Genomic DNA, 461,373 nt, shown 5'->3' with positions numbered 1-461,373 from the left:
CAGGGGGTGACGACCGGGAAGGCCGGGTCGGGCTGGGTGACGTAGGAGAAGAGACGGGTGAGGAGGCCCGGGTCGCCGTCGACGACGACTCCGTCGAGGCCCTTGCCGGCGAGGACGCCGAGGAGGCGGGGCTTGGTCAGGGTGAGGGTGAGTCCCGGCTCGGTCCTCGGCTGTTCGCCGGCAAAGGCGGAGCGGTGGGTGAGGGCGCCGTTGTGGAGGGTGAGGCGGTGGCGGCGCTGTTCGTCGGTGAGGACGAGGTCGATGGTCAGGTCCTCGTCCCAGGCGCGGGGGCCGTCGACGCGGATGGCGATGGTGTCCAGGAGCATGTCGGTGGTCAAGGCCATCGCCATCTCGGGGTTGGTGGTGTCGATGGCGATGGGGTTGACGCCCTGGCGCAGTTCCCTGGCTGAGGTCAGGTAGAAGTTGCGCCAGGTGCCGTTCTCGGCGCCCTGGCCGAGCTTGTCGTAGACGCCGGCGAGGGTCTGCTTCGCGTCGGTGGTGCCGGGGGCGGCGAAGACGAGGTGGTTGAGGAGGGTGGCGGCGAAGCGCAGGTCGCCGGAGTCGACGTAGGCGCGCGCCTTGGCCAGGGTCTGTTCGGGGCCGCCCATGGAGTCGACGTAGCGCTGGGCGAGCTCGACGGGCGGGTGCTCCCACAGGTGAGCGACGTTGCCGTCGAACCAGCCGAGATAGCGCTGGTAGATCGCCTTGACGTTGTGGGAGAGCGAGCCGTAGTAACCGCGGGCGTGCCAGGACTTCTCCAGGGCGGGCGGGAGCTGGATCTCCTCGGCGATCTCCGGCCCGGTGAGGCCGGAGTTCAGCATGCGCAGGGTCTGGTCGTGCATGTAGGCGTACAGGTCGCGCTGGGCGGTGAGGAAGGCGACGACGTTCTCGCGGCCCCAGGTGGGCCAGTGGTGGGAGGCGAAGGCCACGTCGTAGCGCTCGCCGAAGTACTCGACGGCCTCGTCGAGGTAGCGGGCCCAGATCCTGGAGTCTCGGACGACGGCGCCGCGCAGAGTCAGGATGTTGTGCATGTTGTGCGTGGCGTTCTCGGCCAGGCACAGGGCTCGGTGGTCGGGGAAGAGGAAGTTCATCTCGGCCGGGGCCTCGGTGCCGGGCGTGAGCTGGAAGACGATCCGGACCCCGTCGACGGTCTCCTCCTGGCCGGTCTCCGTGATGTCCACGGTCGGCGGGATGAGGGTGATGGTGCCGTTGGAGGTCGTCATGCCGAGACCGGCGCTGATCTGGCCCTCGGGGGACTTCGGCAGCCGGTCGCCGTACATGAAGATCGCCCGGCGGGTCATGGCGTTGCCGGCGTACACGTTCTCGCTGACCGCGTGCTCCAGGAAGCCGACGGGAGCGAGGATCGGCACGCCCTCCTCGGTGCCTCGGGGCAGGACGCCGCGGGAGCCGCCGAAGTGGTCGCCGTGCGAGTGGGTGTAGATCATGCCGGTGACCGGGCGGTCGCCGCGATGCTCGCGGTACAGGGCGAGGCCGGCGGCGGCGGTCTCCGCGCTCAGCAGCGGGTCGATGACGATCACGCCGCGCCCGCCCTCGACGAGCGTCATGTTCGACAGGTCCAGCCCGCGGATCTGGTAGATGCCCTCGGTCACCTCGTACAGGCCCTGACGAGCGCAGAGCTGGGCCTGGCGCCACAGGCTCGGGTGCGCGGTGTCGGGGCACTCCGCCTCGAGAAACGCGTAGGCGTCGTTGTCGTAGACGACGCGGCCGTCCGCCCCGGTGACGACGGCCGGGGAGAGGGCTGCGAGGAAACCTCGGTCGGCGTTGGCGAAGTCGGTGGTGTCCTCGAAGGGGAGGGCGGTCATCTCTCGCTCCGTTCTACGGGGTTCGGCGCCTGCGGCCAGGACTCCCGGACGCGGGGCATGGCCTCATCTGAACATCACACCCACTCGGGTGCATTCTGGGGCATTTCAGTCATTCCTTCGACGGGGTGGTTCAAGGGGTGGTTCATGGGCGACTGGCCTGGTCGCAGGAGATGCTCACCATCGAACGCCACAGCCCACGGCCCTCTTCGCCCACCGAAATCCCGGTCGACGGACGCCGCCTGCTGCTGCCCCCCAGCTGCTTCGCGGACGGCGTCTCCACCATGCTCAGCTCCCAGGCGCTGCCGCACATCGTCTACGGGGCACGCGGGCTGGCCACCCTCGCCGAACGCCCCGAGCCGTCGGCGCCCCAGGCACTGGAACGACTCCTCGGCTTCCCACGCGGGCGCCTGTTGACCCTCCTGGCCGAACCCGCCTCCACCACCGAGCTCGCCCACCGGCACGGCGTCACCCCCGCCGCCATCAGCCAGCACCTGTCCGTCCTGCGAGCAGCCCACCTTCTCGAGCGGACCCGCCACGGGCGTCATGTCCGCTATCGGCGCAGCGCGCTCGGCGCGGCCCTGTGCACACCCCACTCCGCCGACGCTCCCGAGAGCTGAACGGGACGCCGGCGGGGCGGGATCGGGCGCGCTCCGTACGGCGGTGTCCCGCTTCGGCATCCTTGAAGCGTCCGGCTCTCAAGGCTTGCCCCACGGGGCGGCCACTGCTCCTGCTCCTGCTCCTGCTCCGCCGACTCGGCTGACCACGCCCCAGGTGCCACGGCAGCGAGACGGACCAGCTGCGCCATCGCGGGGAGCCGGCGCCATGCGTGGTGGTGCGCCGGGATGCGAACCGGCGAGAGGGGTGGCCTCGTTGTGCCACTACGCGGGGAGGACGTCGATCGCCTCACATTCGGGATCTCAGCACGTCGACCTCACAGCCCGGCGCGAACGGGTCGAAGCCGTGCTCGATCAGCCAGCGAACTGCCAGAAGGCTGCGCAACGACCACCACGCGTGGATCACGTCGAGGTCGGTGTCGGCGCCATAGCCGGTGAGGACGTCGTCGAGGTGTTTCTCGTGTCCGAGCGTGAAGGTGGCGAGGTCGTACAGGGCATCACCCCGACCCGCCTCGGACCAGTCGATGATGCCCGTGACCTCGTCGCTGTCGAGGAAGACGTGCGCGATCTGCAGGTCGCCGTGCGTGAACGCCGGGGTCCACGGCCGGAGCGCGGCCTCGGCGACCCGGCGGTTGTGGGTGACCAGGTCAGTGGGCAGGAGGCCGTTCGTCACGAGCGACGCGCACTCGTCGTCGAGTTCCGCCGCCAGCGCGACAGCGCTCCGCCCGGCCCGACCGGGCCAGGGCGGCGGCGGCGCGGCGTGCAGCTTCCGGATGGCGGCGCCCGCCGCGGCCCACCCCGCCGCCGACCCGGTCGACGGCCCGCCGAGACGCCCGAGCGTTGCTCCCGGGAGTGCGGCGATCGCGAGCACGGGCGGCTTGCGCCACAGGACCTCCGGGGTTGGAACCGGCGCGAGGGACATCGCCTCGACCTCGACGTCGATGCGCGTCTGATCGGCGTCCACCTTCAGGAAGACGTCGCCGACGCGCAGAGTCGCGCGCTCGGAATGGGCGACGACGACTTCGACCTCATTCATGGCGACCAGTATCCCGGGGGTGATCGCCGATGTCGCCGGGATATGGATTCCCGACGGGCGTGATCAGTCGGCGATGCGACTCGCGGCGGCGGCCGCGGTCATCGGTCATCGGTCATCGGTCATCGGTCATCGGTCATCGGTCATCGGTCATCGGTCATCGGTCATCGGTCATCGGTCATCGGCAGCATGGTCCGCATCGGCCCTGGCTGGCCGGTGAGGGAGAAGCCGCCGGCGGCCGGCTGTTTGACGGCCGCGCCGATGCAGAGGCTGTTGAGCAGGACTACGGAGTTGCGGGCCAGTCCGAGAGAGGGGGGCGTCGGAGATGCCGGCGATCCTCGGCGAGATCAGAGCCGGTCGCCAGTGGGCGGGACTCCCGAGAGAATCCTCGACAGTTGAACACGAGGGCCCATGAGTAGACCGGCGCTTCCTACACTGACGAGGGTGGAGGACTACAGGGCAACCAGGATCGATGCGCGTCCGGCACCCGCCTTGCGACGGTACGTCAGCTCGTACGTCGGTTTCGACCTTCGCGGGTTCCCGGCGGGGGTGCACTGCGGTCCACCGGGCCGCGTGCTCACTGCGGTGATCAGCCTCTCCCACCCTCTGGAGGTGGCGACGGGCGTCGACGACGGGTCACCCGTGACTCGATACGGCAGCGTGGCCGGCGGTCTGATGTGCCGGTCCGTCGCGATCCACCACGACGGACGCCAGCAAGGCGTGCAGGTGGCGCTGACACCTCTCGGGGCTCGGGCCGTCTACGGCATGCCCGCTGCCGCGCTCGCCCACCGGCTGGTTCCCCTCGACGAGCTTCTCGGAGCGCTTGGCGTCGAGCTGGTCGACCGGCTCCGAACGGCGACGACCTGGGCCGCGCGGTTCGCCGCTCTGGACGAATTGCTCCTGCGCGCCGTCGGCCGCAGCGGCGGCGGCGAATGCGTCCCCCGGGTACGCCCTGAGGTGGCCGAGGCCTGGCGCCGCCTCGTCGCCGCGCGGGGCCGTGTCCAGATTGGGGCGGTCGCCGCAGAACTGGGCTGGAGCCGTCGGTATCTCGCCGAGCGGTTTCACAGTGAGGTGGGCCTGTTACCGAAGACCTTCGCCCGTGTTCTGCGCTTCGAGCACGCGCACGAACTGGCAACAGCGCACGATCCGCTCCCGTGGGCCGATGTGGCGGCCCTCTCCGGTTACGCGGACCAGGCCCATCTCGTTCGGGACTGGAGCGAGTTCACGGGCCGATCGCCGACAGCCTGGCGTCGCGGCGAAGTCCTCCTCGGGACCGGGTAGTCGCCGGCCGGCCGACCGTCGCGTCGGCTCCCGTTCCCTTTCCTTCAAGACCACCCGATGGCCGCCCTGTGACGATCCTCGGCATGAGACTCATCAACCACGAACGCAACGCCATCGACCTGCGGACCACCCCCGTGCACCTCGGGCTGGGATCGAGAGCCAAACCCGTCGAGGGCTTCGCCTGGGACCCGGAGGTGCTCCAGGCCTACACCGCCGCGGTCGCGGCGGACGGCGCCGAGGGCCGAATGGTGACGATCTTCGACGGCGACGGCCCCGGCGACCACTGGGAGCGTCACCCCGCCGGCGACGAACTGGTCGTCTGCCTCAGCGGGTCGGTGACGGTCACCCGCGACGTGGGCGGGGTGACCGACCGCGTTACGCTCCGGCCGGGCGAGGCCACCGTCAACCCGGCCGGAGCGTGGCACGCGGTCGACATGGCCGGGTCGGCGTCCATCCTGACCATCACCGCCGGCCTCGGCACCGACCACCGGCCCCGGTCCGACACCCGCCCGACCGAGCACGTCGGCACGCCCGGCCCGCAAGCGCCCTGACGAGAAGGCCGCACTCCTCGAACCCGCCGAGCCGTGCACGGGCTCCGTCGTCGGCGTACGAGGCTGCCCCAAAGCCGGTCCCCGCCCGTCGGCGCAGCCGTTTCCCCCGCGGCAACGTGAACGGCCCGCGCCGCGCGGGGCGGTGGAGCGCGGGCCAGGGGCTTCCTCGGCCACGTGGCGGCCTTGAGCCGATGTCATGGCGGCGCGACCCGGACCGGAGGACTGGGGGGATAGGGCGGTGTCATCGCGAGTTGGCATCATTCCCAGCGGGTGTCCGCTCCCCCACACTCTCCCCGTACCGTCCCGCGCCCCGTCCGTTGAGCGGACAAAATCCAGGGTGCGGCTTCATCGGACAGTAGGAGAGATCCCCCATGAGACACGTCCCGACCGCCGTCGCCTCCGCCTTCGTCGGCCTCGGCTTGGTTGCCGCGCTGGGTTCAGCTCCCGCGGTCTCCGCCGCTCCTGCTCCTGCTCCTGCCACCTCCACCCCCGCCGGCATCGCCGCGTACAACGGGTCGGGTGAGAACGCCGCCGCGAACCGGGCCTTCTTCGACGCGGTCATGAAGTCGGTCGCTGAGAAGCGGGCCGCCAACCCGGGAACCCAGGCCGTCACGGTCACGTACAGCGCGGCCTCAGCGCCGAGCTTCCGCACCCAGATAGCCAACAGCACCCGGATCTGGAACAGCTCGGTCTCCAACGTCCGGCTCCAGGAGGGCTCCAGGGCTGACTTCACGTACCGCGAAGGAAACGATCCGCGCGGATCGTACGCCTCGACCAACGGACACGGCCGTGGCTTCATCTTCCTGGACTACCGGCAGAACCAGCAGTACAACTCGACCCGCGTCACCACGCACGAGACCGGACACGTGCTCGGTCTGCCGGACAACTACTCCGGACCGTGCAGCCAGCTCATGTCCGGCGGCGGCCCCGGCCCGTCCTGCACCAACGCCCAGCCGGACGCCAACGAACGAGCGCGAGTGAACCAGCTCTGGCAGAACGGCTTCGCGGCCGCGCCGGCCCGTGCCGCCTCCTGACCGGGAGCTGATCGCTACACCTGCGTGAGTGGGGGGCCGTTCCGGACGGGGGGACGGGGAGCGGCCCTCCACACCGAGACCTCCGCCGCCAGCGGTCCGGTTCAGAGCTGCGGGCAGGAAGCCGCGGCGGCGCAGCGTCACGGTGGAGCCACCCCCACGTGTGTGAGGTCGGCGGGTAGCGCTGCCCCATGGTGGTTGGCCGTGCGGCGGATCACGCCGACCGAGAGAAGGCACCTGTCTCGGTTGCCCCCGTCGCTGCAGAGCTCCCGCTCCGGAGGCCCGCGGCAGTACGGTCCGTCCGTGAACTGGGGGTACGCGCGGTCGTGGACCGCAACGTTGGGTTGGGGGGACTGGCCCGCCTGGTTGGCCTGCCTGGCCGCTATGGTCGCGCTGGTCATCAGCATCAGGGCGCAGCGGGACGGGTGGTGCATCAGCAGTCGGCGCAGTTGCGCCGCGAGGGCGCCCGCCGCCGCGAAGCCCACCGGGGTGGCGATGATGCTCAGCGCTGCGTACAGTGCCGCGCCGACCCCGCCGGGCACAAACCACGGGGCGGCGGCGCCGACCTGCGGTTCGGGCCGCACGACCGCGTCCAGGATCGGGATGAGCAGAGCAAGCAGCAGACCCTGCAGGACCGCCTGCGCCGCGGTGAGCAGCCACAGGCGGGCCAGCAGCTTCGGATTCGGCCAGAGGCGGTACAGGCGGCGGATCACGCGAGCACTCCTTGTGAGCACGCTGACGCTGGGCTGGTTCACCGCCGAGCACAAGGCCCGGCTCGCGCGCTGCGTGACCGCGGACGTCGGCAGCGCCGCCCATCCGGCCGTGACCATCGGCGGGCCCGTGATCACCTCGACCCTGCTGCCCGCGACGGTCGTCGTCGTGACGCTCCCAGTCGACTGGCGGATGGCGCTGCTGCTGTGCGCGATCGCACTGGCCGCCTACCTGGCCCTGCGGCGGGCCGCGCGCATCGCCGCCTGGCCGCCTACCTGGCCCTGCGGCGGGCCGCGCGCATCGCCGCCTGGCCGCCTACCTGGCCCTGCGGCGGGCCGCGCGCATCGCCGCCTGGCCGCCTACCTGGCCCTGCGGCGGGCCGCGCGCATCGCCGAGATCACCGAGAGCGAGCTGGAGCAGGCGGCGGCCGGGGTGGCCAGCCGGGCGATCGAGCTGGGTCAGGCCCAGCCGGTGCTGCGCGCCGCGGGTCACGCCGAGGGCACGCCCCGGATGCGCGCCGCACTGGAGGACCATCGCGAGACCTACCGCGACGGTATGCGCCGTGCGAGGCAGCCGTTCTTCGTCCACACCGGCGTGATCATGGCCGGGTTCGTCGCGGTGCTCGCCCTGACCGTCGAGCTGATGCTCAGCGGGCGTATCGAGGTCGCCACGGTGATCGTGCTGCTCGTGCTCGCCGCCCGCTTCCTGGAGCCGCTCGGCAATCTCATCGAACTCATCGGCGCGCTGCGGGCGTTGCGGAACCAGATCGGGCGCATCGAGGAGCTGCTGTCCACTCCGGCTCTGCCGGTTCCGGCCGAGCCCGTACGGCTGATCGCCGAGGCCGAGGCCGACGTCGGGCTCAGCGACGTCACCTTCACCTACCCGGACGGCGCCGTCCCCGCTCTGAAGGACGTGTCCCTGCGCTGCCGACCGGGCACCACCACCGCCCTGATCGGGCCGTCGGGGTCCGGGAAGACGACGGCGACCCGGCTCATCGCCCGGTTCTTCGACGTCGACTCGGGCCAGGTGCGGGTCGGTGGCGTCGACGTGCGCGAACTGGACCCGAGTAGCCTGCTCGACGAGATCGCCATCGTCTTCCAGAACGTCTACCTGTTCGACGACACCATCGAGGACAACCTGCGCCTGGCACGCCCGGACGCGACCTGGGCCGAGTTGCGGGAGGCCGCCGCCGCGGCACGGCTCGACGAGGTGATCGAACGGCTTCCCGCCGGCTGGCAGACCCGTGTGGGCGAGGGGGGCGCGCAGTTGTCGGGCGGCGAACCCCAGCGCGTCGCGATCGCCCGGGCGATGCTCAAGCGGGCGCGGATCGTCCTGGTGGACGAGGCCAGCTCCGCCCTCGGCCCGGAGAACGAGGCCGTGGTCACCCGGGCCATCGCCAACCTTGGCGACGACCCCGACCGCACGGTGATCGTGATCGCCCATCGCCCCGCCACCCTGGCCACCGCGGACCATGTGGTCCCGCTCGACGACGGCCGGGTCGTGGAGACCGGCACCCGGTACGAACTGCTGCGCGCCGGTGGGGCGTTCTCACGGCTGAGCTCACAGTACGAGCGGGCCCGTCACTGGCGCATCGCCCCGGTGAGCGGCTGACCGGCGGCACGGGACGGATTGCCCCGGAGACCAACCAACCGGCCACCCGTCGCCCGAACCGCACCGCACCGCACCGCTGCCGGTGATCCCCGCACAGGGGTCGTCGGCAGCGTGTGTCGGTTCTCGGTGCTCGGGCCCGGGAGCCCGGCGCTCAGGCCTCGGCGCGCAGGTAGCGATGGGCGAGGTCGGTGATGTCGGCGATGAGTTTCTCGGCCAGGCGGTCGACGTCCTCGGCCTCGTGGTGAAGCAGCGCGTGGGTCGCGCCGTACCAGGCGCTGTAGATCAAGAGCGCCGCCATGGCGGGGGTCGGGGCGTCCGCCGGCGGGTCGGGGCGCTCAGCGATGAGGTGCCGGAACGCTTCGACGTGCGCGTTCGTGGGACTGACCTCGATCTCCGTCGACGCGTTGATCGGGGTGTGGCCGTACAGCACATCGTGCAGTTCGGCATGGTCCAGGTGGACGCGGACCGCATCACTGAGCCAGGCGTCCACACGTCCGACCCAGTCGTCGGCGGGATTCCACGGAGTCTACGTGTTCGACGGCGGTTACAGGCCGCTAAGGGCTGTCCCGCTGTTGGCGGTAGCCTCCGCAACTCGTTCCGCGGATGGCGTCTGACGCGGCTCCTCGGCAGGATCGTGGGAGAGCACACCGCTTCCAGCCCGACAACTCGCGAGCACCCCATCAATCGACTGACGCGCCGCCAGCAAACGCAGCAGACAGCCAGCATCAACGGACCGCCAGGATCAACTACTCGCCACACCTTCTCCCACCAGAAAAAGCGCAGGTCAACACGGCCTCTGACAGGCCCGCTAGGAGACAGACGTGAAGATGCTCATCAACGTTCCCGAGACCGTGGTCGCCGATGCCCTGCGGGGCATCGCGGCCGCACATCCCGAGCTGACCGTCGACGTGGAGAACCGGGTCGTCATGCGGCGGGACTCGCCCGTGGCGGGAAAGGTGGGCCTCGTCTCCGGGGGCGGTTCGGGACACGAGCCGCTGCACGCCGGATTCGTCGGCCCCGGGATGCTGTCGGCCGCCTGTCCCGGGGAGGTTTTCACCTCCCCCGTGCCCGACCAGATGCTGCGGGCGGCGGCAGCCGTCGACAGCGGAGCGGGGGTGCTGTTCGTCGTCAAGAACTACACCGGTGACGTGCTCAACTTCGAGATGGCCGCCGAGCTCGCCGACGACGAGGGGATCCAGGTCGCCCAGGTCGTGGTGGACGACGACGTGGCCGTGAGCGACAGTACGTTCACGGCCGGTCGGCGCGGTACGGGAGCGACGCTGTTCGTCGAGAAGATCGCCGGAGCCCTGGCGGACGAGGGCGCCCCGCTGGAGCGGGTGGCCGCCGTCGCGCGGCAGGTGAACGGGGCCTCGCGCAGCTTCGGGGTGGCGCTGGGCGCCGTGACCACTCCGGCCAAGGGCAGCCCCACCTTCGATCTGCCCGCCGGAGAGCTGGAATTGGGCATCGGCATCCATGGGGAGCCGGGGCGGGAGCGGCGGCCGATGATGACGTCCGGGGAGATCGCCGACTTCGCCGTGAACGCGGTGCTGGAGGACCTGCGCCCCACCGGCCCGGTGCTGGCGCTGGTGAACGGCATGGGGGCGACTCCGCTGCTGGAGCTGTACGGGTTCACTGCCGAGGTCCACCGGGTCCTGTCCGAGCGGGGTGTCCCGGTGGCTCGTACGCTCGTGGGGAACTACGTGACCTCGCTCGACATGGCAGGCTGTTCGGTGACGCTGTGCCAGGTCGACGAGGAGCTGCTGCGACTGTGGGACGCGCCCGTGCGGACGGCCGCACTCCGCTGGGGCCGCTGAGCGCCGACGGGAATCCCGTGACCGTGGGCGACCCCGGTGCGGGGTTGGCCGTACAGCCCGTGCCACCGCCGGGACGATCCGTTCCGGGTGGGACCGAGGAACAGGAGATCATGTGCTCGACACCGACTTCTTCCGCCGCTGGATGACCGCTGTCGCGGCGTCCGTGGAGCGTGGGGCGGACCATCTGACCGAGCTGGACTCGGCGATCGGGGACGCCGATCACGGCAGCAATCTCCAGCGCGGCTTCGCGGCGGTGACGGCGGTGCTGGAGAAGGATGCCCCCGCCACGCCCGGTGCTGTGCTCACCCTGGCCGGACGACAGCTCATCTCCACCGTCGGCGGGGCGTCCGGACCGCTGTACGGGACGCTGCTGCGCCGTACGGGCAAGGCTCTCGGGGACGACGCCGAGGTGACCCAGGACCAGCTGGCGCAGGCGTTCGCGGCCGGGGTCGCCGCGGTGGGGCAGCTGGGCGGCGCGCAGGCCGGGGACAAGACGATGCTCGACGCGCTGCTGCCCGCGGCGGAGGCCCTGGCCACCTCGTTCGACGGCGCCGCGAACGCGGCTCGCGCGGGCGCCGAGGCGACGGTGCCGTTGCGTGCGCGCAAGGGGCGGGCCAGCTATCTCGGCGAGCGCAGCATCGGGCATCAGGACCCGGGCGCGACCTCGTCGGCGCTGCTGGTCGAGGCCCTGGCGGCGACGGCGGCGGACGGAGCGGGCGCGTGAGCGGCGAACGGCAGGTGGGCATCGTGCTGGTCTCCCACAGCGGTCCGGTCGCCGAGTCGGTCGCCGAGCTGGCCCGGGGCCTCGCCGCCGGAGGGGTGACCGCGCCGGTCGCCCCGGCCGGCGGGCTGCCGGGCGGCGGGCTCGGGACGAGCGCGGAGCTGATCGGCCGGGCCGCCGCCTCGGTGGACCGGGGTGCGGGTATCGCGGTCCTGGTCGACCTGGGAAGCGCGGTCCTCACGGTGAAGGCCATGCTCGCCGAGGGCGACGAGCTGCCCGAGGCCACGCGACTCGTGGACGCGCCATTCGTCGAAGGCGCTGTCGCGGCCGTGGTGACCGCCTCGGCGGGTGGCGACCTCGCGGCGGTGGAGGCCGCGGCCTCGGAGGCGTACGGCTACCGCAAGACGTAGCGCTTTCCTCCGGGTCGTGCCGGGCCCGCGTGGCGCCCCGCACCGTGCCGCAGCAGACTTGACGACATGTCGACAAGAAGGCGCAGTGCGGGGCTTCTTCTCTTCCGGGTCACGGAGGGCGCGGGCGAGCGGGATGTCGAGGTGCTGATCGGGCACATGGGCGGGCCGTTCTGGGCGGGGCGGGAGACGGCCGCCTGGTCGGTGCCGAAGGGCGAGTACGGACCGGAGGAGGACGCGGAGGCCGCCGCCCGCCGGGAGTTCGTGGAGGAACTGGGCGTGCCGGTCCCGCCGGGTGAGTGGATCGCGCTGGGCGAGTCACGGCAGCGCAGCGGCAAGACGGTGACCGCCTGGGCCGTGGAGGCGGAGTTGGACGTGACGTCCGTCGTGCCCGGGACGTTCACGATGGAGTGGCCGCGCGGCTCCGGCGTGCAGCAGGAGTTCCCGGAGATGGACCGGTTCGCCTGGTGCACGCCGGAGCAGGCCGCCGAGCGGCTGATCGTCGGCCAGCGGGTGTTCGTCGACCGGCTGCGCGCTCAGGTGCGCGGGACGGCCGCCTCACCCGACGCGTAGGCCGCCTCCCCCGACGCGTAGGCCGGCTCCGCGCCCGCCGGGCGGCCTGCCCGCAGTTCCAGTACGTCGCCGGTGAAGCGGGCCCGGAAACTGCGGTCGTGCGAGACGACGACGACCGCGCCCCGGTACTGGTCGAGGGCCTCTTCCAGCTCTTCCACCAGGCTCAGCGCGATGTGGTTCGTCGGCTCGTCCAGTACCAGCAGATCGGCCGGCCGGGTCACCAGGCGGGCCAGGGCCAGCCTGCGTTGCTGGCCGACGGAGAGGGACGCGACGGGCACGTCGAGGTCCTCGGGGCGGAACAGGCCGAGGGCCAGGAGTTCGTCGGCGTACTCGTCGGGGAAGCCGGGCCGGCCCGCCGCGAAGGTGGCGAGCAGGGTGCGCCGGGTCGGGCGCGCGGGCAGTTCCTGCGGGAGGTAGCCGATGCGGGCCCGACGGATGACCGTGCCCGCGTCGGGAGTCAGATCACCCGCGAGGACCCGCAGCAGGGTGGTCTTCCCGGCCCCGTTCTCACCGGTCACCAGGAGGCGGGCGCCCGATCCCACGCGCAGGGACGGGAGGCGGAGGCGGTCCCCGACGGAGACGGCGTCCAGCTCCACGAGGGGCCTCGCTCGGTCCGCGGTGCCGGTTCCCTCGCGGTCCGCCGTACCGGTCCCGTCGGCGACGGTCGGGCGGCCGGTGAAGGCGAGCGGGCGGGGCGGGGGCGGCACGGGGGACCTGCGCAGCGCGTCCAGCCGGGTCCGGGCGGCCCTGACCTGGCCGGACAGCTTCGTCTCGTGCGAGCGGCGGTGCTTGCCGAAGCCCTGTTTCGGGTCTCCTCCGCTGGCCGCGAGCCGCGCTCCGGCCGCGGCGACGAGCTCCTCGGTGCGGGCCAGGTCCGTCAGGTACTCCTCGTGTTCCTGGGCCCAGCGGCGGCGGGCGGCGGCCTTGGCGGTGCGGTAGCCGTCCCAGCCGTCCCCGTACCGGGTGACCGTGCGCAGGTCGCGGTCGACCTCCAGGATCACCGAGGTGACACGCTCCAGGAACGCCCGGTCGTGGGTGATCGCCACGACGGTGCCCCGGTGGGCGCGCAGGTGGTCCTCCAGCCAGCCGACGGCGCGGGCGTCGAGGTGGTTGGTCGGCTCGTCGAGCAGCAGCAGTTCGGGGGCGGCTGCCAGGACGCAGGCGAGGGCGAGCCGGGACTGCTCGCCGCCGGAGAGCGTGGCGAGAGCGCGGTCGCGGGTGAGGTGGGCGAGGCCGAGGCCGTGCAGGGCCGCTGCGGTGCGGGCGTCCGCCCGGTAGCCGTCGCGGTCCTCGTAGGCGGTGAGGAGGTCGCCGTACGCGGCCAGCTCCGCGTCGGTGGGCCCCGGGTCGCCGGGCTTCCGCTCCGAGAGGCCGGTCTCCGCCTCGCGGATACGGTGTTCGAGGTCGCGCAGTTCGGCGAGGGCCGCGTCGACGGCGTCCTGCACGGTGCCGGCCGGGTCGAGGTCGAGGGTCTGGGCGAGATAGCCGGTGCCGCCGGGGCAACGGACGGTGATCTCACCGGTGTCGGGTTGTTCCACTCCGGCCAGCAGCCGGAGCAGCGTGGACTTTCCGGAGCCGTTCTCGCCGATGACGGCGGTCTTCTCACCGGGCCGGACGGTGAGGGTCACCTGGTCGAGTACGGAGCGGTCCCCGTACGCCTTGGAGACGTCCTTGATGGCCAGTTGAGCGCGGTCGCGCTGGGGGTGCATGGGTGCCTTTTCCCTGGGTGACGGCCCGCGAGGGCGCGCGCGGAGGCGCGGCGGCGGGGCGTGGATGCCGGACGGCGGAGGGGACGGCGTCGGGCGCGCGGGTCACGTCGACGTCCGGGGCGTCTCAGAGGGACGCGCGGTGCGGCGCGCTGCGGCCGTCCGGGCCGGGAATCAGCGGAAGAAGTAGTAGCTGTACGAACCCATGTCGGCCATTCTAACGGCCGACCGGCCTCCCGGCGCCGGGAATATCCTCGCCTGCCCGGCGGCGGCCGCCGGGCAGGAGCCGAAGGCCGCCGCCGGGGCGGACGGGCGGACGTTCGACGACGAGGGGGGTGGCAGGTTCAGCCGCCGGATGCCGGAGGGCTTCGGGCTTCCGCCGGAATGCCGGAGGGATCAGGCGGCCGCCCGGGGGGCCGGAGTGGCTCGGCCGCCCGGGTGCCCGAGGGCTCAGCCGCCCGGGAGGATGACGGCCCGGCCGTTGATCCTGCCGTCGTGGAGGCGCTCGTAGGCGAGCGGGGCCTCGTCGAGGGAGTACGTCTCCACGTGGACGTCGACCGCTCCGGCGTGGGCCAGGTCGAGGACCTCGGCGAGTTCCTTGCGCGAGCCCCAGTAGGGCGCGCTGACGTTGGTGCCGTACGGAAGCGTGCCGAAGCCGACCGGGAGCGCGCCGCCGCCGATGCCGACGATGGTGACGTCACCGTCGACACGGGCGACGGCTCCCGCGGTCGCCACGGTGGGCGGCGCTCCGACGAAGTCGAGGACCACGTGGGCGCCGAGTCCGCCGGTCAGCTCCATGACCCGGGCGGCCGCCTTCTCGTCGGAGAGGACGGCCTCGTGCGCGCCGACGGTCCTGGCCAGGGCGAGCTTGTCCTCGGTGACGTCGAGGGCGATCACCCGGGCGGCCGTCATGGCGCGCAGCAGCTGGATCGCGACGTGGCCGAGGCCGCCGGTACCGATGACGACGGCGGTGGAGCCGGGCACCAGCTTCGCCCGGGAGCGCACGATCGCGTGGTACGGGGTCAGTCCGGCGTCCGTGAGGGGCACGGTCTTCACCGGGTCGAGGTCACCGATCGGGATCAGGTGGCGGGGGTCGTCGACGATCATGTACTCGGCCATCGCGCCGGGTGCGCCGAGTCCGGGCGGCATGATGCCGAGCTCCTGGGCGCGCAGGCAGTAGTTCTCCCTGCCTTCGGCGCAGTTCACACAGGTGCCGCAGCCCCAGGGGCCGTAGACCGCGACGGAGTCGCCGAGGGCGAAGCCGTCGACGCCGTCACCGAGGGCGGCGACCGTGCCGACGCCCTCGTGCCCCAGAGTCAGGGGCAGCGGGAAGGGGATCTGGTCGGCGGGCCAGCTCATCACGGCGATGTCGGAGTGGCAGACACCGGCGGCGGTGACCTTCAGCAGGACCTGGCCGGGTCCGGGCTCGGGGTCCGGAACGGTGACCACCTCGGGGGCGGCGCCGACGGCTCGGTACTGAACGGCTTTCATGGGGTCTCCTCGCTTCTCTCTTGACTCTCTTTGTCACCCCCGTGTCCCCCGCGCGCCACTCGGGCTCCGTCACGGGGCGGAGTAGCCGCCGTCCACCAGGTGGTAGCTGCCGTGGATGAAGGAGGCCTTGTCGGAGAGGAGGAAGGCGGCGAGTTCGGCGACCTCCTCGGCGGTGCCGAGCCGTCCCGCCGGGTGCAGGGAGATCAGCTGCTCGCGGGCCCCCGGGTCGGTGTTCCGCAGGAGCGGGGTGTCGATGAAGCCGGGGCCGACCGCGTTGATGCGGACGTTCTGTCCGGCGTATTCGAGCGCGGCGGTCTTGGTGAGACCGACGACGCCGTGCTTGGCCGCGACGTAGGCGGGCGACCCCGCGAAGCCGTTGGTGCCGAGGATGGAGGACATGTTGACGATCGCGCCGCCGCCCGCCGCGACGATGGCGGGCAGTTCGTAGCGCATCGAGTGGAAGACGCCGCTGAGGTTGGTGGCGACGACGCGGTTCCAGTCCTCGACCGGGTATGCGCCGGTGGGGCTGCTGGGGCCCGCGATGCCGGCGTTGTTGACGGCCAGGTGGAGGGCGCCGAAGGTGTCCACCGCGAACCGCACGCCCGCTTCGACGGAGGCCGGGTCGGTGACGTCCATCGCGACGGCGGCGGCCCTGGCTCCGGCGCTCTCCAGGTCGGCCGCGGCCTTGCGCGCGCTCTCCTCGTCGTAGTCGGCGACGACGACCGCCGCGCCGCCGGATGCGAGCCGGCGGGCCAGGGCGAGGCCGATACCGGAGGCGCCTCCGGTGATGAGGGCGGTGCGGCCCGCGAACTCGGTCCGGTCTTCGGCCTTCGCCTCGGCTGCGGGGGTGGAGCTGTGCTCGGTGCTCATGGTGTTGCCTCGGTTCCTTCTGCTTCTTCTTCGGTGGTGCTGGTGGTGCCGGCGATGCCGGTAGTGCCGGTAGTGCCGGTAGTGCCGGCACCGCCGGTAGTGCCGTTGGCGCCCCGGTGTGGTTCCGGGCCTCCCGGGTGCTGTTCCGGAGCGGGGCGCGGCTCGCCGAGCAGGTCGGCGGAGAGCGCGTCGAAAGCCTCGGCGACCAAGCCGGGCAGAGCGTCCGGCCGGCCTCCGCGTACCCAGGCGGCCTGCGCGGCGAGCAGCGCGCCCGCTCCTGCGGCGACGGTCACGGCGGGCCGGATGTCCTGCCGGGGATCGACGCCGAGCCGCTCCGCGACGATGGCGACCGAGTCCTCCTGGGCGTCCACCCGAATGTGGTGGAAGACGGCGTAGAGGGTCGGCTCCTCCTCGGCGACGACCAGCAGGTCGAAGATCCGGGGGCGGCGGTGCCAGGGCTCCGACCCGGGATCGGCGAGCCAGTCGAGGACGGCCCGACGGTAGGCCAGGAGCGGGGGTTCAGGGGCCGGGCGGGCTCGCAGGGCCGCGTTGATGCGGTCGCCGTCGCCCCGCAGGGAGTCGAGGGCGGCGGCCTCCTTGCTCGTGAAGTACCTGCTGAACGTACGACGGTCGACGTCCGCGGCTTCCGCGATCTCCTCGACCGTCACGTTCCGCAGCCCCCGGTCGAGCACCAGCTCGAACGCGGCCTGCGCCAGGGTGTCACGGGTGCGGCGCGCCTTGCGGCCGCGCCGATCCGGGATCTTCCGTTCCGGAGTCATACATGCACCGTACACCTGAAAATGTCCCCACGCGACATTTGTCTCATGGGGACATCAAGGATGCCTGCCGCAGGCTCGCGGCGCGCGTTCAGACCGCGGCGGTCCGCCGCTGGTCCCCGCCCGCTTCGGCGGTATCGCCGAGGACCCCGGCACCGGAATCGGCATCGCCGGGAGTGGCGTCGCCGGGGACCGCGGCGCCCGGAACCGCGGGCCGCCGCCCGTCGTCGGCAGAGGTGCGCAGCAGGGCGAGCGCGGCGATGTCGTCGCGCCGGACGCCTCCGGAGAACTCCCCCAGATCGACGTGGAGCGCGTCGAGCAGTTCGCGCGGCCCGTGCCCGGCCCAGGCCCTGATCCGCTCGTCCAGCGGGTAGAAGGCGCCGGCGATGTCGCGGGCCTCGGTCACACCGTCTGTGACGACCAGGAGCGTCGCGCCCGGCGGGAAGTCGAAGGACTCGGTCGTACGGGTCTCCTGGCTGAGTCCGGCGAGGCCGAGAGGGACATACGTCCGGTGGAGCGTGACGGCCGACGACCGGCCGTCGTGCAGCAGGCGCGGCGGCAGGTGCCCGCAGTTCACGGCCTCCGCCCGGCCGCCCTCGTCGACCCCGAGGACGAGCGCGGTCACGAAGCGTTCGGCCTCGCCCGTCTGGGCGGAGAACACGTTGTGCCGGACGACGGCGGCCTCCAGGGCCTCCACCACTCCCGTGAGCGTGGGTTCGCGGATGGCCGCCTCACGGAACGCGGCGATGGCCGCGAATCCGGCGCCGATGGCCGCGAGCCCCTTCCCCTGGACGTCCCCGATGATCACGCGGGTCCCGTAGGACGACTCGACAACCTCGTAGATGTCTCCGCCGACGAAGCGGTCCTCCTCGATCGGCTCGTAGAGCCCGTGCGCGGTGACGTGGTCGGTACCGACCGGCAGCGGCCGCAGGATCTGGCGTTGCAGGGTGACGGCGGCGGACCGCAGCCGCGCCATCTCGGTGGCGTGCCGGATACGCGCCGCGCAGGCGGCGACCCCGAGCGCACAGGCCAGTACGGCGAAACCGATACCGAAGACGAAGTCCCAGAAGGTGCCGTCCGCCCCGACCCGGAACCCGACGACGACGGTGGTGATCCACACCGCGATCCAGATGGTCTGGCGGAGGCTGCAGTAAACGGAGGCCAGTGCGGGGACGACCACGAGCAGCGGCACGACCCGCAGGTCGTTGCCTGTACTGACGTCGAGGAACACGACGAGTACGGTCAGCAGCGCGAGACCGCCGACCAGTGCCCAGTTGCCGATCCGGCTCTGGGACACCGCCCCGGCGCCCGCGTCCGCTCCGGGCGCGGCACCACCCCGGGCCCGTACCCCGCTCCGCTTCTGTGCCATGTCCAGCAACCTCATGGGCACGGCCTGTCCTCCCGTTGATCTCTCGGTGCCGCCCGCAGTCTCGGTCGGTCCCTTCCAGTTGACCGGGTGGCGGGCGCCCGCACAGGAGGGCTTAGGGCCCCGAGCGGCTGCCGAAGGTCCCGCCCGGGACTTCCGGCCCGGGGCCCTGGTCCCGTACCGGGGGTGCCTCAGGTCCCCACCCCGTCGTACGGTGCCGGACCGGTACAGGCACCGGGTGCCTGTACCGGTCAGCGCAGTGAGGGCCTACGGCTCCCGTCGGCCGACGGAAGCGTGGCGGGGACGAGGGCGGAGAGGAATTCCGTACGCCGGCGAAGCCGGAAGCCGAGGGACTCGTAGAGCCGGACGGCCCCGGTGTTGAAGGCGGAGGCATGCAGGAACGGCGTCTCACCGCGCTCCCGGATCCCGTGCGCGACCGCCAGGACCAGACGGCTCGCCAGCCCCTGCCCCCGTACGGACTCGTCCGTGCAGACACCGCTGATCTCCGTGAAGCCGGGCGGGTGCAGCCGCTCCCCCGCCATCGCCACCAGCGCGCCGCCCCGACGGATGCCCAGATATGTGCCCAGCTCGACCGTGCGCGGCAGGAAGGGACCGGGGCGGGTGCGCGCCACCAGGTCCAGCATCTCCGGCACGTCCCGGGGGCCCAGCGGGACCGCCTCCGGATCGGGCGCGGCGTCCACCGACGCGTCGACCAGCTGGACGCCCTCGGCCCGGAAGACGATCTCCCAGTCCCGTGGCGGCGGCTCCTGGAACGCGGCCAGGGTGACGGAGCCGCCCGGCCCGGCGAGCGCCGCGACATCGGCCCAGTCCTCGGCTTCCGGGGCGTCGGGGAGGGCGATCCAGGGAGTGACGTCGGCGGGGTAGCGCAGGACCCGCCCGCGGCTCTCGGCGAAGTGGGCGTGCGGGCCGGTGAGCGAGGACCGGGCGGGGTTGTCCAGCGGGTGGAGCCTGGAAGAATCATCGGTCCGGGGCCGGGGGCTGTTCTGGGTCATGGTCTTCCTCGTTCTCGTTCCGTCCATCGCGCGGTTCCCGGCAGCGGGTGCTCGGGGCCGGGAGCGGCGTACCCGCCAGGCACGAAAAGCCGGTGGGTACGGCAGGTATTCCGTGGGGCGGATCTGTTCACGGCATCGCCCATCATCGGGGCGCGGGGCTGTGCGGCCCCGCGCCGGCCCGCGCCACCGGGGCCGACGGCCCCTGCGACACCTCGATGCCCCGGCGTACGCCCGAACCGACGAGCGGCGAAATCGACTCATCCGTAGGCCAATACGCGCCGGTCCGGTCCCAACGCCCCCCCGGCTGTGGCACTCTGGTGGCGACCGCCCCACCGGGCTCCCCCGTACCGGTGGGGCGGTTGTTTGCGCATTCATTGCTCGCGCCGTCTCCGTGCGCCCTCTACGAGCGCCCACCCGGCTCGCGGTTTTCGCCCCGCGTCTCGCGACCCGTGCCACTCGGCTTGTACCTCTCGGCTTGTCCCTCTCGGGTGACCGCGCCTCAGAGCCGAACTGCACCTGTTTCAAGCCAACTCACTCCCGTTGGCCGGATCAACTTCCTCTTCGAACGTATGAGAGCCGTATGCCTGGGAAGGCGAACAGACCTCAGGGCCTACGAACCAGGGAGCGTGAAGCCGACATGACCGCACAGACCGCGCAGACGGCCGGTACGGAGCAGACGGGCACCACCGAGGAACTTCCGTGGATCGAGGACGCCGGGAAGGTCGCCCCGATGGACGCGCGCCGGCTCTCGCGCCTCTTCTTCGACCGCCTCCAGACGCTGGAGGAGGGCACGCACGAATACCAGTACGCGCGCAACACCCTTATCGAGATGAACCTGTCCCTCGTCCGCTTCGCCGCCAACCGCTTCCGCAACCGGGGCAGCGGCGACATGGAGGACATCATTCAGGTCGGCACCATCGGGCTGATCAAGGCGATCGACCGCTTCGACCTCTCGCGGGAAGTCGAGTTCACCTCGTTCGCGGTGCCGTACATCGTCGGGGAGATCAAGCGGTTCTTCCGTGACACGAGCTGGGCGGTGCACGTGCCGCGGCGCCTCCAGGAACTGCGGGTCGACCTCGCCAAGGCGAAGGAGTCCCTGGCGGGCGACCTCGACCGGGACCCCACCGTGCGGGAGCTGGCAAAGGACCTGGGGATCGAGGAGTCCGAGGTCACGGAGGGGATCGTCGCCTCCAACGGCTACACGGCGGGCTCCCTGGACATGCCGACCGACACCGCGGAGGCCGGCCCCCGTCAGACCTCCGGGCGGACCTTCGCCGACGTACTGGGCGAGCCGGACCCCGCCATGGAGACCGTGGAGAATCTCCACGCCCTCGCGCCCCTGCTGGGCGAACTGGACGAGCGGGAGCGCCGGATCATCGACATGCGCTTCGGCCAGGAGATGACCCAGGCGCAGATCGGCGCGGAGCTCGGAATATCACAGATGCACGTGTCCCGGCTGCTGAGCCGGATGCTGGGCAAGCTGCGGAGCGGGATGCTCGTCCAGGAGTGATCACCGCGAGCCACCCCGTCGGGCGTCGGCCGGGCGGACAGCGGGCGAGCAGGCGTTGCGGTTCTGACTGATGCATCAGTCAGAACCGCAACGCCTTGCTTTCTCAGGGATTACATCCGCTGATGTTGAGGTTTTCTCAACACATGGCTACGGTGGCTGACCATGCAGCAGGACGAGGTGGCCGCACGGGTCCGGCAGGTGATCGACGCGACGGGAGTCAGCGCGCGCGAGTTCGCGCGGCGGATCGTCATCGATCCGTCGAAGTTGTCCCGTTCCCTGAACGGCACACGGCGCTTCACCGCCGCCGAGCTGGCCCGGATCGCGGACATCGGCGGCGTGGACGTCGGCCGGCTGATCGGTACGACGGCCGGGGCCGGCGTTGACGCGGCGGGCGACGCGACGGTCGGTGCGGGCGACGCGACAGCCGGCAGGACGGCCGGCAGCACGCCGTCGACGCCGTCGGCCCCGCGCGCCCCGTCGCCCCCTCGCTCTCCGTCGCCCCCTCGCACGCCGTCGCCCTCGCCGGAGGGCGGCAGGCCCTTGCAGATCGTGCGGGAGACCGTCCGGCTCATCGCCGAGCGCGGATTCCACGCCGTCCGGGTCGCGGACATCGCCGCGGCCTGCCACACCAGCACGGCGGCGATCCATTACCACTTCCCCGGCCGTGACGAACTGCTCGAGGCGGCGGTCCGCTGGTGCATGGACGAGGACACCCGTCGCCGTGCCGACGCCACGGCCGGCACCCGTCACGCCGGGGACGAGCTCCGCCTGCTGATCGAGCTCCAGACGCCCCGCACCGAACAGCAACGGCGGCAGTGGTGCGTCTGGCTCGACCTGTGGGCCGAGGCCGCCCGGTCCACCACGGTCGGACGGCTCCATGTGGAGTACTACCGCCAATGGCGGGGAACGGTCGCCGACGTGATCCGTCGCGGCGTCGGACAGGGCGTGTTCCGTCCGGTCGACGCGGACAGCACGGCCCTCGCCCTCACCGCCCTGATCGACGGACTGGCCTCCCAGGTGCTGGCCACCGAGCCCGGCCTCCCGGGCACCGGCGCACAGACCATGCACGACGCACTCATCGCCCACGTGGACGCCTGCCTGACGGCGCCCGTGGCCGGCTGACGCCCACGCCCACGCCCACCCCGTACCCCCCTGCACCCCACCCAATCCCTGAGCCCGAACTCCCCAGTCCTCAAACTCCCCGAACTCCCCGAACACCCCGAACTCCCCGAGAGGAGACGTTCCCGCATGCCCGTGAACCAGGACGTCATCATCACCTGCGCCCTCACCGGAGCCGGCGACACCGTCGGCCGCAGCCCCCATGTCCCGGTGACGCCCGAGCAGATCGCCGCCTCCGCCGTCGAGGCCGCCGGGGCCGGTGCCGCCATCGTGCACATCCATGTCCGCGAGCCGGAGACCGGCGCGCCCTCCCGCGATCCGCGGCTCTACCGGGAGGTCGTCGAGCGGATCCGGGAGACCGGCACCGATGTGGTCATCAACCTGACCGCCGGTATGGGCGGAGACCTCGTCATCGACCCGGAGGCCCCGCTCCGCCGGCTGCCGGGCACCGATCTGGTCGGCGGTCTCGAACGGCTGCCGCACGTCGAGGATCTGCTGCCGGACATCTGCACCCTGGACTGCGGTTCTCTCAACTTCGGTGACGGCAGCAACCTCTATGTCTCGACCCCCGACATGCTGCGCACCGGCGCGAAGCGCATTCAGGAGCTCGGGGTCCGGCCCGAGCTGGAGATCTTCGACACCGGGCAGCTGTGGTTCGCCAAACAGCTCCTCGCCGAGGGGCTGCTCGACGACCCCACGGTCTTCCAGCTCTGCATGGGCATTCCATGGGGCGCGCCCGCCGACCCGGGCGTCCTCCAGGCGATGGTCAACATGCTTCCGCAGGGCGCCCAGTGGGCGAGCTTCGCGCTCGGCCGGATGCAGATGCCCTGGGCCGCCCAGTCGATCCTGCTCGGCGGACACGTCCGGGTCGGCCTGGAGGACAACCTCTATCTGGGCAAGGGCGTCAAGGCCACCAACGGTCAGTTGGTGGAGCGCGCCGTGCGGATCACCGAATCCCTGGGCTCCCGGGTCGCCACGCCCGACGAGGCACGCGTGAAGCTCGGCCTGCGCCCGCGCGCCTGACCACGCACGCCTCCCTCTTCCCCCGTACGCCCTCCTCCCCCTTTCACTCCCCCCTTTCCCTTTCCCTCTTCCCCTCCCCCACCGTCTTTCTGGAGTGTCGCCCGTGACTGCCACCCCCTCTGCCGCCGCGACCGACGGCCCCGCCGCCCCCTGCGCCCCGGAGGACGTACGCCGTGTCGCGTGCGTCGGGGCCGGGGTGATCGGCGGTGGCTGGGCGGCCCACTTCCTCGCCCGCGGATACGACGTCACCGCCTGGGACCCGGCCCCCGACGCGGCCGTCCGGCTGCGCCGGCTCGTCGCCGCGGCCTGGCCCGCGCTGGAGCAGCTCGGGCTGGCCCCCGGAGCGTCACAGGACCGGCTGACCGTCACCACGACCCTCGAAGAGGCCGTGGCCGACGCCCAGTTCGTCCAGGAGAGCGCCCCCGAGAAGCTGGACCTCAAGCGCGACCTACTGGCCCGGCTGGACGCCGCGGCGCCCGTCGGCACAGTGATCGCCTCGTCGACCTCCGGCTACCCGATGACGGACATGCAGACCGAGGCCGCCGACCCCGGGCGGCTCGTCGTCGGGCACCCCTTCAACCCGCCCTACCTCATTCCCCTGGTCGAGGTCGTCGGCGGTGAACGGACCGCGCCCGCCGCGGTCGACTGGGCCTCGCGCTTCTACGCCGTCGCGGGCAAGTCCGTGATCACCATGGAGCGCGAGGTGCCCGGCTTCATAGCCAACCGGCTCCAGGAGGCCCTCTGGCGCGAGGCCCTGCACATGGTCGCCAACGGCGAGGCCACGGTGGCGGAGATCGACGCGTCGATCACCGAGGGCCCGGGGCTCCGCTGGGCCGTCATGGGACCGATGCTGACCTTCGCGCTCGCGGGCGGCGAGGGCGGTATGGCCCATATGCTCGACCACTTCGGCCCGTCGCTCAAGTCGCCCTGGACCCGGCTCGAAGCACCGGAACTGGACCGGGCGCTGTACGAGGCGGTGGTGGCCGGCTGCGAGGAGGCGGCGGACGGCCGGAGCATCGCCGATCTGGTCGCCGAACGGGACCGGGGCGTCATCGACGTCCTGCGGGCCACGGGCCGACTGCCCCGGTCCGCCGAGGAGGTCGTCCGATGAGCGAGCACGCGACTCCCGAGGACGCGACCGTGACCGACAACGCCACGGAACTCCCCCTGTTCCACCGGACCGTGCGACCCGAGTGGATCGACTACAACGGCCATATGAGCGAGGCGTTCTACGTCCTCGTCTTCGGGTACGCCACCGACGCGATGATGATCGAGACCGGTCTGCACGCCGGGTACCGGGAGAGCACGGGCTGTTCGCTCTACACGGTGGAGTCGCATCTGCGCTATCTCCGCGACGTGGCCGAGGGCGCCCATCTCGCCGTCCGTACCCGTCTGTTGGGCGTGGACGCGAAGAAGGCGCGCTTCAGCCACGAGCTGTACGTGGTCGGCGCGCCGGACGGCGTACCGGAGCCGGAGGCCGCCCCGGTGGCGACGAGCGAGCTGCTGGCCCTCCACGTGGACCAACGGGCGGGCCGCACCGTCCCGTTTCCGGATTCCGTACGGGAGCGGCTGGCCGCGCTCGTCGAGCCGACGCCCGCGTGGGCGGGCCGCTCGATCGCCGAGGTCCCGGCGGCCCTCTGAGCCGCCGCCCTCCGTAGCCGCGCCCGTCGGCGCACGCTGCTGACCGGGCGTTCCCGGTCGGGCGCGGCACCCGTGCGCTAGCTGTTCGACGGGGTGATGCGGCATCCGGTGACCGGCGGACCGAGCCGGCCCGAGCCCGTCACGGTGCTGTGCGGGCCCCCGCCAGTACGGCGGTGTGCACGGCGCGGGCGATCCGCGCGCCCCAGGGGGACCGGGGCCCGGCGAAGGGTTCGCCGCCGTCGGGCCCCGGCTGGGGAGCGGCGACGCACACGGCGTCCGTGGGGGTGCCCGAGCAGTCGAGTCCGGCGTCCAGGAGGGCCTGCACCTTGGCCTCGGTGGCGGTGGCGACGGCGTTGACGAGGGCGGCGTCGGAGAGCGCGACGGGCAGCGTGACGACGATGTTGACCGTGCCCGGCCGGAACGGGGAGACCGGGACCTCCGCGGGCCCCGGCGCGAGCTGGGCCGCCGAGGCCTCCGCCTCCGGCAGACCCGGCGCCCGGGTGGCGGTGTCGGGGGCCGCCGCCCAGCCCCGTACGCCGAGGCCGGCGGTGACGGTCGCGGTGACTCCACCGTCCTGGCCACTCGTGTACGCGGTGACGTCGGCAGCGGTCATCAGCCCCGCGCCCGGCCCCGTGAGCCCCTCCGCGGCGGCGATCTCGGCGAGGTGCCGGTCCGGGTCGAGGCGCGGGTAGCCACCGGGGACCTGGGCGTTGAGGATCCAGGCCCGGGTGCCGATGCCGCCGCCGAGAACCGCGCTGCTGCAGACCCGGACGCCGGGCCCCAGCCGCCAGAGGAGGTGGTGGAGCCGGTGCCCGTCCTCGTGCCGGTCGCGCAGTTCGACGCGTTGCGCGGGCGGCCGGAGGCGTACGGAAGAGATGGCGCACCCCTGGTGGCTCGGCGGGTCGGCGGTGGTCCGTCCTTCGGCCGCCATGGTCCGCCGATCATATGCGGGACCCGGGGTCTCACCCGATTGGCCTAACGGGTTCAGGGGCCGCCCGGCGCCGCCGCACGGGCCCGGGGCCCCGCACCGGGCTTCCGGGAGCCACGATCCGGGCAAGCGGGCGGTTGCAGCGTCCATGCGGGTGAGGCGCGATGGAATCCGGACGCGCCACCTCTGGTGGAGCCACCCACAGGGCGTGCCCGAGAGGAGGAATCGGTTATGGGAGCCGCTGACGGTTTCACGGATTCCGGAGAACTCGACGGTCTGACCGTGTACGACAACGACGGCGAGAAGGTCGGCAGTGTGGGCCGGGTGTACGTCGACGACGACACCGGCAAGCCCGACTGGGTCACGGTCAAGACCGGTCTGTTCGGCATGAAGGAGAGCTTTGTTCCGCTCGCCGGAGCCCGTCGGGTGGGCTCCGACCTGCACGTCGCGCATCCGAAGGACAGCGTCAAGGACGCACCGCGCGTGGACGCCGACGCGCACCTCTCCGTGGCCGAGGAGGAGGAGCTGTACCGGCACTACGGCCTGACCAGGAAGTCCGGCCGGTCGGCGGGCATGGACGCGCCGACCGTGGCCGGGACCGGTGCGATGGGTGCGGCGGGCGCCGCCGGTGCGGCGGGCGCGGGCCGCGGAACCGGAACGGCCCCCGGCGCCAAGGCGACCGGTAAAGCGACCACGGCGGGCACGAGCGCCGGGATGGCCGGCGCGGGAACGACGGGAGCGGGCATGGCAGGAGCAGGCAGCGGTACGGGCAGGCACCGCGACACGGACGCCTCCACCACGGCGCGCCCGCTGGCGGGCGCCGGCGCGGGGACGTCCCGGTCGGCCGACATGAGCGGCCGCGAGGAGATGATCCGCTCCGAGGAGCAGCTGCACGTCGGCAAGGAGGAGTACGAGAGCGGCAGGGCGCGGCTGCACAAGTACGTGGTGACCGAGGAGGTCACCCGGACCGTGCCGGTCTCCCACGAAGAGGTCCGCGTGGTCCGCGAACCGCTGCAGCCCGGTGAGAAGACCACCGGGACCACGGACTTCGGCGAGCAGGACGTCGAGGTGACGCTGCACGCGGAGCGCGCCACCGTGCGCAAGGAGGCCGTGCCGGTGGAGCGGGTCCGGCTGGAGACCAACCGGGTCACCGAGCAGAAGGAGGTCTCCGCCGAGGTCCGCAAGGAGAAGATCGACTACGCGGACGGCACGGAGATGGGCAAGGGCAAGGGCAAGGACGCCGGTGGCGAGTTCGGCCAGGGGCGACGCCGCTGACCGGCACTTCCTCAGGTGGCCACACGGCCGCTCCCACGTCCTCGGCCGCCGGGCGGACTCGTTCCACGGGTCCGCCCGGCGGGCTGTCCGGCGCGGTCCGCGCTCAGCGGCGCGGCGGGAATGTCCAGCCCGGCGACAAGCCGGCACGCGTCTCCGAGCAGGTCGGGGGCGGTGCGGCGGGCGGCTGTGCGCGGGGCCGGTGCGGCGCGGGATCGGCCCGCCGCACCGGCCCGGTGAAGTCCGCCCGGGCTCGGGCTCCGGAGCCCGGGTGCCGACCAGCACCGGGATCGACCAGCCCGGGGATCGATCAGCCCTGGGGTCAGTCAGCCCCGGGGTCAATCAGCCCGGGGGTCAATCAGCCCGGGGATCGACCAGCCCTGGGCTTACGGAGCCCTGGTTGCGGGCCCCGGTCGCGCGGCCTGGGTTACTGAGCCTGGAGGGCGATCACCGCGTTCTGGCCGCCGAAGCCGAAGGAGTGGCTGACGGCCCGCCGTACGGGCACCTCGCGCGGGGCCTTGGTGACGCAGTCGATGTCGAACCCGGGCTCGGGGGCGTCCAGGTTCGCGATCGGAGGGACCACTCCGTGCTGGAGCGTGAGGATCGTCAGGCCCGCTTCGATGGCGCCGGCCGCTCCCATGCAGTGGCCCAGCACACCCTTGGGGGCGGTGACGGGCGGCCGGTGCGGATAGGACCGGCCGATGAGGGCGGCTTCGGTGGCGTCGTTGAGGGGGGTCGACGTCCCGTGCGCGTTGACGTGGTCGACGTCCTCGGCCCGCCAGCCCGCGTCGCGCAGCGCGGCGTCGACCGCCGCCCCCGCGACCTCCCCGGACGGGTGCGGGCTGGTGGGATGATGGGCGTCGGTGGTGGCGCCCGCGCCCGCGATCAGCGCCCGGGGAACGGCTCCTCTCCTCCGGGCGTCCTCCGCCCGCTCCAGGACCATGATGGCCGCGCCCTCGCCCATGACGATGCCGGCCCGGTCCGCCGCGAAGGGCCGGCAGAGGAGGGCGGGGTCGCCGTCCCGCAGCGCTGCCGCGCCGGAGCGGGCGAAGCCGGTCATGGCGACCGGGAACACGATCGACTCGGTGGCCCCGGCGATGGCGATGTCGCACTGGCCCAGCGTCAGCATGTCCCGGGCCACCGACAGCGCGGTCACCCCGGACGAGCAGGCCGTGCACGGGGCCAGGCTGGGGCCGGTGGCCCCCATCCTGATGGCGATCTCGGCCGCGGGCATGTTCGGGATGGTCAGCAGGATGCCCGAGGGCGAGGTGGCCCCGGGGCCCCGCCGCTCCAGGGCGACGGCCTGCTCGGTGAGTCCGGCGGATCCTCCGCTGCTCGTGCCGACGACGACGGCGACCCGGGCGCCGTCCCAGCGCTCCGGGTCGAGCCCGGCGTCGGCGACCGCCTCCCGGGCGGCCAGGAGGGCGAACTTGACGTACCTGCCCATCCGGAACGCGGTCCGGCCGCCGACCGCGTCGTCGAGGTCGATGCCGGTGACCGTACAGGCGAAGTCGACTTCGCAGCCCAGCAGTTCGGGGACGGTGCGGGCGGGCGACGCGCCCGCGCAGACTCCGTCCCAGGTGGTGTCGGTGGTGTGGCCGACCGGGGTGATCATCCCCAGCCCGGTGACGGCGATGGCGGGTCGCTTCATCGGGTGTTGCTCACCGGCACCGTGGCCTCGGCCGCCGCGCTGCCGACGGCCGCGTCGATGTACGCGGAGATGTCGGCCAGCGTGGCGTCCTTGTACAGCTTCTCCGAGTCCGCGTCGACGCCCAGGGTCTCCTTGATGACGACGGCGAACTCGGCGACCGCGAGGGAGTCCATCTCCAGGCTGTCCATCGTGGACTCCGGCAGGATCTCGGCGGCGGGCACCTTGAACGTCGCGGTCAGTACCTCGGTGATCTTGGGGTGGATGGTCTTCATGGTGGTTCCTCTCGTCGGCGTATCAACGGCTTGGTTTCGTTCTGCGCGGCGGGTGCGTGAACGCGAGGGCCCGCCGCCCGATGTAACTGGATGACGATCTTCCGGTTACGCCTTCGGGCGAACCGATTCGTCTACGCTCACCTGCGGCTTCTCGAACCATCGGGAGAGCACGGAGGTGGTTCCCCAGTACGCCAGCAGGACCCCGCGAGTACCGAGCGCCGCCACCTTCTGGCGCAGCGGGCGCCGCCTGCTGCCACAGACGGGCTGCCGGAACTCCGCCGCGCGGCCCCGGATTCCCGCCCTGCGGCCCCGGTGCCAGGGCCCCTCGGGGTCGTCGTACACGTCCGCGTAGCCGGGTCCGGCGATCGGCCAGTCCGACATCAGGCGCTCGGGGAGCGCGAAGGACTCCACCAGGGCGGGTGTGTGTTCGGCCACGACGGCGACGGCTTCCTCCACCGCGTCGGGGAGAAAAGTGACCTGATCGGCGGTCAGCCGTCCGGACGCGAGCAGGGCGCCGCTGTTGCGGGCGATCCAGCGGAGCGCGAAGAGCCTGCGCAGCTCGGACAGCCGTTCGCGCGCCGCACCTTCGGGCAGGGCGGCGACGGCCTCGGCGTACGCTTCGTCCGCCTGCCGGTAGGCGTGCGCCTCGACGCCGCGCAGCGCGGCCGACGAGGCGGCGTTCCAGCGGCCGAGCGGGTCGCCGGGCGGGGCGGCGGCCATCCGCTCGCGGGCCCGGGCGAACCAGAGGTCCTCCACCGCCGCGAACAGCCTGCCGAGAAAGGCGGGGTCGTCCGTGTCGCCGGGGCCGTCCGTATCCCCCGGGCCGTCCGGGGCCGGTTCCGGGGCGGTGGCGCTGAACAGCATCTCGGCGGCGGCCTTGGCGTGCACGGCGAGGTTGTCGCCCTCGGCGGTGATCGCGCCCTCGATGCCGGTGAACAGCTCGGTCATGCCGTTGTTCTCCAGGAGCCCCTGGGCGCCGCACCGTTCGCGGCACTCGACGATGACGGTGCGTGCCTGCCAGGTGATCCACCCCTTGGCGACGGCCACCAGGCGCTCCGCCTCGTCCCGGTCGCTCTCCGGGGCGGACTCCCAGCGGTCCAGGGCCCTGCGGTGGAGCAGGCTCATCGCGTAGACGGTCGCCATCGCTCCGGCCAGCGGCCCGTGATGGGTGCGGTGCGCGTACACCGGGACCGGCCGCGCGGCGCGTGATCCGGAGATCATCCGGTGGCCGGCGTACCGGACGGCGATGGCCAGGGTGACCCGGGCGGAGCCGACCGCGCAGGCGCTCATGGAGAGCTTGCCGGGGGTGACCCGGCCGATGGAGGCGAGGAACCGCCTTCTGCGGTTCGGGACTTCGCTGTGGAAGCGCCCGTCGTCGCCGATCCGTCCCTGCTGTCCGGCGAGCAGCGCGTCGCGCGGCACGAAGTGACGGTCGAAAGAGGTCAGGCAGTGGTCGACCGGGGAACCCATCCGGGCGGGCAGCCGCCGCACCCGGACGCCGGGCAGGGCGCGATGGGCGTCGGTGAGCGGGACGAGGAAGAGGAAGACCCCGTGGTCGGCGCCGTCGACGAGCAGCCGGGCCGCGACCACACCGGACTTGGGGCCTCCGGCGGGGCTGGTGTTCGGCATGAACTTCTGCGCCCCGGCGTGCGGGGTGTGCAGCACGAAGCCGTCGCGTTCCCGGTCGTACGTCGCGGTCGTCTCGATGGCCGCCGCGTCGTTGCCGTGCGCCACCTCCGTACAGAGGAAGGTGCCCACACGCCGCAGGGCGAGGAAGTCCGACAAGTCACGGAGTGTGCCCGCGTCGTGGTCGAGGAGGCTGCCGAGGAAGAGGTTGTAGTGGATGCCCGCCACGGTGGTCAGCGCCGGGTCGACGGGGCCGAGCCACTCGTGCAGGGCGGCCAGCGCCCGGGGGTCGGCGGCCAGTCTCGCGCCGCTGTCGAGCGCGTTGTTGAGGATGCGCAGCCGGTGGTAGGAGAGGGCGAGTCGTTCGTCGGGGGTGCCACCACCGGGACGGCGGAACGGCTCCGTTGTGAGCAGCCGGCGCCAGAACCCGTGCTCCTGAAGGAAGTTCGGTCCGAAAAGCACCGCGGTGAGCAGGTCGTTCGTGGACGGCGGGGCCGCGTCGTTCATGATTACGGTCACAACAAAGTAACGATCAAGGAACGGCGAGGACACCCTCGCCGTCCCGAAATGCCCCTGTGGATCAGGCGCGTTGGAAGGCGAGGGCGACGTTGTGGCCGCCGAAGCCGAAGGAGTGGCTGAGTGCCGTCTCGACCCGTTGCTGACGGGGCTCCTTCGTCACGCAGTCGAGCGGGAAGGCGTCGGGGAACGCGTCCAGGTTGGCGATCGGCGGGATGGCGCAACGTTCCAGCGTCAGGACGGTGGCCACCGCCTCGATCGCGCCCGCCGCGGCCAGGGTGTGCCCGACGACCCCCTTGGGGGCGGTCACCGGCGGCCGGTGCGGGAAGAGCCGGGAGATGAGGGCGGTCTCCATGGCGTCGTTGAGGGGTGTGGAAGTCCCGTGGGCGTTGATGTGGTCGACGTCGGACGGGGCCCAGCCCGCCTGGTCCAGCGCCGCCTGGACCGCCCGCTGGGCGCCGTACCCGTCGGGGGCCGGGGCGGTGGGGTGGTGGGCGTCCGTGCTGGACCCGGCCCCGGTGAGCAGGGCACGCGGACGACGGCCCCGGGCGCGGGCCGCACTCTCGCGCTCCAGGACGAGCATGGCGGCGCCCTCGCCGATGACGAAACCGTCCCGGTCGGCGGCGAACGGGCGGGACGCGCCGGCCGGGTCGCCGGTGCGGGTGGAGAGCGCGCCCATCCGGGCGAAGGCGGTGACCACCAGCGGGGTCAGCACCGACTCCGCACCGCCCGCCACCACCACGTCGCAGCTGCCGCCGAGCAGCAGGTCGCGGGCGACCGCGACGGCGGTGGCCCCGGAGGCGCAGGCGGTGGCGGGGGCGAGGCTGGGGCCACCCGCCTTCAGCGCGATGGCGACCTCGCCCGCCGCCGCGTTCGGGATCATCATCGGGACGAGCAGCGGGGAGACCGCCTCGGGGCCCGAGGCCGCCAGCTTGGCCGCGTTGTCCACCAGGACGGAGACGCCGCCGACGCCGACGCCGAGGACCACCCCGACCCGGCTGCCGTCCCACCGTGCCGGGTCGAGGCCCGCGTCGGCGACGGCCTGCCGGGCGGCCACCAGTGCCAGCTTCACGAACCGGGCCATCCGCCACACCGACCGGCCGCCCACTGCCTCGTCCAGGTCGATGCCGTCCACCGGGCAGGCGAAGTCGACCGGCAGACCGGCCAGTTCCTCGCACCGCCGGGCGGTGGAGTGCCCGGAGCACAGCCTCTCCCAGAAGCTGTGCTCGTCCGCCCCTGCGGGTGTCACCAGGCCGACCCCCGTCACCGCGATGGCGGTGCCGGCTCCGGCCTCGGTGCCCTGATCAGCGGGGAGCGACATGCTGTGTTCCTTCCGTAGAATCCGTGGAAATGGTCCCCGGGGCCCCCGGCCAGCGAAGTGCCGCCGAACCCCAGGTCAGTCCGCCCCCGAAGGCGGTGAGCAGCACCCGGTCGCCGGAGCGGAGGCGACCTCGGCCCGCCTCGTCGGCCAGGGCCAGCGGGATGGAGGCGGCGCCGGTGTTGCCGACCCGCTCCACATGGGTGACGCAGCGCTGCGGGGCGATGCCGACCCGCTCCGCGACGGCGTGCAGGATCCGGGCGTTGGCCTGGTGCGGCACGAACCGGTCGACCTCGGCCGGGTCCCAGCCGACCCGGTCCAGGAGCGTCCGGCAGGAGCCGGTCATCCGCTCGACGGCGTGCTGGTAGACGGTGCCGCCCTGCATGCGGAAGAACCCGTCGTCCGGGGCCGGCGGCTTTCCGCTCGCCCGCGCGCGGGCCCCGCCGCCGGGGACGGTGATCAGGTCGTAGCCCGTGCCGTCGCTGCCCAGGTCGAACGCGAGCAGTTCCCCGGGATCGCCCAGGCGCCCGGCCGCCACCAGGGCGGCGCCCGCCCCGTCGCCGAAGACGACGCCCGCCGAGCGGTCGGCCGGGTCGAGCCAGGTCGAGTAGGCGTCGGCGCCGACCAGCAGGACCCGGTCGTAGAGGCCCGAGGCGACCAGCCCGTGGCAGACGGCGAGTCCGTAGACGAAGCCGCTGCACACGGCGGCGATGTCCAGGGCCGGTACGGTGCCGAGCCCGAGCCGGGCCGCCAGCGCGGGGGCGGTGCCCGGACAGAGGTGGTCGGGGGTGGCGGTGGCGAGGACCACCGCGTCCACCTCCCCCGCCGCCGGGTCGCGGACCAGCAGCCGGGAGGCCGCCTCGTAGGCGAGGTCCCCGGTGGCGACGCCCGGTCCGGCGCGGTGCCGGCTGCCGATGCCGGTGCGGCGGCGGACCCAGGCGTCGTCGACGTCCCAGTCCGCGGGGAGCCGGTCGTTGCCGATCGGCTCCCCCGGCACCCATCCCGCCACGCTCTCCAGCACCGCCGTGCGCGCCCCGGCCCCTAAGACGCCCGCCCGCGTCCCCGGCTCCGTACCGCTGTCGGCCACCCGTCGCCTCGCCACCCGTTGCCCCGATCCCGTTGTCGTACTGCATCCGGTTGACGAACGGCGGAACGTCTCACGAGGATGCGTTCGACTGCGCCGAACGGGTCATGACGTGGCGTCAGGTGTTGTCGAGCGCCTCGCGGAGCTCGTCCGCGCCGGGCGGGTTGGCCCCGGCCCGGGAGACGGTCACGGCGGCGGAGGCGACCGCGTGGCGCAGGACGTCGGTGACGGTGTCCCGGTCCATGGCGTGCAGCCGGTCACGGGCGCCGGGGCCGAGGAGGCCGTGCGCGGCGAGGGCGTGGAGCGTCCCCGACATGAACGCGTCGCCCGCCCCGACGGTGTCGACGACGTCGACCCGCAGCGCTTCGGCGACGGCACGGCCGTCGGCGAACAGGGCGAACGCGCCCGCCCCGCCCCGGGTGACAAGGACGAGCGCGGGGCCGGCCGCGAGCCACCGCTCGGCCACCTGCTCCGCGCGCTCGTCCGGGTACAGCCACGTCAGGTCCTCGTCGCTGGCCTTCACCACGTCGCTCAGCGCGACGCAGCGCTCGACGCGAGCCAGGGCCCGGGCGCGCTCGCCCATCAACTCGGTCCGCACATTGGGGTCGTAGCTGACGGTGGCACCGGCCCGCAGCGACTCCACTGCGGCCAGGACCGTCGCGGCCCCGGGCTCGACGACGGCCGCGATCGAACCCGTGTGGACATGGAGCGGCACCCGGTCGAGGACGACCGGGCCCAGGGTCCAGCCCACCTCGAAGGCGTACGTGGCGTGCCCGTGGTCGTCGAGGGTGACGGCCGCCGACGGGGTGGGGCCGGTGGCGTCGTCGGTGCGGACCTCGACCCCGGCGGCGGTCAGGTGGTCCCGGATGAGCCGCCCGTGGGCGTCCGGTCCCAACTGGGTGAGGAGGGTGGTGTCGTGGCCGAGGCGAGCCAGGCCGTACGCGACGTTCGCGGGGCTGCCGCCCGGGTGGACCCGGTCGGGCTCCTCCGGCAGCCGGACGATGTCGGCGACGCATTCGCCGATGACCAGCGGATCAAAGCGGTCGGGCATGGGGGCGGGTCTCCTGGGTTGCCGTATCGGGGAGTTGTCCGGCGGTGCCGCCGCTCGCGGGGGCGGGCACCGGCGTCGAAGGGGGCGTGTTCTCCGGGGGAGGCTCGTCGTGGCCGAGCCGAGCCGGCCCGAGGAGCGGCTTCGCGGGGGCGGCCCGGCGGAGCCAGAGAAGGGCCCCGGCCAGCACCGCCGTGGCTGCCAGCAGCCAGGGCAGCGGGCCCGGCGGCAGGGTACCGGCGGCCAGTCCCGCGCCGGCGGCGACCAGTTGCAGGGAGAGCGACTGGATGGAGAGGGCGGTGGCGCGACCCGAGGCGTCGACCCGGCGGTGCAGCAGGTCGTTCTCGTTGGGGCCCGCGGCTCCCAGGCCCAGGTACACCAGCCCGTAGCCGGTGACGGCCGCCGCCATGGCGAGGGGGCTCATCGAGTGCGCGGTGAGGCCGAGCAGGGTCAGCCCCAGCGTCACCAGCCCGAGGCTCACGAGCACCGCGCGCTCACTGCTGCCGGCGAACCGGGCGACGAGCGGGGCGAGTTGACTTCCCAGGGCGGAGCAGAGGAACCCGGCGCAGGCGAGCCCCGCGAAGACCAGGGCCCCGGATTCGGCCGTCCCCATGAGGGCGGCGGCCCGGCCGGGGGTGAGCAGTTCGACGGCCGCGAGCGCGGCACCCGCGGCGCTCGCGGTCAGCAGGATGCGCCGGATCAGGGCGTCCCGGGCGCCGAGCCGGAGCCCGGCGGCGATGGCGGCGGGCACCCCGCCCACGACCCCTCGCACACCCGCCCGGGGCCGGGGCGGTTCGGTCAGGGCGCTCAGCACGTAGAGCACGAAGACGACCTCGACCAGCGCGCCGAGCAGGGCGGGCACGGAGAGCAGGATCACGAGCCCGCCGGTCGTGTCGGCCAGCCACTCCCCCAGGCCGGGTGCGAGCCCGAGCAGCCAGGGGAGCCCGCCGCCGAGCAGGGTGCCGAGCGCGAGGGCGGCCGAGGTGGCGGAGCCGCCGCGCGCCAGCCCCGTACGCAGATCGGCGCCGGGTCCCGCGTGGGCGTGGACGGTGTCGACGTACCAGGCCTCTGCGGGACCGCTGGACAGGGCGCGGGCCAGGCCCATCAGCCCCATGCCGAGAGCGATGGCCCAGCCCGCCGCACCGAGGCCGATGAGGGTGAAGGCGGTCAGGTTGAGCAGCCCGGCGATGGCCAGGACGGGGCGCCGTCCGATGACGTCGGAGAGGCCGCCGGTGGGCAGTTCCATCGCGGCGGCCGTGAGGGAGTGCACCGCGTAGAAGCCGGCGATGGCGGCGAGGCCCATGCCCCGTTCGGTGAAGAGGAGGACTCCTGTCGCGATGGACATGCCGATGGGGAGCCAGAAGAGGAAGGAGACCGTGACGAACCGACGGCGCGCGGTCGCCTCGTCGACGCCACTGCCCGGGGCGGGGACGGCGACGACCGGCGCGCCGGTCATGAGGCATCTCCGGCAGCGGGGACGTCCGGGGCTCCGGCGTCCGGGGCATCGGGTCCGGCGGGGGCGTCCGCCTGTTCCTGACCGCCCACCGGCTCCGGGGCCAGCGGCAGCCCGGCGGTGAAGAGGACGACCTGCTCGGCCCGGGGGTTCCCGGCATCACGGGCGGTCAGTTCGTCCGTCTTCGTCTGGATCGCCTCCCACAACTCGGCGAGAGACTCGGGGGTCAGCCGGGGCATCGAGTCGCTGACGCCCGACGGCTCCTGCCACTCCTCACCCAGACGGCCGCTCTCCAGGTCCGCCTCGTGGCGGTCCAGGGACCGCTGGAGGTGCTCGATCTGGCGGCGGTGCAGAACGCTGAGGATCGTGCTGCCGCCGGGGCTGCGGTGCATCGCCTCGTTGCTCCACGAGGTCATGGTGTGCACGGATTTCCAGCGCCGTTCCCGGCTGTCACGGTGTTCGGCCTCGGTGACGAAGGCGTATTTGGCGAGCACCCTCAGGTGGTAGCTGGTGGAGGCCGAGGACTCCCCCGTCCTGGCCGCGAGCTCGCTGGCGGTGGCCGGGCCGTGCTGCCGCAGCAGTCCGAGCAGGGTGAGGCGCAGGGGGTGGGTGAGGGCCTTCAGGGCGGCCCCCTCCTGCGCCGGATCGAGTACGCGACGACCGTCTTCGCTGTCCATGACATCAGCGTAGGACGACAGGAGCACTTTCCCAAAGTATTTTTGCAGAATATTTTTTGGAAACCTGGCCAGGGACCTTGGAAACCTGACGGGGTCCCGGAGCGGCGCCCGTCACGACCCGGCGGCGCCGGCCTCCCGCCGCGCCCGGAGGACCTCCACCACGTCCCGGCACCAGTCACGGTTGGCCCGTTCGAAGTCCCGCCCCCGTCGGCAGGTGAGGTACGGGCCGACCCGTGCGCCGCGGAGCAGGAACTCCGCCTCGCCGCGCTCCCCGCGCATCGTGCGCAGCTGCTCCTCGAACAGCGCGGCCTTGGCCTCGGCGAACGCGTACCGTTCGGTGAGCCGCTCGATCAGCACGTCGGTGTCGAGGTGGTCGGCGGCCTGGACCTGGACCAGCAGATCCTCCCGCAGGAACGAGGGTTTGGCGGCGGCGGACGCGAAGCTCTCCAGCTCGGCCAGCCCCTCGCCGGTGACGCGGAACAGCCGCTTGTTGGGACGCGCCTCCTGGACGACCTCGCGCCCGGCGACCAGACCCTCCTTCTCCAGCCTGGCCAGCTCCGCGTAGACCTGCTGCGGCAGGGCGTGCCAGAAGTTCGCGACGCCCGCCGCGAACGCCTTCGTCACCTGGTAGCCGCTCAGTTCCTCGTCGAGCAGTGCCGCCAGCACCGCGTGGCGCAACGCCATCGGACCGTCTCCCTCTCCACCGCGGCCGGGCACATCCCGCCCACCCCTGTCCGGAACACCGGCCTCCATGATAGTCATGAAACTGACTAGTCACTTTGATGACTATGCAGCGCGCCCCGGTGAGGACGCGCCTCACCAAGGAGGACACACCACATGACCACCACAGTGGAGCGATTCCGCGCCGCCGTCGACCGCCGCGACCTTGGCGCCCTCGATGATCTGTTCACCGAGGACATCCGGCTCTACAGCCCGGTGAAGTTCACCCCGTTCGAGGGCAGGCCGATGGTCCTGGGCCTCTTCGGGGTCCTGCTGCGCACCTTCGAGGACTTCCGCTACGTCGGTGAGTTCGCGGGTGCCTCGCAGACGAGCGCCGACGGGGCCGAGGCCCCGTCGGCGGTCCTGCTCTTCCGGGCGACGGTCGGCGGCCGGGAGATCCACGGCATCGACCTGCTGCACCTGGACGAGGACGGACGCATCAAGGAGTTCACCGTGATGGTCCGCCCGCAGTCCGCCGTCCAGGCGCTGGGCGAGGCCGTGCTCACCGGCCTGGTCGCCGACGGCCTCGTACCCGCCCCGTAACAGCACCCAGCAACAGCGCCCCTGTGACAGCGCCCGGCGACAGCGCTCTCGCTCAGCTCGCCCGCGCCGCCTCCAGGGCGTCCGCGACCAGGCCCAGGAACCGGGCATGGTCGCGGGGCCCGTAGAGGGGCTCGGGGTTCCACGGGACGACGGGCGTCGACACGCCCTCGCTCCCCCGCAGCTCCTCCAGCGGGGCCGCGTGGGCGCGGATGTCCGTCAGGATCACCTCGGGGCGCAGCGCGAAGGTGTCGGAGCGGCCGAGCGTGGACCAGTTGGCCCCCGGGCCCTCGGCCGGCTCCACGACCTGGACGCCCAGTTCGGTCAGCACGCGCAGCTCGGGCCACATCTTGGGGCGCGCGACATGCGCCTGGTCCGGGCCGGCCGGGGAGAGGGCGAGCACCCGGGGCGCTTCGACGGACGTGGCGGCGACCACGGAGCGCAGCCGCTCCCGGGCGGCGTCCAGGTCCCGGTCGGCGCCCGGCCGGGCCGTGGCGCCGAGCGAGCGGGCCAGTTCGGCGAACCGCTCGCCGATCTCACCGAACGTACGGGCCTGGCTGACGTCGAGGACGACCACCGGAACCCTCTCCTCCAAGGGCTTGGCCGTCTCGGGGGTCAGCCCGTAGACATGGCCGCCGCCGTAACTGACGGCCACCACGAGGTCCGGCCCGGTGCTCAGCAGCCGTTCGACGTCCAGGGCCGCTCCCGCACCGGCGTACACCACCTCGCCCAGCGGCAGGGTCCCGGTCTTCGCCGTGTCGGGGTCCGGTCCGTCGTGGCCGGAGCCGAAGATCCCCACCGGCCGGATTCCCAGGTCCCACAGGGTGGCACCGGCCTGGACGTAGGCCAGCACCCGCCCGGGCGGCCTGGGTGCCGTCGACTGCTGACCCCGGTCGTCGGAGAACCGCCATTCGCTCTGCTCCGTCACGTCACACACGCCCCTCTGCCGCCGACTGCCGTTCCATTCGTGCGAGTTCGTACACGTGTACCTGCCCACCTCCCCGCTGCCACACCCCTCCGGCCAGGGAACAAACGGCCGTCAACCGGTTTCGGGCACGGCGGGCAACCCTCGTCACGGAGTGTTAGAAATGAGAGACCCTCAGTCATCGGGCGGCTCTCCCGGCCGGCCCCCTTCCGGACGGAGTCACCTCCCCATGCGCGCGACCCTTTTGAAGGCAGCCCTGGCCCTCGGCGTCGGCGCATCGCTCAGTGCGGCCTCGGCGGACGCCCCGGCCACGGCAGGGGCCGCGACACGTCCGGCGGCGGGAGCGGCGAGGGCGGCGGTGTGTCCCGTGGTCGACGTGCTGGCCGTCTTCACACCCAAGGCGGCGAAACGGGCCGGCGGCGAGCATCGGGTTTCCTCATCGGCCCAGGAGATCGCGACGCGGATGAACCGGTCCCTGGCGGCGGGCGGGCTCTGCGGTGCCGTTCGCGTCATCCACCCGTACACGGCGTCCGGCTACGAGGGCTCGGAGGAATTCCACGCCGCGCACTCCACCCTCAAGGACCACTCGGCGGGGCTCGGACGCCAGGTGCACGAGCAGCGGGCGCGGTACGGCGCCGATCTGGTCACGCTCGTCGTGGACCGGGAGGAGCGGGGAGGCGGCACCGCGGACTACACGCCCGTACTCGACGGCTCCACGGACGAGTACGCCTACGCGGTCGTCGAGGTCGACGGCATCCGCCTGGATTCGGCGAGCCACGAGATCGGCCACAATCTGGGGCTCGCCCACGACCGCACGACCCTGGCGGGCAACACGGACGGTTCGATGAGCGTGAGCCGCAACCGTCCGTACAACACCGGCTGGATCACCGAGGACGGCAATCACTACACGATCATGGCGTACCGCTCGGCGTGCGGGGACCACTGCCGGCGGATCAGCCGGTTCTCCAGCGCGACGGAGACGTGGAAGGGCCATCGGCTGGGTGACGCCGACAACGACGGTGTACGGGTGCTGCGCGAGACGATGCCGATCGTCGCCGGATACCGCGACAAGCGCTGACCCGGCAGCCCTTGGGGGCTTCACGCCACTCCCGGGCAAGGCCGGGTCCGTGACCGCCGCCCAAGGGGCGTCAGCCGTTGGCGGCGCGCCCGTCGCGGGGGCGCGCGCCGTCGAGCGTCAGGTCCACGATCCGGCGCGCGAGCCCCCTGTCCAGCGGCGCCCCGGTGAGCAGGACCCGGGCGAACAACGGTCCCGCCAGGGTCTCCGCCACCAGCCGGGCGTCGGTGTCCGGGGCCAGTTCGCCGCGCTCGACACCGCGCCGCACGATGTCCTCGCCCCGTTCCAGCCGGGCGTCCCAGTACGGCAGGCGTTCCGCCTCGACGGACCCCGCGTCGGGGGAGGCGCCGAGGTGGAGCAGGGCCGCGCCCCGGGGCGAGGCGAGATAGTCCGAGACCGCCGACATCAGCTGGATCAGGTCCTGGCGCACGTCCCCCGTGTCGGGCTCGGGCAGCGCCTCGTCGGCGTACGAGCCGAGGGCGTCCAGCAGCAGGTTCTCGCGGGTCTTCCACCGCCGGTACACGGAGGTCTCGTGCACCGTTTCAAAGCAAGGCGACTTGCGATAGGCCGCCGATCCGAACACCGTAAGGACCCGTCATGGAACGCATGCGCGCCGCGCGTCTGCACCTGCCCAGCCGCACTCTCGCCGTGGAGGAGGTGGACCGGCCCGTGCCCGGTCCCGGCGAAGTGCTGGTGAAAATCGAGGCGGCGGGGGTCTGCCTCTCCGACGTGCACCTCGTCGACGGCACGCTGAGCCCGCTGTACCTGGAGGGGGACACGGTCACCCTGGGCCACGAGGTGGCCGGGACGGTGGCGGAGCCGGGTCCGGACGTCACCGGCTGGTCGCCCGGCACGAGGGTGGTGCTCCAGGCGGGCGAGCAGCGCCGGGGCCGGACGCACACCCGCGGCGTCGACTACGACGGCGGCTGGGCCGAGTACGCCCTCGCCACCGCGTCTACCCTCGTCGCCCTTCCCGACGCCCTCCCCTTCGAGCAGGCCGCGATCATCCCGGACGCGGTCTCGACGCCCTGGGCGGCGGTGACCGCCACCGGCGACGTCCGGGCGGCGGAGGCCGTGGGCGTCTGGGGCGCGGGCGGGCTCGGCGCGCACGCCGTGCAGTTACTGCGGGCGGTGGGCGCGCATCCGGTCGTCGCGGTGGACCCGGCTCCGGCGGCCCGGCGGCGGGCCCTGGAGTTCGGGGCCGACCTGGCGCTGGACCCCGCCGATCCGCTGTTCCGCGAGAAGGTGCTCGGGGCGACGGGCGGCGTGGGCCTGGAGGCGGCGTTCGACTTCGCCGGGGTCCCCGCGGCCCGCGAACAGGCGCTGACGACGCTGGCCCCGAAGGGACGGCTGGTGCTGGTGGGGTTGACCGACCAGCCGCTGACCGTCGCCCGCCCCACCCTGTTCAGCTACCTCCAGCACCGCATCCTGGGCCACTACGGCTCGGAGGGACACCATGTCGAGCAGCTCGTCCGGCTCACCGAGGGCGGCCGGCTGGACTTCTCCCGGTCGATCACCGACGTCCTGCCCCTGGACGACGCGGCGGCGGCCGTGCGGCGGATGGAGACCAAGGAGGGCGACCCGGTCAGGATCGTTCTGCGGCCGTGACGGGCTCCCCGCCGTGGGCGCCGGCCTCCGGCTCGGGCCGCCGCAGCTCCACGTTGAACTGAGCTCCGGCCAGCAGTGAGAGGTTGGCGAACCATACCCAGATGAGGAAGACGACGAGCCCGGCGAGCGACCCGTACAGCCTGCTGTAGCTGCCGACCTGGTTCGCGTAGAGAGCGAACAGCGCCGACGCGGCGAGCCAGCAGAACGCGGCGAGGATCCCGCCGGGCAGACCCCGGCGGACACCGCGCGCGGAGCGGGGACCCGTACTGAAGAGGACCATGATCAGGCAGGCCACGAGGAAGACCAGCAGCGGCCACTTCAGCGCCGCCCACAGGGTCTCCCCCTCGTGCGGCAGGCCGATGAGGCGGCCCAGCCAGCGGGCCACCGGGCCGGTCATGACGATGGCGAAGGCGCTGGTCATCAGCAGGAGGAGCAGGCCGAACGCGGAGACGAGGATGATGTGCGCCTGCCGCAGGGGCGGGCGCGTGTCCCGGACGCCGTGCATGGCGTGCATCGCCCGGCGGAAGACCGCGAGGTAGCTGCACGCGGACCACACGGCGCTCACGGACCCGGTGGCGACGAGCAGCCAGACGGCGGAGCGCTGTTCGGTCGCCGCCTCCAACGGCCTGCGCAGCGCCTCGCCGGACTCGGCCGGGGCGAACGCGGTGATGTCGGCGATCAGGGCGCCGGTCGCGCCGGGGTTGGCCAGCCCGATCACGGAGACGGTGACCAGGAGCGCCGGGAGCAGGGCGAGGATGGCGTAGTACGTCAGGGCGGCGGCCCAGTCGGTGACGTCGTCGTTCCACAGCGAGACCGGTGTGCGGCGCAGGGCGGTGCCCCAGCGGCGGGGCAGGGCGGCGGGGGCGGTGCTTTCCGCGGCGGACGCGGTCTGGGTGGACAAGCTGGTACTCCGGGGACGTGGGCGGGACGCGGTGGGCGGCGTGACCTGTCCGTTTCCGGACGGGGTGACTCCGCTCGATCCTCTCCTGCCACGTCGCGGCCGAAGCACACCCCACCCCGGCCGGACCGCGCCCCCGGACGGATCAGTCGTTGACGGCCGTGAGCAGGACCACCGCGTCCTGGAGCGCCAGCAGCCCGTGCCGTTCCTGCGGGATCGGGTGCAGGATCCCGGACGGCAGCTCGACGTCCCCGGAGGCGGCGGTGAGACGGACGCTGCCGCGCAGCACGAGGAGCGAGGCCGCGGGCGGCGCGTTGTGCTCGTCGAGCGCCGTCCCCTCGGTGAGGGCGATCACCGTCTGCCGCAAGGGGGGCTGCTGGAGCAGGAGGTGGGCGCTGCGGCCGTGCGCGGAGGCGCGGGCGGCGGTCAGGTGTTCCTCGGCGAGTGCGTTGAGGTCGTCCATGTGCCCACTGTGCCGCAGCCGGGACAGCGCCGCGATCCGCGGGATCAGCGGGGCGCCTTCGCGGTGGAGCCCCGTACCACCAGCTCCGGCTCGAACAGCAGCTCGTCCGGGGGGACCGACCCGCCCTGGATACCCGCGCAGAGCAGTTCGACGGCGGCCCGGCCCATGGCCTCGATGGGCTGGCGGATCGTGGTGAGCGGGGGTTCGGTGCAGTTCATGAACGCCGAGTCGTCGTAGCCGACGACCGAGACCTCCGACGGAACCCCGAGGCCGCGCCTGCGGGCCGCCCGCACCGCGCCGAGCGCCAGCGGATCGCTGGCGCAGATGATGCCGGTGACTCCGCGCTCCAGCAGCCGGGAGGCCGCGGCCTGCCCGCCTTCCAGGGAGAACATCGAGCGCTCGACGTACTCCTCGGCCAGCTCCCCGCCGGTGGCCGCCGCGACGGACCGGGCGGCCGCGAGCTTGCGGCGGGAGGGCACATGGTCGGAGGGGCCCATCACCACGCCGATGCGCTCGTGGCCGAGGGAGGCCAGGTGGCGCCAGGCGCGCTCGATCGCGACGGCGTCGTCGCAGGAGACGCAGGGGAAGTCCAGTCCTTCTATGGGGGCGTTGATCAGCACGACGGGGATGCGGCGCTCGGCGAGCCGGTGGTAGTGCTCATGGGCCTCGTCGGCCTGTGCGAACAGACCGCCGGCGAAGACCACCCCGGAGACCTGCTGCTGGAGCAGGAGGTCCACGTAGTCCGCTTCGGAGACTCCGCCCTTGGTCTGGGTGCACAGCACGGGGGTCAGTCCCTGCTGGGCGAGGGCGCCGCCGATCACCTCGGCGAAGGCGGGGAAGATCGGGTTCTGCAGTTCGGGCAGGACGAGGCCGACGAGCCGGGCGCGCTCGCCCCGCAGTTGGGTGGGCCGCTCGTAACCGAGGACGTCCAGGGCGGTCAGCACGGACTGCCGGGTGGTCCGGGACACCCCGGGCTTGCCGTTGAGCACTCGGCTCACCGTGGCCTCGCTGACCCCAACCTTCTTGGCAACCTGAGCAAGTCGTCGCGTCATGCCGCAAGACTAGCGTAAGCAGCGCAAACAATTGACTTATCAATGCAAGGATTGCATGCAAAAGGGACGCTCCCCTGCCATCGGGAAGCGCCCCCTTGCCGGCGATCGGGGCCTCTCCCCCGGGCTACGGGTTGGTGATGATCTTGAAGGTGGAGGTGGTGTTCCTGACGTCCTGGGCGTTGTCGCTGAGCTTCAGGCCGTTGAAGGTGACCTCGCCGACGGCGGGCCCCTGCCCGGCCTCCGGCATCTCGTTGGCCCACAGCCCATACCCGGACTTGGCGTCGAAGGCGTCACCGCTCTTGCGCGCACCCGAGATGGAGACGTCGGTGAGCACGGTGTCCTTGATCGGGAACTGGGGCTGTCCGCCGACGTAGTTCGTCTGGAACATGATCCCGCTGTAGGTGGGATCGACGATGTCCACGTTGGTGATGCGGATGCCCTGGAACACCTTGGACGCCGAGAACAGCCAGATGCCGGGGAAGGTCTGTGATCCCCAGAAATGACCGCCCGCGCGCACGATCGAGACGTTCTCGATCGTCGTGGGTACGGTCCCGAACCCGTTCATCGGGTAGCCGAAGTCGAGTGAGCTGACCGTGATCCCGGAGTACACCAGGGTGTCGGCGATGTGGATGTTGCGGAAGGTGTTGTCGTAACCGCCGTAGACGGCGACGCCCGCCGCGCGCCAGGTGAGGATCGAGGTCAGGTTCTCGTAGACGTTGTTCTTCATGTCCGCTCCCCCGGCGTCGATCGCCGAGAAGAGCGCGAAGCTGTCGTCGCCGGTGGCCCGTGCCTCGTTGTTGGTCACCAGGTTGTCGGTGGACCCGTTGGTCATGTTGACGCCGTCGGCGAACATATTGCGGATCCGGGAGTTCCTGATGGTCACGCTGTCGGTGTTGGCGCCCCAGTAGAGGCACACCATGTGCTCGTTCCAGATGTTGTCGATCACGATGTCCGACACATTGGAGAAGTCGAACACCTTGCCCGGTCCGTCGATCCGGGACGTGTAGTTGCCGAAGTACGCGAAGTTCGCGAACGAGGACCCCTTGGCACTGGCCTCGGCCCGGAAGCCGATATCGGTGTTGTCCTGGGTGGAAGGGGCGTTGAAGCGGGTGTACCAGGGACCCGCGCCGACCACCTTGACGGCCTTGCCGTAGACCTGGAACTTGCTGGCCGTGCTGTACTGCCCCGCCGGGAGGTAGACGCCCACGAGGGTGCCCGTGGTGTCCATGCGGACCTTGTCCAGGGCGTTCTGGACGTCCTGGTGGGTGAATCCGGCCGGCACAGTGTACGCGGCGGGGTTCGGGTTGGCGACCGGGGCGACCTGCTCCAGGTTGATGAAGTCGATCGCGTACGTGGTGGTGTTGGCGCTGTCCTTCTGGAGCCGGATCCTGGACCCCGCCGGGACGGTCTTGCCCAGCATCATGTTCGCCTCGTCGTAGATGTGACGGGGCGCTCCGGAGCCCGGGGAGTTGCCGGGAGCGGCCTCGTTCCCGTACAGCCAGGCGTACGTGGAGGTGAGGTCGATCGCCTTGAGGAAGACGCCGTCCACGTAGACGTTCAGGGTGGAGTCGATGCCGCCGCCGCCCGGGGCGTCGGGGATGGAGAACCTGGTGACCAGGGTGTTGGTGGCAGCCCGGGTGGCGAACTCGACGTAGTCGCCGGTCCGGTCGAGGGTGACGGCCTTGCGTCCCGAGGCCTCGCCCGCGATGTCGCCGACCGTCCGGTTCGGGCCGACGACCTTCGCACCGCCGCCGGCCGTACCGTCCTCCGCCTCGTACATGGCGTACGGCATGTCGGCGCCGCGTCCGACGAAGAGCGCCTGGGTGGCGGTGTTGTTCTCGCGCTTGACCGGGAGTTCGTTGGCGTCGGCCGCGATCACGGTCCGCACGGTGTACGAGCCGTTGGCTGCGGTCCAGGAGCCGAGGGCGACCGGCCCGGTGGTGGCTCCCGGTGCGATGGCCCCGGTGTGGCTGCCGGCGAGCGTCTTCACCGTGGCGCCCTTGCTGTCGACGAGCGTCAGGGTGATGCCGTGGGCGCCGGCGGCCGAGGCCACCGTGCCCTGGTTCTTCAGCGCGACGGAGAAGGTGACCGTCTCGCCTTCGGACGCGGCCGAGGGTGAGGTGGTGACCGCCGAGGCCACCAGATCGGAGCTGGAGACCGGCTTCACGACCAGCGGGGAGGCGCTGGTGTGGCTGTTGTTGGTCTCGTTCTGCTCGATGACCTCGCCTGCCGGATCGGCGACGGCGCTCAGGATGTAACTGCCCGCGCTCCGGGCCCCGATGGAGGCGTCGACCTGGGTGGAGGCGCCCGCCGCCAGTGCGCCGACGGAGGCGGTGGCGACCTTGGTGCCGCCGAGGCGCAGTTCGACCTTGCTCGCCGGGGCGGCGAGCGCGCCGGCATTGCGGACGGTCGCGGTCAGGGTGACCTCGTCCGTCTCGACCGGTACGGCGGGTGCGGCGGTGACGCCGGTGACCTGGAGGTCCGGGTTGGCCGCCGGAGCGCCCAGGACCTGGAACTCCGCGACCTGCCCGGCTCCGGAGCCGCTGTTGGCGGTGAACCTCAGCTGGACGTCCGCGACGCGTGCGGAGACCGGGATGGTCACCGTGTTGCCGGACGACGGACTGAAGGCGTAATCCTTGGCGGCCGAGAGGGAGTTGAAGGACGAGGAACTCTGCTCCCGGCCGAGGACCTCGATGCGCTGGGTGCGCGGCCCCCAGCTGTTGTCGGGGTTGAGCTTGACGACGACGTTCTCGGTGTCGGCGTTGGAGCCGAGCTTCACGGTGAGGGTGTTCGGGTAACTGCCGCCCGCGCCCTCCCAGTAGGTGGAGGTGCTGTTGTCGTTGGCGTTCTCCGCGACGTAGGTGTGGATCACGGAGGAGGCGGTGACCGGCTTGTTCACGGCGAGGTTGGAGGCGGAGCCGCCCTGCCCGTTGCGGGTCACGGTGTTGCTGTCGCCGGAGACGTTGCCCGCCGCGTCCTTGGCCCGTACGACGTAACTGACCGTGGAGGACGCCGGCTGGGTGTCGGTGTACGTCAGCACATCGCCGGCGACGCTGCCGCGCAGCACGTTGTTGGCGTAGACGTCGTAGCCGCTCACGCCCTTGTTGTCGGTGGACGCTCCCCACGTCAGCTTCACCGAGCCGCTGGACGGTTCGGTGTACGCCAGGGCGGTGGGGGCGGTGGGCGCCTGGGTGTCACCGGCGTCGCCGCCGCGGGTCACGGTGCCGCTGTTGGCCGAGACGTTGCCCGCCGCGTCCTTGGCGCGGACGAAGTAGCTGACGTCCTGCCCGGCGGGCCGGGTGTCGGTGTAGGTGGTGACGTCGCCCGCGACGCTGGTCAGCAGGGTGTTGTTCGCGTAGACGTCGTAGCCGGTGACGCCCTTGTCGTCCGTGGAGGCCTTCCACGTCAGCCGGATCTGCCCGGTGGCGGGCTCGGTGAACGCCAGACCGGCCGGTGCGGTCGGGGCCTGTGTGTCGCCGGTGGTGGGACCGTAGATCTCCAGTTCGGCCAACTGGGCTGCCGATGCACCGCTGTTGGCGGTGAACAGGACGCGGACGTACCGGGTGGTCGTGGCGTCGAAGGTGATCGTCGCCGACTGTCCCCCCGCCGCTTCGAAGCGGTATGCCTGGGACGCGGTGAGGTCGGTGAAGTCCGTACCGTTCGCGCTGCCCTGGAGCTTGAGCGTCTGGCTGCGCGCGGCCCAGCCGTCGGGCAGTCGCAGGACCACCCGGTCCACACCGAGCGATCCGCCCAGGTCCGCCTGGATCCACTGCGGGAACTGGTCGTCGCCGCCGGCCCAGTAGCTTTCCCGGTTGCCGTCGTTGGCGTTGGCCGGAGCCCGGGACCCGCTGCCGCTGCTCGCGGTGAGGGTCTTGCCCGCGGCGAGGTCGGCCGACGAGTCACCGGCGCCCCGGACCTCCAGCTCGGAGAGCTGCGCGGCCGGCCAGCCGGTGTTGGCGGTGATGTCGACGCGTACGAAGCGCGTCAGCGTGGCCGGGAACGCGATGGTGACCTCGTTCGCCGCCCCCGGGGCGAAGGTGTACGTCGCGGAGTTCTTCAGCGTGGCGAAGCTGGTGCCGTCCGCGCTGCCCTGGAGGGACAGCGTCTGGGTGCGGGTCTCCCAGCCCGCCGGCAGGGTCAGCTTCACCTCGTCGACGCGGCTGCCCGCGCCCAGGTCCGCCTGGACCCACTGGGGCAGTCCGCCTCCCGCGCTCTCCCAGTACGTGGACCGGTTGCCGTCGGTGATGTGGGACGCGCCGTACTCGGCGTGGGCACTGCTCGCGGCCGCGGCCCGGCCCGCGGCGAGGTTGGGGCCGTCGGCCGCCGCGGCGGCGAGCGACGGTATGCCGATCATCAGAAGACTGGTCGTGACCAAGGCGGATATCGCCCGCCATCTCCAGCGTTGGGCTCTCATAGCTCCCCGATCTTCGGCCTCGGCGCAGAACGCGTCGAGGGCGCGGCTCTGTGACCGCAGCCAGGGAACACGAGTTTCTGCATGCGCTGCGGCCTGTTTTGCGTTGTGTCGTCAGAGAGTTGCAGAGAAATGAGAGACCGTCCACCGTTCCGGCAACGGCGGGGCGGCCGGGCCGGGGAGCGGATCCCGTCGCACGGTCACCGCTCCCCGCCCTGCGGACGAGCCGCCGTTCCGGCTGTCCGACGGATCGTCAGAGGCCGCCGGTGTACAGCAGCAGGTCGGGCGAGCCCTGACCGAGAGCGGAGAGCACGTCCGGGGTGGCCGTGTCCGTCAGCCACCGGGAGACCGCGGCGGGAGAGGCCGAGGGGTTGCCCTCCTTGTAGAGCGCCGCGACGCCCGCGACGTGCGGGCTGGCCATGGAGGTGCCGTTCAGCGAGACGGTGCCGCCGCCGAGGCGGGCGGAGACGATGTCGGCGCCGGGGGCATAGAGCGAGAGGCAGGAGCCCCAGTTGCTGAAGGAGGTCTCCCGGTCCTGCCGGTCGCTCGCCCCGACGGTGAGCACACCGTCCGCGGCGGCCGGGGAGACGTCGCATGCGTCCCGGTTGTCGTTGCCCGCGGCCACGACGGGCAGCACGCCCGCGTCGGCGACCGCCTCGACCGCCGCGTCGACCGCCGTGGAGCGGTCGCCGCCGAGCGAGGCGTTCAGCACGGCGGGGACACCACTGCGCGCGGCGTCCTTGGCGACCCAGTCGAACCCGGCGAGGATGCCGGCCCAGGTGCCCTGGCCCTCACAGTTCAGGACGCGCACGTTGACCAGCGAGGCGTCCTTCGCCACGCCGGACGTCGCGCCGCCGACCGTGCCCGCCACGTGCGTGCCGTGCCCGTTGCAGTCCATGCCGGAGCGGCCGTCCCCGACGGCGTCGTACCCGTTCACCACCCGGCCGCCGAATTCGCTGTGTGCGGCGTCGATCCCGGTGTCGACGACGTACGCCTTCACTCCCTTGCCGGTGGCCGTGGTGGTGAAGGTGTCGTCCAGTGGCAGGGCGCGCTGGTCGATGCGGTCGGTGCCCCAGCCGGCCGCGGGGGCCCGCAGCAGGTTCGCGGCGGTGGGCGCAGGGACGGTCACCTCGGCGTTCTCCTCGACGGCGAGGACGCCGGGAACGGTCCGGACCGCTTGGAGTTCGGTGGCGGTGAGCGTGGCGGCGAAGCCGTGCAGAGCGTTTCCGTAACGGAACAGCGGGTCGAGCCCGAACTCCCGCAGGACGGTGTCCGGCGAGAGTTCGGGCTTCAGGGTGACGATGTACTGCCCGGGTACGGCCCGGGTGGACTGCTCCACCAGAACCCCTTCCGGTCCGCTGTCGGCCGAGGCCGTGGCGGGTGCGCCGATCAGCGGTGCGATCAGCAGCAGGGCGGCCGTGGCCCATCGGGCGGGCAGGCGCATGCGTTCTCCTAGAGGTGGGGATCCGGTCACGGAGCAAGTGCGTCCGCGAAGCGCGAACACCCGTTCCTTCGTCCCCGCCCGTCGGTCGCCTTAGCGGGTTCAGCCGGACAGCGCAACGCCCGCCGTCAGCTCCAGCCCGTCGAGGTCGTGTCCGACCTCCGCCCGGAGGTCGTCCTTCGCCCAACTTCCCACGGCCACTTCGGCGGTGATACCGGGCCCGAAGCCGGCGATGAGCCCCTGCGCGGACTCGGCGGCTCCGCCGTCGTCGAAGAGCCGCGCCAGTGCGTCGAAGACGACGGAGCTGGCGATGTTGCCGCGTTCGGTGAGGGTGGCCCGGCTGTAGCGGAACATCTCGGGCGGCAGGTCCAGGAAGTGGCAGAGGTCGTCCAGGATGCGCGGTCCGCCCGCGTGCACGATGAAGAAGTCCATGTTCGGGACGGACCAGCCGTGCAGGTCGACCAGGTCCAGGAGCACCGGGGCGAGCATCTCCATGGTGCCCGGGACCCGCTTGTCCAGCTGGAAGTGGAACCCGGTGTCGCGGACGGCGTAGGAGATCCAGTCCTCGGTGTCGGGCACCAGGTGGGAGCCGTTGCGCTCCAGGCGCATGCCGGTGCCGCCCTGCCCCCGTACGACGGCTGCGGAGATGGCGTCGCCGAAGAGCCCGTTGGAGAGCAGCGAGCCGACCCCGATGTCGGTGGGCTGGTAGCACAGCGAGCAGAACTCGCAGGAGACGATGAGGACGTTGGAATCGGGGTAGGCCAGGCAGAAGTCGTGCGCGCGGTTGATCGCCGCGCCGCCCGCCGCGCAGCCGAGCTGGGCGATGGGCAGTTGGCGGGTCTCGGGTCTGAAGCCCATGCTGTTGATGATCCACGCGGTCAGCGAGGGCATCATGAAGCCCGTGCAGGAGACGTAGACGATCAGATCGATCTCGGACGGATCGGTCTCGGCGTTGGCGAGCGCCTGCCGGACGACTTCGGGGACCCGGGTCTTGGCCTCGGCCTCGTAGACCTGGTTGCGCGCCTCGAATCCGGGGTGCCGCAGGGTCTTCTCGATGGGCTGCACGAGGTGCCGGGTCTGGACGCCGGTGTTCTTGATGAGCCTCAGGACGAGCTCGCGCTGCGGGTGCCCGGCGTGGGTCTCCCGGGCCAGGTCGAGGGTCTGCTGCATCGTGATGACGTGCTCGGGCACAGCGATGGCCGGTCGGCACAGGGTCGCCATGGGTTCTCCTCGTTCTCTGGAGCGAAGGCTCTCGTCACCATGTGACGGGCAGGGCGAGCGGGTAACGCCAGATGGACGTCGTGTTCCACGAGACGTCCGCGGGCGGCACGTCCAGACGCAGGGCCGGGAAGCGGGTCAGCAGCGTGGAGAAGGCCACTTCCAGTTCCATGGTGGCCAGCGGTGCGCCCAGGCAGTGGTGGGCGCCCCAGCCGAACGTCATGTGGGGGATGGTCGGCCGGTCGGGATCCAGCTCGTCGGGACGGTCGAACTTGGCGGAGTCCCGGTTGGCCGTCAGATAGGACACGTGCACCACGTCGCCGGCCTTGATGAGGACTCCGGAGAGCTCCACGTCCTCCAGCGCGATGCGCGGGATGCCGACGCCCTTGCGGAAGGGGATGTGGCGCAGCAGCTCCTCCAGGGTGCGGGGCAGCCGCTGCGGTTCGGCCCGGAGGGACCGCATGAGGTCCGGGCGGGTGAGCAGGGTGTAGGCGATGTTGCCGAGCTGGTAGGTCGTGGTGTCCTGGCCGGTGATGAGCAGGACCATCGCCATGACGGCCAGCTCGTCGTCGTCCAGCAGTTCGTCGCCGTCCCTGGCGGTGGCCAGGGTGCTGATGAGGTCCTCGCCCGGGGAGCGGCGCCGCTGTGCGGTCAGCTCCTGGAAGTAGCCGCGCAGCTCCGCCTTGGCTCGAACCGCGTCCTCCTTGCCCGCGGCCCCGACGTTCATCATGGTCATGGCGTGGGCCCGGAGCCAGGGACGGTCGGCCTCGGGGATATCGAGTGCCTCGCAGATGGTGATCAGCGGCAGGGGCGCGGAGACCCGGGCGACGAAGTCGGCCGGTGAACCCTCCTCCTCCATCTCGTCCAGCAGCCGGTCCACCACACCCTGGGTCCCGCCGCGCATCTGCTCGACACGACGCGGGGTGAAGCTCTTGGCGACCAGGCCGCGCAGCCGGCTGCTGGCGGGCGGGTCCATGAGGTTGATGGACTCCGCCTGCACGATCGGCTCCGGCGTCATCCGGGGGAAGTCACGGCCGAGGACGGCGCTGCGGCTGAACCGCCGGTCGGTGGTGACCGTCCGGACGTCCTCGTAGCGGGTGACCAGCCAGGCCTCGCCCTCTCCGTACGCCATACGGATGCGGGACACCGGCTCCTCGGTCAGCAATTGCCTGAGCTGGGGGTCGAACTCCAGCTGCTGCGCGTAGTCGAAAGGACAGTTCCGGACGGTTTCCTTGTTCTGCACCGAGTTCTGCACCGAGGTGTTCTCCACCGAGGTTCTCCCAATGACCGCTTCGAGGAAAAGGGCGAGTGCCGGACCGGGACCCGGCACCCGACCTACCCTGTGTGCCCCGTCACTCTCCGAAACATGTCAGTGACACACGGCAGTCAGTCGATCAGGGGGGCGCACGCCCCCGCGCTCACGCGGTCGCCTCCCTGGCGCTCAGTGCCTCGGCCCGGTCCAGGACGTGGTGACGGCCGATCGGGAGCATCAGGGGCCGGCCCGACACGGGGTCCTCGATGATGCGGCTGTCGAGGTCGAACACCACCCGTACGGTCTCCTCCGTCAGCACCTCGGCCGGGGTGCCGGACGCGTGGAGCCCGCCGTCGGCCAGGGCGATCAGGTGGTCCGCGTACCGGGCGGCGAGGTTGAGGTCGTGCAGGACCATCACGATGGTGGTGGAGCGCGAGCGGTTCAGGTCGGTCAGGAGGTCGAGGACCTCGATCTGGTGGCTGGCGTCGAGGAAGGTGGTCGGCTCGTCGAGCAGCAGCAGATCGGTCTGCTGGGCGAGGGCCATCGCGATCCAGACACGCTGGCGCTGGCCGCCGGAGAGTTCGTCCACCGCGCGCTCGGCGAGGGGTTCGGTGTGGGTGGCCTCCAGGGCGGCGGCCACGGCGGCGTCGTCCTTCTCGTTCCAGCGGGAGAAGACGGACTGGTGGGGGTGGCGGCCCCGGCCGACGAGGTCGGAGACGGTGATGCCCTCGGGCGCGACGGGCGACTGCGGCAGCAGGCCGAGGGTGCGGGCCAGCTCCTTGGCGGGCAGCCGGTGCACCTCCTTGCCGTCCAGGACGACACGGCCGGCCCGGGGGGCGAGCAGCCGGGACATGGAACGCAGTAGCGTCGACTTGCCGCAGGCGTTGGCGCCGACGATCACGGTGATCCGGCCGGGCGGTACGGCCAGGTCGAGGGAGTCGACGACGGTGCGGTCGCCGTAGCCGAGGGTGAGTCCTTCGGCGGTCAGTCGGTGGTGCGTGGTCATAGCGAGCCTCCCGCCCGGTTGGTGCGGATGATCAGGTAGACGAGGTAGGGGGCTCCGAGGACGCCGGTGACGACGCCGACCGGGTAGCGCTCGCCGAAGGCGAACTGGCCGGTGAAGTCGGCGACGAGGACGAGCAGCGAGCCGACGAGCCCGGCGGGCACCAGCAGGGAGCCGCCCGCCCCGGTGATCCGGGCCGCGATGGGCCCGGAGAGGAACGCCACGAACGCGATGGGGCCGGCCGCCGCCGTGGCGAAGGCGATCAGCCCGACGGCGGCGACGATCACCGTGATCCGGGTGCGTTCCACCCGTACGCCGAGGGCGGAGGCGGTGTCGTCGCCGAGCTGGAGCGCGGAGAGGTTACGGGCCTGGCCCAGCAGCAGCGGGGTGAGGGCGGCCGCCGCGACGAGCGCGGGGACCACCTGGTCCCAGGTGGCTCCGTTGAGGCTGCCGGTCAGCCAGCGCATCGCCTCCTGAAGGTCCCATTCGGCGGCCCGGGACAGGACGTAGGAGGTGACGCTGTCGAGCATCGCGGAGATCCCGATGCCGATCAGGATGAGCCGGGTGCCGACGACGCCGCCCTTGAACGCCAGGGAGTACACCAGCAGGGCGACCCCCAGGCCGGCGGCGATGGCGAGGACGGAGACCTGGACCTCGCCGAGCGACAGGGTCACGATGGCGATGGCCGCGGCGGCGCTCGCCCCGGAGCTGATGCCGATGATGTCGGGGCTGGCGAGCGGGTTGCGGAGCATGGTCTGGAAGGTGACCCCGGCCAGGCCGAAGCTGAATCCGGCCACCAGAGCGAGGACCGCGCGGGGTAGCCGCAGCCGGCCCACCGTGAACGACGCGCCCGGCACCTGCTCCCCGAGGATCACCCGGAGCACGTCTCCGGGCGGGTAGAAGGTCCGGCCCGCCATGAGCGTCACGGCGAACGCGGCGAGGACGAGGACCAGCAGCGCCAGGACGACCCGGCGGCGGCGCGAGGCGCCGCGCACGCGACGGCGGGTGGCGGCCTCGACGGACGGCCGCCGGGTGAGGACGGGGGCGCTCACAGGGCACGTACCTTCTGTCGGCGGACGATGTAGATGAAGAAGGGGGCCCCGATCAGTGCGGTCACGATGCCGACGTCGATCTCCGAGGGGCGTGCCACGATCCGGCCGACGACGTCGGCGGCGGTGAGCAGGACCGCGCCGAGCACCGTGGAGAGCGGCAGGAGCCAGCGGTGGTCGACGCCGACGAGCAGCCGGCAGGTGTGCGGGACGACGAGGCCGACGAAGCCGATCGGTCCGGCGACGGCGGTGGCCGCTCCGCAGAGCAGTACGGCGCCGAGGGCGGCCACGGCCCGGGCCACGGCGACGCGTTCACCGAGTCCGGCCGCCAACTCGTCGCCCAGCGCCAGCGAGTTGAGCGCGCGGGCCGACAGCAGGCAGACGGCGAAGCCGACCGCGAGGAACGGCATGACCTGGCCGATGCGTTCGAAGGACGCGCCGCCGACGCCGCCGATCTGCCAGAGCTTGAAACTTCCGGCGATGTCGTTGCGCGGCAGGATGACCGCGCTGACGAGCGAGGCGAAGGCCGCGGACGTGGCGGCTCCGGCGAGTGCCAGCTTGAGGGGGGTCGCCCCTCCTCTGCCGAGGGTTCCCACGGTGTAGACGAACAGCGCGGCGAGGGCCGCGCCCAGGACGGCGGTCCAGATGTATCCGGTCGGCGAGGTGAGCCCGAAGAACGCGACCGCTGTGACGACGGCGAGGGAAGCCCCCATGTTGACGCCGAGGATGCCCGGATCGGCCAGCGGGTTACGCGTCACGCCTTGCATCACGCCGCCCGCGAGGCCGAGTGCGGCGCCGATGACGACGGCGAGGACGGTACGGGGGATGCGCTTCGCCGCCGCCGCCCGGCCCAGGGTGTCGTCCGCGCCGCCGAGCGCCGCGACGACGTCGGACCAGGGGACGTCGCGGGAGCCGATGGCGACGGACGCGACCATGACGGCGGCCAGGGCGAGCACGGAGAGGAGGACCCACAGCAGGCGCACGCCCGCCGGACGCCTGGTGACGACGTCCGGCGGGGTACGGGTGTCGGGCTCGGTCACTTGACCTTGTCCGCGGCCTTGGCGAGCGCGGCGGCGTAGTCGTCCAGCACATAGCTGATCGACAGCGGCGTCGGGTTGGCGGCCGTGGCCAGCGGGCTGGTGCCGGGCAGGAGGTAGACGGAGCCTCGCTCGACGGCGGGGATCTTCGAGAGCAGCGGGTCCTTGGTGATCGTCTTCAGCAGCTCGCCGGTGTCGTCGCCGTAGCCGGTGATGATGTCGACGTCGTCGAACGCGTCGATCTGCTCGGCGCTCTTGGTGAGGGCGAACTTCTTCGTGCCCTCGGACGCCTTCGCGATGGACCCGGGGATCTTCATGCCGAGGTCCTGGAAGAACTGTGTGCGGGTGTCGTGGGCGGTGTAGAAGCCCACCTGGCTGACGTCGTTGGGGTCGACGTGCGTCATGAACATCGCCGACACGCCCTTGAGCTGCGGGTACTTCGCGGCGGTCTTCGCTATGTCTCCGTCGAGCTTCTTGATCAGCTTCTCGCCCGCCTCGGCCAGCCCGATCGCCGTGCTGTTCGTCCGGATGATCTCGCGCCAGGGCGTCGCCCAGGCGGCGTCCGGGTAGGCGACGACGGGGGCGATCTCGCTGAGGGTCTCGTAGTCCTTCTTGGTCAGACCCGAGTACGCGGCCAGGATGACGTCCGGCTTCGTGTCCGCCACGGCCTCGAAGTCGATGCCGTCGGTCTCGTCGAAGAGCACCGGCGTCCTGGCCTTCAGCTCGTCGAGCTTCTCCTCGACCCAGGGCAGCACGCCGTCGTCGTTGTCGTCGCCGAAATTGGCCGCGGCCATGCCGACGGGCACGACGCCGAGCGCGAGCGGCACTTCGTGGTTGGCCCAGTTGACGGTCGCGACGCGCTTCGGCTTCGCCGGGATGGTCGTCTTGCCCAGGGCGTGCTCGACGGTCAGGGGAAACCCGCCGGAACGGCTTTCGTCGTTCTCGTTCCCGGCGTCGGTGGTCCCGCCGCAGGCGGAGACGGAGACGAGGGCGGCCGCCACGACGAGCAGGCGGAGGCGGTGTGAAGACATGGGTGTGTACCCGGCTTTCCGGATGTCGGGGTGCCGCTTCTCGCACGTCCGGGCGTGCGCAGCCGTCATGGATCGGTGCGCGGTGCGTGCGTCGTCGGCTTAGGTAAGGCTTGCCTTCGAACCCTATGAGAATCGACCCGACTGTCGCAATCAACCGTTTAGGACATGCCCTGTAGCGATACGGACAGGGGGCCCGGCGGTCATTCCGGCCGGAAGGCTCCCGGGGTGAGGCCGGTCGTCCGCCGGAAGGCGGCGCCGAACGCGCTCGCCGAGCGGTAGCCGACCTGTTCGGCCACCGCCTCCACGTCCCATCCCCGGGCCAGCAGGCCGATGGCGTGCTGGGCGCGGACCGCTGCCACCCAGCGCACGAAGCTCGTGCCCGTCTCGCTGGTGAACGCCCGGGTGACCGTGCGGGCGCTGACGCCGAGGGCGGACGCCCAGTCCGCCAGCGTCCGCCGGTCGGCCGGGTCCTCGCGCACCGCGTCGGCGATCGGGCGAAGCAGCTCGGAGGCCGGGATCCGCACGAGCAGCTCGCGGGGCGACGGTACGAGGACGTCGAGCACCAGCGCCTCGGTCGCGGCGCGCGAGGCAGCCGGGAGTCCGGGTTCGCCGAGCCGTTCCAGCAGCAGGCGCAACAGCGGGGTGATCTCGACGGCGACCGGAGTGGCGGAGATCGACGCGGTGGTGCGGAAGCCGAAGAAGCTCGCCCGGAACCAGGTTCCGGCGGTCGCCGATCCCCCGTGCAGGGTCCCCGCGGGCATCCACAGGCCCAAGGCCGGGGTGATCGTCCAGATCCGGCTCCCGACCACCGCGGTGGAGGCGCCGCGCTCGTTCCAGAGCAGTTCATGGAAGGCGTGGGAGTGCGCGTCCCAGAGCGTGTCGTGGGTGACGACCTCGTCGTAGCCGGCGATGACGAAGGGGGTGTCCACCGAACCGGGAGCGAACGCGGGCAGCGTCCGGGTCTCCCTGGTCATCGAAGGTGGACCTCTCTCGTACGGGGGCCGCTCGCGGCGGACGGGACGCGCATCGGCTCAGCCTAAGGGCTGCTCCCCTCTTCCCGGCGGGACAGCCCTTGGAGGCCGGGGGCGCTCGGATCCAGCGAGCCCCTCCTTCTGCCTCAACTCGACGTTTACGCAGGTCCTTTACGTCCTTCAGGTGAAAGAACCACGGCTTTCGCCGTGGACGCCGCTCCTCGGCGGACAGTGGGTGGGCCGACCGGGCACCGGGCCGCGGTCGGAGGGAACGTGACATGCGGAGAAAGGTGACGGATTCATGGGCATTGAGGCCACCAGGCGGGTCACGCTCGTTTTCTCCCTGTTCGACGCCAACGCCAACGGCGTCCTGGAGGCGGACGACTTCGACCTCATGGCCGACCGCGTCGTCCGGGAGGCGCACGCGTCGGACCGGGCGGCGCAGGACGCGATGCGCGCGGCGTTCCGGCGGTACTGGACGACGCTGCGCACCGAGCTCGACGCCGATGGCGACGGCGAGGTCAGCTTCGAGGAGTTCACCGCCTGCGTGCTGTCGCCGGAGCGGTTCGACGCGACCGTCGGGGCGTTCGCCGAGGCACTGGCCGCGCTCGGCGACCCGGACGGCGACGGTCTGATCGAGCGCCCGCTGTTCATGGCGCTGATGACGGCCATCGGGTTCGAGCCCGCGAACATCGACGCTCTCTTCGACGCCTTCGAGCCGAACGACGGGGACCGGATCCGGGTGGAGACGTGGGTCGCCGGGATCAAGGACTACTACGCGCCGGGCAAGGCCGGCATCCCCGGCGACCACCTGGTCGTCGGCACCGCCGTCTGACCGTCCCCGACGTGGGCGCCAGGACTTCCCGGCACGAGGGAGCGGGGCACGGCCGGGGCCGTGCCCCGGTCGAGCCGGGCGTCCATGTCCGTGACCAGCAGAGCGGTGCGGGAGGTCAGGCTGCGGCATCCCCGCGATCCACCCGCACCTGCCGCAGCTCTTCGAAGACCTGGTCGACCAGCGGGCGGCGCGTTCTCACCGCGACGCGTCCATCCACGCCTCGACCCCGTCCGCGTCGCGTGGCAGGCCCGACGAGAGACACAGCGCGCCGTCGGCGGTGATGACGAAGTCGTCCTCGATCCGCACACCGATGCCACGCAGTTCCTCGGGGATCGTCAGGTCGTCGGGCTGGAAGTACAGCCCGGGCTCGACGGTGAGCACGTGCCCTTCCTCCAGCACACCGCCCAGGTAGGTCTCGCTGCGGGCGGCAGCGCAGTCGTGGCAGTCGAGGCCGAGCATGTGACCAGTACCGCATACGGTGTACCGGCGGTAGAGCTCCGACTCGTGCGGGACCGCCGCGCCACCGGGCCGCAGGCCCCAGGCGTCGAGCCCCTCGGCGATGACGCGCGTCGCGGCGTCGTGGAAGGCGCCGTACGGGGCACCGGGCCGCAGGGCGGCGATGCCCGCCGACTGGGCGGCGAACACCAGGTCGTAGACGCGGCGCTGCACGTCCGTGAAGCGCCCGCCGACCGGCAACGTCCGGGTGACGTCCCCGGTGTAGAACGAATCGGCCTCGACGCCCGCGTCCAGCAGGAGCAGCTCCCCCTCCCGTACCGGGCCGTCGTTGTGCATCCAGTGCAGCACGCACGCGTGCGCGCCGGCCGCCGCGATGGTCTCGAACCCCAGGCCGTAACCCTCCAGCCGGGCGCGCCGGTTGAAGGTGCCCTCCACCCACCGCTCCCCGCGTGCGAGGCGGGTGGCGTGGGGCAGTTCACCGACGACGTCGTGGAAGCCGGCGACCGTGTGCCCCACGGCGGCGCGCAGCTGCTCGATCTCCCACGCGTCCTTGACCAGCCGCGACTCCGACAGGAAGGCGAGCAGCTCGGCGTCGGCCGGCGCGGACGGCGGGACAGTCGCGTCGACGACCGCGTCCTCGCCGCGCACCACCCGGGTCGGGACGCCACCGCCGAGTGCCCGCTCCAGCCCCTCCCGGGCGACCGCCTCGACGCCGAGGGCTTCGGCGGTCTCCCGGAGCGTCCGGCGCCGGCCGACCCAGAACTCGCCGTGCTGCCGGTCGCTGTAGAACTCCGCACCGGACGGACCGGCATCGCGCGGTGACCGGGGCCGGGTGAACAGGGTCACCTCGTGTCCGCTGCCGGTGGGCTCGAAGACGAGCACACTGTCCGGCACCGCCCCCGTCCCCTGCTCGGCCGTGAGGTGGATGTAGGCGGAATGCGGCCGGAAGGCGTAGTCGAAGTCGTTGCTGCGGGCCTTGAGCCCGCCCGACGGGACGACGATCCGCTCTCCGGGGAACCGCTCGGACACCGCCGCACGCCGCTTGGCCGCGTATGCGGCTCCGGAGACGGGCCGAAGCCTCCTGTCCGTGTCCGCCCACCCCTGCCGAAAGACCTCCGCCACCGCCGCCGGTGCTCGACGATCGTGACTCCGTGCCCCGCGCGGGCCGTCCTGCCGTTCCATCGCACGCCTCCCCGTCATACCGTTCCGTGGTGCCGCGTCCTCACTCCACCGGGAGAACGCGCCTGTTCGAGCCGCGCCCCCGAGGGGCCGCGGCGGCCGATGTCAGCCGCGAAGCCGGGCCATCCACGCCTCCACTTCGTCGGCCGCCCGGGGAAGGCCGGCCGAGAGGTTCTCGTTGCCCTCGTCGGTGACCAGGAAATCGTCCTCGATCCGCACGCCGATGCCGCGGAGCTCCTCGGGCACCGTCAGGTCGTCCGACTGGAAGTACAGGCCGGGCTCGACGGTGAGCACCATGCCCGCCTCCAGCGTCCCGTCCACGTACAGCTCGGTACGGGCCTTCGCGCAGTCGTGGACGTCCAGGCCGATCATGTGGCCCGTGCCGGCCAGCGTCCAGCGGCGGTGGAGCCCGAGTTCGTACGCCTCGTCCACCGACCGCTCACCGAACAGGCCCCAGGAGGCGAGGTGCTCGGTCAGCACCCGCTGAGCGGCGTGGTGGAAGTCGCGGTACTTCGCACCGGGCCTGACCGCGGCGATGCCGGCCGACTGCGCCTCGTACACCGCGTCGTACACCTTGCGCTGGACCGGCGTGAAACGGCCGTCGACCGGCAGGGTGCGGGTGACATCGGCGGTGTAGAGATGACGGCTCTCCACTCCGGCGTCGATCAGCAGCAGTTCGCCCGGCCGGGTCTCGCCGTCGTTGCGGACCCAGTGCAGCGTCGTGGCGTGCGGCCCCGCGGCGCAGACCGACGCGTAACCCACGTCGTTGCCCTCGGTCCGCGCACGCATCCAGAACGTGCCCTCGATGACCCGCTCCGCGGTCGGCGTGTCCGTGCCGAGAACGCGCACCACGTCCTCGAAGCCACGCGCCGTCGCCTGACAGGCGTGACGCAGGTCCGCGATCTCGAACTCGTCCTTGCGCAGGCGCATCTCGGACAGGGCGGCACGGAACTCGGTGTCGCGCTCGGCGGTCACCTTGTCGTCCAGGGCGGCGTCGACGCCGGCATCGTAGTTGCGCAGCAGACGGACCGGGCCGGTGGCCGCGGCGAGCCGCTCGGTCAGCGTGCGGACATCACGGCAGGGCAGGCCCAGGAGCCGCTCGTTCTCGGTGAGACTGTTGCGACGGCCGTCCCAGAGCTCACCGTGGTAGTCGAGCCAGAACTCCCCGGTCTCGCGGTCCGAACGGGGAAGCAGATAGGCGATCGCCCGGTGCTCACCGTCCGCACCGGGCTCCAGGACCAGTACGGAGTCCTGGGATTGATCACCCGTCAGGTAGACGTAGTCGGAGGACGGCCGGAACGGATAGTCCGTGTCGTTGGCACGCACCTTCGGGTTGCCGGCCGGTACCACCAGCAGTTCACCGGGAAACAGCGCGGAGAGTGCCGCCCGACGCCTCGCGGTGTGCGCCGCCTGGGCGATGGGCTCGACGTCGCGGCGCTCGGTGTCGGCCCAGCCCTGCCTCATGTTCTCGGCGAGCTCGGAACTCACGTCCGCGTAAAGGCCGTTCTTCCGTGTTCTGTTCTCATCCGTCTCACCGGCCACGACGTCCTCCTGATGCGAATCCGTCACGCTGTTCCTTTCCATCGCAGAGGTCCATGCCCTTCGGGGAACCAACCGGACGACCTCCAGGAGCGCGCCCGTCGCGGCAACGGCGTCGCCGGCCGCACGCCTCGGGTCGGGGCGAGCGCGGGGGCGTGCGGTGAGCCCGATCGTCCACGCCGCTTCGGCACAGGCCCCCACGGCCCGGGCAGCGCCGACTTGGGCAAGCTCAACTCCCTGGGCAGTACGGCTGCTTACCGTGGACCGCACTCTTGCAGCCCGCCCACATCCCCACTTCATACACATGTATGGAATCGCGCGGGCACTCTTGCGTCATTTGTCGCTGGGCGGACCCGGCACTCGTGGCGGTTTCTTCCGGGACAGCCCCGCCCGGGCTGTCACCGCCCCCGTCGCTCGCGCTCGCCATCTGAGCTGATTCCACAGTCACTTGATCTGTTGCGGGTGGCCGGAGACCCGTATGCTACGCGCATAGATTTTGGTGCGGACATGCCATTTCAACGTTGTCCTTCTTCTCCTGTGGTGTGGCCGCGCGCGTTCCACCCCGCTCTCACCCCTGTCGACCTGTCAGGCCCCTCTCGTCCAGAAGGGACACACCTCCCGTGCTCTCCAAGCTGTCCGTGAGAACCACCGTCGCCACCCTCGCCGCCATCGGCCTGCTCGCCACCGCGCCCTCGGCGACGGCGGCCTTCCGCGACTCGGCCGCAACACCTGCCGGGGCTCCGGCAACCGCCGCCCAGTCGTCTTCCTCCGATGTCACCGTGAAGATGCCGTCCGCGGTGGCCAACCGCCTCGGCACCGGCCGGCAGGCGCTGATAGACGCCGTCTCCACGGACGTCCTCTCCCGGTCCCACGAAGCCAAGGGCCTCACCCCGGAAGCCGCCGTCACCAAACTCGCCGACGAGAGCCGCAAGGTGGTCGTCGACGTCCGCACCGTCTCGGCCGGCTGGGCTCGTGGCGTCGCGTACGTCGAAGCGCCCCGCACCCACCACGGCGAGCCGGAGGGCTGGCTCTACATCGCTCACCGCAAGGACGGGCAATGGGTCTCGGGCCTTGAGGGCGACCGCGAGTTCGCCGATCACGTGGCCAAGTCTCCGCTGGTCGGCAAGGCGGAGCGGCGGACCATGACGGCGTACGCTCAGCGCAAGGCGGCTCCGCAGCAGGAGACGCCGTCGGTGGGGACCACGGCCGCCAACACCAACGGATTGCTGCTTCCCTGGATGCCCGACCACTACATGACTCTCACCGGCGGGGCACACTCCCACACCGGCTCGACGGGCTACTGGAGCAGCCTCGACTTCGCGGGAGGCAACGCCAGCGGGCGGGTCCGCTCGTCCCGGGAGGGGACAGCGACCTCGATGTGCGGTGCCGGAGGCGGCTGGACCAGAGTGATCCACCCCGGCGGCTTCTCGACGGACTACTACCACATGTGGAACACCACCTACTACAACGGAACATCGATCGCCCGCAGCGCCCTGCTCGGCACCATCGGCACCGACACCTGTGCCGGCGGAGCCGCGACCGGAGCCCACGTCCACTGGAGCCTGCGCACGTACGACGCCAACTACAACGGCCAGTACACCTGGCTCAACGGCCGCACCATCGGCGGCTGGGCCTGGTGGAACGGCTCAAGCCAGTACACCGGCTGCGCAACCCGCTCGGGCGTCACCGCCTGCCCCGGTACGGCGATCTACAACCGCACCGGCTGACCAGTTCGTGAAACGGACCCGCAGCACCCGAGCGCACGCCCAGGCCGGTCACGGGCTGCCGGGCACCAGTCCGACCCGGTAGGCGAGGACGACGGCCTGGACACGGTCGCGCAGGCCGAGTTTGGCCAGGATGCGCGACACGTAGGTCTTGACGGTCTCAGGCGTGATGTACATCGACACGGCGATTTCCGCGTTCGACAGCCCCTCCGCGATCAGTTGGAGTACTTCCAGCTCGCGGGGGGCCAGCGCACGCACGACGTCCTGTCTGGCCGGCCGGGAGGCCTCGGCCGGCCGCAGATGCTGGGCGAAGTGGCCGATGAGCCGGCGGGTGACGGCGGGCGCCAGCAGGGCCTCGCCCCGGGCGACGGTCCGGATACCGTTGACCAGCTCCGCCGGAGGCGCGTCCTTGAGGAGGAACCCGCTCGCTCCGGCACGCAACGCGTCGTAGACGTAGGCATCGACGTTGAACGTGGTGACGACCAGTACCTTGGGTGCGTCTTCGCCACCGGGACCGGCCAGTTGTCGCGTCGCCTCGATGCCGTCGAGCAGGGGCATCCGGATGTCCATCACGACCACGTCGGGACGCAGCAGCCGCGCGGCCCGGACCGCTTCGTGGCCGTTCTCGGCCTCCCCGACGACCTGCATGTCGGGCTGCGCGGAGAAGATGGTGACGTAGCCGGTCCGCACGAGCGCCTGGTCGTCGCAGACGAGCACACGGGTCGGTGGCGGCGTATCGCTCACGAGGTCACTCCTGAAGGGGCTTGGACGGAATCGTTGCACGGACCTCGAACCCGCCTCCGGGCCGGGGACCGGCCTCCAGTTCACCATCGAGCATCCGCACCCGAGCACCCAGCCCGGCCAGCCCTCGTCCGCCCTTGGGGCCAGGCTTCCACGCGCCCGGTGCGGTGGCGGGTCCGTCTGTGGTCACCACGATCTCGAGGTGCTCGTCGCCGTGCCGGAGCAGGACCCGTGTCGGCTTCCCGGCCGCGTGCTTCAAGGCGTTGGTGAGCGCCTCCTGCACCACCCGGTAAGCGGCCAGCTCCACGTCCACGCCCTGCGGCCGCCGCTCACCCTGCTCGCGGAACTCGACCGGCTGACCCGACCTGCGGGTCTCCTCGACCAGGTCCCCCACCCGCCCCAGGGCGGGTGCCCGGCCCACACCCGCCGGGTCCGCCGATGCCGCCTCGCCGGTCGCCTCCAGAACACCGAGCAGGTACCGCAGTTCCGTCAGCGCCCGGCGGCCGGTGCCGCTCACGGCCGTCAGCCCCTCGCCGACGCGTTCCGGCGCAGACATGAGCAGGAACTGCGCCGCGTCGGCTTGGACCACCATGGCCGTGACGTGGTGGGTGACCACGTCGTGCAGCTCGCGGGCGATCCGCGCCCGCTCGGCGGCCGTGGCCACCACGACGGCCAGCCGCCGCCGCTTCGCCTCTTCCGTCCGCCGCATGCGCACCGTGCTCCCCACCAGCCAGGCCGTGGCCAGAGCCAGGGAGAACGCGAGGTAGTCCGGTAGCGCGCTCGGTGAGCCGAGACGGTTCAGGACGACGGCCAGCACGGCGTAACCCGCACTCGCCACGACGACCAGGCCGCGCCGGAAGCGGACCTGGTGGGCCCCGGCGGAGTACAGGGCCAGATACAGACCCATGCTCGCGAACGTTGTCGCGAAGCCCAGCGCCTGGTGCACGGCGAACGCGCCCGCGATGACGGCCAGACAGGCAGCGGGCCACCTGCGGCGGACCGCCAGCGGCACGGTCTGGGCCAGGACCAGCCCGAGGCTCAGTACGTCCGTCGGCCTCTGGGGCAGATCGCCGATCTGCGCACCGATCGGAGACAGGGGCGGCACGAAGGCCAGCAGGGTGAGCGCCAGGGCGAGGACGCCGTCCTTGACGAGAGCATCCCGCCCCCGCCACCGGTCGAGCGGCACCCGGAGCAGCGGCGGACTCCAGATCGCCTGACGGGACATCACTTCAGTTTCCTCCAGCCGGCCCGACTCAACGGGGCGCGCTTCGACGGGGCTTGATGCCACCGCTCCGGTGGGCGCGGACGAGCATCGGAACGGCGATGGCCACGCCCGTGAGGACGGGCATGATCGACGCCTCCAGACCGAAGCTGCCACCGGTCAGAAGGGCGGAGCCGTGGACGTCCACGGTGAACAGGCCCTCGGGGGGGTGTCCGGAGACCGGGATGCCGAGCAGCTGCTGCGTGGTGTTCCAGGCGAAGTGCAGCCCCACGACGAACCAGATGTTACGCCGCCACAAGAACGCGGCTCCGAGGAGGACGCCCGCCTCCAGGGCGATCGCCAGTCCGCTCCACGCGTTCGCGCCCGGGGCGCCCAGGTGGGCGACACCGAAGAACAGCGAGGTGATCACGATGGCGGCCCGGCTGCCCCACAGCTGTTCAAGGGCCTGCAGGGCAAGACCGCGGAACACCAGCTCCTCGGTGACCGCGGCGCCGATCTGCACCACGACCGCGGTCCAAACGACCGACATGAGTCCGTCGCCGGCCCAGGTGAACGAGTAGCCCCCGAACGCCGTGATCAGGAGGGCGGAGACAAGGATGAAGCCCAGGCCGATCCCGCCGCCCAGCAGCACCTCCCGGGCGGCTCCGGACCGGGCGATCTCCGGTGTGGAGCGTCGTGCCATACGGCGCATGACGTAGTAATACACGGCCACCGCGGCAACCGCGCCCAGCACCGGCACGGGGCCGGGGCCGGTCGCCGTCAGCCCCGACACCAGGCCGACGCCGACCACTCCCGCCAGCATCCAGCCGAGCGGAGACCGCATGATCCGGCCGAACCGGCCGCCGCCCCTTCCACGGTCCTTGCCCGGGCCGGAGCCCGCGCTGTGCCGTACGGCGGATGTCGCTTCCATGGTGGCCTCCCCGATAATCGGGTCGCCCCCTCGGCGACCTGACGACCACACTAGGAATCCGCGGACGTCCGCGGATCACCCGTGCGAGGACGGCTCCTGTAGCTCTCACGGGGGAGGCGCCAGCAGTCGCGCGATGTCGCCGTTCCGTTCTCCGTGGCCTCCGCTTCCGGCTGGAAGAACAAGCTCAGCGCTTGTCGAAGGGCAGGCGCTTCGCTCTGGGCGGACGCGGGCCGCGGCTCCCCGAGGGGTCGACGGGCTTGTTGTGGCCGGCGAGAAGAACGGCCAGGCCCGCGAGTCCCATCAGCACGGACAGGGCGGTGAAGCCGGTGGAGAACGTGGCCACGTGCGCTGCCACGCCCAGCATGAGTGATCCGAGGCCGGTGCCCGCGTCGTAGCCGATGTTCCACGCGACCGAGGCGGCGTGCCGGTTCTCCGCGCCCGCGTAGTCGAACGCCTGGACAAGGGTGAGGCTCTGGAGCCCCCCGTACGCCGCCCCCAGGAGAAGCAGGCCGGCCAGCAGGGCGGGGGCGCGGTCCGTTCCGATGGCGGACGCGATCAGCGCCAGGCCCGCGCACGCGGTGAGGGCGAGGGTTCCGGTGATGGGCGGCAGGGCGATCCGGTCGGCGAGCGCTCCGCACCCCCAACGGGCCAGTGCTGCGGTGGCGGTGAGGGCGAGCAGCCCCGTGGCGGCGAGCGCGGGAGTGGCGGTGAACTGCGGGGCGAAGGTGAGCACGGCTCCCCCCGCCGCCGTGACCAGGAGCAGCACGGCGAGAGGCCACCGGATGCGTCGGAGCACCGCACCGGCGGATGCGGGGTTCCGGGCGGGGCCGCCCGGCGACGCCGGACCGTCGGCGCGGGCCTCGACGGCGTGGCCGAGGGAGCGCGCCCAGGGCAGCGCGAGGACGGGGAGCACGCCGCAGGCGATGACCGCCGGGAGGGCGAACGTGTCGGTCAGCCAGGGGGCCGCCGGGGTCAGGACGACCTGGGGCAGGGCGACGGCAAGACCGTAGAGGCCGATGACCGCCCCTTGGCGTCCAGCCGGGGCCAGTACGGCCGCGGCGGTGGCGCCGCAGACGGTGACGATGCCGAAGCCCGCTCCCCGCAGGGCGGTCGTCAGCAGGACGGGCAGCAGATGGTCGCTGAGGGCTTGCAGGAGGGAGGGCAGGCCGAGCAGCAGTGCGCCGAGGACGAGGGTGCGGGTCCAACCGAGCCTGCGCAGCGTGGTTCTGACGAACAGCTGGGTCAGGACCGTGGCGGCCATCAGGACGGCGGTGACGAGTCCGGCACCCAACTCGTCGGCCCCTCCCTCGACGGCCCACGCCGGTGAGACCGGGAGCAGGAGGGCGAATCCGGAGAAGCAGAACAGCACCGTCACCAACAGGGGCGGGATGCCCGGGGCCCGGACGACCGATTCCTTCGCGAGTACGGACATGAGCGTCGATGGATCCTTTTCACGTGCGGGGACGGGGTACGGAAACGGGGCGGTGGCGGGCAGGTCGGACCCGTCTTCACCGTCTGGTTCGCGCGCCACCTGCCCGCCCTGCCGAGCGAACACGCTCCGCCTCCGCCCGCGGTGCGGGAAGCGCTCGCATCGGTCCCGGCCGGCCGTACGGGCGCCCGCACGGCCTGAACGAACGCCCGCCCTCCCACGGGAGGCCCGCTCCGGAGCGGTCCGCTCCCCCGCCGGTCAGCCGGTCAGCAGATCGGGGTGGCCGGCCAGGGCGGCGAGACGGCCCTGCGGGTCCGGGACGAGCCGGCGTTCGATCAGGTCGAGGACGCCGGCCACTCCGGTGATCTCCGCGGCCACCGTCCCGTCCTCCTTGAGGATCTGCTGCTCCATCGTGAACGTCTTGCCCGTGCCGTAGTCGAACCGGCAGGTGACGCGCACCCGCTCGCCGCCGCGCAGCTCCCGGCGGTACTTGACCGTCACTTCCAGCTGCACCGGGCCGATCCCGTCGGCCAGCAGCTTCTCCTGGGGCAGCCCGGCGGCCCGCAGCAGCTCCCAGCGCGCGTGCTCCGCGTACTGGAGGTAGACGGCCTGATTCAGGTGGCCCTGGGTGTCGAGCTCGTAGCCGCGCACGGTCACATCAACGGAGAAGGTCATGACCGTGCGAACGCCCGCACCAGCCCTTCCATTCCGGTGAGACGGTGCTGCCGTATCCCTTTACGCACCTGTCATGCACCGGTAACTTCCACCCCGCAAGGAATTGCAGCAAGATTCCGGCGGGACTTGCCGTCGGGTCGTGTTCACCCGCCGAACCCCGAGGCGCGTCAGGGTTCTCCCCCTCCCCTGGAGACACGCATGAGACGCACCCCTCACCGGCTGCTGCGACGCCCGCTCGCGGCGGCCGTGGCAGCGGCCGGGCTGCTGGGACTCCTCACCGCCGCACCGCAAGCCGTTCCCGACCCGGCCACCGCACCCGCCGGGGCCTCGGCCGCCGCCGGGACCACGGCGACCGTCTTCTACTCCACGAAGACCCGGAACTGGTCGGCGTACTACCTGCATTACTCCCCCGACGGCGGTCCCTGGACCACCGCGCCCGGCACCCGGATGGAGGCCGCCTGCACCGACTGGGTCAAGCTGACGGTCCCCCTCGGGAGCGCGGGCGGACTGAAGGCGACCTTCACCGACGGCTCGGGCATCTGGGACAACAACGCGGGCAAGAACTACGACCTGGGCACCGGGAACATCACCGTCCAGGACGGGGTCGTGGCGCACAGCGACCCCTGCGCGGGCCCGGGGCCCGAGGAGCCGGAGGAGCCCGCAGGGCCGAACACGGCCTCCGTCTACTACGCGACTTCCAGCGTCGGCTGGCCCACCGTCAATCTGCACTACCGACCGCACGGCGGAGCCTGGACGGCCGTCCCCGGCATCGGCATGCAAGCCGCCTGCGCCGGCTGGGTGAAGCGCACGGTGGACCTGGGCGGCGCCACCGGCCTCCAGGCGACGTTCAACAACGGCAACGGGGTCTGGGACAACAACAACGGCAACGACTACACCCTGGCGACCGGTCTCACCACGGTCAAGGACCGCAAGGTGACCGCCTCGGCTAAGGACCCGTGCGCCGCCGAGGAACCGGACACCGAGGCGCCCACCGCGCCCCCGGCGGTGAAGGCCGCAGCCGACGGGGTCGCGGTCGTGGTCACCTGGGAACCCGCGACGGACAACCGCGGGGTGACGAAGTATCAGGTCATCCGGACCGGCGGCACGAAGGGCACGGTGGTCGCCGACACCACCTCGACCGTGTTCTCCGACACCGGCCTCGAGGCGAGGACCGGCTACCGCTACACCGTCCGGGCCGTGGACGCCGCCGGGAACGTCTCGGCGGAATCCGCCCCGGCCTCCGCCACCACCGGCGACAAGCCAACCGCTCCGCCGTCGGGTACGCCACTGGGCACCGACCCCCGCAAGGACCCGATCTACTTCGTGCTCACCGCCCGCTTCAACGACGGCGACAGCACGAACAACCGGGGCGGCAGCCAGCACGAGAAGTCCGGCAACGCCGTGGGCGGCGACCCCATGTTCCGTGGCGACTTCAAGGGACTCGTGCAGAAGCTCGACTACGTCAAGGGCCTCGGCTTCTCCGCGATCTGGATCACCCCGGTCGTGCTCAACCGCTCGGACTACGACTACCACGGCTACCACGGCTACGACTTCTACAAGGTCGACCCGAGGCTGGAGTCCGCCGGGGCCTCGTACCAGGACCTCATCAACGCGGCGCACGCCAAGGGCATGAAGATCTACCAGGACGTGGTCCACAACCACTCCTCGCGCTGGGGCGCCGAGGGACTGTTCACCCCGAAGGCCTACGGGGTGCGCGACGCCCAGTGGAGCTGGTACTACGACGAGAAGGACGACGCCTTCACCTACGACGGCCTCACCGTCGAGCCCAAGTCGGGGAAGTCGTACTACAACGGCGACCTGTGGTCCACGGCCGAACCGTCCGGCAACACCTGCCTCAACTGGGGCACCCCCACCGGACACACCTCGCCGGAGGGCTACCGGATCTACAACTGTCAGTGGCCGAGCCCTACTTCGGGCATGTTCCCGAAAGCGCTCTACCACAACTGCTGGATCGGCAACTGGGAGGGCGAGGACTCCCGCTCCTGCTGGCTGCATGACGACCTCGCCGACTTCAACACCGAGAACGCCCAGGTCCAGAACTATCTGATCGGCGCGTACAACAAGTACATCGACATGGGCGTCGACGGCTTCCGGCTCGACACGGCGGTGCACATCCCCCGCACCACCTGGAACCGCCGCTTCCTGCCCGCCATCCAGGAGCGCGTCACCCAGCGGTTCGGGGCCGGGGCGGCGAAGAACTTCTTCGTGTTCGGTGAGGTCGCCGCCTTCGTCAACGACAAGTGGAACCGCGGTTCGGTCAACCACTCGGCGCAGTTCTTCACCTGGAAGGAACGCGAGGAGTACAGCGCGGACGACGAGAAGGCCGCCCTGGAGATGTACGACCACGAGCAGCGGCAGGGCACGGCATCGCAGCCCGTCTCCGACAACGCCTTCCTCAAGGGCAACGCCTACCGCACCCCCGACCGGAGCCGGTCCTCCGGGATGAACATCATCGACATGCGGATGCACATGAACTTCGGGGACGCGAACAACGCCTACCACAACGGCAAGGACTCCGACGACGCGGTCAACGACGCCACGTACAACGTCGTCTACGTCGACAGCCACGACTACGGGCCCAACAAGAGCAGCGAGCGGTACACGGGCGGCACGGACGCCTGGGCCGAGAACATGTCGCTGATGTGGACCTTCCGGGGGATCCCGACGCTCTACTACGGCTCCGAGATCGAGTTCCAGAAGGGGAAGAAGATCGACTGCGGGCCGACGTGCCCTCTGGCGACGACCGGGCGGGCCTACTTCGGGGACCACCTGGCCGGTGAGGTGACGGCCTCGGACTTCGGCAAGGTGTCGTCGGCCACCGGGAAGGTCGCGGACACGCTGGCCGCACCGCTGGCACGGCACCTCCAGCGGCTCAACGAGATCCGGCGGGCGGTGCCCGCACTCCAGATGGGCCAGTACTCCACGGAGGGCATCAGCGGATCCATGGCGTACAAGAGGCGCTACACCGACGCGGCGAGCGGCACCGACAGCTTCGCCCTGGTGACGGTCTCCGGGAGCGCCGCGTACACCGGCATCCCCAACGGCACGTACAGGGACGCCGTGACGGGTGACACGAAGGTCGTCACCGGCGGCACCCTCGCGGTCCCGGCCCCCGGGAAGGCCAACCTGCGCGTGTACGTCCTGGACCTCGGCGGGAAGAACGCCGCGCCGGGGAAGATCGGCGCGGCGGGCCCGTACGTGAAGTAGCGGTCCCGGCCTCCCGTCACGACCCGCCGCACCGTGCGCCGCAGGTACTTCGCGGTGCGGCGGGTTGTCACCGTCCTCAGGCGCCCTGGGCGTCGGCGACGTTCTCGACGAGTCTGGCGATGACCCCTTCGTCGGGGCCCGGCTCCGGCTTGAACGTGGCGAGCTTCGGTGGCGTCCCCGCATGCCGAGGTCAGTCCGATCGCCGTCACCAGTGCCACCGCCGGCCCCAGTCTCCGTCCGTTCTTGCGCGTCATCAGGTCCCCACCCTCGAAAATCTCCCCGTTCACCTGCGTACGGGCGAACCATACGCACGGCCCGGCCGCCCGGATGCGCGGCTACCGCGCCCGCAGGTGCGGGAAGCGCCATTCGGTGCGGCTGCGCAGGACCTCGCCGGGGCGCAGCACGGTGGTGGGGTGGCCCGGGCGGTTGGGCGAGTCCGGCAGGTGCTGGGTCTCCAGGCAGAGCGATCCGTGGCGGCGGTGGCGGCGGCCGGTGCCATCGGTGAACGCGCCGTCGAGCTGGTTGGCGGTGTAGACCTGGAGGCCGGGCTCGGTGGTCCAGAGCTCCAGGGTGCGCCGGTCGCCGGGGGCGGTGAGGCGGGCGGCCCGGCGCAGGGTCCCGGGGGCGGCGGGGCGCAGGACCCAGCAGTGGTCGAAGCCGCCGGCCAGGGCGAGTTGGGGGTGCGGCAGGGCGAGTTGTCCACCCAGCCGCTGCGGGGCGGTGAGGTCGAACGGGGTGCCGGCCACCGGGGCGGGCGGGCCTTCGGGGATGGAGCCGGGGTCGATGGGGAGGTAGGCGTCGGCGTCGACCTGGAGGGTGTGGCCGAGGATGTCGTCGTCGCCGAGGTTGAGGTAGGAGTGGTTGGTGAGGTTGACGACGGTGGGCCGGTCGGTGACGGCCCGGTAGTCGACGGCGAGGGTCCCGGTGGTGTCCAGGGTGTAGGTGGCGGTGACGTCGAGCGCTCCGGGGAAGCCCATGTCGCCGTCGGGGCTGTGCAGGGTGAGCCGGACGACGGCGGTGGTGTCGGTACGGTCCCCGATGGCCTCCCAGACCTTGGTGTGGAAGCCGTCGGGGCCCCCGTGCAGGGCGTGGCCCCGGTCGTTGGCGGGGATGTGGTGGGTGGTCCCGTCGAGAGTGAAGCGGCCGTGGGCGATGCGGTTGGCGTACCGGCCGACGACGGCCCCGAAGTACGGGTTCTTGTCGGTGTAGTCGTCGAGCGCGGGCAGCGAGCGGACGACCGGGCCGGGGCTGCCCGCGGTGTCCGGCACGGTGAGGCTGTGCAGGACACCGCCGTAGGTGAGGATCTCGGCCCGGACGCCGGTGCCGGAGTCGAGGGTCCAGAGGTCGGTCTCGCTCTGCCCGTGGGCGCGGCCGAACGGTTTGCGGTGCACGGTGGGCATGAGGAGTTCCTTGGGGGGTGTGGAAGGGGCCCGCGAAGGGGCCGCTAGCGGGGCGGTCCGGGAGCCTCGCGGGGTGTGGTGGATTCGCGGACGACGAGCCGGTAGCCGGGGCGGGGCCGCCGGGGTTCGGCGACGGGGGTGCCCGCGAGGCGTTCGACGAGGCTGTCGACTGCGAGCCGGGCGATGGCCGCCTTGTCGGGCGCGATGGTGGTGAGGGTGGTGGCCCCGTACCTGCTCTCCTCGATGTCGTCGAAGCCGACGACGGCGATGTCGTCCGGGATGGCGAGGCCGCGTTCGGTGATGGTGCGCATGGCGCCGGTCGCGATCATGTCGTTGTACGCGAACACGGCGTCGGGCCGCCGGCCCCGGTCGAGGAGGGAGGCCATCGCCGCCGCACCGTCCTCGCGCCCGTAACCATCGGTGACGACGACCAGGGACTCGTCGGGTTCGATGCCGGAGGCGGCCAGTTCCTCGCGCCAGCCGCGCAGCCGGAGGTGGGCGGGCTGGCGTTCCTGGCCGGTGCGGGAGCCGAGGAAGGCGATCCTGCGGTGGCCGAGGGCGACGAGGTGGGCGACGGCCTCGCGGGCGGCGGCCACGTTGTCGATGGCGATGTGGTCGTAGGGGGCCTCGTACTCGCGCTCGCCGAGCAGCACCAGCGGCGCGGTCTCGGTGCGGGCCATCAGGTCCTCGGTCTCCAGGTGGATGGGGCTGAGGATGAGGCCGTCGATGACGTGGGAGCGGAACCCCTGGCAGACCAGCAGTTCGTTCTCCCGCAGGCCCGCCGTGTGGTCGACCAGGACGGTGTAGTCGTGCCGGGCCGCCGCGTCGACGACCTCGCCGGCCAGTTCCGCGAAGTACGGGTTGCCGAATTCGGGGACGGCGAGGGCGATGATGCCGGTGCGGCCCTTACGGAGGTGGCGGGCGGTGAGGTTCGGCCGGTAGCCGAGCTCGTCGATCGCCTGCTGGACCTTGGCCCGCATCTTCGGGGTGACGTGCTGATAGTTGTTGACCACGTTCGACACGGTCTTGATGGACACGCCCGCCCGTTGAGCCACGTCCTTGAGGCTGACGCCCACGGCACTCCTTGTTGCTTGGTTCGACTCGGCCCGATCCGTACGGTTCAGGTGGTCTCCGGATACATACGGTTCAGGCGGTTCTGCGGATACGTACGGTTCAGGTGGTTCTCCGGCTGCGCGCGAGGTAACGCTGCGCCACCACGACAACGATAAGGAAGCCGCCGCTGACCACCGACTGGTACGAGGAGTTGAGCGAGCCGATCTGGTTGATGAGGTTCTGGATCACGGCGAGGAGCAGGACGCCCCAGAGGGTGCCGCTGATGGATCCCGCGCCGCCGATGAGGAGGGTTCCGCCGATGACGACGGCGGAGATCGCGTCGAGTTCCATGCCGACGCCGACGATGGTGACGCCGGAGGAGAGGCGGGCGGCGTTGAGCGCTCCGGCGAGTCCGGCGAGCAGTCCGCTGAGGGTGTAGACGAGGATCTTCGTCCGGGCGACGGGCAGGCCCATGAGGGTGGCCGCGTCGCTGCTGCCGCCGACGGCGAACAGGGTCTGTCCGAACGAGGTCCGCTGGAGCAGGAGTCCGCCCGCCCCGAAGAGGGCGAGTGCGACGAGGATCGGGTATCCGAAGCCCCAGACGCTGCCCTGGCCGAGCTCGGCGAAGGCGGAGTCCTTGGGGACCAGGTAGGTGGTGGCGCCCTCGTCGGTGAAGGCGAGCAGCATGCCGCGCGCCGCGAGGAGGGTGGCGAGCGTGACGATGAAGGGCGCCATGTTCCCGCGGGCGATGAGCAGGCCGTTGACCAGTCCGATCGCGCCGCAGACCACCAGGGGTACGAGCAGGGCGGCGAGGAAGCCCCATTGCGAGGCCCAGGCGGCCAGCACGCCGCCGAGGGCGAAGACCGAGCCGACGGAGAGGTCGATGCCGCCGGTGATGATGACCAGGGTCATGCCGAGCGCGACGATCGCGAGGAACGAGGCCTGGACGGTGACGCCCCGGGCGTTGTCGAGGCTCGCGAACGTCGGGTAGACGAACGAGGCGATGAGGATCACGGTCAGCAGGACCGCGAGGACGCCCTGGCGCTGGAGCAGTTCGCCGATCCGGGAGCCGGTGGAGCGTCCGGGGCGGGGTTCGGGGCGCGAGGGGGCGCTCTTGAGCGGCGCCGGGGTCTCGGCCGCGGGCACGGTGGCCGGTGGGGTGTTGTTCATCGGGACCTACGCTCCCGGGCGACGTAGACGGCGGCGATGATGATGGCCGCCTGGGCGATCTGTGCGGTGGAGTCGGGCAGGTCGTGCTTGACGAGGGTCGCGCGCAGCAGCTGCATGAGCAGGGCGCCCGCGACGGTGCCGAGCACCCGGATGGAGCCGCCGTTCAGCGGGGTGCCGCCGACGACGACCGCCGTGATGGCGGACAGCTCCATGAGGGTGCCGAGCGAGGACGGGTCGCTGGCGGTGAGCCGGGCGGTGGCGAGGATGCCGGCGAGGGCGGCCATCACCCCGCACAGGATGTAGACGCCGATCAGGACGCGCTTGACGGGCAGTCCGGAGAGCGCGGCGGCCGAGCGGTTGCCGCCGATGGCGACGATCTGGCGGCCGAAGGTGGTGCGCTGCACCAGGAAGGCGACGGCGAGCGCGAGGACGCCCGCGATGAGGACGACCGTCGGGATGCCGAGGAAGGAGCCGGTGCCGAGCGCGAGGATGTCGGGGTTGACGATCTGCTTGAGCTGACCGTCCGCCATCACGAGGGCGAGGCCCCGCCCGCCGACGAACAGGGCGAGCGTGGCGACGATGGGTTGCAGCCCCACGAGCGAGACGAGCGTCCCGTTGATCGCGCCGACGACCGCTCCGGCGAGCAGCGCGATCAGCAGCGCGGGGACCAACCCGTAGCCGAGGTAGAGCGGCAGCAGGGCGGCGGCGAGCGCCATGGTGGAGCCGACGGAGAGGTCGATCCCCTCGGTGCCGATGACCAGGGCCATGCCGAGGGCGACGATCACGATGGGCGCGACCTGGACGAGCTGGGTGCGCAGGTTGTCGGCCGTCATGAAGTGCTCGGTGAACAGCGCGTTGAACAGCAGGACGACGGCGACGGCCGCGTAAACCCCGTACTCCTGGTACCAGGCGGGGTCGCGCAGCCGGGCCAGTGGCTTCGCGGCGGGGCGTGGCAGGGTGGCCTGGGTGGTCATCGGGGGTCCTCCTGGGCGGCCGGGGCCTTCCCACCGGAATCGGGCGTGTGGTCGGCGAACACGGCGTCGGGCGTGTGGTCGGCGAGCACTTCGAGCAGGCGGCTCTCGTCCACCTCGTCGCCGGCGAGTTCACCGGCGACCGCGCCGCCGCGCAGGACGACGATGCGGTCGGCGCCCTCGATCAGCTCCTCGATGTCGGAGGAGATCAGCAGTACGGCGAGCCCTTCGCGGGCGAGTTCGTCGATCAGGCTCTGCACCTCGGCCTTGGCGCCGACGTCGATGCCCCGGGTGGGCTCGTCGAGCAGCAGCACCTTGGGCTCCAGACAGAGCCAGCGAGCGAGCAGCACCTTCTGCTGGTTGCCTCCGGAGAGTTCGCCGACCTTCTGCTCGGGGCTGGATGCCTTGATCCGCAGCCGTTTCATGAAGAGGTCGACGACGCGGTCCTGCTTGGCGCGGGAGACGATGCCGCCCCTGGAGAGCCGGGGCATGGCGGCGAGCACGATGTTCTCGCGGACGGAGAGGCCGGGGACGATGCCCTCGGCCTTGCGGTCCTCGGGGAGCATGCTGATGCCCGCGCGGATGGCGGCGGCCGGGGTGGGGCGGCCGAGGCGCTTGCCGTCGACGGTGATCTCCCCGCCGTCCAGGGGCAGCGCGCCGGTGAGCGCCTTGGCGGTCTCGCTGCGCCCGGAGCCCAGCAGTCCGCCGAGGCCCAGCACCTCACCGGCGTACAACTCCACGGATATGTCGTGCAGTTGGTGGCGGCGGTCGAGGCGCTTGGCGGTGAGGACGGGGGTGCGGGCCGCGTCGTGTCCTTCGGCGGCGAAGCCGGTGAGCCCGTCGCGCCGGACCTCGGCCAAGTCGCGGCCGAGCATCATGGACACCAACTGCATGCGGTCCAGCGGGGCCAGTTCGCCGGTGTGGATGTGGCGGCCGTCGCGCAGGACGGTGACCCGGTCGCAGATGCGGTAGAGCTCGTCCATGCGGTGGCTGACGTAGAGGACGGCGATGCCCTGGCCGCGCAGGTTCTCGATGACCCGGAAGAGGGTCTCGACCTCGCGGGGCTCCAGCGAGGAGGTGGGTTCGTCCATGATGACGACCTGGGCCCGTACGGAGACGGCGCGGGCGAGCGCGACCATCTGCTGGGTGCCGATGCCGAGCGTGTGCAGGGGCCGCTTGGGGTCGACGCGGACGCCGAAGCCGTCGAGGAGTTCGGTGGTCTCGCGGTTCATCCGGGCGAAGTCGATGAGCCCGAAGCGGTTCTTCGGCTCCCGGCCCAGGAAGATGTTGCGCGCCACGCTCATCAGCGGGACGAGGTTCACCTCCTGGTAGATGGTGGAGATCCCGGCCTGCTGCGCCTCGAACGGGCGGGCGAAGCGGACCGGTTCGCCGCTGACGCACACCTCGCCCTCGTCGCTCCGGTAGACGCCGGTGAGCACCTTGATGAGGGTGGACTTGCCGGCCCCGTTCTCGCCGACGAGCGCGTGGACCTCGCCCGCGCGCAGGGCGAAGGAGACGCCGTCCAGGGCGATGACGCCCGGGAACCGCTTGCTCACCGAGCGGGCTTCGAGGACGGGGTCCGCCACGGCGGCGGCACCGGCCCCGGCGGTCTCCGGGTGCTGGGGTGTCGCTGGGGTTGGTGCCATGAATCCTGGCCTTCCGGTGTTACGGGAATGGGGCCGGGCCGCCGGGCGCCCCGGGGTGCCCCGGGCGTCGCGGCGGCCGGCCGTCGAGGGGCCGGCCGTCGAAGGGGGCCGGCCGTCGAAGGGGGCCGGCCGTCGAAGGGGGTCAGTACGCTCCGCCGAGCGATTCCTTGGCGTTGGCCTCGTCGTACTCGCGGTCGGTGATGATCACGTTCTCGGGGATCTCCTCACCGGCGTAGAACTTCTGCGCGGTCGCGAAGGCGAGCGGGCCGAAGCGCGGGTTGGACTCGATGACGGCGTTGTACTCGCCGTTGACGAGGGCCTGGACGGCGTTGCGGGTGCCGTCGACGGAGACGATCTTGACGTCCTTGCCGGGCTTCTTGCCGGCGGCCTTCAGCGCGGTGACGGCTCCGAGGCCCATCTCGTCGTTCTCGGCGTAGACGGCGGTGATGTCGGGCTTGGACTGGATGAGCTGCTCCATGACCTGCTGGCCCTTGTCGCGGGCGAACTCGCCGGTCTGCTGCGCGACGATCTCCAGGCCGGGGGCCTCCGCCTTCACCTGGTCGACGAAGCCCTTGGTGCGGTCGGTGGTGACGTTGTTGCCCGACGCGCCGAGCAGGATGGCGACCTTGCCCTTGCCGCCGGTGACCTTGATCATCGCGTCGGCGGCGCGCTTGCCCTGCTCGACGAAGTCGGAGCCGAGGAAGGCCACGTAGTCCTTGCAGGCGGTGGAGTTGACCTTGCGGTCGATGGTGAGGACGGGGACCTTCTTGGCTGCCGCCGCCTTCAACGCGGGCTCCAGACCGTCGGAGTTGAGCGGGGCGACGATGAGGAACTGGGCGCCCTGGGACAGCATGTCCTGGATGTCGCTGATCTGCTTGGACAGCTGGGACTGGGCGTTGGTGGTGAGGAGCTTCTTGACGCCGACCTTCTTCGCCTCGTCCTTGATGGACTGGGTCTCGGCGATCCGGAAGGGATTGGCCTCCTTCTCCGACTGGGAGAAGCCGACCACGGCGTCCTTGAGGTCCAGTTTCGGCGCGCCGTAGGTGGTCAGCTTGCAGCCCGAACCGGACGTGGACTCGGGGGACTTGGCCTCCTGCGCTCCCTGGCTGCTGTCGCCGCCCGCGTTGTTGGAGGTCTCCGACTTGGCGCAGCCGGCGGCGGCCAGCGTGGTGGCGGCGAGGACGCAGGCCACGGCGAGGGTACGGGATCGACGCTGGATCATCATGCGCGGAACGCTCCTTGGCGGGTTGACGGCACGCTGGTCGGCGTGCGGTCGGGGCATGCGGGACGAGGCATCGGCTGCTCTGCGGCCGCTGCCGCCGCATTCCTCACGCCCCTGCTCCGTACTGCGGGAACAGTGGCCGTGAGAGCCTGCGGGGTCTGTCGGCGGCTCGGTTTACAACGTTATATATGCGGTGCGGCACGGGCGGCAAGAGCGATGTCGATGCGTTTCCAAAATGTGTCGGCGGACCGCCGGAGCACGTCGTCGGCCGACGCCTCACCCTTCGGCACAGGCGCTGCGCGAAGCCTGGACACCCGCCCGACGCCGTGCTGTCATACCGCCGGACGCCTGTTTTTCAACGTTGGAAGAACGATCGCCGTCCGACCGCCCGCCGCGCGACGGCGGCCTGCGGCGTGCGCCGACCGCCGCTGCCCCGCGCCCCGGTCCTTCCGGGCCCCACCACACGCCCGGCAGCGTCCCGTTCACCGCTCCGCCGCACGTCAGCCGCACGTCAGCCGCACCTCAGCCGCACAGCGCACTGCCCAGCAGCCCCGCCCCGCACGGCCACGGCGCCGTGCGGCCACCCCCACCGAGCCGGCCGCGGCACAGGCGGCCGTGCCCGAGAACAGGAGCCGCACCGATGCCCCTGAACCGCAGGCAGCTCATCACCTCCGCGGTGGCCACCGCGATCGCCACCGGCGCGACAAGCCGGTGGGCGACCGCCGCGACCCCCGACCGCCACCGGGCCCGGGCCGCCCGGGGCGGCCACTACTCCCCCAACGCCGCCCCGCTGCACCCCACCGCGTTCCTGAAGCTGCCGCCCGGCAAGGTGACCGCGCGCGGCTGGCTGGCCGGGCAGCTGAAGCTCCAACTGGAGGGGCTGTGCGGCCGGTACGAGGAGTTCTCGCACTTCCTCGACTTCACGGCCACCGGCTGGGTGCGCCCGGACCGGGGCGGCTGGGAGGAAGTCCCCTACTGGCTGCGCGGATACGTCGATCTCGCGATCGTCACCGGGGACGCGAACGCGCTGGCCACCACCCGCCGCTGGCTGGACGCGATCCTCGCCACCGGGCAGTCCGACGGCTTCTTCGGCCCGAAGGCACTGCGCACCTCGCTGAACGGCGGGCCCGACTTCTGGCCGTTCCTCCCCCTGATCCTGGCCCTGCGCTCCTGGCAGGAGTACAGCGGCGACACCCGGATCATCCCCTTCCTCAGCCGCTTCTTCCGTTACATGGTCGCCCAGGGCCCGGGGGCCTTCGACACCAGCTGGATCGCCCTGCGCTGGGGCGACGGCCTGGACAGCGCCATGTGGCTCTACAACCGCACCGGCGACGCGTTCCTCCTGGACCTCGTCGACAAGATCCACCGGTACGGGGCCGACTGGGGCGACAACCTCGTCAACCCGCACAACGTCAACATCGCGCAGGGCTTCCGGGAGCCCGCCCAGTTCGCGCTGCGCAGCGGCTCGGCCACCGACACGCGTAACACCTACGGCACCTACGCGAAGGCCATGGACGCCTACGGGCAGTTCCCCGGAGGCGGCTTCGCCGGCGACGAGAACGCCCGGCCGGGCCACGGCGACCCCCGCCAGGGCTTCGAGACCTGCGGCATCGTCGAGTTCATGGCGAGCCACCAGCTGCTCACCCGGATCACCGGGGACCCGCTGTGGGCGGACCGCTGCGAGGAGCTGGCCTTCAACTCGCCTCCGGCGGCGCTCGATCCGTCGGGCAGGGCGGTGCACTACATCACCTGCGCCAACAGCGTGGACCTGGACAACGCGCCCAAGCGGGACCGCCAGTTCCAGAACGGCTTCGCGATGCTCGCGTATCTGCCGGGCGTCGACCAGTACCGCTGCTGCCCGCACAACTACGGCATGGGCTGGCCGTACTTCACCGAGGAGCTGTGGCTCGCCACCCCGGACGGCGGGCTCGCGGCGGCCATGTACGCGCCGAGCGAGGTGACGGCGAAGGTCGCGGACGGCACGGAGGTGACGTTCACCGAGGAGACCGGCTACCCCTTCACCGACACCGTCACGCTCTCCCTCACCTCGCCGAAGCGCCTGCGCTTCCCGCTGGTCCTGCGCGTTCCGGCCTGGTGCGCGGACCCGGACATCCGGGTCAACGGCCGGCGGGTCGCCGCCCCGGCCGGACCTGCCTTCACCCGGATCGAGCGGACCTGGTCGAGCGGCGACGAGGTCACCCTGCGGCTGCCGCAGCGGACCGCCGTACGTACCTGGGCGGACAACCACGGCTCGGTCAGCGTGGACCACGGGCCGCTCACGTACTCCCTGCGGATCGGGGAGCGGTACGAGCGGATCGGCGGCAGCGACACGTTCCCGGAGTACGCGGTCCACGCCACAAGCCCCTGGAACTACGGCCTCGTCCTGGACACCGACCGCCCCACCGCGTCCCTGCGCCACCGCTCCACCCGCCGGGCGGCCGGCGACAACCCGTTCACCCTGGAGGGCACCCCGCTCACCATGACCGCCCGCGCCCGCCGCATCCCGGAGTGGACGGCGGACGACGAGCGGGTGGTCGCTCCGCTCCAGGCGAGTCCGGCGCGCTCGGCCGAGCCGGTCGAGGAGGTCACCCTGGTGCCGATGGGTGCGGCCCGGCTGCGGGTCACGGCCTTCCCGACGGCCGCCCCGGACGCGGAACCGTGGCTGGCGGACCGCTGGTACCGGATCGCGAACCGGCACTCCGGCAAGGTGCTGGGCGTGGACGGCATGTCGACCGCGAACAGCGCCCACGTCGTGCAGTTCGGGGACACGGGGACGGCCGACCACCTCTGGCGGCTGGTGGCCAACGGGGACGGCTGGTACCGGATCCGTAACCAGCACTCCGGCAAGGTGCTGGGCGTCGACCTGATGTCCACCGCGAACAGCGCGCACGTCGTGCAGTTCGACGACAACGACACCGCCGACCACCTCTGGCAGCTCGTACCGGACGGCGACGGCTGGTACCGCGTCCGCAACCGGAACTCCGCCAAGGTGCTGGCCGTGGACGGGATGTCCACGGCCGACAGTTCCCACGTCGTCCAGTACGACGACAACGGAACGGCCGATCACCTGTGGCGGCTCCGGTGAGGCCCTCCCTGACGTCCCCCCGCTCCTCCCCGTACAACCATGAAAGGGATGTTCAAACCATGCGACCAGCACCCGCACCCCGCCATCGCACCTGGTGGCGGAGGTTAACGGCCACCACCGGCCTCCTCGCCCTGGTGGCCACCGCCCTCGTGAGTACCGGCACCTCGCCGGCGGCCGCCGCGCCCGCCGCCTGGGAGCCGAAGCCGGCGCCCATGACGACGCCGTGGACGAACCAGGTCTCCGTCGACAAGCCGCTGCCGGAGTATCCGCGCCCGCAGCTGACCCGGCCGGACTGGACGAACCTCAACGGCATCTGGGACTTCGCCGTCACCGGCCGTGACGCCGGGCAGCCCGCCGCCTTCCCGGAGCAGATCCGGGTCCCGTTCGTCGCCGAGTCCGCGCTCTCCGGCATCCAGCGGCGCATCACCGAGATGGACAAGCTCTGGTACAAGCGGACCTTCACCGTCCCCGCGAACTGGGACGGCCGCCGGGTCAAGCTGCACTTCGGGGCCTCCGACTGGCAGACCACCGTCTGGGTCAACGGCACCGAGGTCGGGGCGCACAAGGGTGGCTTCGACTCGTTCGCGTACGACATCACCCCGCAGCTCAACAGGGGTACGAACACCGTCGTGGTCTCCGTGTACGACCCGAGCCAGACCGGCGGGCAGGCGGTCGGCAAGCAGCGGATCAACGACGTGAAGCCGCACCCGGGCGGCGGGATCTTCTACACCGCGGCCTCCGGCATCTGGCAGACGGTCTGGCTGGAGCCGGTGGCCGCCGCCCACATCACCCGCCTCGACATGACGCCGCACCTGGGGAGCAACACCCTGCGGGTGAAGGTCCAGTCGGCGGGCGCGGCGGGCCGGAACGCCCGGATCACCGTCTCCACTGGCGGTACGGTGGTGGGCACGGCGACCGGCGCGGTGGGCGGGGAGATCTCCGTACCCGTCCCGAATCCGCGGTTGTGGAGCCCCGAGGACCCGTTCCTGTACGACGTGCGGGCGGACCTGCTCGACGGCTCGGCCGTCACCGACACCGTGGGCAGCTACACCGGCATGCGGTCGGTGGGCCTGGCGAAGGTGGACGACATCCTGCGGCCGGTGCTCAACGGGAAGTTCGTCTTCCAGACCGGCACCCTGGACCAGGGGTACTGGCCGGACGGCATCTACACCGCGCCGAGCGACGAGGCGTTGAAGTACGACCTCCAGGCGCACAAGGACCTCGGGTTCAACATGGTCCGCAAGCACATCAAGGTGGAGCCGCAGCGGTGGTTCTACTGGGCGGACAAGCTGGGTCTGCTGGTCTGGCAGGACATGCCGTCGATGGACACCGGCAAGGTGCCCGACGGGCCGGCCCGCACCCAGTGGGAGACGGAGTACCGCACCATCATCGACCAGCACCGCAGTTCGCCGTCGGTGGTGATGTGGGTCAACCAGAACGAGGGCTGGGGACAGTACGACCAAGCCCGGATCGCCGACGAGGTCAAGGCCCAGGACCCCTCGCGCCTGGTCAACAACATGAGCGGCGTCAACTGCTGCGGCTCGGTCGACGGCGGGAACGGCGACGTGGTCGACCACCACATCTACGTCGGCCCCGGCAACACCGCGCCGAGCGCCACCCGGGCCGCCGTGCTGGGCGAATTCGGCGGGCTCGGCTACAAGGTGCCCGGTCACGAGTGGTATCCGGGCGGCGGCTTCAGCTACGAGGACCAGCCGAGCATCGCGGCTCTCAACAACCGGTTCGTCGGACTCCTCGACGCCATCCGCGTCGGCCAACTCCCCGCCGGGCTCTCCGCGTCGGTCTACACGGAGATCACGGACGTCGAGAACGAGGCGAACGGGCTGCTGACCTACGACCGCCAGGTGGTCAAGGTCGACACCGCCCGGGTCAGAGCCGCCAACCAGGCCCTGATCCAGGCGTCCCGGAACCCCGCTCCCCCGGTGAACCTCCCCACCGGGCAGAACCGGTCGCTGCGGGTCACCACCCCCGGGCACACGACGAAGCACCTCCGGCACTACGACGGGCTGGCCTTCACCGAGGTGGTGAACAGCGGGAGTCCGGCGGTGCTGAAGGCGGACGCCACCTGGAAGATCGTCCCCGGTCTCGCCAACGGCAACTGCTACTCCTTCGAGTCCCGGAACTATCCCGGCGAGTTCCTCCGCCACCAAGACTTCCGCGTGCGGCGCGATGCCAACGACAACTCGGCGCTGTTCAAGGCGGATGCCACCTGGTGCGCGGTCGCGGGCAGTGGCGGGGTGCGGTTCACCAGCGCCAATCTGCCCGGCAGCTATCTGCGACACATCGACTCCGAGGTGTGGCTGGCCACCCCCGGCGGCGGGCGGACCTTCGACAGTCCGGTCTCCTTCGCCGAGGACACCACCTGGGCGGTGGACGCGCCCTGGACCCCGTGATCCCCGGGGACCGAGGACGATGAGCGGGTGAACGACCGGCCGGCCCGGCCACGACGGAGAGGGTTTTCCGTCGCGGCTGGGCCGGCTGTGTGCGGGGCGAGATATGCGGTGGGGTGCGAGGTACGGTCGGGTGCGAGGCGCGGTCGGGTGCGAGGTGCGGCGGGGTCAGAAGCGGTCAGGGGCGCGGTCCGGGAGCGGAGACCCCGGGATCACGTCCTCCTGCTGGTTCTGCCGCGCCTTGGCGTTCGACTCGGCCGTCGCCTTGCAGGTCACGTCCTTCGCCGGGAGCCTGCCGGTCAGCAGATAGCGGTTGACCGCGCCGTCGGTGCACGCGTTGCCGCTGGGGTAGACGCCGTGGCCCTCGCCGCCGAGGACAGCGACCATCTTCGACCCCTTCAGCTGCCGGTGCAGGGCCTGGCCGCTGGGCAGCGGCGTCTGCGAGTCCCACTCGTTCTGGACCACCAGGGACGTGACCTTGTTGTTCACCTCGGTCGCCCGCTCCTCGGACCTGTCCCAGAACGCGCAGGGCTTGATGTGGGAGGCGAAGTCCCCGAAGAGCGGATAGCGGCCCCTGTCCGCGATGGCGTCGCGCCGGTAGCTCTCGGGGTCGCGGGACCACGCGGCCGAGTTGTCGCCGCACACCACGGCCCAGAAGCTCGCGGACACGTTGTCGGCCGGCGTCTCGACCGCCGCGCCCGCCGTTTCGCGCTCCTCGGATCCGGTGAACGCCTTGAGCTTCTCCGTCGCGGCGGGCTTGCCGTCGGCCGCCTTCTTCAACTCCACGAACGCCTCGGTGGCGGAGTGCGGGCTGAAGACCGCCGCCCGCATGCCGCTGCGTATGTCGTCGCCGGTGACCAGCTGCCCGTCCAGGTCGATGGGCTCCTCGCCGGCCCGCGCGACCAGGTCCCAGAAGGCCCCCTCGACCTTCTTCGGGGTGTCGCCGAGGCCGTACCGCTCCGAACGCTCGGCGGCCCACCCGGTCCAGCGGTCGAACGCGGGCTCCGCGCCCTGTGCCCACCACTGGATCATCCCGCGCCAGGCGCGTTCCGGGTCGACCGCGCTGTCCAGCACGAACCGGTCGGCGCGCCGCGGGAAGAGCTGGGTGTAGACGGCCCCGAGGTAGGTGCCGTACGAGTAGCCCACGTAGCTGATCTTCTTCTCGCCGAGGACCGCCCGGAGCAGGTCCATGTCACGTGCGGTGTTGCGTGTGGTGAGGTGCGGGAGCACGTCGCCCGCCTTCTCCTCGCACTTGTCCGCGAACGTCCGCGCCCAGGCGACGTCGTCGTCGAACGTCTCCTCCTTGTACGGCCGCAGCCAGTCCTCCTCCTCCGGCTCCAGGCCGCAGGAGACCGGGCTGCTGCGTCCCACACCGCGCGGGTCGAAGCCGACGAGGTCGTACTTCTGCCGCGCGGACGCGGGGAGCGACTCGGCCATCGACAGCGGCATGTACAGGCCTTCGCCGCCTGGGCCGCCGGGGTTGGAGAGCAGGACACCGTGCCGCTTGCCGGGTGCGGTGGCCTTGATCCGGGATATGGCCAGGTCGATCCGCTCGCCCCCGGGTCTCCGGTAGTCCAGCGGGACCTTGATCGTGGCGCACCGGAACTCCGCGGGCGCGGCGGCCTCGCACCGCTTCCAGCGCGGCTTCTGCTTCGCGTACCGGTCGAGCGCGCCCTTGCCGGCGGACGGGGACGCGCTCGACGGGGAGAACGCCGACGGAGCGGCGGTGGCCGTGGAGGTGACCAGCGCGGGGGCGAGGGTTGCCGTGATGCTTACCGCTAACAGGGGTACGAGACGTCGTCTGTTGCGCACGATATCGATCCTTCCGGTCACATGTTCGGACAGGAAAGATCATTCAGGAACCGGCCGTGCGGGCGGATCCCCCGCCGGGCTGCACCTCGCCTCCACCCTGGGAATGACGCAACCGGCGCGCATGGTCCGCGAGTTGTAGGAACGGAGGACGGGGTCGGGGCCCGCTCCCCTGCGCCAGGCGGCCCGGCGCGAGGAAAGCGGACCCCGGTCCTTTCCCTGTTACGGCTGTTGACGGCCGTGGAGCGCGGACACCTCCTCGGCGGTCAGGGCCTTGTCGTACACCCCGACCTGATCGACGGAGCCGTTCCAGAAGTCGCCCCGGGCACCGTCGTACTGGGCACGCCCGACGGAGAGCGGGCCGGTGCTCACATCGGCCGGTCCGGCCTCGGTGGTGGCGGCGGGCTTCCCGTCGACGTACAGCGTGATCGTGTCGCCCTTGCGGACCCCGACCAGGTGGTACCACTTGCCGGTCTCCGGGGTGATCTCCAGGCGGGCGCGCTTGCCGCCCGGAGTGGAGAAGGCGAACGCGCCCTGCCCGTACTGGAGATAGAAGGGGTTTTCGGTGCGCCGGCCGTCCTGGCTGACGACGGTGGCGTAATTGCCCGGTACCGCGTCCAGCGAGGCCCACGCGGAGACCGTGTAGTCCTTCGTGGTGTCCACGACCGGGCCGGCGCTCTGCGCGTACTGCCCCTCACCGTCGAACCTCAGCGCCGAGCCCGTGACGCCCGGCGCCCAGGACGTGCCGCCCTCCAGGGCGAGGTGGGCCTTGTTGGGGCCGCTGTCGCGGGAGGTGGCGCCCTTGTTCTCGTCGAGCGACCAGGAGCCGCCGCCCTTCAGCTCGTCGCGCTCACCGGCGTTGGCCCCGGCGGCGATGACTTGGCGGTTGATCTCCCGGACCTTCTTCGGGTCGACCTTGATCTCCCGACGGTCGTACGTCCACAGACCGTTCAGCTCGTTCTCCAGGTCGCTGACCTGCGTGTAGACGGAACCGGACAGCTCGGCGCCGGCGGCGGCGAGGTAGTACGTGCGGGTGTTGTCGACGTACTTCGCGGTGAGGGCGGCCTTGTCCGCGACCCCGCTGTAGATGTTGGCGGGCGCACCGGGCCACATGTGCCCGGGCGTCCGGAGCGTGAAGCCGCCGTGCTCGCCGTCCATCGCGGCGCGGCGGTCGTCCGGGAAGGCCGGGTCGTTGTTCACGTAGTCGTGGTGGTCGATGATCTCGCCCTTGCCGGAATCACCCTTGGACGCGCAGCAGTTGACACCGCTGTGCGCGTTGACGACGCGGGACGGGTCCAGTGCCTTGACGTCCTCGGCGATCTTGCCGGTCTCGGTGCGGTCCCACTCGCCCCAGCCCTCGTTGAAGACGATCCAGCCGCTGATCGAGGGGTAGTTGTGGAACTGCTCCATCATCTCCTTCCCCTGGGTGAGGAAGGCGTTCTTGCCCGCGTCGTTGTCGATGTCGGCGTTGACGAAGTCCTGCCACACGAGCAGTCCGAGCCGGTCGGCGTGGTAGTACCAGCGCGGCGACTCCACCTTGATGTGCTTGCGTACGGCGTTGAAGCCGAGGTCCTTCTGGGCCTTCAGGTCGAAGGTGAGGGCGGCGTCGCTGGGCTGGGTGTACAGCCCGTCGGGCCAGAAGCCCTGGTCGAGCATGGCGAGGGAGAAGAAGGGCTTCCCGTTGAGGACGAGCTTCTGGTAGCCGCCCACCTTGTCGATCTTCAGCTGGCGCATCCCGAAGTAGCTCTCGACGCTGTCCTTGGAGCGGCCGTCGGCGAGGGAGACGTCGAGGTCGTACAGGTAGGGGTCGTCCGGCGACCAGAGGTGCTGGTTCTTGACCGGCAGGCTCAGCTCGCGGTTGGCCGGCCCGGTGACCGTGCCGACGACCTTGCCCTTGCGGTCGCGGGCGACAGCGGTGATCCGGGCGTCGGCGGAGGCCTTCGCGGAGTTGACGGTGACCGCGAGGCGGCCGGTGTCGATGTCCGGTGTGGTGGTGAGGGAGTCGATGGCGGTGGGGGCCACCGGCTCCATCCACACGGTCTGCCAGATGCCGGAGGTCGGGGTGTAGACGATGCCGCCGGGGTTGGTGGACTGCTTGCCCTTGGGCTGGTTCGGACCCGTCTTGTCGGTGACCGCGACGACGATCTCCTGGGGGCCGTTGCCCTTCAGCGCGTCGGTGATGTCGGCGGTGAACCCGGTGTAGCCGCCGGTGTGTTCGGCGACCTTGGTGCCGTTGACCCACACCGTGGACCGGTAGTCGACGGCGTCGAAGTTGAGCTTCAGGCGCTTGTCGGGAGAGCCGTTGCCGCCCTTGGCCTTGTCACCCTTCCCCACCGACCAGTTCTTCGGCACGGTGACGAGCTTCCGGTAGAACATGTGGTCCTCGTCGCGCTCCAGGCCGGAGAGCTGGGACTCGACCGGGAACGGCACGATGATCTTCTCGTCGAGCTTCTTGCCGAAGACCGGCTGCTCGCCCTCGGTGGCCCCGGCGAACTCCCAGGGGCCGTTGAGGTTCTTCCACTGGTCGCGGACCTGCTGCGGCCGGGGGTACTCGGGCAGCGGGTGGTTCTTGTCCAGCTTGTCGCCCCAGGTGGTGGTGAGGCGGTGCGTGGAGAGGTTCTTGGCGGTGCGGCCGATCTCCGGGACCGTCTCGGTCCCCGACTTCAGACCGCCCTGGCCGTCGTAGACGACCTTGACCCGCTGGTCCTTCTGGACCGGTGCGGCGAGATCGATGATCAGCGCCCTCGGGTCGTCCGAGGCCCGGTTCACCGACTTCACCGGCATCGGGGAGGTGTCGACCTCGATCTTGAGGTGCTCCTTCACCTTCCGGTAGTCCGAGACACGGTCCCGGAAGGTGGCCTGGAGGCGCTTGCCGTTCGTCGCGACGCTCAGGGCGACCGGGTAGACCTCGAAGTCGGGGGGCGGGGTGAACGCGGATTCGGGCACGATCTGCTTCTCGAGGGTGTCGCTCCCCCAGCGCAGGAACATGCTGGCGCCGCCGATGTCCTGGAACATCTCCAGCTTGAAGTCGTGCTTCTCCCCGGCCTTCAGGGAGATCGGAGCACTGTGCTGCTCCTTGTCCCAGTCCGGCTCCCAGTGGTCGATGACAACGTTTCCGTCGAGGGAGAGGCGGAAGCCGTTGTCGCCGATGGCGGAGAAGGTGTACTCCCCGGTCTCGGGGGCTTCCAGCTGCCCCGTCCAACGGGCCGTCGTGTGCTCGGTCTTGCCGGTGGCCGACTCGAACGTCCCGGTGAGACCGGGAAAGTTGATCTCGGGGTCCAGGGAGGTGGCGCCGAGTTCGGCGAAGTCCCGGGCGCCCGGGGCGGACATGCTGAAGTACTCGCCCTTCAGCCCGTGGACATCGGTGACCGGGTCGTCGGCCGTGAAGGCCTTCGCGGCGGTGGCTTCGGCCGGCACGGCGGGTGCGGCGGCCGCCGTCGGGACCAGAGTGGCACCGACCGGTATGAGCAGCGCAGCAGCGCAGGTCAGGGCCCTGAACAGGGCACGGGGGCGCGGGTGTTGTCGTCTCAAGGCGTCGTCCTCGTCGAAGAGCCGGGGGTGCCTCGAACCAGCGAGGCACTGCACATAGTCGAACATTGAGCCACAACACCAAACACTGCACAACGGTCGTGCACGCAGAATTTTCAACGATAGAAAACTGACCTGTACCCTCTGGGCGGCCGGGGGCGGCCGGGGGCGGCCGACGGGCGAACAGTCGCCGGGGCCCGCAAGCTCTCGCCACGGAGAGCGGCACCCCGACGCCGCCAGGATCCGGCCCGGCCTCGTCGGCGGCCTCCGCCACACCTCCCGGCTGCGCGGTGCACCGAAGGGGCGCACACTGCCCGCGGGCGACACCCTCCGGGTTGCCCACCGGGCCGACGGGCCCGGCCGCCCCGGCAGCCGACTTCCATGAAACGCCGATTCGGGGGTATCCGGGATGCACCAGAAAGCACACACGACGGGGTGGAAACCATGGACGACCGTATTCTTATGACGTTTTCACCGGACGGCGAGACCCGCACCGACTTCATCTGCCGACCGGAGAAGGCCGCCGACGCGCGGGACGCGGTCAGCGCCTTCGTCGCCGGGCTGCACCCGGCGCCGACCTCGCACATGGTCCAGAACCTCCTGATCCTCGTGTCGGAGCTGGTCACCAACGCCGTCCTGCACGCGGGGGCCGTCACCGCGCTGTGGCTGACCGCGGACCGCAGGGGCGTCCACGTCCGCGTCACCGACCCGAGCCCGGCGCACCCGCAGGACCGGACGCCCGATCTGACCGGCCTGACCGGCGGATTCGGCTGGCCGATGGTCCAGCGGCTGGCCCAGGAGGTACAGGTCGTCGATGCGGCGAACGGTGGGAAGGTCATCCTCGCCACCGTGCCCCGCTGAGCCTCTCGGCCTCCGGGTGCGGGCCGGAGGCGGCGGCGCCCGAACTCGCTCCGGAGACCGATCTGGGCTGCACGGTGCTGAGTCCGAGCCGGGACTTCCCTGTCGGGCGCGACCCCGGGAGCGATGTGGTCATCGACGACATCAGGGTCTCCTGGCACCACGCGATCCTGCACCCCGAGGCCGGTCGCTGGACGATCGAGGACGAGGAGAGCACCAACGGCGCCTCCCTCAACGGTCAGCCGGTCACCCGCGGACCCGTCGGCCCCGGTGACATCGTCGGCATCGGCCACTCGGCGTTCTGCCTGGTCGGCGACGCCCTCCAGAAGTTCGTGGACACCGGTGAGGTCTCGCTGGACGTCCAGGGCCTGGGGGTGACCGTCGGCCGGGCGGGCAAGGGCGGCAGGACCCGGCGGCAGGACCCGGCTGGACCGGGTCTCCTTCCCGGTCGCGGCGAGAAATGCCTGCTCGGCGTGGTGGGTCCCAGCGGCGCGGGAAAGTCCACCCTGCTCAACGCGCTCACCGGCCGGCGCCCGGCCGACAGCGGCACGGAGCTCGACGACGGCCGTGACCTCTACCGGGACTTCGCCGAGCTGCGCCGGCGCACCGGCCTCGTCCTCGTCCCGCAGGACGACATCCTGCATGCGCAGCTGACCGTGCGTAAGGCCCTCGATTACGCCGCCGAGCTGCGCTTCCCGCAGGACAACGCGAAGGCCGAGCGGCGGGAGCGGGTCGCCGAGGTGATCCGGGAACTCGGCCTCGGAGAACGCGCCGACCAGCCGATCCACTCGCTCTCGGGCGGCCAGCGCAGGCGGGTGAGCGTGACCCTGGAGCTGCTGACGAAGCCTTCGCTGCTCTTCCTGGACGAGCCGACCTCGGGGCTCGCCCCCGGCAGGGACCGCTCGGTCATGAACATGCTCCGCGGGCCGGCCGACGACGGCCGTACCGTCATCGTCGTCACGCGCAGTGGGCTGAGTCTGGAGGTCCGCGACCGGTTGCTCGTGCACCCGAGACCCCGCCGGGCTCGCAGTCGGCCCCGCAGCCGCCCGGACCCGACTCCCCGGAGCCGCGGGACCCCGCGCCGGGGGCGGCCTCGCAAGAGGCTCCCGCGTTCAGCTGAGGAGACCGGGGTCCGCGGGGCGCGGATCGGCTTCGCGGGCCCGGCCTCGGCCCACGGCGTCGGGGCGGCTCTCCGACGGGGCCTTCTTCCCCCGCGCACCCGTGCGCACTCCGGCGGCCGACGCCGCCGAGTGGAGGGAACGGAGGGCGACCAGCAGGAAGCCGATGTCGTCCAGGTAGACGGGGTCGGGCAGCAGGTCGACCGGTGACACGGTGTAGATGACGGCCGCCCAGACGAGCGCCTTGCTGCGCAGCGGGATCCCGGCGTCGACCAACAGCTTCCTGGCCTTGAAGACGCGCACCAGAAGCACGATGGCCGAGGCCAGCATGATCAGCACGGCCACGGCGCCGAGAACGAGCCAGACGGTGGTGGTGTCCATGGTTCATCGTGTACCCATTCCTCCCCGTACGACGAACCCGTGGCGGTGATGTCACCGTTCGGGGCCGGGGAGTACCGCGGTACGGGTCAGGCCGCACCCCGCCCCCGGGCCTCCGCCCGTCGGCGGCTGCGACGCTTCAGGGCACGCCGCTCGTCCTCGGACAGGCCGCCCCAGATGCCGGACTCCTGCTTGTTCTCCAGGGCCCACTCCAGGCACGCGGCCTGTACGGGACAGGACCGGCAGACGGCCTTGGCCTCCTTGGCCTGGACGACGGCGGGTCCCGTACTCCCAATAGGGAAGAACAGGTCCGGGTCCTCGTCGCGGCAGGCGGCGTGCAGGCGCCAGTTCTCCATGCTGCTCAACTCCGCTCACTCCTGATGTCGGTACGTCGTACGTCGCTTGCCGTACGTGTCTACCGTGCGGGTGACCGCCGATCGGCGCCTCAAACCCGTACCGGTGTCGGGGCCTGAGGTGGCACAGCTGGTCGGCGCCGATGCACCTCGGCGGGGCCGGGCCCTCCTCCCCTGGCCGGAGTGGGGTGCGCCCGGCATTCGGTGGCGGTGGGCGGTAGGAGGTCAGCGCCCGAAGCGGTAGCGGGTCTGGCTGTACGTCCGGCCCTTTCCGAAGGCGAATCCGGAGTCCGGGTCGATGCGGTACAGCAGGACCCTGCCGGAGCGGATGGTGTCACCGAGGCCATACCAGGTGCCGTCCGGGCTCGTCAGCAGGTCGCCGTACTTGCCCTCGTAGGCTTCGGCGGTAACGCTGCGTTCTGCCGGGTCGTGCACCAACTCGGCGCGTCCCTCGATGGTGATGTCGAGACCGTCCAGGACGTTCGTCCCGGTTGTCATGACGCAGTGGTGGTTGCCGTGGAGGTTACGCGTCTTGCGTTCTTGGTCGCCCGTGGCGAAGTACAGGGCGCCGCCGGTCCAGACGGCCAGCAACGGTGTCACGTGGGGCCGGCCGTCGGGGCGGACGGTGGACAGCCAGAACAGTCGTGCCTGCTGGAGCTCACGCAGTGTGGTCGGCCAGGGGGTGGCGTCGGCGCCGGAGTCGCTGAAGGGGCCGAGCACGGTATCCGGGTCGGGGTCGGACATGGAAGCTCCTCGATGGGTCGGACGGGAATGCGGTCGGCCACGATCTGGTCATTGGAAGGCGCCGCGATCTCCCTGGTGACCGGTGTGGATCGCTTGCCGAGCATGACCAGAGCGATGACCCCGCCCAGTGCCGCGACGAGGCCGACCACGCCGAACGCCGCCTGATGACCGGAGACCAGCGTCTGCGGCGCGGCGGTCCCAGGTGTCGGTGCGTGTGCGGCGACAACGCTGCCGGCCATGGCCACGCCGAGGGCGGTGCCGACGGCGAAGCAGGTATCGGCGAGTCCGGCGGCCAGACCGGAGTGCCGTTCGGCGACACCGGTGAACGCGGCGATCTGCGCACAGACGGTGGCGGTGCCCATCCCCGTCCCGAAGACCAGCAGGGCGAATGTCAGGAGCTCCGGTGAGCTGTGCTCGGACACCACCCGGGTGAGCAGCAGGCAGGCTCCGCCGAGCAGGGCGGTGCCGGCGGTCGCGACCGGACGCACGCCGACCCTCGTCACCACCCGCTGGCAGACCAGAGCGCCGCCCACGGCTGCCACGGTCATCGCTCCGGCCGTGAGACCGAACCGGACGGGCGACCAGCCGAGCACCGACTGCGCGTGGGCGGTGAGGACGATGAGCATGCCGTCGACCGCCACGCCCGTGACGAGGAGCAGGAGGTCGCCGCCGACCAGGGAACGCGACCGCAGCACCCCGAACGGCACCAGCGGCGCCTTGGACCGCCGTTCGATCACGACGAACAAGCCGGTCAGCGCCACCGCACCCGCCAACGGCCCGAGGACGTGGCAGCCGGACCACCCGACGTCAGGGACGCTGGTGATGGAGTAGACGAACAGCACGAGCGCCGAAGTGACCGTCAGCGCCCCGGCCAGGTCGAAGGAGCGGACACGCGCCCGGTTCCGGCTCTCGGTCAGCATCACCGGCGCGAGGATCAGCACCACCGCCCCGACCGGGACGTTGATTCAGAAGACCCACTGCCAGCCGAGAGTGTCGGTGATGAGGCCGCCCAGCAGCAGCCCGGCGGTGGCGCCGAATCCTCCGATCCCGCCCCAGATTCCCAGCGCCTTGTTCCGCTCGGCGCCTTCGGTGAAGGCGTTCATCACCATGGACAGGGCTGCGGGGGCGATGATGGCGGCCGACACACCCTGCAGAGCGCGGGCTGCGATCAGCGCCTCTGTCGAGGGGGCGAACCCGCATCCCAGCGAGGCCAGCACGCGCAGCGACATTCCGGCCAGGAAGACCCTGCGGCGGCCGAGCAGGTCCGCGGCGCGGCCGCACAACAGCAGCAGGCCGGCAAAGGCCAGTGCGTAGGCGGTGACCGCCCATGAGACGGCGGTGCCGTGCGCCCGGAACTCCCGCTCGATGGCCGGCAGGGCGGTCAGCAGACTCGTGCCGTCCAGGATGGTCATGAAGAACGCCGTGCCCAGCAACACGAGCACCCGCCACTTCGAGGGGGACGGCCGTAAGCTCACCCGTGCCCTCCCGCACCCAGCTCGACGCCCAGCGCGTCGAGCCAGTCGCCGGTGCCGAGCTCCCGCCAGGAGGGTTCCTCCCGGCCGTCGAGGAAGGTGCCCTGCTCGGTGAGGACCAGCCGGGTGCCCCCGTCGGCCGGGCAGAACACCACGGTCGTCAGCGATGCCGCCGCGAGCTCCTCCCCCACGTGCAGCACAGAGGTGTAGACGATGCGCCCGTTCGGCACGATGTCGCGGTACAACGACTCGAACGTCAACGACGGGCCGCTGTCCGGGCGGCTGCGGTTGGCCTCCCGGCCCCCGACCCGGAAGTCCAGTTCATGGTCGGCGTCGGGCGTGGAGAACCAGCGGGCCTTCGCCTTCGGGTCGGCCCATGCGGCGAACACCCGGGCCGCGGTGGCCGGGTAGAGGCGTTCGAGGGTGAACGTGGCGTGCGTGACAGAGCCGTCGATCATCACAGGCTTCCTCACTCCGGTGTGCCGGAATCATCGAGCAGGTAGTCGCCGAGCCGGTCCAGGCGCCGTTCCCAGAACGTGCGCTGCTCCGCAAGCCAGTCCTCGGCCGTCCGCAGCACGTCCGGATCGATGCGGCAGGTGCGGACGCGGCCGATCTTCTCGGATCTGACCAGCCCGCAGGCTTCCAGCACCTGGATGTGCTGCATGACCGCCGGCAGCGACATCTCCAGCGGCCTGGCCAGTTCGCTGACCGACACCGGTCCCCGGATCAGGCGCTCCACCATCGCCCGGCGCGTTCCATCCGCCAGCGCCTGGAACACCCGGTCCAGCGATCCGCCATAGTTAGGCATGTCCTTAACTATGAGGAGACGCACCTTCATAGTCAAGTGCTTCCTTGACCGAAGTCCCGATCGCGGCGCCGCGGCGCGTGGCGGTCGTTACGTGTACGGGCGGACCCGGGGGCGGTGCAGGGCGAGGAGCGCCTGATCGTCCTGGACCCGGCCGCCGGTGTGACGCCCCACGTCCTCGATCAGCAGGTGGAGAATCTGCGCCGGGGTGGCCGGGTCGCCGATCAGCGCGCGGTGGTGGACGAGGAAGGGCAGCCGGACAGACGCGTCGTAGAAGACCCCGGACTCGTCGCGGGCCTCGGTGACGCCGTCCGTGTAGCAGATGAGGGTGGCGCCGGGCGGGAACGGGAAGGTGTCGACCGGGCAGGACCACGGCCCCAGGGCGCTCATGCCGAGCGGGGGAGCCTCCTCGGAGGGTCCGAGGACGGTGGCCCTGCCCTCGGCGTCCAGCAGCACCGGCGGTGGATGCCCCCGGTTGACGACGCGTACGGCTTCGAGGTCTTCGGCGAACTCGGCGATCAGCGCGGTGGTGAACCCCTCGTCCTGCTCCTGGCCGCCGCGTCGGCCGCCCTCGCGCAGGAGGGCCCTCTCCAGCGCGGTCACGAGGCCGGGCAGGTCCTCCGCCTCGTCCGCCGCGTACCGGAAGGCCCCCAGGTCCGCGCAGACCGCGCTGACCGCGCCCAGGCCCTTCCCGCGGACGTCCCCGACCATCACCCGCACCCCGTGCGGAGTGTCCTGCACGACGTAGAGGTCACCGCCGATCATGGCCTCGTTCTCGGCGGGCACGTAGCGGGCGGCGATCCTGAGCTCACCGAGGCGCGAGGGGGGTTTGGGCAGGACTGCGCTCTGGGCCACGGCGGCGATATGGCGTGCGCGGCGGGCCCGGGCGTCCCGGCCCTCCAGGGCGCGGTTGATGAAGACGGCCAGCACGGTTACGGCCAGAAGGGTGAGCTGGTTGGCGACGCCCCGCTGCCAGCCGAAGGTGCCGTCGTACCAGGCGAGGCCCGCGTGGACCGCCATCGAGAGGGCGCCGATCGCGACGATGCCGCGCAGCGTCAGCAGCGGTGCCGCGGCGACGGGAACCGCCATCAGCAGGGGTGCGGAGGTGACGTCCGTCGGGGTCACCAGGTCCAGCACGACGGCCAGCACGACGACCCCCAACGGAATCCACTTGGCCCTGCGCGGCTGCACCACTCCCCCACGCTGTACGGCGTCGGGGCCCGCCGCATCCCGGGCGCGCCGGGCCCGCCCGGGATGCGGCGGGCCCGGCGGGTCACTCCGGCAGCGGGGTTCCGGGGCCGGGTGCGGCGGCACACGCGGCGTCCAGCCGGATGCGGTGGGCCATCACGGCTTCGGGATCGTCGATGACGTCGACCCGGACGCCCGGGGTCTCCAGTACCGCCTGGTCCCCGATCTCGGGTGCGGGCACCCGGAGGATGTGCAGGGGCGGTACGCCGGTCAGGGGGTGCGGCGGGTGGTCCATGGGCACTACCTGAACGGTGACGTGCTGTTCCTTCATCGCCTCGGCCAGCGCGGCCCGCTGCCCGTCCATGGTCTCCCGGTCGCCGACCCTCGTATGGAGGGCCACGGCCGGGAACAGGGCCCACAGGGCGGCCCCGCGCCCACCCAAGCGGCGGCGGCGCTCCCGCAGCAGCTCGACACGGCGCTCCCGGCGCCCGGGGGTGTCGTCGGGGTACTGCGTACGGTAGAGCGCGGCGGCGTACGCGGGGGTGCGCAGCAGTTCGGGCACCAGTGCCGGGTGCCAGGTCCGTACGAGGCTCGCCGAGGACTCCACTCCGATGACGTCCTGCTGCCAGCCGTCCATCGCGTCCCGCCACCGGTGCCACCAGCCGGGCAGGTTCGCGGCTCCGAGCCCGGCCATGATGGGCTCGGCCACGGCGGGCGGAACGCCGTAACAGCGGAGCAGCTCGCCGACCTGCCGGGCGTCGAGTCCGGTCTCGGCGCGTTCGATGCGCCGGACGGTGGCAGGGTGGGCGTCCAGTGCGTCGGCCGCGGCCCGAAGGCTGATTCCCGCGCGTTCCCGCAGCATACGGAGGCGGACCGCGAGAACACGGTGCTCCACGGTGGGACCTGAACGGGCTCGCATGCGCAGAACCTTCCTCGTCGAGCCCCGGGGCGGAGCATTCCACACTCTGTCGCTTGCAAAGTATGCGCTTTGCGCCGAGAGTGCATACATGTCGGAAATAGCCAGTTGCGCGAAGCGTGCCCCCGATAACGGAGGTGTCCGAGGTGACGGAGGTGTCCGAAGTGCCGGAGTAAACCGTGGTGCGCACAGCTGGTGGGTTCCCCGATTGCCCGGGGGCGTTCCGGAGGCCCGGCACCGGGTCCAGGAGGCCATGCGGGCCTGGGACGAGCCGGCCGATCGGATCGAGGCGGCGGCCCTGATAGTGACCGAACTGGTCACCAACGCCGTACAGCACACCAGCACCCGGCGGATCCGCTGCCGGCTCCTGCGCTCCGCGGACGGCGTGCGCATCTGCGTGTGGGACCGCGGCCGCGCCCGGATCCCGGCACCAGCCTCCCCGGCTGACTCGGCGGGCCTTCCCGCCACCGGGTCCCCGGCGACGGGCGGCCGCGCGGACGACGACAGGCTCGACCACCTGGCGGAGGACGGCAGGGGCCTCCTGCTCGTCGACGCGCTGGCGGCCCGCTGGGGCACCCGCGCCGCACTGGCGGGCCGCCTCGTCTGGGCCGACGTCTGAGCCTCCCGACAGCGCACCCGCGGCATCTCCACGACGCCCGCGCGACCGGGCGGACCGCCCTCCGGGCATCTCCTCCCGACGTCCTCGCGTGATCAGGCGGGAGCGGTGCGGCACTCCGGGTGGCCCCAGCCGTTCGGGTTCTTCGCGATCGGCTCCTTGGCCGCGTACGGCTTCCCGCAGTGACACCGGCCCGCGAAGCGCGCCGCGATCGTGCCGGTGGACCGCCCGCCCCGGGACGCGCCCGCCGCACTCCGCCCCTTCGCGCCGCCGGACGCCCCGGACGCCTCCGAGCGCCCCTTCGTGGACCGCGCGGGCGCGGGTACCGGCAGAGCCGTGGCACCGTGCGCCGTACCGGCCGGGCTCTGGGCCACAGCCGCCTCACTGGCGGCCTGGTCGGCGATCGCGTTGAGGGGGTCGCCGTTCACCTGGTGCGCGGGCACATAGCGGAACGTCACCGAGCGGTCGGCGAGCAGGGCGTCGATGCGGGTGACCAGCTCACGGTTGGCGACGGGCTTGCCACCGGAGGTCTTCCAGCCGTTGCGCTTCCATCCCGGAAGCCACTTCGTCACGGCGTTCATGGCGTACTGCGAGTCCATCCTCACCTCGACGCGCGCCGCCGGGCCGGTGGACTCCAGCAGTTCTGCCAGCGCCGTGAGCTCGGCGACGTTGTTCGTCGCGGTGCCGAGCGGACCGGCCTCCCAGCTCACGGGGTTCCCCTCCGCGTCGGCGACGACCCATGCCCAGGCGGCCGGGCCCGGATTTCCCTTCGACGCCCCGTCACACGCGGCGATCATGCACTCGTTCATCCCTTGATCATGCCAGCCCCGCATGACCGTCCCGACCGTCCGCATGACCGTCCCGACCGCCCGCGCGATCGCCCAGACCGGGGCGTGCTCCGACGCCTCCGCCCCGTCACCCTTGACCTCAACCAAACTTTAGGTCCTAACGTTCCGAGTGAACCCGGGGCCGCACGGCCCTCGGGATCCGCAGGCCGTCGGGGGAGACCGGGGGCCATCAGACTTCGGAGCGCCCCATGGACATGGAAGTCACCGCGTGGCATTCGCTGCACAGTGCGATGAACGCCCAGCAGGACCGCCGGCCCTTCTCCCGGACGGCGTTGCGCCGCATCATGGTCTTCGCCCGGCCCCATCGGCGGCGGATCTACCGCTTCCTGGTGCTGAGCGTCCTGACGGCGCTGCTCGCGGTGGCCACCCCGCTGCTGGCCGGGAAGGTCGTCGACGCGATCGTGAACGGTGCGGAGACCGGGACCGTCACCCGGTTCGCCCTGCTCATCGCGCTCATCGCCGTCGCCGAGGCCGGTCTCGGCCTGCTCACCCGCTGGCTGTCGTCGACCCTGGGCGAGAGCCTGATCCTGGACCTGCGCACCGCCGTCTTCGACCATGTGCAGAAGATGCCGGTCGCCTTCTTCACCCGGACCCGGACCGGCGCCCTGGTCAGCCGGCTCAACAACGATGTGATCGGCGCGCAGCGGGCGTTCAGCAATACGCTCTCCGGCGTCGTCTCCAACGTCGTCACCCTGATGCTGACGCTCGCCGTGATGCTCACGATCTCCTGGCAGATCACGCTGCTCTCGCTGGTGCTGCTTCCGGTGTTCGTCGTGCCGGCCCGCCGGATGGGGGCCCGGATGGCGGGACTCCAGCGGGAGGCCGCCGACCACAACGCCGCGATGGGCACCCAGATGACCGAACGGTTCTCCGCCCCCGGCGCCACGCTGGTCAAGCTCTTCGGGCGCCCTTCCGACGAGTCGGCCGAGTTCGCCGCCCGCGCCGACCGGGTGCGTGACATCGGCATCCGTACGGCGATGGCCCAGTCGGCGTTCATCACCGCGCTCACCCTGGTCTCCGCCCTGGCACTGGCCCTGGTCTACGGGCTCGGCGGGTACTACGCCCTGAGCGGCAGCCTGGAGCCGGGTGCCGTCGTGGCGCTGGCGCTGCTGCTGACCCGGCTGTACGCGCCGCTCACCGCGCTGGCCGGGGCCCGGGTCGAGGTGATGAGCGCGCTCGTCAGCTTCGAGCGGGTCTTCGAGATCCTGGACCTGAAGCCGCTGATCGAACAGAAGCCGGACGCCCGCCGGGTGCCGGAAGGCCCGGTCTCCGTGGAGTTCGACAAGGTGTCCTTCGGCTACCCCTCCGCCGAGAAGGTCTCCCTCGCCTCGCTGGAGGAGGTCGCCACGCTCGACGACCGGGGCGGCGCCACGGTCCTGCACGACGTCTCCTTCCGCGCCGAACCCGGCCAGATGATCGCCCTGGTGGGCTCCTCCGGAGCGGGCAAGTCGACGATCGCGCAGCTGCTGCCCCGGCTGTACGACACGGACACCGGTTCCGTGCGGCTCAACGGTGTCGACGTACGCGATCTGAGCGCGGACTCGATCCGGGACACGCTCGGCATGGTCACCCAGGACGGGCACCTCTTCCACGAGTCGGTGCGGGCCAACCTGCTGATCGCCCGGCCCGACGCCTCCGAGGGCGACGTCTGGGACGCCCTGCGCCGCTCCCGGCTCGACGGTCTGATCGCCTCGCTGCCGGACGGGCTCGACACGGTGGTGGGCGAGCGCGGCTACCGGCTCTCCGGCGGGGAGCGCCAGCGCCTGACCATCGCCCGGCTGCTGCTGGCCCGTCAGCGGGTCGTGATCCTCGACGAGGCGACCGCGCACCTCGACTCCACCTCGGAGGCCGCCGTCCAGGAGGCCCTGGCCGAAGCGCTGGCGGGCCGGACCGCCCTGGTGATCGCCCACCGGCTCTCGACCGTACGGGCGGCCGACCGGATCCTGGTGGTGGAGGCGGGCCGGATCGTCGAGAACGGCACACACACCGAGCTGCTGGCGGCCGACGGGAGGTACGCGGAGCTGTACCGCACCCAGTTCGCGCGGCCGTCGTCGGAGGGGAAGAGGCCGGTCCAGCCGGTCCGCTGAGCCGGCGCCCGTCGCCACGCCGTCCGGCCGGACCGAATCGGCCGGGCGGCGTCAGCGCGTGCCGGCGCGGACGAGGGAGGCCCGGTCGGCGGTCCGCAGCCGCCGCAACGCGTGGCCACCGCACCGGCGCCACTCCCTGGGCGACACCCGCGGACGGTGGCCGCCACTGGTGACGAGCGCGTTCACCGACGTCATCGGGTCCGCCGCCATGGTCTTGGCCAGCAGGGCGCCGACCACCAGCGGGAGCAGCGTGACGGCCAGGGCGGAGCCGGCGGTGGTGACGTGCTGGATACGGGGGCGGCGCGGCGCTTCGGAGGTCATGCGCCCATCGAACAGCGGCCCGGGAACCGGAACATCGGGGAACGTACTCAGGGGTGCGGGAGCGGCATACTCAGGCGCTCTCGGGGGACGCTCACAGCGGCCGGGTACGCGGATCCCGGCCCGCCGCCGACCACGGAAGGATCGCCTCGATGGGTGACGGCCAGGGACTCGGTGACAGCGGGGAACCCCGTGGCGGCCAGGGACTTCCGGACGCGGACGCCGGCCCCGGGCATCCGGCCGCGGCGGTGTTCGACGCGCTGGGAGCGGAGTACGAGCGGGCCTTCGCCGCTTCGGCCGCCCACCGCGAGTCGCTGGAGCGGCTGCTGGCGGACCTGACCCCCGGGAGCCGGGTGCTGGACGTGGGCAGCGGTACGGGCCGGCCCACGGCACGGACCCTGGCGGACGCGGGGCACCGGGTGCTGGGCGTCGATGTGTCGCCGGTGATGACCGCGCTCGCGGCCCGGCAGGTGCCGGAGGCGGAGTTCCGGTGTGCGGACGTCCGCGGTCTCCCCCTGTCCGAGGGCGAGTTCGACGCGGTCTGCGTGTACTTCTCGCTGCTGCAACTGGAGCGGGGTGACCAGCGCGAACTGCTGGAGCGGCTCGCGCGGTCGTTGCGGCCGGGCGGACTGCTGGTCGCCGCGACGGTACCGGTGGACGCCGTCGGCGTCGACGCGGTGTTCATGGGGCAGCCGGTCCGGGTCTCCAGTTTCGGCGCCGAGGAGTTCACCGCCCTGATCACGCGGGCGGGCATCGCCGTGGAGTGGGAGCACAGCGCGCTCTTCACCCCGGACCACCCGGCCGGCGCACCCGAACCGCACCTCTTTCTGCACGGCCGCCGCATCTGACGGCTCAGCCTTCCTCCGCAGCGCCCCCACTCATTGGCTATCACAAAGAACAAGCCGAATGAATGACATGGGTGGCGCATTTGTGTTCCTTCACGAGAAGGTAATGCGATAGCAAAGTTCTGGTCGTTATGCTCTGCTGCAGTCGTATCCGCAAGGAGTGAACCGGAGCGGGCTTCACCGCGACTGCCATCCGGCAAAACGCAAGGTGAGGCACCCTCGCCCTTCCGAACATTCATCCGGTAAAAAACAGCTCATTCGTCAATATGACCCGACCACACCGCTCCCCGGCACCGCCGGATGCAGGAGGCAGGCCACCATGCAGTCCCTCGTAGAACACGCCCGGACATTCACCGAGCACGTCGCCGCGAACGCAAAGCATTTCGAACATCTCGCGGACGGCCAGACCCCCGAAGCACTCTTCATCACGTGCTCGGACTCGCGTGTCGTCCCCTCGCTGATCACCGGCGCCCGCCCGGGGCAGCTCTTCGAACTCCGCACCGCGGGCAGCATCGTTCCGCCCTATCCCCCGGAAGACCGGCCCACGGGCGAGGCCGCGACCATCGAGTACGCGCTGCGCGCGCTCCAGGTGCGCGACATCATCGTGTGCGGGCACTCCCACTGCGGTGCCGTGGGCGCCGTGTTCCGCGGCGACGACCTCTCCGCCATGCCCGCCGTCCGCCACTGGCTGGAGCACTCCACGGACGGCAGGGACCCGGCGGCCGGCCCCGACGGCCTCCCCGTGGCGATCCAGGCCCACGCCCTCGCCCAGCTGGACACTCTGCGGGGCTACCCCGCGGTGCGCGAGCGGCTCGCCGAGGGCACCCTCGGCCTGCACGCCTGGTACTACGAAGTGCACACCGGCTCCGTCAGCGTCCACCGACCGGAGCGCGGAACCGAGTTCGCCCGCCTTTGACGGTTTTCCCTCCCCCCACGCTCGTGCGTTCGGCCCCCCGGCCGGGCGCGACCGTACCCACAAGGGAAACCCACCGTGATTTCCGCGAAGGAACTCAAGAACCCCCACGTCGTACGGCGTGACCTACTCGCGTCGCTCGTCGTCTTCCTGGTCGCGCTGCCGATGTGCGTCGGCGTCGCCGTCGCCTCCGGAGTCCCGGCCGAACTGGGCCTGGTCACCGGCATCGTCGGCGGGCTCGTCGTCGGCTTCCTGCCGGGCAGCAAACTGCAGGTCAGCGGGCCGACCGCAGGACTCACCGTGCTCGTCTACGAGGCGATCAAGGAATTCGGCCTCGGCACGCTCGGCCCGATCGTGCTGGCCGCCGGACTGCTCCAGGTGGTGCTGGGCCTGGCGCGCTTCGGCCGCTGGTTCCGCGCCATCTCCGTCTCCGTGGTACAGGGCATGCTCGGCGGCATCGGCCTGATCCTCGTACTCGGCCAGGTGTACGCCATGGCCGACACCGAACAGCCGGGCAGCGGTCTCGCCAAGCTGGCCGGACTTCCGGGTCTCGCCGTCGAGATCGCCACGACCCAGGAGGCCCTGACCGCCTTCGGCCTGGGCGCCGGAACGGTCGCCGTGCTGCTGCTGTGGCCCAAGCTCCCGGCCGCCGTACGTCTCGTCCCTGCACCCCTCGTCGCGGTCGTCCTGGCCACCGCCGTCGCCTCCCTGGCCGGGCTGCGGCCGGCGGTGGCCGATGTGAACGGGCTGCTGCAGGCCATCGATCCGCCCGGCGGGGCGGATTTCGCCCGGCTCGCCGACGTGGCGATCATCGGCACCGTCCTGGCCATCGCCCTCATCGCCTCGGCCGAGAGCCTGTTCAGCGCGGCGGCCGTCGACCGGATGCAGGACGGGCCCCGCACCGACTACGACAAGGAGCTGGTGGCCCAGGGCGTCGGCAACACCATCTGCGGGGCGCTCGGCGCGCTCCCGATGGCCGCGGTCATCGTCCGCAGCACCACCAACGTCCAGGCCGGGGCGACCACCGCGCTCTCGCGGATCGCCCACGGCCTGTGGCTGCTGCTCCTAGCGGCGCTGCTGCCCGCCGCCGTCGGGATCATCCCGCTGGCGGCGCTGGCCGGGATCCTCGTCCACGCCGGGTGCAAGCTGGTGCCCGCCAAGGAGTTCGGCCCGCTGTGGCGCGAACACCGCGGGGAGGCCGTGCTCCTGGCGGTCACCGCGATCGCCATCGTGGTGACCAACCTGTTCGAGGGGGTCGTGCTCGGCCTGCTGCTGGCAGTGGTCAAGTCGGCCTGGGAGACCTCACACGTCCAGCTCACCACCCGTCGGCTCACCGGCGGCCGGGTCGTGGTGGCCCTCACCGGGAACGCCACCTTCCTGCGACTGCCCCGCATCCTGGAGCAGTTGGAGAAGCTCCCGCAGGACCAGCCCATAGAGCTGGACCTGACCGGTCTGCGCCACCTCGACCACGCCTGCCGGGTCGCCCTGGAGAACTGGGCGCGCCGGCACAACAACGCGGAGATCGAGCCGGTGACGATCCGCCGGTAGCCGCGGGCCCCGGGACAGCGTCCCCGGGCAGCGGTGCCTGCCACCCCACTTCGCGGCGACCCTGGACCGGGCCGCCGCGAAGCCTCGGATCAGGCGGCCTGGGCGAGAAGTTCGGCGCGGCCGAAGAGGAGCGCGTAGCCGGGCGGCAGGCTGCTCACTACTCGGGCGACGAGAGCGTCCCCCATCAGAGCGGCGATCTGGCTCAGGACGACGCCGGCGTCCCATCGGGCGGTCGCCGGGGTACCGCCGGTGTGCACGGCGAGATCACGGACGAAGGCGGCACCGGGAAGCTGCTTCACAGCGGGCACTTCCGAGGTGAACACCAGGGCGGCCTCCCTGGGCAGGGCCGCGGCGAGCGCGACGCGCTCATCCCCGGTGACCTGCCGACCGAGCGCACCCAACACAGCGCGGAGGCTCTCCTCGGCGCGTTCGCGCGTCGGGTAGGCGCCCTCGTAACGGATCTTCTCCAGCAGCTGGTCGACCGTCGCGCCCGCCCGTGCGCCGGCGTTACGCGGCTCATGGATCATCGTTTCGGCAGCCTTTCTCATCAGTACTACTGCTCGGATCGGGGCGCCGCCCGCTCCGACGGCGCGCCGGCACGGCGGCACGGGAGGGGCGGCGGGGTGGATCTAGATCATGCGTCCTGCGTGTGCCCACCGAAGAGCACGTCATACCCGGGCGGCAGTTGGAGCAGAATGCGGCGGGTGAGTTCCTCGCCCGCCGCCTCCGCCGCGACGCTCAGAACAGCTCCGACGTCCCATCGGGCGGTCTGTTCGCCGGCCCCCTCGATCCAGGCCGCGGTGGCACGCACGAAACGCTCCGGGGAGAGCGGCTCGGCGGCCTGAAGGGGGTTGAGCAGGATCAGGGCCATGGTCTCCGGCAGCCGGGCGGCCAGTTCGGCCCGCTCTCCGCCGACCAGGTGGGCGCCGAGGAGGGCGAGGACGACGCGCGTGGCGCGTTCGGCCTCCGTTCGCGTCCCGTACTCGCCGCGCTCCCGGATCCGATCCAGGAACGCCTCCCATCGCAGGGTCACCGCAGCTACCCCCTCGGGTCGTTGCCGGGCGAGGGCCGGGAGCGGGGAGGGAAAGGGGAGGCCGTCCCTGCCCTCGCGCTGTCGTGGGCCGAGCCGGGTCAGCCCCTGATCTGCTTGCGCCGGGTCTCCCCGCCAAGGGCGATCTTGCGTGGCTTGGCGCGCTCGGCGATCGGGATGCGCAGGGTCAGCACCCCCGCCTCGTACTCGGCGTCGATCTGTTCGGTGTCGAGTGAATCGGCGAGCACGATCTGCCGGGAGAAGACGCCCAGCGGACGCTCGGAGAGCTCCATCTGCACATGGTCGTCGTTCACCGCCGGCCGGCGCTCGGCCTTGACGGTCAGCATGTTCCGCTCGACGTCGATGTCGATCGCGTCCGGCGGCACGCCGGGGAGATCGAACGCCACCACGTACTCGTCGCCCTCTCGATACGCGTCCATCGGCATCGCCGAGGGCCGCGACCAGGTGCCGGGGCGGAGGAGCTGCTCGGTGATCCGGTCGAGTTCACGGAAGGGGTCGGTACGCATCAGCATGACGGAAACACCTCCAGTCGATCGGGCGGACGGCCCGTGCCTTTCACCTGAGACCGTTGTAGCATGTCATCCATTCGATGACAACTGATCGTGTCGCCGAAAGGATGACAAGATTTTCGAGCGAGCAAGGGAGCTCCCGTGTCCCCACGAGCCCGGCCCGAGCCGTTCCAGCCCCCCACCCCGGGCGCCGCCTCCCTTCTCGCGGCGTCGGCGGCTCTGAAGAACATCGACGAGGCACTCCGCGGGGCCCACGTCGACTCCGAGGACACCGGCTCCGAGGACACTGGCTCCGGACCGTCGGTTGCCACCGATCGGGCTCAGGCCCTGGCCTCGCTGCACCTGTTGCGTGAGGTGCGGGAGCGGCTCGCGGGCTGGGAGCCCGGGCTGATCGAGACGGCCCGGGCGGCGGGCGCGAGCTGGGCCGATCTGGCAGATCCGTTGGGCGTCGCCAGCCGCCAGGCGGCCGAGCGGCGCTACCTGCGACTGCGCCCCGGCTCAGCGGGCAGCACCGGGGAACAGCGGGTCCAGGCGACCCGGGACCGCCGGGCGGGCGACCGCTCGATCACCGCATGGGCCCGGCGGAACGCGGCCGACCTGCGGTCCCTCGCCAGCCAGATCACCGCGCTGGCCGACCTCCCCGCCGCGGCCGACGCTTCACTGGACCTGCTCCGACAGGCGCTCGGTGCGGACGACGCCGCCGCGCTGGTCGCCCCGCTGACCGCGCTCGGACCGCATCTCGCTTCGGAACACAGGAAGTTGGCGGACCGTGTGGGTTCACTCGCCCGCCATACCAGCCGACTGCGCGAGGACACGGCCATCAAGCGGCGGAGCGACTGAACGAGACGCATGCGGGTCCGGGAGACGGTCCGGGAGACGCACGTGGGTCCGGGCGCCCCCTCCCGGACCCACAGCCTGGTCAGCCGCGCAGACCCCCGCCCGCCGTACGGCTACGGCTTGCGGGCGACGAGCCCCCACTGGTCGACCGGCACCGCGTCGTCCTCCTCGGGCCGCCAGCGGTCGATCGAGACGAATCCCGGCTCGACCAGCTCCAGGCCCTTGGCGCAGTCGGTGATCTCCTCGGGCTTCCGGACGAGGTAGGGCGGGTTGTCGCCCGACGCGTACGCCTCCTGGGCGGCCAGCGTCTGAGGCGTCGTCACCGTGTCGCAGAGCACCAGGTAGCTTCCCGCCGGCATCCGGGCCAGGTACCGCTGTACGACCTCGATGCCCTCGGCCGGAGCGAGGTGACCCAGGGTCGAGAGCAGGAGGACGGCGACGGGTTCGGACAGGTCGAGCGTCTTGGCCGCCTCGTCCACGACCGCGTCCGTGTCGGACAGATCGGCGTCCACGTAGGCCGTGCGGCCCTCTGGGGCGCTGGTCAGGAGCGCCTCGGCGTGGGCCAGGACGATCGGGTCGTTGTCCACGTAGACGATCCGCGACTGGGGTGCGATGCTCTGCGCCACCTCGTGCGTGCTGTTCGCCACCGGAAGCCCGGTCCCGACGTCCAGGAACTGGCGCACCCCCGCCGAGGCGAGGTGGTGGATCGCCCGGATCTGGAAGGCGCGTGAGGCACGGGCGATGTCGACCATCTGCGGGTAGGCCGCGCTCACCACGTCGGCCAGTTCCCGGTCCACCGGGTAGTGGTCCTTGCCGCCCAGCCATGCGTTCCAGACGCGCGCGGAGTGCGGAATGTCGGACCGGATCCGGCGGCGGAAATCGTCGTTGTCGACGCTCATGTCTCTCCTCTACTCACTGTCCGTACAAGGCCGTTGACCGAATTCCCGCTGGCCGAGGCCCTGGGGGTGACCGTACCCCGCCGCCCGGCGGCACGCAGCAGGGGCGGGCCGGCTTGCTCACGAGCCTTCGCGCTGCCTCCGGACTGCGGCGCGAAGGCTACGACGCGTGGCGCCAGGAGGTCACGCTCGGCTGCCGAGCGCGGCCGTGGGCGCCACCGGCTCGTTGAGCTTCCCGAACGGCACGTGGACGCTCGGGGTGGTCCGCGAGGTGCTCTCCAGGTGGCCCTGCTGGTCGTCGAAGAAGATGTGCGGCTTGAGGATCTTCATGATCCGGCCCTTGTCGATGCCGCCGAGGAAGAACGCGTCGTTGACGGTCACGCCCCACCCCTTGAGGCTCTGCACCGCGCGCTCGTGCGCCGGTGCGTTGCGCGCCGTGACGATGGAGACGTGCAGGCGGATCCGGTAGTCGGGGCTCTTCCGGCGCTCCAGCTCCTCCCGCTGCTGGATCCGGTTCACGTTCGCCAGGAAGTCCCTCAGCGGCCCGGCGTCGTGCGGAATCCCGGCGTTGGTGACCTCGTGGGCGCGGAACTTCTCTATCCCGCCCTCCTGGAACACCTGCTCCGACGCGTCCGTGGCCAGGACGCCGTCGAAGTCGAAGGAGATCCGCAGGTCGTGGTCGTCGGCGTCGTCCTCGTAGGGAGCTCCCAGGACGTGCCCGGCGGGCAGCCCGGCGGCGACGGCCTCCCGGACGTCCTTCTCGTTCGCCGACAGGAACAGGGACATGTTGAGGGCGGGCATGAACCGGTGGGGCGAGCGGCCCTGCATGAAGATGGCCCTGCTGATGGGCAGGCCGTGGCTCTCTATGGAGCGCATGACCCGCAGGCCGGTGTCGGGGTCGTTCCGGGACAGGACGATGACCTCGACCAACGGGTCGTCCACCTCGCCCAGGTCGTTCAACGACAGCAGGCGCCGGATGAAGGGGAACGCGCTCCCCGGGCGGAGCCGGTCGCCGACGTGCTGCTCCTGGTAGGCGCGGTAGCTCTCCTCGCCCTGTTCCCGGAAGACGGCGTCCGACTCGGTCAGGTCGAAGAGCGCGCTGGACGCGATCCCGATGACCAGCCGATCGGCGAGTTCGTAGTACACGGCGCCCCCTCCGGTCGGCCCCTTGCCGACGCGCCCCCACTATCGCACCGCGTCACCTTGTCCCCGCACGGGCCTGAGGGGTCAGCTCAGCAGCAGGGCGCTGTCCCAGGACGTGGCCGGCGCGTTCCCGGTGGCGTACGTGTGCAGGGCGAGGGCGAACGCCGGTCCCGGCGGTGCCGCCGAGGACGTCGTAGCGGCTCCACGCTCCGGTCAGCTCCAGGCAGTGGCGGCGGAAGTCCAGGTGCTCCCGGGCCTGCTGGACGAGACGGCTCGCGGGCACACCGCCTTACTGGCCGGTAGACATCTATGCGACGCAGGTCACACTCCTCTACGGTCGGGACACTGCCCCGGCCCCTCCCATCGGCGAGCCGCCGACCGGGCCCGGGCATCCCCTCTGCCGCCCCAGGAGGTTCCATGCCACCCCCCACCACCCGCCGCTCCCGACGCAGGCTCCCCGTCGCGGTGCTCGCCGCCGTCCTCGGCACGGTCACTCTCGGCGCCCCCTCCCCCGCGTCGGCGTCGAACACCGCCGGCGGAGGGGACTACCTCGTCGGGCGAGGCATCTCCGACGTCACGGGCGAGGCCGCCGAAACCGGGATGATGGGCTACTCCAACTTCGACCAGAAGACGTCGGGCATCCATCAGCGGCAGCGGTCGCGCGCCTTCGTCGTCGTCGACCGGTCGAGCGGCAAGCGCGTGGTGTACGTCAACGCCGACCTCGCGATGATCTTCCACTCCGTCCAGCAGGAGGTCATCGCCCGTCTGAAGGAGCGTTACGGAGACCTGTACGACGAGGAGAACGTCCTGCTGTCGGCCACCCACACCCACTCGGGGCCCGGCGGCTACTCCCACCACGTCGCCTACAACCTCTCCGTCCTCGGCTTCCAGAAGGAGACCTACCGGGCGATCGTCGACGGCATGACGGAGTCCGTCGCCCAGGCCCACGAGGACCTGAAGCCCGGCACGATGAGCCTGGGCACGGGGACCCTCACCGATGCCAGCGTCAACCGCTCCCGCGAGGCCTTCGACCGCAACCCGGCGGCCGACCGGGCGGCCTTCCCGGACGCGATCGACCCGGCGATGACCGTCCTGCGCTTCAAGCAGGGCGACCGGGACGCGGGCGCGATCAGCTGGTTCGCCACCCACAACACCTCGATCACCAACAAGAACACCCTCATCAGCCCCGACAACAAGGGGTATGCCGCCTACGCCTGGGAGCACGACCATGAGGGCGTGCGCTATCTCGACGACACCCCCGGGTTCGTCGCGGCCTTCCCCAACACCAACGCCGGCGACATGTCGCCGAACCTCAACCTGAAGCCGGGATCCGGGCCCACCGAGGACGAGTTCGAGAACGCGCGCGTCATCGGCGAGCGGCAGCTCGACAAGGCCCGCGAGATCTACGACGACACACGGCCCGTCTCCGGAGGGGTCGACTCCCGGCTCGCCTACGTCGACATGGAGAACGTGACCGTACGCCAGGAGTACACCCCGGACGGCAAGGAGCACCGCACCTGCCCCGCCGTCGTGGGCGCGTCCACGCTCGCGGGCAGCGTCGAGGACGGCCCCGCGATCCCCGGCTTCGAGGAGGGCACCCGCACCCCGGTCGCGTCCATCATCGACGCGTTGCGCATCGACACCCCGTCCTGGCTCGCGACCTGCCAGTACCCCAAGGCGAGCCTGATCCCCACGGGGCTGCTGAGCACCGTCCACCCGGTCACCCCGAAGCGCCTCCCGCTCCAGATCATGAAGATCGGCGAGCTGCACCTGGTGGCCGCCCCGGGCGAGTTCACGATCGCCTCCGGCCTCCGCGTACGCCGTACGGTGGCCGAGCGGCTGGACGTCCCCCTGGACCGCGTCCTGCTCCAGGGGTACGCCAACGCCTACAGCCAGTACGTGACGACGCCGGAGGAGTACGACACCCAGAACTACGAGGGCGGCTCCACGCTGTACGGCCGCTACACCCTGCCCGCCTACCAGCAGGAGTACGCCCGGATCACCGACTCCCTGCGCGAGGGCACCAGCCTGGAGCGGGGCGCGACGCCTCCTGACGAGTCGGGCCGGCAGTTCACCTTCCAGACGGGGGTCGTGTACGACAACCCGCCCGTCGGCAAGGCGTTCGGCGGCGTCCTGAAGGCCCCGGAGAACTCGTACGCGCGCGGCTCCACCGCGACCGTCGAGTTCGCCACCGGACACCCGAAGAACAACGTCCGCCGGGGCTCCACCTTCCTCGAGGTGCAGCGGCTGGAGGACGGCACCTGGCAGCGCGTGCTGGACGACGGCGACTGGGAGACCACCTACCGCTGGACGCGGCTGAACGGTCTGACCGGCACCTCGAAGGCCACGATCACCTGGGACATCGCGGCGGACACGGCACCCGGCACGTACCGGATCGTGCACCACGGGGACGCCAGGAGCCTGCTCGGGAAGATCACGCCGTTCACCGGGACGACGCGTTCCTTCACGGTGAACTAGAAGGTCACGGAGTGCGCGGGGTGGGCTGGAACCAGGCGGGGCCCTCGGTGAGGGCCTGCTTGATCCGGAACAGGGCGAACTCGCCGAGGGGCGGGAGCCCGTCCAGCGGGAACCAGCCCACCTCCAGCGACTCGTCGTCGTTGACCCGCGCCTCGCCGCCGGTCGCCCGGCAGCGGAAGGTGACGTCCAGGTACTGGCAGATGTCGCCGTTCGCGTACTGCACGGGATCCAGCGCCTGCGTGAGCACCACCCGCTCGGCCACGCAGTGCACACCGGTCTCCTCCAGCACCTCGCGCTCCGCCGTCGCCGCCGGCTCCTCCCCCGGCTCGGAGATCCCGCCGATGACCGACCACTTCCCGGTGTCCGCGCGCCGCCCGAGCAGCACGCGGCCCTCGTCGTCGAGGACGATCGCCGTCACCCCGGGCAGCAGGAGCAGCTGGTGCCCGGCGGTGGCGCGGAGGTCACGGATGAAGTCGGGAGTAGCCATGGATCCGAGCCTACGTGGCAGGGTCAGGTGCTACTGCCCGGCCCCCGGCCCCGGCGGGCCCGGAACGCCGAGACGCTCGCCCAGCCCAGGCCGGCCAGGGCCAGCAGCGCGAGGACGCCCTCGGGCAGGGGGCCCATCCGGGTGGCGGGGGTGAGCGAGGAGCGCAGCGGGACCTCGTCGACGAGGGCGTCGGGCGTGAACATCCCGCTCTTCTCGACGACCGTGCCGTCCGGGCGGATCACCGCGCTGACCCCGCTGGTGACGGGGACGACGACGGCCCGCCCGTGCTCGACGGCCCGCACCTGGGACATGGCCAGCTGCTGGTAGGTCATCTCGCTGCGGCCGAACGTCGCGTTGTTGCTCGGCACGGCGATCATCTGACCGCCGTGGGTGACGGTGTCGCGTACGGCGTCGTCGAAGGCGGCCTCGTAACAGGTCACGAGCCCCACCTTCGTCCCTGCGAGGTCGAAGACGCCGACCTCGGTGCCGGGGACGAACTCGCGCTGCACCCGGTCGACGTCCTCGCTGAAGAAGCGGGCGACGGTGCGCATCGGCATGTACTCGCCGAACGGCTGGATGTGCCGCTTGTCGTACGTGTCGACGGGGCCCTGCTCCGGGTCCCACTCGATCAGGGTGTTGCGGAGGCTGTCGGAGCCCTTCTCGACCACCGAGCCGACGACCGTGGGGGCGCCGATCGCCTTGACGGCGTCGTCGATGACCTGGCGGGCGTCCGCGTTGAGGTAGGGATCAAGGTCGGAGGAGTTCTCCGGCCACAGCACGAAGTCGGGCTGCTTCTCCTTGCCCGCCTTCACGTCCTCGGCCAGCTGCGCGGTGCGCCGGGCGTGGTTGTCGAGGACCGCGCGGCGCTGGGAGTTGAAGTCGAGGCCCAGGCGCGGCACGTTGCCCTGGATCGCGGCGACGGTGGCCGTGCCGTTCTCCGCCGAGTCGTCGACCAGGGGCAGCGCGGCAAGGGCCCCGGCGACCGGCACGAGGACGCTCACGGCGGCGCCGACGACGGCGGCGCGCGGCGCCTTTCCGGTCCTGCGGTACGCGACGAGCTGTCGAACGGCCTCGCAGAGCCCGAAGCCGCACAGGACGACGGCGAAGGAGAGCAGCGGGGTGCCGCCGAGCGCGGCGAGCGGCAGGAAGGCGCTCTCGGACTGGCCGAAGGCGATCTTGCCCCAGGGGAAGCCGCCGAACGGGATCCGGGCGCGGACCGCCTCGTCCAGCGTCCAGACCGCAGCCGCCCACACGGGCCAGTACGCGAGCCGGGTCACCGCGGCGATACCGACGCACCCCACGGCGATGAAGAGCGCCTCCGCGGCGGCCAGGGCCAGCCACGGCACCGGTCCGACGTCCTCACCGGTCCAGTGCAGCAACGGAAGCATGAAACCGAGGCCCGAGAGGAGACCGAGGCCGAAGGCGGACCTGAGCCGGCGCCCGTGCAGCACCCATCCCAGCAGGGCGAATCCGGGCAGTACGAGCCACCACAGGGGCCGGGGCGGGAAGCTCCCGTAGAGCAGCAGCCCGGAGAGCACGGCGGCGGCCGGGCGGAGGAGCCGCGGCAGCAGTCCGGCGGCCGGGGCGGCCGGGGCGGGCGGCGGGTCGTCGACGGAAGTCATGGTGGCGCTCACCCGGCGGAGTCTACGGTGGGCGGCCGTGAGCGGCGGCGTTGACCTGCGCGGGGCCGGGACGCGGGCGGCTGGGGGGTGCCTCTCGGCCGGCTGCGGGCGGCCCGGTCGGTGGTCCGGTAAGTCGCCCGGTCAGTCGCCCGGTCGTTTCCCGGAGGCCGGCAGGTGCAGGCGTTGCCGGATGAACCGTACGGCCGTCTCCGCGTCGTCGACCGTGACGGTGAAGGTGCGGCCGTCGCCGAGGTGCAGGGCCACGCCCTCGCCCTTGCGGACCACGACGGCGGTGCCCTGCTCGGGACGCCAGCGGTAGCCCCAGCCGCCCCACTGGCGCGGGTGGATCCGGGGGACGTATTCCGCGCCCGTCACATGGCTGAGCAGGATCCGGCGGCGCGGCAGGCCGGCGTGGCCGCAGCGCACCTCCAGGCTGTCCCCGTCGACCTTGACTGCCACATGGACGAAGGCGAGCGTTCCGAAGAGGATCAGCAGTCCGGCGGCGAGGCAGCCGATCACCGCCATGAGCAGCGGGGCGATGCCCGAGGTCCAGGCGCCGTCGACGGCCAGTTCGATGCCGAGGGCCACGCAGCCCGCGCCCGCGAGGGCCAGCAGCCACTGGATGCGGTTGGTGGCGCGGCCGTTCCACTCCGTGGGCGGCGCCTGGCTCGACCCGTGCGTCGCGCTCTCGGGGAGGTCCGTCATATGCGGCAGCGTAGCCGCGTTCCGGGTTACCGGCCGGGGCTGCGGGGGCCGATCGGGCTACCCGGCCCAGATCCGCCGAAGGCTCCCCGGGAGTTCGGGTTTTTCGTTTGGAGCAGGTCGGATCAGGGAGCGGAGTCCGGTGCGTGCAGCTGCAAGGCGGAGGCCCTAGGTCAGCGGGCGGGGACCGCGGCGGCCAGCATCCGGCCCTCGGCGTAGGTCAGGGCGGCCTGCGGGAGGGCGGCGGGGCGGCCGGCCTGGAGCACGGTGAGCCTGGCGGAGGGCTCGGCCGTCGGGGCGGGGTCCGCTCCGATCCGGCGCAGCGCCTGGGCGGCGACCGCTCCGGCGGACCCGTGCAGGGCGAGCGGCGGGCGGCCGGGCCGCTGCACGGCGTCGCGGATCCGGGTCGCGACCAGCTCGTAGTGGGTGCAGCCGAGGACGACGGCCCGAACGTCTGGCGGGGTGAGGGCGGCGGCGGCCGCTACGGCCCGGTCGATCGCGGTCTCGTCGCCGTGCTCCAGGGCGTCGGCGAGCCCGGGGCACGGGACCTCGGTGACTTCCGCGGTACCGCCGAAGTCACCGATCAGCCCGCGCTGATAGGGGCTGCCGGTGGTGGCCGGGGTGGCCCAGATGGCGACGGAGCCACCGCCCGCCGCGGCCGGCTTGATCGCCGGGACCGTGCCGATGACCGGCAGCGCGGGCTCCAGTGCGGCGCGGAGCGCCGGCAGGGCGTGGACGGAGGCGGTGTTGCAGGCGACGATCAGCGCGTCCGGCCGGTGGGCCGCGGCGGCGCGGGCGACGTCCAGGGCGAGCGCGGTGATGTCCTCGGGGGTGCGGGGGCCCCAGGGCATGGAGCCGGGGTCCGATGAGAGGACGAGTTCGGCGTCGGGCCGCAGGCGGCGCACTGCGGCCGCTGCCGCCAGCAGGCCGATTCCGGAGTCCATGAGCGCGATCTTCACCCGGTCACCCTAGCCGACAGCCCTTGCGGACCGGGCTCAGTGGGGCAGACTGCGGCGGATGAGCGCCGTTGCCTGGATCGCCGTGGGTTCGCTGATCGCGTGGGTGTGGTTGCTGCTGGGGCAGGGCTTCTACTGGCGGACGGACCAGCGGCTCCCCCGGCGCACCGACCCGGCGCGCTGGCCGTCGGTGGCGGTGGTGGTGCCGGCCCGCGACGAGGCGGAGATGCTGCCGGTGAGCCTGCCGTCGCTGCTGGTCCAGGACTATCCGGGGGACGTCCGGATCACCCTCGTCGACGACTGCAGCAGCGACGGCACCGGGCAGCTGGCCCGGGAGCTGTCCGCCCGGTACGGCGGGTTCCCGCTGACCGTGGTGGAGCCCGGGGAGCCGGAGCGGGGCTGGACGGGCAAGCTCTGGGCCCTGCGGCACGGGATCGCGGTGGCCCGGCGGGACAAGCCGGACTTCCTGCTGCTGACCGACGCGGACATCGCGCACGAGCCGGACAGCCTGCGCGATCTGGTGGCCGCGGCCGGCGCCGCGGGCGAGGGCGGCTTCGACCTGGTGTCGCAGATGGCGCGGCTGCGGGTGGAGAGCGTCTGGGAACGTCTGGTGGTGCCGGCGTTCGTCTACTTCTTCGGGCAGCTCTACCCGTTCCGCCGGGTGAACCGGGCCCGGTCGCGGACGGCGGCGGCCGCGGGGGGCTGCGTCCTGCTGCGCACCGAGGCCGCCGAGCGGGCGCGGATCCCGGACTCGATCCGTCAGGCGGTGATCGACGACGTCTCGCTGGCGCGGGAGGTCCGGCGCAGCGGCGGCCGGATCTGGCTGGGGCTCGCGGACCGGGTGGACAGCGTGCGGCCTTATCCGCGGCTGGCTCATCTGTGGCGGATGGTCGCGCGCAGCGCGTACGCCCAGCTGCGGCACAGTCCGCTGCTGCTGGCGGGGACGGTCCCGGGGCTGCTGCTCGTCTATGTGGCGCCGCCCGCGACGCTGGCGGCGGGGCTGCTGACGGGTGACGGGGCGGCGGCCTGGGCGGGCGGCGCGGCGTGGGCGGTGATGACGGCGACGTATCTGCCGATGCTGGCGTACTACCGTCAGTCGCTGTGGCTGGGGCCGCTGCTGCCGCTGACGGCGGTGCTGTACCTGCTGATGACGGTGGACTCGGCGGTGCAGCACTACCGGGGGCGGGGCGCGGCCTGGAAGGGCCGCACCTACGCGCGCCCGGAGGCCGCGCCCGACCGGTGACGCCGCGGGCAGGCGTGCGGCCGGTCCGGGCGGGCGCGGGGGGTCACTTGCGGCCGGGCGTCCAGTTCATGCCCCAGCCGTAGGCGGCGTCGATGGTGCGCTGCGGGCTCACGCCCCGGTCCGGGACCAGGTAGCGGGCCTCGCGCTGCACGGTGAGGTCGCCGCCGTTGTTGGTGATCAGTGCCAGGGCACAGACGGTGGAGGGCACGGTGCACTCGTCGAGGGAGAAGTCGATGGCCGCGCCGTTCTGCGGCTGGAGGGTGACCGTGGCGTGGAGATCGGCGAAGCTCCGGGCGCCTTCGTAGATGGTGACGAAGATCAGTACGCGCCGCAGCAGGTCCTTGTGGTCGAGGTTGATGGTCATGTTCTCGCCGCTGGAGGAGGAGCCGGTGCGGTCGTCGCCGTCGAGATGGATGAAGGGCGGCCTGTTCAGTGAGCCGAACGCGTTCCCGAGCGACTGCACGACCCCCTTCCGGCCGTCGGCGAGTTCGTACAGTGCGCAGAGGTCGAGATCGAGATCGGCGTGCAGGGCGACGGCCCGGCCGAGCTTCGCTCCCCAGCTCTTGAACTGTTTGCGCACTTCCCAGTTGAGGTTGACGCGCAGCGCGCCGGAGGTGCCGCCCTGTTTGGCGAGCGAGACGGACGGCGAGCTCTTCGTCAGCGTGACCTTGGTCAGCCGTACGGGCGTCGCGGCGGGCGGGGCCCCCACGGGGGCGGCGGGCGCGGGGGCCGCGGGCGGGACGGGGGCCGGGGGCGGGACCACCGGGGCGGGGGCCGGGGCGACGGGGCGAGGTGGCGACGGGGTGGCAGGGGCCGCCGGGGACTGCGGGACGGGCGGGGCGGGAGGGGCCTGTTGCGGTTCGTCCACGGAGATGCCGAAGTCCGTCGCCAGGCCTTCGAGGCCGGTGCTGTAGCCCTGTCCGACCGCGCGGAACTTCCAGGCGCCCTGTCGCAGGTACAGCTCGCCGAGGATGAAGGCGGTCTCGACCGTGGCGTCCGTACTGTCGAAGCGGGCCAGCTCCGCGCCGCTCGCCGCGTCGGTGAGCCGCACGTACAGTCCGCTCACCCGGCCGAAGGTCCCACCGTCCGCCGAGGCGGCGACGACGATCCGGTCGATCGCCGGCTCGACCTTGCCGAAGTCGACCACGAGGGTGTCGGTGACATGGTCGGGAGCGGTCCGCTTGCCCTCGTGCCGGACCGCGCCGGACGCGTGGGCCGGCTGGTTGTAGAAGACGAAGTCCGCGTCGCCGCGGACCTTGCCCGCCACCAGCAGGAGAGCGGAGGCGTCGACGTCCGGGGTGCCCGCTGCGGCGTGCCGGCCCAGCTCGACGCGCACCGTGTCGGCCGGCACCGCGACGTTGCTTCCCTTTTGCATGGTCATGCTCGCCCCCATCACGAATCCGGCTGCCCGCAGGCTTTCCCCCCACAACCTAACGGCCTGTGGCGGGAAAGCCTCCGGGCGCCGGGACCGTGGCGGACGAGGGCGTGTCCGGGGACCCGGTCAAGGTCCGCCGGACACGCCCTCGGGTCCCGGTGGCCCGCTAGCGGCCCTCGTGGCCCGCTAGCGGCCCTCGGTGCGCGGAGGGCCCTCACCGTCCGGAGCGGCACCCGCGAGGGCGGCCTCGCGCGGTGTGTCGTCCGGGGCCGCCCGGGAGCCCTGGACAGCTCCGCTGTGCGTGGTCCACGCCTCCAGGGCGGTGCGGCAGGCGTGGTCCAGGTGGCGGAGCCGCGAGAGATCGAGTTCTACCGGCCGGTCCTTCGGCAGGGCCTCCAGGGTGTCGAGGATCAGCGGCAGGCGCAGGAAGGTGGCGCTGCCGCTGAGGGAGACCGTGGTGCGGTCGTCCTGCTCGTCGATGTCGAGGCGGACGGCGGAGGTCTCCCAGGCCGTCTTGATCACGGCCAGCCCGATGCCGAGCAGCACGCCCATGAACATGTCCGTGAGGACGATCGCCAGCGCGGTCACCACCAGGACCACGGCCTCGCCCCGGTGTTCACGCCAGAGCGGTCGGAAGGTCGCTACGGGGATGAGCTTCGCGCCGGCGTGGACCAGGATCCCGGCGAGGGCGGCCACGGGGATCAGACCGAGCACGGCGGGGAACAGGGCCGCGAACAGCAGCAGCCACGCTCCGTGCATGATCCGGGAGGCCTTGGTGCACGCACCTGCCTGCACGTTGGCTGCACTGCGCACGATGACGGCGGTCATGGGCAGCGCGCCGACGAGGCCGCAGATGGTGTTGCCCGTCCCCTGGGCGATGAGTTCCTTGTTGTACTGCGTGCGCGGGCCGTCGTGCATCCGGTCCACGGCGGCGGCGCTGAAGAGGGATTCGGCCGAGGCGATGAGCGTGAAGGCGAGGATGACGCCCAGGAGACCGACGTCGGCCAGGAGGCCGAAGTCGTCCAGGCCCGTCAGCCGCATCGAGTCGATCAGCCCCTGCACCTTGATGGGAGCGACGGGCAGGTCGAACACGGCCACCGCCGCGGTGGCCAGGCCCACGGCCACCAGCGGCCCGGGGAGCACCTGGGGCAGGCGTCCGGGAAGCCGTTTCCAGAGGATCAGTACGGCGACGGTGCCGACGCCGATCGCCGTGGAGGAGATCGCCGTGGCCCCCGTGATCTGCGTGAGCAGTTCCGGCAGCCCGGCCAGGTTGTCGAGGCCGTTCCCCGGGGCGCTGGCCCCGGCCATGGCGTAGAGCTGGCTGCCGATCAGGACGAGACCGATGCCGGCGAGCATGCCGTGGACGACGGCGGTCGATATGGCGCGGAACCACCGGCCGAAGCCGACGAGGCCGAGCCCGACCTGGAGGAGCCCCGTGGACAGGACGAGGACGCCGAGCGCCGCGACGCCGTGGGTGGTGACCGCCTCGTACACCAGGACGGTGAGCCCGGCGGCCGGGCCGCTGACCTGGAGCGAGCTGCCGGGCATCGCGCCGGCGATCAGCCCGCCGACGATGCCCGTGACCAGGCCCAGTTCCGCGGGGACACCGGAGGCGACCGCGATGCCGACGCACAGGGGGACGGCGACGAGGAACACCACGATCGAGGCGAGGAGGTCGCGGGACAGGGCGTCCGGGCGTAACCGGAGTTGTGGAGACGACATGAGAGCTTCAGCTCCTAGAGGAGTGGGGGGAGACAGCAGGTGGCGGCGGGAGCGGCCCGCGTGTTCACCGGTGGGTCGCTGTCACAGGGAGGAGAAGGTTCCGGTGGAGGGCCGGTGGGCCTGCACGGCGCCGGTGTGGACCTCGTAGTACCAGGCGTGCAGGCCGAGCCGGCCCTCGCGCACGGCGCGGCTCACGCACGGGTAGTCGCGCAACGCGTCCAGTTGCGCCACCGCGTGGCGCTGAACGGGCTGTTCGCAGTCGGGGCCGAACTCGTCGGGGTGCTGGGAACCGGCCGTCGGGGCGCATCTGCCGAGCCAGCCGCGTACCGCCGGCAGGGTCCGCAGGTCGTCGCCCCGGGCCAGGGCTCCGACGGCGCCGCAGTGGGAGTGCCCGCAGAGGATGATGTCGGACACCTCCAGTACGCAGACGGCGTACTCGATCGTCGCCATCTCGCTGGTGGGCGCGTCCGGATCGTAGGGCGGGACGATGTTTCCGGCCGTGCGCATCTCGAAGAGCTCGCCGGGGCCGGAGTCGGTCAGCAGGGTGGGGACCACCCGGGAGTCGGAGCAGGTGATGAACATGGCGGAGGGCTTCTGGCCGCCCTCGAATTCCTTGAGTTCGCGGCCTGCTCCGCCGCAGCGGGCAGAAAAGGTGCGGGCGTGGTCGATGAGTTGTCGCACAGGAGTGTCCTCCATACGGAAGTGGCGTGTGGCTCGTCACGCGGGGCGGGCTCTCACCCCGCCCACAACCGGGCCTTCGTGGCACACGGGTGGCCCGGGTGCCACGGGGGATCAGGTGCGGGTGCTCGCGTCGCAGGGCAGGCGGGGGGTTCGCCTCCGTGTCTGCTGGTCCGGTGTGGCGGCGGCGCCCTGTTCACGGGCGGGGCCGCGGCGACCGTCTGCGCCGCTCACGGGCCTCGCGTCACCGATGACCCGTAAGGAGGAGTCTCGGGGCGGGCGATGAGGTGGCGGTGAGACGGCGGTGAGACTGTTCTCATGGGGTCTCATGGGGTCCGGTGGGGTCCGGCGGGGACGCGTCCGCCGCCGGGCGAGCGCGCCCGCCCCGGTGGTCAGGCCCGGAGCCGGTAGCCGACGCCTCGCACGGTCTGGACCCGGTCGGCGCCGATCTTGCGCCGCAGATAGCGGATGTAGACGTCGACGATGTTCGAACCGGGGTCGTAGTCGAACCCCCATACCTGGCTGAGCAGTTGCTCGCGGGACAGCACCCGGTCGGGGTTGCGCATAAGGATCTCCGCGAGGGCGAACTCACGGGCGGACAGGTCGGAGACGCGCTCGCCCACCTGGGCCCGGCGGGTGCGGAGGTCGAGGATCAGGTCGCCCACCCGCAGCAGAAAGTTCTCCGCCGGCTCCTCACGGCGCAGGCGCAGGCGCACGCGGGCCAGTAACTCGTCGAAGGCGAAGGGTTTGACCATGTAGTCGTCGGCGCCGCTCTCCAGTCCGGCCACGATGTCGCTCACGCTGTCGCGCGCGGTGAGGATGACGACGGGCAGGGAGATGCGCGCCTTCCGCAGCTTGCGCAGCACCGTCAGCCCGTCGTCGCCGGGCAGTCCGAGGTCGAGGATCAGGAGGTCGAAGTCCCGGCCGCGGGCGTGCTCGTAGGCGGAGGCTCCGTCGGCGACGACCCGGGTGACGTACCCGCTACGGCGCAGGCCTTTTTCGACGAAGGCGGCAATTCTTTCCTCGTCCTCGGCTATCAAGATCCTGCTCACCATGGATTCCTTCCGTCGTGGGCTGCAGTGCGGGAAGGTCGATGACGAATCTCGCGCCGCCCCCGGCCGCCTCCTCGACGTGGGCGACGCCGTCGTGTGCCTGGGCGATCTCGCGGACCAGCGCGAGGCCCAGTCCGATGCCGGGAGCGGCCCGGGCGGGGACCGCGGTGCCCCCCTGATAGAAGCACTGGAAGATCCGTTCGCGGTCCTCCGGGGCCACGCCGGGCCCGGTGTCCGCGATCCACAGCAGCACTCTGCCGCGCCACAGGCGCGACCCGATCTCGATGGCGTCCCCTTCCCCGGTGTGACTGACCGCGTTGGCTGCGAGCTGCATCAGGGCCTGGGTGATCCGCTGCTCGTCCAGGTGCACGCTGACGTCGGCGACCTCGGCCACCGTCCAGTGCCTGCGCCCCAGCGCCTGCGCCTTGGCGGCCGTGTCGACCACCAGGTCGGTCAGACTGGTCTGGCCGAGGGTGAGGAAGTCGGGGCGCTCGGCGCGGGCCAGGAGCAGCAGGTCCTCCACGATCCGCCGCATCCGGTCGAGTTCGTCGAAGAGCAGGGCGCGGGTCTGGCCGCGTTGGCTGTCGGGGTCCTCGTCCATCAGCTCCAGATGTCCGCGCAGGACCGTGATGGGGGTCCGCAGTTCGTGCGCCACCTCGTCCAGGAACTGGCGTTGCGCCGTGAAGGCGCCCGACAGCCGGTCGAGCATGTGGTTGAACGTCTCGGCCAGTTCCGCCACGTCGTCGTTGCCCCGCACCGGCAGCCGCTGGGTCAGGTCCGTCTCACTGATCCGCTCGGCGGTCTGCCTGACCAGCCGGATCGGAGCCAGCACCCGGCCGGCGACCAGCCAGCTGGCCAGTCCCGCGACCACCAGGGCGAAGCTTCCCGATGCCAGCAGCAGCCGTGCCATGTGGCGTTCCTGCCGCAGTGCCCTGTCGCGGAAGGTGACCAGGACGAGCCGGGTGTCGACGTGGTCGCCCGCCATCTGTACCGGGACGACACCGTAGCGAACCGTGCCGGCCGGGGAGTCCAGCGACCGGATACGGGTGTCGGCCGTCCGCGCCATCAGGGCCACGACCTCCGGGTCCCGGTCCAGCCGGACCGGGACCGGGCCGGGGCTGCGCCGGTCGGCCCGTCCGTTCACGACGCTGAAGAAGGCTGCGTTGTGCTCGGGCCGGTGGACCGCCATGAACGCCGTCAGCAGCGAGGCGCCCGTGGTGAAGCGCTCACCGCTGTACGGGTCGCGCGAGGTACGGGCGAACGCGCGTAGCTTGTCGGCCTCGGACAGGAGTTGCGCGTCGACCTGCCGGTCGAGCTCCGCCTGCCAGACGATCGTGATCCCGAAAGTGGGCACGGCCAGGGCTGCGGTGAGAAGCATGAGCATCCAGCCGACGATCCGGGACCGGGCGCTGGTCGGGCGCCTGAGCATCAGTCGTCCCACTCGTCGTCCGCATCCCCCCGGTTGTCGTGTGACGCTTCCTCGTTCTCGTCGTCGGGCTCGTCCTCTTCGCCCTCCTCGTCGCCCACGTCGCCCACGTCGCCCCTGGGAACGCGTGAGGCCTTCTCGTCGTCACCGGTGGTCCGTGACGCTCCCCCGGCCCCGCCGCCTTGGGGAAGCCCAGGGGAGTCGGCGCTCTTGTCGTCGGACTCGGGCGGCGGCGGGGGCGACACGGCCCGGCCGCCCGGGCAGGAGCCGGACGGGGCCGGCGTGGCCGGGGGCGGTGTCGGTGACACGGCGGGACGGCCGGGGACGGTCGGTGCGGTGGCCGGAGGCGTCGGACCGTGCAGGAAGGGCACGACGACCACAGGCCCCATGGAGGGCGGCACCTTCTGCCCGGGCCATATCCATACGACCAGTAACACCAGTGTTCCTGCTCCGCATCCCGCCAATACCGACCCCACCCCACGCCACAGCATCGGACCAGTCTGCCTTCGCGGGGTCCCGGGGACGGACATGAGGAAAACATTCTCATCTTCGGCGGCTGTCGCCACGTCGGTCACCGCGTCGGCGGCCCCCGGCCAAGCCGGGCGACCCGCTTCCATCAGGGGCTCTGCGGATGACGCGGCCGGGGCGCGAGCCACGGCCCCAGTCGGCGCCGACGCGACAACCGCAGAGCGGAATCACGCCAAACCGGTCTCGAATGGGGCTGCTTACCATGGGTTCGACATTGCCATTCATTGACAGTTGCTCAACCACGCTTTTACATTCAGCGGGCAGGTCGAGGAGAAATCCATTCACCGTCGGCCGGCCTCAGGGAGTACCTTCCGCACTACCATCGGAGGACCTCATGGAACACCTGATCAAGAAGATGGCCCAGGACAACGTCTGGCAGAATTGGCTCGCCGCCAACTCGGCCCAGCAGGCCGCGAAGAACGGCTGCATCAGCGCAGCACCCAAGAACGGGTGTATCAGCGCCGCGCCGAAGGCCGGCTGTATCTCCTGATCGGCCGGGGACGCCCGGGATCACCTCTGTGAGAGATCCCTCCCCCACCACAGTATGTTCCCGGGCGCCCCGACTCCGCCCCCCTCATAGCCCATATTTCTTCAGCTATGCGAAACATGAGAAGGAATTAATGAAGGGCCAGCCGACCAGCGAGGTCATCGAGCATATACGCGACATACCGATCTACCAGGAGTCCCTGGCGAAGGGCCACTTCCCCCTGCTCGACAAGCCGGAGATCGCCCGCGGATTCCCCGACAACTGGATGACGCCGCGGCTGGCGGCGGCGCTGGAGAACGGCGAGGCGGAGTTCGTCCTGTCCACGGGCACCAACCACGCCCGGATGCAGATCATCCGGCCTCCGTACTTCCTGCTCCGTTCCTACTACGAGTTGTGGCGGAACCACCCCGACATCGGCGAGACGTGGGAGTCGGGCTGCCGCCGGGTCTCCCTCACCACGGTGCTCGCGACGGAACACGTGGCGCGGGTCAACGCCGCCCGACGCGGCGTGGAGCACAAGGGAATACCCATCCTGGCCGACCGCTGGCTCGACGAGCGCACCTGCTACCTCAACCTGCGGCTGGATCCGGCGCAGTGGGTCCGCAAGGACGTCCTGCGGATGCTCCGCGAGATCGATCTGGCACGGAGCACACACCCCCAGGGCCGGTACCACCTCGACTGCTCCGGCTACCACTTGGCGCACCTGGTGCGGAAGGCGGAGGCCTGGGGCCTGCTGGACGCGTTCCCCGCGCCGGCCAGCGTCATCACCGCCTACGAGTACACCCCGGTGAACGTACGACGGTTCCTGCACCGGCGCTTCGCCTGCCCGGTCATCGATCTGTTCGGCAGTACGGAGTTGGGCTACCTCTACTACAGCGACCGGGAGGGCCGCTACTGCCCCCACCTGGCCGGGATGAGCGTCGAGCTCCTGCCGGTGGCCCCCGGAAGCACGATCCACCAGCTCATCGTCACCAGTGTGCGCAATCCCTACATGCCGCTCGTCCGCTACCGGTCGGGCGATTGTGTGCGCACCCTGGACGGCTCGCCCGACCCCGCGGCGATCACCCAATTCTGCGGCCGTCAGAAGGAATTGCTGAGCACACCGAACGGCCCGGTCGCCCAGGGCGACCTCGACCGGCATATCGCGGACGCTTCCCCCCGGATCTTCCTGCACCAACTGCACCTGCAAGGCGACGCCGACGCCACTCTGTTGCACACGACGTTCACCGACGAACCCCTCGGGGCCACGGAGGCAGCCGCGTTGCGGCAGAGCCTCACCGAACTGACCGGACGGAACTGCCGGATCGAACACCGCACCCACATCCCCATCGGGCGCTCCGGCAAGTACGCCTGGCTCGTCAGCGCCGGTACCTGACGCGCCACCACCTCCCCCCTCAGAAACGGAGTGCCATGACCAGCGGACAGACACTCTCCGCCGACGACCTGAAGCGTCTTCTCGGGGACGCGCTGCACACCGAGGTGGTACGGCATTTCTGCGACCAGGCGCCGGACACACCCCAGGACTTCGTGGAACGTCAGGTCACCGAATGCCTGCGGTACCTCTACCTCGTCTCCCGCTACCGGGACCGGCTGGCCGGGCTTTTCCTGCCCGTCGAACAGGACATCGACGAGATATGGCACTATCTCATCCTGCAAACCCGCGAATATCGCGCGCTGTGCGAAGAACGGCTTCCCGGGCGGTTCTTCATCCATCACCGCAGCATCGCCTACGAGGACTACCAGGAAGAGCCGGGACGCGAACAGGCTTTGGAAGAGGCACTGCGCTGGATCCCCCTCTACTGCCAGGAATTCGGGCCGTTCGACGACGGCGCGCTGCCGCACTGGACCATGGTCCGGTTCCTCCGCGATCAGCTGGGCATTTCCCTCGCGGACATCGCGGAGCTGAAACCCATGGCCATTGCCTGAGTGAAAATCTCCTCGCCCGCATGACGATCGGAAGCTCTCCCTTGTCGACTCGCAGCGGACATCCGGTCGCCACGGGTGGGATTCCGGAACAGCGGCGCATTCTGGCCGTGCTGGTACTGGCCCAGATCATGAGCGGCGCCGGTCTCACCGCGGGGATAACCGTCGGAGCCCTGCTCGCCGAGGAGATGCTCGGCTCCACCGGCCTCGCGGGAGTACCGAGCGCGCTCTTCACCGCGGGGGCCGCACTCGGCGCACTCGGCATCGGCCGGCTCTGCGCCCGCTGGGGCCGCCGCCCCGGACTGACACTGGGCTACGCGACCGGGGCGCTCGGCAGCGTCGGTGTCGTGGTGGCCGCCGCCACCGGCAGCGCGGCGCTGCTCTTCCCGGCCCTCGTGGTGTACGGGATGGGTACGGCGACCGGCCTCATGGCGCGCTACGCCGGCGCGGACCTGGCCTCCCCCGCCCGACGCGGACGGGCCGTGAGCACGGTGCTCTTCGCCACCACCCTGGGCGCGGTGACCGGCCCCATGCTGGTGGGGCCGGCCGGCGAGGCGGCGCACGTCTGGGGCGTGCCGCGTCTCGCCGGGCCCTTCCTGCTGGCGGCCGCGGCGTTCGCCGCCACCGCGGTCGTCCTCGCCTGTCTGCTGCGGCCCGATCCGCTCCGGCTCGCCCAGGAGCTGGCCGTCCGGGCGGCGGGCGCCCCGGACGAGGCCGTGGACACCGGCGAGGAGGGTGGGGCGGGTACGGACGGGCCCCACGCCGGGGCCGCGGCGCCCGCCGGGCGTCACGACGTCGCCGTCGGCGCCACGGTGATGATCCTGACCCAGGTCGTGATGATCGGGATCATGACGATGACACCGGTGCACATGCTGGCGCACGGTCATACCGCCCGGGCCGCGGGGCTCGTGATCTCCCTGCACGTCGGAGCGATGTTCCTGCCCTCCCCGCTCACCGGGCTGCTCGTCGACCGGGTCGGCGGACGCCGGGTCGCCTGCGCGTCCGGACCGCTGCTGCTGGCGGCCGGGGCACTGGCCGCCCTGTCACCCGCGGGCTCGACGCCCGCGCTCGGCGCCGCTCTCGTACTCCTCGGCCTGGGCTGGAACTTCGGGCTGATCAGCGGCACCGCGATCGTCACCGACGCCCTGCCCCCGGACCGGCGCGCCACGACCCAGGGGCTGGTGGACGTGGGGCTCGCGGCCGCCGGAGCGGCCGGAAGCCTGGCGTCCGGCCTGGTCGTCGCGTGGGACGGCTACCCGGCACTGGCCCTGACGGGCGGGCTGGCCGCCCTGTTGGTGCTGCCGCTGGCCGGCCGGTTCCCGCGCCGCGCACCGCGCACGGCCGGTACCAGCGGGCCGGGCGGGTGAGGGCGGTGCCAAAAGCCTTACGAGGGTCGGGGTAAGGCAGGGCCTTTCGGGCCGGCGGACGATCTCCGTGACGTCGAACCGTGCCCCTCGCGCTTTGGCCAAACGCTATTCGCTTGCCTCCCGGATGCTTCGACGCCCTTCCCCTTCACGGTCGGGAGCGCGGGGCCGAAGCCCTCGCTCACCAGCGGAAAGGTCCCTCCCGTTAACGAAACCTTTAACGATGCTTTGGCGGGCCGGCCGCACAGAACCAGCGTAAAACGGATAACCCAAAGGTTGGGGCTCCCCATACAGCACATCGTGGGCTTAACTTAGGTGGCATGACGTCCCCCCGCTCCACCTTCGGCGGCGGCTACTACGCCGCGTCGTTCCCCGAAACTCCGATCTACGACTCCTTGGTCGCGGAGCGGGGAACCCCTCAGATCGCTCCCATCCGGGTTCCGGCCGCCTATGACAGCGGCAACAGCTACCTGCCGGCCCTGCCGTCGGCGCTGCCCGCCCTGCCCGCGGCCCCGTCGCAGCAGACCGGCTACGGCTACCCGCAGCAGCAGCCGGTGCCGCAGTACCAGCAGGCTCCGGCGCAGCACGCGCCGATGCAGCCCGCCCAGTTGCAGCACGCGCCCGCGCCGTACATCCCGCAGCAGCCCTCGGCGGTCCGCGGCTACCCGCAGCAGCCCCAGCAGCCGCGGCCCGCGCCCGCCACCGGGTACGAGTCGATGCGCCCGGCCTCGCCGCGGCCCGCGCCGGCGCAGTCGCCGTACGAGGACCCGTACAACCGTCCGTACCAGAGCCGGGGGTACTGAACCCGCGACTCCGTGCGTCGAGGTGCGCCGGGGGACGCACCGGGCATCAGCCGCATCCAGGACATCCGGGTGTCGGTCGGGGCCCGCTAATCCACGCGTACGGGGTCAGAAGTTGCTGGCAGGATGGGCGCATGAGCTTTCCCGTGCTCCGTTCGGCCCACGTCTATCCGGTGAAGTCGCTTGCCGCCCGCGCCTGCGACCTGGTCGCCGTCGAGCCATGGGGACTCGACGGCGACCGCCGCTGGATGCTGGTCGACAAGGCGGCCAGGGCCGTCACACAGCGTCAGCAGCCCTCCATGGCGCGGATCTCGGCCGAACCTCTGCCGGGCGGCGGCGTGCTCCTGTCCGCGCCGGGCTTTCCGCCCCAGCGCGTCGAGGGGCCGGACGCCGGACGCGTCATCACCGTAAAGCTGCACCGGGACACCGTGGTGGTGGAGGAGGCGCCCGGCGACGCCCATGACTGGCTGAGCGCGGTCCTCGGCACGGAGGTCCGGCTCGTGCATCTCGACGATCCGTCGCACCGCAGGCCCGTCGACCCGCGCTTCGCCCGGCCCGGGGACATGGTCTCCCTCGCCGACGGCTACCCTCTGCTGGCGACCACCACTGCGTCGCTCGCCGCGCTCAACACCCTGATCGCCGCCGGCGGGCGGCCCGGGGAGGGCCCGCTGCCGATGGACCGTTTCCGGCCCAACGTAGTGATCGGGGAGACCGAGGCGTGGGCGGAGGACCGCTGGCGGCGGATCGCCATCGGCGATGTCGCCTTCACGGTGGCCAAGCCCTGCAGCCGCTGCGTGATCGCGACGACCGACCAGCGCACCGCCGAGCGGGGCAGGGAACCGCTGCTCACGCTGGCCCGCCACCGGCGCTTCGGCAAGCAGTTGGTCTTCGGCCAGAATCTGATTCCCGAGGGGACGGGAGTGATCAGGGTCGGGGACGCCGTCCGGATCCTCGACATCCTGGATGGATAGCTGCATGGACCGACAGATCGACAGAAGGGGCAGGGGGACGGGGCGTGTGGGTGCTGTGGGCACTGCTGCGCGGGCGGGGCAGTCCGCTGCGCCGTGCCACCGACCGCCGCGAGGCCTGGGTGGCGCTCGGAGCGCTGGTGCTCCTCGTGGTGGGCGCACCGGCCGCCGGCTGGGCGGGCTGGACGGCGGCCGACGCCGCCCTCCAGCGGTCGGTACGGGCCCAGCACGAGGAGCGTCACTTCGTCGACGCGGTCGTGGTGGGCCCGGCGGGGCGGGAACGGTTCGCCGGTGATCCCGCGGGCGGCGTCGAACGGGCCGCGCGCCCCTATGGGGTGGTGGCGTCCTGGGAGGCCCCGGACGGCAGTCCGCGCAGCGGAAAGGTGGCCACCTCCTCGCGGCCGGGCGGCCCGGGGTCCCCGGTGCGGATCTGGACGGACGCGGCGGGCCATCCGGTGCCGCCGCCGATGGACGGGCGCACCGCCCGCACCCACGCGGTGCTGGGCGGCATCGGCACGTTCCTGGTCGCCGCCGCCTGCGTCGAGGCGGGCCGCCGGCTGACCGTGCGACGCATGGTCCGGCGGCGGTACACCCGGCTGGACCGGGAGTGGGCCGCGGCCGGTCCGGACTGGGGAAGGGCCGGAAAGGGCGGCTGACCACGGCCTCCCCCGGCCGGGAGCGGACGGGGGGAGACATGGCTCCGCGGGGTGGACTCGTCAACTCCCGCCCCTCACGCGCGCTACGGTGGTCCGACCCCGTCCGCCTCCCCGGCGACGGACGGACCCGAGGCATCGCACAGCACGAGGTGGGGGCAGAGCAACGCCATGGCACAGGGCACGGTCCAGGTGACGCACACCGGCACATCGCGATGGCGCCGCCGCACGGGCGAGTACGCCTCCCTCTCCGCGGCCCTGGAGGCGGCAGCCGACGGCGACGTCCTCACCGTCGCGCCCGGGACCTACCGGGAGAACCTCGTCGTCCACCGCGCGGTGACGCTGCGCGGGCCCGAGGGATCGGTCGGTTCCGTGCGGATCGCGCCGGTCGACGGCGTACCGCTGACCGTGCGCGCCTCCGCGGTCATCCAGGACCTCCATGTCGAGGGCCAGGACTCGGCGGCCCCGGCCCTGCTGGTCGAGGACGGCACGGCGGAGCTGACGGACCTGCGGATCGTGACGCGGTCGGCCGCGGGCATCGAGGTGCGCGGCGCGGCCCGGCCCACCGTGCGGCGGTGCACGGTCGACAATCCGGCCGGGGTCGGCATCGCCGTGCTGGACGGTGCGGGCGGTGTGTTCGAGGAGTGCGAGATCGTCTCCGCGGGCCAGTCCGGGGTCTCGGTCCGCGACGGAGGGCATCCGCGCCTGGACCGCTGCCGGATCCACCACGCGTCCGGGGCGGGGATCGGCGTCACCGGCGAGGGCAGCGGCCTGGAGGCGTTCGGCTGCGAGGTGTACGAGATCAAGGGCAGCGGCATCCAGGTCACCGCCCGGGCCTCGGCCCACCTGACCGACTGCACCGTGCACCGCACCTCCGCGGACGGCGTCACACTGGACACCGACGCGGTGCTCACCCTCGCCGACTGCGACATCCACGACATCCCGGAGAACGCCGTCGACCTGCGATCGCGTTCGGTGCTCACGCTGACCCGCTCCACCGTCCGCCGCTTCGGACGCAACGGGCTCTCGGTCTGGGACCCGGGGACCCGGGTCGACGCCAACCAGTGCGAGATCCACGACAGTACGGGCGACTACCCGGCGGTCTGGGTCAGCGACGGCGCGACGGTGATACTGGACGCCTGCCGGGTGCACGACGTGCCCGACGCCCTGTTCGTCCTCGACCGGGGGTCGCGCGCCGACGTCGTGGACAGCGACCTCTCCCAGATCCGCAACACCGCCGTCTCGGTGAGCGACGGGGCCACCGCCCAGCTGGACGACTGCCGGATCCGGGAGGCGTCCACGGGCGCCTGGTTCCGCGACCACGGCAGCGGCGGCACGCTGAACAACTGCACCATCGACGCGGCGCAGACCGGGGTCATCGTCACCAAGGGCGCGGACCCCACCATCGAGCGCTGCACGGTCACCTCGCCGGCCGAGGCGGGGTTCTACGTCTCGGCCGAGGGCCGGGGCACCTTCGACAGCTGCCGGGTGACGGGCAGCGAGGGCTACGGCTTCCACATCATGGACGGCTGCCGCACCACGCTCACCCGCTGCCGCACCGAGCGGTGCGCCCGGGGCGGTTACGAGTTCCCCGAGGGCGACGCCGGCACGACCGGCCCGGTGGCCCAGGACTGCACGAGCGACGAGAGCGGTCTGCGTACGGCTTCGGCCCCGCCGCCGCCCGCGGTGCTGACGGAGACCCGGTCCACGCCCGGTCTGCTGGGCGCGCTGCCCGGGCAGCGCGCGGTCGAGCCCGCTCCGGAGCCGGTCGTGCCGGCGGAGCCGGCCCGGGACTCCTCGGCGGTCCTCGGCGAGCTGGACGCGCTGGTGGGCCTGGACAGCGTCAAGCGCGAGGTGCGGGCGCTGACCGACATGATCGAGGTGGGCCGCCGCCGTCAGGAGGCCGGGCTCAAGGCCGCGTCCGTCCGCCGGCACCTCGTCTTCACCGGCTCCCCCGGTACGGGCAAGACCACGGTGGCCCGGCTGTACGGGGAGATCCTGGCCTCGCTCGGGGTGCTGGAGCGCGGCCACCTGGTCGAGGTGTCCCGGGTGGACCTGGTCGGCGAGCACATCGGCTCGACGGCGATCCGGACCCAGGAGGCGTTCGACCGGGCGCGTGGCGGAGTGCTGTTCGTCGACGAGGCGTACGCCCTCTCGCCCGAGGACTCCGGCCGGGACTTCGGGCGGGAGGCCATCGACACGCTGGTGAAGCTGATGGAGGACCACCGGGACGCGGTGGTCGTGATCGTCGCGGGCTACACCCACGAGATGGAGCGGTTCCTCACCGTCAACCCCGGGGTGGCCTCGCGGTTCTCGCGGACCATCACCTTCCATGACTATCTCCCCGAGGAGCTGCTGCGGATCGTCGAGCAGCAGGCCGAGGAGCATGAGTACAGCCTGGCGGAGGGCACCGGGGAGGCGCTGCTGAAGTACTTCACGGCGCTGCCCAAGGGCCCCGCCTTCGGCAACGGCCGCACCGCCCGCCAGACCTTCGAGTCGATGGTGGAGCGGCATGCGGGCCGGGTCGCCCAGCTCGCCGAGACGAGCACGGACGACCTGACCCTGCTCTACCCGGAGGATCTCCCCGAGCTGCCCTTCTGAGGGCCCGCCTCCGCCTGCCGGGGGACGAGCGGGCCCAACTCGGCGAGGAGATCGGCCCGCTCCTCGGCGAAGGCGGGGTCGGCCTGGTAGTCGGAGTGCCCGAGGATCGGTTCGGGCAGCGGGAGCTTCGTGGTCCGCCCGTAGGCCAGCGGGTCCTTCAAGGGGCCCCGGTCGACGCCCGGGTCGCGTTCGGCGCGGATGCGGACGGGGCCGCCGATCGGGTCGGTGTCCCGCCACAGGTTGCGCCAGCAGTGCACCGAGCGGTGCAGCCCGAGCAGGGGCTCGGGGCCGAAGTAGGCCGGGAACCACCGGCCGTACAGCCGCTCCAGGGGTGAGCCGTAGGTGAGGAGCGCGACCCGGCGGCGGGTCGCGTCGGGCAGTTGCCAGACGGCGGACGCGGCGAGCACGCTGCCCTGCGAGTGGCCCGAGATGACGAGTCGGCCCCGGGGCGTGGTCGCCGTCCAGGCGGACATCCGGGAGGCGAGGTCGGGAACCGCGCGCTCGGCGTAGCACGGGGGTGCGAAGGGGTGGGCGGCGCGCGGCCAGAAGGTGCCCACGTCCCAGAGGATGCCGATGGTGCGGCGGGCCGAGGCGTCCTTGTAGGCACGGCGGCCGCCGGCGACGAACAGGACGAAGCCGAAGCCGATCAGCCAGGAGCCGGTCGACTGCGCGGCCTCGGCGAACGATTCGACGAGCGGCCAGCTCCCGTCGGCGGCCCGGCCCGGCACCTCGTCACTGCGCCAGGAGCCGGCGATCGCGCCCGCCCCGAGCAGCAGGGTGGCCCCGGAGACCACGCCGACGATCCAGGGCGCCGAGTCGGTGAGGGCGGCGGTCGCGCGGATCCGGGCGATGCGGCGGGTACGGCCCTCGTCGGGCGGTTCGGGGGCGTACTCCGCCTCGATGAGCGGGCCCAACCGGCGGGCGGTGCGCGTGGTGCGGACGATCAGCACCAGGACCGGGACGAGCAGGAGCAGCAGGAGCACCGGGATGACGGAGGCCTGCCAGCTCAGCAGGACGGGGGGCCCGGCGATGTCGGTGCCGTGGCCCATGCCCGGGCTCCCCGGGCCGTCGAGCCAGTCGGCGACGCGCTGGGCCACTCCGCCGGTCATCACTCCGCCGAGGGCGCAGGCGAGCATCGCGACCGCGGGGCCGCCGAGTCCGTGCAGGACGGTGCGCGGTTCGGGGGTGCGCCGGTAGAGGCTGTGGGCGACCACGGCGAGGGCCACGACGAGGACGCCCTGGCCGAGGGTGAGGAGCCGGAAGGCGGTCTCGCCGGGCAGACTGCCCGAGGACTGCCAGTCCGGGCGCGACCAGGAGGCGTACACGACGGCGAGGGCGAGCAGGGCGAGCGCGGAGCCGGGCAGATAGGTGATGAGGGCGGCGTCCAGTTTGGTGTCGCGGGTCCGTTCGCTGCGGCCCCGGCGGCAGACGACCGCGATGACGATGAGCGCGCACAGGACGATGCCGCCCTCGACGGCCGCGCCGAGGAACGGGGGCACCGGTCCTTCGGCGCTCCGGTCGTGCCGGGCGGCGGCGCCGGCGACGGCCGCGGCGACGGTGAGGAACCCGGCCGCCGTGTGGGCGGCGCGGAGCCGGGCGACGATGCGGCGGCCGTACCAGAAGCCGGGCCTGCCGAGCGCGGGGCGGCTCGGGCCGGGCGGGCGCGGGGCGTCGGTCTCCGGGTCGGGTGCGTCGGGGCCGTGGGCCTCGTGCACCCCTTCGGGGTCGTGGGCGCCGTCACCGATGTCCCCTTCGTCCAGGGGGCGTTGGGACTCGTACGCGCTCCAGGTCCGGTTGGACAGATACCACAGGAGCCCCACCAGGGCCACGGGCACGACGGCGGCCAGGGCGAGGCGGCGGCCGGGCTGCGACCACCAGCCGCCCTGCTGGGCCGACAGGAAGCCGAGCCAGGAGCGGCGTTCGGCGCAGGCCTCGGCACCCGCGCACTGCCAGGCCAGCAGGTCCAGGGCGACTTCGCAGGCGGCCGCCGTGAGCAGCACGGTGAGGCTGAGCGCGACGAGCCGCACCAGCACGCCGTACAGCCGGACCGCGCGGGTGCGGCCGGTGGCGGTGGGGCGCATCCAGTGGGCGAGGTTGACCACCATGAACGGCAGGAGCAGCAGCCACAGGGCGCGGGAGCCGTTGCCGGAGGTGAGGCCGGACCAGCAGTACGCCTCGGCGACGGGCTCGTCCCGGTAGCGCTCGGGGTGCTTCTCGCCGTGGGCGTCCTCGGTGCGCCGGTACACGGCCGCGGTCTCGTCCCCGGTGACGCGGACGGTACGGGGGTCGCCCAGCATCTCCTGCGGGGTGGCGCCGCCGACGCCGTGGACGAGCAGTTCCAGTGCGGCCCCGGTGTGCTGGGCAGCCGGGGAGGAGGGCGGGGACGGGGGCAGGGCGGCAGGAGCCAAGGGGGACTCTCTCTCGGGCGCGTCGGCCTCGCGGCCGACGAGGACGTGCTCAGGAGCGGATGGGTGCGGGGCCGGGACGTCGTGGGCCCCGGGCGTGGTGACACCCGCCGGTCGAAGCCCAGGATTCCGGGCACGGGCAGGGTGCGTGAAGCGGTCTCACGGAATCTCCCCAGGTGATACGCCGGACATGCCTGCGTGGCAGGATGAGCGTGTCGCGCAGACGGCTGCGGACCGTACGGCAGAGGGAAGGACCGGACCCGGCGTTGAGCGAGAATCAGAACCTGCTCGCGGAGCAGCGACGTGCGCTGATCCTCGACGAGGTGCGCAGGCGTGGTGGAGTCCGGGTCAACGAGCTGACCCGGAAGCTGAACGTCTCCGACATGACGATCCGCCGGGACCTGGACGCGCTGGACCGCCAGGGCGTGATCGAGAAGGTCCACGGCGGCGCGGTCCCGGTCGTCGAGGCGAGTACGCACGAGCCCGGGTTCGAGGCGAAGTCGGCGCTGGAGCCGAGCGCCAAGGAGGACATCGCGCGGACGGCGGCGGCGTTGGCGGTGCCCGGCAGTGCGATCGCGCTCTCGGGCGGGACGACGACCTTCGCGCTGGCCCGGCATCTGCTGGACGTGCCGGATCTGACGGTGGTGACCAACTCGGTGCGGGTGGCCGACGTGTTCCACGACGCGCAGCGTCCGGCCGGGGGGCGCGGCGCGCGGCCCGGGGCGGCGACGGTGGTGCTGACGGGCGGGGTGCGCACTCCCTCGGACTCGTTGGTCGGGCCGGTCGCGGACCGGGCCATCGACTCCCTCCACTTCGATGTGCTGTTTCTCGGCGTGCACGGGATCTCGGCCGAGGCCGGGCTCTCGACGCCCAACCTCGCGGAGGCGGAGACCAACCGCCGTTTCGTCCGGGCGGCGCGCCGGATCGTGGTCGTGGCCGATCACACCAAGTGGGGCACGGTGGGCCTGAGTTCCTTCGCGGCGCTGGAGGAGGTCGACACGTTCGTCACGGACGCCGGTCTGGCCCCGGGGACGCGCGCGGAGATCGAGGAACGTCTGCCGGGTCTGCTGGTGGCGGGCGACTCTCCCGCCGGGGCCGCCGACGCTTCGCCCGCCACCGAGGGCTGAGGCGGGGCGCTCCGGATTCCGTTCGGATCGGCGGGTACGCCGGACACCCCATAGGATCGTGGTGTGGCCGTCTTCCGGATCGAGCGCTTCTCCCCTCTCCCCGCAGCCGAGGCATGGCGCCGGGTGACCGACTGGGAACGGCACGGCGCGCAGGTGCCGTTGACCGCGATCTCGGTCCCGACCGGGCTTCCCTCGCAGCTCGGGACGGTCTTCGTGGCGCGTACGGGGCTGGGCCCGCTGGCGTTCGACGATCCGATGGAAGTGGTGCGGTGGACGCCGCCCGCCGGGGGCCGGGCCGGGGTCTGCCGACTGGAGAAGCGGGGGGCCGTGGTGCTGGGCCGGGCCTCGATCGACGTGCTTCCCACGGATTCCGGTTCCCATGTGGTCTGGGTCGAGGAACTGCGGGTGCGGCTGGTGCCCCGGTGGGGTGATCCGCTGCTCGCCTCCACCGGACGGCGGATGTTCGGCAAGGTCCTGGACGCCCTGCTCGCCTCTCCCGGCGACCGGTAGGACCGCCGGGGAGGCGGACGTCGGCTTCTCCGCGAAGATCGCCGACGACCGGGTGGCCGCTTCGGCGCGGGCGATGTGACCGTCACACGATTGACTCGTTTGTCGGTATGACATCCCAGCCACGGCCCGGAAGGCACCCATTTCATGCCGATCCACCAACCGCAGCAGCGGACCGACGCACATCCCGACCGCACGGGCGTGCAGCAGGCCGAGGCCGCCCTCGTGGAGCACTATCCCCGCCTGGTACGGCTCGCCTACGTCGTCCTGCCGCCGGCGCTCGGGCGGCACCGCCGGGTCCTGGCCGCGCACGCCGTCGTCCAGCGGGCCCTGCCCGCTGCCGGGAGCCGCGTGCGGCACCCGCGGGTCCCCGCCCAGTCCCGCGGGTCGGATGCTCCGGAGGGCCCGGAGCCCGCGCCGGAGGGCGTCGGGCCGGAACAGGGCGCCTCGGGCGCCGCGTACGGATGGATGCGGCTGCGGGTGCTGCGAGCGGCGCTGGCCCACGAGCGGCGGCCCCGTTGGTGGCCCGGAAGGCTCCCGGCTCCGGCCGCGCTGCGTCCGGCCGTGCCGGTGGTGTGGGGGCTGCGGCTCTTCCCCCGGGCGGGCGGCGTCGATGAACTGGCCCTGGACCGGGCCCTGTCCGCAGTGCCCGGGGCGGTCAGGGCGGCGTTCGCCCTCCAATTGCTGGAAGGGCTCGACGAGTCCGGGGCGCGGGAGCTGCTGGCCGGGGCGGCGGTGGCGGATCCGGCGGACGCGGTGCGCCGGGCGGCCCGGCTGGGGAGGCCGGACCGGGCCGGGGCGCAGGCGATGCTCAGGTCCGGCGAGTTCGACCCGTGCACGGTCCAGACCCGCCCCAGCGACCTGCTGCGGCGCAGGCACCGGGTGCGGGCGGTGGCCGCGGCGCTGTGCGTGGTGGCCGGAGGCCTGGCTTTCGCCGTCGACGCGGGGACGCGGCCCGCGGGCGACGACCGGAACCCGGCGGGCGCAGCGGCCCCGGTGCTCGATCCGGCAGGGCTGCTGCGGACGTCGGCGGACCGGTGGGCGGACACCTCGCGCGTCGACTTCACCGCCTGGCCCGCCCGGGGCGGGCGCACGGGCGACGGCGAGCTGCTGGGCCGGGCGCTGCGGGCCTGGTCCGGTCCGCCGGGCACGGTCCGGGTGTCCACCACGCCGGGCACGGTGGCGGTCCCGCCCGCCCAGCCGCCCCGGCTGCTGTTCGCGGGTGAGGTGGACGGGGCGGCCGTGGTGCTGTTCCACGACGGCGGGGTCCGGGTGGTGAGGTACGCGGAGCCGTTGTCCGGGTCCGGTGGGGCGGCGCTCGACTTCGCGCGGACCGATGACGCGGACGTGACGACGGGCGCGGCCGTCGTCGTCAGCCGTACGGGCGACAGCGCGCGGTTCCTGCTCGCCCCCTGGATCGCCGGGGCCACCACCCGGGACCTGCTCGCGCCGGCCACCCCGGGGCAGCCGCTGGAGGTCGGGCGGGACGGGGTCACCGCCCCGGTGCCCCGGCCCGCCGCGGGCGGGGCGTGCGACTCCTGGCCGGTGCTCCAACTGCGTTCGTCCGGGCGGATCGTGGAGAAGCACGCCTTCCTGGTGACGGATCTGGGCGACCTGGCTCCGGCGCATCTGACGTACACCCCGAAGCCCGGCCGGGGCGCGCCGGCCCGGCAGCCGCGCGAGGCGACGGGCGCCGAGGCGCTGCTCGCCTGGGCGCGTACGGCGTGTTCCCTGCGGACCCTGTCGGGTTCCGGGGTGCGGGCGGTCAACAACTGGGCCTTCGCCGAGCAGAAGCTGCCCGAGGGCAGGGCTTCGGCCGGCTGGCTGTGCACCCGGGCCGACACCTGGCGGGGCCCCGGCCGGGTGCTGGTGCAGTTCCTCGGCCCCGCGGCCTCGCCCACGGACCCGGCCGCGGTGGTCGCCGACCGCGACGACACGGCCCTGTGCAGCAGGTTCGGGCAGCACGTCCTGGCGGGCACCCACTGGAAGGCGGCCTCCGGCCGGTGGTACGTCCTGGCGGCGGGAAGCCGGGCGGTGACCCGGATCGAGGCGACCGGGGCGGTGCGGGGCGCGGCGGGCGGGGCGACGTTCGCGGTACGGGCGCCCCGTGACGCCGAGGTGGAGCTGACGGCGTCGCTGCGCGGGGGCGAGACGCTGGCGGCGGTGCGCTGAGCCGGAGGGGGCCCGGGAGACGTCACCCGCTGGTATCGATGCCGCCGTACGGAGTGCCCGACCGGTCGGATGGGCGGTACGGTGCCAGACTCGGCAGGGTGACGGATCTTGACGACGCCTCTGACAGCGGCTCCGGCGACCCGCGTCCCGCCGACGGCCCGGACACCCCCGACAGTTCGCGTCCGCGTGCTCTGGTGACCGGGGCGACCGGCTACATCGGCGGCCGGCTGGTGCCCGCCCTGCTCGATGCGGGGTACCGGGTGCGCGCCCTCGCCAGAACGCCGCGGAAGCTGCGCGACTATCCCTGGGCGGACCGGGTCGAGGTGGTGCGCGGCGATGTGACCGACGCCGCGTCCCTGGCGGAGGCGGCGCGGGACGTCGATGTGGCGTACTACCTGGTGCACGCGCTCGGTTCCGGTTCGGACTTCGAGGAGACCGACCGCAGGGCGGCCCGGACCTTCGGCGAAGAGGCGCGGGCGGCCGGGGTGCGCCGGATCGTGTACCTGGGCGGGCTGACCCCGAGCGGGGTGCCGGAGCGGAACCTGTCGCCGCATCTGCGCTCGCGGGCCGAGGTGGGGCACATCCTGCTGGACTCCGGGGTGCCGACGGCGGTGCTGCGAGCGGCGATCGTGATCGGCTCGGGGTCCGCCTCGTTCGAGATGCTGCGGTATCTCACCGAGCGGCTGCCGCTGATGATCACCCCGAGCTGGGTGCGGACCCGGATCCAGCCGGTGGCCGTACGGGACGTCGTCCGGTATCTGGTGGGGAGCGCGAAGCTGCCCGAGGACGTGAACCGGGCCTTCGACATCGGGGGCCCGGACGTCATGACGTACCGGGACATGATGCAGCGCTACGCCCGGGTGGCGGGGTTGCGGCGACGGCTGATCCTGCCGGTGCCGGTGCTCACCCCGACGCTCTCCAGCCGCTGGGTCGGTCTGGTCACCCCGGTGCCCAGCTCCATCGCCCGGCCGCTCACGGAGTCGCTGCGTCACGAGGTGGTGTGCCGGGAGGACGACATCAAGGAGTACGTCCCCGATCCGCCGGACGGGTCCATCGGTTTCGACCGGGCGCTGCGCCTGGCCCTGAAACGGATCCAGGAGGCGCGGGTCGACACCCGCTGGTCCAACGCCTCGGTGCCCGGCGCGCCGAGCGACCCGCTGCCCACGGACCCGGAGTGGGCGGGCGGCAGCCTCTACCGCGACGAGCGGGAGCTGACCGTGCCGGTCGGGCCGGACGCGCTGTGGCGGGTGATCGAGGGCATCGGGGGGGAGAACGGCTGGTACTCCTTCCCGTTGGCCTGGGCGGTACGCGGCTGGCTCGACCGGCTCGTCGGCGGGGTGGGGCTGCGGCGCGGCCGCCGGGACGCCCAGCGGCTGCGGGTGGGCGACTCGCTGGACTTCTGGCGGGTGGAGGAGATCCTGCCGGGCGAGCTGCTGCGACTGCGGGCCGAGATGCGGGTGCCGGGCCTGGCCTGGCTGGAGCTGTCGGTGCGCCGCGACGACCGGGGCCGGACGGTGTACGGGCAGCGCGCCCTGTTCCATCCGCGCGGGCTGTTCGGTCACGCGTACTGGTGGAGCGTGTGGCCCTTCCACTCGGTGGTGTTCGGCGGGATGGCTCGCAACATCGCCGAGGCCGCCGCCGCCGAGGAGAAGGAACGGCGGGCGTCGATGGCCGACAGTGGTACGGACAACTGACGGTCCTGCCGCTAGGGTGTGCCCGGCCCAACACGCCGCAGACCACCGAGAGGTGCACGCGATGGCACGCCTACTCCGTACCGTGGGACGGGAGTTCGTCGATTCCGCGCCGATTCGTCTGGTGTTCGCCGCCGAGGTGTCCGCGCCCGTGGGCGTGGTGTACCGCGCGCTCGCCGAGGATGTCGCGTCCTGGCCGTCCTGGTTCACCGCCGTCACCCTGGCCGCGCCCACCCATGAGGGGGCGGGCCGCGAGGTGCGGCTGCGGGGCGGCGTCCGGTTCCGCGAGACGATCGTGGCCGCCGAACCGGACACGTGCTACGCCTACCGGGCCGACGAGTCCAACGCACCGGGTCTCCGGGCCCTGTTGGAGGAGTGGCGGCTCACTCCGGAGGGGTCCGGAACTCGGGTGCAGTGGACCTTCGCCGCCGACGGGACGGGGCTGTTCCGCCTGGTGCTGAGCCTCGCGCGGGCGGGGGTGGGCCGGTCCTTCCGGGACGCCGTGCGCCGCCTGGACGCGCGGCTGGCGACGACGGCGCCCTGAGCTGTGCGGCCGGAGCAGGCCTCAGCAGGGCCAGGTTCCGGTGGTGAGGAAGGCATCGATGGCGGCGGTGTACGGGGCGATGTCCAGGCCCTGTTCCTCCAGCCACGAGTCGGAGTAGTACTTGTCCAGGTAGCGGTCGCCCGGGTCGCACAGCAGCGTGACGACGCTCCCGCGCTCGCCCCGCTCCACCATCTCGGCGATCAGCTTGAACGCACTCCACAGTCCGGTGCCCGTCGACCCGCCCGCCTTCCGGCCGATGGCGCGCTCCAGGGCGCGGACGGCGGCGACGCTCGCGGCGTCGGGCACCTTCATCATGCGGTCGATGGCGCCGGGCACGAAGCTGGGCTCCATGCGCGGGCGGCCGATGCCCTCGATGCGCGAGCCGCGGTCGCTGGTGGCGAGCGGGTCGTGGTTGGTCCAGCCGTCGAAGAAACAGGAGTTCTCCGGGTCGGGCACACAGATACGGGTGTCGTGCTGGAGGTAGTGGACGTAGCGGGCGATGGTCGCCGAGGTGCCGCCGGTCCCGGCGGTGGCGACGATCCAGGCGGGCTCCGGGTAGCGCTCCAGGCGCAGCTGCTGGTAGATCGACTCCGCGATGTTGTTGTTGCCGCGCCAGTCGGTGGCGCGCTCCGCGTAGGTGAACTGGTCCATGTAGTGCCCGCCGGTCTCGGCGGCGAGGGCCGCGGACTGTTCGTACATGGTGCGCGAGTCGTCCACGAAGTGGCACCGCCCGCCGTGGAATTCGATGAGCCGCGTCTTCTCCGGGCTGGTGGTGCGCGGCATCACGGCGATGAACGGGACGCCGATCAGTTTGGCGAAGTACGCCTCCGACACGGCCGTCGAGCCGCTGGACGCCTCGATGACCGGCCTGTCGGGCCGGATCCAGCCGTTGCAGAGCCCGTACAGGAAGAGCGAGCGGGCGAGGCGGTGCTTGAGGCTGCCGGTGGGGTGCGTCGACTCGTCCTTGAGATAGAGGTCGATGCCCCACACCTCGGGCAGCGGGAAGCGCAGCAGGTGGGTGTCGGCGGAGCGGTTCGCGTCGGCCTGGACCTTGCGCACGGCCTCCTTCAGCCAGGCCCGGTACTCCGGGTCGCTGCGGTCGACGTCCACGGTCGCCCTGGCCCCGTGCCCGGCTGCGTGCTCACTGGTGTCCATGGGCCTGCTCCTGTTGGTCGTCGATCCGGTGCTCGCACCTCCACGATATGCACCCCACCTGCGCAAACGGTCACTTTGATGGCCCATAGCGCTGCCTTTGACCACCGCCCGCGAGGGCGGCGGCGACGGGCGGTGCGGCCGAGGACCCGTCGTACTTATGGGCCCTCTGGCGATCCGGCCCGCACCGGGGCACACTGCACAGCAGGGAGTGGTGTCGAAGGGGGGCGAATCCGCCATGACGGACGTCGAGTTCAGTGCTTCGGGGGTCAGGATCGAGCGGTTCACCAGATCGCTGACCAGGGCTGGTCAGGTGGTGGTGAAGGACGGGCGGCTGTCGCTGCTCACGAGCAACGGGCGGGAGATCGACAGCGCCCCGGTGGGCTCGGTCAGCGCCCGCACGTGGTGGTTCATCGCGGCGGATTCCGTCATCGCCCGGGTGAACGGGGTGCGCTACCGGTTGACGATGGGGCAGCGCAGCCGCAGACGCGACGGGACGGCTCCACTGCGGCGCTTCCTGGAGGCGCTGCGCCACGCGCGCGGCCGCCGGGACTGACCGGGGCCGGTAGGGGCCCGGCGGGCCGGTTCGCGGGCCGCCGGGCTCCGCCGCGAGTTGCGGAGCCGTATCCCCTGGGCCACGCTGGTCCCATGTCACTGAAGGTGCACCCTCGGTGACAGAGCGATCCGCTCCACGGACCGGATCGCGCGACACGAGCAGACACGACAAGAGCAGAGCGGGTTCGGCAGTCAAGTCGTCCGCCGGCTCCGTTCGTTTCTCTTCTCTTCTTCCGGACCTATTTCGGGGAGTCGCAGCCGTGATCAGCGAGCCAAGCAGGCACTGCACGGTGGAGCTCCAGGCCCTGCCGTCGCGGATCGGTCAGGTCCGCAGAATCATTTCGGCGCAACTGCGCTACTGGCATCTCGATCCTCTGATCGACCAGGCGGCCCTGGGCGTCACCGAGCTTCTCACCAATGTCCACCGGCACGCACAGCCGGACAAGTCATGCACCGTCGACATTGAGCTGCTGCTCGACCGTCTGACGGTCTCCGTCCACGACCACGACCCGCGCCTGCCCACGGTGAACGAGGCGGACTCGTTCGCCACGTCGGGCCGGGGGCTGGCCCTGATCGCCGCCGTCAGCGAGAGCTGGGGCGTGCGACCGATCGGCTCGGCCGGGAAGGCCGTCTGGTTCACCCTGCCCGCGGCCACCGGCGCCTCGACCCTGCCACCGCTCGCGGTCTACGGGTCGATGACCGACGGGCCGTTCGGGGCCGTGACCATCACCCCCGACGACATCGTGGCCGCGCCCGCCCGGTCGGCCGTCGTCGGCTGACCGGGCCGGGCGGGGCGGGTAGGGGTCACGCCCCAGCGCTGACGGCGGGGACCTGCGGGCGTCAGGCCAACGCCGCGAGCGGGTCGTCGAGGACCGGCTGCCAGGCCAGTTCGGCGGCGCCCACCAGGCTGTTGTGCGCCAGGGTGCACGGCAGTATCGGCACGCTGCCGCTGCGCCCCCACAGGCTCCGGTCGGCGACGACGGCGCGCAGCCGCTCCGGGTCCGCCTCCAGCAGGTCGCGGTGGAGCCCGCCGAGGATGATCCGGTCCGGGTTGAGGATGTTGACCAGTCCGGCCAGCCCCAGGCCCAGGCGGTCGATCAAAGCTTCGGCGGCGTGCCGTACGGCGGGGTCGCCGTACTCCGTACGGAGCAGGTTCCCGGCCTGCTTGAGGAGGGACTCCTCGGGCCCCGGTTCGCGGCGTGCGGTGGTGAGGAAGGCCAGCGGGTCGGTCTCCACGTCGAGGCAGCCTCGCCCGCCGCAGTGGCAGGGGCGCCCCTCGGGGTTCACGGTGAGATGCCCCACCTCGAGCGCGAGGCCCGAACTCCCGCTGTGGAGGCGGCCGTCGAGGACGAGGGCCCCGCCGACGCCCCGGTGGCCGGTGGCCACGCACAGGAGGTGCTGGGCGCCGCGGCCCGCGCCGTGCCGGTGCTCGGCCAGCGCGGTGAGGTTGACGTCATTGCCGGTGAACGCGGGTCCGGTGATGCCCGCTTCGCGTACGCAGGCGACGAAGATGTCGCGGACCGGGGAGCCGGCGGGCCAGGCGATGTGCAGCGGATTGAGGGCGGTGCCCTCCGGCTCGGCGACCGCGGAGGGCACCGCGAGCCCGGCCCCGACGCAGCGCGACCCGCTCTCGCGCAGCAGCTCCGCCCCCGCTTCCACGACCTCGCCGAGCACCTGTGCCGGGTCGGCCATCACCGCGACGCAGCCCGGCGAGGTGGCGACGATCCGGCCGCCGAGCCCGACGAGCGCGGCCCGGAAGCCGTCGGCGTGCACCTGGGCGGCGAGGACGACGGGGCCGGTCTCCAGGACGGACAGCCGGTGCGAGGGGCGCCCCTGGGAACCGGCCGCCGACCCGGGGCTGGAGTCGACCCGGATCAGCCCGAGCGCCTCCAGTTCCGCGGCGACCGCCCCGGCGGTGGCGCGGGTGACGCCGAGTTCGGAGGTGAGCACGGCCCGGGTGGGGGCGCGTCCGGTGTGGACCAGTTCCAGTGCGGGCCCGAGCGCACTGCGGCCCCTCTCCAACTTCGTCCGGGTGGTGGTCGCCTTGCCGTTCATGGGGGCGAGTCTCCCATGATCCGGAGGCGCCCTGGACGCCCAGGGCCTGCCCGGGGAGCCCGTCCCGGCCTCGGCCGGGCCCCCGGAACGTACGGCGTGCGACAGTGTTGCGCCCGTCGCCCGAGCGCCCCTATGCTGAGTTTGTGCCGCAACTAAACAAACTGCGGACGGCCCTACCGGGGGGACCTGGCGGAGACACCGCCCCACCCTCGTCGGCCCGCCTCCGTACCGCGCTGACCGTGTTCTTCGCCCTCGACGGGTTCCTCTTCGCCGGCTGGGTGGTCCGTATCCCGGCCATCAAGCAGCAGACCGGAGCCTCCGCCTCCACTCTCGGCCTCGCCCTGCTCGGCGTCTCCGCCGGGGCGGTCATCACCATGATGCTCACCGGCCGGCTGTGCCGCCGTTACGGCAGCCATGCCGTCACCGTGGTCTGCGGCGTCCTGCTTCCCCTGAGCATCGCCCTGCCCGCCCAGACCCACTCGGCGCTCTCCCTCGGCCTCGTGCTGCTCGTGTTCGGAGCGGCGTACGGCGGAATGAACGTGGCGATGAACAGCGCCGCCGTCGACCTGGTCGCCGAACTGCGCCGGCCCGTGATGCCGAGCTTCCACGCGGCGTTCAGTCTGGGCGGCATGGTCGGCGCCGGCCTCGGCGGGCTGGTCGCGGGGGGTCTGGCCGCGTCCACGCACCTCTTCCTGCTGGCCGGGACCGGTCTGCTCGTCACCGCCTTCGCCGGACCCGCCCTGCTGCGGCACCGCCCCGCCCCCGCCGCTCCGCAGCCCGTCGACCGGAAAGCGACGAAGCAGCGGCTGTCGCCCCGGGCCCGCCGTGTCGTCGTGCTCTTCGGCGCGATCGCCCTGTGCACGGCGTACGGGGAAGGGGCGCTGGCCGACTGGGGCGCGCTGCACCTGGAACAGGACCTGGGGGCGCACCCCGGGCTCGCCGCCGCCGGCTACGCGCTCTTCGCCCTGACGATGACGGCGGGCCGGCTGACCGGAACCATGCTCCTGGAACGGCTCGGGCAGACCCGCACGCTCGTCCTCGGTGGCGCGACGGCCTCGGCCGGAATGCTGCTGGGCTCGCTGGCGCCGACCACCTGGCTGGCGCTGGCCGGGTTCGCGGTCACCGGCCTCGGGCTCGCCAACATCTTCCCCGTCGCGGTGGGGCGTGCGGGCGAACTCGCGGGACCGAGCGGAGTCGCGGCGGCGTCGACACTCGGCTACGGCGGGATGCTGCTCGGCCCGCCCGCGATCGGCTTCCTCGCCGACTGGTTCTCGCTGCCGCTGGCCCTGACGACAGTCGCCCTGCTGGCAGCGGCGGCCGCCGCCCTGGGCTACGGAGCGCGCAACGCGACGACGGACGCGGACACCTGATCACCCGCACACATGGTCGATTGAGTAGCCGTACTCAGGCAGGACCCGCTCCCCCGGCGCACGATGGAAGCCTCGACCGAGCAAGAGGCAGAGCGAGCAGCAGCAGCAGCAGGGGAGCACACCATGAAGCGCCTGACCGACCACCCGCACCTGAACACCCTGGTCCGGCTGACGTTCCGCAACCCCGCTTCCCTGATCTACCTCGGGCTGGTGCTCGCGGCGACGCTGTTCGTCGCCGTGGACACCCTGTTCGTCGCCCACGAGGACGCCTCGTTCTCCGGCGTCTGGCTGTTCCTCCTCGCGGCCCCGGCCATCTTCCTGTTCTTCCTCGGCGGCTCCCTGGCGGGGGCCGAGGCCGGTGGGCCCGGTTGGTTCCTGGTGCTCGGCCTGGCGGTCTCGGTCCTCGTCCAGTCGCTGGCTCTGGGCTGGTTCGCCCGCCTGGTGCGCCGGGCCGGGTCGGCCGGTTCCGCGCACCCGCAGGGCGTCTGAGGGCCGAACAGACCCCCTGGCACAATCGCCGCCATGCAGATCGCCGAGCACATCGCGTCGTTGTCCGAGGAAGGGCGGCTGCTCGCGGCCGCCGCCGAGCGGGCCGGATCGGGGGCATCGGTCCCGACCTGTCCCGGCTGGCAGATACGTCATCTCCTGCGGCACACCGGCATGGTGCACCGTTGGGCGGCGGCGTTCATCACCGAGGGCCACACCACCTACCGGCCGGACGGCGGCGAACCCGCCCTCGACGGGGCCGAACTCCTGGACTGGTTCCGCCAGGGGCACCGCCACCTGGTCAGGTCCCTGGAGGAAGCCCCCGCCGACCTGGACTGCTGGACCTTCATGCCGGCCCCTTCACCCCTGGCGTTCTGGTCCCGCCGCCAGCTCAACGAGACGACCGTGCACCGCGTGGACGCCGAGTCGGCGCTCGGCGGTCCGCTGACCGCGGTGTCCTCGGACCGGGCGGTCGACGGCATCGACGAGCTCCTCACCGGGTTCCACGCCCGGCCCAAGAGCAAGGTGCGTTCCAAGAAGCCCCGGACGCTGCGGGTGCGGGCCGTGGACACGGACGCGACCTGGACGGTGCGGATCTCCCAGGATCCGCCCCAGGCCGTGCGGTCGGAGGCCGGGACCCGGCCGGGCGACGGCTTCGACTGCGAACTGAGCGGTACGGCGGAGGGGCTCTACCTCACCCTCTGGAACCGGCTGCCGCTCACCGCCGTCACCCTGGCCGGCGACCGCTCGGTGGCCCGGATCTGGACGGACAACTCCGCCGTCACCTGGTGAGTGCCGCCGGGCCGAGGGGGGTCGGGTGCCCCTCGGCCCAGCTGTGGCGCACGGGGCGCACCGGACCCGATGCGCAGCAGCGCGGCCCTACGGCTTGACCGCGCGCAGGCCGACCGAGCGGGCCAGGTCGCCCGCGGCCTGCCGGAACAGCGGCTCGCGCGCCTCGACGACCCGGTTGAACTGGCCGAACAGCTCGAAGGAGATCAGGCCGAACAGCTGGGCCCAGGCGGCGACCAGGGCCGCCACGGCGGCCGGAGGCACGTCCGGGGCGAACTCGGCGGCCATCCGCTCCGCGTCGGACCGCAGCTCCGGGGCGAGGGAGGGCAGGGTGAGGTCCTCGGCCCGGGACGCGGTACGGACGATGTCGATGAGGACCAGGCCCACCCGGGACGCGGGCCCCACCGTGTCCATCGGGGCGATGTAGCCGGGGACGGGCGAACCGTGGATCAGCGCGTACTCATGGGGGTGGGCGAGCCCCCACTCCCGTACGGCACAGGCCACCGCGATCCAGCGTTCGGCGGGCGGGACCGTCCCCGCCCGCTCCCCCGCCGCCCGCTCCGCGACCGCGCCGATCGCGTCGAACGCGTCAACGATCAGCGCGGTGAGCAGGTCGTCGCGGCTGGGGAAGTAGCGGTAGAGCGCGGAGGAGGCCATGCCCAGCTGCCTGGCCACGGCCCGCAGCGACAGCTTCGCCGCGCCCTCCTCCGCGAGCTGCTTCCTGGCCTCGCCCTTGATGGCCGCGGTCACTTCGATGCGGGCGCGTTCCCGGGCCCCTCGGATGGTGCTCATCCGATCAGTCTGCCACGCATAGGGAGCACCGACCAGAAACGAGATCGCAAATCCACAATGAGAGCAGTGCTCTTGCTTTGAGTGGCCATCCAGCGCACACTGCTCTTGAGCGAGAGCACTGCTCTCTCAATTTTAGGGAGTCACCATGCCGCAGCAGGCCTACTACCTCCGGGCGAGCTCCGCAGCCCACCGCTTCAACAGAATCGTCGGATGGCTGGCCCGGCACGGCATCAGCCTGATGGGCTCGGCCGAGCTTTCGGTGCGCGGGCGAAAGAGCGGCCAACCGCAGCGCATCCCGGTCAACGCGCACGCCTTCGAGGGCGAGCGGTACATCGTCTCGGCCCGGGGGCACTCGCAGTGGGTGCGCAACATGCGCGTCGCGGGTGGCGGAGAGCTGCGGCTGGGGCGCAAGGTCAGCCGCTTCACCGCGGTGGAGATCGCCGACGACGCAGAGAAGGCCCGGATCATCCGGGCCTATCTGGAGCGGTGGGGCTGGGAGGTCAACCAGTACTTCCAGGGGATCACGGCGAAATCCACGGACGCCGAACTGCTGGCGGCCTGCCCCGACCACCCGGTCTTCCGCATCACGGTCGAGGCATGACCGCGCCCCCGCGGCGGCCGTACAGGCCATGGGGGCGCGATCGGCGCGGTCACGACGAGCGGGGTGCCAAGGGCCGTCCGCCGGGCGACGACGGCTGTTTGCCGACAGCCCCTAGCGATCCATCGCGGACAGGGCCCGCTGCGCCAGCGGGTGCGTACGGACCAGTTCGGCCAGCGACGTCGTTCCCCGGGTGATCCCGGCGAACGCCCTCCACGCCGGACGGAAGCCGGTCACCGCCGCGTGCAGCATCCCCGGGCGGCGCTCGAACAGCTTGAGCATGCGGCGGCCGACGCCCATCTCCACGCCGAGACCGGCCTTGATGGCGAAGGCGTAGTTGAGGGCCTGTCGGCGGGCGTCCACCGCGTCGTGCGACTCGGCGATCCTGACCGCCCACTCCCCCGCGAGGCGGCCCGAGCGCAGCGCGAAGGAGATGCCCTCGCGGGTCCACGGCTCCAGCAGTCCGGCCGCGTCCCCGCAGACCACGACCCGGCCGCGGGAGAGCGGCGAGTCGTCGCTGCGGCAGCGCGTGAGATGGCCCGAGGAGATGGCCGGCTCGAACCCGGCGAGGCCGAGGCGGGCGATGAAGTCCTCCAGATACCGCTTGGTGCCCGCGCCGTCGCCGCGCGTCGAGATGACGCCCACGGTGAGGGTGTCCCCCTTGGGGAACACCCAGCCGTAACTCCCCGGCATCGGGCCCCAGTCGATGAGCACCCGGCCCGCCCAGTCCTCCGCGACGGTGGCCGGAACCGGGATCTCCGCCTCCAGGCCGAGGTCGACCTGGTCGAGCTTCACCCCGACATGGGCTCCTATCCGGCCCGCGCTGCCGTCGGCGCCGACGACCGCCCGCGCGAGCACCGTCTCGCCGCCGGCCAGCACCACGGCGACGGTCCGCCGGTCGGGCACGGCGGGACCGTGCTGCTCGACCCGCACCACCGATGCCCCGGTGCGCAGTTCGGCTCCGGCCTTCTGCGCCTCCTCGACCAGCCCGGCGTCGAACTCCGAGCGGTTGACGAGCCCGAAGAGCGTGCGCCGGGAGCGGCGGGTGCGCGTCAGCTTGCCGTTGAGCGAGAAGGTGACCGAGTGGATGCGGTCCTTCAGGGGCAGTTCGAACCCCGGCGGCAGGGAGTCCCGCGAGTACCCGATGATTCCCCCGCCGCAGGTCTTGTAGCGCGGCAGTTCCGCTTTCTCCAGCAGCAGGACTCTCCGGCCCGCCACGGCTGCCGCGTACGCCGCCGATGCGCCGGCCGGTCCGGCGCCGACCACGACGACATCCCACACGGACGACTCTTCCGGCTCACGTCCGGCGTCTGCGTTCTCGCTGCTCACGATGTGCTTCTGCTCCTGATCCGACCAGTGGCCCCAAGCTGCTCACGGCATCCTACGGCGCGTTCCGGCCAAGCCCTCCTGTGGGAGGATCGGCCATGATTTCGTCGTACATGCGTCGCCTCCCCGACGGCGTCGCACACGGTCGCGTACACACCGCGCCCTACCCCTAACGTCGCACCCACGAGGAGCGTGCCCATGACCGCCCGTCCGATTCCCGAGACCGTCGCCTCGCTGATGCCCCGCGCCCGGGAGGAGCTGGCCGAGTTGGTGGCGTTCCAGTCGGTGGCGGACCCGGCGGTGTTCCCGAGGAGCGAGTGCGAGGGCGCGGCGAACTGGGTCGCCGACGCCCTGCGCGCCGAGGAGTTCACGGACGTCGCCCTGCTGGACACCCCCGACGGCACACAGTCCGTCTACGGGTTCCTGCCCGGTCCGGCCGGGGCACCGACCGTGCTGCTCTACGCGCACTACGACGTGCAGCCGCCGCTGGACGAGTCGGCGTGGATCTCCCCGCCGTTCGAACTCACCGAGCGCGACGGCCGCTGGTTCGGCCGGGGCGCGGCCGACTGCAAGGGCGGGTTCATCATGCACCTGCTCGCACTGCGCGCCCTCAAGGCGAACGGTGGCGTCCCGGTCTCGGTGAAGGTGATCGCCGAGGGATCCGAGGAGCAGGGCACCGGCGGTCTGGAGAGGTACGCGGAAGCGCACCCGGAGCTGCTGGCGGCCGACACGATCGTCATCGGCGACACCGGGAACTTCCGGGTCGGGCTGCCGACGGTCACCGCGACGCTGCGCGGGATGACGATGCTGCGGGTGCAGCTGGACACCCTGGAGGGGAACCTGCACTCGGGGCAGTTCGGCGGCGCGGCCCCGGACGCGCTGGCCGCGATGATACAGCTGCTGGCCTCGCTGCGCGCCGAGGACGGGACGACCACGGTCGACGGGCTGACCGGCGACGCCGACTGGGACGGGCTCCAGTACCCGGAGGCGGAGTTCCGGCGGGACGCCAAGGTGCTGGACGGGGTGGAGCTGATCGGCACGGGCACGGTCGCGGACCGAATCTGGGCCCGTCCCGCCGTCACCGTCATCGGCATCGACTGCCCGCCGGTCGTCGGCGCGACGCCGTCCGTGCAGGCGAGCGCGCGGGCGCAGATCAGCCTGCGGGTGCCGCCGGGCCAGGACGCCGCCGAGGCGACGAAGCTGCTCACCGCCCACCTGGAGTCCCACGCCCCCTGGGGTGCGCGGGTGCGGGTGGAACAGGTGGGCCAGGGTCAGCCGTTCCGCGCGGACATGACCAGCCCGGCGTACACGGCGATGGCGGACGCGATGCGGGACGCGTATGCGGGCCAGGAGATGCAGTCCTCCGGGATGGGCGGCTCCATCCCGCTGTGCAACACACTGGCGGGCCTCTACCCGGAGGCGGAGATCCTGCTGATCGGGCTGAGCGAGCCCGAGGCGCAGATCCACGCGGTGAACGAGAGCGTGTCGCCCGAGGAGCTGGAGCGGATGTCGGTCGCCGAGGCGCTGTTCCTGCGGAACTACGCGGAGTCGAAGAAGGTCTGACCTCCCGGGCCGCCCCACGGAGCGGCCCCGATCGCCGCTACGCCCTCGGCGAAGTCGCCCGAAGCGTAGATACGTGCGGCGGACGTCCGCCCCTGCGTACGTTCGCCGCATGGATCTCGTCGAGGTACTCCCCCAGTTGCACATGTTCCGCTTCCGGATCGGTCAGGCCTATCTCTGGCGCGACAAGGCGGATCTGACCTTGATCGACGCGGGTGACGTCGAGTCGGCCGCCGCGATCGAGGACGCGATCCGCGCACGCGGCCTCGACCCGGCCGGGATCCGGCGCATCGTCATCACCCACGGCCACCGCGACCACTACGGGGCCGCGCAGGAGCTGGCGGACCGGCACGGCGCCGAGATCATCGCCCACGCGCTGGACGCCCCGGTGGTACGGGGCGAGCGCCCCGTACCGGAGCCGGACCTGCTGGACTGGGAACTGCCGCTGTGGGAGCACGGGCTGACGTGCCCCGCCGCCCCGCCCACCCGGGTCGACCGCGAGGTGACCGGCGGCGAGGTGCTGCCGTTCGGGGACGGGGCCCTGGTGGTCCACGCTCCCGGTCACACGGCGGGCTCCATCGCCCTCCATCTGCCGCGCCACGGCGTGCTGTTCACCGGGGACACCGTCGCCTCCGTGGAGCGGCGGGTGATGCTCGGTGTGTTCAACGCGGACCGGGCCGGGGCGGCCGCCACGTTCCGGCGACTGGCCGCACTCGCGCCCCGTACCGTCTGCTTCGGTCACGGCGACCCGCTCACCGAGAACGCGGCCGCGGCGATGGACGCGGCGGCGAACGGCGCGTGAGCGGCGCCCGCGTGCGGGGAGGCCTGCCCTGAAGCCCCGGCACGCCGCTCAGCCCACCGGCACCCCCGCCTCCAGGTTGAGCACCGTCGACCGCTCGCGCGCCCGCAGGGCCCAGCGCAGCCGCTCGTACCGGGTGGGCGGCAGCATCCCCGCGGCCTCCTCCTCGGTGACGAAGCGCCAGCCGCGCAGCTCGGATCCGGGCAGCAGCAGCCGGCCGGCGTCCTCGGAGCGCAGCAGGCCGCCGTCGAAGAGGAAGCGCAGCCCGCCGTAGCCGGGCGGGCGGGGCGACTCCCAGTCGACGAGCAGCAGGGTGGGAACCCGGCCGAGGTGGAGGCCTATCTCCTCGGCGACCTCACGGATCCCGGCCTGCGCCGGAGCCTCGCCCGCCTCCACCACCCCGCCGGGGAACTCCCATCCCGGTTTGTACGTGGGGTCGACGAGCAGCACCCGGTCCCGCTCGTCGAAGAGCAGCACCCCGGCGGCCACCGTCTCGGCGGTCGGCTCCGGGCTCTGGACGATCGGGCACGGCGCGGCGCTGCCGGTGCGCACGGCGTCCGCGATCCGCTCGGCGGTCTCCCGGGGCGTGAGGGCGCTGTTGTCGACCACATGCGCGTCCTCGGCGATCCAGTCGAGGGCGTCGCGGTACGGGCCGATGTGCTCGTATGCCGACAGGCGCACCCGCTCGCTCTGCTCCTCGTCGCCGGGAAACTCCTCGCGGCCCGCGATCCGGCTGCGCAGGATCGTTTCCTCAGGTGAGAGCGCCACATGCCGCACGGGAATGCGCCGGGAGGCGAGCCCTCCGAAGATCTCGTCGCGGTACTCCTGCCGCAGCAGGGTCATCGGCACCACCAGCACCCCGGGCACCTCGGCGAGCAGCGCCGCCGCCGTGTCCACCACGAGCCGCCGCCAGATCGGTAGATCCTGGAAGTCGGTGACCTCGGCAAGTCTCTTCTGCGGCAGCAGACTGCGCAACCCCGCGCCGGTGACCTCCGGGTCGTACAGTGTGCTGTTCGGGATCAGATCGATCAGTTCGCCCGCGGCGCTGCTCTTGCCCGCGCTGAACGCACCGTTGATCCAGACGACAACCACTAGTACTCCAGGGTGGGAAGGCCGCTGACCAGCGGCGGAGCGGGTTTCTCCGGTTCGTCTGGGAGAGGTACGGGAAATGAGGGTGTCCACAGCCCGGCTCCCACCACCTCCTTCTCCCAGACTCCCTGGAGATACCCAGCGATCTGCTCTTCCATTGCGATCGTCACCTCGCTGTACGTACCCTCCACACCGGGCAGCTCATACCGGCTGGTGACCGCCCGGCAGGCACCCGGGGGAAAGCCGCAAGGCATCCGGTTGTGCGAGATCGGGACCCAGGGCAATCTGTTGTCTGACCCTTCCGGTCCATCCACCTCAGAAGGTGGGCTGAGCATGCAGACGTTCCTGCCCTATCCCGACTTCGTCGCCTCGGCCGAGTCGCTCGACGACCGGCGCCTGGGCAAGCAGCGGGTCGAAGCACTCCAGGTCCTCCGCGGTCTGACGGTCCCCGGCTACGGGTGGCGGCACCACCCGGCCGTGCGCATGTGGGCCGGTTACGAGGAGGCGCTCGTGCGGTACGGACTCGAGATCTGCCGGGTGTGGACGGCAACCGGCCGCGCGGACACGTGCGCCGCCTCGCTCGTGGCCGAGTTTTCGGCCCACCGGACAGATCCGGGGGTGCGCACTCAAGCACGGCTCGCCTCGGACCACGAGCTGCCGCCGTGGCTGGGGGACCCTGCTTTTCACCGCAGCCACCGGTCCTCGTTGCGGACCAAGGCCCCGCACGTCTACGCCTCCCTGTTCCCGGACGACCCCGACGGCCTGCCCTACGTCTGGCCCGCCTCGGACCGCTCCGGTTAGCGGGGGATTCCCGGGTTGCGCGGTTGAAGAAGCGCGAGGCCGCCCGCCACCTGGCCCCGTCGCGCAGGAGAGCGCCACCGAGGTCGAGATGACGGGGCGGACCTCAGGCGACGACGACCGTCCCGGACCCCTCCCCCTCCGCGCCGGATGCGTCGGTGGTCACCCGGAAGACCCGGTCGGTCCCCTCCGCGGTGACACGGGCCCCGGCCCCGTCCCGCACGACATGGAACTTCGCCGCCGGGGCGCCGGTCAGGTCCGGCACGGTGACCGTGCGCTCGTCCGTACCAGTGCCGAAGACCCGCAGGGTGAGGTCGTCCAGCCAGTCCGCGTCCGGGCGCTGGTCGTCGGCGCCCCACGGCAGTACGGCACCGTCCCTGACCAACAGCGGCAGGCTGTCGAAGCCGTGCGTCTCGTGCCGCCAGGCGGGACCGGTGACGCGCTCGCCGGTCAGCAGTGAGGTCCAGGTGCCCTCGGGGACGTAGTACTCGACCTCGCCGTTCTCGGTGAAGACCGGCGCGACCAGCAGGTCCGGGCCGAGCATGTACTGCCGGTCCAGGGTGCGGGAAGCGGGGTCGCCGGGAAACTCCGCCAGCATGGGCCGCATCATCGGGATGCCCGTACGGTGCGCCTCGGCGGCCACTCCGTAGAGGTAGGGCATGAGCCGGTGCTTGAGCAGGGTGAACTTCCGTGCCACGTCGACGGCTTCCTCGCCGAACTCCCACGGGACCCGGTAGGAGACGTTGCCGTGGAGCCGACTGTGCGAGGACAGCAGGCCGAAGGCCAGCCAGCGTTTGAAGACCGCCGGGTCGGGGGTGCCCTCGAAGCCGCCGATGTCGTGGCTCCAGAAGCCGAAGCCGGACAGGCTCAGCGACAGCCCGCCGCGCAGGGACTCGGCCATGGCGGTGAAGGAGGCGAAGCAGTCACCGCCCCAGTGCACCGGGAACTGCTGTCCGCCCGCCGTCGCCGACCGGGCGAAGAGCACCGCCTCCCCCGCTCCGCGCTCCTTCTCCAGCAGTTCGAAGACGGTGCGGTTGTAGATCTGCGCGTAGTAGTTGTGCATCCGCTCCGGGTCGGAGCCGTCGTGCCAGACGACGTCCGTGGGGATGCGCTCGCCGAAGTCCGTCTTGAAGCAGTCGACACCCTGGTCGAGCAGGAGACGCAGTTTGTCGTTGTACCAGGCGCGGGCGGCCGGGTTGGTGAAGTCGACGAGCGCCATCCCCGGCTGCCACAGGTCCCACTGCCAGATGTCACCGTTGGCGCGCCGCACCAGGTAGCCGTGTTCGGCGCCCTCCGCGAACAGGGCCGACTTCTGGGCGATATAGGGGTTGATCCACATGCTGATGCGCAGGCCCCGCTCCTTGAGGCGGGCCAGCATCGCCTCGGGGTCGGGAAAGACCTCCGGGTCCCACAGGAAGTCCGACCACTGGTACTCGCGCATCCAGAAACAGTCGAAGTGGAAGACGCTGAGCGGGATCCCGCGCTCGGCCATGCCGTCGACGAAGGAGGCGACGGTCTCCTCGTCGTAGGACGTGCAGAAGGACGTGGTCAGCCACAGGCCGAAGGACCAGGCCGGCGGCAGCGCGGGTCTGCCGGTCAGGGCCGTGTAACGGGACAGGACATCCTTCGGCGTAGGTCCGGCGACGATGTAGTACTCCAGCGACTGGTCCTCGACGCTGAACTGCACCTGCCCGACCGACTCCGAACCGACCTCGAAGGAGACCTTGCCGGGGTGGTTGACGAAAACGCCGTAGCCACGTGAGGACAGATAGAACGGGATGTTCTTGTAGGCCAGTTCGCTGCTGGTGCCCCCGTCGGCCTGCCAGATGTCGACGGTCTGCCCGTTCTTGACGAACGGAGTGAAGCGCTCACCCAGTCCGTAGACGTACTCACCGACCTCCAGGCCCAGTTGGGCGATCATGTGATGTGTGCCGTCGGGCGCGGACGCGAACGCCGTGCCCTTCGGGTCCACCCCGGTGAGGCGCCGGCCGTCGGCATCGAGGAAGGTGATGCCCCAGGGGCCGTCCCCGTCCATCCGCAACGTCAGTGGCCCGCTGGTGAGTTCCGTTGCCGAACCGTCCCGGCGGGTGCGGGCCGCGACCGCCGTGGTGTCGTCCGGCAGGATCGTGAAGTCCGGCCCCCGCCGGGCCTTGCCCGCGTGATGGGTGGTGCGGACGCCGATGACACCCTCGGCCGGGGAGAAGCACTCGACGGTGATCAGCGGGGTGTTGAGCGTGTCGCCGCGCGCCGCGACACGCTTCACCGCGGCGTAGGCGGTGAACCGGTCGGCGTCGACGCGCAGATCACGGATCTCGGTCGCGTAGGAAGCCCGGACACCCTCGCGCATGAGCCAGAAGCCGTCGGTGAACTTCATGCGGTCTCCTTCATGGCGGGAACGACGTCCACGCGGGCGAGGCGCATGGCGCCCTTGAGGCCGATACCCATCTCGTGCACCCCCCGGAGGTCCAGCGCGGCCTCGAAGGTGCGGTACGCGTACGGTCCGCCGGTGTCCGGGAACCGGAGCGCCAGGCTGTGGCCGCCCACGCTCACGGTGATGCTCCCCTCCCCCGAGGCCAGGAACGTCAGTCCGGACACACCCTCACCGAAGTCGCACGCCCGGTAGACAAGGCTCCCCTCCCTGTCGGCGGACGCGGGTGCCACGACGTCACCCTCCTTCTTCGTACGGTCGAGGATCCCCGTGTCCTTCTGCCGGTCGTAGTCGACGGCCTCCAGACCGCGCGTCGCCACCGGGCGGGGGCCTTGCGCCTTTCCGTCGACGACCGCTGTCGCGATGAGCCGGATGTCGGCGCTCGACGCTCCCGCGAGGATCTCGTAGGCGCCCGGCTCGACGGTCCACCGGCCGTGCGCCACGCTCCAGTGGCCCAACTCCTCCAGGGGTACGTCCCATTCGACGCGCTCCGCCGCACCGGGCGCGAGGTGCAGCCGACGGTGGGCAACCAGCTTGCGCCGCGGCAGGTCCTGGGGGGCGCCGAGGTCCGGGAGCCGGCGCCCCAGGCCCTCGGGGACGGGTTCGGCCGTCTTCGCGGGTCCGGCCGCGCGGACGTAGAGCTGCGCCACCTCGTCGGCGGCGAGCCCGCCGTCGTTGGTGACGCTCAGTGACACGCGCAGTCGCTCGCCGTCCACCTCCGTGCGCAGGGCCGAGTACGTGAAGTCGGCGTAACCGAGGCCGTGGCCGAACGGGAAGAGGGGTGTGCCGTCGAAGTAGAGGTACGTCTGCCGGGAGCCGATGACGTCGTAGTCGAGCAGGCCGGGCAGATCGTCGTCGCTCGCGTACCAGGTCTGCGGGAGCCGGCCCGCCGGGGACACGTCGCCGGCGAGGACGCGGGCGAGCGCGGTACCCGCGGCCTGCCCCCCGTGCGCCGTCCAGAGCAGGGCCGGCAGGACGTCCCTCGCGTCGCCGACCGCGTAGGGATAGGCGGAGGCCAGGACGAGGACCGTACGGGGGTTGGCGGCGTGCGCGGCGCGCCACAGCCGGTCCTGCTGGGCGGGGAGGGCGAGGGTCGTACGGTCCTCGGTCTCACGGCCGTTGATGTGGGGGTCGTTGCCCGCCACGACGACGACGGTGTCCGCGGCCGCGGCGACGCGGGCCACCGCGTCGGCGCCGTGCTCGACGGTCTCCCGTTCGAAGACCGTGGCGCCGTCCCGGGAGATCCTCTCGCCCGCGTCGGCGACCTTCGCGCCGTCGCCGGCGACAGACACGTACCCACCGGTCCCGATGTGCAGAAGGCGGTGCCCGCCGGGGTGCCCCTCCACCGGTTCCAGGCGGAACGTCTCCTGGACGACCCAGCCGCCCGGCTCGTCCGCGGACGCCCTGACGTATCCGTCGTCGGCGACGGAAAGGTACAGCCCCTCGTCGGTACGCAGGGTCAGGACGCCGTCGCCCCAGTCGACGAGAGCCAGCTCGGTTGCCTCGTCACCGCAGGTCAGCGGGGACAGGTCGGTGCGGCCGGCGAGGAGAGCCGGGTCGAGGGCGCCTTCCGCGCCGCGCGCTTCCCCTTCCGTCGCCCCGTCGGCGGCGGGTACGTGGAGCCAGCCGTCGGGGCTCTTCAGCCTGACTCGGTCCGCGCCCTCCGCGAAGAGGACGTTCTCGGCGCCGTACCGTGCGCGGATTCCGTCCAGCGGCGTCGAGCGGTGCATGAGCGTGCCGCTGTACCAGTCGAGCTTGCAGGCGTCCGCGAGCAGTCCGACGACCGCGACGGTCCGGCCCGGCTTCGGCTCCAGGGGCAGCAGGCCGTCGTTCTTGAGCAGGACCACTGCCTGCTCGGCGGCTTCCAGGGCGAGAGCCCGGTGCTCCTCGGTGTCCAGGTCGTCGACCTGCGCGTACGGGTCGAGTTCCGGGTCGAACTCCCCGAGCGCGAGGCGCATGGCGAGCAGACGGCGGACCGCCGTGTCGATGTCGCTCTCGTCGATGAGCCCCTTCGCGAGCGCGTCGCGGATACGTCCCGTCATGACGGTGGAGTCGGTGCCGTGGTCGGTGAAGCTGTCGACGCCCGCCTTCAGGGCGGCCGCGGCGGCCTCCTCGTGGGTGTCGAAGTAGTGCTCGGAGTCGACCAGGTTCGAAGGGGCGCCCGCGTCCGAGCAGACGACCAGCGGCTGGTCGGTCCAGCGGCGCAGGTACTGCCGCAGGAGCGGGGAGACGTGGTTCGGGCGGCCGTTGACCAGGTTGTAGGCGGGCATGACGCCGGCCACCGCCCCCGCCCGCACCGCGTCGCGGAAGGCCCGCAGGTCGTACTCGTGCAGGACGCGCGGGCGGACCGAGGCGGACGCGGTGTCGCGGTCGGTCTCGTTGTTGTGCGCGAGCCAGTGTTTGAGCACGGGGGCGGTGCGCCAGTAGCGGGGGTCGTCCCCGCGCAGTCCCCGGGTGTACGCGACGGCGATGGCGGAGGTGAGGGCCGGGTCCTCGGAGTACCCCTCCTCGCCGCGGCCCCACAGCGGGTGGCGGAGCAGATTCACGGTCGGGGCCCAGACATTGAGTCCGACGCGGTCGTCCTGGGCGCGCTTGGCCCGCACTTCGTTGCCGACGGCCTCGCCGATCCGGCGGACCAGGTCGTCGTTCCAGGTGGCGCCGAGGCCGACGGCCTGCGGGAAGACGGTCGCGGGCCCCATCCAGGCGACCCCGTGGAGGGCTTCCTGTCCGGTACGGAACGGGCCGAGCCCCAGACGCTCCACCGCCGGGGCGAACTGGTGCAGCATCGCGATCCGCTCGTCGAGCGTGAGCCGTCCGAGCAGATCGTCGGTGCGCCGGGAGAAGGACAGCCGCGGGTCGCGGAAGGGAAACGGATGGTCCGTCACGTGCGGGTCCCCTTGGAGAGGTGGGAGGTGTTCCGGTCTGCGGGCGCCGAGTCATCCTTCGGCGCGTGGAGAAGATCTTTCGAAGCGCTTCGATGCTCTTCGGCCGACCCTGCGGGTGTCAAGGGCACGACGCCACAGAGAGGCTCTCCCGGACACATCGGTCTGTCATCACGCCGCGAAACGGATCGGGCAGAGGTCGGAGGAATATCGAAACGAACTCTTGTGCGGCCAACACCCTTCACTTAACCTCGCTGCAACATCGAAGCGCTTCGACGAGGCAGCCCGTTGGCCGCTTCAGCTCAGCCGGTGCGGTTCCGACCGGCTCGGCCGGTAACGCCCCCACCTCAGACACAGGGCCGAGCGGCAGTCGCCGCCGCGGGCCGTCCTGGTGCACCACGAAGGGTTGACGCAATGACGCCGAATTCCCCCTCCGCTCCCAGCCGGAGGCGATTCCTCGCCTCCTCCGTGGTTGTCGCGGCAGCCGTGGGCGGCGGGATGCCGCTCCTCGCCGCCTGCGGCGGCGGTTCCGGTGGCTCGAAGAGCGAGGGCACCACCACGGGTCAGAAGCTGAAGGACATTCTTCCGGCCTATGTGCCCTCGAAGGCCGTCACCCCTGACATCCCCAGCAAGAACGGCTCCGCCGACGGTTTCACCACGGCGCTGCCCGCCGACAAGCTGGTGGTGTCGGTGCCCACGAAGCTGGGCAAGGGCAGCGAGATCAGCATCATGGCGCCGCTCTGGGGCACCTCGCCCGGCGAGGGCAACGCCTACTGGACGGCCATGGACACGGCGGCCGGCGTCAAGGTCACGTGGCAGAACCAGGACGGCAACGTGTACGGGCAGAAGCTCGGCGCGGTGCTCGCCTCCAGCGCCATCCCGGACGCCGTCGTCATCCCGGGCTGGGAGCTCGGCGGCAAGATTCCGAGCGCCATCGCCAACAAGTTCGCCGACCTGGGCCCTTACCTGTCGGGCGACAAGGTCAAGACGTACCCCAACCTGGCGGCCATTCCCACCGGCGCCTGGCAGCGCGGCGTCTTCGCCGGCCGGCTGCGCGGGATCCCCATGCCCGCCGAGGCCACACCCAACATCACCCCCTTCTACCGCGCCGACATCTTCGAGGAGAAGGGTTACGAGGTCCCGGCCACCACGAAGGAGTTCTACGACCTCTGCAAGGAGATCAACGCTCCCAGGAGCAAGGTGTGGGCGTGCAGCGACATGACGTGGTCGGCGTTCGTCTTCTTCGGGGTGCTGCCGGAGAAGCCCTACTACTGGCAGTTGGCCGACGGCAAGCTGGTGAACCGCTACGAGACCCAGGAGTACCTGGAGGCGCTGGAGTGGTCACGCTCGCTGTACTCGGCCGGCTTCGTGCACCCGGACGCCAAGGCGGAGACGGGTGACATGCGCACCACCTTCTCCGCGGGCAACGTCATGATGTACAACGCGGACATCTCGGACTGGTACGCCGCGACCGCCGTGCAGCGGCTGGACAAGCCGGGCTTCCGGATGGGGGCGATGGACTTCTTCGCCCACGACGGCGGTGACCCCGTCATCTACGAGGCCTCCCCCTCCAACATCTGGTGCTTCGTCAGCGAGAAGGCCGACAAGAAGGTCGTCGAGGACCTCCTCGCCCTGGCGAACTTCACCGCCGCGCCGTACGGGAGCAAGGAACAGCGCCTGCGGGCGTACGGTCTGGAGGGCACCCACCACAGCCTCGAGGACGGCGTCCTCGTCAAGAACGAGCAGGGCAACAACGAGGTCTTCGCCACCTACGAGTACATCGCCACCTCCAAGCCGTACCGCGCCTACCCGGACTACCCGGACGTCGCCAAGGGTGTCGTCGAGTGGCAGCAGCGCCAGGGCGCGCACCTGAAGAAGCCGCTGTTCCACGGGATGCAGATCCAGGAGCCCACCCGGTACACCGAGCTCAACGCGCAGTTCGAGGCCATGGAGAAGGACATCGTGCGCGGCCGCAAGAAGGTCAGCGACATGCAGCAGCAGGTCTCGGACTGGAAGATCAAGGGGGGCGACAAGCTGCGCGACTGGTACAAGAAGCTGCTCGACGAGACCGGTGAGTCGGCCTCCTGACATGTCGCTGAGCACAGATGACCGGCGCGCGCAGGGGTCCCCCGCGTCGCCGCCGACCGAGAAGGACGGGACGGCGCCCCAAGACGTACCGGTGACCGCGAAGGTGCCCCTGCGGCACCGGTTGCGACGCGACCGGACGCTGCTGCTGATGACCCTGCCGGCGATGCTGCTGCTGCTGGTCTTCGCCTACATCCCCCTGGCGGGCAACGTCGTCGCCTTCCAGGACTACGACCCGTACATCGCGGACAACGCCTTCCAGGCGATTCTGCAGAGCCCCTGGGTCGGCTTCGAGTGGTTCCAGCAGATGGTGAACGACCGGCTGTTCTGGTCGGCGCTGGGCAACACGCTGACGATCTTCCTGTTGCAGCTGACGCTGTTCTTCCCGGTGCCGATTCTGCTCGCGCTGTTCATCAACAGCTTCGTGCGGCCCCGGGTCCGGGCTGTGGCGCAGGCGATCCTCTACCTGCCGCACTTCTTCTCCTGGGTCCTGGTCATCACGGTATTCCAGCAGATGTTCGGCGGCGCGGGACTCGTCGCGCAGACGCTGCGGGAGAGGGGCCACGAGGGCTTCGACCTCATGACGAACCCCGGTCTGTTCAAGTTCCTGATCACCTTCGAGATGATCTGGAAGGACGCCGGCTGGGGCGTCATCGTCTTCCTCGCCGCGCTGGCCTCGGTCAGCCCGGAGCTCTACGAGGCGAGCGCGATGGACGGTGCGAACCGCTGGCGCCGGATGTGGCACGTCACCCTGCCCGCCCTGCGCCCGGTCGTGGCACTTCTGCTGGTCCTCCAGGTGGGCAACGCGCTCACCGTGGGCTTCGAGCAGATCCTGCTCCAGCGCACGGCCGTCGGTCCGGGCGCCTCCGAGGTCCTCGACACCTACGTGTGGAACGTGGGTATCCAGTACGGCGGCTTCAGCTATGCGGCGGCCGTCGGGATCGTCAAGGGAATCTTCGGTCTGCTGCTGGTCCTCGGGGCCAACAAGGTCGCCCATCTCATGGGTGAGCAGGGGGTGTACAAGAAGTGAGCGGCCTGCTCTACCGAATGACCGGCGTGGCCGGGATCAAGCCCGGTACGCGTGGCCGGCTGCGGCCTGTGTGGGAGGAGGAGCCGACGAAGGCGGGGCTCGCCTCCAAGGGCGTGGTCCTCGTCCTGGCCTGTCTGGCCGTGCTCTTCCCGCTCTGGGTGGTGATCGTCACCAGCCTGTCCTCGGTGCGGACGATCACCGACGCGGGCGGGCTGGTGGTGGTCCCTCGCGGCATCACGTTCGTGGCCTACCAGGAGCTCCTCGGCGGCGGCCAGGTCACCCGGGCCGCGGTGGTCAGCATCTGCGTGACCGTGGTCGGGACGCTCTTCAGCATGGCCGTGTCCGTCATGTGCGCCTACGGCCTGTCCCGGCCGGGGTCGGTGCTCCACCGTCCGCTGCTGCTGTTCATGCTCGCCACGATGTTCTTCGGGGCGGGCCTGATCCCCACCTACCTGGTGGTCCAAGGGCTCGGCCTCACCGACTCCTACCTGGCACTGATCCTCCCGAGCGCGCTGAACGTCTTCAACATCCTGGTCCTGCGTGCCTTCTTCATGAGCACGGCCCAGGAGCTCGTCGAGAGCGCCCGCATCGACGGGGCGGGTGACTTCCGCATCCTGTGGCAGATCATCATGCCCCTGTCCCGCGCGGTCATCGCGGTGATCACGCTCTTCTACGCGGTCGGCTACTGGAGCGCCTGGTTCAACGCGTCCATCTACATCAGCGACCCGGAGATGATGCCGCTCCAGAACGTGATGAACCAGCTGGTCCTGAAACAGGAGCGGCCCACCGGTCTGACGCAGGTCATCAACACCGGCCATCTCTCCCTGCTCGCCATCCAGATGGCGGTCATGGTGCTGGCGCTGATCCCGGTCGCGGTCCTCTCCCCGTTCGTGCAGAAGCACTTCAAGGAAGGCATGCTCACCGGCGCCGTCAAGGGCTGATCACCGCCTCCCGCAACGCACTCACCGATCACCGCCTCCCGCACCGCACTCACCCGTCATTCCCCACCGGAGGGTCTTCGTCATGCGCGCTTCGTCCGTCCCGCAGCCAGAACCCGCCCCGCGTCCCCGGCGCCGGACCCTCCTGGCCGGTGCGGCGGTGGTCGCGGCCTCGGCCGCCGTGCTGCCGGCCGCGGGCCCGGCCTCGGCCGCCCGGCGGCCCGCGACGACCCAGCCGCACCGCTGGCGCACCGCGGCGATCGGCGGGACGGGCTTCGTGACCGGCGTCCTGTTCCATCCGGCCGTACGGGGTCTCGCCTACGCCCGCACGGACATCGGCGGCGCCTACCGCTGGGACGACCGCAGGTCCCGGTGGACGGCGCTCACCGACCACATCGGCTGGGACGACTGGAACCTGATGGGCGTCGAGGCGATGGCTGTCGACCCGGCGCACCCCGAGCGGCTGTACCTGGCCCTCGGGACGTACACCCAGGCGTACGCCTCCCCTGGTGCGGTGCTGAGGTCCGAGGACCGCGGGGCGACCTGGTCACGCGCCGATCTCACCGTGCGCCTCGGGGCCAACGAGGACGGCCGGGGCTGCGGGGAGCGGCTCCTCGTCGATCCGCGTGACAGTGACGCCCTCTGGCTCGGGACGCGCCACGACGGGCTGCTGCGCTCCACGGACCGGGGCGCCACCTGGGCCGCCGACACCTCCTTCCCCGCCACGCCGTCGGCGAACGGCCAGGGCGTCACCCTGCTGGTGGCGGCCGGCCGGACGGTGTACGCGGGCTGGGGAGACGGCGGCACGGCGCTCTACCGCTCGGACGCCTCCGGCGGCTGGGAGGCCGTACCCGGGCAGCCGTCCGCCGGAGCCGCGACGAAGGTGCCGGTCCGCGCGGCGTACGACGCGGGCAGCCGTGCGTTGTACGTGAGTTACGCGGACGGGCCGGGCCCGAACAACCAGGCCGACGGCTCGGTGCACCGCCTCGACACGGTGACCGGAGCCTGGACCGACGTGACTCCGGTGGCCCCGGGCGACGGCGACGCGTTCGGGTACGGCGGAGTGGCCGTGGACGCGTCCCGCCCCGGCACCGTCGTGGTCTCCACGAACAACCGCTGGGGCCCCGTGGACACCCTGTTCCGTTCCACGGACGGCGGGGCGAGCTGGACCTCCCTCAAGGACACGGCGGTGCTGGACGTCTCGGAGACGCCGTATCTGGCGTGGGGCGGTGAACCCAAGTTCGGCTGGTGGATCCAGGCCCTGGCCGTCGACCCGTACGACTCGCGGCACATCGTCCACGGCACCGGCGCCACGATCTTCGGGACACGCGACCTGGTGCACTGGGCTCCCGAGATCCGGGGGCTGGAGGAGTCGTCGGTACGGCAGCTGATCGCACCACCGTCGGGAGCCCGGCTGCTCAGTGGCCTGGGTGACATCGGGGTCATGCGTCATGACCGACTGACCGCGTCCCCTTCGCGCGGCATGGCGTCGAACCCGGTCTTCGGCACGGCGACGGGCCTGGCCCTGGCCACGCTGAAGCCGTCGTACGTCGTGCGGACGGGCTGGCCGTCGGGATCCGACGCGGCCGGTGCGTACTCCCGCGACGGCGGTGCGAGCTGGCAGCCGTTCGCGTCCCAGCCGGCGATCGCGCCTTCGGCTCCCGGCCCGGTGGCGGTCTCCGCCGACGGGGCGACGCTGCTGTGGTCGTTCGTCCACTGGGACGGCACCAAGTACGCCGCACACCGCTCCACGGACAACGGGGCCACGTGGGCGGAGGTGGCCACGTTCCCGAAAGGCGGCACACCGGTCGCCGACCCGCTCGATCCACGGCGCTTCTCCGTGTACGACACGGACACGGGGGCGGTCTTCCTCTCCACGGACAGGGGTGCGACCTTCACCGAGGGCGCGACCGGACTCCCTTCGGGGGACGTCCAGTTCCGGATGGCCGCGGCTCCCGGGCGCTCGGGCGATCTGTGGCTCTCCGCCAAGGACAACGGCCTCCTGCGCTCGATGGACGGCGGCCGCACGTTCACACCGGTGGCCGGCTGCCAGGCCTCGTACGCCCTCGGCTTCGGCAGGGCCGCCCCGGCGAAGGGACGGGCGGGCTACCCGGCGGTCTTCCAGACCGGGCGGGTCACGGCGACGTACGACGGCGTGGCCGTGCTCCGCTCGGACGACGCGGGCGCGACCTGGGTCCGTATCAACGACGACGCCCACCGGTGGGGGTGGACCGGCGAGGTCATCACCGGCGACCCCCGCGTCCACGGCCGTGTCTATCTGGGCACCAACGGCCGCGGCATCCAGTACGCAGACCCCCGGTGAAGACTCCCCGTAGAGGAACGAGACGTCCATGCCGTCCCTGCACGACGCCACCCGTGGCCGCATCCTCTTCGGAGGCGACTACAACCCCGAGCAGTGGCCCGAGGAGGTGTGGGCCGACGACGTCCGGCTGATGAAGGAGGCCGGGGTCAACTCCGTGACCGTCGGTGTCTTCTCCTGGGCGAAGATCGAACCGCGCCCCGGTGCAAGGGAGTTCGGCTGGCTGGACCGGCTGCTGGACCTCGTGCACGCAGGCGGCATCGGCGTCGTCCTCGCCACCCCGACCTCCTCACCGCCACCGTGGATGGGGGCCCTGCACCCGGAGACCCTGCCGCGCACCGAGGACGGCGCTGTCGTCAACTACGGCTCCCGGCAGCACTTCTGCCCGAGCTCACCGGTGTACCGGCGCTATGCGGCGGCCCTCACGGAGGACCTCGCGGCACGGTACGCCGGCCATCCCGCGCTGACCGTGTGGCACATCAACAACGAGTACTGCACGCACTGCTGGTGCGACGAGACCGGTGCGCACTTCCGACGCTGGCTGGCCTCCCGGTACACCACCCTGGAGGCGCTGAACGAGGCCTGGGGCACGGCGTTCTGGAGCCAGCGCTACGACACCTGGGCGGAGATCCAGCCGCCGCGCAAGGCGCAGTACACGCGGAATCCGGCGCAGGAGCTGGACTTCAAACGGTTCACCTCCGACGCCCTAATGGAGTGTTACACCGCCGAGCGGGACATCGTCGCCCGGCACACCCCGCACATCCCGGTGACGACCAACTTCATGCCGCTGTGGTCGGGCCAGGACGCCTGGGCCTGGGCCGAGCAGGAGGACATCGTCTCCGTCGATGTCTACCCGGACCCGACGGACCCGCGCGCCGGACAGTACAACGCGATGCTCGCCGACATGACGCGCTCGCAGGCCCGCGGGCCGTGGATGGTGATGGAACAGGCGGCCGGGTCGGTGAACTGGCGCGGTGTCAACCATCCCAAGCCGGCCGGCCTGAACCGGCTCTGGTCGCTCCAGTCGGTGGCGAGGGGTGCGGACGCGCTCTGCTACTTCCAGTGGCGGCAGTCCCGCCAGGGGGCGGAGAAGTTCCACTCCGGGATGGTGAGCCACGCCGGTGAGAGCGGCCGCACGTTCGCGGAGGTCAAGCGCATCGGCGCCGAACTCGCGTCGATCGGCGCCGAGGTGAGCGGCACCGGGGTCTCGGCCGAGGTCGCCGTGCTGCACGACTGGGACGCCTGGTGGTCGAGTACCCAGGAGGGCCGGCCGTCCTCCCTCGTGTCGTACACGGAGCTGCTGCAGGCCTGGCACCGGGGGCTGTGGGAGAGCGGAATCGGCATGGAGTTCGCCCGCCCCGAGTCGGATCCGAGCGCGTACCGGATGGTGCTCGTGCCTCAGCTCCAGCTCCTCGGTGACGCGGCGATCGACAACCTCGTCGCGTATGTGCGAGGTGGCGGCACCCTCGTGTGCGGGTTCTTCACCGGAGTCGTGGACGTCGACGACCGGATCAGGCCGGGTGGCATGGACGGCAGGCTGCGTGAGCTGTTCGGTATCCGTACGGTGCACGAGTGGTGGCCGCTGGACGCGGGCGCGACGGTCGCGTGCGACGGTTTCCGGGGCACGCTGTGGTCGGAGGAGCTGGAACCCGACGGCAGCGCGGAGACGGTGGCCGCCTACCGGGAGGGTGAGCTGGACGGCCTTCCGGCGGTGCTCCGCAAGGGCGGCGCGTGGTACGTCTCGACGCTGCCCGAGCCCGAGTCCCTGCGGGAGCTGCTCGGCCGGGCGGCGGCCGAGGCCGGTGTGCGTCCCGTGCTGGAGGGGACGCCCTCCGGGGTCGAGGCGGTGCGGCGCGGCGAGCTGCTCTTCCTGCTGAACCACGGTCGGGCATCGGCCGTGGTGGAACTGCCGGGCCGGCACCTCGACCTGCTGACGGGGGCCGAGGCCGACGGCGGTGTGGAGCTGGACCGCTACGGCGTCGCCGTGCTCAGGGACGTCTCGGCATGATCGACGGCACGTGGGAGCCCCGTCCGGCCGCCCGTTGGGAGGACGCGTTCCTCAGCGGGAACGGCCGTCACGGGGCGATGGTGTACGGAGACCCGGCCGACGACCGGGTGATCGTCAACCACCACTCCCTGGTGCGGCCCAACGGCAGCGAGGACCTGCGCCCGCCGGAGCTCGCCGACCGGCTCCACCGCCTCCAGGACGCGCTCCTGTCCGGGGACACGACGGCCGCGGAGGACTTCGGCGCCGGCCGCCCGCTGGTGTGGGTGCAGCCCTTCCACCCGGCGTTCCAAACATGTGTGCGCCGCGGACGGGGGCCGCACGAGCCGGTCGCCGGATACCGGCGCGAGGTCGACTTCACTACGGGCGAGGTAACCGCCTCGTACGAGGTCTGGAGCAGCAGCGTCTTCGTCTCACGGGCCGACGACGTGATCGTGCAGCACATCACGGACCTCCAACTGACCGCGGACATCGTTCTGGACCACTCGCTGCCCGGGGCCCCCGCGCGGCTGGCGGTCGGCCGCTCCACGGCCCTGACCCCGGACGGTGCGCACCTGGCTCTGCGGGTGGGCTATCCGGGCAGCCGACTCGGGTACACGGGCGTTACCGCGGCGCGGGTGGACGGCGGCCGTGTCTCCGTGGCCGGCGAGGGCATCCGGATCGAGGGGGCGCGGAGCCTCGTCCTGACGACCCGGGTCGTCAGGGGGGCCGACCGCCCCGACCTCGGGGAGCTGTGGGCCGCTCTGCCTCACGAGGACTACGCCACGCTACTGGAGCGCCACCGGCCGCCGCACCGGACCGCGTACGGGCGTGCCTCCTTCACGCTGCGGGACGCGGCGCCGGAGCGGGAGCTGTCCGGCAGCGAGCTGCTGCGCAGGCCGGAGTCCCCCGCGCTCCTGGAGCGGCTCTTCGCGGCGGGCCGCTACCACCTGCTCTCCTCCTCGGGGGTGCTGCCGCCCCGGCTGACCGGTCTGTGGACCGGCGACTGGGTCACGGCGTGGTCCGGGGCCTTCACCACGAACGCCAACCTCAACCTCCAGGTCGCCTCCGCCGCGGCAGCCGCACTCCCGGAGGTCACCGAGGCCCACGCGTCCCTCGTGCACGGGCAGTTGTCCGACTGGCAGGACAACGCCCGGGCGCTCTTCGGGGCGCGGGGCATCGTCGCGCCGTCCCACACGGACGGCGCGTCGGGCCACACACGGCACTTCCAGCGCGCCTATCCGCTGCATCTGTGGACGGCGGGAGCGGACTGGCTGCTGCAGCCGCTGCTGGAACACGCCGAGGTCACGACGGGCACCCCGGACGCCGCTCTGACCGGCGCGCTCGTCGAAGCGGCGCTGTTCTACGAGGACTTCCTCAGCCGTGAGGGCCCGGACGGGAACCTCGCGGTCGTGCCCTCGTACTCCCCCGAGAACCGGCCGGCCAACGCGAGCTGGGGGACGCTGAACGCGACGATGGACATCGCCGCGGCCCACCACGCCCTGACGACGGCCGCCGGACACGCCCCCGGACACCCGTCCGCCGGACGGTGGCGGTCACTCGCGGCCCGGCTCCCCGCGTACCTCGTGAACGAGGACGGGGCGCTCGCCGAGTGGGCGTGGCCCGGCCTGCGGGAGACGTACGACCACCGCCATCTGAGCCACCTCTATCCGGTGTGGCCGCTGCACACGATCACGCCGTACGACACCCCTGAGCTGGCCACGGCCGCACACCGCGCCCTGGAGCTGCGCGGCTCGGAGAACGACTCCGCCCACGGGCATCTGCACCACGCCCTGATCGCCGCCCGGCTGCGGGACCCCTCCAGGGTGTCGGCGGCACTGGACGCGGTGCTGGGCGGCGACTTCTTCCACGACTCGTTGATGAGCGCGCACTACCCGTCCCGCAACGTCTACAACGCGGACGCGGCCCACAGCCTGCCCGCCGCCGTGATCGAGTCGCTCGTCCAGTCGGCGCCCGGCCGCCTGGTGCTGCTGCCGGCAGTCCCGGCGGCGTACCCGGCCGGTGAACTCCGTGGCGTACGAACGCGGTTCGGAGCCCACCTCGACCTGCGGTGGTCGGAGGACGGTGCCACCGCCGCGCTGCGCCCCACCCGCGACGCCCGGGTCGATCTGCGTACGGGTGACGGGCTCGCTTTCACCGACACCTTCGCCGGAAACCTCCCGGCTCCGCTGGAGCTGACGGCCGGCGTGGACCGCGTCCTCACCCTGGAGACGCGGTAGCACGCCTCCATCCCCCCAGGGAGGACCCGGGCCCCGTCGACACTCAGACCGGAGCCGGTCCCGTGCTCGCACGCACCGTAAGAACGGGCTCCAGCAGTTCCACCTCGTCGGTACCCCGGCCGGCGAGCTTCGCGACCACCTGTTCCACTGCGCGGCGCCCCATCTCCTGTGCCGGGATGGCCACGGAGGTGAGCCGCACCGAGGCCTGCGTGGCCACCTGCTCGGGGCAGACGGCCACGACGGACACGTCCTCCGGCACCGCTCGTCCCTGCTGCTGGAGCAGGTTGAGCAGAGGCTCGACCGCGGCCTCGTTCTGGACGATGAATCCGGTCGTTCCGGGCCGTTCGTCGAAGATGCGGCCCAGTGTGCCGGCCATCGCGGCGTACCCGCCCTCGCAGGGACGGTGCAGGATCCGCATCCCTGCCTCCTGCGCCTTGGCCCGTACGCCGTCCACGGTCCGTTCGGCGAAGCCGGTGTGCCGCTCGTAGACGGCGGCCGCCTCGCCGATCACCGCCACCTCGCGGTGTCCGAGTCCGGCGAGATGGTCCACGCAGAGCGCACCGGTCGCCTCGAAGTCGAGGTCGACACAGGTCAGCCCGCCGGTGTCGGCCGGCAGGCCGATCAGGACGGCGGTGCGGCCCGAATCACGGAGCAGCGGCAGCCGCTCGTCGTGCAGTTCGACGTCCATCAGGATCATCGCGTCCGCCAGAGAACTCCCCGCGATCCGCCGGACGGCCGCCGGCCCCTCCTCTCCGGTGAGCAGGAGGACGTCGTAGCCGTGCGTACGGGCACTGGTGGCGACGGCGATGGCGATCTCCATCATCACGGGCACGTACATGTCCGTGCGCAGGGGCACCATCAGCGCGATGATGTTGGACCTGCTGCTGGCGAGGGCACGGGCACCGGCGTTGGGGTGGTAGCCCAGCTGCTGAATACTGTGCTCGACCCGTTCTCGGGTGGCGGCGGAGATCGACCGCTTGCCGCTGAGGACGTAGCTCACCGTGCTCGCGGACACTCCGGCGTGCTGGGCGACCTCGGCAAGCGTGACCATGCGGCTTCTCCCCTACAGATGGCGAACACAAGGGAGAACCGGTGAAGCGCTTCGACAGCGCTTAGCTGTGCTCCCCTTCACACTCTGACATGCACAGACATGCGTAGACACCGTGGAGCCTAGACTCGCTCACAACCACTGTCCATAGAAGAGTCGAAGCGCTTCGATCAGCCGTCGTCACACCGGCTCACTGCCGCACACCGTGACTCAGGAGGGCGGAGGTGTCCAGCCTGCCGGCCAGTCGGCGGTCTCCGGCCCCGTGGCCCGGGTGCCGGCCTGCAGCCGATGCATCGTGGTCAGCAGGAGAGCCATGCTTGCGGCATCGTCCGCGCCGGTGACGTTCACGGCCTCCGCTCATGGGTGAGCCCCGGCGGTCGCGTTGACTGCCGGGGCTGCTGCGAGCCGGTCGTGCTCCATCCCGGACCGGGCCGGTCAGACGTCTTGGTCCCGTCTTCACCGGCGTCTCGTGTGCGCATCTCGACGGTTCGGTCGAGGATGCGGCCAGGACGAGGGACCCAGCCCGATGGCCCTTGGCCTGGTACCCCCGACCAGAGGATGACACCGTGGGGTGTGGCAGTCGGATCAGCGTGTGAACGTGAGCCGATTCTCCTTCATAGCGGCGCAGTTGGAGTTGTTCACCTGCACGTACACGTTGTTGATGTGGCCGCCCCAGTCGACGCAGTGGCCCTTGCCGTACACATAGGCCGGTCCCGCGTACGACGTGTACCGCCCGTGGTCCTCGGCCGCGTCCCCGGTGTCGGGGACGTAAAGCCATGCGGACATGTTCACGGCGATGCCCGGGTTACTGCGGATGGTCACGACGCAGTTCTTGCCGTTCGAGGAGTTGTACGTCAGGTACGTGGTGCCCAGCGAGCCGACGGGCACCGAGTTCACGGTCTTGTAGGCACTTCCGCAGACCTTCTGCGGCGTGGTGTTGGGTGCGGCGGAGGCGGGGGCCGCCAGGGCGGTCGTGGCCCCCACCGTCAGGGCTCCCAACGCGGCGGCGGTCAGAGCGGAACGCTTGAATCTCATATTTCCCCCTTGTGATCTTTGGAGCTGGTTGCTCCTATATGTGTGACACGCGGCGCGTCGGAACGGTTGTGCTCGCCTGTCAAAAGCGTGCGCACGGAGCCAAGTTGCCGGGTACCGGCATGAAGCTGGGCGCAGCCCGGAGACGGTCGTCCGCAGGGTCAGCGGAACGTCGAGCCCCCAGGTGCGCCCCACTCTGCGGATCCACTTGTCCAGCGTTCTCGTCGACGATCAGGAGGGACCTGGCTGCTGTGTGAACCTTCCGGTCACCACAGCGATGCGGAACGGCCGTTCTCAGGCCGTCGTGCAGGTATTGCCGCTGAGCGTGAAGGCCGTCGGCGCCGTGTTGGTGGTGCTCTTGGTGCCGGTGAAGCCGAGCACGATGGAGCCGTTCGCTGTGATCACCGCCGTGTATCCGGCGGGGGCGACGCTGACCGTCGGGCCGCTCTGCGTAGCGGTCCCGCCCCACAGGTTGGAGAGCTTCTGGCCGTTGACGAAGGCGAAGGCGAGGTTCCAGCCGTTGATGGCGGTGGTGCCGGTGTTACGGATGGTGATCTCACCCTGGAATCCGCCGGGCCATTCGCCGACCACCCGGTAACCGACGGAGCAGCTCACGCCCGGCGCGGGCCCGCCCTTGTCCGTGGTGACGTTCACCGTGGCGGAACGGGCCGAGCGATTGCCGGCCGCGTCACGGGCGTACACCGCGAATGTGTACGCGGTGTCCGCGGTAAGGCCCGTCACGGTGGCCCTCGTGGTGGCGGACGAGACGGCTGCGGTCTCGGCGCTGCCGCTCACCCGGACGACGTCGTAACCGGCGACGGCAACGTTGTCCGACGCTGCGGGCCAGGTGAGGATGGTCGAGGTCGCCGTCACCATGGAGGCGATCGGAGCACCGGGGGCCGTCGGGGCCTCCGTGTCGCCCGGGTTTCCGCCACCGCCGAAGACGGTGGCCTCCCGGGAGGTCTGGGCGATGCCGTTGGTTCCGTGGAGAACGCGCTCACCCCAGGAGCTCAGGCGGCTCGGATCGAAGTCGATGGCCAGGTCGAGGATCGGGTCGGTGTTGCCGCTCCAGGACCACGCGAGGTAACCGAGGTCGAGTGCCTCGGCTGTGGCCATCATGGTGTCCTCGTCGGGGTCCCCCCACTGGTCGGCGGGTCCTCCGAACTCACCTATGAGAAGGGGCAGCCCGGCGTCGACGAAGGCCTGCAGGTAGTCGGTGATCGCCTGAGGCGTGCTGTAGACGCTGTACATGTGGATCGAGAAGATCAGGTTGCCCGTGGTGTCGGCGTCGTACACGGCCTGGGCGTTGGCGCGCATGACACCCTGCCAGTCCTGGCCCCAATTGGGCGCGTCCACCATGATGGTGTGGGCGAACCCCGCGCCACGCAGCTTCTGGACGGCGGCGGTCGTCGGCGCTGTCCAGCCGGCGGGGTCGGTGTTGCCCCAGGGTTCGTTGCCGATATTGATGATGACGTAGTCCTCTTCGCCCGCGAGTACGTCCTTGAGACTGATCCAGTAGTCGGCGGCGTGGTCGAGGGTGCCTGCCGCGGCGTCCTCGCCGTAGCCGGTGGTGTCGTGCACCTCCAGGACGCAGATCAGCCGGTTGGTCTTGCAGTCGTCGATGATGCCCGCGACTTCGTCGGGGCCGTTCCTCGTCCAGCGGTGTCCGTCGGAGAGGACGACGCGAACGGTGTTGGCTCCGAAGGCCTTGATGTCGGCCAGCGACTGCGTCTCGCCGGGGTACCAGGTGTGCGCGTGGTTGACACCGCGCATGACGAAGTCGTTGCCGTTGGCCTCCAACAGGCGGCCGTCGCTGACGTGCAGGCCCGTGGCCGCGGCTTCTGCCCCGGCGGGCCGGGCCTGGGCAGCGGCGGGGCCGAGCGCGCCCAGCAGGACGACGCCGAGAAGGGCGGCCAGGCTTTTCAGCAGGACGTTCAAGGGGCTCTGCCGGTGACGTGCCGTACTCGTTGCTGGTCTCACTGCGACTCCAGGATGTAGGTGCCGTAGATGCCGGTGACGTGAAGTTCGGCGGTGTGGGAGCGCTCCCATGTAGCCAGCTTGCCAGGAGCACGTCAAGGCGTTGCGCATACTTCGGTGTCCAGGCCGGCGTCCCGTCAGAGCCTCTTGACCACGGCCGCATCGGCGACCAGACCGTCAGCGACGCCTCCCCCGTCCTCCTGGGCGACAGCTTCACGGCTGAAGGGTCGGTTGCTGTGCTCCGGGCCCCGCGAGGAGCCGTCGCCGGTGAAGTGGCTCCACCGGACGAGGCGGCCGTCGAACAGCCAGAAGGCGTTGCCGGGCAGGGCGATGTGGCAGGGCAGCCACCGCACCTGTTAACCGGCGGCGATGTTCATGAAGGTGCCGGAGTGCTCGCAGCGGATGTAGTCGCCGGCGGGCGCGGGAACGATGCTGGCCCGGCGGATGACGACGCCGCGGCCCCCGCGGTCGGGGGGCGGGCAGGACGCTCGGAATGAGACCCGGGGGCGCCCGGCCTGACGAACCGGGCGCCCCCCCGGAAGCTGTCGCCGGGGCCTAGCGCAGCGCGATGGCCGCCGCCGCGGCCCCGACCAGACCCGCGTCGGTGCCCATCACGGCGGGCGCCACGGTCAGCCGCCGGAGGTAGGAGAGCGTGGCGTAGTCGCGCAGGCTGCGGCGCAGCGGAACGAAGAGCACGTCGCCGGCCCCGGCCACTCCCCCGCCGACCACCGCGATGTCGAGGTCCGCCAGGGTGGCGGTGGCGGCGATGCCGGCCGCCAGCGCCTGCGCGGCACGCTCGTAGGAAGCGATGGCGACCGGGTCTCCGGCGCGGGCGGAGACGGCCACCGCGGCGGCTGTCGCGTCGCCGTCCGGACCGGGCCGCCAGCCGTTCTCCAGTGCGCGGCGGGCGATGTTGGGGCCGCTGGCGATGCCCTCGACGCAGCCGCGCGCGCCGCAGGGGCACGGGTCGCCGTCCAGGTCGACGCTGATGTGGCCGATGTGCCCGGCGTTGCCCGAGGGGCCGGACCGCGGGGTGCCGCCGAGGACGAGGCCACCGCCGACGCCCGTCGACACGACGAGGCACAGCGCGTTGTCGTAGCCCCGGGCCGCACCGAGCCAGTGTTCGGCGGCCGTCATCGCGACCCCGTCGCCGACCAGGGCGACCGACAGTCCGCCCGCCGTCTTGTGCACGCGCTCCACCAGCGGGAAGTCCCGCCAGCCGGGGACGTTGACCGGGCTGACCGTGCCGGCGGCGGCGTCCACCGGACCGGCGCTGCCGATGCCGACGGAGTCGGCGCGACCCCACAGCGGCGAGGCCATCAGCTCGCCCAGCACCTGGTCCACGGAGCCCATGACCGCCTCGGCGCCCTCCCGGGCGGGCGTCGGCCGCTGCGCCCGTACGAGGAGGGATCCGTCGCCGTCCACCAGCGCGCCGGCGATCTTGGTGCCGCCGATGTCGAGCGCGGCGACGAGGTCGGTATGCATCGGTGTGGGCTCTCCGGATCAGTGAAGGGGCGGGACCTGCGGGTTCCGCCCATAGTCTGCACAGTCTCCATTCTGTTGACAACGTTGTCCAGGGCCTATGCTCGACGCCACAGCCTCCGATCACCCCCGCGGCGCCCCACCGGGCCCCGCTCGGCGCCGGCCGGAGCACCGCAGCCCCGCCCGTAATCCGACGACAGGACAGCGCACGTGGACCGGACCGCCCGTCATTCCGAGACCCGCTACGGCAACCGGCCGACCATGAAGGACGTGGCCGCCCGCGCCGGAGTCGGCCTGAAGACGGTCTCCCGGGTGGTGAACAGCGAGCCCGGCGTCACACCGGACACCGAGCGCCGCGTGCAGGAGGCGATCGACGCGCTCGGCTTCCGCCGCAACGACAGCGCCCGTGTGCTGCGCAAGGGCCGTACGGCATCCATCGGACTGGTCCTGGAGGATCTGGCGGACCCGTTCTACGGTCCGCTGAGCCGCGCGGTGGAGGAGGTCGCCCGTGCGCACGGCGCGCTGCTGATCAACGGTTCCAGCGCCGAGGACCCGGAGCGGGAGCAGGAGTTGGTGCTGGCACTGTGCGCCCGCCGGGTGGACGGTCTGATCGTGATCCCCGCGGGCGACGACCACCGTTATCTGGAACCGGAGATCAAGGCGGGCATCGCCACCGTCTTCGTGGACCGTCCGGCGGGCCACGTGGACGTCGACATGGTGCTCTCCGACAGCTTCGGCGGGGCCAGGGAAGGCGTGGCCCACCTCATCGCGCACGGCCACCGCAGGATCGGGTTCATCGGCGACCAGCCGCGGATCCACACGGCCACCGAGCGACTGCGCGGCTATCACACCGCCATGCGGGACGCGGGCATCACCGTCGAGGACGGCTGGGTCTCCCTCGGCTCCACCGAGCCGGAGCGGGTACGGGCCGCCGCCGAGGAGATGCTCTCCGGAACCGAACCGGTCACCGCGCTGTTCGCGGGCAACAACCGGGTGACAGTGACGGCGGTCCGGGTGATCGCGGAGCGGGCGCGTCCAGTGGCGCTCGTGGGGTTCGACGACATCGAGCTGGCCGACCTGCTCGGCATCACCGTGATCTCGCAGGACGCCGCGGCGGTCGGCAGGACCGCCGCCGAGCACCTCTTCCGCCGCCTCGACGGGGCGGACCACGCCACGGCACGGGTGGAACTGCCGACGACGCTGATCCCCCGCGGCTCGGGCGAACTGCCCCCCGCCTGAGGCCCGTCGGGCGCGGCCGCCCGCACGGGGACGCCGGACCGCGTCACGAGGGTGTGAGGACCCCACCCCGGGACGGCCCCCGCCGGGGCGCGGTCAGGCCCCGGCGCCGGCCTGCCGGAATTCCCCGGTCAGCAGGGCCAGCAGTTGCGCGGGGGCGTCCTCCTGCACCGTATGGCCCGCACCCTCGATCCAGTGCAGTTCGGAGTGGGGGATCAGCGCGTGCAACTGCTCGGCGAAGGGCGGCGGCAGGAACCGGTCCTCACGCCCCCAGATGATCCGGGTCGGCACCGGAACGTCCCCCAGCAGATGCTGGAACTCATCGGTCGCGGCTTGTTCGGCCTGCCGGTACTGGCGGTAGTACGCGGCCCGGCCGCGCTCGCCGCGCCACGGATCGACATGGGCGGACAGGACGTCCGCCCGGTAACCGGTGTGCGTCGCGTGGCGCAGATGGCTCTCGACCAGCGCCTCGTGGGCGTAGCCGGGGAGTTGCTCGAAGAGGTGCGCGTTCTCCCTGATGAGCCGGAAGTACCCGGTGCCCCACTCCCCGCAGGCCACCGCGTCCACCAGGGTGAGGTCTGCGTACCGCGCGCCGTGCAGGAGCAGCGCCCGCAGGGCGACGGCCCCGCCGATGTCGTGGGCGATCACGCGCGGGCGCTCCAGCCCCCAGTGCTCCAGGAGCCGGGTGAAGACCTTCGCCTGCGCCGCCGGGCCGACGTCCTGCCCGTCGCGCTGCTCCGACTGCCCGAACCCGAGCAGGTCCCAGAGGTGGACGCGGTGGTCGCGGGCGAGCGCCGGGGCGATGTCACGCCAGATGAGCGAGGAGAACGGGGTGCCGTGCAGCAGGACCACCGGCTCCCCCTCCCCCAGCACGTCCCAGCGGACCGCCCCGTCCGGGGTCTCGAACGTCCTGGTCAGCTTCCCGTCCATGGTGTGCCTCCTGGCGTGCGGTCGGGAGGGGGGAATCCCCACCGGACCATCGACGTTACCAGCTAACAGGCATTGTCGGTAACTGCGATAAAGTGGTGATCATGCGACGGAACCCTGCGCCCGCGGAGCTCGAACTGGTCGAGGACTTCTGCAACACGGCCACCCATCTCCACGACGAGGACGATCTCGCCCGGCCGGAGACGGCTGCCCGGTGGCTCGGCGCGCACGGCTTCCCGGCACCGGCCGATCAGGGAGAGCTGGCCTCACTCGCGGAGGCGCGGGAGACCGTGCGGGCCTTTCTGGTCGAGCGGACCTCGCCGGAGGCGGTCGACGCTCTCAACCGGCTGATCGCCGTGGTCGCGGGTGCTCCCGCCGTGCGCCCCGACGGCACGCTCATCCTGCGGCCGGCCTCCGGCGGGACGGTGGCGGAGGTGGTACGCCCGGTGCTCGAAGCCCTTTTGATGCACGGCCTGACCGGGCGTCACGCCACCCGCCTCAAGGCCTGCGCGGCCCCGGAGTGCCGCTGGGTCTTCTACGACCGGGCGCCGTCGTCGAACGGCCTCTGGTGCGACATGGACGTGTGCGGCGCACGGCACAAGATGCGCGCCTACCGCGCCCGTGGCGGGGCGGCCGCACGCCGGGACACCTGAGGACCGGCCCGGATCCCTGTCCGTACCGTCCACGCCCCGCCCGGATCCCGTCCGTCCGACCCCCCGCCGGTACCGTCCACGCCCCCGGCCCCGGGCCACGGACGGTGTCCGTCGCGGGTCCTCGCGCCCCGGCGGGACCGGCCGTTCCGCCGGTTCCGCCGGGGCGCGAGGGCTACCGACGCCCCCTTACGGAGCCGTGACCGTCAGGTCGCCCCGGCGCGGCGAGGCGAACGCCTCCAGGTCCGCGCGGGTCAGGCCGGTCAGCCGGGCCACCTCGGCGGTGTCCAGCGCGCCGCAGTCGATGCCGCGCAGCAGGTACCCGCCGAGGGCCTTGGCGGTGGCGGGCTCGTCCATGACGTCGCCGCCGGCCTTGGCCACGTAGGCGGCGAGCCGGGCGGCGGCCGACTCCAGGCCCTCCCGGTAGAAGGCGTAGACGGCCGCGTAGCGCGTCGGCAGGTGGGCGGGGTGCATGTCCCAGCCCTGGTAGTACGCACGGGCGAGAGCCCGGCGGGTGAGACCGTAGTGGAGCCGCCATGCCTCGTGGACCTGGTCGGCCGGGCCCACGGGCAGGACGTTGGTCGAGCCGTCGGAGACGCGTACGCCGGTGCCCGCGGCGGCGACCTGCATGACGGCCTTGGCGTGGTCGGCCGCCGGGTGATCGCTGGCCTGGTAGGCGGCGCTGACCCCGACACAGGCGCTGTAGTCGAAGGTGCCGTAGTGCAGTCCGGTCGCCCGGCCCCGCGCGGCGTCGATCATGCGGGCCACGGCGGCGGTCCCGTCGGCGGCGAGGATCGACTGGCTGGTCTCGATCTGGATCTCGAAGCCGATGCGTCCGGCGTCGAGGCCGTGCGCCTTCTCGAAGGCTTCCAGGAGCTGGACGAAGGCGGTGACCTGCTCGGGGTACGTGACCTTCGGGAGGGTCAGCACGAGCCCTTCGGGCAGACCGCCGGCCGCCATCAGACCGCTGAGGAAGACGTCCGTGGTACGGATACCCCGGTCGCGGACGCCGGCCTCCATGCACTTCATCCGGATGCCCATGTAGGGGGCCGCCGTGCCGTTCGCGTACGCCTCGGAGACCAGGCGGGCGGCGCGGGCGGCGGCCTCGTCCTCCTCGGCGTCCGGGCGGGGGCCGTAGCCGTCCTCGAAGTCGATGCGCAGATCCTCGACGGGCTCGCGCTCCAGCTTGGCGCGCACCCGGTCGTGGACCGGGCCCGCCAGCTCCTCGGAGATGCCGAGGACGGCGGCGAACGAAGCGGCGTCGGGGGCGTGTTCGTCGAGGGCGGCCAGCGCCTGGTCGCCCCAGGAGCGCAGGGTGCCGGGCTCGAAGACGTCGCCGGGTACGTAGACGGTGTGCACGGGCTGGCGGGTGCCGGGATCACCCGGGTAGCGGCGGGCGAGCTCCGCGTCGACCGCCGCGAGGGAGGCGCTGATCTCCTCGCTGACCGCACCGGCGAGGCTCGTTGCCACCTTCTCCTGCTGACCCATGACCATACCCTCCACGCTCTCGTTGTTTCCGCTTCCCGGAATCAACAATCCGTATAGTGAAGTTATAAGGCCGCTCGACCTGCGTCAATGGCCGCCCGGAACGGCCGCGGGCCGCGCGGTGGGGTTCACCGTGCGGCCCGGGGCGGGGTGTTCTGCGTGGGGGTCAGCCCTTGCGGGTGTTGATCTCTTCGGTGAGCTGGGGCACGACCGTGAAGAGGTCGCCGACGACGCCGTAGTCGACGAGCTCGAAGATCGGGGCCTCGGCGTCCTTGTTGATCGCGACGATCGTCTTCGAGGTCTGCATACCCGCCCGGTGCTGGATCGCGCCGGAGATCCCCGAAGCGATGTACAGCTGCGGCGAGACCGACTTGCCCGTCTGCCCGACCTGGGAGGTGTGCGGGTACCAGCCCGCGTCGACCGCGGCACGCGACGCACCCACAGCCGCCCCCAGGGAGTCCGCGAGCGCCTCGATCAGCGGGAAGTTCTCCGCACCGTTGACCCCACGGCCACCCGAGACCACGATCGCCGCCTCCGTCAGCTCCGGGCGGCCCGTCGACTCACGCGGCGTCCGCCCGGTGACCTTCGTTCCCGTCGCCGTCCCACCGAACGACACCGCCAGCGCCTCCAGGGCACCCGCTGCCGGAGCCGGCTCCACGGGCGCCGAGTTCGGCTTCACCGTGATCACCGGAACACCCCGCGACACCCGGGACTTCGTCGTGTACGAGGCGGCGAACGCGGCCTGCGTCGCGACCGGGCCCTGCTCACCGGCCTCCACATCGGTGGCATCCGTGATGATCCCGGATCCGACCCGCAGAGCGAGGCGGGCCGCGATCTCCTTGCCCTCGGCGGACGACACCAACAGCACCGCCGCCGGCCCGACCGCGTCGAACGCGGCCTGCAGCGCATCCACCTTCGGCACCACCAGGTACTCCGCGAACTCCGGGGCATCCGCGGTCAGGACCCTCACCGCACCGTGCTCACCCAGCACCGGGGCGGTCGCCTCGGCGCCCGCACCCAGCGCCACCGCGACCGGGTCACCGATCCGACGGGCCAGCGTCAGCAGCTCCAGGGTGGGCTTACGGACCGCACCGTCCACATGATCGACCAGAACAAGAACTTCAGCCATGACAACGCACTCCAGACGAGAAAGGACAAGAGAGAGGAACAGCGGGGCAGGACATACGGGCTAGATGAACTTCTGGCCCACGAGGAACCCGGCGAGCTGCCTGCCGCCCTCACCCTCGTCCTTCACGATCGTGCCCGCCGTCCGCGCCGGACGCTCCGTGGCGGAGTCGACCGCCGTCCACGCACCCGCGAGACCGACCTCGTCCGCCTCCAGGTCCAGATCGCCCAGATCCCAGGACTCGACCGGCTTCTTCTTCGCCGCCATGATCCCCTTGAACGACGGGTAGCGGGCCTCACCGGACTGGTCGGTCACCGACACCACCGCCGGGAGCGAGGCCTGAAGCTGTTCGGACGCGGTGTCACCGTCACGACGCCCGGTCACCACACCCCCGTCCACCGCGACCTCCGACAGCAACGTCACCTGCGGAACACCCAGACGCTCCGCCAGCAGAGCCGGCAGCACCCCCATCACACCGTCCGTGGAAGCCATCCCACAGATCACCAGGTCATACCCGGCCTTCTCCACAGCCTTCGCCAGCACCAGCGACGTACCCATCACATCACTGCCGTGCAGATCGTCGTCCTCGACGTGAACCGCCTTGTCCGCACCCATCGACAACGCCTTGCGCAACGCGTCCTTGGCATCCTCCGGACCCACCGTCATTACGGTGATCTCCGCATCGTCCGCCCCGTCAGCGATCTGCAACGCCTGCTCGACCGCGTACTCGTCCAGCTCCGACAACAGACCGTCGACATCCTCACGGTCCAGCGTCAGGTCATCGGCGAAACGCCGGTCACCGGTCGCGTCGGGCACGTACTTCACACAGACAACGATCCTCAAGCTCACGCCGGCTCTCCTACTGCATCGTCATTTCCGGGCTGCCTTGTTGCACGCAGCATAGGCGCCTTGTCGGGCCGGATCCGGTCAGGACGACCGAGGCTCCGAGCCCGATATTACTCGCCAGTACACCCAGTCTCTTACCCCCGGGCAAGCGCCGTGCACTGTGACCTTGCCAACGCGGCGGGCCTGTGCGTGCGCGTCCTCAGTCTCGCAGAGCCGTGAACCGTCCCTGGTGGTAGACCAGCGGGCGATCGGCTCCGGAGGGCGCGCCCGCCACCGCCTCGGCGATGACGATGCGGTGGTCCCCGGCCGGGACCCGGGTCACGACGCGGCAGACGAGCCAGGCAGACACGTCGGCGAGCAGCGGAACGCCTTCGGGGCCGCTGCTCCACTCGGTCGACGGGCCGAAGCGGTCGGCTCCGCTGCGGGCGAACGTCGCGGCCAGTGCCCGCTGGTCCTCGCCGAGTATGTGAACGCCGACATGAGCCGCCTCGGACAGCACGGGCCAGCTGGAGGAGGACGTACCGATACCGAAGGAGATCAGCGGAGGTTCGGCGGCGACGGAGGTCAGCGAGGTGGCGGTGAAGCCGACCAGGCGCTCCCCCGCGGCGGTGATCACGGCCACGCCCGCGGCGTGGCGGCGGAAGACCGAGCGGAAGAGTTCGGGTGTGGCGGCCGTCTGGGCAGGGGCGAGATCGGGCGTTGCCGTCATGGAAGTGTCCTTCTGCGGAAGTGGCGTACGGGTCCGTGGGGGCTCAGGCACCCGGACAGCGCGCACTCGCATGGCGTGCGAGGTCCCCATGGACTCGGCCGTGAAGAAGGAGTTCTGGCACCATAACGTCAGAGTGACGATGCGGAGCGGGCGCGGTCAAGGGCGTTCCGTCATGTGGGAGATGCGTCACGGTCCGTCATGCGGGTGCGTCACGGCCCGTCATATGGCGTGCCCCAGCGCCGCGACGACGTCGACGGTGCGGGGCTGGCCGGATGCCCGGCGGACCACCTCGCCCTCGGCGTCGAGTACCAGGACGGTCGGCGTCTTCGTGATGTCCAGCTGCCGCACCAGCGCGAGATGGGCCTCGGCGTCGACCTCGATATGGGCGACCCCGTCGATCATCCCGGCCACCTCGCCGAGGGTGCGGCGGGTCGCCCGGCAAGGCTGGCAGAAAGCGCTGGAGAACTGGACGAGCGTCGCGCGTTTCCCGAGTTCCGCGCCGAGTTGGGATGCGTCGAGTCGCTGTCCGTGGGTCCGGCGATCCACCTGGTGCCTCCTGATCAGAGTTCTTCGTAAGAGGTCAGCACCGGCCACCGCCCGCGCATTCCCCGCAGCTCCGGGGGTACGCGCACGTGACGAGAATCTCGCGCCCCGTGTCCGTCGGGACTGGCCAGGGACTCGCGCATGGGGCACCATCGCCACAATGCCGAAAACCTACGGCTGCGTAACTTCCGCCGGGAGAACCCTCCCCAGGCACTGAAGAAGGGTCTTCATCCAGATGGCAGAACTCGTCTATCGACCGGTCATCGGCGCCGCTCGCACTCTGTTCAAGGCGCTCGACCTGAAGATCGACACTCAGGGTTCGGAGCACATCCCGAAGACCGGTGGTGCGGTGCTGGTCAGCAACCACATCAGTTATCTCGACTTCATCTTCACCGGGCTGGGCGCCCTGCCGCAGAAGCGGCTGGTGCGGTTCATGGCGAAGGAATCGGTCTTCCGGCACAAGATCTCCGGTCCGCTGATGCGGGGAATGAAGCACATCCCGGTCGACCGCGACCAGGGCGAGGACGCTTACGCCCACGCGCTCCGGTCGCTGCGTTCCGGTGAGATCGTCGGAGTGTTCCCCGAGGCCACGATCTCGCAGTCCTTCACCCTGAAGAGCTTCAAGTCGGGTGCCGCGCGCCTCGCCCAGGAGGCCGGGGTCCCGCTGATCCCGATGGCGCTCTGGGGCACGCAGCGGATCTGGACGAAGGGGCGCCCGCGTAATTTCCAGCGCAGCCACATCCCGATCACGATCCGCGTCGGCGAGCCCATGGAGGCGCCCTCCGACCAGTACGCCGGCGCCATCACCCGGCGGCTGCGGGAGCGGGTTCAGGAGCTGCTGGAGGCGGCGCAGCGGGCCTACCCGGTGCGCCCGAAGGACGCGAGCGACACCTGGTGGGTGCCGGCCCATCTCGGCGGTACGGCCCCGACGCCCGCCGAGGTGCGCGAGCTCGGCTGACACCCGCCCCCGACAACCGCGGCGTCGTCACTTCACCGCGGCCCGTGGACGGTGATCCGCGCCCCGGGGCTCAGCCGCTCCAGGGCCGCGGCGAGTTCGGCGCCCGCGGCGTCGAGCCCGCCGTTCGCCATGGGCGCGAGGCCCTCCAGCAGGAAGACGGCGTTGACCGACTCCTCGGTGAGCCGGGTACGCACACCCTGACGCCAGTTCCAGCGGCGGCAGGTGACGCCCTCGTCGTCGCACCAGACGACTTCGCCGGGCTCGGGGTGTTCCACCGTCTCCTCGCCACCGGCGACGGTACGGAACGGCTCGTCGCCCGTCGCGCGGATCAGCCGCATCCCGCCCTTGATGTGGTCGGTGTCCTCGCCGCCCACCGGGACGAGGTGGGCGACGCTGATCGCGTTGTAGGCGTCGACCAGCCGGTTGATGCGGGGCAGGCCGCCGTCGGCGAGGGCGCGCCGGGCGAGCGCCTCGGCCGAGTTGCGGGTGCGGGACGGCTTGGCTCCGAACGCCGAGTAGACCTCGCGCCAGGCGGCGATGCGCGGGTCCTCGTGCGGGGCGCGGCCCTCCAGTCGCTCGGCGAGCCTGCGGGCGGCGTCGTCCAGCAGGGCGGCGCTACGGGTGTCACTGGGGCCGTTGACCAGACCGTGCGCCTCGACGGCGAGATGGGTGAAGCCCGGTGCGAGGGCGCGCACCTCGTCGGACACGGTGAGGGTGAGGGTCATCGTCTGCCTTACTGCCTTACGGGGTTCGGTGGCTCGGGTGCGGTGATCCGGGCGTGGGACTGCGTTCAGAGGGCCCCGGGGAGGTTTCGCAACAGCTCCGAGCGGTCCCGGGCGCTCTTCAGCGCATGGAGGATCACCTCGGGTGGTGCAACATAGACTACTGGATAGTCGACTTCGTTGAACTCTTCGCGCGCCACCCAGGCCAGCCGCTCCTCCTCCAGCGAGAACTGCGCGTCGACGCCCGGCTTGTTGCCGCGCGGATCCACCCGCGCCCATCCCCCGGCCCCGGGCAGCCGCAACGCGACCAGGCCGTGGATCACCGGAGTCGCACCGTCCTTGCCGACCAGGCGTTGGTAGCAGAGGCCGGCCGGAACGCCGCCGGCCCGCAGCAGCGCCGCGAGCGCGATCGACTTGGCGTAGCAGATGCCGGTACGGGCGGCGAGCACGTCGGAGGCGCGCCACGTGACGCGCGGGTCCCCCGAGTCGGCGGAGTGCGGAATGGTGTCGCGGACGAACTCGAAGGCTGCCCTCGCGTATGTGTATGCGGTGTCGGCGTCGAGTGCGAGGCGGTTCGCCGCCTCGCCGACCCGAGGATGCTCGTGGTCGATGGCCTCGTCGACGGCCAGATACGCGTCAATGTCCGGGGACTGCTGTATCAGCTTCATAACGGGAGAGCCTACGAAGCGGCCGACCGGAAGTCCATCAATTTCCAGTCGACCGCATACTCATGCAGGATGCGCGCTATCGCGCCATCTCTTCCTTGAGTGCCTGGAGGAAGGCGTCGACATCGTCCTCGCCGGTGTCGAACGCGCACATCCAGCGGACGTCCCCGGCCGCCTCGTCCCAGAAGTAGAAGCGGAAGCGCTTCTGGAGCCGCTCGCTGACCGCGTGCGGCAGCCGGGCGAACACGGCGTTGGCCTGGACCGGGTAGAGGATCTCCACCCCGTCGATCGCCCGGACGCCCTCGGCGAGCCGCTGGGCCATGGCGTTGGCGTGCCGGGCGTTGCGCAGCCACAGGTCCCTGGCGAGCAGCGCCTCCAGCTGGACGGAGACGAAGCGCATCTTGGAGGCGAGCTGCATGGAGAGCTTGCGCAGGTGCTTCATCGCCCGGACCGCGTCCGGGTTCAGCACGACGACGGCCTCACCGAAGAGCGCGCCGTTCTTCGTACCGCCGAAGGACAGCACATCGACGCCGACCGTGTTGGTGAACGTCCGCATCGGCACGTCCAGCGAGGCGGCGGCGTTGGCTATCCGGGCCCCGTCGAGGTGCACCTTCATGCCGCGCTCGTGGGCGTGGTCGCAGATGGCGCGGATCTCGTCGGGGGTGTAGACGGTGCCCAGCTCGGTGTTCTGGGTGATCGAGACGACCTGCGGCATGGCCCGGTGCTCGTCGTCCCAGCCGTACGCCTGCCGGTCGATGAGCTCGGGGGTGAGCTTGCCGTCCGGTGTGGGCACGGTGAGGAGCTTCAGCCCGCCCATCCGCTCGGGCGCGCCGCCCTCGTCCACGTTGATGTGCGCGGACTCGGCGCAGATGACGGCGCCCCAGCGATCGGTGAGAGCCTGGAGGGCGACCACGTTGGCGCCCGTGCCGTTGAAGACCGGGAAGGCCTCGGCGGTGGCGCCGAAGTGGCTGTGCATCACGCGCTGGAGGTGGCCGGTGTAGTCGTCCTCGCCGTAGGCGACCTGGTGGCCGCCGTTGGCCAGCGCGATGGCCGCGAGGACCTCCGGGTGCGCGCCGGCGTAGTTGTCACTGGCGAAGCCGCGTACCTGCGGGTCGTGGTGACGTCGCGCGTCGGTCCTCACGTTTGCGGGGTCAGCCACAGGCGCTTTCCGTTCACTTCGGGGGCGGGCTTGTCCCAGACGCCGGCGATGGCCTCGGCCAGCTCCGTGACGTCGGTGAAGCCCGCGAACTTCGCATTCGGGCGCTCGGCGCGCATGGCGTCGTTCACCAGTGCCTTGACCACCAGGATCGCAGCAGCGGCCGCGGGCCCGTCCTCGCCCCCCGCCTTGCGGAAGGCGTCGCCGAGCGCGAGGGTCCACGCCTCGGCGGCCGCCTTGGCGGAGGAGTAGGCGGCGTTGCCCGCGGTGGGCTTGCTGGCTCCCGCGGCGCTGATCAGGAGATAGCGGCCCCGGTCGCTGCGCTCGAGGGCCTCCTGGAAGGCCAGCGAGGTCGACTGGACGGTGCGGATGAGCAGCTTCTCCAGGGCGTCCCAGTCGGAGAGCACGGTCTCCTGGAACGACGGGCTGCCGCGCCAGCCGCCGACGAGGTGGACCAGGCCGTCGATGCGGCCGAACTCCGCCTCGGTGCGCTTGGCCCAGTCCCGGGTGGCGTCGAGGTCGAGCAGATCGACCGTCTCGCCGGTGACGGTCGCGCCCCCGTGGGCGTAACGGGCGGCGTCCACCGCCTCGGCGAGCCGTTCGGGATGGGCGTCGCAGCCGACGACCGTCGCACCCGCCTCGGCGAGCCGCAGCAGTGTCGCCCGGCCGGCGGGGCCGGCCGCTCCGGCGACCGCGACCACGGCTCCTTCGAGCACACCGGTCCCCTCGCCCGTGCCGTTCGCGTTCATGGCCACCGCCTCCTCGGGAGAATGGTTCACGCGGCTGCCCGCTCGTCGTTCGCCGCGGTGATTCCCTTGGCAGAGGCAATCACGTGCTTCAGCTTCTTGGCGAGCGCCTCATAGAACATGCTCAGGGGAAACTCGTCCGGAAGCACCTCGTCGACGAGCTTGCGAGGAGGAAGTGTGAGGTCCAGGGCGTCGGGACCCTTGGCCCAGCGGGATCCCGGGTGCGGGGCGAGGTAGGAGGACACGAGGTCGTACGCGGCGAACCAGTGGACCAGCTTCGGGCGGTCGATGCCGTCGCGGTAGAGCTGCTCGATCTCGCCGCAGAGCTGGTTGGTGACCTCCGGGGCACGGTCCCAGTCGATCTTCAGGGTGTTGTCGGTCCAGCGGACGACGTCGTGCTTGTGGAGGTACGCGAAGAGCAGCTGGCCGCCGAGGCCGTCGTAGTTGCGGACGCGCTCGCCGGAGACCGGGAAGCGGAACAGCCGGTCGAAGAGCACCGCGTACTGCACGTCACGGCCGTGGGCGTTGCCCTCGGACTCCAGTTTCACGGCCTCCTTGAAGGCGGTGAGGTCGCAGCGCAGCTCCTCCAGGCCGTACATCCAGAACGGCTGGCGCTGCTTGATCATGAACGGGTCGAACGGCAGGTCGCCGTGGCTGTGGGTGCGGTCGTGGACCATGTCCCACAGGACGAACGCCTGCTCGCAGCGCTGCTGGTCGCCGATCATCTCGCGGATGTCGTCGGGCAGCTCCAGGCCGAGCAGGCCGACGGAGGCCTCGGTGACGCGGCGGAAGCGGGCGGCCTCGCGGTCGCAGAAGATGCCGCCCCAGCTGAAGCGCTCGGGGGCCTCGCGCACGGCGATGGTCTCCGGGAAGAGCACCGCGGAGTGGGTGTCGTAGCCGGCGGTGAAGTCCTCGAAGGTGATGCCGCAGAAGAGCGGGTTGTCGTAGCGGTTCGCCTCCAGCTCGGCGAGCCAGTCGGGCCAGACCATCCTCAGCACGACCGCTTCGAGGTTGCGGTCGGGGTTGCCGTTCTGCGTGTACATCGCGAAGACGACGAGGTGCTGGAGGCCGTCGGTCCGGTCCTTCGCGGGCTGGAAGGCCAGCAGCGAGTCCAGGAAGTCGGGGACGCGGAAGCCGTCGGCGGCCCAGCGGCGCAGGTCGGTGACGAGCGCGCGGTGGTAGGCGGCGTCGTGCGGGAGGAGCGGGGACAGCTCCTCGACCGCTCCGGTCACCCGGTCGAGGACCCGCTCGACGGCGGCCGGGGACGGGGCGCCCTCGGCCTCGAAGTCGATGGATCCGTCCTTGGACTGCCAGGGGCGGATCTCTTCGACGGCGTCCTTGAGCACGGGCCAGGCCGGGTGTTCGACCACCCGCTGAGCCGTAACTATCGCGCCGTCGGTGGCGTCGTGCACAAGAATTTCCGTCATAACACTTCCTCCACGGGAGAACCTCGCGTGCCTTCACCGTAGCCGTGCGGGGTTCCTTCCGACAAGCGGAGACTGCAAAATATCCTGCGTACCCCCCATGGTCACCGCTGTTTTTCCTGCCGTATTCCGGGTAGGCGCGCAGTTCGACCAGTAGCCCTCAGGCGCGGGCGACCGGGCCCGCACAGCGGGGGACATCGCGGGCCTCGGCCGCTACCCTCCCCAGTGCCGCATTGCCGTACCTCCGCTTGCCGCACCTCCGCGCGGGCAGGAGCAGTCGACGGACCGCCGCCGACGGAAACGAGGTCGCCTTGTCATTTCTCACCCTGGGTCATCGCGGAGTGATGGGCGTCGAGCCCGAGAACACCCTGCGCTCCTTCGTCCGCGCCGAGGCGTCCGGAATGGACGCCATCGAGCTGGATCTCCATCTCAGCAAGGACGGCGCGCTCGTCGTGATGCACGACGCGGACGTGGACCGCACCACGGACGGGAGGGGGCCGATCGCGGCCAGGACCCTGGCGGAGCTGCGCGAGCTCGACGCCGGCCAGGGCGAGCGGATCCCCGTCTTCGAGGAGGTGCTGGAGGCCGTCTCCTCCCCGCTCCAGGCGGAGATCAAGGACGTGGCGGCGGCCCGCGCGCTGGCGGACGTGATCCGGGAGCGCGATCTCGTCGGCCGGGTGGAGGTGTCCTCGTTCCACGACGAGGCCGTCACCGAGATCGCGCGGCTGGTGCCCGGCGTGCGCACGGTCCTGATCGCCAGCCGCTGGGGCGCGGACGTGGTGGACCGGGCGAAGGCGGCGGGCGCGGCGACACTCGCGCTGAACATCCGCCGCCTCACCCTGGAGGTCGTGGAGCGGGCGCACTCGAAGGACGTGAAGGTGATCGGCTGGGTGGTGAACACCCAGGACCACCTGCGTCTCGCCCGGGCGCTGGGCCTGGACGGCGCGACGACCGACTTCCCCGAGATCCGCCGCGCCGGGCGCTTCACCGCCTGAGGGCCGGCGTCCTCAGGCACCCTCCCCCGCTTCGCTCACCCCAAGGTTCTTGACGAGCAGTTCAAAGGCCAGGTCGTCGCGCTGGGGAATCCCGAAGCGCTCGTCGCCGTACGGGAACGGGGTGAGCGCTCCCGTACGGCGGTAGCCCCGGCGCTCGTACCAGGCGATCAGGTCCTCGCGCACCGAGATCACCGTCATGTGCATCTCACCGACGCCCCAGCTCTCCCTGGCGGTGCGCTCCGCCTCGGCGATGATCAGCTTGCCGAGTCCGCCGCCCTGAAGGCCCGGGCGCACCGCGAACATACCGAAGTAGGCCGCGTCGCCCCGGTGTTCGAGCTGGCAGCAGGCGACGAGTCCGCCGTCGCGCTCGACCGCGAGAAGCCGGCCCGCCGGAGCGTCGATGACCTCGCGCACGCCCTGCTCGTCGGTCCGCTGCCCTTGGAGGATGTCGGCCTCGGTGGTCCAGCCTGTGCGGCTGGAGTCGCCTCGGTAGGCGGACTCGATGAGGGTCACCAGCGCCGGTACGTCGTCCTCGGTCGCGTCGCGGAAGGTCAGCCGGGCCGCGTCGCGGGGCGTGGCGGTGTCCATGGTCGGGTGCTCCGTTTCTCTGCTGCCGTACGCACTTCTCTGCTGCCGTACGCACTTCCGTGCTGCCGTACGCGTTTGCCTGCTGCCGTATGCACGGTCGCGGTCTCCGTCGTCGCACAGTGCGGTCGAGAGTAACGCGACCCGAAGCGCCCCCGGCGGGCCCCGGCGCACCCCCTTCACACCCCCGTGCGCCGGATTCGGCGTCGGCCCCCCGGGCATCGATGGGACGACCCGCAACAGTGCCGTACGTCCGACCGGGGGGAGGCGCGCCGTGCACGGAGGGGCTCTGACCGGTTGGCTGCTGATGGCGTTGTGCGCGGTGAGCGGCGCCTACTGCCTGCTGCGCACCCGCGCGGGGACGCCGCAGGAGCGCCGCACCGCACGCTCGGAGGCGTTCATGGGTTTCGGCATGGCGGCGATGGCCGTTCCGGCCGCGGTGCTGTCGCCCCCGGACTGGGCCTGGGCGGTGTACGCGGTGCTGTTCGGCGCGGCCGCGCTGCGAGCGTTGCGCCCCGCCCTGCGCGGCGGCCACCACCTGCACCACCTCGTCGGCTCACTGGCCATGGTCTACATGGCCGTGGCGATGGCCCCCGCGGTCACGGGAAGCGGCGGGGGCGGGCATGCCGGGCACGGGGCGGGCGCCGGTGCCGGGGGCGTGCCCCTGCTGACCGGGGCGCTGCTCGGCTACTACGCGTTCTACGTGCTGGGCTCGGCCGGCCGCCTGCTCCCCGCGACCGTCATGGTCCCGGCCGGCGGGACGGCCCCCGCACCCCGGCCCCCGGGAGGATTCGGGGGTGCGTCGGACGGCCTGTCCGAGCTGACGACGGCGTGCAGGCTGACGATGGGCATCGGCATGTTCGCCATGCTGCTCACTCTGTGAGACGGGAAGTGGGACAGAACCCCCGGCAAACCGTGGTCTACGTCACTTGCCGGTCGCGGCCGTACCCCCGGCCGGCCCGCCCCTCATAAGCTGGGGCCATGCTGGTCTCCCTCGCGCTGCTACTGCTCGGTGCCTTGACCGCCCTGGTGACTCCCCGCGTGATGGCGCGCGCCCGGTGGCCGGAGCGCGAACCGGTCGTGGCCCTGTGGGTCTGGCAGTGCGTGGTGGCCGGGGTCCTGCTGTCGTTCGCCCTGTCGATGACGCTGAGCGCGGCCGCCGCCTGGCAGGCGGTGCGCGGCCATGTCTTCGCCCCCGCCCCGCACGCCGTCGTCGAGGCGTACGCCCTGGCGGCGTACGGGCCGTGGTCGGCGGTCATCGCGGTGCTGCTGGCGATGGGCGGGCTGTGGACCGGGGCGATGCTCCTGAGGGAGATCCGGCGGGCACGGCGTCGCCGCAAACAGCGTCGGGCGGAACTGCTGGTGCGTTCCCCGCTGTTGCCGGGCGAGGAGCCGGGCGCCGACCGTCTCGTGGTGCTGGAGGGCGAACGCCCCGACGCCTGGTGGCTGCCCGGCACGGCTCCGCAACTCGTCATCACCACCGCCGCGCTGGGCCGCCTGAAGGGCCGTCAGCTCGACGCGGTGCTCGCCCATGAGCAGGGGCACGCCCAGGCCCGGCACGACTGGCTGCTGCACTGCTCGTCGGCGCTGGCGATCGGCTTCCCGCAGATCCCGGTGTTCGCCGCGTTCCGCGACGAGATGCACCGGCTGGTCGAACTGGCCGCCGACGACGTGGCGTCACGCCGCTTCGGCCGGCTGACGACCGCGCTCGCCCTCGTCGGGCTCAACGAGGACCGCGGGGTCTTCGGCCCCTGCCCCACCCCGCAGGCCCAAGTGCCCCTCCGGGTCAACCGGTTGCTGGCCCCGGTCGAACGGCTGACGGCGGGCCGCAGGTTCCGGCTGACAGCCGCCGCCGCGCTGGTCCCGGTCGTCCCGGTGTTCGTGGCCTTCGTCCCGGGGCTCCGCGCGCTGGGCTAAGGGCTGTCCCGCTGTTCCCGGTGGATCAGCGCGCGGCGTCAGATGCGGTGCATCGCAAGGCGGAGGGGCATCCGCATACTGGACGTATAGGGATGTTCCGACAACGCGGCGAGGTGCCGTAGCTGTCGTCGTGCGCCCGCCGGGAATAGCGGGACAGCCCTTAGCGGTCTTTCGTTCGCATCTGGAACCGGCGTGTGGCGCCCCGCACGCCCTCGGCCGCACTCCGGGTTGGCCTTCGGGCGGTGTCCTCCGCGAGGATCACCCCATGTCCTCCACCCTGTTCCGCTTCCGCTCGCCGGATCGCTCCGCCCGCACCCCGCCCGCCCTGTGGGCCGGGGCCGTCGTCGGCGCCGCCGCTCTCGTGCTGCTCGTGCTGGTGGCGGCGCGCTGGTCGCCGCTGATGTCCCTGGACCGGGCGGTCGCCGACGCCCTGCACCGGCACGCGGTGACCGATCCCGGTCTGGTGCATGTGAGCCGGGTGCTGACGGACTGGGTGTGGGACCCCTGGACCATGCGCGCCCTGATCGCGGCGGTGGTGGTCGCCCTGTGGTGGCGGGGCGCGCGCCCGCTCGCCCTCTGGCTGGCCGCGACGAGCCTGGTCGCCACCCTCCTCCAGCAGGGGCTGAAGGCGGCGGTGGGCCGGGAGCGCCCGCAGTGGCCCGACCCGGTGGACTCGGCCCACTACGCGGCCTTCCCCTCCGGGCACGCCATGACGGCCGTCGTGACCTGCGGCCTGTTCGTCTGGCTGCTGTGGCTGTACGGCGCCGGCCCCGGCGCCCGGGCCGCGGTGCTGGCCGTGGCGGTGGTCTCGGCGGTCGGTGTGGCGGCGACCCGGGTGTACCTGGGGGTGCACTGGCTGACCGATGTCGTGGGCGGCGCACTGCTGGGGGTGGCCGTGGTGGCGTTGAGCGCCGTGGGGTACGCCCGCTACGCGGCCGCCCGGGAGGGCGCTCTTGCCGGCTCGGGGACGGAACGGTAAGGATCGTGTCCATGGTGGTCAAAGGCGTGCTGTTCGACTTCTCCGGAACCCTGTTCCGTATCGAGCCGGTCCGTGACTGGCTCGCCGCCGTGCTGCGCGAGGAGGGCGTCGACGTCACCCCGGAGGATTTCGAGCGGTACGTGAGCGGGCTCACGGAGGCCGGCGCCCTCCCGGGCGGCCCGCCCCCGGTCCGGGTCCCCGACCGGCTGGCTGGGGCGGTGTCCCGCCGGGACCTGAGCCCCGCTCTGCACCGCGAGGCGTACACCGGTCTGGCCCGGGGTGTCGCCCTGCCCGATCCGGGGTTGTACGACGCGCTGTACGACCGCCACATGCGGCCGGAGGCCTGGCAGGCCTATCCGGACGCCGCGGAGGTGCTGGCGGGGCTGCGGAGGGCGGGGATCGCGGTGTGTGTGGTCAGCAACATCGGGTGGGACCCGCGCCCGGTCTTCCGCGCGCACGGGCTGGACGCCCTGGTCGACGCCTATGCCCTGTCCTTCGAGCACGGGCTCCAGAAGCCCGACGCGGGACTGTTCCGCATCGCCTGTTCGCTGATCGGCCGGGAGCCGGCGGACGTGGTCATGGTCGGTGACGACCGGCGCGCGGACGGCGGCGCGGCCGCTCTGGGCTGCGGGGTCCGGTTCGTGGACCACCTGCCGGTGGCGGAGCGGCCGGACGGCCTGCGTTCGCTGGGCCTCGTGCCGGAATGAGGCCCGGGGCGAACAGAGGAGATCGGGCCGGGGTGTGAGGCATATCCCGCCGCGGAGAGGGTAGTGGCAGCCGCTCGTGGCCGTAGCCTGGTGGACATGTCCCCCATGCCGTCGTCCCTGTCCGCTCGTTCCGCAGCCGAGGTCAACGCGGAGATCCGCGACCTGTGGCAGCGTTCGGGCGGGTGCCTGACGCCGCAGGACGAGGCGGCGTACCAGCGGCTGCTGATGGAGTGGGCCGCCGCCACCGGCGGAAGCGTCCGCACCGCCGCCTGACCGCCGTACCCGCGGTTCGGCGGAGCGGAGAAGCCTGTGCGGAGATCGCGCCCGGATCCGGCGATCCCCCGCGTCGCCGGATCCGGGCGCACCCTCGGCATGCCACGTGGGACACGGCCGCGGACCGCGCCGGGGACCGGAGTCCCCCGTCGCAGGGCTCCAGCATGTCCCCACCCGGCTCACCGGTCAATGAATTTCCGGCGGCACACGCACCGGGGCCGGTGTCTGCCGGGCGGGCGACCGCCCGGCAGACACCGGCCCCGCATGCAGGAACGACCGGACCTCGGGACCCTGACGGATCAGCGGCCGAAGTAGTCCGGCTGCGTCTGCGCGTTGAGCTCGTCCAGCTTGACCCGCTCGGCCGGGTCGGTGCGCCGGTCCTGCAGCTTCAGCACGTCGAAGCCCTTGGCGATGTCGCTGGAGTAGATGTGGCCGTTGTAGTAGTACGCCGACCAGGAGCCGGCCGTGGTGACCTGGTCGAGCGTGACCGGGCCACGCTCGAAGAAGGCGATCTCCTTGGGCTTGGAGGAGTTGGTGAAGTCCCATACGGAGATGCCGCCCTGGTACCAGGCCTGGACCATCAGGTCGCGGCCCTTCACCGGGATGATCGAGCCGTTGTGCGCGACACAGACCTCGGCGTCGGCCTGGTGCCGGTCGATCTTGAAGTAGCTGCGGAAGACCAGCTTGCGCTGGTCGCCCTTGCCGACGATGTCGTAGATGCCGTCGGCGCCCCGCTCGGGCCCGATCTCCGCGTTGCAGGTGGCCGCGCCGCCGCCACCGAGCTCGTCGGTGAAGACGACCTTGTTCGCACCCTGGTTGAAGGTCGCCGAGTGCCAGAACGCGAAGTTCACGTTGTCCTGGACACGGTCGATGATCTTCGGGTGCTCCGGGTCCTCGATGGAGAACAGCAGACCGTCACCCATGCAGGCGCCGGCGGCGAGGTCCTTGGACGGCAGCACCGTGATGTCGTGGCAGCCGGTCGTCTTGGAGACACCGGGGTTCTCCGGCGCACCGGGGTTGCCGCCGTCCGGGAAGAGCACCGGGAAGTTCACGATCCGGGCCTTCTGGGGCGCCTTGACCGGCACCTTGATGACGGAGATCCCGTCGTGCGGCGGCTTGCAGTCCGGGAACGTCTCGTTGGGCGAGTACGAGGAGACGTACACGTACACGTTCTTCTTGCCGTCCGGCACCAGCGTGTGCGTGTGGGAACCGCAGGCGGTCTCCACGGCGGCGATGTACTTCGGCTGCCGCTTGTTGCTGATGTCGAAGATCTTCATGCCCTCCCAGGAGGACTTCTCCGTGGCGGGCTGGGAGGTGCTGGAGCAGGAGTCGTCGCTGCGCGAGGAGTCCGTCGACAGGAACAGCAGGTTCCCGGAGACCGAGATGTCGTTCTGCGAACCGGGGCAGAGGACCTGCGCGACGGTCTTCGGCTTCTTCGGCTTGCTGATGTCGTAGATGACGAAGCCGTCGTAGTTGCCGACGTACGCGTACTTCCCCTGGAAGGCGAGGTCCGTGTTGGTGCCCTTGAGGGCACCCTTCGGCACGTTCGTCAGGTGCTTGATGTTGGAGCTGTGGACGATCTCGTCCACGCCGGGTATGTCGCCACCGGTTATCGCGGCCCTGGCCTCGGCCTGCTCGCTCTTGGTGACGGAACCGCGCTCGGCCGGGGCATCGCCCGGGTCGGGGGTGGCGGCCGCTGTGGTGGCCGTCAGCAGCGTGGCGAGGAGTCCGGCTGCGGCTGCCACCGCGCCCAGACGTCTGCGCCGCACGCGGGTGGTGTGCAACGAGGTCACTGCGTCCTCCCTTGTCTCCGTTCGGGGTCGAACGGTTCATGAACCCCCGGCAGTATCGTCCCTCCCATGTACACAACAACAGATGGCAACACAGACGTAATAAAAGTTTTTGATCTTCGCCCGGTGGAAGCGTGTTAGGACGGTCTGCAACAAACCATGTGGCACAGGAGGTCGCCGTGTTGATCCATCGCCGGTCCGCAACTCTGCGCTCAACCGCTCTCGCGGCGGCGGCGGTTGCCGCCGTGCTCGTCCTGGGAGCCTGTGACGCGGGCAGCGGTGACGGGGCGTCGGACAAGGCCAAGGACGCGGGTCCGGGCGTGGTCGCGCCCGGCAGACCGGGCGAGCCCGCCCGGACGCTCTCCGCCGAGGACGCTGCCAAGGAGGCCGGTCAGGACACCGCCAACTCCGCCGACTTCCGCTACGCACGGATGATGATCGAACATCACAGCCAGGCGATCGTGATGACGGGGCTGGTCCCGGAACGGGCCTCCGCCGACACCGTCAAACGGCTCGCGGACCGCATATCGGCAGGCCAGAAGCCGGAGATCGGCGCGATGAAGGGGTGGCTGCAGAAGAACGGCGGCGGCCGGCGCGAGGAGAGCCACGACCACGCCACGATGCCCGGCATGGCGACCGATGCCCAGCTCGCCAGGTTGCGCGCCGCCGAGGGAAAGGCCTTCGACAAGCTCTTTCTGGAGCTGATGATCACCCACCACCAGGGAGCGATCACCATGGCCACGGAGGCGCTCACCGAAGGGAACGACGTCATCGTCGAGGAGATGGCGAGCGACGTGGTCGCCCAGCAGACCGTGGAGATCAACCGGATGCGCGGGCTGATGGACTGAGCCACCCGGCCGAGCACCCCGTGCACCGGGCGGTGCGGATCGGCCGGGCGGTGCCATCCTGGAGGGAACCTCCGGGAAGAGGTGCGCCGTGCTCTCCGTCGCCGTCGTCGGTTCCGGTCCCAGCGGGGTCTACACCGCTCAGGCCCTGCTCCAGCAGTCGCCCGTACCCGATGTGCGCGTGCACGTCCTGGACCGGCTGCCCACCCCGTACGGACTCGTGCGGTACGGGGTGGCCCCCGACCACGAGAAGATCAAGTCGCTGCAGAACAGTCTGCGGGCGGTGCTGGAGGACGACCGGGTCACCTTCGTGGGCAACGTCGGCGTCGGCGGGGCGGAGGGGGTCTCCCCCGCCCGGCTCGCGGAGCTTTACCACGCGGTCGTCTACTGCGTCGGGGCATCGGCCGACCGGACGCTCGCGGTGCCGGGCGAGGGGCTGCCGGGCAGCTACTCCGCCACCCGCTTCGTCTCCTGGTACAGCGCCCATCCGGACGTCGGCGCCGACCCGTTCGTGCTGGACGCCCGCTCGGCCGTCGTGATCGGCGTGGGCAACGTGGCGGTCGACGTGGCCCGGATCCTGGCCCGTGGCGCCGACGAGCTGCGGGCCACCGACGTGCCCCGCGAGGCGCTCGGCGCACTGGAGGACAGCCGGGTGCGCGACGTGCACATCGTGGGCCGCCGGGGGCCCTCCCAGGCCCGGTTCACCACCAAGGAGCTGCGGGAGCTGGGGGCGCTGCCCGGGGCACGGGTCGTCGTCGACCCGGCGGAACTCGCGCTCGACCCGGCGTACGCCGCTCCGGACGGCCTGCCCGGAGCGCTGCCGCTGCCCGCCGTGGTGCGGCGGAACCTGGAGGTCCTGCGCGGCTGGTCGGCGGCCGGGGCCCCGGCGGCGGCCGACGCCGGGCGCCGCATCCGGCTGCGGTTCTTCCTGCGGCCGGTGGAGCTGCTGGAGCGCGACGGGCGGGTGGCCGGGGTGCGGTTCGCCCGGACGGCTCCGGACAGCGGGGGCGGGGTCCGGGACACCGGCGCGTACGAGGACGTCGAGGCGCAACTGGTCCTGCGGGCGGTCGGCTATCGGGGGGTGGAGCTGCCGGGGCTGCCCTTCGATCCGGTGCGCGGCACGGTGCCGCACGCGGCGGGCCGGGTGCTGCGGGCCGGGACGCCGGCGCCGGGCGAGTACGTGGCGGGGTGGATCAAGCGGGGGCCGACCGGGGTGATCGGTTCGAACCGCTCCTGCGCCAAGGAGACGGTGGCCTCGCTCCTGGAGGACGCGGCCACGCTGAGGAGCCGCGCGGCGGTGGACGATCCACTGGCCGTGCTGCGGGAATGGGGGCTGCGGCCGGTGGAGTGGTCCGGCTGGCTGTCGATCGAGCGTGCGGAGGCGGAGCTGGGCCGTTCGCTGGGGCGCGGCCCGGTGAAGATCCCCGACTGGACCGGGTTGCTGGCGGCGGCCCGGAACACGGACCGCTGAACAGCTGCCCGCGTCACCCTTCCCGGGTCGCCACCACCAGCCGGGCGCGGGGGCTGCCGTCGGGGCGCGGGCCCAGCTCGGTCAGCGGTAGCAGTCGCACGGCGAATCCGGCCTGCGTCAGGTCCTCCAGCACGTCGCCGAGCGGGAACGTGCGGTAGTACATGACGAACCGCGGGCGCCACAGGGCGTTGCGGACCCGCATCGCCGCGTCGAAGCCGAACAGCGACCAGTAGGCGCGCGATCCCACCGGGGGCGGTGCGCCGATCGGGAAGACGAACTGCCCGCCCGGCCGCAGCGATCCGTACACCTCGGCGAAGAGGCCGAAGCGTTCGGTCGGCAGGAAGTGGCCGAACGCGCCGAAGCTCAGGGCGAGATCGAAGGCCGGCGCGAAGGGCAGGGAGCGGGCGTCGGCCCGCACCCAGTGCACCGTCGGTCCCTCTCCCCCGGGCGGGAAGGCGGCACGGGCCTCGGCGAGCATGCCGGCGCTGAAGTCGACGCCGACAGCGCGCTCCCGGCACAGCTGCCGGAGCACGCCGACCCCCGCGCCGGTGCCGCAGCAGACGTCGAGTCCGGTGTCGAAGGGTCCGAGCTCGCGTACCGCCCGGGTGACGGCGTCGAGCACGCGGTCAGGGGTGCGGTAGGGCGTCCGGTCGAACTTCGGGGCGAGGAGGTCGTATCCGCGCTCGGTCGAGGAGAGCGCCTGAACGGCCAGTTCGCGCACGGTGGGGCCCTGTTTGGTGAACATCACGGGCCACCCTACCGACGCGGCGCACCGGCCGCGGCCGGTCGGGGGGCGTGCGAGGGGCCGGGCGGGGCAGGGCTGGGGCGGGAGCGTCAACGTCCGCCGGAAAGTCGCCGCTTGAGAGTGATGGCGGTATCGGCGGCGTACGCCTGGGTCCAGCTGCGGCCGGCCCCGGACTTCCAGGTGACGTGGACCGTGGAGCCGTCGGTCCGGGCGCTCTCCACGGTCATGGACCGGTCGCCGTCGCGCACATCGCCGCGGCGCAGCGCGCTCGCCTCGACCGTGACGGGACGCTCCCCCGGCGCGTTCTCGGCCTCCTCGGCCGCTCGGAGGAGTACGGCGGCCAGCTCGCGGGCCGCCCCCGGGGTGCAGGACCAGACGAGCTCGCCGGTCGGGGGCGAGAGCCGGACGGAGACGCGGGGGCCGGGCTCGCCGGCGGTGACCGCGACCGGCGCGGGCTCGCCCGCGGTGACCATGACCGGCACCGGGTGGCCGTCGGCGTCCGTGATCCCGCTGCCCATCGTCGTCTCCTCGGTGTCCCTGTGCCCGGCCGTGGCCGGGAGCCGCCGTCCGGGCCTTCGTCCGGACGGCGTCAGCATGTCAGCACCCGGAGGCGGGGCGGGGGCGTGGTGTGTGCCGGGCGGGACGGCTGCGGGGCGGTGCTCAGGTCCGGTAGACGTCCAGGCGGCCGCACATGCCGAATCTGCCGCGCGCCGAGGGCCGTTCGGCGCGGACGCGGGCGTCGGCGAGGTGGCCGGCCTCGCCCCGGTCCAGCGCGTCGAGCTGGGCGGCGGTGGCGGCGGCGGCCGTGGCGGCCCCCTTCTCCCAGCGGCTGCGCCACTCGGGCGTCCGGGGACGGACGAGCGCGGCGGCGGCGCGGTGGAATGCGGCCAGCGGCTCCGGGTCGCCGCCCTCCACGGCTTCGCGCAGGACGAGGAACCCCTCCACGGCAAGGTCGCGCCGGGCCCGCGCGGCCCGTTCCTGCACGTCCTCCGCGGCGTCCCCGGGCAGCGTCGCCGCCACGCTGTAGACGTCCGGGTCCGCGAGACAGCGGGGCGGCAGGGTGAGCACGGCGTCGCCGGCCTCGGGCAGCCCGCTGTTCTGCATGAGCACGATGACGCGCAGCCCGTCGTCGTTGACCAGGCGGTGCACGGCGCCCGGCGTGAACCACACGAGCGCGCCCGGTGTCAGCGGGGTCTCCTGGAATGCGGAGGCCGTGAGGGTCTGCACGGAACCGCTGCCGCCGACCACGACGTACCCCTCCGAGCAGGTCAGGTGCAGATGCGGGGTGCCTCCGCGCAGCCCGTCGGCGGCGGGCCAGTCGTAGACGCTCAGGTGCGAGACGGCGACGGCGCCGGGCAGTCCTTCGAAGGTCACCACGGGGACTCCTGGGTCTCGGCGGCGCGTCCCCGCGTGGCCGCGCGGGCAAGCGGGGACGCGCCGCGCCGATTGCTGAGCAAGCGCTTTCCACGGGAGCTGAACGCTAGGGGCGTCGCCCGACGCCGGTCAAGGGCCCCGCACGCGCCCCGGCGGCGGGCACGCCGACCGACCGGGGCCGCTGGCGTGTGCGCGGGCCGCTGTCAGTGGCCGGGTGCAGACTGTCACTGTTCCGGCACAACGGCGTTTCGGGAGGTCCAGGACCATGACCGACGTATTGCTCACCGCAGGCACCCGCAAGGGTCTCTTCATCGGCCGCAGACGCGGCGGGACCTGGGAGATCACGGGCCCGCACTTCAACGCGCAGGCGATCTACTCGGTCGCCGTGGACACCCGGGGGGAGACCCCGCGGATCCTGGTCGGCGGGGACAGCGCGCACTGGGGGCCGTCCGTCTTCCACTCCGACGACCTGGGCGAGACCTGGACCGAGCCCCGGCAGCCGGCGGTGAAGTTCCCCAAATCCACCGGGGCGTCGCTGGAGCGCGTCTGGCAGTTGCACCCGGCAGGCCCCGAGGCGCCGGATGTGGTCTACGCGGGCACGGAGCCGGCCGCGCTGTTCCGTTCCGAGGACCGGGGCGAGTCGTTCGAGCTGGTCCGTCCGCTCTGGGAGCACCCGACCCGCTCCCGGTGGGAGCCGGGCGGCGGCGGCGAGGGGCTCCACACCGTCCTGACCGACCCCCGGGACGCCAAGGCCGTGACCGTCGCCGTGTCGACGGCCGGAGTGTTCCGGACCAAGGACGGCGGCGCGAGCTGGGCCCCGTCGAACAAGGGCGTCTCCGCGGTGTTCCTCCCGGATCCGGACCCGGAGTTCGGCCAGTGCGTCCACAAGGTCACCCGGGACGCAGCCGACCCGGACCGGCTCTATCTGCAGAACCACTGGGGGGTCTTCCGCAGCGACGACTCCGGCGACCACTGGAGCGACATCGGCGCGGGCCTGCCCTCCGACTTCGGGTTCGCCGCCGTCGCGCACCCGCACCGCGGTGACACGGCGTACGTCTTCCCGATCAACGCCGACGCCGACCGGGTCCCGGCGGAGCACCGCTGCCGGGTGTTCCGCACGAGCGACGCGGGGCGCACCTGGGAGCCGCTCACCAAGGGCCTGCCGGACGGGGCGCACTACGGCACGGTGCTGCGGGACGCGCTGTGCACCGACGACGCGGATCCCGCCGGGGTCTACTTCGGCAACCGCAACGGCGAGTTGTACGCCAGCGCGGACGACGGGGACAGCTGGCGGCAGCTCGCGTCGCATCTGCCGGACGTCCTGTGCGTGCGGGCGGTGGCGCTCGGCTGACGGCAGTTGATCGGAGTGGTCGTATCAGCAGTAGAGTGCGGGCCGTGGCAGCAAGACCGTTGAAAGAGATCATCGAGCCGGGGTGGGCGGACGCCCTCGAACCCGTCGCCGAACGCGTCGCCGCTATGGGCGACTTCCTCCGCGCGGAGATCGCCGAGGGACGCACGTACCTGCCCTCCGGGGCGCATGTACTGCGGGCGTTCCAGCAGCCGTTCGAGGAGGTGAGGGTGCTGGTCGTCGGCCAGGACCCGTATCCCACCCCGGGACACGCGATCGGGCTGAGCTTCGCGGTGGCCCCCGACGTCCGGCCGCTGCCGGGCAGCCTGGAGAACATCTTCCGGGAGCTGCACGCGGACCTGGGGCTGCCCAGGCCGTCCAACGGCGATCTCACGCCGTGGACGCGGCAGGGGGTGCTGCTGCTCAACAGGGCGCTGACCACCGCGCCGCGGCGGCCCGCCGCCCACCGGGGCAAGGGCTGGGAAGAGGTGACCGAGCAGGCAATCAAGGCGCTGGTCGCCCGGGGCACGCCGCTGGTGTCGGTCCTGTGGGGGCGCGATGCCCGCAATCTGCGCCCGCAGTTGGGCGACTTCCCCGCGATCGAGTCCTCGCACCCCTCCCCCATGTCCGCGGACCGGGGCTTCTTCGGCTCGCGGCCGTTCAGCCGCGTCAACGAACTGCTGGAGCGCCAGGGGGCGCAGCCTGTGGACTGGCGGCTTCCGTGACCCGTCCTCCGGCGGCGCCCGGCGCGGCCGGACCCGGCGCGTACGTCCTCGGGGTGGACTCCGGCGGCTCCGGTCTGCGGGTGGCGCTCGGCCGGGTGGAGCTGCCGGGGCCGCTGGCGACGACGCTCTGCGCGGAGCCGGTGCGGACGGGGCCCGGCGGCATCGACGCCGGGCATCTGCTGGAGCAGCTGCTGCCCGCGGCCCGGGAGTTGCTGGGCCGGGCGTCCGCCTCCGCGACCGGTAGCGCCCCGGCGGGTGAGATCGCGGCGGTGGCGATCGGGGCCGCCGGCATGGCCACGCTCGGCGATCGGTTGCGGTCGGAGCTGCCCGGCGCGCTCGCGGAGGCGCTGGGAGTACGCCGGCTGGCGCTGGCCGCCGACGCGGTGACCGCCTACGCGGGCGCGGTGGGCCAGCGCCCGGGGGCGGTCGTCGCGGGAGGCACGGGCATGATCGCCCTCGGTACGGACCTGATGGAGTGGCACAGGGCCGACGGGTGGGGTCATCTTCTGGGTGACAGCGGCGGCGGTGCGTGGATCGGCCGTGCCGGGCTGGACGCGGCGATGCGGGCCCACGACGGGCGGCGTGGCGGCTCCCCCGCCCTGCTGGACCGGGTGCGGGCCGTGTTCGGACCGGCCGAGGCGCTGCCCGGGCTGCTCTATCCGCGCTCCGACCGGCCGGCCGTGCTGGCCTCGTTCGCCCCGGAGGTGGCGGCGTGCGCCGGAGCGGATCCGGTGGCCGCCCACATTCTCCGGCAGGCCGCCGGTCATATCGCCGAGGCGGCGGCGGCTGTGTGCCCGACGTCCGCCGGGACGGACGGCGAGGGCGGTGAGGGCGGTGAAGTGGCTCTGACGGGTGGCTTGTTCAAGATGGGCGAGCCTCTGATCGCACCTCTGCGCGAGGAGCTGACACGGCTGTTGCCGGGGGCCCGGGTGACCTCGGCGGCGGGCGATCCGCTGACCGGCGCACTCCGGATCGCACGAGCCCTGGCTGCCGGGGATCTGCGCCTGCCGCTCCATCCGACGATGTTGTTCGTGCCCCAGGAGCACGGGAGCGGACAGCGCGGCGGGACGACGGTGCGCGACGAGCCCCGCACGGGGTGACGGTCGGCGACGAAGGAGGAGCCGGACGGAGGCCGACGGAACGACGACCCGACAGACAGGGACACTCCGGCAGTACGTCACTCATCGGACATAAGCGGATAGTTAACGCTCGACCGGACCCTCCCCGAACAGAGGGGCAGGCAAAACCAGTAGCATGCGGCGCCATGAGCACCCCCACTGGGCCCGCTTCCGGCCTGCCTGTACGAATGCCGCGACCTCGCCAGTCCGGACGGCACCGCCGCCCGGAGCCCGTGGTCGCACCCGAGGGCGCTGCCGCGCTCGTTCTCGCCGTTCCCGGTACCCCCTCTTCGGCCACGCGCAGCCTGGCCGAAGAGGTGATCAGCATCGCCCGTTCCGAGCTGCCCGGCCTCAACGCCCGGATCGGCTACCTCGACGGCGACGACGCCGAGTACCCGACCCTCGCCACCGTTCTCGCCCATACCGCCGCCGAGCGCGTCGCGCGCTTCGAGCAGGCCGTCGCCGTCGGCCGTGAGGTCGCCGAGCCCGCGGGTCCGCCCGCCGTCGTGGTCCCGCTGCTCGCGGGTCCCGACAGCGCGCTGATCCGGCGGATACGGCAGGCCGTGATGGACAGCGGTACGCAGGCCGAGCTGACGGATGTCCTCGGTCCGCACCCGCTGCTCGCCGAGGCCCTGCACGTACGGCTGTCGGAGGCCGGGCTGGCGCGCGCCGACCGCGCCAGGCTGTTCACCGTGGCCACCGCCGCCGACGGCATCGTGCTGGTCACCGTGGGTGGCGAGGAGGCCGTGCGGGCCGCCGGGATCACCGGCATGCTGCTGGCCGCCCGGCTCGCCGTGCCGGTGATGGCCGCCGCGCTGGACGTGGAGGGCTCGGTCGCCTCGATCGCGGAGCAGCTGCAGGGCTCCGGCTCGGCGCAGCTGGCGCTGGCGCCGTACCTGGTGGGCCCGGAGGTCGACCTCGGCCTGCTGGACGCCGCCGCGAAGGAGGCGGGCTGTGCGACGGCCGAGCCGCTGGGCGCCTACCCTGCGATCGGCAAGCTCGTGCTGTCCCTGTACGCCACGACGCTGGGCATCACGCCGGCGACTCCGCAGGGGGCTCGGGCTCACTGACCGGACGCCGTCGCCGTGGGGTGGCGGCTCGGGAAGCCGGACAGCGCGGCGGGCCTGGACGGGAGGAGATCTCCGGTCCGGGCCCGCCGCGCTGTCCGGGGCGGCCGGTGTCGGCAACGTGCCCGGGGCAGCCGCTGTCGGATGCGCCGTCCGGAGGCGGTCGCCGTCGGCCGCGACCGTCCGGGGGCGGCCGCTGTCAGACGAGGACGACGCAGGAGACCGCGGGAACCTCGACGGAGCCCGCGTGCCGTGGGACGCCCGTCTCGGCGTCCACGGCGAACCAGCTGACGTTTCCGGAGTGCTCATTGGCCGCGTACAGCCACTGGCCGCTCGGGTCGAGGGTGAGGTCGCGCGGCCAGCGGCCGCCGCAGCCGACGGTGGCCACCAAAGCCGCCTTCTCGCCGCTCTCGTCGAGGGTGAGCACGGAGATGCTGTCGTGGCCCCGGTTGGCGGTCCAGAGGAAGCGCCCGTCGTGCGCGACGACCACCTCGGACGGGTAGGTGCGCGCCGCGTCGTCGGCCGCCTCGTGCTCGGGCAGCACCGGTGTCTCGCCGAGCACGTCGAGACGGCCCGCAGCCGCGTCCCAGCGGCACACGGTGAGCGTCGGCTCCAGCTCGCCCAGGACGTAGGCGAGCGAGCCCGAGGGGTGGAAGGCCAGATGGCGCGGACCGGTGCCGGGGCGCAGGGCGGTCTCGCTGTGCAGGCGCAGGGCGCCGGTGGCGGGGTCCAGGGCGCAGACGCGTACCGAGTCGGTGCCGAGGTCCACGCTGACCACCCAGTTCCCCGAGGGGTCGACGAGCACCTGGTGGGCGTGCGGGGCCTCCTGTCGGCCGCTGTCGGGGCCGTTGCCCTCGTGCTGGAGCACCGAGACCGCCGCTCCGAGCGAGCCGTCGGCGAGAACCGGCAGGGCTGTGACACCGCCGGAGGTGTAGTTGGCCGTGACCAGGTGGTTCGCGGCGAGCGCGAGGTGGGTGGGCGCGTCGCCGTCGACGGCGCGGACGGGACCCAGGAGAGTCGGCACGTCGCCGTCGAGGGCGAAGGCGGCGGCGACGCCCGGGGCGCTCTCGCCGACCGCGTACAGGGCCGTGCCGCCCGGGCCGACCGTGAGGAACGAGGGGTCCGGCACGGCGTCCGTGGACCCCAGCACCGTCAGCGCACCGGTATCCCGGTCCACGGCGGCGGCGGTGATCCCGCGCCCGCCCGCCGAGGTGAACGACCCCATGAATGCCTGCCCGGCGCTGTTCCCGATCATCGCGCTACCCCTCTTCGCCGTCGCCGTGATCTTCACGGCCGACGGTAGCAGGCAGCCCTCTGCGGTCCAGACCAATGCGGCCGAAGAGATCCCCGAGGCGCGGGCCGGCGCCCCCGGCGGTCAGGCCGGTTCGCATGCCACGGCAGGTCCGGCCCTCCCCGGCCCTGGAACCGTCCGACGTCAGGCAGTACCGGAGGGCAAGCCCGGTCCGGAGTCGGCGAGCACCCGGGCCCACGAGCGCCTCCAGCTCCGGCACATGCGGGACCTCGCGACGCCGGACGACGGTGCTTCTCCCGGCGGACCACCGGCCAGGCCGGACTGTGTACCGGGACGTGCGACCAAGCGGTGGCGTACGGCCATCGAGTCTCAGCACTCGTCGATTACGTCGAATGCTCGATTACCTCGATTACCTCGATCACGTCGAATACGTCGAACACAAGGCTCTCCCGTACCCGGCCGCTTCCGCCCCACGCGACCGTATTCGCAGGCATCAGAGGGACTCCGCGTCTGCTGGGCAGCCGGCCGGGTAGATGGTGCCGCGTGAAACTTCTTCCTACGACGCCCCCGGCCTCCGACTCTCCGGCACCGCTCAAGAAGGCTCTGACCACCTCGTTGCTCTACTTCTTCATCCTGGGAGACGTCCTCGGGGCGGGCGTGTACGTCCTGGTGGGCCAGGTGGCTGCCGAGTCCGGCGGCGCGGTGTGGGCCCCCCTGCTCGTGGCCCTGTGTCTGGCCCTCCTGACGGCGGCGTCCTACGCGGAGCTGGTCACCAAGTATCCGCGTGCGGGCGGCGCTTCGCACTACGCCACCTTGGCCTACGGCCCCTTCCTCGGGTTCCTCGCCGGCTTCTGCATGCTGGCCGCCGGAGTGGTGTCGGTGGCCGCCCTCGCCCGGGGGTTCGGCGGCGACTACCTGTCCGAGTTCGTCTCTCTCCCCGTCGTACTGGTGACCACCGTCTTCCTCACCGCGCTGGCGCTGCTGAACGCCCGAGGCATCAGCGAGTCGACCCGGGCCAACGTCATCGCCACGGTCATCGAGGTCAGCGGTCTCCTGCTGGTGATCGGGCTGGGCGCCTGGATCGTGCTGCGCGGCGACGGAGACATGGGAAGGCTCGCGGACCTGGGCACCGCGCACCAGGGCCCGGCGGCTGCGCTGCTCAGCGGCGCGGTGCTCGCCTACTACTCCTTCGTCGGCTTCGAAACATCCGTCAACGTGGCCGAAGAAACCCGCGACCCCCGCCGCTCGTATCCCCGAGCGCTCTTCGGCGCCCTGGTCACAGCAGGGGTCGTCTACGCCCTGGTCGGCGTAGCCGCGACGGTGGCCGTACCGACCGAAACGCTGACGGAATCGAGCGGGCCGCTTCTCGAAGTCGTCCGGGCGGCCGACGGAGTCCCTCCAGAGCTGTTCAGCGCCATCGCCTTGGTTGCCGTCGCGAACGGAGCGCTCCTGACGGGCATCATGTCCTCGCGCCTGGCCTACGGCATGGCGCGGGACGGTCTCCTGCCCCGCTTCCTCACGAAGGTCCTGTCCGGTCGGCGCACGCCTTGGGCCGCCATCGCTGCGACAACCGCACTGTCCCTGCTCCTCGCGCTGACCGGCGACGTGACCACCCTCGCCTCCACCCTGGTCCTGCTCCTGCTGGTGGTCTTCTTCCTCGTCAACACCTCACTCCTCGTACTGCGCCGCGACACGGCGACTCCGGACCACTTCCGGGCGCCGACCCTCGTTCCCGTCCTCGGAGCCGCGTCCTGCGTCCTGCTCGCCACCCAGATCGAACGTGACGTATGGCTGAGAGGGCTCCTCGTCCTGGCCGTGGGCGCCTGCCTGGGCGTCATCGCCGCAGTTCGGCGGCCACGGGCCTCTTGACCTCGGCCCTCAGCGTCTTCGCCACGGCCGTGCGCCTCTCCTGGACGTGCCTGCCCCCTGGGGCTCCTCAGGAGCGGTGGCGACCGACGTTGCGAAACGTTTCTCGAGTTGCTCGGCCACAGAAGGCGGAGGGGCGCTGCGTCGTCGTTCGATGCGCTCACCGGCGGGCCTCTGGCCTACAGGTCGGTCGCCCGACCGCTGAGCAGCCGTCCCGCCTCCTGGTCGCGTCGCTCGGCCCGCGCGAACAGCACGTCACCGCGGACTGGCGCCCCTCAGCCGGTCGGTATCCCCGCCGGACGGATCAGTCCGCTCTCGTAGGCGAAGATCGTCGCCTGCACGCGGTCCCGCAGGGCCAGCTTGCTGAGCACGGCGCTCACGTGCACTTTCACCGTGCCCACGGCCAGCTCCAGACGCGCGCCGATCTCCGCGTTGCTCAAGCCCGTGGCCACGAGCACCAGGATCTCGCGTTCGCGGTGGGTGAGGCGGTCCAGGACTTCGGCAGCGTCCGCGTGGACAGGGGCACCGTGGGCGAAGGCCTCTATCAGACGTCGCGTGACCGCGGGTGCGAGAACACCGTCGCCGGAGGCGACGACCCGTATCGCGGACAGCAGGTCCTCCGGCTCGGAGTCCTTGAGCAGGAAGCCGGAGGCTCCGGCACGCAGCGCTTCATAGACATAGGCGTCGAGATCGAACGTGGTGAGCACCAGGACTCTGGTGCGACTGCTGTGACGTGTGATCAGTCGTGTCGCCGTCAGCCCGTCCATGCCGGGCATCCTGATGTCCATCAGCACCAGGTCGGGAGCGAGTTCGGCCGCCATGGACACCGCCGTGGCCCCCTCCGCGGCCTCGCCGACCACGGTGATGTCGTCCTCGGCGCCCAGGATCGCCACGAAACCCGCGCGCACGATCGCCTGGTCGTCCACGACCAGCAGACGTATGCCGATGGCGCTTCTCCTTGCCTTGTCCGTGCGGGGTCCTTCGCCCGCGCACATCCTCCCACGGGGGTAGTGCGCGGGGCATACCGAGTGGGCGTGCCCTCAACGGGCGGCCGGGGCACCCTTCCGGGACGCGCTCGTCCGCACAGTGGCGGCATCGCGCCCGCGCCTCCTAGGCGCGGGCGGCGCCCTGTGCGGCCGTCGACCGTGGCGCTGTGGGCGCCTTGCCCGCGTCGAGGCTCCCGAGCAGTCGACGCATGGTGACCAGCGCCGCCCTCGACGCGGCGGCGACGTCGTCCAAACTGCCCGCCTCCGCCGCGGAGATCACCCGGGTGGTCTGCTGGAACACCGTCTCCCGCAGCCCATCGGCGACCCGCTGCCGCTCGCTGCGGACCCGTTCCCTCGCTTCGGACAACAGGGCCGTGAGCGCCGCGTCCTGACGGCTCAGCTCCCGCCTGCGGCGTCTGTGCATCAGCCATCCCGCCCCCCAGGCGACGGTGAAGACCGAGCCGAGAGAGACGAACAGGAGGGCTAGGGGGAGGGCCCAGTGGAACAACAGCGCGGCAGGAGAGTCGGGCGGCTCCCCGAGCAGCGTTCCGTCGGCGGCGAAGGCGACCGCCATCGAGAACCCGAACGAGAGAGCCGCAGCGAGGACCGACAGGTACGACAGCCGGGAACCGGACGGATACGCCATGGGCGGCATCCGCGATCCGACGCGCCGAGCCGCGGGCGCCAGGGCGCGGCCGTAGGCGGCGACGGCGTAGACGGCGGCCAGTTCGACGGCGGCGCCGCCCAGGAAAGAGGGCGCCACGGAGGCAGGCAGCACACCGCCGCCGAGCAGCACCGGCCATACGAGGGCAGTGGCGCCGACGGTCGCGAGCACCAGCCAGGGAGCCCGCCGTCGCCACAACAGCGGCAGCGCGTGAACGGTCAGGACCAGCGTGAGCAGCAGGCACACCTGGACTCCGTGACCGGCGTTCCGCGCGTTCGTCAGGGCGAGGCTCCACGACGCCACGGCGGCCGCGCCGCAGACCGCCCGGTCCGCGATCCGCTGTTCGCGGGGGAAGTCGCGCCGCCGTTCCCCGACCGGCCACCGTGCGGGCGGGGCGTCGGGGAGCAGTGCCTCCACGCGCCAACCGCCCTCGGGGCGGGGCGACGCGGACAGCGACCCCCCGATGGCAACGGCCCGTCCGCGCATCCCCGCCACTCCGCGGCCGGAGCCGAGGCCCAGTCCGTCGCCGCCGGCGCCGCCGGGCGGCTCGCCGTTGTCGACGGTCAGCCGCAGGGCCTCCCCGGCCCGCTCCGCCCGGACGCTGACCGAGGCGCCCGGTGCGTAGCGCAGGGCGTTGGTCAGCGCCTCCCGGACGATGCCGTGGGTCGCCTCCGCCGCGGGACCGGCGAGGTCGGCGGGCAGCGAGACGGAGATGGGGCGGCCCAGCCTGCCGAAGCCCGCGATCAGGGTCTCGATGGGAGCGGTCATCGACACGGGAGCCGGTGCGTCACTCACGTGCATGACTGCTACGAGACGCCGCAGCGCCGCCTGGGTCTCGCGGGCGGCGCGACTCGCGAACGCCAGCGCTTCCGCACCCAGTTCCGGTCTGTCTCCACCGAGCCTGCGGGCGGCCTCGACGGACACCACGACCGAGGTGAGGTGATGCGCGCTGATGTCGTGCAGCTCCTGCGCCAGTCGCTCGCGCTCCCTGCCGGCTGCCTGTGCACGCTCCTGCTCGGCGCGGGCCAGTTGTTCTTCCGCCGCCCGGCGCTCCCGCAGCCGGTGCCGGCGGCCCGCGCCGAGAGCCGACACCAACAGGTAGAGGCCCACGGCGATGAGCCAGTCGGAGAGGAGGACGCCGTCGAAGCCGTACCGTACGGCCATCGGCAGGGGCTGGACGACAGCGGCGGTGACGGTCGCGCCCAGAGCGACGGTCCAGTCGCTCGCAGCGGTGGCGGAGAAGAGCGCCAGCAGGACCGCCGGCCCCGGTATCAGGGCGAGCATGTCGGGGGGTGCCAGGATCTGCCCCAGCACCGACACCGCGAGAATCGTGCCGAGGGCGGCGAGCGGTGCCCGGTAGCGTCGCACGAGCGCCACGACGGTGAGCACCGTGGCGGAGCAAGCGGTGATCCACGCCGTGATGCCGGGCGGCTCCTCGATGGTCGGGACCGTGAGGAACACGAGCACCGTGTGCACTACCGCGAACAGGGCCGGCGTCAGCCGACCCGGAGCAATCCCCATTGACGCGAGTGTAGAGACGGCCGCGAGGGCGCGGGACGTCAGGCTCCCGTTCGCTGGAGACCGCGTGCCCCGCGGCCTGTCGCGTTCGCCCGGCGCGGGCGGTTGCGTCCGGCGAGCCGAATCCCACCCTCCTCAGGTGTCGGGCCCCCGGCGGGCGGCGCGCCGTCGTCCCCGTGCGGCAGTCCTCTTCGGCGCCGGGGAAACGCCCCCGGCCGGTTCGGTCCCGTACCGGTGCTCTATGCCCTGCGGCCTAGGGCGCCTTCCTTCCAGCGGCCGACGCCGCGTCGCCCTCGGCGCGAAAGGATCGTCACATGGATCGAATCGACGTTCTCACTGTCCTGGTGACCACGCTGGCCCTTGCCGTCATCGTGTGGTCCAAGCCGCTCCAGAAGCAGCCGTTCTGGCTCTTCGTTCTCCTGTGCGTCGTCTTCTATCCGGTGGGCACGGCGCTGCTCTCGGCGCTGGAGGCGGCTGCGGGGGCCGCCGGTCCCGTGGCCGAGTGGACCTTCCTGAGCAGCACGAGCGTCCTCTTCGCCTCGCTCGTCGCGTCGGCCTACCGGGGGATCAAGTCCTTTCGGGGCGTACGCGCCGGTCTCCACTCCCAGGACCACCGGGACATCGAGGTCTGAGCGTTGACCCTTTCCCTACGCCACGACTTCGGACCGGCGGGAGCATGTCTCCTCACCACCTCCCGCCCGGGCAGTCGCTGCCCGCCCCTCGCCGGCTCGGCGGTCGGACAGACCGCGCCCGAGACGCGTCGGGAGTCCGGACATGGGTACCCGGCGCATCATGATCGGGGTGGGCCCCACCTCGGAGACGGACAGCTACGGCCGGCGGAGCTGACGGACATGAGAAGGAGGCTGTGGATGGACGGTGACTCGACCGGGGCGGCGACGGAGCCGCCCGTGCGGCTGCTGTTGGTCGCGGACACCCATGTGCCGCTGCGCGCCAAGCAGCTCCCCGGCGACTTGTTGTGCGAGGTGGACCGGGCGGACGTCGTCGTCCATGCCGGGGACTGGGTCGACGTCGCCACCCTGGACCTGATGGAGGGCCGCGCACGGCGTCTGGTCGGGGTGTACGGCAACAACGACGGCCAGGAGCTGCGGGCCCGGCTGCCGGAGCTGGCCCGCGTCGAACTGGGAGGCGTACGGTTCGGCGTCGTCCACGAGACCGGGGCGGCCCGTGGTCGGGAGGAGCGCTGCGCCGCGCTGTACCCGGATCTGGATGTCCTGGTCTTCGGCCACAGCCACATCCCCTGGGACACCGAGGCATCGGGTGGTCTGCGCCTGCTCAATCCGGGCTCGCCGACGGACCGCAGGCGACAGCCGTACTGCACGTACATGACCTGCACGGTGGCGGACGGCATGCTCGACGAGGTCGTGCTGCACCGTCTGCCCAGGCGCTGACCGCCTCCCACCGGGCTGCGGCCGGCGGGTGGGCTGTGCGGCGGTCAGCCCACGTGAACCTGGGCTCCGCCCGGTGTGAGCGTCGCGACCTGGCCGCGATCGCAGTGCACGATCCGCTCTTCCAGCCCGCAGCCCCGTGGCGCGTCCGAAGCCCTGGAAGGTCCGCAGGACCCGCGCCGCCTGCGGGGTCGTGAGGACGGGCAGTGCGCGGTCCAGGTTTCTGCGGGCCACCCGGTCCCAGTGGTCGCCGTGCAGGTGGGACAGGACGATGGCGTCGAGGCCGGGGAGTTGGTCGACGGTGAGCGCCGGTTCCTTGAGCCGTTTGGTCAGCAGGCCGTACCCCAGGTGGGCGTGGCGCCCGCGGTGCAGGAAGTTCGGATCGGTGAGCAGGGTCAGCGGCCCGTACCGCAGCAGCAGGGTCGCGTTGCCGACGAACTGGACCTGCACCGGTGTATCCGTCGAGGACATGACGGGCCCCTCTCGTACGTCGTTCCCGGCGGATCGGGGGGACAGGCCGCTTTCAGCGCTTGACGCAGGGCGGGACGGGTGTCGGGCGGCCGCCCCGGGCCGGCACGTCAGCCGCCGAGCTTGCCGACCGCGTCGTCCAACGACGTCGCCATGAGAGTCAGCTCCCGCGCGGCCGGATACGCGGTCCCCAGCCGGTCGACGAGCTCCGCCCGGGTCAGCAACACCGCCGCGCCGCGGAGGTCGTCACCGGCCAGGGCGGCATGTCCGGCCACTCGGGCGCGGCCCTCCAGCAGGACCAGTGCGGAGTCCTCGTCCGCCGCGTCCAGCAGCTCGCGGACGAGGGTCTCGTCGATCACCACGTGTTCCCTTTCCTTGGAGGAGGACCCGACTGCCTGATCCGCCCACACCCTTTTGTCATGATCGGTTCAGCGAACGACGACGTGCCGTTCGTTGCCGACGCAGTGCGTCATGGTGAGCCCTTCGACGTCACGTGGCGGGTTCTCGCCCAGCCGGGCAAGTCGCTCACGGTCGTCCTCCGACAGGTCCTGGCTCGCGAGGGGCCGCAGTCCCTTGACGTCCTGCGGGGTGATGCCCAGCCCGTCGCCGACCCGGCGGCCGAGATCGTTCTCGACGAGGAGGAAGTGCCAGACCATCCTCTCCTGCACGGCCCGGTCGCAGTCGGAGAGCATGCCGACGAGGTTCGTCACCAGGTCCTCCTGCTCCCACTCCTCCATCAGGAGGTAGCGCTGGCCGGCCTGGAGGTAGTCGTTGGTCCGGGGGATGCGTTTACGGGTGAGGCGGCCGCGGATCTCCGGGCCCTGCTCGTCGTTTGTCGGATACTGGGCCTCACGCAGCCCCCCGGTGATCGACGGCTCGTAGTTCACCTCGGGGTTCTCACCGTGGTGACCGTTGTCGTACGCCATCAGCCCGTCGCGCTGGTTGGTGGCCACGTGGGCGTTCTTCGCCTGATTGACGGGGAGTTGCAGGTAGTTCGGGCCCACCCGGTAGCGCTGGGTGTCACTGTAGGAGAAGGTCCGCCCGACCAGCATCTTGTCGTCGGAGAAGTCGAGCCCGTCGACGAGTACGCCGGTGCCGAAGGACACCTGCTCGTTCTCCGCGAAGTAGTTGTCCGGCACCCGGTTGAGCACCATACGGCCCACCGCCTTCGGCGGGAAGTCCTGCTCGGGCCAGGTCTTCGTGTCATCCAGCGGATCGAAGTCCAGCTCGGGATGGTCGTCGTCGGACATCATCTGCACGACCAGTTCCCACTCGGGGTGCTCCCCCCGCCGGATCGCCTCGTAGAGATCCTTCGTGGCATGCCCCAGCTCGTCCGCCTGTACGTTCGCCGCGTCCTCGGCCGTCATACTGCGGACGCCCTGCCGGGGAAGCCAGTGGTACTTGACCAGCACCGACTCGCCCTCGGGGTTCACCCACTTGTACGTGTTGACGCCGAAGCCCTGCATGTGGCGGTAGTCGGACGGGATGCCCCGCGGGCTGAACAGGTTCACGAGCATGTGCATGCTCTCCGGCGTCTGCGACATGAAGTCGAAGATGCGCCCCGGCTTCTGCTCGTGGGACACCGGGTCGGGCTTGAGAGCGTGGATGACGTCGGGGAACTTGATCGCGTCCCGGATGAAGAACACACCGAGGTTGTTGCCCACGAGATCCCAGTTGCCGTCCTCGGTGTAGAACTTGACGGCGAATCCCCGGGGGTCGCGCGCCGCCTCGGAGGAGTCACGGCCGCCGATCACCGTGGAGAAGCGGACCGCGACGTCCGTCCGCTTGCCCGCCTCCTGGAACAGCTTGGCCCGGGTGTAGCGGGCGATGGGCTCATCGCCCCACTTTCCGTACGCCTCGAAGTAGCCATAGGTGGTCACGCCCCGCGCGTGCACCACGCGTTCGGGGATGCGCTCCCGGTCGAAGTGACTGATCTTCTCGAGGAACTGGTAGTTCTCGAGAGTGGCAGGGCCACGGGCCCCGACGGTGCGCTGGTTCTGGTTGTCGAAGACCGCATGGCCCTGCCGGTTCGTGAGTTCCGGCCGGCCGTCGTCCGCGGCCGGCCCGGCGCTCGCTACGTCTGTCACAGCCAACTACTCCTTCTCTCGATCCGTAGTGCGATGCGGAGCCGCACCGCGGGCAGAATCCGGACTCCGGGAGGTGGGAATGCGGTGCGCGTCCGCATTCCCACAGCTACCACTCCGGTCTCTGTGCGGCCACCGCACAGTCGACGCATCGACCGGGTACCCGGAGCGGCCCTCCGCGGCCTCCCTCGTCCGCTGCTCGGCCTCACGCCGCCTGCGGCGTGGCCACCCGGCCGTCAGCTCCTTGACGCGGCGGTCAGCCGTCCTTGCCCATGGCTTTGCGTACGGCGTCCTTGGTGCGGTCCATGAGCGCGGCTCACGCACGTTGTCGACCGGGTCGCGGTGGTGCAGCGTGGTGGGGTGCGCCGGCATCACCTCGGTCAGGCCGTCCCCGATCTTCTCGGCCTTGCGGTGCCGTTCGCCGACCGGGACGGCACAGGTCTGGGACGTTCGCACTTCGGGCGCGATCGCCGCACCCGACGCACGACCACCGGCTGGGTCCCGCTGGGGAACGGACCACGCCGTCACGGGCCGGCAGCAAGTTGGAGAAGGGCGTGACGCAGGGCGGCCCGGTCGTCGAAAGGGCGCGAGTCGTCCGCGGAGACCTGCTGCTCGTCGGCTCCACGTCCGGCGACCACGACGACGTCTCCGGGGCGGGCGGCCGACACGGCCAGGAGGAACGCGTGCCACCGGTCGGGTTCGACCCGGACCGTGGCCCGGCCGGCACGGCGGGCGCCGTCCGCGACGGCCGTGCGCAGGGTGGCGGGGTCTTCGGTGTGGGGACTCTCATCGGTGACGATCACGAGGTCGGCGTGGCGGGCGGCGACGTCACCCAGTGCGGACCTCTTGCCCGGGTCGCGCTCGCCGGTCGCTCCTACGACCACGATCACTCTGCCGTCGGTGAGGGAACGGAGGAAGGGCAGGAGCCGGCGTTGACCGCCGGGGTTGTGAGCGAAGTCCACGAAGGCCAGAAACGGCTGCCCGACGTCGACCCGCTCGAGCCGCCCGGGAATCGACGCGAGGTTCTCGATGCCGCGCAGAGCCGTGTTGACGTCGATGCCGCCGACGGCCAGCGCCAAGGCAGCGGCCACCGCGTTGTCGGCCTGATGGGCGCCGAGCAGCCGCAACCGCACCTCCCGCTCGACACCCGGACCGCGGAGGCGGAAGCGGGTGCCGTCGGCATCGGCCGAGACGGCGCGGACGCTCCAGTCGGCGGGTTCCGGACCCATGGTGAACGTGGTGAGGCGGCAGCGGGTCTCGGCGGCCAGGCGGCGCCCGTGGGGGTCGCCGACATTGACCACCGCGTGTTCGCAGCGGTCCGGGGTGAACAGGGACGCCTTGGCGGCGTAGTACCGGCCGAGATCGCCGTGCAGGTCCAGGTGGTCGGGGCTGAGGTTGGTGAACACGCCGACGCGGAAGCGGGTGCCCTGCACCCGGCCGAGCTCCAGGGCGTGGCTGGAGACCTCCAGTACCGCGTCGGTCCCCTCGGCCCAGCGGGTGCGGGCGAGCAGTCGCTGGATCGCCGGCGCCTCGGCCGTGGTGCGCTCGGCGGGCCGCCCGCCTCTGCCCGGCACGCGGGTCTCCAGACTGCCGGCCAGTCCGACCCGGCGCCCCGCGGCCTCCAGCCCGGCGGCGATAAGGTGCACGGTGCTCGTCTTGCCATTGGTGCCCGTGACCCCGTACACGGCCAGGGCGTGGGACGGGTCGCTGTACAGCCGTGCGCTGAGGACGCCGAGCACGTGGCGGGGGCGGTCGACCACCAGGGAGGGCAGGCACGGGTCGGGCCTGTCGCTGAGCAGCGCGACGGCACCGGCCTCGGCGGCCCGGGCGGCGTAGTCGGCCCCGTGCCTGAGCTTTCCGGGAAGGCCGGCGAACAGGTCGCCCGGGACGACGTCGGTGCTGTCCAGCGTGACCCCGCGCACCCGTACCCGCCCGTCTCCGGGCCGGGCGATCAGCCGTGCCTCCGGAGCGAGGTCGCCAAGGACGCCCAATAGATCATCGAGGCACAGGTCCGCCACGCGGGGATGGTCCTCCCGTCGCAGAGCGTCGACCATCGTCCATCTCCACTTCCCGGGCGCGGTCTCGTGGCTGGTGCGCGTCGCCGGACGCGTCGCGCTCAGCGGCCCCACGTACAGGTCGATCCCGTGGCCGGCCCGACGCGACGGGCCGGCCAGCCCACAGGTGGAGCAGCATCACAGTGGTAACCGATCGGCTGACAAGCGAAACTCCGCTTCCGCCACCCCGCCGGTCCGGCCGGGTCGCAGTGCCGTCGAGCAGGCGTGTGTCCCCTCGTAGTTGTCGGAGGGGCGGGGCAGGTGGTCTCGACAGCCCTCAGCTCCGTCGGACGGCATCGCCACAGGGCGTTACCTCAGCGCCCCGCTCCTCGGCGCCGCAGGCGGAAGCCCTCGGTCTCGGCCGATCGGCCATCCGTCCGTATTCCCGCGGCAACGCGTCCACCGCGACCCGGCGCTGGGCAGGCATGCTGGGTACACGCAGTCTCCCCGCAACCGCGCCTGTCAGGAGATCAGTGGCGATGAGCAGCGCGTCGACCCGCCCGGTTCCCCCGGACGCTCGCCGACGACCACGGCGCTCTCTTGCCGTGTGCGCACTGGTCGGCGTGGCGGCGATGGCCGCTGTGGACGAGATCGTCTTTCATCAGATTCTGCACTGGCACCACTTCTACGACCGCTCCACGCTCGGCATCGGGCTGCTCTCCGACGGTCTGCTCCACACTGTTGAGCTCCTGGCCATGGTCGTCGGGTTCTTCGGCTTCGCTGATCTGCGCCGTCGTGGCGCCTTCTGCGCTGCCCACGGGTGGGCCGGCTTCTTTCTGGGCCTGGGCGCCTTTCAGCTCTTCGACGGCATCGTCGACCACAAGCTGCTGCGTCTGCACCAGATCCGCTACGGCGTCGACGTCACCCCCTACGACTGGGCCTGGAACTCCGTCGGCCTTCTGCTGCTCGGCGTGGGCGTTGCTCTGACGGTGCTGGCCAGGCGTCGTCTCCGTAAGCCGTCGGCATCGGGATGATCCCGGCTCTCCCACGCCCCGACCCTCACGTGATCCCGCTGGGGCCGGTCGTCGCGGCCGTGGCGCTCCTGGCCGCCGTCCTCTATCTGCTGGCCGCCGGGCGCCTGCGGCGGCGCGGGGACGCCTGGCCGCGCCGCAGGAGCCTCTCCTTCGCCATCGCCTGCGCAGGTCTGGCCTACGCCTTCGTCGGCACGCTGCCGGGCGGCCCCTTCACCGCGCACATGGGCCAGCACCTCGCGGTTGCCATGCTCGTCCCCCTGCCGGTGACTCTCGCCCGCCCCCTGACCCTCACCCTGCGCGCCCTGCCCGGCGGAACTCCGGCCCGGCGCGCTCTGCTCGCCGTCGCGCACTCCAGGCCCGCTGCCGCGATTCTTTTCCCGCCCGTGGCCGCGATCCTGGACATCGGCGGCCTGTGGCTGCTTTACCGCACCCCCCTGCTGGCCGCCAGTCACCACCAGCCTCTGCTCAACGTCATCATCCACGTGCACGTCCTGGGCGCCGGGTTGCTGTTCACCTTCACCATCTGCCAGCTCGACCCCGTCCGCCGCCCGTGGAACCTCTACTGGCGGGGCACCACGCTGCTCGCCGCCGGATGGGCTCACGCCGTCCTCGCGAAGAGTCTCTACGCCACCCCTCCGCCGGGCACCGCCTTCACCACCGGCGACGTGCACTCCGCGTCCCAGCTCATGTACTACGGCGGCGACCTCGTCGAAGTCGCTCTGGCCGCCGTCGTCGCCTCCCACTGGTACGCCGCCACCGGTCGCGCCCACCGCCGCTCCGCCCTGACGCGCGAGGGGCACAATCGCGGGACGAAGGTCTACCTCCGCCCAAAACGGGCACTCCTCCCCTGCACGCGGGCGGTGTCACCGCAGCGCCCGCCCAGGACGAGGAAGAGAGCCGACTGATGCAGGAGAAGACACCGTCGCAGGCCGAGGGCGAGCGCCCGGACGACGAGACGGCCCAAGCCGCGGAGCACCGGACCGCAGACCCCGGACGCACGACGCCCTCCCAGGCCGAGGGGGGCAGGGAGGCCGACGGTGAGGACGAAGATGCGTGAAGGTCAGCGGGTCCGAGTCAGTCCTGACGCAGCGAGGTACGAGTCCCGGGCCCGCGCTTCCCGGAGGTATCCGTCATGAAGAAGGACGTGCGCGGGGAGAGCACCCTCCGGTGGAGGGCCGGGGAGGCTTTCCGCCGCGTGAACAGGGCCTACTCGGCGCCGAAGGAGCATCAACTCGCCGGGCACCTCGGTGCCCTGGTCGCCTTCGCCGCCTACACCGGCGCCTGGGGCACCGCGGTAAGCGTGCGAAGGAACGAGCTTCCGGACCGCCACCAACCGCTGGATCTGCTGTTGACCGCAGCCGCCGTCTTCCGACTCGGTCGTCTTCTCAGCAAGGGCTCCGTCACGAGCCCGCTCCGAGCGCCATTCACCCGGTACGAGTCAGTGGCGGGCCCTTCGGAAGTCAACGAAAGCCCTCGCGGAGGTCGCTTCAGGTCGACCGTGGGTGAGCTCGCGACCTGCCCCTTCTGCCTGAGCGTCTGGCTGACGACCACCTTCACCGGCGCCCATCTGTTGTGGCCGCGCGCCACACGCACGGTCACGGGAGGCCTTACCGCCCTCGCCGTGGCTGACACCCTGCAACTGGGTTACGACTGCCTGATGCAGAAGAACAGTGGCTGAGCCTTGCGACGCCACCACCCTGGCCGATCCCCGGGCCGGCAGCCGCGCGGCAGTGCGACCACGACCACCAAGCTCGCCGCCGATATCCCGCCGCCGTCCGTGAGCCTCCTGGAGCTGGCCCGGCGTTTCCCAGCGCTCCCTCTTCAGCCCCAATCGCGCATGTTCGCCGTCTTTGCAACCATTGAGGAAGCGTCGAGGGGGCGACGCGACACACCTCCCAAGCAGGGCCGACCTAGGAGGAGCTTTGAGCGACTTCGAAAGTTCGAGCCGTCCGGGCGACGGAACGACGGCGACGACGGCACAGACCGCACGGGACAAGGCCGGCGAAGGTACCGACCTGGTGGCCGCCAAGGCCGGTGACGTGGCGGGCACCGCCAGGGAACAGGCAGCCGATGTGGCGGGTGAGGCCACGGCACGAGCCCAGGACGTCATGGGCGAGCTGCGGAGCCAACTGGAGGAACAGGCTCGCACGCAGACACAGCGGCTGGCAGACAGCGTACGGCGGCTGGCCGACGAGCTGCACGACATGAGCCGCAACGGCGACAGCGACTCCGCCGCCGCCGGCGCGGTGAAGCAGATAGCGGACCGCGGGCACCAGACCGCGGCCCGACTGGAGGACAGAGGGCCGGACGGTCTTCTCAGCGACCTGCAGGACTTCGCACGCCGTCGCCCCGGGGCGTTTCTGGCGGGCGCGGCGCTCGCGGGCTTCGCCACCGCCCGGCTCGCCAAGGGCGCCAAGTCCGCCGACGGCGGAGAAGACCGGCACGCGAGCACGACGGACAGCGGTACGGGTCCGGGCGCACCACAAGTCGGGACGGGACACGAGGCCCAGCAAGCCCCGGACACCCACCCGCCGCCGTCCTCGCCGCCCCTCACTCCGTCCGACGGGGGAGCCGGCACACCGGGGCAGGCCCCGATGAGCCGCCCGTACCCCGATCCGCAGCAGCCGTAGGGAGAGGGAACCGAGCCGTGGGTACACCGTCTTCACAGCACACCACCGACCAGTCGGCCGCCCCGTCCGTCGGCTCCACCCGCGCACCGTCGCCGGATCCTTCGATCGGAGAGCTGGTCGGCGAGATCAGCGAGGATCTCACGCAGTTGGTGCGCGAGGAGGTCGAACTGGCCAAGGCCGAGGTCAAGGAGAGCGCGACCCGGGCGGGCAAGGCGGCGGGCATGCTCGCCGGCTCCGGATACGCCGGCCATCTGGCTCTGCTGATGGGCAGCCTGGCGGCCGTCTTCGGACTGGCGCACGTGGTCGACCTGGCCTGGGCCGCGCTCATCGTGACCGGGCTCTGGGCGCTCCTGGCGGCCGTCCTCTTCGTGGTCGGCCGCAAACGCCTCAGGACGGTCAGCGCCAAGCCCGAACGCACTGTCGAAACGCTGAAGGAGGACGCGCAATGGGCACGCAACCCGACGAGCTGAAGTCCGACGTGGAAGAAACCCGGGCCCACCTCGCCCACAACGTGGACCGTCTCGCGGACAAGGTCACCCCGGGAAAGGTCGCCCGGCGCAAGGCGGACGCCACGCAGCGGCGGATCACCCGCGTGAAGGAGCGTGTGATGGGTGCGGCGAGCGACACCACAGCCGCGGGCAAGCAAGGCGTCGCGGATACCGCCGGACAGGCGGGTGACGCGGTCAGGCACACCACCGACCAGGTGGGCCGATCCGTACGCCAGGCCCCCGACCGGATCACCCGGCAGACGCAGGGCAGCCCCGTCGCGGCGGGCGTCATCGCCTTCGGCGCCGGCATGCTGGCAGCCGCCTTGCTCCCCACCACGGGGGCCGAGGAACGGGTCGGCGCACAGCTCCGCGAGCACTCCGACGAACTCCTCGAACCCGTGAAGCAGACCGCCCAGGACGTCGCGCAGGAGGTCAAGGAGGACATGCGGGGGCCGGCGACGGAAGCCGTGGACGCGGTGAAGAGCACGGCCCAGGACGCGGCGCAGACCACCAAGCAGAAAGCCCAGGACGCGGGGCAGGAGGCAGGGACGGGACTGCGCGAGGTCGGACAGGACGCCGCTCGGCAAGCCCGGAGCTGACTCGGCCGCTCCACGGACCGGTCCGCCACCGAGAAGCGTCCGGCGTCGGGCGGGGCCCCCTCCGCTGCGGGGCCCCGCCCGGCGGGCGTGTCGTCCGCCCAGCAGCATGAAGCGGCCGTGAGGTCGCCGACCGTACACCGTCGAGGAGGTGTGATTTCCATGGCGCACGAGCAGCATGATCGAGACAGCCTGGGCCCGGAGGGAAGCCGGTCGGGTGCCGGCCCGCACGCACAGCCGGACCGTGATCCGCCCGAATCGCCCACGAAGCTCGGGAGTAAATCGTGGAGTGCGGTGTTGAAGCGCACGCTGAGCGAGTTCAAGCGGGACGAGCTCGCCGATCGGGCCGCGGCGCTGACGTACTACGGCATCCTGGCCCTGTTCCCGGCCCTGCTGGTCCTGGTCTCCCTGCTCGGCATCGCAGGCAAGGAGACCACACAGACCGTGCTGGACAACATGCAGAAGCTCGCACCGGGAGCGGCCCGCGATGTCCTCACCAACGCGGTGACCCAGCTGCAGTCCAGCAGCGGAACCGGCTGGGTCGTGGCCATCGTGGGTCTGCTGGCCGCACTGTGGTCCGCGTCCGGCTACGTGGCCGCGTTCATGCGAACCTCGAACGCGGTGTACGACGTACCTGAGGGCCGCCCGGCCTGGAAAGTGCTGCCGGTCCGCGTCGGCCTGACGTTGGTGCTGATGGTGCTGGCCTGCGTCAGCGCGCTGATCGTCGTGCTCTCCGGCGGCATCGCCCGCCAGATCGGAACCGCGCTGGGTATGGGTGACACGGCCATGACCGTCTGGTCGATCGCCAAATGGCCCGTCCTGGTGGTACTGGTCACCATCATGCTGGCGCTCCTGTACTGGGCCGCGCCGAACGCCAAGGGCCGGGGCTTCAAGTTCGTATCCCTGGGAAGCCTGCTGGCGCTGCTGATCTGGATGGTGGCATCGGCCGCCTTCGCCTTCTACGTCGCCAACTTCGGTTCGTACAACAAGACCTACGGCGCTCTGGCAGGCGTGATCATCTTCCTGGTCTGGCTGTGGATCACGAACCTGGCGATCCTGCTCGGCCTGGAACTCGACGCGGAGATGGCCCGCGAGCGAGCCGTCATCGGCGGCCACCCGCAGACGGAGGAGCCGTACGTCGACCCCCGCGACACCCGCAAGTGGACCGACGAGGACCGCAGAGCCATGGGCGACACCGGCCCCGCCGACCCTCGCGCGGGCAGGAAGGACCACGGCGCCTGAAAAAGCACCACGGCGCCTGAAAACTGCCCGACCCTGGGGGCCTCCGGGCCGGGCCAGGGCTCTTCAGGCGTTTGTCGACGCCGCGTGAGGACCGTGGTTCAGCGGGTTGACGAGTTCGGCGAGTGCGCGCTCCAGGCCGTGCAGATGGGCCAGGGCGGGGTCCGCGGCGACCCCGGGCAGCTCGGGCAGGTGGAAGCCGCGGGAGCCCTCGGGGGCGGTCAGCGCCTCGACGGCCATCTCGACGCGGGAGCACGCGGCGGACAGGCGTGCGTCGTGCGAGGCGTCCGGGTCGGCGGCGATCGATGCCAGGCCCCGGACCTCGGTCACGCAGTCGTCCAGCAGCGCGATCACCTGGCGGGCGCGCGCCTTGCGGGCCGGCAGCGGGCTCAGGGGGTGCACCAGCGGCGCGAGGGAGAGCCGGACCCGGCCGAGCAGCACCTCCAGTTCGGCGACGCGGGGCCCGGGGTCGGCGAGCGTCGAGCCGGCGAGCCGGTCGGCAGCCTCGGCCGTGCAGGCGTGGACGCACCGCAGGGCCTTCTGGATCCACGCGTCGGTGATGGCGTGAGTGGTGACGGGGAGGACCAGCAGCACGGCGAGCACCGCGCCGAGCGAGCCGACGGCGGTCTCCGCGACGCGCAGCCAGAGCAGGGCGGCGTCCAGGACGCCCAGCACGCCGTAGAGCATGCCGGCCATCACCGTCACGAAGAACATCATCCAGCTGTACGAGACCGCCGCCGTGTAGAAGATGCCGAAGACGCTGACCGCGACGACGGCGGCGGTCGGGGCTCCCGCGCCGTCGAGCGGGATGGCCACGGCGAAGCCCGCGACGATACCGATCACGGTGCCCAGGACGCGCCGGAATCCCCGTACGAGCGTCTCGCCGCGCGAGGTGGTGTTCACGAAGACCCACCAGGTGGCGCCCACGGCCCAGTACCACCGCTGGTCGGACAGGACCTGCCCCAGGCCCAGCGCGAAGGCTCCGCCCAGGGTGGCCTGGACGGCCTGCCGGGTGGTGATGCGCAGGGGGCCGGGGCCCCGCGGGGGAGCCGGCGCGGCCGCAACGGGCAGCCGCCGCTCGTAGCACCACAGGCCGAAGCGCACGGTGGACGAGGCGCCCAGGGACAGCAGCACGGCGACGTACAGCTCGGGCAGCTGGCCGGGCACGGTGTGCAGGAACTGGGCGGCGAAGAACATCATGAACGTGAAGACGCCCAGCGCGTGCCCGCGGGGCCCCCAGCGCCGGGCGTACACGCCCGCCCCCATCACGGCGAGGAAGCTCAGGTCGCGGGCGACCGGCTGGTCGTGCAGCACTGCGGCCACGGCCAGGACGGGCAGTCCCACGACCGGGAGCAGGGCCGTGGTGACCGCCTGGCCGCGCACCCTCGGGTCGGTCACGGTGAACAGGGCGAGCAGCGCCGCGAGGCCGCCCGTGATGGCCGCCACCAGCGAGTGCCCGGCGAGGCCGCACAGCGCGACCGCGAGGCTGATGCCGAGGACGCCACGGCCGGCGAAGCGCAGCCGCACCCGCCCCGGGTCCGGCGCCACGAACACCCTCTTCAGCACACTTCCGCCCCTTCCGCGTCTCCGCAGAACTCGCATGAAAAAGGCGCCGCGGAAGTCCGCAGCGCCATCGATGGATCCATTGCAGCATCCATCGGGCCCTTGGAACAAACGGGGAGAAGAACCATGTACCAATGGCTCGGCGAATCTCGCGAAAGCTCGGCCACCAGCGTGCCAACGGATCACCCGGACCGAGCACCCCCGCGAACGGCGGACGTACCCACCGGACGGATGGGCTCCGGTTCGGGGCCGAGAGGGGATGAGTACGCGTACTCATCCCCGGGCGGGACGGGCGGCGCACGATGCCGACATGGACGACATGGACACGCGCACGGGCGGGATCCGGCAGGGGCGCGAGCCGCGGAGCGGCGGGGCGAACCTCCTGGTCTTCCTGGCTCTGCTGCCGCTCGACGCGCTCGTCGGCGGCTACGCCTGGCTCGCGGTCGGCATGAACGGCTGGGCCGCCGCGCACAACGGTGAGGAAGCCACCGTCGCGGTGACGGAGCTGGCGGGGTCCGGTGGCGTGCTGGCGGCTGTGGGGCTGGCGCTGTGCTGGGGACGGTATCGGGGCGCCGCCGTGGCCCAGTTCGTCCTGACGGCCGTGCTGATGGCCTGGCTGCTGTCGTTCCACGGCTGAGGGGCTGTCGTACCGCCCCGGCGGCGCGGAGCCCTCGCCCTGGGTACAGTCGGGGCCGCACCGGACGGCTCGGAAGGAGATCTGCGGATCATGGCGGTGGACGCTCTCGACACCCGGATCCTGCGCCTGCTGATCGAGCAGCCGCGCACCAGCGTCCGGGAGTACGCGCGCATCCTCGGCGTGGCCCGCGGCACGCTGCAGGCCCGGCTCGACCGGCTGGAGCGCGACGGGGTGATCACCGGTACCGGGCCGACCCTCTCCCCCGCCGCACTCGGTCACCCCGTGCTCGCCTTCGTGCACCTGGAGGTCACGCAGGGGCATCTGGTCGAGGTGGGCGACGCCCTGGCGGCCGTGCCCGAGATCATCGAGGCGTTCTCGACGACGGGCGGGGGCGATCTGCTGACCCGCGTCGTCGCCCGGGACGCCGGGCATCTGGAGGACGTGATCCAACGGCTGATCCAGCTCCCGGGCGTCGTCAGGACCCGGACCGATGTGGCGCTCCGCGAGCGGGTGGCGCACCGGGTGCTGCCGCTGGTGGAATCCGTGGGGCGCGCGGCGGGCGACCGGGACCGGCCGGGTCCCGCACCCGGTCGGGGGTGACCGGGCCCGCCACCGCGGCCTGCGGCATGCTGGGGGCCATGACGTCCCGCCCCGCGGCCGCGCCCCGCCCCCAGGTGATCTTCGATCTCGACGGAACGCTGGTGGACAGCGAGCCGAACTACTTCGAGGCGGGGCGCCGACTGCTCGCCCGGTACGGGGTGCGGGACTTCGGCTGGGAGGCCCACACCCGGTTCATCGGCATCGGCACCCGGGAGACGCTGACGGTCCTGCGCGCGGAGTACGGGATCGACGCCCCGGTCGAGGAGTTGCTCGCCGGGAAGAACGCCCTGTATCTGGAGCTGGCCGGGGCGTCGACGGAGGTCTTCCCCCAGATGCGGGTCTTCGTGGAGCGCCTGTACACGGCCGGGGTACCGATGGCGGTGGCCTCCGGTTCGTCCCGGGCCGCGATCGGGGCGGTCCTCGCGGTGACCGGGCTCGACGCGTACATCCCGCTGTACGTCTCCGCCGAGGAGGTCGCGCACGGCAAGCCCGAGCCGGACGTGTTCCTGGAGACGGCCCGGCGGATGGGGGCGGAGCCGGCGGACTGCGTGGTGCTGGAGGACGCCCCTCCCGGAGCGGCGGCCGCGCACGCGGCGGGCATGCGGTGCTTCGCCGTCCCCTATGTGCCGGAGACGGCGTCCGACCCGGCGTTCGGGACCGCCGAACTGCTTTTCAGGGGCGGACAGTCCGCGTTCACGGCCGATGCCGCGTACCGTCGGCTGCTCGGCTGAACCGGGGCACGGCGGGCGCTCCCGGCGCCGGGGCGGGCGAGGAGGGTACCGGGCCGTCAGCAGAGCCCGGTGAAAGGGCCGTCGGGGCATCGGAGCTCCGCCGGACCGATATCCTGATCATGTCGTTCGCCGCTCCGCCCCGGTCTCCGCCGGAGACCCGGGAGCCACGGGGCCCGGCAGCCGGAGCGGGCCACCATTCGAGATAGGTGTACAGGTGCTGGTAGCTGGTCGGTACCGATTGGTATCCCCCATCGGTCGTGGCGGCATGGGCGAGGTGTGGCGCGCCACGGACGAGGTGCTGGGACGTGCCGTGGCCGTGAAGCTGCTGCTGGGGGACCAGGCGGACGCCTCGTCGACCGCCCGCTTCCGGCTGGAGGCGCAGACCGCCGCCCGGTTGAGCCACCCGCACCTGGTGGCCGTGTTCGACTTCGGGGCCTGGGAGGACCGGTTCTTCCTCGTGATGGAGCTGGTCGAGGGGCAGAGCCTCGGGGACCTGCTGGCCGCCCAGGAGCGGGTCCATCCCGAACAGGTCGCCCTGATCGCGGGCCAGGCGGCCGCGGGGCTGGCCGCCGCGCACCGCCAGGGCATCGTCCACCGCGACATCAAGCCGGGCAACCTGATGCTGGACGCGGACGGTTCGGTGAAGATCGGCGACTTCGGGATCGCCCAGTTCGTCGACGACCCCTCGACCGCGCTGACGACGGCGGGCCACATCGTCGGCACGAGCCTCTACCTGGCTCCCGAGCGGGCGCTGGGACGTACCGCCGACTCCGCGTCCGACATGTACTCCCTGGGCTGCGTCGTCTATCAACTGCTGCTCGGACAGCCGCCGTTCCGCTCCGACACGGCGACCGCGACGCTGTACCAGCATGTCGACACCCCGCCGGTCCCGCTGCGGCAGCGGGGCGTGGAGATCTCCGCCGCCTTCGACTCGTATCTCCTCGGACTGCTGGCCAAGCAGCCGGAGGAACGGCCCACCGCGCAGCAGGTCTCCGACTGGTTCCGCACCGACGCCTGGCGCGGCCGGCCGGAGCCCCTCCCTCTGCCGACGCCCACGTCCCACCGGGCGTCGGCTCCCATGGCCCCGAAGCCCTCGCCCGCCGGGCCGCCGGCGCCGGTCGGCCCGACGACGTACCGGCTTCCGGGACCCACCGGGCGAAGACGGCAGGCATCCGCCCGAGCGGCTCCGGCCCGTCGTCGCAGTACCCGTGAGGCGATACGGCGTCGGCCCAGGGTCGCCAGCGTCATCGCGGGCACGGCGACGTTCCTGGCCGCCGTGTACCTCGGAATGATTCTGTTCTCCCCGGACTCCAGCTCGGCCGGAACGCCGGATCGGAGCCCGTCCTCGGGCCCCGCGCAGGACGTCAGCGACGGCAGCGGGCAGGAGCAGGAGCAACAAGGCGGGCAGAACCCGCAGGACCAACAGGACGGTGGCCGACAGGACGGGGACGACGAGCAGGACGACTGAGTCCCGCCCGCCCCCCTCGCCCGCCGGGGCCCCGCCCGTTCCGTTCCGCCCCGCCCGCCGTCACCAGCGGTCGTGGACCTCCGCGCGGATCGACCGGTCGTACAGGTCCCGCACCGCGTCCAGCGTGGACTGCGGCAGCGGCGGCAGGGCGGCGGCCGCCGCGTTGGCGCGGGCCTGTTCCACCGAGCGTGCGCCGGGGATCACGGTGGTCACGCCCGGCTGCTGGATGATCCAGCGGAGCGCGGTCTGCGCGGGGGTGGCGCCCTCGGGGGCCAGTTCGGCGAAGTCGGCGGCCGCGGCGACGCCCGTCGCGTAGTCGATGCCGGAGAACGTCTCGCCCCGGTCGAACGCTTCGCCGTGCCGGTTGTACGTACGGTGGTCCTCGGGGCCGAAGACCGTGTCCTTGGTGTACTTGCCGGAGAGCAGGCCGGAGGCGAGCGGAACCCGGGCGATGATGCCGACGCCCGCCGCTGCCGCCGCCGGGAGCACCTCGTCCAGCGGCTTGAGACGGAACGGGTTGAGGATGATCTGCACGCTCGCGACGCCGGGGCGCGCGATGGCGGTCAGCGCCTCGGCGCAGGTCTCGACGCTCACCGCGTAGGCGGCGATCCGCTGCTCGGCGACCAGGGTGTCCAGGGCGTCGTAGACGGCGTCGGAGGAGTAGACGCGGCTGGGCGGGCAGTGCAGTTGTACGAGGTCGAGCGTGTCCGTCCCGAGGTTCGCGCGGGAACGGTCGTTCCAGGTACGGAAGTTGTCCAGGACGTAGTTCTCCGCGACCTGGTCGGCGCGGCGGCCCATCTTGGTGGCGACGAGGACGTCGGCGTCGGGGCGGCTCTTGAGGTAGCGGCCGATGAGCTGTTCGCTGCGGCCGTCCCCGTACACGTCCGCGGTGTCGAAGAAGGTGACGCCGGATGCGACGGCCGCGTCGAGAACCCCGAACGCGTCGTCCTCCGCGACCTCGCCCCAGTCGCCTCCGAGCTGCCAGGTGCCCTGTCCGACGACCGAGACGTCACGGCCGGTCCTGCCGAGTATGCGCTGTTCCATGAGGATCATGCTATTCCGCTCTCGGGCCGGGGGTGGACGGCGGCAGAAGCACCGCTGCCGCCGTCCACGCTCCGGGGCCGCCCCGGGGCGGGCCGGTGATCAGTCTCCGGTCGTCACGCGGACCACGTCGACCTCGCCGCTGTCCGGCCGGCCGGCGTCGCCGAAGTCGTCGCCCAGCATCCAGAACGTGGCCATGCCCCCATGGACATATGCATCCGAAGGCGGTCGGCTCATCGTGCGATGCGTCCCGGGCAGCCGCAGAGTGGAAACACGGACCGGCGAGACGGGCCGGGGTCAAGAAGGGAGCACGACGTGGAGAACGACGGCACACCGCGGCCCCACTTCGTCGTGCAGATCCATGACGCGCGACGCCTGCACTTCGATTTCCGGCTGGAGGTCGACGGCGTACTGAAGTCCTGGGCGGTGCCGCGCGGGCCGTCGGAGAACCCCAGCGACCGCCGGCTCGCCGTGCCGACGGAGGATCACGCCCTGGAGTACCGCGCGTTCGAAGGGGTGATCCCCCACGGCAAGTCCGGCAGCGGCACGGTCATCGTCTGGGACCAGGGCACCTACCGGCCGCTCGGGCACGACGGACAGGGCGACCCCGTCCCCTTCTCCGAGTCCCTGGCGCTCGGCCATGCGACGTTCTGGCTGGACGGGTCGAAGCTGCACGGCGAGTTCGCGCTGACCCGCATCCAGAAGGGCGACGAGCCGGACAGCGGCGGCCACGAGGCGTGGCTGCTGATCAAGGCCAACGACCGCCTGGCCGTTCGCGGCAGGCCCGGTTCCCCCGACCCGTACCACGCCAGGTCCGCCCGTACGGGGCGGACGCTGCACCAGGTCGCCGCGGCGGCGTCCCGGGGGTCCGGAGGCTGACCACGCGCCCCGCGGTGGCACACGGGCGCCCCGTCAGGCCCCCGCGCCGGAGATCTCGGCGAGCACCTCCGTGTAGAGCGGCCGCCGGTCGGGCCGGGCGTGGGCCGCGGCCCGGCGCAGGACCGGGACCGCGGCGTCGCCGAAGCCGACGAGCGCGTCCCGGGCCGCTCTCCGGACCACCGGCTTCGTGTGGCCGAGGAGCCGGACGAGGTCGGGCAGCGCGGGCCCCCAGCCGGCGCGGCCGAGCGTCCGCGCCGCCATGCGCACCACGTCGGGCAAGGGATCGGACAGCAGGAGCGCGGTGAGCCGGGCATGGGTGTCCCGGTCGAACAGGGCGCGCGAGGTCCGGTGTGCGTGCAGGCGTACCCCGGCGCGCGGGTGGCTCAGCAGCTCCTCGACCAGCGCGCGCAGTTCCGGGTCCGGACCGGTTCCGGACGCGGGTGCGCTCTCCTCGACCAGGCGGGTGAGGGCCTGGCGGGTCTGCTCCGGCGTTCCCGTGCGGGCCAGGTCGAGCAGTTCCGGCAGCGACGGACGGCCCGCCAGGGCGGCCGACGTGCTCCGGAACGGGGTGCGCAGGGCGTCGAGCGCGGCAGCGTCCTCGTCTGCGGCCCCGGGTGTGCGCAAGGGGCCGCCGACGAGGACGAGCGCGTCGGCCAGGGCATCGCGGCCCTCGGTACGCAGTCGGCGCTCGGCCCTGGTCAGCACGGAGGTTCGGAGCACCCGCAGCCCGGTCAGCAGGTCGAGCAGCCCGAGGTCGCCCGCCTCGACGCGCGGTGCCAGGTGGTGGGCGAGGACATCGGCGGGAACGTTGCGCAGCGTGGTGCGGGCCGCCTCCCGCACGGCGGGCGACCCATTTTCCCACCACCCGACGATCAGCGGGACGAGCGGGGGCAGATCGTCCTCGGGCAGCCGCCCCGCCCAGCGCAGCGCCCGCTCCGGCAGCACCCCCCGGGAGGTCAGTTCCACGACGGCGGGGTGCCGGCCACCGCCCCCTCCGGGCTGGACCCCGGCGTGGTCCTCCGGGTGCGCGAGGAGATCCAGGGCGGCGGTTTCGGGGAGCACGTCGACCCGGCCGCGCAGATACGCCCGCAGCACGGCGCGCGCCACCCCCGGCTCCGGCCAGTCGAGCAGGGCCCGCGCGGCGGCGGTCCGGCGCTCTGGCCTCTTCGCGTCCAGCATGGCCAGCAGCCGCGTCCGCTGGGCGGCCGACCGGGGCTGGTCGAGATCGTCCGCCCGCACCGGGCGCGACGAGGCGCCGGAGGCCGTGCTCGCCGCTCTGGTCTCGGCGATGGTCCACTCGGGTGCGTCGATCGGCTGCAGCTCGGTCATCCAGTCGACGAGCCGCCCGCGCACGTCGGGCGCGGCCCTCGGGTACGCCTCGACGAGCGCGGAGAGCAGCTCTCGGGACTCGGTCCGGGCAGGTGCACGCCCGACACCGTCCGCACCGGCGACACGCCGGGGCCGGGCACCGGCGACGGCGTCGCGTCCCCGGAACTCCGCCAGTGCTTCGGGCGTCCGTACCGCCTCGGTCAACTCGGCGCGCCAGGAAGCTGATGCATCGGCGGCCGCCGGTTCCGCCGGTACGCCGAACGCCTCCCGGAGCACGGCGGGCGCGGCGCTCCAGGGGTCGGCGCCGAGGTGGGCGGTGTCCAGGGCCCGGTCGAGATCGGCGCGGACGAGCACCGCGCCCAGCTGGCGGAGCAGCGTGAGGCCACGGGCGGCCGCCCCGGGCCGGGGCCGGCTGTCCGGGCCGGCGGGCGGCAGGGCGCGAACTCCTTCGACGACGGTGAAACGCTGGACGGCGGACAGGGCGGACGGGTGCGGTGCGACGGCGTGCAGGACCTCGAGCAGGTCGATCAGCTCCCCGGCCGACCAGGCCTCCGGCCTCCCGGCTGTGGCCCGGGGAGACCCGTCCGCCGCTCCCCCGCCGATGGCGGCGTCGAACGCCTCGGTCACCGTACCGGTGTGCCGGGCGAGCAGCGTCACCTCGTCGGCGGACCACGGCCCCGGGCACAGGCGCAGGGCGCACCGCAGGAGGCGGCCGCGGAGCCCGGCCTCGACGGTGCTGCCGGCCAGGCCGAGCCAGTGACCCAACAGCACGCGGGCCGCGGGGCGTTCGTGGGCGGCAACGCCCTTGGGGGGTGCGGCCCGCCGGGCGATGCGCAGGGCGAGCGCCGGGTCCCAGCCGGAGCGCAGCAGAGCCGTCACCTCGGGGTCGGCCCCGTCCGGGGGCCCGTCGGGGGCGGCGGGCGGCGTCGGCACACCGTGCCGGGCCGCCGGTTCCGCCAGGTCCTGGACGGAACCGGCGGCAAGCCCCACCCCGCCGTCGGCGACGAGTGCCAGCAGGGCGGGGACGACCGGCGATCCCCCCACGTCGAGGGCGAGCACGGCGCGGGCGGTCACCTCGTGGTCGAGGGCGCGGAGCAGGAGGCGGCGGGTGCGCTCGTCGCGAGCCGCTTCGGCGGCGGCGAGGAGGGTCGCGGCGTAGGCGCCGCCCACGACGGCGCGCAGCGCCCGTGCCAGCGCGGACCGCAGCCCCGGGTTGTCGTCGCGGCCGAGCGCTCGCAGGAGATGCGGGACGGCGGCCGGCGCGCCCGCTTCGACGAGGGTGGCCGCCGCGGTCTTCCTGATGTTCATGTTCGGGTGGTGGAGACAGCCGGCGACCGCCTCGGCCGCCCAGCGGGCCCGTGCCGCGCCCAGCGCCGACAGGGCCGCGCGCACGGTGCGGATGTCCGGGTCGCGGGTGAGGGGGACGAGGGTCGCGGACAGGGCCCGCGCGTCCTCGCCCGAGGCGTCGTGGGCCAGCAGGGCGATCACGTGCTTGCGCACGTGCGGGTCGCGGTCGCGCAGCAGACGGTGCACCCGGGCCCGGGTGGACGGGGTCGCGGGGACCTGGAGCAACGCCTTGAGCAGCACCGCCCGTCCGCCGCCGGTGAGCCCGGGCCGCTCCAGCAGGCCGAGCACCGTCGCGGTGAGGAACGCGTGGCCCGCTCCGGTGTCGTCCGGTGCGTCGAGCAGACAGACGGGCCTGATCCGCCGCCGCCTCCACAACCGGCTCCCGTGGGCTCGCATCGCCTCCAGCACCTCGGGGGGCAGCTCCGGTTCGCCGTCCGGGCGGGCCGGTCCCACGGGTGCGAGGCCGGGTCCCGGGGCGTCCGTCCCCGGGCCGAGCCGGCCGGCGGCGAGGTCGCGCACGATGCGCAGGAGCAGGTCGGCCAGGGGGACACCCTCCGGGGGCGCGGTTCCCGTACCGGCGTGCGCCGCGATCCGGCAGAACGCCGCCACGGGGGCGTCCGCGTCCACACGGGCGCGCAGGACGGCCAGCTCCCGCTCGTCGGGGGCTCCGAGGTCGGCCTCGATGTCGCGCGGGAGGTCCTGGGGGGCGAGCCGGGCGAGCAGGTCCTGCCGCTGCGCGGGCCGGCGGGTGAGGTGCCACAGGAGTGCCAGCGCCCGGTCGCGTACGGGGCGCAGTCCGGGTGCGACCGGGAGGCGTGATGCACCGTCGGTGGCCGTGGGCGGTCCGTCCGCCGGGCCGCCGACGCCGAACGCGCGGGCCAGCGCCGATCGCGTACGGTCCCCGCCGATGGCCTCCAGGGCGTCCAGCGCGGCGGACGGGGCCGTGGGAAGCAGGGCCAGTACCGCTTCCTCGGCGGCCGGCGGTCGCAGGACGCGGATCGCGGCGAGGAACGGGCGCGGGGCGCGGGCCGCCGGGAGGAGTCGGGTGACGGCCTCGCCGATGGGGACGTCTGCGGCCCCCTGCCGCGACAGGGCGATGAGCAGCTCCAGGCGGCGTGGCCAGTCCGGGGCGGTGGGCGGGGCGTCGGTGAGGGCGTCGAACAGCGGGCGACGGCAGGTGTAGAGGACCGTGGCGAGGTCCTCCGCCGGAAGCGTGTGGTCGGCCAGGGCCAGGGAGAGGAGCGGGCCGACGTCCGGGTCGGCCGGGAAGTGGCCGCGTCGGTGCAGTGCGCGCAGAGAGGTCAGTACGGGCCCGGCGAGCAGGAGGGGGTCCGTCGCGGCCAGGGCCACCAGGCGGCCGACGTCGGCGCGTTCCGCCCGTTCGCCCAGGAGTTCCACGGCCTGCCCGCGCAGGGCCGGAGCCCCCGCCGGATCCTCCGCCGTGCTCCACAGCACCGTGAGGTGACCGTGCCGGGCCGCGGCGAGGAGAGCGGCGGCGGCGAGCGCGGCCGACACCCCGTCGCGGTCGGCGGACCGCCCGTCCAGGGCCCTCGCCGGGCGGGTCAGCGGTTGTGCGTCCACGGGGGCGACCGCCGCCCAGGGCTCGGCGAGTTCGCGCAGCACATCGGTCACGACGTCGGGGTCGGGCGAGTCGAGCAGGCGCACCAGCCGGCCGCGTACGAACGCCGGTGCGAGCAGTCCGGCGTGCAGCCCCTCGCGGGCCAGCCGCAGCGCCTCGGTCCCCAGGACCGGGTCCCCGGTGTCGACGAGTTCGGCCACGAGCCGGTCGGGGCGGTGCGCCCCGGCGGCGGCGCTCTCCCGCACGGCCCGGTAGAGGGGCTCGCCCGCCGGTTCCGTACGGAGGACGGTCGGGTCGCCGAGGATCTCCGCCCGCAGCCAGGCGATCCGTGCCCGGGCGGGCAGCGCGGCCGCACGCCAGTCGGGCAGGCGGTGCCGCGGCTTCCGCGCCACGAGCCGGGCGTGGATCCCCGCGAGCAGGAGGGACTCCTCGGGCGACGCTCCGGAGGAACCCGGCAACAGGCGGGCCACCAGGGCAAGATGACCTGCTCCGGCCGTGTCTTCTCCCCCACCTCCGGAGTCCGGGATGCCCGGGATGTCCGCACGTTCGGTGAGGAGGGTGAGGCCGAGGTGCCGTATCCGGGGCGCGGGGTGCCGGACCATCCGGCCGAGCAGCTCCGGCGGGCAGGTGCGGGCGTCGAGGCGCCGGGCGAGGAGAGAGGCGTCGGCGCGGTCGAGGGCGTCGATGATCGTTTCGTCCGGCGGAGTGGTCACCGACGGAGCGTAGACGGCCGGTTCACTCGGACGCCTGAGGTTTTACGCGCGTGGTACCGCCCTGGCCCGTAGTGATCGATGATGTTGCCCTGGGCCGCCGCCCCGGCAGGAGCAACGGCCGTACGGACGAAGGGGATGTGATGCGGGAACTGCCACCGGACCCGGCGACGACGGACGTACGGGAGGTGTCCCGTACGGGAGAGGACGCCCAGGTGATCGTGGTGGGGGCGGGGCCGGCCGGCTCCTCGGCCGCGTACCACCTGGCGCGGGCCGGAGTGGACGTGATCCTGCTGGAGAAGGCCCGCTTCCCCCGGGAGAAGGTGTGCGGCGACGGTCTCACCCCGCGCGCGGTGCACCAGCTCATCCGGATGGGCGTCGACATCACCGCACCGGGCTGGATGCGTTCACGCGGCATGCGCTGGGTGGCCGGGGAGCACCGGGTGCACATCGAGTGGCCCGCGCTGGGCCGCTATCCGGACTTCGGGCTCTCCCGCAGCCGGCACGACTTCGACGACATCCTGGCCCGGCACGCCGTGGCGGCCGGGGCCCGGCTGTACAGCGGCTGGAAGGCGGAGCGGCCGCTGACGGACCGGGCGGGCCGGGTCTCGGGGGTCGCCGCGTCCTCGGATTCCCCGGACGTTCCGGAGCCGGTCGACTTCCGCGCGCCGGTCGTCATCGCCGCCGACGGAGCCTCGGCCCGCCTCGCCCTGGCGCTCGGTCTGGAGCGGGACCCCCGGCGGCAGATCGCAACGGCCGCCCGGCGCTACTACCGCAGCCCCGAACGCTCCCAGGAGGAGTACCTGGAGCTGTGGGCCGACCTCCGCTTCCCGGACGAGGGCCCGTACCTTCCCGGCTACGGCTGGATCTTCCCGATGGGCGACGGCCGGGTCAACGTCGGACTCGGGGCGTTCCCCCACCGGCGGCACGGCAAGGCGGACCTGCGCGCCACCCTGAACCAGTGGCTGGCCCGGACCCCGGAGGACTGGGGGCTGCGCGAGGAGAACGCGGAGGGCCCGGTCCGCAGCGCCGCCCTGCCCATCGGTTTCAACCGCCACCCGCTGTACGCGCGCGGGCTGCTGCTCGTCGGCGACTCCGGCGGGATGGTCAGCCCCTGGAACGGCGAGGGCATCGCCCAGGCGATGGAGGCGGGCGAGGTCGCCGCCGAGACCGCGGCCCTCGCCCTGGCCCACCCCCGGGGGCCCCGCCGCGAACAGGTGCTGCGCGGCTACCCGGTGGAGATGAACCGCCGCTGGGGCCGCTACTACCGCCTCGGCAACACCGCCGCCGACCTGATCTTGAGCCGCTCGGGCTTCCAGCCGGTGCTGAACCGGTATGTCATGGGATCGCCGTTCCTCCTCAACACGCTGGCCCGGCTGCTCACCGACCTGACGGACAAGCCCTCACGCGATGTGATCGACCACGTCCTCAACACGGCGTTCCGCCTCGTTCCGGCCCCGAGGCCGGGCCGCCCGCGCGGCGGCAGCCTCCGGAAGCGCTGACGGCCCGGCGGACGGACCCGCGGACGTCCGGGCTGTCTCAGGTGGCGATCCCGGCGACGGTGGCCGCCTCCTGGACCACGTCGACCAGCATGGGCATGGTCAGCCGGCCCGTGAAGGTGTTGCGCTGGCTGGGATGGTAACTGCCCAGCAGGTGCAACTCCTGTCGGCGCCCGGTGGCGGGCAGCACGACCCGGGCGCCATGACCGAAGACGGGGCGCGGACGCGGGATCTCCCACCCCGCCTCCGTGAGGGCCGGAAGCAGCGCCTGCCAGCCGAAGCCGCCGAGGACGACCACCGCGGTCAGCCCCGGACTCAGCAGGTCCAGCTCCGCCGCGAGCCAGGGACGACAGGTGTCGCGTTCTTCGGGGGTCGGCCGGTTCGCCGGAGGCGCGCAGTGCACGGGCGACGTCAGTCGCACGCCACGCAGACGGAGCCCGTCCTCGGCATGGACCGAGGACGGCTGCGAGGCGAGGCCCACCGTGTGCAGCGCGGAGAAGAGGAAGTCGCCGGTCGCGTCACCGGTGAACATCCGCCCGGTCCTGTTGCCGCCATGAGCTGCGGGCGCCAGCCCCACCACCGCCACCTTGGCATCCGCCGGGCCGAAGCCCGGCACCGGTCGCGCCCAGTAGTCCTGGTCCCGGAAAGCGGCGCGTTTGACTCCGCCGACCTCCTCGCGCCAGGCCACGAGCCGCGGACAGGCGCGGCAGTGGGAAACGAGGACGTCGAGCTCGGCGAGCCCGGTGCACGAGGGCGCGTGCCGCGCCGGGAATCCCCGGTCGTCGGCCGCCGCCACCGGGTCCGCCGCCTCTTCCATGCCTCCACGCTACTTCCCGGCCCGCCCCGGTGCCGTCGGAGGGTGCAGCAGCCGGGCGAGCAGGTCGTCCAGGCTCACCAGCCCGGTGAGCCCGCCCTCCCCGTCGCGCACGACGGCGATCGTGGCCCGCCGCTCGCGCAGCTGCTCCACCGCGTGTGCCGCGGTCGCGTCCGGGGCCAGCTCCGGGACGGGACGGGCCAGGTCGCGGGCGAGGACGTCCCGGCCTCCGGCGCGGGCCACGAGGGCGTCCCGGGCGTGCACCGATCCGAGGATCTCCTCCCCGTCGCGTACCAGCAGGCGGGTGCGGTCGGCCTCGGCGGCGGTGGCCAGGATCCGGTCGAGTCCGGCGTCCGCCGGAACCGTCGCGATCCGCTCCACGGGGGTCCGGAGCACGGAGACCGGGGTCCCCGGCTCGGTCAGGGACCTGGTCATCAGTCCGGAGTCGCCCTTGCTGATCAGCCCGAGTCGCTCGGACTCCTCGATCAGGTGGGTGAGCTGGTCGCGGTTGTGCACCGAGGCGAGTTCGTCGCGCGGGGTGACCCGGCACAGCCGCACGAGGGCGTTGCTGATCGCGTTCAGCAGCCGGATCAGCGGGCGTACGGCGCCCACCACGGCGCGGAAGGCGGGGCTCAGCAGCATCGCGGAGCGCTCCGGGTGGGCGATGGCCCAGGATTTCGGGGCCATTTCGCCGATCACCATGTGCAGGAAGACGACGACGGCCATCGCCAGTGCGAAGGCGATGCCGTAGCTGAGGGCCGCGGGCAGTCCGAGCCGTTCCAGCAGCGGGTCCAGCTCGTGGGAGATCGCGGGTTTGGACACGGAGCCCAGGCCCAGGGTGCAGATGGTGATGCCGAGCTGGGCTCCCGCGAGCATCAGCGACAGTTCACGCATCCCGTCAAGCGCGGCCTTGGCGCCGCGCTGCCCCCGGGCGGCGGCCTGTTCCATGCGGTGTCGCTTGGAGGCGACCAGGGCGAATTCGGCGGCGACGAAGAATCCGCTGCCGATCAGGAGCAGGACCGTCACGAAGAGCGCCATGGGGAAGCTCATGCCTGCGGCTCCTGTTCGGTGGGTCCGGTGGGTCCGGTGAATTCCCCACGTTCGGTGGGCTCGGTGGGTTCGACGCGGACGTACTCGGCGACGTGCCGGTCGAGGGTGCGCACCTCGATCCGGACCGCGCCGACGGTGAGCCGGTCGCCCACGGTGGGAAAGCGTCCGAGCCGGTCGATGATCAGCCCGGCCAGAGTGTCGTAGTCCTCGCTCTCCTGGGGCAGGGCGACGCCGGTGGCCTCCTCGATCTCGTCGAGGCGGCGGCCCGCGTCCACGACCCAGCCGGAGCCGTCGGCGACCGCGAGTTCGACGACGGTGTCGGACTCGTCGGCGATGTCCCCGACGAGTTCCTCGGCGATGTCCTCGTACGTGACGATCCCGGCCAGGCCGCCGTGCTCGTCGAGGACGACGGCGAACTCGTCGTCGCGCTCGCGCATCTGCGCGACCGCCGCCGGGAGCCTGAGGAGCTCCGGCAGCAGGAGGGGGCGGCGGGCCAGGGAGCCGACGGTGGTGCGCCCGACGTCGGCCGCGGGCAGCCGCATCAGCTCCCGTACGCCGAGGACTCCGGCGGGGTCGTCCGGGTGGTCGCCGAGCACCGGGTAGTTGGAGTGTCCGTGCCGGGCGATCAGCTCGACCGCCTCGGCTGCGAGGGCGTCCCGGCGGACGAACGCCACGTCGGCGCGCGGGATCATCACCTCGCCCAGGTTCCGCTCGGAGAACTCCAGCGCGTGGTCCATGAGTTCGGCCGTGGCGGCCGGGAGTTCGCCCTGTTCGCGGGATTCACCGATGAGGTGGCCCAGCTCCTCCAGGGTGGCGCCGTGGTGGAGCTCCTCGACCGGTTCGATGCCGATGCGGCGCAGCAGCCGGTTGGCGACGCCGTCGAAGACGTGGACCACGGGGCCGACGATCCGCAGGTAGATCAGGGTGGAGGAGGCGAGTGACTTCGCCATGCTCTCGGGCACGGCCAGGGCGAGGTTCTTGGGGGCGAGTTCGCCGAGGACCATCTGGATGACGGTCGCCACCACGAACGACAGCGCCACGGAGATGCCCGAGACGAGGCCGTCGGAGAGGCCCGTGCCGCTCAGGGCGGGCCGCAGGAGGGCGGAGACGGACGGCTCCGCGAGGAAGCCGACGACGAGTCCCGTGACGGTGATGCCGAGCTGTGCGCCGGACAGCATGAAGGAGAGCCGCTCCAGCACCTTCACGGCGCGGGCGGCCCTCTTGTCCCCGGCGGCGGCCTCCCGGCCGAGGGTCAGCCGGTCCGCGGAGACGTACGCGAACTCCTGGGCCACGAAGTAGCCGGTGCCTGCGGTGAGGACGAACACGGCCAGCAGGCCGAGCAGGGCGGAGGTCATCGGTCACCCTCCCCGCGCGGGAGGCGGCGGGCGGCCCCGCCCGGGGCCGCGGGTCGGTGACTGTGGGGGTCGGGCCCTGAGGGGCCCGGACTGGCGGACAACGCGTGGCTCCTGTCCGGCTGGGTTCTCCAGCCATGGGTTCGAGTGGGACGCACTCCGGCGGGAGGTGAGCACCCGGGCATGATTCTGCATGCCGGGCGGGTGAAGAACCGCCGTCGACGGGGCCCGCGTTCCGCGGCTGATGAACTCTACAACCCTGTAGCGACAGGCGTCGGGCGGATCTTCCCGGCTCCGGACCGGGTGCCCGCCCGAGCTACAGCGGTGTCGCCGCCTCCAGGACGAGGAACAGCGCGACGGCCGCGTTCAGCGCGGACAGCGCGGAGACGGTCGTCCCGGCCGCGGCGACGAGCGCGGCGACACCCGCCGGGGTGAGGGCGGGGGGCCAGCCCCGGTCCGGCGGCACCGGGCCCAGGAGCGCCGCCACCCGTCGCGGTACGGGCCCCGCCGCGGCGAAGGCGGCGAAGGCCGCGCCGCCGGGCACCGGGCGGGAGACGAGCGCCGCCTTGCCGACCGCGCGTGCGGTGAGCCGGCGGTCGCCGGTGACCCGGGCGGCTTCCTCGTCCGCCCAGCGCTCCGTGCTGTAGACCAGGGCCCCGAGCAGCGGCCACAGCAGCGGATTGACGCAGCCGGCCAGCCGGGTCGCGAGCAGCAGCCGGTGGTGGCGTCCCGCCAGATGGGCGCGTTCATGGGCGAACAGCGCCCGGTGCTCGGCCGGTTCCAGGGAGGCGAGCAGCGCCGTGGAGACCATCACCCGCCCCGGGGAGCCGGGGAGCGCGTAGGCGTACGGGACGTCGTCGGGCAGCACGGCGATGTCGCCGCCCGGCAGGCCCGCGAGCGTCCGGTGGGCCCGCGCCCGGAAGCGGTAGTGGCGGTGAACGGCGACCCCGCAGGCCGCCGTCACGACGACGAGCGCGAGGATGGACGCCTTGCCCGCGAACGCGTCGTGCGGCACGGCCTCGCGGACCTCGGCGTCGGACCAGCCGTCGGGCAGCGGGTTGCCGGGCAGCTGGGCCGTGCCCACCACCACCAGCAGTCCGAGACACACCAGGCTGCAGGAGGCGAGGATCACGGCGACGGTGGTCAGCAGCCGGGCGGCCCTGCGGGGGTGCAGGTGCTGTTCGGCCAGGCGCGCGATCGGCAACGCGGTCAGGGGCAGCACGAGAGGCAGGTAGACGAAGACGCCCATCGTCAGCGCTCCGGCCGGTCCGAGGGCGTTGTGGTGTCGTCGGGACCGCTCTCGGCGAGCAGGGCCCGCAGCAGCTCCTCGTCGTGCGAGGAGAGGACGGAGACGAAGCTGGAGAGCACCGCGTCCCGGTCGCTCTGCTTGTCGAGGAGCCGACGCATCCGCAGGGCGGCGAGCCCCGCCTCGTTCGCCACGGGCTCCCACAGGACGGGGCGGCCCCGTCCGGTGCGCGTGACCGCCTGCTTGGCGTGCAGACGCGTCAGGATCGTGATGACGGTGCTGTACGACAGGCCCGCTCCGAGCCGTTCCAGCACCCAGGCGGCGGTCACCGGCTCGCTCGCCCCGCCCAGCACCGACAGCACCTGGGCCTCCAGCTCACCCTGGCCACGCCTGCGGGCGGGCGATTCCCGCTCGCCCCCGGCTCCTTCGGCGTCCACGGCCCGACCCCTCTCTCCGTCCGTCCGCCCGGCTTTCTCCGTTCGGCCGCCCCGCTGCGGCGTCTCGCCTGCCGGGCGTCGGGAAATCGTATCCAGCCGACGGAGGCACCGGCGACCGGCCGGGGCGGTCCGAACACCTCCTGGCTCCGGAAATCTACAGTGATGTAGATTTTTCTCGTAGTCGCGGAGTGTCCGCGCCATCACCCGTGGCGTGGCCGCCACCACGTGAAGACCCGTCACCGCACAAGGGAGAACATCATGGGCGTGAGCCTCGCCAAGGGCGGAAATGTCTCGCTGAGCAAGGAGGCCCCGGGGCTGACCGCGATCCTCGTCGGCCTCGGCTGGGACGTCCGCACGACCACCGGCACCGACTACGACCTGGACGCGAGCGCGCTGCTCTGCGACGAGGCGGGCAAGGTGCTGTCCAACGAGCACTTCGTCTTCTACAACAACCTCAAGAGCCCCGACGGGTCGGTCGAGCACACCGGCGACAACCTCACCGGTGAGGGCGAGGGCGATGACGAGACCGTCAAGGTCGACCTCGCCTCGGTGCCCGCGACCGTGGCGAAGATCGTCTTCCCGGTCTCGATCCACGACGCGGAGAGCCGGGGGCAGAGCTTCGGCCAGGTGCGCAACGCGTACATCCGGGTGGTGAACCAGGCGGGCGGCGCGGAGATCGCCCGCTACGACCTGAGCGAGGACGCCTCCACCGAGACCGCGATGGTCTTCGGCGAGCTGTACCGGCACGGCGCCGAGTGGAAGTTCCGCGCGGTCGGGCAGGGTTACGCATCCGGCCTCAGCGGCATCGTCGCCGACTTCGGCGTCAGCCTCTGAGCCGTCGGGATCCTTGAGGCGCACGCCCCCTACCGTAGTCACTCCAGTCCCCCAGTCACCGAAGGCGGAACGATGACGATCAATCTCACCAAGGGCCAGCAGGTCAGCCTCACCAAGTCCGGCGGCGGCGAGCTCGGTGTCGTACGGATGGGACTGGGCTGGAAGTCCGCTCCCCGTAAGGGATTTCTGGCGCGGCTGACCGCCCGCGAGATCGACCTGGACGCCTCGGCGGTGCTCTTCGCGGGCCAGGCCCCGCAGGACGTGGTCTTCTTCCAGCACCTGACCAGTGACGACGGTTCGGTCCAGCACACCGGGGACAACCGGGTCGGCGGGGCGGGGCAGGGCGGTGACGACGAGTCCATCGTCGTCGACCTGCGGCGCGTGCCCGTCCATGTGGACCAGATCGTCTTCACGGTGAACTCCTTCACCGGCCAGACCTTCGAGGAGGTCGAGGCGGCCTTCTGCCGCCTGGTCGACGAGAGCAACGGCCAGGAGCTGGCCCGGTACACCCTGACCGGCGGCGGGCGGCACACCGCCCAGATCATGGCCAAGGTCCAGCGGTCCGGCTCGGGCTGGCAGATGACCGCGATCGGCGCGCCGGCGGACGGGCGGACCTTCCAGGACCTCATGCCCGCGGTCGTGCAGCACCTCTAGGGAGCTTCCGGAACACCCTTCCAGAACGTTTCGAACGCCTCACCGGACAGCCGCGGAGGTGCGCACGCGGCACGTGCGCACCCCCGCGGCGCGGTGGGCGGAACATCCATCACACAGGTGTCGGCACACCTGTGCCGACCGAGGGACAGCATGGGCAGACCCACCCGGCTCGGGGACGAGGACAGCTCCGACTACGGACGCGCACTCGACGTGGTGATCGCCTCCCCGGAGATCCAACGCCTGCTCGAACGCTCGGGAGTCCCCGGCGGCCGGCTGCGCGTCCGGGGCCTGGCCGCCGTGGCACGCACGACGCCCGCGGCCGACGCCGAGTACCGGCGCTACGCGGCCCTGCGGCGGCGTGCCCGGGGCGGACGGCAGACCGCCGGAAGCCCGCCGCTCTCCGGACCGGGCGATCAGGAGCGGCCGGGTGCCGGGGTGCTGGCGGTCCTCGGGGTGCTGACGCCGGTGCTCGCCGCCGTGGCCGCTGCGACCTTCCTGCTGCTGGGCTACGGTCTGCGACTCGCCGGTGCCCTGCCCTCCCTGGCGGGCACCCTCGTCGGCGTCGGCTGGGTCAGTCTGGTGGTCGCGGCGGTCACGGCCCTGGTCAGCGTCGTCGCTCTGTACCGCACGGCGGCGAAGCAGTCGGCGGACGGCACGGCGTCCGTGCCCGACCGGTTCCCCGCCGTCGAGGACGCCCGTGAGGCCTGGCTCGCGGCGCTGCGCGACCGGGGGATCCGGCCGTTCCTCCTCCGGGAGCTCGCCGAGGCGGCGTCAGCACCGGGTCCGGGCGAGGGCCGCGGCTCCCGTTTCAGCTCACCGGCGTACGCGGGGCCCGACTTCTCCGGTCCGGGGTTCGAGGGCTCAGCGCCGCCCGCGCCCCGGCCGCCCGCGCCCCGGCCGCCCCGACCAGAGCGGCCATGACCCGGGTATCCTCGCCCATCTCCGGGTGCCACTGCACCCCGAGCACCAGGCTCCCGTGCCCGGGGAGTTCCAGGGCCTCCACGGTCCCGTCGGGTGCGTGGGCGGAGGCCACCAGGCCGCCGCCGAGCCGGTCGACCGCCTGGTGGTGGTAGGCGGGCACCACGGCGGTCTCCGGCACGGCGTCCGCGTACGCGGTGCCGGGCACGGGGGTCACCGGGTGGCTGCCGAAGACGCCGGGGCCGCCGGTGTGGTCGTCCAGGTGCTGGTGCAGGGTGCCGCCGAGGGCGACGTTCAGCAGCTGCATGCCCCGGCAGATGCCGAGCAGCGGGACCTCCCGTTCGATCGCGGCCCGGATCAACGCCAGCTCCCAGGCGTCGCGTTCGCGGGCCGGGGGGCCGGTACGGGGATCGGCGACCGCGCCGTAGCGCGCCGGTTCGACGTCCGCTCCCCCGGCGATCACCAGCCCGTCGAGGGCGGCGACGGTGTCCCGGGCCGCGTCCCGCGCGTCGTCGGGCGGCAGCAGCACGGCGAGCCCACCCGCCGCCCGGACGAGGCGGGGATAGCCGGCGGGCAGCAGCACCGCGGGCATCTCCCACACTCCCCAGCGGGCCGGGTCCTGGTAGGTGCTGATGCCGATGACGGGCCGGGACATGGAACGTGCTCCTCGTTGGATCGGTGGGGGCCGGACGGAAGGGGCGCGGGGCTCAGTCGCGGGCGAGTTCGGCCTCGGCCGCCGCCAGTGCGGCGAACTCCTCCTCCGGGGCCCCCGCGACCAGCCGGTGACGGCTGTAGAAGGCGAAGTAGGCCAGCGCCACCGCGTACACGCCCAGCGCGATGAACGCCGCGTCGCGGTCCACCAGGAAGGTCGCCACCAGCGCCGAGCATGCCAGAACGAAGGCCACGGACGAGGTGAGCGCGCCGCCGGGGGTGCGGTAAGGGCGCGGCAGCTCCGGTTCGCGGCGGCGCAGCACCAGGTGGGAGAGGGCCATGAGGGCGTAGCTGATCGTGGCGCCGAAGACGGCGACGTTCAGCATCCGGCCGCCGTTGCCGCTCCAGGCTGCGAGCGCGAACCCGATGATTCCGGGGATCAGCAGGCCGAGGTAGGGGGACTTGCGGCGGTTGGTCAACGAGAGGAAGCGCGGCAGATAGCCGGCCCGGGAGAGGGCGAACAGCTGGCGGGATCCGGCGAAGATCAGGGAGAAGAAGGAGGCCACCAGTCCGGCGAGGCCCGCGTAGTTCACGAAGCGGCTCAGGGCGGTCGGCTCACCGGTTCCCTGCAGGGCCACCACGAGCGGGTTCCCGGCCTCCTTGATGGCGTCGGCCCCCTGGGCGCCGGTGGCGGAGATGAAGGTGATGACGGCCAGGAAGACCAGCACGGCGAGGGAGATGGCCATGGCCTTCGGCATCGAGCGGACCGGGTCCTTGGCCTCCTCGGCAGCGAGCGGAACGCCCTCCACACCGAGGAAGAACCACATGCCGAAGGGGAAGGCCGCCCAGATCCCGAGGAGTCCGAACGGCAGCCAGGAGGAGGAGCCGAAGGCGGAGGTGTCCGCCGGGATGTCGTTGAGGCGGCCCGCGTCGAACTCGGTGAACGCGCCGATGGCGAAGATCAGCAGCGCGGCCACCGCGATGGCGGTCACCACCAGGCTGAAGCGGAGCGCCTCGCCGACTCCCCAGAGGTGGATGCCGATGAAGATCGCGAAGCAGGCGAGGTAGACGGGCCAGCCGGAGGTGAGGCCGAAGAGGCCGAGCGATTCGACGTAGTCGCCGATGAACAGCGCGATCGCGGTGGGCGCGAGGATGTACTCGATGAGGATGGCCGTGCCGGTGAGGAAGCCGCCCCAGGTGCCGAGCGCCCGCCGGGCGAAGCCGTAGCCGCCGCCCGCCGTGGGCAGGATGGCGGAGAGTTCGGCCAGCGCGAAGACCAGACACGCGTACATGACGCCCATCAGGACCATGGCGACGGCGAGTCCGCCGAAGCCGCCCTTGGACAGGCCGATGTTCCAGCCGGAGAAATCGCCGGAGACGACGTAGGCGACGCCGAGCCCGGTCAGCAGGAGCCAGCCCGCACTGCCCCGGCGCAGGGTCCTGCGGTGCAGATACGCGTCCGTGCCGGACGCCCCCGGGCTCGCGTCACCGGGTGGGCCGGCGGGTGTTTCGGTTCCCTGAGCCATGAGGCGCTCCAGATGGGTGTCGACGTCATCGTGGGAACTGCTTCGATCAAAGGTCCGTCGGCACACCTTTGTGGAACGCGGGGGGAATCGCAAGGGGCGTGGCGTTGAAGAGCGGTTACGGATGCGGAGCGTCGTTGCGGATTCGCCTCCGCGCCGGACACCCGCCGGGGGACGCCCTGTCGATCAGGCCTGCTCAGGCGAGGAAGCCGCGCAGCAGGGCCGCCGTGCCGCCGCAGTGCTCGCGCATCATCTCGCGGGCCGCGTCCGCGTCCCGGTCGAGCACCGCCTCGACGACGGCCGCGTGCTGCTGCTGGGAGTGCTCCAGGTTGCGCACCAGCAGCGGGATGCAGTCGAGCAGTTCGTTGAGGGTGGCCCGGACCGCGGCGTACTGCGCGGCGAGCGTGCGGGAGCCGGAGAGTTCGGCGAGCGTGAGGTGGAGCAGGGTGTCCTGGCGGCGGTAGTCCTCCAGCCTGGCGCCCCGCGTCGCGTCGAGCGCGGCCCGCAGCCTGGCCGCGCCGTCCGCCGGGAGCCCTTCGGCGCACAGGTCCGCCGCTCCGGCCTCCAGCACCTCGCGGAAGCGCAGGGTGTCCTCCACGTCGACGGCGGCGATGCGGCGGCGCAGCTCGCCGTCGGGGGCCGCGGTGCGCGGCAGGACGAACGTTCCTCCGTAGCGGCCCCGGCGGCTCTCGACCATGTTCTGGTCCTGGAGCACCTTGAGGACCTCGCGCAGCGTCACCCGGCTGATCCTCAGGTGCTGGGACAACTCGCGTTCGGAGGGCAGCCGTTCGCCCGGCGGAACCAGCCCCAGGCGCAGCAGCTGGAGGAGCTGCTCCAGCGTCTCCTCGAAGCCGTTGCCCGCGCGGACGGGCCGCAGCACGGAGACCGGCCGGCCGGTCACGGTGTGGCTCCCGTCCCCGGCGGCGTCGACCGCCGCCATCACCTCTGTCGCGGCCACCGCCCCTACCGCCGGACGGGTGTCGTCCACTCGTCTCCTCGTGGCCACTGGCCGATCCCCTTCCCAAGTAATGGTTCCCTGTCATACCTTAAGCCTCCCGGTTCACCCAAGGAGGAATCCCGTGGCAGACCGCACACCCCCGCTCGGCGTCGACGAGCTCCGCGCACGGGTCGCCGACGGGTCGGTGGACACCGTGGTGCTGGCCTTCCCGGACATGCAGGGCCGGCTCCAGGGGAAGCGGTTCGCGGCCGGGTTCTTCCTGGACGAGGTCCTGGAGCACGGCACCGAGGGCTGCAACTACCTCCTGGCTGTGGACACCGAGATGCGGACCGTCGACGGCTACGCGATGTCGTCGTGGGAGAACGGCTACGGCGACTTCGGCATGGTCCCCGACCCCGCCACCCTGCGCCCCGTCCCCTGGCACGAGGGGACCGCCCTGCTGATCGCGGATCTCGCCTGGCACGACGGCAGTCCGGTGGTGGCGGCCCCGCGTCAGATCCTGCGCCGCCAGCTCGACCGGCTGGCGGAGCTCGGATACACGGCGCAGGTCGGCACGGAGCTGGAGTTCATCGTCTTCCGGGACACTTACGAGGAGGCCTGGGACCGCGACTACCGCGGGCTGACCCCGGCCAACCAGTACAACATCGACTACTCGATCCTCGGCACCGGCCGCATCGAGCCGCTGCTGCGCCGGATCCGCAACGAGATGCAGGAGGCCGGGCTGACCGTCGAGTCCGCCAAGGGCGAGTGCAATCCGGGCCAGCACGAGATCGTCTTCCGCTACGACGAGGCGCTCACCACCTGCGACCAGCACGCCGTCTACAAGACGGGCGCCAAGGAGATCGCGGCCCAGGAGGGCGTCTCGCTGACGTTCATGGCCAAGTACGACGAGCGCGAGGGCAACTCCTGCCACATCCATCTCTCGCTGACCGACGCGGACGGCGCGAACATGATGGCGGGCGAGGGCGCGGGCGGCATGTCCGAGCTGATGCGGCACTTCCTGGCCGGCCAGCTCGCCGCCCTTCGGGACTTCTCCCTCCTCTACGCGCCCACCATCAACTCCTACAAACGCTTCCAGCCCGGCTCCTTCGCCCCCACCGCCGTCACCTGGGGGGTCGACAACCGCACCTGCGCCCTGCGGGTCGTCGGCCACGGGCGCTCGACGCGCTTCGAGAACCGGCTGCCCGGCGGCGACGTCAACCCGCATCTGGCCGTCGCCGGTATGGTCGCCGCCGGACTGTACGGGGTCGAGCACCGGCTGGAGCTGCCCGAGGCCTGTACGGGCAACGCCTACACCGGGGACTACGACCGGGTGCCGACAACCCTGCGCGAGGCCGCCGAGCTGTGGGAGGCCAGCCCCATCGCCAAGGAGGCGTTCGGCGAGGAGGTCGTCGCCCACTACCTGAACATGGCCCGCGTCGAACTGACCGCGTACGACTCCGCGGTGACCGACTGGGAGCTGCGCCGCTCCTTCGAACGCCTCTGACCGCCAGAACACCTTCACCACCACCAGCTTCCGTGATCGGGGTTCGTACGTGTCACAGCCCACCCTGGACGTCCTCGACCCGGCGACCGCCGAGGTCGTCGCCACCGTCCCCGCCGCCTCCGCCGCCGATGTGGACGCCGCCGTCACCCGTGCCGCCGCCCAGCGGCGCTGGGCGGCCGCCGCGCCCGCCGACCGGGCGCGGCTGCTGCGCCGCTTCGCCGTCGTCGTCGACGAACACATCGAGGAACTGGCGCGGTTGGAGGTCCGCGAGGCCGGGCACACCATCGGCAACGCCCGGTGGGAGGCCGGCAACGTACGCGATCTCCTCGACTACAGCGCGGGCGGCGCCGAACGGCTCCTGGGCCGGCAGATCCCGGTGGCGGGCGGCATCGACTTCACGGTCCTGGAGCCGCTGGGCGTCGTCGGAGTCATCGCCCCGTGGAACTTCCCGATGCCGATCGCCGCCTGGGGTCTCGCCCCGGCCCTCGCGGCGGGCAATGCCGTCCTCCTCAAGCCCGCCGAGACGACGCCGCTGACCGCTCTCCGGCTGGCCGAACTCGCCCTGGAGGCCGGGCTTCCCGAAGGTCTCTTCCAGGTGCTTCCCGGCGAGGGGCCGGTGGCCGGGAGCGCCCTGGTCGAGCACCCCGGCGTCGCGAAGATCGTGTTCACCGGCTCCACCCGGACCGGCAAGCACATCATGGCCCGCTGCGCGGAGCGCGTGAAGCGGCTCACCCTGGAGCTGGGCGGCAAGAGCCCCAACGTCGTCTTCGCCGACGCCGATGTGGAGGCCGCCGCGGCGGCCGCGCCGATGTCCTTCCTGGACAACGCCGGTCAGGACTGCTGCGCCCGGACCCGGATCCTGGTCGAGCGGTCCGTGTACGACCGCTTCCTCGCTTCCCTCGTCCCGGCCGTGTCCGCCATCGTGGTGGGCGACCCGGCCGACGAGAAGACCCAGATGGGGCCCCTGATCTCGGCCGTCCAGCGGGACCGGGTCCGGGAGCTCGTCGACGGCGGCCGGGGAGCCGACGGCGGCCGGGCCATCCTCGGAACGGCCCCCGAGGGTCCAGGGTTCTGGTACCCGCCGACCGTCCTCACCGGGGTCTCGCCCGAGGCGCCGGTGGCGGTCGAGGAGGTCTTCGGGCCCGTCGCCGTGGTCCTGCCGTTCGAGGACGAACAGGACGCGCTGCGCCTCGCCAACGCCACCGACTACGGGCTCGCCGGCTCGGTCTGGACCCGGGACGTCGGCCGCGCGCTGCGAGTGAGCCAGGGGCTGCGGGCGGGCAACCTCTCCGTCAACTCGCACTCCGGCGTGCGCTATTCGACCCCCTTCGGCGGCTACAAGCAGTCGGGTCTTGGCCGCGAGCTCGGCCCGGACGCACTGGCCGCCTTCACCGAGACCAAGAACGTCTTCATCAGCACGGAGGCCTGAGCACCATGACCGACACTTCTTCCGTCTGCCGCCGCCTGGTCGGCCGCACCGCCGTCGTCACCGGAGCCGGCAGCGGCATCGGCCTGGCCACCGTCCGGCGGCTGGCCGCCGAGGGCGCGCACGTCGTCTGCGCCGATATCGACGAGGAGAGCGGCAAGGCCGCCGCCGAGGCGGCGGGCGGACTCTTCGTACGTACCGACGTCACCGACGCCGACCAGGTGAACGCCCTCTTCACGGCCGCGTTCGACACCTACGGCTCGGTCGACATCGCGTTCAACAACGCGGGGATCTCCCCGCCGGACGACGACTCCATCCTGGACACCGGCCTGGAGGCCTGGCGGCGGGTGCAGGAGGTCAACCTGACCTCCGTGTACCTCTGCTGCAAGGCGGCGATCCCCTATATGCGCGAGCAGGGCAAGGGCTCCATCATCAACACGGCCTCCTTCGTGGCCCGGATGGGCGCGGCCACCTCGCAGATCTCGTACACCGCGTCCAAGGGCGGGGTCCTGGCGATGTCGCGCGAGCTGGGGGTGCAGTTCGCACGCGACGGGATCCGGGTCAACGCCTTGTGCCCCGGCCCGGTCAACACCCCGCTGCTCCAGGAACTGTTCGCCAAGGACCCGGAGCGGGCCGCCCGGCGTCTGGTGCACATCCCGGTCGGCCGGTTCGCCGAGCCGACCGAGATCGCCGCCGCCGTCGCGTTCCTCGCGAGCGACGACTCCTCGTTCGTGAACGCCACGGACTTCCTGGTCGACGGCGGGATCGCCGGGGCGTACGTCACCCCGGTCTGATCCGGAGAGTGCCGGCCATCCCGGCGGTCTGCCGACGGCACCGACGGCCGGACGTTCGCGGACGTCCGACCGCCCGGTCGCGGTCCCCGGTCGCGGTTCAGCCCGCGGTGGCGGCCGGATCACCCCGGAGACGCCGGGCGCGGAGCACCAGGAGCATCTCGAAGCGCTGGTCCGGTTCGTCGATGGCGTCACCCCACAGCTCGCGGATCTGCCGCAGCCGGTAGCGGGCCGTCTGGGGGTGGATGCCGAGGCGGGTGGCCACCTCCGGGGCGCCGCCGGGGGTCTCGATCCAGGCGAGCAGGGTCTCGGCCAGGCGCCGGGCCTGGGTCGGGCTGAGGCCCTCCAGCGGGGCGAGGCAGTGGCGGGCCGACGCGTCGATCAGCTCCTGGGCGGGAAGCAGCAGCAGTTCCTCCGTCCGCTCGGTGCAGTACAGCACCTCGCCCTGCGGCAGCAGACCCTTCTTGATCAGCTGGACCGCGGTCTCCGCCCAGCGGAGCGAGGTCGCCGCGGCCGCCAGCGGGACCGCCGGGCCGATCGCCCCGGACCAGCCGGCCGTGGCGCGCCGCAGGATCTCCGCACGGCCCGCCGTGTCCGGGTCCGGGATGACGATGCGCGGCTGCTCGCTCTCCATCTCCAGCAGAATGCCCTGCCCGACCGCCGGGGCCACGGCCTCGCGGGCCGGGCGCATGAGCACACCCACGGCGATCGTCTCCGGGAGCTCCCAGCCGATGCGGGCGGCCCGCTCGGACAGGGCCACCGACACATCGCCCCGGTGTTCCACCAGGAGGAGCTCGATCAGCTGGCGCTGGAGGCGGAGCCGTTCGCTGGCGCGCCGGGCCGCCGCCTCGGCGTAGCCCCGTACCGACTGTTCCACGAGCCCGTCCAGATACTCGAATCCCGATTCGGCCAGCTCGTACATGGCGGGCGCGGGAATGTCGGCCTGCTGGCCGATCTCGGCGAGCCTCCGCCAGGTGAGCCGGACCCCGAGGCGGTAGATGGCCTGGAGCGCGTCGAGGCTGCGGCCCTCGAGCCCCTCGCCGCGCCCGAACTCCTGGAACATCTCCGGCGGCACCCGGGGGTGGGCGCCGGCGGTGAGGTTGTGGACGAAGCCTTCGATGGCGCGGCGGATGCCGACGAGGGCCAGCGGCTCCCCGGACTCGTCCTCGACCAGCTCCAGATAGGGATATTCCTGACGAATCTGGAACAGGATGGACTGAGCGAGCTCGGGGGCCTCGGACCGGGCGATCGCCTCGAAACGGTCGAGCTTCGACCGGGGGACGTCCTGCCAGGCCGGGCGGGTCACGGAACCGCCGGGGCGGTGTCATAGCTGATCAGGGGCGTATTGGGCTGGTCGGGAGTGGCGTCGAGCAGTGCCACGACACCGACCGCCGCACCAACGGCGAGTGTGGCGGCCACCAGAACGGTGACAGCGGCGGCGATGAGTCTGCGCATGGTTTGGGTCAGCTCCTTGCTGGAGGCGATCCCCACCCCGTCAGCCGGGCCCCTCCGGCTGGGACACAGTGTCGACAGCACATTGACATTCCGTCAAGGGCTTGCTTACTGTTCACGCCAATCAAGGGCTGACCGGCCCGGGCCCGTGCACCTCCGCGAAGAGATTCGACCCAGGAGTGCCCGGATGCGCCACAACGCTTCACCCCTGTCGCTTGTCCTGCTGGGGGCAGGGGTTTTCCTGCTCGTCCTCGCGCCACTGCTCGTCTGGTACGTCCAGCCGCATGCCAAGCGCACCCCCATCGACATCGACACCACCACCGTCTTCACCGGGACGGGCAGCTATTTCGACACGTCCGAGGTGGAGACGGTCGAGGGCAGAACGATCACGATCACGCGGCAGGTGCGCGGGGACGTGGCCGACAGCGAGAAGAGCGGCAACGCCGTGTGGGACGTCTCCACCTCGGTCGACCACCAGGACACCCTGCCCGCCTCGGACCCCCGTGACGCGCTCCAGTGGACGCTGGAGCGCTGGGTGACCGACCGGGTCACGAACGAACCGGTCCACTGCTGCGAGGAATCCCCGACGTTCGACGGGGAGGCCTATCTGAAGTTCCCCTTCGACGTCGAGAAGCGTTCCTACCGCTGGTGGGACAGCACGCTCGGCGGGGTCGTGCGGCTCTCCTACGCCGGTGAGCAGGAGGTGCAGGGCTACTCCGGCCTGCTCTTCAAGGGCGAGGTCGAGCCCACCAGGACCGGGGTGCGCCAGGTGCCCGGCGTGCTCGTGGGGAAGAAGAAGATCCCCCAGGTGCTGGCCGAGGAGTGGTATTCCAACAGCGGCATCGAGCTGGTGGTGGACAAGCGCACCGGCCGGATCATGAACGCGGCGATCGGCCCGAGGAAGACGCTGCGCGCCCCGGGCTCCGAGAAGGACGCCGTGGTGCTCCTGGAGAGCAAGCGGGTGGAGTTCACCGAGGAGACCCAGCTCAAGCAGGTCGAGCTGGCGTCGGCGGACAGCGACCGGCTGGCGACGCTCGGCACGACCGCGCCGGCCGGGGCCGCGGGGCTGGGCGGTGTGCTCGCGCTGGCGGGCGTCGTGCTCGTCGTCCGGGGCCGCCGGACGGAGCCGGAAGCACCGAATACTCACATGATGACGATTCCGCACACCTGAGTTACCGGCAAGTTGTTGCACCGGTGAGTAGCCGGGCGCGTACCCGTGGCGAAAACTGTCTATCCCCACCAGAGCACGGCCCCCCGGTCTCGTCCCGTCCGTCCTTCTCCCCTTCACTTCCTCATCACGCTCATCACGCTCATCACCCTCTTCCCGATCCCTCGCCCCGCAGCCGGATCCTCCGGCCCGGTGCGCCCCTGTCCCGGCCCCCCGGTACGTCCCCCGCTCCAAGCGGCCCTCGCCCAGAGGGCCGCTCCCCCCAGTCCCCGCCCCCCGAGCCGAGTTGGAGCACCCATGCCCCAGCACGTCCCTCCCCCACTGCTTGACGCCGTCGCGCGTCCGGGTCAGGGCCCGGCGCCCGTCACGGTCCCCGCAACCCCGAGACGCATCGTCTTCCTCGCCCACCGCGACCTGGGCAATCCGGCCGCCGGCGGCTCCGAGCTGCTGGTCGACCAGCTCGCCCTGGGTCTCACCGAGCAGGGCCACGACGTCACGCTGCTGTGCGGCGGACCGGCCGCCCGCCGGCCCTACCGGGTCGTCTCGGCAGGCTCCGCGCTGGGGCACTACGTCGGCGCGCGGTCCGCGTTCACCCGGCGGATCGGCACGTGCGACCTGCTCGTCGAGGTCTGCAACGGCATGCCGTACCTGGCCCCGCTGTGGCACCGCGGACCCACGGTCTGCCTGGTCAACCACGTGCACACCGACCTGTGGGACATGCGCTTCCCGACGCCGGTGGCCCGTGCCGGGCGCAAGCTCGAACACTGGGCCCTGTCCCGGGCCTACCGCGACCACCTGATGATCGCGGTGTCCCCGTCCACGGCGGGCGCGCTGCGCGAACTGGGCGTGCCCGACCGGCGGATCCGGGTGGTGCACAACGGCGTCCAGGAGCCGAGCCCGCAGGGCAAGCGGTCCGCCACACCGCTGTTCGTGGCGCTGGGCCGGCTCGTCGACTACAAGCGCATCGATCTGCTGCTCCAGCTCTGGGAGCGGGTCCGGCCGGTCACCGGCGGCCGGCTCGTCATCGTCGGCGACGGCCCCGAGCGGGCCCGGCTGGAACGACTCGCGGGTCCCGGTGTGGAGTTCACCGGTCATGTGACCGAAGCGGAGAAGCACCGGCTGCTCTGCGCCGCGTGGATGCTGCTGCACCCGGCCGCCGTAGAAGGGTGGGGTCTCGTCGTCACGGAGGCCGCGGCCCGGTCCACCCCGACCCTGGGCTTCGACGTGCCGGGGCTGCGCGACTCCGTCGAGGACGGTGTCACCGGGATCCTCGCCCCGGGCGCCTCCTCCTTCGCCGCCTCCTGGTGCGCGCTCGCGCTGGACGACGAGCGGCGCGAGACAATGGGCAGGGCCGCCCGGGAACGGGCCGCCGACTACCGGTGGACCGCCAGTGTGCGCCGGTTCGCCGCGGTCGCCGCCGAGGCGGCCGCCGGCGCCGGGGCCGTGAGCGGCCCGAGCGCCCCGGTGATCGGCGCGAGCGCGTGAAGGACCCCTCGTTCCGGCGGTCGGCCGCCCTGTTCCGCGCCTTCCTGCGCGAACAGGGCGACCCCGCCACGGCGTACACCCTGCTGGCCCGTGACGCGGCCGACCAGGTCGAGCGGCACGGTCCGCTCCGCGACAAGGTCGTCGTGGACATCGGCGGCGGCGACGGCTACTTCACCCGCGAGTTCCGGCGGCGCGGTGCGCACAGCTACCTCTTCGAACCGGATCCGGCGGAGATCGGCCCCGGGCAGCGCGCGGACACCGTCGTCGCCGACGGCTATCTGCTGCCGCTCGCCGACGGCGCGGCCGACGTCTGCTTCTCCTCCAACGTGCTGGAGCACGTCGCCGATCCGCACACCTTCCTCAGCGAGATGGCGCGGGTGACCCGCCCCGGCGGCCTCATCTACGTCTCGTACACCAACTGGCTCTCCCCCTGGGGCGGCCATGAGTGGGCGCCCTGGCACTACCTCGGCGCCGAACGTGCCCGGAGCCGCTACGAGCGGCGCACCGGCGGCCCGGCCAAGCACCGGCTCGGCGAGAACCTCTTCAAGATCGGCGTCGGGGAGACCCTGAGCCACGTCCGGAGCCGCTCCGACGTGACCGTCGTCTCAGCACGCTCGCGCTACTGGCCCGTCCTTCCCCAGCTCGTGCCGCGCATCCCCGTACTGCGGGAATTCGCCACCTGGAACCTCCTCCTCATCCTCCGGCGGTGTTCATGACCAGCGCTGTCCACCCACCCCGGTCCACGGCTCCGGAGGGCGCGGGTCCCGCGCCCTCCGGCCCCGCCGACGGACCGCCCACGCCCCGCTCACGGCGCTGGCTGCTGGGCTTCTGGGCCGCCGTGTTCGCGGCGTTCCTCGCGGTGTCGCCCGGCCGGATGACGTTCGACACCAAGCTCGGCGTCGTCGCCGATCCCTGGCGCTTCCTGGGCGACCTGGGCGAGCTGTGGCACAGCCGGGCCGGGTTCGGCGGGATAGCCGACCAGTACGTGGGCTACGCCATTCCGATGCTGCCGTACTACGGGGCCGCCGACCTGCTGCACGTACCGGTCTGGCTCGCGGAGCGGCTGTGGCTGTCGCTGATCGTGGCGACCGCCTTCTGGGGTGCGCTCCGGCTGGCGGAGCGGCTGGCCGTGGGTTCCCCGGCCAGCCGGCTGCCGGCCGCGGTCGCGTACGCGCTGTGGCCGACGTACACCATCGTCGTGGGCTCGACCTCGGCGGCGGCCCTGCCGGGCGCCCTGCTGCCGTGGGTGCTGCTGCCGCTGACCGACCCGCGGCTCTCGCCGAGGATCGCCGCGGCCCGGTCCGCGCTGCTGATCCCGCTGATGGGCGGCGTCAACGCCGCGTCCACGCTGGCCTCGCTGCTGCCGGTGGGGCTGTATCTGCTGTCCCGTCCCGGCGGGCCGCGCAAGCGCGCCCTGCTGGCGTGGTGGATCCCGGGCGTGATCCTGGCGACCGCCTGGTGGATCGTTCCGCTGCTGCTGCTGGGGATCTACGGCGAGAACTTCATGCCGTACGTGGAGTCCTCGTACACCACCACGACGACGATGTCGGCGACCGAGGTGCTGCGCGGCGGCGGGAACTGGGTCGGCTATCTGAACTTCGGCGAGGCCTGGCTGCCCGCCGGCTGGACCGTCGCCACCGCGACCGTCACCATCCTGGGCTCGGCGCTCGCCGCCGCCCTGGGCCTTGCGGGGCTGGCACGCCGTGATCTGCCCGAGCGCCGCTGGCTGGTGCTGACCGTGCTGAGCGTCGCGCTCATCACGCTCGCCGGCTACGGCGGTGCGCTGGGCGGGCTGTTCCACGGGACCGTGCAGGACTGGCTGGACGGCTGGCTGGTGCCGTTCCGCAACATCTACAAGTTCCAGACGGGGCTGGCGCTGGCGCTGGCCCTGGGCCTCGCGCACCTCACGGCGGTGGCCTCCGTCGCCGCGGCGGCGCGGGGCGGCGGCAGCGCGGTGCGCGCCCGCCGTCTCGTACCGGTGATCGCGGCCGCGCTCGTGCTGCCGGGTCTCGCCTGGCCGTACGTCAACGGCTCGATCCTCCAGACCGGTTCGTTCCAGCAGCTGCCCACGTACTGGGAGACGACCGGGAACTGGCTGAAGAAGAACTCGGCCGACGACCGCGCCCTGGTGGTCCCCGCGACCGCGCACGGCATCTACACCTGGGGTTCCCCGATCGACCAGCCGCTGGACGTGCTGGCGAACTCGCCCTGGGCGCAACGGGATTACGTGCCGTTCGGCACGCCGGGCAACCGGCGCGCGATGGACGCCGTCGAGCAGGCGCTGACCACCGGCGGCGAGGTCCCCGGACTGAGCGAGTACCTCAACCGGGCGGGACTGCACTACGTGGTGGTCCGCAACGACCTCGATCCCGACCAGTTGGGGTACGTCCCCACGGCCACGGTGAAGCGCACCCTGGAGGCGTCCGGGTACCAGCGCGTGACCGGTTTCGGTCCGGTGATGACCGGCGGCCGGATCGCGGCGGACACCCCCGTGCAGGTCGAGGGCCTCTATCCGCGGCAGCGGGCCGTGGAGATCTACGAGCCGCCCACCGGCACGGAGCGTCCGGGGCGGGCGACCACGTCCCCGGTGGCCTCGACGGCCGTCGTGAGCGGCGGGCCCGAGTCCCTGCTGCCGCTGTCGGCGAGCGGCGCGCTGAACGGCCGGCCGGCCGTGCTGGCCGGTGACGCGCACCCGGGTCTGGGACGGCCCTCGCTGTACGCGGCAGGCGACGGGCTGCGGCGCGCCGACACCCGGTTCGGTCTCGTCAACTCCAACACCTCGTACACGTACACCGCCGATGAGCGCAACGCGGTTCAGGCCGCGCAGGATCCGGACCGGAGCCCCCGGCAGATCCTGCCGACCTCCGGCGCGGAGCACCAGACGACGGCCGTGCTGCGCGGAGCCAAGGAGGTCAGCGCCTCGTCGGTGGGGAACTGGCTGTTCCATCTGCCGCAGTACGACCCGGTCAACGCCTTCGACGGCAACCCGGACACCGGGTGGGCGGAAGGGTCCCCGGGCTCTCCCGAGGACGAGTGGGTGCGGATCGACTTCACCACACCGACAGAGCTTCCGGGCTCGCTCCAGGTGACGCCGCTGCCCAGCGCGAACGTGCGGGCCGCACCGACCGTCGTCCGGGTCGAGACCGAGCGGGGCTTCAAGGACAGCCCGCTGAAGACGGACGGATCGGCGCAGCCGGTGGCCGCGCCCGCCGGGCAGGCTTCCTGGCTGAAGGTGACGATCCTGGAGTCCCAGCAGGGGCGTCCCGGGCTCACCGGCGCCGGCTTCACCGACATCGCGATCCCCGGGGTGCAGGTGACCCGGATGCTGGAGCTGCCCTCCGACGCGCCGCGCGAGGGCGCGGACTCCACTCTCTACTCGCTGCGGCGGGGCAGCGACCCCGGCGGTCTGTCGTCGGTGGCGGCCGAGGTCGGCCTGCACCGGCAGTTCACCGCGCAGGAGGCGGGCCCGTACAAGGTGTCCGCGAGCGCGGTGCCGGTGCCCGGCGAGGCCCTGGACAAGCTGCTCTTCGAGCTGACGGGCGAGCGGGACAAGATCGAGGTGAGCGCCGACTCCACGGCACGGCTGGGCACCAGTCTCACTCCGCGCAATCTGACCGACGGTGATCTGACCACGGCGTGGATCGCGGGCGAACGCCCCGTACTGCATCTGTCCTGGCCGGAGAAGAAGGAGGTCGGGGAGATCGTCTTCGCGGCGGCCGGCGGCCTGTCCACCCGCCCCGAGCAGGTGCAGATCAGCTCCCCCGACGGCACCGCGGTGGCCTCCGTGGACGAGAACGGCATGGCCCGCTTCTCGCCCATCAGGACCGACCGGATGGACATCACCATCTCGCGTCAGGCGCCGCTGACCGTCCACAACCCGGTCGCCGACGACCAGTTGCAGTTGCCGGTCGGGCTGAGCGAGATCTATATCCCGGCCCTGGAGGAGTACCGCTCGCCGCAGCCGAAGCCGGACAAGACCTTCAGCCTGGCCTGCGGCAAGGGTCCTGTCCTGTCCGTCGGCGGTACGTTCCTGGAGACCCGGGCCGAGGGCCTGGTGCGGGACCTGACGCAGCGCCGCCCCATCGAGGTCACGCCGTGCACCGAGGGCGGCACGGTGGAGCTGGCCGCCTCGTCCACCACCGTCGAGGCGGGTGACGCGGGACCGCTCGCCATCACGGACGTCACGCTGAGCAACGGAACCTCCGAGGCCGCGGCGGGCACGCCGCGTTCGGTGGACGTCGAGCGGGGCGACGGCGACCGGCGCACGATCGCCGTCGGCGCGGGCGAGGCCTCCTACCTCCAGATCCACGAGAACCACAACAAGGGCTGGAAGGCCACCCTGGACGGCGAGGAGCTGACGCCGCTGCGGATCGACGGCTGGCAGCAAGCCTGGCTGGTCCCGGAGGGCGAGGGCGGCAAGGTCACCCTGGAGTACGAGCCGGCCCGGATCTACCAGGTGGGTCTGATCGGTGCGGGGGTCCTGCTCCTGGTGCTCGTGGGGCTCGCCTTCGTACGCCGTCGGGGGGCCGAGCCGTCCGCGGCCGAGGAGCAGCCCGTCGCGCCCGGTCCGGGGCTGGTCCTGGGCACGGTGGCGCTCACCCTGGTGGGGGTGGTGATCGCGGGGCCGCTCGCCCTGGCGGTGCCGGTCCTCGCCGTCGTCGCCCACTTCCGGCCGAGGCTGCTCGCGCCGGTCGCGTTCGCGGCGATGGCCGCCGCGGGTGTCGTCGCGGCGGTGGGCACCGGGGAGACCACGGCGGCGGGCGAGGGCGCGTTCGGCGCGACGGCCCAGTTCCTGGCGGTGGTCGGCCTGTTCGCCGCGCTGGTCACGGTCGGGCGCGAGCCGCTCGGCAGGCGGGCCGCCGGGGGCCGGGGCACGGCCGCCGCGGACGGCGAGGCGCCCACGGTTCCGGCGCAGGCCGCCGCCGCTTCGGGCCGGACGCTGTCCACCGACCCGAAGCGGCCGCAGGGGACCCCGCCTCCCGCGCCCGGAACCGGGTACGGATCCGGCTCGGGTGAAGGGGGCGGCGGTGACGGCGGTGACGGCCCGACGCGGCAGCTCGGCGGTCAGCAGCAGCAGCCGCCCCGTCCCGGAGGGAGCACCTGATGGCGACCACGCAGCAACCCCGGGCGCGGGGTGGTGCGCCCCGCCCCGGGGCCCCGGCCCGGGTGCCGTTCCCGGTGGTCGACGAGGTGGCCCGGCACTGTGCGCAGGACGCCGAGCCGAACACCGTGCACATCGAGATCCATCTGCCCGGCCGGGTGGACGAGGCGCGGCTGCGCTCCGCGTTCGCCGAGGCGCTCGCCCGGCACCCCCGGGCGCTGATGCGGGAGCGCCCCCGGACCCCGTTCGCCCGGCGCTACGAGTGGGAGCTGACCGGGAGTCCCGACACGGACCCGGTCTCCTTCCCGCCGTCCGCGCCCGGGGCCCTCGACCGGGCCCGGGCGCGGGCGCTGGACGAGGCCCCTCCCCTGACGGCGTCGCCGCCGCTGCGGCTCGCCGTGGTCGAGGAGCCGGGGACCGAGGGGTGCGTTCTGCTCTTCACCGTGCACCACACCGCCCTCGACGGCCCGGCCTGCATGCGGCTGGCGGCGACGGCCGCCGAAGTCTACGGCGCGCACCGCGTCCCGCCGCCCCCCGCACCCGCGCGGCCGGCGTCCGAGCCGCTCGTCGGGGAGTCCCCGGCGGCGGCGCTGGCCCGGCCCGCCCGGATCGCGGCGGGCTCGCCGGGGCCCGCGCCGGTGCCGGGCAACGCCATGCTGCTGGTCGAACTGCCGGTCCCCCGGCGGGAGTCCGGGGCGCCCTACACGGTGAACGACCAGCTGATGGTGGCCACCGCGCTCACGGTGGCCGAGTGGAACCGGGAGCGGGGCGCGCCGGGGGCCGACCGCCAGCCGCTGCGGATCACCATGCCGGTCGACGACCGCACCCGGGGCCCCGAGATGCCGATCGGGAACGGCACCCGGCTGGTGGAGGTCGGGTTCGCCGCGTCCGAACTGGCGCCCGGGGCCGACATCCCCGCACTGCTCCGGGCGACCGCGGAGCGTACCCGGGCGCTCAAGGCGCGCCCCCGTCCCCCGTTGGGCCGTTCCGCCTCCCTGCTGACCGCGCCGCTGCTGCCGGTGGCCGCCCGCGCCGCCCTCACCCGGGGGCTGCGGGTGCTGGCGGGGCCGTGGACCTCGACGACGCTGCTGAGCAACATCGGCCGGGTGCCGTACCCGTTGGACTTCGGGGAGGCGGGCCGGGCCACCGCGGTGTGGTTCTCCGCGCCCGCCCGGATGCCCCGGGGGCTGACGTTCACCACGGCGTCCACGGGTGGCCGGCTGCATCTGGCGCTGCGCTGGTCGCGCACCCTGCTGGGCGACGAGGACGGCGTACGCCTGCGTGAGCTGTTCACCCGTCACCTGGCCTCGACGTCCTCGGAGACCGTATGACCGGCACCACCTCTCCCCCGCCCGGGCTGCGGGACTTCTACGAGAACCCGGCCGTTCCCGTCGCCTCGGGCGACGGGCGCACCCTGCGGCAGGCCCGGCTGCTGGCCGACGCGCTGGGCGCGCCGGGGCAGGTGATCCTCGACATCGGGTGCGGCGACGGCACGGCGGCGGCCACGGCGGCCCCGGTCCTCGCCGGGCACCGGCTGATCGGCGTCGACTGGTCGCAGGACGCGCTGCGCAGGGCCCGCCCCCGGATGGGCCTCGTGGTGCGCGGCGAGCTGGAGCACGGCGGGCTGCCGCTGGCCGACGGGTGCGCGGACGCGGTGCTGTTCAGCGAGATCCTGGAGCACCTGGTCGACCCGGACCAGGCGCTGGACGAGCTGCGGCGGGTCCTGCGGCCCGGCGGCCATCTGATGCTGTCCACCCCGAACCTGGCGGCCTGGTACAACCGGGCGCTGCTGCTCGCCGGGGTGCAGCCGGTGTTCTCGGAGGTCAGTCTGCGCGGGATCCACGGCCGCCCCGGCTCCGAGGTGGTCGGGCATCTGCGGCTGTACACCGCGCGTGCGCTGCGCTCGTTCCTGGCGGCGTCCGGCTTCGACGACGTGAGGATCACGGGCGCCCCCTTCCACGGGGTGCCTCGTCCGCTGCGGCTGCTGGACCGGGCGGCGTGCTCGGTGCCCGGGGCCGCCTCCATCCTGCTGGCCCACGCGCGGCGGAGGTAGCGCGGTGTGGTGGGGTGTCGGCGCGGCGCTGATCGCCAACGCGCTGTACAGCGTGGGGTTCGTGGTGGAGAAGCGGGCCCTCGGCTCGCTTCCCGCGCTCTCGGCGGGCCGGCCGCTGCGGGTGGTCCGGACGCTGCTGACCAGTCCGCTGTGGATCGTCGGCGCGCTGGCGCTGGCGGCCGGGTTCGGGGCCCAGCTGATCGTCTACCGGGCGCTGCCGATCGCGGCGGCGCAGGGCATCTTCGTCTCCGGTCTGGTGCTGCTCCTGCTGTTGTCGTCGGCGGTGCTCGGCGAGGAGTCGACGGGCCGCGAACGCTACGCGCTGGGCGGGGTGCTGGTCGCCCTGCTGATGGTCGTCGCCTCGGTGCGCGAGGGCGAGGACGTGGTGAGCGGAGGCGCGCCGTGGACGCTGGTGCTCCTGGTCTGCGTGCCCGCACTGGGGGCGGGCGTCTGGCTGTACGTACGGGTCGAGAGCCGGGCGGCCAAACGGCACCGGGTCCCGACCAGCGGTATCGGGTACGGGGTGGCGGTGGGCCTGCTCTACGGGGTCAGCTCGCTGGCCATCAAGGGCACGTCCAGCCGCCTGACCGGCACCGGTCTCGGCGAGGCCGCATGGTCGCTGCTGGCGTCCCCGTATCCGTATCTGCTGCTGTTCACGGCGGGGGCCGGTCTGGTGATGTCGCAGACGGCGTTGCAGCGCTGCCGGGCCTCCCTCATCGTGCCGGTGTGCACCACGGTGACCAGCGTGTTCACCGCGGTCCTCGGGACGCTCGCCTTCGGCGAGACGCTGCCCGACGATCCGCTGCTGCTGGCCCTGCGGGTGGGGGGCACGGCGCTCGCCCTCTCCGTCCTGCTGGCCATGCCGCGCCACGATCCGCAGCCCGCCGCCCCGTCCTGACCCCGGATCCGGCACCACCGCCACTCCCAGCACTCCTGCCACTCCCACCATTCCCACCACTCCGACATCCCCGACATCGAGGAGCCACCCGATGAACCCCGACGACCCGCTGCTCGCCCTGCTGGCCTGCCCGCTCGACAAGGGCCCGCTGTCCCTGCTGGCCGAGGAGGAGGCGCTCTACAACCCTCGGCTGCGCCTGAGTTACCCGATCGTGGACGGCATCCCGCAGCTGCTGCCCTCATCGGGCCGGAAGGTCGGGGCGGACGACCACGAGCGCCTGCTCACCCGGCTCAAGGCCTCGGCCACGTGACCACGTTCGCCGCGGCGGTGGCGTCCCGACTGCCCGGGGGCCTCGTCGGCTCGGCCGCCGTCGCCCTGTACCCGCGCTTCGAGCCCGAGCTCCGGCGGCTCGCCGACTTCTGCCCGCCGGACGGTATCGCCGTCGACATCGGTGGCTGGTACGGCCCCTGGTCGCGGCGGCTCGCCGCCCGCTGCGCCGAGGTGGTCACCATCGAGCCCGTGCCGCACCTGGCCGCACACCTGCGCCGGACGCTGCCGTCGAACGCCCGGGTGGTCCAGGGCGCGGCGACCGACCGGGCGGGCACGGCGCGGCTGTGGTTCCCGGAGGGCGACAGCGGCGACCGGGGGGTGTCGTCGCTGGCCCGCCGCGACATCCACGCGCACTCCCTGGAGGTGCCGTCGATCACCGTCGACAGTCTGGGGCTGAGCGGGGTCGGCTTCGTGAAGATGGACGTCGACGGCGGCGAGCGGGCGGCGCTGCTCGGTGCGGCGGAGCTGCTGCGCAAGGACCGCCCGGCCGTGCTCGTCGAGCTGGAGAGCCGGCTGGGCCCGATCGCACCAGCGGTCGACCTGCTGACCGGCCAGGGCTACGCGGGCTGGCTCCTGGCGGGCCGGCGCTGGATCGCGCTCGACGGGTTCGACCTGGTGACCCACCAGGCCCGGACGGAGTACCTGGTGCACCAGGGCCTGCTGCGCCGGGCCTTCGTCCCGCACCGGGAGCGGTACATCAACTCGGTGCTCTTCCTGCCGGACGGACGGACCCCGGGCGCGGCCTGACGGACGCGAGCCCCGCGTATCCTCACCCGGGGGCATGCACGACGGAGGATGGCGTACGTGGCGGGCAGCAACGCAGGGCGGGACCGGGCACGGCCGGACGGTCCCGGGAGCGAACGGGCCGGCGCCCCGGGGCACACATCGCTCAGCGCCCGCGCACGCGACGCGGTCCGGGAGCGCATCGTCGACCGCCGCTACCCGCAGGGCGCCCGCCTCGTGGAGCGCGAGGTCGCCGAGGAACTGCGGATGTCCCGCGTCCCGGTCCGCGAGGCGCTGCGCGCCCTGGTGGGCGAAGGACTCCTGGAGCTGCTGCCGCACAGCGGGGTCCGGGTGCGGCGGATGGAGCGGGCCGACGTGGAGCACCTGTACGAGGTGTGGGAGCCGCTCGCCATACAGGCCTCCCGGCTCGCGGCCCGGCGGGTGGCGCGGTCCGCCCCGGCGGAGCCGCCCGGCGTCACCGCGCTGCGGACCTCCCTCGACCGGGCGGAGCAGGCGGCGTCCGACGACGAGGGCGCGCGCGAGGTGGCGGCCCACACCGCCTTCCACGAGGACATCGTGGCCCTGAGCGGCAACCCGATGCTGGCCCGCACCATGGAGCAGCTCAGCGGACAGCTCCAGCTGCTGTTCGGGATGCGGGAGGAACCGGAGCACATGCGGGCCCAGCACGCGGTCATGTTCCGGTACATCGCGACGGGCGACGAGGAGTCCGCGGCGGCGAGCACGCTGCTGCACGTACGGGACAGCCGGGCCGTGGCTCTGCGTTCTCTGTTCGACGACGCCTAGTTTTGTATACCGATGGAGCTCCCTTACAGGGGGGCTCCTCGCGCATCCGCCCCGCATTCACCTGATACGCCGTAGACCTGCACGTTTTCCGCACGCACACAGAGCGGAATCACTCCTTCCCAGACCGTCGACCATCCTGGTATACAAAGTGCTTCATGTTCGCGCTTCCGCTTGCCGCGGCCGAAGGAGCCTCCCCATGTGCGTCGACAACACCCCGCCCCCCTCCGGCCGGCTGACCCGGCGCGGTGTCCTCGCGGGCGCCGCGGCCCTGGCCGGGACCTCCGCCGTCCTGACCCAGGCCGCTCCCGATGCGTCGGCCGCGTCCCGCGGTTCGTCGGGCCGGGGTTCGTCGGGTCGGGGTTTGTCGGGTCGGGGCGGCGATCTGGTCGTGGACGGCGGCAGGCTGCTCGACCCGCTGACGGGCGAGGTCACCGAGGACGCGGTGGTGGTGATCATCGGGGGCGTCGTCCGGGCGGCCGCGCCCCGGGGCCGCCTCGGGACGCGGCCCCCTTCCGGCGTACCGGTGCTGCGGGCCCACGGGCAGTGGATCCTGCCCGGTCTGGTGGACGCCCATATCCACCTCAGCACGGCCGCCGAGGCGCGCGACGCGGTCCTCAAGGGCGCGACCAGCGCGCGCAGCGGTTCGACCAACTTCTACCAGGACGTCGCCGTACGGGAGTTGGCCCGCCAGGCGCCGGAGCGGGCGCCCCGGCTCCGGGCCGCGGGAATCTTCGTCACCCCGGACCTCGGCGACACGATCCTCGCCGACCCGGACCTCGCGCCGCTCGCCCGGCTGCGCGACGGGGTGCGCTCGACCGAGGCACTGCGCCGGGTGGTCGAGGTCAACCTCGCACGGGGGGCAGACACCATCAAGACCCGGGTGAACGAGCGTGCCGGGCTGCCCGAACAGGATCCGCTCGTCCAGGTCTACGACCACGAGCAGCTGTCCACGATCGTGGCGGCGGCGCGGCGCGGCGGAAAGGGGGTGCTCTGCCACAGCTACAGCGAGAAGGGCTGCCACGACGCGGTCACGGCCGGGGTCCGGTCCCTGGAGCACGGGGCGTTCGTCGGCGAGCGCACTCTGCGCGAAATGCGCCGCAGGGGAACGTACTTCACGCCGACGCTCACCGCCATCGCCGGGCTGGCGGAGTCCACGGACCCGGTCCTGGCGGAACGCGGCCGCACCTATCTCCCCGTCCTGAAGCGGGCGGTGCTCGCGGCGCACGAGCTGGGCGTCCCCCTCGCCGCGGGCACCGACTCCTCGGGCGGAACGGTCGACCCGATCGGCCGCGAGGTGGAGCTGATGCATGCGGCCGGGCTCTCCGCCCTGGACGCGATCCGCACGGCGACCACGGGCGCCGCGAGGCTCCTCGGGTTCGACTCCACGGCCGGCCGCCTGGCGCGGGGCTTCGCGGGTGACGTCCTGGTGGTGGACGGCGACCCGTTGGCCGACCTCGGCGTGCTGAGCCGCCCGGCGCGCGTGGTGCGGGCAGGGTTCCCCGTACCGGCCGTCTGACCGCGCCCGCACGCTCGGCCGCCCGGCAGCTCCCGCGTTCTTCCTTCCCCTTCTGCCGCTCTCCCCGACCCACCTCCGAAGGAGCCACGATGCACGCCGATTCCACCGCCTCCCCCACCGCCGGTCCCTCCCGGCGCTCCGTGCTGGCCGGCGCCGTCGCCCTCGCCGGCACCACCGCCGCCATCAACGCGCCGGGGGCCGAGGCCGCCGCCGCGCCCCGGCCCGGCGGAACGTCGTCGCCCGCCGCCGACCGGATCACGGAGCAGCCGCGCCGCACGGGCGGTCACGCGCGCGCCACGGTGTTCAAGAACGTGCGGCCCTACGGGGCGACGACGCCCGTCGACCTCACCGTCGTCGACGGCGTCATCTCCGCGGAGCCCGCGCCGCGCGGCGCCGAGGTCGTCGACTGCAAGGGGAGGATCGCGCTGCCGACCCTGGTCGACGCACACATCCATCCCGACAAGACGGCTTGGGGCGAGCCCTGGGTGACGCGGAATCCGGCGGGCTCCATCGCCGAGTACACGACCGAGGACGTGAAGCTCTACCACGCGTTGCGGACTCCCCTGAAGGAGCGGGCGGGGCACCTGATGGGCCACGCCGTCACCCAGGGCACCCGCGCGATGCGGGCCCATGTCGACGTCGCTCCCGCCTACGACCTGGCGGGCGTCGAGGGCGTCGGGTCCGCCCGCAGGGCCCTGCGACACGCGCTCGACGTGGAGATCGTCGCGTTTCCGCAGCACGGGGTGATCCGCACGCCGGGCACCGAGGAGCTGCTGGAGGAGGCGGCGCGCACCGGGGCGATCGACCGGGTCGGCGGCATCGACCCGATCGGGTTCGACGAGGCGCTCGACCAACAGCTCGACGTGGTCTTCGGCATCGCCGACCGGCATTCCGTGGGCGTCGACATCCATCTGCACGAGCGGGCCGCGACGGGGCTGGAGTCGCTGCGCGCGATCATCGACCGCACCCGGGCGCTTTCGTTGCAGGGCAAGGTGACCGTCAGCCATGTCTTCTGCGTGCCCGGACTGCCCGAGCGGGAGCTCGACCGGCTGGCGGCGGACCTGGCGGACGCCGGGATCTCCCTGACGACCGTCGCTCCCTCGTCGGACCTGGTGCTGCCGATCGGCCGGCTGCGCGAGCACGGGGTCCACGTGGGCCTCGGCTCGGACGGCGTACGGGACTCGTGGAGTCCGTTCGGCAACGCGGACATGCTGCACCGCTCGCACCTGCTGGCCCAGGTGCAGGACGCGCGCCTCGACGAGGAGCTGGAGGCGGCCTTCCGCTCGGGGGCCGACGGCGGTGCCCGACTCCTGGGGCTGCCGGAGGCGGACCTCAGGCCCGGTTCGCCGGCCGACTTCCTGCTGGTGCGCGGGGAGTGCCTCCCGCAAGTCGTGGTCGACCTGCCGCGGCGCGAGATGGTGGTGCGCGGCGGACGGATCGTCGCCCGGGACGGCGAGCTCGTCGGTCACTGACCGCCCCCCGTCCGGGCTTTCAGCTCGGCTGCGCCTCCTCGGCGTTCCCGCCCTCCGGAGCGGCCTTGCCGCTCCCCCGAACCGGGTCCATGCTGGTGCCATGGGTGACCAGGCCGGCCCCGAGCCGGGGGTGTCCGTCCGGCAGGACCTCCGGTTGCTGGAGGCCGCCGCGGCGCACCGGGACGGCGCCCCGGTGCGGCAGCTGGCCCAGGATGCGGGCCTGCCCGAACCCATCGCCCGGCGCCTCCTGCACGAGCTCACCCGGGACGGCTATCTGCACGAGCTGAACGACGACGCGTTCACCCTCCGTGAGCGCGACTCGCTGCGCCACTCCGCCGTCGACGGCCAGGCCCTGCGGGAGCACATCCGCCCGCTGCTGTCGTCGCTGCGCGACAGTGTGTCCGCCGCCGTCTATCTGACGTTGTACGACGAGGGGGAGATCCGGGTCCTGGAGATCGTCGACAGCCCGCATGCCCCGCGGGTGGACCTGTGGGTGGGCTTCCACGACGCCGGACACGCCACCGCGCTCGGCAAGAGCGTGCTCCGCGAGCTGGACGAGGAGACCCGCGCCAACTACCTCTCCCGGCACTCGCTGGCCGACCTCACCCCCCGCACCATCACCTCCCGCGAGGATCTGCTGCGGCAGCTCGACTCCACTCCCGCGGGCCCGCTCTCACTGGACCGGGGGGAGTACGCGCCGGGCACGACGTGCGCGGCGGCTCCTGTGTACAGCGGTGACCAGGTCGGGGCGATCGGCATCTCGTTCCGGTCGGACCGGATGTACCGGACCACCGAGGTCAGGGCGCGGTTGCTGGAGTCGGCGCTGCGCGTCACACGGCGGCTGACCCTTCCGGGGTTCTGACGGCCCCACGCCGGGCGGGGCCGAGCCGGTGGCGATGCCCGTCCCGGTCGTCCGCGCCGGGCTACTCCGCCATCTCGTACGCCCCCGACAGCGCCTCGACGCGCTCCCAGATCCGCGCCGAACGGGCCGCGTCGACGACGGGACGGCGTACCGCTCCGAGAGCCCAGCGCTGCTGGTCCTCGGTGGCGGAGTCCTTGCCGTGCAGGTCGACGGCGTGTGCCGAGAAGTCGCGTACGAGCACGGCGAACAGTTCGTCGAGCAGCTCCTCGTCCAGGCCGGTCAGGCGGGCCTGCTCCAGGATCAGCTGGCCGTGGACGACGAGCGCGAACAGCTGGCCGACGGCGAGGAGGAGGTCGAGGTCGCGGCTCTGCTCCTCGTCGGGGGCGGCCGTCTCGACGAAGGCGCACAGGGCGTCCGCCTGCTCGCGGAAGCGGACCACGTTCGGCACCTCGGCGTACGCGTCGAACGCGGGGCGCCAGTCGTGGAAGCGTACGGAGCCGAGGCCGCGCGCGGGACCCTGCCGGAAGAGGAACGCGTCGTCGGAGGCGTCCAGGCGCGTCGGGACGGCCGGGAAGCCGACCGGGTCCAGCAGGTGGTTGCGCAGGAACTTCAGGATCAGCGCGAGGTTCACGTGGACCGTGCCCTCCAGCTTCGGCAGGCTCCGGATCTCTACGGCGGCCTGGGCGAAGTAGGTGTCCTTCTCGAAGCCCTTGGCGGCGATGACGTCCCACATGAGGTCGATGACCTTCTCGCCCTCCGTGGTCACCTTCATCTTCGTCATCGGGTTGAAGAGCAGGTAGCGGCGGTCCTCGGGCCCGGCGGAGCGGAAGTAGTCGACGGCGCGGTCGCTGAACAGCTTCATCCCGACGAGCCGGACGTAGGCGTCGGTCAGCTCGCGGCGCACGTGCGGGAAGGCGGTGACGGGGCGGCCGTAGAGGATGCGGTTGCTCGCGTGGGTGACGGCCTCGTACATCGCGTGCTCGCAGATGCCGATGGAGGCGGTGCAGAGGTTGAACTTGCCGACGTTGACGGTGTTGAGCGCGGCGTCGAACGCGGCTCGGCCGGTGTGCAGGATGTCGGCGGGGGCCACCGGGTAGCCGGCGAGGCGGAACTCGCTGACGTACTTGGAGGAGTCGACGACGTTCTTCACCAGGTGGTATGCCTCGTGGCGGCTGTCGGCGGCGAAGAATACGTAACCGTCGGGACCTTCGACGTCCGTGCGCCGGCCGAAGACGGAGACGAGACCGGCGGCGTTGCCGTTGCCGATGTAGTACTTGGAGCCGGAGGCCCGGAAGCCGCCGTCGACCTCGCTGTCCGGCTCCAGCAGCATGTCGGTGGAGTAGATGTCGGCGCCGTGGGTCTTCTCGGAGAGACCAAAGGCGAACACCTCGCCCCGGGAGAGGAGTTGGGCCGCCCGGTCGCGGGCGGCGGCGTTGTCGCTCTGCCAGACCGGGCCGAGGCCGAGGATGGTCACCTGCCAGGCGTACCAGTAGTCCAGACCGTAGAACCCGAAGATCTCGTTGAGTGCGGCGATCCGGGCGGTGTCCCAGCGCTGGTCCGCCTCCGCCCCGTCCACCGCGGCGGAGGCGTGGGTCAGGAAGGTGGCGAACAGCCCCTCCTTCGCGGAGAAGGCGAGGAAGTCGCCCAGCCAGGCGCGGGAGCGGTAGTCCTCGATCAGCCGGCGCTTGCCCCGCTCCTCGAACCAGTCGACGGTGGCGCGCAGCAGCCTGCGGGTCTCCGGGTCGAAGTGCTGGGGGTCGTAGGTACGCGGGTTGAACAGCAAGGACGCGGACTCAGCCATGGCGGTGCCTTCCGGGGAGGGTGGGGGTCGTGGTGGTTACGGAGGTGGCGGCCCGGGCGCCGGTCAGGCGTCCGGCTCCGAGGCCGCGAGCCGGTTGAGGGTGTCGAGTACATCGTCGAGCCAGGCGATCGTCATGCGCTCGTACGCGACGCCGCCGCGCAGCACGACGTGCTGGAGCTCCTGCCCCACGTCCAAGGGCGCGGGGGCGTCGGGCCCGGTGAAGTCGCGCACTTCCCCGGCGAGGTAGTGCGCGAGCCGGTCCCGGTGCACCTGGTGGTGCCGCTCGACCTCGCGGATCAGGGCGGCCGGGTCGTCGAAGGCCGCCCCCCGGATCTTCACCGCGAGGTCGTGCCGGAGGCTCTCCGGTTCGATCGGCTTGTGCAGCCACGCGGCGAGGGCCGCGCGGCCGGGCCCGGTCACGGAGTACTCCTTCTTGTCCGGCCGGCCCTGCTGCTCCACGTCGCGGACGAGGAGCAGGCCGTCGGCCACCATGCGCGCCAGCACGCGGTAGATCTGCTGGTGGGTGGCGGTCCAGAAGTACCCGATGGACCGTTCGAACCGCCGGGCAAGCTCATAGCCGGAGCCGGGCTTCTCCAGCAGGGAGACGAGGATCGCGTGGTCGAGGGCCATACCGAGATCCTTCTATGCAACTCGTTGCATAGACAAGTCGTGGGCCCCCGGTGAGACACGGCTCACCCGGGCTCGGGGCCGGGGCCCGTGCGGGCATCGCGTCGGGAGGACTCGGCCGAGCGTCGGTCGAGGTAGGAGGTCACCGGGGCCGCCGCCACCCCGTGGACCACGACGGAGATCAGGACGGCGAAGACGACGACCGCCCACATCTCCCTCGCGTACGGCCCGAACTCGCCCTCCCCGAGGGCGTAGGCGAGATAGAAGAGCGAGCCGATGCCCCGGATCCCGAAGAAGGCGGCCGCCGCGTGCTCGTTCGGGCGGCCCGGGCCCCGCAGGAGGGCGAGCCGGCCGGCGGCCGGGCGAATGAGGAGGTGCAGCAGCACGCCGACCGCCGCCCCCCTCCAGGTGAGCGCGGCCAGGCCGCCGGAAGCGACGAAAGCGCCCACACCGAAGAGAAGAAGGGCCATCAGCAGGCGTTCGATCTGCTCCACGAACGCGTGCATCACCTGGTGGTAGCCGTGGCTGCGCTCCGACCTGCGCAGGGCACACGCGGTGGCGAACACGGCGAGGAAGCCGTACCCGTGCAGAGCCTCGGCGGCGCCGTAGGACAGGAAGGTCGCCGCCAGCGCCACGAACCCCTCCCCCTGTTCGGCGAGCCGCAGCGATCTGGCGCGGGACCGGAAGAGCACCCGCCCCAGCAGGAGGCCGATGGCGAGGCCCACGGCCACGCCCACGGAGACCCGGACGAGCACGTCGCTCCAGAGCCAGTGCGTCAGCCAGCCCCCGGTCCAGCTCTCCCCGGCGGCGGCCAGGGCGACGGCCGCGAGAACGAACGGGAAGGCGAGGCCGTCGTTGAGTCCGGCCTCGCTCGTCAGCGCGAAGCGGACCTCGTCCTCGTCCTCCTTCTCGGCGGACGGCTCCCCCACGCGCACCTCGGAGGCGAGCACGGGATCCGTCGGCGCGAGGACCGCGGCCACCAGGAGTGCCGCGGACACCGGCCAGCCGAGCAGCGCCCAGACGGCCAGCGCGGTCGCCCCGATCGTCAGCGGCATCGCCAGTCCGAGCAGTCGCCAGGTGGCGGCCCAGGGCCGCCACCCGAAGGGACGGTTGATGGCCAGGCCCGCTCCCATCAGCGAGACGATCACGCAGAGCTCGGTGAGGTGGTGCGCCCAGACGCGGTCGGCGACCGGGTCGACCGCGGGCAGCGGCAGCGGTGTCAGGTAGAGGAGCACTCCGGCGGCGAGGAAGACGATCGGCACGGAGACCGGCAGGCGGGAGAGCAGCCGGGGCAGCGCCGCGGCGAGGAAGGCTCCGATGCCGAGGCAGGCGTACACCGCGCCTTCGGTGGTGATCGACACGTGCGGTGTCACCCTCCTGTCGTGTCGTCAGGCCAGATCGCGGGGAACGGTCTCGTTCCAGGTGCGGGAGAAGACCCGGCGGCCGTCTTCATAGCCGTCCAGGGTGGCGTCGACGATGAACTCGTCCGCGTTCGCGGTCAGGACGGTGCTCGTCTCGACCCGCACATCCCAGCCGGGCCGGGAGAACCGCATGGTCCACTCGGACCGGCCGCTCGGGGAGGTGAAGTCGTCGGCCACGGAGGTGTACCTCTCGCACGCCCGCAGCCCCACCTCGATGCCGTTCTCCTCGTACCGCTGCGTTCCTCGGTCCTTCACGATGTCGAGGGCCGAGTGGTAGTCCACCAGGCTCCTGGAGACGTTCCAGGCCTGCTCGGGTTCGGTCAGCCGGGTGACGGGCGGCGGTCGGCACCCCTCCGGCTCCTCGAAGTCCGCCTGGGGCATGCCGTCCGCCTCCTCGGTGGGGCGTACGGGCAGAACCAGCTCGCCGCCGTCCTCGTGGACGGTGAGCAGGGCGGGCTCCGGCGCCGGCCACACCAGGGGCCAGTACGAGGTCGAGAGGGAGAGCCGGACACGGTGGCCGGGCGGGAACGCCTGCGCGACCCCGTTCAGCGGGATCCGGGCGTGACAGCGGCGGCCGGGTTCCAGCGGCCGGGGGTGCTCGTCGCTCTCGCGGTGGGTGAGGTTCAGTACGCCGTACGTGACGCGGGTGGCGCGGCCGTCCGGTGCGACGTCGGAGATCCTGGCGGTGATCTGGGCGACGGGGGCGGAGGCCGACACCTCCAGGCAGACGGACGGCGAGCCGAGGATCTCCATCCGCTCGGCGAGCGGTTCGGTCTCGAAGACCAGGGAGCCGCCGTCCTCCTCACGCTGGTCGTAGGGCAGGTCGGGGGGCGCGTTGTAGGACGCCCACTTGCCGGCGAACTGGCCGACGGAGAGCGGCGACTGGACCGTACGCGTCCGACCGTTCGGCGGTGGCTCCCGGTCGTCCGCCATCACGATGGCGGAGCCCCGCAGCGGGTACGCCGTTTCCTTGATCCGCGGTGAGGGCCAGGAGGGCTCGGCGACCCAGCGGCCGGGGCGCTCCTCGTACGACGTGGAGGGCGGGACGCTGTCCTGCATCCAGGTCCGGAGCATCGGCCCGTCCATGACCCCGTTGTCGACGCCCTTGAGCCAGTGGTCCCACCACTTGACGACTTCCTGGAGGTAACCGATGGCCGGGCCGGGCTCGCCGAGGTGCGGCAGCTTGTGGGACCAGGGGCCGATCAGCCCCTTGCGGGGGACGTCCACGTTGGCCAGGAGCCGGGTGACGGCGTTGGAGTACCCGTCGGCCCAGCCGCTGGAGGCGAGGACGGGGCACCGCAGCCGGGCGTAGTCCTCGTTGAGCGAGGCGTGCTGCCAGTAGGCGTCGCGGTGCGGGTGGCGGAGCCATTCGAGGACCCAGGGCCGGGCGGCTTCCAGCCGTTCCCGCCACATGTCGCGCCACCGCTCCCCGACCACTTCGGGGTCGGGCGGGCAGGTGGCGTACGCGAACATCGTGCCGGCCTCGGCCAGGTTGTCGGAGAGCATGGCGCCACCGAGGTAGTGCATGTCGTCCGCGTACCGGTTGTCGGTGAACGAGGCGATGACGATGGCCTTCAGGCTCTCGGGCCGCCGGGCCGCCGTCTGGAGGGCGGCGAAGGCGCCCCAGGAGATGCCCATCATGCCGGTCTTCCCGTCGCACCAGGGCTGTGCGGCGACCCAGGCCAGCACCTCTTCGGTGTCGCGCTGCTCCCGCTCCAGGTACTCGTCCAGGAGCACGCCCTCCGACTCGCCCGTCCCCCGCAGGTCCACGCGTACACAGGCGTAGCCGTGGCCCGCGATGTACGGGTGATGGATCGCGTCACGGGTCGAGGTGAGGTCGTTCTTGCGGTAGGGGATGCACTCCACGACCGCGGGGACCGGCTCCCCGTCGGACGAGGCGGGCCGCCAGATCCTGGCCGACAGGCGCACCCCGTCCGTCATGGTGATGGTGACGTGCTTCTCTTCCCCCGTTTCGTACGGGAGTTGCTCGACGTATCGCATACGGACAGCGGCTTCCTTCCTGACGTCGGGTCCGGTGGGGGCGGGTACCCGGGGCGTCACGAAGAATTCCGGCCGCGCCCGCCCGGCTCCGTCTCGTCGAAACTCAGACCGAGGGCTGCGACGCACGCGTCGAACTTGCGGCGCAGGTCGTTCTCGTCGTCGCCGCCGGTGAAGATGTGGGCGACCTCGTAGCTGTAGCTGTCCTGGCCCTTGACCGAGGAGAGTCGCTGGCCCTCGGAGGGGACCATGTCGATGTGGACACCCGGGATCTCCCGCTCGATGGCGGCGATCTCCTCGGCGGTGGGTACCTGGTGGACGCGCCCTTCGCCGAACCAGCGGTAGTACCACTTGGCGGCCACCCTGTAGCGGCCTCCGCCGGGCGGCAGGGCCGGGTCGCCGCCCAGGGCGAGCCGGAACATCCGATGGTGGTTGGGCACACCGTCGACGAACGCGAACAACTCCGCGTGCGACTGGGAGTGCCGGGGGTTGATCTCCAGCAGGCTGATGTCGGCGGTCTTCGGGTCGTAGAAGTACTCGATGCTGAAGGTCGCCGCGTCCATGCCGATCTGTCGCATGGTGCGTTCGCTGACCTCGTGCAGCCGCTGGATCACCGGGGCCGGGAGGGCGCTGGGGTACTGGTGGCGCAGGAACGACGAGGAGTCGGGGTAGTTGATCGAATCGAGCACGCCGTAGACGGTGACCTCGCCCTGGTGCACATATCCCTCGACGGCCACCTGGATACCGGTCATGGCCTCCTCGGCCAGACAGACCTGCCCGCCGACTCCCGCCATCTCCGGCGGCAGTTCCAGAAGATCGAGTACGGCTTCGAAGGGCTTCCCCACCCGGGCTATCCCGCCGCGTATCTCCTTGACCGCCGTCCGGAATTCCGTCATGTCCGAGACGCCGAACGCCAGCTCGGAGGAGTAGGACAGAGCGGGCTTGAGCCACATGGGGAAGGTCACGCCGTCCGGTGGTCGCGGATCGTCGCTCTGCAGATCCACCCGGCCGAAGCGGGGGTGTTCGTCGATGACCTTCTGCTGCTCCAGCCGGCTCCAGTACTTGTGCTCACACTTGACCACGGACTCCAGGCCGGTACTGGTCGTGCCGTACTCCCTGCTCAGCATGGGTACGAGGGTGCTCACGGGGAAGTCCCAGTAGCCGACGATCGCGTCGATGTCCCCCTCATGCGCGTCGAGCACGGCACGTGCGCGGGTCATCAGCTCGTCGACGGTGTGGCTCTCCTCCTGCAACTCCTTGATGCTGAGCAGCGGATGGAGACGGTGGCCGTCGGCGTCCGGAACAGCCTCCAGGGTCCGCAGATTCGCCTCGTCCATTCCGATGACGAAGATGTTCTTGCGGCGATCTCGGGGCACAGGATCTCCTTTCGTACAGGTCGTCCGGGATCTGCGCCGTCTACCCCTGCGCGCGAGTTCAAACGCGCTGCACCGAACAGGGGGCCGAAATGGTCCGCTTCGGTTCGAGAATTCCGCAGCCCCGGGGATTCAGCCCCGGGGCTGGATCCGGCCCTCGGGCGGGACCTCGCCCGTGATGCTGGCGATCAACTCGGCGCAGAGTTCGCGCAGCTTGATGTTGCGATGCTGCGATGCCGTGCGCAGTACGTCGAAGGCCTTCTCCGGGGAGCAGCGTTGCTGGCCGACGACCACGCCGATCGCCTGGTCGATGACGGTGCGCGACCGCAGGGCGGCCTCCAGATCGGCGGCGAACTCCTCGGTGTCCGCGATGCGCTGGGCCAGCGCGATGGCCCCGGTGGCCTGCGCGGTGAGCAGTCTCAGCGCCGTCAGGTCGGCCGTGTCGAACGCGTGCGGGAGGGGCGCGTACAGGTTGAGGGCACCGGCCGTGTGGCTGTGGGGCGCGATGGGCAGGGACAGTGACGACCGGGCACCGCAGACCGCGGCGTAGGCGGGGTAGTCGGCCCAGCGGCTCTCCCGCAGGGTGTCCGGCACACTGACCTCGCGGCCGGTGCGCATCGCCTGGAGGCAGGGGCCGTCGTCCTGCCCGTACTGGGCCTCGTCCAGCTTCGTGGCGCTGGCCCCCACGCTGGAGACGGTGACGGGACGTCCCTTGCGCTCCACCGTGATACCGCAGCCGTCGGCCTCCTCCACCAGGGCGAGGGCGCTGCGGGCGAGTGCGTGCAGGAATTCGTCCAGCGACTTCGTCTCCAGGAGCAGCGCGGTCGTGTCCGGCGCCTCGGCCACGGGCCTGTCAGTCATGATCATCTCGTTCTGGGCGGTGACCCGCCTTCCGAAAGGGCGGGGCAGAGCTGGGCGGCACGGTCCGGGCCGCCGGGACGGGGCAGCCGCCACCTACGCACCGAGGCGCCGAGCGGGCTCCGGGCGTGGGGCGGTGGTGAGGGGGTCAGACGTCGTCGCGGGACGGCCGCCGAGTGGCGGGCGCGCCGGCCGTCGGGACAGCGGCTGTTGGCGGGACGTCTGCGGAGTGGGGCCTCGCCGCGGGTGGCCGGCCGCGGGCCGCCCGTACAGAAGCGTGCGGGGCGCCGAAAGCGCGGGTGGCCGGAGCCGAAAGGGCGGCACGGGCGCGAGGACAGAGGTTCACGGGACACTCCACGGAGGCAGGAAGAATTCTCAAGGGCCGTTTCCTGACCTCCAGCCCTTCATTATGCCCTCTCGCCCGGTGCGGACCGGCCCGGCCTGTCCGTCCGGATCAGCCCGCTCGGGGTCCGCCCCGTCAGCGCTCTCCCGGGTAGCGGGGGCGGGAGGTGTCGGCGTACGGGCCGATCGGCCGCTGCGCGGGCCTGCCGGAAGACGCCGCACTGTGCCGGTCGCCACACTTCCCGTCCGGGGACGCCTCCGACTCCGGCCGGCAGCCCCGGCTGCGTGACATCGCGCCCTGAAGGGTCGGCGCGACCCTCAGTACGCGGTGGAGACCGGCGGCGCTCAGCGCCTCGCGGGCCGTGTCGTACCCGGCCACGACCACCATCGGCACACCGCGCTCCTCGGACCGGCCGCGTACTCGCAGGAGCAGTCCCAGGGCCCGGGGGGTGAGCAGGGGGGTGCGGAGGTGCACGATGAGGGCCCAGGGACCGCAGCACGGCAGCAGGCGGACTATTTCGCGCTCGATCGTCGCCTCGTTGTCGAGGTCGACCACCGCGCCCAGTTCTACGACCAGGTGCGCGGCGTCGAGGTGATAGCTGAGCAGGAACATGAACACTCCAGGGAGGCAGGGCTGAGGGCGCGGCCGCTTCCTGACCTCCGTACGCGCCTGCCCGCTCTGCGGCGACCGACACCTGTTGTGCGCGGCGGTCCGCTGCGACAGGGGCGGTCACGCCCGGCAAGCGGCGCGGCGCGGCGGGTACAGTGCGATGCTGGTCACAGGGTTCAGGCCCGGAAGGGAGCGACCATGAGCGACGACGGAGTGCTCACTCCGAGGCCGCCGGACCTTGTCTCCCTCCTCCTGGAGACCGACACCCTGGACGAATTCCTCGGAGCCCTGGCCCGGGGGGCGCTGGACCTGTCGCCCACGGCCGAGGGCTGCGGAGTCACGCTGGAGCGTGAGAACCGCCCCCTGACCGTGGCGAGCGCGGGCACCAGCGCCCCGCTGCTGGACGAGGCCCAGTACGGGCAGGACGACGGCCCCTGCCTGCAGGCCCTGCGCGAGGGACACGAGGTCCGCGTGGAGGACATGCGCGAGGAGAGCCGGTGGAACGGCTACCCCGCCTTCGCCGTCGCCGCCGGCACCCTGTCGTCGCTGTCGCTGCCGATCGCGGCGCACTCCCACACGGCGGGCGCGCTGAATCTGTACGCGCCCAAGGAGAACGGCTTCGCCGACGCCGACCTCAGCGGGCTGCGCGCGCTCGCCGCCCAGGCGACCGGGGCCGTCGCACTGGCCCAGCGGCTCTCGGACACGCGGACCTTCACCGCCGATCTGGAGGCGGCGCTCCGGTCCCGCACGGTGATCGACCAGGCGGCCGGCATCGTCATGCACCAGCGCCGCTGCACTTCCGAGGAAGCGCTCCAGACCCTGCGCACCGCCTCGCAGCACCGCAACGTCAAGCTCCGCGACCTCTGCGCGCGACTGGTCAGCAGCGTCTCCGGCGGCCCTCCCCCCGGTGGCTCCCGCCTGCGCCCGCGTCCGTGATCCGGCCCCGCGAGGAGCCGCGGGGCAGCGGTACGGCACACGGCATGTTTGACGTTCGCTGCGGGGGTACTCCTCCCTCAGGTATCCGGCGTACGCGGATCTCAGGCGCCGAACGGTTCGGAAAGCAGCCATCGGCGCCGTCCGCCGGCTCCGGAGTCGCCACTCCTGAGGACATCTCCCGGGCGGCGCGACCGTGTGCGTTGTTCCGTGGGATCCGTGCGGGAAACGCGGTGGACGCGCTCCCGGAGAAAGAAGTGCGGGCCCCGGCTGACACACGGCTCTCGGGGCTTCACCCGACATGGGGCTCTCAGGGCTCCAGGGGTGTGCGCAGCACGGACCGCCCCTCACGCCACGCCGCCAGCAGGTGGTCCCCGAGGAGGTCTTCCAGGTGGCCGGTGGCCTCGATGCCCAGGACGACGTCCGCCGCCAGGCCGGGCTCGTCCTCCAGCAGGCCGCCGATCACCTCGTGGCGCACCACCTGTTCGTGGACCGCGTCGGCTTCCACGTGCTCGTCGTAGAACCGCTGGGCGGCGGGGCCCGCGCCCGCGCGGCGCAGCGCCTCGGCCAGTCTCCTCGACCCGGGGGGCGAGGTGATCTCCACGGTGGCGAAGTGCCCGACGAGCGCGCCGCGCAGCCGCCGGTGCAGACCGAAGAGGGACATCAGGTTGACGGTGGCCAGGGCCTGGGCGGGCGCGGCGTCGAGGTAGCGGCCGTACCGCGCGTCGAGGCCGAGGTCGGTCATCAGGTCGGCGAAGAGCTGGGCGTGGATGTCCTCGGCCCGGCCCGCTCCGAATTCGTCGAACTCGATGGCGACCATCGCCGCCTTCGCCCGGCCGTGGAGCCTGGGCACCACCCACAGGTGCGGGTCGGCTTCCTTGAGGTGGTAGAGGGAGCGCACGGCGGCGTACTCGCGCAGTTGCCACAGCTCCCCCTCCCGGCGGAGGTGGTGGCTGACGCTGTGGCCGTCGTCCCTCACGGGTTCCAGCTGGAGCGCGTCGACCGCCTGTGCCACGTCCTTCCCGCCGGGGCCGCTGTCGCGGCGCAGCGCGTCGAGGAAGACGTCCTCGGCCGCCGCGCGCACCGCGAGCAGGGCGGGATCCCATTCCAGGCGCTCGTCCACGCCCGCGAAGCCCCGGTAGTGGAGTTCGTACAGGACGTAGAGGAGCAGCTGGAGGTCGTCCCCGTACGGGTCGGAGCGGCGGACCGCACCGGCTTCGGGCAGAGGGGCTCCGCCGCCCGCCAGCACGGCGAGGACGCTCTCGCTCAGGGGGCCGCGCGCCCGGGGAAGTCCGGGAGGCGCCACGGGGCTCCTGTGGATGGTGATGTCCGGGGTCGTCACGGTCGGGACTCCTCCTCGCCCTCCTGGGGCTGTCGGCCGCCGGGCGGGGCCCCGGCGGGCCCGGCCGGCTTGCGGCGGCGGTGGCTGGTGTCGCACCACGGTTGGGTGCGGCTGCGGCGGCAGGTGCAGATGGCGACGGTGAAGCGGTCGGACCGGGTCGTCGTACCGTCGTCGCCCACGACCTCGACCGGCCCTTCCACGAGGATCGGGCCTTCCCGGTTCACCACCACGCGGCGGGGCGTCTCATTCCTTCCGGGCACGGATCACCACCAGCTCTTCCCTGTCCAGACGGTCCCGCAGCAGTCCCTTGTCCCGCAGCCAGGCGGCCCGGCCTCGGGTGACCGGCCCGAACGGGATCGTCACCCGGTCGGTCACGGTGACGTCCAGTCCGGCCGCGGTAAGCCGGCCGACCGTCTCCTCGGGGCGGCTCAGCCCCGACTGGACCAGCAGGAGCAGCCCGCCGGGGCGCAGCGCGGCGAAGGCGTCGTCACAGATGCGGTCGAGAATCACCCGCCCTTCGGGGCCCGCGTCCCAGGAGCGGCCGGGCCCGTGCCGTGGCACCGATGGGCCGGGGGCCGGAACGTACGGGGGGTTGCTGACGACGGCGTCGAACGTGCGGCCGGGCAGGGCCCCGAGCAGGTCACCCCTGCGTACGGTGACCGGCAGGCGGGCGAGCGCGGTGTTCAGCCGTGCGGACGCGACGGCCCGGCGGCTGATGTCCACGGCGGTGACGCGGGCGCCGAGCCGGGCGGCGTGCAGGGCCAGCGCGCCGCTCCCGGTGCAGAGGTCCAGCAGGTCCGTGCCCGGGCCGATCCCCTCGCGGCGCATGGCCAGGGCGAGGAGAAGTGTGTCGGTCTGTGGCCGGTAGACGCCGGGGAGCCGTACGACCCGGCCCGGCCGCGGAGCTTCCGCGCCCGGCCGCCGGGTCCTGCCGGGCGCGGACGGCGGGGCCTGCCGCGCCACGGGGCCGTCCTCGCCCTCGGGTACCCGAACCTCTGGCCCGTTCAACGGCCGGGACGCCCGTCGGGGCGGGCCTGCCGCTCCTGGCGGCGCGCCTCGGCCTGCCGGCGTCGGCCCTCCTCCTTGCGGTCCTGGTCGTCGAGCGCCTTGCCGTCCGATTCCGTGGCCAGTCCGCGGGCCTTCAGTACCTTGGCCCGCAAGATCCTGCGAACGTCACGCATCGAGTCCTCCTGTGCGGTCGGTGGTGGTTCCACCGTCGATCGGTTCATGTCTCCTCGTCCCCGGCGCGCACCTCAGGGTCGGCTACCTGGGCGTGTCTGTTCCCGGTGGCTCGCGCCGCTGTAGTGGAGTGACCCCGAACGGCCCTGCCAAACATCCGCCGCCCGTCGCACCGGGGACACCGGCCGTGCGCCGGAGGTCCGTCGTAGGCTGCATCCGACGTTCGGACCGGCAGGGCAACGGACGGGCGGACCTACAGGAGGCCGGGGTGGCCGCAGAGACGCCGGCCGACGCGACGGTGGCCGAGGTGATGGCCGCACTGGCCGCGCTGGAGGATCCGAGGGCGCGCGCGGTGAACGAGAAGCACGGCGACGATCACGGGGTGAACCTCGGAAAGCCGCGCGCCCTCGCGAAGCGGCTGAGGACGCGGCAGGCACTCGCGTCGCCGGGCTGCACGCCCCGTTCGCGCCCGTCTGGATCGCCGAGATGGTGCGCCGGCAGGACGCCTCCTGAGGGCACTCCACTCCTTGGCCGACGCCTCCGCGGTCCTCGGGCCCGGGCAGGGTACGTCGCCGGGGCGGAGCATCGGCAACGTCGCCGCCGCCGTCGACCGGATCCGCGGCGGACTCAGCCCCGGCTGACGGCCCGCAGGTCCCGGTGGGGCTCCTGGCGCGGTTCCCGGTGGATGGGGTCCGCGCCTCCGGTCAGGGGCAGGCCCGTGCCGCCCCGCCGGGCCGCCACGATCTCCGCGGCGATGGACAGGGCCGTCTCCTCGGGCGTACGGGCCCCGAGGTCCAGGCCGATGGGCGAACGCAGGCGGTCCAGCTCCCGGTCGCTCAGTCCTGCCTCGCGCAGTCGGCGCATGCGCTCCTCGTGGATGCGGCGCGAGCCCATCGCCCCGACGAACGCGGAGGGCATCCGCAGGGCCTCCGTGAGCAGCGGCACGTCGAACCGGGCCTCGTGCGTCAGCACGCACAGCACCGTGCGCCCGTCGGTGGGGGTGCGCCGGAGATAGCGGTGGGGCCAGTCGACGACGACCTCGTCGGCCTCGGGGAACCGGGCCCGGGTGGCGAAGACGGGACGGGCGTCGCACACCGTCACGTGGTGGCCCAGGAACTTTCCGGCCCGTACCAGCGCCGCCGCGAAGTCCACCGCGCCGAAGACGATCATGCGGGGCGGTGGCACGCTGCTCTCGACGAGCAGGGTGAGCCCGCCGGGGCAGTGCGTCCCGTCCTCGGAGAGGGTGACGGCGCCGGTGCGGCCGACGTCCAGCAGGGCCGAGGCCTCGGCCGCCGCCGTACGGTCCAGCTCCGGGCTCCCGCCGAGCCCGCCCTCGTGACCACCGTCGGCGAGGACGAGCAGCGCCCGTCCCGGGAACCCGTCCGGGCCGCTCACCACCCGGGCGAGGGCGGCCCCCGTGCCGGAGACCGCGGCGGACAGCGCGGTTTTGAGGACCGCGCGTTCCGGCGAGTCGGCGCGGACCGGCGTGACCATGATGTCGATGACCCCGCCGCAGGTCAGCCCGGCAGCGAAGGCGTCCTCGTCGCTGTAGCCGAACTGCTCGCGCACGGTCCGGCCGTCCTGGAGGGCCTGGGCGCACAGTTCGTAGACCGCGCCCTCCACGCAGCCGCCGGAGACGGAGCCGATCGCCGTCCCCTCGCTGTCGACGGCGAGGGCCGCGCCGGGCCCGCGCGGCGCGCTGCCCGCGACGGAGACGACGGTGCCGACGGCGAACTCCCGGCCCTCCGCCATCCATTGGTGCAGCTCACCGGCGATGTCAAGCATCCGCCGCTCCCCCGGCGGGGTCCGGCACCGTCGCCGCGAGGATCCGGTCGGGGCGGATCGGCAGGTCCCGGTGGCGGGCGCCGGTGGCGTGCCAGACCGCGTTGGCGACGGCCGCCGCCGCGCCCACGATGCCGATCTCCCCGATGCCCTTGATGCCGACCGGGTCGTCCGGGTCGTGGTCGTCCACCCAGTGCGCCTCGATGTCCGGGACGTCGGCGTGCGTGGCCACGTGGTAGCCGGCGAGATCGGGGGCGTAGTGACCGCCGCTGTTGCGGTCGCGGACCGCCTCCTCGTGCAGGGCCATGGAGATGCCCCAGGTCATCCCGCCGACGAGCTGGTTGCGGGCCGTGAGCGGATTGACGATGCGGCCGGCGGCGAAGACGCCCAGCATACGGCGCACCCGGACCTCACCGGTGGCGGTGTCGACGGCGACTTCGGCGAACTGCGCCCCGTAGGAGTGCCGTTCCTTCCGCGCGAGGCTCGCGAGCGCTTCGGTGGTGTCGGACCGCACCGTGATCCCTTCCGGGGGGATGCTCGTGGTCACCGCGAGCCGCTCCCGCAGCTCGGCGGCGGCGGCCGTGACCGCCCAGGCCCAGGAGCGGGTGCCCATGGAACCGCCGGCGATCATCGCGGGTCCGAAGTCGCTGTCGCCGATGCGGACCCGGACCCGTCCGGGTGTTGTCTCCAGCGCGTCGGCGGCGATCAGGGTGAGCGCGGTGCGGGCTCCGGTGCCGATGTCGGCGGCGGTGATCCGTACGGTGAACGAGTCGTCCGCCTCCGCCGTGACCAGGGCGGTGGACGGGGCGGCGCCCGCGCCGAAGGAGGCCGCCGCCGTGCCGGTGCCCAGCAGCCAGCGTCCGTCGCGGCGGGTGCCGGGACGCGGATCGCGGTCCGCCCAGCCGAACCTGCGCGCGCCCTCGCGGAAGCATGCGGCCAGATTGCGGCTGCCGAACGGCAGCCCGGAGACGGGGCCCACCTCCGGCTCGTTGCGCAGGCGCAGTTCGATCGGGTCGATACCGGCGCGTACGGCGAGCTCGTCGAGGGCCGCCTCGATGGCGAACGACCCCGGGGCCTCCCCCGGTGCGCGCATCCAGGTCGGGGACGGCACGTCGAGCCGTACGACGTGGTTGCCGGTGCGGTGCGCCTCGGCGTCGTACATCACCCGGGCGACGCCCGCGCTGGGCTCGACGAACTCGTACACCGTCGACGTCTGGTTCAGCGAGAGGTGCTCCAGGGCCAGCAGCCGGCCGTCGGGGGCCGCGCCGAGCCTGATCCGCTGGGTGGTGGGACTGCGGTAGCCGCCCAGGGTGAACGTCTGCCGCCGGGTCAGCACCACGCGCACCGGGCGGCGCAGGGCGGTGGCGGCCATCACGGCGGACACCTGGTGGGCGCGCAGGCCCTTGCTGCCGAAGCCGCCGCCTATGTGCTCGGAGCGGACCCGCACCGAGGAGGCGTCGAGCGAGAACATCATGGCCAGCTCGCTCTGGACCCAGACGGCGCCCTGATTGGAGTCGACGACCTCCAGCCGGCCGCCGTCCCAGTGGGCGGTCGCCGCGTGCGGCTCCATCATGCTGTGCTGCTCTTCGGGGGTGGTGTACCGCGCGTCCACCACATGGGTGGACGCGGCCAGCCGGTCCTCCAGGTCGCCCTTCTCCGTCTCGGCGGGCATGTGGCTCGCGGCGGGGTAGGCGTCCGGGTGGCCGGCGACGAGCGCGGTGTCGTGGGGCTCCCGCTCGTACGTCACCACGAGCGCTTCGGCGGCCTCCCGGGCCTCCTCGGAGGTCTCGGCGACGACGAGCGCGACCGGCCAGCCGGCGAACGGCACCCGGTCGTTCTGGAAGACGGCGCAGGTCGGGTCCGGCGGGGTGCCGAGCATGCCGACGTAGTCGAGGTTCAGGCGCGGGGCGTTGCCGTGGTGCAGCACGGTGAGCACGCCCGGCATGTCGAGGACCGGGGCGGTCTCCACATCGAGGATCCGGCCGCGGGTGACGGTGGACAGCACGAGCCAGCCGTGGGCCAGGTCCGGATGCGGGATCTCGCCAGCGTAGCGGGCCGCGCCGGTGACCTTGTCCCGGCCCTCGACGCGGGTGTGGGCGACGCCGACGGCTCCGCGCACGGTCCGGGGTCCCGGCGTGGTGGTCGTCATCGGGCGTCCCCTTCGGCGAGTTCGGTGAGTACGGAGACCATGAGGTTGCGCATGAGGGTCACCTTGTATCCGTTGTCGGGCAGCGGCCGGGCGGCGGCCAGTTCGGCGTCCGCCGCGGCGGCGAAGGTCGCGCCGTCGGCCGGTGCGCCGGTCAGCACGGCTTCCGCCGCACGGGCGCGCCAGGGCCGGGAGGCGACGGCTCCGAGGGCGAGCCGTGCTTCGCGTACGAGGCCGTCCTCGATGTCGAGCGCCGCGGCGACGGAGCCGATGGCGAAGGCGTACGAGGCGCGTTCGCGCACCTTGCGGTAGCGGGAGTGGGCGGCGACGGGGGCGGCGGGGAGGCTGACGTGGGTGATCAGAGCGCCGGGCGGCAGGGCGGTCTCCCGGTGCGGGGTGTCTTTGACGGGGAGGTAGAAGTCGGTGAACGGCGTCTCGCCGGGCCCGTCGGCGCTCTCGTAGGAGATCACCGCGTCGAACGCCGTCAGCGCCACGCCCATGTCTGAGGGGTGCACGGCCACGCAGTGGTCGGAGGCGCCGAGCACGGCGTGGTTGTGGTGTTCGCCGGCGACGGCGGGGCAACCGCTGCCCGGGACACGCTTGTTGCAGGGCCTCGAGACGTCGGTGAAGTAGCCGCAGCGGGTGCGCTGGAGGAGGTTGCCGCCGACGGTCGCCATGTTGCGCAGCTGCCCGGAGGCTCCGGCCAGCACGGCCTGGGACAACGCCGGGTAGTGGCGGCGGACTTCGGGGTGGGCGGCGAGATCGCTGTTGGTGACGGTCGCTCCGATGCGCAGACCGCCGTCCGCCGCGGGTTCGATCCGGTCCAGGGGGAGTTCACGGATGTCGACGAGGCGGTCGGGGCGCTCCACGCCGGACTTCATCAGGTCGACGAGGTTGGTGCCGCCGCCGAGGTACCGCGCGTCCGGGTCGGCGGCGAGGAGGGCGAGGGCACCGGTGACGTCGTGGGCGCGCTGGTAGTCGAACTCCCTCACGCGGCGGTCTCCTTCGTGGTTGCCGTCCGGTCCTCGGCGTGGGACGCGGCGGCGCGGGCGACGGCCTGGACGATCGAGACGTAGGCGCCGCAGCGGCACAGGTTGCCGCTCATGCGCTCGCGGATCTCGTCGGGCGTCAGCGGTGGCGGTCCCGCCTCGGGTCCCGGGTCGTCGGTGGCGGCGCTCGGCCAGCCGGCCGCGTGTTCCTCGATGACGGCGATGGCCGAGCAGATCTGGCCGGGTGTGCAGTAGCCGCACTGGTAGCCGTCGAGGTCGAGGAAGGCCTGCTGGACGGGGTGCAGTTCGTCGCCCTCGGCCACGCCTTCGATGGTGGTGATCTCGCGTCCCTCGGCCGCCACCGCGAGACTGAGGCAGGAGACGACGCGTCGCCGGTCGACCAGGACGGTGCAGGCGCCGCACTGTCCTTGGTCGCAGCCCTTCTTGGTGCCGGTGAGGTCGAGACGCTCGCGCAGGGCGTCGAGCAGGGTGGTGCGGTGGTCGATGGGCAGGCGGTGCTTCTCGCCGTTGATGTTCAGGGTGATCGCACTGGACGTCGACGAGGTCGCTGGGGCCATAATCAGCCTTCTCTGGTCTCTGGTGACGAGGAACCGGACCGCCGGCCGGGACCGGTCGATCCGGCGAACGGCGTACGCGACCGGCGCTAAGGTGCTCTAACCGGACTGCTGTCCGCTCACGGAAAAAACGTAACGGACAGCTGTCCGGTTAACAAGGACGGGTTTCGGCCACGAACCCGCGAGGAGGATCCGTGTCCCAGCCGAAGAAGGACGCCCCCCTGCGTCTCGACGCGCAGCGCAACCGCGAGCGCATCCTGCGCGTGGCCATGGTCGAGCTGACGCTGTGCGCGGACGCCCCGTTGAGCGCGATCGCCAAGAAGGCGGGTGTCGGGCAGGGCACGTTCTACCGGAACTTCCCGCACCGGGAGGCCCTCGTCCTGGAGGTCTACCGCTACGAGATGCAGCAGGTCGCCGATGCCGCGGACCAGTTGCTCCAGGCACTCCCGCCCGAACGGGCCCTTCGCGAGTGGATGGACCGTCTCGCCCGCTTCGCCCTGACCAAGGCCGGTCTGGCGGACGCGATCCGGCTGGTCACCAGCGCACCGGGCGGACCCGCCAAGCCCGGCCCCACCCCGGTCATGGAAGCGGCCGGGACCCTGCTCCGCGCCTGCGAGGGCGCCGGTGTCGTCCGCCCCGGGGTGACCCCGGACGACTTCTTCCTCGCCATCGCCGGTCTCTGGCAGATCGATCCCCACGAGGACTGGGAGCCGAGGGCCGGCCGGCTGCTGGATTTCGTCATGGACGGACTGCGCGTCGGGGCGCCCGGCCGGTGACCGGACCGCCCGCCGCCGGGTGTCGGCGGGCCGTGTGATGATGCCCCGGACAGCGCTCGGGCCTGGGAGGGGCCGAGTGCAACACACGCGACGGGAGCGGTGAGTTGAGCAAGGGTGGGGCATCCATACCGGACGAGGAGTGGGAGCGTTTCCTGAGGGAGGCCGAGGCCGGGGGCGGGGGAGCGCCCGAGGAGCCGTCGGCCCGGGCCCGGATGGTGGCGCAGCGGCTCCAGGAGGAGTCCGGCCCGCCGGAGGGGTGGCGGACGTACACGCCGGCCCGGCGGCGCAGGGGCAAGGGCTGGGCCGCGCTCGGTCTGGCGGCCGCCGTCGCCGTGGTGGTCGTGGCCGTCGGCCCCTGGGGGATCGGCAGCTGGTTCGACGGCGACGACGGTGCGAGCGCCGCGCCCCTGGCCGCGGAGTCGGAGCGTCCGACCGGTGCGCCCGCGCAGGAGGCCGCGGACCGGCCGCCCACCCTGAACGAGCCGTTCAGGGGATCTCCGGCCGCGCGGTGGAGCGACGGAACGGCGGGCATCCACCTTCCCGAACCACGGGCGACCGGCTGGATGAGCAGGGCGGAGGTCGCGGACGCGCTCGCGAAGACCCGGGACTTCCTCGCCGCGTCCAGCCTCGACCCCGCCGTGCTGCGCGGCGAGCGGCCGACCGAGGCCATCGCTCTGATCAACCCGCACCAGGCGGATGTGCGGGGCTTCCTCGGGAAGGCGCTCCGAGCGCCCGATCGCGAGAACGACCCGCTCCTGCTGTTCAGCCGCTTCCGGTCCTCCGAGGTGCGGCCGGCCGGGGACGTGGTCAAGACCCGCGGCCGGGTCACCTTCCGGGAGGGCGAGCGCGGTGCGGTGCAGGTCTCCACCGACGTCACCTACGTCTACCCGGTCGTGCGCGCCGAGGGGGACAGCGACGAGGTCGCACGCACCATCGTGCGCCGCGAGGTGGTGATGAGCTGGGACGACCCGGCGAAGATCGTGATCGAGCCGGGGACGTTCTCCCTCGTCTCCTACAAGGTGGACACCACCAACGGCGGTTGCGACACCCACACCGGCTATCTGACCCCCGCGTTCCTCGCCGAGCGCACCGACGCCGAAGCGCGCGACGGTGCCGAGGTCGACCCGTACGACCGGAGCACGTCGATGGCGGAGCGTATGCGGGAGGGTGACGAGGAGGGCTGCGGGACCGCCACCCGCTCCTGAGGAGGGACGGCACCGGCAAGGTCACCGTTCTCGTGAACGGCGAGGTCACCAAGACCCTCCGGGTGTCCGGCTCGCCGACACTCCACCGGCTCACCGACGACTGGGACCCGCGCACCGCACGCCTCGAACTCCGCGTGGACGAGGGCCTCCAGGCCTATGCCTTCACCTTCGGGTGAGCGCCCCTGGACCCAGCTCGGCGAACCGGTCGAGCAGCCCGGCCGCCGCGGCCACATCGTCGGTCAGCGGCCGGTCGGCCGGCTCCGCGTCGAGCACCGAGGCCGCGAGTTCGAGGGCCCGGCCGACCGGCAGCTCCGGGTCGAGGCGCAGCTCGCGCTGGCGCAACGCCCTGACGGCAGCGACGAGTTCACAGCCCACGACGAGCCGGAACGCCTGGCACGCCCGCAGGGTCTGCCGTGCCGCCAGCGAAGCGAAGCTCGCCTGCTCCTCGACTCCCCGTGAGAGCACCGCGTGGCCGAGCGAGGCGGGCGCGGAGAAGGCCCGCAGATCGCCGAGCGCAGCCCCGGCCGCGTATTCGAGGATCATCACGCCCGACGACGCCGGCTCGCCGTCCGTGAGGAACGGGCGCAGGCGGGTGAAGCCCGGCTCGTTCAGCGTCGAGAGCCGTGAGGTGGACAGCCGGGCCACCTGGGTCACCGCGAGCCTGAAGTGGTCCAGGGAGAGGGCGAGTTGGGCGAGGTAGAAGCCGCCGTGGTGGTAGGCGGCCATATCGTCGGCCGAGATCAGCGGGTTCTCGGCCGCCGCGTTGATCTCGACCGCGAGGACCTCGTCGAGCGCGTCCGCCGCATCGTGCGCGGGTCCATGGATCTGGGGCACGCAGCGGAAGCCGTACGGGTCCTGGATCCGGCCGAGCGGTGGTGTGGGGCGGTCGGGGGCGCCGAGCAGCAGCCGCATCCGCTCCGCGACCGCGTACGAGCCGGGGTGCCGCCGCGCCTCGTGCACGGGCAGCGCGTAGGCCTCGTAACTCCCGTCGATCGCCATCAGCGACAGGGCCGCCACCACCTGCGTGGCCGCGATCAGGGTGCGCAGCTCGTGCAGGGCGAGGGCGGACTGGCCGAGGGTGAGCGCGTTGCTGCTGATCAGGGCGAGGGCGTCGTTGTTGTCGAGGGGCTGCGGTGCGGGGGCGGTCCCGGCGCCCTGCCAGGGGTGTTCGCCCGCCAGCGCCAGGCCCAGCTGCGCGAGCGCGGCGATGTCGCCGGTGCCGACCGAGCCGAACTCGTTGACCTTCGGGTAGGCGCCCGTCTCCAGGGCCTCGCAGAGCGCGGTGACGACGGTCGGGCGAAGCCCGGCGCCGCCGGCGAGGAGCTGGTTGGCGCGGACGGCGAGCATGGCGCGGACCTGCCGCGCGGGGAGCTCCTCGCCGATCGCCCCGGCGTGGCTGCGCAGCAGGCGCAGTCCGTGTCCGGAAGCCGCCTCCGTGGGCACGGTCTCATTCCGGTTCGCCCCCACGCCGGTGGAACGACCGTAGACGCGGCCCCACGAAGCTATTTCCCGCGCGGCGTTCCAGGAGGCTTCCACGCGCTTCAGGCCCTCGGTCCCCGGAACGGGCCGGGCGGCGGATTCGGCCAATCGTACGACATCTGCGACCCTCATGCGGCGGCCGTCCAGGATGACGATCGCACCATTGCCGTCTACCGCCCTGCCCGAGATATGAGACGACATCCGTAGTAATTCCTCCTCTGTCGGGCGCTCCGTCTTGTCCTGCGGCCACTGGTGACCGGGGATTTACACCCGCACGGCGACGACCTATTGACAACCTATTCAGTCACCGAGAACTCTGCATGATGATATGCAGCCGGGCAAGGGACTCCTCATGATCCAATTCGACAAGGCCCACAAGCGCTTCCCGAACGGCACGACCGCAGTGCACGACCTCACGCTCGACCTGCCGGAAGGGGGCGTGACCGTCCTCGTCGGATCTTCCGGTTGCGGCAAGACGACCACGCTCCGCATGATCAACCGGATGGTCGAGCCGACCTCCGGAACGATCAGCGTGGGCGGCAAGGACGTCCTGGAGCAGGACGCCGCCGAGCTGCGCCGCTCCATCGGCTACGTCATCCAGCAGTCCGGACTCTTCCCGCACCGCACCGTCCTGGACAACATCGCGACCGTACCGCTGCTGCTCGGCTGGGGCCGCAGAAAGGCGCGGGCCCGGGCGGCGGAACTCCTGGAGACCGTCGGCCTCGCCGCCGATGCGGGGAAGCGCTACCCGCACCAGCTCTCCGGCGGCCAGCAGCAGCGCGTCGGCGTGGCGCGCGCACTCGCGGCGGACCCGCCGGTCCTCCTGATGGACGAGCCCTTCGGCGCCGTCGACCCGGTGGTCCGCACACAGCTCCAGGACGAACTGCTCCGACTTCAGCGCGATTTGAACAAGACGATCGTCTTCGTCACGCACGACATCGACGAGGCCGTACGGCTCGGGGACCGCATAGCCGTCTTCCGCACCGGCGGCCACCTCGTCCAGTGCGCCTCCCCCGCCGAGCTCCTGGCCCGCCCTGCGGACGCGTTCGTCGCGGACTTCCTCGGCGCGGAGCGCGGCCTGAAGCTGCTCTCCCTGACGACGCTCGAAGAGGTCGCCCAGGGCCCCGCCCCCGAAGGCGGCCGCTGGCAGCTCACCCTCGACGCGGCCCGCAAGCCGCTGGCCTGGCGCGACGAGGAGACGGACACGGAGACGCCGGTCCGGCCCCTGCGGGACGCCGACTCGCTCCTCTCCGCGCTCAACGAGTCGATCGCCGCGCCGAGCGGCCTGGTCGCCCGGGTCGACGCGGACGGCGTCCTCACCGGCGTGACGTCCCGCGAGGACATCCACGAGCGTGCGGGCCAGGTGCACGGCGCGGCGAGCACGGTGGCGGCGTGAGTGTCGACTGGTCGTGGATAGGCGACCACACCGACGATCTCACCGCCCTCACGCTCTCCCACCTCCAGGCCGCCCTGACCGCCGTGCTCCTCGGGCTGATCGTCTCGCTCCCCCTGGCCGTGGTGGCCCACCGGGTGCGCAGGCTGCGCGGGCTGCTCCTCGGGCTGTCGAACGTCCTGTTCACGATCCCGTCCATCGCCGTGTTCGTGCTGCTCCTGCCGGTCAGCGGGCTCACCCGCACCACCACCGTCGTCGGACTGACGATCTACACGCTCGTCGTGCTCCTGCGGAACACCGTCGAGGGCCTGGACTCCGTCCCCGCCCGGACGAAGGAAGCCGCGAAGGCGATGGGCTCCCGGCCGCTGCGCACCCTGCTCACCGTCGAACTGCCCCTCGCGCTCCCCGTGATCATGGCGGGTGTACGGATCGCGACGGTGATGGCGATCTCCCTCGTCTCCGTGGCCACGTACATCGGCGACGGCGGGCTCGGGCAGCTCTTCACCGACGGGTTCCAGCGCAACTTCCCCACCCCCGTCATCGTCGGCGTCGTCCTGACCCTGCTCCTCGCACTCGTCGCGGACGCCCTGCTCGTCACCCTCCAGTACGTCCTGACGCCGTGGACCCGCCGGCAGAAGCAGGAGGCCTGACCTCATGTACGAACTCCTCAAGGGCCTCGGCGACTGGCTGGTCGGCGCCGAGCAGTGGACCGGCTCCGACGGCATCGGGCACCGCCTCGCCGAGCACCTCCAGTACTCGCTGCTCGCCACGCTCGTCGCCGCCGCCATCGCCCTGCCGATCGGTTTGCTCATTGGCCACACCGGGCGCGGCGCGTTCATCGCCATCAATCTGTCCAGTTTCGGGCGGGCGCTGCCCACGGTCGGTCTCGTGGTCCTCGTCTTCCTCGCCAGCGGCCTGTCGATGTGGCCGGTCTACATCGCCCTCGTGGCGCTCGCGGTGCCGTCCATCGTCACCAACACCTACGCCGGGATGACGGCGGTCGACCCGGAGGTGCGGGACGCGGCGCGCGGCCAGGGAATGCGCTGGTACCAGGTTCTCCTCCAGGTCGAACTGCCCCTCGCGCTGCCCCTGATCATGACCGGGCTCCGGCTCGCGCTCATCCAGGTCGTCGCGACGGCGACCATCGCCGCGTACGTCTCCTTCGGCGGGCTCGGCCGGTACGTCTTCGACGGGCTCGCCCAGCGCGACCTCGTGCAGGTGCTCGGCGGCGCCGTGCTCGTGGCGCTCGTCGCCGTCGTCCTCGATCTCGCGCTCTCCGCCCTCCAACGCGTCCTTTTCCGCCACCGCCCCGCCCCGCGGACCCAGGCCTAGGAGCCCCCCATGAACCGCAGAAACCTCCTCGGCGGACTCCTCGCCGCCGCCACCGTCCCCGCGCTCGCCTCGTGCGGCGGCGGCATCACCTCCCTCGACGGGGAGGGGGCCGGCGGCGGGGGCGGGGGCTCCAGCGAGGGCGGCGTCACCATCGGCACCGCCAACTTCACCGAGAACCAGGTCCTCGGGTACCTCTACGCCGCGACGCTCGAAGCCTCCGGGGTGAAGACGAAGGTCCGCCCCAACCTGGGCACCCGCGAGATCCTCATCCCCGCGCTGAAGGGCGGGGACATCGATCTGCTGCCCGAGTACCAGGGCGCGCTGCTGCACTACCTCGACGCCGAGGCCACGGCCACCGAGGAGGGCACGATGCAGAACGCCCTGGCGATGCTCCTGCCGCGCGGCCTCCAGATCCTCCCGTACGGCGAGGCGGAGAACGCCGACGCCTTCGCGGTGACCAAGGAGACCGCCGAGGAGTACGGTCTGAAGTCCCTGGCCGACCTCGCGCGGCACAACGGCAAGCTCGTCATCGGCGCGGCCCCCGAGGTCAAGAAGCGCACGGTGGGCTCGGTGGGCCTCAAGGACGTGTACGGCGTGGAGTTCAAGGAGTTCAAGTCCCTCGACTCCTCGGGCCCGTTGGTCAAGGGAGCCCTCAAGAAGGGCGACGTGGACGTGGCGAACCTCTTCACCACCGACACCGACATCGCCGCCGAGGGCTGGGTCGTCCTCACCGACCCCAAGAACCTGATCCCCGGCCAGCACGTCGTTCCGCTCATCGCCGACCGCAAGGCCGACTCGACGGTCCGCAAGGCGCTCGCCCGCCTCGGGGCCGTACTGACGACCAAGGACCTCACCGAGCTCAACCGCCTGGTGGACAAGGACCGGCAGGACCCCGAGGACGTCGCGAACGACTGGGCGGCGGAGCACGGCATCACGAAGTAGCCGCGACCGGCGGGGCCGGGACGCTCCCGGCGACGGCCCCGGGCGCGGCGAGACCGGCCAGCCCGGCGGCGTTCCGGAGCAGGAACGCCGCCGTCACGGGGCGGGGCCCCCGGGTTCTCATCCGGGAGTGGTCTGCGCCACACCCGGTACCGGGTCGGGGGCTACGGCCCGAGCAGCGCGGCGACGGCGATCAGCACCGGGACCGAGAGCAGGGTGGACAGCAGGATCGACTCCCTGGCGAACCGCTCGGCGACCCCGTAGTGCGAGGCGTACGTGAAGAGGTTCTGGGCGGCCGGCAGAGCCGCGATCACGACGACGGCCAGCAGGGCCTCGCCCCGCAGCCCGAACAGCCCGGCGCCGACGGCCCAGGCGACGACCGGCTGGGCGACCGTCTTCAGGAGGGCGGACAGGTACAGCGCGACCCGGTCCTCCCCCCGGCCCGGACGCTCGCCGCCGTACAGGGATATCCCGAAGGCGAGGAGGACCGCGGGGACCGACATGTTGCCGATGAGGACGAGCGGCTCCAGCAGGGGTCCGGGCAGGGTCAGGCCGGACGCGGCCACGGCGACACCGGCCAGCGATCCGATCGCCATCGGGTTGCGCAGCGGGGTGGTCAGCCGCCGGAGGACCGAGACCGGTTCTCCGGGGCGGCCGAGGTCGAGGACGGTCAGGGCCAGCGGGGTCACCACGATCTGCTGGAGGAGCAGCACCGGGGCGACGAGCGAGGCGTCCCCGAGGACGTAGACGGCGATGGGGATGCCCAGATTCCCGGCGTTGACGTAACTGGAGCACAGGGCGCCGATGGTGACCCGTCCGGCGTCCCAGCGCAGGAAGAGCCCGGCCACCACGACGAAGACTCCGGCCGCGGCGGCCGTGGCCGTCGCCGTGACCAGGAGGCGTGTCGACAGGACGACGGACAGGTCCGCGCCCGCGAGCATGGTGAAGAGCAGGGCCGGGGTCGCCACGTTGAAGGCCAGCCGGGTCAGCACGGTGCGGCCGTCCTGTCCCAGATATCCGCGGCGGCCTATGACGTACCCGACGGCGATGACGGTGGCGATCACCGTGAAGCCGGTGAGGACTCCCTGCATGTCTTCCTTGCGGGTGGATCAGGTGCGGTGGGCGCCGGACGGACGGAACACCTGGTCAGGTTTCGGTGGGCGGCCGACGGACGGAACACCTGGTCAGGTGCCGGACAGCGTCTCAGACCGGTGGTCGCGCCCCCGAGGCGGGGTGGGGCGCGACCGGTGGGCAGCCGCCTGCCGGTTCAGCCCCGAGCGGTTTCGCCCGCGCCGCCGCCCGGTTCGGATGCCAGTGCGGCGGCGAAGCGGGCGGTCAGGGCGGTGGGTGCGGTGATGGCGGTGCCGACCACGACGCTGTGGGCCCCCAGGGCGAGCGCCTCGGCGGCCTCCTCGGGGGTGTTGACGCGCCCTTCGGCGACGACGGGTACGGAGACCGCGGCCGACAGGGACGCCACGAGGTCCAGATCCGGCCCGGTCTGCTTCGAGGTCCCCGGCACGTAGCCGGACAGGGTGGTGGAGACGAAATCCGCGCCCTGTCCGGCGGCGGCGATCCCCTCCGCGAGGGTGGCGACGTCGGCCATGACGAGGGCCCCCGCCGCGTGGACGGCGGCGACGAGCTCGGCGAAGGTGGAACCGTCCGGACGCGGCCGGTCGGTGGCGTCGGCGGCGACCACGGCGGCGCCCGACGCGGCGACGGCCAGGGCGTGCCGGACGGTCGGGGTGATGTACACCCCGGTGTCTCCGTCCTTCCACAGGCCGATGACCGGCAGGTCCACCGCCGCCACGATCGCGGCGACGACCTCCGGTTCGTTGGCGCGGATCGCGGCGCCGCCGCCGGCGGCCGCCGCGAGCGCGAGGCGGACGAGGGTGGCGGTCTCCCGCATCGGGTCCCCGGGGGGCGCCTGGCAGGAGACGATCAGACGGCCCCGGAGTGCGGTGGCCAGATCCTGTGCGTTCATCGGTGAGCTCCCGGACGGTGGAGGGGAAGGGTGGCGGTCAGGGCCGCCGCGCCCCGTACGGCGGCGTCCGCGCCGTGGAGCGGGGGTTCGGGGAGGAGTCCCCGCAGGGGCGGCATCAGTTCGGCGGCGAAGGCCGTGGCCAGCGCGGAGCGGTACAGCGCGCCGATACGGGGGACCCCGCCGCCGACGACGACCCGGTCGGGGCCGAGGGCGTTGGCCAGGCCGCCGAGGACCCGGCCGGCCGCCGTCGCACCGGTGGTGATGGCCCGTACGGCAGCCTGCTCGCCTGCGGCGGCCCGGGCGGCGACCGTTTCGAGCCGGTCGGGCCGGGTGCCGGTGAGCCGTGCGTAGTGGGCGGCGATGCCCGGGCCGGAGGCGATGACCTCCAGGTGTCCGGTGGCGCCGCAGGTGCAGGGCAGTCCGGCCGCCTCGGCGCTGGGCAGATGGCCGAGGTGGCCGGCGATTCCGGCGGCGCCGTGCAGCATCCGCCCGTCGACGGCGAGGGCGCCGCCCACCCCCGTGCCGACGGCCGCGTACAGCAGCGAACCGTGGCTGCCGGCCAGGGCGGCGAGTTCGGGTCCCGCTGTGGCGCGCACGTCGTTGTCGCAGGCCACCGGCAGGCCCGTACGGTTCGCGAGGCCGGTGCCGAGGGCGGTGCCGGCCCAGCCCCGGATGGAGTCGGTGGCGCTGGTGACCATGCCGCTGCGGGGGTCGACGACCCCGGCGGCGGCGATGCCGACCAGGGAGGCCAGGCCGTCGGGGTCGACCTCGGCCGCCGCAGCGGCGAGCGCGTCGAGCACGGCGGCGGCGCCGTCCCGGGCGGGGGTGGCCCGGGTGTGCCGGGCCAGCGCCTCGCCGTCGGGGGCGAAGAGGGCCGCCGCGATCTTCGTGCCCCCGAGGTCGAGGCCGATGACCACAACTCCGGTCGTCGGCCCGGTCGTCAGCCCGTTCATCGGACCGGCGGCAGACCGGCGCCGCGCAGCCGCTCCGCGACGGATGCGACGGCCGCGGCGGACAGCGGGATCTGCGGGAAGGCGGTGGCGCCTCGGTCGATGACGCCGAGCAGCCGCAGCGCCTCCTTGAAGGCTCCGAGCGCCGACGAGCTGCGGCCCATCTCCTGCTCGGGGCCGACGTCGACCATGGCGAACAGCTCGACGAGCCGCTCCTGTTCGCGGGCGGCGAGCGCCCAGTCCCCCGCTCGCGCGGCGTCGTACAGCCGTACGTAGCCGGCCGGATCGACGTTGCCGAGCCCGGGGACGACGCCGTCGGCTCCGGCCAGCAGGGCCGCGTCCACGGTGAGTTCGGATCCGGTCAGCACGCTGAAGTGCGGCGCGGGGCCCCGTGCCCGGCCCTCGCGTCCGCCGAGCGCGACGACGAGTCCGCGCAGACCGCCCTCGTCGCCGCTGCTGTCCTTGAGGCCGGCCAGAGTGCCGTCCCCGGCCAGTTCGCGGACCAGGGCGGCGGAGAGCTTGCAGTGCACGGCGACCGGGATGTCGTAGGCGAACAGCGGCAGGTCGACGCCCGCGCGCAGCCCCCGGAAGTGCCGCGCGATCTCGGTGGGGTGGGTGCGGGTGTAGAAGGGCGCCGTCGCGACGAGGGCGTCGGCGCCCAGTTCCGCGGCGGTCCTGGCGTGGGCGAGCACCCGGGGGGTCGTGGTGTCGATGACCCCGGCCAGTACGGGGACCCGTCCGGCGGCGGCGGTGACGACGGTCCTCAGGGCGGTGGCGCGCTGGGCGTCGGTCAGGTAGGCGACCTCGCTGGTCGAACCGAGGGCGAAGAGGCCGTGTACGCCGCCGTCGACGAGGTGACCGACGAGCCGGGTGAGGGAGGCCGTGTCGACCTCGCCCCGGTCGTCGAGCGGAGTGCAGACCGGCGGTACGACGCCGCGCAGCGGTGCGGTCAGGGACATGGTGGAAGAGCTCCAGCTCGCTCGGAACGCCGGTCTTTCGCCGTTCGCCCGAAGGTGAGGACGAGACCAGGACATGAGACGTAAGATGTCTTACGTCCGGCTTAGCTTAAGCCGATGCCCCGGCGGCCGGTCAAGAGGTCGCGGCGGCCGACGACACCTCAGGAGGACGGTTGTGGCCCGCCCCACCATGGCGCAGGACATCGAACGGAGGATCAGGGAACTCATCCTCGCCCGGGCGCTCGGCCCGGGAGATCCGCTGCCCACCGAGCCCGAGTTGATGGAGCTGTTCGCCGCCGGGCGGGTCTCGGTGCGCGAGGCGCTCAAGGCGCTGCAGGCCATGAACGTCGTGGAGATCCGACGGGGCTTCGGCACCTTCGTCGGCTCGCTCTCGCTGACACCCTTCGCCGAGGGCCTGGCCTTCCGGGCGGTCGTGCGGCACGGCCGGGGCGAGCCGGGGCTGCTGGAGTTGATGAAGGTGCGCGAGGCGTTGGAGACCGGGCTGGTCGGCGCCGTCAGCGCGGGCATTCCCGCCGAGGACCTGGCGGTGCTGCGGAGGCTGGTCGCCACGATGGAGGCCGAGGCCGCCCGGGACGGCCGGGTCGCCCGGGCGACCGACCGCGCCTTCCATCTGGCGCTCTACGCCTCGCTCGACAACCACCTGCTCAGCGAGGTGCTGGACGCGTTCTGGGCGGCGATGGACGGGGTGCGCGCCAGCACGGACGACGGCCACCAGGACCCCGGCGTCACGTGCGCCCAGCACCACGCGATCGTCGCGGCGGTGGCGGCGGGCGACGGGGCCCGGGCGGCGTCGGCGATGCGCGCCCACTTCGACGGCATCCGCTCCCGTCTGGAGCGGCCCTGAGGGCTGCCCGCACTTTCCGGCGGACAGCCCTCAGGCCCGGGGCGGTTACGGGGTCACGGTCACCGACCGGGTTCCGGACGCCTGCTTGCCGTCGGCCCTGTAGGTGGCCGTCAGTCCGGCGGTGCCGGACGCGCCCGCCGGGATCGTGACCGGGACCTTGATGTTCGCCCCCTCCCCGGGCCTGAGCGCCGGGAACGCCACCTGGCGGGTCGTCCAGCCGCCGGGCACGGTCAGGTCGAGCGTGCCCGCGTTGCGGGTGACGTCCATCCGGTTGACCACCCGCACGGTCACCTCGGTGGCCGTCCCCGCCTTCAGCGTGGCCGGGGGCGTGATGGTGATGTCCGCGCAGGTGCCGCCGAGCCACTTCAGGTCGAACGAGGAGTAGGTGATGTGCCGGTAGTCGGCGCGCTCGTAGAGCAGTCCGAGCCGGCCGTCCGGCAGCCGGGTCAGCGTCGAGTAGGCGGCGCTGTCGGGGTTGACGACCTTCTTGATCGGCCAGGTCTTCCCGTTGTCGCAGGACATCTTCACGGTGAGGTTCTTCCGCGAGGTGCTGTCCGTGTTGCTGAACAGCAGCCACGACGCCTGGGGATGGGAGGCCGGCACGTCCGGTGCGTACCGGATGATCGAGCCGTTGTTCGCCGGGTCGCGCAGGTTGGTGTCCTGGGTGAACGGCGTGTAGGTGACACCGCCGTCGCTGGAGTACGCGACGGTCCGGTAGGGCGCGGAGCGGTTGTTGAGCATGATCCGGCCGTCGCTGAGCTCGACGGTCTTGTTCTCGTCGCCGCCCGGGCCGACCGGGGTGCCCATCTCCCAGGTAGCGCCGTGGTCGTCGCTGTAGGCGCTGACGGCGTAGTTGGCGCCGTTGTTCCGGATGGCGTACTGCTGGATCAGCCGGCCCTTGTACGCGCCGTGGCGCACCTGGATGCCTTCGCCGGAGGCCGCGAACATACCGGCCCAGGCGGGGTTCTTGATCTGCTGGGTGATGCGGCGGTGGGTCCAGGTGACGCCGTCGTCGTCCGAGTAGCTGTAGTCGGCCTGGAGGATGTCCGGGTCGCTCTCGTCGTTGCCGGTGGCCGAGCCGAAGAAGCCCTGGTTGACGGAGCCCGCGTAGAAGACGAAGATCCGGCCGGTCGTGCGGTGCACGAGGAGGCTGGGGTCGCCGAAGCCCTTGGGGGCCGCCTCCTTGCGGACGACCTGCTGGCCCCCCCAGGTGGTGCCGCCGTCGGTGCTGCGGCGTACGACGACGCCGAGATTGCCGGGGAGGTCGCCGAGCGTGGGGCGGGTGTCGTAGGCGGCGATCACCGTGCCCTTGACGGAGGTGGTGAGCGCGGGGATGCGGTAGTGGGGGGATCCGACGCCCTGGGTCGCTATGTCCTTCGAGGTCAGTTCGCCGGGGGCGGCGGCCGGTGCGCCGTGGGCGGTGCCGGCGGTGGTGGCCACCAGGAGGGCGGCGGACAGCATGGCGACGGTGACTCTGCGCTGCATGGACGATCTCTCTTCTCGTGAGGGGAGACGTGCGGACCAAGCGGTCGGAGTTCAGGAGCTTTCGGCCGGGAGGCCGGCGAACAGGGCGCGCACCCAGGCCAGTTGTTCGGCCCGGTGGTGTTCGGCGCCGCCCTCGTGCCCGTTGAACTCGTAGACGCGCACCTCCTTGGGGCCCGTGTACCGGTTGTAGGCCGTGAAGCAGGTGGAGGGCGGACAGATGTCGTCCGCCATCGCGATGGAGAACAGCGCCGGGGCGGTGGCCCGGGTGGCGTGGTGGGCCCCGTCGAAGTACGCCAGGGTGCGGAACACCGGCTCGACGCGGTCGCGGTGGAGCCGGAGGTAGGCGGCGATCTCGGTGTACGGGGGTGTCGCGGCGATCCGTGCGGCCCGGGGGATGTTGCACAGGAACGGCACGTCCGGCATCACTCCGGCGAGCCCCGGCACGAGCCCGGCCACGGCCAGCGCGATGCCTCCGCCCTGGCTGACCCCGGTCACCACGATGCGGGCGGGGTCGACCTCGGGGTGCTCGCGCATCGCCTGCACGCAGCGGACCGCGTCGGTGAACACCCGCCGGTAGTAGTGCGTTCCGGGGCTCTCGACGCCCCGCGTCAGGAAGCCCGGCACGGCGCCGGCCGATCCCGGGTCCGTGTCGGGGGTCGAGCCGGTCGCCGAGGACCAGCCCTGGCCGCGGGTGTCCATGACCAGGTGCGCGTATCCGGCGCAGGCCCACATGAGCTGCTCGTGGGCCAGGCCCCGGCCGCGCCCGTACCCGAGGAACTCCACGACGCAGCCGAGCGGCCCGGTGGCACCGGCCGGCATCCGCAGCCACCCCCGTACGGGACGGCCGTCGTAGCCCGGGACGCTCACGTCGTAACAGCGGACCTGGACCAGGCCGCTGTCGACCTCGTCGAACCGGGGTCGCCGGTCCGGTGCGCCGCCGGGGCCCTTCTCGTCCAGGGTGTCGGACCAGAAGGCGTCGAACCCGTCGGGAAGCGGCAGTTCGGGCCGGTAGGCGCGGCATTCCGCGAGCGTGAGATCGGCCGACGGCATGGCGGTGCCCTCCTGGAGGGGACGAGGAAAGCGACAGGACAGAAGACGTCAGATGTCCTGATGGCAAACCAGACCGTAGGGAGCCGTGGGGCCGCCCGTCAAGAGCCGGGCCGCCCCACGCCCTCGCCTAGGCCCTGTCGTCAAACTCCCATCTGCCCCGCGGCGCCATGCACGCACTCTCGCCGCACCGGGCCCACGCCCGAGTACGTCCAGTACGCGGACGTGCGCCCGGCACACCGAGAGCACGCACCTGACCCCGCAGGGCCGCCCTCCGGGCGACGACGGGAGTTTGACGACAGGACCTAGAGGGCCGGGCAGGAGGGCGGCGGCCGCGATCAGCCCTCGCCCCCACCTCGCGCCCTGGCCTCGGCGATCCGGCGTCTGACCGGGGCGTAGTGCTCGCCGAGGGCCTTCAGGAACGCGGTGACGTCGCCCGCGCGGGCCGCGTCCACGATGTTCTGGTGGGCGGCGACGGTCTCCGCCTCGTCGGCGTGCGTGAACCCCTGCAGATGCGGCGCGACGATCGTGTAGACGTCCCAGAAGGCCATCGAGAGCTGACCGATCAGGTCGTTGCCGAGCGGCGCCACGAGCAGCGCGTGGAAGGCCCGGTCCGCCGCGACGAAGCCGTGCCCGTCGCCCACACCGGTCTCGCGCATGGTCGCCACCAGGCCGTCCAGCCGGTCCAGCTCCCCGGCGTCCAGCGAGGAGATGATCCGGTCGGCCATGCCCCGCTCGAAGAGCTCGCGCACGTCGACGAGGTCGGCCATCACCTGGAAGTCGTCGTCGGGCGAGAGCAGGCCCCGGAAGGTGAGGCTCTCCACCAGCGCCGACAGGCTCAGCCGTCCGACGTACGTCCCGTGGCCGTGACGGACCTCGACGATGTCGAGGGCGGCGAGGATCTTGACGGCCTCCCGGACGCTGGAGCGGCTGGCGCCGAGCGCCTCGCACAGGGCCGGTTCCGTCGGCAACGGGTCCCCCGGGCGCAGCCGTTCGTCGAGGATGTACCGCTTGATGCCCTCGACGACCTCCTGCCGCAGCAGGGTGCGACCGGGTCTCGCGCCGGACATAGGTGAACTCCCCACCTCTTGACCCCTCTCGATTGTCAAGCTACGTTCCCACGCTATCAAGGCATCAGACATCTGACGTCTGATGCTCCCGCCGCACAGGCGTCCCGATAGCCTTCGAAAATCCGTTCTCCACCCATTCCTCACCAACGTCCCTTGGAGGACCCGTGCCCGAGCTGAGGCCAGCCGGCGTCGAGCGCCGCACCTTTCTGCGTTACACCAGTGCCCTCGGCGCGGCAGCCGCCATCACGGCAGGCCTCTCGGCTTGCGGCGGGCCCTCCTCGACCGCCGACGGAGCGGCCGCGAAGGGCGACGGCAACGGCACCATCGAGGCGGGTCTGTCGTACCCCCTCTCGACCGGATTCGATCCGATGATCACGTCGGGCGCCACCCCGTACGCCGCCAATATGCACATCTTCGAGGGACTCGTGGATCTCGATCCCGCAACACTCGTGGCGCGCCCCGCGCTCGCCACCGAGATGCCGAAGAAGATCAACGCCACCACCTACCGCGCCACCCTGCGCGACGGCGCGACCTTCCACGACGGCTCACCGGTCACCGCCGAGGACGTCGTGTTCAGCTTCGAACGCATCCTGGACGAGAAGAACGCGTCGCTGATGGCGCAGTTCGTGCCGTTCGTCGACACGGTCACGGCGGTCGACGCGAAGACGGTCGAGTTCAAGCTCCGTTACGCCTTCGCGCTCTTCCCCTCCCGGATAGCCGTGGCACGGATCGTGCCCAAGAAGGTCGTCGAGGCGGACGTCAAGGGCTTCGACGCCAAGCCCGTCGGCTCGGGGCCGTACCGGTTCGTCGAGGCGACCCGCGAGGACAAGATCGTCTTCGAGAAGTACGCGAAGTACAACGGCCCGCACCCGGCCAAGGCCCAGAAGATGGTCTGGCGCCTGATGTCGGACCAGTCGGCCCGCGTCAGCGCCATGGAGTCCGGTCGCGTCCAGGCGATCGAGGACGTCCCGTACATCGACGTCCAACGGCTCTCCGCCACCACGAAGACCGAGTCCGTGCAGTCCTTCGGCCTTCTCTTCCTGATGTTCAACACGGCCGACAAGCGCTTCGCCGACAAGCGGGTGCGCCAGGCCCTGCACTACGCCCTGGACACCGAGAAGATCATCAAGACCGCGATGGTCGGCAACGCGACGGCCGCCACCGGCTATGTCCCCACCACCCACCCCGACTACCACCAGGCCGCCACCGCCTACACCCACGACGTGGCGAAGGCGAAGAAGCTGCTGGCCGACGCGGGCGTGGGCGAGCTGAAGTTCACCGTGCTGACCACGGACACCGGCTGGGTCAAGGACATCGCCCCGCTGCTCAAGGAGAGCTGGGCGGCGGCCGGCATCGAGGCCACCTTGAACATCGCCCAGTCCGCCGCCCAGTACGCCAAGGTCGACGGCGGGGACTTTGACGTCATGGTGGCCCCGGGCGACCCCTCGGTCTTCGGCAACGACGTCGACCTCCTGATGCGCTGGTTCTACTACGGCTTCTGGCCGGAGAAGCGCTACGGCTGGTCCGGCTCCCCCGCGTACAAGAACGTCAAGCAGCTCCTCGACAAGGCCGCCCAGGCCGCCGACGAGGCGACGCGGAGGCAGCTGTGGGGCGAGATCACCGACCTGGTCGCCGATGAGGCCGCGCTCTACCCGATCCTGCACCGCAAGCTGCCCACGGCCTGGAACGACAAGGCCCTGCCCGGCTTCAAGCCCCTGCCCACCACGGGCCTGTCCTTCGTGGGCGTCGGCCGCGCCTGACGTCCGCCCGGTCCGGGCCGCCACCTCCTGAGCCCTGCCGTCACCGTGCCGCCTGCCCCGCGGCGGCAGTGTGACGACAGGACCTGGGCGGCCCGGACCCGCCTTCCGCCCGATCGCAAGGAACCCGACGATGGTTGCTTTTCTCCGGCTCGCGCTGCGCCGCGTCGCGATGATGCCGGTGATGATTCTCGGCATCGCACTGCTGGTCTTCGTGGTGCTGCAGTTCTCGCCGGCCGACCCGGCCTACAACGCGCTCGGGGAGAGCGCCAGTCCTGAGGCCAGGGAGGCCTTCGCGGAGGCCAACGGGCTCAACGACCCCTTGCCGATCCGCTACTTCGACTTCCTCGGCCAACTGCTCCACTTCGACCTCGGTATGACCGTCCCGCCGAGCCAGCCCGTGATCGACCGGATCACCGCGGCGTTCCCGCTCACCCTCCAACTGACCTTCCTCGGGCTGTTCCTCGCGGTCACGCTCGCCGTGATCGGCGGTGTCCTGGGCGCGATGTACCGCGACCGGTGGCCCGACCAGCTCTTCCGCCTGCTGTCCATGGCCGGGGTCGCCATCCCCTCGTTCTGGCTCGGCGTCCTGCTCATCCAGCAGTTCGCGCTGAACACCCGGATCTTCCCGACCGGCGGCTACACCAACCCCGCCGACTCCTTCAGCGGCTGGCTCACCACCATGGCCCTGCCCGCCGTGTCGCTCGCCGTTCCGGTCGCGGCGTCGCTCGCCCGGCTCGTACGCACCTCGATGGTCGCCGAACTCGACCGCGACTACGTGCGTACGGCCCAGGGCAACGGCCTGCCGGTCTTCCTGGTGATCCGCTCGGTGCTGCGCAACGCGCTGGTCACCCCGCTCACCGTGCTCGGCGTCAAGGTCGGATATCTGCTCAGCGGCGCCGTCGTCATCGAAGCGATCTTCGACCTGCCCGGCATGGGCAAACTCATCCTCGAAGGTGTCACCGGCGGCGACGTCGCCCTGGTCCAGGGCACCGTGCTGACCATCGCCATCGCCTTCCTGGTGGTCAACGTCATCGTCGACCTGCTCTACCTGCTGGTCAATCCGCGCATCAGGACGGTGTGACATGTTCGCCACGGGCCGTCTGGCCAAGAAGCTCTCCCGACCGGGCATCGCGTTCCGCGCCCTGCCGGTCACCTCCCGCGTCGCCCTCGGCGTCCTGCTCGTCGTCATCCTCGGCGCCGTGTTCGCCCCTCTCCTCACCCAGGACCCGCTGACCACCGGCACCCCTGTCCAGGCCCCCAGCGCCGACCACTGGTTCGGCACCGACCGGGCCGGTCGTGACGTCTTCGCCCGCGTGGTGCACGGATCGCGCTACTCCCTGGTCATCGGCCTCGGCGCGACCGCCGTCGCCCTGGTCGCCGGCGCTGTGCTCGGCTCGCTCGCCGCCACCTCGCGCAAGCTCGGCGACGAGTCCGTCATGCGGACGCTCGACGTGGTGATGTCGTTCCCGCCGATCGCCCTCGCGGCCGTCCTGGTCGCCGTGTTCGGCACCAGCGTCCCGGTGATCATCTTCACCATCGCCTTCGTCTACACCCCCTCGCTCGCCCGCGTCGTCCGGGCCAACGTGCTCGCGCAGTACGGCGAGGACTACGTCGCGGCCGAGAAGGTCATCGGCGCCCGGCGCGGGTACATCGTGCTGCGCCACGTCGCCGTCAACTGCATGGCGCCGGTCATGGTGTTCGCCACCGTCATGGTCGCCGAGGCGATCATCTTCGAGGCCAGCCTCTCCTTCATCGGGGCCGGCGTGCAGGACCCCGACCCCAGCTGGGGCAGCGTCCTCGCCTACGGCCGGCAGATCCTCCTGGCCGGCGGCTGGTGGGCCACCTTCTTCCCGGGCCTGGCCCTCCTGATTACCGTCCTCGCGCTCAACATCCTCTCCGAGGGGCTCACCGACGCCTCCGCCGCGCCCAGGAGCGCCCGCACCTCCCCCGCGCCCGCCGCCACCACGGCGCCCGACCCGGTCGAGGCCGCCGCCACCGTCGACATCGACGCCGCCCTCGCCAAGCTCGCCCGGCACATCAACGCCACCGAGCCCACCATCACCCCGGTCCGCGAGGACGCCGAGGAGCTCCTCGTCGTCCGCGACCTGGCGATCCGCTTCCCCGACCGCTACGGCGACATCCCCGTCGTCGACCGGCTGAACTTCACCGTCCACGAAGGCGAGACCCTCGGCCTGGTCGGCGAGTCCGGCTGCGGCAAGTCCATCACCAGCCTCGCCGTCATGGGCCTCCTCGCCCGCAACGCCGAGGTCAGCGGCGAGATCCTCTACCGGGGCCGGGACCTGCTGAAGCTCCCGCCCAAGGAGCGCCGCGCCCTGATGGGCCCCGAGATCGCGATGGTCTACCAGGACGCGCTCTCCTCCCTCAACCCCTCCGTGCTCGTCGGCACCCAGCTGAAGCAGCTGACCTCGCGCGGCTCCACGAAGACCCCCGCCGAGCTCCTCGACCTCGTCGGCCTCTCCCCCGAACGCACCCTGCGCAGCTACCCGCACGAACTCTCCGGCGGACAGCGCCAGCGGGTCCTCATCGCCATGGCCCTCTCCCGCAGCCCGCGCCTGCTGATCGCGGACGAGCCGACCACCGCCCTCGACGTCACCGTCCAGGCCCAGGTCGTCGAACTCCTCATCCGGCTGCGCGACGAGCTCGGCTTCGCCATGGTGCTGGTCTCCCACGACCTCGCCCTGGTCGGCGACCTCTCCCACCGGGTCGCCGTGATGTACGCGGGCCGGCTCGCCGAGGTCGGCGACACCCGGTCCGTCCTCACCGGGCCCGCCCACCACTACAGCCGCGGCCTCCTCGGCTCGGTCGTCTCCCTGGAGGCCGGCGCGGACCGGCTCCACCAGATCCGGGGCGTCGTGCCCGCGCCCCAGGGCTTCGGCGAGGGGTGCCGCTTCGCCGGACGCTGCGGGGCCGCCACCGACCTCTGCCGCACCACGGCCCCCGCGCTCACCCCGCGCGGCACCACGGACGACCACGGCTTCGCCTGCCACCACCCGGCCAGGACGACCGCCGAGGAACTGGAAAGGAGCGCCCGGTGATCAGGCTCGACGGCGTCCACGTACGCCACAAGGCACGCAGCGGCGGGATCTTCTCCCGCGATGCCGTCCACGCGCTCACCGACGCCACGCTGAAGGTCGAGCGCGGCGAGATCGTGGGCCTGGTCGGGGAGTCCGGCTGCGGAAAGTCCACGCTCGCCCGTGTGCTGACCGGACTCCAGAAGCCCACCGAGGGCGAGGTCCTCTTCCACGGGCGCGACCTGTGGAAGATGTCGGGCGCGGAGCGGCGCGACGACTTCGGCTCGGCCGTCGGCGTCGTCTTCCAGGACCCTTCCACCGCGCTCAATCCCCGCCTCACGGTCCGGCAGATCCTCCGCGATCCGCTGGACGTGCACCGGCGGGGTACGCGGGAGGCGCGCGAGGCCAGGGTCGAGGAGCTGCTCGACCTCGTCGGGCTGCCCGGCCACACCCTCGCCGCCCTGCCCGGGCAGCTCTCCGGGGGCCAGCGCCAGCGCGTCGCCATCGCCCGCGCCCTGGCACTCGAACCGGAGCTGATCGTCGCCGACGAACCGACCTCCGCGCTCGACGTCTCCGTACGCGCCCAGGTGCTCAACCTCCTGGTCGACCTGCGCGAACGCCTCGGCCTGGGCATGGTGTTCATCAGTCACGACATCCAGACCGTGCGCTACCTCGCCGACCGCATCGCCGTCCTCTACCTCGGCCGCATCGTCGAGGAGGGCCGGGCCGCCGACGTGGCGGGCTCCCCCGGGCACCCGTACACCGAGGCGCTGCTCTCCGCCACGCCCAGCCTGCTGGAGGCGACGGAACGCATCGTGCTCACGGGCCCGGTGCCCTCCGCCACCAACCCGCCGTCCGGCTGCCCGTTCCGCACCCGCTGCTGGAAGGCCGACGACGCGTGCGCCGAGGTCTTCCCGGTGGCGACGTTCGGCCCCGCCGAACACCGCTGGCACTGCGTCCATCCCCAGAACTCCGTGTCCCCCTCGGGGACCCGGACCTCCGTACCGCCCGCAAGGAGCACCGCATGACCGCCCCCTCCCCCGTGTACTCCGGAGTGATCCCGCCCGTCGTGACCCCGCTCACCGCCGACGGCGAGCTCGACCGCGCCTCCCTGGAACGGGTCGTCGGCCACCTCATCGACGGCGGCGTCAACGGCCTCTTTGCCCTGGGCAGTTCCGGCGAGACGGCCTACCTGACGCCCGGTCGGCAGGACGAGGTCATCGAGGTGATCACCGCGACGGCCGCCGGCCAGGTACCGGTCCTCGTCGGAGCCATCGAGACCACCACCGACCGGGCCGCCGAGCGGGCCCGCGCCGCGGCCGCCCTGGGGGCGGACGCCGTCGTGGCCACCGCCCCCTTCTACACGCGCACCCATGTCACCGAGATCGACCGTCACTTCAGGGAGCTCGCGGCGGCCGTGGACCTGCCGCTCCTGGCGTACGACGTGCCGGTCTGCGTGCACAGCAAGCTGGACCCGGAACTCCTGCTGCCGCTCGCGGCGGACGGGGTACTCGCCGGGGTGAAGGACTCCAGCGGGGACGACGGTTCGTTCCGGCGCCTGGTCATCGGAGCCCGCGACCTTCCGGGGTTCTCGGTGCTCACGGGCCACGAGCTGGTGGTCGACGCGATGATGCTGAGCGGCGCCGACGGCTGCGTACCCGGGCTGGGCAATGTGGACCCGCACGGCTATGTGCGGCTGTACGAGGCTGCGGTGAAGGGCGACTGGGCCACCGCCAGGGCCGAACAGGACCGGCTCGTCGGCCTGTTCGACATCGTCCGGGCGGCCCGTCCCGGCACGGCTTCGGCGACGGCCGCGGGGCTGGGGGCCTTCAAGACGGCCCTGATGCTGCGCGGCGTCATCGACACCAATGTGATGAGCTCGCCGATGCGCCGCCTGGACGAGGCGGAGACGGCGTCGATCGCGGCCTGCCTGGAGCTGGCGGGGCTCTCCCTGGCCCGGTAGCACCGGGGGCAAGCAGGTGCGGGCCGCAGCGACCCCGTCGGCCCGGGGCGCGTCCGCCCGCACCGCTCCCCGGGGGCGCGCCGACGAGGCGGGGGTCCTGACCGGCCCGCGCTTCAGCCCTTCCCACCCGATCGGGTGAGCGTCACCGCCGTCCGCTCCCGGCGGATTCACCCCGCCGGGAGCGGTCCGCCAACCGCTCGACGCCCTGCGCCCTCGGCCCTGCACATCACGATGAGCCCCGCGAGCCCACCCAGGCGCCCCGAACATCCCGATATGCCCGATCTCGCACACCGCCTTAGCCTGCTGACACTGCTCGGATAGTCGACAGCCGGCGCCGTCGGCGGAGGGCGAGCTCCCATGGCTGAACTACGCAGGAAGTCCGGACTGCTCGGTGAGTTGTCCGCCGAGTTCGCGGGCACGATGATCCTCATCCTCTTCGGGTGCGGAGTGGTCGCCCAGGTGACGGCGGGCGGAGCCCTCACGGATCCGGCCGGCGGGCTCGGGGACCACGACAGCATCGCCTGGGCGTGGGGGCTGGGCGTCACGCTCGGCGTCTATGTGGCGGCGCGACTGAGCGGGGCCCATCTCAATCCCGCGGTGACGCTCTCCCTGGCCGCGTTCAAGGGGTTCCCGTGGAGCAAGGTGGCTCCGTACGCGCTGGCGCAGACGGCCGGTGCGTTCGTCGCCGCGCTCCTCGTCCGGTGGAACTACAGCGAGGCGCTGGCGAAGGCGGACCCCGGGCACACCATCAAGACGCAGGGCGTGTTCTCCACCCTGCCGGCCAACGGCAACCCTGCTCTGCCGGTCCACGAGTGGGGCGCGTTCCGCGACCAGATCATCGGCACCGCCCTCCTCCTGCTGCTGATCATGGCCGTCACGGACCTGCTGAACACCCCGCCCGGCTCGAACATGGGCCCGTTCATCATCGGCCTGATCGTGGTCGCCATCGGCATGGCCTGGGGTACCAACGCGGGTTACGCGATCAACCCGGCCCGTGACTTCGGCCCCCGGCTGGCGAGCTTCCTCACCGGCTACGGGGGCGCGTGGCGGGACCAGTACGGGAATCTCTACTTCTGGGTGCCCATCCTCGGCCCGCTGATCGGCGGCCTGCTCGGCGCGGGCCTCTACAAGGCCTTCATCGGACGCTTCCTGCCGTCCGCCGCACCCGAACCGCCGGGACGCGTCCCGGCGCCTTCCAAGGACTGACGACTTCCAAGGACCGACCACACCGGCCGGAGAGGCGACACACATCATGGCGGACTTCATCGGCGCGGTGGACCAGGGGACCACCAGCACCCGGTTCATGATCTTCGATCACGGCGGCAACGAGGTCGCCAAGCACCAGCTGGAACACGAGCAGATCCTGCCCCGCTCCGGCTGGGTGGAGCACGATCCCGTGGAGATCTGGGAACGCACCAACTCGGTGATGCAGAACGCCCTGCGGCACGGCGGCCTGTCGTCGACCGACCTGGTGGCCATCGGGATCACCAACCAGCGCGAGACCACGGTGGTCTGGGACCCGCGCAACGGGCGGCCCTACTACAACGCCATCGTGTGGCAGGACACCCGTACCGACGCCATCGCGGCGAACCTCGAGCGCTCGGGGCGGGGCGAGGTCATCCGCCGCAAGGCCGGGCTGCCGCCGGCGACGTACTTCTCCGGCGGCAAGATCCAGTGGATCCTGGAGAACGTCGACGGCGTACGGGAAGCGGCCGAGGCCGGTCACGCGATCTTCGGCAACACGGACGCCTGGGTCCTGTGGAACCTGACCGGCGGCCCGAACGGCGGTATCCACGCCACCGACGTGACCAACGCGAGCCGCACCATGCTGATGGACCTGGAGACCCTCGACTGGGACGAAGAACTCCTGGGCTTCTTCGGCATCCCCCGCGCGATGCTCCCGAAGATCAACCCCTCGTCGCACCCGGAGGCCTACGGCTCCACCCGCACCTCCCGGCCGCTGAGCGCCGCCATTCCCATCGGGGGCGTCCTCGGCGACCAGCAGGCGGCCACCGTCGGCCAGGTCTGCTTCGCCCCGGGCGAGGCCAAGAACACCTACGGGACGGGCAACTTCCTGCTGCTCAACACCGGCTCCGAGCTGGTCCGCTCGGAGCACGGGCTGCTCACCACGGTGGCCTACCAGTTCGGCGACAGTCCGGTGGTCTACGCGCTGGAGGGATCCATCGCCGTCACCGGGTCGGCGGTGCAGTGGCTGCGCGACCAGATGAAGATCATCAAGTCGGCGCCCGAGAGCGAGGAGCTGGCCCGGAGCGTCGAGGACAACGGCGGCGTGTACTTCGTGCCCGCGTTCTCCGGCCTGTTCGCTCCGTACTGGCGGTCCGACGCCCGCGGCGCGATCGTCGGCCTGGCCAGGTACAACGACAGCGCCCACCTGGCACGGGCCACGCTGGAAGCCATCTGCTACCAGAGCCGCGACGTGGTCGAGGCCATGGAACAGGACTCCGGGGTCCATCTCGACGTGCTCAAGGTCGACGGCGGGGTCACCGCCAACGACCTCTGCATGCAGATCCAGTCCGACGTCCTCGGCGTTCCGGTCAGCCGTCCCGTCGTCGCCGAGACGACCGCTCTCGGCGCCGCCTACGCGGCGGGGCTCGCCACCGGCTTCTGGCAGGACACCGACGAGCTGCGCACCCAGTGGCACGAGTCGAAGCGCTGGTCGCCCCAGTGGTCCGAGGAGCAGCGCGCGGAGGGGTACGTCGGCTGGAAGAGGGCGGTGGAGCGCACCCTCGACTGGGTGAAGGTCCCCTGACCACCAGCGGTCCCGGACCGCCGGGCTGCGGACCGGGCGCCCTCCCAGCCGCGGACCGGGCGCCCTCCCATAGGTTGGCCGTCCCATCCGACGCACCGCGACGAGGACCGCCCCCATGCGCAGCAGTACGAGGATCCGCCTGATAGAGCCCACCGACGCCGCCGCGATCGCCGCACACCGGGTGCGGGACGCCGAGGCCTTCCGGCCGTGGGAACCGGCCCAGCCGGCCGACTACTTCACCCCGGAGGGCCAGGTGGAGCGGATCGAGGGCCTGCTGGCCGGATACCGGGCCGGCACCGTCTGGCCGGGCGTGGTGCTCGCCGACGACCGGGTGATCGGGCAGGTCACCGTGGGCGGCATCCTGCCGCAGCCGCATCTGCGCCGCGGCTCCGTCGGCTACTGGATCGCCTCCGTCGCCCAGAATCAGGGGCATGCCGGAAACGCCGTCGGGCTCGTGCTCCGGGTGATGACGGACGGACTCGGCCTGCACCGTGCCGAGGCGTCCACCAACCTGGAGAACCTGCCGTCCCAGCGGGTGCTGCGCCGCAACGGGTTCACCCCGTACGGCGTCGCGCACTCGGCGATCCTTCTCGACGGGAGCTGGCGGGACGGACTGCTGTGGGAGCGGATCCTCGGCGACTGACCAGGTCACAGCGTGATCGGGCGGAGAGGGGCGCTCCTGGGACCGCGCTTGGATGTGGGCCACTAAGTTGATTAGTATGCGTGGCTCGGCCTCCGAACAGCCGGTCGCCCGCCCGGGTCACCGGTGGAGGTGTCGCTGAAGCCGCGCTCCCCCAGCGGCACTTGACGGCCCATGGACCGTCGGACAGCGGCCGAGGAAGAAGGAGCCCGCCTCAGTGGCGTCCCACCGTCGTCCCAAGCAGCCCCGTCACGGATACACGTCCGTGCTCACCGCGACCGCGGCGGTGACGGTCGCGCTGTCGGCGCAGTCGGCCTCCGCCGATCCGCTGCCGGACCCGAACAAGAAGGGTGTCCAGGCGCAGATCGACCGGCTGTACGAGCAGGCCACCCAGGCCACCGAGAAGTACAACGGGGCCAAGGAATCGGCCGGGAAGCTGCAGAAGGAGGCCGACAACCTCCACGAGGAGGTCGTCCGCAAGCAGGCGGCGCTCAACGAGCTGCGGCAGCAGCTCGGTTCGGCGGCCACGGCCCAGTACCGCAGCGGTGGTCTCGACCCCTCCCTCCAGCTGCTGCTCTCCGCCGACCCCGACGCCTACCTGGACCAGGCGTCGGGCCTCGACCGGCTCAGCGCCCGGCAGTCGGACACGCTCCAGCGGTTCCTCTCGCAGCAGCGTGCTCTGCAGCAGCAGCGCACTCAGGCCGCGAAGAAGCTCGGCAGCCTCCAGGAGACCCGCAAGGAGCTGGGCAGCAAGAAGAAGGAGATCCAGGGCAAGCTGGCGGAGGCGCAGCGGCTCCTCAACACCCTCACGGCCGAGGAGCGGGCCGAGCGGGCCGCCACGGAGGAGCGGGCCAACCGGGCGAGCGAACGGACCGAACTGGCGAGCCGGCAGGGCGAACTGGGCAACGAGCCCAGCGCGTCCGGTCGTACGGCCGCGGCGTTCGACGCGGCGAAGAGCAGGGTCGGCATGCCGTACGTGTGGGGCGCCACCGGTCCTGGGTCCTTCGACTGCTCCGGCCTGACCTCCTGGGCGTTCCAGCAGGCCGACGTCTCGCTGCCCCGTACGTCGCAGGCCCAGGCAGGTGCCGGCACCCGGATCAATTCGATCGGTGCGCTCAAGCCCGGCGACCTCGTCATCATGCGCACCGACCTGAGCCATGTGGGCTTCTACGCCGGGAACGGGCAGATACTCCACGCGCCGAAGCCCGGCGCTCAGGTGCGGTACGAGTCGATGGCCCGCAGCGGGATGCCGTTCATGTGGGGCGTACGGATCTGAGGCCGTCGGCCGGTCCGCAGCGGCCGACGGAGGTCACCCCAGTCCGGCGTGGCAGGTCAGCAGTACGGGGAGCACGGGCGTGATCAGGGCGCCCGTGCCGACCGCACAGCGCAGGGCGGGGTGCGTGCGGCGCGCCGGGGCCAGCACGCGCCGGAGGCGGACCAGCACCGTCCGGCCGCCCGCCGCCAGGGCTCCGTTCGGCGCCTCTCCCGCAGCCAGGCTGAACATGGCGGCGGCCAGCGCGCCGCGCGGGCAGCGGCGCAGCGCGTGGTCGTCGGCCGCCATCTCCAGCAGCAGGGGCACCTGCTGCTGGAGATGGCGGCCGAGCGGCACACCGGGGAAGACCCGGGCGAAGGCGTGGGCTGCCGCGAGGACGAGGTGGTGGCGGCCGCGGATGTGGGCCCGCTCGTGTTCGACGACGGCGTCGATTTCGCCGCCGGACAGGAGGCCGACGGCCCCGCTGCTGAGGACGATCCTCGGGTGGCGGCCGGGCAGGCAGTAGGCGGCGGGCTCGGCGTGTTCCACCACGGTGGCCCGCGAACAGGCCGATCGGCGGCCGACCTTGTCCAGGATCTCCCGGTGCCGGGCGCGGGCGGCGTACGCCCGCCCGGTGTGGTCGGCGAAACCGGCAAGGTGGGCGACGGCCAGAACGGCGACCGCGGCGAGCCCCAGGCCCGGCAGAAGGCCGCCGCCGGACGGGCCGAGGCCCAGGGCCGAGCGGCAGGAGTAGAGGATTCCGTGCAGGTGTGCGCCCGGGGTGGTGAGGTGCAGGGCGGCCAGGGCGACGCAGACGGAGAAGGACGCGGCCAGCGCGAACCAGACGGCAACCGCCAGCAGCGGTGACCGCTGGGGCCAGCCGCTGCGGAGCAGCGCGCGCGGGGCCAGGACGCCGACAGCGGCGGCGTAACCGAGGAAGAAGGGGGCGGCGTTCACAGCGCGCCGCCGCGGCCCGTCGCACGCAGCGCCTCGCGGAGCGCGGCGACTTCCTCCTCCGTCATCCGCTCCACGAAGTGCACGAGCGCCGCGGAGCGGTCCCGGCTCGTTCCCAGGGCGTCCTCCATCAGGGCGGCGGAGTAGGCCTCGCGGCTGCGGACCGGAGTGTAGAGCCACGCCACCCCCCGCTTCTGCCGGGTCAGCCAGCCCTTGTTGTAGAGGATGGTGGCCACGGTCATCACCGTCGTGTAGGCGGCCGGGCGGCGGAGGTTGATGTCGTCGACAACCTCACGGACCGTCGCCGGCCTGTCCCACTTCCACAGGCAGTCCATGATTTCGGCTTCGAGCTCTCCGAGCCGTCGCATTCCCCGTCCCCTGCTTCCGTGCGCCGTCGCGCCCCCGGGAACCATAGTAGGTCGACGCTCCGCCGTTCTCCGACGGCCGCGACGGACCGCGGCGGCCGACAGGCGGCGCGGGGCATCGACCAACCCCCGAATCTCAGGGAGTACCCCCGTGCTGACCACGGATGCGCACGGCCGGGCCGTCCCCCGGCGTGACCGGCACGCGCGCGAGGACGACGCCGCGCGGATCCGCGGGCGACGGGTTCTTGCCGCCGCCCTTCTCCGCCCTCCGCGCGGGCCGGAGCCCTATCACCCCCGGCGGGACTCCCGCACCAGCAGCACCAGGAGGTACGCCCCGCCGACGCACACGGTGACCGCGCCGGTCGGCAGCACCACGCCCTCGATCGCGTGCTGCGCCGCGATGTCGGCGCCGAGCAGCAGCAGCGCGCCGACGAGTGCCGAACCGGTGAGGTCGACGGAGGTTCCGCGGCCGGTGAGGCGGCGGGCGATCTGGGGCGCCGCCAGTGCCACGAAGGCGATGGGTCCCGCCGCGGCGGTCACCGCGGCGGTCGCGGCCACGCCGAGGACGACGAGCAGCAGCTTCGTACGCTCGACGCGTACGCCCAGCATCGCCGCCGTGTCGTCGCCCAGTTCGAGCCAGCGCATCCGGCGCTGCGCCACCGGGGCCGCCAGGGCGACCACCGCCATCAGAGCGGAGGCCATCAGCACGGCGGGCCAGCCGATGGCACTGAGCGAGCCGGCGCCCCACACCGCGGCCCTCAGCGCGGTGTCCACGTCGGCCTTCACCGAGAACCATGTGTTGACCGAGGTCAGCAGCGCGCCGACCGCGATCCCCACGATGATGAGCCGGAAGCCCCGCACACCGCGCCGGAACGCCAGCAGATACACGGCGAGGGCGGTGACGAGCCCGCCGGCGAGCGCGCCCGCCGCGAGCGCCGAGTAACTGCTCGCACCCGCGAGCAGTGTGACGACGACTCCGGTGTAGGAGCCGGTGGTGAAGCCGATGACGTCGGGGCTGCCGAGCGGGTTGCGGGTCAGGGACTGGAAGACCGCGCCGCCCATCGCGAGGGCGGCCCCGAACAGTACGGCGGCGACGATGCGCGGCGCCCGCCACTCCAGGACGACGGTGCGGACACTGTTCCCGGCGGTGCCGGACATGACCGAGGCCAGGTCGCCGAGGCTCAGCGAGTAGCTGCCGAGGGTGAAGGCCCACAGGGCCAGGGCGAGCAGCGCGGCCGACAGCAGCCCGCACACCGCGACCCCGCGGCGGGTCGCCCGCAGGCTCAGGGACCCCGCCCTGAGGACGAATGCCCCGCTCACAGCTCCCTCACCCGGCTTCCGCGCACCAGCAGGATCAGTACGGGCGCGCCGATGAGCGGCATCATGACGCCGACCTGCAGTTCGGACGGGATCACAATCAGCCGGCCCAGTACGTCGGCGAACAGCACGATCGCCGGGGCGAGGACGGCGGAGTAGACGAGGATCCAGCGCCAGTCGGGACCGGTGAGCCAGCGCACGGCGTGCGGCACCATGAGGCCGACGAACATCAGCGGGCCCGCCGCGGCCGTCGCCGAACCGCACAGCAGCGCCACCGCGATCACCACACCGCACCGGGTCGCGCCGACCCGCAGCCCGACGGCCCGCCCCGCGTCGTCGCCGAGCGCGATCGCGTTGAGCGGGCGCGCGCAGAAGGCGGCGGCCAGCAGTCCGGCCAGGACGAAGGGCGCGATGTCGGCGGCGGTGCCCGTCGGGCGGTCGGTGATGGTGCCCGCTCCCCAGAACCGCATCCGGTCGAAGGTCTCCGTGTCGATCAGGGCGAGGGTCTGGGAGATGCCGAGCAGGACCGCCGTGAAGGCGACCCCGACGAGGGTGAGGCGCAGCGGTGTGGGCCCGCCCCGGCCGCCGCTCGCGGCGAGGTAGACCACCGCCGAGCCGACGATGGCGCCGACGAAGGCGAAGGGCAGGTACTGGTCGATGCGCGTGACGCCGAAGACGGCCACGGCCAGGGTGACGGCGAAACTCGCGCCGGCGTTGACGCCGAGGACACCGGGGTCGGCGAGCGGGTTACGGGTGAGCGCCTGGATGAGCGCCCCCGCCACGCCCAGGGACGCGCCGACGACGATGCCGAGCAGCGTGCGGTCCACGCGGGCGCCGCTGATCGTGGCGTGCGAGGCCGAGCCGTCGGGCGCGGTCAGCGCCTGCCACACCACGTCGAGGGGGAGCAGCGCCGAGCCGATCGCGACGCTGAGCACCACTGCCACGAGGAGCGTGGAGACGGCGGCGCCCAGGCCGAGGAGCCGGCGGGTCCTGCGACGCGACGACCTCGACGGCGTGGCCGGTGGTGGCGCGGTCGTCGGCGCGAGCGCCTGTGCCATCTGTTTCTCCCTGGGCAACCCGCCACCCGGACAGGCCGAAGTGCCGTGCGTGATCGACGTACATGAACTGCTGGAAACGGCCCGGCTCCCGGTTCAGCGACCGCCGAGCGCCTCCACCGCGTCCGTGGTGAGCGCGCTCACGGGCACCCCGGACTCGCGGCTCAGCGCGCGCAGCAGTCCGGCCCGGGTCGCGTAGCCGGCCGCCCTGGCCGCCGCCGTCAGCTCGCCTCCGCCGCGGAGGTGTTCGACGGCGGCGTTCATCCTGGCCCGGTTGCGCCACCGTGTGAAGGGCAGTCCGGTCTCGTCGAGGAAGACGCGCTGCACCTGGCGGGGGCTCATCCGGTGTCGCTCGGCGAGCCGTTCCAGGGTCACGGAGGGAGCGCGCAGGGCCTCGCGGGCGAGTGCGCGCACCGCGGGATGGACGGGCAGCACGACCGGGAAGTACTGCCGGGAGATGCCTCTCAGCACGCGGCCCAACTCCTGACGGAACGGCTCGACCTGCTCCGGCGTGGTCGGCGCCGCACCGAGTGTGGTGGTCATGACCTCGACGATCGCGGGTACTGCCCCGAGTGGCTGAACCCGGCATCGTGGCTGGTCAGCGGGGTCGAGGAGGGGGCCGAGTGCCATGCCGCCCGGTTCGATCCGCAGCGCGTGCGGCACGCGCGGAGCGAGCCAGAGGGCCTCGTGCCGCCCGAGCCGCCACTCCTCGCCGTCGGCGGACAGGCGGGCGCGGCCGGTCACCAGGTAGATGAGGTGCGGCGCGTCGTGCCGATGCGTGTCGTGCCCCAGAAAGCGAATGGCGTTCTCGGCGACCACGGTGCCGAGGGATGTCGTCGGCAAGCGTGCCTCCCGTTGTGCGACGCGTCGTGTCCGTCACTGGCGATGTCGTACGCGGATCGACGCGGCGGAACCAGCGAGGTTAGCCTCACCTTACCAACAGCTCGAACGTTCGAGCCTACCCAGCCACATGAGGTCCCATGTTTGCTCCTGCCCGCCTTCTCGCCGTCGCGGCCGTCGCCGCACTGGCCCTCACCGGCTGCTCGGCCGCCGACCCGTCGGGCGACGGGGACAAGGCCTCCGCCGCGACGACCCGAACCGTCACGACCGACTACGGCAAGGTGAAGGTGCCGGCCGAGCCCAAGAAGGTGGTCGTGCTGAACCACGCCCTGGCCGGGTACCTCTACGACCTCGACGTGCCGGTGCGGGCCACGATCCCCGAGGACGCCGACGGCAAGGGCGAGTTCTCCCCGAACTGGGCGAAGGAGGCGGAGGAGGACGGCACGACGTTCCTGCCGTGGAGCGTCGACGGCTTCGACCTGGAGGCGATCCTGGCCCTGGAGCCCGACCTCATCGTCGGCGGCGGCATCGGCTTCCCGCTGTTCCAGGCGGAGAAGGTGTACGACGACCTCACCGACATCGCTCCCACCGTGCTCGTGGGCAAGAAGCTCGGCGACTGGCGGAGCCAGTTCTCCTTCCTCGCGGGTGACGTGTTCGGCAAGGCCCACGTCTACGACGAGCACCTGGCCGCGTACGACCAGCGGATCGGCGAGGTGAAGAAGGCGATCAAGCCGCCGGCCGGCCCCGTGTCCTTCCTCGCCTTCACCGGCGACGGCACCGCCTATGGCCTGGTGGAGAGCGTGGGCCTGCCCCCCGAGCTGAAGAAGGTCGGCATCGAGCCGGCGCCGGTCTTCGCGGACGGCGGTTTCAAGGTGTACGGGCAGGGCGGCGACATGTTCGAGCTGTCGACCGAGAAGGTGGGCCAGACGATCACCCAGCCGTCCGTGTTCGTGATGGGCTTCAACGCCGACACGACCGACGTCGCCACCCTCGAGAAGAACCCCGTCTACGGCGCGCTGCCCGCCTTCAAGGCGAACCAGGCCTATGACCTGCCGCACTGGGTACTGCGCGGCGACTACGACGAGTCGATGGCCCTGCTCGACCTCATCGAGAAGAAGTTCTCCTGATGGCCGCCCAGCGTGCGTACACGACGCACCCCCTCGTCCTGCGCCGGGTCACCGTCCGCCGCGTCCATGAGGTGACCCCCAGGATGCGCCGAGTGGTCCTCGGCGGCGAGGACCTCGCCGCGTTCACCCGCGACGGGACCGCTCACCCGGCCTTCGCCGCACCCGGGTTCGACGACCACATCAAGCTGATCCTGGCCGCAGACGGGAAGGTCCGGGACGCGCTCCCCGCCCAGTTGCCGCACGGCATCGAGTGGACGCCGGCCGAACACCGGCTGACCCGCGACTACACGCCCCGGCGGGTGGACCACCGGGCGGGAGAGCTCCACCTCGACTTCGTGGTGCACGGCGAAGGCCCCGCGGAGGCCTGGTCCGCCTCCGCGCGGGAGGGCGACGAGCTGTGGTTCGTCGGGCCCAAGTCGTCGCTCCGGCTGCCGGAACGGCTGGACTGGATCCTCCTCGTCGGGGACGAGACCGCGCTGCCCGCGATCGGCCGCTTCCTCGACGAACGTCCCCTCGACGCCCCTGCGCACATCGTGGTCACCGTCTCGGACGACGCGGCACGCCAGGAGCTGGCGCTGCGCGACGGCGACACGATCAGGTGGGTGGTCGCCGAGCCGGGCGACGCGGCGGCGCTGGACGCCGCCGTCCGCGCCCTGCCGGCCCCGGCGGGCGAGGGATTCGCCTGGGCCGCCGCGGAGAGCCGGGCGTTGCTTCCGGTACGCCGGTATCTCCAGCGGGAGCGGAAGCTCCCCAAGGACCGCGTGAACATCACGGGTTACTGGCACCGCGAGGAGGCCGCCGCCGCACCGGAGGCACAGGGCCCGGCCGACGCCGCCGCCGCGCAGGGCCCTGCCGGGATCCCGTCGCCGCTGCCGTGGCTGGTGGCGCGGGCCGCGTTGCAGCTCGGCGTCGTCGACGCGGTGGCCGACGCGCCGGGGCTCTCCGCCGACGCGCTCGCGACCCGCCTGAGCGTGTCCGGGCCGGGGATCGGCGTACTGCTTCCGCTGCTCGCCGCGTACGACGTGGTCGTCGGCGCGGACGGCGGGGCCGGGCTGCGTCTGGGCCCGGCGGGCGAGGAGCTCCTGGACGACCACGAGCGCGAGGAGTACACCGGCCGGGAGGCCGAGCTGCTGCTCGCCCTCGCGCACCTGGCTCCCGCGCTCCGGGACGGCACGTCCCCCTGGCGGCTCGCAGCGGGCGCCACCCTGCACGACACGGTGACCCACGACGCGGACCGCTACGGCGAACTGGTCGAGGAGTGCGAGCAGTTGGTCTTCCTGCTGACCGGTCTGACGGCCGACCCCCTCTGGGAGGACGTCGGGACCTGTCTCCTGACCGGGCCGGGCAGCGCCTCCGTGATCGCCGCTCTGGACGACGCCGGGCGGCGGCCCCGGCTGCGGATCGCGGAGGAGGCCACCCCGGCCGGGGTGCTGCGCGGACACGTCACCGGACCGGACCGCATCGACTGGACGGCCGGCCCCGCCGATGTCGCCGTCGCCGCGAAGGCCCTCGCCCACCGCACCGACGAGGAGGGCGTCCAGCTCCTCACGCGGCTGGCCGGATGGACCGGGACGGCGGTCCTCGTCGAGGCCTCCCGCCCCGACGGCCTGAGCCCGCACGCGGCCGAGGCGGCCCTGCACGCGTACACCGCGACCGGCAGCCCGCTGCGCGACTCCGCCGCGATCGCCGCTCTCGCGCAGCGGTCGGGCTGGATCGTCGACCGGACGATCGCGCTCGGCTGGGGCACGGAGGCCACGGTCCTGCGCCGGGCCTGACGCCCGCCCCCACAGGGGAGGGGCGGGCGGGAGGCCGCCGGGGTCAGCCCGACCTCGGCGGCCTCTGCCCGTCGAAGGCGAAGAGGGTGTTCGTGGCGGCGGCCACGAACACCGCGCGCCCCGCGACGGTCACGCGGGGGCTGGCGTCCTGCTCGCCCGTCAGACCGTCGACCCGGGGATCCGTCGTCCACAGCGGCTTGCCGCCGTTCGGTGACAGGGCGACCACCCGGCCGGTGGCCGAGCTGAAGTACAGCGCGCCGGCTCCCGCCGCGGGGCCCGACGCACCCTCCACGCCCGTCTGCCGCGACCACTTCCTACGCCCTGTCGCGGAGTCGAACGCCGTCACGAGACCGGCCTGTCCGCTCACGTAGACGGTGCCGTCCGCCATGCCGGCCGTGCCCGCGTACACCTTGTCGAACCGTGCGTACGTGACCTTCCGCGAGGCCGGGTCGAACCGCGCCACTCCGTCGTACCCCGCCGACGCCGTTCCCTCGTAGCGCTTCGAGAGGAGGACGAGGTCGCCGCGGGCCGCGCCCACCGGCACGACGGGGCCGTCGACCGTGACGGGCCTGCCCGGAGTCCCGGAGGGGAGGGCGAGCGTACGCAGGGTGGGACGGCGCACCTGGAGGTCGTCCACCTCCGTGTCGGCCGCGCACATCGCGAGGAGCCGCGGCCGGAGCGGGACGGGGGCGCACTGGGTGCCGGTGGGGAACGGTGTCGTCCAGAGCGCCTCACCGCTGTGGGCGTCCCGGGCCTCGAAGCGGGAGTTGGAGGCGTCGACCGTCACCACGGCGGAACCGACCACGACGGCGTCCATGGTCCGGCCCGTGACGGCCGTCGACTGGGCGCCGGACGGTACGGACCAGAGCTCCCGGCCGCTGTCGGCGTCGAGGGCCACCACCTCGCTGCGAGGGCCCTCGGGGGCGTCCTCGGCGGCGAAGCGGTAGCCGAGCACCGTGTCGTCGGTGGCGCCCACCATGTGCATGCCCTGGACGGGGACTCCGGGGCTCTTCGCGGTCCACACCCGGGACCCGTCGTGGGCACTGATACGGGTCGCGACGACGCCGCCGCCCCCGCAGAACAGCGCGTCGCCCCGCGCGACGCACCGCAGTTCGTCGGGAATGTCCTCGCGGCCGCCCGGCACGGTGGCGCGCCACGGCTCGAAGCCGTCCGGAAGCGCGCCCGCCGGTACCGCGGTGCTCGCGGTGCTCCGGCCCGTGCCCGCGCCACCGGGGCTCGTGCCGCCTGCGCTCGCGTCGAAGCCGCCCGTCGTCAACGCGGCGACTCCGCCGCCGATCGCCGCCACCGCGACAGCCGCCGCGAGCACGGGCCGCAGGCGGCGGCGCAGACGGCCGCCGACCGGGGCACCGGTGCTTCCGGTGCCGGGGTCCGTCGGGGCGGTCCGCGCCGGGGTGCCCCCCGTCGCGAGGTGAGCTTGCGTGTTCATGTCGCGGGTGCGGCCCTCGCCCGGACCGCCGGCCCTGGTCCCGCCGAGTTCGGCGGGCAGGTCCCGCAGCAGCACGAGGAGTTCGTCCGCCGAGGGGCGACCCTCGGGCTCCTTGCCCAGACACGGCTCCACGACCGCCCGCAGAGCCTCCGGAACGGCGTCCAACGACGGTTCCTCGTGCACCACCTGGTAGGCGGTCATATAGGGGCTGTCCGCGTCGAAGGGGCCGTGGCCGGTCGCCGCGTACACCAGGAGCGTCCCCAGGGAGAAGACGTCGGACCGCGGTCCCACACCACGCGGCGCCTGCAACTGCTCGGGCGACATGAAGGGCGGCGTACCGATGACCCGGCCGGTCATGGTCAGCGTCTGCTGGTCCACCGCGCGCGAGATGCCGAAGTCGATGACGCGTGGGCCCTCGGGCGAGAGCACGACGTTCGAGGGCTTCAGATCGCGGTGGACGACTCCCACCCGGTGGATGTCGCGCAGCGCCTCCGCCAGTCCGATGGCGAGCCGCCTCAGCTCCGCTCCGTCCAGCGGTCCCCCCTCGGCGATGCGCTGCGTGAGCGTGGGCCCCTCGATGTAGGTCGTCGCCATCCACGGCTGCTCGGCCTCGGGGGCGGCGTCGACCACGGCGGCGGTGAACGCACCGCTCACCCGTCGCGCAGCGGCCACCTCCTGCCGGAAGCGGATGCGGAACTCCTCGTCCCCCGCGAACTGCTGGTGGATCAGCTTGATCGCGACCGGCCGCCCCGAGCTCGTACGGGACAGGAAGACCGTGCCCATGCCACCCGAACCGAGCCGCGCCTCCAGCGGATAACCGCCGATCTCGACCGGATCACCTCCGCGCAGCGACACTCTTCCCGACCTCCCGTCCCCCGTGCGTTCTCTGTCACCACGGGCCCGCTCACCTGTGCTGCACCCAAACTAGCCGCAGGCCGGTTCGGCAGAGCAGAGCGGGTGACGATCAGGGAGCCCGGCCGTACCCGCCCCACGGGGAAGCCGTCCGCCCCGGCGCTCACCCATCGGCCTCCACTGCTGACAGGACGGCTGCTGCCGCCGGCAGTGCCGCAGCTCACCCGGGGCGGCCGGCTTTCGGCGCATAGTGCTGGGGAAGTCCGCGCCGCTCCTCGGGCGGCAGGTTCCGGGCCGGTGTCTCCACCGGGCCCGACGCCGGGCGGCCCCGCTCGCGGTCCCAGCCGGCCCGGGCGCGCGGGTGGAAGCGGCGGCGCTCGGGAACGCGTTGCCAGGCGTGGTGAACCAGCCGGCCCAGGAGACCGAGCAGCCGTTCGTCGTGGGGTGTCCAGCGAAGTCCGAGCCGTTCACGCACGGCCTGCGGATACATGCCGACCGTGATCCACAGAGTCACCCGGACGATCGGGATACGGGCGAAGGCCCACAGCGGGGACGGCAGCAGCCGCAGGACGGGCGGCTTGGCGATGCGGCGCATGTTCAGCACGTCCCGTGTGGGCCGGTTGTCCTCCAGGACGTCGGCGCACATGTGGTCCCAGTACCGCTGGAAGTCCTCCCAGGTGCGGGGAACGGGCTTCATCGAGAGGCCGTACAGCGCGTACCAGCGGACGTGCTCGTCGAAGAGCGTGCGCCGCTGCGCTTCGGTGAGGCCGCCGCCGAACCGCTCGGCCACCTGCACGGTCAGCATGAAGAACGTGGCGTGCGCCCAGTAGAACGTGCCCGGGTTGAGCGCGTGGTACGGCCGGCCCTGCTCGTCCACCCCGCTGATCGAGGCGTGGTAGCCGCGTACCTCGCGCGCTGTCCGGACGGCGAGCGGGCCGTCGTAGACCACGCCCCCGATCGGATACAGCGAGCGGAAGAGTCGCTCCCAGCGCTCCTCGAAGAAGCGCGAGTGCTCGGCGACGCCCGCGCCCAGCTCGGGGTGCATGTTCTGCATCGATCCGGCCCAGGGGGCCAGGAGGAGGCCTCTCCAGTCGCCGAACCAGCGCCAGGTGAGGGTGTCGGGGCCGAGAGGTTCGGCCGTTCGCGGGTCGGTGGGGTCCGGGCCGTGGGCTGACGGTGTCACGTGTACCTCCGCTGAGGGATTCCGGTGCGGGGCCGCGCTGTTCAGGGCGCTGTTCGTGACGGTGTGCGGATGGGTTCGTCCTGGCAGTTGCACCGAGGGCAATCTGAGGACATCTGTCGTCAGGTTAGAATGTGCGGACACCTGTCGTCAATTGGTCAACGAGAAGCGGAGGCACCGGAGTTGGCGGAACGGAGCTGGGGCGGGACCAAGCTCGCCGATCGTCGCGCCGCCCGACGGCAGGTCCTCCTGGACGTCGCCGAGCGCCTGGCCGGCGAGGAGGGGTGCGCGGCCGTCACGGTCCGATCCGTCTGCCGGGAGGCGCGCCTGACGGACCGCTACTTCTACGAGAGCTTCACCGGCCGCGACGATCTGCTCCTCGCCGCCTTCGAGCGGGTCGCCGATGAGGCCAGGGGCGCCCTGGAGGATGCCGTGGCGCTCAGCGACCCGCGGCGCGACATCCGGGCCCGGGCCGTGGTGTCCGCCTTCGTCGCCCTGGTCCTGGACGCGCCGCGCAAAGGCCGCCTGCTGCTCCTGGAACCCTTCGCCGACCCGGCTCTCGGGGCCCACAGCCACCGGCTCATGCCCGTGTTCACCGACCTCGTCGGCGGCCAGCTCTCCGGGGCCGGGGACGACATCGACCGCCGCATGGCCGCGCACGCCCTGGTCGGCGGCCTGGCGAACCTCTTCGCGGGGTGGCTGCACGGCACGCTCGACGTGCCGCGCGAGCGGCTGGAGTCGCACTGCGTGGAACTGGTGCTCGCGGCGACGTCGCGGGAGTAGCCGCCCCTCCCGGCGAGCGGCAAAAGCACTCGCCGCCGCGCGAACCGAACACGGAGAGGATTTGTCAACGACCTTCTCAAAAGGTTTCCCGCTCACTACGGTGAGGGACCCATGAGTCCCCCCATCGCCCCCGTGGGCTGGAGTCGCTGGCTGGTGCCGCCCGCCGCCCTCTCGATCCACCTCTCCATCGGCCAGGCCTACGCCTGGTCCGTGTTCAAGCCGCCGCTGGAGGACGCGCTCGGCCTGAGCGGCACGCAGAGCGCACTGCCCTTCCAGCTCGGCATCGTCATGCTCGGGCTCTCCGCCGCCTTCGGCGGCACGCTCGTCGAGCGCCGCGGACCTCGATGGGCCATGACCGTCGCCCTCGTCTGCTTCTCCTCCGGCTTCCTGCTCTCCGCGCTCGGCGCCGCGACCGGCCAGTTCTGGCTGATCGTCCTCGGGTACGGCTTCGTCGGAGGCATCGGCCTCGGCATCGGCTACATCTCGCCCGTGTCGACGCTCATCAAGTGGTTCCCCGACCGTCCCGGCATGGCCACCGGTATCGCCATCATGGGGTTCGGCGGCGGCGCGCTGATCGCCTCGCCCTGGTCGGCACAGATGCTGGAGTCCTTCGGCGGCGACAACTCCGGCATCGCGCTCGCCTTCCTCGTCCACGGACTGGTCTATGCCGTCTTCATGCTGCTCGGCGTGGCGCTGGTGCGGGTGCCGCGCCCGCGCGTCGAGGAGCGGACGGACGGTCGCCCCGCGACGCCGGCCGGACCGCAGGTGTCGGCACGCCAGGCCCTGCGCACCCCGCAGTTCTGGCTGCTGTGGGTCGTGCTCTGCATGAACGTCACCGCCGGCATCGGCATCCTGGAGAAGGCCGCGCCGATGATCACGGACTTCTTCGCGGACACCTCCACCCCCGTGTCGGTGACGGCCGCCGCCGGGTTCGTCGCCCTGCTGTCCGCGGCCAACATGGCCGGCCGTATCGGCTGGTCCTCCGCCTCCGACCTGATCGGGCGGAAGAACATCTACCGCGTCTACCTCGGCGCGGGCACCCTCATGTACGCGCTGATCGCACTGGTGGGAAGCTCCTCCAAGCCCCTGTTCGTCCTGTGCGCGCTGGTCATCCTCTCCTTCTACGGTGGCGGCTTCGCCACGATTCCCGCCTACCTCAAGGATCTGTTCGGGACCTATCAGGTCGGCGCGATCCACGGGCGTCTGCTCACCGCCTGGTCCACCGCCGGTGTCCTCGGGCCGCTGATCGTGAACTGGATCGCCGACCGCCAGGAGGAGGCGGGGAAGCACGGCGCGGATCTGTACGGGACGTCCCTCTTCATCATGATGGCCCTGCTCGCCGTCGGCTTCGTGGCCAATGAGCTGGTCCGCCCGGTACACCCGTCCCACCACCTCGACGCCGCGCCGGCGCAGCCGGCGGAGAAGGGAGCGCCCCGTGCACGACGACAGCGGGCAGAGTCCGCCTGAGGTGAGGGACCGGCGACCGCTGATCGTCCTCACCTGGCTGTGGGTGGGCGCTCCACTCGCCTACGGGCTGTACGAACTGGTCCGCAAAGCCTCCCAGTTGTTCACCGGCTGACCCCGGTGGCACCCCGGGTCACCCCACCAGGTCCGGGGCGCGCAGCATCTCGGGCGGGATGCCCCAGGCGTCGACGAGGCCGGCCGCCAGGGGCCGGACCTTGCGGCAGAGATCGTTCACCTCACGGGTGATCGCCTTGGACCGCTGGACGGTCAGCCGGCCGTGCTCCATGAACCACGCGCGGTCCGCCTCGATCGTCGAGAGGGCGAACAGGTCGCACAGCAGGCCCAGGGCGACCTTGTTGCCGCTCGCGGGCAGCGCGCGCACCTGGTCGACGAACGCCTCCAGCACCAGCCGCTCCACGTGTGCGCGGGCGACGGCGATGACGTGGTCCTGCACCTGCGAGAAGACGGTGCCGGGGTCGCGCTTCTGGTCGATGCCGCGCTTGAGCCTGCGGGCGGCCCCGGCGAGCATGTGCTCCTCGCGGTAGCGGACCATGGCGAGCTGGTACTCCGAGTCGAGCAGTCCGGCCTCCTGGTCCCACTCGTCTCCCCCGGGCAGCAGGTCGCGGACGCGCTCCAGCAGTTTGTGGGCCGACGTCTTCTCGATGACCGTCTCGACGGCGAGGCCGGTGACGTAGCGGACCATGCCGAGCTGGTCCAGGTCCTCGAACTCGCTCGCGTAGTCGGTGAGCAGGCCCTTGGCGACGAGTTGCAGCAGGACGTGGTTGTCGCCCTCGAAGGTGGTGAAGACGTCGCTGTCGCTCTTCAGGGCGGCGAACCGGTTGACGCTGAGATAGCCGGCGCCGCCGCAGGCCTCCCGGCACTCCTGGATCACCCGCGTGGCGTGCCAGGTGCCGAGCGCCTTGGTCCCGGCGGCCCGTGACTCCAGCCGACGCCGTGCCCCCGGGTCGTCCTCGATGCCGGAGAAGACCTCGTGCAGCTGCGTGCGTACGACGTCCTGCGCGAAGTGCAGCGCGTACGTACGCGCGATGAGCGGCAGCAGACGACGCTGGTGCAGTCCGTAGTCGAGGAGCAGCTGCTCCTCGCCCCGGGATCCCTGCGAGCCCGCCGGGAACTGCCTGCGCCGCAGGGCGTACTTCGTGGCGACCGCGAGGGCGACCTTGGCGGTGGAGACTCCCGCGCCGCCGACGCTGACCCGGCCCTGCACCAGGGTGCCGAGCATGGTGAAGAAGCGGCGGTCGGGGTTGTCGATCGTGCTCCGGTAGACGCCCTCCGGGGTGACGTCGGCGAAGCGGTTGAGCAGTGCTTCGCGAGGAACCCGCACACCGTCGAACCGGATGCGCCCGTTGTCCACGCCGTTGAGGCCCATCTTGCGGCCGTCGTCCTCGATGCGGACGCCGGGCGCCACCTCGCCGCCGGTCCGGATCGGCACGACGAACGCGTGCACGCCCTCGGAGGTCCCGCCCACCTCCAGCTGGGCGAAGACGACCGCCAGTTCCCCGTGGCGGGCCGCGTTGCCGATGTAGTCCTTGCGCGCCTGGTCGCCCTCGGTGGTGATGACGAACTCCTGGGCATCGACGTCGTACCGTGCGACGGTGCCGAGCGCCTGCACGTTGGAGCCGTGCCCGGTCTCGGTCATCGCGAAGCAGCCCATCAGCTTCCCGGTGATCAGGTCGGGCACGTAGGCGTCGTGGTGTCGTTCGGTGCCCAGGTGCAGGATCGCTCCCCCGAAGAGCCCGAACTGCACGCCGACCTTCACCAGCACCGAAAGGTCCCCGAAGGCGAGCGTCTCGAACGCGGCGACGGAGGCCCCGATGTCGCCGCCTCCGCCGTACCGTCCCGGGAACCCCATGCCGGTCTGGCCCGTGGCCGCCATCGCGACGACGCGTTCGCGTACCCGCTCGCGGAAGGTGTCGATGTCGAGCTCGTCGGCCTCGGCGAGCACCGGGGCGTGCGTCACCAGGTTGGCCCGGACCAGGTCGCGGACCTCGGCGTACTCGCCGTCGAGCACCTCGGTCAGGGCCCGGACGTCGAGCTCCGGCCGCACGTATCCGCCGGGGGCGGTGGATGTTTTGTCAGTGGTCATACCGCTTCGCTACCCGGCCCGGGGACGATCAAGCAGTCGGTCGGCGTATGCCCCACCGATGCCCCGGGGACCCCCTGGCATCCCCGCTCGGGCCGGCGGGGGGACGGCCGGGTGCCGGTCACCGAGCCGCTCAGCCCCGAACAGTGGTCGCCGTCGCCGAGACGGCGCTGCACACGCTCTCGCTGGGGGCAGTGCGGGCGCCGCACCCCGGCACACGCGCGGGCCCCGGCACACGCGCGGGAGCACGCGTTCGGGGTCAGACGGAGAGGACGAGTCCCACGATCGCACCCGTCGACAACACCCCCATGACCGAGGTCAGGGCGGCATCGAAACCCACGCGACTCCTCACCTCGAAAGCCAGCATGGAACGCTTCGGGTCTCCGGGGCGGTACAGCACCTCGACCGCGTCGCCTATCTCCACCGGGGCGGTCGGGTATCTGGAGGAGCGGACCGTCATCTCCTCGTCGGACCCCGCCGCGTACACGCAGATCGCTCCCACGTAACCGCCCTGGGGCCAGTAGTGGTTGACGCACTCCCCTGTGACTCCGACGCCTCCCGACTCCAGTGCCCTGGCCTTTCGCAGGGCATGGAGTTGGGTGAGCAGGACCAGAGAGGAGGCACAGAACAGCACAGACAGGATCATTCTGACCGCAAGCACGGAAGCTCCAGGATCGGTTCGTAGAGGGGCGTCACCCTACAGAGGAGGAGCCCGCGGACAGAGCGGGCGGATCTCCTGTTCGCGGGCGCCCGTCCGGCTCCTGGATGCGCTCCCGGCGGGCCGGGTCAAGGGGGGAACACGGTGAACGGCGCGCCACAGGGGGCGTGAGCGCGTCGGCTCAGTGCCCCCTGTGCCATTCCTCGCGCCCTGCCGGGGCCCGTGTGGCACCGCGAGGATGAGCCGACCGCACCAGATCCCGGCTGCTCCGCGCACCCGCCGTCCGGCGGGTGAACACGCGGTGGAAGGAATCCACGTTGCTGCTTCTCATCTCCCCTGACGGCGTCGAGGAAGCTCTCGCGTGTGCGAAGGCGGCGGAACACCTCGACATCGTCGATGTCAAGAAGCCCGACGAGGGGTCACTCGGCGCGAACTTCCCGTGGGTCATCAGGGAGATCCGCGGAGTGGTCCCCGCGGACAAGCCGGTGTCCGCCACCGTCGGAGACGTGCCGTACAAGCCCGGCACGGTGGCCCAGGCGGCGCTCGGCGCGGCTGTCTCCGGCGCCACCTACATCAAGGTCGGCCTCTACGGATGCACGACGCCCGACCAGGCCATCGACGTCATGCGGGGAGTCGTCCGGGCCGTGAAGGACTTCCGGCCCGACGCGTTCGTCGTCGCCTCGGGGTACGCGGACGCCCACCGGATCGGCTGCGTCAACCCGCTCGCGCTGCCCGACATCGCCCGCCGCTCAGGATCCGACGCGGCCATGCTCGACACCGCGATCAAGGACGGGACCCGGCTCTTCGACCATGTGCCGCCCGAGGCCTGCGCGGAGTTCGTGCGGCTGGCACACGAGGCCGGTCTGCTCGCCGCACTCGCGGGCAGCGTCAAGGCGGCGGACCTCGCCACACTGACCCGTATCGGAACGGACATCGTGGGCGTGCGCGGGGCGGTCTGCGAAGGGGGCGACCGCGACACCGGGAGGATCCAGCCGCGGCTGGTGGCCGCCTTCCGGGCGGAGATGGACCGGCATGCCCGGGAGTTCGCGGCCACCTCGGCCGCGAGCTGACCGCCGGAGTGGAGCCGCAGCCGCACCGCCCCCGTCCCGCACCCCGCGGTGAGCGTTTCACGGTCTTCGACCCGGCGACGGGCGAGCCTTTCGACGAGGTTCCCGACCAGCAGGCGAAGGAGCTGGACGCGGTGGTCGGCCGCGCCCACGAGGCCTGGCCGGGGTGGCGGGCCGACCCTGCCGGCCGCACCGCCGCCCTGCTCGCGTCGGCCGACGCCGTGGAGGCGGCCGGGGCGGACCTCGTTCCCCTGCTCACCCGTGAGCAGGGCAAACCACTGGCCGAGTCGTACGCGGAGGTCGCCCGCACGGCGGCCCGCCTGCGCTACTTCGCCGAGTGCGTCCCCGAGCCCCGTACGATCACCGACGGCCGGGCGGTGCACAGCGAGGTCCGCTGGCGGTCCCTCGGGCCCGTCGCCGCCATCGTCCCGTGGAACTTCCCGCTCCAGCTCGCCTCCGCGAAGTTCGCGCCCGCGCTCGCGGCGGGCAACACGGTGGTGCTCAAGCCCTCCCCGTTCACGCCGCTGGCCACCCGGCTGCTGGGATCCGTCCTGTCCGCCGCCCTCCCCAGGGGCGTGCTGACGATCGTCACCGGGCGTGAACCGCTCGGCGCCTGCCTCGCGTCGCACCCGGGTATCCGCCATGTGACCTTCACCGGTTCGGTCACCGCCGGGCGGTCCGTCGCGGCGGGGGCGGCGTCCGGCCTCGCCCGGGTCACCCTGGAGCTGGGCGGCAACGACGCCGCCGTCCTGCTGGACGACGTGGACGTGGAGCGGATCGCGGACCGGCTGTTCTGGGCGGCGTTCCGCAACTGCGGGCAGGTCTGCATGGCGGTCAAGCGCGTCTACGCCCCCGCCCGGCTCCACTCGCGGGTGGTAGAGGCCCTCGCGGAGCGGGCGAAGAGCGTGGTCGTCGGAGCCGGTCTCGACCGGGCCACGGAGCTGGGGCCGCTCAACAACGCCGCCCAACTGGCCCGGGTGGAGCGCTACACGGCCAGGGCCCTGGCGGACGGCGCCCGGGCCGTGGCCGGTGGCCACCGGCTGGACCGGCCGGGCTACTTCTACGCCCCGACCGTCCTGGCCGATGTCCGGCCCGACAGCCCGGTGGTGACGGAGGAGCAGTTCGGCCCGGTCCTGCCGGTCCTGCCGTACGGAAGCCTCGACGAAGCCGTGGAGGCGGCCAACGCCACCCGCTTCGGACTCGGCGGCTCCGTATGGGGGACCGACCTGGACCGGGCCGAGGCGGTCGCCGACCGGTTGGAGTGCGGGACGGCGTGGATCAACCACCACGCCGAGCTCTCCCTCGCCCAGCCCTTCGCCGGTGTCAAGGAGAGCGGCGTCGGCGTCGCGGGCGGCCCGTGGGGTCTGTACGGGAACCTGAGACCGTTCGTCGTCCACCGCCCCCGGGAGGTCTGACGATGAGGTTCGGCGCGGCGGTACTGCGCGATTACGAGGCCCCGTTCGCCGTCGAGGAGGTGATCCTGGACGCGGGGCCGGCCGACGGCGAGGTCCTGGTCCGGATCGCGGGCTGCGGACTGTGCCGGACCGATCTCTCCGTCCGCCGCTCGGCGGGCCGCTCGCCGCTGCCCGCGGTGCTCGGCCACGAGGGGGCCGGGGTGGTGGTGGAGACGGGCGGCCCGGACACCGGCCTGATCCCCGGTGACCATGTGGTGCTGAGCTTCGACTCCTGCGGGCGGTGCCGGAGCTGCCTGGGCGGGGCCCCCGCCTACTGCGACCGGTTCGCCGCGCTCAACCTCTTCGGGGGACGCGCCGAGAGCGCGGCCCGGTTCACCGACGGGGCCGGGGAGGCGCTGGCGCCCCGGTGGTTCGGCCAGTCCGCGTTCGCCGAGTACGCGATGGTCCAGGCCCGCAACGCCGTGCCCGTCGACGCCTCCCTCCCCCTCGAACTGCTCGGCCCGCTCGGCTGCGGCTTCCTCACCGGCGCCGGGGCCGTCCTCAACTCCTTCGGCGTCGGCCCCGGTGACACCGTCGCGGTCTTCGGCGCCGGGGCGGTGGGCCTGGCCGCGGTCATGGCGGCCACCGCCGCCGGGGCCCTCGTCGTGGCGGTCGACAGGCACCCCGAACGGCTGGCCCAGGCCGAGCGGTTCCGTGCGGTTCCGCTGGACGCCGCCTCGGCCGGCCTCCCCGGCCGCGTCCAGCGGCTGACCGGCGGGGGCGCTCAGTACGCCCTGGACACCACGGGTTCCGCCCGGTTGATCAACGACGCGCTCCGGTCGCTGCGCCCGACCGGCCACCTGGGCCTGGTGGCACGGCTCCACACCCATCTGCCGCTCGAACCCGGGACCCTGGACCGGGGCCGGAAGATCTCCCACATCTGCGAGGGGGACGCGGTCCCGGCGCTGCTGATCCCCCGGCTGACCGGGTTGTGGCAGGCCGGGCGGTTCCCCTTCGACCAGCTGATCCGCACGTACCCGCTGGCCGACATCAACGAGGCCGAACGCGACTGCGACGCGGGCCGTGTGGTGAAGCCGGTCCTCCTTCCGTAGGGCAGCGGGCGCGTTCCGGAAGCATGTGATTTCCGGCGGGGCGGGGCCGCCCGACGTACGAGGCGCTCTCCGCCCAGCCAACTCCCCCCCGCCTCCGGCGGCTTTCCGCCGGCTGCCTCTTCGCTCTGCTCGCTGTTCGTCGTCTCCAACAACCCCAAGGGAGTGCACATGGTCGACACGGCTCATCGGAACGACGGTGTCGAGGGTGTGGCGGGAGGAGTCGGTGCGACCGCTCTCCTGGTCGCCGCGGCGCGGGCCATCGAGACACATCGCCCCGACAGCCTGGCGCGGGACGTCTTCGCGGAGCACTTCGTGCTCGCGGCCCCGGCGTCCAAGGGGTGGCCGGTCCACCCGAGGGAGGTCCCGGACGGGGACCGGAACCCGCTGTGGGGGCGGTTCGCCCGGTACTTCGGGCTGCGGACGCGGGTCCTCGACGACTTCCTCCTCCGGTCGGTGCACGCGGGGAACGTCCGCCAGGTGGTCCTTCTCGGGGCGGGGCTGGACTCGCGTGCGTACCGGCTCGCCTGGCCTCCCGGCTGTGTGGTCTTCGAGATCGACCGGGCAGAGGTCCTGGCGTTCAAGCACCAGGTGCTCGGCGGTCTTTCGGCCACCCCGAAGGCGGCACGCGTACCGGTGCCGATGGATCTGCGCGCCGACTGGGCCGGCGCCCTGCCCGGCGCCGGCTTCGACCCCGCCGCGCCGAGCGTCTGGCTGGTCGAGGGCCTGCTGTTCTATCTGCCGCCCGCCGCCGAGACGTATCTCATCGACACGGTGGACCGGCTGAGTGCGGGGGGAAGCGCGCTGGCCTTCGAGGTCAAGCTCGACAAGGATCTGCTGGAGTACCGCGACAGCCCGCTCTACACGGCCACGCACCAGCAGATCGGCATCGACCTGCTGGACCTGTTCGACAGGAGCCCGCGGCCCGACTCCGCGGGGAAGCTGACGGACACGGGCTGGTCCACCTCGGTCCGTACCCCCTTCGACTTCACCCGGCTGCACGGACGCGGCCCGCTGCCCGAGCCGGACGACGCGCTGGCGGGCAACCGGTGGGTCTTCGCGGACAAGCCCCGTCGGTAGAGGCCTGCCGTGTGCCGCGCGGACGGAACCCTCGTGAAGCTGCTCGTGGCCGCCGATTCCGAGAGAATCCGGGAATCGAGCGAAGGGACCAACGATGAGCTTCTCCGACGGGCAGGAGCGGCTTACAGCGAGAAGTCCTCGCGGTCAGCGACGCGCCGCCGGAGGCGACGGCGTTCAACCTGCTCACGCTCGGCCGACTGCAACGACAGGCAGGCGAAGCTTCGGACGCGTGGAGAACACTCGAGGAGACACGGGACGTCATGCCCGCCGACAGGGCCGCTGGCCGGCTCCGCGTCAGCTCGGCTCGTCGTACACCACCGACCATGGGCGGGGCGGCCCGTCCGGCGGGCGTGGGCCTGCGGCGTGGTGCGGCGTCGCCGACCGGTCGCGTGCCAGTACACCGGCCGCGAGCTCCGCGAAGTGCGGTGCGGCCGGGTGGGCGGAACGGTCGGCGGGCCAGGCGCCGGTGGTCCGCCGGGTGAGCGGGCGGCCCGCCAGGGGGCGCCAGAGGACGCGGGGCTCCTTGCGGGCCACCGGGCCCTGGTCGAAGGCGACGCCGTGGCCCGCGTGGACGAGGGCCAGCAGGAACTCGGGGTTGGACGCGTGCCGGACCCGGCCGGGCACGAAGCCCTCGGCACGGCAGGAATCGAGGATCCGGTCGTACCAACCGGGAGCCTGGGCGCGGGGGAAGAGCACGAGATCGTGGCCGGACAGTTCGGCGAGCGCCACCTCGGGGAGCCGGGCCAGCGGTGACGTGCGGGGAAGCACGACGCCGAACTCCGCGCGCACCTCCGGGCCGAGTCGGAGTTCGGTGGCGTCCACGGGCTGGTGGACGAGGCCGACGTCGAGCCCGCCGGAAGCGAGCAGCCGCAGCTGTTCCTCCGTGGTGATCTCCTGCAGATCGACGGAGAGTCCCGGGGAGTGCCCCGCGCAGGCCGAGAGCAGTGCGGAGAGCGTGGAGACCGTGGTGTCGGGTGGGACGCCCGCGCGCAGGGTGCCCAGGCCGCCGTCGCCGGCGCGGCGGGCCAGGGTCCGCAACCGCTCCTCACGGGCCAGGAGTTCGCGGGCCTCGTCCAGCAGCACCAGGCCGGCGGCGGTGAGCCGGACCTGACGCTGCGATCGGTCGAACAGGGCGGCTCCGAGGTCCTTCTCCAGCCTGCGCACCGCCTGGCTGAGGGGTGGTTGGGCCATGCCGAGCCGGTCGGCGGCCCGGCTGAAGTGCAGCTCGTCGGCGACGGCGACGAAGATACGCAGGTGGCGCAAGAGATCCACAGTCAGTGACCTTATGCGAGGGGCGAACCGATGGTCGAGAAGCGGATCCGCGAGATGTTCGCGGGGGCGGGTGCCGAGGGGTTGTTGCACGCGGTCCCCGTCGAGGCGGGACCGGGCGGCGGGGAGGTGACCGTCGGCGCCGACGAGCCCGTCGTGATCGCCTCGGTCTTCAAGGTGCTGCTGGTCCTGGAGTTCGCCCGACAGGTGGCCGCCGGCCAGCTCGACCCGCGTGAACGGGTGCGGGTGACGGCGGCCGACCGGCTCGGCGGCTGGGGCACGGCGGGCTGTGCGGACGACGTCGAGCTGTCGCTGCGCGATCTGGCGTTCTTCACCCTCTCGGTGAGCGACAACTCGGCAGCCGATCTGCTGCTGGCACGCGTCGGCCTGGACACGGTGCGGCTCCTCGCCGAGGAGCTCGGGCTCGACAGGACACGTGTCGTGGGTGGCCCCCGTGACGTACTGGAGTCGATGCTCGCCGAGGTCGGCGCGCGCGACGAGGCGGAGTTCGCCCTCCGGTACCCCGCGCTGCCGGACGACCGCAAAAGGAGCCTGGGCGTGCTGGATCCGCTGCGGACCAACGCGAGCACGCCCAGGGACGTCACCAGGCTGCTGCGCCTCGTCTGGCGGGACGAGGCAGGTCCGCCGGAAGCGTGTTCCCAGGTACGGGAACTGATGAGCCGTCAGGTATTTCGGCACCGGCTGGTTTCGGGATTCCCCGACGAGGTGACCATCGCCGCCAAGACCGGGACCCTGCCCGGCCTGCACCTGGAGGCGGGGGTCGTCCGGTATCCCGACGGCGGCCGCTACGCGGTCGCCGTTTTCGCCCGTACGCGCGAGCTGGTCGCCTCGCGCACGGCGGTGGACGCCGCGATCGGCGCCACAGCCCGGCTCGCCGTCGATTCCCTGCGATGCAAAGGTTTCTGACGTGGGCTCATATGCGTTCGCGTATGAGCCCACCCGAATTTTGATCTTGGACGTGGAGGGTCCTGTCCTGATCTCCTGACGCCATGAACGAGGACACAGACGTACAGCGTCCGCAGCGACGCACCCCGGCATTCGGCCGACGCGCGGTGCTGCGCGGAGCCGCGATCGGCGCGGCGGCCCCCCTGCTCTCCGCCACGACCACCACCGCCGCCGCAGGGGGTCACGGGGCCCCGGCGGCCGGTTCGGCATCCTTCCGGTGGCTGGGCACCTCCGGCTGGCGCATCGACGTCGGCAGCCGGACGGTGCTCTTCGACCCTTACATCACCCGCTTCAAGACCGGCCTGTTCGACGGCGGGCTCAAGCCGGACACGAAGTTGAGGTCCGATCCCGCGCTGGTGCGGGAGCACGTCGGCAGCCCCGAGATCGTTCTGGTCAGCCACGCGCACTGGGATCACATCGCCGACGTGCCGCACATCGCCAAGTCCACCGGCGCGCGGATCGTCGGCACCGAGACGACGTTCCATCTGCTGGTCGCGTTCGGCGTCGACCCCGGCCAGATCTCGGTGGTCAAGGGCGGCGAGGTTCTGGACTTCAACGGCATCACCGTCCAGGTCGTGCCGAGCCTGCACAGCCGCAACAAGCGGCATTCCTACTTCGCCCCGGGCACGCTGAACGCTCCCCCGGCGGCGGCGCCGAGGACCATCTCCGATCTGCCGGAGGGCGACACCCTGGCCTTCCAGGTGACGGTGGGGAGCGGCGGCCCGTCGGCGTTCCTGATGGGCGCCAGCGACTTCTCCGAACAAGCCGTACGGGGACTGAGCCCCGACCTCGCGATGATCGCCGTACCGTCGAGCGCCGCCACGTTCCGCTATACGTCCCGGCTGCTGCACGCCCTGGACCGGCCGGGCGTCGTCGTTCCCGTCCACTGGGACAACTTCGAGGAGCCGCTGAGCGAACCTCCGCGCCGCGATCCGGTGATGGACCTGAGCGGGTTCGCCGCCCAGGTCCGCGGGGAGTCCCCGACGAGCCGGATCGTCGTGCCGGACTACCGCACGACGTACGGCGCGGACATGCGCGCCGGCACGTCCACGCCATAGCCCGTCCACGCCATAGAGGGGGACGTATCAGCGGAGTCCGGCGAAGAGGTCCTTCTCGGGCAGGGCAGCGCCGGTGGAGTCCTGGACGCGTACGAAGGTCTCCGTGCCCATCAGGTCGCCGAACCTCTCCTTGCCCATCTTGAGGAAGAAGATGTTGTCGCCCTGGCTGGCGTGCGCGGCCAGCGCGTCGAACTTCTGGCCGCTGAACGCGGTGGTGTCCACCCACGTGGTGACCTCGTCGTCGGGGAGGCCGATCTCGGCCATCGCCGCGGCCTCGGCCGGATCCGGCTCGGGCGCCGACTGCCGCTCCGACTCCGGATCCGGCTGCGGCATGTCCTCGTGGAACTCGCGCATGGCTTCCCCGAACCGCCGCAGCATCGAGTGGGGCATCGTCGTCCAGTACACCTTCGGCGTCAGCTCGGTCATCTCCACCGCCGCCATCGTGATGCGGTGGGCCTGGATGTGGTCGGGGTGGCCGTAGAAGCCGTTCTCGTCGTAGGTGACGACGACGTCGGGGCGGTAGTGCCGCATGAGTTCCGCGAGGCGGGCGGCGCCCTTCCCCACCGGGGTCTGCCAGAAGGATCCCGGAGCCTCGTTGCTCGGCCAGCCGATCATTCCGGAGTCGGCGTAGTCCAGCGTCTCCAGATCGCTGACCCCGAGGACCTCGCAGCTCGCCTCCAGCTCCCGGCGGCGCATCGAGGCGACGGCGGCCGGGTCGTGTCCGGGGTCGCCCGGCTTGACACCCCCCGGCCCGTCGCCGCAGCCGCCGTCGGTACACGTCACGAGAACCGTGCGGATACCTTCCGCCGCGTACCGCGCCAGGACCCCTCCGGTTCCGGTCGCCTCGTCGTCGGGGTGGGCGTGCACGGCCATGAGAGTCAAGGGCCGGTCGGTCATGAAGGGGTCCTCCCGCAGAGATACGTCGAGATACGTCGTGGTTCGGGGCCGGCGGCGGGCGTGCTACCGCGATCCCAGGGCTCGGATCCCGACGGGGCGGACGACCCTGCGGCCTCCGTGTCCCCCCGCCGCACGGCGCCGGTCCCTCGCACGGTGCAACCGCGCCGACCGGGTCGGCTGTTCCCGACGGGGCTGGCGATTCTCGTGGTCGCCCACCCTGTCGGCGTGCGGCGACCGTCCCGCCCTCTTGTCCGGGTCCCGCCCGTGTGCCGCCGCGACGGGCTCGCCGAACCCTGGAAGGCGGCGGCTTTCCGCGACGGCGCACAATGAGCCGGCCAAGGAACGCCGGACAGCACCTCAGGAGGGGAAGCGTGACCGAGACAAGCGACACCCGATCCGCCGCCAGTGAAGCGCAGGACGCACAGCGGAGCCGACTGCAGCGTCTGATGCGCTACGTCCCTCTGATCGCCCCCGTCCTGCTGTGGGCCGCGCCGTGCTGGGTTCTTCTGCACACCGGCCAGCAGTGGCCGCTCCCGGTCACCCTGACCGGCACCGCGCTGTTCGTCCTCGGCCTGGCCGGTATGCCGCTCGCGATGGTGCACGGCCACGGCCGGCGCCAGCGGGACCGGGCGGCGATCGTCGGTGACACGCTGCTGGGCGGCATCTGGGTCCTGTTCACCTGGTCCGTGCTGCTCGGCGTCCTGCTCCGGCCCGCCCTGGCCGTGGCCGGTGTGGGTGACGGACAGGACCGGGCGCGCATCGTCACCTGGGCCGTCCTCGGCGTCGCCGCCGTGCTGCTGGCCTGGGGGTACGCCGAGGCCCGGCGCGTGCCGCGGGTGCGCCGCCTCGACGTTCGACTGCCGCGCCTGGGAGCCGGGTTGGACGGAACCCGGGTCGCCCTGATCACCGACACCCACTACGGTCCGCTCGACCGGGCCCGCTGGTCGGCGCGGGTCTGCGAGACGGTGAACACCCTGGAGGCCGACCTGGTCTGCCACACCGGCGACATCGCGGACGGCACGGCCGAACGCCGTCGCGCCCAGGCCGCTCCGCTGGGCACCGTGCAGGCGACCCGGGCCCGCGTCTACGTCACCGGCAACCACGAGTACTACAGCGAGGCCCAGGGCTGGGTCGACCTGATGGACGAGCTGGGCTGGGAGCCGCTGCGCAATCGCCATCTGCTGCTCGAACGCGGCGGTGACACGCTCGTGGTCGCCGGCGTCGACGACGTCACCGCCGAGTCCTCCGGACTGGCGGGCCACCGCGCCCACCTCGCCGGAGCCCTCCACGGCGCCGACCCCGACCTGCCCGTGCTCCTCCTCGCCCACCAGCCCAAGTTCATCGACCGCGCGGCGGCCCACGGCATCGACCTCCAGCTCTCCGGCCACACCCACGGCGGCCAGATCTGGCCCTTCCACTACCTCGTCCGCCTCGACCAGCCGGTCGTCGCCGGCCTCAGCCGCCACGGCGCTCGCACGCTCCTCTACACCAGCCGCGGCACCGGCTTCTGGGGCCCGCCCTTCCGCGTCTTCGCCCCCAGCGAGATCACCCTGCTCGTGCTCCGCTCCCCGCAGCCTGCCGACTGACGCGCGGGGCGGTCAGGAGCAGGCCGGGCACAGGCCTCGGTAGGTGATCTCCACCGAGCCGACGGCGAACCCGAACCGCTCGGCCTCGGGCAGGTCGCCGAGGGCGTCCCCGACCGGGTGGACGTCGCGGACCGTGCCGCAGCCGGAGCACACCAGGTGCTGATGGGGGCGGCGGGCGTTCGGGTCGAAGCGCTTGGCCCGGCCAACGGTGGAGACCTCCAGCACCTCGCCGAGCGTGACGAGCTCCCCCAGCGTGTTGTAGACGGTGGCGCGGGAGATCTCGGGCAGCCTCGCGGCGGCCCGCAGGTGTACCTCGTCGGCCGTCAGATGCACATGGTCGCCGTCGAGGACCTCCGCGACAACACGCCGCTGCGAGGTCAACCGCCAGCCACGGCCCCGAAGCCGCTGAAGGAGGTCGCTCATCTCGTCACCTGCTCCGCTTCGCGGGGGACGCGCGGCCCCGGACGGATCCACGGATCCGACGACGTCGCGTCCCGGACATTATCGCTTTAGCTCACTTCTTGACTTGGACGAAGTCCATCGTAGGATCGATCCCGGCGACATCCAAGAGACAGGAAGACTCCGGTACGGCAGCAGAGAAACGCGGTGGGACACCATCGGTCGTCCGCGCGGCGCCGGCCGAGAGTGCCGCCTCGTCGCACCGCCCGGGACCGTCCGTGAGACGTTCGGGCGGGCGCGGCGACACCTGGCATACCTCGTGCCCCTTCTGCTCGGACCGAATCCTCCTCCCCCGTTCAGCGCCCCACGACCCCCCGGGTCCGGAAGGATTGCCATGACCGAGAACCGCGAGTCGCATGTCTTTGATCCCGTCACCCCGGATTCGCCCGAGACGGCCGTCCCCGAGGTGCCCGAGGCGCAGGCGGGCGGCTGCCCCGTGGCCCACGGGCGTGCGCCGCACCCCACGCAGGGCGGCGGGAACCGCCAGTGGTGGCCGGACCGCCTCAATCTGAAGATCCTCGCCAAGAACCCCGCCGTGGCGAACCCGCTCGGTGCGGAGTTCGACTACGCGGCCGCGTTCCAGGGGCTCGACCTGCCCACGGTGAAGCGGGACATCGCCGAGGTGCTCACCACGTCGCAGGACTGGTGGCCGGCCGACTTCGGCAACTACGGGCCGCTGATGATCCGGATGGCCTGGCACAGCGCCGGCACGTATCGCATCAGCGACGGCCGCGGTGGCGCGGGCGCCGGTCAGCAGCGCTTCGCCCCGCTGAACAGCTGGCCGGACAACGGCAACCTGGACAAGGCCCGCCGCCTGCTGTGGCCGGTCAAGAAGAAGTACGGCCAGGCGCTGTCCTGGGCCGACCTGCTGATCCTCACCGGCAACGTCGCCCTGGAGACGATGGGGCTGAAGACCTTCGGCTTCGCCGGCGGCCGCGAGGACGTCTGGGAGTCGGAGGAGGACGTCTACTGGGGCCCGGAGACCACCTGGCTCGACGACGAGCGCTACACCGGCGACCGTGAGCTGGAGAACCCGCTCGGCGCGGTCCAGATGGGCCTGATCTACGTCAATCCCGAGGGCCCGAACGGCAATCCGGACCCGGTCGCCGCCGCCCGCGACATCCGCGAGACCTTCCGCCGGATGGCGATGAACGACGAGGAGACCGTCGCTCTCATCGCCGGTGGCCACACCTTCGGCAAGACGCACGGAGCGGGCCCGGCGGTGAGCGTCGGCGCGGACCCCGAGGGCGCCCCGATGGAGGAGCAGGGCCTGGGCTGGCGCAGCTCCCACGGGACGGGCAAGGGCGGGGACGCCATCACCAGTGGGCTGGAGGTGACCTGGACCAGCACCCCGACCACGTGGGGCAACGAGTTCTTCGACAACCTCTTCGCCTACGAGTACGAGCTGACCGAGTCCCCGGCCGGTGCGAAGCAGTGGGTCGCCAAGGACGCGGAGGCGACCATCCCGGACGCCCACGACGCGTCGAAGAAGCACAAGCCGCAGATGCTCACCACCGACCTGTCGCTGCGCTTCGACCCGGCCTACGAGGAGATCTCGCGCCGCTTCCACGAGAACCCGGACCAGTTCGCGGACGCCTTCGCGCGCGCCTGGTACAAGCTGACGCACCGTGACATGGGCCCGGTCCAGCGCTACCTGGGCGCCGAGGTGCCGTCCGAGGTGCTGCTGTGGCAGGACCCGCTGCCCGCGCGCACCGCTGAGCCGCTGGACGCCGCGGACATCGCCGCGCTGAAGGAGCAGGTGCTCGCCACGGACCTGACGGTGGCTCAGCTGGTCTCGGCCGCCTGGGCGTCGGCCGCGTCCTTCCGCGGCAGCGACAAGCGTGGCGGCGCCAACGGCGCCCGGGTCCGTCTGGAGCCGCAGCGCGGCTGGGAGGCGAACGACCCAGACGAGCTGGCCCAGGTCCTGCGGGCTCTGGAAGGTATTCAGGAGTCCTTCGACGCCGAGGGCGGCAAGCAGGTCTCGCTGGCCGACCTGATCGTCCTCGCGGGCAACGCGGCCGTCGAGCAGGCGGCCAAGGACGCCGGTGTCGTCGTGGAGGTGCCGTTCACGGCGGGCCGGGTCGACGCCACGCAGGACCAGACGGACGTCGAGTCCTTCGCCGCCCTGGAGCCCGTGTACGACGGCTTCCGCAACTACGCGGGCAAGGGCAGCCGCCTGCCCGCGGAGTACCTGCTCCTGGACCGGGCCAACCTGCTGACGCTGAGCGCCCCGGAGACCACGGTCCTGGTCGGCGGTCTGCGGGTGCTGGGCGCCAATTCCGGCGGCTCGAAGCACGGTGTCCTCACCGACCGCCCGGGCACGCTGACCAACGACTTCTTCGTGAACCTGCTCGACCTGGGCATCACCTGGAAATCGACGTCGGCGGCGCAGGACGAGTTCGAGGCCCGCGACGCGACCGGCCGGGTCAAGTGGACCGGTACCCGCGCGGACCTGGTCTTCGGCTCCAACTCCGAACTCCGTGCCCTCGCCGAGGTGTACGCGAGCGACGACGCGCGGCAGAAGTTCGTGACGGACTTCGTCGCCGCCTGGAGCAAGGTCATGGACCTCGACCGCTTCGACCTGGTCTGACCGCGCGGTCGGGGCCGCCGCCCGCGCGGCGCGGCCCCGGCCCCGCACGGTGGTGTGCGGTGCGGCACCGCCGCGCGGGACCGGGATTCTTCGCCTCGGCCCCGGCCGCTGTCCTGCTACCAGCCGGCCTTCACCGCGTTGTAAGCCGTCCGGCAATCGGCGTTGGTGGCATCCGCGGCCAGCTTCTCCATGGAGCTGCTCCAGACCTTCTTGGCCACCTTCTCCATGTCACGGGTCGCCGCGGGCACGTTCGGCGCGTGCTTCTTGATCGTCGCCAGCGAGGACCTGGCGAACTTGTTGCACACGGGTCCGGCGGCGTTCCGATAGCGGGTGTCCAGGTCCGTCGCGACGGCCTGGCCGTTCTGGGTCGCCCAGGTGTTCCAGGCCGCGCAGGCCGCTTCGGTGAACACGGCCTGGTCGGCCTCGCTCAGTCCCAGCACCTCGCCCAGCATCGTGTTCTGGGCCTTGTCGGGGACCGTGAAGTCCACGACGGGGAACTTGTCGAGGGTTTCGAGCAGCGCCTCCTGACACGCGGGAGGCAGCGGGGCCGCCGCCCGGGCGGTGGAGGGGGCGGCCAGCGCGGAGACGGACAGGAGTGCCACGGTGAGGACGGTGCGCTGGGCGGTACGCGAAAGAGTCATGGGGCAGTGCTCCTCGTACGGAAGAGAGTGACGGTCCGGGCACCGCGTCAGCGCCCGACGGCTACAGAACGATCACCGCCCGCGCAGGTCACGGGCCTTTCGGTGCGGCGGACGGTGGCACACAGGGTCGTCGGCCGTCCGTGCGACGAGGGGGCCATCGGCCGTCTCACGGCCGCGGTTGCGAGGGGACGGAACCCACCTCACCCATCCCGGTGAGAGCGCGTTCCTGGTCCGCCGCCGGAAGACCAGGAAGCCGGCCGATGCGGCGCCGACGAGCCAGAGACACTGGATCACGAGCCCCCGGACGGCCGACGCGTCGGAGAAGGCCGCGGACATGCTCGCCTGCACGGCTCCGTACGTCGGGAGGAAGCGCACGACGGCGCTGTCCGACCCGGAGCTGGAGAGGGGATTCTGCAGGGCGACGTCGAGGATGCTGATCATCAGGATGGCGAACATGCCCTCGACCTCCCGGCGAAGCACCGATCCGAAGACCACGCCCAGCGCGCCATAGGTCAGGGCCGCGCAGAACAGGGCGGCGGCGAGGAGGAGGGGCTGTCGCGGCGGCCAGGCGAATCCGACGACGACCGTGGCGTACGCCGCGACGGCGACACAGACCAGCGTGAGCGCGGACAGCTTCGCGAGGACGAGGTGGTAGCGAGGGTAGCCCGCCATCGCCAGGCGCCGGTCGAAAGCGCCTCCCGTGAAGGTGGCCGCGAACATCATGAACCCGGCGATCAGGGTGACCGCGTTCAGCGCACCGGTGATCTGGGTGAGGTGGTTGCCGGGCGGGGACAGGATCTCGCCGGTGGCCCGGAGCCGGAACGGGGCCGGCTCATCGGGAATGGTCACATAGGCGAGGACGATCCACACGGGGATGTACACGACCACCAGCAGCATCGCGAACCGGTTGCGGGCGTGCCCGGTCAACGCGTACCTGGACGCCGTGGCGAACAGGAGCCAGTGGCGCCTCATGCCGCCGCCCCCGTGGGCCGCTCCTGGCGGTGGAGGCGTCCGTTCTCCAGGCGCCAGAGCAGATCCAGCCGGTCGATGTCGTACGCCAGGTGCGAGACGACCAGCACCGAACGCCCGGCGTCGCGCAACCTCGTCGCCAGCTCCCAGAAGCGCAGATACGTCTCCCAGTCGAACCCCTGGTAGGGCTCGTCCAGGAGGAGCACGTCCGGGTCGTGCATGAGCGCCAGGGTCAGGTTCAGCTTCTGCCGCGAGCCGCCGCTGAGCAGGCCCGCACGCCGGTCGAGGCACTCGGTGAAGGCCAGGGTCTCCATCACCTCCTCGGCCCGCCGCAGGTCGGCGAGGCCGAACGCGGCCTTGAAGAGGTCGAGGTGCTGGCGGACGGTGAAGGAGTCGTCCAGAACCACGGACTGCGGGCAGTAGCCGAACCTGCCGTGGTGCCGCACCGATCCGCGGTCCGGCCCGAGCTCACCGGAGAGGATCTTCAGCAGCGTCGTCTTGCCCGCGCCGTTCTCCCCGACGATCCCGGCGAGGGTGCCGGGCCGTAGCCGGAGGTCGACTCCCCGGAGAACGGCGTGCTGCCGGTAGGAGTGGTGCACATCTTGGACGTCCATCGTCTCGCTCCGTCGTACCAGGTCTTTTCCCGTGATCGCGGAACCGATCCGCTCGTGCCCAACGAGCCGGCCACGCGGCGGAAACGGCGCCCAGGACGCGCCCGTTCGCCCGGCGTCAACCCGGTGCACGACCCGTCACGCGTGCGACGGGACTACCGCGGAAACCGCTCCCGGCGCGGCGCCCGGCCCCTAGCGTTACCGGGCTCGGAGCGCCTGCGTCACGGGCCTGGAGCCGTCGTTGCGTACCTACAGTTGCGTACCTACACAGGAAAGGCCGGTCGGCCCATGCGGAGAACGTGCGTGATCGGAGCGGGCCCGTCCGGCCTGGCGGCGAGCAAGGTCCTCGCCTCGCGCGGCCTTCCGTTCGACTGCTTCGAGGCGGGTTCGGGCATCGGCGGCCTCTGGCGCTACGGCAACGACAACGGTATGTCGGGGGTGTACGCGTCGCTCCACGCGAACATCTCCAAGGAGAGCATGTCGTTCTCCTCGCTGGCGATGCCGGAGACCTACCCGGTCTTCCCGCACCACAGCAAGGTCCTCGCCTACCTGGAGCAGTACGCCGCTTCCTTCGGCCTGCACCGGCACATCGGATTCGGCACGGAGGTCACCTCCGTACGGCCCCTGGAGGACGGCGGCTGGGAGGTCGTCCGCCGGCGCCGTGGCGACACGGAGGCGCGGACGCAGCGCTACACCGAGGTGGTGGTGGCCAACGGGCACCACTGGGACCCGCGGTTGCCGGACCCCGCCGTACCGGGAGCCGAGGATTTCGCCGGCCTCGCTCTCCACTCGCACGACTACCGCTCCCCCGAGCCGTACGCCGGCCGACGGGTGCTCGTGATCGGCATGGGCAACTCCGCGTGCGAGATCGCGGCGGAGGTCTCCCGTACGGCGGCGCGGACATTCCTCTCCGCGCGCGACACGGCGCACGTGTTCCCCAAGATGCTGCTCGGCCGGCCGGCCGACCACTTGGCGGGGAGCCCGCTGGCCGGCCTGCCACGGTTTCTCAAGGAGCCGGCGATGGCGCTTCTCCTGCGGCTGACCCGGGGCGCCCCCGCTCATTACGGGCTTCCCGAACCGGTCCGTGGGCCCCTCGCCGCCCACCCCTCCACTTCGGACGAACTCCTCGTCCAGCTGGCCCGGGGCGCGGTCACCCCCAAGCCCGGCGTCAGCTCCTTCGGCCGGGACACGGCGTTCTTCGCGGACGGCAGCCGCGAGAGCGTGGACGCCGTGGTGTACGCCACCGGGTACTCCATCTCCTTCCCCTTTCTGGCCCCCTCCGTCTTCGCCGCCCCGGGCGGCCGCACGGAGCTCTATCTGCGCACGGTGCCGCCCCGGCTCCCCGGGCTCTACTTCATGGGACTCGCCCAACCCGCCGGCGCCGCCTTCCCGTTGCTCGAACCGCAGGCCGAATGGATCGCCGACCTGATCGAGGGAGCGGTCCGCCTGCCGGCCCCGGCGGAGATGACACGGGCGATCGCCCGCGCGCGGCGACAGCACGACAAGGCCTACGCGCCCACCTACCGTCACGGGATCGAGATCGACATCCGCTCCTACCGGCGAGCCCTCCGGCGGGAACTCCGGGCAGGCAGGCGCCGCGCCCGCGGTGTGCTCCCGCCCCGGCAGGGGGCGAGCTCTCCCACGCCCGTGCCCGACGCCGTGTGATCCGCCGGCCCGCTCCGTGCGGTCGGGTACGGGAGAGCTCCCGCCCGGCTCACACCGCCGTCGAGCTCTCCTCCAGCTCGCCCACGGCCTGCTCCCACAGCTCCGGCAGCGACTCCCCCAACGGGAGGGCGCGGTCGGCGACGAAGGACACCTCCGCCCAGTCGCCGAAGAACGACAGCCCCACGGCGAAGAGATGACCCGGTACGAGCAGGGGCAGCAGGGCGGTCCCCGTCACCTGCGTCTCCCCCAGGCTCCCCTTGTCGGCGAGCGGCATGGAGGTGGCCATGACGTTGGTGACGCGTGGCGAGAGGATCCTGCGCAGGTACCACTCGGTGGGGCCGTCCGGCATGAAGCGGACCAGGTCCTGAATGGCCTGCCGCCAGGTCTCGCCCCGGAGCTTCCGGGTCGTCGCCATGACCTGGTCCAGTCGGCGCAGGGGCTCCTCACCGTCCCGGGAACCGTCCGGGTGTTCCGGGACGGTCCGCACGGGCAGTTCGAGCGGCAGGGCGAAGCAGCGGTTTCCCCAGGTCTGTTCCTCGTCGGCGCGTCGGGCATCGACGGGCAGTACGGCCGTCACCCGGGGGAGCGGCACCCCGGCACGGGCCGACCAGACCGACAACGCCCCGCAGAGCGCGGCCAGATGCACGTCGTGGGCCGAGCCGCCCCGCCCGGCGCCGATCCGGCGGAGGGTGTCCGCCGGTGCCCGGCCCCGCCACAGCCGCCGCTCCCCGGAGGGGGCGAAGGCCGCGTCCGGGCGGTGACCGCGAACGGCCAGGGAGCCGGCCACGAACCTCGTGGCCAGCCCGACGGCCGCCCCGACCCGCCGGGGCACCCCGGACGGACGGTTCCGGCCCGGTACCGGGCGCGCCGACGCCTCCCCCTCACCCAGCATGGCCCGGAAGGTCATTGCGGCGGCCGAACCGTCCTGGCAGGCGTGGTGAAAGCGGTAGCAGACAGCGTACGTGTCGGGTTCGTGGCCGTGGACCAGCCAGACCCCCCAGTAGCAGCCCGGGGCGAACGGGGCGTTGAGCGCGGTGTGCAAAGCGGCGTCCCAGGCGCCGGGTCCGTCGGCGACCACCTCGTGCACATGCCGGTCGACGGCGAAGTCCGCGTCCGGCTGCCACCGGGACCGCCGGCCTCCCTCCACCCGGCTCGTGAGCAGGGGCAGTTCGCCGAGGCGGTAGCCCACGTACGCGCGAAGGTCCGCCAGGGCCGGAGGCGGACCACTGAGATAGGCGACGCCACCCGCGTCCCAGCGGACGTCGGGCCGACGGCGCTCCAGCTGGAGGAACGCGCGGTCGACCGCGTGGGTGGGGTGGCGGGGCGAGGGGATCGGCCGGTCGGGCCGGGCGGAGCGGCCGGACGGGGCGGGCAGGGTGGGCTGCTCGGGATCGGGCATGGGCTTCGGTGCTCCAATTCGGGCCGGAGACGACCACGTTGACAACGGAAGGGGCAGAGGGACGGAGGGACGCGTACGGAGGGGCGGCCGGAGGCCACCGGCGCCGGGCGGCCCGCCAGGTCCGGCCGCAGCGCGCTGTCCGGACCGGCCGCCCATCAGGATGACCACCGGCCGGGAGCAGTCCGTGCGGCGTCCGCCCGCCGCCCCGCACCGGCAGCCGGATTCCTGGCCGCTCCCCGGCCGCCGGCCGTATCCGCTCCTGGACCCGTGCGGCTCCCGGTCCCCCTGCCCCGACGGGTCCTCGGCCCCCGCACCCGGGGCCGCCGTCGGCCTGGCGATCCGTTGAGGGAACGATCCGGGCCCCTGGCGGCGAGTTCGCTCGAAAGGGGGACGCGAAAGAGGGACGGCGCTCCGATCACCACCGTGGGCTCCGGCCCTGTCAGGCCGCCCCGCGGGCCGAACCGCTCGGCCGACGGTGTTCCGCTCCCCTGATAAGGGCGGTCTCGCAACGTACTTCGTTCGGGTGAGCGGGAGGAATCGAGGCGCCTGTCCCGTTCGCCGTCTGCCATTGTGTGCCGTGCGCCGGGGATCACCGGGCTGCGAGGCCCGACAAGCCCCCGTCGGACAGGGCACCGGAGAGCCGGCGAGCACCGGCCGCACCGGATCGGCCGACCGTGCGCGGTGCGATCGTCGTGACGATCCGCGATGCGGGACGGCCGGTGACATCCCGCTCCCCCGCACCCGGCCGCCGCAACGGCGGCGTCACCGCGTCACCGCCCTCCGCACCCGGTCGGGGACCGCCCCTCTCACCGCCCTTGGAGCCACGCTCGTGCACGTCGCACTCACCGGCGCCACCGGATTCCTCGGACTGCGTCTGCTGCGTCGCCTGCTCGCCACGCACCGTTCGGTGACCGTCCTGGCCCACGCCGGGTCGGGGAACGCTCTGCACCGCATCACCCGGTTCTTCGAACTGACAGGCTCGCCGGAGGCTTTCGTCGACCGACTCCCCGGCCGGCTGCGGGTGGTGGAGACCGACCTGGCGCTGCCGCGGCTGGGCCTGTCCGCACGGACGTTCCAGAGGCTGGCCGACGGCCTCGCCGAGATCTGGCACAGCGCGGGCAGCATCAATCTGGAAGGCGGCCTTCCCGAGCTGCGACGGACCAACGTCGAAGGGACCCGGCGCGTACTGGAATTGGCGGCCGCCGGTCGCGGGGCACCCGCGATCCGCCATGTGAGCACCGCGTTCGTGGCCGGTGGACGGCGCACCGGCGTGGCGTACGAGGACGAGCTGGACGCCCCCGACGGCTTCGAGAACGCCTACGAGCAGTCCAAGTACGAGGCGGAGCTGCTGGTCCACGACTGGTCCCGGGAGCACGGCCGCCCGGCCCTGGTCCTGCGGCCGGGCATCCTGGTCACCGACCGGCCGCCGCACCCCGAGCTGCCCTCGCACCCGTTGCAGGTCGTCGAGCGCATTCTGCGCGACGCGCTGGGCACCGCCGGGTCGGGCGACCGGCTCCGCGTCCGGACCGTGGGGCATCCGCACGGCCGGCTGAACCTCTTGCAGGTGGAGCACGCTGCCGACGTCATGGTGCGGCTGGCCGGGTTGACGCCGTCGGGCGGGGTCGACACGTACCACGTCGTCCACGACCGCGATGTGCCCGTACCCACGGTCGTGCAGCTCCTGGAACGGCTGGTCCCGCTCTCGATCGACCTGGTTTCCGCCAAGCCGGACGACCCGTCGGCGTTGGAGGCGCTGCTCGACTTCTACCCGGGCATGACGGCCTACCTCGCCCATCGGCGACGGTTCGACGACACCCGGCTCAGAACCCGGCTCGGGCCGTCGGCGGCCTCCGCCCCGGTGGGCCTCGACTACCTGTGGTCCGGGCTGGCCCCCCGGGGCGGGGCCCTGCCCCTGTCGCCGGGCGTCCCCCCGGCCCCTTTCCCGTCCGCCCGGTACGCCTGACCAGCAGCCGACCCACCCCGTTGGAGCCTCTCCCGTGTCTGTCCTCACCGCTCTCGGCCCGCCTGCCGCCTCCTTGCCGGTCTTCTCACCCGAGGGGATCACGGCCCGTGTCCGGCAGATCCGGGAACCCGTGCACGTCGTCAGCGGGCCGGACGGCCGGGAGCTGGGGATCGCGACCGGCGCCGCGCCCGCCGGTCCGGTGCTCGGCACGCTGCCGCCGCTGTACCCCGAATGGCTCGGCGGCCGTACCTTCTGCGAGGCGCACGGCGTCCGCTTCCCCTATGTCGCGGGGGAGATGGCGAACGGCATCGCGACCACCCGGATGGTCTCCGCGATGGCCCGGGCGGAGATGATCGGCTTCTTCGGCGCGGGCGGGCTGGCCTATCCGGAGGTGGAGCGGGCCGTGGACACGCTGACGCAGGAGCTGGGGCCCCGCTCGAACTGGGGCGTCAATCTCATCCACTCACCGGCCGAACCGGCGCTGGAGTTCCGCGTCGCCGAACTGCTGCTGCGTCGCGGTGTTCCCCGGATCTCGGCGTCGGCGTTCATGGAGCTGACCCCGGCCGTCGTCCTGTGCTCGGCGCACGGGCTGCGCCGGGGCCCGGACGGCGCCGTCGTACGGCGCACTCACCTGCTGGCGAAGGTCTCCCGGCCCGAGGTGGCCGAGAGGTTCCTCTCCCCCGCGCCGCCCGCGCTGCTGGACTCCCTCGTCGCCCAGGGGAGGCTGACCCGCCAGGAGGCAGCTCTGGCGGCCCGGGTGCCGGTGGCCGAGGACATCACCGTGGAGGCGGACAGCGGCGGGCACACCGACAACCGGCCGCTGTCGGTCCTGCTGCCGAGGATCGCCGCCCTGCGTGACGCGCTGTGCCGGCGGTTCGGTTACCGCCGGCCGGTCCGGCTCGGCGCGGCCGGCGGTCTCGGCACACCGGATGCGGTGGCCGCCGCCTTCGCCCTCGGCGCCTCCTACGTGGTCGTCGGGTCGGTGAACCAGACGGCCGTCGAGGCGGGACTGTCCGACGCGGCCAAGGCGATGCTCTGCGACGCGGACGTCTCCGATGTGGCCATGGCGCCGGCGGCCGACATGTTCGAGCTGGGTGTGAAGCTCCAAGTGCTCTCCCGGGGAACGATGTTCGCCCAGCGGGCGGCTCGGCTCCATGCGGCGTACCGGGCCCACGGATCGCTGGAGGAGATCCCGTCCGTGCTGCGCGCCACCATCGAACGCGACGTACTGCGCGCCCCGTTCGACGAAATCTGGCGGCACGCTCGCGCGTTCTGGGAGCAGCGCGATCCTGCGGAGATCACCCGTGCGGAAGCCGACCCGAAGCACCGTATGGCCCTGGTCTTCCGCTGGTATCTGGGCCGTTCCAGCCGGTGGGCGATCACCGGGGAGGAGTCGCGGCGGGCCGACTTCCAGATCTGGTGCGGGCCGGCGATGGGCGCGTTCAACCAGTGGGTGGCGGGCACGTTCCTGGCCGACCCGGCGCACCGGTCCGTGGTGCGGATCGGGCTCAACCTGCTGGAAGGGGCCGCCGTGCTCACACGCGCCCATCAACTGCGCACGTACGGCGTTCCGCTGCCGGCCGAGGCGTTCACCTACGCCCCGTGCGAGCTGGCGTGAGCGGCCTCGGCGCCCACGGGGCGCCGGCACCGACCGGCCTTCCCCGAGGAGAGAGCGTGTCCGACCCCGTCCCCTGCCAGCTCCCCATCGCCGTGGTCGGGGTGGGTGCCCTGGTGCCCGGTGCCACGGACGCGGCGGGCTACTGGCGGATCGTGACCGGTGGCCGCGACCTGATCACCGAGGTTCCCGCCACCCGCTGGCGCGTGGAGGACCACTATGACCCGGATCCGGCCGCCCCCGACAAGACGTACGCCCGCCGGGGCGCGTTCCTACCCGAGGTGGACTTCGATCCCCTGGCCTATGGGGTGCCGCCCGCCAATCTGCCGGCGACGGACACCTCCCAACTGCTCGCCCTGATGGTCGCCGACCAGGTGCTGACGGATGCCGGCGGTCCGGCCGGGGTGGACCGCGACCGGACCGGCGTCGTCCTCGGCGCGGCGGCTCTCGAACTCCTTCCGCACATGTACGGGCGCGCCCACCGCCCCGCATGGCTCGCGGGGCTGCGGGAGAGCGGACTCGACGAGACCGAGGCGCAGGCCGTGTGCGACCGCATCGCGGCCCGCTTCGAGCCGTGGCGGGAATCGACCTTCCCCGGACTGCTCGGCAACGTCGTCGCGGGCCGGATCGCCAACCGGTTCGATCTGCACGGCATCAACCACACCACCGACGCCGCCTGTGCCAGCTCGCTCGCGGCCCTGTCGACGGCCGTCGGCGAACTGTCCCTGGGCCGGGCCGACCTGGTGATCAGCGGCGGGGTGGACACCGGGAACGACATCGGCATGTTCCTGTGCTTCTCCAAGACGCCCGCGCTGTCCCCCACGGGCGACTGCCGGCCGTTCTCGGCCGCGGCGGACGGCACCATGCTCGGCGAAGCGGTCGTCATGTACGCACTGAAGCGGTTGTCCGACGCGGAGCGTGACGGCGACCGGATCCACGCGGTGATCCGGGGTATCGGCACCTCGTCCGACGGCCGGAGCACGGCGATCTACGCCCCGCTGCCCGAGGGCCAGGAACGGGCCCTGCGACGCGCCTACGAGGGAGCCGGCTACGGGCCGGAGACCGTGGAGCTGGTCGAGGCGCACGGGACCGGCACGAAGGCCGGGGACACCGCCGAACTGGCGGCGCTGACGGCGGTGTTCGGTGCGTCGGGACGCCCGGACGGGCAGTGGTGCGCGATCGGTTCGGTCAAGTCGCAGATCGGCCACACCAAGTGCGCCGCGGGCGCGGCGGGACTACTCAAGGCGGTCACGGCCCTGCACCACCAGGTACTGCCTCCGACGGTCAAGGTGGAACGGCCGAATCCGGCGGCCGCCGCTCCGGACGGCCCGTTCTACGTCAACACCGAGACCCGTCCGTGGGTCCGGCCGGCCGGTCATCCGCGGCGGGCGGCGGTGTCGAGCTTCGGTTTCGGCGGCAGCAACTTCCACGTCACGCTGGAGGAGTACGCGCCGTCGGGCGGCCCGGGGCGCCCGGCCCTGCGCCACCGCACGGCGTCGAGCGAGCTCGTCCTGTTCGGTGGCGACTCCCCGTCGGACCTGATGGCGCCCCGGACGGACGACGATCGTCCGCTGGCCGCGCTGGCGCGGGAGAGCCAGGCCGCCTTCTCCCCCGCCGCCCGGGTGCGGCTGGCCGTCGTCGCCACCGACGCCGAGGACCTGCGGGAGAAGTACGCGCAGGCGCTCGCACTGATCCGGCGGCGCCCCGACGCGGCGTTCTCGACACCCACCGGGGTCCGGTACGCGTACGGGGAGGCCGCGCCCGGCCGTATCGGTTTCCTGTTCCCGGGACAGGGGTCCCAGTACGTCGGGATGGGAGCCGGTCTCGCGATGCTGGCGCCGACCGCCCAGGCCGTATGGGACCGGCTGGGCGGCACCCGCTTCGACGGGCGGCCCCTGCACCGGGTCGTGTTCCCGCCGCCCGCCTTCACCGACGGGGAACGCGCCGCCCGGCGGGCCCTGCTGGACGCCACCGAGTGGGCGCAGCCGGCCCTGGCGGTGCACGCGCTGGCGCTGCTGGAGGTGGTGCGGGAGCTGGGCCTGCGGCCGGACTGCGTGGCGGGCCACAGCTTCGGTGAGCTGGTGGCGCTGACGTGCGCGGGCGCGCTGGAGCCGGAGTCGCTGGTGAGTCTGGCCCGTCGCCGCGGTGAGCTGATGCGGGACGCGGCGGACGCCCCGGGCGCGATGCTGGCGGTGGCGGCGGACCGTACGCGCGTGGCCGGAGTTCTGGCCGGTGGCGGGTTCGGCGACCTCTGGCCGGCCAACCACAACTCCCCGTGCCAAGTGGTGCTCTCGGGATCGGTGGAGGCCGTCGCACGTGCCGAGAAGGCGTTCTCGGCCGAGGGGGTCGGCACGCGTCGGCCGGCCACGTCGACCGCCTTCCACTGTCCGCTGGTCGCCCCGGCCGTCGAGCCGCTCGCCGCGTACCTGCGCACGGTGCCGCTCGCGGAGCCCCGGATCGAGGTCTACGGCAACGCGGACGCGGCGCCGTACCCCTCGTCCCCCGACGAGGTGCGCCGCCGGATCGCCGGTCATCTCGCCTCCCCGGTGCTCTTCCAGGACCAGATCGAGGCGATGTACGCGGCGGGGGTTCGCACCTTCGTCGAGGTCGGCGCGGGCGCCACGCTGACCGGGCTGGTCCACCAGATCCTCGGCGACCGCGAGCACGCGGCCGTCCCCCTGGACCGGAAGGCCCGGCCCGGTGCCGACACCCTGCACGCCGCGCTCGGCGAACTCGCCGTACGCGGCGTCCCCCTCGATCTCGACACGCTCTGGGCACCGTACGCCTCGCCCGGAACCCCGGCGAAGGAGCGCGAGCCCCGCATGACGGTGAAGATCAGCGGAGCGAACCACGGTCAGTCGCCGCCGACCCGCGCCGCGTCGGCCGAGCTGTCGCCCGCTCCGGCACCTGAGCCCCGGCACCGACCGCAGCCCGCTCCGGCACCCGTGCCCGTACCAACGTCCACGTCCCCGTCCATGTCCACGTCCCCGTCCATGTCCGCGCCCGCGTCCGACACCCCGGCGGTCCCCATGCCCGCGCACATCCCCTCCCCGTCCCACGCCCAGCAGCCTTCGGCGCACGAGGCCGACGCCGCTGAGACCGTCGGAGCCGGGCCCACGGTCGGCGGCGACTGGTTCGCCGCCGTCGAGAGCATCCAACGGCAGACGGCGGAGACCCACGCGGTCTGCCAGCGCCTCCTGACCGACAGCCATCTGGCCTTCCTCCGGATGACGGAGACGACCCTGGCCGCGATGCTCGGGGCGCCGAACCCGGCAGCGGACGGGTCCGTGGACGGGGACATCCCGGCTCCCACGGCTCCACTGCCGCTGCCCCGCTCCTCGTCACCGCGGCACCTGCCGGCGCCGCCCATGACGGCGTCGGCCCCGGTCGTGGCCGTCGTCCCGGCCGCGGCGCCCACGCCCGCTCCTGTCACGCCCACCCTTTCCGCAGCCGCAGCCGCAGCGGCCCCGGCCCCGGCCCCGGCGGTGCCTTTGCCCGCCCCGGAGACGGCTGCCGCTCCCGTGGACGACGCCGGCGTCGACGACGCGGTGTCCCTGTCGCCGCCGGAGCTGGAGGAGTTGCTCCTGTCGGTGGTGGCCCGCCTCACCGGCTATCCCACCGCCATGCTCAACATGGACATGGAGCTGGAAGCCGATCTGGGCGTCGACTCCATCAAGCGCGTCGAGATCCTGTCGGCGGTGCGACGGCAGGTGGGCGACGTGGCGGCGGGGGACCCCGGGCAGCTCGGCAAGCTCCGTACGCTGCGCGAGATCGTCGAGACGCTGACCGGCAGCCCCCGGCCTCCCGGGCCCCCGGAGCCGGATGCCCGGGCCGGGCACTCCGTGGCCGCCGGGACCCCGGTCGTCCGCGAGGCGCCCGCCCCGTCCGCCCCATCCGCGCCGTCCGCCCCGTCCGCCCCCGACGACGGGGCGGGTGAGCGTACGCCGCTGACACGGCTGGTACCGCGTCTGGTGGAGTCGCCCGCGTCCGGGCTGACCACGGCGGGACTGCTGGACGGGCCCGTCGCGGTGACCGGCGGGGGTCCGGACGGGTGCTCGATCGTCGGCCTGGTGGCCCGGAAGCTGACGGAACGCGGCGTGGCCGCCACCGCCGTGGCTGACGTACCCGAGGACGCCCGCGGTGTCGTCCACCTCGGCGGGCTGACCGCGGGCGGTACGCCCGACGGGGCACGGGAGGTCCACCGGTCGGCGCTCCGCGCCGCACGCGCGGTGGCACCACGGGCGGCGGGGGGCGGCGGACTGTTCGTGACCGTCCAGGACACCGGGGGCGACTTCGGGCTCTCGGGTCACGCGCCCGGCCGTGTGTGGCTGGGCGGGGTCGCCGGTCTGGCCAGGACCGCGGCGAAGGAGTGGCCGGACTCCTCGGTCAAGGTCGTCGACTGCGAGCGGGGCGGCCGGGACGACGAGGAGGTCGCCGAAGCGATCGTCGGGGAGCTGCTCGAAGGCGGGGCCGACCTGGAGGTGGGCCTCCGCGCGGACGGCACGCGCGCGCTGCTGCGGATGGCGCCCCAGCCGGTCACGCCCGCCGGGACCCGGCGGATCTCCGGCGCTTCCGTGATCGTGGCCACCGGCGGGGCCCGCGGGGTGACCGCGGCGGCCCTGCTCGACCTGGCCAGGACCCACCGCCCGCGGATCGTGCTGCTCGGGAGGACGGAGCTCGCCGCCGAGCCGGCCGGGCTGGCGTCGGGCACCGACGAACCGGCGCTCACCCGGCTGCTCGCGGAGCGGGCCCCGGACGCGGCGGACTCCTCGCCCGCCCGGATCGCGGAGCGGGCCCGGGAGATTCTGGCCGCGCGCGAAGTGCGGTCGACCCTGGCGGAGTTGGAGGCCGCCGGATCGTCCGCCCGGTACGTCCGGGTGGACGTCCGCGACGGTGAAGCGCTCGCGGCCGCTCTGCGCACCGTGCGCGAGACGTGGGGGCCGGTCACCGGCATCGTCCACGGTGCGGGGGTGCTGGCCGACAAGCGGATCGTCGACAAGACGGACGAGCAGGCCGAGTCGGTCATGGCCACGAAGGTGGACGGTCTGCGGGCGCTGCTGGCGGCGACGGCGGACGATCCGCTGGACACGATGGTCCTCTTCTCGTCGGTGGCCGCCGTGTTCGGCAACGCGGGGCAGAGCGACTACGCCATGGCCAATGAGGTTCTCCACCTGGTCGCGTCCGCCGAGCAGGCCCGTCGGCCCGGCTGCCTGGTGCGGTGTGTGGCCTGGGGACCCTGGCAGGGCGGCATGGTCACCCCGGCCCTGGCCGCGCACTTCGGCCGGTCCGGGGTTCCGCTCATCCCCCTGGCCCAGGGGGCCGCGGCCTTCACGGCCGAGGTGGACGGTGTCGCCGGCGAGGCCCGCGTGGTCCTGGCGGCGGGAGACGATCCGGCCGCCCTGGCCCCGGCGGGCGATCTGTGGCGCGCACAGGTGCTGGTCCGTTCGGACACGCTGCCGCAGCTGGCCGACCACGCGCCCGCCGGTGTTCCGGTGCTGCCCGTGGCCCTGGTCCTGAACTGGTTCGCGGGCGCGGCCACGGCCTGGCTGCCGGCTGCCGGGCGGCTCGTCCTGCGTGATCTGCGGGTGTACCAGAAGTACGCCCTGCCGGAGCTGTCCGGCCCGGGCCACCGGCTCACCGTGCTCGGCAGCCGGGGCGCTCCCGGTTCACCGTCGGGTCTGGACGCGGAGCTGCGTGGCGAGGACGGCCCGGCGCACTTCCGGGCCGTCCTGGACACCGGGGCCGGGGAGCCCGACGCGACCGCGTGGGACACCCCGGACGGGCTCAAGCCTCTCGACCGGGCCACACCCTATGACGGGGATGTCCTCTTCCACGGCCCCCGGTTCCACGCCCTGCGCACGGTGCGCGGCTTGTCGGAGCACGGGGCGGAGGCGACCGTCGCGGGCCTGCGGGCCCTGGGCTGGGCGGACGAGCACGGTCCGCTCGATCCGGCGGCCGTGGACGGCGCGCTGCAACTCGCCCTGCTGTGGGGCGAGAAGGTGCTCGGGGCGGCGACGCTGCCGATGGCCGTCGCGGAGTGCCGGGTGCACCGGCGCGGCCCGGTGGACGGCGCCGTGCGCTGTGTGGTGCGGGGACGGAAGGCACACGACACCGGGGCGCGCTGCGACGCGGCGCTGATCGACGCCGACGGGTCCGTCCTGGTCGAGCTGATCGGTGTCGAGCTCGTCCTCCGCCCCTCCTGACCCCGCCCCTCCTGACCCCGTCCTTCCCTCCGCCCCTCCGCACCCCGATTCGCCCGGCCCCGCCCCTCCTGGTCCCGGCCCGCCACGCCCCGCCCGCCGCGAAGTGAGACCCCTATGCGTTTCGAACCGATCGCCGTCGTCGGCCGGGGCTGTGTGCTGCCCGGCGCACTGGACCCGGACACGTTCTGGGAGAACATCGCCGCCGGCCGCACGAGCCTGTCGGCCGCCCCGGAGGGCCGGTGGCGGCTGCCGCGCCGGTGGGCCATGGGTTCGGTGGAGGATCACCTCGACCGCACCTGGACGGATGTCGGCGGTTACGTCCACGGGTTCGAGTCCGTCTTCGACCCGGCCGCCTTCGACCTCCCCCCGGAGCGGATCGCATCGCTGGACCCGCTCTTCCACTGGGTCCTGTACGGGATGCGGCAGGCGCTCGCCGAGGCGGGGCACACGGGTCCGCTGCCGCGCGGAGGTCTGGTGCTGGGGAACCTGTCGTACCCCACGCCCGCCGGGGCGGCCTTCGCCGAACACGTATGGCTGTCCGCGCAACACCCCCCGCTCCGCGACGCACTGCTGGCGGGTGAGCGGCGGACCCGGCCCGATGCCCGCAACCGCTTCTCCTCCGGGCTGCCCGCCCGGCTCGCGGCCCGCGCGCTCGGGCTCGGGGCGGGGGCGTGGTCCCTCGACGCCGCCTGCGCCTCCTCGTTGTACGCCATCAAGCTGGCGTGCGACCGGCTGCAGGACGGCACGGCGGATCTCATGGTGGCCGGTGCGGTCAGCCGCCCTGATCCCCTCTACCTGCACGTGGGGTTCTGCGCGCTGTCCGCGACCAGCCGCACGGGGCGCAGCCGGCCCTTCCACCGGGACGCGGACGGGCTGGTGCACGGCGAGGGCGCCGGGTTCGTCGCCCTGACACGGCTGGCCGACGCCCGCGCCGCCGGCCTGCCCGTGCTCGGTGTGATCCGCGGTGTGGGGCTGTCCAACGACGGGCGCGGTTCCGGGTTGATCAGCCCGTCCGAGGAGGGCCAGGTACGGGCCGTGCGCCTGGCGTACGAGAAGGCGGGCGTCGCTCCCGAGTCGGTGTCGCTCGTCGAGTGCCACGCCACGGGGACGCCGGTCGGGGACGCGGTGGAGGCGCGCTCCATGGCCCGGGTCTTCGGGGCCGGTGACGACGTTCCCATCGGTTCGGCGAAGTCGAACATCGGGCATCTGCTGGCCTCCGCGGGTGTGGCGGGACTGCTGAAGGTGCTCGGTGCGATGCGGGCGGGGGTGCGTCCGGCGACGCTCGGCGCCGGACGACCGCTGGACGTACTGGCCGGCACGCCGTTGCGGGTGCTGGCCGCGGCCGAGGAGTGGGTGGGGCCGCGCAGGGCGGCGGTCAGCGCCTTCGGGTTCGGCGGGACCAACGCCCATCTGATCGTCGACGCCCCGGACTGCCCTCCCCCGCCCGCCGTCCCCCGGCCGACGGGCGGCGCTCGGCCCGCCGCCCGGTGCGCCGGGCCGGCCCCCGAGACCCCGGACCCCACTGCGGGAGGCGCCGCGCCGGGTCACCGCACACCGGTGGCGATCGTCGCCGTCGGGGCCCGGGTCGGCGAGGGAACGTCGCTGGAGGACTTCCGCCGGGCGGTGCTGGGCGGCGAACGGCGCGGCCCCGTCGCGGAGATCGCCGTGGAGCTGACGGACCTGTGCTTCCCGCCGCTGGCCCTGGAGCGGACCGTACGTCATCAGCTCCTGGTGCTGGAGGCCGCCCGGGAGGCCGCCCGGACTGTGAGCCTGCCACGCGAGCGGACCATGGTGGTCGTCGGTACGGGGGTGGACCCCGAGGTGGCCCGCGCGGGCGCGCGCTGGCGGATTCCGCACTGGCTGGAGCAGTCGGGAAAACCGGTCGGCGCGGCTTCGGCGGACCTCGCCCGGGAGGCGTTCACCCCGGCCATGACGGCGGAGGGCGTGGTGGGCAGCATGCCGAACCTCGCGGCGAACCGCATCAGCACTCAACTCGACCTGGCCGGGCCCGGGTTCACGGTGTCGGCGGAGGAGGCGTCCGGGCTCGTGGCGCTGGGGATCGCGGCTCGGGCCATTCGTTCGGGAGAGGCCGACGCCGCGCTAGTCGGCGCCACCGACCTGTCCTGCGAGGCGGTCCACCGGGCCGCCCTGCGGGATCTCGGCCGCGACGAGGAGCCCGGGGACGCTGCCGTCGTCCTCGTCCTCAAGCCCCTGGACGCCGCTCGCAGGGACGGCGACAGCGTCATGGCCCTGCTGGACGAAGAGGCCACCGGCGAACCCGACGTGGTCATCGGCGACGGCCCCGACGCGGTCTTCGATCCGGCGACCTCCTTCGGTCGTGCTCACGCCGCGTCCGGGCTGGTCTCCGTAGCGGTCGCGGCGCTCTCGCTCCAGCACCGCGCGGTACCCCGCCCGGGCGGACCGGCGGACACCGCGGCCGTCCCCCACACGGCGCGGGCCGTCGTCACGCCGTTGGAGGGGCCGGCCGCCGGCGTACGGCTGCGCGCGGGGGACGCCCGGCCGTGGCTGCGGGGCCCCGCCCCGCGCCTGCACGTCTACTCCGGGGCCGACCGCCGGGCGGTGCTGGCAGCGCTGGAGGCCGGTACCGAGTCTTCGGCCGGCCCGGCCCGGCTGGCCTTCGTGGCCGACGGCGACACCACGCGGCAGGAGCGCGGGGAAGCGGCCCGTCGCTGGTTGACGGAGGGCGGGGCCCGCCCGGCGGACGTGTCGTACCGGGACGGGCCGGTCGTCGGGCAGACCGCTTTCGTGTACACGAACGGCTCGGCCGCGTACCCGGGGATGGGCCATGAGCTGGCCCTCGCGTTGCCGTCGCTGGGCGAGCGGGTCCGTGAGCGACATGGGGCGGTGGGGGCGCGCCTGCGGTCCGGGACCGAGCCCGGTGTCCTCGGCCAGATCTGGGCCGTCGCCGAACTGGCCGTGTTCCACACGGTGTTCAGCCGCGAGGTGCTCGGACTGCGGCCGGACGCCGCGATCGGGTACTCCTCGGGGGAGTCGACGGCCCTGGTCGCGCTGGGAGCCTGGCCGGACGCCTCGGGGCTCTATGAAGCGACCCGGGACAGCGGTCTGTTCACGACGGAACTCGCGGGCGAGCTGCGGGCGGTGCGGCGCTACTGGCGGCAGCGGGGCATCCGTGGCGACCGGTGGTCGAGCCATCTGATCGCCGCGCCCCTGGCGGCGGTTCGCGCGGAACTCGCCGGGGAACGGGCGGTCCACCTGATGGCGGTGAACGCACCCGGGGTCTGCGTCATCGGCGGCGAGTCCCGGGCGTGCGCGGCCGTCGTGGCCAGGATCGGCGTCGACCGGGCGATCGAGCTGGACTACGACATGGCCGCCCACGCACCGGAGTTGGCGGAGGTGCGGGAGGTGTGGCACGAGGCCCACCGCCGCCCCACGGTCGAGGTCCCCGGCGTTCGCTTCTACAGCGGGGCCTCCGGCCGGGCGTACCGGCCGACGTCCGAGCGGGCCGCCGAGGCGCTCACGGCCCAGGGGCTCGGCACGATCGACTTCGCGGCCACGATCGAACAGGCGTGGGCGGACGGTGTCCGGGTCTTCGTGGAGCACGGCCCGCGGCGGCTGTGCACCGGCTGGATCAAACGAGTACTCGGCGACCGGGAGCACGTGGCCGTCGCGCTGGACACTCCGGGGGACACGAACCTGCGGCATCTGTGTCTCGCGATGGGCGAACTCGTCGTCGCCGGCGTGCCGGTGGAGGCCGACGCGTTGCTCGCACGGCTCGCCGGGGCCGCGACCGGCCTCCCGCGGCCCGGCCCCACCGTCGCCGTTCCCGTACCGCCCTCTCCACGCCTACCACCCCTGGAGCGCGCCGTGACCGTTCTGCCCCGGGCCCCGGAACTCGCCCCGGTACCGGAGATCAGCCTCGGTCTCCCCGCCTCACCGGACCGGGACCCCGGCGGCCACGCGGTCGCCGCAGCGGACGAGGAGACCGGGCGCTTCGCCGCCCCGGCGCACGAGGAGACCGAGCACCTCTCCGCCCCGGCCGCCCCCGCTGCGCACTCCCCCGCCACACCGGTACAGCGGCCCCGGTTGCCCGTCGAAGACGCCCGTGGACCGGGGGCGGCGGGGGTCGGGGGCGTGGTCGCGCGGCAGAGTCTGCGGGTCGCCACGCTGCACCAGGAGGTCATGGCCGCGCACGCGGAATCCCACCGGCGGTTCCTGCGCGTGTCGGCGCTCGCCGTCAGCGCGCTGACCGCAGCGGGCGCGGCGGTGCCCGGGCGGCCCGGCCCCGTACCCATTCCCGTACGACCGCTGCCCAAGCCCCAGCCCCTGCCCTCCACGGCTCCGGCGTCCGTCCCGGCTCCGCAACCGAAGCCGGATCAGACTCCGCGGCCCGGGCAGGCTCAGCGGCCCGGGCCGACGTTCGACCGGGCCCAACTGGAGCACCTCGCCTCCCGCGAGATCTCCACGCTGTTCGGTCCGCTCTTCGCCGAGCAGGACGGCTACGCGGTACAGACCCGGATGCCCGGGCCGCCCATGCTGCTCGCCGACCGGGTCACCGGCATCGACGCGGTGCCCGCGGCGCTCGTCCTGCCGGGCCCGGTCCGCACGGACGGGAGGATCTGGACGGAGACGGATGTCCTGCCCGACAGCTGGTACCTGGATGCGACGGGGCGTGTGCCGGCCGGCGTGCTCATCGAGGCGGGCCAGGCCGACCTGCTTCTGCTCAGCTGGCTGGGCGTCGACCTGCTGAACCGGGGCGGGCGCGCGTACCGGCTGCTCGGCTGCGAGGTGACGTTCCACGGCGGCCCACCGCGCCCCGGGGACACTCTGTGCTTCGAGATCCATCTGGACGGTCACGCGGAGGCGGACGGCGTCCGGCTGGCCTTCTTCCACTACGACTGCTACGTGGACGGCGAGCTGCGGCTCAGTGTCCGCGAGGGGCAGGCGGGGTTCTTCACCGCCGCCGAGCTCGCCGGCAGCGGGGGTGTGCGCTGGGATCCCGCCGGCCGCGTGCCCGGGGACGATCTGCCGCTCGACCCGCCGGCCGTGCGCTGCGAACGGACCCGCTTCGACGCCGACCGGGTGCGAGCCCTGACGCTGGGCCGGCCCGGGGACTGTTTCGGGCCCGGCTGGGAGGCGACGGCGGCTCACGTCCGTTCGCCCGTACTCGACGAGGAGCGGCTACGCCTGCTGGACGAGGTCACCGCGTTCGACCCGGCCGGAGGGCCGTGGGGGCGAGGGTATCTGCGGGCCGGGACGGCGTTGTCCCCGGACGACTGGTTCTTCACGGGCCATTTCAAGAACGACCCCTGCATGCCGGGCACCCTGATGCTGCAAGGCGGTCTCCAGGCGATGGCGTTCTACCTGACGGCCATGGGCTTCACCGTCGACCGGGACGGCTGGCGCTTCGAGACGGTCGACGAGCACCCCTCCAGGGCCATGTGCCGGGGCCAGGCGACCCCGGAGAACCGGAAAGTCGTCTACGAGGTGTTCGTACGCGGCGTCTCGGCCGGGCCGGTGCCGACGCTTTACGCCGACGTCCTCGGCTCGGTGGACGGGCGGAAGGCGTTCCTCGGCACCGACATGGCCCTCCGGCTGGTCCCCGACTGGCCGCTGTCGCACTGGCGGCACTCCGGTCCGCCCACCGTCCAGACCGACGGGGACCCGGTGCCGCTGCCCCTTCTGGGCGGGCTGGCCGGGCATCGGGAGGAGAAGCCGGTGGCGGTGGCGGCCGACGGGTTCGCCTTTGACCACGCCTCGCTGCTGGCGTGCGCCTGGGGCAGGCCGAGCGAGGCGTTCGGCGCCATGTACGAGCCCTTCGACGGCGTCCGCAGGGTGGCGCGGCTTCCTGGCCCGCCCTATCACTTCATGAGCCGGATCGTGTCGGTGGACGGTCCGCAGGGCGGGATGCGGGAGGGCAGCGTCGTCGTCGCCGAGTACGACGTGCCGGACCGGGCGTGGTACTTCGAGCAGAACGGCGGCCGCCTCATGCCGTTCGCCGTCCTCATGGAGACGGCGCTGCAGCCCTGCGGGTGGCTCGCCTCGTACGTCGGCAGCGCGACGACCAGCGAGGCGGACCTGCTGTTCCGCAATCTCGACGGGTCGGGAACGGTCACCGGCGAGGTCACCCCGGCGACGCGTACCGTCCGCACCAGGGCCGAACTGACCCGCGTCTCACGCAGCGGAGAAATGATCATCGAGTCGTTCCGGGTGACGTGCACGGCCGACGAAGCGCCCCTCTTCGAACTCTCCACGGTGTTCGGCTACTTCCCCCGGTCGGCCTTCGACGACCAGCAGGGTCTGGCGACTTCGGCCGACGACCGGGTCCGCCTCGACGAGCCCTGCGATCGCGTGGTCGATCTGACCTCCCGCCCCGCCCGCTACTGCTCCGGCGAACCGCGCCTGCCGGGCGCGATGTTGCTGATGCTGGACCGGATCACGGGCCACTGGCCGGACGGCGGAAGCGCCGGGCTCGGCCGGTTGCGTTCGGAGAAGGACGTCCGCCCGGACGCCTGGTTCTTCCGGGCCCACTTCTTCCAGGACCCCGTGCAGCCGGGCTCGTTGGGGATCGAGGCCATGTGCCAACTTCTCCAGTACCACCTGCTGGAGCAGGGCGCGGCCGACGGGCTCCTCGACCCCGGGTTCGAACCGGTGCTGCCGGGCCGCGAGGCGACCTGGACGTACCGCGGCCAGATCACCCCGGCCAACCGGCTGATCCGGGTGGACATGGACATCGTGGAGAGCGGCACGGACGCACGGGGTCCCTATGCCGTGGCGGACGCGTCGCTGTGGGGCGACGACAGGTGCATCTACCGGGTGCGGGGACTGGGCATGCGGGTGGTGCCGGGAGCGCCCGTGCGGCTGCGGTCCGGTCAGGCGTAGTGGTTCACGCTGACAGGGCGCGTCCCCGTGGAGGGCGTCCAGCCCTGGATGGTGGCGGGCAGGCCCACGCGGCTGTTGCAGTCGATGACCTGGAAGTGCAGATGCGGGCCCGTGGAAGCGCCCGTGCTGCCCGACCAGCCGACGATCCGGCCCTGCGGAACCCAGTCACCCGGCTCGTAGAACGACCGGTTCAGGTGCGCGTAGTGGGTGCACTGGCCGTTCGAGTGCCGGATGATCACCTCGATGCCGTTCTGCCAGTACGGCGACCAGTTCGAGATGACGATGGTTCCCGCCTGCGCGGCGGACACCTCGTAGTCGGCGGGGAGCCCGAAGTCCCAGGCGTACTCGTTGTAGGGACCGGTGTGGGAGTACGTGCCCTCCGGCCCCTGGGTCACCGTGTAGGCCTCACCAGCCGGGTACGGCAACTCGTAGTAGTAGTCCACCGCCGCGGCCGGGGACGCCCCCGTCATGGTGATGCCCACCGCCGTGAGCAACGCGCTCGCCCCCACCGCCGTGCGGCGCAGAACCCTCTTCATCCCGCTCATGTACGACTCCGTTCGCGTTCCCGATGGCCCGGCCTCCGCGTCCCGTCGGGACGCAGGAGTGCAAAGATCAGGCGTCGGCCGCCGGGCGGACAAGGGTCTCAGGGCCTATGCCCGGCCCCCGCCACCAGCCCACCGGCCGTCGCAAACCGGGACGAGGCACCTCGGGGACACCGCGTTCAGGCCGAGCCGGTCGGGCCGGACCCAGCCACGGTGGGCCCGCCCACGACGGTGAGCAGGTCCACGACGAAGATCAGCGTCGAGCCCGCCGGGATCGACGCGGAGGGCGACTGCTTGCCGTAACCGAGACGTGGGGGAACGATGATCTCGCGGCGGCCGCCGGCCTTCATCCCCCTGACCCCCCGGTCCAAGCCCTTGATGACCCTGCCACCGCCCACGGCGAACTTGAACGGCCGGCCCTGCTCCCAGGAGGAGTCGAACTCCCTTCCGGAAGCGAAGGTGACCCCTACGTAGTGAACCTGGACGACCCGGCCCGGCCGCGCCTCGGGCCCATCTCCCACCACGAGGTCCCGGATCGTCAGCTCGGTGGGCGCTTCCCCCTCCGGAACCTCGACTCCGGGCTTCGTCAGTTCGCTCATCACGGTCCCATCGCTCGCCACCGGCCTCCCTCGCTCGGGCCGGCCGGAACGCATGGACCTTCCACGCGGCAGGCGATCACCGTACCGGCAGAGCCCGTGGCCCAAGGTGCGCCTATCCTCCTGTGGTGCAGGTGCAACGAGACCCGTCGAACGTCGCTCACGCCCTGATGGCGGCATTTCCGCCCCGTCTCGCCGATGACGTGCGTCGTGTCCTGGGCGTTGTGCCGGAGTCCGTCACCGCACCGACGATGCCCTTCGAGGTCGAGGTGGAGGGCGGGACCGTCGCCATCCCGTCCCGCATCTACCACGAGGAGCCGGGCACCGGAAGCGAGCGGGGCCTGTCCGAGACCCAGCAGATGGTTCTGCACTGCCTGTACTCCCGGCACCACGACGGCCGGGTCCGCCAACGGCATCTCGAACAGATCCTGGCGTCGGGTGAGCCGTGGGCGGTGCCGTTCGTGGTGCGGTTGGCCGGCGAATACGTACTGGAGATCATCACGTCGATCGAGCGGGGGCTGCCCGGGCTGGCGGAGCCGCGCTCGGCCCAGCGCCGGCTCTACGGGGAGTTCATCGCTCGCAACCCGGCCTTCTTCGCACGTACGGAGCGGCGCGTGGTGAGCTACTGGTCGTGCTACTACCGCAGGCAGTACGGAGCGTTCGGGATATATCCCGGAAGTGTGCTCCTGGAAGCGCTCCGGGCCGCCGCTGTGGAACAGGTGGGCACCCCATGGCCGCGGCACACACCGCCCCCACCCGCGGGCCCGCGTGAAGACACCCCCAAAGGTGGAATGGCAGCGGGCCTGGACGGAGGTCTTCTCGTCCGCGCTGATGAGGTTGCGCTCCAGGCCGCAGACGATGGCCGCAGGCGATGGCCGCCCGTGAATGAGGGTGATGATGACGGTCATCGGCCCGTGGTGGCTACGCCGGATGGGTTCACGGCGAAGGCCTTGAAGAACGTGTAGTGAAAGGTGCCGTCGGCCTGTGCGGTGCGGTGCAGGTCTGTGATCCCCCGGTCCCAGTCGCCCGCGCTCATGAGCCCTGCTGCCAGCGCATCGTCCCGGACTGATTCGACCATGGCGATGAACGTGTTGCGAGTGAAGCCGTCGACCAGTGCGGGCCGGGTCTGGTCGGTGTACACCGTGCGAGGACGCACGACGACGTCGTCGTAGCCGGCCTGAGCCAGCAGCGGTTGCAACTGCCGGCCGATCAGCGCGTCTCCGCCACCGGCGGACTGTAGTCGGATCTGGCATTCGATTGCGGCGCGGGCGTATGCGCTGGCCGGATGGAAGAACGCCGATTCGTGATCCCCTTCGATCACGGTGATGGTGCCCTCGGGCCGCAGCACGCGCCGCAGCGCGGTCAGCGCCTGCCGGGGGTCCGGCAGGTGCTCCAGGACGAAGCAGACGAAAACATGGTCGAACTCCGCATCAGGAAAGGGGAGATCGAACAGGTCGGCACGGTGCCACTCCACATCCGCCCCCGGTGCGTGGGTCGCGACACGGGCGCGGGCCTGTGCAAGGGAGTCATGGGAGCGGTCGACCGCGGTGATGCGCGCTCCCGGGCTGGCCTGGGCCAGGTGGACCGTCTGGGCGCCGACCCCGCAACCGATCTCCAGCACCCGGCTGCCGGCCGGATAGGCCGTGCCCGCATGCACCAGCGCCGCCAAGGTGTCCGCCTGCTCGCCGAGCCGGACCGCCTCGCGTTCCGAGTAGCCATGCACATAGCCGGCCTCCACGGTCACTTCATGAGATGCCATCGCTGTATCCATATCCATGCGTTCACCCTGCTGCCACTATGGCTCGATGAACAGGTCCAATCCGCACCCATGCGACCAGTCCATAGTCTCCGGATCCGACTTCCTTCAACTGAACATCGACGATGCGCCGATGGGCAGGCGGTCCGACTGGCTGGCCCAGCGACTTCGGCTCGCGATAGCGGACCACCGCCTGCCGGTGGGAAGCAGACTTCCGGCCACCCGGGTTCTGGCCGGCGAGCTTCGGGTATCCCGCGGAGTGGTCACCGAGGCGTATCAGCGACTGATAGAAGACGGACACGCGGCAGGACGCGGGCGCAACGGAACGATCGTTGTCGCCGCTCCCGCCGTGCCACCGGAAGTGCCCCCGACCACCCCGGGTGCTCCACCGCTGTCAAGGGCGCTGTTCGCCGCCGCACCCGGTGCGGACATCTTCGACATGATGCGAGCGGCACCCGCCCGGATCGATCTGTCACCCGGGGTCCCCGACCTTGCCGCGTTTCCGCGATCAGCCTGGCTGCGTGCCGAACGCTCCGTACTCGCGAGCCTCCCGGCGTCCGACCTTGGATACGGGGACCCTCGCGGGACACCGGCACTGCGTCACGCCATCGCCAACTGGCTCGCCCGCTACCGCGCGATCAGGGCGGACCCCGACGAGATACTCATCGTCGCCGGCACCGCCCAGACACTCAGCCTGCTCGGCCAGGTGCTGCACGGTGACGGGATCTCCGCAGTAGCTGTGGAGGACCCGGGATCACTTGGGGCCCGCCAGCATCTGCGCAATCAACGGTTGGACACGCCGGCGGTCCCTGTCGACTCCCAGGGCGCGCGTGTCGACGTACTGCACGAGCTGGCAGTTTCAGCTGTGTTGCTGACTCCCGCGCATCAGTTCCCGACCGGAGTGGTGCTCAGCGGGGCACGGCGTCGTGAACTGATGCATTGGGCCACCGAGAACGACGGACTGATCATCGAGGATGATTACGACGCGGAGCACCGCTACGACCGGCCTCCGGTACCCGCCCTGCGATCCATACTGCCCGACCACGTCTGCTACGCCGGGAGCGTTTCCAAACTCCTCGCCCCCGCACTGCGCATCGGCTGGGTACTCGCACCGCCGAAGTACCGCGATGCTCTTGTCGCCGCCAAGCGATTCGCCGACCTCGGCAACGCGGCACTGCCGCAGCAGGTGCTGGCCCGGTTCATGGAATCAGGCGAGATGGAACGCCAGTTGCGGCACATGCGCACACGTCACCGCCGTCGCCGGGACGCCATGGTCGATGCGATCACTACGCACCTTCCCAACGCGGTCGTACACGGCGCCGCAGCGGGATTGCACCTGACGATCACCTTCGACTCCGAGTTCGCCGACACCGACCTCGCCGCCGCTGCGCTTGCGCGGGGCGTGAAGGTGCAGCCGCTCTCGTGGCACAGTCAACGTCCATCCCGGCCCGGGCTGGTCCTCGGCTACGCGGCGAACACCCCCGCCAACATGAGCGAAGGTGTGGCCGCCGTCGGCGCAGCCCTACGGCGCCTGCTCTGAGCAGGGCGATACATGGTCCGACGCCGGCACCGACCGTGACGAGGACTCGCTCCTGCCCACCGGTTCCTCAGCCTCCCCGGAAGACGCCCTCGACTGCCCACCTCCAACTCGCCGCCACCGCCGGCAAGCGACCAACGCCCGGGGCCGGCGCCGGAGTCGACTCCCGAAGGACTTCCGGAGCCGACCGCTGAGTCAGGCCGGGAGCGCAGGGAACACGACCACCGAGCCGTCCCTGTCGCGGGCGATCTCGATCGCGACGTCCGTGGTGCGGGGGTCGACCGTGACACCGTCGCCCAACTGGTGAATGCGGTGTGTCGCGCGCATCAGACGATCGACTTCCCCCGGTGTGAAGACGGGTCGCAGACCGCTCGGGCGGGCCAGCTCCAGCGTCGAAAGCCGTACGAGGACACCGGCGATACCCGACTCCAGTTCGTCGAGGCGCTGTTGGTCTCGCTTGAGTGCGCGGGTGAAGCTCTCGAAGAGGTTGCCGGGGGCGCTCTGGGCGTGCTCGACGGCTTGCAGCACGATGACCCGCCGCTTCAGCGCGAGGGCCAGGGCGGCGAGTTCGAGGTGGGCGCGGAATCGCCCGCCCTGGTCGTCGACGCCGGGGAACGACTTGGTCAGCGTGCCGATCTCGACGGCCTCGCCGACGGGCAGCTTGTCGAGTGCGTTCCGCCACCGGTCGAGGCGGCGGTCAGCGGCGCCCAACGCGGTGTTGATGGCATGCACGGCCGAGTCCAGCCCCAGCGAGGCCCCGAGCTTGCCCTGGTCGAGCAGGATGGCGGTGGCTTTGTCGATGGCGTCGCGACAGCCGTCGAGCTCGCTGTGCTCGTCGTCGAGCTTCTCTTCGTGCAGTTGCTCCAGCAGTTCTGTTATGTGCTCGATGGCCTGCCGGCGCTGGCGGTCGGCATGCGCGCTCACCCCCACCGCCACGGCCATGAGCACCAGCGGCGCGGCCAGCGTGAGCGCTGCGCTACCGGTGGCCGCGACACCCGCTGTCGCACCGGCCCCACCGGCCGCTCCCGCTGTCGCCGCTTTACCGACCGGAACGAACGTCGCTTGGGCCACGATGCCCGTTGGGTTCACGAGGGGACCGCGGATGCCACCGGCCACTCCCTTCGCCTGCATCGAGCAGACGAGACCCCGGCCGAACTGGGCGGCGACCTTCGCCGGAACCACCATGCGATACAGGTTTTCGCCGGCAGCGGTCGCCGAGGCCGCCGTGGAGGAATTTCGAGCTGTCTGCGTGACGAGCTGCGACAGATGCTGTGCCAGAGGACTCACGGCATCGAGCGGGATGCCTCGGCCGCGGTCGAGCTTGTCGGGCAGCGGATGCACCTCGAGTGTGGCGATCGGCTCGTCGGCCAGCACGGCCAGCACGCCGCGCAGTTCGCCCAGACGCTCAGCCGTCATCGGCCCGTCTCCGGCCCACGCGGGCACCCGGGTGTCACCGGTCGCGAGCGTCCATACCGGAACGGTTGCCTTGCGGTAGTCAATCATCGTCTCCCCTTGTTTCCCGCCACAGCCTACGGCCGACGTTCGACGAGCAGCGGTGGGTTCCCGCCCTCTCGGACCGCAGCGCACCCGAAACCTGCCGGACTCGCCGCAGGGCGGCCGTCGATCGATCTGAAGGGGACCAGCCCGAGCATCTCATCCCCGAGGTCGACGAGAATGCCGATGGGAACGTCCTCATGCTGAAGCGACCGCCCGCAATCCTGCCACGCCTCGAACGCCAGCACCTTGCACGCATTCGCCAGGTGCGCGCATACGGATCGGACGATCGGTTACGTTCCCGTGGCGGCACGAGGGCTTGTGGGGGGCCGGCCGCGAGCACGGCGGCCGGCGCTTCGGGCGGGGCGCGGCCCCAGGGTCAGGCCACGGGGACCGCGTCCTTGGCGGCGGCCCCGTCGGCGGCTGCCTCCGTCGACCGCCCGCGGATCACGAACGCCGCTACGGTGATCGCGACGACGAGCGCTCCCGCGAGGACCAGGCTGCCGTACATCAGGCCGGCGTTCACGGATTCCCGCTCGTTGGTGCCCCCGTCCATCCGGGAGGCCGTCACGGAGCCCGCGGCCGAGGCGACGATGGCGACCCACAGCGCGCCACCGACCTGTCCGGTCGAGTTGGTCAGACCGGAGATCACACCGACCTCGTCCTCACCGGCGGTGGACATCGCCAGGCTCATGATCGGCGGCAGGCAGAGACCGATACCCAGGCCGAGCAGGAGCATCGAGGGCAGTACGTCCATCGCGTACGTCGCTTCCAGCGGCGTACGGGCGAGGAACAGCGCTCCGGCAAGGAAGATCGCGAGGCCGATGACGAGCCCGACTCGCTCGCCCAGCTTCCCGGTCAGGTAGGGACTGATCGCGATCGACCCGAGGGCGGTGATCACCGTCAGCGGGAGGAATGCCAGTGCCATCTCCATCGGCGTGTAGCCGAGGACCTGCTGCAGGTAGAGCGTCGCCACGAAGAACGACCCGTAGAGCCCGCCGGAGACGAGGAACTGGACGATGTTGGCGCCCGCCACGTCGCGGTCGCTCAGGATGCCGAGGTTGAACAGGGGCGCCTTGGCCTTCTTCTGGCGGATCACGAAGGCGGTCATCAGGACGACCGCGCCCACCAAGTAGGCCGGCGTGCTGCCGGTCCAGCCGTTGTGCTCGGCGTTGACGATGCCGTAGACGAGCAGGGAGACGGACGAGACCAGCAGGGCCGCACCCGATACGTCGAGGCCGGCGGAGAGGCCGAGTCCCTTGCCGCCGGGGAGCAGCTTCCAGCCGAGGATGACGCTGATGACACCGATCGGCAGGTTGATGAAGAACAGCCAGTGCCAGGTGGTCAGCTCCATCAGCACACCACCGGCGATCAGGCCGAGTGCGCCGCCGCCGGCGAAGGTGAAGCTGTAGAAGCCGATCGCCCTGGTCTGCTCACCGGGTTCCTGGAACATCGTCACGATGATCGCGAGGGTCACCGCCGTGACCAGCGCGGCACCTGCGCCCTGCCCGAACCGGGCGGCGACCAGGGTCGGCGCGTTCTGCGAGAAGCCCGCCGCCACGGACGAGATCGTGAAGAGCGATACGCCGAGGAGCAGGACGTTCTTGTGGCCGATCAGGTCGCCGAGCCGTCCGGCGAAGATGAGCAGACCGCCGTAGGCGATCAGGTAGGCGTTGATCACCCATGAGACGCCCCCCTGGGAGAACCCGAGCTCCTCCCGCATCACGGGTAACGCCACATTGACGATCGTTTCATCGAGGATCGTCATCAGTGTGCCAATGCACAGGACTGTCAGTGCGATCCATCGCGAGCGGGCGCTGTCCATTGTCTCGATCCCTGGGTCAGGAGCGTGTTGTCGGCGAGCAAACGCTAGCAGATGGTTGCGCAATAGACGATCTATTTCGCAAGCACACTCCTGACCTGTCAGTCTTCACCGCGCAGAGCGCCTCCTGGGGGGCCGTTCGGCCGTCACGACCGGTCCCGGGGAGCGGCCGTCGACGAGCAGGGAGAGCGAGCGGAGGAATGGCCCGCGGTCCGCCTCCGGCAGTCTGCCGAGCACCGCTTCGTAGAGTTCGCCCAGCACGGGCTCGGCGGTCGCCATCAGTTCGCGGCCCTCGTCGGTCACATCGACCACGCGCGCCCTGCGGTCCTTCTCCGACGGCCTGCGCGTCGCGAGGCCGCCCCGCTCCAGTGCGTCGAGCGTGTGGACCATCGTGGACTTGTCGAGGCAGGCGAGCTCCGCGAGCTCACCCTGGGTCTTGCCGTTGCCGTCGGCACACATCAGCACGCTCACCGTACGCAGCGATGTGCCCATCTCCTCCAGCCGCCTGGATGCTTCGAGTTCGATGTCCCGGCCGAGCAGCTGCAACTGCACCACCAGGTCACTAGTCGTCTGTGCGCTCATCGCGCCAGCGTACTAAGTAGTGGATTACGAAACTATCCACGCATGTCGCTTTCCGGCACGGCGGCCGTCGACGGATCGTATGCGGGCGACGCATACACTGCACGCTCACGCGAGATGCTTGTGGTTCTGGAGGCGAAGTGCCCGCTGTTCCCATCATCGCGGCCGAGGGCGCCACGGTCACCCTGGGCGACGTCACCCTGCTGGAGCCGACCTCGTTCGCGGTGATGCCGGGCGAGGTCTGGTGCCTCACCGGCGGCAACGGGTCGGGGAAGACGACGCTCCTGCGGGCCTTTCTGGGCAGCCGGAGTCTCACGGCCGGTTCGTGTTCGGTGCGGGGCGAACGCGCCGACACGGCAAAGCCGCAGCACCGACGCCTCATGGCTTCCTTGGTCGACGCGATCCCGTTCGCCCGTGACATGACACTGCGCGAGCAGGTGACCCTGGTTGCCGCCTCCTGGTACGGCAACAGCGCGACGACCGCCGAAGCCGCCGCAGAGGTCATCGACCGACTGGGTCTGTCCCCGCTGGGCGAGCGGTTTCCCCATCAGGTCTCGTCGGGTCAGCTTCAACTCTTCAGCCTCGCGATGACGTTGGTGCGCCCCGCCGACGTGGTACTGCTCGACGAGCCCGAGCGACACCTCGACAGCGATCGCGTCGAACTGGTGGCGACCCTGCTCACGGAGCGGGCGGAGAAGGGCACAGCCTTTCTGGTCGCCACCCATGAGCCCGCCCTGGCAGAGGCGAGTGACGGCCGCGTGGAGCTGGGATGACGGTGGGCACTTTTGCGGCACCCGAGCCCGACGCCGCGGGGCGCGTCCGTGCCGTGCGGCAGCGTTACGCCCGCCGGGGTGACCGCGGCACTGTGCGCGGGCACGCGTACACCCTCTACCTCGTCGCCCTGTTCGCCGCGTTCTACCTGGTGCCGGTCGTCCACGCCCGGAGCACTTCGCCCGCGTCGGTCACCGTAGGGTCTCTCACGGAGGCGGTGCCCTGGGTCTGCGCGCTCGCGGTGGCGGTGTGCTGGGGGGCCCAGATCGCCGGGCGGTTCTGGGGGCCGGTGGTCGTCCAGCCCTTCCTGCTGCACGTGTTCATGTCCACGGACATCTCCCCGACGCGCTACCTCGGCACGATAGCCCGGCGCAGACTGACGTACGTCGGTACGACCGGACTGCTGTCGGCCTGCACGGCGGCGTACCTCGCGACCGACCTCTTCGATCACCTCGATTCCGCGGTGCAGGGCCTCGCGTCCGGGGTGGGGCTCAGCGCCCTCGCGGCGTTCGTGTGGCTCTGGGGCCAGGTTCGGCCGTTGCGCGACAATCTCCTGCTGGCTTCTGCCTTCGGCGGCGCGGCAGTTGTGGTCGCCGGGGTGAGCCGGGTGGCTCCGGATAAAGGAATCGGGCTGTGGCTCCTCGCCGGAGTGCTGGCGGCCACCGCGGCGGTCCTGGGGCGGGCGGCCCTCCGGGCGATCCGTACCGTCGACCTCGCCCGGCTCGCCCGCGAGTCGGCCCGCGCCTCCCAGGCCGGTACATACGTTTGGACCGGGACACTCCATCACGCGCTGGATCTGTACCGGCCGGAGCCGTCCGGCTTCACCTCGGCCCTGATCCGTCCGGACGGGCGTCTGCGCGGATATCTTTCGCAGGGTGCGATCCGAGCACTGCGCACACCCGGGCGCGCGAGCGCGGGCGCGGCACTCCTTCTGATCGGCTCCTCCGTGCTGACGCACGGTGCAGGCGGGCGGGGGGACGGGCCGGCGTCGTGGCTGTGGGCGCTGGGGGCGCTGTGTGTGTACCTGGGATCGGGGTGGGTGGGCGAGACGTGGCGCGGATTGCGAGATGAGCTGACCCTGGCTCCGCTGTTCGGCGAACGGTGGGGTGGAACCCTTGCCCGCACGCTGACCTGGCCCGTCGCCGCGGTGACGATCTGTGCTCTCCTGGGGGGTGGCTTCGCCGTCGTTCCCCGGTGGGACCACCACAGCGGGCGTCTGGGTGACACGGCCCTTCTTCTCGCCGGGTCGGTGGTCATGGCGCTGGGCGCCAGGTTCCTGCGCGAGATGAAGCTGGATCTTCCGCTCGAACTGCTCCTTCCCGTCATCACGCCGTTCGGCGACCTCTCCGGGCTGCGTGTCGTTGCCTGGCAGTTCGACGGGTTCGTCGTCGTGTCGATGGGCGTCGCCCTGATGGCCGCGCTTCCGTCCGCGGTCGGTGCGACGGCACTCGCCGTCGGGATCGCCGCCGGCTGTGTCTGGACCGGACTGCGCCGCACGGGCTGGGCGCACAGAGGTCTCTTCTCCCGCCTCAGCCGGGTGGAGTAGCAGGCCGGGGCACCGAGGCCGGCCACCGGCCGTTCATCGGATGCCGAACAGGGCCCGGACGTGCTCGTCGGGGAAGAGCCCGTCCCGGTCGACGTGGTCGCGCGGCTCCTGCCCGGTGAGCGGGTGGACGTACCCCTACCGGGGGCGGGGCGGTCCGGACGCGACGCCGGAGCCGACGGCGCACAGATCTTCTCTGCGGGAGTACGGAAAAACGTAGAACGCACCCCGGAGAGCAGGGGTGCGTTCTACGTTCTCGGATGGTGCACGCGAAACGTTCAGTGGTCGTCCCAGTGGTCCTCGTGAGCCGCGTGCCGGTGGCCGTCGTGCACGTAGTCCATGTGGTCACCGTGCGGAACCGCCACATGCCCACAGCCCTCGCCGTGCGCGTGGGCGTGTGAGGAATGCTCCCGGTGCTCGCCGGCCTCGCACTCGTCCACGTGGCCGTCGTGCTCACGGTGCAGATGCCCGTCATGCGCGTAGTCGACATGATCGCCGTGCGGGACCGCAACGTGCCCGCAGCCTGCGGCGTGCGCGTGGTCATGACCGGGGTGCGGCTGATGCTGCAGGGAAGTCGCCACTTCACTCATCTCCATGAATTCAGATCACCGCCCTTTTCGAGGCGGCGGATTTCAGCGTCCTCCTGTTTTCTACCCTCGCGGCCGAGGCTGCCACAGACAACACGCCTCGGCAAGCAGGCCCATTACCCAGCGTGCTATCGGTAACGATTATCGATGCTCATTCTGAGAATGCATTTCACCGGCTTCGGTGGGCACTGCCGGCTGCGGAATCTACTGAATGGCGAATCTCAGGTGCGGGGCGACGCTGCGGAGTTTCTCGCAGGTCTCTTCTATCTCCCGTTCGGGGATGGATTGAGCGGTGACTCCCGCACCCGCGCGCAGCCACGTCTCGTCGCCCTCACCGATGAGGGTGCGCAGGACGAGGGCGGCGTCGAGGGCGCCGCCGGTGCTCCCCCGGAAGACCGCGCCGCCGTACAGGCCGCGTGGCCCCTCCTCGTGGCGGGCCAGCGCCTGGAGGGCGGAGCGTTTGGAGACTCCGGTGGCGGTGATCGCCGGGAAGACCGAGGCGAAGGCGTCCCACGGTCCGGCATCGGGCCGCAGTCGGCCTGTCACGCGTGAGGCGAGGTGCTGGACCGGACCGCGCGGCCGGACCGCCATGAACTCCTCGACGGTGACGGACCCGGGCCGGCACACCGCCGCCATCTCGTCCCAGGCGAGGCGTACGGATACGGCGTGCTCGTGCACCTCTTTGGGATCGGTGAGCAGTTCCGCGCGCAGGCGCTCGTTCTCCGCCGGGTCCGTCCCGTGTGCGCGGGTGCCTGCGAGGGGCTGGGTGCTGACGCGGCCGTCCTCGCCGACCTCCAGGACGGTCTCCGGGCTGAACCCGGCCGCCCGGTAGCCCCCGAGTTCCAGCAGGTAGGAGCGGGCAGGAGTGTTGGCCCGGCGGCCCGTGAGATAGGTCGCGGGGAAGTCCACGGACGGCGCGGCGGGCAGCGGAACCTTCCGGGAGACGACGGCCTTCTCCAGGAGCCCGGCGCGGATGTCCTCGATCGTTCGGGACACCGCCCTGCCGTAGGCGTCCGTGCCGGCCGCGATGATCCGCTCGGACGCCTCCGGGGTCGTCCCGTTCGGAGCGAGATGTCGCGTAATCGGCTCCGCCAGCAGGTCACAGACCTTGTGGAGCCATGCCTCGTCCACCGCGCGGATCACGGTCCGGTCGCTGGTGAGGGTCACCTCGACGGATGGGATCAGTGCGTGCAGCAGAGGTCCGTCACCGGTGGCCGCGGGGTCCGCGTGGAGGAGGTGGGCGAGCTCGAAGGCGGCCCAGCCGTAGAAGTGACGTTCGCTGTCGTGCGCACCGTGCGCCGCGGAGAGGGCGCTCAGTGCGTCGGCGAACATCGTCAGCGGGCTGCCGTCGGTGGGAGCCGTCCAGGTGCGCCCCGCCGCTCGCGCCGTGATGCCGGCCGCGTGCGCGGTGAGGCTCTCGGCGGAGCCCGCAGCGAAGTGCCAGACACCCGCTGCCGCCTCGTACACCATGTACTGGTCGGCAAGGGCGGCTTGGGCGAGGCGGGTGGCCGTGCCCGCGGGGTCGTCGCAGGGTTCCAGGGTGCTTGAGCGCGCCAGTCGCGGGACGGCATCCGCCCACGCGTCCCAGGTCTTCGTCAGGCCGGTACTCATGGTGTCGTGCTCTCTCTCTGGCGCTCCGGCAGTGTCCGGCGGATCGCTGGTGCGTGATGGGAAGTCATGACCGTGCAGCCTCCAGCCGCCAGCCGTGGGCCCGGGTCCGGCGCTGCCAGAAGGACGCGTAGGTGCCGCCCGCCGTGACCAGGTCGTCGTGCGTGCCTCGTTCGGTGATCTCACCGTCCTCCAGGACCAGGATCTGGTCCGCGTGGACGACGGTGCTCAGCCGGTGCGCGATGACCAGCAGCGTTTTGCGGTCGGCCAGGGCGCGCACGGCATCGGCGAACAACGCCTCGTTCTCCTGGTCGAGCGCGGCCGTGGCCTCGTCGAGGATGAGGATGGGAGCGTCCTTCAGCAGTGCGCGGGCGATGGACACGCGCTGACGCTGCCCTCCGGACAGCCTCGCCCCGCCCTCCCCCACCTTGGTGTCCCAGCCGTCGGGAAGCTCCGCGATCACCCGGTCGAGCCCGGACAGGGCGGCGGCGGTGGCCAGTTCGTCCGGGGCGGCGTCCGGGGACGCGATCCTGACGTTCTCCTCGATGGATCCGTCGAAGAGGTAGACGTCCTGGAAGACGAGGGAGACATGGGCGGCCAGGTCGTCGGCGGCGATCTCGCGGACGTCGACTCCGCCGATGCGGACGGTGCCGTCCGTGGTGTCGCGGAAGCGGGCGATCAGCGCGGCGACCGTGGTCTTGCCGGCGCCGGAGGGCCCGACCAGTGCGGTCATGCTGCGCTCGGGCAGGCGGAAGGACACGTCGTTGAGGACCGGGCGTGCGGAAGCCGCGTCGGCCGTCCCGTCGGTGTAGCGGAAGCCGACCCCGGTGAACTCCACGCTCGCGTCACGGGGTGCCTGCGGCTCCACGGGCTGAGGGAAGGGCGGTTCGTCCAGGACGGCGCCGAGCCGTTCGAGGGTGTTGCGGGCGATGCGCATGCCCGCACCGGCCTCGGCTGCGGACGACACGCTGTCGATGAGCCGCACCAGCAGGACCAGGAGCGCCAGCAGGGTGGGAACGGTGAGCGACCCGTCGAGCTGCCAGGACACCCCGAGTGCGAGCAGCAGGGCGAACACGAGCCGGGTGGCGAAGGTGAACGAGACCAGGCCGGGGAGGCCGCGCGCGATGAGCCGCCGATCGGCGCGCGCCTCGGCCACCAGGGCGTCGTCCAGCGCTCCGTAACCCTCCGCGGTCCGGCCGAACGCCCGCAGGACCGGCTGGTTGCGCGTGTACTCCAGCACGCGGTCCGCGGATTCGCCGGCCGCGGCGTCGCGGCCGAGGTCGAGTCGGCGCATCATCGCGGCGCCGGCCCACTGGACGGCGAACAGCACGGGCGCGCAGACCAGGAGCACCAGGGCGGTGCGGACGTCGAAGAAGAAGGTGGCGATGACCAGCGTCACCGGGGTGAGAAGGGAGGTGAGGAACGGGCGCAGCAGGTGGGCCGGTGTGCTCATCACCTGGATGACGTTCTGTCCGGCCAGTCTGCTGAACTCGGCCGTGCGGCCGGCGGTGAACCAGCCCAGCGGCAGGCGCAGGGCCTGGTCGGCCAGTCGGCGGTGCAGCACCCGGGAAAGCTGGGAGCCTACGGTGAACCCGCCGCTCAGAGCGGCGCCCTGCAGCGCCGCGTAACCGAGTACGCAGCCCGTGAACGCCGTCAGCCAGGGCCAGGCGTCGTCGGGGTCCGCGCCGAGCAGGGCCTGAAGGACCGGCACGAGGAGGGCGAAGGCGACGCCTTGGAGGATGGCCGCACCGGACTGGAGGACCAGCAGCCGGTTCAGAGGGCGGGAGCCTTCCGGTCCCAGGACGCGGTAGAGCTGACGGATCATCGTGCACTTCCTTCTCGGATGTCGTCCGCCCTGCGGCCGGTCCCCACGGGTGCGGAGCGGTGGCGCGGTATGCCATCGCTCCCGTCCGGGCCCGCGGTCCGCTGGGCCTCCCACAGCGCGGCGTAGCGGCCCTGAGCGGCCAGGAGGTCGTCGTGGCGGCCCTGCTCGGTGACGCGTCCGTCCTCCAGCACGACGATGCGGTCGGCGGAGCGGATGGTCGCCAGCCGGTGGGCGATGACGAGGAGGGTGCGGCCGGTCGCGAGCTCGGACAGCGCGTCCTGGATCAGCGCCTCGGAGTGCGGGTCGGCGTAGGCGGTCGCCTCGTCGAGGACGAGGACGGGGGCGTCGGCGAGCAGTGCCCTCGCGATGGAGAGGCGTTGGGCCTCGCCACCGGAGAGGGTGACGGCCGTGCCGAGTTCGGTGGCGTAACCGTCCGGCAGGGCCGTGATGCGGTCGTGGATGCGGGCGGCGCGGGCGCACCGCTCGACCTCCTCGTCGGTGGCGTCGGGACGGCCCAGCCGGATGTTGTCGGCGACGGTCGCGCGCAGCAGCCGTACGTCCTGGAGGACGAAGCCGACGCGGCGGTACAGCTCGGCCGCGGGGATGTCGCGGAGGTCGACGCCGCCGAGGGTGACCGTACCGGCGGTGACGTCGTGGAAGCGGGGCAGCAGCGATGCCAGGGTGGACTTGCCGGAGCCGGAGGGGCCGACCAGCGCGGTCACCGTGCCGGGCGCGAGGTCGAGATCGACGCCGCTGAGGACGTCGGCCCGCCCGTCGTAGGAGAACGACACCCCGCGCAGGGAAACATGATGGCCGTCGGGCAGGGCGGGGTCTGCGGGCTCGGGGAGCGTGGGGGCGTGCAGCAGTGCCGTGATGCGTACGGCGGCGGCCTGGCCGGCACGGATCTGCTGGATGCGGGGGCCCACCACGCCCATGGGGGCGGCGACGGCGGGGCCGAGCAGGAGGAAGGGGACGAGTTCGGCGCCGGTCATCCAATCCTGGGTGATGAACACCGCGCCCAGGACGGACAGGAGCAGCAGGACCACGGCCGGTGCCACCACCAGGATCGAGGCGGTGGAGGTCACCAGGGTGGACCGGACCCAGCCGGAGAAGAAGTCGGCGAAGCCCTCGGTCGCGCGCACGAAACGCTCGTGGGCCTTGCTCCCGCGCCCGAAGCTCTTGAACACGGCGATGCCGGAGGCGAACTCCACCGCGGCCGCGGATATCCGTCCCAGGGCGGCACCGAACTCGGCCATCTGTCCCGCCGCGCCCGCCATGGCCCGGCTGAACAGGAACACGCCCAGCAGCAGGGGCGCCGCGCTGACGAGGGCCAGACGCCAGTCGACCGTGAACAGGTAGGCCAGTGCCAGCACCGGGGCGGTCAGGACCGCGACGACATCGAGCAGGGTGTGGGCGAACAGCGTGTGCAGCGCGCTCACGTCGTCCTGCACGGCCTGCTTGACCTCACCGGTGCCTCGCTCGGTGAGCCGGCCGAGCGGCAGCCGTCCGATGTGCCGGGCGAGCCGGCGGCGGAGGGTGAGCTGGAGGTTGTTGTCGGCGATGTGGGCGAGGGCTCCGGCCGCCGTGCCGCACACCAGGGCGACGAAGCCAGAGGAGCAGGCCAGTACCACCAGCGGCCAGAGGGTGTCGCCGTCGGCCGGGGAGCCCGCGGTGAGTCGTTCGGCGATGCGGGAGACGGCGATGAAGGGGACCACACCGGCGAGGGCGGCGACGGCCTGGAGGCCCGTGGCGAGGGCCAGTGGGCCGCGGACGGGCTCGGCGAGCGCGCGGAGCGGAGGCGGGGTGGGGCGCACGCTCGGGCCGGCGGCAGCGGCTGCCGGGGCCGGGCCGGCCTCGGGTGGTTGTGACTTCACTTGACGAGTACTCCGATTTCGGGGATGGGCCTGCCGCCGGCCTCGGTGATGCGGCGGCTGGTCATGCCGGCCTCGCGGGCCAGCCGGGCGACGTCGAAGGTGTGCCAGTCGTAGGTGTCGGAGACCTCGCGCACGGTGCGGCCGTCGCGCAGCACCTTCCAGGTGGTGGTGAACCGCATGGCGTCGCCGTCGGTGGGTTCGCCGCCGATCCACCACTCGTACGTCTGGCGTCCGATGGTCTCCCTGAGGGACATGACGGGTGGGATGACGCGGGGCGCGGTCACTCCCATCAGTTCGACGACGATGGGCGCGCCGTCCGGCAAGCGGTCCGCGAGTCGTTTCCACAGCGCGACGCGTTCGGGGACGGTGAGGTGACCGGCCACGCCGAAGATGACGACGGCGGAGAGCCGTTCGGGCAGGACGAGGTCCTGGGCGGCGCCGTCCACGACGGTCACGCGCTTGCGCAGGTCCGGGTCGCGGGCGACGCGGGAGGTGAGCATGGCGCGCATGGTGGCCGAGGGCTCGGCCGCGAGGATCTCCGCCTCGGGCAGGGCGGAGGCGATGACCTCCGTCACGCGCCCGGTGCCCGCCCCGATCTCCAGGACGGGTCCGTGGGATGTGTCCAGGCCCGTGAGGACGCGGGTCAGCGGCGGTCCGCTGCTGGCGGTGTGCCGGGTGGCGACCAGTTCGTAGAACTCTGCCGAGGTCGAGTAGTAGTCGATCACGGCGTTCTCCGGGTGGGGGCGGGCGTGTGGGGTCGTGTGCGGGTGGCGGTGCGGTCTCGGTTCACGGGGTGCTCGGCCAGGTGTGTACGCCGCCGATGGTCAGCGAGGGGTCCAGTCGGCGCAGCACGGTGGCGACGACTTCGCGGCGTCGGGGGGTGAGGTAGAAGTGGTCGCCGGGGAAGACGCGGACTTCGGTGCGGGCGGTGGTGAGGTCCGCCCAGCCCCCTGCCCCGTCGCGGCTGCGTTCCGCCCCGAGTTCGGGGTCGGTGCTGCCGGTCAGGACGTGCAGGGGGCAGGCCAGGGGCTGCCGCTCCGCCGGCCGGTACGTCTCGATGATCCGGTAGTCGTGACGTACGGCCGTCAGGATCAGGGACCGCAGCCCGGGGTCGTCCAGGATCTCTCGGCTCGTTCCGCCGAGGCGGGCCAGTTCGGCGCTCAGGGTGTCGTCGTTCCGGCGGTGCAGTTGCCCGGTCACGGCGGTGCCGGGGGCCGCCCGGCCTGACGCGAACAGCCGGTACGGGGCGAGGTTCCGGCGGCCGGTGAGTTCGTGGGCAAGCTCCCAGGCCACGGCGGAGCCCATGCTGTGTCCGAAGAGGGCGTACGGCCGGTCGAGCAGCGGTTCGAGGGCGTCAGCCACCGCGCTGACCAGCTCCCCCATGTCGGCCGCCCCGGGATCGTCGAGCCGGTCCTCGCGGCCGGGGTACTGGATGGCGAGGAGTTCGACCTCGGGGGGCATCAGTGGCGCCCAGGGCCGGTAGAAGCCCGCGCTGCCGCCCGCGTGCGGCAGGCATACGAGCGTGAAGCGGGGAGCAGGCCCGCCGCTCCACCGCCTGATCCAGGGGCTGTCGGCTCGGACGGCGCGTGCGGAGGGCCGGGGGAAGTGCTGGGCGGGTTGCTGGAACGACACGTTCGGTGAGGAGGACGCGGTCACCAGGTCACCCTCAGTTCTTCGAGGCCGAAGGTGGCCGAGTCGTGCTTGACGACGACGTCGTCCCGGTCACCGGCGAGGCGGAGGGTGGGGACCCGGCGGATGAGTGTCTCCAGGGCGACCTCCAGCTCCAGCCGGGCCAGGTGCTGTCCGACGCACTGGTGGACGCCGTAGCCGAACGCGACGTGGTGGTTGTCGGTCCGGTGGAAGTCGACCCGCTCCGGCTCGTCGAACTGCTCGGGATCGTGGTTGGCGCCGGCGAGGAGGGCGATGACGCCGTCGTCGGCGGGGATCGTCCGGCCGGAGAGGTCGATGTCCTCGGCGGCCACGCGCAGGGGGATGGAGTCGGCGACGGACAGGACGCGCAGGAGTTCGTCGACGGCGGCGGGCATGAGGGAGGGGACGCGGCGCAGCTCCTCCTTCAGCTCCGGCCGGTCCAGGAGGAGCAGGGTGCTCAGGGCGATCATGCTCGTGGTGGTCTCACGGCCGGCGTTGATGGTGATGCCGAGGGTGGACAGCAGCTGGTCCTTGGTCACGTTGCCGGTGGCGAGGTGGTCGGTGACGAGCTGGGAGATCAGGTCGTCCTGCGGTTCTTCCCGCCGTTCGGCGATGAGTTCGGCGAGCAGTCCAAAGAGGCCGCCGAGGGCTTCGGCGACCTGTTCGGCGGTGCTGTTGCGGGAGCCGGAGATCCGGGTGACGTCCCGGAAGAACTCCAGGTTCTCGCGCGGGATGCCGAGGAGTTCGCAGATCACCGAGGTGGAGACGGCGTTGGCGTACGCGGAGACGAAGTCCACGGGTCCGCCGGCGGCGAGCATGCCGTCCAGGATCTCGTCCACCCGTGCCTGTACGGCGGGGCGCATCTCCCGGACCCGGCGCACCGTGAACACCGGCAGGAGCATGCGCCGGTACTTGGTGTGCTCGGGGGCGTCGGTGCGGATGAAGGGACGGAACCTGGCCCCGGCCTCCTGTTCGCCCTCGCCGAGGGCCGGGAAGCCCGGGCGGCGGATGTCGGCGCTGACACGGGGGTCGGAGAGCAGTTCGCGGACGTCGTCGTAGCGGGTGACGACCCAGGCTTCCTTCCTGGTCGGCAGGGTGACGCGGGCGACCGGGTCGTCGGTGCGCAGCGCGTCGTACTCGGCGGGCGCGGCGAAGGGGCAGCCGCGCTGGATGGGGAAGTCCCGGGGCGGGGCCGTGGTGTCCGCCGCGGTGTCCGTGCGGAGTGGGTCGGAGGCGTGAGACGCCGTCGAGGTCTCGGGGGTGCTCATGGTGGGTCCTAGCCGTCGGTGGGAGAGGAGACGAGCGGAATGGCGGTGCGCGGGGCGTCCGGGCCGTTGGACGGGGTCCGTGCGTGCGGCAGCCGTGGGGCCGTGTCGGGGCCGCCGGGTGTCCGGGTGAGTACGGCCAGTGGGGGCGCTCCGGGGCGGGTGGGCAGGGCGCGTGCCGTCATGCCGGACTCGGCCGCCACGTCCTGCAGTCCGAAGGGCGACCAGCGGTAGGAGTCGCGCACTTCGCGTGTCGCATGGGCGGCGCCGTCCCGGTAGACCCGCCAGGTGGAGTGCAGGCGCATCGCTCCGTCCTCCGCCTCGTCCGGTGCTCCGGCGAACGACCACTCATAGCGGTGGCGGCCGGCTCTGGCGGTGGCGAGTCGGGTCTCGGGCAGGGCCAAGGGCCTTTCGAACTGCATGAGTTCGACGATGACGAGCCCGCCGGGGGCCAGCCGTTGGTGCAGCCGCCACCACAGCCTGGCCCGCCCTTCGGCGTCGAGGTGGCCGAGAACTCCGCACAGCAGGACGACGCTGATCCGGTCGGGAAGCTCCAGGTCGGGAGCGGAGTCCGCGGTGACGGTCACCCGGGTACGCAGGTCTTCGTCACTGAAGACACGGCTGGTGAGCACGGCCCGCATGCCGACCGACGGTTCACAGGCGATGATCTGCGCGTCCGGCCGGGCCCGGGCGACGGCCTCGGTCACCAGACCGGTGCCCGCACCGATGTCGACGACCGGCCCCGCGCTCAGGTCCGCTTCGGCGAGGAGGGCGACGACCGCCGGGACGCTGGAGGTCGCGGTGTGCTCGGCGGCGAAGAGGTCGAAGAACTCGGCCGACGGGGAGTACGGCGCGCAGTCCGCGGGACGGACCGGCACCGTCTCGGGCGAGAAGCCGGCCGGTTCCCCGGCGGGGGCCGGGCGGGCGATGTGTGAGGGCGGTTCCGGGCGGGACGTGGTGTCGCCCAGGAAGCCCTCCGGCGCCGGGAGGACGTCGCTGACCGCCAGGGGCCGGGGTGTGTCCGGCCGGACGATCTCGGGTGGACCCAGCCGAGCCGCGAGGTCGGTCCAGATACGGCACACGGCCAGGTCGTACTGGCCCGCGCGCAAGGCGTCCCCACCCTGGGCGACAGCCTCGCGGAGACCGTCGAGGGCCGTGCCGATCGCTTCTGGCCACAGGTCGGAGAAGACCGCACGGAAGGTTCCCGTGGTGCCGACCACTGCCGTGGTGCCGAACCCCAGTCGCCCGGTTCCCGGACCGTCCAGGACGAACCGCCGGTCCGCGTCCCGGCCGATGTGCAGCCGGGGACTCCACAGCACCGGGCCGTGGGTGTCGGCCAGGGTGAGCACTCCGCCCTCTGTTCCGACGGAGATCCGGTGCCAGTGCAGGGCATGGTTGTCCCGGTCGGACGGGTCGAGCTGGTGGTGCACCCGCAGGGTGAGGGGTACGCCGGCGAACACGCCGTGCAGGGAGCGGAACGGCTGCGGTCCGATCGCGGCGGGCAGCGGCGCCGGGTCGGCGAACCGCCAGGGCCGGAGCGTGCCCATCGCCTGACCGAGGATGTCGACCAGGGGATGCATCAGGTGGATCGGGGTGGCGGCGTCCACGAAGAGCGGTCGCTGCCGTTGGACGAGTCGGCGGGCTGCCTCGGTGAAGACGCGGACGGGGGCGACCTGCGGGTAGTGGGTGTTGAGGCGGTACTGCACGCCCCGCTTGCGGGCGTGTTTGAGGTTGTCCGTCAACTCGGTGAGGTGGACGGGGTGTTCCTGGAGGACGTGGATGCCCCGGTCCATGAGTGCTCTGGCCAGCTCGGTGCCCGGGCCACCCGATATGGAGGAACTCACCGCGACGCAGGCGGCGTCGATGTCCTCCGGAAGGTCGTCCACGTCCGTGTGGAACGGGACGCCCAGGCTCTGGGCGTACGCCCGGGACGCTGCCGAACCCCGGCTCAGGACGCCGGCCAGGAGGTAGCCGGGGCGCCGGCGTACCGCCTCGGCGTAGAAGCGGCCGAAGTTGGTACCGCAGACCAGCACGCGCAGGGGCGACGCTTCGCTCACAGCGCGCCTTCTTCCATGTGTTCGGCTTCGGCCGCCGCGCCGGTGAGCCGGAGGTCGGCAGCCCCGTGGGAGCGCAGGTGCGTGACCACGGTGTCCGGATCCAGGACGTCGCAGGCGAAGTGGACGCCCGCCGGAACGTCGCCCCGCAGTACCGCTTCCACCGCGAGGGCGCCGACGGCCGCGGTCAGGCGGTAGCTGCTGGCGGCGCGCAGGGTCAGCCCCGCGGTGGCCGGCCGTGCGGACGTCGTTCCCGACAGCGCGAAGTCCATGACGTAGTAGGGCTTGCGTCCGGCCAGGTCGAGGTCGGCGGCCAGGATCAGCCGCTCCGCGAGCCGGTCGGGGTCCTCTCCGGCCGCGAGACGTCCCGGCAGGACGTTGAGCAGCGCGCGTACGGCCGGGCCGGGGTGGACGTTGTACCAGTCGAGCCGGTCCAGGCCCAGGACGGTGGCGAGGCGTTCGCTCTCACCGCTCAGGTAGGGCTGCACCGCGACCCGGCCGGGGAACGCCTCGTGCTCGGTGTCCTCGGACGTGCGCAGGACACGTGACACGCGCCGCCCGCCGCGGACGGCCGCCAGCGCCTCGCCGTATGCCGCACCGTCCGCGCCACCGGAGGTCAGGGAGAGCATGAGATCGTGCGCCACGGTCGGCGAACAGGTCTCCAGGCCACCGCAGTACGCGGTCAGCGCCGCGGCCCCGGCCGGTCCCCGCCCGGCCAGCCAGCGCGGCAGGAGGCTCGACAGCCCGGGCAGGGCTCCTGCGGAAAGGACGACGGTGCGGCCGTCGAGGGCCGGATCACCGGCCTCCAGGAGGTCTTCGGCGGCAGGGTCGTCCCCGGCCACGTCGACGCAGTGTGCACCGGCGGCGAGTGCCGCGGAGGCCACCGTGGCCCGGAGCCGGTAGGTGGGGCCGACGCAGTTGAGGACGATGTCGCAGCCCTCGGTGAAGGCGCGCAGGCCGCCCGGGGCGGTGGCGTCGGCCCGGACCGTCTCGTCGTGGCCGACGGGGTCCTCCTCGGCGACCGCGCTCAGGGCGGACGCGGTCCGTCCTCCCAGGCGGAGCCCGGTGTGGCCGAGCGTGCGCAGCTCCCGTACGGCGGCCCGACCGGCCGCACCGGAGGCCCCGAGGACCCCGATCACAGGCTTGTTCATCGGGTGATCGCCCCCTGGGTCAGCTCACCGAGGGTCTTGAGGATGCCGGGCGCGTGCTCCACGGACAGGCAGCTGTAGTGGTCGCCGCCGATGTCGACGATGTCCAGGTCTCCCAGCGTCAGTTCCTCCCAGTAGGTGGTGACGGCGTCCTTGCTGCCGGGGAAGGGGTAGGCGCCGTCGTGGCGCAGGAAGGTGATGTCGCCCGCGTAGGGCTCGGCGTCGTAGCGGGTGATGGCGAAGACGCTCTGCCGGAAGGCGAGGAAGAGCCGCGTCATGTGGTCGGGTTCGTAGGTGCCCGCCGAGGCGGGAACCGCCGCGCACATCCGCTCGACGCGGGTCGCGCGGGGAACCTCCGCCAGTTCCCGGAAACGCGCCGCAACGTCCTCGAACTCCTCGGGCAGTCCGGCCAGTCCGCCGTCCGGCAGTACACCGGGACTGGCGGCGAGGACGGCGTCGGCGGCCGCTGCGACCCGGTACTGGTCGTCGGGGAAGCCGAGGTCGGCCGGGTCGATGCCCATCATGACGGCGAAGGAGTACTCGGCGAGGAGTTCGTCGTCGAGTTGGAAGCGGGGGCTGTGGCTGCTGATGACGGTGAGGCTCTCCACCTCGGCCCCGGACTCGGCCAGGTTGCGGGCCACCTCGGTGGCGATCAGGCCGCCCAGGCAGTAGCCGACGACGTGGAAGCGGCTGCGGCCGTCCGCCGTCAGGGCCTGGGCGTAGTCGGCCGCCATCTGCTCGATGAGTCCCTCAGGGGGCGCGGCAAGGAATCCGTGCAGGTCCGGGACCTCGACGCCGACGACCTCGGCGAGGCCCGGTGAGCGGCGTCTGATCTCGGTGACCAGCGCCCGGTACGGCATGATCGTCGCGGTTCCCGCATGTACCAGGACGGTCGTCGGCTCGTCCTCGGAGCGGGCGCCGTGCAGGTGGATCACCGGGTCGGTGCGCACGGCGTCCGCCGAAGGCGCGTCCTCGGGGCCGGCCAGGCCGCGCAGGAACCCGGCGAGACCGGCGACCGTGGGCCGGCGCAGCATGTGGCGCAGGACGACCTCCCATTCCAGGTCGGCCGCCTGCGGTACGCGTTCGCGCAGGCGGCCCACCATGCGTGCGACCAGGAGGGAGTCGCCGCCGAGGTCGAAGAAGTCGTCGTTGCGGGTGACACGTCCGACAGCGAGGAGTTCCGCCCACAGGTCGGCGAGGCTGTTCTCCAGCTCGTCCTCCGGCTGCTCGTCCAGGACGACCGGTGCGCTTTCGCGGGGCAGCCAGCTCCGCAGGCGAGCACGGTCGGTCTTGCCGTTGGCCGTACGGGGCAGGGCGTCGACGACCTGCCACACCGACGGGAGCATGTACTCCGGGAGCCGGGTGGCCGCCGTGCGGGCAAGCTCACCCGCGGGAACGTGACAGCGGTCGTCCTTCAGTGTGGCGAAGAAGACCTCCTGCCCGGTGAGGGCCAGGGGGTCCCGGGCGCCGGGCAGTGTGGTGACCTCCGACGCCCCCTGTGCGTCCAGGAGTTCGCGCCACTGGGTGTGGGTGAGGAAGGACTGCCCGGTGTGTTCGCGCACATCGGTCCAGGTCCGGCCGGCGACCTCCAGGAACTCCATGGAGACCAGCAGGGGGAGGTTCTCGTCGCGGGTGTTCTCCACGAACACCAGCTGTCCGCCCGGCACCAGCAGTTCCCGCAGCCGGCCCACGGCGGCGTCCGCGTCGGCGGCGGCGTGGAGCGTGTTGGCGCAGATCACGACGTCGAAGGTGTTGGGCAGCAGGTGCTGGGCGCGGGGGTCCTCGTCGACGTCGAAGCGCTGGTAGCGGACCCAGGCGTGGTCGGCGAAGCGCTCACGGGCTTCGTTCAGGAAGAAGGCGGAGGCATCGGTGAACAGGTAGTCCACGCCGTACTCGGCGAGGACGGGCACGAGTTCGCCGGTGGTGCCGCCGACGCCGCCACCCACTTCGAGGACGCGCATCCGCTCCTCGCCGGTGTGACCGGCGGCGATCTCGCGCAGTGCGGCGACCACCGCGCGGTTGAGGTGCCGGATGGCGAGGTTGTCGCGGTAAGCGGCATCCGCGGCCTCGGTGGCCGCTCCGGGGAAGAGCAGCTCCTGGATGGCCGTCCCGCCGGAGATCAGCTCGGGCAGTCGCTCTCCACACGTCCGCATGACGGTGAGCAGCTCCGTGCTCCAGCCGATCTCGTGCTCCAGCTCCGCGGCCTGCTGCCAGCGGCGCTCCTTCTCGGTCTCGGAGACGGGCACCAGGCCGGTGTAGGTGTCGTCCGGGCTCTGGTGGGTGAGCCGGTCGCGTACGGCCAGGGCGCGCAGCCAGCGGCGCACGATGTGCCGGTGCCGGGGCGTGGCGCGCAGGGCGGTGCCCACTTCCTCCGCTGTGCGCGACGCACCGTCGGCGAATGTTCCGGAGGCGGCGAGGACGCGGGTCATCTCGGCGATGGCCACCTCGTCGAGGGCGGTGAGGAAGTCCGTGAGCCGCGCGGTGTCGACGGCGGCCGAGGCTTGACGTACGGCGTCGGCGGCCACCGTACGCGCCTGTGCCCTGGTCGCCGCGGCGGGATCGTAGCCATCCCCGGAGGGTGTTCCGGGAAGGCCGGCATCCCCGTCCTTGCGGGCCGTCTCCACGAACGCGGCGAGGCGCCGTCCGCCGGCCGCGGAGTCGTCGACGATCACGGCGCCCGCCGCGACCGCCGGGTGGGCCTGGACGGCGGCCTCCACTTCGGCGAGTTCGACGCGGTATCCGCGGATCTTGATCTGGGCGTCCTCGCGGCCCAGGAACTCGATGGTCCCGTCGGGGAGGTACCGCCCGAGGTCGCCCGTGCGGTACAGGCGCCCTCCGGTGTCCGGGTCGGTGAGGAACCGCTGTGCCGTGCGCTCCTCGTCGCCGAAGTAGCCCAGGGCGACGCCGGCGCCGCCGATGTACAGCTCGCCCGGCACCCATTCGGGGCGGGGCCGCAGGTACCGGTCGAGTACGGCGAAGGTCTGGTTGGTCAGGGGCTTGCCGTACGGGATGCTCGGGCGGGCGGTGTCCACCTCGCCGATCGGGTGGGCGATGGACCAGATGGAGCCCTCGGTGGCTCCGCCGAGCGAGATGATGTCCAGGCCCGGGAGGAGTTCACGGGCCTGGTCGGGCAGCGAGACGGGTATCCAGTCACCGGATATCAGCGCGAGCCGCAGCGAGGCGTCGCCGGCGGGGGGTTCGGAGCGGAGCCAGTCGCACAGCATGTGGAGTTGCCCGGGGACCGAGTTCCACACGGTCACTTCGTGGTCGCGGACGAGTTCGGCCCAGTGGGAGGGGTCCCCTCGCCGGTCGGCCGCGGGCAGGACGAGGGTGGCGCCCACCGCGAGCGGCCCGAACAGGTCGTAGACGGACAGGTCGAAGCCCAGCCCCGCGATGCCGAGGACGCGGTCGCTCCCGGTGACGGCATAGCGCCGGTTGATGTCCTCGACCGTGTTGAGAGCGGCTCGGTGACTGATCACCACACCCTTGGGCGTGCCGGTGGAGCCCGAGGTGTAGATGATGTAGGCGAGGTCGTCCGGGTCGCGTCGGGTTCCGCGCACGTCCGGCGTGGCAGCGGTGTCCTCGGGTACGACGAGGTCGACGGCGACGGATGTGATGTCCTCCGGCAGGTCGTCGATCTCGGCGAGCCAGGACTGGGTGAGGACGGTACGGACGCCCGCGTCCGCGATGATCGTGTCCCGACGGGCCGGTGGCTGAGCGGTGTCCACGGGCAGGTAGGCGCCGCCCGCCATGAGGGTGCCGAAGACCGCGACGACCTGCTCCCAGCCCTTGTCGGCCCAGATGGCCACGGGTTCGCCGGGGCGGAGCCCGGAGGCCGTCAGTGCCTGGGCCACGGCGCTCGCGCGGGTCACGAGCTGTCGGTAGGTGAGTGCGAGTTCGGGGGTCCGGACGGCGATCGCGTCCGGTGTGGCCCGCGCCCGGGTGAGTACGGGTTCGTGGAGCAGGGCGTCCGGCAGGCGCCCCTCGGTCGCGTTGACCGCGCGTCGGCGTGCCGCCTGGGCCTCGGGCAGAGGGATGCGGGCCGGGGCGTCCCAGGCGGCCTCTCCGGCTTCGCCGTCGGCGGACAGCGACCGTACGAGTGCCGTGTACGCCTCGAACATGGCGTCGGCCACCCCGTGGGCGAGAGCGGCCTCCCGGATGTCCCAGGACAGGATCAGCGCGTCACCGCGGTGCATGACCTGGCAGTCGAGCCACACCTGCGGCGTCCGGGTCACGGCGTACGTCACCTCGGGAGGTACTCCCTCGGAGGTGGCGCCGGTGCCCAGGGCGCTGGTGAAGACGACCGGCATCAGCGCCGGGGAGCCGGCGCGGCGGGAGAGTTCGGCCAGCACGTCGGAGCCGGTGAACGTCGCATGCGCCAGGTCTTCGAGGAGCTGCTCCCCCACCGCCCTGGTCCGGTCGGTGAAGGCGGCCGGGGCGTCGAGGTCGACGGCGAGGAGTTCGAGCGCGGTGAAGTCGCCGATGAGACGGTCGATGTCGTCGTGCAGAGCGGGTCGGTCGACGGTGGGCACGTTGAGCGTGAAGCGGCTGGTGCGCGACCAGGCGCCGACCGTCTCGGCGTATGCGGTGAGCAGGACGGTCGACACGGTCAGTCCTCGCCGCGCGGCCCGCCCGGTGAGGCGGTCCCGGTCGGCCGCGGACAGCAGGGTCTCCAGTCGGCGGAACGTCACCGTGCCGTCGGCAGCCGGCGTACGCCCGGTCCCCCCGTGATCGCCCACACTTGCTTCCCAGTGTTCGGCGAGGGGAAGTTCGGGGGCGGGCGGCAGGGTGTCGAGGCGTCCGGTCCAGTAGGCGCGGTCGCGGGTGTGCGCGTCGCTGTCGGCGAGGGCACGGCGGGCCAGGACGTAGTCGCGGAAGGTGATCCGCGGCGCGTCGGAGAGGGCGGCACCGCCGTAGCTCCGCTGGAACTCGGCGAGCAGGATGCGCAGACTGGCGTGGTCGACGACGAGCATGTCGAAGGAGAGGTGGAGCACAGCCTGCCCGGCGGTCCGGGTGACGTGCACGGCGAAGAGCGGCCACCGGTCGGTGGGGGCCTCGCGGGTGGACAGGCGTGCTCGCGTGCGTTCCAGCTCGGCCTCGGCCGTGTCGGACGGGAGCGCGGTCAGGTCGTCGGTCCCGACCACGAGGGCGGGCACTTCGGGCAGGACCCGCTGGTGGCCGTCGCGATGGACCACGGCACGGAGCATGTCGTGGCGCCGGATCAACTCGCGCCACGTGGCGGTCACTCGGTCCACGTCGAGGTCGGGGTAGCGCAGCTCGACGTAGGCGTGGCAGCCGATGCCGCCGTAGGCGTAGGCGTCGGTGCGGCCGATGAGGTAGGCGGCCTGGATGTCCGTCAGCGGGAACGGTTCGTGGCGGTTGTCGGGGTCGCTCCGCAGCGTGGGCTCCCCTGCCTCCAGGTGGCCCAGGATGGCGTCCTTGTGCGTGCGCAGTTCGGCGCGGTGCGTGTCGGTGAGCCGGCCCTGGGGGGCCCGGAACCGCAGTTGTCCGTCCTGGGCCCAGAGAATCACGCCCTCGTCGGCGTATCGGGCCAGCAGTTCAGCGATGTTCACAGCTCTCCGGTCTCATAGGTGGTCGCGTGGGCCGCGAGCGTTCGGGTGACGTCCGCGGCGAGCGCGGCGATGGTCGGTGAGGCGAAGAAGCGGCGGGCGGGCACGGTGGCCCCGAGGCGGCGCTCGATCGCGGTCAGCAGGCGCAGTGCGGTGAGGCTGTCGCCGCCCGCGGTGAAGAAGTTGGCGTCGCGGTCCGGCAGCCAGTGCGGCAGGTGTTCGTGCCAGAGCGCGGCAAGGGCTTCTTCGGTTTCGCCCCGTGGCGGTTCGGCACAGGCGGCCGCCGTCTGCGGGCCCGTCAGGCCGGCCAGGGCTCCCCGGTCGACCTTGCCGTTCGCGGTGAGGGGCAGCGTGGGGAGCAGGAGGATGCGGGACGGGACGGCGTGGACCGGCACCCGTTCCGCCAGCAGGGCGAAGAGTCCATCGGCGAGTTCCGGATCCTCGGCGGGTGTGACCGGACCGGAAGGAGCGGACTCGGTGGCGGGCGTGGAGACCGTGGTGGGGTCCTGCGGTACGGCGAAGGCGACCAGGCGCTTGGCGGTGCGCTCCCCCACGGCCACGACGGCGGCCCGCGCGACGGCCGGGTGTGCTTCCAGGGCGGCCTCGATCTCGCCCGCCTCGATGCGGTGCCCCGAGATCTTCAGCTGGCTGTCGAGCCGGCCGAGGAATTCCAGCAGCCCGTCACCCCGGAACCGGCCCAGGTCACCCGTCCGGTACCAGCGTCGCCCGTCCTGCTCGACGAACTTCTCGGCGGTGCGGGCCGGGTCGGCCAGGTAGCCGCGAGCCAGTCCGGCACCACCGATCAGCAGTTCGCCGGGCGTCCAGTCGGGGCAGTCCCGGCCGGCCCGGTCGACCACCCGGTAGTGCTGCCCGGTCAGGGGGCGTCCGTACGGGATGGAGACCCACCGGGGGTCCGGTTCGGTGACGGTGAGGGTGTTGGACCAGATGGCGGCTTCCGTGGCGCCGCCCATGGCGACGAAGGAGCAGGGCCGCGCGGTTCGGGCCCGCAGCCGGGCGGGCAGGTCGAGGCCGATCCAGTCGCCGGAGATCAGTGCGGTCCGCAGCCCCGCGATCCGGCTGCCTTCCGCGCCGCCCTGTTCGTCGGCGTCGAGCAGCAGGTCGAGCAGGGCGGGCACGGTGTTCCAGAGGGTCACGCGGTACTGATCCAGCAGGCTCGGCCAGCGGGCAGGTTCACGGCGCTGGTCCCCGGTGGGCAGCAGGAGGGAGCCTCCTGCCGCGAGCAGGCCGAAGACGTCGTACACGGACAGGTCGAAGTCCAGCGCCGAGAGGGCGAGGACACGGTCGTCGCCGCCGATGTCGTGGCGGGCGTTGATGTCGGCGATCGTGTTCCAGGCGGCGGCGTGGGTGATCTCGACCCCCTTGGGCTCGCCCGTGGAGCCTGAGGTGAAGATCACGTAGGCGAGCGTCTGCGGAGACACCGTCCAGGGGATGGGCAGCGGCTCATGGCCCTGGGTGTCCGCGAAGGACAGGCTGCGGGGGCCGGTCGCCTCCGGGGCGGGCCAGGTTCCGAGGACCACTTCGAACCCTGCGGTGGCGTGCACGCGTTCCAGCCGTGCGGTGGGCTGTTCGAGGCTGAGGGGAACGTAGGCGGCTCCGGCCGCGAGGACCCCCAGGACGGCCGCGATCTGTTCCGGGCCCTTGGGCAGGGTGACCGCGACCAGGTTCCCCGGCCGTACGCCCGCGTCGGCGAGCGCCGCGGCGATGCGCAGAGCCTGCCCGGCGAGGGTTCCGTAGGTCACCTCCTGGCCTGCCGTCGTGACGAGGGCGGTGCGGCCGGGGGTGGTGGTCGCGTGGCTGAAGAACGCATCGTGCAGCAGGCGAGGAGCCACCGGTTCGAGGGCGGCCTCCCGTGCCTCGGCGGACCGGCGTTCGTACTGGGAGGCGGGCAGCAGGTCGGGCAGCGGCGCTTCCCAGTCGCCGGCGGTGATGTGCCGCAGGAGCCGTTCGTAGGCGGCGAACATGGCGTCCAGCACGCCTTCGGCGAACAGCTCCTCGACGGCGTCCCAGGTGACGACCAGGTTCCCGGACTCCTCGGTGACCTGGTTGTCCAGGCAGACCTGAGGTGACTGGGAGATGCCCCAGGCCTTGGCGGGGAAGCCGGTGCCCGGTGCGGCCAGCGTCGCGTCACCGACGCCGATGGCGCTGGTGAACACGACGGGTGCGGCCGCGTCCACCGTGCCGGTGCGTCGGCCGAACTCCCGCAGCAGCCAGTCGATCGGCACGTCGGCGTGGTCGAGGTCCTCGGCCTGACGGCGTTGCAGGACCCTGGCCGACGCCGGCCAGGATGTGCCCTCGCGCCGGTAGCCGGCGAGGGACAGGGAGGTGAAGTCGCCCAACACCCGGTGGATGTGGGGGTGGACGTCACGCCGGTTGAAGAGGGTGAGCGTGAGAGTCAGGGCGTCACTCCCGCTCCAGGTCGCCAGGGTCTCCGCGTACAGGGCGAGCAGGACGGTGGAGGGGGTGAGGCCGTGCCGGGCCGCGTCCCGCTTGACGGCCTGCCAGTCCTCGGCGGGCACGGTCAGCCGGCGCCGGGTGAAGACGGGCGTGTCGAGAGTCGCGGGGTCGCGGTCGAAGGGCAGTGCGGGAGGCGGCGGCAGTTCGGACAGGCGGGACTGCCAGTGGGCACGGGCTCGCGCTGCCGCCTCCTGGTCCACCGGGAGACGGGTCAGATAGTCGCGGAACGTCACGTCGACGGGCGGCAGTGCCTGGTCCGGATCGGCGTAGAGGGCGTTCAGTTCGGCGTAGAGCGTGGTGATGGAGAGCGCGTCGAGCACCAGGTAGTCCAGGCCGATGCCGATGCGGGTGCGTATTTCACCGTCCCCCGTCCCGGCGTCCCCGTCCTCTCGGTAGCGCACCGCCTCGATCGCGAAGAGCGGCCACCGGGCGGGATCACGGACCTGGCGGGACAGGCGGGCGCGCAGCTCCGCCAGGGCCTTGGTCGCGTCGCCGCCGTACGCGTCCCCCACGGGGATGCGTACGGGTGGCACCTCGGGCAGGACACTCTGGTGCCCGTCCTCGACGACGGCACGGAGCATGCCGTGGCGGGCGACGAGGTTGTTCCAGGCGCGCTCCAGCCGGGGCAGGTCGACGTCCGTGCCGTCGAACTCCGTGTAGTGCCAGGTGCCGACGCCGCCGAGGGTGAACCGAGGGTCCCGGCCGGTGTGGTAGGCGGCCTGGACGTCCGTCAGCGGGAAGGGCTCGTGGGCGTGGTCCGGGTCGGGCACGAGGACGGCTGCCTGCTCGTGGGCGGTCGTCGCGGGGTGCAGCGTCCGGCAGAAGTGCTGGAGCACGGGGCGTGCGAAGAGGTCGGCCACACGGGCGCCGGGGAATCCGGCGGCGCGCAGCCGGCCGATCATGCGGGTCGCGACGAGCGAGTCGCCGCCCAGCAGGAAGAAGCTGCTCCCGCGTCCCACGTCGGCCACGTCGAGCAGGTCGGCCCACTCGGCCGCCACGGCCGTCTCCACGGGACCGACCGGTGCGGAGGTGCGCGGTCCGTCCTGGCCGGCCGCCTCGCTCAGCGCCTGGCGGACGGCGGCGCGGTCGAGTTTGCCATTGGCGGTCAGCGGCAGGTCGCGCAGGACGAGGACGCGCTCGGGGACCATGTAGGCGGGCAGCCGGTCCGCCGCCCTGAGTCGGACGCTCTCCGGGTCGGGTGCCTCACCGTGGGCGGAGACGGCCGCGGCGAGGTGCCGCGACGGTGTGTCGAGGACGGTGGCGACGGCGTGCAGGACGGCAGGGTCGTCCTCCAGCGCGGACTCGACCTCGCCGAGTTCGATGCGGTGGCCGCCGATCTTCACCTGGTGGTCGGCGCGGCCGAGGAACTCCAGCACTCCGTCCGGCCGGTAGCGGGCCAGGTCGCCGCTGCGGTACCAGCGTCCGCCGTCGTGCTCGACGAAGCGTTCGGCGGTGCGCTCGGGGTCGCCCCGGTAGCCGTTCGCCACCCCGGGGCCGCCGATCCACAGCTCGCCGGGGACGAGATCGGGGCAGTCGCGGCCGCGCCCGTCCACGACACGCGCCCGCATGTTGCGCAGCGGAACACCGTACGGGACCGACTTCCAGGCCGGGTCGGTCTCCTCCACCTCGAAGACCGTGGAGTGGACGGCGGCCTCCGTCATGCCGCCGAGTGCCACGAAACGGCAGCCGGGTACGAGGGCCCGCAGTCTGCGGGGCTGGTCGAGTCCGATCCAGTCCCCGCCGAGCAGCACCATGCGCAGGGACTCGCCGAGGCCGTCGTCCTCGCCGGCGGCCAGCAGCAGGTCCAGCAGGGCGGGCACGCACTGCACCAGCGTCACCCCGTGTGCTCGCACCAGCCGCGCCCAGAGGTGGGCGTCGCGGCGGTGCTCCTGTCCCACGGCGACCACCTGGCCGCCGAGTGACAGGGGGGTGAAGATGTCCCAGGTGGCGAGGTCGAAGTCCAGCGCAGAGATCGCGAGCGTACGGTCCGAGGGGCCGAGTCGGAGCTGTTGCTCCATCGCTTCGATGGTGTTGACGACCGCCCGGTGCGACACCTCGACGCCCTTGGGCAGTCCCGTCGAGCCGGAGGTGAACAGCACGTAGGCGGGCAGGGCGGGATCCGGTTGGACGACCTGTGCGGGTTCCGTCTTCGCCGCGTCCTCCAGGAGCAGCACCGGGGCCGAGGAGGCTTCCGCGCACAGGTGGGCGTGGTCCCGGTCGGTGAGTACGGCGGACGCTTCGGCCACGGCGTGGATGCGGGCTCGTCGTACGGCGGGCTGTTCTACTCCGACGGGGGCGTAGGCCGCGCCTGCGGCCAGGATGCCGAGCACCGCGGCGACCTGGTCGGCGCCCTTGGGCAGGGTCACCGCGACGGTGTCTCCCTCCCGCACCCCGTGGTCGCGCAGCAGCGCGGCGATCTGCCGTGCCCTGCGGCCGAGTTCGCCGTAGGTGAGCGTGTCACCCGTCGTGCTGATGACCGCGGCGCGGTCCGGCCCGGTCTCCGCCAGCCGGAAGAAGCGGGTGTGCAGGGCGTGGGAAGGGACCGGCGTGGCGGGCAGGGCCGCCACCGCGCGGCGGGGCAGGACATCGGTCGCGAGCAGGCCGTTCACCGGCCTGTCCCACGCCTCGGGATCGGTCACGAGACGGCTGATGAGGCGGCGATAGGCATCGAACGCGGCGTCGGGGACTCCGGTCTCGAAGACGCCGTCCCGCACGTCCCAGTTGAGGAGGAGGCCGCCGTCGAGTTCGGTGACCTGCGCGTCCAGGTAGACCTGCGGTCCCTGCGAAATGATCCAGGAAGGACGGCCGAAGGACTTCTGGACGTCCTGCTCGAATATCTCGCCCAGGCCGATGGCGCTGGTGTACACGACGGGTGCCAGCACCGGGGCGCCTTCGACGCGTGCGAGGTCGCGCAGCACCTCGACGCCGCCGTACGCCCCGTGGGCGATGCCCTCCTGCAGGCGTTCCTGGAGGCCGCGGGCCTGCCGGGAGAACGGGTGCGGCGCGCTCAGGTCCGCGTCGAGCAGGACCGAGCTGCTGAAGTCGCCGACCAGGTGGGCCACTTCGGGGGTGAACATCTCCCGGTCGAACAGCGGGAGGTTGAGCAGGAAGCGCCGGCTGTCGCTCCAGGCGGCGATGACCTCGGCGAAGGCGGTGGCGAGGGCGGCGGCGGGCGTGATGCCGTGCCGGCGGGCCGCGGCGATGAGCGCGGCCTTGTCGGCGGGGCCGAGCCAGTGGTGCAGCCGACGGGAGTGGGTGAGCGTGGTGTCGTCCGCGCTGACCGGGGTGAGCGGGTCGACGGTCGTCGGGAGCCGGGGGGCGCGGGGCAGGTCCGGCAGGCGCTCTCGCCACCAGGCGGCGTGCTGTTCGCGTTCGGCCCTCCGCCGGACATCGTGCTCCGCCAGGTACCGACGGTAGTCCAGGCCCATCTCGCGCGGCGGTTCGTCAGGACACTCGTAGAAGCGGCGGAGATCGGACAGGAGGACCCGCAGGCTCAGGGCGTCCCCGGCCATCATGTCCAGGTCGATCTGCAGCCGGGTCCCCCCGTCGGGGAGCAGGCACAGGGCGGCGCGGAAGACCTCGCCCGTGGTGATGTCCGGGCGGGCGTGGGTGTTGTTCTCACGCAGCGCCTCCAGCTCGGACTCGGCCTCACCGGTGGTGCGTGCACGCAGATCGCGGACGGTGAGGGGCGCACCCGCGGCACCGAAGCGCTGGCGGCCCTCGTCGTCGAAGACGGCCCTGAGCATGCCGTGCCGCCGCACGAGGGCACGCAGGGCGGCGTCGAGCCGGGCCGGATCGACGTCATGGCCGTCGAGTTCGACGTAGAAGTGCGCGGCGACGCCGCCGAGGGGCTGTCCGTCCTGACGGCCGATCCAGTAGGCGTGCTGCATGGTGGCCAGCGGGAAGGAGCCGGACTGCTCCTCGGCGGCCGTCACGTCCGGCGGGGTGGGACGTGCGGGGGCGGGCGCGGCGTCGTCGGGCCGCGCTTGCCCGAGCAGGACCGTCCAGGCCCGCAGGGTCGGCTCGCGCGTGAGGTCCTGGAAGGTGACGGTGCTGCCCGCCCGTCGCCAGGTACCGACGAGGGACATCAGCGTCAGTGAGTCGAGGCCGAGTTCGAAGAGGTCCCGGTCGTCGGCCAATTGGTGTGGCGTCAGCTCCAGTGCGCTTGCCACCGCCGCGCGCACCGCGGTGGGTGTGTGCGGATCGCTGCCGGCGGGGTCGCCTTCCGCTGTCCGCGCCTTGACGAGCGCTTCGTCGCTCACTGATGGGGCCTTCCGATCGGGTGGGTGCGGGTCGTGTCGAGGGCGGCAGGCGGCGGGAGGTTCGTCACGCAGGGGGCCGAGCCCTAGATTGAAATGATTATCATTTCTATAGTTCACATCGTAATCACATAACGAGACCCGGCGCCAGAGCCACGAGGCTCGGCGATGAGAGGCAGAGCCCCATGAGCGAGACACAACGGACCTGGCCCGAGGCCGAGAAGGCGCGGTACAGAGCCGTCGGCCACTGGGAGGGCGTCACCTTCGGGGCCCGGTTGCGCCAGTGGGCGGCCCGGCACGGAGGGCGCGTCGCGCTCGTCGACGGCGACCGCCGCTGGACCTACGCCCAGGTGGACGCCGAGGCTGACCTCATCGCCCGCGGACTGTCCGGCCTGGGCATCGGACGGGGCGACCGCGTGGTGGTCCAGCTCCCGAACCGCGCCGAGTTCGTACTCCTCTGGTTCGCCTTGCAGCGGCTCGGTGCGGTACCGGTGCACGCCATGCCCGGCCACCGGCGCCGGGAGATCGGTCATCTGGTGCGCGTGGCGGGTGCCGTGGCCTGTGTGGTGCCCGACCGGCACGCCAGGTTCGACCACCGGGAACTGATGCGCGAGGTGCGGGCGGAGCAGGGATCGGACGGCTCGCTGCGGCACGTCGTCGTGGTCGGCGATCCGGGACCCGACGATCGATTCCTCTCCTTCGAGGCGCTCCGCGCGGCCCCGCCGGCCTCCTCCGGTCCCGGCCTCGACGACGGTGGAGCCGCCTCCTCCGATATCGCCCTCCTGCTGCTGTCCGGCGGCACCACAGGGCTCCCCAAGCTCATCCCGCGCACGCACGACGACTACGCCTACAACGCCCGCGCCTGCGCCGACGTCTGCGCGCTCCACGCACGGACCGTGTACCTGGCGGTCCTGCCGATCGGGTTCAACTTCACCTTCGCCTGCCCCGGTGTGCTGGGCACCCTGATGGCCGGGGGGACCGTCGTCGTCGCGCCGGACCCCAGCCCGCAGACGGCGTTCGCCCTCGTCGAACGGGAGGGGGTGACCCTGACCTCCCTGACCCCGCCGCTGGTCCCCCACTGGATGGAAGAGGCCGCGTCCGGGTCCTGGGACCTGGGCAGTCTCGCGGTGGTGCAGGTCGGCGGGGCGCGGCTGCCGGAGGATCACGCCCGCAAACTGGGACCGGCGCTCGGGGCGACCGTGCAACAGGTCTTCGGCATGGCGGAGGGCCTGATCAACCTGACGCGCCTTGACGACCCCGAGGACCTGGTGTGTGCCACCCAGGGCCGGCCCGTCTCGCCGGACGACGAGATTCTCGTGGCGGACACCGACGGCAGGCCCGCGCCGGACGGGACGGCGGGCGAACTCCTCACCCGCGGCCCGTACACGCTGCGTGGCTACTACCGTGCCGAGGAGTACGACCGGACAGCGTTCACGCCGGACGGGTACTACCGGACCGGGGACGTGGTACGGCGCCTGCCCACCGGACATCTCGTGGTGGTGGGGCGGATCAAGGACCAGATCAACCGGGGCGGCGAGAAGATCGCCGCGGTGGAGGTGGAGGAGGAGTTGCTGACGCATCCGGCGATCACGGCGGCGGCCCTGGTCGGTGTGCCGGACGAGCGGTGGGGTGAGAGGTCCGTCGCCTTCGTCGTCTGCGAAGGCTCGGCTCCCGGCGCACGGGAGGTCGCCGCCCATCTCAAGGAGCGCGGGCTGGCGGGGCACAAGGCGCCGGACGAGGTGGTACAGGTTCCCGCCCTCCCGCTCACCGCGGTCGGAAAGGTGGACAAGGCGGCACTGACACGGCGCTTGCCCTAGGCGTAAGGCGTGGCCGGGAGGAGCGCCCGGTGGACGAGGCGCTCCTCCTGCCACGCCTGAGAGATCCCCCACGTCCCGCTACTCCGGTACGGCAAGGAGGGGATCGCCGGCGTGGGCGAGCAGCTCCCTCGTGCGGGGATGCTCCGGGGCTACGAGCACCCGTTCGACGGGGCCGTCCTCGACCACCCTCCCCGCGTCCAGGACGACGACCCGCTCCGCACGGCGGGCGACGGCCGTCAGGTCGTGCGTCACCATCACGACCGTCAGCCCCGTCGTCGACCGCAGCGAGTCCAGCAGATCAAGGATTCCGCTCGCCGTGTCCGGGTCCAGCGCCGAGGTGATCTCGTCGCAGACGAGAGCGCGTGGCTGAGCCGCCAGCGTCCGCGCCAGAGCGACGCGTTGGCGCTGGCCGCCCGACAGCTCGCCCGGTCTGCGTGTCAGTACGCCATCGTCCAGACCGACCAGACCGAGCAACCGTACGGCCTCTTCGAGCGCGTCCTCGGTGGGCCGGCGCCCGATTCCCCTGAGAGGGCGTAGGAGCGCGGACCTCACGGATTCCCGGGGGTTGAGGGAGCCGCGGGCGTCCTGTGCGACGAGTTGCACCGCAGCGCCGCGTCCTCGCTCCGCACCCGCCGCCCCCCACTCGGCACTGCCTCGTGCGGGCCGGTGGAGCCCTGCGAGGCAGCGGGCGAGGGTGGTCTTGCCCGAACCCGAGGGGCCGACGACGGCGGTGCAGGAGCCCGCCTGGACGGTGAGGGAGACGTCGTGCAGCACGGCAACGCCGCCGTGGGCGGCACTCAGCCCTCGCACGTGCAGTCCTCCGGCGGTGGTGACTTCATGCGGCCGCTGCGGACCGGGACCGCCGGTGCGGGATCTCGTCGGCGGGAGAACAGGCACCGGTCTCTTCACCGGTCCCGCCGTGACGATTCGCCCTCCCTCCAGGCGGATCACCTCGTCCGCCACGGACGCGATCCACGCCGGGTCGTGGCTGACCAGCAACGCGGCGCGGTCACCGTCGGAGAGGACCTCGGCCAGCAGGCCGCGCATCGCGTCGGCCAGGACCGTGTCCAGACCGCTGGTGGGCTCGTCGAGAACCAGCAGACGGGGCGTACCCGCCAGCGCCAGTGCGAGACCGACGCGTTGGGCCTGCCCTCCCGACAGCTGCCGCGGCATCCGTCGCCGAAACGCCCGGTCGGCCGGCAGCCGCACGGACAGCAGCAGTTCCTCGACCCGCGCACGGACGTCGTTCGCACGCTTCACGGTCGAGCGCAGACGTACCGCCTCCGCGATCTGCGTGCCGATCCGCAGCGCGGGGTTGAGCGACGATGCCGGGTCCTGTCCCAGGAACGACACCACGCGTCCCCGCAGCCGACCGGCGTCCGCGGTGGCGAAAGGGTCGAGGCCGGCCACCTGGACGGTTCCGGACCGCACCTCCAGGCCGGGCCGGACGTGTCCGAGCAGGCTGTGGGCCAAGCTGCTCTTGCCGGATCCCGACCTTCCCACGACCCCCAGCACCTGCCCTGGCGCAACCGACAGGCAGGCGTCGTGCAGGACAGGCGGACCGCCGGACACCGGACCGACCGTCAGCCCGCTGATCTCGGCGAGCAGACCCTCCCGCACCCGACGTGCCCTTGTCCCGTTCCCGTTCACTCGATCCCCCGTCCGACCGCTTCCGCCAGCCGTCCTGCCAGCAGCCCGACACACACGGACAGCCCTACGAGCAGCAGGGCCGGTGCGAGGAACGGCGTGGCGGCCAGCGTCGCCCCGGGGACGTTCTCGCTCACCATGCGCCCCCAGTCGGGAGCCGCTCCCCCCTGACCGAGCCCGAGGAAGCCGGCGGTGGCGGTGAGGTGCAGGGACGCGACCAGGCGCAGCGCTGTGTCCATGAGGGCCGGTCCGGCGATGTTGGGCAGCACGTCCTGGCGGAGCACGGCCGGCCGGGTGTCGCCGCGGGCCAGCGCCGCCTCGACGTACCCGCTGCTCAGCACCGTGTCCCCCGCAGCGCGCAGGATCCTGGTGGAGAAGGGGGCGGTGGCCAGGGTGACGGCCGCCACGAGGGCCGCGTCGCTGCCGGGGAACCCGGCGGCCAGGACCAGGACGACCAGGAGGGCGGGGACGACAGCGAGGGCGTCCACGCAGCGGACCAGCAAATCGCCGAGCCGACGGGACACCATGGCCGCCAGGACACCGACGGCCATCCCGATGGCTCCGGCCGCAGCCGTCCCGGCCAGCGCCGTCAGCACGATGGACCGGCCTCCGCCGAGCACCCGGCTCACCACGTCCCGGCCCAGCACGTCGGTGCCGAGGAGGAACCGGCCGTCCGGCGGCTGGAAGGGCGCGGCGAGCTGGGCGGTGGGACTGTACGGCGCGACCAGCGGCCCCAGCAGGGCGAGCAGGAGCAGGGCCAGCGTGCCCGCACAGGTGAGCAGCGGCGGCCGCCGGTACCGGGGCGTGCCCCTACGCGCCGGACGGGCCCGCCTCCTCGGCGGTGTCAGGACCGTCGTCATCGTCCGTGCCCTTCCCGTGCTCCCAGCAGACGCGTGCAGAGGTCGCCCAGCAGGAGCACCGCGAGCATGACCGCGATCAGCGCGGTGGCGATGCCCTGCACCATCGGCACGTCCCGCGCCGCCACGGCCAGTTGCAGCTCCCGGCCGATGCCCGGGTAGTCGAAGACGTTCTCCACCACCACCGCCGAGCCGACCAGCGCCCCCGTGGTGAGGGTGAGCGCCTGTACGGCCGGTCCCGCGGCGTTGGGCAGGATGTGACGCACCGCCAGCCGCACGCCGCGAATACCGTTGAGCCGGGCAGCCTCGCAGTGCGGCGTGGCCGCGGTGTCCGCCACGGAGACCCGCAACAGCCGGGTGGCCACCGCGAGACCGACCGCGCTGAGCGTCAGCACGGGCAGGACCAGCGCGTGCGGGACGTCGAGCGGCGTACCTCCCAGGGGGATGACCGAGACGCGCGGGAGTGCCTCCAGCCATACCGCCAGTACCGCGACGAGCAGCGCGGCGATGACGAACTCGGGTACGGCGGCCAGGATCTGGGCGGACGTGGAAACCACCCGGTCGGCGACGCCCCCGCGCAACCCGGTCCACAGACCGAGCAGTACGGCGAGCGGCGCGGTGACCGCGAGCGTCAGTGCGGCGAGGAGGAGACTGTTGGGCAGACGGGCCGCGATGACATCGGCGACCGACCGCTCCCCCACGAAGCCGCGCCCCAGGTCGCCTCGGACCGCCCCGGCCACCCAGTCCGCGTATCTCTCGGTGACGGGCCGGTCCAGGCCGAGTTCGGCACGCACCTCGGCGCGTTGCGCCGCTGAGGCGTCCACGCCCGCCACCCCGCTGACGGCGTCACCCGGCAGGACCGTCGTGGCCGCGAAGACCACGGCCGACAGCAGCACCAGGAGGACGGCGGCCCCCGCCAGGCGACGGAAGGCGAAGACGGGCAGCCTCACGCCAGGGACGCCCGGGAGAATCCGGGGAACTGCTCGAAGAGGTCGTCCCGTACTCCTTCGACGCCCTTGGCCTGGGCGTTGAGGTTCGGCTTGAAGACCGGCAGCACCTGATTGCCCTGCGTCCAGCGCGTACGCTGCGCCTGCGTGCCGAGTTCCTTCGCCCGGGCCGGGTCGCGTTCGGCGCGGGCCTTCGCCACGAGGACGTCGGTCTCCGACTCCTTCCAGCCGAACGCCGACGGCGATCCGCCCGCCGTGCTCATCTGGTAGGTCGACAGCGCCGGAATGGGCATCTGGTACGCAGCGGCCAACGGCAGTGCCGCATAGGCGGGGAAGTCGGCGTAGAGCTGTCCGGCGGGCAGTTCGCGGACCGACGCCCGCACGCCGGCCTTCTTCAGGTTCTCGACGAAGAGGGCGGCCATTTCCACCATGCCCGGCGTCTCGGGACCGGTGGTCAGCGTCACCTTCATCCCGTCGGCGCCGGCCTTCTTGAGCAGCTCACGGGCCCGCTCGGGATCGTGGGCGCGCTGGGGTACGCCTTGGGCGTAGTCGGGGAAACCGATGGAGGGCAGGTCGTTGCCGACCTCCGCGTTGCCGTAGAAGACCGTCCTGACCATGGCCTTCCGGTCGACCGCGAGCTTGAACGCCTCCCTGACCCGGGGATCGTCGAAGGGCTTGACGCTCATGTTCATCTGGAAGGACAGACCGACCAGGTAGGGGCTCTTCGTGGGGGCCAGATCGACCTTCGCGTTGTCCGCGAGCGTGCGCGCGGTGACGGGTGAGAGGTCGTGGGCGAAGTCGATCTCACCGCTGGTGAGCGCGCCCGCCCTGGCGGTCGAGTCCGCTATCGACCGCAGTTCCAGGCCGTCCAGGTGGGGAACGTGGCCGTAGTGGTCGTCGTAGCGCTCGAACGCCGACCCCTGACCGGCGGTGAACTCCGTCAGCCGGAAGGGGCCGCAACTGGGCATGTCCTGGGCGAATTTCCTGGTGCCGTCCTTGACGACGAGGAAGTTGCCCTGGCACAGGATCATGCGGCCGTCGGCGATGGGCCGCAGGGTGGGCAGAACGACCTTCAGGCCCCCCTCGGCCTTGGCGCGGGCGAGGTCGAAGTTGGCGGCGGCGAGCCGGTACACGGGCAGTTTGCTCTTGGCCGCGAGGGCGCTGAGCGAGTGCAGGATGTCGGCGGAGGTGAGCTCGGAGCCGTCGGTGAAGCGGATACCGGGTCGCACGTGCAGCGTGTACGTCGACAGGTCGTCGGAGATGTCGATGCCCTTGAGCACGCCGTAGCGCACCCCGTCGGGCCCACTGGGGTCCAGGTTCCCCAGGGTGCCGTGCCAGGCGCGGGCGCGCACCAGGTCCAGTGCGGAAGGGCCGTTGAAGAAGTCGAGCGTCTCGGAGGCACCGCCTCCGACGAAAGCGGCCCGGAAGGTGCCGCCCGAGCGGGGCGAGGAGCCCGATCCCGACTTCGGGTTCGCGCCGGGCTCATCGGTGGAGCACGCAGCCAGCAGGCCGGGTCCCACCGCGAGAGCCGCGGCACCGGCCGCACCGCGGCGGAGGAAGGCGCGGCGATCGATCTGTCTGGACATGCTTCTCCTTGACGTTCTGCTGAGCTGAACCGAGCACCGGGAAGACATCGCCGGCACGTGAAGTGCCACCCCCGCCCGGGCGGGGGTCATGGCGGAACGGACGCACGCACAGCCGGGCCGCAACGCCCTCGGCGCTGCGGGCCCGGCTTCGGGCTACCGGAAGGTGAGAGCCCCGGACGGGCAGGCCCACACCGCTTCGTGCACAGCGTCCGACTGGGACGCCGCCGGCACCTCGGCGAGGACGACCACCAGCCCGTCGTGCTCGTCCTGGTCGAAGACGGCCGGTGCGGCGAGCACGCATTGCCCGGCCCCGACGCACCGACCCCGCTCCGCGCCGACTCTGCCGGCTCCTGGCACCTGGCCCGACAACGTCATGAGAGCCCCTCCTCCGCAGTCACCTCCGCGACCGCCGATGCGGCACAGCCAGACAGTAGTAGATAATGACTTCCATATTCAATAAGCTCATCGAGTCAGCCGCACGACGCCGCCCCATCTCGTCTGTCGCACCCGCGGCTTCAGCGCGGCGGTCGACGCCGACCCCGTGGAACGGTGCTCCGCCCGGCGGTCGAGAGGATCACCCGTGAACTCTCCCCCGACCACAGCAGACTCCTCGTGGTGACGGTGGACGGCGCACTCGCGGGCTGGCTGCTGCTGCGCCGCGGGGCACATCCCCTCGCGGCGCACTGCGGTGTGTTGAACGACGTCCAGACACACGTGCGCTTCCGTGGCGCGGGCGTCGGCGCCGCGATGATGCGGCACGCCCAGGGCGTCGCGCGCGACGAGATCCTGATGAGTCCGGCCCTGTAGGAACCGCGACAACTCCCGTCTTCCGCAAGGGCCTCGAGAGATCCGCTCACTGACCTCAGGTTCCGGCGGAAGCGGAAAGCCCGCCCGTGCCTCCCATGACCGCCACCAGTACGGCGCTGTCCCCGAACTGCCAGACCGGCGCGACGTGGGCGAAGCCGGCCCGACGCAGCAGTGCGGCGTGTCGGCCCGCCGTGACCTGCTCGTCGCCGCCGCTGCCGGCGTGGAGACCGTGGCGCCGTCGACGTTCATCGAGCAGGTCGGTCAGTTCGGGTTCCCGCGCCGCAGCGTCCCACCAGGACCGCCAGTCCTCGCACGCGTGGCCGCCCGTACGCTCGGACCTGCGACGGCCCACATGCGCGGTGAGCTCGGAGCAGGCCGCCGTATCCGGCGGGAAGTGGTCCCCGTTGACCAGGACGCCGCCGGGGCGCAGCAGGGACGCGAGGGCACGGTAGGTGCGCAGCAGCACCGGGTCGGTCAGGTAATGCAGGGCGGTCGTCGAGACGGCGGCGTCCACGGGGCGGTCCAACTGGAGGGCCTCGGTCCAGCCGTCCTCTCCGATGACGGTGTCGACGTAGCGGGCGGCGTCGGCATGGTGGGTGCGTCCCAGTTCCAGCAGCACCGGGTCCATGTCGGCGGCCACGATCTCGGCGTGCGGGAAGCGGTCGGCGAGCCTGGCGGCCAGGGAGCCGGGGCCGCACCCGAGGTCCAGCAGCAGGGGGTCGGCGCGGCCGACGACGATGTGTTCGACGACATCGGCGATCACGGTGAACCGCTCCTCGCGGTCCACCGCGTACCGCTCCTGCTGGCGTTCCCAGCGCTCGACCCAGGTCCTGGCCGTCGCCATGCTCACACCCATAGCTCGCGTCACCTCGTCTGTCTCTCGTCCGTGCGGGGGCGCCGACGGACCTACAGATGATAACGATTATCAATTGCCATTTACGCCAACGACGCGAGGACGGTCAGCAGCCGGTCGATCTCCTCCACCGTGTTGTACACGTGCAGGCTCACGCGCACCGAAGCGTCCCGGCCGTCGGAGCCGGCCTGGCACAGGTTGTCGGCCCGCACCATGAAGCCGTGGCTGAAGAGAATGAACCCGAGATCGTCGGAGGGGATATCGCGGTGCCGGAAGGTGACGATGCCGCGGCGGCGCTGCTCGGCGGGCAGGGCCGAGTCGGCGGACAGGCTCGCCTGACAGCCGACGACCTCGTACGGACCCAGGAGCCCGAGCCGGTCCGTCAACCGGGTGGTGAGCATGGACGTCCAGTGCGCGACGCGCTCCGGTCCGATCGTGTCGAGCCAGTCGAGAGCGGCCCGCAGCGAGACGATGCCGGCCGTGTTGGGCGTGCCCTGCCAGCCCTCCGGCCGGAACGCCGGCCCTCGCGCATTGCGCGCCCAGATCACCCCTGAGCCGGGCAGGGCCATCGCCTTGTGCCCCGAGAAGACCACGAAGTCCACGTCGAGGGACGGGTCGTCGAGGTGGACGGGCAGGTGGCCGACGCTCTGCGCCGCGTCCAGGCAGATGGCCACGTCCGGGCCGACCGCTTCACGGATACGGTGCACGTTCATGTCGCCGCCGTAGACGTGGTGGACGTGGGTGGCTGCCACGAAGCGGGTACGCGGGCCCACAGCCCGGTGCAGGGCCAGATGGTCGTAGTCTCCGGAGCCCGCTTGGTACGGCAGCGCCTGCACGCGGACCTGGACGCCGCGCTCGGCCAGCAGCCGACGGGCCTCGAGCCAGGGGTCCAGATTGGCCCGGTGGTCGGCGTACGGCACGAGTATGTCGTCCCCGTCGGTGAGGTACGGCACGAGCCAGTCGCGGGCGACGGTGCGCAGGCCCTCGGTGGTGCCACTGGTGAAGTGGACGCCGGAGCGGCCCGGTTCGGGGTCGTGGAGGAACTCCTTGACGCGTTCCCGGGTCGACTCCACCAGTTCCGTCGTCCGGTTGGCCCAGGGGTAGGCGCCGCGGCCGGCGTTGGCGTTCGACGTCGTGAGGTAGGTCTGAACAGCCTCCAACACCGCACGTGGCTTCTGGGACGTGGCAGCACTGTCGAGGTAGGCCAGCTCCGGGTGCGCGGTGACGATGGGGAACTGTTCCCTCGCTTCCCGCTGCCAGAGCGGGCTCTCGGGCTCGGGGGAAGAGAGGGAACCGGCCGGGCTCATTCGCGCACCAGCGGTGCACCCGCGTCCCGCCAGGCGACGATCCCGCCGGCCAGACTGCGGACGTCCGGATGGCCCATCCGGGACAGCGCGGCAGCGTAACGCAGTGACTTCTCGCCGACGGGACAGGCGAGCAGTACGGGAGTGCGCTTGCTGAAGGGGAGCCCGCCACGGAGCAGGTCCTCGAACACCTCGTCGACGATGTTGAACGAGCCCTCGATGTGCAGAGCGGCGTAGGCGTGCGGGCTGCGCAGGTCGACGACGAGTGGACGAGGATCGCCCTCTGCGGACCAGCGCCGGGCGTCGTCCACCTCGATGACGCGAGCCTCCGCACGGGCCTCGGCGTCGGTGACGGCCACCGCGGACCGCCCACGGCTCGTTCGGCCCAGGAGGTCCGGGCGCCGCTGACGCACATAACTGAGATAGCTCTCGGCCCGGTCGCACACGATGAACACCGCCGTACGGCGCTGCCCCGTCCCGTCCAGCTCCTCGTCGGCGTACCGCAGTTGCCGAACCGCCCCTTGGTAGGCGGCGCCGCCGGTCGGTCCGCTCAGCAGTCCGCAGCGGCGGATCAGGGTGATCATTCCGTCGATGGCCTCGTCCGAGGTGACCGACTCGATGGTGTCGTACGTCGCCGGGTCGAACAGGCCGACCTGGTGGACCTCGTCGATGGTGCGGATACCCGGTATGAAGTCCGATTTGTGGGCGACCAGGCCGAGGACCCGCACGCGCGGGTCGTGCTCGCGCAGCACCCTGGCGACACCGGTCGACGAACCGGCCGTCCCCACGCAGGCGATGAACCAGTCCGGCACCCGGCCGTCCAGATCCTTCACGATCTCGGGGCCGGTGCCCTCCGCGTGCGCCTCGACGTTGCGGGGGTTGAAGTACTGGTCGGTGTGCAGGTACGTACTCCCCGGGTCGGAGAGCGCCCGGTGGAACTGCGTCAGCGGGTCGTCCGTGTCGGTCGGATCGAGGCACTCGCTGCGTCCGGGAAGTTCCTCGATCTCGGCGCCGATGAGCAGCAGGAGTTCCTTGATCTCGGGTACGCGCATGCGGTTGGTGACGCTCTTGAACCTCACGCCGTGCATACCGGCCAGGAGGGCCAGCGCCTTGGCGGTGTTGCCGCTGGAAAGCTCCACGACCGTCCTGTCACCGCCGGTGGCAGCCTCCAGGTGGGGTCGGGCCATGTGCCACGCGGGCCGGTCCTTGACAGACCCGAACGGGTTGAGCATCTCCAGTTTGGCGAAGAGGTCGATGTTGCGCAGTCCGTGCACGGCGGGATCGATGCGCACCAGAGGCGTGTTGCCCATGGCCTCGGTGATGCTGTCATACCTCATCCGACTGCTCCCCCACGGGTGTGATCGGCCAGTAGTCCTCGTCCGGACACCAGCTCCAGGATGCGCCCCGCCGCTCCACCGCGACCGTCCGCGCGACCGGCTGCCGCTGCGCGCGGTGGGCGTGGAAGTCCATGGCGTAGCCGGCGGTGTTGACGAAAGCCAGCAGGTCCCCGGCCCGCGGCAGCCGGGGCAGGTGGACCAGGCGGCGAGTGATGAGGTCACCCTCCAGACAGAGGTTGCCCGTGAGGTAGACACCGGCCGGCTCCCCGTCACCGGCTGCGGCTTCACCCCGTGGCAGCAGGACGGGGTCCACCAGCACTCCGTGCTCCTCCAGGCTCATGTCGCCCGCGTTCATGGCGAGGTGCACCAGGTGGTGCCCGGAGTCCGTGTCCACGGGGCGTACGTCCAGCACGCGCGCGAGCGACAGTCCGCACTGGTCGACGAGAGAGCGCCCCGGTTCGATGTACAGGTCGTGGAGGTGCTCCAGCAGGAGGGTGGCGGTCGGGCGGCCCAGCACCGGCGCGGGCAGGGAGAGCAGCTCGTCGAGGTAGCCGGGGCCTGCGGTGGGGCGGTGCGCGGGGTACAGCGCGGCGGCACCGCGCACCGTGCCGCCCTCGTTGCGCAGCCCGTATCCGTGACCGCGCCAGGTCAACGGCGGGCGGACACCGAGCACCGCCTCGGTCAGCGCGGTGGTCCACCGCTCCCATTCCTCCGCCTCGGCGACGTAGCCGACGCCGAATCCACCCCCGATGTCGAGAGCGCGCGGCGCGAGTCCCCGTGCCCGGCATGCGTCCATGAACAGCACGCACTGTTCCAGCGCCCGCGCCTTCTCCTCGATGCCGGTGGTGTCGAGGTGGTAGGCGGCGCCGACGAACTCCACTGTCTCCGCGTTGCGTTCGAGCGCCGACAGCAGCGCCTCGGTGTCCCGTACCGGAGTGCCGAAACGGCTGCGCCGGGAGAGCAGACGGGTGCCCGCTCCCTCGCGGCCGGAGGCGTACTCGAACCCCGACAGCCGCACCAGTACGGCGACCCGGCCGAGCCCGTGCGCGCGCACCAGGCCGGAGAGCCGTTCCAGTTCCCCGGGTGAGTCCAGGTTGACGGTCGCTCCGACGCGGGCCGCCAGCCAGAGGAACGCGGCGTCCTTGGGACCGGTGGCCATGATGCGGTCGCCGGTGAATCCGCAACCCAGTGCGTGCCTCAGCTCCGCCACGGATGCGACGTCGACACCGACGGCGGCCGGGTCCTCCGCCGCCAGTCGCCGCAGCAGGGCGCTGGAACGATTCGCCTTGTGGGCGAAGTACACGCGTCCGGTGAGATGGTGACGGCCGTAGACGGCACGGAAGCGGGTGGCGTTCTCGGCCACGGCCTCGGGGAGCAGCACGTTGAGCGGCGAACCCAGCGCATCGACGAGCGAGTGCAGGAAGTGCCGGTCGGTCAGCAGCGCGGCGAGCGGCGGCTCCACCCTGGGCCGCAGATATAAGGGCGCGTCCACGTAAGACCTCTCCCGGTGTCGGCCGACCGCCGAAGCGGCGATCGCTCGGGAGTAGTCGTTTCCAGGTACAACCGCTCCTAAGCCTCACTGGTCCGGTTCCCGGAGCGCAGTCCCGTGGCGTCGAGTCGGTGCGGCCTCGTTCGCCAACTACGGTGCAGCGCAGGCGACTCACCCACCGAAGAAGCTCAGCCGGACCTGGCGGTCGGGATTATCCTTGTTCGTGTCCACCAACCTCCGCTAAGACAACGGTCAGCATAGCCGCGAGCCACCCGCGACCTGGCGCCCCACCGACGACCACCGACGACCACCGACGAACCACGCGGCACACGGTGGCGTCGTCGGATCCAGCGAATCCGGCTCCCGGTTCGTGTCGCGAGGGATCCCCGCCACAGACGGCTGACCAGCCAAAAGCCACACAGTCCCGGTCTCTGGGCGTAGTCCGGGCGCACAGACCGCCACCGGCTCAACCGCGGCGGAGACCGCCAGGCCAACCGAGCGCTGCACACAATCGTGCTGGTCCGCATGCGGCACGACATTCGCACCCGCGACTACGTCGCACGACGCGCCCTCGAAGGACTCAAGACGAAGGACATCTTCAGGTCCCTCAAGTGCTTCGTCGCGCGAGAGGACTACCGCCATCTCACCAGCGGTTCCCGCAGCGCGATCGGACCTTCTCCTGCAGCTTGACGATCTATAGAAGCTTCAGAGTCAAGCTCAGAAGCCATATCTCAACCGTCCACCGCTTGGGTGATCTTCTGGTGGTGGATACATAAAGACTGAAGTTCTCCCCGCGGGCTAAACTCTGGCCACTGAATACCCAGTACCTTGGGACGAAATGCCAGGAGGCCTCGTGGGGATGCGTGTCACACCGCTGGACCTCGCGCGCAGAAGTCGTGTCACAGCGTCCGATACTGACGGCTTACCGGGGCGCGGCGAAGCCGCCCATGCCACCAGCCTTGCGCAGCTGGCATCGTCGCCGACCCGAGAGTGGACGGACGCCGAACTGACGTCAATGGTGGAGAGCGGCTTCCCCGAGATGATCCAGCTCCTACGTTGGCTGGGCTGCGACTCCCTGGAGAGCTGGGTGGGCGAATGGAGCCTGCTGCGCGGCGCCGATTGGGTGGCGTCGGTACTCGCACCCAGCAACTCTGTCCGAACGATCGACGCCTGGCGTGAAGTACTCGATGCCCGCAGCGACGAAATCCTGTTGCTGGAGACGCTCGTATTCGAGACGAACCTGGGCCGGTATGCGCACGAAGCCGCGCGCGCCATGCCCCGGCGATTCCGGTACGACAAGACTCTGCACGTGGTCCGGCAGCGCGCGGCTCTCGCGCTCTGGGAACACGCGCTGACCACCAACTGGCGTCGTCCCTTCGTCTTCTGTCGGGCGCTTCGCTTGGCCCGCATCTACCTTGCCGGCGTTGTCGCCGACCGAGAATTCACCGACAAACCGGTCAGGTTCCAGTTCACGGGTCGCCTCGGACAGGCATCGGTATTGCTGGCCAGGTTTGAGCAGGTCTCGGTAGCCGACCTGGTGCAGTCCACGGACGTGATTCGGCGCTCCATCGAAGAGGGCAACCCCGCCTGCGATGCGGTGCCTTACCTGCTGGAGGCGTATCTGCGACTGCACGATCAAACGGGCGATCGGGAGTATCTCGGCCTCGCCCTCCAGGCCGACCGAAGCTTCAGCGGTCACACGCCGGGCGTCTCGTGGCAGTTGCACGTCGCGGAGGCGTGGCTGCGCCTGGCCGACGGACAGCCTAACGACGCGAACCTGCCCACCTACCTGGATCGGGCCGAGAAGGCACTCTCCGCCGCGCGGAGCGATGCAGCGGCCGAGGAGAGTGTCCGCTGCACGGTGCTTGAGCGCGTGGCCTCCGCGGCACGGTCGGTCCCCGATCTGCTGCCGACGGTCCAGCTCGGACTGAAGCGGCTCCAGAATCCGTTCGGGCTCGGTGAACACCTCCTCCGCTTCGCTGAGTCAGGCTATCCCGCGGACTCCTTGCCGGCGATTCTCGTTGACAGCCTGCGACGGGAATTCGGCTCGGCAGGAGATCCGCTGCCCCGTCGCCTGTTGTCGGACTGTCTGCGCGTGTACACGCAGATCAGTGGGGACACGGCGATGCGGCAGGGTGAGTACCTGCGCGAGGCGCTGAGACTGCAGGAGGGATGGACCGGGGTCGGCCCGCTCACCGACGAGCTGAGCCGGATCCGCTACGCGGACGATCTGTTGGAGACCGCTGCGCTCCAGGGGAGCAGTGAGCTCTGGAGTCTCGGTATGGCTCGTCTCATCCGTGAGGTGGAGACGAATCCCACCTCGTGCGTTCCTCTGGTTCGGCTCGGCAGGGAGGCCGACAAAGGGCTCCCGTACGACGGCTCCGCGGAGCTCCAGGTACGCGGGCAGCTGAAGGACCTTGCGCAGGCCGACATCTGGATCAGGGCCGCGATGGCCGGTGACTCGAAGCTGTTCTACAAGGAAGCTGCGGCCCGTGCGATCAGCAGCCCCGACTTGGTGCGCAGGAACCTCGGGGGCCGGAGCAACGTCGTCACCGTCGAGGACTATCTCGGCTTCACCACGGCGACCCTGGTGTTCAAACCGACGAACAGTCTCTGCTTCGAGCGTGACACCCAGAAGTCGCTCGCGGTGGCTAATATGTTGCGCAGATTGGGAGTTGAGAGCGAGTTCGGGATCATCGACCTAATCACCACGATCGTCACCGATGACCTGGCGCACGCGGAGGAAGAGTTTCCGGACGGTACGGAGATCCTCACCGTCCGTCGGTTCGAGCACGGGGCCGTACTGGCCGAACGGTTGTCTCCCGCCACCCCCGACGCGTCGAGCGCACTGCTGCGACGGGCCGCGGTGTTCCTGGCCTACATCCACGCATCGGAGGAACGGCCGGGAAAACCGGCAACGTCCGTTCGTAAAGATGTCAGCAACGAGGTCAGACGATGGTTGAAGAACGTATTGCCCCCTCAGTGGTCGGAGGACTCCGCGGCGGTGTTCAAATCCTGGTGGCCGCTGATCGAGGAACTCGGCCTGCCACCACAACCCCGGCGTGACGCCCACGCGTTCAACTGGCTCGTCACCGACGATGAGCGGATCATCGCCATCGATCTGGAGGCCACGCGCTGGCGTCCGATGGGCTATGAACTGGCCCAGCTGACCGACGATGTGCCCGCCTTTCCCGTGGATCGCTGGGACCTGCGTCGTGCGGTCGTAGAGGAGTACGCCGCCGCGCTCGGCCGCAGCTCCCCAACCTCCTCCGCCCCTGACGTGGACCAGCTCTGGACCGCTTACCGGGTCTCCCTACTGGCTCGAGCCCTGCGCGGACTCAGCTCTCGGGACAACGAGCCGGACGCGCGCGAGCACAGTGAAGCGCTGCTCGACGAGATGAGCGCACACATCGAGCTAGGTCCTCTGCGTGAGCTCGCCACGCGGCTGCGCGACGCATGGGCCGTCCGGCGCGGCTCTCTGGGGTCGACGCCGCTGCGGAAGCGCCAGGACGGTCGCAGGCAGCGGATCAGCCGAACTCTCGCGTACCAGCTGCGCCACGGCCAGCTCGTCAGGCCGGAGAGTGACGGCTGGGTGGCGGTGGAGAATGTGGTGTCCGCGCTGGCGGAGACGAGTCAACGGGCCGACGCGGAGGAACTGCTCGCTGTCGCCCAGGCGTGGGACGAGGACCGCTTCGAGGTGGACGGTCGACGGATACGCGCTCGCTACGGTCACTCGCGCCCTGCTGCCATCGAGTACGAGAGCGGACAGCCCGGCGGACCGCTGTATCACAGCACCCCCACGTCCGCTCTGCACGGCATCTTCGAGAAGGAGGAAGGACTCCTGCCGATGACCAGACAGTGGGTACACCTCACCACGGACCGGGACACCGCACTGAGAACCGGGCTACGGCACGGGCCGAGCGTCTTGCTCAGCGTGCCCGATCCCGCGACGCAAGGCTTGGAGTGCCTCCACTCGGGCGGAACGATCTGGCTGTTGAAGGCGGTCCCGCCGACAGCTCTGACGGTGGTTCCGCTCTATCGACTGTTCTCCAGCCACTGACCGTTTCGGTAGCAGCCGTACGCCGTCAAAGAACTCGACAGGGCCGACCATTGCATCAGTCCAGACGACCGACGCAATGGTCGGGTAAGGGCGCACACTCGGGCGCCCCACGCACAGCGTTGCCAAGCGCCGCTGCTACGGGAGCGGAAGCCAACACTCTGTGCCAGGTTCCCGCCTGAGGCGCCAATTGGTGCGACCGGACTCGTCCTCTACAGTGCAGCCACAGCAGCTAACCCACTAAAGAAGCTCAACCGAACGTGACGGTTGTTGTTATCAACGTTGGTATCCACCAAACTCCGTTAAGGCAACTGCCAAAGTACCCGATCGCGCCCACCGCATCTTGCGTTATCGGCAAGCCGTAGAGGTTACCGAATTTGAACTCGTGATGTCGGTGGTGTCGCAGAGCTGGCTGAGCGATGGTCGTTCGGGATCAAGAGCGTGTCTGCAGCCAGTGACGCGCGGCGGCGAATGTCACTTCGATGTCGTCGTTCCATGAACAGACTTCCAGCCACGACAGGTAGCCGTCCTGGGTGAAAACCCGGACCTCGCCGGCTTCGGTGCCGAGCTGCCCTTCGGCCGCCACGACCGTGCTGGGGCCGGTGGGCGCAGGATCCACCTTGCTGGTGTCGAGTGCGAAGTAGGCAGTGCCGCACCTGCATGGGCCAAGCCCGTAACTCGCGACTTGCGCACGTCAGCCTCCTGCTGGCGAGCCCCGCCACGGGCTCAAGCCTTGCGACTTACGTACTTACATTCACAGAAGACGTACAGACGTACTTCGCCCTGCGAGTGAGGCGAAGTCAGCTGATTGGCTGACAGGTGCGGGATGTGTCCGGTAGATGTGTGCGCGTGACTGACTTGACGCCCGAGGACGACGAGCCCACCTCCTTCGGTCAGAAGACGAAGGACTGGTACAAGAAGCACGAGCCGAAGATCCATGTCGCCTTCGGCGTGACTCTGGCCGTAGGCCTAGTCATCGGCGCCCATCTCTACCTGAGCAAGGACGGCGAGGAGTGCGAATCCGGGGACATCGAGGACTCCCTCGAGCATGAGTCCGGCAGTGAGCCCACGGAGCCGCGTCAGTCCTCCCTCGACCCAGACCGCGACCCCTTCCTTCGGAGGCTCCCTCCTGGGCATCGGGCCAGCGATGCAGCAAAGGCGAGGTACAGAGAGCTGACGGGCAACGAGCTCCCGTCCGGTTACACCGTGGTTCGCCGATGGATGTACCTGGACGACGCCTCGGAGGAAGAGGACGTCGGCAAAGCCGCGGCCTGAGCGCCTCCCGTTCCTGTGCAGGCCCGGCGGAGCCGCTGCAGAACGCCTCTGCCACCGCTGACCTTCGGATATGCAGCCCGAGGGGAGGCGTGGGCCTCGGTCGACCCTGAAACCGCGACAGAACCCACTATTCATACGCAAAATGGGCCCGCACCCTATATCCATTCGTGTGCCCGGTCAGCTGCCGCCAGGCTTCTCGGGACGCACACCGGCCCCTGGCTCGGGGGACGTCGGCGACACCGGAAAAGCGACGGCGATCCCTACCAGGGGGCTGCCGGCCTCCTTCGCATGGTCCTGGAACGGATGGCGGACCAGGTAGATGGACAGCAAAGCCTGATCGGGACGCCGTACGGCGTTCACCGCCGGACGGGAGGGCAACATGGGCACGCGGGCCGCGCCCGCTCCCGGCTCCTCGCCGATCACGGCGGCGCGGGTCGCGTCGAGCGCGGCGGCGTACTGGTCCTCGTCGAGGTCCACGAGTTCGTTTCTCGGGTTGGACAGCCGTCGGACCGCGAACGTCTCCCCGGTGAAGGGTGCGACGCGCCTGCGGACGACCAGCCCGATGCGATGGCCGGCCACCTCGGTCGTACTGGCTGCCCTCGACGGGCTCACCAACTGGACCGTCCACTGCCTCAGCTCGCCCTGGGCCACGCATCGACGGATGTAGGCGCGGAGCCGGTCCATGCGCCCGGTCAGCCGGGGGGAGGCTGGCCGGTAGACATCGAAGAACCGCTCCAGAACCGTCTCGGGCCGAACGCCACTCCACACGAGGTTCCCGTCGGCGTGGGCCTTCTGGGCTACACCGCGTCCCCCGAGGTGCTGGACGAAGCGCTCCAGCTCCCGCAGGTTTTCATCAAGCGCCTCCGGTGCGAGTGTGAAGCGCAGTGTCTCGCATGACATACCGGACAGGTTCTGCGGCTCCGTCCCCACCGGCGGCAGGTCGTGGTCCGCAGAAACGCTCCGCGAGACGCGGGCGGGATGCAGCCGCAGTGCCACCTCCCGGGGGGAAATGCCGAGCTCGGCCATCCCTCCTATCTCCTGGCGCTGGTCGTCGAGCATCGCCGTCAGACGCTCCTGGGCGTCCAGGACCTCGCGGCCGGCGTAGAGGCGGCACAAGTCCGCGTAGGCGGTGCGACGTGCGAGCGACAGGGTGAACTGGCTCAGCGTGTCGTAGGTGGACGAGGATCTGAGGCAGTAGCTGATGGTGAGGCCTTCGAGGACGGTTCCCAGCCCCAGCTTGGTACCACCCACGGCCACGACACTCAGGCCGTTGTGGTCGTACTCGCGCCATCTGGGCAAGGTGAGAGAGCTACCGTTGACCGACATGACGGTGATCTTGCGGACGGCTGCGACCAGATGCCCGGCTACCTCGTCCCACGAGATCTGCGATGCGTCCGTGTCCGTGTCCGAGGAGGCTGCGCTCGTCGGGACGAAGTCCGTGCGCCACAAGCTTTCGAAGCCGGACATCAGGCGGCTCGCATGCGGACTGCCCGGCTCTCGGAGGCCGTCAGCGATCCGTCTGACGCGCTCGGCCACCTGGTCACGGACCTGTGCCTGCACGGCGACGAACCGGCTGACCGACACCAGCATGGAGTTGTGCGCCCGAGTCTGCCCCCGCGCCCTGCGCACTGCACAGGCCAGCACGAACGCGTCGATCGCGGAGTACAGGGAGTCCGGCAGTGCGGGAGAGGGCACGTGACCGGAACGGTGTCCTGCGGGCAGCCAGGCTTCCTCGTCCGTCACCAGGCGGACGAGAGGAAGTCGCTCTTCGGCTCCGGCATGGTCCGGCGGTAGCGGAATGCTGTAGATGAAGTCCGGGACCAGGTGCGAGAGCGCCCGGATGGGCGCGATGGTGAAGCCGACATAGGCGGACCTCGAAGCGCCGCTCAGCAGACGGTCGACCCTCGCGTCCAGCGCGGAAGGGGGCTTCCGTGCCCCCGTTCCGCCGCTCGTCGTGTCGATGACCAGCAGCGGGGCGTCCGGAGAGGACGCCCCGTACTCCAGCCAACGGTAGAGCCCGTCGACGACCCGCTGGTTCCTCTTGATCACGAAGACGCGTGGGAAGGGGTCCGGTGGGGTAATCCACCGCAAGGCTCTGGCCAACGAGAAGTCACCGTGCTCGGTGCTGTCGGTCATGGAGAGGACGGGGAGGCGGCGCGAGTTCGACGGGGCGCCCGCACCGATGGCCGCGTGCCCGTCCGCGGAGGCCGTGAACGCGCTGTCGAAGCCCAGCAGCCCCTCGTCCACCTGCCTCTGCAGCTGAGCTCGCTCGGCATTGCTCGGACCGGCGATGATGACGATCTTCAGGTAGCCGGCATCGACCGCCTTGGCCGCGAGACCGATCACGGTCGTGACCGTGCCGGAGCCGAGGTGATCGATGGCCAGACCCGAGCGCCGCCAGTGCCCGGGACGGAGCGGGTCCTCGAGCCTGGACAGGAGGGCGTCCGTGACCATGTCGAGCCGGTGGACCACGTTTGCGGGGAAGAACCGCCCTCGGTCCAGGAAGGCTCGGTAGCGCTCCCAGAAGTGCCGCTCCCTCGCGAACTCGCCGTGCCGGTACCACGGCTCGTGCCCCTGAGGGTCTTCCCACGTGACGGCGGGTGCGAACTGGGCGACCGCGGCCTCTAGTTGCCGGAGCAAGGCGGACCGGTCGCCCACCATGCCCTGCTTGGCAAGCATGCCGAGAACCATGTCCGCGGCCCGGACGACTTCCTCGTGAACCACGGACCGACCCTGGGGCAGAAGAGCCAGCGCCAGTCGCAGGGCGTGCTCGGCGCCCAGGGGCGCAGCGGAATCGGTGATCTCCCGGCGGCCCGGGGAGCGAGGTGGCGTCGGCACCCCGAGGAGTTCCAGCGTCCGCGCCAGGGCCGTCCCGGCCGACGCCGCCTCCGCGGCGAGTTCTTCCGTGCCGTCCGCTCCGCCCGCCACCGCCGAGAGCCGTTCCCCGCTGTTCCGGCCGGAGGCGATGTGACGTCCCAGCACCTGGCTCAGCAGCAGCACCTCGTGCTCGGTCAGCTCCTGTTCCAGACGCTCTCGTACCCGCGGCGCCGGCTGCATGACCACACGCCCCGTGGGCCCCGTGGTCAGCTCGTACAGGCCGGAGCCGAGCAACTCCGCGAGATCCTCCGTCGTCGCCTCCGGGACCAGTTCACGGCGGAGTACGTGCAGGAGATGCAGGCTCAGTCCGCCGAAGGAGCAGGAGAGCACCGCCAGTCGCGCAGCGGCGGGGGCTGCCGTGCGCAGAAATCCCTCCGTGCGTTCTTCGGGGGTTCTCGGCGTCGGGGGCCGGAAGGGGCCCAGCGGATTCAGGCGGTCGCCGGGTGAGATCAATGCCGCGGAGCAGCCGTCGGGCGCCGCGAGCATCACCGCCCGCGCCCACCGTCCGAGGGAGTACGGCGAGAGGGACAGGACAGGCAGTGCGAACCAGGAGTCGCGGTCGGTGACTTCCGCGCTGCGCGCCAGCAGAGGAGGCACCCGGAAGGCGAACCCCGTGTTGGAGGCGCCGGGGACGTCCAGGGACGCCCGGACGGTGGGCAGGTCGAGCCCGGTGCGGCGCCACAGTTTGGGCGGTAGCGGATTGAGCAGGGCGACGGGTTCGTGCTGCGCCCACGCCCGCAGCTGCTGCCAGATCTCTGGTCGCCGCCAGGCCGGATCGGTACAGTCCGAAATCACGATGACCAGGCGCCGCCCGTCGGGGGAACGCAGCTGTCCCGCCGATGTCGGCTGCCCCCGGCGGTCGGTGAGTTCGATTCCGGAATCCGGGTGAAGGGCGAGGTCACGGACCTGGAGCGTACGAAAAGCGCCGAGTCGGTCGAGCAGGTCGGCGAGGGCGTCGGCGGTCTCCCGCCACACCTGCATCGAGGCTGAGCGGTCGACGACGAGTACCAGGTCGAACCAGCGCTCGGGAGCGGGCGCGAAGGCCGGGATCAGCTCCCCGCTGCGGGCGTAACCGTCCACGGTCGCGTCCAGGTCGAGCACGTGCCTTCGTCCCGCTCGCCACGACCGCTTCCACGGACGCAGCGCTCGCGTCAGCTCCAGCGCGAAGGGCAGCGCTGTGGCCCCGGGGACGGCTACCGCGTGGCCGGCGACGCGTCCGGAGGACTCCGGCAGCCGTTCGTGCAGCGGACGGGCCGACTGGTCGTCGTCCGGCTCGGTCGGACGGGTGCGCGGCTCGGCCACCTCGCCGCGCGGGGCGGGAACGTCCAGTGCCGCGGGCGGCGGCTCCTCCGCGGCGGGCTCGACAACGGCGCTGCCGGATCCGGGAGGGTCCGACGCGGCCATGCGGGAAGCCAACCAGAGTGCCTCGACGAGCGCCGTCGCATCAAGCTCGGGAGCCGCGGTGCCGAGCGCTGTCACGACCCGGTCCAGACCGCCGGTCGCAAACTTCGGAGGCATGGGGTGTTCCGTGGGCGAGTAGTCCTCAGGCACCGGTCAGCTCACGCAGGATCAGATCCCTGACGTCCTGCGCGGCATCACCCTCCGGAGCCTGGGCGCTGGTCAGCACGTGCACGGCGTTCAGTAGCTGGTCGACGGCCAAGCTCTCGCCCGCCCGAAGCCGTGCCACGAACGACAGGACCAGCGAGTCCACCGGGCCGGAGGGCTCCACGTCCGCCCCGAAGTGGGCTGCCACGACCCGGCGCAGGGACTCGGCGTCGGGCACCGGCATGGTGTAGCGGATGCAGCGCCTCAGGAAGGCGGCGGGGAAGTCGCGCTCGCCGTTGCTCGTCAGCACGACGAAGGGGAAGTTGCTGCACTGCACGCGCCCCCGGGCGATCGGGTGGCAGTCGTCGCCGTCCCATTCGCGTACCTCGACGACGTCCTCCCGGTAGCGCGCCAGCTCCGGGATCTCGAACTCGCCGTACTCCAGTACCTCCAGGAGGTCACTGGGCAGATCGAGGTCACCCTTGTCGATCTCATCGATGAGCAGCGCGCGGGGCCGCTCCGATGGCAGCAGGGCAGTACCCAACGGCCCGAGCCGTACGAAGGGAGCGATGTCGTCATCGGAGTCGCCCGCCAGGCGCTGTGCGTGGATCCGGCCCAGGGCGTCGTAGCGGTAGAGGGCGTCCACCAGGGTGCTGCGGGAGGTGATGTGCCAGCGCAGCGGAGCACCGAGCCCCACCTCGGCCGCCACCTGCTTGATCACGGACGACTTGCCCGAACCCGGGGCACCGGTCAGCAGCAGCGGGCGGCGAAGGGCAAGCGCGGCGTTCACCGCTTCGACCAGCCGGGGCGGGGGCTGGAACCGCTCGGGCTTCGCGTCCCGGGGGAAGGTGCGCCAGGGCGGCGGAGCACCGAGATCCACGTTCCGGGGGGTGCCGTCGCCCAGGTAGAAGGGAGTCCAGGTCATGATGCTTTCTCTCCGTCGAAGGAACGGGTCTCGAACCAGTCGCAGAAGTCCAGCCACTGCTCGTCGAGCCACACGGACCGCAGGCGGGCGAGGTCCGTGTGGCCGTCCACAAGATCCGGCTGCCCGGCTGCCTGGCGCCAGGCAGCCCGGTAGGCAACGCTGAATTCCCCGGGGAGCTGTTCCCAACACCGTTCCAAGCTGTCCCGCGAGGCCGCGGGAAGGTCTCCTGGGCCGTCCGGCCAGAGGATGATGGGGGCGGAGGCGAGCAGGAGTTCCAGGAGCTCCGCGAGCCGTTCCGGTCGGTGGCTCAGCGCCAGGGCACGCTCGTACCAGCCGTCGCCGATGCACCCCATCAGTTCGTAGAGTTCGTTGGTCTCTGTCTTGCCGAGCCAGCTCACCGGTGCTCCGCCGGATTTCATCGCGGCGAGTTGCTGCCGGGCGAACTCGTTGATCAGTCCGAGGTGAGCGGGCAGGGACAACCTGTCGCTCCACCGCAGGACGAGGTCGTAGTGGAGGCCCAGTCGGGGGCCGAGTCTGGTCTCCTCCGGGCGCCAGGAGGCGAGCAGCGCGGCGGGCGCGGCGATGTCGATGCATCTGAGCCTGAACCCCGTGTTCCGGGCGTTCACGGTCGCCCACTTCAGCACGGCGCCCAACTGCCGCTCGACCCCGGACTGCGTCGGAGTGCAAACGAAGTCCTTGCGATCCACAGGCGTGTCGCCGTCGAGAAGCCAGGCCAGCAGGGTCTCGGGCCACTCATCGGCGACGGCCGCGTGCAGGCTGATCACCAGCCGCAGCCGGTGCTCGGCGGCCCGCTGCTCCTGCGCGGCGAACGCGTCGGCGAGTTCCACGGCGGTGCCCCGGCCCCTCGCCCAGGCCGCCAGCCGGGGCGTGTCGCAAGCGAGACCGTCCTCCATGGCCAGCGCGGCGACGAAGTCGGTCAGGGGCGCCGTGGGGCTGCCCTTGACGAGCGGGACCCTCAGGCACAGCGACTCGACGCATTCTCGCAGCAGTTCATCGGCATCGGAGTCAGGCGCCGGTCGGCGCGCGGCAATCGCGTACGCACGCCGGATACGGTCCGACTGCAAGGGTTTGCCCGGCCAGCTCGACGAGAGGAACTCGCTGGTCCGCGCGGCGTCCATGAGCCGGTCGAGGACACGCAGGGCGTTGACCGTGTGCTGGTCGGCCGTCGCCGGGGCTGGCCCCAGGTACTCCAGCGTCCGGCGCAGGCGCCCGAGGTCACCCACCGTGGCGATCGGGAAGTCGACGACCGCCTCGCCGAACGGTTCGAGCGCTCGCCGCAGGTCCTCGTCTCCCAGGGCGCGGAGCAGGCCTCCCGCTCTGATGATGTGCTGCGCGTTGCGCGCCAGCCAGGGCCGGGGCTGGTGGGACAGGCCGTCCACGATCACCAGTCGGGAGTCGGTGCCCGTCTCGCTGTCGACGGCCTCGCTCACGTCCGCCGGTGAAAGGAACTCCCCAGCGCCGGGAAGGCCCTCGCCCAGGATGCGTGAGAGCGCGCGGGTGTAGGCGAGACCGTAGGAGGACTCCGTGGCGCCCGCGGACATCAGGAGCGACAGCCTGGCGGCGCCCTGTCGGACGCCTCCGGCCAGCAGGTCGCCGTTCGGGATGGCCCCGCCCGCATGACAGGCGTCCACCACGGCCACCACCCCCTGCACGCCATGGACGTCCAAGGTCTGCCCGAGCAGATGCCCGACGTCCACCACGCTGGTCGACACATCCTCGCGGGAGTCGCTCGCCATGAAGGAGAGCTTGGGCACCTGACCGAGGTTGGTGCCGTGTCCCAGGAAGGCGAGGACCAGCACGGCCCCCGCTTCCCCGGCCCTTTCCGCCGCCGCCCGCACTGCCTTCTCGACGTCATCACGCTTGACGTCCACCCCGCAGAGCAGGGAAGGCGCCTCGGACGGGTCCTGCTCACAGCCACCCAACTGCGGGTCCAGGAGAGCTCGGTGAAGGGCTTCGGCAGTATCTTCCAGACCGGTGAGGAGGCCCATGGCGGGGCACTGCGGCGCGATCACCAGCAGCTGACGCGCCGGCGTTGTCCGTCTCATCCGTCGATGACCGCTTCGAGCGCTTCGACGAGCGGCCCCGCAACAGCCGGCTGCGCCAAGTACTTGGCCGCGGGGTGCACGTACAGTCCGTCGGAATCCACCCGCCGCGACACCGGGACCACCTGCGAGGCGTTCGGGGCGATGCACCGCTCCAACCCGGTCCCGCCCGTGACGAAGTCGTCGCGGTCCCAGAAGTTCAGCCAGCGGGAGACCCCCGCCGGAGTCCGCACCGGCTGGGGGCGCAGCCGGGGTTGCACGGCCGTGCGCATCCCCAGCGGCGATCCGAGCGTAACGAGCAGCGGCACATGGGCAGATTGTCGATGGAGGGTTTCGAACGCCACCACAGTCCCCAGGGAGTGCGCGACGACGACCGTGGGGCCGCCGGGGTCGATCTCCGCGGCTATCCGGGCGCGGATGCGCTGGTCGATACTCGTTCCCGCGTCGTCGACATGCTTGCGCGCCAAATACCACCTGACCTGGCGCAGGTCGCTCAGCATCGCCCCCGCGCTCACCCAGCCGCCCAGGGTGCGCAGCCCGGGAAGCGCGAAGAGCGCGTTCGCCGCGGCGGACAGCCGCCGCAGGATGTCGCCGACCCCCTGCTGCTCGCCGGTCGGGGCCAGCTTGTTCCTGGCCTGCCGGAGCAGCCGCGCCTCGCGGTCGTCCTCGGGGGCGGCCAGGCGCTCGTCGACAGCGTCGAGGAGCATCTCCTGCAGTGCCTCGTTCTCGGACGGATCGACGGGGGCCGCCGGTCCCCGCGCAGGAGCACCAGGGGCGGGAAAGAGGTCACCGTAAGAGGCGAACCGCAGGTCGACCGCCTCGCCGTCGAGCAGTTCGACGGCCCTTCGGGAGTGTCCGGCGGCACGCGCGCCGTCGGCGAGAGCGCGCAGCCATTCCTCCATGACGGCTTCGGCGTTGCGCGGCTTGCCAACACCGTGCACGAAGACCAGTCGCGGTCTCATCGAGCCTCCCCGGGCCACGAACTCGGCTCGCCCACAGGTGCCGTTGGGCGAACTGCGAGGATATCAACCGGACGTGCCCGGACGCCGCCGGACGCGATCGCTCCGTCGCCGCTGCCGACCGGCCGCCGCAGGGCATCGGCCACCCGGTCGGAACGTCGGGAGGGGTGCTGCCGTCGTCGCGGATGAGCAGTAGTCACCCCTTCTCCGGCTCCGAGCCCGTACCCGCATCCGTCCGCAGCTTCAGCACCGGCAAGTTCACCCACTTCGCCCGCATCGATATCCCCGTGTCATACGTGACCAATTGCACCGACCCGGCCGCGATCGTGTGCATTGCGAGGGCCCGGTCCACGATCTCGTCGTCCTCGTCCGGCAGCCGCACATGCCACGGGTTGTCGAAGAGCACCTCGACCTTCACCCGTCCCAGGCGCTCATCGCTATCCAGGAGCCGGTCCAGCACCGCGAGGCTGTACCCGGCCCGCCACCGGACCTGCTTGTCCCTCGATTCCTTCAGACGGTCCAGCTCGTCAACAACCACCATCGGCACCGTCACCCGAACCGCATCCGCCCCAGCGCCCGCAAGCACGAAGAAATCAGTGTCCTCCAGCTTCGTCTCATGTTTGATGAACACACTGGTGTCGAGGACAAGCACGGAAGTCATCGTCGGCCAACGCTGCATCTGCACCTGGAACGCATCCACCGCCGCACCCAGAGCGACTACGCGCCCCCTAACCTCGTTCGTAAGGAGCCCGTTCACCAACCGCTGCTGGTCAGAGCCTGCCAGATGCCCCACACCATCCAGCAGGGACTGATACACCCGAGTCCTGATCAGACGATCGATGTCGCTCGCACTGATCTGGCTGACCAGCATGCGCAGGGAGTCGTTGGCCCATTCCAGGTAAGCGAGAAGACGGCCGTAGGCCGAACTGTGGTGCTGCGATTCCAGGTTTCCCGCAGCGACAGAGACGGATCGCAGAGCGCTGAGCACGTTATCCCGGTGGGTTCCGGGTATCGGGGTGACGATCATCAGCGGATGATGTCAGGTCGACCCGCGCGCTGCAGGACTTTCTCGGCACCCCCACCCGACATCCGGGAGCACAGACCCGCTCTCCGGCTGCATGCATGCTCCGCAGTTGTCTAAGTTGCTGGCCCTCGACTCCACCAAGCTCCGTTAAGGCAACACCAGCCTATCCGGATGGCAAGGGCCGGGGGGCCGGACCTTGCCACAACCCCGCGGTCACTTCTCCGGCAGGGTCACAGGGGCCTGAGGACGAGGAGGTGGCAGTCGAGGATCTGGCGGGCTTCCCTCCGGCGGGAGCGGCGGGGGTGCAGCAGGGCGACTCCGACGATGACGACGTACACGGTGATCCAGATGTGCAGGACGGTGATCAGGACCCAGAGCAAGGGCCCGGTGGTCGGGAGCAGGGCGGTCAGTGCAGTGGGCATGGTTCCTCCTAATGTGCCGCCGGGCCGTGCGCTGCGGCGGTCCCCCCAGGTCACCAGGCCCGGTGCGCCCGGCCCGGGTAAAGATGGGGGGTCTCTAATTCCCGAAGGCACGGCCTCTTCCGACGGAAGTAGGTAGGTTCGCGGCATGTCTTCTCCTGGTCCGGTCTCCGCTGATCAGCAGCTCGTCGAGCACGCGCGTCAGCACGGTTTCGTGGTGTCAGCGAAGCAGCTTGCGTCGTGGCGGCGGGCGGGGCTGTTGCCGGAACACACGAAGCGGGCGCTGGGTCGCGGGCGCGGGAGCACGACGGTTCCGGACGACGAGGCATTCGGTCTGGTCGTGGCGCTCGCCCGGCTGGCGCGGAGGGGCGCTCGGCCCTCTCATCTGGCGCTGGCGCTGTTCGGCGAAGGGCACCCGGTGCCGGAGGAGACCGTACGCGACGCCTTCAGCAAGGCGGTCCGGGGCCTGGGCGCCGGGCTCGGCGAGGAAGGTCCGGAAGAGGGGGAGAACGAGGAGGAGTGGGCGGAGCGCGTCGCCGACGAGGTGGTCGCCTCGGGGCAGCGGGTGCGGCTCGTTCCCTCGCGGGTGCGTCGGATCGATGAGGGCATCGCCCGGTACATGCGTGACCGGGAGGTGGTGTGGCCCCCTCCCGAGCTGGCCGACCTGGACGCGAACCCGGAACCTCCGAGCCTGTCCGGCGGGGAGGTCACGGCTGCCGCGGTGACCACGGTGCTGCGTGGAGGTGCCGCCGTCACGCCGCAGGGGATCGGTGACGTGCTGCGGGCTGTGCAGCCGGCGGGGTGGGGCAACCCGGGGGCGTCGCTGGCCGAGTACACGGTCGATGACGTCCCTGATGCCGCCCAGGAGGTGTTCCTTCAGGACGGCGGGATGAGCACCGTTCCCGACGGTGACGTCCGCGGCGCCCTGGTGGGTGTGGCGGAGGCGGCCCCGCTGGAGGACCTGCGGGGAGCCTGGGAGGTGAGCGGGGCGACCCGCGAGTGGGCGCTGGACCTGTGCGCACGGGTCGAGGCGGAGCTCGAGGCCGACGAGCTGGGCGACGCGGCCCTCGCCTGGCTGATGGGCAGGGCCTTCGTGTCGGGGCTGGTGCTGATGGCCCAGGTGGGAGGCCGCCACTGGTCCCCCACGGACCGGGCGTCGGACTCTCTGATCCTGTTGATGATGCGGCGGTCGTTGCGCGACCTCGACGGCAAGGTGCCGGACTGCCAGTGGGAGCTGCTCGGATCCCCCGCCGTGCTGCCGGCCCCGCTGATCCCGTTTCTTCAGCCGCGGCATGCCTCCGAGATCCAGTAGGAGAATCATGATCCAGAGCCCTCGTGAGACCGTGGCGGCGGCCATGGCCGAAATGGCGGTGCTGCGTGCTCTCCAAGTGGCCGGTCGGCGCTTGCTCGCGCGGCGGAGCCGGGCGGTGCGGGGCCCTCTGCGGACCGTCCCTTCTTGGGAGCTGCATGTCCATCTGCCGGTTGGCGATACCGATCTGGCGCTGCTCCTGCGGGATGCGTGGGTCATCCCGGAGGCCGTCGGCCTGCCCTCGACCATGATCGAGGCACTGGATCAGCACGTGCGGATTCTGCTTGCCGCGGGGCTCGGGTACCGCCGGGACGACTTGTTCAAAACCTTGTCTCGTCTGCCGCTGGAAGAGCTGGTACCCCCTTGGGACGCGCCTGCGGGGACGGACGAGGCTCATGCCCCGAGCAAGTGATCCGGTGGAGCTGAGGGCGGCAGGCGTCCTGCGGTACTGCACGGGTGAGACCGTCGAACCGTATGACCACTGCCCCCGGTGCGGTGATTTCCATGAGGTGTGCGCGGACCCCAACGGGCGCTTCGACTTCATGTGCGGCGGTGATCGGGCGGTTGAGGTCACACAGGTGACCAGCAGCGTGGCTGAGCAGAACCGGCGCTCCTGGGAGCCGTACCTCAAGGAGCATGCGGTGCCCGAGCTAAATCTAGGCTGGCACGTAGTGTTCGAGAGCACGGCGAAGGCAACCTACGGGGGCCGCAAGGGGCACCCTCGTTTCAAGGATGCCCTGACCGTCATCAGCCCGGCCCTGGCCGAGCTGGAACGGCGGGGCGTGAACCGCTTCGGCCCCGGCACGGCCTGTATCGAGCGGCCATTCCATGAGGAGTCGTGCCCGTACGGCGTGCTGGGCGGTGCTGGGGTGGCCTTCGGTTGTTCAGTGCCCAGCGAGACGAGTACCGGCTACATCAGCGCAGGCCTGCTCACGGGGTACGACCAGATGCCGGCTTTCAACCCGGACCACTGGGCCGGGAAGGCCGAGAAGAACCGCCGCCAGGGAAAGCCCCCACCGCCCTCTCCCCTCCCGGAACCACTCCGGATGGGCCCGGTGCTGTGGTCGTTCGATCCGGACTTCCTCGCTTCACTGGAGAAGCGCCGGACCGAGGACGAACGGAAGTCGGCCGAGACGACGCGAGCCCTTTTCCCCGGTCGCCACACCGATGCTGAACTCGCCGAACTGGCCCGCCGAGACGTGAGCGAACGGATCACCCTCGCACGATCCCTGACCTGGCGGATCGCGCTCCCGGCGAACCCGCCGCCCATCGCTGACGCCGACGGCGGAACGGAACTGGTGGACTTGCTGGAAGTCGAGTTCGGGCTGCACGAGGACCTGGCCCTGAAGCTCAACGCGGCTTCAGACCGACCGCGCCGCGAGGTGTTCTTCTGGCTCACCTGGATGCGTTCCTCCGCATGGCACCGCCTCGCCGCTCCGGGCCTGCCGCCCTCGCGGTCTCCGAACGTACCGGCCGGCATCACCGGCCTCTGGGTCGGCTGCCTGCTGGACCAGACCCACGTCCTGCACTGGGACCACGACACCGGCTGGACGCGCCACCCGCTCCCGAACCCGCTGCCTGTACCCCGATTCCCCGGCTGCCCCTGACCAACGACATAACAGCACAGCGGCATTTCGGCCCCCTCATGGGCCGAGGTCGGACTGTGAGGAGGACCCGCTTTCCGCGGCTATAGGCACGATCCGCAGTTGTCTACGTTGCTAGCCCTCGACTCCGCGAAACTTTCTTAAGACAACTGTGAGCCTAGACCCTGAACTGTGCCTCGTAGGGCGCCTCGTCGTTCGGAACGAACAGCACGTGGACGCAGATGCCGCCGCGCCGACTAATGAAACAGTCGGTCAGACCCGGTTCACCTCTCAAGAAACCGGGCTTGTCTCGTTCCCCGAACAGCATCAGGGAGTGGATCATGAAACGCCATTCCCAATCTGGCGGCGCGGGGCCGGTCCGCAGGCAAGCCCCGTCGCCCTCAGAGGTTCGCACGTCCGTGACGACCTCGCCGGCGTGCACGGCCGCCCCGCTCTCGCAGGGACCACGCGCTCCCCCCGAAGGCACCGCCGCCTGCGAGCGGCTCACCCCTGCTCGAGCGGGGATGAGCCGCTCGCGGCGAACTCCGCGCCGGCAACGAAGATGTGGTCCCTGCGCCAGCGGTGGTTAGCTGCACTCGCCGCTCGCCGGCGGGCGGCCTGCTCGACGCGCTCGTACTCCTCAGGCTCGACGGAGAGGCCCTGCGGCCCCTTCTGGCCCGCAGGAAAAGCGGCGTCCAACTTCTGTCCCTCGTAGGCGAGATGAAGGAGCCACGCCCGTCAGCACTGACGCTCAAACGAGTCTGAGTGCTACTTCTGGAGTCAGCCTGGCTGTGGGCGCCCCGGAGAGTCCACTATGCCTAGAATATGGATTTGTGAATCTTCCAGCACGTGTCCGGCAGGCGCTTGGTGAAGCTGTGCATCCGGGAAAGTTTGAGCAGTGCGCCTGTGCCCTGCTGAAGTCTCGGTACCCGGGGCTGTCGGCGGTCGAGGAGGGCCACGACTTCGGCCGTGACGCAGATATTTACTTCCCCTTCGACGGAGACACCCTGGACGCGCGGGGACGTCTCATGGTCACGACGGGCGATCCTGTTGCCAACGTGCGCAACGGCCTGCGTCGGATGCAGGTGGAGGGACTGCGCGTCGATCTTGTGGTGGTGGCCTGTTCTAAGCCGGTCAACGGCCGTACCCGCAGGGCTCTCGACAAGCTGTGCTCGGACCGAGACCTGCCCCCTCCCCACATCTACGGCCAGGAATGGTTCGTTCCCGAGCTGGTGCAGGATGCAGCCTGGCGCAGGAGTCTGCTGGACATTGAGGGCCGGCTCGGAGCACTGCTCGATGAGCCGCTGACTCCACCGCTGGTCGCGTCTCCCCCGTCGCTGGTGGGCAGGGCAGACGAAACACAGGCCCTGGCCAGCGCGGTCGACGCCAGCCAGGACGTGGTGCTCGTCGGTGTTCCAGGGGTGGGCAAAACACGGTTGACCGGTCAGCTGGGCACCCGTGCGGTCTACCTTCAGCCCTCTGCTCTGGACCACCTCTACGACGACCTTCTGCTGACGAAACCGCACGCAGTGGTCGTCGACGACGCCCATGCCCATGCTGATTCGGTAAGTGCTCTCCGGCATGCGCGCCGTCAGACGGGCCTGTCGTTCTCCGTGGTGACCACGACTTGGCCGGACCGGCTTGAGAGGGTGCAGGAGTGGCTCCCCGGGGCCATGGTCATCGAGGTGGGCCTACTGGAGCGGCATCAGATGAACGAGCTGGTGGAGTCCGCAGGTGTCACCGGGTACCGGTCCCGGACCGCGGTGCTCAATCAGGCAGACGGTCGGCCGGGCTGGGCGCTGGCATTGTGCGAGTCGCTGGCTGGCGGTGAGGGCCAAGACGTTTTCAGTGGCAAGGCACATGTGGCGCAAGTCGAAAGATACTTGCGCGAGGCGACTGCCTCGCGCACGGTGCTGGACGCGCTGGCATGCGTGGCCGCTCTGGGGGGAGCATCGCCTGACACGCTGTACGCCCTCGCGTCTGTGGTCGGAGTGGCTCCGGCCGAGTTGTCGGGCATGGCGGAAGATCTTGCACACAACGGGCTGGTGGAGTGCCGCGCCGGTGTGTGGCACTTGCAGCCCGCCCTGTGCCCGGCATTGGTGGCCCGCTGGTTCTTCACTGCCCCGGTTCGGCGGCCGTGGGCAACTCTGGTGACCGCTTTCCCTGATCATGGGCTGGACTTGGCGGCTGCGGTGATGGTGGCGGCGGCGGCTGCTCCCTCCTCTCGGCAGGCGCGAGAGGAGGCTGAGCGGTGGGTTAGAGCGCTGCCGGTAGCCAGCATCTGGGACACCGGCACATTCGCCGTAGTCGCGAAGTACGCGAATCTGGATGTATCCGCAGCCGAGTTCGCAACGAACGCCGCCCTGTCCGTCCTGGCTGCTCTTCACGAGCCGGAAAGGGCAGTCGGGGTGAAGGCAGGCTTCCTCGGCGATGCTGCGGTCAACCAACTGGTGCAGAGCGCGCGTCAGTTCCTGCTGCCCGAAGCGATCGCGGGACTGCTGGCCATGGCCGTGGGTGACAACCCCCGCCGTCACTCCACACCACTACATCCGCTGCGCGTGCTCAGCGACTTGGCCGGTGTCATCGATCCTGACTTCGGCACGTCGCTGGAAATCCGCACACGTATATTGCGGACCGTACTCGCCTGGATTCGCGACCACTGCAGCAGCGATGAGCAGTGGTGTGTGGCGGGCGAGGCTCTGGCGGGCATCTTCAGTGTCGAGGTGTCGGGGAACTGGTCCGAGCCTGGGACGCACGACACGTACACCTTCGCTCGCGGAATCGATGCGGCGGATAATCTCGCCGGGCTGATCGGCCTGTGGGAACAGGTGGTCCCGCTTCTCACCAGTGATGAGGGCTTTGAGAACAGGGCGCCCTGCCCACCGCGCGCGCTGATCGCGCTGCTGGAGATGGCGCTGGGCTGGGTCCGTCTTGGGCTGGGCGTCTCCTCTCAGGAGGCCGTCTCAGCGGAGCAGACACGGTACGGTGCCGAGGGCGGCCGTCGCATCCTGGACACGCTATACCCGCTGCTGCAGCGCAGCGCAGGTACAGCGTTGCGTGCACATCGCGGGCTCGCCAGCATCCACGACCGTGCCCGTGAAGCCGGGTACGAGCTGCCTGTCTTCGATGTCGATCCCGATCTGCAGTCCTTCTGTGAATGGGGAAACGCCGACTTCATCTCTGACGTCGAGACCGCCACCGAGCAGGTCCACTCCCGAACGATGGCACTGGCGGGAAAACTGGTAGCCCTGGGCCCTGACGCGGGAGTGGCCCGTTTTCATAAACTGGCCGAGCAGGCAAGCCTGGTGGGCGAGGATGCCGGACATCTGACCGCTGTCCGCACGGGCGAGCTGATGACCGATCCGGAAGCCTGGTACCGGGCAGCATCCGCATTGGAGTGCCGCATGCTGCAGGGCGTCGCCCTGACACAGTGGCTCACGCTGACTCCGGACGCGATACCTCCGTCCATGCTGCAGGCCGCCCTCGAGGACACGCGCAGTCGGCCCGCCGCCATCAGCGCGGTCCTTGCGCGAAGCGTGGTGGACCGAGCTGGAGAGACGGTGATCGCTTCGCTGCGGGCCGAGGACGTTCCCTGGCTGGATAGGCTGTTCTGCCGCGAAGCGGACGACGTCATGCACCGGCTGCTTGTTCATGACGATCCGGCCGTCGCCGCAAGCGCGGCGGTCAGTTTCGCCGTGGGCACCGCGCATGGGCTCGCGCTTCCTGAGACCTGGCGGGCAGCTTGGCGCAGTGCTCTTGAGGGCATGCTCATCGACCGTCTTACCTCGCACAACCGGTGGAGGGCGGGCTACGTGCTTGCGTACGTGGCCGAGCACGATGCCGATACCTTCGAAAGATGGTTCGACCGACGGCTGCAGGACATGTCTGCCCAAGGCTGGTATTCCTCGCCTCTCCCCCATGGCAGCGAGGATCTCCTGGCTCTCCTGCCCCGCCCGCACAGGCTGCGGCTGGCTCTCCAGTGCATTGGTATGCCCCGTATCGGCCCCAGTGCTCTGGTCCCTCTGATCAATTCGGACGCCGAGCTGGCCAAAGAGCTGCTCGACGAGCACGCAGTCGATCCCGGCCGGCTGGTCACCTGCCTGGAGGAGCAGCGCAACACAGCCCTGGAAGAAATCGGTCCTCTGCTACTGGAGCGGGGAGTGTCCGCGCAGCAGATCGCAGCCGCCGCGGCCTCGTACAGTTCCTGGTCAGGTGACCGCTCACGCATACACCTGGAGCTCATCGACTACTTCACCGCTCTGGCCGATCGTGTCCCTGCGCTGCGGACGGTAGCCGCAGCCGGCTGCTCACAACAGCAGGCGTTGCTGCGCGAGGCAGAGGAGAGAGAACGCGACACACGCGTCCGTGGCTGGTAACGAGTTGGTGCGTAATAGCGGGTGGGCATGCTATATCGGGGAGAGGTATGGCTGACCGTTTGGTACTCACGCATCCGTTGTTCACGGGTGTCTCTCGGGTTCATCTTGCATCGCTGGTAGCCGGGACGGGCTCCGCTGCCGCTGAAGGCGTTCCTGAGTGCAGACGAGAACGTCACGCATGGCCAGCAATTGCAGCCATGTCCACCAGGTGCCCCGAAGAGGCCCTCGTCAGCATGCCTCAGAGTTGTCTATGTTGCTGACCCTCGACTCCACCAGGCAGACCGACTGCCAGGTGCCCAGCTCCAGCCTGCCGCCGATCACCGGCAGCGTGGCGTGGGGCGGGACCAGGGCGGGGAGCACGTGGTCGCGTCCGTGGCCAGGACTGCCGTGGCGGTGTTGCCAGCGGTCGTCGGCGGGGAGCAGATGGTGGAGGGCGGCCAGCAGGTCGTCGTCGCTGCCCGCACCGGTCTCCAGTACGGCGATGCCGGCCGTGGCGTGGGGGACGAAGACGTTGAGCAGGCCGTCGCGGCCGGGCGCGGTGCGGGTGAGGAACTCTTCGCACGCGCGCGTCAGGTCCGTGACGCTCTCGGCCGTACCCGTGGTGATGTTCAGGACCGTGGTGGTGAAGGAGGAGGACATGCCTCCATCCTCGCCCCACAGGCGTGAGATGACGCGTCCACGCTCCGAGACGTCATTGACCGTGTCCCGATCGGATGGCTACGTGCAGCGACATGTTCCGATCAGCTCTGCTCACTTCGCGCGGTCACATTAACCTGCTGCGAGTGGCTTCCGCCGGGTGCTGTCGCGGCTGCTGACATCCTTCCAGCGGCTTCCGGAGCGTTCCCACCGCAGTCTCCTGCCGCACTGCTGTGCCCGCGGTACCCCGTCGTTCGCCCTTCCGTAGTCGTGTTGGTCGCGTAGGCGCATGGACGCCTCCGGCCCCGTGCCGCCCCGCGACCGCCGAGCGCGCCGTGGTCACTCCTGCCTTCCGCCGCCCCCGTCGGCCGCCTCCCGGTCGGTCGTCACGCGTGGGTACGGGCGCGCCCCGCATGCCTGCGGCCGCGCCTTTCTTCTGGAGGAGGCGTACTGGTTCGGCGAGAGGGTCACCCCCGTACTGGCCCGGCGCGGACTGCTGGCGACCGTGCCCGCGTCTCCGCTGTTGGGCGCGAACGGCTCGGAGTCCCGGCCCGCCACGGCTCCGGGCGGAGCGCCCCTGCTGGTCGCCGGGGGGGCGCTGAGCCTCGCGGTGCTGCTCGTCGGGGGCCGGGAAGATCCCGGACCCCCGACGAGTTAGTAGAAGCGTGAACATTTCTGGGGTGCGTGAGCTGGACGTGGTCGTGATCGGCGCGGGTCAGGCGGGGCTGTCCGCCGCCCACCACCTGCGCCGCGTCGGACTGGAGCCGGACGTCGGCTTCGTCGTGCTGGACCACGCGCCCCGGCCGGGCGGCGCGTGGCAGTTCCGCTGGCCCTCGCTGACGTACGGCAAGGTCCACGGGATGCACGCACTGCCGGGCATGGAGCTGACCGGAGCCGACCCGGACCGCCCCTCCTCGGAGGTGATCGGCGCGTATTTCGCCGCGTACGAGGAGCGGTTCGGCCTGCGGGTCCACCGCCCGGTGGAGGTGAGCGCCGTACGGGAGGGGAGCGGCGGGCGACTGTTGGTGGAGACGTCCGAGGGGACGTACGCCCCGCGGGCCCTGATCAACGCGACCGGCACCTGGGACCGGCCTTTCTGGCCGCGCTACCCGGGCCAGGAGACGTTCCGGGGGCGGCAGTTGCACACGGCGAACTACCCGGGGCCGGAGGAGTTCGCGGGGCAGCGCGTCATCGTCGTCGGGGGCGGCGCCTCCGGTACGCAGCATCTGATGGAGATCGCCGGGCACGCGGCCGACACCTTCTGGGTGACCCGGAGCGAACCGGTCTTCCGCGAGGGACCGTTCACCGAGGAGTGGGGGCGGGCGGCCGTGGCGATGGTGGAGGAGCGGGTGCGCAAGGGGCTGCCGCCGCGGAGCGTGGTCAGCGTGACCGGGCTGCCGATGACCGATGCGGTACGGCGGGCGCGGGAGCAGGGGGTGCTGGACCGGCTGCCGATGTTCGACCGGATCACGCCGAGCGGCGTGGCCTGGGACGACGGTCGGGTCGTCGAGGCCGACGTGATCCTGTGGGCCACCGGGTTCCGGCCCGCCGTGGACCATCTGGCACCGCTGAAGCTGCGTGAGCCGGGCGGCGGCATCCGGGCCGAGGACACCCGCGCCGTACGCGACGGGCGTGTCCATCTCGTCGGGTACGGCCCCTCCGCCAGCACCATCGGCGCGAACCGCGCGGGCCGGGCGGCGGTCCGGTCGGTCGTGCGGCTGCTGGAGGAGACGGGCGAGGAGAGCGGCGAGGAGCGGCCGGACCGGGAGGCCGACGGTGGGCGGACGGACCGGGAAGCCGACGGCGGACGGACGCATCGGGAAGCCGGGGCTGTCGTCGCCGTCCCGGTCTCCGGGGGCTGAGCGCTCCGCGGGCGGAGGCCCGTCAGTTCGTGGCGGCGGACGCGCGGGTGCGGTTGAACTCCTCGACGTTCTTCTGCTGCTCGTCGTAGCTGTCGGTGAACCGGGTGTCGCCGGGGCCGACCGTAACGAAGTACAGCCAGGGGCCGGGCGTGGGGCTGACGGCCGCACGCAGCGCCTGCTCCCCCGGGTTGCCGATGGGCGTCGGCGGCAGCCCCTTGGCCCGGTAGCTGTTGTACGGGCTGTCCAGCTGGGTGTCGGCGGTCGTCGTGTCCAGGGTGGAGCGCTTCAGGGCGTAGTTGATGGTGGAGTCCATCTGCAACGGCATGTCCTTGAGCAGCCGGTTGTAGACGACCCGGGCCACCTTGCCCATGTCGGACGCGGTGTCGGCCTCGGCCTGGACGATGCTGGCGATCGTGATCGTGTCGTAGACGGAGACGTTGTTGCGCTGGGCTCCCGCAGTGACGTGGTCCGCTCCGAAGTGCTTGCGGGCGGTGTCCGCCATGTAACGCAGCAGGCCTGCGGGCTCGGTCGCGGCGTCCAGCGGATAGGTGGCCGGGAAGAGGTACCCCTCGGGGTTGCCCTCGGCCTGGGCCGGCAGAGCGAGGTCCACCGTCGTCGCGGCCTTCCGCGTGCTGCCGGGCTTCAGGTCGAGCGCCTGGTCGACGGCCTCGTACACCTGCGAGGCACGACGGCCCTCGGGGATCACCAGAGTGCCCTGCGGGCGCTCCTTCTCGGGCCCGCCCTCGTCCGATCCGGTCAGGGAGAGCGGGATCAGGACGGCGGCCGACACGACGAGCAGGGCGCCGACGGCCAGGACGACCTTTCCGCGGCGGGTCGGGCGGAGTCTGCGACGGGGCCGGGCGTCCGGGGACTCGTTCACCATGCGGGCACGTTAACCCGGGGCACGAGCCACGGCCGGTAGCTCGGCCACGGCGTCGGCTCCGGCGACACGAACGCCGTACCCGGGCGGACCAGAACGCACGACATACAGAACACACGAACAGGGGATCGGGTGTTCGCTGGAACGTGTGATCGTCAGGGGATTCGTTGCTGTTCACCCGTCCGGGGCGTGATGATTGCAGAGCGCAGTCAACGGGCTGCAGACCGCTACTGCGCAGTCCCACAGATGCACCACGTACAAGGAGAAAGACCAGATGAACTTCCTGACCAACCTGCTTGCCGGCGTCGTCCACTTCGTGGGTTGGCTCGTCTGACCATTGCTCCGCCCGGCGCCGTCGCTCCCCGTCCCACGGGAGCGGCGGCGCCGCCGTGTGTGCTGAGCCGGCCGGCTCAGCCGTTCGCCGTCGCCGGCCCGGTGAAGGGCGGCAGTGCGGTGAACCCGGGGTCCACTGTCACCGCCGCCGCGAGGGTGTCGAGCGTCCGGCGGACCCGGGTGAGCGGGTGGTCCGGGAATTCCGCGTCCCACTGGGCGTGGTCCGCCGCGTGGAAGGGCAGCCCGCCCTGGACCTCGGGGGCGTAGGGGTGCGGCCGGAAGTACTGGTCGGGGCCGAGCTTGGCCATCACCACGGCTTCCCGCGCGCCCGTCATGCCGCGCTCCGCCGCCTGGATCTTCACCACGGTGCTGCATCCGGCGCGCGGCACGGTGAAGCTGCCGATGAACGCCTGTCCGCTGCGCTGGCCCGGCAGCGGCAGTTTGAGTATCTGGCGCAGGGCGGGCAGCACGCCCAGCCGCTTCACCGACGCCTCGATGAGTCCGCCGCCCGCCCGGGCGGCCAAGTGGGTCAGGCCGTGGCGCAGGGCGGGGCCGTTGTCCAGCGCGGCGGGCAGATCCGGCGGCAGGTCGAAGAAGTGCAGTGACAGCACATCACCGTGGTCATTGAGCCAGGTGTCGGTGTCCACGGTTCGGTAGCCGGGGAGTTCCACCCCGAGGAGAGCTCTCATGCGCGGCGATCATGCCGTACGCGCCTCGCGCCGGTGACATCTGACCGTCACATCGCCCGGAGGCCGGAGGCCGGGAGTCGGAGGCCGGCGATCCTGCACCGGCAGTCAGGGGGCCGGAACCGGGGCAGGGTGGGAGTCGCGGCGGATCAGGGCCGCGTAGCGGCCGTCGCGGGCGAGCAGTTCCTCGTGCGTACCGCGCTCGGCGGCCCGACCGTCCTCCAGGACGACGATCTGGTCCGCGTCGCGGACGGTGGAGAGGCGGTGCGCGATGGTGAGCGTGGTCCGTCCGGCGGAGAGGGCGTCGATCGCTTGCTGCACGGCCTGTTCCGTACGGGTGTCGAGCGCGCTGGTCGCCTCGTCGAGGATCAGCACCGGCGGATCGCGCAGGATGGTGCGGGCGATGGCGAGGCGCTGCTTCTCACCGCCCGAGAAGCGGTAGCCGCGCTCGCCGACCAGGGTGTCGTAGCCGTCGGGCAGGGAGGCGATGTGGTCGTGGATCTGTGCCGCGCGGGCTGCGGCCTCGATCTCCTCGTCGGTGGCGTCCGGCTTGGCGAAGCGCAGGTTGTCGGCGACCGAGGCGTGGAAGAGGTAGGTCTCCTGGGAGACGACGCCGACCGCGCGGGCAAGGGTGTCGAAGTCCAGGTCGCGGACGTCGACCCCGTCGAGCGTGACCCGGCCGCCGGTGACGTCGTACAGCCGGGGCACGAGGTAGCTCAGGGTGGACTTGCCGGAACCGGTGGAGCCGACGACCGCGAGGCTGCCGCCGGCGGGAACAGTGACGTCGATGCCGGTCAGCGTCGGGCCGTTCTTCTCGTCGTAGCTGAAGTCGACGTCCTCGAAGGCGATCTCGCCACGGATCTTGTCCAGGCGGACCGGCTTCTCCGGTTCGGTGATGTCCACCGTGAGGTCGAGGTACTCGAAGATGCGCTGGAAGAGGGCGAGGGAGGTCTGCATCTGCACGCCGGTGGAGAGCAGGCTGACCACCGGGCGGAACAGCCCCTGCTGGAGCGTGACGAAGGCGACCAGCGTGCCGATGGAGACGGCGGCTGCTCCGGACGCGAAGGTGAGACCCGCCGCCCAGTAGATGACGGCGGGCATGGCGGCCATCACGATGCCGATCGTCGACATCCGCCAGCGGCCGGCCATGCTGGAGCGCACTTCGAGGTCGACCAGGCGCTCGGACTCCTCGGCGAAGCCTCGGGTGAGGGAGTCGGAGCGGCCCATCGTGCGGCCGAGGAGGATGCCGCTGACCGAGAGGGACTCGGTGACCGTGGCGGCCATCGCGGCCATCTGCTTCTGGCGCTGGGTGGTGATCCTCTTCCGCTCCCGGCCGACACGCCGGCTGATCGCGACGAAGACCGGCAGCAGGAGCAGCGAGACGACGGTGAGCCGCCAGTCGAGGGCGAGCATGGCGACGACGGTCGCGATGACGGCCGTGAGGTTGGAGACCAGCGAGGTCGCGGTGGACGTGACCGTCGCCTGCATACCGCCGATGTCGTTGGCGATGCGGGACTGGACCTCGCCCGTGCGGGTGCGGGTGAAGAAGGCGAGCGGCATCCGCTGGAGCTGGGTGTAGACGGCGGTGCGCAGGTCATGCATGACGCGCTGACCGACGGTGGTCGAGATCAGGGTCTGGAGCACGCCGAAGACGCTGGTCACCACGGCGGTGAGGACCATGCCGAGCGCCAGCAGGGTCAGCAGGCCCGTGCGCCCCTGCGGGATCGCGGTGTCCAGGATTTCCCGCAGCAGGAACGGGGAGGCGACCGACACCAGGGAGGACGCGCCGACCAGCAGGCCGACGACGGCCAGACGGCCGCGGTAGGGGTGGAAGAGGCGGAGGATGCGGCGCACCTCGGCGGGCGGCCGGTCGGCGCCGGCGTCGGCGTCGGGTGGGGGCGTCCACGTGGACTCGTCGGGCTTCATGGGCTCCTTCGTCGGGCGTGAGGCGTGGCCGGAGGGACCCGGTCCTCGCACATGGAGAGCTTAGCTCATTGTTACCTATACTCACAATGAACAAGGTCCTGATATTGTTCCCGTATGGACGCCCCCGATTCCCCCGGTCCGCTCGGCTCCCCCGGCTCCCCCGACACCGACGGCCTGCTCGCCGAGCAGCTGCTGCGGCTGACCCGCCGGCTGCACCGCATCCAGAGCCGTCAGCTGGAACCGATCGACATCACTCCGGCCCAGTTCCGGCTGCTGCGGACGGTCGCGAGCTACGAGGCGGCCCCCCGGATGGCGGATCTCGCCCGGCGCCTGGACGTCGTTCCACGGGCCGTGACGACGCTGGTCGACGCCTTGGAGGCGAGCGGCCGCGTGCGCCGCGCACCGGATCCCGACAGCCGCCGGGTGGTCCGCGTCGAGATCACGGACGAGGGGCGCGCCACGCTGCGGTCCCTGCGCAGCGCGCGCCGGGCCGCCGCAGAGGAGATCCTGGCCCCATTGACCGCCGATCAGCGCGAGGTCCTCGGCGGTCTGCTGTCCGCCCTGGTCGACGGCATGCCGGAACGCCACTGCTGAACACCGCGCCCTAGCCGCTGAGGAGATGGCCGACATGCCGCTGCTGGAGCCCGACCCGGAAGCCCTGCGCCCCGGAACCGCACGGGAACCCGCCCCCGATCGCGTCACCGACCGCAGCGCGGGCGGCACCCCGGAGCCGCTGCGCCGCGAGCTGACGGCCCTGCTCGGCGCCGACAAGGTGCTCTGGAAGATCTCCGACCTCGTGCGGTACGCCTCCGACGCCAGCCCCTACCGCTTCCTCCCCCGGGTCGTGCTGGTCCCCGAGGATCTCGACGACGTCTCCGCGATCCTTTCGTACGCCCACGGCAAGGGCCGTCACGTGGTCTTCCGGGCCGCGGGCACGAGCCTCAACGGCCAGGCGCAGGGCGAGGACATCCTCGTCGACGTACGCCGCCACTGGACCGGCGTCGAGGTGCTGGACGACGGGGCGCGGGCCCGGATCGGGCCGGGGACGACGGTGATGCGGGCCAACATCGCCCTGGCCCGGCACGGCAGGCTGCTGGGCCCCGATCCGGCCAGCGCCATCGCCTGCACCGTCGGTGGGGTCGTCGCCAACAACGCCTCGGGTATGACCGCGGGCACCACCCGCAACTCCTACCGGACGCTCGCCTCGCTCACCTTCGTCCTGCCGAGCGGCACCGTCGTCGACACCGCCGATCCGGCCGCCGACGAGGAGCTGGCCCGCGCCGAACCGGAGCTGTGCGCGGGGCTGATGGAGCTGAAGGCGGAGATCGAGGCGGACGAGGAGCTGACCGCCCGCATCCGCGCCAAGTACACGATCAAGAACACCAACGGCTACCGCCTGGACGCCTTCCTCGACGGGGCGACGCCGGTGGAGATCCTGCGAGGGCTGATGGTCGGCTCCGAGGGCACGTTCGGCTTCATCTCCGAGGTCGTCTTCGACACCCTGCCGCTCGACCGGCGGATCTCCAGCGCCCTGCTGTTCTTCCCCTCCCTCACCGCCGCCGCGGCCGCCGTGCCCCGGTTCAACGAGGCGGGGGCCATCGCCGTGGAGCTGATGGACGGCAACACCCTGCGCGCCTCCGTCAGCGTGCCGGGCGTTCCGGCGGACTGGGCGGCGCTGCCCCGGGAGACGACCGCGCTGCTGGTGGAGTTCCGGGCGGCCGACGAGCCGGGCCAGGAGGCGTTCGAGCGGGCGGCCGACGCCGTCGTCGCCGGTCTGGACCTCGTCGTCCCTGCGGTGTCGGTGACCAACGCCTTCACCCGGGACGCCGGGACGATCGCCGGGTACTGGAAGGCCCGCAAGGCGTTCGTCACGGCGGTCGGCGGGTCCCGGCCCTCGGGCACCACCCTGATCACGGAGGACTTCGCGGTGCCCCCCGCCCGGCTGGCCGATGCCTGCGAGGCGCTGCTGGAGCTCCAGTCGCGGCACGGCTTCGACGCCGCCGTGGCCGGTCACGCCGCGCACGGCAATCTGCACTTCCTGCTCGCGTTCGACGCGGCGAAGCCGGCCGACGTCGAGCGGTACGACGCTTTCATGCAGGAGTTCTGCGCCATGGTGGTCGACCGCTTCGACGGGTCGCTCAAGGCGGAGCACGCCACCGGACGCAATATCGCGCCCTTCCTGGAGCGGGAGTGGGGGCCGCGCGCCACCGCGTTGATGTGGCGGACGAAGCAGGTCATCGATCCCGCAGGGGTGCTCGCTCCCCGTATCATCCTGGACCGGGATCCGCGAGCCCATCTGCGGGGTCTGAAGACCATTCCGAAGGTGGAGGCGGTCGCCGACCCGTGCATCGAGTGCGGCTTCTGCGAACCGACCTGTCCCAGCGAGGACCTGACGACCACGCCGCGCCAGCGGATCGTGCTGCGCCGGGAGATGATGCGCCAGGTGGACGGTTCGCCGGTCGAGGCCGGTCTGCTGGACGCCTACGGGTACGACGCCGTGGACACGTGCGCCGGGGACTCCACCTGCAAGCTCGCCTGTCCGGTCGGCATCGACACCGGGGCGATGATGAAGGGCTTCCGGCACCGCAGGCACACGCCGCGCGAGGAGCGGATCGCCGCGCTGACCGCGAAGAACTTCCGTGTGGTGGAGGCCTCGGCGCGGCTGGCCGTGGCGGTGGCCGACGCGGTCGGCGACCGGGTGGGCGACGGTCCGCTCGGGGCCGTGACGCGGCTCGCCCGCAGGGCCGTCCGCCCCGATCTCGTACCGGAGTGGCTGCCCCAGATCCCCGGGGCCGCGGCCCGACGGCTGCCGCGTACGGACCGGGTCGGGGCGAGCGCGGTCTACTACCCGGCCTGCGTCAACCGCATCTTCGCCGGGCCGGACGGCCGCCCCGGCCTCTCCCTGGCCGAGGCGGTGGTCGCCGTGTCGGGGCGGGCCGGGAAGCCGGTGTGGATCCCGGAGGACGTCGCGGGGACGTGCTGCGCGACGATCTGGCACTCCAAGGGGTACGACGCGGGCAACAGGATCATGGCGAACCGCATCGTGGAGGCCGCCTGGGGCTGGACGGCGGGCGGGGCGCTGCCGCTGGTCGTGGACGCGTCCTCGTGCACGCTCGGCATCGCCGAGGAGGTGGTGCCCTACCTCAGCGAGGACAACCGGGCGCTGCACCGTGAACTGACCGTCGTGGACTCGCTGGTGTGGGCGGCCGACGAACTGCTGCCGGAGCTGACGGTGTTCCGCACCGCCGGGTCGGCCGTCGTGCATCCGACCTGTTCGATGGAGCACCTGGGTGACGTGGGGCAGTTGCGCGCACTGGCCGAGGCATGCGCGGACGAGGTCGTGGTGCCGGACGACGCGGGGTGCTGCGCGTTCGCGGGCGACCGGGGGATGCTGCACAAGGAGTTGACCGATTCGGCGACGGCCAAGGAGGCGGCCGAGGTCGGCCTCCGCGACTACGACACCTATCTGTCGGCGAACCGGATGTGCGAGATCGGCATGGAACGGGCCACCGGGCATCCCTACCGCTCGGCGCTGATCGAGCTGGAGCACGCCACCCGTCCGACCCTCCGCTGAGCACTCGAGGTCGGGCCCCGGTACTTCTCCCGACGTGCACATGTGAGCGTTTCGAGGCCCCGATTGGTTGCACCAGTCGGGGCTTCGGCGTGCCGTGAAGAAAGTCCATGGTTTGAGGACGAGAGTCCAAATACCTCTCTTGCGCACCATCAGCCTCACCCTCCAGGGTCCTTACCGAGACCCGGTCCCCGCGCTCGCCATCCGTACGGGGACCGGACGCGCTCGCGCACCGTCTGAACCCCCAACCCCACCTGGAGGCTCGATGAACGACGACGCCCGGCCCGCACCGGATCCGCAGGACATACCCCCGCACGGCGACGAAGCGTCGCGGCAGGACCCCAGCCGGCGTTCGGTGCTGTGGACCACGGCGGGGGTGGCCGGCGCCGGACTCGGCCTCGGCGCACTGGGCACGGGGAACGCGTCGGCGGCCGAGGCGACCGCCCCGCAAGCCCTCTCCGCCGCGGAAGCGGCCGCCGCCGCACCCGCCCGGCAGGGCCGCACCATGGCGGGCGTCCGCTTCGAGGGGCGCTCCACGATCCGGGTCGGCATCGTGGGCCTCGGCAACCGGGGCGGCAGCATGATCGACCTGTTCCTCGCCGTGCCGGGCGTCCAGGTGAAGGCGGTCTGCGATCCGGTCCGGGACAAGGCGGAGAAGGCCGCGGCCAAGGTGACGGCCGCCGGTCAGCCCGCACCCACCGTCTACGCCAAGGGCGAGGACGACTACGAGAACCTCTGCAAGCGCGGGGACCTCGACTTCGTCTACGTGGCGACGCCCTGGGAACTCCACTTCCCCATGGCGAAGGCGGCGATGCTGAACGGGAAGCACGTCGGCGTGGAGTGCCCGATCGCCATGCGGCTGGAAGAGCTCTGGCAGCTGGTGGACCTCTCCGAGCGCACCCGGCGCCACTGCATGCAGCTGGAGAACTGTTGCTACGGCAAGAACGAGATGCGGGTGCTGCGCATGGCGCACGCGGGTCTCTTCGGCGATCTGCTGCACGGGGCGGGCGCGTACAACCACGATCTGCGCGAGCTGATGTTCGACCCCGACTACTACGAGGGCCCCTGGCGCCGGCTGTGGCACACCCGGCTGCGCGGTGACCTCTACCCCAACCACGGGTTCGGGCCGGTCGCCAACTACATGGACGTCAACCGGGGCGACCGGGTTGTGAGCATCACGAGCATCGGCACGCCGGCCCTGTCGCTCGCCGAGTACCGCAAGGAGCACGTGCCGGCCGGCGACCCCAGCTGGAAGGAGTCGTACATCGGGGCCGACCGGACGATCAGCCTCGTACAGACGGCCAAGGGCCGGGTGATCCGGCTGGAGCACGATGTGTCGAGCCCGCACCCGTACTCGCGGATCAACAGCCTCGGCGGTACGCGGGGCGTGTTCGAGGACTACCCGGAGCGGATCTATCTGGAGCCCACGAACACCAACCACCAGTGGGACGACTTCAAGAAGTACGCCGAGTGGGACCACTGGCTCTGGAAGGAGCACGCGAACCCGCCGGGCGGGCACGGCGGCATGGACTACATGATGGTCTTCCGGCTGATGCAGTGCATGCGGCTCGGCCTGGTCCCCGACTTCGACGTGTACGACGCGGCGGTCTGGACGGCCCCCGTGCCGCTGAGCCATCTCTCCATCAAGGCCAAGGGCGCGCCGCTGCCGATCCCGGACTTCACCCGGGGCGAGTGGAAGAAGGCCCGGTCCGGCATGGACTCCGAGAAGCCCGCGGAGTGACGTCCCCGGGGTCCCGGGCCGCGTGGGCCCGGGACCCCGCAGGGCTGCGGAGTGGGCCGGAAAACCGGTTGCCCCGGACCGGGGCGAACAGGGAACCTTGCACGTCACCCCGTTCTTCGAGGTCCATCCGGATCTCCGTTTCACAAGCCCTGGGACGTCATGCAGATTCGCGACCTTCCGTATTCGGATCCCGGCGACCCCGATGTCCGTTCAGGCCCTCGATTCCTCTACTGGCTCGGGCGCAACCAGCTCGCGGGGCAGCTGAAGGCCCTCTCCTGGGGGCTGCTGCACCAGCTGGGCATCGCCGGTCTCCCGGTCACCGTGGGACTCGCCGTCCAGGCCGTCATCGACCGCTCCGGGGAGCGGCTCGCCCTGGCCGGCGGCCTCATCGTCGCCCTCGGCGTCCTGATCGCCGTCGGCGACACCATGCTCCACCGGACCGCCGTGACCAACTGGATCACCGCCGCCGCCCGGGTCCAGCAACTGCTCGCCCGCAAGACCGCCGAGCTGGGCTCGGCGCTGACACGGCGGGTCGCGGCCGGTGAGGTCGTCGCCGTCTCGACCGGCGATGTGGAGAAGATCGGCTGGTTCGTCGAGGCGCTCTCCCGCTTCGCGGCCGCCGCCACCGCCCTCGTGGTGATCTGTGTGGGACTGGCGTTCTACCTCCCCTCCCTCGGCCTGATCGTGGCGCTCGCCATGCCGGTGCTCGCCCTGGCCGTGCTGCCGTTGCTGCCGCGCGCCACCCGGCGCGCCGACGAGCAGCGCGAGAAGGCGGGCAAGGCCACCGAGCTGGCCTCGGACACGGTCGCCGGACTGCGCGTGCTGCGCGGTATCGGCGGCGAGGAGCTGTTCCTCGGCCGCTACCGCCGCGCCTCCCAGGAGGTCCGCCGGGCGGCGGTGCGCTCGGCCCGGATGTGGGCGCTGATCTCGGCGGTGCAGGTGCTGCTGCCGGGGATCCTGCTGATCTCCCTGGTCTGGTACGGGGCGACGCTGGCCCGGGACGGCCGCATCGACGTCGGCCAGCTGGTCACCGTCTACAGCGCGGCCACCCTGATGCTGTTCCCGCTGCGCCACTTCGAGGAGATCGCGATGGCGTACTCCTTCTCGCGGCCGTCCGCCCAGCGTGCGGTGCGCGTGCTGGCGCTGCGCCGCAGTGCGCGGGAGGCCACCGTCGAGGGGGTGACGCCCTCCGGTGATCTGTACGACCCGGCGACCGGGCTGATGGCTCCCCGGGGGCAGTTCACCGCCGTCGTCTGCGGCGACCCGGACGAGGCGGGCCGGCTGGCCGAACGGCTCGGCGGGCACGCGGAGACCGGCGAGGAGGACGGGGCTGCTTCGGCGGGGACTCCGTCGGTGCTGCTCGGCGCGGTCGCCCTGGACGAGATCCCGCTGGACACGGCACGGGCCGCGGTGCTGGTCCAGGACAAGGACCCGGTGCTGCTGTCCGGCACGCTCCAGGAGCTGCTGGACATCCCGGCCTCGGGCCTGGTCACCGCCGAGGCGGCGTTGGAGGCGGCGCAGTGCGGTGATGTGCTGAGCGCCCTGGCGCAGGCCTCGCCCGACAACGACGGGGACCCGATGCGGACCCGGATCACCGAGCGCGGCCGGTCCCTGTCCGGTGGTCAGCGCCAGCGCCTGGCGCTGGCCCGGTCGCTGGTCACCGACCCGGAGGCGCTGGTGCTGGACGAGCCGACCTCCGCGGTCGACTCGCACACCGAGGCCCGGGTCGCCGCCGGGATCGCGAAGCTGCGCCGGGGCCGTACGACGGTGGCGTTCGCCTCGTCCCCGCTGCTGCTCGACGCCGCCGACCGGGTGGTGCTCGTCCACGAGGGCACGGTGGTCGCCGTGGGAACCCACCGCGACCTGGTGCGCACCGAACCCCGCTACCGGGCGGTCGTCACCCGGGAGACCGACGACGAGGCGGCCGCCGCGAGCGCGCTGGACGGCGTCGGCGAAGTCCCCGCCATGAAGAGCATCCAGGAAATCGAGGAGAGGGCATGATCGGCGTCGCACCCCCGGCGTACGACCCCGCGGCCCCGGAGTCGGCGACGACACTGCCCGTGGGCACGCCGACGACCGTGCGGAGTTACGTACGGAGTCTGCTGCGCAGGCACCGCAGGGCGTTCGCCGTCCTGATCACGGTCAACGCGGTGGCGGTGATCGCCTCGATCACCGGACCGTATCTGCTGGGCGGGCTGGTGGAGGACCTGTCCAACGGCGTCACCGACCTGCATCTGGAGCGCACCGCCGCGATCTTCGCGGTCGCGCTGGTCATCCAGGTCCTGTTCACGCGCAGCATGCGGCTGCGCGGGGCGATGCTGGGCGAGGAGATGCTCGCCGACCTGCGCGAGGACTTCCTCGTACGGTCCGTCGGGCTGCCGCCCGGGGTCCTGGAGCGGGCCGGGACCGGCGATCTGCTGGCCCGGATCACCACGGACATCGACCGGCTGGCGAACGCGATGCGCGAGGCCGTGCCGCAGTTGGCGATCGGCGTCGTCTGGGCCGGTCTGCTGATCGGTGCGATGACGGTGACCACTCCCCCGCTGGCGCTGGCCGTGCTGGTCGCGCTGCCGGTGCTGATCGTGGGCTGCCGCTGGTACTTCCGCCGTGCCCCCTCGGCGTACCGCTCGGAGGCCGCCGGTTACGCGGCCGTCGCCGGGATCCTCGCGGAGACCATCGACGCCGGGCGGACGGTGGAGGCGCACCGCCTCGGCGACCGCCGGGTGGCGCTGTCGGACCGGCGGATCACGGAGTGGACGGCCTGGGAGCGGTACACGCTGTTCCTGCGCTCGGTGCTGTTCCCCGTCATCAACGCGACGTACGTGACGATCCTCGGCGCGGTGCTGCTGCTCGGCGGCTGGTTCGTGCTGGAAGGCTGGATCACGATCGGGCAGCTGACGACGGGCGCGCTGCTGGCCCAGATGATGGTCGATCCGATCGGTCTGATCCTGCGCTGGTACGACGAGCTCCAAGTGGCCCAGGTGTCGCTGGCCCGGCTGGTCGGCGTCCGGGAGATCGAGCCGGACGCGGGCGACGCGGGGGTCGGTCCGGACGGCCGGGACGTGCGGGCGGACGACGTCCGCTTCGGGTACCGGGAGGGTGTCGACGTCCTGCACAAGGTGTCGCTCGACGTGGCTCCGGGCACCCGGATCGCCCTGGTCGGCCCCTCCGGCGCGGGCAAGTCCACGCTGGGCCGGCTGCTGGCGGGGATCTACGCGCCGCGCACCGGTGAGGTGACCCTAGGCGGGGCGGAGCTGTCGCGGATGACGGCGGAGCGCGTCCGCGAGCATGTGGCCCTGGTCAACCAGGAGCACCATGTGTTCGTCGGCTCGCTCCGGGACAACCTCCTGCTGGCCCGCGACGGGGCGAAGGACGCGGAGCTGTGGGCGTCGCTGGCCGCGGTCGACGCGGACGGCTGGGCGAAGGCCCTGGAGAAGGGGCTGGACACCGAGGTCGGCTCGGGCGGGTTCGCGCTGACCCCGGCGCAGGCCCAGCAGATCGCGCTGGCCCGGCTCGTGCTGGCCGATCCGCACACGCTGGTGCTGGACGAGGCGACCTCGCTGCTGGACCCGCGGGCCGCCCGCCATCTGGAGCGTTCGCTGGCCCGGGTGCTGGAGGGCCGCACGGTGGTGGCGATCGCGCACCGGCTGCACACCGCGCACGACGCGGATGTGATCGCGGTCGTGGAGGACGGCCGGATCAGCGAGCTGGGCAGCCACGACGAGCTGGTGGCGGCGGACGGCGCGTACGCGTCCCTGTGGCGGTCCTGGCACGGGTGAGCCGCCCGGCGGACGGCCCGGGGGTCACCGGGCCGTCCGGGTGCGGTCGGGCTGGAGGAGCTGGTCGACGGGCGCGTGGTCGTCGGTGAGGATCCGGGCGTCCCCGGTCCAGGTGGCGAGGTCGTCGCCGGTGGTGATCTTCCAGCCGACGTTCCGGGCGTCCAGGGCTTCCTGGACCGCGGGGGCGTCGACGGGCCGGCCGGAGGCGACCACCACCAGATTGCCGCCCACGGTGGACGCGGTCGGGTCCAGCCCGATGTCCGCGGGCTTCCCGAGGAGCGCGACGTGCTCGAAGGTCGCGGCGAGGGTGGCGACCTCGGCGCGGGCGAAGGCCAGCTCGCCGTGGTCGATGAGGTTGGCGACGTAGAGGCCGTCCTCGTCGAGCGCCCGGCGGACGTCTCCCAGCGCCTGCGACGTCGTGAGGTGCCACGGCACGCTGACGCCCCCGAAGGCGTCGCCCACGACCAGGTCGTGGCTGCCCGCGTCCAGCCTGCGCAGGCCCAGTCGGCCGTCCTCCACGGTCACGTCGATGCCGGTGGCGGTCGACGGCCCCAGGCCGAACCGGTCGCGGTCGATGCGCACGACTCCGCCGTCGATCTCGGAGACGGTGCTGCGCGTCCCGGGCCGTGAGGCGGCGAGGTAGCGGGGGAAGGTGAGGCCGCCGCCCCCGATGTGGTGGGCGGTCAGCGGCTCCCCCTCGGGAAAGGCGGTGTCAGCCACCGCCGCGATGGCGCGCACGTACGCGAACTTCAGGTGCGTCGGGTCCTCGACGTCGACGTAGGAGTGGCTCAGGCCGTCGAGGACGAGGGTCCGGCCGCTGTCCCGGTCGGGGTCCGTGACGACCTGGGCGCAGTGGTAGCGGGTCTCCGCGTCACAGCCGCCGGGGGCGAACGCGGTGGCGAGGGAGCCCGCGACGACGGCGGCGAGCGCGACGGCCGCGGCGCGTCGCCAGCGGCGGGCCCGCCATCCGACGAGTGCGGCGCCGAGCACCAGCAGTGTGCCGAGGCCGATCAGGATGGAGCTGACGGGCAGTCGTGAGACCAGGACGAATCCGGTGAGGACGGTGCCGACGATGGCGCCGAAGGTGCCCACGCCCGACAGCCGCCCGACGACCGTCCCGGTCTCGGCGAGGCTGGTGAGCCGCAGCTTCGTCACGAACGGGGTCACCGCGGAGAGCAGGGCGCCGGGCACCAGGAGGGTCGCCGATGCGACCAGCAGGAGCAGCGCCGGCGACCACTGGGCGGTGGTGCGCAGGAGGAGCGGGGTGAACGCGACGACCACGCCCGACGCCCCGAGCGCCGGGGCGATGAGCCGGAGCGGGTCGACCTGGTCCGCGACGCGCCCGCCCAGCCAGGAGCCCAGCGCGATGGCGGTGAGGGCGATGCCGATCACCATCGTGCTGGTCTCCAGGGTGAGCCCGAGGTACGGGGCCAGCAGCCGCAGGGCGACGATCTCGACCACCAGGACCGCGGCCGACGATCCGAACACGAGGACCGCGGCGGCGCGGGGGCCCAGGCCGTGATCGCGGGGCGGGGCGTCCGCCGAAGGGGAGTCGTCGGCCACGGGCGAGGGGGGCGAAGTGGTCACCGCAGCATCCTCGCACGGGGTGCGGCCGCACCGAACTCCCGCTGTTCCAGCGGGCGGAGGGACGGATCCACCCGTCGTGCGGGACGGGAACGGGTCTTCCCGGAGATTGCGGTGCGTCCGCGCCGGGACGGGTGGTCCCATGATCCGGTGCGCGGAGATGACGGAACCACGACCGACGAGATCACGACCGACGTGCCCACGACCGACGAAGCCACGACCGACGAAGCCACAGCCGACGTGCCCACGACCGTGGACCGGGGGGCGCTTCCCGCACGCCGTGGGGGCCTGGGAGGACCCGGCCTGGCGGGCGGAGCCCCTCGTCCGGGTGACCGAAAGCCTCGCCGCCCACGGGCTGACGGAGACCGGCCCGCGAAGGGTGCGCCTGCGCCCCTGGTCGGCGCTGGTACGGCTGACCGTCGCGGGGCCGGCGCCCGTGTGGTTCAAGGCCGTACCGCCCACCGCGGCGGGGCTCTCCGGGTGAGCGGGCCCCGTTCACCCCTGCCAGGAGGCGGACGCGGGGGCATCCGGTTAAGGATGAGAGGTGAATCACCCGGTAAACGGGGCAGGCGAGCGCAGAACCACGCAAGCCCGAGAAGGGACGCAGACCGTGGCACCACCCAGGATTCTCGTCGTCGGCGCCGGCTTCGCAGGCGTCGAGTGCGTACGCCGCCTGGAGCGCAGGCTCGCTCCGGAAGAGGCCCAGATCACGCTCGTCACACCGTTCTCCTACCAGCTGTATCTGCCGCTGCTCCCCCAGGTAGCCTCCGGGGTGCTCACACCGCAGTCCGTCGCGGTGTCGCTGCGCCGCAGCCGCCGCCACCGGACCCGGATCGTGCCGGGCGGGGCGATCGGCGTGGACACCCGGGCGAAGGTCTGTGTGATCCGCAAGATCACGGACGAGATCGTGAACGAGCCGTACGACTACATCGTGCTGGCGGCGGGCAGCGTCACCCGGACCTTCGACATCCCGGGGCTGCTGGACCACGCCCGTGGGATGAAGACGCTGGCCGAGGCCGCGTACGTCCGGGACCACGTCATCGCCCAGCTGGATCTGGCGGACGCCAGTCACGACGAGGCCGAGCGGGCTTCCCGGCTCCAGTTCGTGGTGGTCGGCGGCGGCTACGCGGGCACCGAGACGGCCGCCTGCCTCCAGCGCCTGACCACCAGCGCGGTCCGGCACTATCCGCGGCTGGATCCGCGGCTGATCAAGTGGCATCTGATCGACATCGCGCCGAAGCTGATGCCGGAGCTGGGCGACAAGCTGGGGCAGGCCGCCCTGGAGGTGCTCCGCAAGCGGAACATCGAGGTGTCGCTCGGGGTCTCGATCGCGAAGGCGGGGCCGGAGGAGGTCACGTTCACCGACGGCCGGGTGCTGCCCTGCCGGACCCTGATCTGGACCGCCGGAGTGGCCGCCAGCCCGTTGATCGCCACCCTCGACGCGGAGACGGTACGTGGCAGGCTCGCGGTGACGCCGCAGCTGAACCTGCCGGGCGCGGACGGGGTGTTCTCGCTCGGTGACGCGGCCGCGGTGCCCGACCTGGCGAAGGGCGACGGGGCGGTCTGCCCGCCCACCGCGCAGCACGCGATGCGGCAGGGCAAGGTGCTGGCGGACAACCTGATCGCCTCACTGCGCCATCAGCCGCTCCAGGACTACGTGCACAAGGATCTGGGGCTCGTCGTGGACCTCGGCGGCAAGGACGCCGTCTCCAAGCCCCTGGGCATCGAGCTGCGCGGGCTGCCCGCGCAGGCGGTGGCGCGCGGCTACCACTGGTCGGCGCTGCGGACGAACGTCGCCAAGACCCGGGTCATGACGAACTGGATGCTGAACGCGGTCGCCGGCGACGACTTCGTGCGGACCGGGTTCCAGTCCCGCAAGCCGGCGACGCTGCGGGACTTCGAGTACACGGACGCCTATCTGACGCCGGAGGAGATCAAGGAGCACACGGCGGCGACGGTCATCAAGCACTGAGCGGCCGACGAGCGCGCCCTGTTCGCACGGGCGCGCTCACGGCTGCCGGGACAGGACCGTCTCCACCGTGTCCGCCTCCTGCGCGGTCTTGTCCTCCCGGTAGCGCAGGACGCGGGCGAACCGGAGGGTGACCCCGGCGGGGTAGCGGGTGGAGCGCTGGAGTCCGTCGTAGGCGATCTCCACGACGAGTTCCGGGCGTACGGTGACGACATGGCCGTCGTCGTCGGTCGCCAGCTCCCCCAGCCGCTCGGTCTGCCAGTCCAGCAGGGCGTCCGTGAGCCCCTTGAAGGTCTTGCCGAGCATCGCGAACGTACCGTCGGGCCGGCGGGCGCCCAGGTGCAGGTTGGAGAGTTTGCCGGTGCGCCGCCCGCTGCCCCGCTCGACGGCCAGGACCACCAGGTCCAGGGTGTGCACGGGCTTCACCTTCAGCCACGACGCGCCCCGGCGGCCCGCGCTGTAGACGGCGGTCAGGTCCTTGACGACGACGCCCTCGTGGCCGCGCTCCAGGGTGTCCGCGAGGAACGCGTCGGCCGCCGCGCGGGTCTCGGGGTCGTCCGGCTCGGCGACGAGGGTACGCCGGACCCGCAGGCTCTCGGGGAGCAACCGGGCCAGGGCCGCGTGGCGGTCGGCGAAGGGCCGGTCGAGCAGGTCCTCGTCGTCGACGAGGAGGGCGTCGAAGAAGACGGGGACGACGGGCACGTGCGCCGCGGCTGTGGCTACGTCCCGCCGTGAGCCCACCCGGGCGGCGGTCTCCTGGAACGGCCGGGGCCTGCCGTCCTCCCCCAGGGCGATCAGCTCGCCGTCGAGGACGAAGCGGCGCGCGTCGAGCGCGGCGACGGCGGTGGCCAGTTCGGGCAGCCGGTCGGTGATGTCGTCGAGGGTCCGGGTGTAGGCGCGGATCCGGTCGCCGTCCCGGTGGACCTGCACCCGGATCCCGTCGAGCTTCTCCTCGACCGCGCACGGGCCCAGCTTGTCGAGGGCCTCGCCCACCGAGGCGGCACTGCGCGCGAGCATCGGCTGGACGGGCCGCCCGACCGTGAGACGGAAGGCTCCGAGCGCTCCGGGACCTTCCGCGAGGAGGACGCGGGCGACGTCCTGGAGCGATCCGGCGAGCATCACGGCGCGCCGGACGTCGGCGGGCGGTGCTCCGGCGGCGTGGGCCAGGGCGTCGGCGGCGACGGCGTCCAGGGCCCCCTGGCGTACCTCGCCGGTGAGCAGGGCCCGCAGGAAGCGCTGCTCGTCGGCGGTGGCGGCGGCGAACAGGTCGCGCAGGCGCTCGCGGCGCAGGGCCTGGGAGCCGGGGCCGGAGGTGGCGGCCAGGGCGGTCAGCTCGGCATCGACGCCGGTGACGGTGAGGGTGGGCCGGGAGGCCGGTTCCACCGGGTCCCCCAGGCTCCGCCAGCCGACGCCGATGCGGCCCTGGGGCAGCCGTCCGGCGAGGTACGGGATGACGACGGGGACGTCCTCGGGTGTGGCGTCCCGGAAGAGGCCGGCGAGGAGCGCCGTCTTGCGGGACCGGGCGGAGGTGGCGGCGACCTCCAGGGAGACCTGGGCGAGCTCGGCGAGCAGCATGCTGCCATCGTGCTACGGAGCGGAGCGCGTCGCCCGCCCGCGCGGGCGGCGACCGGTCATATGAAGTTGAGGGCGGCGGCCCCGCCCACTCCCCCGAGGACCATGAAGGCCGGCATCAGTACCTTGATCTCCACCCAGCTGCCGGCCCGGAACCGCATGAACTTCGGAGGGCCGAGCGGGTACCAGCGCTTCCCGGCGATCGGGAGCGGCCACAGGATCGGGCACCCCGAGACGGTCAGCGCGTCCCCGATGTCGTGGACCAGGGCGCCGAGCACGATGGGCAGACCGAGCCACAGGTACTCCTGGCCGGGGGCGTCGAAGAGCCAGCCGGCCCCGTTGCCCGGCTGGTCCAGCACTCCGGCGAGGATCCAGGCGCTGGTGGCGCCGAGCAGCCAGACGAGGACGTCGCTGGAGACCCGGGCGGCCCGCCAGAGCAGGCCCTCGACAGCAAGCACCAGGTGGACGAAGAGGATCGCGAGGACCGCCCAGCGGCCGCCGCTGATCGCGGCGAAGGAGCAGCCGCCGCCCATCAGGACGGCGAAGAACCAGGTGTGGGTGAGGGTGCGGTGCCCGCCGGTGCGACGGGGGTCGGCCTTGCTCTTGGTGGCCTTGTAGACGGCGTACGAGAGCTTGTCGGCTATCTCGCAGAGCCCCTTGGAGAGCGGGCCGAAGGCGCGCGAGATGGTCGCGGACTTGTGGTCGAGGTCGGGGGCGAGCGCGGCTCCGGCGCAGATCAGCGCCCCGACGACGAGGACGGGCCAGGGCATCGTGTGGCCCGCGGCGGCGGCCGCCGCGCCCACCCCCAGCCAGGCCGCTGCCCCTGACAGGGAGTGTGCCGGTCCCATCATGGTCTTTTCCCGCCCCCAGCGCTGCGTACGCCCATCACCGGTACGGCGCGGGCAGGTTGAGACCGCAGCGTATCGTCCGTGATCTTCGTGCCGTCCGCCGGTTCCCTCATCCGGGCCGAAGACAGGCAAGATGGGGGCGTGACCCTCATCGACCAGCTGCCCAAGACACCCGACCCGGACGCCCTCTTCGAGGCCTTCTCGTCATGGACCGAGACCCAGGGCATCACCCTTTATCCGGCTCAGGAGGAGGCGCTGATCGAGGTGGTCTCCGGGGCGAACGTGATCCTTTCCACTCCGACCGGCTCGGGTAAGAGCCTGGTGGCGGCGGCCGCGCACTTCACGGCGCTGGCGCAGGACAAGGTCACCTTCTACACGGCGCCGATCAAGGCGCTGGTGTCGGAGAAGTTCTTCGACCTGTGCAAGCTCTTCGGTACCGAGAACGTCGGCATGCTCACCGGCGACGCCTCGGTCAACGCGGACGCCCCGGTGATCTGCTGTACGGCCGAGGTGCTGGCCTCCATCGCGCTGCGCGACGGCAAGTACGCCGACATCGGCCAGGTCGTCATGGACGAGTTCCACTTCTACGCGGAGCCGGACCGTGGCTGGGCCTGGCAGATCCCGCTGCTGGAGCTTCCGCAGGCCCAGTTCGTGCTGATGTCGGCGACGCTCGGCGACGTCGCGATGTTCGAGAAGGACCTGACCCGCCGCACCGGCCGGCCCACCTCCGTGGTGCGCTCCGCGACCCGTCCGGTGCCGCTCAGCTACGAGTACCGCTTCACGCCGATCACCGAGACGCTGACCGAGCTGCTGGACACCCGGCAGTCGCCGGTCTACATCGTGCACTTCACCCAGGCGGCGGCCGTCGAGCGGGCCCAGTCGCTGATGAGCATCAACATGTGCACGAAGGAGGAGAAGGAGAAGATCGCCGACATGATCGGCGGCTTCCGCTTCACCACCAAATTCGGCCAGAACCTCTCCCGTTACGTACGCCACGGCATCGGGGTGCACCACGCGGGGATGCTGCCCAAGTACCGCCGCCTGGTGGAGAAGCTGGCCCAGGCGGGTCTGCTGAAGGTGATCTGCGGGACGGACACGCTCGGCGTCGGCGTCAACGTGCCCATCCGCACGGTGCTGTTCACGGCGCTCACCAAGTACGACGGCACCCGGGTGCGGACCCTGCGCGCGCGGGAGTTCCACCAGATCGCGGGCCGGGCCGGGCGGGCCGGTTTCGACACGGCCGGCTTCGTCGTGGCGCAGGCCCCCGAGCACGTCATCGAGAACGAGAAGAACGTCAAGAAGGCGGGCGACGACCCGAAGAAGAAGCGCAAGGTGGTCCGCAAGAAGGCCCCCGAGGGTTTCGTCGCCTGGTCGGAGACCACCTTCGACAAGCTGATCACCTCGGATCCCGAGCCGCTGAGCTCCCGCTTCCGGGTCACCCACACCATGCTGCTCGCGGTCATCGCCCGGCCGGGCAACGCGTTCGAGGCGATGCGGCATCTGCTGGAGGACAACCACGAGCCGCGCCGGGCGCAGCTGCGGCACATCCGGAGGGCCATCGCCATCTACCGCTCGCTGCTGGACGGCGGGGTGGTGGAGCGGCTGGAGACGCCGGACGCCGAGGGCCGGATCGTCCGGCTGACGGTCGATCTGCAGCAGGACTTCGCGCTGAACCAGCCGCTCTCCACGTTCGCGCTGGCCGCGTTCGACCTGCTGGACGCCGAATCCCCTTCCTACGCGCTGGACATGGTCTCGGTCGTCGAGTCGACGCTGGACGATCCCCGACAGATCCTGGCCGCCCAGCAGAACAAGGCGCGCGGCGAGGCCGTGGGGCAGATGAAGGCGGACGGGGTCGAGTACGAGGAGCGGATGGAACTGCTCCAGGACGTCACGTACCCGAAGCCGCTGAGCGAGCTGCTGTGGCACGGCTACGACGTGTACCGCACGAGCCATCCGTGGGTGAACGACCACCCGGTGTCGCCGAAGTCGGTGATCCGGGACATGTACGAACGCGCCATGACTTTCACGGAGTTCACCTCGCACTACGAGCTGGCCCGGACCGAGGGCATCGTGCTGCGGTATCTGGCGAGCGCGTACAAGGCGCTGGAGCACACGATCCCGGACGACGTGAAGTCGGAGGACCTCCAGGACCTGATCTCCTGGCTCGGCGAGATGGTGCGCCAGGTGGACTCCAGTCTGCTGGACGAGTGGGAGCAGCTGGCCAACCCGGAGGTGGAGACCGCGGAGCAGGCCCAGGAGAAGGCGGACGAGGTCAAGCCGGTCACGGCCAACCCCCGCGCCTTCCGGGTGCTGGTGCGCAACGCGATGTTCCGCCGGGTGGAACTGGCCGCACTGGACCGGGTCCGGGACCTGGGCGAGCTGGACGGCGACGCCGGGTGGGACGAGGACGCCTGGGGCGAGGCGATGGACGCGTACTGGGACGCGCACGAGGAGATCGGGACCGGTCCGGACGCGCGCGGTCCGAAGCTGCTGAAGATCGAGGAGGACCCGGCGCACGGGCTGTGGCGGGTCTGGCAGGCGTTCGCCGACCCGGCGGGCGATCACGACTGGGGCATCAAGGCCGAGGTGGATCTCGCGGCGTCCGACGAGGAGGGCCGGGCGGTCGTCCGGGTCACCGAGGTCGGCCAGCTGTGACGAGCCCCCGGTCGAGTCGGCGGACACCGAAGTGGAGAGGTACGGCATGACGAACCCGGCCGAGCTCCTGGTCGATCTTCTCGACCTGGAGCGGATCGAGGTCAACATCTTCCGGGGCCGCAGCCCCGAGGAGTCCCTGCAACGGGTCTTCGGCGGGCAGGTCGCGGGCCAGGCGCTGGTGGCGGCGGGCCGGACCACCGACGGGGAGCGGCCGGTGCACTCGCTGCACGCCTATTTCCTGCGGCCGGGCCGTCCCGGAGTGCCGATCGTGTACCAGGTGGAGCGGGTGCGGGACGGCCGGTCGTTCACCACCCGGCGGGTGACGGCGGTCCAGGAGGGCCGGACGATCTTCAACCTGACGGCGTCGTTCCACCGCCCCGAGGAGGCGGGCTTTGAACACCAGCTGCCGCCGGCCCGGATCGTCCCGGACCCGGAGGAGCTGCCGACGGTGGCCGAGGAGGTACGCGAGCACCTGGGCGTGCTGCCGGAGGCGCTGGAGCGGATGGCCCGGCGGCAGCCCTTCGACATCCGTTACGTCGACCGGCTGCGCTGGACGAAGGACGAGGTCAAGGACGCCGATCCGCGGAGCGCTGTGTGGATGCGGGCGGTGGGCCCGCTGGGCGACGACCCGCTGGTGCACACCTGCGCGCTGACGTACGCGAGTGACATGACGCTGCTGGACGCGGTCCGCATCCCGGTGGAGCCGTTGTGGGGTCCGCGCGGCTTCGACATGGCGTCGCTGGACCACGCGATGTGGTTCCACCGGCCGTTCCGGGCGGACGAGTGGTTCCTGTACGACCAGGAGTCGCCGATCGCCACGGGCGGCCGGGGGCTGGCGCGGGGCCGGATCTACGACCGTTCGGGTCAGCTGCTGGTGTCGGTGGTGCAGGAGGGGCTGTTCCGGCGGCTGGCGAGCGACTAGAGCACCCTTTCACGTGCCGGGCAGCGGGTCCTGGTCGACCTCGTGGCGGCGGGTGCGGATGTCCGGCGGCGCCGGGTGCAGCTTGGCGTCGCAGGAGGGGCCGAGGCCGGCCCGGCGCGAGTCGGTCCCGGTGAGGGGGCGGCCGCAGAGGCGGCAGCGGACGAGGCGGCGGCCCCGGTGCTGCTCGCCTTCGGCGGCGGGGTCCCGGGCAACGGCACCGGCGGCACCGGCGGCACCGGGCAGCGGTTCGGGAAGGGCGTCGGGAATCTCCACACGCCGATCCTGCCAGTACGGCGTCCCCGCCGCCCGCGAGGGCCTCTCGTTTGATCATGCCGGGTTGGCGGGGTCCTCCGCGCGCACCTGCGGCGTTGTCGTCGGTCGCCCGTGGTCGGCGGGTACCGGTCCAGGCGCCTTCCTCCCGGTGGGGCCCCGTCCCCTCTCCGTCCGGCACTGCCGCCCGGGGTGCGCGGCACACGTCCGGGGGCCGGGACCAGCGCCCGGTTTGCCGAACGGGGGCAGGGCCGCGTTACTGGAGTGAGCCCCCGGGGCCACCGGTGGGGTGGCGCGCCGCGCGATGGGGCCGGGAGCCGCGGAGGTGCCGGGATGGACATGATCCACATCCGCGCGGTGAGCCCGCCGGACCTGACCGACGAGGTCGTCGGCCTGCTCTCGGACGACCCCTGCGTGCTCAATCTCATCGTGCAGCGCGACGCCGCGCGCCGTCCCGACGGCGACTCCATCGCCTGCGACGTGCTGACGGGGGCGGCGAACGACGTGCTGCGCCGCTTGCGCGCCGTCCGGCTGGACCAGCGTGGGTCCCTCGTCATCGAACCGGTCGACATGGCCTTCTCCGGCGCCGCGACCGAAGGGGGACAGCGCGCGCTGGGGCCGCTGAGCCGGGCTCCGGTCTGGGAGCAGGTCGAGGCGCGCATCCGATCCGGCGGGCGGTACCCGCCGAGCTTCTTCCTCTACCTGGTCGTCGCCGGGCTGATCGGTTCGGTCGGCATCGTCACCAACTCGCAGATCCTGATCGTGGCGGCGATGGTCGTCGGGCCGGAGTACGGCGCCATCCTCAGCGTGGCGCTGGGGATCGACCGGGGCCATCGGGCCATGGTGCGCGGCGGGCTGGCCGCCATGGGGTCCGGTTTCCTCCTCACCATCGTCGTCACCTTCCTCTTCGCCCTCCTCATCCGCGGGTTCGGGATGCAGTCGGAGGCCTTCGACCGGGGGTTGCGCCCCGTCTCCAACCTCATCAACACGCCGAACTTCTTCTCGGTCGCCGTCGCGACCCTCGCCGGGATCGTCGGGATCGTGTCGCTCACCGAGGCCAGGACCAGCGCCCTGCTCGGCGTGTTCATCTCCGTGACGACGATCCCGGCCGCGGCGGACATCGCCGTCTCCACGGCGTTCACCAGCTGGTCCGACGTGCGGGGCTCCGCCATCCAGCTCGTGGTGAACATCCTGGTGCTGATCGTGGTGGGCACGGCCACGCTCAAGGCCCAGCGGGCGATCTGGCAGCAGGTCGGTCTCCGGCGTGACCGGGACCGCCGGCTCGCCGAGGAGACCTCACGGACCCATGACGTCGCCGGGGCGGAGCACCCGTGCACCCTGGAGGAATGAGCCTCCGCCGGGGGCCGTACGGTTCCTTCCGACCCCTGCCCTGTGAAAGGACCCCCGCGCATGACCGAGATCGTCCACGTGTCCGCCCCCGAGCTGGTCACGTACGCCGACGAGCTGGCCGGCCTCCTGGCCGAGACCGTCGACGAGGGGTCCTCGGTGGGCTTCCTCGCCCCGTTGGACCGGGAAGCGGCCGCGGCCTGGTGGCGGGAGCGGGCCACCGACGTGGAGGCGGGACGGGTCGGCGTCTGGATCGCCCGCGAGGGCGGGCGGGTCTCCGGGACGATCGCCCTGGTCCGCGCTCCGCTGCCGAACGCCCGGCACCGCGCGGAGGTCGCCAAACTGATGGTCCGGCCCTCGGCGCGCGGCCAGGGGCTCGGCGGGGCGCTGCTGTCCGCGGTCGAGGCGTACGCGGCGACCGAGGGCATCACGCTGCTGATCCTGGACACCGAGAGCGGCAGCCTGGCCGAGCAGGTGTACTGCAAGGCGGGCTGGACGAAGGTCGGGAGCGTACCGGGATACGCGGCGGATCCGGCGGGCATCCTCAAGCCGACCACTTTCTACTACAAGGAGCTCGCCGCTCCGTGAGCGGTGGGCGGCACCACGGGCACCACCACGCACTG

At 72.0% G+C, this 461,373-nt stretch carries 373 protein-coding genes and 7 pseudogenes (1 of these 380 running past the window's edge); 175 read left to right on the top strand and 205 right to left on the bottom strand.

Going from position 1 to position 461,373, the window contains the following annotated elements:
- Positions 1-1,823, bottom strand: partial view of an alkyl/aryl-sulfatase gene (locus N7925_RS34195; RefSeq protein ID WP_274346185.1) — the 5' portion only. 1 nt of this gene lie to the left of the window's left edge; 1,823 of the gene's 1,824 nt are visible here — the first part of the coding sequence; the start codon lies at positions 1,821-1,823; the stop codon is cut by the window's left edge — 2 of its three bases fall inside, at positions 1-2.
- Positions 1,824-1,960: 137 nt separating this feature from the next.
- Between N7925_RS34195 and N7925_RS34190 the strand changes: the two genes are divergently transcribed.
- Positions 1,961-2,440, top strand: coding sequence for an ArsR/SmtB family transcription factor (locus N7925_RS34190; protein ID WP_274346184.1), 480 nt, complete (start codon positions 1,961-1,963; stop codon positions 2,438-2,440).
- Between the two features lie 286 nt (positions 2,441-2,726).
- On the opposite strand, the gene N7925_RS34185 is transcribed toward N7925_RS34190, so the two are convergent.
- Positions 2,727-3,473: a phosphotransferase family protein gene (locus N7925_RS34185; protein WP_274346183.1), complete on the bottom strand. Its 747-nt coding sequence runs from the start codon at positions 3,471-3,473 to the stop codon at positions 2,727-2,729.
- 441 nt (positions 3,474-3,914) lie between these two features.
- On the opposite strand from N7925_RS34185, the gene N7925_RS34180 reads away from it, so the two are divergent.
- The 3 genes from N7925_RS34180 (at position 3,915) to snpA (ending at position 6,336) form a co-directional block, all read left to right on the top strand.
- Entirely contained in the window at positions 3,915-4,751 is an 837-nt protein-coding gene (locus N7925_RS34180) for an AraC family transcriptional regulator (RefSeq protein ID WP_274346182.1), read from the top strand.
- An 83-nt stretch (positions 4,752-4,834) separates the two neighbouring features.
- Positions 4,835-5,302: a cupin domain-containing protein gene (locus tag N7925_RS34175; protein WP_274346181.1), complete on the top strand. Its 468-nt coding sequence runs from the start codon at positions 4,835-4,837 to the stop codon at positions 5,300-5,302.
- 371 nt (positions 5,303-5,673) lie between these two features.
- Entirely contained in the window at positions 5,674-6,336 is a 663-nt protein-coding gene (gene snpA, locus N7925_RS34170; protein ID WP_274346180.1) for a snapalysin, read from the top strand.
- A 137-nt stretch (positions 6,337-6,473) separates the two neighbouring features.
- On the opposite strand, the gene N7925_RS34165 is transcribed toward snpA, so the two are convergent.
- Complete coding sequence (locus N7925_RS34165; RefSeq protein WP_274346179.1) at positions 6,474-7,046, bottom strand: hypothetical protein; 573 nt, start codon at positions 7,044-7,046, stop codon at positions 6,474-6,476.
- A gap of 13 nt (positions 7,047-7,059) precedes the next feature.
- On the opposite strand from N7925_RS34165, the gene N7925_RS34160 reads away from it, so the two are divergent.
- Positions 7,060-8,655: an ABC transporter ATP-binding protein gene (locus N7925_RS34160; protein ID WP_274346178.1), complete on the top strand. Its 1,596-nt coding sequence runs from the start codon at positions 7,060-7,062 to the stop codon at positions 8,653-8,655.
- 151 nt (positions 8,656-8,806) lie between these two features.
- Here the strand turns inward: N7925_RS34160 and N7925_RS34155 are convergent, their stop codons facing one another.
- A complete protein-coding gene (locus N7925_RS34155) occupies positions 8,807-9,145 on the bottom strand; it encodes a hypothetical protein (RefSeq protein ID WP_274346177.1) in 339 nt (112 codons plus the stop codon).
- A 331-nt stretch (positions 9,146-9,476) separates the two neighbouring features.
- Here N7925_RS34155 and dhaK point away from each other — a divergent pair, with 331 nt between their 5' ends.
- The 4 genes from dhaK (at position 9,477) to N7925_RS34135 (ending at position 12,170) form a co-directional block, all read left to right on the top strand.
- Positions 9,477-10,469 carry a dihydroxyacetone kinase subunit DhaK gene (gene dhaK, locus N7925_RS34150; RefSeq protein WP_265603384.1) on the top strand — a complete coding sequence of 331 codons (993 nt, stop codon included), beginning with the start codon at positions 9,477-9,479 and terminating at the stop codon, positions 10,467-10,469.
- 112 nt (positions 10,470-10,581) lie between these two features.
- Positions 10,582-11,193 carry a dihydroxyacetone kinase subunit DhaL gene (gene dhaL, locus N7925_RS34145; RefSeq protein WP_274346176.1) on the top strand — a complete coding sequence of 204 codons (612 nt, stop codon included), beginning with the start codon at positions 10,582-10,584 and terminating at the stop codon, positions 11,191-11,193.
- Positions 11,190-11,600, top strand: coding sequence for a PTS-dependent dihydroxyacetone kinase phosphotransferase subunit DhaM (locus N7925_RS34140; protein WP_265603382.1), 411 nt, complete (start codon positions 11,190-11,192; stop codon positions 11,598-11,600). The genes dhaL and N7925_RS34140 overlap by 4 nt, the downstream gene beginning before the upstream one ends.
- 66 nt (positions 11,601-11,666) lie before the next feature.
- Complete coding sequence (locus N7925_RS34135) at positions 11,667-12,170, top strand: NUDIX domain-containing protein (protein WP_265603381.1); 504 nt, start codon at positions 11,667-11,669, stop codon at positions 12,168-12,170.
- Here the strand turns inward: N7925_RS34135 and abc-f are convergent.
- From abc-f to N7925_RS34105, 6 genes are all read right to left on the bottom strand, one after another.
- Complete coding sequence (gene abc-f / locus N7925_RS34130) at positions 12,134-13,879, bottom strand: ribosomal protection-like ABC-F family protein (protein WP_274346175.1); 1,746 nt, start codon at positions 13,877-13,879, stop codon at positions 12,134-12,136. The two genes, N7925_RS34135 and abc-f, sit on opposite strands and share 37 nt — an antisense overlap.
- Before the next feature lie 447 nt (positions 13,880-14,326).
- Positions 14,327-15,367: an NAD(P)-dependent alcohol dehydrogenase gene (locus tag N7925_RS34125; protein WP_265603379.1), complete on the bottom strand. Its 1,041-nt coding sequence runs from the start codon at positions 15,365-15,367 to the stop codon at positions 14,327-14,329.
- A 69-nt stretch (positions 15,368-15,436) separates the two neighbouring features.
- Entirely contained in the window at positions 15,437-16,237 is an 801-nt protein-coding gene (locus tag N7925_RS34120; RefSeq protein WP_274346174.1) for an SDR family NAD(P)-dependent oxidoreductase, read from the bottom strand.
- Positions 16,234-17,016 (bottom strand): TetR family transcriptional regulator, encoded by a 783-nt coding sequence (locus N7925_RS34115; RefSeq protein WP_274346173.1) that lies wholly within the window; start codon positions 17,014-17,016, stop codon positions 16,234-16,236. Before N7925_RS34115 ends, N7925_RS34120 begins: the two co-directional genes overlap by 4 nt.
- Before the next feature lie 88 nt (positions 17,017-17,104).
- Entirely contained in the window at positions 17,105-18,382 is a 1,278-nt protein-coding gene (locus N7925_RS34110; protein WP_274346172.1) for a PP2C family protein-serine/threonine phosphatase, read from the bottom strand.
- 248 nt (positions 18,383-18,630) lie between these two features.
- Complete coding sequence (locus N7925_RS34105) at positions 18,631-19,392, bottom strand: GNAT family N-acetyltransferase (RefSeq protein ID WP_274346171.1); 762 nt, start codon at positions 19,390-19,392, stop codon at positions 18,631-18,633.
- 637 nt (positions 19,393-20,029) lie between these two features.
- On the opposite strand from N7925_RS34105, the gene N7925_RS34100 reads away from it, so the two are divergent.
- The 5 genes from N7925_RS34100 to N7925_RS34080 all read left to right on the top strand — a co-directional run bounded on the left by N7925_RS34100 (position 20,030) and on the right by N7925_RS34080 (position 24,685).
- Positions 20,030-20,902, top strand: coding sequence for an RNA polymerase sigma factor SigF (locus N7925_RS34100; protein WP_274346170.1), 873 nt, complete (start codon positions 20,030-20,032; stop codon positions 20,900-20,902).
- Between the two features lie 162 nt (positions 20,903-21,064).
- Positions 21,065-22,024 (top strand): TetR/AcrR family transcriptional regulator, encoded by a 960-nt coding sequence (locus N7925_RS34095; protein WP_265603373.1) that lies wholly within the window; start codon positions 21,065-21,067, stop codon positions 22,022-22,024.
- 126 nt (positions 22,025-22,150) lie between these two features.
- Positions 22,151-23,044 (top strand): 3-keto-5-aminohexanoate cleavage protein, encoded by an 894-nt coding sequence (locus N7925_RS34090; RefSeq protein WP_274346168.1) that lies wholly within the window; start codon positions 22,151-22,153, stop codon positions 23,042-23,044.
- Positions 23,045-23,147: 103 nt separating this feature from the next.
- Complete coding sequence (locus tag N7925_RS34085) at positions 23,148-24,155, top strand: 3-hydroxyacyl-CoA dehydrogenase NAD-binding domain-containing protein (protein ID WP_274346167.1); 1,008 nt, start codon at positions 23,148-23,150, stop codon at positions 24,153-24,155.
- Positions 24,152-24,685: a thioesterase family protein gene (locus tag N7925_RS34080; RefSeq protein ID WP_274346166.1), complete on the top strand. Its 534-nt coding sequence runs from the start codon at positions 24,152-24,154 to the stop codon at positions 24,683-24,685. The genes N7925_RS34085 and N7925_RS34080 overlap by 4 nt, the downstream gene beginning before the upstream one ends.
- A gap of 139 nt (positions 24,686-24,824) precedes the next feature.
- Here N7925_RS34080 and N7925_RS34075 read toward each other — a convergent pair whose 3' ends face one another.
- Positions 24,825-25,616 carry an adenosylcobinamide amidohydrolase gene (locus N7925_RS34075; RefSeq protein WP_274346165.1) on the bottom strand — a complete coding sequence of 264 codons (792 nt, stop codon included), beginning with the start codon at positions 25,614-25,616 and terminating at the stop codon, positions 24,825-24,827.
- A gap of 228 nt (positions 25,617-25,844) precedes the next feature.
- Here N7925_RS34075 and N7925_RS34070 point away from each other — a divergent pair, with 228 nt between their 5' ends.
- Positions 25,845-26,888, top strand: a complete 1,044-nt coding sequence (locus N7925_RS34070; RefSeq protein WP_274346164.1) for a PRC and DUF2382 domain-containing protein — start codon at positions 25,845-25,847, stop codon at positions 26,886-26,888.
- A gap of 424 nt (positions 26,889-27,312) precedes the next feature.
- Here the strand turns inward: N7925_RS34070 and N7925_RS34065 are convergent, their stop codons facing one another.
- The 9 genes from N7925_RS34065 to N7925_RS34025 form a co-directional block, all read right to left on the bottom strand.
- The gene (locus N7925_RS34065; protein WP_274346163.1) at positions 27,313-28,536 is read right to left on the bottom strand and encodes a beta-ketoacyl-[acyl-carrier-protein] synthase family protein; all 1,224 of its coding nucleotides are present in this window, start codon (positions 28,534-28,536) and stop codon (positions 27,313-27,315) included.
- Positions 28,533-28,808 carry an acyl carrier protein gene (locus N7925_RS34060; RefSeq protein ID WP_018956640.1) on the bottom strand — a complete coding sequence of 92 codons (276 nt, stop codon included), beginning with the start codon at positions 28,806-28,808 and terminating at the stop codon, positions 28,533-28,535. The genes N7925_RS34065 and N7925_RS34060 overlap by 4 nt, the downstream gene beginning before the upstream one ends.
- A 105-nt stretch (positions 28,809-28,913) precedes the next feature.
- On the bottom strand, positions 28,914-30,941 hold the full coding sequence (locus tag N7925_RS34055; protein WP_274346162.1) for an acyl-CoA dehydrogenase family protein: 2,028 nt from the start codon (positions 30,939-30,941) through the stop codon (positions 28,914-28,916).
- Between the two features lie 73 nt (positions 30,942-31,014).
- Positions 31,015-32,271: a beta-ketoacyl-[acyl-carrier-protein] synthase family protein gene (locus N7925_RS34050; protein ID WP_265603366.1), complete on the bottom strand. Its 1,257-nt coding sequence runs from the start codon at positions 32,269-32,271 to the stop codon at positions 31,015-31,017.
- Positions 32,255-33,289, bottom strand: coding sequence for a beta-ketoacyl-ACP synthase 3 (locus N7925_RS34045; protein WP_274346161.1), 1,035 nt, complete (start codon positions 33,287-33,289; stop codon positions 32,255-32,257). Before N7925_RS34045 ends, N7925_RS34050 begins: the two co-directional genes overlap by 17 nt.
- Before the next feature lie 181 nt (positions 33,290-33,470).
- Entirely contained in the window at positions 33,471-34,403 is a 933-nt protein-coding gene (locus tag N7925_RS34040) for a carbohydrate kinase family protein (protein ID WP_274346160.1), read from the bottom strand.
- On the bottom strand, positions 34,387-35,856 hold the full coding sequence (locus N7925_RS34035) for an MFS transporter (protein WP_274346159.1): 1,470 nt from the start codon (positions 35,854-35,856) through the stop codon (positions 34,387-34,389). The genes N7925_RS34040 and N7925_RS34035 overlap by 17 nt, the downstream gene beginning before the upstream one ends.
- A complete protein-coding gene (locus N7925_RS34030; protein ID WP_274346158.1) occupies positions 35,853-36,530 on the bottom strand; it encodes a winged helix-turn-helix domain-containing protein in 678 nt (225 codons plus the stop codon). Before N7925_RS34030 ends, N7925_RS34035 begins: the two co-directional genes overlap by 4 nt.
- A gap of 111 nt (positions 36,531-36,641) precedes the next feature.
- Positions 36,642-37,214 carry a PadR family transcriptional regulator gene (locus N7925_RS34025; RefSeq protein WP_265603361.1) on the bottom strand — a complete coding sequence of 191 codons (573 nt, stop codon included), beginning with the start codon at positions 37,212-37,214 and terminating at the stop codon, positions 36,642-36,644.
- 153 nt (positions 37,215-37,367) lie between these two features.
- Between N7925_RS34025 and N7925_RS34020 the strand changes: the two genes are divergently transcribed.
- On the top strand, positions 37,368-37,793 hold the full coding sequence (locus N7925_RS34020; protein ID WP_265603360.1) for a nuclear transport factor 2 family protein: 426 nt from the start codon (positions 37,368-37,370) through the stop codon (positions 37,791-37,793).
- Between the two features lie 52 nt (positions 37,794-37,845).
- On the opposite strand, the gene N7925_RS34015 is transcribed toward N7925_RS34020, so the two are convergent.
- Complete coding sequence (locus N7925_RS34015) at positions 37,846-38,718, bottom strand: ABC transporter substrate-binding protein (RefSeq protein WP_265603359.1); 873 nt, start codon at positions 38,716-38,718, stop codon at positions 37,846-37,848.
- A gap of 226 nt (positions 38,719-38,944) precedes the next feature.
- Here N7925_RS34015 and N7925_RS34010 point away from each other — a divergent pair, with 226 nt between their 5' ends.
- Positions 38,945-39,793, top strand: coding sequence for a M12 family metallo-peptidase (locus N7925_RS34010; protein ID WP_274346157.1), 849 nt, complete (start codon positions 38,945-38,947; stop codon positions 39,791-39,793).
- Between the two features lie 70 nt (positions 39,794-39,863).
- Here the strand turns inward: N7925_RS34010 and N7925_RS34005 are convergent.
- Positions 39,864-40,328: pseudogene (locus N7925_RS34005) on the bottom strand (TetR-like C-terminal domain-containing protein); the annotation flags it as partial.
- A 59-nt stretch (positions 40,329-40,387) separates the two neighbouring features.
- On the opposite strand from N7925_RS34005, the gene N7925_RS34000 reads away from it, so the two are divergent.
- On the top strand, positions 40,388-41,398 hold the full coding sequence (locus tag N7925_RS34000; RefSeq protein WP_274346155.1) for a zinc-binding dehydrogenase: 1,011 nt from the start codon (positions 40,388-40,390) through the stop codon (positions 41,396-41,398).
- Here N7925_RS34000 and N7925_RS33995 read toward each other — a convergent pair.
- The 12 genes and pseudogenes from N7925_RS33995 to N7925_RS33940 all read right to left on the bottom strand — a co-directional run bounded on the left by N7925_RS33995 (position 41,376) and on the right by N7925_RS33940 (position 57,227).
- On the bottom strand, positions 41,376-42,299 hold the full coding sequence (locus N7925_RS33995; RefSeq protein ID WP_274346154.1) for a YihY/virulence factor BrkB family protein: 924 nt from the start codon (positions 42,297-42,299) through the stop codon (positions 41,376-41,378). The two genes, N7925_RS34000 and N7925_RS33995, sit on opposite strands and share 23 nt — an antisense overlap.
- 142 nt (positions 42,300-42,441) lie before the next feature.
- On the bottom strand, positions 42,442-42,759 hold the full coding sequence (locus N7925_RS33990; RefSeq protein WP_274346153.1) for a cupin: 318 nt from the start codon (positions 42,757-42,759) through the stop codon (positions 42,442-42,444).
- Positions 42,760-42,803: 44 nt separating this feature from the next.
- Positions 42,804-43,811 (bottom strand): LacI family DNA-binding transcriptional regulator, encoded by a 1,008-nt coding sequence (locus tag N7925_RS33985; protein ID WP_265603354.1) that lies wholly within the window; start codon positions 43,809-43,811, stop codon positions 42,804-42,806.
- A gap of 124 nt (positions 43,812-43,935) precedes the next feature.
- Entirely contained in the window at positions 43,936-48,225 is a 4,290-nt protein-coding gene (locus N7925_RS33980; protein ID WP_274346152.1) for a discoidin domain-containing protein, read from the bottom strand.
- A gap of 250 nt (positions 48,226-48,475) precedes the next feature.
- Positions 48,476-49,666, bottom strand: coding sequence for a S8 family peptidase (locus N7925_RS33975; RefSeq protein WP_274346151.1), 1,191 nt, complete (start codon positions 49,664-49,666; stop codon positions 48,476-48,478).
- 99 nt (positions 49,667-49,765) lie between these two features.
- A pseudogene (locus N7925_RS33970) lies at positions 49,766-50,896 on the bottom strand (type III polyketide synthase); the annotation flags it as partial.
- Positions 50,897-50,918: 22 nt separating this feature from the next.
- Positions 50,919-52,151, bottom strand: coding sequence for a cytochrome P450 (locus N7925_RS33965; RefSeq protein WP_265603351.1), 1,233 nt, complete (start codon positions 52,149-52,151; stop codon positions 50,919-50,921).
- A 148-nt stretch (positions 52,152-52,299) separates the two neighbouring features.
- Positions 52,300-53,139: an ABC transporter ATP-binding protein gene (locus N7925_RS33960; protein ID WP_265603350.1), complete on the bottom strand. Its 840-nt coding sequence runs from the start codon at positions 53,137-53,139 to the stop codon at positions 52,300-52,302.
- Entirely contained in the window at positions 53,136-54,188 is a 1,053-nt protein-coding gene (locus N7925_RS33955) for a FecCD family ABC transporter permease (RefSeq protein WP_265603349.1), read from the bottom strand. Before N7925_RS33955 ends, N7925_RS33960 begins: the two co-directional genes overlap by 4 nt.
- The gene (locus N7925_RS33950; RefSeq protein ID WP_265603348.1) at positions 54,185-55,225 is read right to left on the bottom strand and encodes a FecCD family ABC transporter permease; all 1,041 of its coding nucleotides are present in this window, start codon (positions 55,223-55,225) and stop codon (positions 54,185-54,187) included. Before N7925_RS33950 ends, N7925_RS33955 begins: the two co-directional genes overlap by 4 nt.
- A complete protein-coding gene (locus tag N7925_RS33945) occupies positions 55,222-56,253 on the bottom strand; it encodes an iron-siderophore ABC transporter substrate-binding protein (RefSeq protein ID WP_265603347.1) in 1,032 nt (343 codons plus the stop codon). Before N7925_RS33945 ends, N7925_RS33950 begins: the two co-directional genes overlap by 4 nt.
- Positions 56,254-56,453: 200 nt before the next feature.
- Entirely contained in the window at positions 56,454-57,227 is a 774-nt protein-coding gene (locus tag N7925_RS33940) for a helix-turn-helix transcriptional regulator (protein WP_274346150.1), read from the bottom strand.
- 298 nt (positions 57,228-57,525) lie between these two features.
- Here N7925_RS33940 and N7925_RS33935 point away from each other — a divergent pair, with 298 nt between their 5' ends.
- Positions 57,526-58,059 (top strand): EF-hand domain-containing protein, encoded by a 534-nt coding sequence (locus tag N7925_RS33935; RefSeq protein ID WP_265603345.1) that lies wholly within the window; start codon positions 57,526-57,528, stop codon positions 58,057-58,059.
- Between the two features lie 195 nt (positions 58,060-58,254).
- On the opposite strand, the gene N7925_RS33930 is transcribed toward N7925_RS33935, so the two are convergent.
- Both N7925_RS33930 and N7925_RS33925 read right to left on the bottom strand, forming a co-directional pair.
- Positions 58,255-59,697 (bottom strand): aminopeptidase P family protein, encoded by a 1,443-nt coding sequence (locus tag N7925_RS33930; protein WP_274346149.1) that lies wholly within the window; start codon positions 59,695-59,697, stop codon positions 58,255-58,257.
- Between the two features lie 102 nt (positions 59,698-59,799).
- Positions 59,800-61,278, bottom strand: coding sequence for an aminopeptidase P family protein (locus N7925_RS33925; RefSeq protein WP_443032319.1), 1,479 nt, complete (start codon positions 61,276-61,278; stop codon positions 59,800-59,802).
- A 575-nt stretch (positions 61,279-61,853) separates the two neighbouring features.
- Here N7925_RS33925 and N7925_RS33920 point away from each other — a divergent pair.
- Positions 61,854-62,960 (top strand): M23 family metallopeptidase, encoded by a 1,107-nt coding sequence (locus N7925_RS33920; RefSeq protein ID WP_274346147.1) that lies wholly within the window; start codon positions 61,854-61,856, stop codon positions 62,958-62,960.
- 48 nt (positions 62,961-63,008) lie between these two features.
- Here N7925_RS33920 and N7925_RS33915 read toward each other — a convergent pair whose 3' ends face one another.
- The 5 genes from N7925_RS33915 to N7925_RS33895 form a co-directional block, all read right to left on the bottom strand.
- Positions 63,009-63,701: a response regulator gene (locus tag N7925_RS33915; RefSeq protein WP_265603341.1), complete on the bottom strand. Its 693-nt coding sequence runs from the start codon at positions 63,699-63,701 to the stop codon at positions 63,009-63,011.
- Between the two features lie 4 nt (positions 63,702-63,705).
- Positions 63,706-64,923 (bottom strand): sensor histidine kinase, encoded by a 1,218-nt coding sequence (locus N7925_RS33910; RefSeq protein WP_274346146.1) that lies wholly within the window; start codon positions 64,921-64,923, stop codon positions 63,706-63,708.
- Between the two features lie 28 nt (positions 64,924-64,951).
- On the bottom strand, positions 64,952-65,830 hold the full coding sequence (locus N7925_RS33905) for a CPBP family intramembrane glutamic endopeptidase (protein ID WP_274346145.1): 879 nt from the start codon (positions 65,828-65,830) through the stop codon (positions 64,952-64,954).
- A gap of 184 nt (positions 65,831-66,014) precedes the next feature.
- Complete coding sequence (locus N7925_RS33900; RefSeq protein WP_274346144.1) at positions 66,015-67,262, bottom strand: MFS transporter; 1,248 nt, start codon at positions 67,260-67,262, stop codon at positions 66,015-66,017.
- 255 nt (positions 67,263-67,517) lie between these two features.
- Complete coding sequence (locus N7925_RS33895) at positions 67,518-67,934, bottom strand: acyl-CoA thioesterase (RefSeq protein WP_274346143.1); 417 nt, start codon at positions 67,932-67,934, stop codon at positions 67,518-67,520.
- A 198-nt stretch (positions 67,935-68,132) separates the two neighbouring features.
- On the opposite strand from N7925_RS33895, the gene N7925_RS33890 reads away from it, so the two are divergent.
- A complete protein-coding gene (locus N7925_RS33890) occupies positions 68,133-71,162 on the top strand; it encodes a carbohydrate binding domain-containing protein (protein ID WP_274346142.1) in 3,030 nt (1,009 codons plus the stop codon).
- A 335-nt stretch (positions 71,163-71,497) separates the two neighbouring features.
- Here the strand turns inward: N7925_RS33890 and N7925_RS33885 are convergent, their stop codons facing one another.
- The 6 genes from N7925_RS33885 to N7925_RS33860 all read right to left on the bottom strand — a co-directional run bounded on the left by N7925_RS33885 (position 71,498) and on the right by N7925_RS33860 (position 78,627).
- Positions 71,498-72,562, bottom strand: coding sequence for an aldose epimerase family protein (locus tag N7925_RS33885; protein ID WP_274346141.1), 1,065 nt, complete (start codon positions 72,560-72,562; stop codon positions 71,498-71,500).
- A gap of 44 nt (positions 72,563-72,606) precedes the next feature.
- Positions 72,607-73,638, bottom strand: coding sequence for a LacI family DNA-binding transcriptional regulator (locus tag N7925_RS33880; RefSeq protein ID WP_265603333.1), 1,032 nt, complete (start codon positions 73,636-73,638; stop codon positions 72,607-72,609).
- A 97-nt stretch (positions 73,639-73,735) separates the two neighbouring features.
- Positions 73,736-74,785, bottom strand: a complete 1,050-nt coding sequence (locus N7925_RS33875; protein ID WP_265603332.1) for an ABC transporter permease — start codon at positions 74,783-74,785, stop codon at positions 73,736-73,738.
- A complete protein-coding gene (locus N7925_RS33870; protein ID WP_265603331.1) occupies positions 74,782-75,759 on the bottom strand; it encodes an ABC transporter permease in 978 nt (325 codons plus the stop codon). Before N7925_RS33870 ends, N7925_RS33875 begins: the two co-directional genes overlap by 4 nt.
- Positions 75,756-77,402 carry a sugar ABC transporter ATP-binding protein gene (locus tag N7925_RS33865; protein WP_274346140.1) on the bottom strand — a complete coding sequence of 549 codons (1,647 nt, stop codon included), beginning with the start codon at positions 77,400-77,402 and terminating at the stop codon, positions 75,756-75,758. The genes N7925_RS33870 and N7925_RS33865 overlap by 4 nt, the downstream gene beginning before the upstream one ends.
- Before the next feature lie 142 nt (positions 77,403-77,544).
- Positions 77,545-78,627, bottom strand: coding sequence for an ABC transporter substrate-binding protein (locus tag N7925_RS33860; protein ID WP_265603329.1), 1,083 nt, complete (start codon positions 78,625-78,627; stop codon positions 77,545-77,547).
- 637 nt (positions 78,628-79,264) lie between these two features.
- On the opposite strand from N7925_RS33860, the gene N7925_RS33855 reads away from it, so the two are divergent.
- Positions 79,265-81,709, top strand: coding sequence for an RICIN domain-containing protein (locus N7925_RS33855; RefSeq protein ID WP_274346139.1), 2,445 nt, complete (start codon positions 79,265-79,267; stop codon positions 81,707-81,709).
- A 59-nt stretch (positions 81,710-81,768) separates the two neighbouring features.
- On the top strand, positions 81,769-84,120 hold the full coding sequence (locus N7925_RS33850) for an AbfB domain-containing protein (protein WP_274346138.1): 2,352 nt from the start codon (positions 81,769-81,771) through the stop codon (positions 84,118-84,120).
- A 165-nt stretch (positions 84,121-84,285) separates the two neighbouring features.
- On the opposite strand, the gene N7925_RS33845 is transcribed toward N7925_RS33850, so the two are convergent.
- The gene (locus tag N7925_RS33845; RefSeq protein ID WP_274346137.1) at positions 84,286-85,929 is read right to left on the bottom strand and encodes an alpha/beta hydrolase; all 1,644 of its coding nucleotides are present in this window, start codon (positions 85,927-85,929) and stop codon (positions 84,286-84,288) included.
- A gap of 219 nt (positions 85,930-86,148) precedes the next feature.
- A complete protein-coding gene (locus tag N7925_RS33840; RefSeq protein WP_274346136.1) occupies positions 86,149-89,523 on the bottom strand; it encodes a LamG-like jellyroll fold domain-containing protein in 3,375 nt (1,124 codons plus the stop codon).
- A 375-nt stretch (positions 89,524-89,898) separates the two neighbouring features.
- Between N7925_RS33840 and N7925_RS33835 the strand changes: the two genes are divergently transcribed.
- Complete coding sequence (locus N7925_RS33835) at positions 89,899-90,315, top strand: ATP-binding protein (protein ID WP_274346135.1); 417 nt, start codon at positions 89,899-89,901, stop codon at positions 90,313-90,315.
- Positions 90,312-91,316, top strand: a pseudogene (locus N7925_RS33830) (ATP-binding cassette domain-containing protein); the annotation flags it as partial. The gene N7925_RS33835 and the pseudogene N7925_RS33830, both read left to right, overlap by 4 nt.
- Positions 91,317-91,424: 108 nt before the next feature.
- Here the strand turns inward: N7925_RS33830 and N7925_RS33825 are convergent.
- The 9 genes from N7925_RS33825 to N7925_RS33785 all read right to left on the bottom strand — a co-directional run bounded on the left by N7925_RS33825 (position 91,425) and on the right by N7925_RS33785 (position 97,289).
- Entirely contained in the window at positions 91,425-91,811 is a 387-nt protein-coding gene (locus N7925_RS33825) for a YkvA family protein (protein ID WP_274346134.1), read from the bottom strand.
- An 86-nt stretch (positions 91,812-91,897) separates the two neighbouring features.
- A complete protein-coding gene (locus N7925_RS33820) occupies positions 91,898-92,164 on the bottom strand; it encodes a WhiB family transcriptional regulator (protein WP_265604096.1) in 267 nt (88 codons plus the stop codon).
- Between the two features lie 222 nt (positions 92,165-92,386).
- Entirely contained in the window at positions 92,387-92,761 is a 375-nt protein-coding gene (locus tag N7925_RS33815; RefSeq protein WP_443032318.1) for a pyridoxamine 5'-phosphate oxidase family protein, read from the bottom strand.
- Positions 92,758-93,849 carry an MFS transporter gene (locus N7925_RS33810; protein ID WP_443032317.1) on the bottom strand — a complete coding sequence of 364 codons (1,092 nt, stop codon included), beginning with the start codon at positions 93,847-93,849 and terminating at the stop codon, positions 92,758-92,760. The genes N7925_RS33815 and N7925_RS33810 overlap by 4 nt, the downstream gene beginning before the upstream one ends.
- A 21-nt stretch (positions 93,850-93,870) precedes the next feature.
- Positions 93,871-94,380: an MFS transporter gene (locus tag N7925_RS33805; RefSeq protein ID WP_274346132.1), complete on the bottom strand. Its 510-nt coding sequence runs from the start codon at positions 94,378-94,380 to the stop codon at positions 93,871-93,873.
- On the bottom strand, positions 94,377-94,835 hold the full coding sequence (locus tag N7925_RS33800) for an SRPBCC family protein (protein ID WP_274346131.1): 459 nt from the start codon (positions 94,833-94,835) through the stop codon (positions 94,377-94,379). Before N7925_RS33800 ends, N7925_RS33805 begins: the two co-directional genes overlap by 4 nt.
- A gap of 11 nt (positions 94,836-94,846) precedes the next feature.
- Complete coding sequence (locus N7925_RS33795) at positions 94,847-95,215, bottom strand: ArsR/SmtB family transcription factor (RefSeq protein WP_265603321.1); 369 nt, start codon at positions 95,213-95,215, stop codon at positions 94,847-94,849.
- A 57-nt stretch (positions 95,216-95,272) separates the two neighbouring features.
- A complete protein-coding gene (locus N7925_RS33790) occupies positions 95,273-96,376 on the bottom strand; it encodes a PP2C family protein-serine/threonine phosphatase (RefSeq protein WP_265603320.1) in 1,104 nt (367 codons plus the stop codon).
- 79 nt (positions 96,377-96,455) lie between these two features.
- A complete protein-coding gene (locus N7925_RS33785; protein WP_274346130.1) occupies positions 96,456-97,289 on the bottom strand; it encodes a Scr1 family TA system antitoxin-like transcriptional regulator in 834 nt (277 codons plus the stop codon).
- 250 nt (positions 97,290-97,539) lie between these two features.
- Here N7925_RS33785 and N7925_RS33780 point away from each other — a divergent pair, with 250 nt between their 5' ends.
- Positions 97,540-97,905, top strand: coding sequence for an ATP-binding protein (locus N7925_RS33780; RefSeq protein WP_416222962.1), 366 nt, complete (start codon positions 97,540-97,542; stop codon positions 97,903-97,905).
- Positions 97,906-97,997: 92 nt separating this feature from the next.
- On the opposite strand, the gene N7925_RS33775 is transcribed toward N7925_RS33780, so the two are convergent.
- On the bottom strand, positions 97,998-98,711 hold the full coding sequence (locus N7925_RS33775; protein WP_274346597.1) for a ribonuclease H family protein: 714 nt from the start codon (positions 98,709-98,711) through the stop codon (positions 97,998-98,000).
- Positions 98,712-98,938: 227 nt separating this feature from the next.
- Between N7925_RS33775 and N7925_RS33770 the strand changes: the two genes are divergently transcribed.
- Positions 98,939-100,837: an ABC transporter ATP-binding protein gene (locus tag N7925_RS33770; RefSeq protein WP_274346129.1), complete on the top strand. Its 1,899-nt coding sequence runs from the start codon at positions 98,939-98,941 to the stop codon at positions 100,835-100,837.
- Positions 100,838-100,888: 51 nt separating this feature from the next.
- Here N7925_RS33770 and N7925_RS33765 read toward each other — a convergent pair whose 3' ends face one another.
- Positions 100,889-101,158: a hypothetical protein gene (locus tag N7925_RS33765; protein WP_265603316.1), complete on the bottom strand. Its 270-nt coding sequence runs from the start codon at positions 101,156-101,158 to the stop codon at positions 100,889-100,891.
- 149 nt (positions 101,159-101,307) lie between these two features.
- Here N7925_RS33765 and N7925_RS33760 point away from each other — a divergent pair, with 149 nt between their 5' ends.
- The 3 genes from N7925_RS33760 (at position 101,308) to N7925_RS33750 (ending at position 104,461) form a co-directional block, all read left to right on the top strand.
- Complete coding sequence (locus N7925_RS33760) at positions 101,308-102,003, top strand: class I SAM-dependent methyltransferase (RefSeq protein WP_274346127.1); 696 nt, start codon at positions 101,308-101,310, stop codon at positions 102,001-102,003.
- Between the two features lie 316 nt (positions 102,004-102,319).
- Positions 102,320-102,916, top strand: a complete 597-nt coding sequence (locus N7925_RS33755; protein ID WP_265603314.1) for a carbonic anhydrase — start codon at positions 102,320-102,322, stop codon at positions 102,914-102,916.
- A gap of 75 nt (positions 102,917-102,991) precedes the next feature.
- Positions 102,992-104,461, top strand: a complete 1,470-nt coding sequence (locus N7925_RS33750) for a SulP family inorganic anion transporter (RefSeq protein WP_265603313.1) — start codon at positions 102,992-102,994, stop codon at positions 104,459-104,461.
- An 89-nt stretch (positions 104,462-104,550) separates the two neighbouring features.
- On the opposite strand, the gene N7925_RS33745 is transcribed toward N7925_RS33750, so the two are convergent.
- The 3 genes from N7925_RS33745 to N7925_RS33735 form a co-directional block, all read right to left on the bottom strand.
- The gene (locus tag N7925_RS33745) at positions 104,551-104,988 is read right to left on the bottom strand and encodes a DUF2267 domain-containing protein (protein ID WP_274346126.1); all 438 of its coding nucleotides are present in this window, start codon (positions 104,986-104,988) and stop codon (positions 104,551-104,553) included.
- 107 nt (positions 104,989-105,095) lie between these two features.
- A complete protein-coding gene (locus N7925_RS33740; RefSeq protein ID WP_265603311.1) occupies positions 105,096-105,494 on the bottom strand; it encodes a DUF2267 domain-containing protein in 399 nt (132 codons plus the stop codon).
- 98 nt (positions 105,495-105,592) lie between these two features.
- Positions 105,593-106,024 (bottom strand): Hsp20/alpha crystallin family protein, encoded by a 432-nt coding sequence (locus tag N7925_RS33735; RefSeq protein WP_274346125.1) that lies wholly within the window; start codon positions 106,022-106,024, stop codon positions 105,593-105,595.
- A 138-nt stretch (positions 106,025-106,162) separates the two neighbouring features.
- Here N7925_RS33735 and N7925_RS33730 point away from each other — a divergent pair, with 138 nt between their 5' ends.
- Positions 106,163-106,861, top strand: coding sequence for an HSP18 transcriptional regulator (locus N7925_RS33730; RefSeq protein WP_274346124.1), 699 nt, complete (start codon positions 106,163-106,165; stop codon positions 106,859-106,861).
- Positions 106,862-106,971: 110 nt separating this feature from the next.
- On the opposite strand, the gene N7925_RS33725 is transcribed toward N7925_RS33730, so the two are convergent.
- The 3 genes from N7925_RS33725 to N7925_RS33715 all read right to left on the bottom strand — a co-directional run bounded on the left by N7925_RS33725 (position 106,972) and on the right by N7925_RS33715 (position 109,180).
- Positions 106,972-107,757, bottom strand: coding sequence for an SAM-dependent methyltransferase (locus N7925_RS33725; RefSeq protein ID WP_274346123.1), 786 nt, complete (start codon positions 107,755-107,757; stop codon positions 106,972-106,974).
- Positions 107,758-107,937: 180 nt separating this feature from the next.
- Complete coding sequence (locus N7925_RS33720; protein WP_265603307.1) at positions 107,938-108,900, bottom strand: 5'-nucleotidase; 963 nt, start codon at positions 108,898-108,900, stop codon at positions 107,938-107,940.
- Between the two features lie 52 nt (positions 108,901-108,952).
- A complete protein-coding gene (locus tag N7925_RS33715) occupies positions 108,953-109,180 on the bottom strand; it encodes a hypothetical protein (RefSeq protein ID WP_274346122.1) in 228 nt (75 codons plus the stop codon).
- A gap of 134 nt (positions 109,181-109,314) precedes the next feature.
- Here N7925_RS33715 and N7925_RS33710 point away from each other — a divergent pair, with 134 nt between their 5' ends.
- Positions 109,315-111,375: a neutral/alkaline ceramidase gene (locus N7925_RS33710; RefSeq protein WP_274346121.1), complete on the top strand. Its 2,061-nt coding sequence runs from the start codon at positions 109,315-109,317 to the stop codon at positions 111,373-111,375.
- A gap of 4 nt (positions 111,376-111,379) precedes the next feature.
- On the opposite strand, the gene N7925_RS33705 is transcribed toward N7925_RS33710, so the two are convergent.
- From N7925_RS33705 to N7925_RS33690, 4 genes are all read right to left on the bottom strand, one after another.
- Positions 111,380-111,862, bottom strand: coding sequence for an NUDIX hydrolase (locus tag N7925_RS33705; RefSeq protein ID WP_265603304.1), 483 nt, complete (start codon positions 111,860-111,862; stop codon positions 111,380-111,382).
- Between the two features lie 23 nt (positions 111,863-111,885).
- Positions 111,886-113,484 carry an apolipoprotein N-acyltransferase gene (lnt, locus tag N7925_RS33700; RefSeq protein WP_274346596.1) on the bottom strand — a complete coding sequence of 533 codons (1,599 nt, stop codon included), beginning with the start codon at positions 113,482-113,484 and terminating at the stop codon, positions 111,886-111,888.
- 141 nt (positions 113,485-113,625) lie between these two features.
- Positions 113,626-114,189, bottom strand: coding sequence for a hypothetical protein (locus tag N7925_RS33695; RefSeq protein WP_265603303.1), 564 nt, complete (start codon positions 114,187-114,189; stop codon positions 113,626-113,628).
- Positions 114,190-114,359: 170 nt separating this feature from the next.
- Positions 114,360-115,145: a glutamate racemase gene (locus tag N7925_RS33690; protein WP_274346120.1), complete on the bottom strand. Its 786-nt coding sequence runs from the start codon at positions 115,143-115,145 to the stop codon at positions 114,360-114,362.
- A gap of 58 nt (positions 115,146-115,203) precedes the next feature.
- Between N7925_RS33690 and N7925_RS33685 the strand changes: the two genes are divergently transcribed.
- Positions 115,204-116,385: a glycosyltransferase gene (locus tag N7925_RS33685; protein WP_274346119.1), complete on the top strand. Its 1,182-nt coding sequence runs from the start codon at positions 115,204-115,206 to the stop codon at positions 116,383-116,385.
- Between the two features lie 43 nt (positions 116,386-116,428).
- On the opposite strand, the gene N7925_RS33680 is transcribed toward N7925_RS33685, so the two are convergent.
- The 6 genes from N7925_RS33680 to N7925_RS33655 all read right to left on the bottom strand — a co-directional run bounded on the left by N7925_RS33680 (position 116,429) and on the right by N7925_RS33655 (position 123,027).
- The gene (locus N7925_RS33680; protein WP_274346118.1) at positions 116,429-117,778 is read right to left on the bottom strand and encodes a TerD family protein; all 1,350 of its coding nucleotides are present in this window, start codon (positions 117,776-117,778) and stop codon (positions 116,429-116,431) included.
- Between the two features lie 168 nt (positions 117,779-117,946).
- Positions 117,947-119,482: a SulP family inorganic anion transporter gene (locus N7925_RS33675; protein ID WP_274346117.1), complete on the bottom strand. Its 1,536-nt coding sequence runs from the start codon at positions 119,480-119,482 to the stop codon at positions 117,947-117,949.
- Between the two features lie 81 nt (positions 119,483-119,563).
- Complete coding sequence (locus tag N7925_RS33670) at positions 119,564-120,163, bottom strand: carbonic anhydrase (protein WP_265603299.1); 600 nt, start codon at positions 120,161-120,163, stop codon at positions 119,564-119,566.
- 389 nt (positions 120,164-120,552) lie between these two features.
- On the bottom strand, positions 120,553-121,212 hold the full coding sequence (locus tag N7925_RS33665; RefSeq protein ID WP_265603298.1) for a response regulator transcription factor: 660 nt from the start codon (positions 121,210-121,212) through the stop codon (positions 120,553-120,555).
- Entirely contained in the window at positions 121,142-122,641 is a 1,500-nt protein-coding gene (locus N7925_RS33660) for a sensor histidine kinase (RefSeq protein ID WP_274346116.1), read from the bottom strand. Before N7925_RS33660 ends, N7925_RS33665 begins: the two co-directional genes overlap by 71 nt.
- Positions 122,641-123,027, bottom strand: coding sequence for a hypothetical protein (locus N7925_RS33655; protein WP_265603296.1), 387 nt, complete (start codon positions 123,025-123,027; stop codon positions 122,641-122,643). The genes N7925_RS33660 and N7925_RS33655 overlap by 1 nt, the downstream gene beginning before the upstream one ends.
- A gap of 473 nt (positions 123,028-123,500) precedes the next feature.
- On the opposite strand from N7925_RS33655, the gene N7925_RS33650 reads away from it, so the two are divergent.
- From N7925_RS33650 to N7925_RS33615, 8 genes are all read left to right on the top strand, one after another.
- Positions 123,501-123,656, top strand: a complete 156-nt coding sequence (locus N7925_RS33650; protein WP_188115030.1) for a hypothetical protein — start codon at positions 123,501-123,503, stop codon at positions 123,654-123,656.
- A 130-nt stretch (positions 123,657-123,786) separates the two neighbouring features.
- Positions 123,787-125,028: a hypothetical protein gene (locus N7925_RS33645; protein ID WP_274346115.1), complete on the top strand. Its 1,242-nt coding sequence runs from the start codon at positions 123,787-123,789 to the stop codon at positions 125,026-125,028.
- Between the two features lie 35 nt (positions 125,029-125,063).
- The gene (locus tag N7925_RS33640; RefSeq protein WP_265603294.1) at positions 125,064-125,579 is read left to right on the top strand and encodes a hypothetical protein; all 516 of its coding nucleotides are present in this window, start codon (positions 125,064-125,066) and stop codon (positions 125,577-125,579) included.
- A gap of 107 nt (positions 125,580-125,686) precedes the next feature.
- Positions 125,687-126,943, top strand: a complete 1,257-nt coding sequence (locus N7925_RS33635; protein ID WP_274346595.1) for an MFS transporter — start codon at positions 125,687-125,689, stop codon at positions 126,941-126,943.
- A gap of 317 nt (positions 126,944-127,260) precedes the next feature.
- On the top strand, positions 127,261-127,743 hold the full coding sequence (locus tag N7925_RS33630) for a DUF6643 family protein (protein WP_265603293.1): 483 nt from the start codon (positions 127,261-127,263) through the stop codon (positions 127,741-127,743).
- Between the two features lie 131 nt (positions 127,744-127,874).
- Positions 127,875-128,711, top strand: coding sequence for an MOSC domain-containing protein (locus tag N7925_RS33625; protein WP_265603292.1), 837 nt, complete (start codon positions 127,875-127,877; stop codon positions 128,709-128,711).
- Positions 128,712-128,755: 44 nt separating this feature from the next.
- Positions 128,756-129,364, top strand: a complete 609-nt coding sequence (locus N7925_RS33620; protein WP_274346114.1) for an Rv1733c family protein — start codon at positions 128,756-128,758, stop codon at positions 129,362-129,364.
- 168 nt (positions 129,365-129,532) lie between these two features.
- Complete coding sequence (locus N7925_RS33615) at positions 129,533-131,962, top strand: right-handed parallel beta-helix repeat-containing protein (RefSeq protein ID WP_274346113.1); 2,430 nt, start codon at positions 129,533-129,535, stop codon at positions 131,960-131,962.
- On the opposite strand, the gene N7925_RS33610 is transcribed toward N7925_RS33615, so the two are convergent.
- Entirely contained in the window at positions 131,929-134,370 is a 2,442-nt protein-coding gene (locus tag N7925_RS33610; protein ID WP_274346112.1) for a hypothetical protein, read from the bottom strand. The two genes, N7925_RS33615 and N7925_RS33610, sit on opposite strands and share 34 nt — an antisense overlap.
- A 263-nt stretch (positions 134,371-134,633) precedes the next feature.
- Between N7925_RS33610 and N7925_RS33605 the strand changes: the two genes are divergently transcribed.
- From N7925_RS33605 to N7925_RS33585, 5 genes are all read left to right on the top strand, one after another.
- Positions 134,634-135,494: a DeoR/GlpR family DNA-binding transcription regulator gene (locus tag N7925_RS33605; RefSeq protein WP_274346111.1), complete on the top strand. Its 861-nt coding sequence runs from the start codon at positions 134,634-134,636 to the stop codon at positions 135,492-135,494.
- Positions 135,495-135,557: 63 nt separating this feature from the next.
- Positions 135,558-136,004, top strand: coding sequence for an SRPBCC family protein (locus tag N7925_RS33600; protein WP_215108196.1), 447 nt, complete (start codon positions 135,558-135,560; stop codon positions 136,002-136,004).
- A gap of 144 nt (positions 136,005-136,148) precedes the next feature.
- Entirely contained in the window at positions 136,149-138,173 is a 2,025-nt protein-coding gene (locus N7925_RS33595) for a hypothetical protein (protein ID WP_265603287.1), read from the top strand.
- Between the two features lie 194 nt (positions 138,174-138,367).
- Entirely contained in the window at positions 138,368-139,867 is a 1,500-nt protein-coding gene (locus tag N7925_RS33590) for an SDR family oxidoreductase (RefSeq protein ID WP_331618214.1), read from the top strand.
- 61 nt (positions 139,868-139,928) lie between these two features.
- Positions 139,929-140,408 carry an SRPBCC family protein gene (locus N7925_RS33585; RefSeq protein WP_265603286.1) on the top strand — a complete coding sequence of 160 codons (480 nt, stop codon included), beginning with the start codon at positions 139,929-139,931 and terminating at the stop codon, positions 140,406-140,408.
- Between the two features lie 21 nt (positions 140,409-140,429).
- On the opposite strand, the gene N7925_RS33580 is transcribed toward N7925_RS33585, so the two are convergent.
- Positions 140,430-141,563 carry a PLP-dependent cysteine synthase family protein gene (locus N7925_RS33580; protein WP_265603285.1) on the bottom strand — a complete coding sequence of 378 codons (1,134 nt, stop codon included), beginning with the start codon at positions 141,561-141,563 and terminating at the stop codon, positions 140,430-140,432.
- A 235-nt stretch (positions 141,564-141,798) separates the two neighbouring features.
- Between N7925_RS33580 and N7925_RS33575 the strand changes: the two genes are divergently transcribed.
- Both N7925_RS33575 and N7925_RS33570 read left to right on the top strand, forming a co-directional pair.
- The gene (locus N7925_RS33575) at positions 141,799-142,116 is read left to right on the top strand and encodes a hypothetical protein (protein ID WP_274346110.1); all 318 of its coding nucleotides are present in this window, start codon (positions 141,799-141,801) and stop codon (positions 142,114-142,116) included.
- Positions 142,117-142,375: 259 nt separating this feature from the next.
- Positions 142,376-142,894, top strand: coding sequence for an ATP-binding protein (locus tag N7925_RS33570; RefSeq protein ID WP_210993372.1), 519 nt, complete (start codon positions 142,376-142,378; stop codon positions 142,892-142,894).
- A 61-nt stretch (positions 142,895-142,955) separates the two neighbouring features.
- Here N7925_RS33570 and N7925_RS33565 read toward each other — a convergent pair whose 3' ends face one another.
- Entirely contained in the window at positions 142,956-144,170 is a 1,215-nt protein-coding gene (locus N7925_RS33565; RefSeq protein WP_265603283.1) for an ROK family protein, read from the bottom strand.
- Positions 144,171-144,409: 239 nt separating this feature from the next.
- Between N7925_RS33565 and N7925_RS33560 the strand changes: the two genes are divergently transcribed.
- The 3 genes from N7925_RS33560 (at position 144,410) to N7925_RS33550 (ending at position 146,818) form a co-directional block, all read left to right on the top strand.
- Positions 144,410-145,540: an MFS transporter gene (locus tag N7925_RS33560; RefSeq protein WP_274346109.1), complete on the top strand. Its 1,131-nt coding sequence runs from the start codon at positions 144,410-144,412 to the stop codon at positions 145,538-145,540.
- Between the two features lie 123 nt (positions 145,541-145,663).
- Positions 145,664-146,029: an SCO4225 family membrane protein gene (locus N7925_RS33555; RefSeq protein WP_274346108.1), complete on the top strand. Its 366-nt coding sequence runs from the start codon at positions 145,664-145,666 to the stop codon at positions 146,027-146,029.
- Between the two features lie 33 nt (positions 146,030-146,062).
- Positions 146,063-146,818: a maleylpyruvate isomerase family mycothiol-dependent enzyme gene (locus tag N7925_RS33550; protein ID WP_274346107.1), complete on the top strand. Its 756-nt coding sequence runs from the start codon at positions 146,063-146,065 to the stop codon at positions 146,816-146,818.
- Between the two features lie 87 nt (positions 146,819-146,905).
- Here N7925_RS33550 and N7925_RS33545 read toward each other — a convergent pair whose 3' ends face one another.
- Positions 146,906-147,607 carry a TetR/AcrR family transcriptional regulator gene (locus tag N7925_RS33545; RefSeq protein ID WP_274346106.1) on the bottom strand — a complete coding sequence of 234 codons (702 nt, stop codon included), beginning with the start codon at positions 147,605-147,607 and terminating at the stop codon, positions 146,906-146,908.
- A 145-nt stretch (positions 147,608-147,752) separates the two neighbouring features.
- On the opposite strand from N7925_RS33545, the gene N7925_RS33540 reads away from it, so the two are divergent.
- Positions 147,753-148,208: a nitroreductase family deazaflavin-dependent oxidoreductase gene (locus N7925_RS33540; RefSeq protein ID WP_265603278.1), complete on the top strand. Its 456-nt coding sequence runs from the start codon at positions 147,753-147,755 to the stop codon at positions 148,206-148,208.
- A 111-nt stretch (positions 148,209-148,319) separates the two neighbouring features.
- On the opposite strand, the gene N7925_RS33535 is transcribed toward N7925_RS33540, so the two are convergent.
- Positions 148,320-149,534: a geranylgeranyl reductase family protein gene (locus tag N7925_RS33535; RefSeq protein ID WP_265603277.1), complete on the bottom strand. Its 1,215-nt coding sequence runs from the start codon at positions 149,532-149,534 to the stop codon at positions 148,320-148,322.
- Positions 149,535-149,729: 195 nt separating this feature from the next.
- Between N7925_RS33535 and N7925_RS33530 the strand changes: the two genes are divergently transcribed.
- Both N7925_RS33530 and N7925_RS33525 read left to right on the top strand, forming a co-directional pair.
- The gene (locus tag N7925_RS33530) at positions 149,730-151,094 is read left to right on the top strand and encodes a dipeptidase (RefSeq protein WP_274346105.1); all 1,365 of its coding nucleotides are present in this window, start codon (positions 149,730-149,732) and stop codon (positions 151,092-151,094) included.
- A 109-nt stretch (positions 151,095-151,203) separates the two neighbouring features.
- Positions 151,204-151,893, top strand: a complete 690-nt coding sequence (locus N7925_RS33525) for an MBL fold metallo-hydrolase (protein WP_265603275.1) — start codon at positions 151,204-151,206, stop codon at positions 151,891-151,893.
- Positions 151,894-151,941: 48 nt separating this feature from the next.
- On the opposite strand, the gene N7925_RS33520 is transcribed toward N7925_RS33525, so the two are convergent.
- A complete protein-coding gene (locus N7925_RS33520; RefSeq protein WP_265603274.1) occupies positions 151,942-152,982 on the bottom strand; it encodes an NUDIX hydrolase in 1,041 nt (346 codons plus the stop codon).
- A gap of 330 nt (positions 152,983-153,312) precedes the next feature.
- Here N7925_RS33520 and N7925_RS33515 point away from each other — a divergent pair, with 330 nt between their 5' ends.
- Positions 153,313-153,780, top strand: a complete 468-nt coding sequence (locus N7925_RS33515; protein WP_265603273.1) for an MSMEG_6728 family protein — start codon at positions 153,313-153,315, stop codon at positions 153,778-153,780.
- A 103-nt stretch (positions 153,781-153,883) separates the two neighbouring features.
- On the opposite strand, the gene yicI is transcribed toward N7925_RS33515, so the two are convergent.
- The gene (yicI, locus tag N7925_RS33510; protein WP_274346104.1) at positions 153,884-156,151 is read right to left on the bottom strand and encodes an alpha-xylosidase; all 2,268 of its coding nucleotides are present in this window, start codon (positions 156,149-156,151) and stop codon (positions 153,884-153,886) included.
- A complete protein-coding gene (locus N7925_RS33505; RefSeq protein WP_274346103.1) occupies positions 156,148-159,090 on the bottom strand; it encodes a glycoside hydrolase family 3 C-terminal domain-containing protein in 2,943 nt (980 codons plus the stop codon). The genes yicI and N7925_RS33505 overlap by 4 nt, the downstream gene beginning before the upstream one ends.
- 411 nt (positions 159,091-159,501) lie before the next feature.
- Between N7925_RS33505 and N7925_RS33500 the strand changes: the two genes are divergently transcribed.
- The 6 genes from N7925_RS33500 to N7925_RS33475 all read left to right on the top strand — a co-directional run bounded on the left by N7925_RS33500 (position 159,502) and on the right by N7925_RS33475 (position 169,684).
- Positions 159,502-161,175 carry an extracellular solute-binding protein gene (locus N7925_RS33500; protein WP_274346102.1) on the top strand — a complete coding sequence of 558 codons (1,674 nt, stop codon included), beginning with the start codon at positions 159,502-159,504 and terminating at the stop codon, positions 161,173-161,175.
- Position 161,176: 1 nt separating this feature from the next.
- The gene (locus N7925_RS33495) at positions 161,177-162,202 is read left to right on the top strand and encodes an ABC transporter permease (protein WP_274346101.1); all 1,026 of its coding nucleotides are present in this window, start codon (positions 161,177-161,179) and stop codon (positions 162,200-162,202) included.
- 17 nt (positions 162,203-162,219) lie between these two features.
- A complete protein-coding gene (locus tag N7925_RS33490; RefSeq protein ID WP_265604091.1) occupies positions 162,220-163,143 on the top strand; it encodes a carbohydrate ABC transporter permease in 924 nt (307 codons plus the stop codon).
- Positions 163,144-163,225: 82 nt separating this feature from the next.
- The gene (locus tag N7925_RS33485; RefSeq protein WP_274346100.1) at positions 163,226-165,463 is read left to right on the top strand and encodes a sialidase family protein; all 2,238 of its coding nucleotides are present in this window, start codon (positions 163,226-163,228) and stop codon (positions 165,461-165,463) included.
- A gap of 28 nt (positions 165,464-165,491) precedes the next feature.
- Entirely contained in the window at positions 165,492-167,468 is a 1,977-nt protein-coding gene (locus N7925_RS33480; RefSeq protein WP_274346099.1) for a beta-galactosidase, read from the top strand.
- Positions 167,465-169,684, top strand: coding sequence for a glycosyl hydrolase family 95 catalytic domain-containing protein (locus N7925_RS33475; protein ID WP_274346098.1), 2,220 nt, complete (start codon positions 167,465-167,467; stop codon positions 169,682-169,684). Before N7925_RS33480 ends, N7925_RS33475 begins: the two co-directional genes overlap by 4 nt.
- 43 nt (positions 169,685-169,727) lie before the next feature.
- Here N7925_RS33475 and N7925_RS33470 read toward each other — a convergent pair whose 3' ends face one another.
- The 5 genes from N7925_RS33470 to N7925_RS33450 form a co-directional block, all read right to left on the bottom strand.
- Entirely contained in the window at positions 169,728-170,735 is a 1,008-nt protein-coding gene (locus tag N7925_RS33470; RefSeq protein ID WP_265603265.1) for a LacI family DNA-binding transcriptional regulator, read from the bottom strand.
- Between the two features lie 582 nt (positions 170,736-171,317).
- A complete protein-coding gene (locus N7925_RS33465; protein WP_274346097.1) occupies positions 171,318-171,767 on the bottom strand; it encodes a spore-associated protein in 450 nt (149 codons plus the stop codon).
- A 291-nt stretch (positions 171,768-172,058) separates the two neighbouring features.
- On the bottom strand, positions 172,059-173,744 hold the full coding sequence (locus N7925_RS33460) for a cellulase family glycosylhydrolase (RefSeq protein ID WP_274346096.1): 1,686 nt from the start codon (positions 173,742-173,744) through the stop codon (positions 172,059-172,061).
- A 134-nt stretch (positions 173,745-173,878) separates the two neighbouring features.
- Positions 173,879-174,094 carry a DUF6879 family protein gene (locus N7925_RS33455; RefSeq protein ID WP_443032311.1) on the bottom strand — a complete coding sequence of 72 codons (216 nt, stop codon included), beginning with the start codon at positions 174,092-174,094 and terminating at the stop codon, positions 173,879-173,881.
- Between the two features lie 202 nt (positions 174,095-174,296).
- The gene (locus N7925_RS33450) at positions 174,297-175,226 is read right to left on the bottom strand and encodes an ROK family protein (RefSeq protein ID WP_274346095.1); all 930 of its coding nucleotides are present in this window, start codon (positions 175,224-175,226) and stop codon (positions 174,297-174,299) included.
- Between the two features lie 207 nt (positions 175,227-175,433).
- Between N7925_RS33450 and N7925_RS33445 the strand changes: the two genes are divergently transcribed.
- Entirely contained in the window at positions 175,434-176,462 is a 1,029-nt protein-coding gene (locus N7925_RS33445) for a LacI family DNA-binding transcriptional regulator (protein WP_274346094.1), read from the top strand.
- A 93-nt stretch (positions 176,463-176,555) separates the two neighbouring features.
- Here the strand turns inward: N7925_RS33445 and N7925_RS33440 are convergent, their stop codons facing one another.
- Positions 176,556-177,389, bottom strand: coding sequence for an alpha/beta fold hydrolase (locus tag N7925_RS33440; RefSeq protein ID WP_265603261.1), 834 nt, complete (start codon positions 177,387-177,389; stop codon positions 176,556-176,558).
- Positions 177,390-177,490: 101 nt separating this feature from the next.
- Between N7925_RS33440 and N7925_RS33435 the strand changes: the two genes are divergently transcribed.
- Positions 177,491-178,039, top strand: a complete 549-nt coding sequence (locus tag N7925_RS33435; protein ID WP_265603260.1) for a CGNR zinc finger domain-containing protein — start codon at positions 177,491-177,493, stop codon at positions 178,037-178,039.
- 186 nt (positions 178,040-178,225) lie between these two features.
- On the opposite strand, the gene N7925_RS33430 is transcribed toward N7925_RS33435, so the two are convergent.
- The 5 genes from N7925_RS33430 to N7925_RS33410 all read right to left on the bottom strand — a co-directional run bounded on the left by N7925_RS33430 (position 178,226) and on the right by N7925_RS33410 (position 182,748).
- On the bottom strand, positions 178,226-179,524 hold the full coding sequence (locus N7925_RS33430) for a DUF6986 family protein (RefSeq protein ID WP_274346093.1): 1,299 nt from the start codon (positions 179,522-179,524) through the stop codon (positions 178,226-178,228).
- 163 nt (positions 179,525-179,687) lie between these two features.
- Complete coding sequence (locus tag N7925_RS33425; protein WP_274346092.1) at positions 179,688-180,650, bottom strand: electron transfer flavoprotein subunit alpha/FixB family protein; 963 nt, start codon at positions 180,648-180,650, stop codon at positions 179,688-179,690.
- A 60-nt stretch (positions 180,651-180,710) separates the two neighbouring features.
- Positions 180,711-181,496 (bottom strand): electron transfer flavoprotein subunit beta/FixA family protein, encoded by a 786-nt coding sequence (locus N7925_RS33420; protein ID WP_274346091.1) that lies wholly within the window; start codon positions 181,494-181,496, stop codon positions 180,711-180,713.
- Positions 181,497-181,692: 196 nt separating this feature from the next.
- Positions 181,693-182,202, bottom strand: coding sequence for a flavin reductase family protein (locus N7925_RS33415; RefSeq protein ID WP_274346090.1), 510 nt, complete (start codon positions 182,200-182,202; stop codon positions 181,693-181,695).
- A 219-nt stretch (positions 182,203-182,421) separates the two neighbouring features.
- On the bottom strand, positions 182,422-182,748 hold the full coding sequence (locus N7925_RS33410) for a TlpA family protein disulfide reductase (protein WP_265603255.1): 327 nt from the start codon (positions 182,746-182,748) through the stop codon (positions 182,422-182,424).
- 232 nt (positions 182,749-182,980) lie between these two features.
- On the opposite strand from N7925_RS33410, the gene N7925_RS33405 reads away from it, so the two are divergent.
- Positions 182,981-183,703, top strand: a complete 723-nt coding sequence (locus N7925_RS33405; protein ID WP_003970836.1) for a lysophospholipid acyltransferase family protein — start codon at positions 182,981-182,983, stop codon at positions 183,701-183,703.
- Between the two features lie 32 nt (positions 183,704-183,735).
- Here N7925_RS33405 and N7925_RS33400 read toward each other — a convergent pair whose 3' ends face one another.
- From N7925_RS33400 to N7925_RS33380, 5 genes are all read right to left on the bottom strand, one after another.
- On the bottom strand, positions 183,736-184,428 hold the full coding sequence (locus N7925_RS33400; RefSeq protein ID WP_265603254.1) for a B3/B4 domain-containing protein: 693 nt from the start codon (positions 184,426-184,428) through the stop codon (positions 183,736-183,738).
- A gap of 65 nt (positions 184,429-184,493) precedes the next feature.
- Positions 184,494-185,093 carry a transglutaminase-like domain-containing protein gene (locus N7925_RS33395; RefSeq protein ID WP_265603253.1) on the bottom strand — a complete coding sequence of 200 codons (600 nt, stop codon included), beginning with the start codon at positions 185,091-185,093 and terminating at the stop codon, positions 184,494-184,496.
- 76 nt (positions 185,094-185,169) lie between these two features.
- Positions 185,170-186,231, bottom strand: coding sequence for a threonine aldolase family protein (locus N7925_RS33390; RefSeq protein ID WP_265604089.1), 1,062 nt, complete (start codon positions 186,229-186,231; stop codon positions 185,170-185,172).
- Complete coding sequence (locus N7925_RS33385; protein ID WP_265603252.1) at positions 186,228-186,995, bottom strand: SDR family NAD(P)-dependent oxidoreductase; 768 nt, start codon at positions 186,993-186,995, stop codon at positions 186,228-186,230. Before N7925_RS33385 ends, N7925_RS33390 begins: the two co-directional genes overlap by 4 nt.
- Positions 186,996-187,021: 26 nt before the next feature.
- Positions 187,022-188,419, bottom strand: coding sequence for a DUF6421 family protein (locus tag N7925_RS33380; RefSeq protein ID WP_265603251.1), 1,398 nt, complete (start codon positions 188,417-188,419; stop codon positions 187,022-187,024).
- A gap of 341 nt (positions 188,420-188,760) precedes the next feature.
- On the opposite strand from N7925_RS33380, the gene N7925_RS33375 reads away from it, so the two are divergent.
- On the top strand, positions 188,761-189,411 hold the full coding sequence (locus tag N7925_RS33375) for a glycerophosphodiester phosphodiesterase (RefSeq protein ID WP_265604088.1): 651 nt from the start codon (positions 188,761-188,763) through the stop codon (positions 189,409-189,411).
- A gap of 12 nt (positions 189,412-189,423) precedes the next feature.
- Here the strand turns inward: N7925_RS33375 and N7925_RS33370 are convergent, their stop codons facing one another.
- Complete coding sequence (locus N7925_RS33370) at positions 189,424-189,999, bottom strand: GNAT family N-acetyltransferase (protein ID WP_274346089.1); 576 nt, start codon at positions 189,997-189,999, stop codon at positions 189,424-189,426.
- Between the two features lie 271 nt (positions 190,000-190,270).
- Here N7925_RS33370 and N7925_RS33365 point away from each other — a divergent pair, with 271 nt between their 5' ends.
- The 5 genes from N7925_RS33365 (at position 190,271) to N7925_RS33345 (ending at position 193,872) form a co-directional block, all read left to right on the top strand.
- Positions 190,271-190,879, top strand: coding sequence for a DUF5134 domain-containing protein (locus N7925_RS33365; RefSeq protein ID WP_265603249.1), 609 nt, complete (start codon positions 190,271-190,273; stop codon positions 190,877-190,879).
- Between the two features lie 98 nt (positions 190,880-190,977).
- The gene (locus N7925_RS33360) at positions 190,978-191,913 is read left to right on the top strand and encodes a M56 family metallopeptidase (RefSeq protein ID WP_265603248.1); all 936 of its coding nucleotides are present in this window, start codon (positions 190,978-190,980) and stop codon (positions 191,911-191,913) included.
- Between the two features lie 265 nt (positions 191,914-192,178).
- Complete coding sequence (locus N7925_RS33355) at positions 192,179-192,892, top strand: phosphatase PAP2 family protein (RefSeq protein WP_274346088.1); 714 nt, start codon at positions 192,179-192,181, stop codon at positions 192,890-192,892.
- Between the two features lie 11 nt (positions 192,893-192,903).
- Positions 192,904-193,599 (top strand): HAD family hydrolase, encoded by a 696-nt coding sequence (locus N7925_RS33350; RefSeq protein ID WP_265603246.1) that lies wholly within the window; start codon positions 192,904-192,906, stop codon positions 193,597-193,599.
- Positions 193,600-193,695: 96 nt separating this feature from the next.
- Positions 193,696-193,872: a hypothetical protein gene (locus N7925_RS33345; RefSeq protein ID WP_265603245.1), complete on the top strand. Its 177-nt coding sequence runs from the start codon at positions 193,696-193,698 to the stop codon at positions 193,870-193,872.
- Positions 193,873-194,171: 299 nt separating this feature from the next.
- Here the strand turns inward: N7925_RS33345 and N7925_RS33340 are convergent, their stop codons facing one another.
- A complete protein-coding gene (locus tag N7925_RS33340; protein WP_265603244.1) occupies positions 194,172-195,665 on the bottom strand; it encodes an LVIVD repeat-containing protein in 1,494 nt (497 codons plus the stop codon).
- Positions 195,666-195,823: 158 nt separating this feature from the next.
- On the opposite strand from N7925_RS33340, the gene N7925_RS33335 reads away from it, so the two are divergent.
- Both N7925_RS33335 and N7925_RS33330 read left to right on the top strand, forming a co-directional pair.
- Positions 195,824-196,510 carry a DUF305 domain-containing protein gene (locus tag N7925_RS33335; protein ID WP_274346087.1) on the top strand — a complete coding sequence of 229 codons (687 nt, stop codon included), beginning with the start codon at positions 195,824-195,826 and terminating at the stop codon, positions 196,508-196,510.
- 88 nt (positions 196,511-196,598) lie between these two features.
- Positions 196,599-197,978, top strand: a complete 1,380-nt coding sequence (locus N7925_RS33330; RefSeq protein WP_274346086.1) for an FAD-dependent oxidoreductase — start codon at positions 196,599-196,601, stop codon at positions 197,976-197,978.
- Positions 197,979-197,991: 13 nt separating this feature from the next.
- On the opposite strand, the gene N7925_RS33325 is transcribed toward N7925_RS33330, so the two are convergent.
- From N7925_RS33325 to N7925_RS33315, 3 genes are all read right to left on the bottom strand, one after another.
- Positions 197,992-198,723: a class I SAM-dependent methyltransferase gene (locus tag N7925_RS33325; protein WP_274346085.1), complete on the bottom strand. Its 732-nt coding sequence runs from the start codon at positions 198,721-198,723 to the stop codon at positions 197,992-197,994.
- An 89-nt stretch (positions 198,724-198,812) separates the two neighbouring features.
- Positions 198,813-199,241 (bottom strand): hypothetical protein, encoded by a 429-nt coding sequence (locus N7925_RS33320; RefSeq protein WP_274346084.1) that lies wholly within the window; start codon positions 199,239-199,241, stop codon positions 198,813-198,815.
- A gap of 142 nt (positions 199,242-199,383) precedes the next feature.
- Positions 199,384-200,100 carry a cupin domain-containing protein gene (locus tag N7925_RS33315; protein ID WP_274346083.1) on the bottom strand — a complete coding sequence of 239 codons (717 nt, stop codon included), beginning with the start codon at positions 200,098-200,100 and terminating at the stop codon, positions 199,384-199,386.
- A 262-nt stretch (positions 200,101-200,362) separates the two neighbouring features.
- On the opposite strand from N7925_RS33315, the gene N7925_RS33310 reads away from it, so the two are divergent.
- From N7925_RS33310 to N7925_RS33295, 4 genes are all read left to right on the top strand, one after another.
- The gene (locus N7925_RS33310; protein ID WP_274346082.1) at positions 200,363-201,448 is read left to right on the top strand and encodes a WD40/YVTN/BNR-like repeat-containing protein; all 1,086 of its coding nucleotides are present in this window, start codon (positions 200,363-200,365) and stop codon (positions 201,446-201,448) included.
- Positions 201,449-201,492: 44 nt separating this feature from the next.
- A complete protein-coding gene (locus tag N7925_RS33305; RefSeq protein WP_265603238.1) occupies positions 201,493-202,170 on the top strand; it encodes a uracil-DNA glycosylase in 678 nt (225 codons plus the stop codon).
- On the top strand, positions 202,167-203,270 hold the full coding sequence (locus N7925_RS33300) for an N-acetylglucosamine kinase (RefSeq protein WP_274346081.1): 1,104 nt from the start codon (positions 202,167-202,169) through the stop codon (positions 203,268-203,270). Before N7925_RS33305 ends, N7925_RS33300 begins: the two co-directional genes overlap by 4 nt.
- Positions 203,271-203,434: 164 nt before the next feature.
- Complete coding sequence (locus tag N7925_RS33295; protein WP_265603236.1) at positions 203,435-204,358, top strand: sirohydrochlorin chelatase; 924 nt, start codon at positions 203,435-203,437, stop codon at positions 204,356-204,358.
- A gap of 196 nt (positions 204,359-204,554) precedes the next feature.
- On the opposite strand, the gene N7925_RS33290 is transcribed toward N7925_RS33295, so the two are convergent.
- The gene (locus N7925_RS33290; RefSeq protein ID WP_274346080.1) at positions 204,555-205,610 is read right to left on the bottom strand and encodes a lactonase family protein; all 1,056 of its coding nucleotides are present in this window, start codon (positions 205,608-205,610) and stop codon (positions 204,555-204,557) included.
- A gap of 540 nt (positions 205,611-206,150) precedes the next feature.
- Here N7925_RS33290 and N7925_RS33285 point away from each other — a divergent pair.
- Positions 206,151-207,476, top strand: a complete 1,326-nt coding sequence (locus N7925_RS33285; protein WP_274346079.1) for an APC family permease — start codon at positions 206,151-206,153, stop codon at positions 207,474-207,476.
- 272 nt (positions 207,477-207,748) lie between these two features.
- Here N7925_RS33285 and N7925_RS33280 read toward each other — a convergent pair whose 3' ends face one another.
- The gene (locus N7925_RS33280) at positions 207,749-208,420 is read right to left on the bottom strand and encodes a response regulator (protein ID WP_274346593.1); all 672 of its coding nucleotides are present in this window, start codon (positions 208,418-208,420) and stop codon (positions 207,749-207,751) included.
- Positions 208,421-208,583: 163 nt separating this feature from the next.
- The gene (locus tag N7925_RS33275; RefSeq protein ID WP_274346077.1) at positions 208,584-210,644 is read right to left on the bottom strand and encodes a sensor histidine kinase; all 2,061 of its coding nucleotides are present in this window, start codon (positions 210,642-210,644) and stop codon (positions 208,584-208,586) included.
- 311 nt (positions 210,645-210,955) lie between these two features.
- On the opposite strand from N7925_RS33275, the gene N7925_RS33270 reads away from it, so the two are divergent.
- Positions 210,956-211,273 carry a hypothetical protein gene (locus N7925_RS33270; RefSeq protein WP_274346076.1) on the top strand — a complete coding sequence of 106 codons (318 nt, stop codon included), beginning with the start codon at positions 210,956-210,958 and terminating at the stop codon, positions 211,271-211,273.
- A 276-nt stretch (positions 211,274-211,549) separates the two neighbouring features.
- Positions 211,550-212,050: a metallophosphoesterase family protein gene (locus N7925_RS33265; RefSeq protein WP_265604085.1), complete on the top strand. Its 501-nt coding sequence runs from the start codon at positions 211,550-211,552 to the stop codon at positions 212,048-212,050.
- A gap of 126 nt (positions 212,051-212,176) precedes the next feature.
- On the opposite strand, the pseudogene N7925_RS33260 reads toward N7925_RS33265, so the two are convergent.
- The 4 genes and pseudogenes from N7925_RS33260 to N7925_RS33245 form a co-directional block, all read right to left on the bottom strand.
- Positions 212,177-212,518, bottom strand: a pseudogene (locus N7925_RS33260) (MBL fold metallo-hydrolase); the annotation flags it as partial.
- 107 nt (positions 212,519-212,625) lie between these two features.
- A complete protein-coding gene (locus tag N7925_RS33255) occupies positions 212,626-212,877 on the bottom strand; it encodes a hypothetical protein (RefSeq protein ID WP_274346075.1) in 252 nt (83 codons plus the stop codon).
- A gap of 66 nt (positions 212,878-212,943) precedes the next feature.
- On the bottom strand, positions 212,944-214,602 hold the full coding sequence (locus N7925_RS33250; RefSeq protein ID WP_274346073.1) for a catalase: 1,659 nt from the start codon (positions 214,600-214,602) through the stop codon (positions 212,944-212,946).
- Positions 214,603-215,123: 521 nt separating this feature from the next.
- Positions 215,124-216,653 (bottom strand): Mur ligase family protein, encoded by a 1,530-nt coding sequence (locus N7925_RS33245; protein ID WP_274346072.1) that lies wholly within the window; start codon positions 216,651-216,653, stop codon positions 215,124-215,126.
- A gap of 479 nt (positions 216,654-217,132) precedes the next feature.
- Between N7925_RS33245 and N7925_RS33240 the strand changes: the two genes are divergently transcribed.
- The 8 genes from N7925_RS33240 to N7925_RS33205 all read left to right on the top strand — a co-directional run bounded on the left by N7925_RS33240 (position 217,133) and on the right by N7925_RS33205 (position 222,583).
- On the top strand, positions 217,133-217,627 hold the full coding sequence (locus tag N7925_RS33240; RefSeq protein WP_274346071.1) for a DUF2243 domain-containing protein: 495 nt from the start codon (positions 217,133-217,135) through the stop codon (positions 217,625-217,627).
- 29 nt (positions 217,628-217,656) lie between these two features.
- Positions 217,657-218,532, top strand: a complete 876-nt coding sequence (locus N7925_RS33235) for a cytochrome c oxidase assembly protein (RefSeq protein WP_274346070.1) — start codon at positions 217,657-217,659, stop codon at positions 218,530-218,532.
- Positions 218,532-218,684: a hypothetical protein gene (locus tag N7925_RS33230; RefSeq protein ID WP_274346069.1), complete on the top strand. Its 153-nt coding sequence runs from the start codon at positions 218,532-218,534 to the stop codon at positions 218,682-218,684. The genes N7925_RS33235 and N7925_RS33230 overlap by 1 nt, the downstream gene beginning before the upstream one ends.
- 75 nt (positions 218,685-218,759) lie before the next feature.
- The gene (locus N7925_RS33225) at positions 218,760-219,305 is read left to right on the top strand and encodes a DUF1360 domain-containing protein (RefSeq protein ID WP_274346068.1); all 546 of its coding nucleotides are present in this window, start codon (positions 218,760-218,762) and stop codon (positions 219,303-219,305) included.
- A 244-nt stretch (positions 219,306-219,549) separates the two neighbouring features.
- The gene (locus N7925_RS33220; RefSeq protein WP_265603224.1) at positions 219,550-220,257 is read left to right on the top strand and encodes a hypothetical protein; all 708 of its coding nucleotides are present in this window, start codon (positions 219,550-219,552) and stop codon (positions 220,255-220,257) included.
- Between the two features lie 17 nt (positions 220,258-220,274).
- Entirely contained in the window at positions 220,275-220,727 is a 453-nt protein-coding gene (locus N7925_RS33215; protein ID WP_265603223.1) for a phage holin family protein, read from the top strand.
- Positions 220,703-221,344, top strand: coding sequence for a DUF3618 domain-containing protein (locus tag N7925_RS33210; protein ID WP_265603222.1), 642 nt, complete (start codon positions 220,703-220,705; stop codon positions 221,342-221,344). Before N7925_RS33215 ends, N7925_RS33210 begins: the two co-directional genes overlap by 25 nt.
- Positions 221,345-221,503: 159 nt before the next feature.
- Complete coding sequence (locus tag N7925_RS33205; protein ID WP_274346067.1) at positions 221,504-222,583, top strand: YihY/virulence factor BrkB family protein; 1,080 nt, start codon at positions 221,504-221,506, stop codon at positions 222,581-222,583.
- A 63-nt stretch (positions 222,584-222,646) separates the two neighbouring features.
- On the opposite strand, the gene N7925_RS33200 is transcribed toward N7925_RS33205, so the two are convergent.
- The gene (locus N7925_RS33200) at positions 222,647-224,146 is read right to left on the bottom strand and encodes an FUSC family protein (RefSeq protein WP_274346066.1); all 1,500 of its coding nucleotides are present in this window, start codon (positions 224,144-224,146) and stop codon (positions 222,647-222,649) included.
- A 307-nt stretch (positions 224,147-224,453) separates the two neighbouring features.
- Here N7925_RS33200 and N7925_RS33195 point away from each other — a divergent pair, with 307 nt between their 5' ends.
- From N7925_RS33195 to N7925_RS33180, 4 genes are all read left to right on the top strand, one after another.
- Positions 224,454-224,780: a hypothetical protein gene (locus tag N7925_RS33195; protein WP_265603219.1), complete on the top strand. Its 327-nt coding sequence runs from the start codon at positions 224,454-224,456 to the stop codon at positions 224,778-224,780.
- Between the two features lie 90 nt (positions 224,781-224,870).
- Entirely contained in the window at positions 224,871-225,380 is a 510-nt protein-coding gene (locus N7925_RS33190) for an Lrp/AsnC family transcriptional regulator (RefSeq protein ID WP_274346065.1), read from the top strand.
- A 38-nt stretch (positions 225,381-225,418) separates the two neighbouring features.
- The gene (locus tag N7925_RS33185) at positions 225,419-226,111 is read left to right on the top strand and encodes an HAD family hydrolase (RefSeq protein WP_274346064.1); all 693 of its coding nucleotides are present in this window, start codon (positions 225,419-225,421) and stop codon (positions 226,109-226,111) included.
- Between the two features lie 265 nt (positions 226,112-226,376).
- A complete protein-coding gene (locus N7925_RS33180) occupies positions 226,377-227,579 on the top strand; it encodes a serine/threonine-protein kinase (protein WP_274346063.1) in 1,203 nt (400 codons plus the stop codon).
- A 60-nt stretch (positions 227,580-227,639) separates the two neighbouring features.
- Here N7925_RS33180 and N7925_RS33175 read toward each other — a convergent pair whose 3' ends face one another.
- Positions 227,640-228,632, bottom strand: a complete 993-nt coding sequence (locus N7925_RS33175) for an aldo/keto reductase (protein ID WP_265603215.1) — start codon at positions 228,630-228,632, stop codon at positions 227,640-227,642.
- Positions 228,633-228,935: 303 nt separating this feature from the next.
- Between N7925_RS33175 and N7925_RS33170 the strand changes: the two genes are divergently transcribed.
- Complete coding sequence (locus N7925_RS33170) at positions 228,936-229,499, top strand: DNA polymerase ligase N-terminal domain-containing protein (protein ID WP_274346062.1); 564 nt, start codon at positions 228,936-228,938, stop codon at positions 229,497-229,499.
- Positions 229,500-229,532: 33 nt separating this feature from the next.
- Here N7925_RS33170 and N7925_RS33165 read toward each other — a convergent pair whose 3' ends face one another.
- Entirely contained in the window at positions 229,533-234,467 is a 4,935-nt protein-coding gene (locus N7925_RS33165) for a HEAT repeat domain-containing protein (RefSeq protein ID WP_274346061.1), read from the bottom strand.
- Between the two features lie 140 nt (positions 234,468-234,607).
- On the opposite strand from N7925_RS33165, the gene N7925_RS33160 reads away from it, so the two are divergent.
- Positions 234,608-235,966 carry a geranylgeranyl reductase family protein gene (locus N7925_RS33160; RefSeq protein ID WP_265604084.1) on the top strand — a complete coding sequence of 453 codons (1,359 nt, stop codon included), beginning with the start codon at positions 234,608-234,610 and terminating at the stop codon, positions 235,964-235,966.
- 37 nt (positions 235,967-236,003) lie between these two features.
- On the opposite strand, the gene N7925_RS33155 is transcribed toward N7925_RS33160, so the two are convergent.
- The 5 genes from N7925_RS33155 to N7925_RS33135 all read right to left on the bottom strand — a co-directional run bounded on the left by N7925_RS33155 (position 236,004) and on the right by N7925_RS33135 (position 240,862).
- Entirely contained in the window at positions 236,004-236,780 is a 777-nt protein-coding gene (locus N7925_RS33155) for a uracil-DNA glycosylase (protein ID WP_265603211.1), read from the bottom strand.
- Positions 236,781-236,789: 9 nt separating this feature from the next.
- A complete protein-coding gene (locus tag N7925_RS33150; protein WP_265603210.1) occupies positions 236,790-237,827 on the bottom strand; it encodes a hemolysin family protein in 1,038 nt (345 codons plus the stop codon).
- Positions 237,824-239,182, bottom strand: a complete 1,359-nt coding sequence (locus N7925_RS33145) for a hemolysin family protein (RefSeq protein ID WP_265603209.1) — start codon at positions 239,180-239,182, stop codon at positions 237,824-237,826. Before N7925_RS33145 ends, N7925_RS33150 begins: the two co-directional genes overlap by 4 nt.
- 313 nt (positions 239,183-239,495) lie before the next feature.
- On the bottom strand, positions 239,496-240,428 hold the full coding sequence (locus N7925_RS33140; protein ID WP_274346060.1) for a M56 family metallopeptidase: 933 nt from the start codon (positions 240,426-240,428) through the stop codon (positions 239,496-239,498).
- A 2-nt stretch (positions 240,429-240,430) separates the two neighbouring features.
- Positions 240,431-240,862, bottom strand: coding sequence for a BlaI/MecI/CopY family transcriptional regulator (locus tag N7925_RS33135; protein ID WP_274346059.1), 432 nt, complete (start codon positions 240,860-240,862; stop codon positions 240,431-240,433).
- Positions 240,863-241,120: 258 nt separating this feature from the next.
- On the opposite strand from N7925_RS33135, the gene N7925_RS33130 reads away from it, so the two are divergent.
- From N7925_RS33130 to N7925_RS33120, 3 genes are all read left to right on the top strand, one after another.
- Entirely contained in the window at positions 241,121-241,696 is a 576-nt protein-coding gene (locus tag N7925_RS33130) for a TerD family protein (protein ID WP_265603206.1), read from the top strand.
- 72 nt (positions 241,697-241,768) lie between these two features.
- Positions 241,769-242,350 carry a TerD family protein gene (locus N7925_RS33125; RefSeq protein WP_018958037.1) on the top strand — a complete coding sequence of 194 codons (582 nt, stop codon included), beginning with the start codon at positions 241,769-241,771 and terminating at the stop codon, positions 242,348-242,350.
- A gap of 150 nt (positions 242,351-242,500) precedes the next feature.
- Positions 242,501-243,271 carry a hypothetical protein gene (locus N7925_RS33120; protein ID WP_274346058.1) on the top strand — a complete coding sequence of 257 codons (771 nt, stop codon included), beginning with the start codon at positions 242,501-242,503 and terminating at the stop codon, positions 243,269-243,271.
- On the opposite strand, the gene N7925_RS33115 is transcribed toward N7925_RS33120, so the two are convergent.
- From N7925_RS33115 to N7925_RS33105, 3 genes are all read right to left on the bottom strand, one after another.
- A complete protein-coding gene (locus N7925_RS33115) occupies positions 243,159-243,923 on the bottom strand; it encodes a gamma-glutamyl-gamma-aminobutyrate hydrolase family protein (RefSeq protein WP_274346057.1) in 765 nt (254 codons plus the stop codon). The two genes, N7925_RS33120 and N7925_RS33115, sit on opposite strands and share 113 nt — an antisense overlap.
- A 52-nt stretch (positions 243,924-243,975) precedes the next feature.
- The gene (gene eat, locus N7925_RS33110) at positions 243,976-245,445 is read right to left on the bottom strand and encodes an ethanolamine permease (protein WP_274346056.1); all 1,470 of its coding nucleotides are present in this window, start codon (positions 245,443-245,445) and stop codon (positions 243,976-243,978) included.
- 193 nt (positions 245,446-245,638) lie between these two features.
- Entirely contained in the window at positions 245,639-246,382 is a 744-nt protein-coding gene (locus N7925_RS33105) for a FadR/GntR family transcriptional regulator (protein ID WP_274346592.1), read from the bottom strand.
- Positions 246,383-246,521: 139 nt separating this feature from the next.
- Between N7925_RS33105 and N7925_RS33100 the strand changes: the two genes are divergently transcribed.
- The 3 genes from N7925_RS33100 to N7925_RS33090 are packed head-to-tail and all read left to right on the top strand — an operon-like array spanning position 246,522 to position 250,106.
- Positions 246,522-247,886: a glutamine synthetase family protein gene (locus tag N7925_RS33100; protein ID WP_265603202.1), complete on the top strand. Its 1,365-nt coding sequence runs from the start codon at positions 246,522-246,524 to the stop codon at positions 247,884-247,886.
- Positions 247,887-247,935: 49 nt separating this feature from the next.
- Positions 247,936-249,315 (top strand): aldehyde dehydrogenase family protein, encoded by a 1,380-nt coding sequence (locus tag N7925_RS33095; protein ID WP_274346055.1) that lies wholly within the window; start codon positions 247,936-247,938, stop codon positions 249,313-249,315.
- Positions 249,316-249,320: 5 nt separating this feature from the next.
- Complete coding sequence (locus N7925_RS33090; RefSeq protein WP_265603200.1) at positions 249,321-250,106, top strand: 3-oxoacyl-ACP reductase; 786 nt, start codon at positions 249,321-249,323, stop codon at positions 250,104-250,106.
- Between the two features lie 97 nt (positions 250,107-250,203).
- Here N7925_RS33090 and N7925_RS33085 read toward each other — a convergent pair whose 3' ends face one another.
- Positions 250,204-251,409, bottom strand: a complete 1,206-nt coding sequence (locus tag N7925_RS33085) for a helix-turn-helix domain-containing protein (protein ID WP_274346054.1) — start codon at positions 251,407-251,409, stop codon at positions 250,204-250,206.
- Entirely contained in the window at positions 251,406-251,558 is a 153-nt protein-coding gene (locus N7925_RS33080; protein ID WP_003970781.1) for a hypothetical protein, read from the bottom strand. The genes N7925_RS33085 and N7925_RS33080 overlap by 4 nt, the downstream gene beginning before the upstream one ends.
- Positions 251,559-251,742: 184 nt before the next feature.
- Here N7925_RS33080 and N7925_RS33075 point away from each other — a divergent pair, with 184 nt between their 5' ends.
- The 13 genes from N7925_RS33075 (at position 251,743) to N7925_RS33015 (ending at position 267,967) form a co-directional block, all read left to right on the top strand.
- The gene (locus N7925_RS33075) at positions 251,743-252,726 is read left to right on the top strand and encodes a DUF3068 domain-containing protein (protein ID WP_274346053.1); all 984 of its coding nucleotides are present in this window, start codon (positions 251,743-251,745) and stop codon (positions 252,724-252,726) included.
- A gap of 294 nt (positions 252,727-253,020) precedes the next feature.
- Positions 253,021-254,208 (top strand): glycosyltransferase family 4 protein, encoded by a 1,188-nt coding sequence (locus tag N7925_RS33070; protein ID WP_274346052.1) that lies wholly within the window; start codon positions 253,021-253,023, stop codon positions 254,206-254,208.
- Positions 254,205-254,924 (top strand): class I SAM-dependent methyltransferase, encoded by a 720-nt coding sequence (locus N7925_RS33065; RefSeq protein WP_047175341.1) that lies wholly within the window; start codon positions 254,205-254,207, stop codon positions 254,922-254,924. Before N7925_RS33070 ends, N7925_RS33065 begins: the two co-directional genes overlap by 4 nt.
- Positions 254,921-259,312 (top strand): alpha-(1->3)-arabinofuranosyltransferase domain-containing protein, encoded by a 4,392-nt coding sequence (locus tag N7925_RS33060; protein WP_274346051.1) that lies wholly within the window; start codon positions 254,921-254,923, stop codon positions 259,310-259,312. The genes N7925_RS33065 and N7925_RS33060 overlap by 4 nt, the downstream gene beginning before the upstream one ends.
- Positions 259,312-260,640, top strand: a complete 1,329-nt coding sequence (locus N7925_RS33055) for a condensation protein (protein WP_274346050.1) — start codon at positions 259,312-259,314, stop codon at positions 260,638-260,640. Before N7925_RS33060 ends, N7925_RS33055 begins: the two co-directional genes overlap by 1 nt.
- Entirely contained in the window at positions 260,637-261,362 is a 726-nt protein-coding gene (locus N7925_RS33050) for a class I SAM-dependent methyltransferase (protein ID WP_215110677.1), read from the top strand. The genes N7925_RS33055 and N7925_RS33050 overlap by 4 nt, the downstream gene beginning before the upstream one ends.
- Positions 261,363-261,366: 4 nt before the next feature.
- Positions 261,367-262,260, top strand: a complete 894-nt coding sequence (locus N7925_RS33045; protein ID WP_265603194.1) for a hypothetical protein — start codon at positions 261,367-261,369, stop codon at positions 262,258-262,260.
- Positions 262,261-262,351: 91 nt separating this feature from the next.
- Positions 262,352-262,570: a Trm112 family protein gene (locus tag N7925_RS33040; protein ID WP_007453982.1), complete on the top strand. Its 219-nt coding sequence runs from the start codon at positions 262,352-262,354 to the stop codon at positions 262,568-262,570.
- On the top strand, positions 262,567-263,337 hold the full coding sequence (locus tag N7925_RS33035) for an FkbM family methyltransferase (RefSeq protein WP_274346049.1): 771 nt from the start codon (positions 262,567-262,569) through the stop codon (positions 263,335-263,337). Before N7925_RS33040 ends, N7925_RS33035 begins: the two co-directional genes overlap by 4 nt.
- A 48-nt stretch (positions 263,338-263,385) precedes the next feature.
- Positions 263,386-264,117, top strand: a complete 732-nt coding sequence (locus N7925_RS33030) for a GntR family transcriptional regulator (protein ID WP_274346048.1) — start codon at positions 263,386-263,388, stop codon at positions 264,115-264,117.
- Between the two features lie 196 nt (positions 264,118-264,313).
- Entirely contained in the window at positions 264,314-265,633 is a 1,320-nt protein-coding gene (locus tag N7925_RS33025) for an amidohydrolase family protein (protein ID WP_274346047.1), read from the top strand.
- An 89-nt stretch (positions 265,634-265,722) separates the two neighbouring features.
- Positions 265,723-267,105 (top strand): amidohydrolase family protein, encoded by a 1,383-nt coding sequence (locus N7925_RS33020; protein WP_274346046.1) that lies wholly within the window; start codon positions 265,723-265,725, stop codon positions 267,103-267,105.
- 100 nt (positions 267,106-267,205) lie between these two features.
- Positions 267,206-267,967 (top strand): IclR family transcriptional regulator, encoded by a 762-nt coding sequence (locus N7925_RS33015; protein ID WP_274346045.1) that lies wholly within the window; start codon positions 267,206-267,208, stop codon positions 267,965-267,967.
- A 61-nt stretch (positions 267,968-268,028) separates the two neighbouring features.
- On the opposite strand, the gene N7925_RS33010 is transcribed toward N7925_RS33015, so the two are convergent.
- From N7925_RS33010 to N7925_RS32980, 7 genes are all read right to left on the bottom strand, one after another.
- Positions 268,029-269,768, bottom strand: coding sequence for an acyl-CoA dehydrogenase family protein (locus N7925_RS33010; protein WP_274346044.1), 1,740 nt, complete (start codon positions 269,766-269,768; stop codon positions 268,029-268,031).
- Positions 269,769-269,831: 63 nt separating this feature from the next.
- Positions 269,832-270,398, bottom strand: a complete 567-nt coding sequence (locus tag N7925_RS33005) for a PadR family transcriptional regulator (protein WP_274346043.1) — start codon at positions 270,396-270,398, stop codon at positions 269,832-269,834.
- A gap of 62 nt (positions 270,399-270,460) precedes the next feature.
- Complete coding sequence (locus tag N7925_RS33000) at positions 270,461-271,756, bottom strand: cation:proton antiporter (RefSeq protein WP_265603186.1); 1,296 nt, start codon at positions 271,754-271,756, stop codon at positions 270,461-270,463.
- Positions 271,757-271,783: 27 nt separating this feature from the next.
- Entirely contained in the window at positions 271,784-273,817 is a 2,034-nt protein-coding gene (locus N7925_RS32995; RefSeq protein ID WP_274346042.1) for a CocE/NonD family hydrolase, read from the bottom strand.
- A 56-nt stretch (positions 273,818-273,873) separates the two neighbouring features.
- Positions 273,874-275,190: an ATP-grasp domain-containing protein gene (locus N7925_RS32990; RefSeq protein WP_274346041.1), complete on the bottom strand. Its 1,317-nt coding sequence runs from the start codon at positions 275,188-275,190 to the stop codon at positions 273,874-273,876.
- Between the two features lie 129 nt (positions 275,191-275,319).
- Positions 275,320-276,048, bottom strand: coding sequence for a GAF and ANTAR domain-containing protein (locus N7925_RS32985; RefSeq protein ID WP_443032304.1), 729 nt, complete (start codon positions 276,046-276,048; stop codon positions 275,320-275,322).
- A 475-nt stretch (positions 276,049-276,523) separates the two neighbouring features.
- On the bottom strand, positions 276,524-277,000 hold the full coding sequence (locus N7925_RS32980; RefSeq protein ID WP_265603182.1) for an STAS domain-containing protein: 477 nt from the start codon (positions 276,998-277,000) through the stop codon (positions 276,524-276,526).
- Positions 277,001-277,195: 195 nt separating this feature from the next.
- On the opposite strand from N7925_RS32980, the gene N7925_RS32975 reads away from it, so the two are divergent.
- Positions 277,196-277,933: a GAF and ANTAR domain-containing protein gene (locus N7925_RS32975; protein WP_265603181.1), complete on the top strand. Its 738-nt coding sequence runs from the start codon at positions 277,196-277,198 to the stop codon at positions 277,931-277,933.
- A gap of 307 nt (positions 277,934-278,240) precedes the next feature.
- Here N7925_RS32975 and N7925_RS32970 read toward each other — a convergent pair whose 3' ends face one another.
- The 4 genes from N7925_RS32970 to N7925_RS32955 are packed head-to-tail and all read right to left on the bottom strand — an operon-like array spanning position 278,241 to position 280,501.
- Positions 278,241-279,272, bottom strand: coding sequence for an iron-containing redox enzyme family protein (locus tag N7925_RS32970; RefSeq protein WP_274346039.1), 1,032 nt, complete (start codon positions 279,270-279,272; stop codon positions 278,241-278,243).
- Positions 279,269-279,502 carry a CDGSH iron-sulfur domain-containing protein gene (locus N7925_RS32965; protein WP_274346038.1) on the bottom strand — a complete coding sequence of 78 codons (234 nt, stop codon included), beginning with the start codon at positions 279,500-279,502 and terminating at the stop codon, positions 279,269-279,271. The genes N7925_RS32970 and N7925_RS32965 overlap by 4 nt, the downstream gene beginning before the upstream one ends.
- A 13-nt stretch (positions 279,503-279,515) precedes the next feature.
- Positions 279,516-280,235, bottom strand: coding sequence for a HemK2/MTQ2 family protein methyltransferase (locus N7925_RS32960; protein WP_265603178.1), 720 nt, complete (start codon positions 280,233-280,235; stop codon positions 279,516-279,518).
- 41 nt (positions 280,236-280,276) lie between these two features.
- Positions 280,277-280,501: a hypothetical protein gene (locus tag N7925_RS32955; protein WP_274346037.1), complete on the bottom strand. Its 225-nt coding sequence runs from the start codon at positions 280,499-280,501 to the stop codon at positions 280,277-280,279.
- 218 nt (positions 280,502-280,719) lie between these two features.
- On the opposite strand from N7925_RS32955, the pseudogene N7925_RS32950 reads away from it, so the two are divergent.
- Positions 280,720-280,893, top strand: a pseudogene (locus tag N7925_RS32950) (DNA alkylation repair protein); the annotation flags it as partial.
- Between the two features lie 185 nt (positions 280,894-281,078).
- Here N7925_RS32950 and N7925_RS32945 read toward each other — a convergent pair.
- Genes N7925_RS32945 through N7925_RS32930 form a run of 4 tightly spaced genes read right to left on the bottom strand, consistent with a single transcriptional unit; the run spans position 281,079 to position 285,946 of the window.
- A complete protein-coding gene (locus N7925_RS32945) occupies positions 281,079-282,236 on the bottom strand; it encodes an XdhC family protein (protein WP_274346036.1) in 1,158 nt (385 codons plus the stop codon).
- The gene (locus tag N7925_RS32940; RefSeq protein ID WP_274346035.1) at positions 282,229-284,382 is read right to left on the bottom strand and encodes a xanthine dehydrogenase family protein molybdopterin-binding subunit; all 2,154 of its coding nucleotides are present in this window, start codon (positions 284,380-284,382) and stop codon (positions 282,229-282,231) included. The genes N7925_RS32945 and N7925_RS32940 overlap by 8 nt, the downstream gene beginning before the upstream one ends.
- Entirely contained in the window at positions 284,379-285,371 is a 993-nt protein-coding gene (locus tag N7925_RS32935; protein ID WP_265603174.1) for an FAD binding domain-containing protein, read from the bottom strand. The genes N7925_RS32940 and N7925_RS32935 overlap by 4 nt, the downstream gene beginning before the upstream one ends.
- Positions 285,368-285,946: a 2Fe-2S iron-sulfur cluster-binding protein gene (locus tag N7925_RS32930; protein WP_265603173.1), complete on the bottom strand. Its 579-nt coding sequence runs from the start codon at positions 285,944-285,946 to the stop codon at positions 285,368-285,370. Before N7925_RS32930 ends, N7925_RS32935 begins: the two co-directional genes overlap by 4 nt.
- A gap of 191 nt (positions 285,947-286,137) precedes the next feature.
- Between N7925_RS32930 and N7925_RS32925 the strand changes: the two genes are divergently transcribed.
- The 3 genes from N7925_RS32925 (at position 286,138) to N7925_RS32915 (ending at position 288,100) form a co-directional block, all read left to right on the top strand.
- Positions 286,138-286,719 carry a TetR/AcrR family transcriptional regulator gene (locus N7925_RS32925; protein ID WP_265603172.1) on the top strand — a complete coding sequence of 194 codons (582 nt, stop codon included), beginning with the start codon at positions 286,138-286,140 and terminating at the stop codon, positions 286,717-286,719.
- A gap of 104 nt (positions 286,720-286,823) precedes the next feature.
- Positions 286,824-287,924: a hypothetical protein gene (locus N7925_RS32920; RefSeq protein WP_265603171.1), complete on the top strand. Its 1,101-nt coding sequence runs from the start codon at positions 286,824-286,826 to the stop codon at positions 287,922-287,924.
- Positions 287,925-287,956: 32 nt separating this feature from the next.
- Positions 287,957-288,100 carry a hypothetical protein gene (locus N7925_RS32915; protein ID WP_265603170.1) on the top strand — a complete coding sequence of 48 codons (144 nt, stop codon included), beginning with the start codon at positions 287,957-287,959 and terminating at the stop codon, positions 288,098-288,100.
- Here the strand turns inward: N7925_RS32915 and N7925_RS32910 are convergent.
- Positions 288,087-289,604 carry an aromatic amino acid ammonia-lyase gene (locus N7925_RS32910; RefSeq protein WP_274346034.1) on the bottom strand — a complete coding sequence of 506 codons (1,518 nt, stop codon included), beginning with the start codon at positions 289,602-289,604 and terminating at the stop codon, positions 288,087-288,089. The genes N7925_RS32915 and N7925_RS32910 overlap by 14 nt on opposite strands.
- Before the next feature lie 127 nt (positions 289,605-289,731).
- Between N7925_RS32910 and N7925_RS32905 the strand changes: the two genes are divergently transcribed.
- Genes N7925_RS32905 through N7925_RS32890 form a run of 4 tightly spaced genes read left to right on the top strand, consistent with a single transcriptional unit; the run spans position 289,732 to position 293,070 of the window.
- Entirely contained in the window at positions 289,732-290,799 is a 1,068-nt protein-coding gene (locus N7925_RS32905; protein WP_274346033.1) for an ABC transporter ATP-binding protein, read from the top strand.
- Complete coding sequence (locus N7925_RS32900; RefSeq protein WP_274346032.1) at positions 290,796-291,446, top strand: ABC transporter permease; 651 nt, start codon at positions 290,796-290,798, stop codon at positions 291,444-291,446. Before N7925_RS32905 ends, N7925_RS32900 begins: the two co-directional genes overlap by 4 nt.
- Positions 291,447-291,450: 4 nt before the next feature.
- Positions 291,451-292,128, top strand: coding sequence for an ABC transporter permease (locus tag N7925_RS32895; RefSeq protein ID WP_265603166.1), 678 nt, complete (start codon positions 291,451-291,453; stop codon positions 292,126-292,128).
- A 9-nt stretch (positions 292,129-292,137) separates the two neighbouring features.
- Entirely contained in the window at positions 292,138-293,070 is a 933-nt protein-coding gene (locus N7925_RS32890) for an ABC transporter substrate-binding protein (RefSeq protein WP_274346031.1), read from the top strand.
- Between the two features lie 161 nt (positions 293,071-293,231).
- Here N7925_RS32890 and N7925_RS32885 read toward each other — a convergent pair whose 3' ends face one another.
- The 4 genes from N7925_RS32885 to N7925_RS32870 all read right to left on the bottom strand — a co-directional run bounded on the left by N7925_RS32885 (position 293,232) and on the right by N7925_RS32870 (position 296,957).
- The gene (locus N7925_RS32885; protein ID WP_274346030.1) at positions 293,232-294,158 is read right to left on the bottom strand and encodes an AEC family transporter; all 927 of its coding nucleotides are present in this window, start codon (positions 294,156-294,158) and stop codon (positions 293,232-293,234) included.
- A 176-nt stretch (positions 294,159-294,334) separates the two neighbouring features.
- The gene (locus tag N7925_RS32880; RefSeq protein WP_274346029.1) at positions 294,335-295,048 is read right to left on the bottom strand and encodes an N-acetylmannosamine-6-phosphate 2-epimerase; all 714 of its coding nucleotides are present in this window, start codon (positions 295,046-295,048) and stop codon (positions 294,335-294,337) included.
- Positions 295,045-296,001, bottom strand: a complete 957-nt coding sequence (locus N7925_RS32875; protein WP_274346028.1) for an ROK family protein — start codon at positions 295,999-296,001, stop codon at positions 295,045-295,047. Before N7925_RS32875 ends, N7925_RS32880 begins: the two co-directional genes overlap by 4 nt.
- Entirely contained in the window at positions 295,998-296,957 is a 960-nt protein-coding gene (locus tag N7925_RS32870; RefSeq protein ID WP_274346027.1) for a dihydrodipicolinate synthase family protein, read from the bottom strand. The genes N7925_RS32875 and N7925_RS32870 overlap by 4 nt, the downstream gene beginning before the upstream one ends.
- Before the next feature lie 172 nt (positions 296,958-297,129).
- Between N7925_RS32870 and N7925_RS32865 the strand changes: the two genes are divergently transcribed.
- Positions 297,130-297,819: a FadR/GntR family transcriptional regulator gene (locus N7925_RS32865; RefSeq protein ID WP_265603159.1), complete on the top strand. Its 690-nt coding sequence runs from the start codon at positions 297,130-297,132 to the stop codon at positions 297,817-297,819.
- Between the two features lie 45 nt (positions 297,820-297,864).
- Here N7925_RS32865 and N7925_RS32860 read toward each other — a convergent pair whose 3' ends face one another.
- The 3 genes from N7925_RS32860 to N7925_RS32850 all read right to left on the bottom strand — a co-directional run bounded on the left by N7925_RS32860 (position 297,865) and on the right by N7925_RS32850 (position 301,421).
- The gene (locus tag N7925_RS32860; RefSeq protein WP_274346026.1) at positions 297,865-299,304 is read right to left on the bottom strand and encodes a sialidase family protein; all 1,440 of its coding nucleotides are present in this window, start codon (positions 299,302-299,304) and stop codon (positions 297,865-297,867) included.
- Positions 299,305-299,355: 51 nt separating this feature from the next.
- Positions 299,356-300,354 carry an acetylxylan esterase gene (locus N7925_RS32855; protein WP_274346025.1) on the bottom strand — a complete coding sequence of 333 codons (999 nt, stop codon included), beginning with the start codon at positions 300,352-300,354 and terminating at the stop codon, positions 299,356-299,358.
- Between the two features lie 335 nt (positions 300,355-300,689).
- Positions 300,690-301,421: a FadR/GntR family transcriptional regulator gene (locus N7925_RS32850; protein ID WP_265603156.1), complete on the bottom strand. Its 732-nt coding sequence runs from the start codon at positions 301,419-301,421 to the stop codon at positions 300,690-300,692.
- A gap of 164 nt (positions 301,422-301,585) precedes the next feature.
- On the opposite strand from N7925_RS32850, the gene N7925_RS32845 reads away from it, so the two are divergent.
- The 9 genes from N7925_RS32845 to N7925_RS32805 all read left to right on the top strand — a co-directional run bounded on the left by N7925_RS32845 (position 301,586) and on the right by N7925_RS32805 (position 312,862).
- Complete coding sequence (locus tag N7925_RS32845) at positions 301,586-303,181, top strand: ABC transporter substrate-binding protein (RefSeq protein WP_274346024.1); 1,596 nt, start codon at positions 301,586-301,588, stop codon at positions 303,179-303,181.
- A 130-nt stretch (positions 303,182-303,311) separates the two neighbouring features.
- Entirely contained in the window at positions 303,312-304,262 is a 951-nt protein-coding gene (locus tag N7925_RS32840) for an ABC transporter permease (RefSeq protein WP_274346023.1), read from the top strand.
- Between the two features lies 1 nt (position 304,263).
- Positions 304,264-306,237, top strand: a complete 1,974-nt coding sequence (locus N7925_RS32835) for a dipeptide/oligopeptide/nickel ABC transporter permease/ATP-binding protein (RefSeq protein ID WP_274346022.1) — start codon at positions 304,264-304,266, stop codon at positions 306,235-306,237.
- Positions 306,234-307,241, top strand: coding sequence for an oligopeptide/dipeptide ABC transporter ATP-binding protein (locus N7925_RS32830; RefSeq protein ID WP_265603153.1), 1,008 nt, complete (start codon positions 306,234-306,236; stop codon positions 307,239-307,241). The genes N7925_RS32835 and N7925_RS32830 overlap by 4 nt, the downstream gene beginning before the upstream one ends.
- Positions 307,238-308,176, top strand: coding sequence for a dihydrodipicolinate synthase family protein (locus N7925_RS32825; RefSeq protein ID WP_274346021.1), 939 nt, complete (start codon positions 307,238-307,240; stop codon positions 308,174-308,176). Before N7925_RS32830 ends, N7925_RS32825 begins: the two co-directional genes overlap by 4 nt.
- Before the next feature lie 357 nt (positions 308,177-308,533).
- Positions 308,534-309,382: an MIP/aquaporin family protein gene (locus N7925_RS32820; protein ID WP_265603151.1), complete on the top strand. Its 849-nt coding sequence runs from the start codon at positions 308,534-308,536 to the stop codon at positions 309,380-309,382.
- Between the two features lie 46 nt (positions 309,383-309,428).
- Complete coding sequence (gene glpK, locus N7925_RS32815; RefSeq protein ID WP_274346020.1) at positions 309,429-310,946, top strand: glycerol kinase GlpK; 1,518 nt, start codon at positions 309,429-309,431, stop codon at positions 310,944-310,946.
- Between the two features lie 115 nt (positions 310,947-311,061).
- Complete coding sequence (locus N7925_RS32810; protein ID WP_274346019.1) at positions 311,062-311,589, top strand: GNAT family N-acetyltransferase; 528 nt, start codon at positions 311,062-311,064, stop codon at positions 311,587-311,589.
- 214 nt (positions 311,590-311,803) lie between these two features.
- Positions 311,804-312,862 (top strand): NlpC/P60 family protein, encoded by a 1,059-nt coding sequence (locus N7925_RS32805; RefSeq protein WP_265603148.1) that lies wholly within the window; start codon positions 311,804-311,806, stop codon positions 312,860-312,862.
- A gap of 33 nt (positions 312,863-312,895) precedes the next feature.
- Here N7925_RS32805 and N7925_RS32800 read toward each other — a convergent pair whose 3' ends face one another.
- The 5 genes from N7925_RS32800 to N7925_RS32780 form a co-directional block, all read right to left on the bottom strand.
- Positions 312,896-313,795: a M56 family metallopeptidase gene (locus N7925_RS32800; protein WP_274346018.1), complete on the bottom strand. Its 900-nt coding sequence runs from the start codon at positions 313,793-313,795 to the stop codon at positions 312,896-312,898.
- A complete protein-coding gene (locus N7925_RS32795; protein ID WP_265603146.1) occupies positions 313,792-314,160 on the bottom strand; it encodes a BlaI/MecI/CopY family transcriptional regulator in 369 nt (122 codons plus the stop codon). The genes N7925_RS32800 and N7925_RS32795 overlap by 4 nt, the downstream gene beginning before the upstream one ends.
- Before the next feature lie 285 nt (positions 314,161-314,445).
- On the bottom strand, positions 314,446-315,477 hold the full coding sequence (locus N7925_RS32790; protein ID WP_274346017.1) for a FecCD family ABC transporter permease: 1,032 nt from the start codon (positions 315,475-315,477) through the stop codon (positions 314,446-314,448).
- Positions 315,474-316,532, bottom strand: a complete 1,059-nt coding sequence (locus N7925_RS32785) for an iron chelate uptake ABC transporter family permease subunit (RefSeq protein ID WP_265603144.1) — start codon at positions 316,530-316,532, stop codon at positions 315,474-315,476. Before N7925_RS32785 ends, N7925_RS32790 begins: the two co-directional genes overlap by 4 nt.
- A gap of 93 nt (positions 316,533-316,625) precedes the next feature.
- Positions 316,626-317,372, bottom strand: a complete 747-nt coding sequence (locus tag N7925_RS32780; RefSeq protein WP_274346016.1) for a helix-turn-helix domain-containing protein — start codon at positions 317,370-317,372, stop codon at positions 316,626-316,628.
- A 137-nt stretch (positions 317,373-317,509) separates the two neighbouring features.
- Here N7925_RS32780 and N7925_RS32775 point away from each other — a divergent pair, with 137 nt between their 5' ends.
- The gene (locus N7925_RS32775) at positions 317,510-318,496 is read left to right on the top strand and encodes an ABC transporter substrate-binding protein (RefSeq protein WP_274346015.1); all 987 of its coding nucleotides are present in this window, start codon (positions 317,510-317,512) and stop codon (positions 318,494-318,496) included.
- Positions 318,496-320,271, top strand: a complete 1,776-nt coding sequence (locus tag N7925_RS32770) for a siderophore-interacting protein (protein ID WP_274346014.1) — start codon at positions 318,496-318,498, stop codon at positions 320,269-320,271. Before N7925_RS32775 ends, N7925_RS32770 begins: the two co-directional genes overlap by 1 nt.
- 43 nt (positions 320,272-320,314) lie before the next feature.
- Here N7925_RS32770 and N7925_RS32765 read toward each other — a convergent pair whose 3' ends face one another.
- The gene (locus N7925_RS32765; RefSeq protein ID WP_274346013.1) at positions 320,315-322,573 is read right to left on the bottom strand and encodes a protein kinase domain-containing protein; all 2,259 of its coding nucleotides are present in this window, start codon (positions 322,571-322,573) and stop codon (positions 320,315-320,317) included.
- Positions 322,574-322,790: 217 nt separating this feature from the next.
- Positions 322,791-323,753, bottom strand: coding sequence for an oxygenase MpaB family protein (locus N7925_RS32760; protein WP_274346012.1), 963 nt, complete (start codon positions 323,751-323,753; stop codon positions 322,791-322,793).
- A 180-nt stretch (positions 323,754-323,933) separates the two neighbouring features.
- Here N7925_RS32760 and N7925_RS32755 point away from each other — a divergent pair, with 180 nt between their 5' ends.
- From N7925_RS32755 to N7925_RS36265, 3 genes are all read left to right on the top strand, one after another.
- On the top strand, positions 323,934-324,533 hold the full coding sequence (locus tag N7925_RS32755) for a TetR/AcrR family transcriptional regulator (RefSeq protein ID WP_274346011.1): 600 nt from the start codon (positions 323,934-323,936) through the stop codon (positions 324,531-324,533).
- A 111-nt stretch (positions 324,534-324,644) separates the two neighbouring features.
- The gene (locus tag N7925_RS32750) at positions 324,645-326,000 is read left to right on the top strand and encodes an OFA family MFS transporter (RefSeq protein ID WP_274346010.1); all 1,356 of its coding nucleotides are present in this window, start codon (positions 324,645-324,647) and stop codon (positions 325,998-326,000) included.
- Positions 325,969-326,112: an MFS transporter small subunit gene (locus tag N7925_RS36265; RefSeq protein WP_416222959.1), complete on the top strand. Its 144-nt coding sequence runs from the start codon at positions 325,969-325,971 to the stop codon at positions 326,110-326,112. Before N7925_RS32750 ends, N7925_RS36265 begins: the two co-directional genes overlap by 32 nt.
- An 18-nt stretch (positions 326,113-326,130) precedes the next feature.
- Here the strand turns inward: N7925_RS36265 and N7925_RS32745 are convergent, their stop codons facing one another.
- Together N7925_RS32745 and N7925_RS32740 are read right to left on the bottom strand one after the other, a co-directional pair.
- Complete coding sequence (locus tag N7925_RS32745; protein WP_265603136.1) at positions 326,131-328,101, bottom strand: acyl-CoA dehydrogenase family protein; 1,971 nt, start codon at positions 328,099-328,101, stop codon at positions 326,131-326,133.
- 256 nt (positions 328,102-328,357) lie between these two features.
- Positions 328,358-328,744, bottom strand: coding sequence for a DUF3592 domain-containing protein (locus N7925_RS32740; RefSeq protein WP_274346009.1), 387 nt, complete (start codon positions 328,742-328,744; stop codon positions 328,358-328,360).
- A gap of 329 nt (positions 328,745-329,073) precedes the next feature.
- Here N7925_RS32740 and N7925_RS32735 point away from each other — a divergent pair, with 329 nt between their 5' ends.
- The 4 genes from N7925_RS32735 (at position 329,074) to N7925_RS32720 (ending at position 333,406) form a co-directional block, all read left to right on the top strand.
- Complete coding sequence (locus N7925_RS32735) at positions 329,074-329,826, top strand: (5-formylfuran-3-yl)methyl phosphate synthase (RefSeq protein WP_274346008.1); 753 nt, start codon at positions 329,074-329,076, stop codon at positions 329,824-329,826.
- Positions 329,827-329,834: 8 nt separating this feature from the next.
- On the top strand, positions 329,835-331,238 hold the full coding sequence (locus N7925_RS32730) for an aldehyde dehydrogenase family protein (protein WP_274346007.1): 1,404 nt from the start codon (positions 329,835-329,837) through the stop codon (positions 331,236-331,238).
- Between the two features lie 2 nt (positions 331,239-331,240).
- Complete coding sequence (locus N7925_RS32725; protein ID WP_265603132.1) at positions 331,241-332,329, top strand: NAD(P)-dependent alcohol dehydrogenase; 1,089 nt, start codon at positions 331,241-331,243, stop codon at positions 332,327-332,329.
- Between the two features lie 168 nt (positions 332,330-332,497).
- Positions 332,498-333,406 carry a class I SAM-dependent methyltransferase gene (locus N7925_RS32720; RefSeq protein ID WP_274346006.1) on the top strand — a complete coding sequence of 303 codons (909 nt, stop codon included), beginning with the start codon at positions 332,498-332,500 and terminating at the stop codon, positions 333,404-333,406.
- A 294-nt stretch (positions 333,407-333,700) separates the two neighbouring features.
- Here N7925_RS32720 and N7925_RS32715 read toward each other — a convergent pair whose 3' ends face one another.
- Positions 333,701-334,669: a LysR family transcriptional regulator gene (locus tag N7925_RS32715; protein WP_265604082.1), complete on the bottom strand. Its 969-nt coding sequence runs from the start codon at positions 334,667-334,669 to the stop codon at positions 333,701-333,703.
- A gap of 39 nt (positions 334,670-334,708) precedes the next feature.
- Here N7925_RS32715 and N7925_RS32710 point away from each other — a divergent pair, with 39 nt between their 5' ends.
- Both N7925_RS32710 and N7925_RS32705 read left to right on the top strand, forming a co-directional pair.
- Positions 334,709-335,602, top strand: coding sequence for a serine hydrolase (locus tag N7925_RS32710; RefSeq protein ID WP_274346005.1), 894 nt, complete (start codon positions 334,709-334,711; stop codon positions 335,600-335,602).
- An 83-nt stretch (positions 335,603-335,685) separates the two neighbouring features.
- Positions 335,686-336,699 carry an MBL fold metallo-hydrolase gene (locus N7925_RS32705; protein ID WP_274346004.1) on the top strand — a complete coding sequence of 338 codons (1,014 nt, stop codon included), beginning with the start codon at positions 335,686-335,688 and terminating at the stop codon, positions 336,697-336,699.
- 27 nt (positions 336,700-336,726) lie between these two features.
- Here N7925_RS32705 and N7925_RS32700 read toward each other — a convergent pair whose 3' ends face one another.
- Positions 336,727-337,596 (bottom strand): PIG-L family deacetylase, encoded by an 870-nt coding sequence (locus N7925_RS32700; protein WP_274346003.1) that lies wholly within the window; start codon positions 337,594-337,596, stop codon positions 336,727-336,729.
- A 371-nt stretch (positions 337,597-337,967) separates the two neighbouring features.
- On the opposite strand from N7925_RS32700, the gene N7925_RS32695 reads away from it, so the two are divergent.
- Positions 337,968-339,182: a metallophosphoesterase gene (locus tag N7925_RS32695; protein WP_265603127.1), complete on the top strand. Its 1,215-nt coding sequence runs from the start codon at positions 337,968-337,970 to the stop codon at positions 339,180-339,182.
- A 12-nt stretch (positions 339,183-339,194) separates the two neighbouring features.
- Here N7925_RS32695 and N7925_RS32690 read toward each other — a convergent pair whose 3' ends face one another.
- A complete protein-coding gene (locus N7925_RS32690) occupies positions 339,195-339,605 on the bottom strand; it encodes a Fur family transcriptional regulator (protein ID WP_265603126.1) in 411 nt (136 codons plus the stop codon).
- Between the two features lie 370 nt (positions 339,606-339,975).
- Between N7925_RS32690 and katG the strand changes: the two genes are divergently transcribed.
- Positions 339,976-342,231: a catalase/peroxidase HPI gene (gene katG / locus N7925_RS32685; protein WP_274346002.1), complete on the top strand. Its 2,256-nt coding sequence runs from the start codon at positions 339,976-339,978 to the stop codon at positions 342,229-342,231.
- 116 nt (positions 342,232-342,347) lie between these two features.
- Here katG and N7925_RS32680 read toward each other — a convergent pair whose 3' ends face one another.
- The 3 genes from N7925_RS32680 to N7925_RS32670 all read right to left on the bottom strand — a co-directional run bounded on the left by N7925_RS32680 (position 342,348) and on the right by N7925_RS32670 (position 344,455).
- Positions 342,348-342,872 (bottom strand): hypothetical protein, encoded by a 525-nt coding sequence (locus N7925_RS32680; protein ID WP_274346001.1) that lies wholly within the window; start codon positions 342,870-342,872, stop codon positions 342,348-342,350.
- Positions 342,873-342,944: 72 nt separating this feature from the next.
- A complete protein-coding gene (locus N7925_RS32675; RefSeq protein ID WP_274346000.1) occupies positions 342,945-343,844 on the bottom strand; it encodes an ABC transporter permease in 900 nt (299 codons plus the stop codon).
- Entirely contained in the window at positions 343,841-344,455 is a 615-nt protein-coding gene (locus N7925_RS32670) for an ABC transporter ATP-binding protein (RefSeq protein ID WP_274345999.1), read from the bottom strand. Before N7925_RS32670 ends, N7925_RS32675 begins: the two co-directional genes overlap by 4 nt.
- A gap of 300 nt (positions 344,456-344,755) precedes the next feature.
- Here N7925_RS32670 and N7925_RS32665 point away from each other — a divergent pair, with 300 nt between their 5' ends.
- Positions 344,756-346,117 carry a flavin-containing monooxygenase gene (locus N7925_RS32665; RefSeq protein WP_265603121.1) on the top strand — a complete coding sequence of 454 codons (1,362 nt, stop codon included), beginning with the start codon at positions 344,756-344,758 and terminating at the stop codon, positions 346,115-346,117.
- 49 nt (positions 346,118-346,166) lie between these two features.
- On the opposite strand, the gene N7925_RS32660 is transcribed toward N7925_RS32665, so the two are convergent.
- On the bottom strand, positions 346,167-347,516 hold the full coding sequence (locus N7925_RS32660) for a wax ester/triacylglycerol synthase domain-containing protein (protein WP_274345998.1): 1,350 nt from the start codon (positions 347,514-347,516) through the stop codon (positions 346,167-346,169).
- Between the two features lie 829 nt (positions 347,517-348,345).
- Here N7925_RS32660 and N7925_RS32655 point away from each other — a divergent pair.
- From N7925_RS32655 to N7925_RS32640, 4 genes are all read left to right on the top strand, one after another.
- Positions 348,346-349,479 (top strand): SDR family oxidoreductase, encoded by a 1,134-nt coding sequence (locus N7925_RS32655; protein WP_274345997.1) that lies wholly within the window; start codon positions 348,346-348,348, stop codon positions 349,477-349,479.
- Between the two features lie 34 nt (positions 349,480-349,513).
- Entirely contained in the window at positions 349,514-351,097 is a 1,584-nt protein-coding gene (locus N7925_RS32650) for a PfaD family polyunsaturated fatty acid/polyketide biosynthesis protein (RefSeq protein ID WP_274345996.1), read from the top strand.
- A gap of 56 nt (positions 351,098-351,153) precedes the next feature.
- Positions 351,154-357,297 carry a type I polyketide synthase gene (locus tag N7925_RS32645; RefSeq protein ID WP_274345995.1) on the top strand — a complete coding sequence of 2,048 codons (6,144 nt, stop codon included), beginning with the start codon at positions 351,154-351,156 and terminating at the stop codon, positions 357,295-357,297.
- Between the two features lie 114 nt (positions 357,298-357,411).
- The gene (locus N7925_RS32640; protein WP_274345994.1) at positions 357,412-364,158 is read left to right on the top strand and encodes a polyketide synthase; all 6,747 of its coding nucleotides are present in this window, start codon (positions 357,412-357,414) and stop codon (positions 364,156-364,158) included.
- Here N7925_RS32640 and N7925_RS32635 read toward each other — a convergent pair.
- Together N7925_RS32635 and N7925_RS32630 are read right to left on the bottom strand one after the other, a co-directional pair.
- Positions 364,149-364,703 (bottom strand): M23 family metallopeptidase, encoded by a 555-nt coding sequence (locus N7925_RS32635; protein WP_274345993.1) that lies wholly within the window; start codon positions 364,701-364,703, stop codon positions 364,149-364,151. The two genes, N7925_RS32640 and N7925_RS32635, sit on opposite strands and share 10 nt — an antisense overlap.
- Positions 364,704-364,879: 176 nt before the next feature.
- The gene (locus tag N7925_RS32630) at positions 364,880-365,299 is read right to left on the bottom strand and encodes an FKBP-type peptidyl-prolyl cis-trans isomerase (protein ID WP_274345992.1); all 420 of its coding nucleotides are present in this window, start codon (positions 365,297-365,299) and stop codon (positions 364,880-364,882) included.
- A 125-nt stretch (positions 365,300-365,424) separates the two neighbouring features.
- Between N7925_RS32630 and N7925_RS32625 the strand changes: the two genes are divergently transcribed.
- A complete protein-coding gene (locus N7925_RS32625) occupies positions 365,425-366,261 on the top strand; it encodes a hypothetical protein (RefSeq protein WP_331618183.1) in 837 nt (278 codons plus the stop codon).
- Here the strand turns inward: N7925_RS32625 and N7925_RS32620 are convergent.
- Positions 366,201-367,073 carry a methyltransferase domain-containing protein gene (locus N7925_RS32620; RefSeq protein ID WP_274345991.1) on the bottom strand — a complete coding sequence of 291 codons (873 nt, stop codon included), beginning with the start codon at positions 367,071-367,073 and terminating at the stop codon, positions 366,201-366,203. The two genes, N7925_RS32625 and N7925_RS32620, sit on opposite strands and share 61 nt — an antisense overlap.
- 28 nt (positions 367,074-367,101) lie before the next feature.
- On the opposite strand from N7925_RS32620, the gene pdxR reads away from it, so the two are divergent.
- Positions 367,102-368,592 carry a MocR-like pyridoxine biosynthesis transcription factor PdxR gene (pdxR, locus tag N7925_RS32615; protein WP_274345990.1) on the top strand — a complete coding sequence of 497 codons (1,491 nt, stop codon included), beginning with the start codon at positions 367,102-367,104 and terminating at the stop codon, positions 368,590-368,592.
- Between the two features lie 192 nt (positions 368,593-368,784).
- Here pdxR and N7925_RS32610 read toward each other — a convergent pair whose 3' ends face one another.
- The 3 genes from N7925_RS32610 to N7925_RS32600 all read right to left on the bottom strand — a co-directional run bounded on the left by N7925_RS32610 (position 368,785) and on the right by N7925_RS32600 (position 372,487).
- Complete coding sequence (locus N7925_RS32610; protein WP_274345989.1) at positions 368,785-370,092, bottom strand: hypothetical protein; 1,308 nt, start codon at positions 370,090-370,092, stop codon at positions 368,785-368,787.
- A gap of 370 nt (positions 370,093-370,462) precedes the next feature.
- Positions 370,463-371,908: an MFS transporter gene (locus tag N7925_RS32605; protein WP_274345988.1), complete on the bottom strand. Its 1,446-nt coding sequence runs from the start codon at positions 371,906-371,908 to the stop codon at positions 370,463-370,465.
- A 105-nt stretch (positions 371,909-372,013) separates the two neighbouring features.
- Complete coding sequence (locus tag N7925_RS32600) at positions 372,014-372,487, bottom strand: MarR family winged helix-turn-helix transcriptional regulator (protein ID WP_274345987.1); 474 nt, start codon at positions 372,485-372,487, stop codon at positions 372,014-372,016.
- 137 nt (positions 372,488-372,624) lie between these two features.
- Between N7925_RS32600 and N7925_RS32595 the strand changes: the two genes are divergently transcribed.
- Together N7925_RS32595 and N7925_RS32590 are read left to right on the top strand one after the other, a co-directional pair.
- Positions 372,625-373,257, top strand: a complete 633-nt coding sequence (locus N7925_RS32595) for an ABC transporter ATP-binding protein (protein ID WP_265603109.1) — start codon at positions 372,625-372,627, stop codon at positions 373,255-373,257.
- Positions 373,254-374,801: a hypothetical protein gene (locus tag N7925_RS32590; protein WP_274345986.1), complete on the top strand. Its 1,548-nt coding sequence runs from the start codon at positions 373,254-373,256 to the stop codon at positions 374,799-374,801. The genes N7925_RS32595 and N7925_RS32590 overlap by 4 nt, the downstream gene beginning before the upstream one ends.
- Positions 374,802-375,076: 275 nt before the next feature.
- Here the strand turns inward: N7925_RS32590 and N7925_RS32585 are convergent, their stop codons facing one another.
- The 11 genes from N7925_RS32585 to N7925_RS32535 form a co-directional block, all read right to left on the bottom strand.
- Positions 375,077-375,388 carry a hypothetical protein gene (locus tag N7925_RS32585; protein WP_265604080.1) on the bottom strand — a complete coding sequence of 104 codons (312 nt, stop codon included), beginning with the start codon at positions 375,386-375,388 and terminating at the stop codon, positions 375,077-375,079.
- A gap of 201 nt (positions 375,389-375,589) precedes the next feature.
- Complete coding sequence (locus tag N7925_RS32580) at positions 375,590-376,996, bottom strand: salicylate synthase (RefSeq protein WP_274345985.1); 1,407 nt, start codon at positions 376,994-376,996, stop codon at positions 375,590-375,592.
- A 64-nt stretch (positions 376,997-377,060) separates the two neighbouring features.
- The gene (locus tag N7925_RS32575; RefSeq protein ID WP_274345984.1) at positions 377,061-378,818 is read right to left on the bottom strand and encodes an ABC transporter ATP-binding protein; all 1,758 of its coding nucleotides are present in this window, start codon (positions 378,816-378,818) and stop codon (positions 377,061-377,063) included.
- Positions 378,815-380,692 carry an ABC transporter ATP-binding protein gene (locus N7925_RS32570; protein ID WP_274345983.1) on the bottom strand — a complete coding sequence of 626 codons (1,878 nt, stop codon included), beginning with the start codon at positions 380,690-380,692 and terminating at the stop codon, positions 378,815-378,817. Before N7925_RS32570 ends, N7925_RS32575 begins: the two co-directional genes overlap by 4 nt.
- Positions 380,689-381,417, bottom strand: a complete 729-nt coding sequence (locus N7925_RS32565; protein WP_265603104.1) for a class I SAM-dependent methyltransferase — start codon at positions 381,415-381,417, stop codon at positions 380,689-380,691. The genes N7925_RS32570 and N7925_RS32565 overlap by 4 nt, the downstream gene beginning before the upstream one ends.
- A gap of 61 nt (positions 381,418-381,478) precedes the next feature.
- On the bottom strand, positions 381,479-382,348 hold the full coding sequence (locus tag N7925_RS32560) for a thioesterase II family protein (protein WP_416222958.1): 870 nt from the start codon (positions 382,346-382,348) through the stop codon (positions 381,479-381,481).
- Entirely contained in the window at positions 382,345-383,610 is a 1,266-nt protein-coding gene (locus N7925_RS32555; RefSeq protein WP_274345982.1) for a cytochrome P450, read from the bottom strand. Before N7925_RS32555 ends, N7925_RS32560 begins: the two co-directional genes overlap by 4 nt.
- Positions 383,611-383,618: 8 nt before the next feature.
- Positions 383,619-385,664 (bottom strand): Gfo/Idh/MocA family oxidoreductase, encoded by a 2,046-nt coding sequence (locus N7925_RS32550; protein ID WP_274345981.1) that lies wholly within the window; start codon positions 385,662-385,664, stop codon positions 383,619-383,621.
- Positions 385,661-386,812 (bottom strand): saccharopine dehydrogenase NADP-binding domain-containing protein, encoded by a 1,152-nt coding sequence (locus N7925_RS32545; RefSeq protein ID WP_274345980.1) that lies wholly within the window; start codon positions 386,810-386,812, stop codon positions 385,661-385,663. The genes N7925_RS32550 and N7925_RS32545 overlap by 4 nt, the downstream gene beginning before the upstream one ends.
- Complete coding sequence (locus N7925_RS32540) at positions 386,809-392,382, bottom strand: non-ribosomal peptide synthetase (protein WP_274345979.1); 5,574 nt, start codon at positions 392,380-392,382, stop codon at positions 386,809-386,811. Before N7925_RS32540 ends, N7925_RS32545 begins: the two co-directional genes overlap by 4 nt.
- Positions 392,379-399,116 (bottom strand): amino acid adenylation domain-containing protein, encoded by a 6,738-nt coding sequence (locus tag N7925_RS32535; protein ID WP_443032300.1) that lies wholly within the window; start codon positions 399,114-399,116, stop codon positions 392,379-392,381. Before N7925_RS32535 ends, N7925_RS32540 begins: the two co-directional genes overlap by 4 nt.
- Before the next feature lie 182 nt (positions 399,117-399,298).
- Here N7925_RS32535 and N7925_RS32530 point away from each other — a divergent pair, with 182 nt between their 5' ends.
- Positions 399,299-400,930 carry a (2,3-dihydroxybenzoyl)adenylate synthase gene (locus N7925_RS32530; protein WP_274345978.1) on the top strand — a complete coding sequence of 544 codons (1,632 nt, stop codon included), beginning with the start codon at positions 399,299-399,301 and terminating at the stop codon, positions 400,928-400,930.
- Between the two features lie 78 nt (positions 400,931-401,008).
- Here the strand turns inward: N7925_RS32530 and N7925_RS32525 are convergent, their stop codons facing one another.
- The 5 genes from N7925_RS32525 to N7925_RS32505 form a co-directional block, all read right to left on the bottom strand.
- On the bottom strand, positions 401,009-402,580 hold the full coding sequence (locus N7925_RS32525; protein ID WP_443032299.1) for an ABC transporter ATP-binding protein: 1,572 nt from the start codon (positions 402,578-402,580) through the stop codon (positions 401,009-401,011).
- Entirely contained in the window at positions 402,577-403,437 is an 861-nt protein-coding gene (locus tag N7925_RS32520) for an ABC transporter permease (RefSeq protein WP_265603097.1), read from the bottom strand. The genes N7925_RS32525 and N7925_RS32520 overlap by 4 nt, the downstream gene beginning before the upstream one ends.
- Positions 403,434-404,384, bottom strand: coding sequence for an ABC transporter permease (locus N7925_RS32515; protein ID WP_274345976.1), 951 nt, complete (start codon positions 404,382-404,384; stop codon positions 403,434-403,436). Before N7925_RS32515 ends, N7925_RS32520 begins: the two co-directional genes overlap by 4 nt.
- A complete protein-coding gene (locus N7925_RS32510) occupies positions 404,381-405,967 on the bottom strand; it encodes an ABC transporter substrate-binding protein (protein WP_274345975.1) in 1,587 nt (528 codons plus the stop codon). The genes N7925_RS32515 and N7925_RS32510 overlap by 4 nt, the downstream gene beginning before the upstream one ends.
- A gap of 153 nt (positions 405,968-406,120) precedes the next feature.
- On the bottom strand, positions 406,121-406,342 hold the full coding sequence (locus N7925_RS32505; protein WP_265603094.1) for a ferredoxin: 222 nt from the start codon (positions 406,340-406,342) through the stop codon (positions 406,121-406,123).
- A gap of 174 nt (positions 406,343-406,516) precedes the next feature.
- On the opposite strand from N7925_RS32505, the gene N7925_RS32500 reads away from it, so the two are divergent.
- Positions 406,517-406,774: a GNAT family N-acetyltransferase gene (locus tag N7925_RS32500; RefSeq protein WP_331618182.1), complete on the top strand. Its 258-nt coding sequence runs from the start codon at positions 406,517-406,519 to the stop codon at positions 406,772-406,774.
- Between the two features lie 55 nt (positions 406,775-406,829).
- Here the strand turns inward: N7925_RS32500 and N7925_RS32495 are convergent, their stop codons facing one another.
- From N7925_RS32495 to N7925_RS32480, 4 genes are all read right to left on the bottom strand, one after another.
- The gene (locus N7925_RS32495) at positions 406,830-407,630 is read right to left on the bottom strand and encodes a class I SAM-dependent methyltransferase (RefSeq protein WP_265603093.1); all 801 of its coding nucleotides are present in this window, start codon (positions 407,628-407,630) and stop codon (positions 406,830-406,832) included.
- Between the two features lie 80 nt (positions 407,631-407,710).
- On the bottom strand, positions 407,711-408,934 hold the full coding sequence (locus N7925_RS32490) for an aminotransferase class V-fold PLP-dependent enzyme (RefSeq protein ID WP_274345974.1): 1,224 nt from the start codon (positions 408,932-408,934) through the stop codon (positions 407,711-407,713).
- Entirely contained in the window at positions 408,931-410,268 is a 1,338-nt protein-coding gene (locus tag N7925_RS32485; protein WP_265603091.1) for a pyridoxal-phosphate dependent enzyme, read from the bottom strand. Before N7925_RS32485 ends, N7925_RS32490 begins: the two co-directional genes overlap by 4 nt.
- The gene (locus tag N7925_RS32480) at positions 410,258-411,760 is read right to left on the bottom strand and encodes a Y4yA family PLP-dependent enzyme (protein WP_274345973.1); all 1,503 of its coding nucleotides are present in this window, start codon (positions 411,758-411,760) and stop codon (positions 410,258-410,260) included. The genes N7925_RS32485 and N7925_RS32480 overlap by 11 nt, the downstream gene beginning before the upstream one ends.
- Positions 411,761-412,198: 438 nt before the next feature.
- Between N7925_RS32480 and N7925_RS32475 the strand changes: the two are divergent.
- Both N7925_RS32475 and N7925_RS32470 read left to right on the top strand, forming a co-directional pair.
- Positions 412,199-412,447 (top strand): annotated as a pseudogene (locus N7925_RS32475) (transposase); the annotation flags it as partial.
- A gap of 169 nt (positions 412,448-412,616) precedes the next feature.
- On the top strand, positions 412,617-415,817 hold the full coding sequence (locus N7925_RS32470; RefSeq protein ID WP_274346590.1) for an RNA 2'-phosphotransferase: 3,201 nt from the start codon (positions 412,617-412,619) through the stop codon (positions 415,815-415,817).
- Positions 415,818-416,247: 430 nt separating this feature from the next.
- Here the strand turns inward: N7925_RS32470 and N7925_RS32465 are convergent, their stop codons facing one another.
- On the bottom strand, positions 416,248-416,433 hold the full coding sequence (locus N7925_RS32465) for a hypothetical protein (RefSeq protein WP_274345972.1): 186 nt from the start codon (positions 416,431-416,433) through the stop codon (positions 416,248-416,250).
- A gap of 230 nt (positions 416,434-416,663) precedes the next feature.
- On the opposite strand from N7925_RS32465, the gene N7925_RS32460 reads away from it, so the two are divergent.
- Positions 416,664-417,089 (top strand): hypothetical protein, encoded by a 426-nt coding sequence (locus tag N7925_RS32460; RefSeq protein ID WP_274345971.1) that lies wholly within the window; start codon positions 416,664-416,666, stop codon positions 417,087-417,089.
- 177 nt (positions 417,090-417,266) lie between these two features.
- On the opposite strand, the gene N7925_RS32455 is transcribed toward N7925_RS32460, so the two are convergent.
- The 6 genes from N7925_RS32455 to N7925_RS32430 all read right to left on the bottom strand — a co-directional run bounded on the left by N7925_RS32455 (position 417,267) and on the right by N7925_RS32430 (position 426,904).
- Entirely contained in the window at positions 417,267-421,484 is a 4,218-nt protein-coding gene (locus N7925_RS32455; RefSeq protein ID WP_274345970.1) for a Z1 domain-containing protein, read from the bottom strand.
- 25 nt (positions 421,485-421,509) lie between these two features.
- Positions 421,510-422,436 (bottom strand): AAA family ATPase, encoded by a 927-nt coding sequence (locus N7925_RS32450; protein WP_274345969.1) that lies wholly within the window; start codon positions 422,434-422,436, stop codon positions 421,510-421,512.
- Entirely contained in the window at positions 422,433-424,502 is a 2,070-nt protein-coding gene (locus tag N7925_RS32445) for a hypothetical protein (protein ID WP_274345968.1), read from the bottom strand. Before N7925_RS32445 ends, N7925_RS32450 begins: the two co-directional genes overlap by 4 nt.
- Positions 424,499-425,461 (bottom strand): alpha/beta hydrolase, encoded by a 963-nt coding sequence (locus N7925_RS32440; protein ID WP_274345967.1) that lies wholly within the window; start codon positions 425,459-425,461, stop codon positions 424,499-424,501. The genes N7925_RS32445 and N7925_RS32440 overlap by 4 nt, the downstream gene beginning before the upstream one ends.
- A gap of 193 nt (positions 425,462-425,654) precedes the next feature.
- Positions 425,655-426,485: a PIN domain-containing protein gene (locus N7925_RS32435; protein ID WP_274345966.1), complete on the bottom strand. Its 831-nt coding sequence runs from the start codon at positions 426,483-426,485 to the stop codon at positions 425,655-425,657.
- Between the two features lie 227 nt (positions 426,486-426,712).
- The gene (locus tag N7925_RS32430) at positions 426,713-426,904 is read right to left on the bottom strand and encodes a hypothetical protein (RefSeq protein WP_274345965.1); all 192 of its coding nucleotides are present in this window, start codon (positions 426,902-426,904) and stop codon (positions 426,713-426,715) included.
- A 145-nt stretch (positions 426,905-427,049) separates the two neighbouring features.
- Here N7925_RS32430 and N7925_RS32425 point away from each other — a divergent pair, with 145 nt between their 5' ends.
- The 4 genes from N7925_RS32425 (at position 427,050) to N7925_RS32410 (ending at position 434,169) form a co-directional block, all read left to right on the top strand.
- Entirely contained in the window at positions 427,050-428,213 is a 1,164-nt protein-coding gene (locus N7925_RS32425; RefSeq protein WP_274345964.1) for a hypothetical protein, read from the top strand.
- Between the two features lie 7 nt (positions 428,214-428,220).
- Positions 428,221-428,622 (top strand): hypothetical protein, encoded by a 402-nt coding sequence (locus N7925_RS32420; RefSeq protein ID WP_274345963.1) that lies wholly within the window; start codon positions 428,221-428,223, stop codon positions 428,620-428,622.
- A 178-nt stretch (positions 428,623-428,800) separates the two neighbouring features.
- Entirely contained in the window at positions 428,801-429,817 is a 1,017-nt protein-coding gene (locus tag N7925_RS32415; RefSeq protein WP_274345962.1) for a hypothetical protein, read from the top strand.
- An 809-nt stretch (positions 429,818-430,626) separates the two neighbouring features.
- On the top strand, positions 430,627-434,169 hold the full coding sequence (locus tag N7925_RS32410) for a hypothetical protein (protein ID WP_274345961.1): 3,543 nt from the start codon (positions 430,627-430,629) through the stop codon (positions 434,167-434,169).
- A gap of 228 nt (positions 434,170-434,397) precedes the next feature.
- Here the strand turns inward: N7925_RS32410 and N7925_RS32405 are convergent, their stop codons facing one another.
- The gene (locus N7925_RS32405) at positions 434,398-434,808 is read right to left on the bottom strand and encodes a YjbQ family protein (RefSeq protein WP_274345960.1); all 411 of its coding nucleotides are present in this window, start codon (positions 434,806-434,808) and stop codon (positions 434,398-434,400) included.
- A 433-nt stretch (positions 434,809-435,241) separates the two neighbouring features.
- On the opposite strand from N7925_RS32405, the pseudogene N7925_RS32400 reads away from it, so the two are divergent.
- A pseudogene (locus N7925_RS32400) lies at positions 435,242-435,400 on the top strand (alkanesulfonate monooxygenase); the annotation flags it as partial.
- Positions 435,401-435,470: 70 nt separating this feature from the next.
- A complete protein-coding gene (locus tag N7925_RS32395) occupies positions 435,471-436,667 on the top strand; it encodes an NAD(P)-binding domain-containing protein (RefSeq protein ID WP_274345959.1) in 1,197 nt (398 codons plus the stop codon).
- A 22-nt stretch (positions 436,668-436,689) separates the two neighbouring features.
- On the opposite strand, the gene mltG is transcribed toward N7925_RS32395, so the two are convergent.
- The 3 genes from mltG to N7925_RS32380 form a co-directional block, all read right to left on the bottom strand.
- Complete coding sequence (gene mltG, locus N7925_RS32390; protein ID WP_274345958.1) at positions 436,690-437,550, bottom strand: endolytic transglycosylase MltG; 861 nt, start codon at positions 437,548-437,550, stop codon at positions 436,690-436,692.
- 407 nt (positions 437,551-437,957) lie between these two features.
- Positions 437,958-438,569 carry a hypothetical protein gene (locus N7925_RS32385; RefSeq protein WP_274345957.1) on the bottom strand — a complete coding sequence of 204 codons (612 nt, stop codon included), beginning with the start codon at positions 438,567-438,569 and terminating at the stop codon, positions 437,958-437,960.
- A gap of 105 nt (positions 438,570-438,674) precedes the next feature.
- Positions 438,675-440,492, bottom strand: a complete 1,818-nt coding sequence (locus N7925_RS32380; RefSeq protein WP_274345956.1) for an ABC transporter ATP-binding protein — start codon at positions 440,490-440,492, stop codon at positions 438,675-438,677.
- 114 nt (positions 440,493-440,606) lie between these two features.
- Here N7925_RS32380 and N7925_RS32375 point away from each other — a divergent pair, with 114 nt between their 5' ends.
- The 5 genes from N7925_RS32375 (at position 440,607) to N7925_RS32355 (ending at position 449,583) form a co-directional block, all read left to right on the top strand.
- A complete protein-coding gene (locus N7925_RS32375; RefSeq protein ID WP_274345955.1) occupies positions 440,607-441,086 on the top strand; it encodes a MarR family winged helix-turn-helix transcriptional regulator in 480 nt (159 codons plus the stop codon).
- Positions 441,087-441,120: 34 nt separating this feature from the next.
- A complete protein-coding gene (locus N7925_RS32370; RefSeq protein WP_274345954.1) occupies positions 441,121-444,066 on the top strand; it encodes an FAD-binding and (Fe-S)-binding domain-containing protein in 2,946 nt (981 codons plus the stop codon).
- A gap of 262 nt (positions 444,067-444,328) precedes the next feature.
- Positions 444,329-445,804, top strand: a complete 1,476-nt coding sequence (locus tag N7925_RS32365) for a Gfo/Idh/MocA family protein (RefSeq protein ID WP_274345953.1) — start codon at positions 444,329-444,331, stop codon at positions 445,802-445,804.
- A gap of 159 nt (positions 445,805-445,963) precedes the next feature.
- Positions 445,964-447,805: an ABC transporter transmembrane domain-containing protein gene (locus tag N7925_RS32360; protein ID WP_274345952.1), complete on the top strand. Its 1,842-nt coding sequence runs from the start codon at positions 445,964-445,966 to the stop codon at positions 447,803-447,805.
- The gene (locus N7925_RS32355; protein ID WP_274345951.1) at positions 447,802-449,583 is read left to right on the top strand and encodes an ABC transporter ATP-binding protein; all 1,782 of its coding nucleotides are present in this window, start codon (positions 447,802-447,804) and stop codon (positions 449,581-449,583) included. Before N7925_RS32360 ends, N7925_RS32355 begins: the two co-directional genes overlap by 4 nt.
- 24 nt (positions 449,584-449,607) lie before the next feature.
- On the opposite strand, the gene N7925_RS32350 is transcribed toward N7925_RS32355, so the two are convergent.
- Positions 449,608-451,170 carry a fused MFS/spermidine synthase gene (locus N7925_RS32350; RefSeq protein ID WP_274345950.1) on the bottom strand — a complete coding sequence of 521 codons (1,563 nt, stop codon included), beginning with the start codon at positions 451,168-451,170 and terminating at the stop codon, positions 449,608-449,610.
- A gap of 325 nt (positions 451,171-451,495) precedes the next feature.
- Here N7925_RS32350 and N7925_RS32345 point away from each other — a divergent pair, with 325 nt between their 5' ends.
- Positions 451,496-451,651, top strand: coding sequence for a hypothetical protein (locus N7925_RS32345; protein ID WP_265603014.1), 156 nt, complete (start codon positions 451,496-451,498; stop codon positions 451,649-451,651).
- Positions 451,652-451,777: 126 nt separating this feature from the next.
- The gene (locus N7925_RS32340; RefSeq protein ID WP_274345949.1) at positions 451,778-453,139 is read left to right on the top strand and encodes an NAD(P)/FAD-dependent oxidoreductase; all 1,362 of its coding nucleotides are present in this window, start codon (positions 451,778-451,780) and stop codon (positions 453,137-453,139) included.
- 36 nt (positions 453,140-453,175) lie between these two features.
- Here N7925_RS32340 and N7925_RS32335 read toward each other — a convergent pair whose 3' ends face one another.
- Together N7925_RS32335 and N7925_RS32330 are read right to left on the bottom strand one after the other, a co-directional pair.
- Entirely contained in the window at positions 453,176-454,711 is a 1,536-nt protein-coding gene (locus tag N7925_RS32335) for an ATP-dependent DNA ligase (protein ID WP_274345948.1), read from the bottom strand.
- Between the two features lie 56 nt (positions 454,712-454,767).
- Complete coding sequence (locus tag N7925_RS32330; protein ID WP_265603011.1) at positions 454,768-455,559, bottom strand: metal-dependent hydrolase; 792 nt, start codon at positions 455,557-455,559, stop codon at positions 454,768-454,770.
- 138 nt (positions 455,560-455,697) lie between these two features.
- Between N7925_RS32330 and N7925_RS32325 the strand changes: the two genes are divergently transcribed.
- Complete coding sequence (locus N7925_RS32325; protein ID WP_265603010.1) at positions 455,698-458,211, top strand: DEAD/DEAH box helicase; 2,514 nt, start codon at positions 455,698-455,700, stop codon at positions 458,209-458,211.
- Between the two features lie 46 nt (positions 458,212-458,257).
- Complete coding sequence (locus N7925_RS32320; protein ID WP_274345947.1) at positions 458,258-459,133, top strand: acyl-CoA thioesterase; 876 nt, start codon at positions 458,258-458,260, stop codon at positions 459,131-459,133.
- 9 nt (positions 459,134-459,142) lie between these two features.
- Here N7925_RS32320 and N7925_RS32315 read toward each other — a convergent pair whose 3' ends face one another.
- Positions 459,143-459,406 carry a DUF6011 domain-containing protein gene (locus N7925_RS32315; protein ID WP_265603008.1) on the bottom strand — a complete coding sequence of 88 codons (264 nt, stop codon included), beginning with the start codon at positions 459,404-459,406 and terminating at the stop codon, positions 459,143-459,145.
- A gap of 330 nt (positions 459,407-459,736) precedes the next feature.
- Between N7925_RS32315 and N7925_RS32310 the strand changes: the two genes are divergently transcribed.
- Positions 459,737-460,753: a DUF389 domain-containing protein gene (locus N7925_RS32310; RefSeq protein ID WP_274345946.1), complete on the top strand. Its 1,017-nt coding sequence runs from the start codon at positions 459,737-459,739 to the stop codon at positions 460,751-460,753.
- 60 nt (positions 460,754-460,813) lie between these two features.
- Positions 460,814-461,338, top strand: coding sequence for a GNAT family N-acetyltransferase (locus N7925_RS32305; RefSeq protein WP_265603006.1), 525 nt, complete (start codon positions 460,814-460,816; stop codon positions 461,336-461,338).
- The last annotated feature ends 35 nt before the right edge of the window (positions 461,339-461,373 follow it).

The sequence above is a fragment of the Streptomyces sp. CA-278952 genome, from assembly GCF_028747205.1.
Taxonomy (GTDB): Bacteria; Actinomycetota; Actinomycetes; order Streptomycetales; family Streptomycetaceae; genus Streptomyces.
This window is presented reverse-complemented; position numbering and strand designations above follow the sequence as displayed.

Coding starts and splice junctions, on each gene's coding strand:
- N7925_RS32320 (WP_274345947.1), top strand. CDS start 458,258: ATGACGAACCCGGCCGAGCTCCTGGTCGATCTTCTCGACCTGGAGCGG.
- N7925_RS33370 (WP_274346089.1), bottom strand. CDS start 189,999: ATGGACACCGCCACGCCCCGCGACGCGGCCCGGCTGACCTTCCGCGAC.
- N7925_RS32305 (WP_265603006.1), top strand. CDS start 460,814: ATGACCGAGATCGTCCACGTGTCCGCCCCCGAGCTGGTCACGTACGCC.
- N7925_RS33450 (WP_274346095.1), bottom strand. CDS start 175,226: ATGCATACCGACCTCGTCGCCGCGCTCGACATCGGCGGCACCAAGATC.
- N7925_RS33990 (WP_274346153.1), bottom strand. CDS start 42,759: ATGGACGACCTCAACGCACTCGCCGAGGAACACCTGACCGCCGCCCGC.
- N7925_RS33860 (WP_265603329.1), bottom strand. CDS start 78,627: ATGATGATCCAGCGTCGATCCCGTACCCTCGCCGTGGCCTGCGTCCTC.
- N7925_RS33195 (WP_265603219.1), top strand. CDS start 224,454: ATGGACGACATGGACACGCGCACGGGCGGGATCCGGCAGGGGCGCGAG.
- N7925_RS32605 (WP_274345988.1), bottom strand. CDS start 371,908: ATGGACAGCGCCCGCTCGCGATGGATCGCACTGACAGTCCTGTGCATT.
- N7925_RS32580 (WP_274345985.1), bottom strand. CDS start 376,996: ATGAGTACCGGCCTGACGAAGACCTGGGACGCGTGGGCGGATGCCGTC.
- N7925_RS32430 (WP_274345965.1), bottom strand. CDS start 426,904: ATGCCCACTGCACTGACCGCCCTGCTCCCGACCACCGGGCCCTTGCTC.
- N7925_RS32545 (WP_274345980.1), bottom strand. CDS start 386,812: ATGAACAAGCCTGTGATCGGGGTCCTCGGGGCCTCCGGTGCGGCCGGT.
- N7925_RS32370 (WP_274345954.1), top strand. CDS start 441,121: ATGCCGCTGCTGGAGCCCGACCCGGAAGCCCTGCGCCCCGGAACCGCA.
- N7925_RS34100 (WP_274346170.1), top strand. CDS start 20,030: ATGACCGCACAGACCGCGCAGACGGCCGGTACGGAGCAGACGGGCACC.
- N7925_RS32770 (WP_274346014.1), top strand. CDS start 318,496: ATGGCCGCCCAGCGTGCGTACACGACGCACCCCCTCGTCCTGCGCCGG.
- N7925_RS33345 (WP_265603245.1), top strand. CDS start 193,696: ATGTCCCCCATGCCGTCGTCCCTGTCCGCTCGTTCCGCAGCCGAGGTC.
- N7925_RS32510 (WP_274345975.1), bottom strand. CDS start 405,967: ATGTCCAGACAGATCGATCGCCGCGCCTTCCTCCGCCGCGGTGCGGCC.
- N7925_RS32690 (WP_265603126.1), bottom strand. CDS start 339,605: ATGAGCGACCTCCTTCAGCGGCTTCGGGGCCGTGGCTGGCGGTTGACC.
- N7925_RS33580 (WP_265603285.1), bottom strand. CDS start 141,563: ATGGACACCAGTGAGCACGCAGCCGGGCACGGGGCCAGGGCGACCGTG.
- N7925_RS33295 (WP_265603236.1), top strand. CDS start 203,435: ATGAGCACCCCCACTGGGCCCGCTTCCGGCCTGCCTGTACGAATGCCG.
- N7925_RS33900 (WP_274346144.1), bottom strand. CDS start 67,262: ATGTCCGTACTCGCGAAGGAATCGGTCGTCCGGGCCCCGGGCATCCCG.
- N7925_RS33415 (WP_274346090.1), bottom strand. CDS start 182,202: ATGACGGCAACGCCCGATCTCGCCCCTGCCCAGACGGCCGCCACACCC.
- N7925_RS33910 (WP_274346146.1), bottom strand. CDS start 64,923: ATGTCCCGTCAGGCGATCTGGAGTCCGCCGCTGCTCCGGGTGCCGCTC.
- N7925_RS33870 (WP_265603331.1), bottom strand. CDS start 75,759: ATGACCACCCAGGCCACCCTGCCACGCCCCGCCGCGAAGCCACTGGCC.
- N7925_RS33770 (WP_274346129.1), top strand. CDS start 98,939: ATGGACATGGAAGTCACCGCGTGGCATTCGCTGCACAGTGCGATGAAC.
- N7925_RS33380 (WP_265603251.1), bottom strand. CDS start 188,419: ATGACGGAAATTCTTGTGCACGACGCCACCGACGGCGCGATAGTTACG.
- N7925_RS33960 (WP_265603350.1), bottom strand. CDS start 53,139: ATGACCACGCACCACCGACTGACCGCCGAAGGACTCACCCTCGGCTAC.
- N7925_RS32720 (WP_274346006.1), top strand. CDS start 332,498: ATGGTCGACACGGCTCATCGGAACGACGGTGTCGAGGGTGTGGCGGGA.
- N7925_RS34120 (WP_274346174.1), bottom strand. CDS start 16,237: ATGAGCACCGAGCACAGCTCCACCCCCGCAGCCGAGGCGAAGGCCGAA.
- N7925_RS33010 (WP_274346044.1), bottom strand. CDS start 269,768: ATGGCTGAGTCCGCGTCCTTGCTGTTCAACCCGCGTACCTACGACCCC.
- N7925_RS32905 (WP_274346033.1), top strand. CDS start 289,732: ATGCAGCCGGGCAAGGGACTCCTCATGATCCAATTCGACAAGGCCCAC.
- N7925_RS33005 (WP_274346043.1), bottom strand. CDS start 270,398: ATGGCCCTCGACCACGCGATCCTCGTCTCCCTGCTGGAGAAGCCCGGC.
- N7925_RS33540 (WP_265603278.1), top strand. CDS start 147,753: ATGCCGCAGCAGGCCTACTACCTCCGGGCGAGCTCCGCAGCCCACCGC.
- N7925_RS32940 (WP_274346035.1), bottom strand. CDS start 284,382: ATGACGACCACCACGCCGGGACCCCGGACCGTGCGCGGAGCCGTCGGC.
- N7925_RS33655 (WP_265603296.1), bottom strand. CDS start 123,027: ATGGGGCCTGTGGTCGTCGTGCCCTTCCTGCACGGTCCGACGCCTCCG.
- N7925_RS32850 (WP_265603156.1), bottom strand. CDS start 301,421: ATGTCCGGCGCGAGACCCGGTCGCACCCTGCTGCGGCAGGAGGTCGTC.
- N7925_RS33490 (WP_265604091.1), top strand. CDS start 162,220: ATGACCGGCGTGGCCGGGATCAAGCCCGGTACGCGTGGCCGGCTGCGG.
- N7925_RS33205 (WP_274346067.1), top strand. CDS start 221,504: ATGGCGCACGAGCAGCATGATCGAGACAGCCTGGGCCCGGAGGGAAGC.
- N7925_RS34135 (WP_265603381.1), top strand. CDS start 11,667: ATGTCGACAAGAAGGCGCAGTGCGGGGCTTCTTCTCTTCCGGGTCACG.
- N7925_RS32985 (WP_443032304.1), bottom strand. CDS start 276,048: ATGACTGACAGGCCCGTGGCCGAGGCGCCGGACACGACCGCGCTGCTC.
- N7925_RS32810 (WP_274346019.1), top strand. CDS start 311,062: ATGCGCAGCAGTACGAGGATCCGCCTGATAGAGCCCACCGACGCCGCC.
- N7925_RS32360 (WP_274345952.1), top strand. CDS start 445,964: ATGCAGATTCGCGACCTTCCGTATTCGGATCCCGGCGACCCCGATGTC.
- N7925_RS34185 (WP_274346183.1), bottom strand. CDS start 3,473: ATGAATGAGGTCGAAGTCGTCGTCGCCCATTCCGAGCGCGCGACTCTG.
- N7925_RS32640 (WP_274345994.1), top strand. CDS start 357,412: ATGCGTTTCGAACCGATCGCCGTCGTCGGCCGGGGCTGTGTGCTGCCC.
- N7925_RS32890 (WP_274346031.1), top strand. CDS start 292,138: ATGAACCGCAGAAACCTCCTCGGCGGACTCCTCGCCGCCGCCACCGTC.
- N7925_RS33060 (WP_274346051.1), top strand. CDS start 254,921: ATGACCAGCGCTGTCCACCCACCCCGGTCCACGGCTCCGGAGGGCGCG.
- N7925_RS32435 (WP_274345966.1), bottom strand. CDS start 426,485: ATGATCGTCACCCCGATACCCGGAACCCACCGGGATAACGTGCTCAGC.
- N7925_RS33615 (WP_274346113.1), top strand. CDS start 129,533: ATGGCACAGGGCACGGTCCAGGTGACGCACACCGGCACATCGCGATGG.
- N7925_RS32750 (WP_274346010.1), top strand. CDS start 324,645: ATGAGTCCCCCCATCGCCCCCGTGGGCTGGAGTCGCTGGCTGGTGCCG.
- N7925_RS33240 (WP_274346071.1), top strand. CDS start 217,133: ATGAGCAGCGCGTCGACCCGCCCGGTTCCCCCGGACGCTCGCCGACGA.
- N7925_RS32910 (WP_274346034.1), bottom strand. CDS start 289,604: ATGTCGTCTCATATCTCGGGCAGGGCGGTAGACGGCAATGGTGCGATC.
- N7925_RS32635 (WP_274345993.1), bottom strand. CDS start 364,703: ATGAGCGGGATGAAGAGGGTTCTGCGCCGCACGGCGGTGGGGGCGAGC.
- N7925_RS34010 (WP_274346157.1), top strand. CDS start 38,945: ATGCGCGCGACCCTTTTGAAGGCAGCCCTGGCCCTCGGCGTCGGCGCA.
- N7925_RS32630 (WP_274345992.1), bottom strand. CDS start 365,299: ATGAGCGAACTGACGAAGCCCGGAGTCGAGGTTCCGGAGGGGGAAGCG.
- N7925_RS34060 (WP_018956640.1), bottom strand. CDS start 28,808: ATGAAGACCATCCACCCCAAGATCACCGAGGTACTGACCGCGACGTTC.
- snpA (WP_274346180.1), top strand. CDS start 5,674: ATGAGACACGTCCCGACCGCCGTCGCCTCCGCCTTCGTCGGCCTCGGC.
- N7925_RS32375 (WP_274345955.1), top strand. CDS start 440,607: ATGGACGCCCCCGATTCCCCCGGTCCGCTCGGCTCCCCCGGCTCCCCC.
- N7925_RS33080 (WP_003970781.1), bottom strand. CDS start 251,558: ATGCGCAGACTCATCGCCGCCGCTGTCACCGTTCTGGTGGCCGCCACA.
- N7925_RS32585 (WP_265604080.1), bottom strand. CDS start 375,388: ATGAGTGAAGTGGCGACTTCCCTGCAGCATCAGCCGCACCCCGGTCAT.
- N7925_RS33350 (WP_265603246.1), top strand. CDS start 192,904: ATGGTGGTCAAAGGCGTGCTGTTCGACTTCTCCGGAACCCTGTTCCGT.
- N7925_RS33595 (WP_265603287.1), top strand. CDS start 136,149: ATGCCGATCCACCAACCGCAGCAGCGGACCGACGCACATCCCGACCGC.
- N7925_RS32660 (WP_274345998.1), bottom strand. CDS start 347,516: ATGCCCGATCCCGAGCAGCCCACCCTGCCCGCCCCGTCCGGCCGCTCC.
- N7925_RS33800 (WP_274346131.1), bottom strand. CDS start 94,835: ATGATCGACGGCTCTGTCACGCACGCCACGTTCACCCTCGAACGCCTC.
- N7925_RS32380 (WP_274345956.1), bottom strand. CDS start 440,492: ATGAAGCCCGACGAGTCCACGTGGACGCCCCCACCCGACGCCGACGCC.
- N7925_RS34115 (WP_274346173.1), bottom strand. CDS start 17,016: ATGACTCCGGAACGGAAGATCCCGGATCGGCGCGGCCGCAAGGCGCGC.
- N7925_RS32825 (WP_274346021.1), top strand. CDS start 307,238: ATGACCGCCCCCTCCCCCGTGTACTCCGGAGTGATCCCGCCCGTCGTG.
- N7925_RS34125 (WP_265603379.1), bottom strand. CDS start 15,367: ATGAAAGCCGTTCAGTACCGAGCCGTCGGCGCCGCCCCCGAGGTGGTC.
- N7925_RS32795 (WP_265603146.1), bottom strand. CDS start 314,160: ATGCGACGGCTCGGAGAGCTCGAAGCCGAAATCATGGACTGCCTGTGG.
- N7925_RS34175 (WP_274346181.1), top strand. CDS start 4,835: ATGAGACTCATCAACCACGAACGCAACGCCATCGACCTGCGGACCACC.
- N7925_RS33090 (WP_265603200.1), top strand. CDS start 249,321: ATGACCGACACTTCTTCCGTCTGCCGCCGCCTGGTCGGCCGCACCGCC.
- N7925_RS34070 (WP_274346164.1), top strand. CDS start 25,845: ATGGGAGCCGCTGACGGTTTCACGGATTCCGGAGAACTCGACGGTCTG.
- N7925_RS32745 (WP_265603136.1), bottom strand. CDS start 328,101: ATGACCACTGACAAAACATCCACCGCCCCCGGCGGATACGTGCGGCCG.
- N7925_RS33225 (WP_274346068.1), top strand. CDS start 218,760: ATGAAGAAGGACGTGCGCGGGGAGAGCACCCTCCGGTGGAGGGCCGGG.
- N7925_RS33515 (WP_265603273.1), top strand. CDS start 153,313: ATGCAGACGTTCCTGCCCTATCCCGACTTCGTCGCCTCGGCCGAGTCG.
- lnt (WP_274346596.1), bottom strand. CDS start 113,484: ATGACTTCCGTCGACGACCCGCCGCCCGCCCCGGCCGCCCCGGCCGCC.
- N7925_RS32520 (WP_265603097.1), bottom strand. CDS start 403,437: ATGACGACGGTCCTGACACCGCCGAGGAGGCGGGCCCGTCCGGCGCGT.
- N7925_RS33640 (WP_265603294.1), top strand. CDS start 125,064: ATGACCAGCGGACAGACACTCTCCGCCGACGACCTGAAGCGTCTTCTC.
- N7925_RS33895 (WP_274346143.1), bottom strand. CDS start 67,934: ATGACCTTCTCCGTTGATGTGACCGTGCGCGGCTACGAGCTCGACACC.
- N7925_RS32530 (WP_274345978.1), top strand. CDS start 399,299: ATGAGCGAGACACAACGGACCTGGCCCGAGGCCGAGAAGGCGCGGTAC.
- N7925_RS33025 (WP_274346047.1), top strand. CDS start 264,314: ATGTGCGTCGACAACACCCCGCCCCCCTCCGGCCGGCTGACCCGGCGC.
- N7925_RS33980 (WP_274346152.1), bottom strand. CDS start 48,225: ATGAGAGCCCAACGCTGGAGATGGCGGGCGATATCCGCCTTGGTCACG.
- N7925_RS32930 (WP_265603173.1), bottom strand. CDS start 285,946: ATGGCCCCAGCGACCTCGTCGACGTCCAGTGCGATCACCCTGAACATC.
- N7925_RS33105 (WP_274346592.1), bottom strand. CDS start 246,382: ATGGCGGCGGTCGACGCCGCCGGGGACGGGAGCCACACCGTGACCGGC.
- N7925_RS33925 (WP_443032319.1), bottom strand. CDS start 61,278: ATGGAAAGGAACAGCGTGACGGATTCGCATCAGGAGGACGTCGTGGCC.
- N7925_RS32335 (WP_274345948.1), bottom strand. CDS start 454,711: ATGCTGCTCGCCGAGCTCGCCCAGGTCTCCCTGGAGGTCGCCGCCACC.
- N7925_RS32680 (WP_274346001.1), bottom strand. CDS start 342,872: ATGACTCTTTCGCGTACCGCCCAGCGCACCGTCCTCACCGTGGCACTC.
- N7925_RS33785 (WP_274346130.1), bottom strand. CDS start 97,289: ATGCGAGCCCGTTCAGGTCCCACCGTGGAGCACCGTGTTCTCGCGGTC.
- N7925_RS32785 (WP_265603144.1), bottom strand. CDS start 316,532: ATGGCACAGGCGCTCGCGCCGACGACCGCGCCACCACCGGCCACGCCG.
- N7925_RS33425 (WP_274346092.1), bottom strand. CDS start 180,650: ATGGCTGAAGTTCTTGTTCTGGTCGATCATGTGGACGGTGCGGTCCGT.
- N7925_RS33630 (WP_265603293.1), top strand. CDS start 127,261: ATGACGTCCCCCCGCTCCACCTTCGGCGGCGGCTACTACGCCGCGTCG.
- N7925_RS32590 (WP_274345986.1), top strand. CDS start 373,254: ATGACGGTGGGCACTTTTGCGGCACCCGAGCCCGACGCCGCGGGGCGC.
- N7925_RS33795 (WP_265603321.1), bottom strand. CDS start 95,215: ATGAAGGTGCGTCTCCTCATAGTTAAGGACATGCCTAACTATGGCGGA.
- N7925_RS34080 (WP_274346166.1), top strand. CDS start 24,152: ATGAGCGAGCACGCGACTCCCGAGGACGCGACCGTGACCGACAACGCC.
- N7925_RS33760 (WP_274346127.1), top strand. CDS start 101,308: ATGGGTGACGGCCAGGGACTCGGTGACAGCGGGGAACCCCGTGGCGGC.
- N7925_RS34030 (WP_274346158.1), bottom strand. CDS start 36,530: ATGGACAGCGAAGACGGTCGTCGCGTACTCGATCCGGCGCAGGAGGGG.
- N7925_RS32620 (WP_274345991.1), bottom strand. CDS start 367,073: ATGGATATGGATACAGCGATGGCATCTCATGAAGTGACCGTGGAGGCC.
- N7925_RS33890 (WP_274346142.1), top strand. CDS start 68,133: ATGAGACGCACCCCTCACCGGCTGCTGCGACGCCCGCTCGCGGCGGCC.
- N7925_RS33705 (WP_265603304.1), bottom strand. CDS start 111,862: ATGGCTACTCCCGACTTCATCCGTGACCTCCGCGCCACCGCCGGGCAC.
- N7925_RS34105 (WP_274346171.1), bottom strand. CDS start 19,392: ATGACCCAGAACAGCCCCCGGCCCCGGACCGATGATTCTTCCAGGCTC.
- N7925_RS33625 (WP_265603292.1), top strand. CDS start 127,875: ATGAGCTTTCCCGTGCTCCGTTCGGCCCACGTCTATCCGGTGAAGTCG.
- N7925_RS33185 (WP_274346064.1), top strand. CDS start 225,419: ATGACGTCCCGCCCCGCGGCCGCGCCCCGCCCCCAGGTGATCTTCGAT.
- N7925_RS33675 (WP_274346117.1), bottom strand. CDS start 119,482: ATGTCGTCTCCACAACTCCGGTTACGCCCGGACGCCCTGTCCCGCGAC.
- N7925_RS32995 (WP_274346042.1), bottom strand. CDS start 273,817: ATGCGATACGTCGAGCAACTCCCGTACGAAACGGGGGAAGAGAAGCAC.
- N7925_RS33375 (WP_265604088.1), top strand. CDS start 188,761: ATGGGCGTCGAGCCCGAGAACACCCTGCGCTCCTTCGTCCGCGCCGAG.
- N7925_RS32860 (WP_274346026.1), bottom strand. CDS start 299,304: ATGCAGCGCAGAGTCACCGTCGCCATGCTGTCCGCCGCCCTCCTGGTG.
- N7925_RS33465 (WP_274346097.1), bottom strand. CDS start 171,767: ATGAGATTCAAGCGTTCCGCTCTGACCGCCGCCGCGTTGGGAGCCCTG.
- N7925_RS32555 (WP_274345982.1), bottom strand. CDS start 383,610: ATGAGCACCCCCGAGACCTCGACGGCGTCTCACGCCTCCGACCCACTC.
- N7925_RS33530 (WP_274346105.1), top strand. CDS start 149,730: ATGACCGCCCGTCCGATTCCCGAGACCGTCGCCTCGCTGATGCCCCGC.
- N7925_RS32725 (WP_265603132.1), top strand. CDS start 331,241: ATGAGGTTCGGCGCGGCGGTACTGCGCGATTACGAGGCCCCGTTCGCC.
- N7925_RS33275 (WP_274346077.1), bottom strand. CDS start 210,644: ATGGGGATTGCTCCGGGTCGGCTGACGCCGGCCCTGTTCGCGGTAGTG.
- N7925_RS33575 (WP_274346110.1), top strand. CDS start 141,799: ATGACGGACGTCGAGTTCAGTGCTTCGGGGGTCAGGATCGAGCGGTTC.
- N7925_RS33310 (WP_274346082.1), top strand. CDS start 200,363: ATGACCGACGTATTGCTCACCGCAGGCACCCGCAAGGGTCTCTTCATC.
- N7925_RS33475 (WP_274346098.1), top strand. CDS start 167,465: ATGATCGACGGCACGTGGGAGCCCCGTCCGGCCGCCCGTTGGGAGGAC.
- N7925_RS33145 (WP_265603209.1), bottom strand. CDS start 239,182: ATGACCTCCGCCCTGCTCGGCCTGCTGGCCGTGTTCGTCCTCACCGCA.
- N7925_RS32355 (WP_274345951.1), top strand. CDS start 447,802: ATGATCGGCGTCGCACCCCCGGCGTACGACCCCGCGGCCCCGGAGTCG.
- N7925_RS33775 (WP_274346597.1), bottom strand. CDS start 98,711: ATGAACGAGTGCATGATCGCCGCGTGTGACGGGGCGTCGAAGGGAAAT.
- N7925_RS33160 (WP_265604084.1), top strand. CDS start 234,608: ATGCGGGAACTGCCACCGGACCCGGCGACGACGGACGTACGGGAGGTG.
- N7925_RS33245 (WP_274346072.1), bottom strand. CDS start 216,653: ATGGTCGACGCTCTGCGACGGGAGGACCATCCCCGCGTGGCGGACCTG.
- N7925_RS33395 (WP_265603253.1), bottom strand. CDS start 185,093: ATGAAGCTGATACAGCAGTCCCCGGACATTGACGCGTATCTGGCCGTC.
- N7925_RS33435 (WP_265603260.1), top strand. CDS start 177,491: ATGCGACGGAACCCTGCGCCCGCGGAGCTCGAACTGGTCGAGGACTTC.
- N7925_RS33075 (WP_274346053.1), top strand. CDS start 251,743: ATGCGCCACAACGCTTCACCCCTGTCGCTTGTCCTGCTGGGGGCAGGG.
- N7925_RS33360 (WP_265603248.1), top strand. CDS start 190,978: ATGCTGGTCTCCCTCGCGCTGCTACTGCTCGGTGCCTTGACCGCCCTG.
- N7925_RS32880 (WP_274346029.1), bottom strand. CDS start 295,048: ATGAACGCACAGGATCTGGCCACCGCACTCCGGGGCCGTCTGATCGTC.
- N7925_RS33645 (WP_274346115.1), top strand. CDS start 123,787: ATGAAGGGCCAGCCGACCAGCGAGGTCATCGAGCATATACGCGACATA.
- glpK (WP_274346020.1), top strand. CDS start 309,429: ATGGCGGACTTCATCGGCGCGGTGGACCAGGGGACCACCAGCACCCGG.
- N7925_RS34095 (WP_265603373.1), top strand. CDS start 21,065: ATGCAGCAGGACGAGGTGGCCGCACGGGTCCGGCAGGTGATCGACGCG.
- N7925_RS33070 (WP_274346052.1), top strand. CDS start 253,021: ATGCCCCAGCACGTCCCTCCCCCACTGCTTGACGCCGTCGCGCGTCCG.
- N7925_RS33495 (WP_274346101.1), top strand. CDS start 161,177: ATGTCGCTGAGCACAGATGACCGGCGCGCGCAGGGGTCCCCCGCGTCG.
- N7925_RS32600 (WP_274345987.1), bottom strand. CDS start 372,487: ATGAGCGCACAGACGACTAGTGACCTGGTGGTGCAGTTGCAGCTGCTC.
- N7925_RS33835 (WP_274346135.1), top strand. CDS start 89,899: ATGGACGACCGTATTCTTATGACGTTTTCACCGGACGGCGAGACCCGC.
- N7925_RS34055 (WP_274346162.1), bottom strand. CDS start 30,941: ATGAACGACGCGGCCCCGCCGTCCACGAACGACCTGCTCACCGCGGTG.
- N7925_RS33230 (WP_274346069.1), top strand. CDS start 218,532: ATGCAGGAGAAGACACCGTCGCAGGCCGAGGGCGAGCGCCCGGACGAC.
- N7925_RS32775 (WP_274346015.1), top strand. CDS start 317,510: ATGTTTGCTCCTGCCCGCCTTCTCGCCGTCGCGGCCGTCGCCGCACTG.
- N7925_RS33385 (WP_265603252.1), bottom strand. CDS start 186,995: ATGAACGCGAACGGCACGGGCGAGGGGACCGGTGTGCTCGAAGGAGCC.
- N7925_RS33015 (WP_274346045.1), top strand. CDS start 267,206: ATGGGTGACCAGGCCGGCCCCGAGCCGGGGGTGTCCGTCCGGCAGGAC.
- N7925_RS33290 (WP_274346080.1), bottom strand. CDS start 205,610: ATGATCGGGAACAGCGCCGGGCAGGCATTCATGGGGTCGTTCACCTCG.
- N7925_RS34040 (WP_274346160.1), bottom strand. CDS start 34,403: ATGCCCGACCGCTTTGATCCGCTGGTCATCGGCGAATGCGTCGCCGAC.
- N7925_RS33120 (WP_274346058.1), top strand. CDS start 242,501: ATGGGCAGACCCACCCGGCTCGGGGACGAGGACAGCTCCGACTACGGA.
- N7925_RS32490 (WP_274345974.1), bottom strand. CDS start 408,934: ATGAGCCCGGCCGGTTCCCTCTCTTCCCCCGAGCCCGAGAGCCCGCTC.
- N7925_RS33735 (WP_274346125.1), bottom strand. CDS start 106,024: ATGCTGATGCGTACCGACCCCTTCCGTGAACTCGACCGGATCACCGAG.
- N7925_RS32575 (WP_274345984.1), bottom strand. CDS start 378,818: ATGATCCGTCAGCTCTACCGCGTCCTGGGACCGGAAGGCTCCCGCCCT.
- N7925_RS32425 (WP_274345964.1), top strand. CDS start 427,050: ATGTCTTCTCCTGGTCCGGTCTCCGCTGATCAGCAGCTCGTCGAGCAC.
- N7925_RS32895 (WP_265603166.1), top strand. CDS start 291,451: ATGTACGAACTCCTCAAGGGCCTCGGCGACTGGCTGGTCGGCGCCGAG.
- N7925_RS32840 (WP_274346023.1), top strand. CDS start 303,312: ATGGTTGCTTTTCTCCGGCTCGCGCTGCGCCGCGTCGCGATGATGCCG.
- N7925_RS32445 (WP_274345968.1), bottom strand. CDS start 424,502: ATGAGACGGACAACGCCGGCGCGTCAGCTGCTGGTGATCGCGCCGCAG.
- N7925_RS32505 (WP_265603094.1), bottom strand. CDS start 406,342: ATGACGTTGTCGGGCCAGGTGCCAGGAGCCGGCAGAGTCGGCGCGGAG.
- N7925_RS33710 (WP_274346121.1), top strand. CDS start 109,315: ATGCCACCCCCCACCACCCGCCGCTCCCGACGCAGGCTCCCCGTCGCG.
- N7925_RS34050 (WP_265603366.1), bottom strand. CDS start 32,271: ATGTCGCTCCCCGCTGATCAGGGCACCGAGGCCGGAGCCGGCACCGCC.
- N7925_RS33885 (WP_274346141.1), bottom strand. CDS start 72,562: ATGCCCACCGTGCACCGCAAACCGTTCGGCCGCGCCCACGGGCAGAGC.
- N7925_RS33550 (WP_274346107.1), top strand. CDS start 146,063: ATGCAGATCGCCGAGCACATCGCGTCGTTGTCCGAGGAAGGGCGGCTG.
- N7925_RS32385 (WP_274345957.1), bottom strand. CDS start 438,569: ATGAGAGCTCTCCTCGGGGTGGAACTCCCCGGCTACCGAACCGTGGAC.
- N7925_RS33825 (WP_274346134.1), bottom strand. CDS start 91,811: ATGGACACCACCACCGTCTGGCTCGTTCTCGGCGCCGTGGCCGTGCTG.
- N7925_RS32975 (WP_265603181.1), top strand. CDS start 277,196: ATGAGCGACGACGGAGTGCTCACTCCGAGGCCGCCGGACCTTGTCTCC.
- N7925_RS32365 (WP_274345953.1), top strand. CDS start 444,329: ATGAACGACGACGCCCGGCCCGCACCGGATCCGCAGGACATACCCCCG.
- N7925_RS33755 (WP_265603314.1), top strand. CDS start 102,320: ATGCAGTCCCTCGTAGAACACGCCCGGACATTCACCGAGCACGTCGCC.
- N7925_RS33565 (WP_265603283.1), bottom strand. CDS start 144,170: ATGAACGGCAAGGCGACCACCACCCGGACGAAGTTGGAGAGGGGCCGC.
- N7925_RS32870 (WP_274346027.1), bottom strand. CDS start 296,957: ATGTCCCTGACCGCACCGCTGCGCGGCGTCGTACCGCCGGTCTGCACT.
- N7925_RS32440 (WP_274345967.1), bottom strand. CDS start 425,461: ATGAGACCGCGACTGGTCTTCGTGCACGGTGTTGGCAAGCCGCGCAAC.
- N7925_RS33905 (WP_274346145.1), bottom strand. CDS start 65,830: ATGGAAGCGACATCCGCCGTACGGCACAGCGCGGGCTCCGGCCCGGGC.
- N7925_RS33725 (WP_274346123.1), bottom strand. CDS start 107,757: ATGAGCGTCGACAACGACGATTTCCGCCGCCGGATCCGGTCCGACATT.
- N7925_RS33865 (WP_274346140.1), bottom strand. CDS start 77,402: ATGGCACCAACCCCAGCGACACCCCAGCACCCGGAGACCGCCGGGGCC.
- N7925_RS32740 (WP_274346009.1), bottom strand. CDS start 328,744: ATGATCCTGTCTGTGCTGTTCTGTGCCTCCTCTCTGGTCCTGCTCACC.
- eat (WP_274346056.1), bottom strand. CDS start 245,445: ATGGCTCAGGGAACCGAAACACCCGCCGGCCCACCCGGTGACGCGAGC.
- N7925_RS32705 (WP_274346004.1), top strand. CDS start 335,686: ATGAACGAGGACACAGACGTACAGCGTCCGCAGCGACGCACCCCGGCA.
- N7925_RS32835 (WP_274346022.1), top strand. CDS start 304,264: ATGTTCGCCACGGGCCGTCTGGCCAAGAAGCTCTCCCGACCGGGCATC.
- N7925_RS32885 (WP_274346030.1), bottom strand. CDS start 294,158: ATGCAGGGAGTCCTCACCGGCTTCACGGTGATCGCCACCGTCATCGCC.
- N7925_RS33650 (WP_188115030.1), top strand. CDS start 123,501: ATGGAACACCTGATCAAGAAGATGGCCCAGGACAACGTCTGGCAGAAT.
- N7925_RS33820 (WP_265604096.1), bottom strand. CDS start 92,164: ATGGAGAACTGGCGCCTGCACGCCGCCTGCCGCGACGAGGACCCGGAC.
- N7925_RS32820 (WP_265603151.1), top strand. CDS start 308,534: ATGGCTGAACTACGCAGGAAGTCCGGACTGCTCGGTGAGTTGTCCGCC.
- N7925_RS34065 (WP_274346163.1), bottom strand. CDS start 28,536: ATGAAGCGACCCGCCATCGCCGTCACCGGGCTGGGGATGATCACCCCG.
- N7925_RS33140 (WP_274346060.1), bottom strand. CDS start 240,428: ATGGGCGTCTTCGTCTACCTGCCTCTCGTGCTGCCCCTGACCGCGTTG.
- N7925_RS33405 (WP_003970836.1), top strand. CDS start 182,981: ATGGCAGAACTCGTCTATCGACCGGTCATCGGCGCCGCTCGCACTCTG.
- N7925_RS33270 (WP_274346076.1), top strand. CDS start 210,956: ATGGATCGAATCGACGTTCTCACTGTCCTGGTGACCACGCTGGCCCTT.
- N7925_RS32405 (WP_274345960.1), bottom strand. CDS start 434,808: ATGTCCTCCTCCTTCACCACCACGGTCCTGAACATCACCACGGGTACG.
- N7925_RS32710 (WP_274346005.1), top strand. CDS start 334,709: ATGGTCGAGAAGCGGATCCGCGAGATGTTCGCGGGGGCGGGTGCCGAG.
- N7925_RS32485 (WP_265603091.1), bottom strand. CDS start 410,268: ATGAGGTATGACAGCATCACCGAGGCCATGGGCAACACGCCTCTGGTG.
- N7925_RS33945 (WP_265603347.1), bottom strand. CDS start 56,253: ATGTCTTCACACCGCCTCCGCCTGCTCGTCGTGGCGGCCGCCCTCGTC.
- N7925_RS32955 (WP_274346037.1), bottom strand. CDS start 280,501: ATGAACCGATCGACGGTGGAACCACCACCGACCGCACAGGAGGACTCG.
- N7925_RS32675 (WP_274346000.1), bottom strand. CDS start 343,844: ATGAGGCGCCACTGGCTCCTGTTCGCCACGGCGTCCAGGTACGCGTTG.
- mltG (WP_274345958.1), bottom strand. CDS start 437,550: ATGGTGAACGAGTCCCCGGACGCCCGGCCCCGTCGCAGACTCCGCCCG.
- N7925_RS33190 (WP_274346065.1), top strand. CDS start 224,871: ATGGCGGTGGACGCTCTCGACACCCGGATCCTGCGCCTGCTGATCGAG.
- N7925_RS33130 (WP_265603206.1), top strand. CDS start 241,121: ATGGGCGTGAGCCTCGCCAAGGGCGGAAATGTCTCGCTGAGCAAGGAG.
- N7925_RS33020 (WP_274346046.1), top strand. CDS start 265,723: ATGCACGCCGATTCCACCGCCTCCCCCACCGCCGGTCCCTCCCGGCGC.
- N7925_RS33180 (WP_274346063.1), top strand. CDS start 226,377: ATGGGCGAGGTGTGGCGCGCCACGGACGAGGTGCTGGGACGTGCCGTG.
- N7925_RS33940 (WP_274346150.1), bottom strand. CDS start 57,227: ATGACCAGGGAGACCCGGACGCTGCCCGCGTTCGCTCCCGGTTCGGTG.
- N7925_RS33055 (WP_274346050.1), top strand. CDS start 259,312: ATGGCGACCACGCAGCAACCCCGGGCGCGGGGTGGTGCGCCCCGCCCC.
- katG (WP_274346002.1), top strand. CDS start 339,976: ATGACCGAGAACCGCGAGTCGCATGTCTTTGATCCCGTCACCCCGGAT.
- N7925_RS33030 (WP_274346048.1), top strand. CDS start 263,386: ATGGCGTACGTGGCGGGCAGCAACGCAGGGCGGGACCGGGCACGGCCG.
- N7925_RS33040 (WP_007453982.1), top strand. CDS start 262,352: ATGAACCCCGACGACCCGCTGCTCGCCCTGCTGGCCTGCCCGCTCGAC.
- N7925_RS33985 (WP_265603354.1), bottom strand. CDS start 43,811: ATGACGCGACGACTTGCTCAGGTTGCCAAGAAGGTTGGGGTCAGCGAG.
- N7925_RS32610 (WP_274345989.1), bottom strand. CDS start 370,092: ATGATTGACTACCGCAAGGCAACCGTTCCGGTATGGACGCTCGCGACC.
- N7925_RS33325 (WP_274346085.1), bottom strand. CDS start 198,723: ATGTTCACCAAACAGGGCCCCACCGTGCGCGAACTGGCCGTTCAGGCG.
- N7925_RS33440 (WP_265603261.1), bottom strand. CDS start 177,389: ATGGACGGGAAGCTGACCAGGACGTTCGAGACCCCGGACGGGGCGGTC.
- N7925_RS32455 (WP_274345970.1), bottom strand. CDS start 421,484: ATGCCTCCGAAGTTTGCGACCGGCGGTCTGGACCGGGTCGTGACAGCG.
- N7925_RS33745 (WP_274346126.1), bottom strand. CDS start 104,988: ATGATCCATGAGCCGCGTAACGCCGGCGCACGGGCGGGCGCGACGGTC.
- N7925_RS33430 (WP_274346093.1), bottom strand. CDS start 179,524: ATGGGTCAGCAGGAGAAGGTGGCAACGAGCCTCGCCGGTGCGGTCAGC.
- N7925_RS33930 (WP_274346149.1), bottom strand. CDS start 59,697: ATGGAACGGCAGGACGGCCCGCGCGGGGCACGGAGTCACGATCGTCGA.
- N7925_RS33320 (WP_274346084.1), bottom strand. CDS start 199,241: ATGGGCAGCGGGATCACGGACGCCGACGGCCACCCGGTGCCGGTCATG.
- N7925_RS33155 (WP_265603211.1), bottom strand. CDS start 236,780: ATGGAAGAGGCGGCGGACCCGGTGGCGGCGGCCGACGACCGGGGATTC.
- N7925_RS33500 (WP_274346102.1), top strand. CDS start 159,502: ATGACGCCGAATTCCCCCTCCGCTCCCAGCCGGAGGCGATTCCTCGCC.
- N7925_RS33875 (WP_265603332.1), bottom strand. CDS start 74,785: ATGAACAACACCCCACCGGCCACCGTGCCCGCGGCCGAGACCCCGGCG.
- N7925_RS33355 (WP_274346088.1), top strand. CDS start 192,179: ATGTCCTCCACCCTGTTCCGCTTCCGCTCGCCGGATCGCTCCGCCCGC.
- N7925_RS34075 (WP_274346165.1), bottom strand. CDS start 25,616: ATGGCGGCCGAAGGACGGACCACCGCCGACCCGCCGAGCCACCAGGGG.
- N7925_RS33480 (WP_274346099.1), top strand. CDS start 165,492: ATGCCGTCCCTGCACGACGCCACCCGTGGCCGCATCCTCTTCGGAGGC.
- N7925_RS32700 (WP_274346003.1), bottom strand. CDS start 337,596: ATGACCGACCGGCCCTTGACTCTCATGGCCGTGCACGCCCACCCCGAC.
- N7925_RS33525 (WP_265603275.1), top strand. CDS start 151,204: ATGGATCTCGTCGAGGTACTCCCCCAGTTGCACATGTTCCGCTTCCGG.
- yicI (WP_274346104.1), bottom strand. CDS start 156,151: ATGAAGTTCACCGACGGCTTCTGGCTCATGCGCGAGGGTGTCCGGGCT.
- N7925_RS33545 (WP_274346106.1), bottom strand. CDS start 147,607: ATGAGCACCATCCGAGGGGCCCGGGAACGCGCCCGCATCGAAGTGACC.
- N7925_RS33660 (WP_274346116.1), bottom strand. CDS start 122,641: ATGCTCAGGCGCCCGACCAGCGCCCGGTCCCGGATCGTCGGCTGGATG.
- N7925_RS33115 (WP_274346057.1), bottom strand. CDS start 243,923: ATGTCCCGGCCCGTCATCGGCATCAGCACCTACCAGGACCCGGCCCGC.
- N7925_RS34110 (WP_274346172.1), bottom strand. CDS start 18,382: ATGGCACAGAAGCGGAGCGGGGTACGGGCCCGGGGTGGTGCCGCGCCC.
- N7925_RS34025 (WP_265603361.1), bottom strand. CDS start 37,214: ATGGCGTTGCGCCACGCGGTGCTGGCGGCACTGCTCGACGAGGAACTG.
- N7925_RS33555 (WP_274346108.1), top strand. CDS start 145,664: ATGAAGCGCCTGACCGACCACCCGCACCTGAACACCCTGGTCCGGCTG.
- N7925_RS33210 (WP_265603222.1), top strand. CDS start 220,703: ATGGGCACGCAACCCGACGAGCTGAAGTCCGACGTGGAAGAAACCCGG.
- N7925_RS32495 (WP_265603093.1), bottom strand. CDS start 407,630: ATGGGTGTGAGCATGGCGACGGCCAGGACCTGGGTCGAGCGCTGGGAA.
- pdxR (WP_274345990.1), top strand. CDS start 367,102: ATGAACAGGTCCAATCCGCACCCATGCGACCAGTCCATAGTCTCCGGA.
- N7925_RS32420 (WP_274345963.1), top strand. CDS start 428,221: ATGATCCAGAGCCCTCGTGAGACCGTGGCGGCGGCCATGGCCGAAATG.
- N7925_RS32470 (WP_274346590.1), top strand. CDS start 412,617: ATGCGTGTCACACCGCTGGACCTCGCGCGCAGAAGTCGTGTCACAGCG.
- N7925_RS33050 (WP_215110677.1), top strand. CDS start 260,637: ATGACCGGCACCACCTCTCCCCCGCCCGGGCTGCGGGACTTCTACGAG.
- N7925_RS33585 (WP_265603286.1), top strand. CDS start 139,929: ATGGCACGCCTACTCCGTACCGTGGGACGGGAGTTCGTCGATTCCGCG.
- N7925_RS33840 (WP_274346136.1), bottom strand. CDS start 89,523: ATGTTCGACTATGTGCAGTGCCTCGCTGGTTCGAGGCACCCCCGGCTC.
- N7925_RS33975 (WP_274346151.1), bottom strand. CDS start 49,666: ATGCGCCTGCCCGCCCGATGGGCCACGGCCGCCCTGCTGCTGATCGCA.
- N7925_RS34000 (WP_274346155.1), top strand. CDS start 40,388: ATGGAACGCATGCGCGCCGCGCGTCTGCACCTGCCCAGCCGCACTCTC.
- N7925_RS34090 (WP_274346168.1), top strand. CDS start 22,151: ATGCCCGTGAACCAGGACGTCATCATCACCTGCGCCCTCACCGGAGCC.
- N7925_RS33680 (WP_274346118.1), bottom strand. CDS start 117,778: ATGGGGGCGAGCATGACCATGCAAAAGGGAAGCAACGTCGCGGTGCCG.
- N7925_RS33695 (WP_265603303.1), bottom strand. CDS start 114,189: ATGACGGACCTCCCCGAGAGCGCGACGCACGGGTCGAGCCAGGCGCCG.
- N7925_RS33850 (WP_274346138.1), top strand. CDS start 81,769: ATGCGACCAGCACCCGCACCCCGCCATCGCACCTGGTGGCGGAGGTTA.
- N7925_RS33470 (WP_265603265.1), bottom strand. CDS start 170,735: ATGGTCACGCTTGCCGAGGTCGCCCAGCACGCCGGAGTGTCCGCGAGC.
- N7925_RS33175 (WP_265603215.1), bottom strand. CDS start 228,632: ATGATCCTCATGGAACAGCGCATACTCGGCAGGACCGGCCGTGACGTC.
- N7925_RS32980 (WP_265603182.1), bottom strand. CDS start 277,000: ATGTTCCTGCTCAGCTATCACCTCGACGCCGCGCACCTGGTCGTAGAA.
- N7925_RS32310 (WP_274345946.1), top strand. CDS start 459,737: ATGGACATGATCCACATCCGCGCGGTGAGCCCGCCGGACCTGACCGAC.
- N7925_RS33855 (WP_274346139.1), top strand. CDS start 79,265: ATGCCCCTGAACCGCAGGCAGCTCATCACCTCCGCGGTGGCCACCGCG.
- N7925_RS32450 (WP_274345969.1), bottom strand. CDS start 422,436: ATGACCTGGACTCCCTTCTACCTGGGCGACGGCACCCCCCGGAACGTG.
- N7925_RS34020 (WP_265603360.1), top strand. CDS start 37,368: ATGACCACCACAGTGGAGCGATTCCGCGCCGCCGTCGACCGCCGCGAC.
- N7925_RS34035 (WP_274346159.1), bottom strand. CDS start 35,856: ATGACCGGCGCGCCGGTCGTCGCCGTCCCCGCCCCGGGCAGTGGCGTC.
- N7925_RS33685 (WP_274346119.1), top strand. CDS start 115,204: ATGAGCGCCGTTGCCTGGATCGCCGTGGGTTCGCTGATCGCGTGGGTG.
- N7925_RS32875 (WP_274346028.1), bottom strand. CDS start 296,001: ATGAACGGGCTGACGACCGGGCCGACGACCGGAGTTGTGGTCATCGGC.
- N7925_RS33780 (WP_416222962.1), top strand. CDS start 97,540: ATGCGGGCCTGGGACGAGCCGGCCGATCGGATCGAGGCGGCGGCCCTG.
- N7925_RS33765 (WP_265603316.1), bottom strand. CDS start 101,158: ATGACCTCCGAAGCGCCGCGCCGCCCCCGTATCCAGCACGTCACCACC.
- N7925_RS33935 (WP_265603345.1), top strand. CDS start 57,526: ATGGGCATTGAGGCCACCAGGCGGGTCACGCTCGTTTTCTCCCTGTTC.
- N7925_RS33125 (WP_018958037.1), top strand. CDS start 241,769: ATGACGATCAATCTCACCAAGGGCCAGCAGGTCAGCCTCACCAAGTCC.
- N7925_RS32330 (WP_265603011.1), bottom strand. CDS start 455,559: ATGATGGGACCGGCACACTCCCTGTCAGGGGCAGCGGCCTGGCTGGGG.
- N7925_RS33485 (WP_274346100.1), top strand. CDS start 163,226: ATGCGCGCTTCGTCCGTCCCGCAGCCAGAACCCGCCCCGCGTCCCCGG.
- N7925_RS33150 (WP_265603210.1), bottom strand. CDS start 237,827: ATGAGCTTCCCCATGGCGCTCTTCGTGACGGTCCTGCTCCTGATCGGC.
- abc-f (WP_274346175.1), bottom strand. CDS start 13,879: ATGCACCCCCAGCGCGACCGCGCTCAACTGGCCATCAAGGACGTCTCC.
- N7925_RS33400 (WP_265603254.1), bottom strand. CDS start 184,428: ATGACCCTCACCCTCACCGTGTCCGACGAGGTGCGCGCCCTCGCACCG.
- N7925_RS32670 (WP_274345999.1), bottom strand. CDS start 344,455: ATGGACGTCCAAGATGTGCACCACTCCTACCGGCAGCACGCCGTTCTC.
- N7925_RS32945 (WP_274346036.1), bottom strand. CDS start 282,236: ATGCTTGACATCGCCGGTGAGCTGCACCAATGGATGGCGGAGGGCCGG.
- N7925_RS32855 (WP_274346025.1), bottom strand. CDS start 300,354: ATGCCGTCGGCCGATCTCACGCTCGCGGAATGCCGCGCCTACCGGCCC.